This is a genomic window from Staphylococcus equorum (assembly GCF_029024965.1).
Lineage (GTDB): Bacteria > Bacillota > Bacilli > Staphylococcales > Staphylococcaceae > Staphylococcus > Staphylococcus equorum.
The window spans coordinates 288,358-749,730 of record NZ_CP118982.1; the positions used below are offsets into that span (position 1 = coordinate 288,358).

The 461,373-nt window shown below is 33.0% G+C and carries 415 protein-coding genes, 6 pseudogenes and 3 riboswitches (1 of these 424 only partly in view); of the genes and pseudogenes, 276 read left to right on the top strand and 145 right to left on the bottom strand.

Annotation, left to right across the window (positions count from 1 at the left end):
- Positions 1-149: 149 nt before the first annotated feature.
- The gene (locus PYW44_RS01290) at positions 150-563 is read left to right on the top strand and encodes a VOC family protein (protein WP_115075935.1); all 414 of its coding nucleotides are present in this window, start codon (positions 150-152) and stop codon (positions 561-563) included.
- A 59-nt stretch (positions 564-622) separates the two neighbouring features.
- Here the strand turns inward: PYW44_RS01290 and PYW44_RS01295 are convergent, their stop codons facing one another.
- The 4 genes from PYW44_RS01295 to PYW44_RS01310 form a co-directional block, all read right to left on the bottom strand.
- The gene (locus PYW44_RS01295) at positions 623-1,123 is read right to left on the bottom strand and encodes a hypothetical protein (RefSeq protein WP_071562687.1); all 501 of its coding nucleotides are present in this window, start codon (positions 1,121-1,123) and stop codon (positions 623-625) included.
- Positions 1,113-1,640 carry a hypothetical protein gene (locus PYW44_RS01300; protein ID WP_021338875.1) on the bottom strand — a complete coding sequence of 176 codons (528 nt, stop codon included), beginning with the start codon at positions 1,638-1,640 and terminating at the stop codon, positions 1,113-1,115. The genes PYW44_RS01295 and PYW44_RS01300 overlap by 11 nt, the downstream gene beginning before the upstream one ends.
- Positions 1,633-1,833: a helix-turn-helix transcriptional regulator gene (locus PYW44_RS01305; RefSeq protein WP_002506511.1), complete on the bottom strand. Its 201-nt coding sequence runs from the start codon at positions 1,831-1,833 to the stop codon at positions 1,633-1,635. The genes PYW44_RS01300 and PYW44_RS01305 overlap by 8 nt, the downstream gene beginning before the upstream one ends.
- Before the next feature lie 236 nt (positions 1,834-2,069).
- Positions 2,070-2,615, bottom strand: coding sequence for a helix-turn-helix domain-containing protein (locus tag PYW44_RS01310; RefSeq protein ID WP_021338874.1), 546 nt, complete (start codon positions 2,613-2,615; stop codon positions 2,070-2,072).
- Positions 2,616-2,699: 84 nt separating this feature from the next.
- On the opposite strand from PYW44_RS01310, the gene PYW44_RS01315 reads away from it, so the two are divergent.
- The 6 genes from PYW44_RS01315 to PYW44_RS01340 all read left to right on the top strand — a co-directional run bounded on the left by PYW44_RS01315 (position 2,700) and on the right by PYW44_RS01340 (position 11,609).
- Entirely contained in the window at positions 2,700-3,893 is a 1,194-nt protein-coding gene (locus tag PYW44_RS01315; RefSeq protein ID WP_046466023.1) for a CynX/NimT family MFS transporter, read from the top strand.
- Between the two features lie 232 nt (positions 3,894-4,125).
- On the top strand, positions 4,126-5,610 hold the full coding sequence (cls, locus tag PYW44_RS01320) for a cardiolipin synthase (protein ID WP_002506514.1): 1,485 nt from the start codon (positions 4,126-4,128) through the stop codon (positions 5,608-5,610).
- Positions 5,611-5,786: 176 nt separating this feature from the next.
- Complete coding sequence (gene gabR / locus PYW44_RS01325; RefSeq protein ID WP_115075936.1) at positions 5,787-7,172, top strand: MocR-like transcriptional regulator GabR; 1,386 nt, start codon at positions 5,787-5,789, stop codon at positions 7,170-7,172.
- Positions 7,173-7,279: 107 nt separating this feature from the next.
- Positions 7,280-8,596, top strand: coding sequence for a 4-aminobutyrate--2-oxoglutarate transaminase (gene gabT / locus PYW44_RS01330; RefSeq protein ID WP_002506516.1), 1,317 nt, complete (start codon positions 7,280-7,282; stop codon positions 8,594-8,596).
- Between the two features lie 85 nt (positions 8,597-8,681).
- Entirely contained in the window at positions 8,682-10,061 is a 1,380-nt protein-coding gene (locus PYW44_RS01335) for an NAD-dependent succinate-semialdehyde dehydrogenase (protein WP_046466021.1), read from the top strand.
- Between the two features lie 165 nt (positions 10,062-10,226).
- On the top strand, positions 10,227-11,609 hold the full coding sequence (locus tag PYW44_RS01340) for an APC family permease (protein WP_071562689.1): 1,383 nt from the start codon (positions 10,227-10,229) through the stop codon (positions 11,607-11,609).
- 112 nt (positions 11,610-11,721) lie between these two features.
- Here PYW44_RS01340 and PYW44_RS01345 read toward each other — a convergent pair whose 3' ends face one another.
- The gene (locus PYW44_RS01345) at positions 11,722-12,729 is read right to left on the bottom strand and encodes a PTS sugar transporter subunit IIC (RefSeq protein WP_002506519.1); all 1,008 of its coding nucleotides are present in this window, start codon (positions 12,727-12,729) and stop codon (positions 11,722-11,724) included.
- A 196-nt stretch (positions 12,730-12,925) separates the two neighbouring features.
- Here PYW44_RS01345 and PYW44_RS01350 point away from each other — a divergent pair, with 196 nt between their 5' ends.
- Complete coding sequence (locus PYW44_RS01350) at positions 12,926-13,489, top strand: DUF488 domain-containing protein (protein WP_002506520.1); 564 nt, start codon at positions 12,926-12,928, stop codon at positions 13,487-13,489.
- Between the two features lie 272 nt (positions 13,490-13,761).
- On the opposite strand, the gene PYW44_RS01355 is transcribed toward PYW44_RS01350, so the two are convergent.
- Positions 13,762-14,652, bottom strand: coding sequence for a fructose bisphosphate aldolase (locus tag PYW44_RS01355; protein WP_002511606.1), 891 nt, complete (start codon positions 14,650-14,652; stop codon positions 13,762-13,764).
- A gap of 127 nt (positions 14,653-14,779) precedes the next feature.
- A complete protein-coding gene (locus tag PYW44_RS01360; protein WP_021338869.1) occupies positions 14,780-15,505 on the bottom strand; it encodes a class I SAM-dependent methyltransferase in 726 nt (241 codons plus the stop codon).
- Positions 15,506-15,775: 270 nt separating this feature from the next.
- On the opposite strand from PYW44_RS01360, the gene PYW44_RS01365 reads away from it, so the two are divergent.
- On the top strand, positions 15,776-16,909 hold the full coding sequence (locus tag PYW44_RS01365; RefSeq protein WP_115075937.1) for an ABC transporter substrate-binding protein: 1,134 nt from the start codon (positions 15,776-15,778) through the stop codon (positions 16,907-16,909).
- A gap of 596 nt (positions 16,910-17,505) precedes the next feature.
- Positions 17,506-19,128: a BCCT family transporter gene (locus PYW44_RS01370; RefSeq protein ID WP_002506524.1), complete on the top strand. Its 1,623-nt coding sequence runs from the start codon at positions 17,506-17,508 to the stop codon at positions 19,126-19,128.
- Positions 19,129-19,384: 256 nt separating this feature from the next.
- On the opposite strand, the gene cudC is transcribed toward PYW44_RS01370, so the two are convergent.
- Positions 19,385-19,936, bottom strand: a complete 552-nt coding sequence (gene cudC / locus PYW44_RS01375; protein ID WP_002506525.1) for a choline uptake/conversion transcriptional regulator CudC — start codon at positions 19,934-19,936, stop codon at positions 19,385-19,387.
- Positions 19,937-20,138: 202 nt separating this feature from the next.
- Between cudC and betB the strand changes: the two genes are divergently transcribed.
- The 4 genes from betB to PYW44_RS01395 all read left to right on the top strand — a co-directional run bounded on the left by betB (position 20,139) and on the right by PYW44_RS01395 (position 24,748).
- Positions 20,139-21,632 carry a betaine-aldehyde dehydrogenase gene (gene betB / locus PYW44_RS01380; protein WP_002506526.1) on the top strand — a complete coding sequence of 498 codons (1,494 nt, stop codon included), beginning with the start codon at positions 20,139-20,141 and terminating at the stop codon, positions 21,630-21,632.
- A 59-nt stretch (positions 21,633-21,691) separates the two neighbouring features.
- Complete coding sequence (betA, locus tag PYW44_RS01385) at positions 21,692-23,374, top strand: choline dehydrogenase (RefSeq protein WP_002506527.1); 1,683 nt, start codon at positions 21,692-21,694, stop codon at positions 23,372-23,374.
- Between the two features lie 249 nt (positions 23,375-23,623).
- Entirely contained in the window at positions 23,624-23,947 is a 324-nt protein-coding gene (locus PYW44_RS01390) for a DMT family transporter (protein WP_002506528.1), read from the top strand.
- Positions 23,948-24,172: 225 nt separating this feature from the next.
- Positions 24,173-24,748: a GNAT family N-acetyltransferase gene (locus PYW44_RS01395; RefSeq protein ID WP_002506529.1), complete on the top strand. Its 576-nt coding sequence runs from the start codon at positions 24,173-24,175 to the stop codon at positions 24,746-24,748.
- 67 nt (positions 24,749-24,815) lie between these two features.
- Here the strand turns inward: PYW44_RS01395 and PYW44_RS01400 are convergent, their stop codons facing one another.
- Complete coding sequence (locus PYW44_RS01400; protein ID WP_021338866.1) at positions 24,816-26,978, bottom strand: bifunctional glycosyltransferase/CDP-glycerol:glycerophosphate glycerophosphotransferase; 2,163 nt, start codon at positions 26,976-26,978, stop codon at positions 24,816-24,818.
- Between the two features lie 506 nt (positions 26,979-27,484).
- Here PYW44_RS01400 and PYW44_RS01405 point away from each other — a divergent pair.
- The 4 genes and pseudogenes from PYW44_RS01405 (at position 27,485) to PYW44_RS01420 (ending at position 30,662) form a co-directional block, all read left to right on the top strand.
- Entirely contained in the window at positions 27,485-27,931 is a 447-nt protein-coding gene (locus PYW44_RS01405; RefSeq protein ID WP_230456593.1) for a GNAT family N-acetyltransferase, read from the top strand.
- Between the two features lie 235 nt (positions 27,932-28,166).
- Positions 28,167-28,793: a nitroreductase family protein gene (locus PYW44_RS01410; protein WP_002506533.1), complete on the top strand. Its 627-nt coding sequence runs from the start codon at positions 28,167-28,169 to the stop codon at positions 28,791-28,793.
- A gap of 424 nt (positions 28,794-29,217) precedes the next feature.
- Positions 29,218-29,400: pseudogene (locus PYW44_RS01415) on the top strand (IS5/IS1182 family transposase); the annotation flags it as partial.
- A 119-nt stretch (positions 29,401-29,519) separates the two neighbouring features.
- Positions 29,520-30,662 carry a CapA family protein gene (locus PYW44_RS01420; RefSeq protein WP_021338864.1) on the top strand — a complete coding sequence of 381 codons (1,143 nt, stop codon included), beginning with the start codon at positions 29,520-29,522 and terminating at the stop codon, positions 30,660-30,662.
- A 90-nt stretch (positions 30,663-30,752) separates the two neighbouring features.
- On the opposite strand, the gene PYW44_RS01425 is transcribed toward PYW44_RS01420, so the two are convergent.
- Entirely contained in the window at positions 30,753-31,694 is a 942-nt protein-coding gene (locus PYW44_RS01425; protein ID WP_115075938.1) for a nucleoside hydrolase, read from the bottom strand.
- Between the two features lie 364 nt (positions 31,695-32,058).
- Here PYW44_RS01425 and PYW44_RS01430 point away from each other — a divergent pair, with 364 nt between their 5' ends.
- The 13 genes from PYW44_RS01430 (at position 32,059) to ssuE (ending at position 49,453) form a co-directional block, all read left to right on the top strand.
- A complete protein-coding gene (locus PYW44_RS01430) occupies positions 32,059-33,456 on the top strand; it encodes an MFS transporter (RefSeq protein WP_002506537.1) in 1,398 nt (465 codons plus the stop codon).
- Between the two features lie 287 nt (positions 33,457-33,743).
- A complete protein-coding gene (locus PYW44_RS01435) occupies positions 33,744-35,291 on the top strand; it encodes a DUF6583 family protein (protein WP_069802635.1) in 1,548 nt (515 codons plus the stop codon).
- A gap of 46 nt (positions 35,292-35,337) precedes the next feature.
- Entirely contained in the window at positions 35,338-36,504 is a 1,167-nt protein-coding gene (locus PYW44_RS01440; protein ID WP_002506539.1) for an ABC transporter permease, read from the top strand.
- Complete coding sequence (locus PYW44_RS01445) at positions 36,501-37,424, top strand: ABC transporter permease (protein WP_021338861.1); 924 nt, start codon at positions 36,501-36,503, stop codon at positions 37,422-37,424. The genes PYW44_RS01440 and PYW44_RS01445 overlap by 4 nt, the downstream gene beginning before the upstream one ends.
- A gap of 10 nt (positions 37,425-37,434) precedes the next feature.
- Complete coding sequence (locus PYW44_RS01450; RefSeq protein ID WP_021338860.1) at positions 37,435-38,097, top strand: ABC transporter ATP-binding protein; 663 nt, start codon at positions 37,435-37,437, stop codon at positions 38,095-38,097.
- A gap of 212 nt (positions 38,098-38,309) precedes the next feature.
- Positions 38,310-39,647 carry a gluconate:H+ symporter gene (locus PYW44_RS01455; protein ID WP_021338859.1) on the top strand — a complete coding sequence of 446 codons (1,338 nt, stop codon included), beginning with the start codon at positions 38,310-38,312 and terminating at the stop codon, positions 39,645-39,647.
- A gap of 1,075 nt (positions 39,648-40,722) precedes the next feature.
- Positions 40,723-41,910, top strand: coding sequence for an ornithine--oxo-acid transaminase (gene rocD / locus PYW44_RS01460; protein WP_021338858.1), 1,188 nt, complete (start codon positions 40,723-40,725; stop codon positions 41,908-41,910).
- A 47-nt stretch (positions 41,911-41,957) separates the two neighbouring features.
- Positions 41,958-42,989 (top strand): N-acetyl-gamma-glutamyl-phosphate reductase, encoded by a 1,032-nt coding sequence (gene argC / locus PYW44_RS01465; protein ID WP_021338857.1) that lies wholly within the window; start codon positions 41,958-41,960, stop codon positions 42,987-42,989.
- 23 nt (positions 42,990-43,012) lie between these two features.
- Positions 43,013-44,251 (top strand): bifunctional glutamate N-acetyltransferase/amino-acid acetyltransferase ArgJ, encoded by a 1,239-nt coding sequence (gene argJ, locus PYW44_RS01470; protein WP_002506545.1) that lies wholly within the window; start codon positions 43,013-43,015, stop codon positions 44,249-44,251.
- 12 nt (positions 44,252-44,263) lie between these two features.
- Positions 44,264-45,025 (top strand): acetylglutamate kinase, encoded by a 762-nt coding sequence (gene argB / locus PYW44_RS01475; RefSeq protein WP_046466016.1) that lies wholly within the window; start codon positions 44,264-44,266, stop codon positions 45,023-45,025.
- A gap of 534 nt (positions 45,026-45,559) precedes the next feature.
- Positions 45,560-47,269: an acetate--CoA ligase gene (gene acsA, locus PYW44_RS01480; protein WP_046466015.1), complete on the top strand. Its 1,710-nt coding sequence runs from the start codon at positions 45,560-45,562 to the stop codon at positions 47,267-47,269.
- Between the two features lie 121 nt (positions 47,270-47,390).
- Positions 47,391-48,800 carry an LLM class flavin-dependent oxidoreductase gene (locus tag PYW44_RS01485; protein ID WP_069802349.1) on the top strand — a complete coding sequence of 470 codons (1,410 nt, stop codon included), beginning with the start codon at positions 47,391-47,393 and terminating at the stop codon, positions 48,798-48,800.
- Between the two features lie 113 nt (positions 48,801-48,913).
- Positions 48,914-49,453 carry an NADPH-dependent FMN reductase gene (gene ssuE, locus PYW44_RS01490; RefSeq protein WP_002506549.1) on the top strand — a complete coding sequence of 180 codons (540 nt, stop codon included), beginning with the start codon at positions 48,914-48,916 and terminating at the stop codon, positions 49,451-49,453.
- Positions 49,454-49,526: 73 nt separating this feature from the next.
- Here the strand turns inward: ssuE and PYW44_RS01495 are convergent, their stop codons facing one another.
- The gene (locus PYW44_RS01495) at positions 49,527-50,186 is read right to left on the bottom strand and encodes a hypothetical protein (RefSeq protein ID WP_021338854.1); all 660 of its coding nucleotides are present in this window, start codon (positions 50,184-50,186) and stop codon (positions 49,527-49,529) included.
- A gap of 237 nt (positions 50,187-50,423) precedes the next feature.
- Positions 50,424-52,013, bottom strand: a complete 1,590-nt coding sequence (locus tag PYW44_RS01500) for an L-lactate permease (protein ID WP_021338853.1) — start codon at positions 52,011-52,013, stop codon at positions 50,424-50,426.
- A gap of 424 nt (positions 52,014-52,437) precedes the next feature.
- On the opposite strand from PYW44_RS01500, the gene PYW44_RS01505 reads away from it, so the two are divergent.
- The 4 genes and pseudogenes from PYW44_RS01505 to nagB all read left to right on the top strand — a co-directional run bounded on the left by PYW44_RS01505 (position 52,438) and on the right by nagB (position 58,026).
- Positions 52,438-53,691 (top strand): MFS transporter, encoded by a 1,254-nt coding sequence (locus PYW44_RS01505; protein ID WP_107510450.1) that lies wholly within the window; start codon positions 52,438-52,440, stop codon positions 53,689-53,691.
- A 527-nt stretch (positions 53,692-54,218) separates the two neighbouring features.
- Positions 54,219-55,250, top strand: coding sequence for an ornithine carbamoyltransferase (gene argF, locus PYW44_RS01510; protein WP_002506553.1), 1,032 nt, complete (start codon positions 54,219-54,221; stop codon positions 55,248-55,250).
- Between the two features lie 380 nt (positions 55,251-55,630).
- Positions 55,631-57,169, top strand: a pseudogene (locus tag PYW44_RS01515) (PTS transporter subunit EIIC).
- 134 nt (positions 57,170-57,303) lie between these two features.
- Positions 57,304-58,026: a glucosamine-6-phosphate deaminase gene (gene nagB, locus PYW44_RS01520; RefSeq protein ID WP_002506555.1), complete on the top strand. Its 723-nt coding sequence runs from the start codon at positions 57,304-57,306 to the stop codon at positions 58,024-58,026.
- A gap of 247 nt (positions 58,027-58,273) precedes the next feature.
- On the opposite strand, the gene PYW44_RS01525 is transcribed toward nagB, so the two are convergent.
- The 4 genes from PYW44_RS01525 to PYW44_RS01540 form a co-directional block, all read right to left on the bottom strand.
- The gene (locus PYW44_RS01525; protein WP_115075939.1) at positions 58,274-59,524 is read right to left on the bottom strand and encodes an aminoacyltransferase; all 1,251 of its coding nucleotides are present in this window, start codon (positions 59,522-59,524) and stop codon (positions 58,274-58,276) included.
- 327 nt (positions 59,525-59,851) lie between these two features.
- On the bottom strand, positions 59,852-61,156 hold the full coding sequence (locus tag PYW44_RS01530; RefSeq protein WP_021338850.1) for a TcaA second domain-containing protein: 1,305 nt from the start codon (positions 61,154-61,156) through the stop codon (positions 59,852-59,854).
- A 15-nt stretch (positions 61,157-61,171) separates the two neighbouring features.
- Entirely contained in the window at positions 61,172-61,996 is an 825-nt protein-coding gene (locus PYW44_RS01535; protein WP_069813508.1) for a zinc ribbon domain-containing protein, read from the bottom strand.
- Positions 61,997-62,237: 241 nt separating this feature from the next.
- On the bottom strand, positions 62,238-63,449 hold the full coding sequence (locus tag PYW44_RS01540) for an ROK family protein (protein WP_236593588.1): 1,212 nt from the start codon (positions 63,447-63,449) through the stop codon (positions 62,238-62,240).
- A 145-nt stretch (positions 63,450-63,594) separates the two neighbouring features.
- On the opposite strand from PYW44_RS01540, the gene PYW44_RS01545 reads away from it, so the two are divergent.
- The 8 genes from PYW44_RS01545 to PYW44_RS01580 all read left to right on the top strand — a co-directional run bounded on the left by PYW44_RS01545 (position 63,595) and on the right by PYW44_RS01580 (position 70,834).
- Positions 63,595-64,923: a PTS sugar transporter subunit IIC gene (locus tag PYW44_RS01545; RefSeq protein WP_002511585.1), complete on the top strand. Its 1,329-nt coding sequence runs from the start codon at positions 63,595-63,597 to the stop codon at positions 64,921-64,923.
- Between the two features lie 13 nt (positions 64,924-64,936).
- Positions 64,937-65,833 (top strand): DUF7916 family protein, encoded by an 897-nt coding sequence (locus PYW44_RS01550; RefSeq protein ID WP_002506561.1) that lies wholly within the window; start codon positions 64,937-64,939, stop codon positions 65,831-65,833.
- A 30-nt stretch (positions 65,834-65,863) separates the two neighbouring features.
- Positions 65,864-66,184: a PTS sugar transporter subunit IIB gene (locus PYW44_RS01555; protein ID WP_002511583.1), complete on the top strand. Its 321-nt coding sequence runs from the start codon at positions 65,864-65,866 to the stop codon at positions 66,182-66,184.
- A gap of 10 nt (positions 66,185-66,194) precedes the next feature.
- On the top strand, positions 66,195-66,521 hold the full coding sequence (locus PYW44_RS01560) for a PTS lactose/cellobiose transporter subunit IIA (RefSeq protein WP_103170451.1): 327 nt from the start codon (positions 66,195-66,197) through the stop codon (positions 66,519-66,521).
- Positions 66,522-66,763: 242 nt separating this feature from the next.
- Positions 66,764-68,707 (top strand): BglG family transcription antiterminator, encoded by a 1,944-nt coding sequence (locus tag PYW44_RS01565; RefSeq protein WP_107510453.1) that lies wholly within the window; start codon positions 66,764-66,766, stop codon positions 68,705-68,707.
- Positions 68,708-68,721: 14 nt separating this feature from the next.
- Positions 68,722-69,162, top strand: a complete 441-nt coding sequence (locus tag PYW44_RS01570; protein WP_021338844.1) for a PTS sugar transporter subunit IIA — start codon at positions 68,722-68,724, stop codon at positions 69,160-69,162.
- A 5-nt stretch (positions 69,163-69,167) separates the two neighbouring features.
- Complete coding sequence (locus tag PYW44_RS01575) at positions 69,168-69,452, top strand: PTS sugar transporter subunit IIB (RefSeq protein WP_002506566.1); 285 nt, start codon at positions 69,168-69,170, stop codon at positions 69,450-69,452.
- A gap of 23 nt (positions 69,453-69,475) precedes the next feature.
- Positions 69,476-70,834, top strand: a complete 1,359-nt coding sequence (locus PYW44_RS01580; protein ID WP_021338842.1) for a PTS ascorbate transporter subunit IIC — start codon at positions 69,476-69,478, stop codon at positions 70,832-70,834.
- Positions 70,835-70,937: 103 nt separating this feature from the next.
- Here the strand turns inward: PYW44_RS01580 and PYW44_RS01585 are convergent, their stop codons facing one another.
- Complete coding sequence (locus tag PYW44_RS01585; protein ID WP_046466009.1) at positions 70,938-71,294, bottom strand: MmcQ/YjbR family DNA-binding protein; 357 nt, start codon at positions 71,292-71,294, stop codon at positions 70,938-70,940.
- 190 nt (positions 71,295-71,484) lie between these two features.
- Between PYW44_RS01585 and PYW44_RS01590 the strand changes: the two genes are divergently transcribed.
- Positions 71,485-72,993 carry a glycosyltransferase gene (locus tag PYW44_RS01590; RefSeq protein ID WP_107510454.1) on the top strand — a complete coding sequence of 503 codons (1,509 nt, stop codon included), beginning with the start codon at positions 71,485-71,487 and terminating at the stop codon, positions 72,991-72,993.
- Positions 72,994-73,048: 55 nt separating this feature from the next.
- Here the strand turns inward: PYW44_RS01590 and PYW44_RS01595 are convergent, their stop codons facing one another.
- Positions 73,049-73,996 carry an MFS transporter gene (locus PYW44_RS01595; protein ID WP_236593587.1) on the bottom strand — a complete coding sequence of 316 codons (948 nt, stop codon included), beginning with the start codon at positions 73,994-73,996 and terminating at the stop codon, positions 73,049-73,051.
- Here PYW44_RS01595 and PYW44_RS01600 point away from each other — a divergent pair.
- Positions 73,918-74,397 (top strand): FAD-dependent monooxygenase, encoded by a 480-nt coding sequence (locus tag PYW44_RS01600; protein ID WP_325971213.1) that lies wholly within the window; start codon positions 73,918-73,920, stop codon positions 74,395-74,397. The genes PYW44_RS01595 and PYW44_RS01600 overlap by 79 nt on opposite strands.
- Positions 74,398-74,479: 82 nt before the next feature.
- Here PYW44_RS01600 and PYW44_RS01605 read toward each other — a convergent pair whose 3' ends face one another.
- The gene (locus tag PYW44_RS01605) at positions 74,480-75,298 is read right to left on the bottom strand and encodes an acyl-CoA thioesterase (RefSeq protein ID WP_002511572.1); all 819 of its coding nucleotides are present in this window, start codon (positions 75,296-75,298) and stop codon (positions 74,480-74,482) included.
- Between the two features lie 290 nt (positions 75,299-75,588).
- Here PYW44_RS01605 and PYW44_RS01610 point away from each other — a divergent pair, with 290 nt between their 5' ends.
- Genes PYW44_RS01610 through PYW44_RS01620 form a run of 3 tightly spaced genes read left to right on the top strand, consistent with a single transcriptional unit; the run spans position 75,589 to position 78,539 of the window.
- A complete protein-coding gene (locus tag PYW44_RS01610; protein WP_107510455.1) occupies positions 75,589-76,569 on the top strand; it encodes a tripartite tricarboxylate transporter substrate binding protein in 981 nt (326 codons plus the stop codon).
- Positions 76,570-76,581: 12 nt separating this feature from the next.
- On the top strand, positions 76,582-77,025 hold the full coding sequence (locus tag PYW44_RS01615) for a tripartite tricarboxylate transporter TctB family protein (RefSeq protein ID WP_107510456.1): 444 nt from the start codon (positions 76,582-76,584) through the stop codon (positions 77,023-77,025).
- 14 nt (positions 77,026-77,039) lie between these two features.
- The gene (locus PYW44_RS01620) at positions 77,040-78,539 is read left to right on the top strand and encodes a tripartite tricarboxylate transporter permease (RefSeq protein WP_107519082.1); all 1,500 of its coding nucleotides are present in this window, start codon (positions 77,040-77,042) and stop codon (positions 78,537-78,539) included.
- A 386-nt stretch (positions 78,540-78,925) separates the two neighbouring features.
- On the opposite strand, the gene panE is transcribed toward PYW44_RS01620, so the two are convergent.
- Positions 78,926-79,843 carry a 2-dehydropantoate 2-reductase gene (gene panE, locus PYW44_RS01625; protein ID WP_107510325.1) on the bottom strand — a complete coding sequence of 306 codons (918 nt, stop codon included), beginning with the start codon at positions 79,841-79,843 and terminating at the stop codon, positions 78,926-78,928.
- Positions 79,844-80,148: 305 nt separating this feature from the next.
- A riboswitch (SAM riboswitch) is annotated at positions 80,149-80,253 on the top strand.
- A gap of 92 nt (positions 80,254-80,345) precedes the next feature.
- Here panE and PYW44_RS01630 point away from each other — a divergent pair.
- The 6 genes from PYW44_RS01630 (at position 80,346) to PYW44_RS01655 (ending at position 88,259) form a co-directional block, all read left to right on the top strand.
- On the top strand, positions 80,346-81,164 hold the full coding sequence (locus PYW44_RS01630; protein ID WP_021338830.1) for a MetQ/NlpA family ABC transporter substrate-binding protein: 819 nt from the start codon (positions 80,346-80,348) through the stop codon (positions 81,162-81,164).
- 91 nt (positions 81,165-81,255) lie between these two features.
- Positions 81,256-82,188: a lactate/malate family dehydrogenase gene (locus PYW44_RS01635; RefSeq protein WP_107510324.1), complete on the top strand. Its 933-nt coding sequence runs from the start codon at positions 81,256-81,258 to the stop codon at positions 82,186-82,188.
- A 203-nt stretch (positions 82,189-82,391) separates the two neighbouring features.
- On the top strand, positions 82,392-84,257 hold the full coding sequence (locus PYW44_RS01640; protein WP_107510323.1) for a BglG family transcription antiterminator: 1,866 nt from the start codon (positions 82,392-82,394) through the stop codon (positions 84,255-84,257).
- 79 nt (positions 84,258-84,336) lie between these two features.
- Positions 84,337-86,301 (top strand): fructose-specific PTS transporter subunit EIIC, encoded by a 1,965-nt coding sequence (locus PYW44_RS01645; protein ID WP_115075940.1) that lies wholly within the window; start codon positions 84,337-84,339, stop codon positions 86,299-86,301.
- 16 nt (positions 86,302-86,317) lie between these two features.
- The gene (gene manA / locus PYW44_RS01650; protein ID WP_107510321.1) at positions 86,318-87,253 is read left to right on the top strand and encodes a mannose-6-phosphate isomerase, class I; all 936 of its coding nucleotides are present in this window, start codon (positions 86,318-86,320) and stop codon (positions 87,251-87,253) included.
- 109 nt (positions 87,254-87,362) lie between these two features.
- A complete protein-coding gene (locus tag PYW44_RS01655; RefSeq protein ID WP_069813620.1) occupies positions 87,363-88,259 on the top strand; it encodes an ROK family protein in 897 nt (298 codons plus the stop codon).
- An 85-nt stretch (positions 88,260-88,344) separates the two neighbouring features.
- On the opposite strand, the gene PYW44_RS01660 is transcribed toward PYW44_RS01655, so the two are convergent.
- The 3 genes from PYW44_RS01660 to PYW44_RS01670 all read right to left on the bottom strand — a co-directional run bounded on the left by PYW44_RS01660 (position 88,345) and on the right by PYW44_RS01670 (position 91,113).
- The gene (locus PYW44_RS01660; protein WP_002506578.1) at positions 88,345-88,803 is read right to left on the bottom strand and encodes a threonine/serine exporter family protein; all 459 of its coding nucleotides are present in this window, start codon (positions 88,801-88,803) and stop codon (positions 88,345-88,347) included.
- Positions 88,804-88,815: 12 nt separating this feature from the next.
- Positions 88,816-89,568: a threonine/serine exporter family protein gene (locus PYW44_RS01665; RefSeq protein ID WP_002506579.1), complete on the bottom strand. Its 753-nt coding sequence runs from the start codon at positions 89,566-89,568 to the stop codon at positions 88,816-88,818.
- Positions 89,569-89,826: 258 nt separating this feature from the next.
- Positions 89,827-91,113, bottom strand: coding sequence for a homocysteine synthase (locus tag PYW44_RS01670; protein WP_107510320.1), 1,287 nt, complete (start codon positions 91,111-91,113; stop codon positions 89,827-89,829).
- Positions 91,114-91,336: 223 nt separating this feature from the next.
- Between PYW44_RS01670 and PYW44_RS01675 the strand changes: the two genes are divergently transcribed.
- Both PYW44_RS01675 and PYW44_RS01680 read left to right on the top strand, forming a co-directional pair.
- The gene (locus PYW44_RS01675; protein WP_107510319.1) at positions 91,337-92,236 is read left to right on the top strand and encodes a PLP-dependent cysteine synthase family protein; all 900 of its coding nucleotides are present in this window, start codon (positions 91,337-91,339) and stop codon (positions 92,234-92,236) included.
- Entirely contained in the window at positions 92,236-93,381 is a 1,146-nt protein-coding gene (locus PYW44_RS01680; protein WP_107510318.1) for a bifunctional cystathionine gamma-lyase/homocysteine desulfhydrase, read from the top strand. Before PYW44_RS01675 ends, PYW44_RS01680 begins: the two co-directional genes overlap by 1 nt.
- A gap of 167 nt (positions 93,382-93,548) precedes the next feature.
- Here PYW44_RS01680 and PYW44_RS01685 read toward each other — a convergent pair whose 3' ends face one another.
- Complete coding sequence (locus PYW44_RS01685) at positions 93,549-94,019, bottom strand: thioesterase family protein (protein ID WP_107510317.1); 471 nt, start codon at positions 94,017-94,019, stop codon at positions 93,549-93,551.
- Positions 94,020-94,362: 343 nt separating this feature from the next.
- Between PYW44_RS01685 and PYW44_RS01690 the strand changes: the two genes are divergently transcribed.
- Both PYW44_RS01690 and PYW44_RS01695 read left to right on the top strand, forming a co-directional pair.
- On the top strand, positions 94,363-95,445 hold the full coding sequence (locus PYW44_RS01690) for a YkvI family membrane protein (protein WP_031266092.1): 1,083 nt from the start codon (positions 94,363-94,365) through the stop codon (positions 95,443-95,445).
- A 124-nt stretch (positions 95,446-95,569) separates the two neighbouring features.
- Positions 95,570-95,776: a hypothetical protein gene (locus tag PYW44_RS01695; RefSeq protein WP_002511563.1), complete on the top strand. Its 207-nt coding sequence runs from the start codon at positions 95,570-95,572 to the stop codon at positions 95,774-95,776.
- 113 nt (positions 95,777-95,889) lie between these two features.
- Here the strand turns inward: PYW44_RS01695 and PYW44_RS01700 are convergent, their stop codons facing one another.
- The 7 genes from PYW44_RS01700 to PYW44_RS01730 are packed head-to-tail and all read right to left on the bottom strand — an operon-like array spanning position 95,890 to position 100,948.
- Positions 95,890-96,732, bottom strand: a complete 843-nt coding sequence (locus PYW44_RS01700) for an urease accessory protein UreD (protein ID WP_107510316.1) — start codon at positions 96,730-96,732, stop codon at positions 95,890-95,892.
- Positions 96,732-97,346: an urease accessory protein UreG gene (ureG, locus tag PYW44_RS01705; RefSeq protein ID WP_002506587.1), complete on the bottom strand. Its 615-nt coding sequence runs from the start codon at positions 97,344-97,346 to the stop codon at positions 96,732-96,734. Before ureG ends, PYW44_RS01700 begins: the two co-directional genes overlap by 1 nt.
- A 13-nt stretch (positions 97,347-97,359) precedes the next feature.
- Positions 97,360-98,049, bottom strand: a complete 690-nt coding sequence (locus PYW44_RS01710) for an urease accessory protein UreF (RefSeq protein ID WP_115075941.1) — start codon at positions 98,047-98,049, stop codon at positions 97,360-97,362.
- Positions 98,042-98,494: an urease accessory protein UreE gene (ureE, locus tag PYW44_RS01715; RefSeq protein ID WP_065338831.1), complete on the bottom strand. Its 453-nt coding sequence runs from the start codon at positions 98,492-98,494 to the stop codon at positions 98,042-98,044. The genes PYW44_RS01710 and ureE overlap by 8 nt, the downstream gene beginning before the upstream one ends.
- Positions 98,495-98,504: 10 nt before the next feature.
- Positions 98,505-100,220, bottom strand: a complete 1,716-nt coding sequence (ureC, locus tag PYW44_RS01720) for an urease subunit alpha (RefSeq protein ID WP_107510315.1) — start codon at positions 100,218-100,220, stop codon at positions 98,505-98,507.
- Positions 100,217-100,630, bottom strand: coding sequence for an urease subunit beta (locus tag PYW44_RS01725; RefSeq protein WP_021339770.1), 414 nt, complete (start codon positions 100,628-100,630; stop codon positions 100,217-100,219). The genes ureC and PYW44_RS01725 overlap by 4 nt, the downstream gene beginning before the upstream one ends.
- A 15-nt stretch (positions 100,631-100,645) precedes the next feature.
- Positions 100,646-100,948: an urease subunit gamma gene (locus PYW44_RS01730; protein ID WP_021339769.1), complete on the bottom strand. Its 303-nt coding sequence runs from the start codon at positions 100,946-100,948 to the stop codon at positions 100,646-100,648.
- Between the two features lie 215 nt (positions 100,949-101,163).
- Between PYW44_RS01730 and yut the strand changes: the two genes are divergently transcribed.
- From yut to PYW44_RS01785, 11 genes are all read left to right on the top strand, one after another.
- Positions 101,164-102,069, top strand: a complete 906-nt coding sequence (gene yut, locus PYW44_RS01735) for an urea transporter (RefSeq protein WP_107510314.1) — start codon at positions 101,164-101,166, stop codon at positions 102,067-102,069.
- Positions 102,070-102,188: 119 nt separating this feature from the next.
- Positions 102,189-103,667 (top strand): nickel ABC transporter substrate-binding protein, encoded by a 1,479-nt coding sequence (gene nikA / locus PYW44_RS01740; protein ID WP_107510313.1) that lies wholly within the window; start codon positions 102,189-102,191, stop codon positions 103,665-103,667.
- Positions 103,664-104,641: a nickel ABC transporter permease gene (nikB, locus tag PYW44_RS01745; RefSeq protein WP_071665040.1), complete on the top strand. Its 978-nt coding sequence runs from the start codon at positions 103,664-103,666 to the stop codon at positions 104,639-104,641. Before nikA ends, nikB begins: the two co-directional genes overlap by 4 nt.
- Entirely contained in the window at positions 104,641-105,462 is an 822-nt protein-coding gene (nikC, locus tag PYW44_RS01750) for a nickel transporter permease (RefSeq protein WP_071665041.1), read from the top strand. The genes nikB and nikC overlap by 1 nt, the downstream gene beginning before the upstream one ends.
- The gene (locus PYW44_RS01755) at positions 105,455-106,234 is read left to right on the top strand and encodes an ATP-binding cassette domain-containing protein (RefSeq protein WP_071665042.1); all 780 of its coding nucleotides are present in this window, start codon (positions 105,455-105,457) and stop codon (positions 106,232-106,234) included. Before nikC ends, PYW44_RS01755 begins: the two co-directional genes overlap by 8 nt.
- Positions 106,227-106,916, top strand: coding sequence for an ABC transporter ATP-binding protein (locus PYW44_RS01760; protein WP_046465996.1), 690 nt, complete (start codon positions 106,227-106,229; stop codon positions 106,914-106,916). The genes PYW44_RS01755 and PYW44_RS01760 overlap by 8 nt, the downstream gene beginning before the upstream one ends.
- 131 nt (positions 106,917-107,047) lie before the next feature.
- Positions 107,048-107,965: an ABC transporter substrate-binding protein gene (locus PYW44_RS01765; RefSeq protein ID WP_002511560.1), complete on the top strand. Its 918-nt coding sequence runs from the start codon at positions 107,048-107,050 to the stop codon at positions 107,963-107,965.
- A gap of 420 nt (positions 107,966-108,385) precedes the next feature.
- Positions 108,386-109,852 carry a ribosomal protection-like ABC-F family protein gene (abc-f, locus tag PYW44_RS01770; protein ID WP_046465994.1) on the top strand — a complete coding sequence of 489 codons (1,467 nt, stop codon included), beginning with the start codon at positions 108,386-108,388 and terminating at the stop codon, positions 109,850-109,852.
- 59 nt (positions 109,853-109,911) lie between these two features.
- Entirely contained in the window at positions 109,912-110,322 is a 411-nt protein-coding gene (locus PYW44_RS01775; protein WP_002506600.1) for a MarR family winged helix-turn-helix transcriptional regulator, read from the top strand.
- 143 nt (positions 110,323-110,465) lie between these two features.
- On the top strand, positions 110,466-110,846 hold the full coding sequence (locus PYW44_RS01780) for a VOC family protein (protein WP_046465993.1): 381 nt from the start codon (positions 110,466-110,468) through the stop codon (positions 110,844-110,846).
- A gap of 57 nt (positions 110,847-110,903) precedes the next feature.
- Positions 110,904-111,713 (top strand): Cof-type HAD-IIB family hydrolase, encoded by an 810-nt coding sequence (locus PYW44_RS01785; RefSeq protein ID WP_002506602.1) that lies wholly within the window; start codon positions 110,904-110,906, stop codon positions 111,711-111,713.
- A 95-nt stretch (positions 111,714-111,808) separates the two neighbouring features.
- Here the strand turns inward: PYW44_RS01785 and PYW44_RS01790 are convergent, their stop codons facing one another.
- Positions 111,809-112,231 carry a universal stress protein gene (locus PYW44_RS01790; RefSeq protein ID WP_002506603.1) on the bottom strand — a complete coding sequence of 141 codons (423 nt, stop codon included), beginning with the start codon at positions 112,229-112,231 and terminating at the stop codon, positions 111,809-111,811.
- A 77-nt stretch (positions 112,232-112,308) separates the two neighbouring features.
- Positions 112,309-113,373: a quinone-dependent dihydroorotate dehydrogenase gene (locus PYW44_RS01795; RefSeq protein ID WP_046465992.1), complete on the bottom strand. Its 1,065-nt coding sequence runs from the start codon at positions 113,371-113,373 to the stop codon at positions 112,309-112,311.
- Positions 113,374-113,622: 249 nt separating this feature from the next.
- On the opposite strand from PYW44_RS01795, the gene PYW44_RS01800 reads away from it, so the two are divergent.
- Positions 113,623-114,480 (top strand): fructosamine kinase family protein, encoded by an 858-nt coding sequence (locus tag PYW44_RS01800; protein WP_115075942.1) that lies wholly within the window; start codon positions 113,623-113,625, stop codon positions 114,478-114,480.
- 105 nt (positions 114,481-114,585) lie between these two features.
- Here PYW44_RS01800 and PYW44_RS01805 read toward each other — a convergent pair whose 3' ends face one another.
- Together PYW44_RS01805 and PYW44_RS01810 are read right to left on the bottom strand one after the other, a co-directional pair.
- Positions 114,586-114,819, bottom strand: coding sequence for a DUF896 domain-containing protein (locus PYW44_RS01805; protein ID WP_002506606.1), 234 nt, complete (start codon positions 114,817-114,819; stop codon positions 114,586-114,588).
- A complete protein-coding gene (locus PYW44_RS01810; RefSeq protein WP_115075943.1) occupies positions 114,803-115,774 on the bottom strand; it encodes an LLM class oxidoreductase in 972 nt (323 codons plus the stop codon). The genes PYW44_RS01805 and PYW44_RS01810 overlap by 17 nt, the downstream gene beginning before the upstream one ends.
- Before the next feature lie 314 nt (positions 115,775-116,088).
- On the opposite strand from PYW44_RS01810, the gene PYW44_RS01815 reads away from it, so the two are divergent.
- Positions 116,089-116,883 (top strand): trypsin-like serine peptidase, encoded by a 795-nt coding sequence (locus tag PYW44_RS01815; protein WP_065367510.1) that lies wholly within the window; start codon positions 116,089-116,091, stop codon positions 116,881-116,883.
- 64 nt (positions 116,884-116,947) lie between these two features.
- On the opposite strand, the gene PYW44_RS01820 is transcribed toward PYW44_RS01815, so the two are convergent.
- Positions 116,948-117,511, bottom strand: a complete 564-nt coding sequence (locus tag PYW44_RS01820; protein ID WP_021339760.1) for a TetR/AcrR family transcriptional regulator — start codon at positions 117,509-117,511, stop codon at positions 116,948-116,950.
- 393 nt (positions 117,512-117,904) lie between these two features.
- On the opposite strand from PYW44_RS01820, the gene PYW44_RS01825 reads away from it, so the two are divergent.
- Both PYW44_RS01825 and PYW44_RS01830 read left to right on the top strand, forming a co-directional pair.
- Positions 117,905-118,843 (top strand): nucleoside hydrolase, encoded by a 939-nt coding sequence (locus PYW44_RS01825; protein WP_002506610.1) that lies wholly within the window; start codon positions 117,905-117,907, stop codon positions 118,841-118,843.
- A gap of 202 nt (positions 118,844-119,045) precedes the next feature.
- Positions 119,046-119,627, top strand: a complete 582-nt coding sequence (locus PYW44_RS01830; protein WP_065367509.1) for a M23 family metallopeptidase — start codon at positions 119,046-119,048, stop codon at positions 119,625-119,627.
- Between the two features lie 400 nt (positions 119,628-120,027).
- Here the strand turns inward: PYW44_RS01830 and PYW44_RS01835 are convergent, their stop codons facing one another.
- Positions 120,028-120,690: a DNA-3-methyladenine glycosylase family protein gene (locus tag PYW44_RS01835; RefSeq protein WP_231111017.1), complete on the bottom strand. Its 663-nt coding sequence runs from the start codon at positions 120,688-120,690 to the stop codon at positions 120,028-120,030.
- A 4-nt stretch (positions 120,691-120,694) separates the two neighbouring features.
- Complete coding sequence (locus PYW44_RS01840; protein WP_065367507.1) at positions 120,695-121,048, bottom strand: DUF488 domain-containing protein; 354 nt, start codon at positions 121,046-121,048, stop codon at positions 120,695-120,697.
- Between the two features lie 134 nt (positions 121,049-121,182).
- Here PYW44_RS01840 and PYW44_RS01845 point away from each other — a divergent pair, with 134 nt between their 5' ends.
- The 5 genes from PYW44_RS01845 to PYW44_RS01865 all read left to right on the top strand — a co-directional run bounded on the left by PYW44_RS01845 (position 121,183) and on the right by PYW44_RS01865 (position 126,637).
- Positions 121,183-121,611, top strand: a complete 429-nt coding sequence (locus PYW44_RS01845; RefSeq protein WP_056935946.1) for a 6-pyruvoyl trahydropterin synthase family protein — start codon at positions 121,183-121,185, stop codon at positions 121,609-121,611.
- Positions 121,612-121,813: 202 nt separating this feature from the next.
- On the top strand, positions 121,814-122,857 hold the full coding sequence (locus PYW44_RS01850; protein WP_002506615.1) for a PTS sugar transporter subunit IIC: 1,044 nt from the start codon (positions 121,814-121,816) through the stop codon (positions 122,855-122,857).
- 528 nt (positions 122,858-123,385) lie between these two features.
- The gene (locus PYW44_RS01855) at positions 123,386-124,144 is read left to right on the top strand and encodes an aggregation-promoting factor C-terminal-like domain-containing protein (RefSeq protein ID WP_115075944.1); all 759 of its coding nucleotides are present in this window, start codon (positions 123,386-123,388) and stop codon (positions 124,142-124,144) included.
- A gap of 138 nt (positions 124,145-124,282) precedes the next feature.
- A riboswitch (SAM riboswitch) is annotated at positions 124,283-124,391 on the top strand.
- Positions 124,392-124,454: 63 nt separating this feature from the next.
- Positions 124,455-125,612 carry an aminotransferase class I/II-fold pyridoxal phosphate-dependent enzyme gene (locus PYW44_RS01860; protein WP_021339754.1) on the top strand — a complete coding sequence of 386 codons (1,158 nt, stop codon included), beginning with the start codon at positions 124,455-124,457 and terminating at the stop codon, positions 125,610-125,612.
- 20 nt (positions 125,613-125,632) lie between these two features.
- Entirely contained in the window at positions 125,633-126,637 is a 1,005-nt protein-coding gene (locus tag PYW44_RS01865) for a D-lactate dehydrogenase (RefSeq protein ID WP_065367506.1), read from the top strand.
- A 94-nt stretch (positions 126,638-126,731) separates the two neighbouring features.
- Here PYW44_RS01865 and copZ read toward each other — a convergent pair whose 3' ends face one another.
- The 3 genes from copZ to PYW44_RS01880 all read right to left on the bottom strand — a co-directional run bounded on the left by copZ (position 126,732) and on the right by PYW44_RS01880 (position 131,011).
- Positions 126,732-126,938 carry a copper chaperone CopZ gene (copZ, locus tag PYW44_RS01870; RefSeq protein WP_002506619.1) on the bottom strand — a complete coding sequence of 69 codons (207 nt, stop codon included), beginning with the start codon at positions 126,936-126,938 and terminating at the stop codon, positions 126,732-126,734.
- Between the two features lie 56 nt (positions 126,939-126,994).
- Positions 126,995-129,379, bottom strand: a complete 2,385-nt coding sequence (locus tag PYW44_RS01875; RefSeq protein ID WP_021339752.1) for a heavy metal translocating P-type ATPase — start codon at positions 129,377-129,379, stop codon at positions 126,995-126,997.
- A gap of 180 nt (positions 129,380-129,559) precedes the next feature.
- Positions 129,560-131,011: a SulP family inorganic anion transporter gene (locus PYW44_RS01880; RefSeq protein ID WP_002506621.1), complete on the bottom strand. Its 1,452-nt coding sequence runs from the start codon at positions 131,009-131,011 to the stop codon at positions 129,560-129,562.
- Between the two features lie 208 nt (positions 131,012-131,219).
- Between PYW44_RS01880 and PYW44_RS01885 the strand changes: the two genes are divergently transcribed.
- From PYW44_RS01885 to PYW44_RS01895, 3 genes are all read left to right on the top strand, one after another.
- Positions 131,220-131,981, top strand: coding sequence for an ABC transporter ATP-binding protein (locus PYW44_RS01885; RefSeq protein ID WP_021339751.1), 762 nt, complete (start codon positions 131,220-131,222; stop codon positions 131,979-131,981).
- Positions 131,971-133,860 carry an FtsX-like permease family protein gene (locus PYW44_RS01890; RefSeq protein WP_115075945.1) on the top strand — a complete coding sequence of 630 codons (1,890 nt, stop codon included), beginning with the start codon at positions 131,971-131,973 and terminating at the stop codon, positions 133,858-133,860. Before PYW44_RS01885 ends, PYW44_RS01890 begins: the two co-directional genes overlap by 11 nt.
- Before the next feature lie 170 nt (positions 133,861-134,030).
- A complete protein-coding gene (locus PYW44_RS01895) occupies positions 134,031-134,900 on the top strand; it encodes an SDR family oxidoreductase (protein ID WP_021339749.1) in 870 nt (289 codons plus the stop codon).
- Between the two features lie 102 nt (positions 134,901-135,002).
- Here the strand turns inward: PYW44_RS01895 and PYW44_RS01900 are convergent, their stop codons facing one another.
- From PYW44_RS01900 to PYW44_RS01925, 6 genes are all read right to left on the bottom strand, one after another.
- A complete protein-coding gene (locus PYW44_RS01900; RefSeq protein WP_107510926.1) occupies positions 135,003-135,632 on the bottom strand; it encodes an ATP-binding cassette domain-containing protein in 630 nt (209 codons plus the stop codon).
- 5 nt (positions 135,633-135,637) lie between these two features.
- Positions 135,638-135,949, bottom strand: a complete 312-nt coding sequence (locus PYW44_RS01905) for a YxeA family protein (protein WP_064783407.1) — start codon at positions 135,947-135,949, stop codon at positions 135,638-135,640.
- On the bottom strand, positions 135,949-137,901 hold the full coding sequence (locus tag PYW44_RS01910) for a DUF1430 domain-containing protein (protein ID WP_065367503.1): 1,953 nt from the start codon (positions 137,899-137,901) through the stop codon (positions 135,949-135,951). The genes PYW44_RS01905 and PYW44_RS01910 overlap by 1 nt, the downstream gene beginning before the upstream one ends.
- 83 nt (positions 137,902-137,984) lie before the next feature.
- Positions 137,985-138,239 carry a lactococcin 972 family bacteriocin gene (locus tag PYW44_RS01915; protein WP_021339745.1) on the bottom strand — a complete coding sequence of 85 codons (255 nt, stop codon included), beginning with the start codon at positions 138,237-138,239 and terminating at the stop codon, positions 137,985-137,987.
- A gap of 304 nt (positions 138,240-138,543) precedes the next feature.
- A complete protein-coding gene (locus PYW44_RS01920; protein WP_002506625.1) occupies positions 138,544-138,750 on the bottom strand; it encodes a hypothetical protein in 207 nt (68 codons plus the stop codon).
- 134 nt (positions 138,751-138,884) lie between these two features.
- Entirely contained in the window at positions 138,885-140,306 is a 1,422-nt protein-coding gene (locus tag PYW44_RS01925; RefSeq protein WP_065367501.1) for an SLC13 family permease, read from the bottom strand.
- 161 nt (positions 140,307-140,467) lie between these two features.
- On the opposite strand from PYW44_RS01925, the pseudogene PYW44_RS01930 reads away from it, so the two are divergent.
- The 3 genes and pseudogenes from PYW44_RS01930 to PYW44_RS01940 all read left to right on the top strand — a co-directional run bounded on the left by PYW44_RS01930 (position 140,468) and on the right by PYW44_RS01940 (position 143,714).
- Positions 140,468-141,665: pseudogene (locus PYW44_RS01930) on the top strand (DUF819 family protein).
- Positions 141,666-141,729: 64 nt separating this feature from the next.
- Positions 141,730-142,290 (top strand): sugar O-acetyltransferase, encoded by a 561-nt coding sequence (locus tag PYW44_RS01935; RefSeq protein ID WP_002506628.1) that lies wholly within the window; start codon positions 141,730-141,732, stop codon positions 142,288-142,290.
- Positions 142,291-142,697: 407 nt separating this feature from the next.
- Positions 142,698-143,714 (top strand): PTS sugar transporter subunit IIC, encoded by a 1,017-nt coding sequence (locus tag PYW44_RS01940; protein ID WP_002506629.1) that lies wholly within the window; start codon positions 142,698-142,700, stop codon positions 143,712-143,714.
- A 125-nt stretch (positions 143,715-143,839) separates the two neighbouring features.
- On the opposite strand, the gene PYW44_RS01945 is transcribed toward PYW44_RS01940, so the two are convergent.
- Positions 143,840-144,625, bottom strand: coding sequence for a putative hydro-lyase (locus tag PYW44_RS01945; protein ID WP_021339741.1), 786 nt, complete (start codon positions 144,623-144,625; stop codon positions 143,840-143,842).
- A gap of 130 nt (positions 144,626-144,755) precedes the next feature.
- The gene (locus tag PYW44_RS01950) at positions 144,756-146,462 is read right to left on the bottom strand and encodes a BCCT family transporter (RefSeq protein WP_021339740.1); all 1,707 of its coding nucleotides are present in this window, start codon (positions 146,460-146,462) and stop codon (positions 144,756-144,758) included.
- A 202-nt stretch (positions 146,463-146,664) separates the two neighbouring features.
- On the opposite strand from PYW44_RS01950, the gene PYW44_RS01955 reads away from it, so the two are divergent.
- Positions 146,665-147,285: a DUF4064 domain-containing protein gene (locus PYW44_RS01955; protein WP_021339739.1), complete on the top strand. Its 621-nt coding sequence runs from the start codon at positions 146,665-146,667 to the stop codon at positions 147,283-147,285.
- Between the two features lie 141 nt (positions 147,286-147,426).
- On the opposite strand, the gene PYW44_RS01960 is transcribed toward PYW44_RS01955, so the two are convergent.
- The gene (locus PYW44_RS01960; protein WP_021339738.1) at positions 147,427-148,497 is read right to left on the bottom strand and encodes an acyltransferase family protein; all 1,071 of its coding nucleotides are present in this window, start codon (positions 148,495-148,497) and stop codon (positions 147,427-147,429) included.
- Between the two features lie 335 nt (positions 148,498-148,832).
- Between PYW44_RS01960 and pruA the strand changes: the two genes are divergently transcribed.
- A complete protein-coding gene (gene pruA, locus PYW44_RS01965; protein ID WP_064783413.1) occupies positions 148,833-150,377 on the top strand; it encodes an L-glutamate gamma-semialdehyde dehydrogenase in 1,545 nt (514 codons plus the stop codon).
- Between the two features lie 73 nt (positions 150,378-150,450).
- Here pruA and PYW44_RS01970 read toward each other — a convergent pair whose 3' ends face one another.
- Positions 150,451-151,002: a TetR/AcrR family transcriptional regulator gene (locus PYW44_RS01970; RefSeq protein ID WP_002506635.1), complete on the bottom strand. Its 552-nt coding sequence runs from the start codon at positions 151,000-151,002 to the stop codon at positions 150,451-150,453.
- 147 nt (positions 151,003-151,149) lie between these two features.
- Between PYW44_RS01970 and PYW44_RS01975 the strand changes: the two genes are divergently transcribed.
- The 7 genes from PYW44_RS01975 to PYW44_RS02005 all read left to right on the top strand — a co-directional run bounded on the left by PYW44_RS01975 (position 151,150) and on the right by PYW44_RS02005 (position 161,250).
- Positions 151,150-153,678, top strand: coding sequence for an MMPL family transporter (locus PYW44_RS01975; protein ID WP_021339736.1), 2,529 nt, complete (start codon positions 151,150-151,152; stop codon positions 153,676-153,678).
- A gap of 162 nt (positions 153,679-153,840) precedes the next feature.
- Positions 153,841-156,135: a transcriptional regulator AryK gene (gene aryK / locus PYW44_RS01980; RefSeq protein ID WP_069801720.1), complete on the top strand. Its 2,295-nt coding sequence runs from the start codon at positions 153,841-153,843 to the stop codon at positions 156,133-156,135.
- Positions 156,136-156,490: 355 nt separating this feature from the next.
- A complete protein-coding gene (locus PYW44_RS01985) occupies positions 156,491-157,879 on the top strand; it encodes an MFS transporter (protein ID WP_065367498.1) in 1,389 nt (462 codons plus the stop codon).
- Positions 157,880-157,977: 98 nt separating this feature from the next.
- The gene (locus PYW44_RS01990; RefSeq protein WP_021339733.1) at positions 157,978-159,153 is read left to right on the top strand and encodes a M20 family metallopeptidase; all 1,176 of its coding nucleotides are present in this window, start codon (positions 157,978-157,980) and stop codon (positions 159,151-159,153) included.
- Positions 159,154-159,308: 155 nt separating this feature from the next.
- On the top strand, positions 159,309-159,773 hold the full coding sequence (locus tag PYW44_RS01995; RefSeq protein ID WP_021339732.1) for a hypothetical protein: 465 nt from the start codon (positions 159,309-159,311) through the stop codon (positions 159,771-159,773).
- Positions 159,774-159,818: 45 nt separating this feature from the next.
- On the top strand, positions 159,819-160,511 hold the full coding sequence (locus tag PYW44_RS02000; protein ID WP_021339731.1) for an alpha/beta hydrolase: 693 nt from the start codon (positions 159,819-159,821) through the stop codon (positions 160,509-160,511).
- A 235-nt stretch (positions 160,512-160,746) separates the two neighbouring features.
- Positions 160,747-161,250: an MFS transporter gene (locus tag PYW44_RS02005; protein WP_021339730.1), complete on the top strand. Its 504-nt coding sequence runs from the start codon at positions 160,747-160,749 to the stop codon at positions 161,248-161,250.
- A gap of 70 nt (positions 161,251-161,320) precedes the next feature.
- Here the strand turns inward: PYW44_RS02005 and PYW44_RS02010 are convergent, their stop codons facing one another.
- On the bottom strand, positions 161,321-161,620 hold the full coding sequence (locus PYW44_RS02010) for a YrhK family protein (RefSeq protein ID WP_021339729.1): 300 nt from the start codon (positions 161,618-161,620) through the stop codon (positions 161,321-161,323).
- A gap of 117 nt (positions 161,621-161,737) precedes the next feature.
- On the opposite strand from PYW44_RS02010, the gene PYW44_RS02015 reads away from it, so the two are divergent.
- Positions 161,738-162,271, top strand: a complete 534-nt coding sequence (locus PYW44_RS02015) for a methylated-DNA--[protein]-cysteine S-methyltransferase (protein WP_021339728.1) — start codon at positions 161,738-161,740, stop codon at positions 162,269-162,271.
- A gap of 140 nt (positions 162,272-162,411) precedes the next feature.
- The gene (locus PYW44_RS02020; protein ID WP_172457952.1) at positions 162,412-163,995 is read left to right on the top strand and encodes a BCCT family transporter; all 1,584 of its coding nucleotides are present in this window, start codon (positions 162,412-162,414) and stop codon (positions 163,993-163,995) included.
- A 381-nt stretch (positions 163,996-164,376) separates the two neighbouring features.
- Here the strand turns inward: PYW44_RS02020 and PYW44_RS02025 are convergent, their stop codons facing one another.
- Positions 164,377-165,546, bottom strand: a complete 1,170-nt coding sequence (locus PYW44_RS02025) for a hydroxymethylglutaryl-CoA synthase (protein ID WP_021339725.1) — start codon at positions 165,544-165,546, stop codon at positions 164,377-164,379.
- A gap of 104 nt (positions 165,547-165,650) precedes the next feature.
- On the opposite strand from PYW44_RS02025, the gene PYW44_RS02030 reads away from it, so the two are divergent.
- The 19 genes and pseudogenes from PYW44_RS02030 to PYW44_RS02120 all read left to right on the top strand — a co-directional run bounded on the left by PYW44_RS02030 (position 165,651) and on the right by PYW44_RS02120 (position 187,336).
- Entirely contained in the window at positions 165,651-166,805 is a 1,155-nt protein-coding gene (locus tag PYW44_RS02030; RefSeq protein WP_021339724.1) for a thiolase family protein, read from the top strand.
- Positions 166,805-168,085, top strand: a complete 1,281-nt coding sequence (locus tag PYW44_RS02035; RefSeq protein ID WP_021339723.1) for a hydroxymethylglutaryl-CoA reductase, degradative — start codon at positions 166,805-166,807, stop codon at positions 168,083-168,085. The genes PYW44_RS02030 and PYW44_RS02035 overlap by 1 nt, the downstream gene beginning before the upstream one ends.
- 246 nt (positions 168,086-168,331) lie before the next feature.
- The gene (locus PYW44_RS02040; RefSeq protein ID WP_021339722.1) at positions 168,332-169,306 is read left to right on the top strand and encodes an SMP-30/gluconolactonase/LRE family protein; all 975 of its coding nucleotides are present in this window, start codon (positions 168,332-168,334) and stop codon (positions 169,304-169,306) included.
- A gap of 292 nt (positions 169,307-169,598) precedes the next feature.
- Positions 169,599-171,071, top strand: coding sequence for a Na+/H+ antiporter NhaC (nhaC, locus tag PYW44_RS02045; RefSeq protein WP_021338623.1), 1,473 nt, complete (start codon positions 169,599-169,601; stop codon positions 171,069-171,071).
- A 345-nt stretch (positions 171,072-171,416) separates the two neighbouring features.
- Positions 171,417-172,292 carry a cidABC operon transcriptional activator CidR gene (gene cidR / locus PYW44_RS02050; protein WP_002506652.1) on the top strand — a complete coding sequence of 292 codons (876 nt, stop codon included), beginning with the start codon at positions 171,417-171,419 and terminating at the stop codon, positions 172,290-172,292.
- A 348-nt stretch (positions 172,293-172,640) separates the two neighbouring features.
- On the top strand, positions 172,641-173,027 hold the full coding sequence (locus PYW44_RS02055; RefSeq protein ID WP_021338622.1) for a CidA/LrgA family protein: 387 nt from the start codon (positions 172,641-172,643) through the stop codon (positions 173,025-173,027).
- A complete protein-coding gene (locus PYW44_RS02060) occupies positions 173,028-173,714 on the top strand; it encodes an LrgB family protein (protein WP_115075946.1) in 687 nt (228 codons plus the stop codon).
- 91 nt (positions 173,715-173,805) lie between these two features.
- Positions 173,806-175,548, top strand: a complete 1,743-nt coding sequence (locus PYW44_RS02065) for a pyruvate oxidase (protein ID WP_002506655.1) — start codon at positions 173,806-173,808, stop codon at positions 175,546-175,548.
- Positions 175,549-175,854: 306 nt separating this feature from the next.
- Entirely contained in the window at positions 175,855-176,223 is a 369-nt protein-coding gene (locus PYW44_RS02070; RefSeq protein WP_115075947.1) for an ArsR/SmtB family transcription factor, read from the top strand.
- Positions 176,216-178,390, top strand: a complete 2,175-nt coding sequence (locus PYW44_RS02075; RefSeq protein ID WP_115075948.1) for a heavy metal translocating P-type ATPase — start codon at positions 176,216-176,218, stop codon at positions 178,388-178,390. The genes PYW44_RS02070 and PYW44_RS02075 overlap by 8 nt, the downstream gene beginning before the upstream one ends.
- A gap of 337 nt (positions 178,391-178,727) precedes the next feature.
- Positions 178,728-180,122: a YfcC family protein gene (locus tag PYW44_RS02080; RefSeq protein ID WP_021338619.1), complete on the top strand. Its 1,395-nt coding sequence runs from the start codon at positions 178,728-178,730 to the stop codon at positions 180,120-180,122.
- Positions 180,123-180,349: 227 nt separating this feature from the next.
- Positions 180,350-182,383, top strand: a complete 2,034-nt coding sequence (ptsG, locus tag PYW44_RS02085) for a glucose-specific PTS transporter subunit IIBC (protein ID WP_021338618.1) — start codon at positions 180,350-180,352, stop codon at positions 182,381-182,383.
- A gap of 143 nt (positions 182,384-182,526) precedes the next feature.
- Positions 182,527-183,075 (top strand): GNAT family N-acetyltransferase, encoded by a 549-nt coding sequence (locus PYW44_RS02090; RefSeq protein ID WP_021338617.1) that lies wholly within the window; start codon positions 182,527-182,529, stop codon positions 183,073-183,075.
- A gap of 42 nt (positions 183,076-183,117) precedes the next feature.
- Complete coding sequence (locus PYW44_RS02095) at positions 183,118-183,639, top strand: VOC family protein (RefSeq protein ID WP_021338616.1); 522 nt, start codon at positions 183,118-183,120, stop codon at positions 183,637-183,639.
- Between the two features lie 30 nt (positions 183,640-183,669).
- A complete protein-coding gene (locus tag PYW44_RS02100; RefSeq protein WP_021338615.1) occupies positions 183,670-184,653 on the top strand; it encodes a D-cysteine desulfhydrase family protein in 984 nt (327 codons plus the stop codon).
- Between the two features lie 164 nt (positions 184,654-184,817).
- Positions 184,818-185,144: a thioredoxin family protein gene (locus tag PYW44_RS02105; protein ID WP_021338614.1), complete on the top strand. Its 327-nt coding sequence runs from the start codon at positions 184,818-184,820 to the stop codon at positions 185,142-185,144.
- Positions 185,145-185,235: 91 nt separating this feature from the next.
- Positions 185,236-185,531: pseudogene (locus PYW44_RS02110) on the top strand (transposase); the annotation flags it as partial.
- Positions 185,532-185,695: 164 nt separating this feature from the next.
- Positions 185,696-186,181, top strand: a complete 486-nt coding sequence (locus tag PYW44_RS02115; RefSeq protein WP_021338612.1) for a GNAT family N-acetyltransferase — start codon at positions 185,696-185,698, stop codon at positions 186,179-186,181.
- Positions 186,182-186,361: 180 nt separating this feature from the next.
- Positions 186,362-187,336: an alpha/beta hydrolase fold domain-containing protein gene (locus PYW44_RS02120; protein WP_021338611.1), complete on the top strand. Its 975-nt coding sequence runs from the start codon at positions 186,362-186,364 to the stop codon at positions 187,334-187,336.
- Between the two features lie 321 nt (positions 187,337-187,657).
- Here the strand turns inward: PYW44_RS02120 and PYW44_RS02125 are convergent, their stop codons facing one another.
- Both PYW44_RS02125 and PYW44_RS02130 read right to left on the bottom strand, forming a co-directional pair.
- Positions 187,658-188,812 (bottom strand): ArgE/DapE family deacylase, encoded by a 1,155-nt coding sequence (locus PYW44_RS02125; protein WP_115075949.1) that lies wholly within the window; start codon positions 188,810-188,812, stop codon positions 187,658-187,660.
- Between the two features lie 167 nt (positions 188,813-188,979).
- The gene (locus PYW44_RS02130) at positions 188,980-189,306 is read right to left on the bottom strand and encodes a hypothetical protein (protein ID WP_021338609.1); all 327 of its coding nucleotides are present in this window, start codon (positions 189,304-189,306) and stop codon (positions 188,980-188,982) included.
- A gap of 441 nt (positions 189,307-189,747) precedes the next feature.
- On the opposite strand from PYW44_RS02130, the gene pgsB reads away from it, so the two are divergent.
- From pgsB to PYW44_RS02175, 9 genes are all read left to right on the top strand, one after another.
- Positions 189,748-190,905, top strand: a complete 1,158-nt coding sequence (gene pgsB / locus PYW44_RS02135; RefSeq protein WP_002506666.1) for a poly-gamma-glutamate synthase PgsB — start codon at positions 189,748-189,750, stop codon at positions 190,903-190,905.
- Position 190,906: 1 nt separating this feature from the next.
- Positions 190,907-191,359 (top strand): poly-gamma-glutamate biosynthesis protein PgsC, encoded by a 453-nt coding sequence (pgsC, locus tag PYW44_RS02140; protein WP_002506667.1) that lies wholly within the window; start codon positions 190,907-190,909, stop codon positions 191,357-191,359.
- A gap of 14 nt (positions 191,360-191,373) precedes the next feature.
- The gene (locus PYW44_RS02145) at positions 191,374-192,444 is read left to right on the top strand and encodes a CapA family protein (protein ID WP_002506668.1); all 1,071 of its coding nucleotides are present in this window, start codon (positions 191,374-191,376) and stop codon (positions 192,442-192,444) included.
- Complete coding sequence (locus tag PYW44_RS02150) at positions 192,434-192,592, top strand: hypothetical protein (protein WP_021338608.1); 159 nt, start codon at positions 192,434-192,436, stop codon at positions 192,590-192,592. The genes PYW44_RS02145 and PYW44_RS02150 overlap by 11 nt, the downstream gene beginning before the upstream one ends.
- A 2-nt stretch (positions 192,593-192,594) precedes the next feature.
- Positions 192,595-194,244 (top strand): gamma-glutamyltransferase, encoded by a 1,650-nt coding sequence (locus PYW44_RS02155; protein ID WP_021338607.1) that lies wholly within the window; start codon positions 192,595-192,597, stop codon positions 194,242-194,244.
- Between the two features lie 404 nt (positions 194,245-194,648).
- Positions 194,649-195,365, top strand: coding sequence for a D-ribitol-5-phosphate cytidylyltransferase (locus PYW44_RS02160; protein WP_002506671.1), 717 nt, complete (start codon positions 194,649-194,651; stop codon positions 195,363-195,365).
- On the top strand, positions 195,358-196,386 hold the full coding sequence (locus tag PYW44_RS02165; RefSeq protein ID WP_021338606.1) for an alcohol dehydrogenase catalytic domain-containing protein: 1,029 nt from the start codon (positions 195,358-195,360) through the stop codon (positions 196,384-196,386). Before PYW44_RS02160 ends, PYW44_RS02165 begins: the two co-directional genes overlap by 8 nt.
- A 122-nt stretch (positions 196,387-196,508) precedes the next feature.
- The gene (gene tarL, locus PYW44_RS02170; RefSeq protein ID WP_021338605.1) at positions 196,509-198,197 is read left to right on the top strand and encodes a teichoic acid ribitol-phosphate polymerase TarL; all 1,689 of its coding nucleotides are present in this window, start codon (positions 196,509-196,511) and stop codon (positions 198,195-198,197) included.
- Positions 198,198-198,347: 150 nt separating this feature from the next.
- Positions 198,348-200,072, top strand: a complete 1,725-nt coding sequence (locus PYW44_RS02175) for a glycosyltransferase family 2 protein (RefSeq protein WP_021338604.1) — start codon at positions 198,348-198,350, stop codon at positions 200,070-200,072.
- Positions 200,073-200,178: 106 nt separating this feature from the next.
- Here PYW44_RS02175 and PYW44_RS02180 read toward each other — a convergent pair whose 3' ends face one another.
- The gene (locus tag PYW44_RS02180; protein WP_226957252.1) at positions 200,179-202,149 is read right to left on the bottom strand and encodes a helix-turn-helix domain-containing protein; all 1,971 of its coding nucleotides are present in this window, start codon (positions 202,147-202,149) and stop codon (positions 200,179-200,181) included.
- A 1,440-nt stretch (positions 202,150-203,589) separates the two neighbouring features.
- On the opposite strand from PYW44_RS02180, the gene PYW44_RS02185 reads away from it, so the two are divergent.
- Complete coding sequence (locus tag PYW44_RS02185) at positions 203,590-204,264, top strand: haloacid dehalogenase type II (protein WP_021338602.1); 675 nt, start codon at positions 203,590-203,592, stop codon at positions 204,262-204,264.
- Positions 204,265-204,487: 223 nt separating this feature from the next.
- Here PYW44_RS02185 and PYW44_RS02190 read toward each other — a convergent pair whose 3' ends face one another.
- Positions 204,488-204,991 carry a GNAT family N-acetyltransferase gene (locus tag PYW44_RS02190; RefSeq protein WP_021338601.1) on the bottom strand — a complete coding sequence of 168 codons (504 nt, stop codon included), beginning with the start codon at positions 204,989-204,991 and terminating at the stop codon, positions 204,488-204,490.
- A gap of 236 nt (positions 204,992-205,227) precedes the next feature.
- Here PYW44_RS02190 and srtA point away from each other — a divergent pair, with 236 nt between their 5' ends.
- Complete coding sequence (gene srtA / locus PYW44_RS02195; RefSeq protein WP_021338600.1) at positions 205,228-205,827, top strand: class A sortase SrtA; 600 nt, start codon at positions 205,228-205,230, stop codon at positions 205,825-205,827.
- 124 nt (positions 205,828-205,951) lie between these two features.
- On the opposite strand, the gene PYW44_RS02200 is transcribed toward srtA, so the two are convergent.
- A complete protein-coding gene (locus tag PYW44_RS02200; RefSeq protein WP_021338599.1) occupies positions 205,952-206,620 on the bottom strand; it encodes an N-acetylmannosamine-6-phosphate 2-epimerase in 669 nt (222 codons plus the stop codon).
- Between the two features lie 165 nt (positions 206,621-206,785).
- On the opposite strand from PYW44_RS02200, the gene PYW44_RS02205 reads away from it, so the two are divergent.
- Entirely contained in the window at positions 206,786-207,583 is a 798-nt protein-coding gene (locus tag PYW44_RS02205; RefSeq protein WP_002506682.1) for a MurR/RpiR family transcriptional regulator, read from the top strand.
- Positions 207,584-207,687: 104 nt separating this feature from the next.
- Here the strand turns inward: PYW44_RS02205 and PYW44_RS02210 are convergent, their stop codons facing one another.
- Positions 207,688-208,560 carry an ROK family protein gene (locus PYW44_RS02210; RefSeq protein WP_021338598.1) on the bottom strand — a complete coding sequence of 291 codons (873 nt, stop codon included), beginning with the start codon at positions 208,558-208,560 and terminating at the stop codon, positions 207,688-207,690.
- Between the two features lie 262 nt (positions 208,561-208,822).
- Here PYW44_RS02210 and PYW44_RS02215 point away from each other — a divergent pair, with 262 nt between their 5' ends.
- The 4 genes from PYW44_RS02215 to PYW44_RS02230 all read left to right on the top strand — a co-directional run bounded on the left by PYW44_RS02215 (position 208,823) and on the right by PYW44_RS02230 (position 213,340).
- Positions 208,823-209,704: an N-acetylneuraminate lyase gene (locus tag PYW44_RS02215; protein ID WP_002506684.1), complete on the top strand. Its 882-nt coding sequence runs from the start codon at positions 208,823-208,825 to the stop codon at positions 209,702-209,704.
- Between the two features lie 25 nt (positions 209,705-209,729).
- The gene (locus tag PYW44_RS02220) at positions 209,730-211,268 is read left to right on the top strand and encodes a sodium:solute symporter family protein (protein ID WP_064783431.1); all 1,539 of its coding nucleotides are present in this window, start codon (positions 209,730-209,732) and stop codon (positions 211,266-211,268) included.
- A gap of 327 nt (positions 211,269-211,595) precedes the next feature.
- Positions 211,596-212,402: a Cof-type HAD-IIB family hydrolase gene (locus tag PYW44_RS02225; RefSeq protein ID WP_021338596.1), complete on the top strand. Its 807-nt coding sequence runs from the start codon at positions 211,596-211,598 to the stop codon at positions 212,400-212,402.
- Positions 212,403-212,683: 281 nt separating this feature from the next.
- A complete protein-coding gene (locus PYW44_RS02230) occupies positions 212,684-213,340 on the top strand; it encodes an NAD(P)H-dependent oxidoreductase (RefSeq protein ID WP_002511530.1) in 657 nt (218 codons plus the stop codon).
- Between the two features lie 103 nt (positions 213,341-213,443).
- Here the strand turns inward: PYW44_RS02230 and PYW44_RS02235 are convergent, their stop codons facing one another.
- Positions 213,444-214,256 carry a VOC family protein gene (locus PYW44_RS02235; protein ID WP_021338595.1) on the bottom strand — a complete coding sequence of 271 codons (813 nt, stop codon included), beginning with the start codon at positions 214,254-214,256 and terminating at the stop codon, positions 213,444-213,446.
- 187 nt (positions 214,257-214,443) lie between these two features.
- Here PYW44_RS02235 and PYW44_RS02240 point away from each other — a divergent pair, with 187 nt between their 5' ends.
- From PYW44_RS02240 to PYW44_RS02250, 3 genes are all read left to right on the top strand, one after another.
- A complete protein-coding gene (locus PYW44_RS02240) occupies positions 214,444-214,989 on the top strand; it encodes a tubby C-terminal domain-like protein (protein ID WP_021338594.1) in 546 nt (181 codons plus the stop codon).
- 156 nt (positions 214,990-215,145) lie between these two features.
- Complete coding sequence (locus PYW44_RS02245) at positions 215,146-216,927, top strand: ABC transporter ATP-binding protein (RefSeq protein WP_021338593.1); 1,782 nt, start codon at positions 215,146-215,148, stop codon at positions 216,925-216,927.
- Positions 216,920-218,683, top strand: a complete 1,764-nt coding sequence (locus tag PYW44_RS02250) for an ABC transporter ATP-binding protein (protein WP_021338592.1) — start codon at positions 216,920-216,922, stop codon at positions 218,681-218,683. The genes PYW44_RS02245 and PYW44_RS02250 overlap by 8 nt, the downstream gene beginning before the upstream one ends.
- A gap of 201 nt (positions 218,684-218,884) precedes the next feature.
- On the opposite strand, the gene PYW44_RS02255 is transcribed toward PYW44_RS02250, so the two are convergent.
- Entirely contained in the window at positions 218,885-219,163 is a 279-nt protein-coding gene (locus PYW44_RS02255; RefSeq protein ID WP_002506693.1) for a GNAT family N-acetyltransferase, read from the bottom strand.
- 198 nt (positions 219,164-219,361) lie between these two features.
- On the opposite strand from PYW44_RS02255, the gene PYW44_RS02260 reads away from it, so the two are divergent.
- Positions 219,362-220,357: a metal ABC transporter solute-binding protein, Zn/Mn family gene (locus PYW44_RS02260; RefSeq protein WP_021338591.1), complete on the top strand. Its 996-nt coding sequence runs from the start codon at positions 219,362-219,364 to the stop codon at positions 220,355-220,357.
- A 93-nt stretch (positions 220,358-220,450) separates the two neighbouring features.
- Here PYW44_RS02260 and aldA read toward each other — a convergent pair whose 3' ends face one another.
- Positions 220,451-221,875, bottom strand: a complete 1,425-nt coding sequence (aldA, locus tag PYW44_RS02265; RefSeq protein ID WP_021338590.1) for an aldehyde dehydrogenase — start codon at positions 221,873-221,875, stop codon at positions 220,451-220,453.
- 273 nt (positions 221,876-222,148) lie between these two features.
- Between aldA and PYW44_RS02270 the strand changes: the two genes are divergently transcribed.
- The 4 genes from PYW44_RS02270 (at position 222,149) to mhqD (ending at position 225,231) form a co-directional block, all read left to right on the top strand.
- Positions 222,149-222,583 carry a MarR family winged helix-turn-helix transcriptional regulator gene (locus PYW44_RS02270; protein WP_002506696.1) on the top strand — a complete coding sequence of 145 codons (435 nt, stop codon included), beginning with the start codon at positions 222,149-222,151 and terminating at the stop codon, positions 222,581-222,583.
- 68 nt (positions 222,584-222,651) lie between these two features.
- The gene (gene mhqE / locus PYW44_RS02275; protein ID WP_021338588.1) at positions 222,652-223,608 is read left to right on the top strand and encodes a ring-cleaving dioxygenase MhqE; all 957 of its coding nucleotides are present in this window, start codon (positions 222,652-222,654) and stop codon (positions 223,606-223,608) included.
- 53 nt (positions 223,609-223,661) lie between these two features.
- Positions 223,662-224,561, top strand: coding sequence for a VOC family protein (locus PYW44_RS02280; protein WP_069802382.1), 900 nt, complete (start codon positions 223,662-223,664; stop codon positions 224,559-224,561).
- A gap of 76 nt (positions 224,562-224,637) precedes the next feature.
- Complete coding sequence (gene mhqD, locus PYW44_RS02285; protein ID WP_002506699.1) at positions 224,638-225,231, top strand: methylhydroquinone degradation carboxylesterase MhqD; 594 nt, start codon at positions 224,638-224,640, stop codon at positions 225,229-225,231.
- Between the two features lie 254 nt (positions 225,232-225,485).
- Here the strand turns inward: mhqD and PYW44_RS02290 are convergent, their stop codons facing one another.
- Entirely contained in the window at positions 225,486-226,544 is a 1,059-nt protein-coding gene (locus PYW44_RS02290; protein ID WP_021338586.1) for a YkvI family membrane protein, read from the bottom strand.
- Between the two features lie 348 nt (positions 226,545-226,892).
- Here PYW44_RS02290 and PYW44_RS02295 point away from each other — a divergent pair, with 348 nt between their 5' ends.
- Positions 226,893-228,668 carry a cation:proton antiporter gene (locus tag PYW44_RS02295; protein ID WP_031265858.1) on the top strand — a complete coding sequence of 592 codons (1,776 nt, stop codon included), beginning with the start codon at positions 226,893-226,895 and terminating at the stop codon, positions 228,666-228,668.
- 66 nt (positions 228,669-228,734) lie between these two features.
- Here PYW44_RS02295 and PYW44_RS02300 read toward each other — a convergent pair whose 3' ends face one another.
- Positions 228,735-230,687: a fructose-1,6-bisphosphatase gene (locus tag PYW44_RS02300; protein ID WP_115075950.1), complete on the bottom strand. Its 1,953-nt coding sequence runs from the start codon at positions 230,685-230,687 to the stop codon at positions 228,735-228,737.
- 515 nt (positions 230,688-231,202) lie between these two features.
- On the opposite strand from PYW44_RS02300, the gene putP reads away from it, so the two are divergent.
- The 4 genes from putP (at position 231,203) to PYW44_RS02320 (ending at position 236,662) form a co-directional block, all read left to right on the top strand.
- On the top strand, positions 231,203-232,753 hold the full coding sequence (gene putP, locus PYW44_RS02305; protein ID WP_021338583.1) for a sodium/proline symporter PutP: 1,551 nt from the start codon (positions 231,203-231,205) through the stop codon (positions 232,751-232,753).
- Between the two features lie 303 nt (positions 232,754-233,056).
- Complete coding sequence (locus tag PYW44_RS02310) at positions 233,057-233,341, top strand: putative quinol monooxygenase (RefSeq protein WP_002506704.1); 285 nt, start codon at positions 233,057-233,059, stop codon at positions 233,339-233,341.
- A 201-nt stretch (positions 233,342-233,542) separates the two neighbouring features.
- Positions 233,543-234,241, top strand: a complete 699-nt coding sequence (gene budA, locus PYW44_RS02315) for an acetolactate decarboxylase (protein WP_021338581.1) — start codon at positions 233,543-233,545, stop codon at positions 234,239-234,241.
- Between the two features lie 543 nt (positions 234,242-234,784).
- Positions 234,785-236,662, top strand: coding sequence for an FUSC family protein (locus tag PYW44_RS02320; RefSeq protein ID WP_051300677.1), 1,878 nt, complete (start codon positions 234,785-234,787; stop codon positions 236,660-236,662).
- Between the two features lie 129 nt (positions 236,663-236,791).
- Here PYW44_RS02320 and PYW44_RS02325 read toward each other — a convergent pair whose 3' ends face one another.
- Positions 236,792-238,021: an MFS transporter gene (locus tag PYW44_RS02325; RefSeq protein WP_069802377.1), complete on the bottom strand. Its 1,230-nt coding sequence runs from the start codon at positions 238,019-238,021 to the stop codon at positions 236,792-236,794.
- Positions 238,011-239,183 carry a hypothetical protein gene (locus PYW44_RS02330; protein WP_069802375.1) on the bottom strand — a complete coding sequence of 391 codons (1,173 nt, stop codon included), beginning with the start codon at positions 239,181-239,183 and terminating at the stop codon, positions 238,011-238,013. The genes PYW44_RS02325 and PYW44_RS02330 overlap by 11 nt, the downstream gene beginning before the upstream one ends.
- 190 nt (positions 239,184-239,373) lie before the next feature.
- On the opposite strand from PYW44_RS02330, the gene PYW44_RS02335 reads away from it, so the two are divergent.
- The 9 genes from PYW44_RS02335 to uidA all read left to right on the top strand — a co-directional run bounded on the left by PYW44_RS02335 (position 239,374) and on the right by uidA (position 251,618).
- Positions 239,374-239,787: a DUF2188 domain-containing protein gene (locus PYW44_RS02335; RefSeq protein WP_002506709.1), complete on the top strand. Its 414-nt coding sequence runs from the start codon at positions 239,374-239,376 to the stop codon at positions 239,785-239,787.
- 253 nt (positions 239,788-240,040) lie between these two features.
- Positions 240,041-240,736 carry a GTP pyrophosphokinase gene (locus PYW44_RS02340; protein ID WP_002506710.1) on the top strand — a complete coding sequence of 232 codons (696 nt, stop codon included), beginning with the start codon at positions 240,041-240,043 and terminating at the stop codon, positions 240,734-240,736.
- Between the two features lie 263 nt (positions 240,737-240,999).
- Entirely contained in the window at positions 241,000-241,680 is a 681-nt protein-coding gene (locus PYW44_RS02345) for a GntR family transcriptional regulator (protein WP_021338575.1), read from the top strand.
- Between the two features lie 36 nt (positions 241,681-241,716).
- A complete protein-coding gene (gntK, locus tag PYW44_RS02350) occupies positions 241,717-243,267 on the top strand; it encodes a gluconokinase (protein ID WP_021338574.1) in 1,551 nt (516 codons plus the stop codon).
- A gap of 184 nt (positions 243,268-243,451) precedes the next feature.
- Positions 243,452-244,810, top strand: a complete 1,359-nt coding sequence (locus tag PYW44_RS02355) for a gluconate:H+ symporter (protein ID WP_115075951.1) — start codon at positions 243,452-243,454, stop codon at positions 244,808-244,810.
- A 556-nt stretch (positions 244,811-245,366) separates the two neighbouring features.
- Positions 245,367-246,446 (top strand): YkvI family membrane protein, encoded by a 1,080-nt coding sequence (locus tag PYW44_RS02360; protein ID WP_002506714.1) that lies wholly within the window; start codon positions 245,367-245,369, stop codon positions 246,444-246,446.
- Positions 246,447-246,635: 189 nt separating this feature from the next.
- Positions 246,636-247,826 (top strand): helix-turn-helix domain-containing protein, encoded by a 1,191-nt coding sequence (locus tag PYW44_RS02365; protein ID WP_115075952.1) that lies wholly within the window; start codon positions 246,636-246,638, stop codon positions 247,824-247,826.
- 552 nt (positions 247,827-248,378) lie between these two features.
- On the top strand, positions 248,379-249,782 hold the full coding sequence (locus PYW44_RS02370) for an MFS transporter (RefSeq protein ID WP_021338572.1): 1,404 nt from the start codon (positions 248,379-248,381) through the stop codon (positions 249,780-249,782).
- A 42-nt stretch (positions 249,783-249,824) separates the two neighbouring features.
- Positions 249,825-251,618, top strand: coding sequence for a beta-glucuronidase (gene uidA, locus PYW44_RS02375; protein ID WP_115075953.1), 1,794 nt, complete (start codon positions 249,825-249,827; stop codon positions 251,616-251,618).
- Positions 251,619-252,093: 475 nt separating this feature from the next.
- On the opposite strand, the gene PYW44_RS02380 is transcribed toward uidA, so the two are convergent.
- Complete coding sequence (locus PYW44_RS02380; RefSeq protein ID WP_069802369.1) at positions 252,094-253,818, bottom strand: glycoside hydrolase family 3 protein; 1,725 nt, start codon at positions 253,816-253,818, stop codon at positions 252,094-252,096.
- Between the two features lie 4 nt (positions 253,819-253,822).
- On the bottom strand, positions 253,823-254,668 hold the full coding sequence (locus PYW44_RS02385; protein ID WP_069802367.1) for an HAD hydrolase-like protein: 846 nt from the start codon (positions 254,666-254,668) through the stop codon (positions 253,823-253,825).
- Positions 254,669-255,182: 514 nt separating this feature from the next.
- Here PYW44_RS02385 and PYW44_RS02390 point away from each other — a divergent pair.
- Positions 255,183-255,368 (top strand): hypothetical protein, encoded by a 186-nt coding sequence (locus PYW44_RS02390; RefSeq protein ID WP_002506720.1) that lies wholly within the window; start codon positions 255,183-255,185, stop codon positions 255,366-255,368.
- A gap of 373 nt (positions 255,369-255,741) precedes the next feature.
- On the opposite strand, the gene PYW44_RS02395 is transcribed toward PYW44_RS02390, so the two are convergent.
- A complete protein-coding gene (locus PYW44_RS02395) occupies positions 255,742-256,011 on the bottom strand; it encodes a DUF1413 domain-containing protein (RefSeq protein ID WP_069802365.1) in 270 nt (89 codons plus the stop codon).
- 187 nt (positions 256,012-256,198) lie between these two features.
- Between PYW44_RS02395 and PYW44_RS02400 the strand changes: the two genes are divergently transcribed.
- Both PYW44_RS02400 and PYW44_RS02405 read left to right on the top strand, forming a co-directional pair.
- On the top strand, positions 256,199-256,903 hold the full coding sequence (locus PYW44_RS02400; protein ID WP_107510635.1) for an SDR family oxidoreductase: 705 nt from the start codon (positions 256,199-256,201) through the stop codon (positions 256,901-256,903).
- An 86-nt stretch (positions 256,904-256,989) separates the two neighbouring features.
- Positions 256,990-257,490, top strand: coding sequence for a GNAT family N-acetyltransferase (locus PYW44_RS02405; protein WP_056935904.1), 501 nt, complete (start codon positions 256,990-256,992; stop codon positions 257,488-257,490).
- A gap of 316 nt (positions 257,491-257,806) precedes the next feature.
- Here PYW44_RS02405 and PYW44_RS02410 read toward each other — a convergent pair whose 3' ends face one another.
- The gene (locus tag PYW44_RS02410; protein WP_002506725.1) at positions 257,807-258,175 is read right to left on the bottom strand and encodes a VOC family protein; all 369 of its coding nucleotides are present in this window, start codon (positions 258,173-258,175) and stop codon (positions 257,807-257,809) included.
- A 198-nt stretch (positions 258,176-258,373) separates the two neighbouring features.
- On the opposite strand from PYW44_RS02410, the gene PYW44_RS02415 reads away from it, so the two are divergent.
- Positions 258,374-259,270, top strand: a complete 897-nt coding sequence (locus PYW44_RS02415) for an ABC transporter substrate-binding protein (protein ID WP_226957251.1) — start codon at positions 258,374-258,376, stop codon at positions 259,268-259,270.
- Positions 259,271-259,409: 139 nt separating this feature from the next.
- Here PYW44_RS02415 and hisIE read toward each other — a convergent pair whose 3' ends face one another.
- The 10 genes from hisIE to PYW44_RS02465 form a co-directional block, all read right to left on the bottom strand.
- On the bottom strand, positions 259,410-260,039 hold the full coding sequence (gene hisIE / locus PYW44_RS02420) for a bifunctional phosphoribosyl-AMP cyclohydrolase/phosphoribosyl-ATP diphosphatase HisIE (protein ID WP_046465950.1): 630 nt from the start codon (positions 260,037-260,039) through the stop codon (positions 259,410-259,412).
- On the bottom strand, positions 260,036-260,794 hold the full coding sequence (gene hisF / locus PYW44_RS02425; RefSeq protein ID WP_069802359.1) for an imidazole glycerol phosphate synthase subunit HisF: 759 nt from the start codon (positions 260,792-260,794) through the stop codon (positions 260,036-260,038). Before hisF ends, hisIE begins: the two co-directional genes overlap by 4 nt.
- The gene (hisA, locus tag PYW44_RS02430; protein ID WP_002511518.1) at positions 260,791-261,495 is read right to left on the bottom strand and encodes a 1-(5-phosphoribosyl)-5-((5-phosphoribosylamino)methylideneamino)imidazole-4-carboxamide isomerase; all 705 of its coding nucleotides are present in this window, start codon (positions 261,493-261,495) and stop codon (positions 260,791-260,793) included. The genes hisF and hisA overlap by 4 nt, the downstream gene beginning before the upstream one ends.
- Complete coding sequence (gene hisH, locus PYW44_RS02435) at positions 261,492-262,067, bottom strand: imidazole glycerol phosphate synthase subunit HisH (protein ID WP_069802355.1); 576 nt, start codon at positions 262,065-262,067, stop codon at positions 261,492-261,494. Before hisH ends, hisA begins: the two co-directional genes overlap by 4 nt.
- Positions 262,064-262,642 (bottom strand): imidazoleglycerol-phosphate dehydratase HisB, encoded by a 579-nt coding sequence (gene hisB / locus PYW44_RS02440; protein ID WP_021338562.1) that lies wholly within the window; start codon positions 262,640-262,642, stop codon positions 262,064-262,066. The genes hisH and hisB overlap by 4 nt, the downstream gene beginning before the upstream one ends.
- Positions 262,620-263,624, bottom strand: a complete 1,005-nt coding sequence (locus tag PYW44_RS02445) for a pyridoxal phosphate-dependent aminotransferase (protein WP_069802353.1) — start codon at positions 263,622-263,624, stop codon at positions 262,620-262,622. Before PYW44_RS02445 ends, hisB begins: the two co-directional genes overlap by 23 nt.
- Positions 263,617-264,879 (bottom strand): histidinol dehydrogenase, encoded by a 1,263-nt coding sequence (gene hisD / locus PYW44_RS02450; protein WP_370444994.1) that lies wholly within the window; start codon positions 264,877-264,879, stop codon positions 263,617-263,619. The genes PYW44_RS02445 and hisD overlap by 8 nt, the downstream gene beginning before the upstream one ends.
- Entirely contained in the window at positions 264,869-265,486 is a 618-nt protein-coding gene (gene hisG, locus PYW44_RS02455) for an ATP phosphoribosyltransferase (RefSeq protein ID WP_069801976.1), read from the bottom strand. The genes hisD and hisG overlap by 11 nt, the downstream gene beginning before the upstream one ends.
- A gap of 20 nt (positions 265,487-265,506) precedes the next feature.
- Positions 265,507-266,322 carry an ATP phosphoribosyltransferase regulatory subunit gene (locus PYW44_RS02460; protein ID WP_002506735.1) on the bottom strand — a complete coding sequence of 272 codons (816 nt, stop codon included), beginning with the start codon at positions 266,320-266,322 and terminating at the stop codon, positions 265,507-265,509.
- A gap of 272 nt (positions 266,323-266,594) precedes the next feature.
- A complete protein-coding gene (locus tag PYW44_RS02465) occupies positions 266,595-267,896 on the bottom strand; it encodes a D-serine ammonia-lyase (protein WP_069801975.1) in 1,302 nt (433 codons plus the stop codon).
- Between the two features lie 152 nt (positions 267,897-268,048).
- Here PYW44_RS02465 and PYW44_RS02470 point away from each other — a divergent pair, with 152 nt between their 5' ends.
- On the top strand, positions 268,049-268,912 hold the full coding sequence (locus PYW44_RS02470) for a hypothetical protein (protein ID WP_069801973.1): 864 nt from the start codon (positions 268,049-268,051) through the stop codon (positions 268,910-268,912).
- 99 nt (positions 268,913-269,011) lie between these two features.
- Here PYW44_RS02470 and PYW44_RS02475 read toward each other — a convergent pair whose 3' ends face one another.
- The 4 genes from PYW44_RS02475 to PYW44_RS02490 all read right to left on the bottom strand — a co-directional run bounded on the left by PYW44_RS02475 (position 269,012) and on the right by PYW44_RS02490 (position 275,894).
- Positions 269,012-271,177 carry an RNA degradosome polyphosphate kinase gene (locus PYW44_RS02475; RefSeq protein ID WP_021338557.1) on the bottom strand — a complete coding sequence of 722 codons (2,166 nt, stop codon included), beginning with the start codon at positions 271,175-271,177 and terminating at the stop codon, positions 269,012-269,014.
- Between the two features lie 67 nt (positions 271,178-271,244).
- Positions 271,245-272,774, bottom strand: a complete 1,530-nt coding sequence (ppx, locus tag PYW44_RS02480) for an exopolyphosphatase (RefSeq protein WP_031265855.1) — start codon at positions 272,772-272,774, stop codon at positions 271,245-271,247.
- A gap of 219 nt (positions 272,775-272,993) precedes the next feature.
- Positions 272,994-274,532, bottom strand: a complete 1,539-nt coding sequence (locus PYW44_RS02485; protein WP_002511516.1) for an AbgT family transporter — start codon at positions 274,530-274,532, stop codon at positions 272,994-272,996.
- 285 nt (positions 274,533-274,817) lie between these two features.
- Positions 274,818-275,894 carry a M42 family metallopeptidase gene (locus PYW44_RS02490; RefSeq protein ID WP_021338555.1) on the bottom strand — a complete coding sequence of 359 codons (1,077 nt, stop codon included), beginning with the start codon at positions 275,892-275,894 and terminating at the stop codon, positions 274,818-274,820.
- Positions 275,895-276,102: 208 nt separating this feature from the next.
- Here PYW44_RS02490 and PYW44_RS02495 point away from each other — a divergent pair, with 208 nt between their 5' ends.
- Positions 276,103-276,621, top strand: a complete 519-nt coding sequence (locus tag PYW44_RS02495; protein WP_002506743.1) for a thioredoxin domain-containing protein — start codon at positions 276,103-276,105, stop codon at positions 276,619-276,621.
- Between the two features lie 63 nt (positions 276,622-276,684).
- On the opposite strand, the gene PYW44_RS02500 is transcribed toward PYW44_RS02495, so the two are convergent.
- Positions 276,685-278,271, bottom strand: coding sequence for an FMN-binding glutamate synthase family protein (locus tag PYW44_RS02500; RefSeq protein ID WP_021338554.1), 1,587 nt, complete (start codon positions 278,269-278,271; stop codon positions 276,685-276,687).
- A gap of 190 nt (positions 278,272-278,461) precedes the next feature.
- On the opposite strand from PYW44_RS02500, the gene PYW44_RS02505 reads away from it, so the two are divergent.
- The 4 genes from PYW44_RS02505 (at position 278,462) to PYW44_RS02520 (ending at position 282,217) form a co-directional block, all read left to right on the top strand.
- Complete coding sequence (locus PYW44_RS02505) at positions 278,462-279,244, top strand: CPBP family intramembrane glutamic endopeptidase (protein ID WP_021338553.1); 783 nt, start codon at positions 278,462-278,464, stop codon at positions 279,242-279,244.
- A gap of 141 nt (positions 279,245-279,385) precedes the next feature.
- The gene (locus PYW44_RS02510; protein WP_031265854.1) at positions 279,386-280,036 is read left to right on the top strand and encodes an ABC transporter ATP-binding protein; all 651 of its coding nucleotides are present in this window, start codon (positions 279,386-279,388) and stop codon (positions 280,034-280,036) included.
- A complete protein-coding gene (locus tag PYW44_RS02515) occupies positions 280,036-280,809 on the top strand; it encodes an ABC transporter permease (RefSeq protein ID WP_002506747.1) in 774 nt (257 codons plus the stop codon). Before PYW44_RS02510 ends, PYW44_RS02515 begins: the two co-directional genes overlap by 1 nt.
- A 235-nt stretch (positions 280,810-281,044) precedes the next feature.
- Complete coding sequence (locus PYW44_RS02520; protein WP_021338552.1) at positions 281,045-282,217, top strand: MFS transporter; 1,173 nt, start codon at positions 281,045-281,047, stop codon at positions 282,215-282,217.
- A 192-nt stretch (positions 282,218-282,409) separates the two neighbouring features.
- Here the strand turns inward: PYW44_RS02520 and PYW44_RS02525 are convergent, their stop codons facing one another.
- Entirely contained in the window at positions 282,410-283,783 is a 1,374-nt protein-coding gene (locus PYW44_RS02525; protein ID WP_064783449.1) for an APC family permease, read from the bottom strand.
- Positions 283,784-283,970: 187 nt separating this feature from the next.
- Between PYW44_RS02525 and PYW44_RS02530 the strand changes: the two genes are divergently transcribed.
- The 10 genes from PYW44_RS02530 to PYW44_RS02575 all read left to right on the top strand — a co-directional run bounded on the left by PYW44_RS02530 (position 283,971) and on the right by PYW44_RS02575 (position 292,480).
- A complete protein-coding gene (locus tag PYW44_RS02530; RefSeq protein ID WP_021338550.1) occupies positions 283,971-284,570 on the top strand; it encodes a YdeI/OmpD-associated family protein in 600 nt (199 codons plus the stop codon).
- Between the two features lie 288 nt (positions 284,571-284,858).
- Positions 284,859-285,407, top strand: a complete 549-nt coding sequence (locus tag PYW44_RS02535; RefSeq protein WP_021338549.1) for a TetR/AcrR family transcriptional regulator — start codon at positions 284,859-284,861, stop codon at positions 285,405-285,407.
- 192 nt (positions 285,408-285,599) lie between these two features.
- Entirely contained in the window at positions 285,600-286,490 is an 891-nt protein-coding gene (locus tag PYW44_RS02540) for a beta-keto acid cleavage family enzyme (RefSeq protein WP_021338548.1), read from the top strand.
- Positions 286,487-287,452, top strand: a complete 966-nt coding sequence (locus PYW44_RS02545; protein WP_021338547.1) for a 3-hydroxyacyl-CoA dehydrogenase NAD-binding domain-containing protein — start codon at positions 286,487-286,489, stop codon at positions 287,450-287,452. Before PYW44_RS02540 ends, PYW44_RS02545 begins: the two co-directional genes overlap by 4 nt.
- A gap of 1 nt (position 287,453) precedes the next feature.
- Positions 287,454-287,927 (top strand): thioesterase family protein, encoded by a 474-nt coding sequence (locus PYW44_RS02550; protein WP_021338546.1) that lies wholly within the window; start codon positions 287,454-287,456, stop codon positions 287,925-287,927.
- A 303-nt stretch (positions 287,928-288,230) separates the two neighbouring features.
- Positions 288,231-289,415 (top strand): betaine/proline/choline family ABC transporter ATP-binding protein, encoded by a 1,185-nt coding sequence (locus tag PYW44_RS02555; protein WP_021338545.1) that lies wholly within the window; start codon positions 288,231-288,233, stop codon positions 289,413-289,415.
- Positions 289,415-290,050, top strand: a complete 636-nt coding sequence (locus PYW44_RS02560) for an ABC transporter permease (RefSeq protein WP_002506756.1) — start codon at positions 289,415-289,417, stop codon at positions 290,048-290,050. The genes PYW44_RS02555 and PYW44_RS02560 overlap by 1 nt, the downstream gene beginning before the upstream one ends.
- A gap of 15 nt (positions 290,051-290,065) precedes the next feature.
- Positions 290,066-291,010, top strand: a complete 945-nt coding sequence (locus PYW44_RS02565) for an osmoprotectant ABC transporter substrate-binding protein (protein WP_021338544.1) — start codon at positions 290,066-290,068, stop codon at positions 291,008-291,010.
- Entirely contained in the window at positions 291,010-291,699 is a 690-nt protein-coding gene (locus PYW44_RS02570; RefSeq protein ID WP_021338543.1) for an ABC transporter permease, read from the top strand. The genes PYW44_RS02565 and PYW44_RS02570 overlap by 1 nt, the downstream gene beginning before the upstream one ends.
- A gap of 19 nt (positions 291,700-291,718) precedes the next feature.
- On the top strand, positions 291,719-292,480 hold the full coding sequence (locus PYW44_RS02575) for an alpha/beta hydrolase (protein ID WP_021338542.1): 762 nt from the start codon (positions 291,719-291,721) through the stop codon (positions 292,478-292,480).
- 246 nt (positions 292,481-292,726) lie between these two features.
- Here the strand turns inward: PYW44_RS02575 and PYW44_RS02580 are convergent, their stop codons facing one another.
- The 5 genes from PYW44_RS02580 to PYW44_RS02600 all read right to left on the bottom strand — a co-directional run bounded on the left by PYW44_RS02580 (position 292,727) and on the right by PYW44_RS02600 (position 297,064).
- Positions 292,727-293,773, bottom strand: a complete 1,047-nt coding sequence (locus PYW44_RS02580) for an acyl-CoA dehydrogenase family protein (RefSeq protein ID WP_021338541.1) — start codon at positions 293,771-293,773, stop codon at positions 292,727-292,729.
- A 14-nt stretch (positions 293,774-293,787) separates the two neighbouring features.
- Positions 293,788-294,549, bottom strand: a complete 762-nt coding sequence (locus PYW44_RS02585; RefSeq protein WP_021338540.1) for an ABC transporter permease — start codon at positions 294,547-294,549, stop codon at positions 293,788-293,790.
- Positions 294,550-294,554: 5 nt separating this feature from the next.
- Entirely contained in the window at positions 294,555-295,514 is a 960-nt protein-coding gene (locus PYW44_RS02590; RefSeq protein ID WP_021338539.1) for an ABC transporter substrate-binding protein, read from the bottom strand.
- Between the two features lie 13 nt (positions 295,515-295,527).
- Positions 295,528-296,268, bottom strand: a complete 741-nt coding sequence (locus tag PYW44_RS02595) for an ABC transporter ATP-binding protein (protein ID WP_021338538.1) — start codon at positions 296,266-296,268, stop codon at positions 295,528-295,530.
- 283 nt (positions 296,269-296,551) lie between these two features.
- Positions 296,552-297,064 carry a DUF4242 domain-containing protein gene (locus tag PYW44_RS02600; protein ID WP_021338537.1) on the bottom strand — a complete coding sequence of 171 codons (513 nt, stop codon included), beginning with the start codon at positions 297,062-297,064 and terminating at the stop codon, positions 296,552-296,554.
- 265 nt (positions 297,065-297,329) lie between these two features.
- On the opposite strand from PYW44_RS02600, the gene PYW44_RS02605 reads away from it, so the two are divergent.
- The 5 genes from PYW44_RS02605 (at position 297,330) to pcp (ending at position 302,056) form a co-directional block, all read left to right on the top strand.
- Complete coding sequence (locus tag PYW44_RS02605) at positions 297,330-298,949, top strand: M20/M25/M40 family metallo-hydrolase (protein WP_021338536.1); 1,620 nt, start codon at positions 297,330-297,332, stop codon at positions 298,947-298,949.
- Positions 298,950-299,076: 127 nt separating this feature from the next.
- On the top strand, positions 299,077-299,517 hold the full coding sequence (locus PYW44_RS02610; RefSeq protein ID WP_021338535.1) for a DUF805 domain-containing protein: 441 nt from the start codon (positions 299,077-299,079) through the stop codon (positions 299,515-299,517).
- 222 nt (positions 299,518-299,739) lie between these two features.
- Complete coding sequence (locus PYW44_RS02615) at positions 299,740-300,444, top strand: DUF969 domain-containing protein (RefSeq protein ID WP_021338534.1); 705 nt, start codon at positions 299,740-299,742, stop codon at positions 300,442-300,444.
- The gene (locus tag PYW44_RS02620; protein WP_021338533.1) at positions 300,437-301,363 is read left to right on the top strand and encodes a DUF979 domain-containing protein; all 927 of its coding nucleotides are present in this window, start codon (positions 300,437-300,439) and stop codon (positions 301,361-301,363) included. The genes PYW44_RS02615 and PYW44_RS02620 overlap by 8 nt, the downstream gene beginning before the upstream one ends.
- A 51-nt stretch (positions 301,364-301,414) precedes the next feature.
- Positions 301,415-302,056, top strand: coding sequence for a pyroglutamyl-peptidase I (gene pcp / locus PYW44_RS02625; protein WP_031265852.1), 642 nt, complete (start codon positions 301,415-301,417; stop codon positions 302,054-302,056).
- Positions 302,057-302,126: 70 nt separating this feature from the next.
- Here pcp and PYW44_RS02630 read toward each other — a convergent pair whose 3' ends face one another.
- Positions 302,127-302,627, bottom strand: a complete 501-nt coding sequence (locus PYW44_RS02630) for a GNAT family N-acetyltransferase (protein ID WP_021338531.1) — start codon at positions 302,625-302,627, stop codon at positions 302,127-302,129.
- A gap of 235 nt (positions 302,628-302,862) precedes the next feature.
- Here PYW44_RS02630 and PYW44_RS02635 point away from each other — a divergent pair, with 235 nt between their 5' ends.
- Positions 302,863-303,675 (top strand): metallophosphoesterase, encoded by an 813-nt coding sequence (locus PYW44_RS02635; RefSeq protein ID WP_031265850.1) that lies wholly within the window; start codon positions 302,863-302,865, stop codon positions 303,673-303,675.
- Between the two features lie 74 nt (positions 303,676-303,749).
- Here the strand turns inward: PYW44_RS02635 and PYW44_RS02640 are convergent, their stop codons facing one another.
- Entirely contained in the window at positions 303,750-304,364 is a 615-nt protein-coding gene (locus PYW44_RS02640) for a C39 family peptidase (RefSeq protein ID WP_021338529.1), read from the bottom strand.
- Positions 304,365-304,532: 168 nt separating this feature from the next.
- On the opposite strand from PYW44_RS02640, the gene PYW44_RS02645 reads away from it, so the two are divergent.
- Positions 304,533-304,997 carry a GyrI-like domain-containing protein gene (locus PYW44_RS02645; protein WP_021338528.1) on the top strand — a complete coding sequence of 155 codons (465 nt, stop codon included), beginning with the start codon at positions 304,533-304,535 and terminating at the stop codon, positions 304,995-304,997.
- A 93-nt stretch (positions 304,998-305,090) separates the two neighbouring features.
- Here the strand turns inward: PYW44_RS02645 and PYW44_RS02650 are convergent, their stop codons facing one another.
- Entirely contained in the window at positions 305,091-306,299 is a 1,209-nt protein-coding gene (locus PYW44_RS02650; protein ID WP_002511504.1) for a putative multidrug effflux MFS transporter TcaB, read from the bottom strand.
- Positions 306,300-306,469: 170 nt separating this feature from the next.
- Between PYW44_RS02650 and PYW44_RS02655 the strand changes: the two genes are divergently transcribed.
- Both PYW44_RS02655 and PYW44_RS02660 read left to right on the top strand, forming a co-directional pair.
- Entirely contained in the window at positions 306,470-306,850 is a 381-nt protein-coding gene (locus tag PYW44_RS02655) for a GtrA family protein (RefSeq protein ID WP_002506775.1), read from the top strand.
- Between the two features lie 194 nt (positions 306,851-307,044).
- A complete protein-coding gene (locus PYW44_RS02660) occupies positions 307,045-307,914 on the top strand; it encodes a cation diffusion facilitator family transporter (RefSeq protein WP_021338527.1) in 870 nt (289 codons plus the stop codon).
- Between the two features lie 278 nt (positions 307,915-308,192).
- On the opposite strand, the gene PYW44_RS02665 is transcribed toward PYW44_RS02660, so the two are convergent.
- A complete protein-coding gene (locus PYW44_RS02665; protein WP_002506777.1) occupies positions 308,193-308,561 on the bottom strand; it encodes an aggregation-promoting factor C-terminal-like domain-containing protein in 369 nt (122 codons plus the stop codon).
- 376 nt (positions 308,562-308,937) lie between these two features.
- Between PYW44_RS02665 and PYW44_RS02670 the strand changes: the two genes are divergently transcribed.
- On the top strand, positions 308,938-309,624 hold the full coding sequence (locus PYW44_RS02670; RefSeq protein WP_064783455.1) for a 2,3-diphosphoglycerate-dependent phosphoglycerate mutase: 687 nt from the start codon (positions 308,938-308,940) through the stop codon (positions 309,622-309,624).
- Between the two features lie 145 nt (positions 309,625-309,769).
- Here PYW44_RS02670 and PYW44_RS02675 read toward each other — a convergent pair whose 3' ends face one another.
- The 3 genes from PYW44_RS02675 to PYW44_RS02685 form a co-directional block, all read right to left on the bottom strand.
- Positions 309,770-310,543, bottom strand: coding sequence for a DUF2705 family protein (locus tag PYW44_RS02675; RefSeq protein ID WP_031265849.1), 774 nt, complete (start codon positions 310,541-310,543; stop codon positions 309,770-309,772).
- Positions 310,543-311,238, bottom strand: a complete 696-nt coding sequence (locus tag PYW44_RS02680; protein ID WP_002506780.1) for an ABC transporter ATP-binding protein — start codon at positions 311,236-311,238, stop codon at positions 310,543-310,545. Before PYW44_RS02680 ends, PYW44_RS02675 begins: the two co-directional genes overlap by 1 nt.
- A 364-nt stretch (positions 311,239-311,602) precedes the next feature.
- On the bottom strand, positions 311,603-311,707 hold the full coding sequence (locus PYW44_RS02685) for a putative metal homeostasis protein (RefSeq protein WP_002511503.1): 105 nt from the start codon (positions 311,705-311,707) through the stop codon (positions 311,603-311,605).
- Positions 311,708-311,929: 222 nt separating this feature from the next.
- On the opposite strand from PYW44_RS02685, the gene PYW44_RS02690 reads away from it, so the two are divergent.
- From PYW44_RS02690 to PYW44_RS02715, 6 genes are all read left to right on the top strand, one after another.
- Positions 311,930-313,375, top strand: coding sequence for an MDR family MFS transporter (locus PYW44_RS02690; RefSeq protein WP_002511502.1), 1,446 nt, complete (start codon positions 311,930-311,932; stop codon positions 313,373-313,375).
- 131 nt (positions 313,376-313,506) lie between these two features.
- Positions 313,507-313,839, top strand: a complete 333-nt coding sequence (locus tag PYW44_RS02695; protein WP_021338525.1) for an ASCH domain-containing protein — start codon at positions 313,507-313,509, stop codon at positions 313,837-313,839.
- 189 nt (positions 313,840-314,028) lie between these two features.
- Positions 314,029-314,397 (top strand): cystatin-like fold lipoprotein, encoded by a 369-nt coding sequence (locus PYW44_RS02700; RefSeq protein ID WP_002511500.1) that lies wholly within the window; start codon positions 314,029-314,031, stop codon positions 314,395-314,397.
- Between the two features lie 43 nt (positions 314,398-314,440).
- Complete coding sequence (locus PYW44_RS02705) at positions 314,441-315,049, top strand: DsbA family protein (RefSeq protein WP_021338524.1); 609 nt, start codon at positions 314,441-314,443, stop codon at positions 315,047-315,049.
- A 159-nt stretch (positions 315,050-315,208) separates the two neighbouring features.
- Positions 315,209-316,750 (top strand): zinc ABC transporter substrate-binding lipoprotein AdcA, encoded by a 1,542-nt coding sequence (gene adcA / locus PYW44_RS02710; RefSeq protein WP_115075954.1) that lies wholly within the window; start codon positions 315,209-315,211, stop codon positions 316,748-316,750.
- 177 nt (positions 316,751-316,927) lie between these two features.
- Positions 316,928-317,443, top strand: coding sequence for a YceI family protein (locus PYW44_RS02715; protein ID WP_002506787.1), 516 nt, complete (start codon positions 316,928-316,930; stop codon positions 317,441-317,443).
- A gap of 88 nt (positions 317,444-317,531) precedes the next feature.
- On the opposite strand, the gene PYW44_RS02720 is transcribed toward PYW44_RS02715, so the two are convergent.
- On the bottom strand, positions 317,532-318,311 hold the full coding sequence (locus PYW44_RS02720) for a hypothetical protein (RefSeq protein ID WP_051300673.1): 780 nt from the start codon (positions 318,309-318,311) through the stop codon (positions 317,532-317,534).
- Positions 318,292-318,630 carry a PadR family transcriptional regulator gene (locus tag PYW44_RS02725; protein ID WP_002506789.1) on the bottom strand — a complete coding sequence of 113 codons (339 nt, stop codon included), beginning with the start codon at positions 318,628-318,630 and terminating at the stop codon, positions 318,292-318,294. The genes PYW44_RS02720 and PYW44_RS02725 overlap by 20 nt, the downstream gene beginning before the upstream one ends.
- A 158-nt stretch (positions 318,631-318,788) precedes the next feature.
- Between PYW44_RS02725 and PYW44_RS02730 the strand changes: the two genes are divergently transcribed.
- The 3 genes from PYW44_RS02730 to PYW44_RS02740 all read left to right on the top strand — a co-directional run bounded on the left by PYW44_RS02730 (position 318,789) and on the right by PYW44_RS02740 (position 320,116).
- Complete coding sequence (locus PYW44_RS02730) at positions 318,789-319,382, top strand: DNA-binding protein (protein ID WP_021338521.1); 594 nt, start codon at positions 318,789-318,791, stop codon at positions 319,380-319,382.
- Positions 319,383-319,856 carry an SRPBCC family protein gene (locus tag PYW44_RS02735; protein ID WP_021338520.1) on the top strand — a complete coding sequence of 158 codons (474 nt, stop codon included), beginning with the start codon at positions 319,383-319,385 and terminating at the stop codon, positions 319,854-319,856.
- An 83-nt stretch (positions 319,857-319,939) separates the two neighbouring features.
- Positions 319,940-320,116 (top strand): hypothetical protein, encoded by a 177-nt coding sequence (locus PYW44_RS02740; RefSeq protein WP_002506792.1) that lies wholly within the window; start codon positions 319,940-319,942, stop codon positions 320,114-320,116.
- 172 nt (positions 320,117-320,288) lie between these two features.
- Here the strand turns inward: PYW44_RS02740 and PYW44_RS02745 are convergent, their stop codons facing one another.
- Positions 320,289-320,690: an Rrf2 family transcriptional regulator gene (locus PYW44_RS02745; protein WP_021338519.1), complete on the bottom strand. Its 402-nt coding sequence runs from the start codon at positions 320,688-320,690 to the stop codon at positions 320,289-320,291.
- A 203-nt stretch (positions 320,691-320,893) separates the two neighbouring features.
- Between PYW44_RS02745 and PYW44_RS02750 the strand changes: the two genes are divergently transcribed.
- The 15 genes and pseudogenes from PYW44_RS02750 to PYW44_RS02820 all read left to right on the top strand — a co-directional run bounded on the left by PYW44_RS02750 (position 320,894) and on the right by PYW44_RS02820 (position 337,908).
- On the top strand, positions 320,894-321,712 hold the full coding sequence (locus PYW44_RS02750) for a formate/nitrite transporter family protein (protein ID WP_064783457.1): 819 nt from the start codon (positions 320,894-320,896) through the stop codon (positions 321,710-321,712).
- Between the two features lie 189 nt (positions 321,713-321,901).
- Entirely contained in the window at positions 321,902-322,438 is a 537-nt protein-coding gene (locus PYW44_RS02755; RefSeq protein ID WP_002506798.1) for a GNAT family N-acetyltransferase, read from the top strand.
- A 138-nt stretch (positions 322,439-322,576) separates the two neighbouring features.
- A complete protein-coding gene (locus PYW44_RS02760; RefSeq protein WP_021338517.1) occupies positions 322,577-323,329 on the top strand; it encodes a sirohydrochlorin chelatase in 753 nt (250 codons plus the stop codon).
- Entirely contained in the window at positions 323,319-323,762 is a 444-nt protein-coding gene (locus PYW44_RS02765) for a precorrin-2 dehydrogenase/sirohydrochlorin ferrochelatase family protein (protein WP_102134930.1), read from the top strand. Before PYW44_RS02760 ends, PYW44_RS02765 begins: the two co-directional genes overlap by 11 nt.
- Positions 323,755-326,160, top strand: a pseudogene (nirB, locus tag PYW44_RS02770) (nitrite reductase large subunit NirB). The gene PYW44_RS02765 and the pseudogene nirB overlap by 8 nt, the downstream one beginning before the upstream one ends.
- Before the next feature lie 2 nt (positions 326,161-326,162).
- Positions 326,163-326,477, top strand: coding sequence for a nitrite reductase small subunit NirD (nirD, locus tag PYW44_RS02775; RefSeq protein ID WP_002506802.1), 315 nt, complete (start codon positions 326,163-326,165; stop codon positions 326,475-326,477).
- On the top strand, positions 326,468-327,415 hold the full coding sequence (gene cobA / locus PYW44_RS02780) for a uroporphyrinogen-III C-methyltransferase (protein ID WP_046465911.1): 948 nt from the start codon (positions 326,468-326,470) through the stop codon (positions 327,413-327,415). Before nirD ends, cobA begins: the two co-directional genes overlap by 10 nt.
- A gap of 277 nt (positions 327,416-327,692) precedes the next feature.
- A complete protein-coding gene (locus PYW44_RS02785; protein ID WP_115075955.1) occupies positions 327,693-331,376 on the top strand; it encodes a nitrate reductase subunit alpha in 3,684 nt (1,227 codons plus the stop codon).
- Positions 331,366-332,934 carry a nitrate reductase subunit beta gene (narH, locus tag PYW44_RS02790; protein ID WP_021338513.1) on the top strand — a complete coding sequence of 523 codons (1,569 nt, stop codon included), beginning with the start codon at positions 331,366-331,368 and terminating at the stop codon, positions 332,932-332,934. Before PYW44_RS02785 ends, narH begins: the two co-directional genes overlap by 11 nt.
- Positions 332,927-333,502, top strand: coding sequence for a nitrate reductase molybdenum cofactor assembly chaperone (gene narJ / locus PYW44_RS02795; protein ID WP_021338512.1), 576 nt, complete (start codon positions 332,927-332,929; stop codon positions 333,500-333,502). Before narH ends, narJ begins: the two co-directional genes overlap by 8 nt.
- The gene (narI, locus tag PYW44_RS02800) at positions 333,495-334,172 is read left to right on the top strand and encodes a respiratory nitrate reductase subunit gamma (protein WP_002506807.1); all 678 of its coding nucleotides are present in this window, start codon (positions 333,495-333,497) and stop codon (positions 334,170-334,172) included. The genes narJ and narI overlap by 8 nt, the downstream gene beginning before the upstream one ends.
- A gap of 14 nt (positions 334,173-334,186) precedes the next feature.
- Positions 334,187-334,639, top strand: coding sequence for a nitrate respiration regulation accessory nitrate sensor NreA (nreA, locus tag PYW44_RS02805; protein ID WP_021338511.1), 453 nt, complete (start codon positions 334,187-334,189; stop codon positions 334,637-334,639).
- 8 nt (positions 334,640-334,647) lie between these two features.
- Positions 334,648-335,682: a sensor histidine kinase gene (locus tag PYW44_RS02810; protein ID WP_021338510.1), complete on the top strand. Its 1,035-nt coding sequence runs from the start codon at positions 334,648-334,650 to the stop codon at positions 335,680-335,682.
- 21 nt (positions 335,683-335,703) lie between these two features.
- Entirely contained in the window at positions 335,704-336,357 is a 654-nt protein-coding gene (gene nreC, locus PYW44_RS02815; protein WP_002506810.1) for a nitrate respiration regulation response regulator NreC, read from the top strand.
- 384 nt (positions 336,358-336,741) lie between these two features.
- Positions 336,742-337,908, top strand: a complete 1,167-nt coding sequence (locus PYW44_RS02820) for a nitrate/nitrite transporter (RefSeq protein WP_021338509.1) — start codon at positions 336,742-336,744, stop codon at positions 337,906-337,908.
- A gap of 80 nt (positions 337,909-337,988) precedes the next feature.
- On the opposite strand, the gene PYW44_RS02825 is transcribed toward PYW44_RS02820, so the two are convergent.
- A complete protein-coding gene (locus tag PYW44_RS02825) occupies positions 337,989-338,423 on the bottom strand; it encodes an Hsp20/alpha crystallin family protein (protein ID WP_002506812.1) in 435 nt (144 codons plus the stop codon).
- A 376-nt stretch (positions 338,424-338,799) separates the two neighbouring features.
- A complete protein-coding gene (locus PYW44_RS02830; RefSeq protein WP_002511489.1) occupies positions 338,800-339,240 on the bottom strand; it encodes a MarR family winged helix-turn-helix transcriptional regulator in 441 nt (146 codons plus the stop codon).
- Positions 339,241-339,696: 456 nt separating this feature from the next.
- Here PYW44_RS02830 and PYW44_RS02835 point away from each other — a divergent pair, with 456 nt between their 5' ends.
- A complete protein-coding gene (locus PYW44_RS02835) occupies positions 339,697-340,053 on the top strand; it encodes a DUF3139 domain-containing protein (protein WP_021338508.1) in 357 nt (118 codons plus the stop codon).
- A gap of 356 nt (positions 340,054-340,409) precedes the next feature.
- On the opposite strand, the gene PYW44_RS02840 is transcribed toward PYW44_RS02835, so the two are convergent.
- Together PYW44_RS02840 and rsp are read right to left on the bottom strand one after the other, a co-directional pair.
- Entirely contained in the window at positions 340,410-340,757 is a 348-nt protein-coding gene (locus PYW44_RS02840; protein ID WP_021338507.1) for a DUF4889 domain-containing protein, read from the bottom strand.
- Positions 340,758-341,065: 308 nt separating this feature from the next.
- Entirely contained in the window at positions 341,066-343,015 is a 1,950-nt protein-coding gene (gene rsp, locus PYW44_RS02845; protein WP_236593585.1) for an AraC family transcriptional regulator Rsp, read from the bottom strand.
- Positions 343,016-343,239: 224 nt separating this feature from the next.
- Here rsp and PYW44_RS02850 point away from each other — a divergent pair, with 224 nt between their 5' ends.
- Positions 343,240-343,815: a peptidoglycan recognition protein family protein gene (locus PYW44_RS02850; protein WP_021338505.1), complete on the top strand. Its 576-nt coding sequence runs from the start codon at positions 343,240-343,242 to the stop codon at positions 343,813-343,815.
- Between the two features lie 141 nt (positions 343,816-343,956).
- Positions 343,957-345,399: a sucrose-specific PTS transporter subunit IIBC gene (locus tag PYW44_RS02855; RefSeq protein ID WP_021338504.1), complete on the top strand. Its 1,443-nt coding sequence runs from the start codon at positions 343,957-343,959 to the stop codon at positions 345,397-345,399.
- Positions 345,400-345,511: 112 nt separating this feature from the next.
- Here PYW44_RS02855 and PYW44_RS02860 read toward each other — a convergent pair whose 3' ends face one another.
- Together PYW44_RS02860 and PYW44_RS02865 are read right to left on the bottom strand one after the other, a co-directional pair.
- A complete protein-coding gene (locus PYW44_RS02860) occupies positions 345,512-346,450 on the bottom strand; it encodes a magnesium transporter CorA family protein (RefSeq protein WP_021338503.1) in 939 nt (312 codons plus the stop codon).
- A 63-nt stretch (positions 346,451-346,513) separates the two neighbouring features.
- On the bottom strand, positions 346,514-347,134 hold the full coding sequence (locus tag PYW44_RS02865) for a TetR/AcrR family transcriptional regulator (protein WP_021338502.1): 621 nt from the start codon (positions 347,132-347,134) through the stop codon (positions 346,514-346,516).
- Between the two features lie 155 nt (positions 347,135-347,289).
- Here PYW44_RS02865 and PYW44_RS02870 point away from each other — a divergent pair, with 155 nt between their 5' ends.
- From PYW44_RS02870 to PYW44_RS02890, 5 genes are all read left to right on the top strand, one after another.
- Entirely contained in the window at positions 347,290-348,579 is a 1,290-nt protein-coding gene (locus tag PYW44_RS02870; protein ID WP_021338501.1) for a YhgE/Pip domain-containing protein, read from the top strand.
- Between the two features lie 390 nt (positions 348,580-348,969).
- Complete coding sequence (locus PYW44_RS02875; protein WP_021338500.1) at positions 348,970-350,634, top strand: Na/Pi cotransporter family protein; 1,665 nt, start codon at positions 348,970-348,972, stop codon at positions 350,632-350,634.
- Positions 350,635-350,873: 239 nt separating this feature from the next.
- On the top strand, positions 350,874-351,506 hold the full coding sequence (locus tag PYW44_RS02880) for an MsnO8 family LLM class oxidoreductase (RefSeq protein WP_236593584.1): 633 nt from the start codon (positions 350,874-350,876) through the stop codon (positions 351,504-351,506).
- Between the two features lie 380 nt (positions 351,507-351,886).
- The gene (locus tag PYW44_RS02885; RefSeq protein ID WP_021338498.1) at positions 351,887-353,215 is read left to right on the top strand and encodes an LLM class flavin-dependent oxidoreductase; all 1,329 of its coding nucleotides are present in this window, start codon (positions 351,887-351,889) and stop codon (positions 353,213-353,215) included.
- Positions 353,216-353,295: 80 nt separating this feature from the next.
- Complete coding sequence (locus PYW44_RS02890) at positions 353,296-354,780, top strand: Na+/H+ antiporter NhaC family protein (protein WP_021338497.1); 1,485 nt, start codon at positions 353,296-353,298, stop codon at positions 354,778-354,780.
- Positions 354,781-354,877: 97 nt separating this feature from the next.
- Here PYW44_RS02890 and PYW44_RS02895 read toward each other — a convergent pair whose 3' ends face one another.
- Positions 354,878-355,642: a DeoR/GlpR family DNA-binding transcription regulator gene (locus PYW44_RS02895; RefSeq protein ID WP_021338496.1), complete on the bottom strand. Its 765-nt coding sequence runs from the start codon at positions 355,640-355,642 to the stop codon at positions 354,878-354,880.
- Between the two features lie 175 nt (positions 355,643-355,817).
- On the opposite strand from PYW44_RS02895, the gene PYW44_RS02900 reads away from it, so the two are divergent.
- From PYW44_RS02900 to PYW44_RS02940, 9 genes are all read left to right on the top strand, one after another.
- Positions 355,818-356,900, top strand: a complete 1,083-nt coding sequence (locus PYW44_RS02900; protein ID WP_021338495.1) for an MDR/zinc-dependent alcohol dehydrogenase-like family protein — start codon at positions 355,818-355,820, stop codon at positions 356,898-356,900.
- Positions 356,901-356,945: 45 nt separating this feature from the next.
- A complete protein-coding gene (locus tag PYW44_RS02905) occupies positions 356,946-357,944 on the top strand; it encodes a dihydroxyacetone kinase subunit DhaK (protein WP_021338494.1) in 999 nt (332 codons plus the stop codon).
- 12 nt (positions 357,945-357,956) lie between these two features.
- Entirely contained in the window at positions 357,957-358,589 is a 633-nt protein-coding gene (gene dhaL / locus PYW44_RS02910; protein WP_021338493.1) for a dihydroxyacetone kinase subunit DhaL, read from the top strand.
- Positions 358,590-358,622: 33 nt separating this feature from the next.
- Entirely contained in the window at positions 358,623-359,069 is a 447-nt protein-coding gene (gene rpiB, locus PYW44_RS02915) for a ribose 5-phosphate isomerase B (RefSeq protein WP_021338492.1), read from the top strand.
- A gap of 309 nt (positions 359,070-359,378) precedes the next feature.
- Positions 359,379-360,629: a copper resistance CopC/CopD family protein gene (locus PYW44_RS02920; protein WP_021338491.1), complete on the top strand. Its 1,251-nt coding sequence runs from the start codon at positions 359,379-359,381 to the stop codon at positions 360,627-360,629.
- 15 nt (positions 360,630-360,644) lie between these two features.
- Positions 360,645-361,223: a YcnI family copper-binding membrane protein gene (locus tag PYW44_RS02925; protein WP_021338490.1), complete on the top strand. Its 579-nt coding sequence runs from the start codon at positions 360,645-360,647 to the stop codon at positions 361,221-361,223.
- 146 nt (positions 361,224-361,369) lie between these two features.
- Positions 361,370-361,789, top strand: a complete 420-nt coding sequence (locus PYW44_RS02930; protein ID WP_002506833.1) for a DUF2871 domain-containing protein — start codon at positions 361,370-361,372, stop codon at positions 361,787-361,789.
- Positions 361,790-362,141: 352 nt separating this feature from the next.
- Complete coding sequence (locus PYW44_RS02935) at positions 362,142-363,173, top strand: NAD(P)/FAD-dependent oxidoreductase (protein WP_002506834.1); 1,032 nt, start codon at positions 362,142-362,144, stop codon at positions 363,171-363,173.
- A gap of 71 nt (positions 363,174-363,244) precedes the next feature.
- Complete coding sequence (locus PYW44_RS02940; protein ID WP_021338489.1) at positions 363,245-363,646, top strand: GNAT family N-acetyltransferase; 402 nt, start codon at positions 363,245-363,247, stop codon at positions 363,644-363,646.
- 332 nt (positions 363,647-363,978) lie between these two features.
- Here the strand turns inward: PYW44_RS02940 and glcP are convergent, their stop codons facing one another.
- Together glcP and PYW44_RS02950 are read right to left on the bottom strand one after the other, a co-directional pair.
- Positions 363,979-365,337 (bottom strand): glucose transporter GlcP, encoded by a 1,359-nt coding sequence (glcP, locus tag PYW44_RS02945; protein WP_021338488.1) that lies wholly within the window; start codon positions 365,335-365,337, stop codon positions 363,979-363,981.
- A gap of 212 nt (positions 365,338-365,549) precedes the next feature.
- Positions 365,550-366,539, bottom strand: coding sequence for an acrylyl-CoA reductase family protein (locus PYW44_RS02950; RefSeq protein WP_002506837.1), 990 nt, complete (start codon positions 366,537-366,539; stop codon positions 365,550-365,552).
- A 270-nt stretch (positions 366,540-366,809) separates the two neighbouring features.
- On the opposite strand from PYW44_RS02950, the gene PYW44_RS02955 reads away from it, so the two are divergent.
- Both PYW44_RS02955 and PYW44_RS02960 read left to right on the top strand, forming a co-directional pair.
- Positions 366,810-367,328, top strand: a complete 519-nt coding sequence (locus tag PYW44_RS02955; RefSeq protein ID WP_021338487.1) for a GNAT family N-acetyltransferase — start codon at positions 366,810-366,812, stop codon at positions 367,326-367,328.
- Between the two features lie 280 nt (positions 367,329-367,608).
- On the top strand, positions 367,609-368,502 hold the full coding sequence (locus PYW44_RS02960) for a hypothetical protein (protein WP_115075956.1): 894 nt from the start codon (positions 367,609-367,611) through the stop codon (positions 368,500-368,502).
- A gap of 104 nt (positions 368,503-368,606) precedes the next feature.
- Here the strand turns inward: PYW44_RS02960 and PYW44_RS02965 are convergent, their stop codons facing one another.
- Complete coding sequence (locus PYW44_RS02965) at positions 368,607-370,298, bottom strand: CDP-glycerol glycerophosphotransferase family protein (protein WP_021338485.1); 1,692 nt, start codon at positions 370,296-370,298, stop codon at positions 368,607-368,609.
- 241 nt (positions 370,299-370,539) lie between these two features.
- Here PYW44_RS02965 and PYW44_RS02970 point away from each other — a divergent pair, with 241 nt between their 5' ends.
- Complete coding sequence (locus tag PYW44_RS02970; protein ID WP_002506841.1) at positions 370,540-372,141, top strand: L-lactate permease; 1,602 nt, start codon at positions 370,540-370,542, stop codon at positions 372,139-372,141.
- Positions 372,142-372,353: 212 nt separating this feature from the next.
- On the opposite strand, the gene PYW44_RS02975 is transcribed toward PYW44_RS02970, so the two are convergent.
- Positions 372,354-373,505, bottom strand: a complete 1,152-nt coding sequence (locus PYW44_RS02975) for a glycosyltransferase family 4 protein (RefSeq protein ID WP_021338484.1) — start codon at positions 373,503-373,505, stop codon at positions 372,354-372,356.
- 389 nt (positions 373,506-373,894) lie between these two features.
- Between PYW44_RS02975 and mqo the strand changes: the two genes are divergently transcribed.
- On the top strand, positions 373,895-375,373 hold the full coding sequence (mqo, locus tag PYW44_RS02980; RefSeq protein ID WP_021338483.1) for a malate dehydrogenase (quinone): 1,479 nt from the start codon (positions 373,895-373,897) through the stop codon (positions 375,371-375,373).
- An 89-nt stretch (positions 375,374-375,462) separates the two neighbouring features.
- Here the strand turns inward: mqo and PYW44_RS02985 are convergent, their stop codons facing one another.
- Together PYW44_RS02985 and PYW44_RS02990 are read right to left on the bottom strand one after the other, a co-directional pair.
- Positions 375,463-376,830: a sensor histidine kinase gene (locus tag PYW44_RS02985; protein WP_021338482.1), complete on the bottom strand. Its 1,368-nt coding sequence runs from the start codon at positions 376,828-376,830 to the stop codon at positions 375,463-375,465.
- Positions 376,823-377,497 (bottom strand): response regulator transcription factor, encoded by a 675-nt coding sequence (locus tag PYW44_RS02990; protein WP_021338481.1) that lies wholly within the window; start codon positions 377,495-377,497, stop codon positions 376,823-376,825. Before PYW44_RS02990 ends, PYW44_RS02985 begins: the two co-directional genes overlap by 8 nt.
- A 155-nt stretch (positions 377,498-377,652) precedes the next feature.
- Between PYW44_RS02990 and PYW44_RS02995 the strand changes: the two genes are divergently transcribed.
- The gene (locus tag PYW44_RS02995) at positions 377,653-378,705 is read left to right on the top strand and encodes an ABC transporter permease (RefSeq protein ID WP_021338480.1); all 1,053 of its coding nucleotides are present in this window, start codon (positions 377,653-377,655) and stop codon (positions 378,703-378,705) included.
- On the top strand, positions 378,705-379,373 hold the full coding sequence (locus tag PYW44_RS03000) for an ABC transporter ATP-binding protein (RefSeq protein ID WP_002506847.1): 669 nt from the start codon (positions 378,705-378,707) through the stop codon (positions 379,371-379,373). The genes PYW44_RS02995 and PYW44_RS03000 overlap by 1 nt, the downstream gene beginning before the upstream one ends.
- Positions 379,374-379,743: 370 nt before the next feature.
- On the opposite strand, the gene PYW44_RS03005 is transcribed toward PYW44_RS03000, so the two are convergent.
- Positions 379,744-380,661: a YdcF family protein gene (locus PYW44_RS03005; protein WP_275113466.1), complete on the bottom strand. Its 918-nt coding sequence runs from the start codon at positions 380,659-380,661 to the stop codon at positions 379,744-379,746.
- Positions 380,662-380,931: 270 nt separating this feature from the next.
- Here PYW44_RS03005 and PYW44_RS03010 point away from each other — a divergent pair, with 270 nt between their 5' ends.
- The 3 genes from PYW44_RS03010 (at position 380,932) to PYW44_RS03020 (ending at position 384,650) form a co-directional block, all read left to right on the top strand.
- Positions 380,932-381,396, top strand: coding sequence for a MarR family transcriptional regulator TcaR (locus PYW44_RS03010; protein ID WP_002506849.1), 465 nt, complete (start codon positions 380,932-380,934; stop codon positions 381,394-381,396).
- Positions 381,397-381,795: 399 nt separating this feature from the next.
- Positions 381,796-383,187: a membrane-associated protein TcaA gene (locus tag PYW44_RS03015; protein WP_021338478.1), complete on the top strand. Its 1,392-nt coding sequence runs from the start codon at positions 381,796-381,798 to the stop codon at positions 383,185-383,187.
- A gap of 251 nt (positions 383,188-383,438) precedes the next feature.
- Positions 383,439-384,650, top strand: coding sequence for a putative multidrug effflux MFS transporter TcaB (locus PYW44_RS03020; protein ID WP_021338477.1), 1,212 nt, complete (start codon positions 383,439-383,441; stop codon positions 384,648-384,650).
- A 115-nt stretch (positions 384,651-384,765) separates the two neighbouring features.
- Here PYW44_RS03020 and PYW44_RS03025 read toward each other — a convergent pair whose 3' ends face one another.
- Positions 384,766-385,314 (bottom strand): TetR/AcrR family transcriptional regulator, encoded by a 549-nt coding sequence (locus PYW44_RS03025; protein ID WP_002506852.1) that lies wholly within the window; start codon positions 385,312-385,314, stop codon positions 384,766-384,768.
- Positions 385,315-385,441: 127 nt separating this feature from the next.
- On the opposite strand from PYW44_RS03025, the gene PYW44_RS03030 reads away from it, so the two are divergent.
- Both PYW44_RS03030 and PYW44_RS03035 read left to right on the top strand, forming a co-directional pair.
- Positions 385,442-386,089 (top strand): HlyD family secretion protein, encoded by a 648-nt coding sequence (locus PYW44_RS03030; protein WP_002511478.1) that lies wholly within the window; start codon positions 385,442-385,444, stop codon positions 386,087-386,089.
- 12 nt (positions 386,090-386,101) lie between these two features.
- On the top strand, positions 386,102-388,003 hold the full coding sequence (locus tag PYW44_RS03035) for a DHA2 family efflux MFS transporter permease subunit (RefSeq protein WP_046465904.1): 1,902 nt from the start codon (positions 386,102-386,104) through the stop codon (positions 388,001-388,003).
- 142 nt (positions 388,004-388,145) lie between these two features.
- Here PYW44_RS03035 and PYW44_RS03040 read toward each other — a convergent pair whose 3' ends face one another.
- A complete protein-coding gene (locus tag PYW44_RS03040; RefSeq protein ID WP_002506855.1) occupies positions 388,146-388,787 on the bottom strand; it encodes a hypothetical protein in 642 nt (213 codons plus the stop codon).
- A gap of 276 nt (positions 388,788-389,063) precedes the next feature.
- On the opposite strand from PYW44_RS03040, the gene PYW44_RS03045 reads away from it, so the two are divergent.
- Positions 389,064-389,963, top strand: a complete 900-nt coding sequence (locus tag PYW44_RS03045; RefSeq protein ID WP_021338475.1) for an alpha/beta hydrolase fold domain-containing protein — start codon at positions 389,064-389,066, stop codon at positions 389,961-389,963.
- Positions 389,964-390,076: 113 nt separating this feature from the next.
- On the opposite strand, the gene PYW44_RS03050 is transcribed toward PYW44_RS03045, so the two are convergent.
- Together PYW44_RS03050 and PYW44_RS03055 are read right to left on the bottom strand one after the other, a co-directional pair.
- Positions 390,077-390,478 carry a hypothetical protein gene (locus PYW44_RS03050; RefSeq protein ID WP_021338474.1) on the bottom strand — a complete coding sequence of 134 codons (402 nt, stop codon included), beginning with the start codon at positions 390,476-390,478 and terminating at the stop codon, positions 390,077-390,079.
- Positions 390,479-390,492: 14 nt separating this feature from the next.
- Entirely contained in the window at positions 390,493-390,960 is a 468-nt protein-coding gene (locus PYW44_RS03055; RefSeq protein WP_021338473.1) for a thioesterase family protein, read from the bottom strand.
- A gap of 151 nt (positions 390,961-391,111) precedes the next feature.
- Between PYW44_RS03055 and corA the strand changes: the two genes are divergently transcribed.
- Both corA and fni read left to right on the top strand, forming a co-directional pair.
- Complete coding sequence (gene corA / locus PYW44_RS03060; RefSeq protein WP_021338472.1) at positions 391,112-392,059, top strand: magnesium/cobalt transporter CorA; 948 nt, start codon at positions 391,112-391,114, stop codon at positions 392,057-392,059.
- 74 nt (positions 392,060-392,133) lie between these two features.
- Complete coding sequence (fni, locus tag PYW44_RS03065) at positions 392,134-393,177, top strand: type 2 isopentenyl-diphosphate Delta-isomerase (RefSeq protein WP_002506860.1); 1,044 nt, start codon at positions 392,134-392,136, stop codon at positions 393,175-393,177.
- Positions 393,178-393,274: 97 nt separating this feature from the next.
- On the opposite strand, the gene gltS is transcribed toward fni, so the two are convergent.
- The gene (gene gltS / locus PYW44_RS03070) at positions 393,275-394,483 is read right to left on the bottom strand and encodes a sodium/glutamate symporter (RefSeq protein ID WP_115075957.1); all 1,209 of its coding nucleotides are present in this window, start codon (positions 394,481-394,483) and stop codon (positions 393,275-393,277) included.
- 383 nt (positions 394,484-394,866) lie between these two features.
- Between gltS and PYW44_RS03075 the strand changes: the two genes are divergently transcribed.
- The gene (locus tag PYW44_RS03075; protein ID WP_002506862.1) at positions 394,867-396,198 is read left to right on the top strand and encodes a Na+/H+ antiporter NhaC family protein; all 1,332 of its coding nucleotides are present in this window, start codon (positions 394,867-394,869) and stop codon (positions 396,196-396,198) included.
- Between the two features lie 317 nt (positions 396,199-396,515).
- On the opposite strand, the gene PYW44_RS03080 is transcribed toward PYW44_RS03075, so the two are convergent.
- The gene (locus PYW44_RS03080; RefSeq protein WP_021338469.1) at positions 396,516-397,124 is read right to left on the bottom strand and encodes a DNA-3-methyladenine glycosylase; all 609 of its coding nucleotides are present in this window, start codon (positions 397,122-397,124) and stop codon (positions 396,516-396,518) included.
- A 203-nt stretch (positions 397,125-397,327) separates the two neighbouring features.
- Here PYW44_RS03080 and PYW44_RS03085 point away from each other — a divergent pair, with 203 nt between their 5' ends.
- The 4 genes from PYW44_RS03085 (at position 397,328) to PYW44_RS03100 (ending at position 402,032) form a co-directional block, all read left to right on the top strand.
- Positions 397,328-397,966, top strand: a complete 639-nt coding sequence (locus tag PYW44_RS03085) for a DUF805 domain-containing protein (protein WP_021338468.1) — start codon at positions 397,328-397,330, stop codon at positions 397,964-397,966.
- A 239-nt stretch (positions 397,967-398,205) separates the two neighbouring features.
- Positions 398,206-399,105 carry an ABC transporter ATP-binding protein gene (locus PYW44_RS03090; protein WP_002506865.1) on the top strand — a complete coding sequence of 300 codons (900 nt, stop codon included), beginning with the start codon at positions 398,206-398,208 and terminating at the stop codon, positions 399,103-399,105.
- Complete coding sequence (locus tag PYW44_RS03095; protein WP_002506866.1) at positions 399,098-400,336, top strand: ABC transporter permease; 1,239 nt, start codon at positions 399,098-399,100, stop codon at positions 400,334-400,336. The genes PYW44_RS03090 and PYW44_RS03095 overlap by 8 nt, the downstream gene beginning before the upstream one ends.
- Positions 400,337-401,015: 679 nt before the next feature.
- On the top strand, positions 401,016-402,032 hold the full coding sequence (locus PYW44_RS03100; protein ID WP_021338466.1) for an aldose epimerase family protein: 1,017 nt from the start codon (positions 401,016-401,018) through the stop codon (positions 402,030-402,032).
- Between the two features lie 223 nt (positions 402,033-402,255).
- Here PYW44_RS03100 and PYW44_RS03105 read toward each other — a convergent pair whose 3' ends face one another.
- Positions 402,256-402,924, bottom strand: coding sequence for an MOSC domain-containing protein (locus tag PYW44_RS03105; RefSeq protein ID WP_021338465.1), 669 nt, complete (start codon positions 402,922-402,924; stop codon positions 402,256-402,258).
- A gap of 163 nt (positions 402,925-403,087) precedes the next feature.
- Here PYW44_RS03105 and PYW44_RS03110 point away from each other — a divergent pair, with 163 nt between their 5' ends.
- Positions 403,088-403,777, top strand: a complete 690-nt coding sequence (locus tag PYW44_RS03110; RefSeq protein ID WP_002506869.1) for a ribose 5-phosphate isomerase A — start codon at positions 403,088-403,090, stop codon at positions 403,775-403,777.
- A 232-nt stretch (positions 403,778-404,009) separates the two neighbouring features.
- On the opposite strand, the gene sdpC is transcribed toward PYW44_RS03110, so the two are convergent.
- Positions 404,010-405,524 (bottom strand): peptidoglycan release complex CPBP-like subunit SdpC, encoded by a 1,515-nt coding sequence (gene sdpC / locus PYW44_RS03115; RefSeq protein ID WP_021338464.1) that lies wholly within the window; start codon positions 405,522-405,524, stop codon positions 404,010-404,012.
- A gap of 261 nt (positions 405,525-405,785) precedes the next feature.
- Here sdpC and hutG point away from each other — a divergent pair, with 261 nt between their 5' ends.
- Positions 405,786-406,715, top strand: coding sequence for a formimidoylglutamase (gene hutG / locus PYW44_RS03120; protein ID WP_021338463.1), 930 nt, complete (start codon positions 405,786-405,788; stop codon positions 406,713-406,715).
- Here hutG and PYW44_RS03125 read toward each other — a convergent pair.
- Positions 406,705-407,580, bottom strand: a complete 876-nt coding sequence (locus tag PYW44_RS03125; RefSeq protein ID WP_021338462.1) for a LysR family transcriptional regulator — start codon at positions 407,578-407,580, stop codon at positions 406,705-406,707. The two genes, hutG and PYW44_RS03125, sit on opposite strands and share 11 nt — an antisense overlap.
- Positions 407,581-407,723: 143 nt before the next feature.
- On the opposite strand from PYW44_RS03125, the gene PYW44_RS03130 reads away from it, so the two are divergent.
- The 9 genes from PYW44_RS03130 to PYW44_RS03170 all read left to right on the top strand — a co-directional run bounded on the left by PYW44_RS03130 (position 407,724) and on the right by PYW44_RS03170 (position 418,531).
- Positions 407,724-408,998, top strand: a complete 1,275-nt coding sequence (locus tag PYW44_RS03130) for a YjiH family protein (RefSeq protein ID WP_071664850.1) — start codon at positions 407,724-407,726, stop codon at positions 408,996-408,998.
- A 47-nt stretch (positions 408,999-409,045) separates the two neighbouring features.
- Positions 409,046-410,710, top strand: a complete 1,665-nt coding sequence (gene hutU / locus PYW44_RS03135) for a urocanate hydratase (protein ID WP_021338460.1) — start codon at positions 409,046-409,048, stop codon at positions 410,708-410,710.
- On the top strand, positions 410,707-411,945 hold the full coding sequence (gene hutI / locus PYW44_RS03140; RefSeq protein ID WP_002506875.1) for an imidazolonepropionase: 1,239 nt from the start codon (positions 410,707-410,709) through the stop codon (positions 411,943-411,945). The genes hutU and hutI overlap by 4 nt, the downstream gene beginning before the upstream one ends.
- A 209-nt stretch (positions 411,946-412,154) precedes the next feature.
- Entirely contained in the window at positions 412,155-413,327 is a 1,173-nt protein-coding gene (locus PYW44_RS03145) for a SulP family inorganic anion transporter (protein ID WP_021338459.1), read from the top strand.
- Positions 413,327-414,451 (top strand): amidohydrolase, encoded by a 1,125-nt coding sequence (locus tag PYW44_RS03150; RefSeq protein WP_021338458.1) that lies wholly within the window; start codon positions 413,327-413,329, stop codon positions 414,449-414,451. Before PYW44_RS03145 ends, PYW44_RS03150 begins: the two co-directional genes overlap by 1 nt.
- Positions 414,452-414,536: 85 nt before the next feature.
- Positions 414,537-415,418, top strand: a complete 882-nt coding sequence (locus tag PYW44_RS03155) for an SDR family oxidoreductase (protein WP_021338457.1) — start codon at positions 414,537-414,539, stop codon at positions 415,416-415,418.
- A gap of 70 nt (positions 415,419-415,488) precedes the next feature.
- The gene (locus PYW44_RS03160; protein WP_071562925.1) at positions 415,489-416,100 is read left to right on the top strand and encodes a flavin reductase family protein; all 612 of its coding nucleotides are present in this window, start codon (positions 415,489-415,491) and stop codon (positions 416,098-416,100) included.
- Positions 416,101-416,227: 127 nt separating this feature from the next.
- A riboswitch (SAM riboswitch) is annotated at positions 416,228-416,329 on the top strand.
- 122 nt (positions 416,330-416,451) lie between these two features.
- Positions 416,452-417,744, top strand: a complete 1,293-nt coding sequence (locus PYW44_RS03165) for a Na+/H+ antiporter NhaC family protein (RefSeq protein ID WP_021338455.1) — start codon at positions 416,452-416,454, stop codon at positions 417,742-417,744.
- Between the two features lie 280 nt (positions 417,745-418,024).
- A complete protein-coding gene (locus tag PYW44_RS03170) occupies positions 418,025-418,531 on the top strand; it encodes an SRPBCC family protein (RefSeq protein WP_002506882.1) in 507 nt (168 codons plus the stop codon).
- Positions 418,532-418,853: 322 nt separating this feature from the next.
- On the opposite strand, the gene PYW44_RS03175 is transcribed toward PYW44_RS03170, so the two are convergent.
- Positions 418,854-419,618, bottom strand: a complete 765-nt coding sequence (locus PYW44_RS03175) for a MurR/RpiR family transcriptional regulator (RefSeq protein ID WP_002506883.1) — start codon at positions 419,616-419,618, stop codon at positions 418,854-418,856.
- Positions 419,619-419,838: 220 nt separating this feature from the next.
- Here PYW44_RS03175 and PYW44_RS03180 point away from each other — a divergent pair, with 220 nt between their 5' ends.
- Positions 419,839-421,437: an alpha-glucoside-specific PTS transporter subunit IIBC gene (locus tag PYW44_RS03180; RefSeq protein WP_021338453.1), complete on the top strand. Its 1,599-nt coding sequence runs from the start codon at positions 419,839-419,841 to the stop codon at positions 421,435-421,437.
- Positions 421,438-421,509: 72 nt separating this feature from the next.
- On the opposite strand, the gene PYW44_RS03185 is transcribed toward PYW44_RS03180, so the two are convergent.
- Positions 421,510-422,040 (bottom strand): hypothetical protein, encoded by a 531-nt coding sequence (locus PYW44_RS03185; RefSeq protein ID WP_115075958.1) that lies wholly within the window; start codon positions 422,038-422,040, stop codon positions 421,510-421,512.
- Between the two features lie 266 nt (positions 422,041-422,306).
- On the opposite strand from PYW44_RS03185, the gene PYW44_RS03190 reads away from it, so the two are divergent.
- The 3 genes from PYW44_RS03190 (at position 422,307) to PYW44_RS03200 (ending at position 424,222) form a co-directional block, all read left to right on the top strand.
- Positions 422,307-423,221 (top strand): bile acid:sodium symporter family protein, encoded by a 915-nt coding sequence (locus PYW44_RS03190; protein WP_115075959.1) that lies wholly within the window; start codon positions 422,307-422,309, stop codon positions 423,219-423,221.
- A gap of 160 nt (positions 423,222-423,381) precedes the next feature.
- Positions 423,382-424,026 carry an HAD family hydrolase gene (locus PYW44_RS03195; protein WP_071664846.1) on the top strand — a complete coding sequence of 215 codons (645 nt, stop codon included), beginning with the start codon at positions 423,382-423,384 and terminating at the stop codon, positions 424,024-424,026.
- 4 nt (positions 424,027-424,030) lie between these two features.
- Positions 424,031-424,222, top strand: coding sequence for a hypothetical protein (locus tag PYW44_RS03200; RefSeq protein WP_002506888.1), 192 nt, complete (start codon positions 424,031-424,033; stop codon positions 424,220-424,222).
- Between the two features lie 130 nt (positions 424,223-424,352).
- Here the strand turns inward: PYW44_RS03200 and PYW44_RS03205 are convergent, their stop codons facing one another.
- The 3 genes and pseudogenes from PYW44_RS03205 to PYW44_RS03215 form a co-directional block, all read right to left on the bottom strand.
- Entirely contained in the window at positions 424,353-424,535 is a 183-nt protein-coding gene (locus PYW44_RS03205) for a hypothetical protein (protein WP_002506889.1), read from the bottom strand.
- Positions 424,532-424,891, bottom strand: a complete 360-nt coding sequence (locus PYW44_RS03210; protein ID WP_107520976.1) for a hypothetical protein — start codon at positions 424,889-424,891, stop codon at positions 424,532-424,534. Before PYW44_RS03210 ends, PYW44_RS03205 begins: the two co-directional genes overlap by 4 nt.
- A 72-nt stretch (positions 424,892-424,963) precedes the next feature.
- Positions 424,964-425,793, bottom strand: a pseudogene (locus PYW44_RS03215) (formate/nitrite transporter family protein).
- Positions 425,794-426,086: 293 nt separating this feature from the next.
- On the opposite strand from PYW44_RS03215, the gene PYW44_RS03220 reads away from it, so the two are divergent.
- Together PYW44_RS03220 and PYW44_RS03225 are read left to right on the top strand one after the other, a co-directional pair.
- Positions 426,087-427,475, top strand: a complete 1,389-nt coding sequence (locus tag PYW44_RS03220; protein WP_069801795.1) for an amino acid permease — start codon at positions 426,087-426,089, stop codon at positions 427,473-427,475.
- Positions 427,476-427,701: 226 nt separating this feature from the next.
- On the top strand, positions 427,702-429,132 hold the full coding sequence (locus tag PYW44_RS03225) for an alkaline phosphatase (protein WP_021338446.1): 1,431 nt from the start codon (positions 427,702-427,704) through the stop codon (positions 429,130-429,132).
- 155 nt (positions 429,133-429,287) lie between these two features.
- Here PYW44_RS03225 and PYW44_RS03230 read toward each other — a convergent pair whose 3' ends face one another.
- The 6 genes from PYW44_RS03230 to PYW44_RS03255 all read right to left on the bottom strand — a co-directional run bounded on the left by PYW44_RS03230 (position 429,288) and on the right by PYW44_RS03255 (position 434,969).
- Positions 429,288-430,163, bottom strand: a complete 876-nt coding sequence (locus PYW44_RS03230; RefSeq protein ID WP_021338445.1) for a MurR/RpiR family transcriptional regulator — start codon at positions 430,161-430,163, stop codon at positions 429,288-429,290.
- A 2-nt stretch (positions 430,164-430,165) separates the two neighbouring features.
- Positions 430,166-431,605 (bottom strand): PTS transporter subunit EIIC, encoded by a 1,440-nt coding sequence (locus PYW44_RS03235; RefSeq protein ID WP_071664844.1) that lies wholly within the window; start codon positions 431,603-431,605, stop codon positions 430,166-430,168.
- Positions 431,606-431,681: 76 nt separating this feature from the next.
- Entirely contained in the window at positions 431,682-432,569 is an 888-nt protein-coding gene (murQ, locus tag PYW44_RS03240; RefSeq protein ID WP_021338443.1) for an N-acetylmuramic acid 6-phosphate etherase, read from the bottom strand.
- A 2-nt stretch (positions 432,570-432,571) separates the two neighbouring features.
- Complete coding sequence (locus PYW44_RS03245) at positions 432,572-433,624, bottom strand: MupG family TIM beta-alpha barrel fold protein (protein ID WP_071664843.1); 1,053 nt, start codon at positions 433,622-433,624, stop codon at positions 432,572-432,574.
- Between the two features lie 98 nt (positions 433,625-433,722).
- Entirely contained in the window at positions 433,723-434,052 is a 330-nt protein-coding gene (locus PYW44_RS03250; protein WP_002506898.1) for a hypothetical protein, read from the bottom strand.
- Between the two features lie 224 nt (positions 434,053-434,276).
- On the bottom strand, positions 434,277-434,969 hold the full coding sequence (locus PYW44_RS03255) for a helix-turn-helix transcriptional regulator (protein WP_021338440.1): 693 nt from the start codon (positions 434,967-434,969) through the stop codon (positions 434,277-434,279).
- Positions 434,970-435,421: 452 nt separating this feature from the next.
- On the opposite strand from PYW44_RS03255, the gene PYW44_RS03260 reads away from it, so the two are divergent.
- From PYW44_RS03260 to PYW44_RS03290, 7 genes are all read left to right on the top strand, one after another.
- A complete protein-coding gene (locus PYW44_RS03260; protein ID WP_069801804.1) occupies positions 435,422-436,216 on the top strand; it encodes an inositol monophosphatase family protein in 795 nt (264 codons plus the stop codon).
- 128 nt (positions 436,217-436,344) lie between these two features.
- A complete protein-coding gene (locus PYW44_RS03265) occupies positions 436,345-437,298 on the top strand; it encodes an LCP family glycopolymer transferase (RefSeq protein WP_071664842.1) in 954 nt (317 codons plus the stop codon).
- Between the two features lie 318 nt (positions 437,299-437,616).
- Positions 437,617-440,571 (top strand): formate dehydrogenase subunit alpha, encoded by a 2,955-nt coding sequence (fdhF, locus tag PYW44_RS03270; RefSeq protein WP_115075960.1) that lies wholly within the window; start codon positions 437,617-437,619, stop codon positions 440,569-440,571.
- Positions 440,571-441,035, top strand: coding sequence for a helical membrane plugin domain-containing protein (locus PYW44_RS03275; RefSeq protein ID WP_021338437.1), 465 nt, complete (start codon positions 440,571-440,573; stop codon positions 441,033-441,035). The genes fdhF and PYW44_RS03275 overlap by 1 nt, the downstream gene beginning before the upstream one ends.
- A 291-nt stretch (positions 441,036-441,326) precedes the next feature.
- On the top strand, positions 441,327-441,560 hold the full coding sequence (locus PYW44_RS03280) for a hypothetical protein (RefSeq protein WP_021338436.1): 234 nt from the start codon (positions 441,327-441,329) through the stop codon (positions 441,558-441,560).
- A gap of 25 nt (positions 441,561-441,585) precedes the next feature.
- Positions 441,586-442,362: an N-acetylglucosaminidase gene (locus PYW44_RS03285; RefSeq protein WP_021338435.1), complete on the top strand. Its 777-nt coding sequence runs from the start codon at positions 441,586-441,588 to the stop codon at positions 442,360-442,362.
- A 181-nt stretch (positions 442,363-442,543) separates the two neighbouring features.
- On the top strand, positions 442,544-443,668 hold the full coding sequence (locus tag PYW44_RS03290; RefSeq protein ID WP_021338434.1) for an FAD-dependent monooxygenase: 1,125 nt from the start codon (positions 442,544-442,546) through the stop codon (positions 443,666-443,668).
- A gap of 101 nt (positions 443,669-443,769) precedes the next feature.
- Here the strand turns inward: PYW44_RS03290 and PYW44_RS03295 are convergent, their stop codons facing one another.
- From PYW44_RS03295 to PYW44_RS03315, 5 genes are all read right to left on the bottom strand, one after another.
- Complete coding sequence (locus PYW44_RS03295) at positions 443,770-444,726, bottom strand: 2-hydroxyacid dehydrogenase family protein (protein WP_002506907.1); 957 nt, start codon at positions 444,724-444,726, stop codon at positions 443,770-443,772.
- A 267-nt stretch (positions 444,727-444,993) separates the two neighbouring features.
- Positions 444,994-445,308, bottom strand: a complete 315-nt coding sequence (locus tag PYW44_RS03300) for a DMT family transporter (RefSeq protein ID WP_002506908.1) — start codon at positions 445,306-445,308, stop codon at positions 444,994-444,996.
- Positions 445,308-445,628: a DMT family transporter gene (locus tag PYW44_RS03305; protein ID WP_002506909.1), complete on the bottom strand. Its 321-nt coding sequence runs from the start codon at positions 445,626-445,628 to the stop codon at positions 445,308-445,310. The genes PYW44_RS03300 and PYW44_RS03305 overlap by 1 nt, the downstream gene beginning before the upstream one ends.
- A 360-nt stretch (positions 445,629-445,988) precedes the next feature.
- A complete protein-coding gene (locus PYW44_RS03310; RefSeq protein WP_002506910.1) occupies positions 445,989-446,453 on the bottom strand; it encodes a CHAP domain-containing protein in 465 nt (154 codons plus the stop codon).
- A 338-nt stretch (positions 446,454-446,791) separates the two neighbouring features.
- Positions 446,792-447,163 carry a DUF4870 domain-containing protein gene (locus PYW44_RS03315; RefSeq protein ID WP_002506912.1) on the bottom strand — a complete coding sequence of 124 codons (372 nt, stop codon included), beginning with the start codon at positions 447,161-447,163 and terminating at the stop codon, positions 446,792-446,794.
- 258 nt (positions 447,164-447,421) lie between these two features.
- Between PYW44_RS03315 and PYW44_RS03320 the strand changes: the two genes are divergently transcribed.
- From PYW44_RS03320 to PYW44_RS03330, 3 genes are all read left to right on the top strand, one after another.
- Positions 447,422-448,492 carry an NAD/NADP-dependent octopine/nopaline dehydrogenase family protein gene (locus tag PYW44_RS03320; protein WP_021338433.1) on the top strand — a complete coding sequence of 357 codons (1,071 nt, stop codon included), beginning with the start codon at positions 447,422-447,424 and terminating at the stop codon, positions 448,490-448,492.
- A 27-nt stretch (positions 448,493-448,519) separates the two neighbouring features.
- A complete protein-coding gene (nhaC, locus tag PYW44_RS03325; RefSeq protein WP_115075961.1) occupies positions 448,520-449,914 on the top strand; it encodes a Na+/H+ antiporter NhaC in 1,395 nt (464 codons plus the stop codon).
- Between the two features lie 121 nt (positions 449,915-450,035).
- On the top strand, positions 450,036-450,533 hold the full coding sequence (locus PYW44_RS03330; RefSeq protein ID WP_021338432.1) for a hypothetical protein: 498 nt from the start codon (positions 450,036-450,038) through the stop codon (positions 450,531-450,533).
- A 186-nt stretch (positions 450,534-450,719) separates the two neighbouring features.
- Here the strand turns inward: PYW44_RS03330 and PYW44_RS03335 are convergent, their stop codons facing one another.
- The gene (locus tag PYW44_RS03335) at positions 450,720-451,469 is read right to left on the bottom strand and encodes a CHAP domain-containing protein (RefSeq protein ID WP_021338431.1); all 750 of its coding nucleotides are present in this window, start codon (positions 451,467-451,469) and stop codon (positions 450,720-450,722) included.
- Positions 451,470-451,966: 497 nt separating this feature from the next.
- Here PYW44_RS03335 and PYW44_RS03340 point away from each other — a divergent pair, with 497 nt between their 5' ends.
- The 4 genes from PYW44_RS03340 to PYW44_RS03355 all read left to right on the top strand — a co-directional run bounded on the left by PYW44_RS03340 (position 451,967) and on the right by PYW44_RS03355 (position 455,356).
- On the top strand, positions 451,967-453,019 hold the full coding sequence (locus PYW44_RS03340) for an LLM class flavin-dependent oxidoreductase (protein ID WP_002506918.1): 1,053 nt from the start codon (positions 451,967-451,969) through the stop codon (positions 453,017-453,019).
- A 14-nt stretch (positions 453,020-453,033) separates the two neighbouring features.
- Positions 453,034-453,393: a hypothetical protein gene (locus PYW44_RS03345; RefSeq protein ID WP_002506919.1), complete on the top strand. Its 360-nt coding sequence runs from the start codon at positions 453,034-453,036 to the stop codon at positions 453,391-453,393.
- Between the two features lie 350 nt (positions 453,394-453,743).
- Positions 453,744-454,091, top strand: a complete 348-nt coding sequence (locus PYW44_RS03350; protein ID WP_021338429.1) for a transcriptional regulator, SarA/Rot family — start codon at positions 453,744-453,746, stop codon at positions 454,089-454,091.
- Positions 454,092-454,276: 185 nt separating this feature from the next.
- The gene (locus tag PYW44_RS03355) at positions 454,277-455,356 is read left to right on the top strand and encodes a PTS sugar transporter subunit IIC (RefSeq protein WP_002511464.1); all 1,080 of its coding nucleotides are present in this window, start codon (positions 454,277-454,279) and stop codon (positions 455,354-455,356) included.
- A gap of 71 nt (positions 455,357-455,427) precedes the next feature.
- Here the strand turns inward: PYW44_RS03355 and PYW44_RS03360 are convergent, their stop codons facing one another.
- The 4 genes from PYW44_RS03360 to PYW44_RS03375 are packed head-to-tail and all read right to left on the bottom strand — an operon-like array spanning position 455,428 to position 458,424.
- Positions 455,428-456,126, bottom strand: a complete 699-nt coding sequence (locus PYW44_RS03360; RefSeq protein ID WP_002506923.1) for an amino acid ABC transporter permease — start codon at positions 456,124-456,126, stop codon at positions 455,428-455,430.
- A gap of 14 nt (positions 456,127-456,140) precedes the next feature.
- Positions 456,141-456,824 (bottom strand): amino acid ABC transporter permease, encoded by a 684-nt coding sequence (locus PYW44_RS03365; RefSeq protein ID WP_002506924.1) that lies wholly within the window; start codon positions 456,822-456,824, stop codon positions 456,141-456,143.
- A complete protein-coding gene (locus PYW44_RS03370) occupies positions 456,824-457,678 on the bottom strand; it encodes an amino acid ABC transporter substrate-binding protein (RefSeq protein WP_021338427.1) in 855 nt (284 codons plus the stop codon). The genes PYW44_RS03365 and PYW44_RS03370 overlap by 1 nt, the downstream gene beginning before the upstream one ends.
- On the bottom strand, positions 457,678-458,424 hold the full coding sequence (locus tag PYW44_RS03375) for an amino acid ABC transporter ATP-binding protein (protein WP_002511462.1): 747 nt from the start codon (positions 458,422-458,424) through the stop codon (positions 457,678-457,680). Before PYW44_RS03375 ends, PYW44_RS03370 begins: the two co-directional genes overlap by 1 nt.
- A 144-nt stretch (positions 458,425-458,568) precedes the next feature.
- Here PYW44_RS03375 and PYW44_RS03380 point away from each other — a divergent pair, with 144 nt between their 5' ends.
- The 3 genes from PYW44_RS03380 to PYW44_RS03390 form a co-directional block, all read left to right on the top strand.
- Entirely contained in the window at positions 458,569-459,726 is a 1,158-nt protein-coding gene (locus tag PYW44_RS03380; protein WP_031265837.1) for an acyl-CoA dehydrogenase family protein, read from the top strand.
- 162 nt (positions 459,727-459,888) lie between these two features.
- Positions 459,889-460,791 carry an ABC transporter substrate-binding protein gene (locus PYW44_RS03385; RefSeq protein WP_002506928.1) on the top strand — a complete coding sequence of 301 codons (903 nt, stop codon included), beginning with the start codon at positions 459,889-459,891 and terminating at the stop codon, positions 460,789-460,791.
- Between the two features lie 177 nt (positions 460,792-460,968).
- On the top strand, positions 460,969-461,373 hold the 5' portion of the coding sequence (locus PYW44_RS03390; protein WP_002506929.1) for a biotin transporter BioY. It continues 144 nt past the right edge of the window; only the first 405 of its 549 coding nucleotides appear in the window; it begins with the start codon at positions 460,969-460,971; the stop codon falls past the right edge of the window.

Sequence of the window (461,373 nt, forward strand, 5' to 3'; positions counted from 1 at the left end):
ATCTATTATTTTAGATTTTATAATCATGTTTCACAGCGAATGAAATATTTAAGACGTCGGTCAGTGTCTGTTTAAAAAGGTGGAGACTAGTTATGTGTGAGAGTGGGTACTGTTAAAGTGATATAAAATTTTTAATAAGGAGTGTCACTATGCTTAAAATAGTAATACCTTACTTGTTTTTTAACGGTACGTGTAAAGAAGCACTAGGTTTTTATAGTGAAATATTAAGTGGGACGACCAAAGGAATCATGACTTATGGCGAAGCGAATGAATCAGTTGCTGATGACCCGAATAGAATTATTCATAGTCAACTCGAGGTAGATGGTCAAATATTTATGCTGTCTGATATTCCGAAAGATGATGATACTATGTTACAAGATCGCAATGTCTATATTGTGTTAGAGTTTGAAAATAAAGCAGATATAGAGGAAGTTTATAACCGTCTCAAAGAGGGTGGAGAGGTACAGATGGAACTAGCAGATATGTTCTGGGGTGCTAAGTACGCTAAACTGGTAGATAAATATGATATTGGTTGGGATTTAAGTTATACTTTTCCGACATAGTATAAAACCACGTGCTCAATTATTTATGAGTACGTGGTTCTTTATATTTATTTATCCATTTAGGCACGCGTAACCTTTCTGCGACCAAGGGTATAAACAAACAAGCCGGCTATAATGGCGCATCCAATAGAAATGAATAAGTTAGTCAGTATATCAGATTTCTCAGGAAGCATACTATGTATAATAAAAGGGAGAATATATTGATTAAAGTTTGCAATCAAGAACATCATTCCAGCAAAAATATAACTCCCATTACGCACTTTCTTCATCTCTTTTTTCAATGATTCTTCTGAATAAGCCTCTACTACATCTATTTTTTTGCTTCTAATAGCGATGATCATAATTAGAGATAATATCATAATTAAAGCAAAACCTAAAATACCTAAGATAGGTATACGGTGTAAGTAAAATTCTATCCATATATCTGCTACAGAAATAATCATGATGCCCCAAAATAGCCACACAAAATATTTAGCGTATTCATGAAGTAATTGCTGTCTTTCATATTCATCAGTAAACCTGAAGTTAGGAATTAAACGAAGTAACTTGTTATTTTCCATTATACGTCTCCTTTTGATCAATAAGTTTTACACGTGAATCTTTAGCAATTGTAAATACTGCAATAACTATTACAGGGAAAAATGTGTTTAAGTCAGTTAGACGTTCCATATTCAATGCGTTTCCTGCAAGCATTGGAGCAATGACTGAGTTAACAAGTAGTATATAAATGATTGCTACAATAAGAAATATAATTCTCTTATTACGTGAATTTTTTAATGTTTGATGATACGTTTCTTTATCAGTAACTTCTATTGTAAGGGCATCTGCTGCAAAATGACTCATAGACATCCTGCATGCCAATATAATTATCAATATGATACCGCCTATACTAAAAGGTGAAATAAATGAACGCTCAATATCAAAAAATATAGATAAGTAAAGTAAAGATAAGAATATGTATAGTGAAATAATTGAAAGTTTAGCAAGTAATTTGTCAATTTCATGTCTTTGATATTCATCGGGATAGTTCGTTGTTCCTGCAAATCTTTGATAAAGCCATTTATCTTTATTATTCATGATTATCATCCTCCCAAAATAAGTCATTTAAGGTGACATCTAATGCTTTAGCAATCTTTATACATAAATTAAGCGAGGGATTATATTTATCGTTTTCAATCATATTAATGGTTTGACGAGATACTTCTACTGAACGCGCAAGTGTGAGCTGTGACATGTTTTTAGCAGTACGAAAGTTTTTAACTTTATTCATAATAGATTTATTACCCTTCTTTAGTGTCAAATATATATTACATGTACAATATATATGACATGAGAGTATGTGTCAAATATACACGACACTATAAGCTATTTTAGCTTATGAAAGATTCATGACGAAATGCCTAAGGAATCAACAAGACTCTAAAATATCTTGAATACAAAATGAGCCATTAGATTTCTGTTAGGAGACTAATGGCTCATAATATTATGAGGATTAAATTGAATGTTCTATTGATAATGAATCGTTGCGGTAAATACAACAGGTTCATCAGTTAGATTAAAGTAACGATGAGGCACGTCACTATTGAAGCGGAAAGCTTGATTACTATTGATCGTATACATTGTTGTATCGACTGCTATTTTTAACTGGCCTTTGTTAACAATAATATATTCTTCAGACCCAGTATGATGAGGTTCAGAAAGCATCTTGCCTCCTGCTTGTATCTCCATTTTAAACATTTCAAATTTTTTATTATCGTCGTAAGGAAAATAAGGATAAATCGCTATTTGTTCATCAATGATAGGGATGATATCTGATTCATCAATAAAGTCTACGCTATCATTATTCATCGCTGTTAATTGAGACAATGATAAATGTAATCCATTTGCGATTTTCCATAACGTTGTAATCGTTGGATTAGAAGTGCCTTTTTCAATTTGGCTCAGCATGTTTTTACTCACACCTGTTGCTATTGCAACTTTATCTAAACTGAGGTTGTGTTTTTTTCGGTAGTCAGATAAATTTCTGGCTACTATATTCTGAATATTATACAAGTGAATCCTCCTATTTACAATATAACGTACATATCGTACCATATATTGTGTTGTTTTAAAATAAAGCGAGCAAGGCGGTACAATATGGAAAAGTATAGAAAAATAAAACCATTTAATTGGTTATTGTTTATAGGAATCTTATTGATAGGCGCTAACTTAAGAGCACCGATCACCTCAATTGGTGTTGCGTTACCTGACATTAAGACAGATTTAGCGATGTCTAATAGTGCAGTCAGTGTTATAACAGTTGTGCCATTATTGGCATTCTCTGTGATTTCATTATTTGCTGCTCGAACAAGTAATAAAATGGGATTAGAAAAAACAATTTTCTTAGCACTTTGTTTAATCTTTATTGGTGTTCTTGTCAGATCAATTACGGACATTTCATGGTTATACATAGGAACAGTGCTAATAGGTATCGGTATCGGATTTGGTAATGTACTAGCACCAGCAATGATTAAGGCGAAATTTCCACTACATATCGGTATTATGACGGGATATTATACCGTTGTGATGAATGTGTTTGGTGGCTTATCCTCATATGGGACAGCGCCCTTAGTAAAGGCATTTAATTATAATATCGCTATAAGTGTTATAGGAATTATCACACTTATAACAATTATTATATGGTCATTTCAATTAAAAGGAACACAAGAAACCGCCACAGCTTTACCTCGGAAAAGTGTGAATGTGTGGAAATCTCCATTAGCATGGCAAATTACGATACTTATGGGAGGACAATCACTTATATTTTATTCGTTGATTAATTGGCTGCCTGCTTATTTATCTCATAGTGGTATGACTATTAATGAGGCAGGCGCATATTTATCTATTATGCAGATTGCTATTATTCCATTTACCTTCATTACACCTATATTTGCGACTAAAATGAAATCGCAATTCTTCTTAACCTTTATTACAGGTATATGTTTTATTGTGGGTGTGACAATTATGCTAATTGCGCCAAATCTAGCAATCATTTCTACTATCTTAATCGGCGTTGCGGGTGGTCTTGCGTTTGGCTTAGTGAATACGTTCTTTAGTTTAAGAACGGAACATATTCAAACATCAGCAAAGCTTTCAGGAATGGCTCAAGCAGTAGGTTATCTTGTTGCAGCAGTAGGTCCGTTATTATTTGGTATCTTGCATGATATGACAGGTAAATGGACCGCTTCACTAAGTATTTTATTAATTACTGCGATTGTTATAACGTTATTTGGCTCACAAGCGGGACGTAAACGTACTATAGAACAATCAAGCACAATCAAAACAAAATAAATAGTTTGAAAATAAGCTGTCATATATTTTTATAAATTAAATGAAATGTATTTAAAATGGTAAAAATACTCACAATAGAATATAATTGAAATGATTATATCGATTGAAATATTATTCATTGAACGTTATTATTTATGACATTCAATTTATATGTGAATAAAATGGAAGTTTTGATGCAATATTTAATTTTTAAATAACAGATTTCATAAAAGAGAAGTAGTGAGGTGATTTTATGCAATTGATGTTTGATACAGGTATAAGTCCGATATATAGAATCGTGTTAGCTTTCTTTTTTCTAATGAACATCGTGCTCGCTTTACTTATTGTATTTTTAGATAGGGATAGAAGAGATGCGACCTCAACTTGGGCATGGTTATTCTTATTATTCGTTATGCCGATTTTAGGTTTTATTGTGTATATATTCTTCGGACGTGCAGTTAGAAAAAAACGTGAACGCGGATTTGAGCATAATCAAATTGAAGATGGGTTGAAAAGGTTACGGTCACAACTTCAAGATGATACAAACAAAATTAGTGATTCAAAAAATCCTATTGTAAGAAAACATGCTGATATTGCTAATACGTTATTAACGAAAGAACAATCTTTTTTAAGTAATAACAATAATATCGATATTTACACAGATGGTCATGATTTGTATGATCAAATGAAGCAAGATTTACGCAATGCTAAGCGCTATATTCATATGGAATATTACGTTTTAAAATTAGACGGCTTAGGTAGTGAAATTATTGAAATATTAGAAGAAAAAGCTGCAGAAGGTCTAGAGGTTAAACTACTCTATGATGCCGTAGGTTCTAAATCGGTACATAATTCTAATTTTAAAAAGTTTCAGTCAGAGGGCGGACAAGTCGAGGCATTTTTCAAATCTAAAATACCTTTTATAAACTTTAGAGTAAATAACCGAAATCACCGTAAAATTGTAATTATTGATGGACTGACAGGTTATGTAGGTGGTTTTAATATAGGTGACGAATATTTAGGTTTAGACGAGAAGTTTGGCTATTGGAGAGATACACACTTAAGAGTGAGAGGCGACGGTGTCGATGCACTACAATTGAGTTTCATACATGATTGGAACTCGCAAGCTAAACGTGAACAGCTAGAATATAATAAAAGATATTTCCCGAACAATGCCTATCAAGGTGGCAACGTGTCTATGCAACTGGCTGCCAGTGCACCAAGTGATAATTGGCATCAAATTGAATTTGGATATATGAAGATGATTATGAATGCTAAAAAGTCCATCTATATGCACAGTCCTTATTTTATTCCGGATAAAGGGTTTATTAATGCCCTGCGTATTGCTGCGAAATCTGGTGTCGATGTTCGTTTGATTATACCGTGTAAACCTGATCATATATTTGTATATTGGGCGACAATTACAAGCGTAGCTCAGCTGATTAAAGACGGTGTGAAAGTCTACACATATGAGAATGGATTTATCCATTCTAAAATGATTATGATTGATGATGAAGTATCAAGCGTGGGTACTGCAAATATGGATGTTCGTAGTTTTGAATTAAACTTTGAAATTAATGCATTTATGTATGACACGCAAATCGCGGAACAATTAAAAGAAGCATTCTTTGAAGACCTTAAAGTTTCAAAAGAACTCACAGAAGAACGTTACGAACAGCGTTCACATTGGATTAAGTTTAAACAATCTATTGCTAAATTAGCATCTCCAATTTTATAATATTTGATTCTAATGTCTGATAATTCTTGACGTGAAATCAATACCAACAGCGATAGTTAACCTCATGGTGGCTACCGTTGTTTTTTAAATCAAAATAGAAAAAACAATTTTATTAGTATAGTAGACTTAACCATGTGTATCATAAACAAATTGTAATATAGCGAAGGGGTGTAGTTATGCAACAAGACACAGAACAATATATCTATAGACAGTTATATAACCGCTTAAAAGATGATATACTCGCATTCAAATATGAAAGTCATGAAAAAATCCCTTCAAAAAGAGATATGGCAAAGCATCTTAATGTGAGTGTGAACAGTGTGAAATCAGCTTACGAACAGCTATTAGCTGAAGGTTACATTTATACAAAGGAACGAAAAGGTTATTTTATAGAACCGTTAGATAAATTAATCGTCGATCCTGACGCACAAATTTCATTAGAGGGCCACGAACATACAACTCGAACTACATTTGATTACTCTTTTTCCCATATGAGTACAGATATATCAGAATTTCCAGTCGACACATGGGCAAAGTTAACAAAGCGTGTATTTCAAGATTATGATTATTATTTGTCGACTATTCCACACGTTAAGGGCCCAATAGAACTAAGACAATCTATTGCAAAACTTGTGTCATATCAAAGAGGGATACAATGTCATCCTGAACAAATCGTTATAGGATCAGGAACGAATACTTTATTGATGCAGTTAATTCAATTATTGGAAAGAAACGTAACGATTGCTGTAGAAAATCCTGGTTATTCACGTTTTAGAACATTACTAAATCAAACGAATACATCAACCACAGCAATAGAATTAGATCATAAAGGTATATCTATAGATCAGCTCAAACAAGTGCAACCTAATGCTGTTATTGTAACACCATCTCACCAGTTTCCTATGGGCACCATTATGCCTGTCTCAAGACGAATCGATTTATTAAACTGGGCAAGCCAAACACATAGCTATGTTATAGAAGATGACTACGATAGTGAGTTTAAGTATGAAACAGACAATATACCGTCATTGTTTAGTTTTGATAAAAATGACAGCGTGATTTACTTGGGTACTTTTTCCAAAACATTAATGCCAGGTTTACGTATGAGTTATATGATTTTACCATCAAAATTGATTAAGCAGTTTGAATTACAAAATGATAATATGATACCAGATTTTTCTATGTTAAATGCATTAACACTCAATTTAATGATTAAAGAAGGTCATTACGAAAAATATATTAAAAAAATGCATCAACTATATGGAAAAAGAAGGTCTCTATTAATCGAACATTTAGAAAATGTTTTTAAAGATGACATTCAAATAAAAGATACACGCGCAGGTTTACACTTCATCATAGAAGTAGTTTCTCCTTATACATATACAGAAATTGAAACACGCGCAAAAGCACAAAAATTAGAACTTTATACTATTAAACGCTTTTCTGTAAAAACATTTCAAAAGAATGAGGCGGTTAAAATTTTAATTATTGGCTTCTCAAAAATTGAACAATCACAGATACCTGAAGCTGTAAAGCGTTTGAAACAAGTGCTTTCTGAATAAACTGGTACCATTAGTTTGCTTAAACTGGGTCTTTACATAATACCAATAATGACTTAAATTTTTAGACAACCATAAATCTTTTTTAATAAGCATGAGGAGGTTTTTTAATGTCAGGTCAATTTGAGCATTTTAAAGAAAAAAGAGAAAAGTATGTAGCACGTGGTGTTGGTAATGGAAATTTGCATGTTGCAGATAAAGCGCAAGGAGCAACAATTACTGACGTAGATGGTCATACATTTATTGATTTTGCTGGTGCTATTGGTACGCTTAATGTCGGTCATACGCACCCAGAAATTACCAAACATTTAAAAGAAAAGCTAGATAAATTCATTCATCCCGGCTTTAATGTCATGATGTATGAAAGTTACCTTAACCTAGCACAGAAATTAACAGAGATTACGCCAGGTGAATTTGCTAAAAAAGCTATTTTACTAAACTCTGGTGCTGAAGCAGTAGAAAATGCAGTGAAAATTGCTCGGAAATATACAGGTAGACAAGCCGTTGTATCATTTGTACGTGGTTTTCATGGTCGTACAAATTTAACAATGTCTATGACAAGCAAAGTGAAACCTTATAAATATGGATTCGGTCCATTTGCGCCTGAAGTTTATCAAGCACCATATCCTAATATTTCTGAAAAATCTGAAGAATTAACGGAAGATGCATATGTAGATCAAGTGATTCATAAATTACATGACTTCTTCATTGAAACTGTAGATCCAAGTGACGTTGCATGTATTGTAATGGAACCCGTACAAGGTGAAGGTGGATTTATTATTCCTGATCAAAAGTTTGTTGATACAGTAAAACAAATTTGTGAAGATAATGGTATCGTTTTTGTAGTAGATGAAATACAAACGGGTTTTGCTAGAACAGGTAGAACCTTTGCAATTGAACATTTTGGTATTGAACCAGACTTAATCACAGTTTCTAAATCACTTGCTGCGGGATTTCCTTTAAGTGGTGTAGTAGGTAAAGCAGAAATCATTGATAGTGCAGCGCCAGGAGAATTAGGAGGTACGTATGCAGGTAATCCATTAGCTTGTGAAGCTGCGTTAAAAGTAATTGATATTATAGAGCAAGAGCAATTAAATGATAAAGCAGAACAGCTTGGCCATGATATTGAAGTATATTTGCAAGAACTCAGTCAGTCACACAAGCATATCGCACAGATTCGTCGTCTAGGGGCTATGGTAGCTTTTGAAGTTGTAGATGCTGAAACAGGTTTACCTGATAAAGCACTGACAGGTAAAATCACACAAACAGCAAATGACAAAGGCTTATTGTTATTATCTGCAGGAATTAAAGGCAATGTTATACGCTTCTTACCTCCATTAGTAATAACTGATGAAGAACTTAACCAAGGCTTAAACATTTTAACGCATGTATTTGATGAAGTGACTTCAAATTATAGCGTTTCTTAAAAAATGAAGTTCATTTTCAAAATATTAAAAGGTATAAGTTAATGGTAGACATAGAGTATAAAACGTTTTTTAAGGAGTGAAGGATATGGAACAGTTAGAAGTATATAATCCAGCAACGAATGAAGTAGTTGAACGTTTAGATTACACGACGCATGAGGAGATTGATGCACAGATAAACCGTGCTCATCAAGCTTTTCAAGAATGGAAAGTTGTAGATGCACATGAACGTGCTAGTAAATTAAACCAATGGGCTACACTTATAGATGAACACCAAGATGAACTTGCACGTCTGATTACCCTTGAAGGTGGTAAACCTTTAGCTGAAGCTCAAGGGGAAGTAGCTTATGCGAATTCTTATGTGAAATGGTATGCAGAAGAAGCGAAACGTGTCTATGGACGTACAATTCCGGCCCATACACCTTCTAAGAAAATGGTTATAGATAAATTTCCAGTTGGTGTGGTTGGAGCAATTACACCTTGGAATTTTCCAGCAGCAATGATTACGCGTAAAATGGCACCAGCTTTAGCAGCAGGATGTACAATCATTTGTAAGCCAGCAGTGAAGACACCTTTAACTACAATCAAATTAGTAGAACTTGCACATGAAGCGGGTATTCCGAAAGATGCGATATCTTATATTATTGCATCAGGTAAAGATGCGGGTGATATATTTACTGGACATGGCCAAATTAATAAAATAACGTTTACTGGATCGACAGCCGTTGGTAAAACATTAATTGAACAATCAGCACAAACAGTTAAAAATGTAACGATGGAACTTGGAGGTCTTGCACCGTTTATTGTACATAATGATGTAGATATTGAAGCAGCCGTTGATGGGACGATTGCTTCTAAGTTCAGAAATGCTGGACAAACATGCATATGTGCAAACCGTATCTTTGTACATAAAGATATAGCGGAACAATATACAGCAAGACTAACTGAAAAAGTACATGCACTCACAGTAGGTGATGGTTTAGAGGAAGAAGTTAAAATAGGTCCTCTAATAGATCACAATGCTGTCGAGAAAGTGTTAACACATATTACGGATGCACAAGACAAAGGTGGCAAGTTATCTCGTAGTTTAGAAGAGATCCAAGCATTAGGTGGCAATTTCTTAAAACCAGTAGTAATTTCTAATGTAGATTTGAACATGAAAGTGATGCATGAAGAAACATTTGGACCTGTGGCACCAATCATGACCTATGATGATTTAGATGAAGTGATAGACATTGCAAATGATACTGAATTTGGGTTAGCTTCATATTTCTTCACAAATAATTATCGTACTGGATTGAAATTATTTAATGAATTAGAGTACGGCGTCATTGGATGGAACGACGGTGGCCCTTCTGCAGCACACGCACCTTTTGGTGGTTTGAAAGAAAGTGGTTATGGTCGAGAAGGCGGTACAGAAGGAATTGAACCATATTTAGAAACTAAATATCTATCAATAGAAACTTAGCAGATAATTTTGATTTTCAACAATTACAATATGAAATGATTTAAACGTAAACAAAGTGCGGAAATAAAGTGATTGCAAGGTTGGAAATATCGTAATTAATTAGATGTTATTTCAGCCTTAATATATCACTTTTTGAAATTTGATGAATGATATGGGGTATGTTCAATGAAATCAGAATTTAATAAATCAATGAGTATTGTTGATGTCTTGTTTCTTGCTATCGGCGCCATGCTTGGATGGGGATGGGTCGTATTATCAGGAGAATGGGTTTCAACAGCAGGTTTTGTAGGAAGTATTATTGCATTTTTAATAGGTGGATTTTTAGTTATTGTGATAGGACTTACATATGCAGAGTTAGCTGCAGCTATTCCTGAAACAGGAGGCGGATTTGTTTTTGTGAAAAAAGCATTTTCTTCGGGGATTGCTTTTATATCCGGCTGGTCGGTACTTTTTGGCTATGTCTCTGTAATAACATTCGAAGCGGTTGCTTTGCCAACTGTGATAGATTATGTAATTCCGTTTCAGCATCAAGGGTTATTGTGGAATATCGCAGGATGGGATGTTTATCTGACATGGGTACTCATCGGTTCTGTAGGAAGTATCATCTTAACGTCACTTAATTACTTCGGCGTTAAGCCAGCAGCGATTATACAAACAGTGTTTACAATATTTATCGTTGGAGTAGGATTACTACTTGTGTTTGGTGCAGGGTTTAATGGTAACTTTAATAATTTACAACCATTTGAAAATGGTGTTGGTGGTACAATGTCTGTCTTAATGATGATTCCTTTCTTATTTGTGGGATTTGACGTCATACCGCAAATAGCTGAAGAAGTAAAAGCACCAGCTAAAAAAATTGGTGGTATTTTAATTTTTTCTATTATTGCGTCAGTCATATTTTATTTATTGATTGTTTTTGGTGTATCCACAGGACTATCTCCACAAGCATTGACGACAAGTAGCTTAGCTACAGCTGATGCGATGGTCAATTTATTCGGTCATAGTGGTTTCGGTATCTTGCTAGTACTTGGTGGTGTCGCCGGTATTATTACGAGTTGGAATGCTTTCATTATTGGTGGTAGCAGAATATTATATGCCATGGCCAAAAATAAGATGATTCCTCAATGGTTTGCTTATATACATCCCAAGTTTAAAACACCTACACACGGTATTTTATTCTTAGGTGTACTTGCATTTGTTGCACCATTATTAGGTAGACCTGCACTTCAGTGGATTGTTAATGCAGGGGGTATAGGTGTTGTATTAGGTTACTTACTCGTGGCTATTTCATTCCTTAAGTTACGTAAAACACAGCCAGAGTTAGAACGCCCTTATCGTATTAAGAATGGTAAAGCAGTCGGTATAATTGCAATTGTATTAAGTGTGTTATTCTTAATCATATACTTGCCTGGCATGCCATCATCATTGGCTTGGCCATCAGAATGGTTGATTGTCTTAGTTTGGTATTTCATTGCATTTGTACTCTATTTTACACAAAAGAGAAATGTTGTGAGTAGTGAGCAAGTACCAATACAAGAAGATAGGTAATATTATTTTAATATAGGATAAATACAAAAAGCAGCCCGAATTTTATATTCGGGCTGCTTTTTGTGCACGCTTTTCCACATATGAGTCAGATTCAATTATCACTATTTAAAAATTAGTTAGCGATATGGATAAGTTGATCTCCAGGTTTAATCCATTGCTTATTTAAACATAGTTTATATAATGAAAAACTAATAGCTGCAGGTAAGAGGATGTGGAATACAAGGATTAACATCCAAACTTGTAGTGAGCCACCCATCGTATTAATAGTCATAATTTGACCGATGAATCCACTTGTTCCCATACCGGCACCAGCAGCATTATTCGTCATAGGGAACAATGTTGTCATGATAGGTGCAACAATTGCACTCGCAAGTGTTGGAGGTAAGAGTATCATAGGGTGCTTAATAATATTTGGAACTTGTAACATGCTTGTACCAATTCCAACGGATAATATACCGCCCCAGCCATTGTCTTTAAAGCCATTGACTGCAAATCCAACCATTTGAGCTGCGCAACCAATTGTCGCCGCTCCGGCAGCTAATCCACTTAAATCAAGCATAAGTGCAAGTGCAGCACTAGAAATAGGCGCCGTTAAAGCTAAACCGAAGATGACAGCTACGAGAATCCCCATTATGAATGGTTGTTGCTCAGTAGCAGCGTTGATGATTTTGCCTAAGCCAGTCATAAATTGATTGAGCGCTGGACCAAAGCTTTTTGCAATGAAACCACCAATAATAATTGTTAGTAAGGGCGTTATAATAATATCGATTTTTGTTTTTCCTGCATATAATCTACTCAGTTCAACTACGATTAAAGTAGCAATATATGCCCCCACAGGACCACCTTCAAAAGTGGTATACCCCAATGTTCCTACAATGACACAAGAAAAAACAACGAGTGGTTTTGCACCTAATCCATATGCAATTGCAACACCTATCGCTGCACCTGTCACAGACATGGCAACCTTACCTATTTCAGTTAAAAATGTTAAGTCTAATTGAGGTAGTAATGTTTGACTACCTATTGTATCCAAAATTAACCCGATAATTAACGATCCGAATAATCCTAAAGCCATAAAACTGAGTGCTTCTATGACCCACCTATGTAAATAATTCTTCATTTTTGTCCCCTTAATCTTTAAATAAAGTTATTTTATAAATTAAATTTAGTATATAGATATTTTTCAATGATGGCTAGTATATTTTAAGAATTAGTTTATAGTCAATATATCGCAAAATTAAATAGTTGAGATTATAAAAATTTAATTAGGTTATATAGTATAAATACAAGATGTTTCAACGGTTAGGGGGATTAGAATGTCGGAAATATATACGATAGGTCACGCGAATCATTCGGAACAGCAATTTATAGATATGCTTCAACAATTTAATATAGAGGTCATTGTGGATGTACGTGCGTATAGAGGGAGTAAACGCAATCCTCAATTTAATGAAGAGAATATGAGAAAATGGCTCACTGAAGCAAACATTGAATATCAATATAATACGTTGTTAGGTGGTAGAAGAAAAGCCTCTGAAAGTGTAGGTAGAACAATAAATGAAGCATGGAATAATGAGTCTTTCCATAATTACGCTGATTATACTTTGACGAAAGACTTTCAAGAAGGAATCAATGCATTAGAAGTGTTAGGGGATTCAAAACGTGTAGCATACATGTGTTCAGAACCTCATCCAGCGCGATGTCATAGATTAATTGTGAGTAATTGGCTAACTGCTCACAAATGGTCTGTACATCATATTATGCTTGATAACGAACAACAAATTATTCAGCAACAGCATGAATTAGGACAATGGGGTGCTTTGCCGATTATAGAAGATGATGGATACATTGTTTATCCTGAAATTGATGAAGGTAATTAGGATGTTATTGCTGATTACATACCATAGGAACTTCATGAACTTATAATCTCAAATCACCTCACATTCTAGTAGGACGCATACAAAAAATATGTGTTTTAGGTGTTTGTTGTTACGAAAAAAGTACCTCTATGTACAAATAAAAAAACCTAATCATGAAAAAAGCAGTTTTCTACATTTTGAGTAGAAAACTGCTTTTATTAGTTTACTGAGGTATTCAAATCTCAAGAGCTCTGATTTTCCTGGGAAATAAATAATGTGTAGGAATTATTTATTTAGGCTTTATTGACTGAAGCGTCATAAATAGATTCGATTGTTTCACCTAAGATTTTATCAAATTCTTCATCTGATTGATTTACATTTAAATCATTAATAAGTGCACGTGAGAAGCTAGCAATTAAATCTTTGTTTTGTTTAAGGACTTCGTTTGCATGTTCTCTACTGTATCCACCTGATAGTGCAACAACACGTACAACATTAGCATGGTCAATAAGTGTTTGGTATTGGTTAGCTTTTGTAGGGATAGATAGTTTTAACATCACAAGTTGATCATCGTTTAATTTGTTTAGTTCTTCTAAGATTGAGTCAGCTAAATATGCTTCAATTTCTGCTTTATTTTCAGCATTAATATTAACTTCTGGTTCAATGATTGGAACTAATCCAGCAGAGATAATTTGTTTAGCAACATCAAATTGTTGTTTTACCACTAAATCAATACCATCTTTGTTTAGTTCTAAAATATTAGAACGCATTTTCGTACCAAAAATTTTGTGTTCATTGGCACGACTTAATAAAGCATCTAAATCTGGCATAGGTTTCATTAATTGAACGCCATCTTTTTGTTCGTCTAAACCTTTATCAACTTTTAAGAAGGGAACAACGCCTTTATCTGCTAAGTAATCTCCAGTATGTTTACCGTCTACTTCGCGATCCATCGTTTGTTCGAAAAGAATTGCACCAATAATTTTATCAGCACTGAATGAAGGTGATGATACAATACGTGTACGCATGTCATGAACGAGTTTGAACATTTCATCTTCGCTATCGTATTGATCTTCAGTAACGCCGTAATCTTTAAGCGCTTTTGGTGTACTACCACCACTTTGATCTAATGCAGCAATGAAACCTTTACCATTTTTCACTTTATCAAATTGTTCTTTATTCATTCTTACCACTCCTTTTACTGTATTCTCTTTTAGTATGATAAAAATTGAAGCATAACGCAAGTTCAAGGCACTTAAGATACTAAAATATAATAAATATTCTATCTAATATAAAAAAATGTACATTAAACTAGGTCATAGGTTTAGAGACTGATATTAAAAATATAGGTGTTGGATTATAAAAAGCATCTTGTTCTTTATATACTCGAGCATAAACACCAGTATCAAGATGAATGTTTTGATATCCTAACTGTTTTAAGATGTTTATGTCATATCGTGGTCTTGATTGATGATTAATAGGTATGCTTTGTTTGATGATTTCGCTTTCCTGCAACATCTCATCTCCCAGTGTGTTATGTGCGTGATCTGTTGAGATATCCCCGTAATTAATAAAGGAATCTTTGCCATAGTTACCATCTATATTAATAAGATGACCATTTGGTTTTAACACACGTAACCACTCTTTGTAAGTAGCTTGTGTGTTAGGCATTAACCATGTCACATTTCGAGCGATAACGACATCAAAAGTTTCATTTTCATAATTTAGATGTTCTGCATCCATGACTTTAAATTGTATATTTTGATTTAATTGTTGTGCATTCTGTTTTGCAGATTGAATCATATCAGGAGCAAGATCAATACCTGATACTTCAGCGCCTTGTTGTGCACATATGATTGCTAGAAAACCAGCACCTGTACCTATGTCTAAGACTTTTAAACCATCTCTTAATCGAGTAATTGCTTCTATCTCTTTCAACCAAGCTGTTGCATGACTACTTTCTAATTCGGCCTGTTTATCTTTACTAAAAGACTCGGCACGTTTATCCCAATAATTTACAATTTGTTTTTTATCCATTTTCAAACCCTCTTTATTCAAGACTTTATTATTCCTTCTATATTATAGAATACTTTCAATTAAAAGTAAGATAATTAAAATACATATTGAAATTGATTATCATTATCATTAGAATGGTTTATATATAGATAAATATGCATAAATATAGACTTTGAATGCTATTGGAAGTATTTAATCAATTTTTATGGATGCATATAGGTCTAGTACTTATAAATTACACTAGGCTATTTTGACTTAGTTTAGAAAATAGATATGAACAGGAGATCAGCAATGAATAGAAAATATAGTATCCTATCTGGGATTGTATTATCAGCTACATTACTTACTGCATGCAGTTCAAACAATACAGCGAGTAATTCAGAAGATAAAGAATTAACGAAAGAGGAAAAACTTGTTACCGATCAAACAAACCGTGAAGTGAAGATTAAAAAAGATCCGGATAGTATTGTAGTAGGGGGCATAATGCCTTATTTTTCTGCTTGGTTTGTAGGGACGAATTCTACTAAAGAAATAAAAGGATTACATCCAAATGCCTACAATGCTGCAGAAAATTCAATGCTAGCTAAAATATCTCCTGATATTAAAAAAACATCTACTGAATTTGTTAAAAACGGTGATATAAATATAGAAGAATTATCTAAAATCAATCCAGATGTCTACTTTGAACTTGCATCTGAAAAGAAAACCTTAGATAAAGTTGCAGAAAGTGGTATACCTACAATTGGTCTTGATACTGTAAATGATGAAGATGATGATCCATTGACTACATTTAACAGTTGGTTAGAAATAACTTCAGAAATCAAAGGTGGTAAAACAAGTGAGAGAACTGATAATTTTATGCAAGAGGGTGAAAAATCTCAAAAAATGATTGATGAAAGCTTAAAAGACACAAAAAAATCAAAGAAACCCAAAGTTTTATTTCTACATCAGCACTCAGATAATTCTATCGTTGTAGCTGGATCAAATTTCCATAGTGAAAAATGGATTAAAGCAACTGGCGGAGTTGATATAGTTGGAGAAGATGGCGTAGAAGGACAAAAAGAAGTCAATATGGAACAAATTTATAAATGGAATCCGGATAAAATCTATATTACTAATTTCACTGAAACACAACCAGAAGATTTGATTGAAAATAAAACGGATGGTCAAGATTGGAGCCAAGTGAAGGCAGTGAAAGACAAAGAAGTTTATAAGGTACCTTTAGGTATTTATCGTTGGTTCCCACCAAATGGCGATGCTCCATTAATGTTGAAATGGATGGCACAACATAACCATCCTGATAAATTTAAATATAATATGAAAGATGAGATTAAATCATATTATCAAAAATTTTACGATTATGAATTATCGGACAAAGATGTAGAGTTAATTTTACATCCATCATCTGATGCTGCAAAATATTAATATTCGATAACAATAATTGGTATATAGGAAGATGAAATTAAAATTAAAAAATAGATTATGAGTGTCGACAAAGTCTCGGATTTTGTCGACACTTTTTTGTACGCGATTCACTATACCTTTTTAGTTTTGAATGCCATTAATTTAAACTCGAAGTCATTTTAATATGACGTAATTTAAAGACATTTATATTTATAATTATTTTATGCTTTTCACTAATATTAACAAAAACCAAGCAATGTAAAAATTAAACGATTTTTTTGTGAAAAATCACCAAATACATAAATAAAATAAAAAAATAAAATAGAATATATATTCATATTATGTGTATAAAAATACAGTTAGTTAAGTTTGTAAGATTCATTAATTTCGTTAAGTTTAAACTTAACACTGTGATTGTAGCAATTTTCATATTCAAATTAATTGGTGTTTTTATATAATTATTCATCTTTTACAAATAACTCGTTTGAATGTAATTTGCATTATTATTTAAAATTCGTTAGGCTCATGTTTGTGAATAATTAAATAGTTCTTGCTAATTCATTAAATTTATTAGCGGTAATTTTACATACAAATTTACTATGAGGGGTGTTCAACAATTGAAAAAGAATAAAGTAATGGATTGGACGACCTTTATAGGGTCTTCCGTAATTTTATTAATTGCAGTAATTCCTATGATGGTTTTTCCAAAGGCCAGTCAAGATATTATTACGAAAATGAATGAAGCTGTGGTAAGTACAATTGGTTCAGTATATTTATTTATTGGATTGGCAATTTTAATATTTGTTTTGTACATTGCATTTGGAAAATATGGAAATGTGACATTAGGTAAATCTACAGATAAACCTGAATTCAATAATTTTAGTTGGGCAGCAATGCTGTTCTGTGCTGGTATTGCTTCAGATATTTTATATTGGGGCGTTATTGAATGGGCCTTTTACTATCAAGACCCGCCACACGGTGGTAAAGGAATGACGGATAGTGCTTTAAACTACGCTACAATGTATGGCATGTTCCACTGGGGTCCTATCGCTTGGGCAACATTCGTACTGCCAGCGTTATGTATTGGTTATCTTATATTCGTGAAGAAAAAACCAGTGTTTAAAATCAGCCAAACGTTACGACCTATCTTAAAAAGTCAGACAGATGGTTTTATTGGACAAGTTACTGATATTATATTTATCTTCGGTTTACTTGGAGGCGCTGCAACATCACTCGCACTTGGCGTACCGATGATTACAGCAGGTATAGAAAGATTAACCGGTTTAGACGGAGATAGTATGGTCATGCGTGGTGCGATTCTATTTATCATAACTGCACTTTTTGCATACAGTTCTTATTCTGGATTGAAAAAAGGTATAAAAGTATTAAGTGACGGGAACGTTATTTTGTCATTTGTTTTACTCGGATTTGTACTGATTGTTGGTCCAACTGTGTTTATTATGGAAACAACAATAACAGGTATGGGTAATATGGTAAAAAACTTCTTCCAAATGGCGACATGGATAGAACCATTCGGAGGTATCGGTGGACGTAAGGAAACGAACTTCCCACAAGATTGGACAATATTCTATTGGTCATGGTGGATTGTATATGCACCGTTTATAGGGTTGTTTATTGCTCGAATTTCTAAAGGGCGAACTATGAAAGAAGTCGTTCTAGGTACGATAATATACGGTACTTTAGGCTGTATGTTGTTCTTTGGTATTTTCGGTAACTATGCAGTTTACTTACAAATAACTGGAGCGTTTGATGTTGTTCAGAATTTAAACACACATGGTACAGAAGCAACTATAATTGAAGTGTTGCATCAATTACCATTCCCTAATTTAGTTATTATTTTATTCTTGATTTCTGCGGTACTGTTCTTAGCAACGACTTTTGATTCTGGATCTTATATTTTAGCAGCAGCATCTCAGAAAAAAGTGGTTGGAGAACCTTTAAAAGCAAACCGTTTATATTGGGCATTCGCATTATGTTTATTACCATTTGCATTAATGCTAGTTGGTGGTGAGCGATCATTGGAAGTGTTAAAAACAGCTTCCTTACTTGCTAGTGTGCCAGTACTCATTGTCTTCGTCATGATGATGATTTCCTTCTTACGGACATTAAATGAGGATCGACTCAAACTTGAGCGTCGTGCGGATAAATATAAAGAAGTAGAAAGACGCTCACTGAGAATTACACAAGTGAGAGAAAAGAAAAATGACGACAACTTATAGATAAAAACATATAAAAAAGCAGTGGAGTATCTATGACATTAGATTGCTTCACTGCTTTTTTGGTAGTGGAGATGGAAATGTATTGTGACGTATCAGGAATTTTAAATACGTATTTCACACTGATTTTTCAATGAATATATTGAACTTAATAATGAAGATGTATCTGAAAATAAAAAATGACAGCTAGATTTCTAAGAAAGAATCTAACTGCCATTTTTATAGTTGTAAAACTTCTCTTGAAGCATTGAAATAAGTGTTATTTCTTATTTTCGGGAATTGGGAAGTATTTAAATATTTCTCCACTTTCGATTGCTTGGCCTAAATTATCTAACCAATCATAGTAGGGTAATGTATCGATTAATTGTGCTTTGACTTCGCTAGCTTCTGTCTTAGTCGCTGCATCAGCATTTTTGTCGTTGATGACCTTATCAAGTATAGCTACTGAATCATAAACAGCCTCAGAGTTAATTACAATTTCTCTTTTCCATTTGCGGGTAAAGAAGTTACTAAAGAAATTGAAAAAGTCTTTTTCAGCAATGAAATGTTGTTTTCTACTGCCGCGTGTAAACTGTTGTTTGACAAGATCGAATTCTTGGAGCCTTTTTACTCCAGCACTCATGCTAGGTTTGCTCATTTGTAGTTGTTCACGCATTTCATCTAATGTCATGCTGTCTTCAAAGAGCATAGTACCAAATAAATTACCTACACTTCTGTTAATCCCGTATAAGTCCATCGTTTCACCAATTGCATTGATAACGATGTCTTTTGCTTCATCCAATTGCTTATCAGGGTTGTTTGAATGTACCACGATGTACACCTCCGATAATTTTTTATACGAATTTAAGATATTGATGATTAAGTAATGCAAAATAATTACATTTTTATAATTATACAAATCCCTAATCAGCTTATAACTAAACTCGTTTGACACCCTTTCAATTACTATGCTAACATAAAGCTTGTAAAATTCGTTAAATAAAAATTTAACAAACTTAACGGAGGTAATTTTCATGGAACTTTTAAATCAATTATCTCGTCGTCAATATATTGATGGTGAGTGGGTAAATAGCTCGAACGAAGAAACAAGAAAAATTATTAATCCATATAACCAAGAAGTCATTTTTGAAGTCGCAGAAGGTACTTCGGAAGATAGTGAACGTGCCATTTTAGCTGCGAGAAATGCATTTGAAGGTAGCGAATGGTCTCAAGAAACAAGTGAATCTAGAGGCAAAAAAGTTGGCGCAATTGCTGACTTAATCGTTGAACACCGTGAAGAATTAGCAAGACTTGAAACATTAGATACAGGTAAAACATTAGAAGAATCTTATGCGGACATGGACGACATTGCGAATGTATTTAATTATTTTGCTGGTTTAGCAGATAAAGATGGTGGCGAAATAATAGATTCACCAATCCCTAATACTGAAAGTAAAGTGATAAAAGAACCAGTAGGCGTTGTCACACAAATCACACCTTGGAACTATCCTTTACTACAAGCTTCATGGAAGATTGCTCCAGCATTAGTTACAGGCTGTACGCTTGTTATGAAGCCGAGTGAAATCACACCGCTAACAACAATTCGTGTATTTGAATTGATGGCGGAAGTGGGGTTCCCTAAAGGTGTAATTAACTTAGTCTTAGGTAAAGGTTCAGAAGTAGGAGAGCCGTTATCATCGCATAAAGAAGTAGACTTAGTATCTTTCACAGGTGGTATTCAAACAGGAAAACATATTATGAAACAAGCTGCTAATCACGTAACGAATGTTGCATTAGAGCTTGGTGGTAAAAATCCTAATATTATTTTCGATGATGCTGATTTTGATCTTGCAGTCGATCAAGCTTTGAATGGTGGGTTTTTCCATGCAGGACAAGTATGTTCTGCTGGGGCAAGAATCTTAGTACACAACGATATCAAAGATAAATTTGAAGCAGCATTAATTGAAAGAATTAAAAATATTAAATTAGGTGATGGATTTAATCCAGAAACCGAAATGGGTCCAGTTATTTCAGCTGAGCACAGAGAAAAAATCGAAAAATATATGGAAGTTGCAAAATCGGAAAACGCAACAATTGCGATTGGCGGTAAAAGACCAGAACGTGAAGACTTACAAGATGGTTTCTTTTTTGAACCAACTGTCATTACAGATTGTGATACTTCAATGCGTATTGTACAAGAAGAAGTGTTTGGTCCAGTTGTAACAATTGAAGGCTTTTCAACAGAAGCAGAAGCAATCGAACTAGCAAATGATTCAATTTATGGTTTAGCAGGTGGCGTATTCACTTCAGATATCGGTAAAGCTGAACGTGTTGTTAATAAATTGAAAATGGGTACGGTTTGGATTAATGACTTCCATCCATACTTTGCACAAGCACCATGGGGCGGTTATAAACAATCAGGCATTGGTAGAGAACTTGGTAAAGAAGGTTTAGCAGAATATCAAGTTGAGAAACATATTCTACGTAATACGAACCCAGAGCCAGTAAATTGGTTTGGTAAACAATAGGTAATTTACACACAAATACAAAATATTAATAATTAAAAATTTAGGAGGTTTTATCAAAAATGAAAAAATCGTATGATTATATCATTATTGGTGGTGGCAGTGCCGGTTCGGTACTTGGTGGCCGTTTAAGTGAAGATGCATCTAAAGATGTACTTGTATTAGAAGCTGGACGTAGTGACTATTCTTGGGATTTATTAATTCAAATGCCAGCAGCATTAATGTATCCAGCAGGGAATAAACTATATGACTGGATTTATGAAACAAATGCAGAACCACATATGGGTGGACGTAAAGTTGGACATGCGCGTGGTAAAGTATTAGGTGGTTCAAGTTCCATTAACGGTATGATTTACCAACGTGGTAACCCAATGGATTATGAAAAATGGGCACAACCAAAAGGCATGGAATCATGGGATTATGCGCATTGTTTACCATACTTTAAACGTTTGGAAACAACATTTGGTTCTACTAAAGATGATCAGTATCGTGGTCACCACGGTCCAATTAAATTAAGACGTGGACCTGCTAAAAACCCGTTATTCCAAGCGTTTTTCAATGCTGGTGTTGACGCTGGTTATAATAAAACACCAGACGTTAATGGTTTCCGTCAAGAAGGATTTGGTCCTTTTGATAGCCAAGTGCATAACGGTAGACGTGTTTCAGCATCAAGAGCTTACTTACATCCAGCTATGAAACGTAAAAACTTAGATGTTCAAACACGTGCGTTTGTAACTAAATTAAATTTTGAAGGTAATAAAGTAACTGGTGTAACATTCAAGAAGAATGGTAAAGAACATACAGTGAATGCGAAAGAAGTTATTTTATCTGGTGGCGCAATTAACTCTCCACAATTATTACAATTATCTGGTATTGGTGATACAGAACACCTACGTTCAGTTGGTGTTGAACCTCGTCTACATTTACCAGGTGTTGGGGAAAACTTTGAAGACCATTTAGAAGTATACGTGCAACATGCATGTAAACAACCCGTTTCAATGCAACCTAGCCTTAACAAATTGAAAATGCCATTCATTGGCTTACAATGGATTTTAGGTCGTAAAGGTGCAGCAGCATCTAACCACTTCGAAGGTGGCGGATTTGTACGTTCAAATGATGATGTAGATTATCCAAACTTAATGTTCCACTTCTTGCCAATCGCGGTAAGATACGATGGTACGAAAGCACCACATGCTCATGGTTACCAAGTACACGTAGGACCAATGTATTCTAACTCTCGTGGTTACTTGAAGATTAAGTCTAAAGATCCATTTGAAAAACCAGATTTCGTATTTAATTACTTATCTACAGAAGAAGATAAACGTGAATGGGTTGAAGCAATCAAAGTAGCTAGAAACATCTTGTCTCAAAAATCATTAGATCCATTTAATGGTGGAGAAATTTCTCCAGGACCTGAAGTACAAACAGATGAAGAAATCATTGAATGGGTAAAACGTGACGGCGAAACTGCATTACACCCATCATGTAGCTGTAGAATGGGACCAGCATCAGACGAAATGTCAGTTGTTGATCCTGAAACATTCAAAGTACATGGTATGGAAAACTTACGTGTTGTAGATGCATCTGTAATGCCACGTACTACAAACGGAAATATCCACTCACCTGTATTAATGATGGCAGAAAAAGCATCAGACATTATCCGTGGTAAAAAACCTATGGAACCAGAATATATCGATTTCTATCGTCATGGTGTACATGACAAAGATGCAGGAACAGTAAAATAAAAGAAATGAACAAATATATAATTTGAAATAACAACTGGTGAAGTCATAAATTCAATGATTTTCACCAGTTTCTTATTATTTGTAGGTGTTAAAGTGATACTATTTTAGAGTTGGAAATGGCAAAGTGAACAATTGCTACAATAGTAAAAAAGACTTTGATATTGATTAAATAGAAGTAGAGCGATTGTTAAAAAGGTTAATATAAAAACGATTAACTTTCCAAGTGCTTCGATTTAGGAAAGGAGTATTATGGCTTATTTATATTTAGTGATTGCTATTATTACTGAAGTAACAGGAACCGTTTCACTCAAGGCTTCTGAAGGCTTTAGTAAATTATACCCAAGTTTATCAGCAACTGTCTCATTTATTATTTGCTTTTATTTTTTTAGTTTAGCTATGAAATATCTACCATTAGGCTTAAGTTATGCCACTTGGGCTGGTTTGGGATTAATATTGAGTACAGTACTCGCAGTTGTTTTATTTAATGAAAATCTAAATCTCACAGGTATTATAGCAATCGTGTTTATACTCATAGGTATTGTATTGTTGAATACGATAGGTGTTTCAAAATAAGGAAGTATAGATTTGAATAACATCCTAGATAAGTATAGATATTTTCACTGTCACCAAAAATGTATGATTTTTGGGTTGGCAGTTTTTTTATGTTTTTCATAAATTTATAATGTGCATAATATATAAATTTTTATTTGAAGTTGTAATATGTGTTTTTATGATGGGAATAAGGCTATTATAAATATAAGTTGATATAACAAATTTAAAGATGTGGGGTGTGGCAGGATGGAAAATATTAAAGTACAAATGATGAGAACCCAGTTAGACGACATACCACAGTATGATGTGCCTAAAGGTTTTGTCATTAGGAAATTCCGTAAAGGCGATGAAAAATTATGGGCTTATATAGAAACGCTAGCAGGTGAGTTTACAACTGAGGAAATGGCATTAGAGAGGTTTAATAAAGAATTTGGGAATCATGTAACAGAGATGGAACAACGTTGTATCTTCATTGAAAATGAACAGCGAGAAGTTGTGGGTACGACAACTGCGTGGTATGGCTATTTAGGTGATGATACTCAAATGATGGGGAGGATTCATTGGGTGGGTATTATACCACCATATCAAGGAAAAAAGTTATCTAAACCATTACTTAGTGCAGCCATGAATATTTTAGCGTTATATCATGATAAAGCTTATTTAACTTCACAAACGATTAGTTATAAAGCCATCAATATGTATCTTGAGTTTGGTTTTAAACCTGTACAATTAGATGATAATTATCACAAAGCTTGGCAGTTATTAGCTCAAAAATTAAATGAAAATAGGGGCGGAAATAAGCAATCAAAATTTGAAATTTGATTGCTTATTTCCGCCCCACAAGGCTAATTTAAAATGGAATACAAGAGCTGAAACATTTATCTAAGAACTACTTGTCTTGTCGACCAGTAATTAAATCAGAAATTGCTTTAGACGATTTACCATCTTCTAATGAACAAAAATCATTATAGAAAGTGTCGATTTTATCTTTGTAATCTACTTTTACTTGGTCTAAATTTTTCAAATCATCAGCTAATTTATAAGCATCTTGATAAATTGGACCTGGTAAATCTTTATGATAATCAAGATAGAAACCACGTAAATCTTGACCATATTTATCTAAATCATAAGCGAAAAAGAATTGCGGTCTTTTTAGTACGCCGTAATCAAACATGACTGATGAATAATCCGTGATTAAACAATCTGAAATTAAGTATAATTCAGAGATGTCACTGTAATTTGAAACATCAATTGCAAACTCTTCATACCCCCTTAAATCAAGAGCATTAGAAATTAAGTAATGCATTCTTAATAAAATTACATATTCATCACCTAATTGCTCATGTAAGTTATCTAAGTCAATTTTCAAATCAAACAAGTATTTACCTTTTTTAACAAATTCGTCATCTCTCCATGTAGGAGCATACATAATTACTTTCTTATCTTCGGGTAAATTTAAATTTTCTTTGATTTCTTGAAGATATGCTTCGTCTTGTGAGCGATTAACTAAAACGTCATTTCTAGGATAACCAATTTCGAGAATTTGTTCTGGACTCATCCAGAACGCTGTTTCAAATATTTTTGATGAATAAGCATTTGGTGAAACGAGATAATCCCAACGATTTGTTTCTTCTCTGAAATTGCGTTTATAACGATCTGTTGTTGTTCCAGGCATACGAATGACCTTCATATCGTTTGCTAAGCGTTTTAATGGTGTACCATGCCAAGTTTGGATATAGACTTGGTTAGGTTTTTTATTTAGAAACAGTGGGAGCCTAGCATTTGATACCCAGTATTTTGCTCTAGAATAAGCATCGTAGTATGCTTTAGAATTCTTTCTAACTTTTTTTGCAGGCCCTGGTATTTGTACGCTGTTAGGCTTTTTTAATACCCATATAAATTCATAATTTGGATGATGTTTCATCATATATTCATAAACATATTTAGGACTATCGCTGTAATTTTTACCACCAAAAGCTTCAAATACGATTGTTTTTGGATTTACTTTATCTTCAGAATCAGTTAATTGATAAAGCGCACGATGTTTATTTTTTCTACGTAAAACAACATTTTTAGCTAATCTAGCTTTATTTCTAAACTGATTAATTTTAAATGCTGATTTTCTCTTATTAAACATAAGCATGAGCGCTTCTGCGATAAATAAAGGTTTTTCATTTTTGAAAATTGTAGGAAATAGTTTTCTCGTTACGCTTGGTAATAACTCACTATTTTGTTCGTATCTTTCAGGTGTTTTTCTTAATGAAGGTTCAAACGAATATTTAAATAAACTTTTCATTTTATTTTTTATGAAACGCTTGTTTTCCTTTAAAGGCGCACGTTGAATAGAATCTGAAAAACTATAAACATAATCATTGAAGACAATACCGAAATCTTGCTTAGATAATCTTGGTTTTAAGAATGGGTCGTAAACTTCGCCTTTGATATAAAATGGGAAGCGACTCACACGTACAAAACCATTTGAATATTTTATAAAATCTAATATGAATGACCAGTCAATAAAGACATCTAATCCTTCATTGAACTGTAGATTATGCCCACGTGCGATAGCGGTTTTAAAGACAATATTACACGCTGAATTTTTGCGTAAAAATTGATTTGATTTAGTTTTTGTATCTAAATATTCCACACGCACTAAGTCTTGGTCTATATATTGTGGTATATCCAGTGTAAATGAATGTATTGGTGAAATAAGTGCATCAAATTGATTTATTTTTTTCATATAAAATGCAAGTGCATAAGAAGCTAAATAATCATCTGAATCAATGAATATAAAATATGGTGCATCTACTTCTTGCATGGCAATATTTCTTGCATGTGCATGACCTGTATTTTGTTGTAAATCAATTTCTTTTATTGGTATATCCCAATTTGCAATACTTTGTGTTGCAATTGTTTTTGAATTATCAGTTGAACCATCATTAACTAAAATTAACTCGAAATCTTGAAATCTTTGTTTTTTAAGACTAGTTAAACAACTTTCTATATAGTCTTCTGAGTTGTAATAAGTCACTATGACAGATATGGACTTCATTATTTATTCCCTCTTTTTTTAAAATTTTCTCTTTATATTTTGATATAAGGTAGAATATATCGAACTTTTTATAATATTTTCGGCTATTGATTATAGCTTTGTAAGTTATTTAAATGCTCTATTAAGAAACAATGGTAATCAATCATCAGATGATCTGTTGATTGTAAAGCATCCATTGTATCATGTACAGTATTCACTATAAAAAATAGGTCTTTGTATATTGCAAAAACCTTCTTGATAATATAGTGAAGTCGCCTGTAATTAATGGTATATAGATAAAGTCACTATCCTATTTTACTATAAAAATTCAATATATACAGTAGTTAAGAAGAATTATATGGATATTAAATTTTTTGAATAATAAAATTTTTATTTTGCAAAGCCTTGAAATTAAATTATTTTGATTTAGGGTATTGTCAAAGTAATAAAAATTATTTGAATTGTAAAGTGATATAACAATGATTGTAAGTATTTACAAAGCAAGTGTGTTGCAGAAAGGGTGCGTAATGATGACAATTAGAAAAGCAAACCAAGAAGAGTTGAAAATAATCAATGAAACGGTACCGACCGTGTTTAAAGAAGCAATAACAGCAGAGTTTGACTTATCAGATCATGCGATGAGATCAGCGTCAAAACAATTAATAAATGAAGGTGCTGAGTATTATGTATTAATAGAAGAAGGACACATGAAAGGTTTCGTGCTTATAGATGACAAAACAGATTATTTTATTCAAGAAGAGTATGGTTTTATATATGAGTTGTATGTATTTGATGAATATAGAAGGCACGGGGTCGCTGAAGAATTAATACAATTTGTCGGCGAGTATTTTAAAGCGAAAAATATCAAAGAAGTAAGGCTGAATGTTTTTGCGAATAATTTTGCTAAAAAATTATACGAAAAAATGGGTTTCTGTGATAGAAATATAACAATGTCTATGCAAATAACAGATTAGAGTAATTTACGATTTTGCACTCGTGAAGTTTAAGTGGATGAATTGCATTTAATTAAAAAGAGTATAATAGATTTTTTGGAAAAGTGTATCCTTATATTAAGTTTTTGATGAAGTATTGTTAATGATTATTTAAGTTCTCGTTGGTATTCATTTCATTCTCAAACAGATGATTTGTAACTTGAAATAAATTGAGTATAATTTGTTTTTGTTAAAAATAGTTAAGGAGAAATGAATAATGATTAATAACGACTTTGAAGATATAGTAATGAATAGAAAATCTGTAAAACTTTTTGATGAGCAAGTCAAAATATCAACCTCAGAGATGGATGAAATGATTCAAAAAGCAACAAAGGCACCATCATCAGTCAATATGCAACCATGGCGCTTTTTAGTTGTAGAGAGTGAAGAAGGTAAAGATAAATTACGCCCGCTTATACGCTTTAATACACGTCAAAATGATTCTTCGTCCGCAATGGTAGTTATCTTTGGGGATATGCAAAGTCATGAATACGGTGAGGAAATCTATAATAACGCTGTCAAGCAAGGATTAATGCCCGAAGATGTGAAAGATGAATTACTTGGGAAAGTATTACCTTTCTATAGAAGTTTAGAAAAAACTGAAATGAACGATATTATAAAAATTGATAGTAGTCTAGCTGCTATGCAATTCATGTTAGTTGCCAGAGCTTATGGTTATGATACGAATCCAATAGGTGGATTTGAAAGTGATCAAATAGCCGCAGCCTTTGATATCGATTCAGAACGTTATGAACCTGTTATGATTATAGCAATAGGAAAAGCAAAAAATCCTGCTCATGGTTCATATCGTTTACCAGCAGAAACAATTACTAAGCACGTATAATATTATAAGCTGAATCCAATTGGGGCTGAGACATAAATATCCCATTCTCAAATTAAAAGCAGCAATCTATTAGTTTCTAATGGATTGCTGCTTTTCTATGTTAAAATATTCCGATTTTGAAAGCGCATGCTTGCCTGGGGTATGGGAGTGGGACAGAAATCTAATTTTTCTAATAAGATTTCGTCGTCCCACCCCGGCAAAGATGACTAGAAGTGAAACAAGCTTAATATTATACGCGCTTTCACTTCAGTCATCTACTGCCAATATAGCAATAGAGTTGAGATATTATTTGTTTTACAGACTCATACTATTCCCCTAGGCGTCAGAGCTTTATAAAATCGGTACAATTATATAAATTTATAAAAAAATTAGCCACTTTCGTATAATAAAGTTACTCTAACATAACTTTAAAACGAGGTGTCTTATGTATAAAACTTATAATATGACTCAGTTAACACTACCAATGGAAACTGAAATTTTGATTCCTAACAATGATATCGCACATGCAGTTAATCAAATTGTTGAAACAATTCTAGAAACAGAATTCTACGAATTCAATCACTATGAAGAACTCATACAAACAGAGATTTTACCTAAGCTCTTATTATATTGTTAAGGAAGTTTGAGTATATTGTAAATCCTCTATAATATTTTGAGATATTTAATTATAATAGAATTAATATATGTAAAGTGAAACTTATTTGAAATGGTCAAAGGGGGGAAGCTATGTGGAAATATAGAATAATGATGACAATGTTATTTACTGTTTTTATATTTTTTAGTGGATTATGCTTGCATGACCAAAAGCAATTAGTAGATAAAGTTTCATTTTATGCAGTTGGAGATAATTTAATTCATCCAGTAGTTTATCAGGATGCGTTACAAGTTGATGGTAATTTCGACTTTAAACCTATGTATGAATACTTAGAAAAAGATATTGAATCTGCAGATATTTCTTATATAAATCAAGAATCACCAATTGGTGGAGATGAAAAAGGATTTTCAGGCTTCAAACAATTTAATACGCCGACGGATATAGCGGATGATATCGTTGATGTGGGATTTGACATTGTTAACGGTTCGAATAACCATACGCTTGATCAAGGAACCGATGGATTGCGGAATGAGATAAATTTATGGAAACAATTTGACGATATCTTATATACTGGCGCGTTTAATTCACAAAAAGCGAGAGATCATATACCTGTTGTTGAGAGAAATGGAATCAAAGTTGCAATATTAAGTTATACATATGGCACAAATGATATTTCTCCTGAAAAACCGTATCATATCAATTATTTTGATGAAGCTCAGATTAAAGAAGATGTAGCGAAAGCTAAAACACAAAGTGATGCGGTTATTGTGTCGGCACATTGGGGAAGTGAAGGCAAACATGAACCAACGCGTAAACAGAATAAATATGCTGAAGTATTTGCAAATGCAGGCGTAGATGTTGTAATTGGGACACATCCTCACGTCATTCAACCTATAGAATGGGTAAAAGGAAAAGACAATCATAAGACGCTAATAGCTTATTCCCTGGGAAATTTTTTGAATGGGCAAAGTACAGGTGATGAAAGTAATGTATTAGGAGGTAATATTCGTTTTAATATTGAGAAATTGCCCAAGGGCGTAACGATTAAAAATGTTAAATGGCAGTCTTTAATTACGCATTATGAAATAGCCAATCCACTTGATGACAACACACGACATAGTTTTAAAATGTATCCACTTAAAAGATACGATGATAAGTTAGCAAAACGCCACGCACTAAGCTATGATGACGAAAATGATGTTACGAAAGAACGTTTAGAAACAATTACTAAAGATGTCATCGATAAACAATATTTAACTCCGGATAGTTATTAATATAGGTCTGTTAAAATATTTTAATGATTAGAGGGATCTTCCAAAAAATTGGAAATCCCTTTTTTTATGAGTAAAACTATTATTTACTTTTTAGTGTATGACTTTTTTAGCTAAATAAGTGATGTATTTGAAGAAAGCGTCATGTTCAACGTGATCTACTAGTGAAATAGGTCTACCATTCACATCGTCAATATACGTTTGTCCTTGGCTAGCTCCTTCAGTATGTACAGACACATTCACACTGTGTTGTTGAACAAGTTCAGGCATGCCAACGTAAGCTGTTGTTAATACGTCCCATAAGAAGTAAGTGGAATTCGTTTGGAAGTGTGTTAATGGTGGGACAGCAGCATAGCTTACACCTAAGAAGTCTACACCAGGATAATGACGTTCGTTTGCCCATGCTTGTCTAACATCCCATGTCATAGGTACTTGATTCGTGCTTTCTAAAGCTACCATTTCTATTTTGATATTCGTATCAAATACAATTTGCACAGCTTCGGGATCCCAAAAAGCATTCCATTCAGCTGTTCCATCATGTTCAGGTTCTTCAACGTTACCTTTATCTAAAAATGTACCCCCCATCCATACAAGGCAATCGATATTCTGAACAATAGTAGGCTCTACTGTGATAGCTTTGGCTAAATCTGTTAAGGGACCTGTAAAAAGTAAAGTGACTTTTTGGGACGGAGCTTGTAATTTAACTATAATATCTTGGTAGGCAGGTTGCTTTAATAATAAAGAGTGTTGGTTTGATGGTTCATTTAAAATAGGTAACGCATCCATAAAAAATGCGTGCATACGCCAATCTTTTGGAAAAGGATGTTTACCGCGCTCTTTTGAAGCGGCAACATGTATTGGTTGGTCAGAGAAGCGGTTAATTATTTTTTGAGATGCACTTACTGCTGGTTCGATATAACTATCTGCACCAATTGCGCTTACACCAATAAGCTCTATATCATCCATTTGTATTAATAGAAATAATGAAATGAGATCATCTACACCACCATCATGGTTAAAGTAAATTTGTTTCATAATTTGAATGCCTCCATATGTTCATTTTATGAGGCTATTATACCAAAGAAAACAATATGTAGCGTTCTGAAAAATTAATTTAAGAATGATTTTTGGGGTGTAAAAAGTATTTATATAACATAATGTGATTTAAAATAAACTGTTTTTGTTTAATTGAATTAATTTTAAAATCCATAAAGTCCAATGTTATGGGAATTATAATGAATATAGAGATTAAAGTAGGTCACTGTATCGCTTTGATATATAAGTAATTATGCATTTTAAATGTAAAATACAAGGAACATTAAATCTAAATTGTTTAAAAATTTGTACACAGGTTATGTTATGTTATATTGATAGACAAAAATTAAGGGGTGTTTTTTTTGTGAAGTTTAAAAAAGAAAAAGTTAATAGGGTAGATTCCGATCAAGCTAAAAAAAGTGTAGTTGCCACAGGTATTGGTAACGCAATTGAGTGGTTTGACTTCGGGTTATATGCGCAATTAGCGGTAGTTATAAGTGCCAATTTCTTTGGTAATTTACCGCAAGAGATGCAAATTGTATCTACATTTGCTGTATTTGCTTTTGCATTTATAGTACGACCGATTGGTGGTATCTTCTTCAGTCATATAGGGGACAAATATGGACGGAAAGTTGTATTATCATCAACAATATTACTTATGGCAGCTTCAACATTGATGCTTGGGTTACTACCAACGCAAGATCAAATCGGTATATGGGCGCCAATTCTATTACTTGTAGTACGTATGATTCAGTCATTTTCAACTGGTGGAGAGTACGCTGGTGCGATGACCTACATAGCAGAATCATCGCCAGATAAAGCACGTGGTAAGTTAGGTAGTGGATTAGAAATTGGTACACTCGCAGGTAGTATTATGGCGGCGGCCCTAGCTGGTTTGATGTATGCATTGTTAAGCGATCAACAAATGGCAGACTGGGGTTGGAGAATTCCATTTATCCTTGCTGCGCCATTAGGTATCGTAGGTATCTTCTTGCGTACAGGATTAGACGAAAGTCCTGCTTATGAATCGACATTAGAAGAACAAGAAGAATTAGAATATTCTTATTTAGATATATTTAAATATTATTGGAAAGATATCATCGTTTGTTTCGCAGGTGTCGCATTCTTAAATGTGGCTAATTACATGGTGTTATCCTTTATGCCATCGTACTTAAACTCAACCATTAACTTAGGGGGCACTATGAGTTCTATACTGAGTACGGTCACGATGTTAGTGATGATACCAGCTGTATTTTTCTTTGGTTGGTATAGTGATAAAGTTGGTAATAAGAATACAATTTTATTTGGTTTAATTGGCTTTAGTTTATTCTCTGTGCTTGCCTTCTGGCTCATGAGTATTCCAATGATACCAGTTGTTATCTTAGGATTATTTATCATCGCACTATTCATGTCAACATTTGAAGGCGTAATGCCATCGGTGTTACCAAGTATGTTCCATACAAAAGTGAGATTACGTACCTTGTCACTTGTTTATAATATTGGTGCTGCAATATTTGGTGGTTTAACACCGTTTATTTTATCAATGTTAGTACAAACGACAGGTCAAGAAATTTCACCTTCATATTATTTGATGTTTATTAACGTCATCGGACTTATCATTTTCTTAACAATGTTTAAATCAACATCAAACAAATCATTGAGAGGAAATTATCCAAACGTTGAAAATCAAGAAGAATATGAAGACGTAATTCAAAATCCTAAAGATGCACTTTGGTGGGAAGATGAAGTTAAAAAAGATTAATAAGGTGAATTATAAGAATTAAATAATTTCGAAAAGACGCAGTGCTTATTTATGAGCATTGCGTCTTTTTATATGATGAATCTTTAAAAGTGAGTTGTAATAATTTGTGCAATCGTCAATTAAGCACAATACATTGCACTTAATTAAATAATATCATCGGTATAAAAAGTATAAATATATAATTTAAAAAGATGCAAAAACTTATAAAAATTATCAAATTAATTAATTAATATTATAAGTTTTGTGATATTATAAAAGAAATAAAAGTTTATGGGAGGTTGGACGATATGTCAAAGACAGTGAAGATTGTCATAGCAGTCGTTATTGGGTTGTTACTCGTTGTTGGGATAGGCGGTGCAGCTGCTTATTATTTCATGAAAAATTCACCGAAGAACACATATTTATTAAGTGAGCAAGAAACCGCTAAGCAAATGCAAGAATACGCTAAAGACCGTTTTGAAAATGAATTTAAATTTCAAGACAAAATGAAAGATGAGTCATATTTAATTAGTTTAGATGCAAGTGCAGATGTACCAGAGAAATTACTTAAATCATCTGATATACCAAAATCTGCAGTAGATGCTTCTAAAATAGGATTTAAAATGGGACATGATCCTGAGAACGAAAAGTCAGTATTAGCATTAAACCCTACTGTAGCCGATAATGAAATTGGGGAATTTCAATGGGCAGCAGATGAGGATAATCAATACTACTCAGCACCAATTTTAGATGATGTTTACAAAGCTAAAAATGATGAACTCGTAGATGTTTATGAAAAATTAACGGGTGAAACAGTAAGTAGTTCATCAAGCAGTTCATCAAGCGATTTTTCAAGTAGCTCATCAAGTATGAACAGCAATAATTCAGCAATCACGAATGATACATTGAATTTAAATTCTCTATTATCTGGGACACAAATTTCACAAGAAAAAGTTGAAGAAATTAGTGAACGCTATAGTGAATTAATTATCGATAAACTTGATGATGATAATTTTGAAAAAGAAGACGATAAGATCGATGTTGATGGCGAAGAGAAAGATACGAATAAAGTAACAATGGATATTAGCAAAGCTGAAACGAAATCAATTTTGACAGCAGTTCTAGAAAAAGCTAAAGAAGATAAAGATATTAAAGGCATTGCAGAAGATCAATTTAATGCTGAAGAATATGATGATTCAATTGATGAGGCTTTAGAAGAAGTGAAAGATGCTGATAAAGATGAATTCCCAAGTATTAAATCTGTAATATGGGAAGATGACAATCAAATTCTTAAACGTGATTTAACATTGAAAGATAACAGCGGTGCTGAAATTAAATTAGAGGGTACAAGTCTAATCGATGATGACAAGTTAGTTATGGATTATAACGTATCTGCTGATGAGGCTAAGATTTCGCTTAAAGGTGAGTCAACAAAAGAAGATGATAAGTATGACGATAAATATACTTTAGGTTTTGATGATGGTATTAAAGAATCAGATATCAAAGTTACAAATAAAGAAACAGTGGACGGTAACAAACGTACTGATAAAGGTGATATCGAAATCAGTGCAAACTACGATGAAACTACAATTGAATATGAAAATAAATTAGAGACTGATGTGAAGAATAATTCACAAAAACAAGATCTTGACATTACTACTGAAGTTCAATATGAACCTGTTACAGTTAACATAAAAGGCGAAACTAAACTTAAAGAAGACATTAAGTTTGATAAAGCTGGTGCGAAAGATTTAAATACAATGTCTAACAGTGATTTCAGTAAATTACAAAAAGAAATTTCTGATAATGCTGAAGACATCTTGAAAGATGTTGTGAAAGATCTTGAAGATAAATAAGCATTATAAAAATTTAAACTAAAATATTAATGAAAGGAGTGGTTAAATGAGAACATTACAATTGTTTCGCATTTACCACTCCTTTTTATTGAAAAAATGGCATTTGTTTTTATATTTGGTGTTAATTATCATTGGTTTGTTTTCAGTCTTACTTGTCATACAACAATTTAACCAAGATGATTCCAAATTTAGAATTGGTGTTGTGGATCGCGATCAATCGACAGAAACTGCATTAATACTTAAATCGATGGGCAATGGCACAAACTTAGGCAAAGACATTAGTATCAAACGCTATAATAAACAAGAAGCACACCAATTGTTAAAAGCTCGGAAGTTAGAAGGATACTATGTGTTTGAAAAAGGGATGACTAAGTCATTTTATAAAAATGGTAACTTGCCTATTTCGGTTTATACATATGATAAACAATCGACTAAAAGTTTAGTCATTAATCAATTAACAGATTCAGTGTACAATCGTCTCATGTTGTCTATGGGTGGGGGACTTGCTTATACATCACTTGCAGAGGACGCTGGAAAAGAAGACACGATGCTTTTATTAACAGACTTATTGTTTACAGGGTTAAACCGTACAGGCGGTTTTGATTATCAACCTGTACAAATCTATGATACTGCGAGTTATTATGTGATAACTGGCTATTTAGCGTCTATTTTTATCTTCGCTTTATCGTTATTTTCAATTTTAAAAATGAATCAAGTAACAGCATTAAAATCTAGGTTAAGCATGTATCATTTTTCATTTGAGAAACTAACACTTATTCGAAGTTTATTTACATTATTTTATACGAGTATTTGGGCTGTAGTTGGCTTATTTTGGATGCTCAATGTATTGCCGAATGATTTTGAAAGCTACAATTGGTCTACTCTAGTAATTCAACTTATATATTATATCTTGATGCTGATAATCTGGCTGACGATTATTGATTTAATATCATTTAAATGGATGAATTATATTTTGAAAAGTATATTAAGTCTTGTGATTTTGCTGCTATCAGGCTTAATCATACCTACCATATATTTTAAGCATTTATTCAATGGTATTTTTACGACTCAACCATTTAGTTTTGTAACAAATCAAATGTTGGAAATCATATTAAATAATTACATTTTAGAAACGCCGCTTATGTTTTATATTAGCTTGCTATTATCATTTGTTGTACTAATATTTGTCATTGTCAGGAGGTATCGTAGATGATTCAACCTTACCTTTTTATCGTAGTCGTAAAACAGTGGAAACAATACGTGTTACTGACGATATTATTATTATTTACACTATTGGCAGTGTGGGGTGTGTACAAGACACTCAATCAATCATTTCAAATACCAGTTGCAGTCCAAGATCAAGAACGCTCGTCGTCATCTAAAAAATTGATTGAAGGTATAGATAATAATGAATTTGTGAAAATTGAGCATGTTCCGCTTGATGAAGCATATATTGAGGAACGCGTTACTAGAAAAGAAGCGGTAGTGAGTTTACAAATACCAGAAAATTATAGTGACAAGTTGCATAGTAATAATTTAAAAAATGCACTAACCCTATATGGCAGAGATGACTTTATAGGTGATATTACGTTAGAAATGATTAGTCGTTCGTTGTATGAACAGCAAATACCTAATATAGTGAAGTCGCATTTAGAAGATAACGGTCGAGATTATTCGTTAAATACAGTTAATAAAAAATTAAATCAAGAAACACCAGAATCAAAGATAGCGCATTATGTTATTAATCATAGTTCTAATACTTCAATATCATTAAGTATTGTCTTTGCGATTTTATTATGTGTTAGCAGTGTTCAAATTGTGTTACATCAAAGATTGAAACAAAATGGAGCACTGGCAAGGTTATTTATGTTCCGCTATAGTCGACTTAAATTGTTTGGAACATATGCTATTGCACATACCATTATATTAATGATTTTTTTAAGTCTGACAACAATCGTATTTCAACAAAATTTATCATTGATATTTTATGTGAAATCGCTATTGGTTATTTTAATTTATGAATTGGGCGTAGCTTGGCTATTATTTAAAGTAAATACATTAAGTCATAGACTATTTATGACCCTTATATATGCACTAGTGATGAGTTTAATTTATATCTTCATACAATTATAGGAGTGATGAGATGATAAAATTACAAAATATTAAAAAACAATACCGTCGTAAAAGCATCTTTGAATCGCTAGATATGACATTTGAAGATAAACAGTTAACTATTTTACTTGGTGAAAATGGGGCTGGAAAATCCACACTGCTAAGAATGATTTCAGGATTAGAGGATGCGGATCGAGGCAATATTACTTACTTTGGTGACCAAGTTGCAAAAAAGCAACTTCAAGATATGATTGGATATGTGCCTCAAGATATTGCATTATTTGAACACATGTCAGTAAATGAAAATATCAATTGCTTTAAGGCATTATGTAAAAATCCTATAACAGAGGACACAATAGACCAGTATGCATCCCAACTTCATTTAGCAGATAGAACAGTTGCTGTGTCGAAACTATCAGGTGGCACGAAAAGAAAAGTGAATGTATTAATAGGGCTTTTAAGTAATCCGCAAATATTAATATTAGATGAACCAACTGTAGGTATAGATTTGAAATCAAGATATGATATTCATAGCTTGCTCAATAAAATGAAAGCACAATGTCTGATTATATTAACGACACATCATTTAGACGAAGTAGAAGCGTTAGCAGATCGTATTAAAGTAATCGGCACAGACCCATTCTATAGAGATGTCCTGAAAGATAAGCAATGGCACTTTGATACGTATAATTAACAAAATTAAAAAGCCTATCCGTTATTGTTATAAAAAGCCTATACAGTGACGGGTATGCTTTTATTTTTATATTAATTAGTTGGATATCTTTTGAGAAATTAAAGTAAAAGCAATTTTTAAAATAACAACGTTGTTATTTTAAATTAAATCTATTATAATTAGAAGTTGTGAATTCGCTTTCATAAGTTATTAAGGGATGGGAGGACATGAAATTGTCATTTTTAAGCGAACATCTACCACTCATTTCACTCGTAATAGGGGTTGCCTTACTATTATTCTTAAATATTAAGCTCAAAATCAATAGTATTCTAGCGCTCATTTTTTCAGCAATAGTGGTTGGTTTTATAAACGGGATGAAACCTGTTGCAATATTAGAAACAATTAAAGAAGGATTAGGATCAACGTTAGGAAGTCTAGCGCTTATTATTGGATTTGGTGCAGTACTTGGTAAATTAATGGTGGATTCAGGTGCAGCACAACGTATTGCATCGACACTTATAAATAAATTTGGTGCTAAACATGTGCAGTGGGCATTAATTATTGTAGGTGCTGTATTTGGTATTTCTGTGTTTTATGAAGTGGCATTTATGATTTTAGCACCATTAGTAATTAGTATTGCAGTGGAAGCAAAAACACCATTTATGAAGTTAGCGATTACTATGGTTGCTGCCACGACACTATCGCATAGTATATTTCCACCTCAAGCAGGACCAACTGCCCTTGTAGATGCTTACAACGCAGATATGGGTATGGTTTATATATTAGGAATTATTGTCTTTATACCTAGTGTGTTCATGGCAGGTATTGTACTACCTAAGTTTATGAAAAATATGGATTATCCAGTACCTCCGTTATTAAAAAAGAACAAGGTTTTTTCAGAAAGTGAAATGCCAAGTTTTGGAATGAGTTTATTTATACCACTTATTCCTGCAATTTTAATTTCGATTTCAACAATTCTAAGTTTATTTATTACTGAGGATACATTATTACATGAAACTGTAACATTTTTAGGAAGTGCAGAAATCAGTCTTATTATTGCTATTTTAACTGCTATTGTCATCTTCGGTCTTAGAAAAGGTAAAAATATGGATGATATGATGAAGACATTTGAAAGCGGCTTGAAAGGTGTTGCAACGATTATATTCATCGTCGGTGCAGGTGGTGCATTTAAAGAAGTAATACTAGAAGCTAATGTTGGGAACTATATAGCAGATATTATGAAAGATACTAATATTTCACCACTTATCATGGCTTGGCTCATTACAGCGTTAATTCGTATTGCTACTGGACAAGGTGTAGTTTCAGCGATTACTGCAGCAGGCATTGTAGGGCCACTGATACCTACGTTTAATGTAAGTCCTGTGCTTATGGTCCTCGCTACTGCAGTAGGTAGTAATACCATTACACACGTAAATGATGCTTCATTCTGGCTATTTAAAGAATACTTTAATATTTCCATAAAGGATACCTTTAAAACATGGGGTGTCTTATTATTGACAACATCAATTACTGGATTAATTGTTGTCCTAATACTAGATTTATTTATGTAATGACCTTACTAAAAGCATAATTATATATTTGAGTAACATCATAAAAAGCAGTATCTAAATGGATTAAACACAATTCCTTGTAGATACTACTTCATTTGTGTATAAATACATTAAAAAAGTAAAATAAGGGTAAATTTGTGATTTGAAAGGCTGTAAAATGGCTACAAGTGTTGGTATCAAAAGGTTTGGAGGCAATTGCGTGTAAATTTGATATTTACTGTGAATATACTTTTAATGAATAAATGAGTAACATGGTAAAATGACACGCTATGGACTTTATCTATAGGACTGAAGGCGAATGAATTGTGCCACATCTTTATACATTAAGTATGGTTAATATGTATAAAGATACATTTATATACAGTTATTGTCGATTTAAAAGTTGGTTTGACTTGAGTTTTTATATGCGTATAATAATTCCGTATACAAGAGTTTGTATAAAAAATGCATTCAACTTGTTTTGAACGTAAAATAGATTAGCAAAAACGCAAATAAAATGGCAGCACTTTATGAATTATTTATACTTTGTAAGCGTTGCTTTCTTATTGTTAAAAAGTATCGTGAAAAATTGTATTAACGAGATTCATGCCCCGTATGATTTCATATCTAATTATTATAAATTTGATACAGCATGCTACGGCGTAGTATCTGTTTTAAATTTACTAAGCAAATCAATAAAGATAAAAGTTCAAATTTGAGCACAAACCAAAATTCTATAATAGCAAATGAAAATCTTAGATGGTGATAATTAATATTAAGCAAACTAAGTGGAAAGGAAACTTAGTTTGCCATTTTTATGAAAATAGTAGGGCGGTTACTGCCATAAAATAATTACATAACAGTTTTTTTAAAAGCCATCTGCACTAAATAATACAACCTATATACATTTAACAGAGTGTCATCACAGTATTTATAGAAATGTTAATTATATAAAAAACTCGTAAAAAGGCTTTAAGGCAATTGTTTATTTAATTATTATTTAAATTAATCTTTGACTAATTGTAAAATTACGTGTATGATTTATGGATATTAATTCAAAATTTAGAATATTTATAGAAAAGGGATGAGGGTTTCGATGAATGATTTATTTGCACTAACAGATCAATACAGTTCGAACAATTATAGCCCGCTTAAACTGGCTTTAACGAAAGGTCTCGGTGCTAAAGTTTGGGATGTTGAAGATAATAGCTACATTGATTGTATTTCAGGTTTTTCAGTCGTCAATCAAGGGCATTGTCATCCGAAAATTATAAAAGCATTTCAAGAGCAAAGTGAAAAAATAACTATGGTATCACGTGCATTATATAGCGATAATTTGGGCAAATGGGAAGAGAAAATATGTTCACTTGCCAATAAAGAAAAAGTATTACCTATGAATACAGGTACAGAAGCCATTGAAACGGCAATTAAGATCGCACGAAAATGGGGATCTGATGTTAAAGGTATAGCGGAAAACCAAGGCGAAATTATTGCAATGAATGGTAATTTCCATGGTCGTACACTAGGTGCCTTATCGTTATCGTCGCAAGAAAGTTATAAAAAAGGTTTTGGACCTTTGCTAGATAATATGCAATATATGGATTTCGGAGATATCACTCGCTTGAAATCACTCATTAACGAAAATACAACCGCAATTGTACTTGAACCAATACAAGGTGAAGGCGGCGTCAACGTACCGCCAGATTATTTCATCCAAGAAGTTCGAAACTTATGTGATGAACACAACGTTCTATTTATTGCAGATGAAATACAAGTTGGTCTTGGTAGAACAGGTAAGATGTTTGCAATGGAATGGGAAGGTGTAGAACCAGACATTTACTTATTAGGTAAGTCGCTTGGTGGCGGTCTTTATCCGATTTCAGCAGTGTTAGCTAACGATGACGTGATGAAAGTACTTACACCTGGTACACATGGTTCAACATTTGGAGGTAATCCACTTGCATGTGCAGTATCAATCGCAGCATTAGATGTGTTAATTGACGAAAACTTAATCGAACGTTCTGCTGAACAAGGACAAAAATTACTTAACCATTTACAGCTGATAGACAGCAACATCATAAAAGATGTGAGAGGCAGAGGATTATTTATCGGTATTGAATTAACTGAAGCAGCACAATCTTATTGTCAACAGATGATAGAACAAGGTGTGCTATGTAAAGAAACACAAGGGAATATTATTAGACTTGCACCACCACTTGTTATTGAAGATGAGGAAATTGATAAAGTTATAAAAGTAATAACAGAAGTTTTAGAAAAAAAGTAAAGCATAACACTTAAAAAAGTTTGAATATTCAGAAAGGAATGAACGTTATGATAGAAGTTGGGATAGTAGGAGGCAGTGGTTATGGTGCAGTGGAGTTAATTCGATTATTACAACACCATCCAAATGTAACAATTAAATATATCTTTTCACATTCTAAAGCGGATGAACCAATAAAAGATACATTTCCTCACTTAACTCATTTAACGCATCACTACGAAGCTTTAGACACTGAAACAGTTGACTGTGATGTGATGTTCTTTGCTACACCTTCAAATGTAAGTAAACATGTAGCGCCAGATTTGGTAAAGAAAAATATAAAAGTCATCGATTTATCAGGTGACTTCAGATTAACTAATAGAGATGTCTACCAACAATTTTATGGTGAAGCAGCTGCGACACAACAACAATTAAATGATGCAAACTATAGTATTGCAGAATGGTCTGAAATAGATCAAACGAATACACAACTAGTAGCTAATCCAGGTTGTTTCCCTACTGCGACATTATTAGCGTTACATCCGTTAATAGATCAAAAACTAATTCAACAAGATTCAATTATTATAGATGCCAAAACAGGCGTTTCAGGAGCTGGAAGGTCACTTGCACAACACGTGCATTACGCTGAAATGAATGAAAACTTAAGTGCTTATGCGATTGGTAAGCATAAACATAAGCCTGAAATAGAACAATATGTCTCGCATTTAGCAAATGAAGATATCAAAGTAGTATTTACCCCGCATTTAGTACCAATGACACGTGGCATACTCTCTACGATATATGTGAAATTAAACAAACAAACTACTAGCGAAGATTTACATGCAACTTTCAAGCAATATTATGATAGTAAACCATTTGTACGCATTAGAGATTTAGGTAATTATCCTAAAACTAAAGAAGTATACGGTAGTAATTATTGTGATATCGGCATGTATGTTGACGAAGAAAGTCAAACAGCAGTGATTGTTTCTGTTATTGATAACTTAGTCAAAGGTGCAAGTGGTCAAGCAATACAAAATTTAAACTTAATGTATGGATTGAACGAAGCAACAGGATTAACACAATTACCTGTATATCCGTAATATAAAAAGAAAGGTGAGATGGGATGAAAGATATTGAAACGTTAGATACACTCAATCAATTGAAGATAGATTTACAAGGGGATGTAAGTTCTCCATTAGGTTTTATAGCTGGAGGCATGCACGTTGGATTAAGAAGAAAGAAAAAAGACTTTGGATGGATATACTCTACGACAGCAGCTGCTGCAGCAGGAACTTATACACTGAATCGTTTTAAAGCAGCACCGTTAAAAGTAACTGAAGAAACGATTAAAAATAATCAATCATTACAAGCCATTGTAGTGAATTCAGCAAATGCTAATTCATGTACTGGTGAAAAAGGTATACAAGATGCCAAAGACACGCAAGCATGGGTAGCAGAGCATTTAAATTTATCCAAAGAAAGCGTGGGTGTCGCGTCTACAGGTGTTATAGGATCGTTTTTACCTATGGATAAGATACAACACGGCACACAAAACGTTTTAAAAGAACAATATAATCAAAGTGAGTTTTTCAATCAAGCTATTTTAACGACGGACACATTTACTAAACATTTATCTGTGCAAGTTGAAATTGATGGTATAACTGTAACAATTGGAGGAACAGCTAAAGGTTCGGGTATGATTCATCCGAATATGGCAACAATGCTGTCATTTATTACTACAGATGCCAAAATTGATGCGGATACGCTAGACAATTGTTTAAAACAAACGATTGATAACTCTTTTAATATGATTACAGTTGATGGAGATTCTAGTACAAATGATATGGTTCTTGGCTTGGCAAATGGACAGGCGAACCATAATAAACTCGATACGTTACATCCAGATTGGGAAAAATTTGAATATGCGTTAAATTTCGTGAGCCAGTATCTTGCTAAATCTATAGCTAAAGATGGTGAAGGAGCGACGAAATTAGTTACGGCTAAAGTTAAAGGCGCAAATGATGTTGCAGAAGCAAGAAAAATTGCTAAAAGTATTGTATCATCAAGTCTCGTTAAAACAGCAATTCATGGTGAAGATGCCAACTTTGGAAGAATCGTTACAGCGATGGGCTATGCTTCTGAAGACATAGAACCAAGTCAGACGAATGTTTCTTTATGTAATGTGCCTGTCGTTGAAGATGGCATGTCAGTTGAATTTGATGAGTTACATTTAAAAAAACAATTAGAAGCGGATAATATTTACATTGAAGCATCAGTTGGTAATGGTGAAGGCGCAGCGTCAGCATATGGTTGTGACCTTTCATATGAATATGTACGTATCAATGCTTCATATAGAACCTAAGGAGTGTGACAGATGAGTTATATTGTAATTAAAATAGGTGGCAGCACTCTGACAAATCTACACGATTCAACAATAGAAGACATTGCATTTTTAAGACAACAAGGATTTAAACCCATCATTGTACATGGCGGTGGACCTTTTATTAATGAAGCTTTGGAGCAACAAGACGTGTCTACACAATTTAAAGATGGCTTAAGAGTGACAACGCGAGAAGTACTTTCAGTAACAAGTCAGACATTAATTGGATCAGTCAATCCAAGTCTCGTTAGCAAAATTAATAAATCAGATATTCAAAGTGTTGGTATCAATGGCATAGATGCAAAATTATTTGATGTCATCCCATTAGACGATAAATATGGTTATGTCGGTGAACCTACAGATGTCGATACTTCTGTACTTGCTTCATTAACAGAACAATTTGTACCAGTCATTGCATCTATAGGTCAACATAGAAGCACAGGACAATTGTATAACATTAATGCAGATACATTAGCATATAAAATCGCACAATTTTTACAGGCTCCAATTTATCTATTAAGTGATATTCCTGGTGTCATCATTGATGAAAAAGTGCAAGCTACACTGAATGCTGAACGTATCAATCTCTATATCGATCAAGCGTCAATTTACGGCGGTATGATTCCTAAAGTTCAAGATGCGGTTCAAGCGATTGAATCAGGTTGTGAAAAAGTAGTCATTGCGGCAGGTAATGAATCACATATTATTAAAAAATTACAAAGCGGTCAAAACGTTGGTACAACCATCCAGCGTTAGTACGACCAACAATATATTTAAAAAAGGCTAACTATTTATTAACAATAAATAGTTAGCCTTTTTTAGCTTGGGAGTCACCACAACCACTGCTATTTTCAAAATACAAGTTCAACCATTCATTACAATGCTATATAACCGCCTACTATCCTTATTTTGCCTAAATAAACCAAATACATCTATGAGTCTCAAATATCATCTCAAAAGACCTCTATATCTCTTAAGATGATAATGACATATTTATTCTCATCAATTATAAAATATAATCTAACATAATAATTATTTTTATTATCAATTCTCACACCAAAGCAATCGTAATCAAATGAATAATAAATTTCCTTTAAGTTATAATAATTTAAAATGAAATTGTGGAACAATTAAAAAATATTAAAATTATTTGTAAAACTTCTAAGATATGTGGCTCTAGGTTTCAAAGGTTTAAATCATACTAAATATATCGGAATTATTAAATAATAGGTTGAATATTCAGAAAGTTCCATCTATAATGATTTTTAAATCTTTATAGGAGGCATACACATGACAACTGAAATTTTAAAAGGTGAAAAAGGAAACTTTAATCTTCAAGATTATGAATATACATATAATAACTTTGATTGGGAAGAAGCGGAAAAAGCATTTTCTTGGTATGAAACAGGAAAAGTAAATATGGCATATGAATGTATAGACCGTCACGTAGACAACGGTAAAGGGCAAAAAATAGCCTTGAATTATAAAGACAGCGCACAAGAAGCATCTTTTACTTTCGAAGATTTAAAGCTAGCTTCAAATAAAGTAGCGAATCTATTGAAGACAGAAGCTAACGTAGAAAAAGGCGATAGAGTGTTTGTGTATATGCCTAGAATGCCAGAACTTTATTTTTCATTTTTAGGTATTTTAAAAACTGGAGCAATATGTGGCCCATTATTCGAAGCATTTATGGATCAAGCAGTAGAAGAACGTTTAAGCAATGCAGACGCTAAAGTCTTAGTTACAACGGAAGATTTATTACCTCGTGTACCTTACTCAAAATTACCAGACTTAGAAACAATTATAGTTGTGGGTAACAATGTATCGCCAGAACATATTGATTTTCATACAGCGTTCAAGCATGCGAGTGATAGCTTCGACATTGAATGGCTAAATCGTGAAGATCCACTTGTATTGCATTACACATCTGGTTCAACTGGCCAACCTAAAGGCGTCTTACATGCACAGGATGCGATGATTGTGCATTACATTACAGGGAAATATGTATTAGATTTACAAGAAGATGATATTTATTGGTGTACTGGAGATCCAGCATGGGTGACAGGATCGTCCTACGGCATATTCAGCCCTTGGCTTCACGGCGTAACGAATTGTGTCATAGGTGGAAGATTCTCACCAGAATTATGGTATGAAATGATAGAAAAATATAAAGTCACATTATGGTATACCGCACCTACAGCCTTACGTATGTTGATGAGTAAAGGCGAAACATTCACTAAGCAATATGATTTATCAACGTTAAGAAGTATTTTGTCAGTCGGTGAACCATTAAATCCAGAAGTGATTCGTTGGGGCAATGAAGTATATGGCAGACGTATACTAGATACTTGGTGGATGACAGAAACCGGTGGATTAATGATTGTGAATTATCCAAGTCAGACAATTAAATTGGGTTCTATGGGTAAACCATTACCAGGTATTACTGCAAGTATTGTCGATGACGAAGGCAATGAACTACCTCCCAATACTTTAGGTAATTTAGCGTTAAAAGCAGGATGGCCTTCCATGATGAGAAAAATATGGAAAAATGAAGAAAAATTCAATTCATATTTTGTGAATGGTTGGTATATTTCTGGAGATTCAGCATATCGTGATGAAGACAATTACTTTTTCTTCAAAAGTAGAGTAGATGATGTGATTATGACATCAGGCGAAAGAGTAGGCCCGTTTGAAGTTGAGTCTAAACTTGTAGAACATCCAGCGATTGCTGAGGCAGGTGTTATTGGTATCCCTGATGACGTAAGGGGTGAAATAATCAAAGCGTATGTCACATTGCGTGAAGGCGTAGAGAAAACAGATGAACTCAAAGTTGAAATAAAACAATTTGTTAAGACCAGTTTAGCTGCACATGCTGCACCAAGAGAAATTGATTTTATGGATAAATTACCGAAAACAAGTTTTGGTAAAATTATGCGTCGTGTCTTAAAAGCTTGGGAATTAGATTTACCAGCTGGAGATTTGAGTACGATTGAAAAATAATTTTTAAATAATATCCGATTAATTATATCTAATTAATATAAAAATATTTTACAAGATAAATGAAAATGGAAACATGAAATATAAGTACAGGTATCACTTAAACTCATAGGAGGTAATAACAATGGGAAAAAAACAAATACATTTCAATGGCTTTATTCAGAACTCACCAGCACCACACGCAATTGGACTTTGGAAACATGACAAACATGAAGGTGCGCAACATGGCACAATAGATTATTGGGTGAAGCTTGCAAAGCTTTTTGAAAAAGGCAAGTTCGATTCATTATTTATCGCTGATGTATTAGGAACATATAGTGAATATGGCAATGATTATAAAACAGCTGTACAACATGCCGTTCAAGTCCCAGATCATGATCCTTTATTAGTGATTTCTGCTATGGCGCAAGCAACAGCACATGTAGGGTTTGCACCAACTGTATCTACAACTTATTTTCAGCCGTATGATATTGCGAGAAAATTTTCTACATTAGATCATTTAACACATGGTCGTATTGGTTGGAACGTTGTGACATCTTACCTAGGAAGTGAAGCGGAAAATTTAGGGTTAACAGAACGTATGCCTAAAGAAACAAGATACGATCGTGCAGATGAATTTTTAGATGTAACGTATAAATTGTGGGAAAGCAGTTGGGAAGATGATGCAGTTGTAAAAGATAAAGCTACCAACACGTATGCAGATCCTGATAAAGTACATTTAATTAATCACAAAGGTCGTTTCTTTAATGTACCTGGACCACATATTGTAGAGCCATCTCCACAACGTACACCAGTATTATTCCAAGCAGGTGCTTCAGATAAAGGTCGTAACTTTGCAGGTAAACATGCAGAAGCAATCTTTGTCGTGAATCATTCACTTCAAGGTTTGGCTAATGATGTAAATGACATTCGTTCTAGAGCAACACAACAAGGCAGAAATAAAGAAGACTTAAAGGTATTTACTATGATTGTTCCCGTTATTGGTGATACGGTAGAAGAAGCAGAACAATTACATCAAGAGTTAATCCAACATATCACTTATGAAGGAACTGCTGCTTTATTAAGTGGACACACAGGCATAGACTTTTCTCAATTTGATCCTGATCAATATTTAGAAGATATTGAAACAGACGCAATTCAAAGCTTGTTAGATATTTATGCGAAAGATCCGACACATAAATGGACACTGAAAGAGGCTATTAAACATCATGGCTTAGGTATTGGCTCAGTTCGCTTTGTCGGTACACCTACGCAAATTGCTGATGAAATAGAGCATTGGGTTGAAGTTGCTGATGTAGATGGATTTAATATTGCCTATGGAACGATACCAAATTCATATGAAGATTTCATAGAAAAAGTCGTTCCAATATTACAAGCACGTGGCGTTTATCGTAAAGATTATGATGAAGAAAATACAACACTTAGAGAAAATTTATTCGGTAAAGGTGAAAAGTATTTAAGATCAACGCATCCAGGATCACAATATAAACCGCAATTAAATGAGCAATATAGTTATAGTACAGCAGAAATTTAAATTTGATAGAGACAAAGCGCACAACAATAACATGTTTGGTTTTAACAATTGAGGACCTGTCATGTGTCTGAAAATGTATAAGCAGTTTGAATAAATAAAGGGGGACATTAAAGATGGCAAGTGTAGCAATCATTGCAGGTGGAAATAAATTACAATCTCGTTTAACAGGTATTGTTGAGTATGCTGAAAAATATCTAGAAGGTGAAGGTATTGATACAGATGTTGTACACGTTCATCAATTAGACGCAGAAGCGTTGATTACAGCGGATTTTTCTAATGCGTCTATTAATGAAACACATCAGAAAATAGAAAGCGCAGATGGTATTATTATCATATCTCCTGTATTTAAAGCAGCTTATTCAGGTATTGTTAAAACGTATTTAGATTTATTACCAAGAGGTGCTTTCACAGGTAAGACAGTATTGCCGTTAGCATTAGGCGGAACCTTTGCACATGTATTAGCAATTCAATATAGCTTAGATCCAGTGATTAAAGAATTAGGTGCAGATACAATTCACAAAGGTAGATTTATATTAGATAAACACATCACTTCTAATGAAGACGGCACTTATGATTATGATCAAGAAGCAAAAGATGGATTAGATAAAACGTTAAAAAAGTTTGTCAGTGACAAATCACAGGTAAGGGAATAATATTTTGAATATAAAAAGGATGGGAGTGTGACATCAATACATGTCTTGCTCCCATCCTTTTTTATGTATAAATTTATAAAGATACTAAAGACCATTGATGTTTGTCGTCGTAAGTTAATTTGAAGTCTTGTGTTTCAATAGCTATCGGAAATGCAGTAGATGCTTTATCAGAAAAAATCCATTTTTTATTTTCTGGTGTCAATAAAATATAACACTCATCGTCTGAATCACACATGAAATTTAAACCTTCTGGAGAAAATGAGCGTGCTTCATGTGTTGTAAGATGATGATTGATTAAAGCTTGATACACATCGTCTAGCTCATTACATACAAATCCGACTTCACTAATTCTTGAAAATTCAGGATCATCCGTCATATTAGATACCCTTGCAATGAGTTCGACAATATTACCTGAAGGATCATTAAAATAAAGTGAATGTGCAACAAAGGATTCAAAATAAGTTGTGTGTTGACCATCTTCCATTAATAAAAATAAAATATTTTGATAGTGTTGTTTCATATCATAAAAATGATTGTAAGGAATATCTATTGCAAAGTGGTAAAACGGTTGATTGATTTCTTCAGATTTTTGAAAATGTAATTGAGTTTCCCCAATTTGAACAATAAAAGAATCTTGATCAATAACTTGAACAGGACATTCTAATGTTTCTTCGTAAAACTGCAAAGTTTCTTCCAAGTCAGATGTTAATAATGTAACATTTTTAAATTTCATTTGTAGATCCCCATCCAATCCCATTGTTTAGTTTGGCAAATAAATTTAATTAATAAGTTAATTGTACTTTATCAAAATATTAAGGAGTATGATAATATAACGAAGTTATAAAGTAAAAATACACTTTAATCTATTGGATATCCTAGGTGTTTTGCAGCATTAAAAAAGAACATATAAAAAAAGACTAAATGCTAATCAAAGCACTTAGTCTTTTTTATTTATTAATTTCTAATTAAATTAGAAGAAAAATAGTGTGAAGATATACGCACTAATACCTGCAAGTGCACAATATAATAGTGCTGGTCCGAGCGTTTTTCTAATAACACTACCTTCTTTACCTGGCATATCGACAACAGCACAAACTGCAACAACGTTATGAACACAAATCATATTACCTGCAGCGGCACCAATAATTTGTGCGGCTAATACAGTGAATGGTTCAGCACCAATTGCGTTTGCGATGTTCATTTGAATTGGTGAGAATGTAAGTGTTGAAACAGTAGCGCTTCCTGTAATAAAGGAACCTAAGGCACCTAAGAATGGAGCGACAAATAACCAAATTGGACCTAAGTATTGGGACATAGCATTAGCTATGTACTCAGGCATACTAATTAAGTCATTGGCATTAATACCAGAGTTAATGAAGACGTGAACCATTGCTAGTGTCGCAATAAGCGTAATACCTGTAATTTTAATTGTACTCAATGATTCCTTACTAGCTTTAGTTAGGTCTTTAAACGGTTTTTTCTGAATGAGTATCGCAAATATTGCGGATAGTATTAAGATGGTTCCGGGTGAATATAACACTTCCCAATCTGATGAGATCTCTTCAAAATTCATTATATTAGTCCAAGTTAAATCTAAAACACTTGTTGTGAAATCTTTAATAAATGGTACCGTTCTTGTAAGTAGTAATAAGACAACTACCATTAAATACGGTGCCCAAGCTGTTAGCAAACTCATTGAGTGTTCAGACTCATTAGTTTCATATGAATCATCTAAGCCATCTTTCCACTCAGTCTTAGGCAATAACCAACCTTTACTTGCAGTTATAACTGCTACTATTAGACCAGTTAATGAACCTAAAATTGCAACGAACTCTGCGCCAAATAAGAATGCATAAGCAAATGCTGAACCTGCATAAAAAATACCAATTAAAGCGAGCCACGGTAACATTTCAAGTATAGATTTTAATTTGTTTTTCTTACCAAAGAAAACAACTAAAGTAATGATTACAATAATTGGAATGAAAACACCACTTAATAAATCTAATGTAGTAATACGTTCAGCGGTAGATTGGAAGAATGCACTGTCAGCATCTTTCAATGTACTCAACCCTACAAGGACAGGCGTACCAACCGCACCAAATGATACGGCCACACTATCTGCGATTAATGCAGATACTACAGCAATCATTGGTCTGAAACCTAAAGCTACCATTAATGGTGCTGTAACCATTGCAGGTGTACCAAAACCAGACGCACCTTCAATAAGTGATCCGAATAAGAAAGCGACGATAATCACTTGGACACGCATATCTCCAGATATTTTCTGGAAGCCTGAATTAATACGATTTACAGCCCCAGTTTGTCGTAAAGTATTAAGTAATACAAGCGCACCGAATAAGATATATAGAATCGTAAACGTTTTGTGCGTACCTTGTAATAATGAGGCAATTACGACATTACCTTTCATCCCCCAAACAAATATTCCCAATAACGTAACAACAATTGCACTGATTATCATACCTTTTAAAGCTGACATGCGAAGCAGCACTAAAAAGATAAACGGTACAATTACAGCACTTAAAGCAATTAATAACAGCATATATTTTAACCCCTAACTTACAAATTAATATCATCTAGTCATATGATGATTAAATCATGATTATTGTAAACGTTTTCAGTATAAAAATCAATCATCTGTAATTAATATATAACTTAAATAATTTATTAAACATATCAAAAAAATAGCTGTATTTATTTAATAGAGTACTATAGAAGGTGTAATAATACAAAAAGTATCTATTATTAATTATAAAACGAAAGAAAACGAAAGAAAACGAAAATAAATTTGCATTATTAGAAAAAATACAATAATATAAAGGCAATATATGAAAGCGTTTTCTAATCAATGGATCATGGAAGAATATAATTGAAATTTATTTTTTATTACTCAAGTTTTTAGTATGTTTTGTAATTGTATAAGTAGTCATAAGTTATCAATTTAATTACATAGGGGTGTGTTAAATATGAATAAAAAATTAACGAAAATGGGAATGCCACCAACATTATTATGGGGGTACATTGGCGTATTAATATTTATGATGGGGGATGGATTAGAACTTGCATGGATTAGTCCTTATCTTCATGATCATGGCTTATCCGTTCAACAAACTGCAATTTTAACGACTTGTTATGGTGTGACGATTGCAATTGGATCTTGGTTCTCTGGTGTTTTGGTCGAAATTATCGGACCGCGTAAAGTTATGTTATTAGGCACAGGTTTATATATTGTTGGTCATATTATATTTGTAGGATTTGCGATACCTACGATAAATTATGAATTAATGATTCCATCGTATGCTATTCGAGGATTTGGTTATCCATTGTTTGCTTATTCATTTTTAGTGTGGGTGGCTTACCGTTCACCTCAAAAACGATTAGGTGCCGCAGTAGGTTGGTTCTGGTTTGTATTTACAGGTGGTTTAAGTGTGCTTGGTTCATTCTATTCTTCATTTGCAATTCAATGGTTTGGTCATGTGTTCACTTTATGGACAGCCATTATATGGGTACTTATCGGAACATTTTTAGCTGTATTTGTAAACAGAGATCAATTTGAAATAGAAGATAAAGGGCATGGTGTTAAAGAACATGTAAAAGAAATGGGCGCTGGAATTACGATATTAAAAAGAGAGCCACGTGTTGCAGTGGCATGTATCGTAAGAATAATTAATCAAGCGGCACAATATGCATTTCCATTGTTCTTACCAATATATTTATCATCCAAAGGTATTGCAACGACGACTTGGCTCAATATTTGGGGAACAATTTTTATCGCAAATATTATATTTAATTTAATATTCGGTGCGTTGAGTGACAAAATTGGTTGGAAGAATACAATCTCATACATCGGTGGTGTTGGTTGTGCTGTATTTACATTAGGATTATATTTTGTACCAGAATTATTTACAGGTAATGTATTTGTCGTTGGTACTGTAGGATTTTTATGGGGTATGTGTTTAGCAGGATTTGTTCCAATTTCTGCGCTTGTACCTTCTCTTGTAGGTGATGGCGATAAAGGACCAGCGATGGCTATATTAAACTTAGGCGCAGGGCTATGTGTATTTGCTGGACCTGGGTTAGTAGCATTATTCTACGATAGTATTGGTGTAAAAGGAATGATGTACTTAATCTTTGGATTATATGTGGCAAGTGCAATTATGGCACGTTTCTTAAAAACACCTGAAGAACGTGCAAAACTTAGTAAGAAAGAAGCAACATAAGCGAAAAAAAGCATGTATTTAAAAAATAAATATTTATCGTTATTGGAGTCCCATTCTAGTTTGGAAATTAGAATGGGACTCTCTTATTTTAAAAAGCTAATTATGCAATCGTTTTGAAATGGTGTGGAAATGAAAGAATAATTTTCTTGGAACTCTCCAGAAATAATTTGAGCAACAATCTGTTTGATTACAGCCACAATTTCATTTAACAGAATCGATCACCTCCGTCAGTTAAGTAGTTCAGGGACATTGTAGTATAAAAAGTAGTGTAATATGCATTCGTGCATAACTCAAAAAATAAATTTCACAAGTGTGATTCATTAAAAAACACATTGCATAAATGCTTTGAAAAACTGCATAAATGTTAAAAACATTAGTTTAAATTAGTGCTGTTTATCAAATGATGTAAGATAATATTTTGAGCTTTAATTCAATAATATACATAATAAAGTATATTTATACTTGTTTTATCTGTTAATTACGTATATTATGTATATAAATCTTATAAAAATATTGGAGTGATGAAAATGGGGTTGAACACAACAGCTTTAAATAAGTTACAAGTTTTTAAAGGGGAACACTTTTTGAAAACATGCGATTTTTCAGCAGAAGAATTGAATACATTGATAGATTTTACTGGAGAGTTAAAGGAAAAGAAAAAACGTGGGATCCCTCATCCTTATTTAAAAGGAAAGAATTTAGCGTTACTCTTTGAAAAACCCTCTACAAGAACACGTTCGGCATTTAGTGTTGCCGCGTATGATTTGGGCGCATACCCAGAGTATTTCGGCCAAGGAGATATTCATTTAGGTGTGAAAGAATCTACAGCTGATACTGCAAAAGTATTAGGACGTATGTATGATGGTATTGAATTTAGAGGTTATCATCAAAAAGATATAGAATCTTTAGCTAAAAATGCCAATGTACCAGTTTGGAATGGCTTGACGAATGAGTGGCATCCAACGCAAATGATTGCGGATTTCTTTACATTAAAAGAAAATTGGGGAACTTTAGAAGGCAAAACATTAACTTATGTAGGTGATGCTAGAAATAATGTAGCACATGATTTACTTATTACTGGAGCAATATTAGGTGTTAACGTACATATTGCTGCACCTAAATCTTTACAACCTGATGAAGCAATTCAAAAGTTAGCTAAGGATTATGCTGCACAATCTCAGAGTGAAATTTTAATTACGGATGACGTGAATCAAGCGATTTATCAAACAGATGCTATTTATACAGATGTATGGTTATCAATGGGTGAAGATCAATCTGTTTTGGAAACACGTATTAATGAGTTATTACCTTATCAAGTCAATGAATCGATGCTACTGAATACAATGAATCCTGAGGCAATCGTCTTACATTGTTTGCCAGCATTTCATGATTTAAATACTGAAGTAGGACAACAGATTTATGAAAAATATGGCTTGTCTGAAATGGAAATTACGGATGACGTATTTCAAGGTGAGCACGCTGTGATATTTGATCAAGCTGAAAATAGATTACATTCTATAAAAGCGATTATGTCAGTGACACTAGGCGATATATTTTAAGCGAAGTAATAGCTGTAAGGGGTGGGAATACGAAATCAAATTTTAAATTTTGATTTCTATCCCTCCCCATTTTTTTGCACACCATACGAAGTCACAGGTTATAGTCTTCAGCCACTATTATTTACCGAAAATATTTGCTCAAAACACTGCCGAGAAACTTTTAATATGACAATGTAGATTGTAAAGTGCCTTTGATAGGTCAAAAAGATTACTTAATATATAAAGAAAACTGTTGTTTAAGTGAACTAAACGGGATTTATAATGAAGGGCTTACATAAAAAGCGTTATATCTTTTTGAAAATGTTTTTCATAATGATGAATTGTAGTGATTATCATTTTCTTTGCTTGTATATTTATGGTAATTAGGAGGTTAATCAATTATGAGTAAGCTATTTGAGAAAGCACAACAATTCGGGAAGTCCTTTATGTTACCTATAGCGATTTTACCAGCAGCTGGTTTATTGTTAGGTATTGGTGGGGCATTAAGTAATCCAAATACAATCAAAGCATATCCTTTATTGGATATTGAACTATTACAAAATATATTTATATTAATGTCATCTGCAGGTAATATTGTCTTCCAAAATTTACCTGTTATTTTTGCAGTGGGTGTTGCGATTGGCTTAGCCAAAAGTGATAAAGGGACAGCAGGTTTAGCTGCGATGTTAGGGTTCCTCATTATGAATGCTTCAATGAATGGTTTATTAATTATTACTGATACATTAGCAGACGGTAATTTAGCTAAAGAAGGACAAAGTACAGTCCTTGGAATACAAACAGTGGAAACAGGCGTATTTGGTGGTATTATAACTGGTGTCATGACAGCGCTTTTACATAATAAGTTCCATAAAATATCCTTGCCAGCCTATTTAGGCTTCTTTGGAGGTTCGCGTTTTGTTCCTATTATCACAGCATTAGGTTCTATTCTATTAGGTGTCGTGATGTTCTTTATTTGGCCAACTGTTCAAGGATGGATATTTGGTGTTGGAGGCCTCGTAGATAAAACAGGAGTTATTGGTACATTTTTCTTTGGTTTTATTTTAAGGCTTTTAGGACCATTTGGTTTACATCATATTTTTTACTTACCATTTTGGCAGACAGCACTGGGTGGTACTTTAGAAGTGAAAGGACAAATTGTACAAGGTACACAAAACATCTTTTTTGCTCAATTGGGTGATCCTGATGTTACTAAATATTATTCAGGTGTATCAAGATATATGTCTGGTAGATTTATTACCATGATGTTTGGTTTATGTGGTGCAGCATTGGCAATCTATCATACTGCAAAGCCAGAACGTAAAAAAGTCGTTGGCGGATTAATGTTATCTGCAGCGTTAACATCATTTTTAACAGGAATTACAGAACCATTAGAATTAAGTTTCTTATTTGTAGCACCGGTCCTTTATGTCATACATGCTTTTTTAGATGGTTTAGCGTTTATGTTCGCAGACATATTTAATATTACAATTGGTCAAACATTTAGTGGTGGTTTCATTGATTATCTATTATTTGGTATATTGCAGGGCAACGCTAAGACGAATTTCTTATGGGTAATTCCAATAGGTATCGTTTGGTTTATACTTTATTATATAATATTCAGATTTTGCATCACGAAATTTAATTTCAAAACACCTGGGCGTGAAGAAGGTTAAGCGGCTGAAACTGTAGAAGCAACTGATCGTGCTAAAACGATTATTCAAGGTCTTGGTGGTAAAGAGAATATTGATGTCGTTGATTGTTGCGCAACAAGATTAAGAGTGACCTTAAAGACTAATCAAGATGTTGATAGAAAAGTATTAGAGTCGACCGAGGCAAGAGGCGTGATTCAGAAGGGTAACGGCGTTCAAATTGTTTATGGCCCCCATGTAACTACGATTAAAAATGAAGTAGAAGAACTATTAGATAGTCGACAGTCATAAACAGGCGTATAATGGTATTGTATGCATGATTCATTTTATATTAATTTGATTAAAAACAGATAATTATGTAATATAGGATATTAAATGTTAATTATGAAAATATATAGTGATATTAGAAAGAATGGGGTAGAAATATGAACGTTATAAATTTGAAAGATCGCACAACGGCGAGTCAATATGTTGCTATAGAACTTTTAAAACAAATAAAGTCGCAACCTAATGCTGTGTTAGGTCTTGCTACGGGAAGTACAATGATTGATATTTATAAATACTTATCGGAATTAATTAATGTTAATCACACAAAATTAAATGATGTGGTGACATTTAATTTAGATGAGTATATTGGGTTAGCGGCAGATCACGAACAAAGTTACCATGCTTATATGAAAGAGAATTTATTCAATCATAATAGCACTTGGAATGAAGACAACATCTATTTACCTAAAGGTGATGCAGAAGATGTAGAAAAAGAATGTATAGCTTATGAGCAATGTATACAAGATGCAGGGCCAGCAGACATTCAAATTTTAGGTATCGGTGAAAACGGACATATTGGTTTTAATGAGCCATTTTCATCATTTGAAAGTGAAACACGCGTAGTAGATTTAACGGATTCAACAATCAAAGCCAACAGTCAACACTTCGATAATATTGAAGATGTACCTAAACAAGCTATTTCAATGGGCTTAGCATCTATCATGAATGCGAAGCGTATCATTCTGATAGCGTTTGGAAGTAATAAACAAGAAGCAATCCAACAATTACTGGATGGTAAAGTGTCAGAATCACTTCCTGCTTCAATCTTGCACCAACATCCGAATGTAGAAGTTATCGTCGATGACTCAGCTTTAAATTAAATAAATATACAGAAGACGATACAAGTTTGTATTGGTTTAGAATGTCGACAAAGTTACCGACTTTGTTGGCATTTTTTTGTGCGTTTTTCGCTGGCGCAACCTCATCCTGTAGTCGTCGGGTTATTCAGAAATTGGCCTAAAGCGCTGCCATTTTCAAGAAATATTAAATAATGAGATAAATGAACAAAAATAGATTCAAAACCAAACACCATTACAGCGTTTGGTTTTGAATCTAGCTGAATCTAATTCATTTAACGTGTCTATTTTTATTTAATAAATATAGTTTATATAAATATTTTCTGATTGGAATTATAAAATCGCCAATATATTCTTCTACGTGTGCATTAAAGCCTTTTTTAAATTGTTGTACGCCATAATCTTCAGAAGTTTCACTGAGGTCTCCAGTAATGCCATAAAAATTATATCTTGGAATAGCATTATTTATGGCAAATGTAATCATATCCCATTGCAAACGATAAGATCCCATAAATTGGTTGTATTTAGGATTAGAACCACTAGATAGGTAATAAACTTCATCTTTCGTGTATATATAAAATGCAGCAGCTAAATTTAAGATATTTCCTTCTGTTGAGATTAATTCAATCGTCTCATTAATTTTTCTTTCATAACTATTTTGTTGTTGTGTTAACTGGTACAATTTCGTTTTTGTTTTTTTAGAATTAGTGTTTTCTTGTAATTTATTCTCTAAATCTTTAATTTCTAAAAGAAGATTAGCATTTTTCTTTTGCAATTGTTGTTTATAATTTTCTAAATTGATATACGCGAGTTTTAACATGGAGTGATTGGCATAAATTTTTTGCATTTCCTCAAAATAAGCTTTATCCCTAAATTTAAAATTATGCTTTTCTTCTGCCATTTGAAATAGTTCAAAGAATACATTAGTTTCTGAAATATCCAGTGTTTTTACTTCTACACCTATTTCAAAAGTTTTCTTAATGTTACGACGTGTCTGATAATCCATTTCTTTTAATATGGTACTCTCATTTTTATTTTTTAAGTTTAAAACAGATAACCACCTAATTTGGCTAGTGGTAGAGTAACCGATACTATAACCTTGATGAGCATAACCTAATTTTGATAATGCATTTTTAAGCTTTTCATTATCATAGTGCTCAATTATTTTTCCATCAGCATCTCTAATATTTTCTAAAATATATGGATCTATTAAAGCGAATAATGCTTTTTGAGCTTTTAAATATACTTTTAAATTTTCAAAAAAGAATTTAGTTAATATTGGATTACTATAATCTAAAACCGGACCTCTATGAGAGTAAAAGTATTTAAAAAATCTTAATGCCCTAGCTTCTGTTAATAGACAAGCTGCTATCACTTTCTTATCTTCTTTAACACCTACTAAATGTACATCCTTCTTCTTATTATTTCTATAATGAAAATGAGAAGTAGACTGGGTATAATGCACAAAGTTTTGATTAATAAAATCAGTGAATTCTTTTTCTGTTAATTCTACGAAGTTCATCTTTTCACCTATTTCTTAAATGATAAGAAACCTGGATAAGTAGTCCAGGTCTCCAGGATCTAGTGGATTTATAAACATTATGAGTTTATTACAATAAAATTCTAACATGTAATATTACAATTATATACACTTGCATATAAAAGTTACGAAAATCGTTACAATTAAAAATAAATGAAAGTGGAGTAGAGTGATAAAAAAAGGAGGATTGAAGATGTTCGAATAACGTGGATAACAACACATAATTAAAATTATTTTCAAAAGAAGTAAGAAAGATATATTTAAATAAAAACAGCCCACGTATACAACGTAGGCTGTTATAAAACAATATTAATATCCAGAATTGACTTCTTCACCGTCTTCATCATATTCTGTGACATAACCATCATCATCTATAGTATATGATCCAGCTAAATTACCGTCTTTATCGGTAAATGAAAATCCCCAACCATCATCTGTTTCTTCAGGTTCTTTATAAGTATAAGTATCAGTGTCTAAACTTTCGCCTTCATATGATTCGACTTTGTCTATAACATTATCACGTGTGACTTCCTCATCATCTGAACTGGATGGGTCTTCGTCTTCTTCAGATTGAGTTTCTTTTTCAAATACTTTGTCTTCATGATCGCTAATAGCTTCATCATCAAAGGTTAAAGTCACATCAACTTCTTCCTCACCGTTTTCAGGGCTTGAAACATTCTCTACATTTGATGTGAATTGTTTACCTTCAACTTCAGTTGTAGCATATACTTCTACTTTTTCATCAGGAGAGTATGGACCAAATGTTTCGCTAGCGTATTCATTAAAGTCTTGTTGTTTCTCACCATTGATATAAAGCTTTAGTGAATCTGAATCGATATATGCTGAGTCAGTACTTACAGTGAAGCGCTTTTGTTTGAATTGAGGTTCAGCATCGTTACTTTCAGACATATCGATATGAACGACGCCATCAAACTTTTTACCATCTACTTTTTGAGTAGCTTTTAAATCGTATATTCCAATAGGGAAGTCATCAAGTGTTTTTGTCTTACCTTGTTTTAGTTTCACTTGTTTCGTATCGTCGTTATGTTTGTAAGATAACGTACTATCTTCTTCAGGAAGAATGGTGACAGACTCTTCATTTACATTAAAATTATAGTTTTTAAATATCCCCCATTTTTTACCATCTTGAGAGATGTTTATGAGTTCATTATCGCCAACTGTAACAGAAGAACCGCCCATTGTATTATCTTCCATATCTTCCGCAGCGCTTTGGATTTCATTACCAACACGTTCAGGGCTATCTGTTTCATTAATATATTTATAGACAGCTTTGGCTTCGTCTTTAGATAGAGACTCGCCGTTTGCTTTTAAATTATGAGCTAAGTCACTCGGCTTATTTTTCTTTAAATCATTTGAAATGGCTTCAGCTTGTTTTGTCGGTGAAAGTTGACTTTCAATTATTTTATAAGCTGTAAATAATGCAATAATGATAACTACAATGACAACAATTGTAATATAAAATGGTAATTTTGATTTTTTATTTTGATTATCGTTCTTATTTGTACTTCGTTGTTGATAAACAGGGGTGCCACACTGTGTACATACTTTTTGGTTTGGTTTGATTTCGGCTCCACAATTACTACAGTATTTCATTAATTAACTCTCTCCTTAATAATCTGTATTAAAATATGAATCTAAAAAACTTAAAGAATTTGAAACTGTACCTTCAATAAAGATGCGAAGGATGACACCTAAAATAAGAATATAAATTAAAATAGCATAAACCACGGGCATGCGAAGTGGATGCTTATGACTATGCTTTGTTGTGAGATAAATTGGTGATACTAATGTAAATAGCATAGAAATTAAAACAAGCATTGATCCAAAACTTGGTACATTAATGGCTAAAAATAATAAACCTGATAAGAATGCAATTACAGAAAATGTATTAACTAATACAAAATCTGAAAGTGCTTTATGTACACTGATTTTAATGTTTAGCAGTTTAATCAATAATAATGTAATACCAAAAATTATTGAAATAGCTATGAGTATGTAAAAGGTAATGTTAAAAACGATATTAGCCTTACTTGTTGCAAAAAATGCTACCTCTGCTGGTATAACTAAAGATAATAAAATAAGTGTAATTATAAATCCTGCAATAATGAGACTGAAAAGTGTTTTAAATGTAAATTGATGTTTACTTATAACTTCATCATCTGTCCTAGAAAATGAGTTGGAGAAAAATAATTTGGCCTCATTAAAAATATCAACAGAATGTTTAGTATTATTTTTGTTTGATTGCCTTGGTTGTTTTGGCTGATAAGATGTCTGAGATGATTCCTGATTCTGTGATACATCAGACTGAGATGTATGTTGATTAGTAGTTGGGTTGTCAGTAGATGATTGATCTTGAAGTGTTAATTTGGCGCCACACTCACCACAAAATAAATCTGTGTTTGTAACTGTCTCCCCGCAATTTGGGCAATGCATAAAAATCCCCCTTGTAATATGTTTATTAAAATAGAATATCACAGTTATATCTAATGCGCACCGCTTTTTAATAAAATATAAAAATTCATATTTTAAAAAGTTATTTTTGTTTAATTTTTGTGAGTTATAATTTTTTTAATAGTTAATACTTGTTGTAAGAAGTATTAGAAATCAAAAAAGAGGGAGGGAGATAAATAATCTCCTACTCCCTCTTTTATTGAACTATTATATTTGGCTTCATTTATACTTCTGACCAAATTAAATGTTGGTGGATGGCAAGGGCACAGGCACCTTTTGCACCATTAATAGGCTGATACGACTTCATTTGAAAATCAATTTCACCTAACCCCCCGTATAAGTTTTGGTAACTCAAGTATTCTTTTAAAATGACATTCGTAATATCATTGTTAAATAATGGGCCATGCAAATAAATTTTATTGGTATCAACTAACATGGTTAAATTGTTGAGCGTAATTGCAACTGCACGCATGGCATCTTTAATAATTTGTACAATGCCGCTATCGCCTAAACGATACGCTTCTATAACAGTATCTAAAGTTATATCATTTGAGTCTGCTACTAAACTTGTCAGATAGGTACTTTGAGCACTTCTATAAATGACTTTAGCTTTATTTATAATATTCATGCCACCTAAATAGTTTTGTAAGCATCCTCTACGACCACATTCACAACGTTCGCCCTCTGGATGGATAATAGTATGTCCAACTTCCCCTACAGAAAAGTTAGAAACGCCATATAAATTGCCACGATACATACTAGATGAAAAAATGCCTTTTACAGCATGGAAGAAGATGAAATTTTCGCCATGATTTTCTGATGTAAGTAAATGTTCATATAGGCTCATACAATGTACATTATTTTCTAAAAATACAGGCAAGCTAATACGAGAAAGTAAATCTTCCAAATCAAAACCAGACCAATCACTATTTGAAGCAATTTGTTGAGATGTTTCATCAAAGTGACCTGGTAAAGCAATGCCAACTGCCTGAATATCGTAAGCTGCATGTTGTTTTAAGAAATGATTAAGTTCTTCGAAGATAAAGTTTGGTGTGATTTTTTTTAGAAATTGAGTTGCAGTAATATCGATTATATTTTGATCAACGATATTCCCAAGATTATCAGTTAAGCATAACGTTACAAAATCTCTGGCTAATTCAATACCAACATAGTAATTATATTTATTACAAATTGTAAGTAATATTTTTTTGCGTCCAGATGTTTTTTTAGTGTTAATACCATAGTTATCAACTTCAATATCCGTAGATTTAATGAGATTATTTTGTATTAAATCTGCGGTTACTGCAGTTGTTGTTGCGGGTGTAATATCTGTGTTTTTTGCTATATCAACCCTTGATATAGGACCGCGTACATATATTTCATTTAAAATTTGACCCCGTATCATCCGCTGTTTATTTGTCATGTTTGCTTTCATTTTTATCACCATAATTTCTTAATACTCTTATTATTATATTAAAAATAAAAAGTTGCAACTATATTGACACATAATTTATTATAAATTATAATTAATCAAAACATTGAAAGCGTTTTCAAAATCGAATCTACGATGGGGTGTTGATGTGAGTAAATTTAATGATGCATTAGAAAAACATTTGTTGCCAGTCGCTTCTAAATTGGGATCTAATAAAATTTTGATTTCAATGAGGGATGGGATTATCGTTGCAATGCCTTTGATTATTATTGGTTCATTATTTTTAGTAATCAGTGGTATTGCGATACCAGGCTGGATAGAGTGGCTAGAAGCACAGGGAATTCAACCATATTTAATGAAAGCAGTGAATGGGACATTCGGGTTAATGGGGTTAGTTGCAAGTTTCGGTGTCGCACATAGTATTGCCCGGCAATACAATACAGATGGGGTTTCAGCCGGTATTATTGCGATGTCAGCGTTTTTAGTTGTCACACCAAATGTAATGACTGGAGATAAGGTGCCTGAAGAGGCAATACCTCAAATATATATGGGAAGTCAGGGCTTATTTGTAGCACTGATTATTGGTATTATTTCAGGGTTAATTTTTCAGTGGTTTATCAATAGAAACATTAGAATCAAAATGCCAGATCAAGTTCCACCAGCAGTAGCACAAAGTTTTAGTGCATTAATACCTGGGGCAGCTATTATCATATTATGGCTTGCTGTATATATCGCATTGGATAATTTACCTTTTGGCAACATCCATGAATTGATTGTTAATACATTAGGTGTGCCGTTAAGTCTGATGGGTGGTAGCTTGATCGGTACCATTATCTTAGTTGGTCTTAATAGTGCATTTTGGTTTGTCGGTATCCATGGTGCAAACGTAGTAAATGCAGTTATGCAACCTATTTGGTTGAAAAATATTGATGAAAACCGTCTAGCATATCAAGCCAATCCACACGGAGACTTACCGCACATCATAACGCAGCCATTCATTGATAACTTTGTATTTATGGGTGGCGGTGGCTCAACAATAGGACTAGTGATCGTAATTGCGATATTAGCTTTTAAAAAGCGTTCTAGTAAAATCACAAAAACGATGGCACCACTTACACTGATGCCAGGTATATTTAATATTAATGAACCGACATTGTTTGGTTTACCTGTTGTACTTAATGTGAGATTAATTATTCCATTTGTATTAGCACCAATGATTAATGCGACGATAACTTATTTCGCAATGTCGAGTGGTCTCGTACACCTTACAAATGGTACAGCGATGCCATGGACGATACCACCTATCATCAGTGGATTTTTAGCAACAGGACATTATAGTGGTTCATTGGTTCAAATTGTCTGTATAATTATCGATATTTTACTCTATTACCCATTTTATAGAGCGATGGAGAAATATAATTTATATTTAGAAGACAAGGAAGCGAACGGAATAAAAGAAACGGAAGAATCAAAATAAAGGAGTAGATGATATGGTTAAGAGATTATTAAGTGCGAATGCTTCAGAAATAGTGAAAATGACGGCTGAAGAATTAAAACAAAGTATTAAAGCAAGTGATGGTCGCGTAGTGTTAGCAGAGAATGTTGTTACGCGCACACCAGTCATACCAGACATAACAAATGCAGAACTATCACGTGCATTCGGAGCAGATTTGATTTTATTGAATGGATTAGATGCGTTCAATCCTAAAGTAGAAAATATAGATGAGAACAAACACGTCATCAAAGAATTGAGACGTCTTGTTGCAAGACCTATAGGCGTCAATTTAGAACCAGTAGATGACCAAGCGAGCATGGCAGAAGAAAAATTAAATATTGCTAAAGGACGTCAAGCAAGTCCGAAAACAGTAAAGGCTTTAGAAAAATTAGGCATAAACTTTATTTGCATGACAGGGAACCCAGGTACTGGCGTATCTAATGAAAAGATTGTTGGTGCAATTGCTGAGACAAGAGCAAATTTTTCAGGATTGATTATAGCAGGAAAAATGCACAGCGCAGGTGTAGATGAACCTGTAATTACAAAAGCATATGTTGAAAAATTTATTGATGCAGGTGCTGATATTATTTTAGTACCATCTATCGGAACAGTGCCAGGGTTTGATGAAGCACAACTAAAAGACATAGTGAAAGCAGTCCATCATCATAGTGGTTTAGTTATGTCAGCAATAGGGACAAGTCAAGAGAGTTCTGACGCCAGTACAATTAGGGATTTTGCTATTCGAAATAAAATATGCGGTGTGGATATTCAACATATTGGTGACGCAGGCTATGGTGGTTTAGCTCCTGTAGAAAATATTTTTGAATTAAGTAAAGCGATACGTGGACAACGTCACACATTATCAATGATAGCGAGATCAATTAACAGATAGGGTATGGTATTAATAAATGGAGGGATTTATATGGCAGAAAAAACAATAATGCTCGTATGTGCAGCAGGAATGAGTACAAGTATGTTAGTTCAGAAAATGCAAAAAGAAGCTGAAAAACAAGAGTTAGACCGTGAAATATTTGCAGTTTCAACGACAGAAGCAGATCAGAAAATTGAAGATGCTCAAGTAGATGTTTTGTTGTTAGGACCACAAGTGCGTTTTAAAAAAGATGAATATACTAAAAAAGGTGCGGAAAAAAACATACCCGTAGAAGTGATTGAAATGACGGATTACGGTACGATGAATGGTGCAAACGTATTAAGTGCTGCTGAACGTTTAATGAGCGAATAGGGGTGGGATGATGACTGAAGAAGAGAAAAATTTAGAATTTGCAATGTCGCTCATTACGTATAGCGGTGATGCTAAAAGTAGTGCGATGGAAGCCATATTTGCAGCTAAAAAAAGTGCATTTGATGAAGCGGAAGCAAAACTAAAACAAGCTGAAGATGCATTACTTGAAGCGCATCATGTTCAAACAAACATGTTAACGAAGGAAGCACAAGGTGAACATATCAATTTGACGCTGTTAACAGTGCATAGTCAAGATCATTTAATGACAGCTATCACTTTTAAAGATCTTGCACAGGAAATGATAGATTTGTATAAAGAAGTAAAAAATAATAAATAATTGTATGATTTGTTATGGTATTGAATCAATGTCAGCAAAAGATGTAAAAGTTTAGTTACTTTTACATCTTTTTTGTTTTGAAAAATAAACAAAGATGTATCAAATTAGGTCTATGCATTTTATAATTTAAAAATAGTATTTTTTATTTAGGTGTGCAACTTTTCGTATTGTGAGACGAAATAGATTACACATCCACACGTACAAGAAAGCGATTACAATATAACTGTAAGGAGGTTGCTGATGTGTTAAGCAAGAGACAACATCATATATTAACGTACTTACTTGAACGTGAAGCCTTTGTTCAAATTCATAATTTAGCAACACAGTTCAATGTATCTGAAAGAACAATTCAATATGATCTTGAATATATTGAAACTAAGGAAGATAAATTAGATTTAACGATACATCGGAATAAATATGATGGGATAAAGATTACAACAACAGCTCCTCAGTTGGCAACATTAGAGCCAAAATATACAGGAACATCGATGCATTATTCAAAGAAAGAACGCATATTATATATCACTTTGAAGTTGTTTGAATCGATTGAACCCACATCATCCCAAGTATTAGCAACTTTAGTTTCAGTAACACGTCGTACGATTGTTGAAGATTTGAAAAATGTTCAATCTTGGTTAGAAGAAAACGATTTGCTTCTTGAGTACAAGAAAAATAAAGGGTTTGTGATACAGGGTGAGGAAAATGCTTATCGTAAAGCCTATGCCACACGTGTACATGAATATTTTCAAACGCATACACATCATATGGGACATCAACTTTTTTCGAATAAAGAGTTAGAACAAATTCGTTTAACAGTCACTTCTATCTTATTAGATGCGAAATATCAGTTAGTTCAAAGTGCAATTGACGGATTGATTTATCACATTTTGATTGCGCTACATCGTACAAATGAACATTTCGCCTTCGACATACCTGATAAAGAGTATGAAAAGCTCTCTAAAACAGAGCAATTTCATATTGCGCTTAAAATTAAAGGAAAATTAGAAGATATTTTTCAGATTGAATTTCCAAAAAGTGAGGCAGCTTTTATTACTTTGCATTTATTAGGTGCTAAAACGTCAGAAGTGAATGAACTCAATCAACAAATAGACGATTTAGAGGTATTAACAGAACAATTGATTGAACGTATGAGTGGAGAGTTAGGATTAGATTTAATGTCTGATAGCAAATTAGCAAATGGTTTAATCGTACATTTGAGACCTGCAATTCATCGATTGAAGTTTGATATGACGCATGCGAACCCTTTAAATAAGGAGATTCATGCGCAGTATGACCATATTATAGAGGGAATCAAAAGACATGTATGGGGCATTGAAGAAAATTACCAAATCGACTTTACTGATGATGAATTATCATACATCACACTGCATTTTGCTTCTGCGATTGAACGGATTTCAGCAGTGACAACAAATGCCATTAAAGTCGTATTACTTTGTGGATCAGGTATAGGAACTTCTCAATTATTAAAAAGTAGGATGGATCATATTTATCCGGAATTAGAAATTGTAGATGCTTATTCTATATATGAAATAGATGAAGTAATGCTAAAACATGAAGGTATTGATTATATCATTTCTACTGTCCCTTTTGAACAAGCGAGCGTACCAGTAATTAGGGTTTCACCATTTTTAAATAAAGAAGATCGAAAGCAATTAAATGAAATTATCAACCATTCAAGAGAACGATATGTAAATGATGTCAAAGGGTTAGGACCAACGTTACAAGAAGTATTACCACAATCTCGAATATTGACACAACAGCCAACACTTTTAAGAAATGATGCAATTCGACAATGTGTATCATCGCTTGTAAATGACCAAATCGTAGATGAGGCCTATGCAGCTGACATTATTGAACAATTAGATGCATTTGGACCTTATATGGTAATTAGTCCTCATATTGCATTGATTCATGCTAACCATAAACATGTTAAACAACCTGTAGGCTTTAGTTTAGTTCATTTTAAAACGGGTGTGACCTTTAATCATCAGCAATACGATCCAGTGCATATCATTATTACATTAGCTACGGAGCAACCGCAGATACATTTAAATGCTTTGCGACAATTTAGCGAGCTAATCATGGACGAATCAACGAGAGCAACACTGTTTTCTGGAAATATAGCAGATATCATGTCATGTATTCGTGATGTAAGTCAACATTAATAAGGGGGATATAAATGAGTCTGGAAATTTTATCATCAGATAAAGTACTGATACGAGATCGAGTAGATGATTGGAAACATGCAATTCGTGTAGCATCTAAACCTCTGCTAGAACAAGGGTACTTTAAACAACAATACATTGAAAAGATGATTTATAGCGTAGAAGAATTAGGACCCTATATTGTAATAGCACCTGAAATCGCAATAGCGCATGCTAGACCGAGTGATGATGTCAAAAAAATAGGATTAAGTTTATTGAAATTGAATCACCATATTAACTTTTCTGAAAATGGACATCATGCTTCTCTCGTGTTTGTATTAAGCGCTGTTGATAACGAAGGCCATTTAGAAATATTAAGGAATTTAGCAACCATCTTAGGGGATTCGAACACAGTTAATAAATTATTAGTAGCAACAGACATTGATGAAATAATAAATATATTTAAAGGAGAATGATGAAAATGAAAATTTTAGTTGTATGTGGTCACGGTTTAGGAAGTAGCTTTATGGTGGAAATGAATGCACAGGAAGCTTTGAAAAATTTAAATGCACCATCAGACATTAAAGTAGAACACAGTGATGTTATGTCTGCGAGTCCTGATATGGCAGATTTATTTATTTGCGGTAGAGATTTAGAAGAAAATACAAAGCACTTAGGGGACGTTATTGTTTTAGATAACATTCTAGATAAGGAAGAGTTACAAAATAAATTGAATGAGAAATTAAGTGATTTGAACATTTTATAAATTATAAGTAAGGGGGCAACGTTATGAAACCTATACTAGATTTTATCGTTGATATTTTGAGTCAACCTGCTATATTAGTTGCTTTAATCGCTTTGATAGGTCTAATTATGCAGAAAAAATCTGCCACTGACATCACGTCCGGTACGATTAAAACAATACTTGGATTTTTAGTGTTAAGCGCAGGGGCGAATGTTGTAACACAATCATTAGAACCATTTGGAAAAATATTCCAACACGCTTTTGGCGTGCAAGGTGTTGTACCTAATAATGAAGCAATTATTTCAATTGCTTTAGAACAATATGGCACAACAGCAGCATTAATTATGGTATTTGGGATGATTGTTAATATCATTATCGCACGTATTACGAATTTGAAATATATCTTTTTAACAGGTCATCATACATTTTATATGGCAGCCTTTTTAGCTATATTACTGTCAGTAGGTAATATCACTGGGACATTGACAGTAATCACGGGATCTATTATTTTAGGATTAATTATGGCCATATTACCAGCGTTAGCGCAACCAACGATGAAGAAAATAACTGGGACTAACCAAGTCGCTCTAGGTCACTTTGGTACGATCAGTTATTGGGCAGCTGGAGAGGTTGGAAAGTTATTTAAAGGGAAATCTAAATCAACTGAAGAAATTAATTTTCCTAAAGGCTTAAGCTTTTTAAGAGAAAGTACAATCAGTATTTCACTCACAATGACATTACTTTATTTTGTGGCAGCATTATTTGCGGGGCCAACCTTCGTACATACAGAAATTAGTGACGGCCAAAACTTTATTGTATTTTCACTGATTCAAGGGGTTACTTTTGCAGCTGGTGTGTTTATCATATTAACAGGTGTACGCCTAATATTAGCTGAAATCGTGCCAGCGTTTAAAGGTATTTCTGAAAAATTAGTACCTAATACAAAACCAGCATTAGACTGTCCTATAGTCTTCCCTTATGCACAAAATGCTGTATTAATTGGCTTTTTTGTCAGCTTTATTGTTGGGGTCTTGGGCATGTTCGTCTTATTCTTATTTGGTGGCGTAGTTATACTTCCAGGCGTAGTAGCTCACTTCTTCTTAGGGGCAACTGCTGGCGTTTTTGGTAACGCACGTGGAGGTATTAGAGGTGCAATAGCAGGTTCAGCATTAAATGGCTTGTTAATTACATTCTTACCACTACTGTTCTTGCCATTCTTAGGAGAACTTGGTGGCGCAGCAACGACATTCTCAGATACAGATTTCTTAGTCGTAGGTATTGTCTTTGGTAATATTGCTAAATACCTTGGACTTATCGGTATCGCCGTCTTAGTCTTAATCCTAGCAGCGGTAGCAATATTATTACAAAAACGTACGAATCAAAAAGAAGCAGAAGAACAGTAAAATTAAATAATTAAAATAAAACAGGTGAGCATCTTATAACTAAAGGATGCTCACCTGTTTTTAATATCAATTTAGTGTGAAGTTTTGCTGAAAATGAACAGAGTTAATGTGTTAACTCAAAACTTTCTGCTATTAAATCTTTAATATGATTTATAGAGTTAATTTCATTTAAATTGATGCTTATCCAATTGGATTTATCCATGTGATAGGCTTTGTAAAACCCTTCTTTTTTTCTTAAAGGACCAATAAATTCTTGTCTGACTTTCAAATTCAATACATCTATTTCATCAGTGCCATTTAATCCTATTTTGTCTTGAGAAATATTCATCACTAAAGCAAACCATTTTTTGCTATCTTTATGTCTTAAAGCTGCAAAGTTCGAATAAGTTTGCCAAGGATAATCTGGTTTTACATCATACTTACGATTCACATAATTAAAAACTTCTTCTCTATCTAACATTATTTCACCTTCTTATTAATTATCTTCCCGTATTATTTTAATTTAATCTCTAGCGATATGTTAATGAATAAGCTACATAATTGTACGGAATTTTGCTTTTTTAAATAAATATTTTCTTTCATATAAAAAACTTCATTTTATATGGTACACTATTGTTATTAAAACTTATTATGTCAGGGGAGAGTCATAAGTGCTTTATACAATTACATCAACATTACCACCAGTTCATGGCGGAAGAACGAAAGCGTTGTTAAATAGAATTCAATTAATGCATAACGATTTAAATGAAACAAACACAATATTAACAACAAATTATAATCCTAACTATTATGAAGTTATTAAATCATTTGTGGAAAATAATAAATTAAATGCTCAAATCAGAGTAGAAAATATTTATGATTGGCTATCTGATTTTAAGTTATTATATAATCCACACTCTAATAGTGACACAATAGAATATCAGGAAGTTGAACGAGATATTGAAGGATTAAGAAGTGAAATAAGAAAAAACAATAGGGATATTGTCCGTTATTATGACGGTGATACATATTTTTTATATAGAAAGTTTAGACCAGGAAGTAATATTTTAGAATTCGAAGACTTTATGACTCCTTATTGTAAAAAAAGAGTTGAGAGACATCAGTACAATAATTTTGGTCATTTACATAAGAAAATTTATTTTTCTACTAAAAATTATGGGAAAATTGCCGAAAAGTTCTATGATAGAGAGGGTAATAAATATTGTGAAAAGTTTTTTGCTGATGATGAGAACACAACACTATTATTAATTCAATTATATAAAGAGGGAAAACATTTTAAAGCATTTGAAAATGAAAAACAGCTTTTTCAATATTATTTCCAAAATCGTTTTAAAGATGGAGATATTGTCTTTAATGATGCCAGACTTTTAGATATACCATTATTAAAACAAACAAATCACACTAAAAATGTATTGGTATTTCATAGCTCGCATATAGATGGAAATAATGTGAAAAAAGCATATAAATACGCGCTTACGCATTCTGACTGTGTTACTAAATATTTAGTGTTAACGAACCATCAAAAAATAGATATACAAAATTTATACTCTATTGAAGATGAACGTTTTGCTGTAATACCCCACTTTATTGAAGTTGCAGAGCCTTCTCGTGAACCATCAAACTTTAAAGATCAATTTATCTATATTGGCAGGTTTGGCGTAGGAAAACAATTGGACCATCTTATTAAAGCATATAAGTTATTTCGTGAAGCAGGTTACACGAGCAAACTCGTATTATATGGTAAGGATGAAGCGGGACAATTAAAAATGCTTAAAAACCAAATAGAGGAATATGATTTAAATGAGTATGTTGAAATTAATGACTATACATCTAATCCATTAGCTGAATTTAAAGCTTCGAGAGCATCGCTATTAACGAGTAGCTTTGAAGGATTTGGTTTAACAATTATGGAAAGCATTGCAGTTGGATGCCCTGCCATTTCATATGATGTTCAATATGGTCCGAGAGAAATTATTGAACATGGTAAAAATGGATATCTTATTGAACCTAATAATATTCTAGAATTTGCAAATGGTATGATGAAAATTGTAGATAAACCACTTAACAATGTAAAAAATAATGAAAGATTAAAACATCAAACAGCAATTAATAATTACGCTGAACTATTGAAACAACTTCAAGAAAAAATTACAATATGAATAAGGCATTAAAAAATCTCAACCAGCATTGGTTGAGATTTTTTTAATTATTAAGTTATTTAACTTCGTTCGGTACGTCTTTCGGCACGTCTTTAACTTGATACGTTTTTTTATATTCTTCACTTGCATGTTGCATGGGTATTAAATAAAGTGCTAAGGCAGCTATTAAACCTGGAATAGCAAAAGCGATAAAGTACATAGGCATAGGTAATGCAAATGTGAGTAAAAAGCCACCCATTAGCGGTCCAATCATTCCGCCGACTCTCCCAATACCAGAAGCTGTACCTAGCGCTGTGGATCTAATATAGGCTGGGAAATATTGCGATACGAAAGCTTGAACGAGATTTTGTGAACCTATGGTAGCAGCGCCAGCGATTGCAATTAAAATATAAATAACAAATATATTAACATCTTTACCTAAAGACAATAGAGATAAAGAAATAGCGCCAGCAATGTATAATGGCACAAGTAGTTTTTTGGAACCAAATTTGTCACATAGTTTTCCGATTATAAGTGTTCCTACGATTGCTCCAACTTGTAATACGATTAAAAACATTAAACTAGAATTTAATTCATATCCTGCTCGCATCATTAAATTTGGTAACCATGTATTTAAACCAAAAATCATTAATAAACAGCAAAAGAAAGTTAACCAAAATAAGACTGTACTGAGCGCCCTGTTTTCTTTAAATAAGTCCATTAAAGGCACTTTAGTAGTAGAAACTTCGATATCTTTTATCGTATCGTTCATTGATATGTTAAGTTTTGGATCAATTTTTCTTAATGTATTTACTGCTTCTTTTTTCCTATTAGTACGATTTAAATAACTAAACGTCTCAGGTAATTGCTTAAGTAAAAACGGTAGTGCAAATATAGGTAAAATTGCCACCCAAAAGATTGAGCGCCAACCTCCGATAGGCATTAATGTTAACCCTAACACTGGTGCAAGAATACCACCAATTGAGTAGCCACATAACACTATTGAAACGACAAGGTTTTTCATTTATTTCAAGACAAAAAAGATGGCCAATGTTTGATCGTAAGCCGATTGATAAATGGTCAGAAGGTAACTTTACATTAATTGGTGACGCCGCACACCCAATGTTACAATATCTTGCTCAAGGTGCATGCCAAGCTTTAGAAGATGCATCATTCATGGCTGATATGTTAGAAAAACATGAAACGAATTATGAAAAGGCATTTACAGAATTTGAAGAAGAGCGTAAACCACGCACGACATTTGTACAAGAAAATGCACGTGTATGGGGCGAAATCATACATGGTAAAAATAAAGTAAATAATCTATTAAGAAACGCAATTTTGAAAGCGCGTACAGAACATGATTATCAATATGTAGACCAATATCATGGTGGGCATTTTCAAAGTGAAGAAGTAAGTCATTAAAAGAATTCATAAATTGAGCTATAAAGCATCTATATTGTAGATGCTTTATAGCTCTTTTTAATTCTCATGAAATTTAAAATGTTTATTCTTTGTAATAAACAAATTGACTCGTTGTCGCGAGTAAATTTCCGTCATAACTCCATATTTCTCCAGTTTGGTCAAAGAAGCCATCATAGAATTTAAGTGCACGTGTATGGCCTAAGACTTCTCGATTACCATTCATTTTAAGTGTTTCTGAATCAGCATGAAAATAAATAGTAAGCGAAACTGTTCCAATAGGTACCATTTTTTCACGACGTACCCAAATACGTGGAAAGAAAGCATCACATATTGAAGTAAGTGAGAGAAAATCAAGGTTTCTCTTTGGATTGTCTTGTATCCATTGAAGTGTCGTAGAATCATGAGCATTGTTAGATTGTGTTTGTGATAATGCGAGTGGTGCCCCTTTGATAATTCGTATATCATAATTCTGTAACCAAGGTGGTGCACCCTCTATTGATGGAAGCGCAACATTTTCAGCAGCTGGTACATTAGGGAACGCTATCTCGGTAGTAGACCAAGTATCTCGTCGTTGAGCAGTAACAGCCGTTCCAGTAATAACAGTTTTAGCATTTTGAGAAAGCACAATATACCAATGCTGAGTGGATCGATTTGTTCGAGTAGGTGTTGCTTTAATATTAAAATCGCCATCAGCTACAGGTGCTGCGTAGTTAATAGTTAACGCAGCTGGTTCTCCTAATCGTTCTGGATGTTCTAAGACAGCACGAAGCAACGTAGATGCAATAACGCCACCAAACGGTCCAATCATATTGGCATACTTTTCGGACGTATGGCCTTTATAAACACCCGGCGTTTCTTCAGTTAGTTGTGTAGCTTTATCAAATGGATGATTCTGTCCCATAGTAAATCCCCCCAAATATTACAATTAATTATCGTTTATACATACATAGTATAACCTGTTTTAGTTGGTTTAAGCATTGATTTTAAGCAATACCTAAAATGATAAAGGCTGAGGTTATATTTCAAAATTGTTTTTAATACTGAATATTTTATTACTATCTTAATATGACTTTTAAAATATTAACATCCGATTCTGAAAAGTATAAAAAAAATAAATTATTGTTTAATTATTCTTAATTATCTGATAATATAAAATTAGTTTGTAAACGTTTTCAATTAAGGGGGATTAAGATGAAAAGATGGGGGATATTAATTATCATTTTTTCAGTTGTACTAGCAAGTTGTGGTAAAGAAAATAATTCGAGTGCATCGGATAAACAATTTCCCAATGAAACGATAGAAATCGTTGCGCCAGCTTCTCCAGGAGGCGGTTGGGATACTACAGCACGTGCGATACAAAAAATTATGATTGATGAAGACTTAACTAAACAAAATGTTAATGTGATTAATAAACCTGGAGGTGGCGGAGAAGTAGGCTGGCAATATTTAAAATCACGTTCGCCGAATACGATTTCTATCAACTCAAGTTTATTATTATCTAACAAGGAATTGGGATTAAGTGATTTAGGTACAGATGACTTTACACCTATTGCAATTTTAGCAACAGAGTGGATTAGTTTAACAGCATCTAATCAATCTAATTTAAGTTCTGGTAAAGAAGTGATGGAAAAGCTAAAAAAAGATCCAGAATCCTTAACCATAGGTGTTGCACCAGGTTTAGGTAACAATGACCACTTAGCTTTTGTACAGGCAGCTAAGGAATATGGCGTCGATGTAGATAAAATCGATTTCCTTGTATATAAAAGTGGAGGAGATTTGCAAACCGCTTTATTAGGTGGACATGTAGATGTTGCTTCTACTGCTGTCTCTGAAGTAAAAGAACAACACCAAACTGGAAAATTAAAAATGTTAGCAGTAACATCTGATAAACCGGTTGAAGGCATCGAAGATGTTCCTACTTGGGAAGAACAAGGTGTTGATGTCGTCTTTCCACATTGGCGTGGCGTCATGGGGCCGAAAGATATGACACCAGAACAAATTGCCTATTGGGATGAAACAATGCAAGATGTAGTGAAATCAGATAGATGGCAAAAAATAAGAAAGAACAACGACTGGGAGAATTATTATAAAGATAGCGAAGAAAGTGAGAAATTTTTAAAAGAACAACGTAAGAAATATAAAAAACTAGTCGAAGATTCAGGTCTGAAATAAGGGGGAGTATAAATGTCACGACTTGTCTTTCCAGTATTATTAATATTATTTGGTCTTATTTATTTAGTATTAACTATAAATATACCTAAATCGAACATTGGCGATCCTAATAGTCCGATGTATTTTCCAATGTTAGTCGGTTTATTGCTTTTGATAATGAGTATTATTTATTTCTTTCAAGAATTCAAAAAACGTCATGAAGGTTTTACAGCTTTTTCACAATTACTAGAGAGGAAAACATTTATACGTATCGTCTTAACAATTGTTTTAACAGTAATATACGCTTTAATATTCGAACGTCTTGGCTTTTTAATTTCAACAATTATATTCTTAGGTGCCATTATGTTCTTAATTAACGGATATAAAAGATGGTTACAGAATATTTTAGTTACGGTGATTTTTTCTGGCATTGCATGGTACACATTCGCACAATTATTGAATGTCAGTTTACCTTAAGGAGGGTGATTTAAATGGGGATTGATGCAGGTAGTTTTTTAGAAGGATTATCAACTGCGTTTCATCCGATGAACCTTTTATGGGTCCTTATCGGTGGTTTTCTAGGTACTGTAGTAGGTATGTTACCTGGATTAGGACCTGCGACTGCGGTTGCAGTGCTCATACCTGTGACATTTGGTATGGAACCCGTAAGCGCATTGATTTTAATGGTTTCAATTTATTATGGTGCCATGTATGGTGGCTCGAGAAGTTCGATTTTATTAAATACACCAGGTGATGGCTCAGCCATTGCAGCTACATTCGATGGTTATCCAATGACCAAAAATGGAGAGGCGGGTAAAGCACTAACAATCTCAGCAATTGCTTCGTTAATTGGAGGTATTACTGCGGTGTTTGGTTTTATCATTTTAGCTAAGCCATTGTCTGCCTTTGCTTTAAAATTTGGCCCACAAGAATATTTTTTACTATTCTTATTTACGCTTTCAGCTATTGTAACTTTATCGTCAGGGAAGATGGTCAAGGGTTTCATTGCGACAAGTATTGGTTTAATCATTAGTACAGTAGGGGTAGATTTACAAACAAGTATTTATCGTTTCACATTTGATTTACCTCATTTAAGTGAAGGTATCAACTTCTTAGTCGTTATCATTGGGGTATATGCCGTAGCAGAAGTATTATATAATTATTTACATTTAGATGCATTGAAACCACCTAAAGCTGATGTAGGATCAATGAAATTATCTAAGGAAGATATAAAGAACACAAGAGGCGCTATGCTTCGCCAAAGTCCTATTGGTTTCTTAATCGGTGTATTACCAGGAGCCGGCGGCTCTATTGCGGCAATGTTAAGCTATTCAACCGAAAAACAAATATCTAAAAATGGCAAGAATTTCGGTAAAGGTCAAATAGAAGGCGTAGCTGCGCCAGAAGCTTCTAATAATGCTGCTTCCGTAGGTGCTTTAATCCCGTTATTAACGATGGGCGTACCAGGATCAGGAACAACAGCTGTAATTTTAGGTGCAGTCGTTATGCTAGGTTTACAACCAGGGCCTTTGTTATTTGCAAATGAGCCTGAAACGATATGGACACTCGTTAATAGCATGTTTATTGGTAATATATTCTTAGTCATTTTGAACATTGCTTTAATAGGATTACTGTTAAAAATATTACGAACACCACCCAAAGTGTTATATCCTATTATTTTAGTGTTGGCGTTTATCGGTACATATACATTAGGGTATAGTATCACTGATTTCTATATTCTAATTATTTTTGGTATTATCGGCTTAGTTATGAAATTATTAGATTTCCCGGCTGCGCCTTTAATTTTGGCAGCAATCGTAGGTTCAGATATGGAGCAGAATTTTCGTAAAAGCTTAATAGTGAGTAATAACAATGTAGCAGATATCTTTTTGGCATCCCCAATTAGTCTCGTGTTAACATTGATGACTATTCTAGCGCTGTTCTATCCACTGATTATAAAAGGATTTAAAAGAATGAAAGTGAAAAAATAACATAATAAATCTACTCATTATGTTATGTCATGAGAGGTTTCAAAACGTAGATAAACCAAGTGCTATAAAAGCATTTGGTTTATTTTTTATAGATGTTTTTCCTTGAGATAATCTTTGTTTATCAATTTCTTTACTAAATTTACAAGGAAATGGAAGAATTCTTTTTCGCTAATTCATTTATATATTTGTTGTCCTATATTTTAGTTCCTTCAATGAATCAAGGCAGTGATTTGTGCCGACTCCGGCGGGAAAAGTACTAGCCGAATACTATAGGATGAGTCATGCCTGCTGTAAGTGTGTACTAAAAAGTGCCGACAAAGTTGAAGACTTTGTCGGCACTATGCAACTGCTCATTAAGTTCTATAAACAAAGATTTTAAATAGTTATTATTGAAGCATTTCCTTATATACTTTTTGGTTTTGATAAACAGTAGTTAGCAGAGGTGCATTTAATTGGTATGATGCTGCTAAATTTAATAAATAACCTTGTAAATGATCTGCTTCAATATTTAATCCTTTTTCCATATCTCGTTGCATAGAAGTCTTGAAGTGATAGGATAATTTCGGCAGTGATTTCATATATTGATCGACGATATTATCCGAAATCGGCGCATTATGTGTACGCATAATTGAAGCGATTTCATTGTATAGTGACTCAATAAAATCAACGCCTCCCACGCTATCACGAATTGGTCCAATTGGTGCATGCATGAGTGTAGTAAGACTTGATAGTACAGTGATCATTAAATATTTATGCCACATACCTTGCTGGATATTTGAACTTAAAATAAATTCAGCTTTGGTATTTGAAAAAGCTTGAGCAATTTGTTCAGCACGTTCACTTTGATCACCATTTAATTCACCAAAAAAGAGTTTGTCAAAAGGACTTGTATGAACGATTTCACCAACGGGGTTTAAAGTCGTTTCAATAACGCAATAACCACCCATAATTTTATTTTCACCGAAAGTTGATTGTAACTTTGGTAGATGTGCGATTCCATTAAGTAATGGAATAATCACTGTATTACCGTTAACAAATGGTGTTAAATCTTCAAGCGCATGTTCTAAATGATAAGACTTAGAAGACAAGAGCACTATATCGAATGGTTTCACACGGTCTTTTCTTGTAATAAGTTGAGGGTTAAAGTGATAGTCACCCTTTTCGCTATGAATAGATAGACCATTACGCTCTAGATATGATTTTCTTTTTGAACGTACTAGAAATGTAACGTTTTGACCACCTTCAGCTAAGCGACCACCAAAGTAGCCCCCGATACCACCTGCTCCTAAGACTAAAATTCTCATTATTATGCAACTCCTCGTGTTATGTATTATTTCTAACTTGTTAATATATATATACCACTTCATAAAATTATTACGCATATATATATATATATTTTATATTATTATTGTAGATGTATATATTAAATTAAGGTGTTATTTTTTCTTTAGCTTCTCAAATTATAAAGTTAACTATCAGAATGATTATTGTTTCACATGGAACGAAGTGGAAATATTTATGAAAACAAATGATTTAGAATTTTCTAAAAACTTATTGACTAATCATGAGTGCGATGCTAGGATTAAAACAATCAAATACATATGATTTACTCTTATCTAGAGTGGTGGAGGGATGTGCCCTATGAAGCCCAGCAACCGTCGTTTTTGAAATGGTGCTAATTCACAGAAAGTAATTTTACTTTCAAAGATGAGGGAAGGTGGATACTTTCTCTTGAAAACCAAGAGAAAGTATTTTTTTATACATAGCTTTAGTCGTAAATTAAAACAAATTATAAGGAGAGATTTGATGAAAAGGGTTACAAGTTTAGTTTCGTTATTAGTATTAGCAGTTATATTAGCAGCGTGCGGAAATTCAAAGGGTGAAGGTGAGGATAAAAAAATCACGATAGCAACGTCTCCTGCACCACATGGCGAAGTGCTAAAACACGCTAAAAAAGCAATGAAAGAAGAAGGTTATGAATTAGAAATTAAGACAGTGAATGACTATAAAGTGCCTAATAAATTATTAGATAAAGGCGATGTAGATGCAAACTTTTTCCAACACGTGCCTTATCTAAAAGCTGAAAAAGAAGATCATAACTATAATATTGAAGAAGTAGGAAAAGTCTTAACTACGCCAATGGGTGTGTACAGTAAAAAATATAAAGATATTAATGATATCCCTAAAGGCTCAACAATTTATGTATCGAACAATCCTGCTGAAGAAGGACGCTTCTTATCATTTTTTGTTGATAAAGGTTTAATTAAAATTAAAAAAGGTGTAAATATTGAAGATGCAAAATTTGAAGATATTGTAGAAAATAAAAAGGATTTAAAATTCAATAACAAACAAGGTGCTGAATTTTTACCAAAAACATATAACAGCAAAGAAGGCGCGGCAGTTATTATGAATTCCAACTATGCTATCGATAATGGACTAACACCACATAAAGATTCGATTGCAGTTGAGGATAAATCATCACCATTTGCAAATATAGTCGCCGTTCAAAAAGGCCATAAAGATGATAAAAAATATCAAACGTTAATTAAAGTACTACAATCAAAAGATACACAAGACTTTATTAAAAAAGAATACGGTCAAGACGTCATTCCTTATGAAAAATAGGTTGTCATAGATAACACAATAAATTGGTTACATTTTATATAGTAATTAAAAGTACCATATATTAATATTCTATAAATAAGGCGGGGATAAAATGTCCAAAATAGGAATCATTGGGCTTGGTAAAGTAGGAAGCCAAGTACTTACAGACGTCCAAAATTTAAATTTATTCTCAGATATTGTATTAATTGATACAGATACAGAAAGAGCAAGTGGTGAAGCACTGGATCATTTGCACACGCAAGGTTTACCTAATTCAACCCACATCAATATTCGCGAGGGCAATTACGAGGATTTAACCGATGCCTCATTCATTGTAATTACAGCAAGTGTGCCAACAGATCCTAATGAGGGTGACCGGGTATTGCTTGCGAAAGGTAATCGAATTATGATTGAAGGAGTCATGAAACAAATTAATCGAGTGACACAAGATGCGATTGTTATTTTAGTTTCCAATCCAGTAGATACAATTACTTATATGAGCAATGCATCTCAGTACCCTTCACATAAAATAATTGGTACTGGTACATCTTTGGAAACATCTCGATTTAAAACATTGATTGCGTCATATTACCAAGTTGACCCTAAGAATGTTGAAGCGTTTGTGATTGGAGAACACGGGCAACATGCAGTTCCTGTATGGAGTAAAGTTAGAATTTATGGCATGACATTAGATGAATTTCAACAATTGACGGATACTCCACCTATCGATAAAACGCGCATAACTTCAGAAATAGATCAGGTATCTATGGATGTGTTTTATAAAAAAGGATGGACAAATGTAGCGATATCGAAAGTAGTTAATTATTTAATACAAGCAATTGCATTAAACCAGCAGAGCATCATGCCGTTAACTTCAATAAGTAATGAATATGGTTTGAATGAGAGTGCCTTTAGCCTACCTACATTAGTGGGACGTGAAGGTATTAAACAGAGGTTTGAAATTCAACTTAGTCCAACAGAAATTGCGCAACTCAAAGAGGCGCATCGATATATAAAACAAACAATTAGTAAAGTAACAAATTAATAATTGAGAGATAGTAACGAATGAAAAATTCAGTTGCTATCTCTTTTTTTATTTAAAATAAGCATTTATAGCAGAAATTAAGGTGATGTTAAATAAACAGTGAACTCCTTGCTTATATAATGAGTTATAGCTACAATGTATTTGATATTATAGGTAACGCTTACTAATAAGGTGTGTAAGAATGTGGAAAGTGCGGTGCAGAAATGCAAGAAAGACATGCTAAACTTATTCGTTTAATATTAAATAATAGTAATGATTATTTAAGTGCAAACGAAATAGCGAACTACTTGAATGTTTCCAACAGAACTGTACGAAGTGATATTAAATATATTAATAGTGAGTTAGTGAAAGAACTCATTGTTAGTGTAAAGGGTCGAGGTTATAAAATGAACCGTACCTTATATAGCGTGGAACAATTAGCAGAAATCGTTACAGCATATACGAATAAAGAAAGTGAAATACTGTTGAAAATAGGGTACCAATTGCTAATGCATCAACAACCCATGACTGTTGATCAATTGGAAAATGACTTTGGCTTAACAAGATCAGAAGTAAATGACTATTTAAAGAGAATACAATCATGGTGTACCTCATTTGATATTAATGTAAATATTTCTAAGAAAAAAGGTATTACAGTTAATGGTAACGAAATGAATATAAGAAATGCGATTCTCCATTTAAATCAGCTCTCTACAAAACACCAGACTGTAGAGCAATTCATTCTAAATGAAATACCGGAAGCACATATCCAAATGATATTTCAAATTATTAAAAATAACTTAAGTGATTACCAAATACAAACTTCCGATATTCGAATTCGACAATTGCTCATACATCTTATTATTATCTTTAAAAGAAACAATGACAATGACGCTTCGTGGGTTGTAGATGAAGAATCACAAATTATAGCACAGCATTGCATAGACGAAATAAATCGTAAATTAGCATATGGTCTAAGTGATGAAACTGCTAAATTGTTTTCATTTTTTATTAGTTACTATTTTAATAAATACGATTTAGGCTTAGAAAAAGTGTTCGTTAAAAGTTATATCGATAGAATGATATATCAAATGGAAAAAAGTGTTGGAGTGAATTTTACTAAAGATAAAGCATTACGTGACAATGTTTATTCACATTTTAGTAGAACCTACTTACGTATTGCTAAAAATGTCTATATTAACAATCCATTAACTGAAGATATAAAAAAACATTATCCTTTTGTTTTTAACACATTATATGAAACAGTAAATCATTTGTCTAAAGACGCAAAAATAAATCTAGTAGAAGATGAAATTGCATTTTTGGCATTACATTTTCAATCATCAATAGATCGTAATGAAAAAAATCGTTTTAATATCGTAATTACTTGCTACTATGGTTTGGGTATTTCAAGTTTATTGGAAGCTAAAATAGCAAATTTAGATGATAGGATACACGTGATAGATACATTGAAATTAGAAAATGTGTCACAGTATGATTTTTCAGGTGTCGATGCTTTGATTACGACGCATTTTATAGATAAATTTCAGGTGCCAGATACATTACAAGTAATGGAGGTTTCTCCATTATTTTCCAATGAAGATGCTAATAAAATTCAATCATTTATACGCCATAAGCAAAATCCTGTGCTAAATCAGGATGAATTAGCAGCCATTCAATTTGATGTGCACTCAGACAAGCAAGAGCTAACAGAAGCATCCTATGTGTTTGAACAGGCGCAAATTATTTTTGGTGACAACCACTCAGTTAGCGAAAAATATATCCAAAGTTCTTTGGAAAGAGAAAAATTTTCTTCTACTTTTATAGGAAATGGGATTAGTATTCCTCACGGCGATCCTGAAAAGGTACTGAAATCACACGTGGTGATTTTTAAAAACATGCAGGGTTTTGGCTGGAAACAAAATCGAGCGAAATTAGTCTTTTTCTTAGCAATAGCAGAACAAGATATTCCAGCTATGAAAAAGATTATTCATACGATAGCCAATTTAACTGAAAATGATGTAGATCAGTTGTTAGTGCTTGAAGATCAAATTTTAAGGGATAAAGTAATTCAGTTAGTGAAAGAATAATTGCCACTACTAACGGCAATTATTCTTTTTTATTTATTCATGAATGCGTTTACAATTAAAAGTAAGGAGGATGAACGTTATGAAAATATTAGCGATAACATCGTGTCCAAATGGGATAGCACACACGTATATGGCTCAAGAGAAACTAGAGCAAGCAGGTAAAGAAATGGGTATAGACATTAAAGTAGAGACGCAGGGAGGCGTTGGTGCTGAAAATGTTTTGACATCGAAAGAAATTAGAGAAGCGGATGGGATTATTATTGCCGCAGATCGCCAAGTAGATTTATCTCGATTTGATGGGAAATTATTAATCAATGAAAGTGTTCGAGAAGGTATTCATAAACCACAAGAACTCATTCAACGTATTATCGATAAAGATGCACACATACATCATGAAGCTAATGCGACAGGTGCTTCTAATCAAGATGATGAGGAGCAAAAAAGTGGCATGCAAATGATATACCAACATTTGATGAATGGTGTTTCATTTATGGTTCCATTTATCGTTGTTGGTGGACTATTGATGGCAATTGCATTGACTTTAGGAGGCAAAGCCACACCTGAAGGGTTAGTAATACCGGAAGATTCATTTTGGAAATCAATTGAAAATATCGGTAATTTAGCATTTAGCTTTATGGTTCCTATCTTGGCAGGTTATATTGCTGTAAGCATTGCAGATAAACCGGGGCTTGTGCCAGGGATGATTGGTGGTGCGATAGCTGCTGATGGTAGTTTTTATGGTAGTGACGCAGGTGCAGGTTTTTTAGGCGGTATCGTAGCAGGTTTCATAGCAGGTTATATTGCAAAATGGATAAAAAATATTAAAATACCAAAAGCAATGGCTCCAATTATGCCGATTATCATTATACCGATAATATCTTCACTTATCGTAGGGCTCATTTTTATTTTCTTAATTGGCGCACCGATTGCTAGTATTTTTGAAGGCTTAACGACATGGTTGAAAGGGATGCAAGGAACAAATATCGTAATTTTAGCGTTGATTATTGGCGCAATGATTGCTTTTGATATGGGTGGACCAGTAAATAAAGTAGCATTTCTATTTGGTTCAGCATTGATTGCTGAAGGAAATTATGCAGTTATGGGTATGGTTGCTGTTGCAGTATGTACACCACCTATTGGTCTAGGTCTTGCAACATTTATCAACAAACGCAAGTTTAATAAAGGTGAAGTAGAAATGGGTAAAGCTTCATTTACAATGGGATTATTTGGTATAACGGAAGGTGCGATTCCTTTTGCTGCTCAAGATCCCTTACGTATTATACCTTCTAATATGATAGGTGCTATGATTGCAGCGGCAATTGCAGCAATTGGTGGCGTAGGTGACAGAGTAGCACACGGTGGACCTATCGTAGTTGTGCTTGGTGGTATTGACCAAGTGCTCTGGTTCTTTATAGCAGTGATTGTAGGTAGTGTTGTGACAATGTTCTCAGTGTTAACACTAAGAAGAAAAACACCAGCAATAGCTGGAGATGCAGCGCATTCAGAAGCAGGAATGACAGAACAAAGTCAGAATGATTCAGAAGTAACTGCGCAAAATAGCGCTGAAGAAAAAGAAGATAAACAATCAACAACAGATGATGAGATTGAAGTATTTCAGCAAGAGGTAATTGAAATATCAGAGAAGAAATTGACAAGAGACGAAGCAATTGAACATCTTGTAGATCAATTAGATAAATATGATTACATTACAGATACGGAAAAACTGAAAGCAGACGTCTTAAAACGAGAAATGGAGTCGACAACGGCTATAGGCATGAATGTGGCAATACCTCATGCCAAGTCAGATGCAGTGAAAAAACCAATCGTAGCAGTTATGAATAATAAGCAAGGCGTGAATTGGGATAGCTTAGATGGCACATTGCCAAAAATTGTTTTCTTAATTGCAGTACCAAGTGATAGTAATGATACGCACTTGAAATTGTTACAGCGTTTATCTAGAGCGCTAATGGATGATAATATCCGTCAGAGTTTAATCGATGCAACACATATAGAACAAATATACGATATACTAAAAGAAATATAATTGGAGGTATGAGCATATGCCATTATTCTTACAACCTGTTTTTCAAGAACGTATCTGGGGTGGTACGGCTTTAAAATCATTCAATTATGATATTCCTAATGAATATACGGGTGAATGTTGGGGGATATCAGCACATCCTAATGGACCGAATATAATTGAGAATGGTAAACATAAAGGTAAAACATTAGAAGCAGTATGGAATGAAGATAAAGCATTATTTGGTGAAACTGGTGATACTAAATTCCCTTTATTAACGAAAATATTAGATGCAAACGATAAATTATCAATTCAAGTCCATCCAAATGATGAATACGCACAAAAATATGAAGGTGAATATGGCAAAACAGAGTGTTGGTATATTCTAGATGCACAAGAAGATGCAGAGATTATTTATGATGTGAACGCTAAAAATCAGGATGAATTAAACGAAATGATTGATCGACAACAATTTGATACACTTTTTAAAACAGTAAAAGTACAAGCAGGAGATTTCTTCTATGTACCAGCTGGAACAGTACACGCAATAGGAAAAGGTATTATGATTTTAGAAACGCAACAATCTTCGGATACGACATATAGAATATACGATTATGATCGTGTAGATAAAGATGGAAATAAACGTGATTTGCACTTAGAACAGAGTAAAGCTGTAATTCATCTTTCAGAAGATTCACCTAACACGACGCCAATACATGAAAATATCCAAGGGCAGCAGTACACACAATTTGTGTCTAATGATTTTTTCACAGTTGAACGTTGGGTGATCGCTGGTAACTTAAATTATAGAAAACCGCATGACTACTGTCTTGTTTCAATTGTTGAAGGTAGCGGACAAATTACTGTAGATGGAAGCGACTATAGTTTAAACAAAGGTACGCACTTTATACTGACAACAGAAGATACAGAGATAAAATTTAATGGTGACATGACGATGATTGTCAGTCATGTATAAATAAGGAGAGGCAAGATGAATTTGATTTGTCACAAGGCAAATTAGTTTTGTCTGTGCCTCTTTTTATACATAATTAAGATAAACTAATAAATGATGGAGTTGGTGCCTGATGTTGAAAATTTGTGTTGATATTGGAGGAACTAAAACGATTGTGGGCCTTATCAATGAAGACTTAGAAATCGTAGCGAGTCAAAAATTTAAAACGGATAAAGATGTGCCCGAAAAGGAATTTGAAGAAATTATAAACCTGGCGAATGACTATGTAGAGAATTTCGAAAATGTCGATAAAACTTCGTTAAATATTGCGATGCCAGGTCCTTGTGATTATAATCAAGGCTTATTTTTAAATCCTCCCAATTTGCAAAAATATAATGGATTTAATGCGGGTACTTATATAACACAGAATAGTGAATTTAAGCCACGATTTGTTAATGATACGGATGCTGCAATTTTAGCAGAACATCAGTATATAAAAGCACAAACTGAGGATTTCATTTATTTAACGATTAGCACAGGCGTTGGCATGGCTTATATGAAACAGGGACAATTAATCTCTGGCATTGACGGGAACTTTGGTGAGATTGGCCATACAGTAATTAAAAGCGATAGTAGTTACCAATGTCCTGTCTGTAAGCAATATGGCTGTGTTGAAAATGAGATTTCTGGATTAGCGATTAGCAGAAAAGCGAGTGGGATTCTAAAAAGAGAAGTGAGTACAAAAGAAGCCATTGAAATGTATGTTCAAGGTAAAGACAAAACAATAACTCATATGATTGAGGAAGTTTTAAACTTAACTCAACAACTGTGTACAAATTTATTTAGTGTATTTAATATTTATCATATTGTATTAGGCGGCGGCGTGACGCAAAGTCCATTGCCTTATAAAGAAAGTATAGAAACCTATGTAAAAGAACATCATTTAGTACGAAATAGTCCCATTAGTATTAAAGTAAGTGATTTAGAAGCTAATGTATTAACGGGTTTATATTTTGTGAATGAATCATAATAAAAGACTACACATATATTGTATTACTATCAAATAACGTTTTTATAAACCTCTTTGAAATGTATAACAATAGTGTGTAGTCTTTTTAAAGTTTATTTCTTTTAATAGCTAAGTATTTTCGTATGTTCAAAGTTTTAGATAATTGATCTGAAATCAACAAACCTAAAGCAATCGCACCTGCTATCAAAATAGCACGAATAAATGTGTTAGTTGCGTCAGTAAAATTAAGCGTAACGAGCTGTTGTGTCGCACTGAAAGCAATGCTTCCTGGAACAAGTGGAATAATACCAGGAATCATAAACAATACAACAGGCGCTTTATATATTCGACTCATAGTATGGCTGATTAAACCTAGTGTTAAACTACCTAATAAACTTGTGTATATTGTATCCATTTGTCCATGCTCGCTTAAAATAAAATGGACGATATAACCCATGGCTCCAGCAAATCCGGCGGGAAGAAATACCTTTTTATGCGAATCGTAAATCACGTTGAAGAAATAAGAGGCGCTGAAACTGCATAAGAATGTAATTAAAATAGTCATGAAGAATCCCCCTTAAAATAGTGAATACGCAATTGCTATGCCTGAACCAATCGCAAAAGCAATAACTAATGCTTCCAAAAATTTTGCTGTAAACATAAGCATGTGACGTCCAAATAAATCTTGTATTGCGGTTGTTATTAACACGCCAGGAACAATTGGCATAACTGAAGCAAGCATGGCAGGTCCAAACATATTATCAACATTGAATAATTTAGACCCAAATATAACAATTGTTCCTATTACAAAAGAAGCTACAAATTCAGGTATAAACATAGTCAGTGACTTACTATGCATATACTCTACGATTAAAAATCCTGTAGCACCAGCTATGATTGCGGTAAGTGCATCTGGCCATGTACCATTTTGTAAATATAAAAAGCTCAATGAGATAATGCCGGCTGCTATACCTTTCTTCCACAATGGAATAGTTACTGATGTACGTTCTATATTTTTTAAAAGGTCATAAGCTTCTTCTATAGACAATTGATTACTCGTGAGTTTTCGTGAAATTGCGTTAACTTGAAATATTTTCAATAAGTTGGTGATATTTTTATTAATACGTAAAATGCGCGTATCGTGTTCCTCACTAAGTGAAAAATTGATAAACACATTTATGACATATCCTTGGCTATTGTAATAGCCCATACAAATTGCTATGCGACGCATAGTATCTTCAACACGCGATACTTCAGCGCCAGAAGATAAAAGTATTTTACCGGTAAGTAATATGACATTCATGGTTATTTGATCTTTTTGATTATCCAAACATGCACCTCCAACTTATTGAACAATTAGTGTTATTATCCCAATATTAATTAACAAACACAAAGGTAAATACCTTTATTAATAGAATATAGGAGTTGAAATATAAAATTTACACACGCAGGAGTCTTCGGTTTGTGTGACGGAATAATAGCGCGCAGTCTAAAAAACGCCCAAACAAATAAAGGTTGGGCGTTTTTGACGTGCTATATTTTCAGAGTGTGAACTTGGTTCTTAGCGTCACTAAGGAAACTTTTAACATTAGTTTCCAAGTGACGCTTTAAAACCTTTATCAAGATCTGAAATGATGTCTTCTACTTTTTCTGTTCCAACTGATAATCTTACAAGTTCTGGTAGTACACCTGAAGCTTTTTGTTCTTCTGATGACAATTGTAAGTGTGTTGTACTTGCAGGATGAATGATTAATGATTTAGAATCACCAACGTTTGCTACGTGTGAGAATAAATCTAATCCTTCAACGAAATTAGCAATATCGTCTACTGAACCATCAACGCCAAATGTAAGTATAGCGCCTTGTCCATCTGGTAGATATTTTTGAGCTAATTCATTGTAAGCATTGTTTTCTAAACCAGGATAGTTTACCCATGTTACATTTGGATGTTTTTCTAAATATTGTGCGATGCGTAAAGCATTTTCTGAATGACGTTCCATACGTAGATGTAATGTTTCTAAACCAATTAAGAACTCATGAACATTGAAAGGTGATACAGATGCACCTAAATCACGTAATAATTGAACACGTGCTTTAGTGATAAACGCAGCTTCTCCTACATCCTTCGCATAAGAGACACCATGATAACTAGGGTCTGGTTCTACTAAGCCAGGGAATTTACCGTTATCCCAATTAAATTTACCACTATCAACAATGACACCGCCGATTGAAGTACCATGGCCACCAATAAATTTAGTGGCTGAATGAACAATTATGTCAGCACCATGCTCAAACGGACGTAATAAATAAGGCGTTGGGAATGTATTGTCAACAATTAATGGAACGCCATTATCATGTGCAATATCTGCAACAGCTTCTATATCTAGAACATCAATACGAGGGTTGCCGATTGTTTCTGCATAAACAACTTTCGTTTTATCTGTAATAGCATTTTTAAAGTTTTCAGGATTGCTAGGATCTACAAAATGGACTTTAATACCTAATTTTTTGAATGTCACTTTTAATAAATTATATGTACCACCGTATAAGTTTGAAGAAGCAACAATTTCATCACCTGTTTCAACGATGTTTAATAATGCGAGATGTATTGCAGCTTGTCCTGAAGCAGTAGCTAAAGCGCCAACGCCCCCTTCTAGAGCCGTGATGCGTTCTTCAAAGACATTTTGTGTTGGGTTCATAATTCTCGTGTAAATATTACCGTCTTCTTGTAGCGAAAATAATTTTTGTGCATGGTCTGTACTATCAAATACATAACTCGTTGTTTGATGGATAGGTACTGCGCGTGATTTTGAATCATCCACTTGTTGACCGCCATGAATTGATAATGTGTCTAAATGCCATGAATTCTGACTCATAATGTAAATCCTCCTATAAATTTGAATTTTCTGATAACTAATACTATACAAGAGCTATATAGTGAATTCAAGTATTCTTATTAAAAAAGTAAGGATTTATTTTAAGTGTTTTACAATATTTTAATTATAAAATTTGCAAAAAGGGCTGAAACTATTTATAATTCATATCAGTATAGTAGGGAATAAACAAAATATTAAAAACACCTGTGTGTGGAGGACTATGATGATTGCATATGATTTAATCGGCAATACACCTATGGTATTATTAAAATCTTTTAGTAATGAGGATGTTCAAATTTATACTAAATTAGAACAATTCAATCCTGGCGGTAGTATTAAAGATAGACTTGGGAAGTATTTAATTGAAAAAGCTTTAGAGAACAACTTAATACAAAAAGGTGGAACTGTAGTAGAGGCATCAGCAGGCAATACGGGTATTGGCGTAGCTATTGCAGCCAACCATCATAATATAAATGCAGTTATTTTTGCACCTGAAGGTTTTGCAGAAGAAAAAATAGCTATTATTAAAGCCTTAGGTGCTGAAGTTAGAAGAACTGAGCAAGCACTAGGCATGCAAGGTGCTCAAGAAGCAGCAAAGCAATTTGAATCGCAAACAGGCGCACTTTATTTAAATCAATTTGAATCTGCTAACAACCCGAAAGCATATTTAGAAACGTTGGGCAAAGAAATTACAGAAGCATTGCCAGAAATAGATTATTTTGTGGCTGGTATAGGTTCAGGAGGTACATTTACAGGTGTTGCAGAACACTTAACTTCATTAAATGTAGAGAATGTCATAGTTGAGCCGGAAGGTTCTATATTAAGTGGAGGAGCTCAACATCCCCATGATATTGAAGGTATCGGTTCTGAAAAGTGGCCTCAGTTTTTACCTGAATCCTTAGTTTCTGATATTGTTAAGGTATCTGATAAAGATGCTTTTGAAAATGTAGCATTATTGGCAAAACGAGAAGGCTTACTTGTAGGAAGTTCCTCTGGCGCAGTCTTACAAGGTGCATTAGAAGTAAAAAAACACATCAATAGTGGCGTTATTGTAACGATTTTTCCTGATGGTAGTGATCGATACATGTCACAAAAAATCTTTAATTATGAGGAGAATCATTAATGAATAAAAAAACACAATTAATTCACGGCGGATCTACTACAGACCCATATACAGGTGCAGTAACTACACCAATTTATCAAACAAGTACATTTATGCAAGATGACATCGGTGATATGAGACAGGGATATGAATATTCTCGTTCAGCTAATCCAACACGTAGTTCATTAGAAGGCTTAATTGCTAATTTAGAACATGGTCAATATGGTTATGCATTTGGTTCAGGTATGGCAGCAATATCAGCAGTGATTATGTTATTAGATGAAGGCGATCATTTATTGATAAATTCTGACGTTTATGGTGGCACTTATAGAGCGCTAACAAAAGTGTTTTCACGTTTTGGAATAAAAGCAGATTTCATAGATACAACGCATATAGATGAAGTGGAACAATATATTAAACCAGAAACAAAAATGTTATATATTGAGACACCTTCAAATCCATTATTACGAGTAACAGATATTAAAAAATCAGCTGAAATTGCACAAAAACATAATTTGATATCAGTTGTTGATAATACATTTATGACGCCATATTTCCAAAACCCATTAACATTGGGTATTGATATCGTATTGCATTCAGCTACAAAATACATTGGTGGTCATAGTGATGTCGTTTCAGGCCTAGTTGCTACAAATGATGAGAACCTAGCTGAGCGTATTGGATTTATTCAAAATTCAACAGGCGGCGTGTTGGGACCACAAGATAGTTATTTATTAATTCGTGGTATTAAAACATTAGGGCTAAGAATGGAACAAGTACAACGTAATGCACTTTCAATTATTGAAATGTTGCAACAACATCAAAATGTTAAACAAGTATTCCATCCAAGCATCGCTGAACATTTAAATCATGATATCCACGAAGCACAATCAGAAGGACATACTGGTGTTGTTGCTTTTGAAGTTGAGGATATAGAAAGTGCCAAAGCAATTATCCGTGAATCGCAATATTTCACATTAGCTGAAAGTTTAGGCGCAGTAGAAAGTTTAATTTCTGTACCAGCATTAATGACACATGCTTCTATTCCTAAAGACATTCGTGCCAAAGAAGGTATTGCAGATGGGCTAATTCGTCTCTCAGTTGGCATTGAAGACACTGAAGATTTAGTGGAAGATTTAAAAAAAGCGTTAGATCACCTAAAATAATTAATTATAAAAAAGAACCTCCAATCATTTGGAGGTTCTTTTTTATAAGAAACTGTTCTGTTGTGATATCTATGTAGTACTTTTTGTAGCCTTTGTATGTCATATTGGATAATGGCTTATTAGGACTTAAGTTCAGTTTTAAGATAAGGCTTCTATGTATCACAGAGTTATTTTCTAGGAATACCAATCACATGACCTAATTGTTTTGGAATGTCGAAGGGTTGTTGGCTATCAAAATATGTTTTGATCTTATCATAAACAGGTTCAGGGAAATTCATGCTACGTCTTGTATGGTGACTTACGCCCATCATAATGACTTCATAAGTAGCCGTACGTTCGTCTTGCTCATTATACATCGTTAAAAACAAATGCACTCTCTTGGCATCATAGTCATGTATATGAAACTTGATATAAAATTGATCATCTAGTAATAATTCATTTAAAAAAGAAATATGTGCTTCAATGCTAAATATCGTGATCTCTTGATCGGGACGATATGAAATTGATAAATCTACAGATTCAAAGAAACCAACAACTGCATCACTGAAAATTGAATAATATTGTGCGTCATGCATATGATTATTACGGTCAATCCAAGATGGTTGTACGGTATTTCTATATATGTATTCATCTACCATGAGACCACTCCTATAATTATTTTTTAATATTGGACTACATAATTGTATCAGTTTTATAGTGAAAAGTTTAAAAATTTGTTTTCTCTATAATGATATTATTATTAGTTGAAAAGTGCGTATTATATAATGTAAATACCATCAAGGATAAGTATTTTCAGCGGTTTGAAAATTAAAGCTAAGTGAGTTACTATGAATATGTAATCGTTTACATTATTGTGAAAGGCAATACGGATTTTCTATGTATAGACGTGTATAAAGGGGTTTGGAATGTAATGCGTTCTATTTCACAATGATGATTTTACGTTTTAAACAAAAAATATTACTACGTACAAAGGGGATTACTATGAAGAAAGTATTTTTAATAGGTAGTGCCTTAATTGGTATAATTGTGGGTGCTGGATTTGCTTCAGGACAAGAAATCCTACAATATTTTACTAGTTTCGGTAAGTTGGGTATATTTGCAGCAATTGTTTCAACAATGTTATTTTCATATATTGGTATGGTACTTGTATGGCTAGGTAGTAAGTTTAAAGCTCAGAGTCATAATGATGTAATACATAAATTAACTGGCGGTACATTGTTTGGTAAAGTGCTTGCATGGGTGATAGATATTGTACTCATCATCGCTTTATTTGGATTTGGTGTCGTAATGCTTGCTGGTGGTGGTTCGAACTTTGAACAACAGTTTGGTATACCAGCAGTACTTGGAACATTATTAATGGTTCTCTTAGTATTTTTATTCGGTATGTTACGTGTAGATAATGTTGTTAAAGTTATCGGTAATATTACACCGTTATTGATTATAGCGATTCTCGTTGTTGCGGTTTATTGCTTGTTTACTATGTCAGGTACGTTTACTGAACTCACTGACATAGCTAAAGAACATACGTCAGCGGTGCCGAATTGGTTTATTTCAGGCGTTAATTACGTTTCATTAAATATCAGTTTAGGAGCAACTATGGCAATTGTTATGGGTGGTAGTGAGAAGAATCCTAAGGTAGCTGCATGGGGTGGCTTCTTCGGAGGATTTGTTTTAGGCATAATGATTATGATAAGTCATTTTGCGATACTTTCTAAAATTGAAACGGTAGGGGATTTACCAATGCCGATGTTAGGGCTTGTAAATGATATATCTCCAATTTTAGGTGTTCTTATGTCTATCATTATCTATTTAATGATATTTAATACGTGTTTAGGTATGTTCTATTCACTTGCTACACGTTTTACTACTCCTGAAACAATACAGTTTAAAATATTTTATATCGTAGCTATTTTAATTGGCTTTGCAGTAAGTTTTGCAGGATTTACAGACTTAATGTCATTCTTTTATCCATTCATTGGATATTTAGGATTAGTATTAATTGTGGTATTAATTTATGCACCATTTAAAGTTAAACGATTAGAGAAAAAAGGAGATTTACCATAGTATAATAGAAATAAAATCAATATGATTATTTATATAGGCTTTGTTTTACAAATTTGAATATTAAGATAGAATGAATAGGCATAGAACTAAGAAAAACAGATTGTATTGTGAGAGGAGTACTATTATGGTATTTGTTGCATTAATATTATTTATTTTATCTTTAGTCTTACTTATTTATTCTATCGCATTATTAATGGGCAAGGATGGTTCGTTATTTAGTTTGTTTACGGATGGAGAAAAAACTTTAACTAAAGGACAAAAGTTATTAATCTATATCGTTACGATTGTTTTATTAGTGATAAGTTTAGTTTGGTTACTTAATCTAATTTAAAAGTTGTGTCTTTAGTTTGAAAAATAATTTATATGTTTAAAAGGACTAATCCATTTAATACGGATTAGTCCTTTTATTTTGAGAATGGCATTTATGTCCAACCTCGAGAATAACTAATATTTTCTTAAAAAATCAACGTCAAGATCGAAGATTTCTTTAACAACATAAGTTTGTAATGTTGTTAAAATCTTTTCGATTACTTGTGTTTTGTTAGATAAAATACGAATGCTAAAACCATGTGTTGGTAACTGTGTAATACCAAAACGACAATCATATACTTGTTGCAAGTGTTTAATTTGATCGAATACGTTATCTATAAATTTTTGGTTAACATCTGGGTGGATAAAATAGCAAGAACCCAAGTGGCTATAATGCTCCATGTAACCAATATCATCGACTTTATTTTTAGTTGGATCAAGTAACATATTATCAAATACAACGAGATCATCGTCTACATAAATTTCATTTAATAAATGCATATATGTGTAGCTAAAGGCTTTACCTTCTTTAGAATATCCTGGTGTTAAAATATCTGTATAAAATAAAGATGCTGTTGAACTCAAGTTAAATGTATTATGTTGGTAGAATTTGGCATTTTCAAAAGCGATAATTGGATCGCCTACATATTCCGCATAAGCGTTATCTTTAATATTGAAATTTTGATATTGTTCCACATGATCATTCAACGTTTTATAAATCTTTGTTGCACCTTGGGAAGTTAATATCACTTTTGCATCAGTGTCTACATTAAAGTTCATGTTATAGCGATCGCCATCTAAATAACCGCCACCTACATTCACAATATAAAATGTAGGAATATCAGAGGCGTTTAAGTAGACTGGACGCATTACTTTTAATGCTCTTTCAAAAAAGATATCACGCGCAACAGATTTTTTTCCGTTATTAAAAACAGTTAGATCTAATTGGCCAGTCCATTGTGGATTTGACTCAGACATTAAGCTAATCCTTTAAGAAATACATCTTGTTCAATCCACTCAAGTACATTGTCTAAGCCTTCATCGGTTTTAAGATTTGTAAAAGTGAATGGGCGGTTACCACGGAATGCTTTTGTATCTTCTGCCATGCGTTCTAATGATGCATTAACATAAGGCGCTAAATCAGTCTTATTGATTACAAAGTAGTCAGATTTAATCATACCTTGTCCACCTTTACGTGGAATTTTTTCGCCTTGTGCAACATCAATAATATAAATTGAAAAATCAACGAGTTCCGGGCTGAAAGTTGCCGCTAAGTTATCGCCACCAGATTCAATGAAAATAAGTTCTATATCTTCATTGCGTTCTTTTAGTTCATCAATTGCTGCAAAGTTCATTGACGCATCTTCACGAATTGCTGTGTGTGGGCATCCACCCGTTTCAACACCGATAATTCTATCTTCAGGTAATACACCTGAGTTAACTAATATTTTTTCATCTTCTTTTGTATATATATCATTAGTGATAACACCAATGCTCAAGTCTTTTGCTAAACGTTTAACAATTTTCTCGATAAGCTGGGTTTTCCCTGCACCCACAGGGCCACCGATACCTATTTTAACTGTCTCTGTCATAAAAATTGTCCTCCTAAGATATAAAAATTCTTACATTGACGTTCTCGTGTTCCATTTGATTGATTTCTAATCCTGGTGCAGTAATACCTAGTTGGGATTCATCCAATGTCATGATATAGTCTCTTGTCTCTTTCATAAGTGGAATCATATGATGTACAATACGTTGACCAGCAGTTTGTCCCAAAGGAATTGCGCGTAGCGCATTTTGAGTTAAACTGGACACGTTTTGATATAAATAATAATCAATAATTGTTTCGATATCGACTCCTAAATGATGTCCGAGCATCGTAAAACAAATGGCAGGATGCAACTTGGCTTTTTTCTCTTTTAGTTGCGCATTGTACCAGTCAATCCAGTCACTATCATAAAGTTCAGAAGCGAGTTTGACCATGCGGTTACCCATTTGTTTTGAACCTTGGCGTGTTTCTTTAGGTAAGTTTTGTACGAAAAGAATTTTATCTAATCGCAATATAGATTCTGAATCATTTTGATTAAGCGCATCGTAGACTAGTCGCATTGCTAAGCCATCTGCGTATGTCAATTGTTCGTTTAAGAATAACGCGAGCCATTGTTGAAAGCTTGCTTCGTCATGTACTGTGTCACGTTGAATATAAGTTTCAAGACCAAAGGAATGACTAAATGCACCTGTCGGGAATTGAGAATCACAAAATTGAAACAGACGTAGGTGTGCATGATCAGTCATGTGAATGACCTATATGTCTAAATGCTTTATTTACTTTACGATCTTCATGCTCGTATGGAATCCCTAAATCTTTTAATAATGATTCTACCAAGTAGTCGTATTGTACAAGCATTTCAGTTTCTGTAAATTGTGCTGGCAAATGTCTGTTTCCAAGTTGATGCGCGATATCTCCCATTTCTTGAAGTGTACGTGGTTTAATAACGAGTAAATCTTCAGAATTCACATCTACGATAATCATATTGGTATCGTCTTTATATAAAATGTCGCCATATTGTAAATCAATAGGTTGTTTTAAACGAATCCCTATTTCATTACCATGGTCTGTCGTTACACGTTGAATACGTTTAACTAAATCAGAGTTTTCCAAGTATACTTTTTCTGTATGTTTACCTTTTTCACTATCAGCAATGTTAGCGATATTTCCTACAATTTCTTCGATGATCATTTTTTACCTCCTAGAATAAGAAATAGCGTTGAGTTAACGGTAATTCAGTAGCTGGTTCACTTGTGATTTTTTCACCGTCTACGAATACTTCATATGTTTGTGGATCAACATCTATTTTTGGTGTTGCATTGTTGTTTTTCATATCTACTTTACTTAACTTACGGATATTACGAACAGGTCTTACTTTACGTTTTAAGCCGAGTACTTTATCAATATCATTTTCGTATGCTGTTGAAGAAACAAAAGTCATTGAAGTACTTTGCATATTGCCGCCTAATTGTCCGTACATTTTACGGTATTTCAAGGGTTCAGAAGTAGGGATAGAACCGTTAGCATCACCATTAATGGCTGTATTAATGAGTCCACCTTTAAGGATAACGTCTGGTTTTACGCCAAAGAAAGCAGGTTCCCACATGATAATATCGGCGAGTTTGCCTTCTTCAATAGAGCCAACATAATCTGAAATACCATGTGTAATGGCAGGGTTAATCGTATATTTAGCGATATAACGTTTGATACGGTTATTGTCATTATGTTTACTGTCACCTTCTAATGCACCACGTTGTTCTTTCATACGGTGTGCAACTTGCCAAGTACGTGTAATAACTTCACCGACACGTCCCATAGCTTGAGAATCAGAACTTACCATACTAAATACGCCAATATCATGTAATACATCCTCTGCTGCAATTGTTTCTTTACGAATACGTGAATCAGCAAATGCGATGTCTTCAGGGATTGCAGCGTTTAAGTGGTGGGTAATCATAACCATATCTAAATGTTCGTCTACAGTATTTACTGTGTATGGAAGTGTTGGATTTGTAGAAGAAGGTAAAATGTTTGGATAGGCAGCAGATTTAATTAAATCTGGCGCGTGGCCACCACCAGCACCTTCTGTATGATACATGTGTAATACGCGGTTTTTAACTGCGGCCATTGTTTCTTCCATGAAGCCAGCTTCATTTAATGTATCGGCGTGTAGTGCGATTTGAACATCATAGTCATCTGCGACTTGCAAAGCGTGGTCTAATGCTGAAGGTGTCGCACCCCAGTCTTCATGTACTTTTAAGCCAATCGCACCAGCATGTACTTGTTCTACTAAGGCAGTGTGATTGACTGCTTGACCTTTACCAGTGAACCCAATATTTAATGGCAATGATTCTGCCGCTTCTAACATGCGGTGTAGATGCCATGGTCCTGGAGTAACTGTAGTTGCTTTTGCACCTTCAGATGCACCAGTGCCGCCACCAATATGCGTAGTTATACCACTTTCAAGCGCAACTTGTGACTGTTCAGGGTTAATAAAGTGAACGTGTGTATCAATACCACCTGCAGTTACGATTTTACCTTCTGCAGAAATAATATCAGTCGTAGCACCAATAATAATATCTACATTATCCATAATATCAGGATTACCTGCTTTTCCGACTGCCATAATATAGCCATTTTTAATACCAATATCAGCTTTAATAATTTTATCGTAGTCGATAATCATTGCATTTGTCATAACTAAATCTGCAACCTGTTTATCATCACGTGTTACATTAGGATTTTGAGCCATGCCGTCTCTGATAGATTTACCACCACCAAATGTCGCCTCATCGCCATACGTAGCGTAATCTTTTTCTACTCTTGCAAATAAATTTGTATCTCCAAGTCTTACAGAGTCACCAACAGTTGGCCCATAAAGACTTGTATATTGTGATTGCGTCATTTTAAAACTCATGCTTTATACCCACTTTCTTTATTAGCATTTTCGTTTTCTTGATTTTCTTGTTCAACGATTTCTGTAGCTGAAGTGTCTGCTTCATCTCTATAGACACGAGACTCATCAATTGCTCCATTTACAGCACCGTGAAAACCATAAATTTTTCGTTTGCCAGAAAATTCAACGAGTTGAACTTCTTTCTCATCACCCGGTTCAAAACGAACGGCTGCACCAGCAGGAATATCGAGTCGTTTACCATAGGCTTTTTCATGGTCAAAGTCTAGCGCTGGATTCGCCTCAAAAAAGTGATAATGTGAGCCGACTTGTATTGGTCGATCTCCAGTATTTTTCACATTAAGTATTGTGGATTTATGACCTTTATTTACTTCTATTTCTGTACGTTTAACTATAATTTCACCAGGTTTCATAATATAAATCCTCCTTTATACGATTGGGTGATGTACGGTAATCAATTTAGTTCCGTCAGGGAAAGTCGCTTCAATTTCCATTTCTGTTAGCATATCGGCAATACCTTCCATTACATCATCTTCACTTAATATTTGTTTCCCATAACTCATCAGTTCTGCTACAGATTTTCCATCTCTAGCACCTTCAAGTAGTTCAAAACTAATTATAGCTACTGCCTCTGGATAATTTAATTTTAAACCGCGTTGTTGACGTCTGCGTGCTAAATCTGCTGCTACAACTAGCATCAACTTATCTTGTTCACGTTGTGTAAAATGCACGAGCTTCACTACCTTTCAATTATTTATATCGTGTCCGTTAATTATGTCCGCTATATAATGATATTCCGAATAGTATTTAACTACAAGAATAACCCCTTGTGAGCGTGAAAAATAAAAAAAAAGAATTTTATTACAGGCGATATGTATCTCTTTAAATTTAGTGGATATTAATATATTATTATTTAAGTCAAAGTATATAGAAATCAGGTGACGTTGTGGACGCTATTCGGATAATATTGAAGAATATTGCGCAAGTATTATTATTGAACAATTCGTGGACAGGATTGTTTGTTTTAGTAGGTATTTTTGTAGGTAATTGGAAAGTGGGGCTAATGGCTTTGAGTGCAAGTGTCATTTCCCTATTGCTTGCAAAACGCACGAATTATTCAGAAGAGGAAATCAACACGGGATTGGCCGGGTTCAATCCTGTACTTACTGCCATTGCATTAACATTATTCTTAGTACCAGAATGGTATAGTGTGGTTATTGTATTAGTTGCAATTATTATAACAATGCCTATTGGTTCGGCATTTAGAGAGTTTTTTAAACCATTTGGTGTGCCAATGTTAACAATGCCATATGTATTTGTAAGTTGGATTGTATTACTCATGTCATTCCAATTTAAATTTGTGAACGCAGATGTTAATATTTTGCCGAATACAGTTCAGGAAATTAAATTTTCTGGTCATAGTATCGACTTTATAAGTGCATTTTTGACGGGTTTCAGTGAAATATTTTTACTTAAAAATATGATTGCAGGTATATTAATTCTTATTGGTATTTTTATTGCTTCCAGAAAAGCTGGTACATTTGCAATTATTGCAAATATTATAGGTTTTGCAGCAGTCACGGTACTTGGTGGTAATCACGACCAAATTAATGATGGTCTGTTTGGCTATAATGTCATACTTACAGTGTTAGCTTTAGGTGTCGCATTTAGTACTATAATTCCGCGTTATATAAGTATTGTGTTAGGCATTCTGCTAACTGTCATATTACATGCAGGCATGACTACATTATTAACACCATTTGGTTTGCCGGTATTTACATTGCCATTTATTATTGCTACGTGGATTATGCTATTTGCGGGTAATCAAATGAAAGAACAACAAATAGAGTGATATAACATGAAAACTTAAATTAATCTGGTTGAAAGTGTAGTTAACTCTATTGTTATAAGTTTTAAAATATAAATTTCTAATTGATTTTAAGAATGGTTTTTTAGAAAGAAGGAAAATAAATGAAAAGATTAGTGGTATTGTTTGCAACCGCAGCAATTACTTTAGCAGGATGTAGTGGATCTGGAAGTCAATCTAAAGGAAACACTTTGGACATTGAGTTACCTTTAAAAACAACTTCAATCGCCCCTTATGAAACAGATGTACCAGTGAAAATTGGCGCAGCAGAATCTTTGTTTAAAGCCTCCGCTGAAGGAAAAGTTCAAAAATTATTAGTTGAATCATATAATCAAAAGTCACCAACTCAACTCGATCTAAAAATAAAAGATGATATTAAATTCCAAAATGGTAAAAAAGTGACTGGTAAAGCAGTGAAATCTAGTTTGGAAGAAAGTATTGAGAAAAGTGACTTGGTAAAAGGATCTCTTCCTATTAAGGACATTCAAGTAGACGGACAAAATGTTACGATTATGACAAAAGAAGCATATCCTGAATTAGTTTCAGAGCTTGCCAGTCCATTTTCAGCAATCTATGATACGGAAGCAAAGGGCGATGTAAATAAAACCCCTGTTGGAACTGGACCATATCAAATTAAAGATTATAAGCAATCTCAAAAAATTAAATTAGATCAGAATAAAGACTACTGGCAAGGTAAACCGAAACTAGATCATATTAATGTTACTTATCAAGAAGATGGTAACGCACGTACGAGTGATTTAGACTCTGGGAAAGCAGATGTCATTACAGATGTACCTGTGGAAAAAGTAAAAACACTAAAAGAGAGTGATGAAACAAAAGTATCAAGTGTCTCAGGATTTAGAACAGGCTTACTCTTATATAACCATACAAGCGATAAGATGACGCAACCTGTACGCGAAGCACTCGATAAAGTAATAGATCGTGAAAGTATTGCGAAAAATGTGTCTAAAGGTCATGCTGAACCTGCGACTGGACCTTTCAATACAAAATTAGATTTTATAGAGAATCGACAAGTGCAGAAACAAGATATAGATAAAGCGAAGCAAATAATGGAAGAAGAAGGCTATACAAAAGAACATCCATTACAATTAACAGTTTCAACATATAATGGACGTCCAGAACTTCCGAAAATTGCACAAGTCATCCAATCAGATGCTAAAAAAGCCAATATTGATATTAAATTACGTAATGTGGATGATATCCAAGGTTACCTAAAAGATAAAAGTCAGTGGGATGCATCACTTTATAGCTTTGGTACGATTCCAAGAGGAGACACTGGTTATTTCTTCAACCAAGCGTATAAACCACAAGGTGCGATTAACGCAGGTGATTATGATAATGACAAAGTGACTGCTTTAATAAATCAATTTAATAAAACAGTAGATACAAAAGAACGTCATCGTTTAACGAATGAAATTATTGATATAACTAGCAATGACTTAGCAAATAGCTATATTTCATATAATGATAATATCGTCGGTATGAGTAAAGATGTAGAAAACTTAAAAGCAACTCCTGAAGGCGTCTATCTCATCGATTATAAAGTGGATAAAAAACAATGATATTAAAAAATATACTTTCTAGAATTGGACAAATGATCATTGTATTGTTTGTCCTTTCTACTATCACTTTTATATTAATGAAACTTACGCCGGGAGACCCAGTCGACAAAATTTTACATTTAGATGTAGCTAACGTTTCAAGTGAACAAATTGAAGCTACCAAACAAAAATTAGGTTTAGACCAACCCGTAGTCATCCAATACATTCAATGGTTAGGACAAATTGTGAAGTTGAATTTTGGTACGAGTTATCAAACAGGCGAGCCTGTAATCAATGAATTAATTTATTATACGCCACCTACAGCATTCATTGCTATTTTGACTATCATTATCGTTTTTATTGTAGCAGTGCCATTAGGTATTATTGCAGCGAAATACTATCATACTTGGATTGATACATTGATCCGCACAGTGACATCTTTTACTGTTAGTATACCTTCATTCTTTTTAGGAACTTTATTGATTTATGTATTCGCACAAAAACTCAACTTACTTCCATCATCTGGATTAGATTCGTTAGCAGGCTACGTATTACCTGTGATAGCACTGAGCATAGGTATGAGTGCCTATTATGTCAGATTAATGCGTTCTAATTTAGTAGAACTGTACCAATCTAAAGAAGTAGAAGCGGCTCGACTCAGAGGGATGTCTGAACGTTATATTTTATGGAAAGACTTGTTTAAGCCTGCTATTATACCGGTCGTTACAGTCTTGGGTATGTCTATAGGCAGTCTTATTGGCGGCACAGTCGTTATTGAAAACTTATTTAGTATACCAGGTATTGGTCATTTCCTAGTCGATAGTATTAGAGCAAGGGATTATCCTGTTGTGCAAGGTGCAGTTCTTATGATCGGTTTCCTTGTCGTTCTTGCTAACACAATCAGTGACTTATTGTTATTATGGCTAGATCCAAAACGTCGATACAATAAAAATCGTAAAAAGACTAAAGTAGCGCGTCAGGATGGTGAGATGTAATGAAACATATTAATAAACACAATCTCATTTTCTATGGTTTTTCTTTCTATCTCATCGTCATTATAATAGCACAATTTTTTGTTTCAACTAATAGTGCGTTAGAAGTGCATTTAGGTAATGCTTTGGAAACGCCAAGTCTGACTCATTGGTTAGGGACAGATGATTATGGTAGAGATTTATTATCACGAGTTATCGTTGGGGCAAGGTATACTTTAATCATTAGTTTGATTACATTATTCGTTACGGTAATTATTGGTGTTCCACTTGGTCTTTTAGCCGGTTACAAAAAGGGAATCGTCGATACAGTGATTATGCGTTTAATTGACATTGGACTAAGCATTCCAGAATTTGTATTGATGATTGCATTTGCCAGCTTTTTTAAACCGAGTATTTGGAATTTAGTCATCGCCATTACAATAATTAAATGGATGACATATACAAGACTTACACGTTCTGTAATAAGCAGTGAAATGATGAAACCCTATATACAAATGGCTAAGTTATTTAATGTGCCAACGCGTACAATTATTTGGAAACATTTTTTACCACAAGTTACGCCATCTATTATTGTGCTGATGACTGTTGATTTTGGTAAAATCATTCTTTATATTTCATCACTATCCTTTTTAGGGCTAGGCGCACAACCACCTTCACCTGAATGGGGAGCAATGCTTAATGCTGGACGTGACTATATTAGCTCATATCCATTACTGTTAATTGTTCCAGCAACTTTAATTACACTAACAATTTTATTATTTAATTTAGCTGGTGATGCCTTACGAGATAAATTATTAAAAGGGAAGCGTGATTTGGATGACTAATATACTCGAGATATCCAATCTATCAATCAAAGATAATTCAGGTACTAAGCTCATTCATAATATCAACTTAGGACTTAAGCAAAGTAAAGTGAATGTCCTAGTTGGTGAAAGTGGTTCGGGTAAAAGTTTAACTGCCAAAGCACTCGTTCAACGTGTACCACGTACATTAGATATAGAATTTGATGGATTACGTTACAAAAACCAAAGTGTCAGAGATATGCATACTTTATTAGGCAAAGATATCGGTTTTATTTCTCAAGACTATACACACAGCTTTAATGATCATACAAAACTGGGTAAACAACTTATGGCTGTTTACAGAATGCACTATAAAGTTAAGAAAGCAGTGGCAAAGCAGTTTGTCATCAAAGCATTACAATGGGTAGATTTAGTACCTGACCAAGTCATGGACCGCTACTGCTTTAGCTTGTCTGGAGGACAACTTGCTAGGGTACAAATTGCGAGTGTTCTGATGTTAAATCCAGAAGTCATTATCGCTGATGAACCAACCTCATCATTAGATGCGATAACGGGTTATAATGTAATGAACTTAATTAAACATTTAGCGGAAGTGCATCAAGTAACTTTATTAATTATCACACATAATTTATCACACGTTTTAGATTTTAGTGACTGGATTCATGTGATACGTCACGGAGAAATGATAGATTCTAATCATGTTCAAGCTTTTAAAAATCACAATGTAAAACCCTATAGCCTGGAGTTATTTAATTCCCGTAGTCAGCTAAGAAGGGAGAATGCTTATGATTGAATTAACAGGAATAAATTTTAAATATGATCAAGATCCTATTTTAACTAATATTAACCTGACTATAAAAGCGGATGAAATTATTGGTATCGTAGGTGAAAGTGGTTCCGGAAAAACAACTTTAGCGCATCTTATGCTAGGTTTACTTCAACCGACCGAAGGACAAATCATCACACATGGATTAACATTATTACCTATATTTCAGCATGCATATGATAGTTTTAATCCGAAATTTAATATGGGGAAATCCTTAGCAGAACCTATACAGTATTATAAAGGTACGGTTATGAGTGATGTACATCGAAGAATGAAAGTAATGATGACATATATGGACCTAGATACTAAGTTGTTGGATAGGTTACCTGATGAATTAAGTGGTGGCCAATTACAGCGATTTAATACAATCCGTACACTTATGTTGGAACCAGATATGCTTCTATGTGACGAAATCACAGCCAGCTTAGATGTTATTGCAGAACAAAAAATGATAGAAGTGCTGAAAGATTATCATCACAGAACACAAAAAGGCATGTTGATGATTTCTCATGATATTGCCTTTTTAAATCATTTGGTTGAAAGAGTTATTGTAATGAAAAATGGCATCATTGTAGACGATTTTAATGTAGAGAATTTATTTAGTAATCAACGACATGAATATACAAAACAGTTACTTTCTATATATTAAGAAAGTGGCTGTTTATTTATATAACATCTACAATCATTTAGAATTTCAAATAGTAATTCTTTATATATTATTGTGTTTAATACAACTTCCTGTATAATTTAAAATACGATAAAAAAAGGGGACATAAAACAATGAAGAAACTATTATTACCTTTGTTAGTGTTGGTGCTTGTACTTGCAGCGTGTAGCAATGGCTCAGAAGACAAGTCGTCTAAAAAAGATAGCGAAAAAACAACTTACAAACAAGACTCAGGAGATAAAGTGAAAATACCTAAAAATCCTAAGCGTATTGTCGTTTTAGGGGCAACATATGCAGGTGGTTTAAAACAACTTGATGCGAATATTGTAGGAGTTGCGAATATCGTTGATGACAGTAAAGTATTAAAAGAAAAATTTAAAGATGTGGAGAAGGTAGATGCTGAAAATGTAGAAAGCGTCGCGAAACTCAAACCAGATTTAATCATTACTTATAATACAGATAAAAACTTGAAAAAAATGAAAAAAATAGCACCAACTGTTGCCTTTGATTATGCAAAACATGATTATAAAGAACAGCACCTAGAGCTAGGGAAAATTGTTGGCAAAGAAGATAAAGCAAAAAAATGGGTTGAAGACTGGGAGCAAAAAACAAAAGATGATGGTAAAGAAATCAAAGATGCCATTGGAGCAGATACAACAGTGTCTATCATCAAAGATTTTGATAAAAAAATCTATGCGCTAGGTAAAACATATGGTCACGGTAGTGAGATTTTATACGACTCATTTGGGTTGAAAATGCCAGAGACAGTAGAAAAAGCAACAAAAGAAAATGATTTAGCTGATATCTCAGAAGAAGAGCTTCCTAAAATGGCTGGCGATTATGTTGTGACTCCTGTAGCAAAAGGGTCTGACTTATCATTTGAAAATAAAGAAATTTGGAAAAATACTGAAGCGGTACAAAACAATCATACATTTAAAGTAGACGAAGGCATTTATTGGTTGAATGATCCGTATTCATTAGAATATGAACGTAAAGATTTAAAAGAGAAATTATTAAATAGCAATTCATAGTGAGCTGAACATACTGCGAGGACTTTTTATTTATAAAGCCTTCCAGTATGTTTTTTTATTAAAAAGTAAGTGACTACCGCTATCATGATGAATCTATTCAAATGTGTATTGAAAATAAATAATCAAGATGTTACAGTAAATGCAATATATAAAGACAAGGAGGATTAAAATGACAGCTTCTATGAGACTTCGCTAGAACCTTTTTGAATCATAAACACAATAAATTCAAAAAGGTACAGTTCACGCCACATTCTCATAGGGTGAAGTATGTCATTTTTTCCTAATAAGAAGATAATGTATTAAGAGAGTACTATCACGTAAAGATAGTGGATATCATTAATATATTATGTGAGTGAGATAGGAGAAACCTGTCTTATTTTTTTGCGTGCACTTCCTTTTATTAATAAGGAGTGTATATCAATGATGGAATATACAATTAAATTTAATCAAATAGCACACAATTTAACAGATTTTCGTTCTATAGAAATCGAAGCGCTACATGCTTATCAATTTGAAAAAATTGCATTAATCGGAGCAAATGGTACAGGTAAAACAACAATATTAAATATGATAAACCAAACTATTAAACCTGATTTAGGTACAATTGAAGTCAATGGTGAAATGCAATATTTTAAACAACTTAGTATGGATATAGATAGTGATTTTAACCAATTAAAAGGTGATGTGTTAAGTCAACTTAATCTACCAATGCATACGACAGATAAAATGAGTGGTGGAGAAAAAGCAAAGTATAAGTTAGCTAATATTATATCAAATTATAGTCCCATTTTATTATTGGATGAGCCAACAAATCATTTGGATAAAAATGGAATTGACTATTTAGCTGATACTTTAAAATATTACTATGGGACATTAATAATGGTTACGCATAATAGAGCGCTTATAGATGACATTGTAGATACAATTTGGGAAATACAAAATGATGGCACAATAAGGGTATTTAAAGGGAATTATAGTCAATATCATGCTCAATTAGAGCAAGAATATATTGAACATAGTCGTCAGTATCAACAATATCAAAGTGAGAAAGCTAGACTAACCAAAGCCAGTGAAGAAAAGCATAAACAAGCACAAAAATATGGGAAAGCAACATCTAAACAAAAGAACAAAAGTATTAAACCAGACAGATATAGTGCTTCTAAACAAAAAGATACAGTCGAGAAAGCAGCACAGAAACAGGCGAAACATATAGAAAAGCGATTAGAACAAATCGAAGAAATTGAACGACCTAAACAGCAATATGATTTTCAATTTCCTCAAAGTAAAGTTTATGAAGTGCATAATAATTATCCAATTATTGCTCAAAACTTCACATTAACACGCGAAGGTATCCCGCTCCTTAACGATACACGATTTCAAATTCCATATGGTTGTAACATTGCAATTATTGGTGATAATGGAGTAGGTAAAACTTCTTTGTTTGAAGCGATATATCATCAAGAAAAAGGTATTGATTGTTCACCAAAAGTGCGTATGGCCTATTATCGTCAACTTAGTTATGAAGCAATGCGAGATGTTTCACTTTTACAATTTTTAATGGAAGAAACAGATACGCAAGAACACTTTGCTCGAGCTATATTAAATAACTTAGGATTAAATGAGGCGCTTGAGCGTTCCTGTAAAGTTCTAAGTGGTGGTGAAAGAACAAAATTATCTTTAGCTGTGTTATTTTCTACTAAAGCTAATATGTTAATCTTAGATGAACCCACTAATTTTTTAGATATAAAAACATTAGAAGCATTGGAATTATTTATGAATGCTTATCCGGGTATCATTTTATTCACTTCTCATGATGCAAAGTTCGTTGAAAATGTTGCAGATAAAAAATGGGAATTAACAAAACAATCAATCTATGATGTAACGTAAAGCTATAAAATAAACAGCAGAATAAATATAGATGGTAGAGAAGTATTGGGGGATGTTATATGGAACAACAGCAAAAAATAAATAATTGGATTGAAATGACAAAATATGTACACTACACAGAATCATTAATAGAAAAAACGTTAAAACAACAATATCATTTAAGTTTAAAAGAATTTTATGTACTATACGAAATTTTTACAGCAACAGGAAAAAAATATAAAATGAATGATTTAATTAAAATAGTAGATTTGAGTCAAAGTGCAATGTCGCGTTTAATCGTTAGGATAGAAAGAATGGATTGTCCGCTCGTTTTTAGACAAGAATGTGTTGAAGATCAACGCGCTATGTATATCTATCTAACTGAAGAAGGATTAACAATGACTAAAAAGGCGTTGAACACATATGAACAATTGATTGAAAAGATTGACCTATCGCATATTCGTAAGCTCACTCATATTAACGATGATTAATTCATTTAATTTTAGTTTTATAGTATAACCTAGGAAATAATCACAATGTAAGTGGATAACGGTTCTATAGTTTAAAGTAGGTGATTAACGCCCCCTATAGAGTGAGATATGATATGGTGAGTAAAAATAGAGGGCGTGTTAAAATGGATATACAATCGGCATGGCTAAATTTACCAGTAAAAGACCTTAAAGCAAGTGAAGCATTTTTTAGTGAAATTGGCTTTAAAATTCAACAAAATGATGCTGTTTTGGATAAAATGAGAGGAATTCAAACGATCGATAATAAAATTATTATGCTTATTGAACGTAGCCAATTTAAAAAAGCATCTCAGCTTTCTAATATAGGCTCAAATGAAGCATTAGTTTCTATTTCTGTATCTCAGTCTCAAGATGTTGATGCATTATTAAATAAAGTTAAAGAAGCGGGTGGTAAAGTATTGCAGAGCGGTACGATGTTAGAAGGGTTTTATGGTGGTTTGTTTAGTGACATAGATGGCCATTTATTTAATATTATTGTGATGTAAAGTAAGTAGTAACATATATTGTTAGGGTTGATAACGAATTTGGAAGGATGTATACCGATGATAAAAGCAATTGCAGTAGATAAAGATGGAACGTTATTTAAATCCAATCATACCTTTGATGAAATATATTTTGAAAAAATATTTGAAGGAATAACAAAACGTAATATCAAATTTATTGTAGCAAGTGGTAATCAATATGCCCAATTACGATCATATTTCCCAGGCAAGGAAGCACAAATTACGTATGTAGCAGAAAATGGCGCCGTTACTTATGTTGATGATACATTAGTGTCTTCTTCACATTTTGATCAACAACTTACCTTTGATATTCTGCAGACAATTATGGTGGATTATAATATCTCTGATGTTATAGTAAGTGGGATTAAATCAGCATATGTTAAAAGTGATTGTAGCGATGAATTTATGAATTTTATTACTAACTATTACTACGATATTGAAAAAGTTGAAAACTTTAGTGATATCAAAGATGACCAGTTTGTTAAAGTGGCAATGAGAATCAAAGATGACAATATCGTAAATCAAGTGAAAACTGGTTTGGAAAGTGAATATGCACATGAAATACGAGCCGTGACAAGTGGTGCTGAGAGTGTGGATCTTATTTTACCTGGAGTGAATAAAGGTGTAGCGATTCAAGCACTTTTAAACCAGTGGGGCATAGAGCAAGACGAATTATTAGCTTTTGGAGATGCTAATAATGACTTAGAAATGCTAGCATTGACCACACATAGTTATGCTATGGCGAAATGTAGCCCAGAACTTGAAAAAATAGCTCAACACCGCGCACCATCTAATGATGAATCTGGTGTATTACAAGTAATTGAGAGATACTTAAAGCAACAGGATTAAGTATCAATATAAGTCGAAAATAATTGCATAGCAATTTAAATAAAATAAAGGAAGCTTCCAAGATTTAGATGGAGGCTTCCTTATTTATATGCCTATTATTTTATAATTAATACAGGAAGATTCGCGCTGTTGGCAATTTTATGAGTGACATTCCCAAGAACATTTTTAATGTCTGGTTTTGCACGTTTATTACTCATGACGATAATGTCATATTTATTTTCTTCAACTTCTTGCAGAATAGATTGCTTGATGTATCCTGTACTAAATCTCACGCGAACATTTAAACCGAGATTTTCTAATTTTTGAACAAATGGATCTAGTTTTTTGCCTTTTTCGTTCGCTAATTCTTCAAAATGTTTACCATCATAGCGTACTGAGGTTTGTAAGTCACCTTCAGAAATAACATTGAAAATTGTAATTTCAGCGTCATCTACGCCAGCAGTTAAGTTTTGTAGTTCTTGCGGAACGTTATCGAATGTGTTGCCAAAGTCATAAGCTAATAGTATTTTCTTGTACATAATAGCGCCTCCTTTATTATTTACATACCCTAATAAAGATAATGTAATATGATTTTAAATTAAACAATTACTGAATTTTATACGTCTAACCCTATAATATCATTTATATGCTCATAACCTTCTGTTTTAAGGTATTTTGCCAAGTTTTTATTTAATTTTTTAGTTAGTCCTGGTCCTTCAAATACTAAAGCACTATAAAGTTGTACGAGCGAAGCGCCATGACGCATCATTGTAATGACGTCACTGGTATTAAATATACCCCCAGTACCAATAATTAAGAACTGACCATTTGTTTGTTTATAGGCATAAGAAATGAGTTCTAGATTACGTTCAAATAGCGGTCTACCACTTAAACCACCAGTTTCATGCTGATTGTCAGAATGTAACTGTTCACGTTTCTGAGTGGTATTAGCTAAAATAATGCCATCAAAAGTTTCAACGATAGGGTCCAACATACGACCTAAACTATCTAAATCAAGATCTGAAGTCAGCTTGATAAAAATAGGCACGTTGACATTGTGACTGTCTTTATATGATTGAATTGCGGAACAAAGTTGTGAGAATTCATCTTTATCATGGAAGCTTTGTAAATTTTTAGTGTTAGGTGAGCTAATATTCACAGTAAAAAAAGTTACATCATTTCTAAATGTATCGATTACTTTTATATAATCTTGATAACGTGATTCATAAGCAGTAAATTTATTCACACCCACATTCAAACCTATAGGTACTTGATAGCTATATTTACGTAGGTTACTAAGTGCCTTATTCATACCTAAATTGTTGAAGCCCATACGGTTAATTAAAGCGTTATCCTCAACTAATCGGTACATACGTGGTTTTGGGTTACCAGGCTGTGGTTTAGGTGTAACACCTCCGAGTTCTATAGCACCAAACCCTGCTTTCTCTAAAGCTTTAGGAACTTCACAAGATTTATCGAAGCCTGCTGCAAGACCAATAGGATTGTCAAAATGAATACCATGAATTTCTTGATGTAGGACTGTATGCTCATAATGAAATAACTGTTCGATGACTGGTAATAATTTAGAATGTTTTTGTACGAATTTCAGTGCGTCAATAGTCATGCCATGTGCTTTTTCGGGATCATATTGAAATAAAATAGGTTTGATTAGTTTATACATGAGATTATCACTCCGTTAATCGAATTTTATATGTATTTAAGCCAAAAGTTAATTTATATTGTTGGCTATATTGAAAATGATGTCTTTAATAGACTAGCATTTTACTGTATATATGCCTAGAGTAAATCAAGATAATTTTAAGAAGTGTCACATAAAAAGTATGACAATAAGCATTATTGATTAAGATATGTTGAAAATGGTAATAATTAAGTAGCAATATTATAGCTTAATAGTTTTGGAGGGGTACAAATGAAACAAGAATGGCAAGCACAACTTCCATTAAATCATATAGAATCTATATCTCCAGTTGGTGGTGGAGATGTGAATGAAGCATTTCAAGTAACAACACCAGATGAAACTTATTTTTTACTCGTGCAACGTAATCGTAATGAAGATTTCTTTGCAGCAGAAATTGCAGGTTTAAACCTTTTTGAACAAGCGCAAATTACTGCGCCAAAAGTGATTGGAAGCGGAAAAATTAATGAAGATGCTTATTTACTCTTAACATTTTTAGATGAAGGCACAACTGGTAGCCAAAGAGAATTAGGACAGCTTGTTGCGAAAATGCATAGCCAACAACAATCATCAGGAAAATTTGGGTTTGATTTACCATATGAAGGTGGAGATATTTCATTTGATAATAGCTGGACAGATTCATGGATAACATTATTTGTGGAACGTCGTCTGGATCATTTAAAAGATGAATTATTGCGGTTGAAATTATGGACAGATAACGATGCTCAAACATATAAAAGTGTACGTAAGGTCATTATAGATGCACTGAATAAGCATACGAGTAAACCTTCCTTATTGCATGGAGACTTATGGGGAGGCAATTATATGTTTTTAGAAAATGGTTCGCCTGCACTATTTGATCCGGCACCATTATATGGTGATAGAGAATTTGATTTAGGTATTACTACCGTGTTTGGTGGTTTTACACAATCATTTTATGATGAATATAATAAGCATTATCCATTGAGCGATGGTGCGGAGAAACGCTTAGAATTTTATAGACTTTATTTATTAATGGTACACTTAGTCAAATTTGGAAATATGTATGCGAGCAGTGTTGATCGTTCAATGCAACAAATTTTAAACGATTGATATAAGTAATTGCACTTTGTGAACCTCAGAAATGTTAAACGGCTGTGCGCTTTGATATGAAAGTGCACAGCCGTTTTTGTGAATATTTATTATAAAGTTATCAATTTAATTTAAATCTAAAGTATTCATGTTTTCACGTAATTCATAGACTTTATCTGGCGTAATGTCTTCACCTAAAGGATCAACGACTTTCAAAGTTGAAAATGTGTTAACAACTTGTCCACGAATCATTTGTAAATATTCTTGTCTTAACACATGTTGTTCTTGTTTTTCTTCAATGCTCAATGTTTCAACTTTTTCTTTATTTGCTAGTATATTAATTCTATCTAATAGTGTCATAATTTTTTTCCTCCTGTAATTCATGAGGTGGAAAGTGTGGAATAATATAATTTCCAACCTCTGTTAATATATTTTTATAAGTTCTTTCATTTTCAACTAAGTGGAGCATAATATGATTCGTACCTATACGCTCATATGATTTTAATATTTTTATTAAAGTATTTCTACCTAAGCGATAACCATCTTTAATCGGTTTAACCAACTCATTTGGATTCACAGACAAATCGATAACAAGTGGATGCATAAAAGGTTTGAATACATCATTTTGATGCCAATCTAGTAATAATTTCTTTTGCTGCTGAAAATCTTGTGGGTAAAACATCCAGCCATCCATGTGTTTCTTTAGCCAAGACATATTTTGTTTTGAATAACCAGTAGCAAACATTGGAATATGCTTGTGTTTTGGTAATATTTGTAAACCGGCATCCTCATATAATTCAAATATAGAATTTGATATTTGCGGTGAATGTGTTTTCCATAAATCATTTATAGAAGTTATCGCTGTTTGAAATTGTTCAGTTAAATGGTTTGTATTTACTTTAAAAGCTGGAAATTCGAATGATCGATCTCCTGTAGCAACGCCTAATAATAATCGCTCATTTGAAATCAAGTCAAGAGAAGTAGCAGCTTTCGCTATATGAATTGGATGACGTAATGTAGCAACAATACTAGATGTTCCGAGAGCGATTTTTGATGTCTTGGCGCTGAGATAAGTTAAAAATACAAACGGATCGTAGTTTGTCGTTACATTTCCTAAATGTGGGCTATAAAGCGGACTGTCCCGTACAAAAAGGCTCGTAAATCCAAGTGTTTCAGCGTATTGCGCTAAATCAACTTGATGTTCCAACGACAATGCGATGTGTTCAGATTTATCAAAAGGTAACGTTAAGCCTAACGTCAAATGATCCTGTTGAAAAGTCCGTTTGAAACCATTGTGTTTTTGAATTGTTGTCACGTCTATCCCTCCTAACTTTAATTAAGCAACAAGCATTATCTAACTAACACCTGTTGTTTAAATGTATTGTATTACTTTACGAAATATAAAGCAAACAACATGTTTATTTATTTATCGTTTAAACAACATAAAAAGAAATGTGTTGTTTTGAAAATGATACTATTTTAGAAGATAGGGTATAACCTAAGAATATACTATTAAAAAAACTTATAAATTAAGGTGATATATTTTCAAAAACTAATATTATGATTTGATTATTTTTGGAAAATTCTTTAAATTTTAATAGTATAATATATTTTAATGGAGGGTTATTTATGTTTATAAGAAAAATGATAGGTAGTATAGCTTTTTCTTTAGTTATGTTATCTGCAATTGCACCATTTAGTAGTTCTGCAGCTACGGATACTCAAAATAACGATACAACGAATCAGCAAACACAAACACAACAAAATGATAATACGACCAATAGTCAGTCATCAGAAGTTATGCCAAAGGTCATATTACCTGATGAAGACAGAACACAAATTGAAAATACCACTACAGGTCATTATCAATCAGTAGGCTACATTAATATGGGAGCCAATATAGCGACAGGCGTAGTCATCGATGAAAATACTGTATTAACAAATAAACATGTTGCTAATCTTTCAAACGGTGATATGACATTTGCACCTGCAGCTAAAAATGAAGGTTCATTTCCGTATGGTGAGTTTACTGAAAAAGATGTCCAAGCTTACCCTGGTCAAGAAGACTTAGTACTTGTACATTTTAATACTAACGATAAAGGGCAGTCCGTAGGTGATGTCGTACAACCCGCAACAATCGAAGATGCATCAAGTGTTAGTAAAGGTGATCCTGTGACAGTAACTGGCTATCCGGGTGATAAATCGTTAGCTACAATGTGGGAAAGTAAGGGAGAAGTATTAACAAATAGCGGCACGCAACTTACATACGGTGCGAGTACATTTGGCGGTAACTCTGGTTCTGCAATCTTTAATGCGAATAATGAAGTAGTAGGATTACATTACGGTGGCGTAGAAGGTGAAAGTAATAATGGCGTCGCATTAACTGGTGATGTATTAGACTTTATTAATGAAAACAAAAAATAGTTTCTTGAAAAATTTTAAGCCTCTAGAACAAATAAGCATTGCTTTAGAGGCTTTTTTGTATGATTTATTTTAATACGTGACTCATAAACAAAGGAAGTGCTTTTTCGATATAGTTAAGTGCAGAAGTGTTGCTCGTATGAAACCAATGTTTAGCTGTGCCATATAGCCCCCACGATAAAAAGCGAGCACTTGTAGCTAAGGCTTCTCTATCTTCAGTTGGATGTTTTTGTACGATTAACGTTAAGAAAATATCTTCCAGTTCTTCTTTTACTCTCTTTTCAACTACTTCACCATATGCAGCACTATTTAATTTACATTCATTATGTGTTTCTTCAATATAACTCGTAATTGTGATAAACGTTTTGCATAATGTTTCTTCATTAAGTTCGGAAGCAAGGGTTAAGTTATCGTTTAAATTTTTAAGAATGGTTTCTGACAATGTATAGTCCATAATGTCATATTTATCATAAAAGTGAGCATAGAATGTAGCACGGTTTACAGTTGCGCGTTCAGTTATATCCTTCACTGTAATGGTTTGTAACTTCTTTTCTTTAGCAATGTCGCGAAAGGCATCCATCAATAATTTTTTTGTTCTGGTAATTCGTGGATCAACATGTGTTGTGGTCATTGACTTCACACCTCCTTAAATAAGTTGCAAATAAGATAATTTATACAAATTATCTGGCTTTAGTTCATGAATGTCAATATGCTTGATTTGTAATGAGTAAAAATAAATATAAAACGGCGTGCTTTAACATGAATTACATTGTTTCATAATTGGTTTATTACTATGGTTTTCGGTTTGAATATTGATTAGTTAATATTGTTACTACCATATTAAAAAGTAGTATGATAGAAATGTGGCAAGATTTCGAATTGGAGGATTAGAATACAGTAAGGTTTACGTAGAAGATTCTTGTTATAGCGAATTTTTGAATGAACTTTCAGTATTAGCTATTGTTTTAGTTTTGAGATTTGAAATGAGCAACATATCTAAAATATTTTGATTGGAGTGAAGCATATGACTAAAAAGATTATTATGGATTGTGATCCAGGACATGATGACGCAATTGCTTTAATTTTAGCTGGTGCAAAAAATAGCTCACTTGATGTCTTAGCAGTAACTACAGTGGCAGGTAATCAATCTGTTGAAAAAAATACAAAGAACGCATTGAATGTGCTCGAAGTTATGGGAAGAGGAGATATCAATGTCTCAGTTGGTGCAACACGTCCGTTAATTAAGCCAGCTTCATTTGCCTCCCAAATTCATGGAAATACTGGTTTGGATGGTCCGAAGTTACCTGAAGTGCCATCTCTTAAACCCACACCAGATCATGCTGCTGACGTCATTATTAAAACATTAAAGCAGAGTGAAGAACCAGTTACCATTGTTGCTACAGGACCGTTAACTAACATAGCAACTGCATTAATTAAAGATCCAAGCATTACGCAATATATCGATTCTATAACAATTATGGGCGGGGGCACATTTGGTAATTGGACGCCTAACGCGGAATTCAATATTTGGGTAGATGCTGAAGCGGCGAAACGAATCTTTGATAGTGGAGTGACAATTAATGTATTTGGGCTAGATGTCACACACCAAGTATTGGCAACGGATGAAGTCATTAATCGATTTAAGCGTATCGACAATCAAATTGCTAAATTTGTCGTTGAACTTTTAGAGTTTTTCAAATCAACATATAAAACACATTTTAATATGGATGGTGGGCCAATACATGATGCTTGTACAATTTTGTATTTATTACAGCCAGACTTATTTACGATGCAACATACACACATAGATATTGAACACCAAAGTCCGCTTACATATGGGACGATGGCAGTCGATTTAAATGATATTACGCATAAAGAAAAAAATGCTTATTTCGCTACTGCAGTGGATGTAGAAAGCGTATGGAAACTAATGGAAAATATGCTTGGAAGTTATAGTGCTTAAAATAATATATAGCTTTAGGGTCGTTGAAGCATAATCTGAAATAAGTTGAATGAAAAAGTCATTGTATAAACAATATACGATGACTTTTTTGTGACATCAAACTAAAGTATGAGCCGTTTTCAAGCTGTATGATTAGCGTATCAAAACTATAAAAAGTATACTAATATATCACAACTTAAATATAATAAAGGTGATTTGAATAGTGAAAAATACGATAAAAACAATTGTTTTACTTATTATTATTATAGTTCCGTTAACACTACTCATTATTAACATCGACGACATTCAAGACAGTATGAATAAAACTTTTACAGAAGAAAGCAGTAACGAGACTGATGAAGATAATGGTAACTCATTTAGCATGTTATTTGATGGAAGTAGAGAAACAGAAACATTTGGTGAATATGAGAGAAGTAATTTTGATGGTAAACATTATGGTATAGATTATCATTTACCTGAAGATACGCCTATAAAAGCTGCTTCAGACGGTACGGTAACACGCATATTTAATAACGAATTAGGTGGGAAAGTCTTACAAATTTCGGAAGCAAATGGTCAGTATCATCAATGGTATATGCATTTAAATGATTATAAGGTTGAAGTAGGTGACAAAGTGCAAGCTGGCGATGTCGTTGCACTTTCAGGCAATACTGGCGAACAAACCACAGGCGCTCATCTTCATTTCCAAAGAATGAATGGTGGCGTAGGTAATACGTATGCCGAAGATCCTAAATCATTTATAGAAAAACTGCCTGATGGCGAAAAAAGTTTATATAAAAAATAATAAAAAGTTTTGGTAATATGTTGCTAAAGCTCAGAACGTAGACAAATCAAATGCTGTAAAGGCATTTGATTTTTTTTAGATGTTTTTCCTTGAGACAATCTTTGTTCATTAATTTCAATGGCCAATTATGATTGGAAATGTAGGGAATATCTTTTCTCTAATTTAGTTATATATTCAATTTTATTTTCGTTTGTCTTTACATAATTTCAACCAATGATCGATTATATTATTATTTTAAAAAATGGCAGTGATTTGGACCGAATCCTGCGGGTAAAGCACTAGCTGAAGACTACAGGCTGAGGCTGTGCCCGCGGAAAGTGTGCACAAAAAATGCCAACAAAGTCGTAGGCTTTGTCGACATTATGAAGCTTTGCAGTTGGCAAAGCTTTCAGTATACACATTAGTCATTGATGTCATGTATGGAATCGTAAGCTAAATAATCTTGATGTATGGCTTCCCATAAATAGAACGTACCAATAGATGCACAATGCTTCCAACGTTCAGAACATAAAGCAAGCTGTGCTTTTCGTTGCGCTTTAGTTGTACCGTACAACCATTGCGCTGACCTTTGCAGACCAACATCATGAACAGGGACAACATCTGGACGCTGTAATGTAAATAATAAAAAAACTTCGGCAGTCCATTGCCCAATACCTTTCACTTCAGTTAACGTACGAATAACTTCATCGTTGCTTAACTTGTGTAAATTTTCTAAATCTAGTTTTCCATGTTGTATATGTGTTACTAAATTATGAATATAACTAATTTTAGATTTAGATAAACCAAGGGATTTCATTTGCGTATCTTCAATTTTTGACAGTTTATCAACTGTCCATTCATCATTGATAGCATCTGTTAGCTGTTCAAAAATAGATGCGGCCACTTTTACCGTGATTTGTTGTCCTATTATAGAGCGAATTAAAGATTTTAATGGGTTAGGACGAATATTGATTTGAAGATTGCCGACTTTTTTAATCAGTAATGCTAATGTTGCATCTTTTTTAATTAATTGTTGAACACAGTCATCTTGTACATGAATATTCCATGAGGTCAATTCTAACACCACCTTATTTTAGCAGGTCTTGCAGTACGACAGCTTGGTTATGCTCTTCATCTTTAGCTGCAAATAATAAAGTAATATCTTTTTTAGTATTAGATTTGATTTCTTTAAGTTCGTTAAATGCTTCTTGTTGATTGTCATTTTCACGTAATTCTTTTTCATATTTTTCTTTGAAAGCAGCATACAATTTAGGATCATGATCGAACCATTTTCTTAACTCAGATGTAGGCGCAAGTTCTTTTAACCAATAATCTAAATTTGCATCCTCTTTAGATACACCTCTTGGCCAAACGCGGTCTACAAGTATACGCACACCATCTTTTTGTTCTTTATCATAAATTCTTTGAATGTGAATAGTCATAGCATTCATCCTTTCTAAAAAAACTATTACAATACTTAATTACCTATAATGAATATAGAAAAACATAATTACTTTAATTATAGAAGAAAGAGAAAGGGTATATAGATATAAAGAGAGAAATAGGAGTGAGTTCAATGACAAATTTCGATAATGTGCAACCACCTCAACAATTCAAATATCGAGATAACGATGTATGTATAAAAAACTATTATGAATTTACATGTAACAATCGTATTTATTTCACTGAAAAATTTCACAAAGATTTAGAGAATCATTTATACAAATTCAACATTGAAATTTTATCTGCAATTGATGATTATGGTCTAGCAATGGATTTTAATGAAGTTGATAAGTTATATAAAAAAGAAATTGAACCTTATTTAGACGGAAAATTAGTCAACGAAACATTGCCGGATATGAATACAACAGCTGAAAATATCGCTTTTTGGATTTGGGAACAATTTGATCGCTTATTACCAGAAAATAATAAACTGCAAAAACTAGAATTTTTTGAAACTGAAACACAAGGACTCGTAATAACTTCTGAATTAATGGAAAAATAAAAGTTATTATGGAAGAAACTAAAAACCATTAGAAACCAACTAAATATATAATTAATAGCCGATAGATTACTTAATCGTTATCTGTGGGCTTTTTAGTTGTTGTTTTACTAGATTATTTTAAAAAATTAAATATGAAATAAATATTCTGAAAATTAAGATAATGTGATATATTAGTAATTATTACAACTTAGGAGGAACTGCTATGATGAAAGTCAGTCCGAAACAATTTATAAATAATGTATTATCAGGTGTAGCAATAGCGATTGTTGCAGGTCTGATTCCAAATGCAATTTTAGGTGAATTATTTAAATTGCTTTCACCAAAGTATCCAATATTCGAAACAATGTTACAAGTTGTCGAAAGTATACAATTTACAGTACCACTTCTTGTAGGAGCATTGATTGCAATGCGCTTCAATCTAACGCCATTAGCTACAGCAGTAGTTGCAAGTTCGGCATTTGTTGGTAGTGGGGTTGCACAATTCAAAGATGGTGTATGGATGCTTGTAGGCGTTGGGGATTTAATCAATACAATGATTACTGCAGCAATTGCAGTGTTTTTTATATTAATAGTAGGAGAACGTTTCGGTAGTTTAACGCTAATTATTTTACCAACAATTGTTGGAGGCTTGGCTGCATTAATAGGCGTACTCATACTGCCATACATACAAATGATTACTACAGGTATAGGTAATTTAGTAAATTCATTTACAGAATTACAACCTATATTAATGTCTATGCTTATTGCACTTGCATTTAGTTTCATAATTATTTCACCGATATCGACCGTGGCTACAGCCCTAGCCATAGGTATAAGTGGTCTAGCAGCTGGTTCTGCTTCGCTTGGCATCGTAGCATGTGAAGGTGTACTTGTTGCAGGCACAATGAAAATGAATAGACCAGGCGTACCGATAACGATTTTCTTAGGTGGCGTTAAAATGATGATACCGAATATGGTAAGACATCCTATTATTTTATTACCGATTTTTACAAACGCACTTATCACAGGGTTTGTAGGTGGGCTTATTGGCATAGAAGGTACTAAAGAATCAGCCGGATTTGGTATTATCGGGCTTGTAGGGCCAATTAGTGCCTTTAAATTTATGGAAGACTCGATATTAATGAATTTATTATTAGTATTTATCACGTTCTTTGTAGTTCCATTTATTATGGGGTACTTAATTAATCTTTTCTATATGAAGGTATTAAAACTGTATGATAGTAACATTTATAAATTCTTAGCATAAAATGTTATATGTTTTGGATATGAAATGAGTAACGATTTGTAATAAACTAACAGTTAAATTGATTTTTTGAAAATACAGTTAGATAATCTAAAAGGCCACATAACAGTGGTCTTTTTTTATTTTGACAAAAATCAGTGCAAGTTTCGCGCAAAATTATAATTTTTATGTTGAATTTGAATTTTACAGTTGGGTAACAGTAGATGGTTTTGTAATATTTCAGACTATATAAAAAATTAGTATGAAAATTGACGTGAAGCGCAATATAATAACATTTAGAGATATATGAAAAGTATATTTTATTTGTTTAGAGCGTTACAAAACAAAACGGTTATATTTCAATATTACAAAGAGAAGCTGTATCTGTAACGTTTTGTTATCTAAGTGTAATATAATTGAACGAAATTTATGGTATATTATTTGTGGCGAAAAAATAACACATAAAAATTAATTGCTTGAAGTACATAAGATAATTTAATTAACGAAAATATAATTTTACTTAAAAAGATTTAAATGGAGGATTTTTTAATTATGAAGAAGACAATTTTAGCATCATCATTAGCAGTAGCATTAGGTGTAACAGGATACGCAGCAACAGCAGACAACAATCAAGCTCACGCTTCAGAAGAAAGCATCGACAAAGCGCATTTAGCTGAATTAGCACAAAGTAATGCTGCAGAATTAAATGAAAAACCATTACACGCTGGTGCATACAACTATGATTTCGTATTAGGCGGTTATGAATATACATTCACTTCAGACGGTCAATCATGGTCATGGGAATATGATGTAGCAGGTGCTCAAACTGCATCTTCTAACGTTTCTACAAACACAACTCAAGACGTTAGCACACAAGCAACTACTAATACTAACGAAAAATCAGCAAGCGAAGTAAGTACGCAACAACAATCAAATAATGTTGACGTAAAACCAGTTGCAGCTCCTAAAGCTTCAACTACTACAAAAGTTGAAACTACACAAACAAGTGCAACTACTAAAACTTACGAAACTGCAAAATCTTCAGCTGCTTCAACTGGTGGATCAGTTAAAGCTCAATTCTTAGCTGCTGGTGGTACAGAAGCTATGTGGAATACTATCGTATTACCTGAATCAAGTGGTAATCCAAATGCTGTTAACCAATTAGGTTACAGAGGTTTAGGACAAACTAAAGAAGCTTGGGGTACTGGTTCAGTAGCTACACAAACAAAAGGTATGATTAACTATGCTGAACAACGTTATGGTTCAATTGATGAAGCACTTTCATTCCGTTCTCAAAATAACTGGTGGTAGGTTTCAAAGCATTAAATCATAAAATTTATTGATATAGATTAGAGAGTGACTCACAAGAGTCACTCTCTTTTTTATACTTTGCAGTTTATTGACAAGCGTGAATATTCTGATAAAATTAAAGCTAATTAAATAAATGAAAACTTATCCAGAGAAGTTGAGGGATTTGGCCCTATGAGACTTCAGCAGCAGACTTATGTCGTAAGTACTGTGCTACTTCCAACAAGTGACATGACTTGATAGATAGGTGACATGTGAAAACTATATGCCACTTCATTGGGTATATAGTTTTTTTATATAGGAGGACTTTTTAATGTCAATTTCAGATAGATTAGCACAAATTCCTGATAGTTACTTTGGTAAAACAATGGGGCAAAAGGTTGAACATGGGCCTTTACCATTAATCAATATGGCAGTCGGTATCCCTGATGGCGAAACGCCAAAAGGTATTATTAATTGTTTCGCTGATGCGATACGTCTTCCTGAGAATCAGAAGTATGTAGCATTTCATGGTAAAGATAGCTTGAAACAAGCAATTGTAGATTTTTATGAAAGGCAGTACCAAGTAGAATTAGATATAGAAGATGAAGTTTGTATTTTATATGGAACGAAGAATGGTTTAGTAGCGCTTCCAACATGTATCGTTAATCCTGGAGAAAATGTATTGCTACCGGATCCTGGTTATACAGACTATTTGGCAGGGGTGATGTTGGCTGATGCACAACCTGAGCGATTGGTACTTAAACCACCATATTATTTACCTGAATGGGATAAAGTAGATAAAAAAGTGCTAGCTAATACACGTCTAGTTTATTTAACTTATCCTAATAATCCAACTGGCTCAGTGGCTACAAAGGCTGTATTTGATGAAGCTGTTGCAAAATTTAAAAATACGAAAACTAAAATTGTTCATGATTTTGCATATAGTGCATTTGGTTTTGATGGTAAGAATCCCAGTATGTTGCAATCTGAAGGTGCGAAAGATTTGGGAGTAGAAATTTTTTCCTTATCTAAAGGTTACAACATGTCAGGATTTAGAGTGGGATTTGCAGTAGGGAATAAAGATATAATACAAGCCTTAAAGAAATACCAATCACATACACACGCTGGTATGTTTGGTGCGTTACAAGATGCAGCTACTTATGCATTGAATCATTATGATGATTTTTTAGAAGAACAAAATGAAACTTTTAAAAAACGTAGAAATCAATTTGAAGCAAAACTTAATGAAGTGGATATACCATTTGAACCGATGAAAGGTGGCATTTTCTTGTGGTTGAAAACACCGCCCGAATACGATGGTGAAACGTTTGTTGACTATTTATTACAAGAGCAATCTATTCTTGTTGCACCTGGCATACCTTTTGGTGAACATGGGCGTAACTATGTACGTATTTCATTGGCACTTGATGATCAAGCATTGTTGGAAGCAGCAGAACGTATTCAATCGCTTAAATATCTTTATCAATAATAAAATAGGAGTGAATTTAGATGACAAAAATCAAACTTTTTGGCGTGCGTGAAGAAGATATTCCCTACATAGAAGCATGGGCAACAAAATACAAAGTAGAGGTTGATTTAGATAAAGATTTACTTACTTTAGACACAGTAGATCGAGTAGAAGGATTTGATGGTTTATCTTTATCACAGCAAATTCCATTAGATGAAACAGTATATAAAAAATTACATGATTTTGGCATTAAACAAATTGCACAACGTAGTGCAGGTTTTGATAGTTATGATTTGGATTTAGCTCAAAAATATAACTTGATTATTTCAAATGTACCTTCGTATTCGCCACATTCAATTGCAGAGTATACAGTTTCTCAAGCACTTAATTTAATTCGTAATTATAATGATATTCAACAAAAAACAGCAACTTATGATTTCAGATGGCAACCAGCGATATTATCACGTTCTATCAGAGATTTAAAAGTCGCTGTAATCGGTACGGGACGCATTGGTTCTATTGTAGGAAAAATTTTTGCTCGAGGGTTTGACGCGGAAGTTGTGGCATATGATATTGAACCGAATGAACAATGCCAAACATATTTAACTTATAAAGATAGTGTGACTGAAGTTGTAAAAGATGCAGACATTGTCACTGTACATATTCCAGGTAGTAAAGAAAATGACTATTTATTTGACGAAGATTTATTCAAAGCATTTAAGAAGGGCGCTGTGTTTATCAACTGTGCGCGTGGTTCTATTGTAAAGACAAGTGCACTTATAGAAGCTTTGGATAATGGAACGTTAAAAGGTGCAGCGCTTGATACTTATGAGGGTGAGAAAGGATTGATTCCTAGTGATCAAAGAGGCACTGAACTTAAAGATGATATTTTAACTCAATTAATTGAACGACAAGATGTTATACTGTCTCCTCATATTGCATTTTATACAGATGCAGCAGTTGAAAATTTAATTGTGGATGCACTAAATGCAACATTAGAAGTATTGAACACTGGTGATACAGCCCTCCGTGTTAATACATTATAAAGGGTTTTTAACTCAGTATTAAAATTAATATAAACAATAAAAAAAAGTGGGCGCATCAGAGATGAGGCGTCCACTATATTTGTGTGCTATTCATTTATTTTACATCATAACCTTGGTCTTCAATTGCTTCTTTCATATGAGACATTTCGACTTTGCTGTCATCATAATCTACTTTAACGTTATTTTCTTCAAGGTTAACATCTGCTGTTGTAACACCATCAAGGTTAGTAAGTGCTGACTCTACTGCTTGTTTACAGTGATCACAACTCATGCCTTCTACTTTAATTGTTTCTGCAGTCATACAAATCACCTCCTTAAAATAATGAATGTCTCTATCATGATTATTTCAAAAATGAATTATAATTTCATGCGTTTAAGTCTCAATGCATTAGTGACGACACTCACAGAGCTTAACGCCATTGCAGCGCCGGCAACCCATGGTGCGAGTAACCCTAATGCGGCAATCGGTATACCAGCTACATTGTAACCAAATGCCCAAAATAAGTTTTGACGAATATTGCGTATTGTTGATTTACTAGCTTTCATGGCTTTCGGAATTAATAATAAATCGCCGCCAAGAATTGTAACGTCAGCAGCTTCGATAGCAACTTCTGTACCGCTACCAATTGCTATACCAATGTCTGCTTGTACAAGTGCTGGCGCATCATTGACACCATCACCAACCATGGCTACTGTCTTGCCTTGATCTTGTAGCTCTACAATTTTTGAGGCTTTTTCTTCAGGTAATACCTCGGCGATTACTGTGTCGATGCCTACCTGCTTTGCAATAGCTTGTGCAGTACGTTCGTTATCTCCAGTGAGCATCACGACTTCAATATCTAAATCATGAAGTTGCTGAATTGCTTCACTTGTTGAAGCTTTAACAGTGTCTGCAACAGCGATTGTTCCTTTTAATTCGCTATCTATGGCAATCATCATCGCTGTTTTTCCATCTTGTTCAAAACGTGATAATTGTGTTTCAGCACTGTTTATTGCAATGTTTTCTTCTATCATAAATTTGCGATTACCAACACATAATGATTTACCATCAATTGTCGCTTTTATACCGTGACCTGGTATCGCTTCGAAATGTGCTACTTCTAAAAATGGAATGTGATTCTTTTTAGCGTAGTTCACAATAGATTCAGCTAAAGGATGTTCAGAACCTTTTTCTGCACTTGCGAGTAGTTGTAACACTTTATCATCACCATCAAAATCAGTGACTACGGGTTTACCATTTGTAATTGTACCTGTCTTATCTAATACAACAGTATTGACTTGGTGTGTACGTTCAATATGTTCGCCACCTTTAAAAAGAATACCGTTTTCGGCAGCTTTTCCAGTACCTACCATAATAGAAGTAGGCGTAGCTAACCCAAGTGCACAAGGGCAGGCGATGACGAGTACTGCGATTGCAGCAACTAATGCTGGTTCGAATTGTCCTGTTTGTACGAGTGTAATCCATACAATAAATGTGAGTAAAGCAATGCCAACTACAATCGGTACAAAATAGCCAGAAATAATATCAGCAAGACGTTGAATAGGTGCTTTAGATCCTTGTGCTTCTTCTACAACTTTAATAATTGAAGCGAGCGCTGTGTCTTTGCCAACTTTAGTTGCTTCTACTGTAATAGACCCATTTTTATTCATTGTGGAACCGATGACGTTATCATTTTGAACTTTCTCAATTGGTATAGATTCACCAGTTAACATAGATTCGTCTATAGAAGTGGTTCCTTTAATGACTTTACCGTCTACAGGTATTTTCTCACCAGGTTTAATGATAAGGTGATCGCCTTGGACAACCTCGTTTAATGGAATCATAAGTTCTTCTTGATTACGTAACACGCGTGCTTCTTTTGCTTGAAGGTTGAGCAATTCACTTAAAGCATTTGTAGTTTGTGTTTTTGCGCGCGTTTCTAAATACTTTCCAAAAAGAATCAATGTGATTAGTACTGCACTCGTTTCAAAATATAGATGCGGTGTATAATTTGTAAGGTTTAGCCATTTTATCATTTCGTATAAACTATAGAAGTATGCGGCACTTGTACCTAAGGCGACAAGCACATCCATGTTGGCAGAACCATTGCGTAAATTTTTATAGGCACCTACATAAAATTGCCAACCGATTATAAACTGAACAGGTGTTGCTAATGCAAATTGAAACCATGGATTCATAAAGATATGAGGAATTTGCATACCGAAAAGGTGTACAAACATTGTAAGCAATAAGGGTGCTGCTAAAATTGCTGAAATAATAAGTTTATTGCGTTTGTGTTTTAACTCTTGTTCTTTTTGCGAACTTTTCTCACTGGCTGCTTGTTTTGGTTTTGCATCATAACCTATTTTTTGAATTTTTTTAATCAAATCATCAATAGAAGTCATTTCTGGATTATAAGCAATCGTTGCATTTTCAGTAGTTAAATTGACATTAGCATGTTCAACACCAGCGTCACGGTTTAATACTTTTTCAATCCTATTCGAACATGCGGCACAAGTCATGCCTATAACATCGAGTTCTGCTTTTTCAGTTAAGACGCCATAACCTGTTTTTTCAATGGAGTGCGTAAGGTCATCAATCGTTGTCGATTCAGGATTGTAAGCAACCGTTGCTTTTTCAGTTGTAACGTTTACAGTGGCATCTACATCATTAATTTTATTTAAGTTTTTCTCTATACGATTTGCACACGCGGCACAAGTCATACCGGTGATACCTAAAGTCGTTTTTTTCTTTTCAGCCATGAAGTGAACCTCCTTTCATACATGTAACTAAATATTGGTGACAGAGTCGTTTTTTAATTTCTATATTTTTAATATACCCCCACTAGGTATAAAAGTCAATTTTTACGTTTGAAAAAAGAGATTGAAATAAGGGTGTAGTTTTAAAAACTTACCGATATTTCAATCTCATAGATTCATATTTTATAAAAGATGTTGTTTGTTTACTTTACTTAATTCTGAAACAATTTTACGACTGTCTTTATTGAGGTGTTGTACATAAATTGTGTTTTTTTTCTTATGATAGTTTTCTATTAAAGTATCAATCGCATTCACTGCGGAATCGTCCCATAAGTGAGCTTGACTAAAATCTAAGTAAATTATTTTATTGCGTAATTCCAAATCAAGTTGATTCATCATAGAATCTATAGAGACAAAGAAAATTTGGCCTTTGATTTTGTAGTGAATTGTCTCATCGACTTCTTCGTAATCTACAGTAACATTTGAAATTTTTGTAGCAAAACAAAGGGCACTTACAATGACACCAACGATAACACCTAAGGCAAGATTACTCGTGAATAGTACAATAGCTACAGTGAGTACCATGACTAACGCATCAGTTCGTGGTGCTTTTTTCATAAATTGGAATGAATGCCAATCAAACGTTCCTACAGATACCATAATCATGATACCAGCTAATATAGGCATAGGAATTTGAACGACCCAATCCCCAAACACGATAATTAAAACAATCAAAAATACACCAGCTGTAAAAGTAGAAAGACGTGTTGTTGCACCAGAGCGTACATTAATTACGGATTGACCAATCATAGCACAGCCACCCATAGCACCAAAGAACCCTGTAATAAAGTTGGCAATACCTTGTCCACGTGATTCTCTATTTTTACTACTATACGTATCAGTTGCTTGGTCTACGATACGTGCAGTCAATAAACTTTCTACAAGTCCAACAATCGCCATAGATAAAGAATAAGGCAAAATAATTTGTAATGTTTCTAAGTTAAATGGCACATCAGGAATGAAAAATTGTGGCAATGAACGTGTGATTTGACCTAAATCACCAACAGTTTCGACTTTTGCGCCAGTCGCTAAGTAGACAATAGTAAGTACAACAATTGCGATAAGTGGCGCGGGAATTTTGTTGAATACGCGTGGCAATAAGTAAATAATTAGTAGTGTAGTAATAACAAATAAATATGTAGGTATTGATATACCAAATATATGCTTGATTTGTGTCATGAAAATAAGAATGGCTAAAGCGTTGACGAAACCAATCATGACAGAGTTTGGGATGAACTTCATTAAACGTCCTACCTTTAACACACCAAATATAATTTGTATAATACCCATTAAAATTGTTGCTGCCAGTAAATATTGAACGCCATGGTCCTTTACTAATGGCACAATGACTAAGGCAACAGAACCTGTAGCTGCTGAAATCATTGCTGGTCTACCACCAACGAAAGAAATAACAACTGCTATAATAAATGAAGAGTATAGACCGACCATAGGATCTACACCGGCAATGATAGAGAATGAGAGGGCTTCAGGAATGAGTGCAAGCGCCACAAGGATACCAGCTACGATATTGGTGCCCGGAGCAGTGAGCCATTCTCGTTTAAGTTTATTTAACATCTTCTTGTACTCCTTATTTAAAATTCAATTAGACTATTATATCATATGACAGAAGTGTAGATTTAGAAAAATAGAAGCAACTAAATTTCATATAAGTGACAAAGTTGTCATTTAAAAATAGCTTTTTGTTAGTTATATCAAACGAAAAGAAAAAATTAATTAGCTATGATAGTTATATAGAGAAAAAGATGACGAGGAGTGAACAAACATGTCGATATTAAAAGTAGAAGGACTAACAAAAAAGTACGGTAACAGACATCAGCAACAAGAAGTATTAAAGGGGATAGATTTTTCAATTGAAAAGGGTGAATTTGTTACCATAATGGGGCCTTCAGGTTCTGGTAAAACAACACTTTTAAACGTCTTAAGTTCTATTGATTATATAACGAGTGGCACAGTTGAAATTAACGGTAACAAAATAAATAACATGAGTAACAAGGCGTTAGCAGATTTTCGTAAAAAAGAGATAGGTTTTATTTTTCAAAACTATAGTGTATTACACACATTAACGGTAAAAGAAAATATCATGCTTCCTTTATCAATTCAAAAAATGTCTAAAACAGAAAAAGAAAATAATTATAATGAAGTAACAAAAGCGCTAGGTATTCATGAACTGGGTCATAAATATCCTAATGAAATTTCTGGAGGGCAACAACAACGTACTGCAGCAGCACGCGCTTCGGTACATAAACCTGCTATTATTTTTGCTGATGAACCTACTGGCGCATTAGATTCAAAAAGTGCACAAGATCTTCTAAACAGGCTTGAAGATTTGAATGAAAGCATAGATGCAACGATTGTAATGGTGACACATGATCCAGTGGCAGCAAGTTATTCTAATCGTGTCATTATGTTGAAAGATGGCAGCGTCCATTCTGAAATTTACCAAGGTGATGACTCGAATCAAGCGTTTTACAAAAATATCATTCATATGCAAACTGCTTTGGGTGGTGTAGCAAATGAGTTTTAATCAGATCGTAATTAAGAACTTCAGACAAAACATACGGCATTATGCGATGTATATATTTTCATTGATTGTCAGTATTGTATTATATTTTAGTTTCGTAACATTAAAGTATACAGAGAGTATAAACAATGTAAATTCAATGTCTATTATTAGAAAGGGTTCTGAAGTAGGATCATATTTCTTATTTGCGATTATACTCGTATTTCTAATGTACGCAAATCAATTATTTATAAAACGACGGACACGTGAATTTGCTTTATATCAATTAATAGGTTTAACTCGAAAAAATATTATGCGCATATTATTAATTGAACAAGCTGCAATGTTTTTAATAACAGGGTTTATGGGCATAATTATTGGTGTCTTTGGTTCGAAAATTCTCTTAATGATTGTACTCAAGGTATTAACTATAGACACGAGTGTATCATTAACGTTCCAATTTCCTGCTGTTATACAAACAATTTTATTAATTATCGTGTCTTTCCTATTGATTATGGCACAAAGCTTCATCTTTTTACGTAAGCGCAGTATATTATCATTGATGAATGATAGTACAAAATCTGAAGCAACCCAATCTAAGATGACCGTTATTGAAGTTATCTCAGGCATTTTAGGCATAGCCATGATTGCTTTTGGCTATTATATGTCTACTGAACTGTTTGGCAAATTCGCCGAGCAATTAATGTACGCGCCATTCGCCATTTTATTTTTAACTATTATAGGTGCATATCTATTCTTTAGAAGTTCAGTGTCGCTGATTTTTAAAACATTGAAGCGTTCAAAAAATGGTAATGTTTCTATAACAGATGTTGTATTTACGTCTTCAATCATGCACAGAATGAAGAAAAATGCATTGTCACTCACAATAATAGCGACGATATCTGCTGTTACTGTAACCGTACTGTGCTTTGGTGCAATCAGTAAGTCAACGATTGACGATACAGTGAAGCAATCCTCACCACAAGATTTTAATTTCTTGGAAAATAAGCAAGCCCAACAATTTGAAGATAAATTGAAACAAAAGGATATAGGTTATAACAAAGTATATAAAGAAGTTACTGAATTAAAAGTAACTAAAGAGAATTTTTATGATTACAGTAGTAATTTTGGTGAAACTGATAAAATGTTTATAACAAGTAATAAATATTTTAATGATAAGGATATTACGGATCATAAAGCGAAAATGATAAATATGGCTTCATCCGCAAGTATAATGAAATTCAATTTAAATACAAAAATTCAATTTGATACTAAACCAGTGGACACATTTAAAGTGATTGATGCTAAAAAAGAAGTGAATTTTAAAAACGATGTCAGCTTTGCTTCACCTGTATTACTCATAAGTGAACAGCAATATAATCACTTGAAACCACAAGGTGAGGAAACACGTACTCAATATGGTTATGATTTAAAAAATCAAAATAATTGGGAAGAAGCTAATAAAATGGCCCATTCGGTTCATTCTGATATCTACCCTCAAAAATTAGTACGTCAAGAATTGAATGACTCTGCGGGTATATTATTATTTGTTACATCATTCTTAGGGCTAGCATTTTTAGTTGCGTCAGGTTGTATTATTTATATTAAACAGATGGATGAAACAGAAGATGAGATACCAAGTTTCCGTATATTACGCAAAATTGGATACACACATAGTGATATGCTCAAAGGGTTAGGGCTTAAAGTAATGTTTAATTTTGGACTGCCACTAGTAGTGTCATTATTACATGCATATTTTGCAGCTAAAGCATTTATGTTAATCCTCAGTACTACAAATATGTTACCTGTCTATATTGTTATGGGTGCATATTCAATTGTTTATTGCATATTTGCAGTTATGTCATTTATCCATTCAAGTAGAATCATTAAACATTCTATCTAAATCCAATTAATAATCTTAAAGCTCAGTCAACACACTATAGCGGCACTGTTATAGTGTGTTGTCAATGTATTCATTTTATATTGCTCAAAACTAATTAAAAATTCAAAATGTTTGTATGTGTTCTGAAGTGGTATCTAGCAAGTAATAGGCGTAAAAATGGAGGTATACAAATGAACTTAACTGAATTTCATAAACAAATTAAAGGTTATACACAAGATAGACAACCAGGAATTGAAAAAGATATGAATCCACAGCCACTTTCAGAAATGAAAGATTATAAAAGTGGTGGAAAATTGAAAGGGAAAGTTGCTTTGATTACCGGCGGAGATTCAGGTATTGGGCGTTCAGTGGCAACACTATATGCTAAAGAAGGCGCAGATGTCGCGATTGGATATTATGATGAACATGAAGATGCTGAAGCGGTAGTAAATCGTTTGGAATCTTTAGGTGTAAAAGCAAAAGCCTATGCACATGATTTGAAAGATGTTGCATCATCACAAGATTTAATTGAAAAAGTCGTAAATGATTTTGGTGGACTCAATATATTAGTTAATAATGGTGGCGTTCAATTTCCAAAAGATAATTTTGAAGATATCACACCAGAACAAGTAAAAGAAACATTCGAAACGAATATTTTTGGAATGATGTTTTTATCTCAAGCTGCAGTACCACACTTAAGTGATGGCGATGCGATTGTTAATACCACGAGTGTGACAGCTTATAGAGGTTCGGGACATCTTATAGATTATTCAGCAACAAAAGGAGCGATTGTTGCATTCACACGCTCATTAGCAACTACGTTGATTGGGAAAGGTATTCGTGTCAATGCAGTGGCACCTGGACCAATTTATACACCGTTAATTCCAGCAACATTCACAGAAGACAAAGTTGAAAATCAAGGTTCTGATACACCAATGGAACGTAGAGGGCAACCAGCTGAGCTGGCACCATCTTATGTATTTTTAGCAACGTACGCAGATAGTTCGTATATTACAGGCCAAGTTATCCACGTCAATGGTGGAGATTATATGACATCATAAATTTATAGATGAGTATTAAGAAAAATAAAGCAGCGAGACTCCTATTGAAAAGGGTCTTGCTGCTTTTGTCTATCTTTAAAATGAATCGAGATTGTTGAAGAACTAACAATTTAAATCTTCCATGTTTACTACAACATTGCACTTTTTAGCAACGTCAGTGTCATGTGTTGCTATTATGATAATTTTATTGTCATTTAAACATGCTAATAACTTATCTAGGATTTTTTCTCCATTTGTTCTATCTAATGATCCTGTTGGTTCATCGGCTAGTATAATATTAGGGTTTTTTAACAATAATCTGTTTAAAGCGATGCGTTGTTGTTCTCCACCGCTTAATGTTGATATTTTACGCTTTAAATCAACATTTACATTTAATTCTGTTAATAATATATTTTTACGTTTTCGTTTTTCTGCCTTCGACTGTTTTTGGAACGCTAGTCCAATGTCTAAATTTTCATCAACTGACAAATTGTCTATTAATCCATAGTTTTGAAATAGATAACCTAATTGTGTTTTATAGAAATGGTTATCAGCAATTAATTTTTTTCCATTAAGATATATATTACCTGAATCTATTTTTTCAAATCCAGCAATACTATTTAATAATGTAGATTTACCGGAACCGCTATACCCCATTAATGCATACGAGTTACCATTTTTAAATGAGTAATTTAAATTTTTAAATATAGTATTTCCTTCTTTTGTAATCGTTAATCCTTGTATTTTTATCATTATCATCACCTGATATTTTTGGGGAGTTCTTGTTTCTCAATATAGTGTATTTCTTTCACATATGTACCTTTATGAATGATTTCTACAAACTTTTTACTTGGATCATAACCACCGAATGTTAATTTATAGTTCAGTTTTTCCCCATTCTTGGAATACGCTGTGACATCGTTATATTGCTGTGTGTGTTGTTTAACTATGGCATACGATTTTTCTTCTTGTAGAAAGGGATTAAATCTATCAAAGTTATCATTTGTTAAAAATGTAGTAACAGCAAGTAGTATGATAACAGTAATAACGATAATTAATTTTTTACTCATTATTCTAGCTCCTTTAAGTTAATTAAGTTATTTTTTTCTAACTTATTTATATATATACTTTGTATTAAAATTTGAATAATTATAATAAAGATAAATAAAAGGAGGATTGCACTATTCTTCATAACTGTTATAGATATAACGCCAACTAAAATGACTAATCCATTACTCAATAGTAAGTATTTACTATTATTTTTAATTAAATTGAAACCATGTATTTTTCTTATCATTAAAAATTTCATATTTTTTTCAAAGTATTGTTGGATATCAAAAATTATTGTTAAAACCAATGTGATAAAAGACAAAAGTATTGAAATAGATACAATAAGGATTTTAAGATTAAGATCTTCAAAATCCTTCAATACTATGTCTTTATAATTTGTAACACCACTTACAACATCTTCTAATCCATATTCCTTCAAATATTTATTGGTATTTTCATAATCTTTAAACAAGTAACTACCTTGTGTGACCGATGAATAATAAAAGTTATTTCCTAGGTCTGTTGTATCTATTAATACAACTAGAGGATTTTTACTAAAGTTATTTTTTAAACTAGATCTGGTATCAAAAGTATATATTTCAAAGTTGTCATTTGTTTGTTTCATGTTAATTTCTTTAATTTGATTATCATTATCCCGTTGAAAGTTAATCCAATCTTTGAAATCTTTTTTAATTGCTTGTTGAAAGATATGCGCTTTAGGTGGTAATAATAAGTCTATTGTATTTTTAGAATCGGACAGTTCAAATTGTGTTTTAAATGCACTATTATAAAAATCTATGAAATTGCTATTTAAAAAAATAACGTTACCATTTTCAGGCGTGTAATTCGTAGGTTGGGGATGATATAAATTATTGTGTCTAATAAGTAATGATTCACGTTGTGCTTCAGTATTTGAGATTAATTTATGAAATTTTTTGGATATATCATTTTCTTCTGAATGAGTGTACTTAAGTGGTGCAACTTCAATGACGTAATAATCATCTAACTTTGTCCAGTATTTTTCAGTTTCTTTAATCTTTTTCAATTCATGATATGAACTTAAATTTTGTACTAACAAAATTACTAAGACAAATAGAATAATTATCTTGAACGATACAGTTATCATTCGTAATAAAGTGTAGGGTTTTTTGCCTTTGATAATTAATGGTATATCTGTTTTTATAAATAGTGTATAAGAGCAAAGTGAAATTAGAAAAAGTATACTGAATAAAATGATTACACCTAAGAAAACACGCACTATAAAAATAAAATTATTGTCTGAAATGTCCAATACTAGTGACAAAATTATTATAGAAATTAAAAAGACACTTAATAAGGAAGTGTAGTATAAACATTTCTTAAGCATATCTTCAGATATTATTTTTGAAATTGAATAACCATGTAATTTTTTAATACCATATTCTTTAAATTTTATATTGGCTATTTGTAAAAAATAAAAAACATGAAGTATTAATATTGAAGTCATAGGGAATAGGAGCCCCTTATCATTTATGACAGATAAAAATAAAACGAATTTATTTAAACTAACTATTTCTGATTCTACACCTTTTTTCTGTAGTAGTTGTTTAATATTATGAGAATCAAATGAATCTCCCATTACAAAATAATTCCCTCGGACATCTTTACTCAGAAGGGTGTCGTAGTTGATATATTTATACCTAATATGATTTTGAAATTTTGGTTTTTCTTCGTTAAACGAGTATATATATTTGTCTGTATTTTGATTTGTATTTGAGATAGATTTATAGATTGTGATATTTTCTTTTTGGGAAATCGATTCAATTGTTTCATAAATTTCTTGCTTATTGTGACTATAATCCCAAGCAGAAATGTTTAATATGGTATGACTACCAGGTAATAATTCTTGCTCTTCTCTTAATGTGAACACTAGGACTAATATAGTAATGATGCCAAGCGTTATGATATCTAAGGTTAATTTTATTATTTTCATACAGTACCTCATCAATTAAGGAAATGAATACAAATTGTATTCATTTCCCAGCTATTATTAGTAAACGTTGTAATATGTTCTATTTACGAAGAATGATTTTGGGGCAGATGCTCTAGCTTGGATACCTGCTCTCGTTTTCCACTATAGGATTTATATTTACCCACTGCTGTAGAGCCATGTGCTTTATAATTATTACTGTAATATGACCAAACATATTTGCTTCCTACTCCATAATTCCAAATTCCACCTTGAGCATAGATAGTTGCTGCATTTGCTATTGTTCCAGAGCCTAATACTATTGCTAAATACAATAAAACACTTATAATAGTCTTTTTCATTTGCATAGCCTCCTTTGGTATTAATTTATATTATTATATAATTTTCATTAAAATATCTCATTATGATTTTTTTCACTTACCCTTTAAAAATTTATATTTTTTCATAAAAAAGAGCATCTCCTTTAAATATTAGGAGATGCTCGTAATTTATTTGTCTGAAGGTTGTCTTGGCAAACCTATTTGTTGAAATCTATGTTAATAAGGTACGACAATTACAGTATCGATACGAAATTGAGACAAGGTTGACACCTAGCATATCAGATGACGTTTATTCTGTAATTATCTAGAAGAAAGTTGATAAACTTTAAAAGAAATCAGAAGGGATAAGATCATCGAATTGTAAGTGCTTTAATGAATCGAAATTCACACTTTCTATACTTTGAAGTAGTTCACCATTTTTAGCTTGGTTATAATAATTAACTGCTTCTGCTTGCACGTCATGGTCCTGGAATGTTTTAACTACGCCTAATATCAGTAATACTGCAATAGCCCCTTTAATGATTGTCTTCATAATAAATGACTCCTTCTATAAGTTTATACTCTTATTCTATACCGTTTTGTACTTTGTGACATGCGTCCCTAGTATCGAAATTATATCATACCTTAGTTGTATCCTAACGATACAAACTATTAAGAACTTTCTTTTTATAAACCAAATACAATAGGTAACCATAAATATACGAATAGTGATATTACCACAATTGCACACATGTTTAAAATAAATCCAGCTTTAACCATATCTTGCATTTCTAATTCATCAGAACTAAATACCGCAGCATTTGGTGGTGTTGAAATTGGCAACATAAATGCACACGTTGAGGATACTGCGACAATTCCCATAATAATAAATGGATCTTGGCTAATTGCTGCGGCTAAACCAATACTGATTGGCATTAACATATTGGAAACTGCCGTATTAGACATCACTTCTGTTAAGAATAAAATAGACGTCGATAATACGATAACGACAAGGATTAATGGTAGTGGTTCGACGAAACCTAGCATGCCACCAAACCATTTTGTCAGTCCTGAATCTTCAAATGCAGCAGCTAAGGATAAGCCACCGCCGAATAATAGCAATATACCCCATGGTAGTCTACTCATATCATTCCATACGAGTAATGCACCGTTAGAAGATTTTGCAGGAATAAGGAAGAGCAATACAGCACCTAACATTGCGATAACTGTATCTGATAAATTTAAAGAAGCAGGCAAGAGACCGCCACCAATCCACAAGATACTAACGAAAAGGAAGACAATACCTGTTAACTTTTCTTCTAAACTCATCGGACCTAAATCATGTAAAGCTTTCTTTGCAAAATCTGAAGATATTTTATCGGAGTCTTCAATTTTAAATAACCATTTTGTCATTAACAAGTATAAAATGATTAACAAAATAATTGTCAACGGTAAGGCAAATAACATCCATTGTGCAAAGGACACTTCTCTATTTAAACTAGAAGAAGCGATGGCTGCGAAAACCGCATTTGGTACTGAACCAATAAGCGTTGCTAAGCCACCGATAGATGCTGAATAAGCGACAGTTAATAATAATGCTTTCCCGAATTTGTGGGCTGATTCTGGTTTGAGGAATTGTGCATCTTTAATTTCTTTTATTAATGCTAATGCAATTGGCAACATCATAAGTGCGGTTGCTGCATTTGAAATCCACATTGAAATAAATGCAGTTGCAATCATCGTACCTAAAATAATACGATTACTATTTGAACCCATCAAAGAAATGATGGTCATAGCAATGCGTTTATGTAAATTCCATTTTTCAATGGCCAGTGCGATAATAAAGCCGCCCATATACATAAAGACGATTGGATCAGCATAAGCACTCGCAGCTACTTGTTCATTTGTCCCGCCACTCAAAGGTAGTAATATCAATGGAATGAGTGACGTAGCAGGTATAGGAATTGCTTCTGTAATCCACCATGTAGCCACAAAAAGTGTGACTGCAAGAACAGCACGTGGTTCATCCGCTAAACCTGTAATACTGGGTATAAAATAAAAAATGATGAAGAGTGATGGCCCTAAGATTAAACCGATTTTTTCTTTCATTTGCAAAAATCCCCCCTTGTTATTGTCTATAGTTGCAAGAATATCAATTTAAAAAGAGCAAAACAATGTATTTTTCAGAAAATTATAAAAATTAATGAAAAATACTGGTAAACTGTATTTAATATCTTAGAATAAAAATTTATTACAAAGGGGGAATGTTCATGGTATTAGGTGCACTTATAGCTAAAGATGACACGTGGATGTTATGGGCAATTATTATAGTTTGGGCAACAATAAGTTTATTCCTAGAACAGCGATACAAGTGGGCAAGTACAATTTCGGGAGCTATTATAGCGCTAGTGGGGGCAATGCTCTTATCAAACTTTAAAGTGATACCAACGAGTTCACCGGTGTATGATACGGTATGGGATTTTATCGTGCCACTTTCTATTCCATTATTATTATTTAGTTCAAACATTTTAAAGATATGGAAAGAAAGTAGACGATTATTATTCATTTTTATGATTGCTTCGGTAGGGACAATGATAGGTACAGTGGTCGCATTTCTTACTTTAAATCAATGGATACCTTACCTGTCTAAAATAGGCGCCATGATGACTGGAAGCTATATTGGTGGTGGCGTGAATTTTGCAGCTTTAAGTTCTAAATTCCAAACACCTGGAGACATGGTTTCTTCGACAGTAGTTGCTGATAACAGTGTTATGGCACTGTATTTTATATTACTTATAGCCATTCCATCAATGCCTTGGATAAAAAAAAAATTTTACTACTAATTATAAAGCCGAAACGACACCTGAGACACAACAGTCATTTTGGCAACCAAAAAAAATTCAATTATTAGATATTGCATTTTCAATGGCAAGTGCCATTGCACTTGTAGCGATTAGTTTCAAAATAGCAGAATTGATACAACTATGGGTACCTAAAAGTAATCTCATATTAACAATCATTGTATCTTTCTTTGGTGATTCTTATTTATTGTTAACAACACTGACATTAATAGTTGTTGCTATCTGGGGAGATTTCTTTGAGAAGTTAGCAGGTGCATCAGAAATTGGCACTTTCCTTATTTATATATTCTTTGTAGTCATTGGCACGCCGGCTTCATTTGCTACAATTATTACAACTGCACCGTTGTTATTTGTTTTTGTCATTATTATTTTGATTTTCAATTTAGGTTTAAGTCTTATTTTAGGTAAGCTCTTTAAATTTAAAATTGAAGAAATATTGTTAGCAAGTAATGCAACTGCGGGAGGGCCTACTACTGCAGCAGCATTAGCTATTGGAAAAGGCTGGTCAGGTTTAGTGGGCCCGATACTTATTATTGGTACATTAGGTTATGTAATAGGAAATTATGCTGGAACAATGATGTATCAATTATTTATTCATCTAGGATAAATTGTAAAAGGTGTTAGAATATGTATGTATATTTGACGGAACTTAATGATGGAGGGATATATGTATGAACGAAAAAGAAAAGATGTTAGCAGGTGAATGGTATGATGCTAACTTTGATGAAGCTTTGGATGTTGAAAGGAATAAAGCGAAAGATCTTTGCTTTGAATTAAACCACACAAAGCCGAGCAATTCAGAAAAACGCAATGCAATTTTAACTGACTTACTCAATGATAAGCCAGATAATTTAGAAATATTAAGCCCATTCCAAGTAGATTATGGCTACAATGTTTTTTTAGGAAATAATGTATTTGTAAATCATGATTGTTATTTTATGGATGGCGGAAAGATTTTTATTGGAGATAATGTTTTTATAGGTCCGAAATGTGGACTTTATACAGCTGTTCATCCTCTTCAATATCAACAGAGAAATATAGGGTTAGAACAAGCATTACCTATTAACATAGGAAATAACGTGTGGTTAGGTGCTAACGTTATTGTGTTGCCGGGTGTTCAAATCGGTGATGGAGCAGTCATTGGGGCAGGTAGTGTTGTGGCGAAGGATATTCCGGAAAATGTACTAGCAGTCGGAACACCAGCTAAACCTATAAATAAAATAGATAATTAATAAATATTTAACAGAAAAAGCGGTGGTAACATTCATTACGTAATGGATATTACCACCATTTTTTTATTGTACATAGTGTAAATAATCATGAAATATAAAAATAATCTACAATAGTCATTATCATTAAATCGTGTAATATTAAAAAACAAATTAAAACAATGTAGAAAAATATTCCGCGGAGCTTAAATTTAAAATAATAAAATTGTTCGGAATATAATAGTGAAATGTGTTAAGATATAAAAATGTGAGTGAAAAGGTAAGTAATATAATTGTAGATGAATATATATAAGATAGATGAATCTGATTTTTAGAAAGGAATCGATAAATTTGCTTATAGTTAGAATTGAAACAATTATGTCCACACAAAAACATAACTACTTCAAGAAAAGGAAAGAGGCATTTCAAAGATGGATATATTAATTGGAACTTTGTTTTTAGTTGTAGTGTTAGCATTATTTACACTGTTTACATATCGAGCACCTATGGGTATGCGTGCGATGGGTGCTTTAGCAAATGCTGCAATTGCAACATTCTTAGTTGAAGCATTTCATAAATACGTAGGTGGCGACCTATTAGGTATTAAATTTTTAGGTGAACTGGGCGATGCTGCTGGAGGTCTTGGTGGTGTAGCTGCAGCTGGACTTGTAGCATTAGCTATTGGTGTTTCACCTGTATATGCTTTAGTTATAGCTGCCTCATGTGGAGGACTAGATTTAATACCTGGTTTCGTCGCTGGCTATGTTGTTGGTTATTTAATGAAATACGCGGAAAGAAAAGTACCAGATGGTATAGATTTGATCGTAGGTATTTTAATTATTGCACCTTTAGCAAGATTAGTTGCGACGGGTATTACCCCGTTAGTTAACAATTCACTATTAAAAATAGGTGACATCATTCAAAGTTCTACAGAAATAAACCCAATTATTATGGGGATTATTCTTGGTGGTGTTATTACAGTAGTAGGAACAGCGCCATTAAGCTCTATGGCTTTAACGGCATTACTTGGTCTAACTGGTATGCCAATGGCAATTGCTGCTATGGTTTCTTTCTCTTCTTCATTTATTAATGGCACAATGTTTAATAAATTGAAATTAGGCGATCGTAAATCTAGAATTGCTGTTTGTATTGAACCATTATCTCAAGCAGATATTGTGTCGGCAAATCCTGTTCCAATATATACTGCGAATTTTATAGGTGGTGCATTAGCGGGAGCGGTTATCGCTTCATCTGGAATGATAAATGATGCAACTGGTACGGCAACCCCACTAGCTGGTTTCTTAGTCATGTTTGGATTTAATGATCCATTGAAAATTTTCATTTATGGCGCAATTATCGCTGTTATTGGTCTAATTGTAGGCTATGTATGTTCTAAACTTTTCAAAAATTATCCAATTGTAACGCAAGAGGATATAGAATCCCGTTAAAACATACGTTGTAATGCGTTGTAGTATAAAATCTTGAATAAAAAAGGAGGTTTAGATTTTTCAAATGAAATCTAAACCTCCTTTTATTTTTTGAGATATTTGAAACAGTAATAGATAACTAGTTATTAATCACCAATTTGACTATTAAGTATATCTGTAATAAACATATGTCCTGGTGCGTGGGTAATCATTAATTCTGGCTTGGCATCTAGAGCGATAGATTGTGGGGTCACACCACATCCCCAAAAGACAGGAACTTCATTTTCCTTTATTGTGGCAGGTTCTCCAAAATCAGGTCTTGTAATATTATCAATACCTATTTTAGATGGATCACCAATATGTAGCGGTGTCCCATGCATATTTTTAAAGTGTGTAGTAATTTCAGTTGCTTTAATGGCTTGCTGCATTGTCATCGGGCGCATACTTACTGTGATATTACCTGCAAATTCGCCACTTGGTTCTGCGGGTATATCAGTGATGAACATAGGTACATTGTGATCTTCTTCAATATGTCGAATCGGAATGTCGGCTTCTAATAAGGCATGTTCAAAGGTAAAACTACAACCGATTAAAAAGCTGACCATATCACCATTAAATAGATGCGAGACATTTGTTGGTGATTCAACGAGCTCGCCATAACGATAGACACGATATTCTGCCACCTCTGTGCTAATATCTGCTTGTTTACCGTAGAAAGGAAAGGTAGTAGAACCTTTTTCGGATACATCTAAAAGTGGACATGTTTTAGGATTTCTAAAACAAAACCTTAAAAAATCATATGCGTAGCTTGAAGGTAGAATAACGACATTGGCTTGTACGTATCCTTTAGCCATACCACTGGTAGGATCAGTAAGTTCTCCATTACTAATCATTTCTCTTAGTTTATGTGGCTGTATATTATCTAAATTCATAAAACCATCCCCTTAATTTAAAACTTATCGTTAGTTTAGCAAAAATAAGTCATAACAGTTAAATATATGTATATTACAAGTTTATAAAAATGCCCCTCCATTAGCTAGAGAATAGGAGGGGTGAATCATTTTATTTGTCGTTATTATTTTCGTCTTTTTTATTATTTCTATATTGTTTGTTTAATTCAGCTTCTTTTTCATCATGAGTTGTGCTTTGCTTATCATTTGCTGAATCGTCTTTTGAATCATTAGTATCATCATCTTCACGTTGCTCAAGTGGAATTGAATAATCTTTATCATCATCTATATGTGTCATTTTAAAATGTTTCGTTGGTTCTCTACGCAATGCACGCATTAATGACACAATCATTAATAGCAAGATAATAGAGAACGGAAGCCCTGTGACAACAGAAGCGGTTTGTAAACTTGTTAAGCCACCAGCAATTGTCATAGATACTGAAATTGCACCAATTAAAATACCCCAAATGATTTTGTGCTTCGTCTTAGGATTTGCTATGCCACCTGTTGCCATGCCTGAGACAATATGTGTTGTTGAATCAGCACTTGTGACAATAAATATAAATATCAGTGCAATTGCTAAAGCACTCGTAATGTCAGCAAGAGGGAATTTAGATAACAATTCAAATAACGCTACGGTGTAGTCTTGATCAACAACGTTAGCAATATTATCATTCTCTTTGAGTGCAATTTTAACTGCTGTACCCCCAAAACCAGCAATCCAAGTAAATGAAATTAGCGGTGGAATAATGAGTACGCCAACGATGAATTCTCTTATCGTACGTCCACGTGAAACCCGCGCAACGAAACCACCTATAAATGGAGACCATGAAATCACCCATGCCCAATAAAAGACTGTCCATTGTTGAATCCAGCCATTGTCTCCGGTATATGGACTAATACGTAAACTATATTCAATAAAATGACGTAAATAATCACCAATTGCTAAAGTGTAAGATTCGAAAATGAATTTTAAATCACCAAAAATGAACATAAAGATAAGAAGCAAGGCACCTAATCCTATATTAATATTACTTAGCCATTTGACACCTCTATTTAAACCAGTTGCTGCAGAAGTTAAGAAAATAGCTACCATTAATACAGTAATTGTGATTTTAGTAATATTATTATTAGGTATATTAAAGACATGTTCTAACCCACCGCTAATTTGCATAATACCTAATCCAATTGAAGTTGCGATACCCATCACTGTCGCAATAATAGCTAAAATATCGATGATGTTTCTGTAAGGGCGCTTATATGCTTCGCCAAATACAGGCTCCATCGCTGTTGAAATTAGCCCGTCACGATTTTTTCTGAATTGGAAATAAGCGACAGTAAGACCGGCAATTGCAAATATAGACCATTGTGAAATACCCCAGTGGAAAAATGTATAGCCCATTGCGACTCTTGCAGATTCTGCCGACTCATCTGCGACTGTGCCTGGGAAGGGAGAATGTAAATAATGACTTAATGGTTCAGCCACACCCCAAAAGACAATCCCTACACCTAAGCCTGCTGAAAATAGCATTCCAATCCAAGAATGCATAGAAAACTCAGGCTCTTCATCATCTCTACCTAATTTAAAGCGTCCATAACGAGATACAGCTAACGCGATTAAAAAGATATCTAAAATAAAAATAATAACTAAGAATAACCATCCGAAAGAATTTGATATGTAGTCATAAACTTGTTGTGCGTATGTTCCAAACCCCTTTGGGAAAATACCAGCAACTAAAGTGATGAGTAAAATGATAGCTACTGAAATAATGTAGACCAAATTACGATTTTTTGTTTTTCTCTTATGCTTATTATTCATAACGCTATTTAATCATTCCTTTGTTTATTTAGATTATAATTACATACCCTTATTATTATTTTGTTACTCATTGGACTAAATTCGTTTGTTTTAAGTATTTAAATACAATAGAATAGATTGAGCAATCATATTATTGCATAACGTTATTTGTGAGGGGTATAGCATTAACAAAGCTAGAAGTAAATTCCTGAGGAGGAAAATTATGAAAAGAACTGTGGAAAAAATATTAACCTGGGTAGGCATTATCCTACAGTTTATCTTAATATTTTTAATGGCTATCGTTACGCCATTTTTAAATGATGCGAGCGTAAAAGATTCACTCATACAATCAATGAACAATAGTCAAGAATTTAATCAGGTATCAAATCAAATGACACCATCTCAATTATTAGATATGGCGAGTAGCTTGTTTATTGTAGCTTTAGGAGCAGTTATCGTATGTACAATTATCGCAATTATATTTGCGTTATTAATTAATAAAATTCCTAAAGTGTCGGGTGTTGTACTGATATTAATTGCAATTGTTACAGTATTTACATTTAATTGGATTACTGCATTATTGTGGTTAGTAGCTGGTATTTTACTATTAGTAAGAAAAGCGCATAAACCGAGCTATGAAGGTGTTACGAATTCAAATAATAGAAGCAATACAGACAATCATTATCAAGAGCGAAATACTGAATTAAAAGATGAAGCACCAGAACATCAAACTGATGATAGAGACTTTACAAAGCAAGAGAAACTAAGTGATGACAAAGACGAAGCGGTATCGACTTCTGATGAACACACGTATCAACGTCGCCAAGATCGTAAAGATAAATAAAATCGAAGTATTTCATGATGAACGTAAAATGATAAATGGTGATACTATGAAATAATAAGATAAAGAAAGAGGACTAGCTGATTGTAAAAAACAGCTAGTCCTCTTTTAATTATTGTATTTGATATATAATTTGTTAATTTACTAATCCATCTTGCCGTGTTTATAACTTTCATACACTTTGTCGTAATTGATGTGTCCAATACCACCTACCATAAATTTTCCGAGTTTGAATAAGTTGAATACATATGCTAGACAAACTGATATTGTGACTGTGAGAATGAAAGTGAAAGCAATGTTTCTTAATGAACTATCCGCTCTCAATAAGCCTAAATCATGCACAAAGAAGTAATGAACTAAATATATACAGAATGAGTAGTTACTTATGAATAATACGAATTTTGGAACATATTTGACATAGGATGAGAATAAGAAAAACAGCAAGATCACCATTGTGACATAAAATGGTATATCAAAGCGTTTAGATTCTACCCAAGTACTAACACCAAATAAATAGTTACTAATTAATATACCTGCTGACAAGATTGCGCCAAAAATAATAAGCCAAGTATATTTTTTAATATTCTTCATGAGGGACTCATAGTATATGCCTGTATAAAAACCAAGTAAGAAATAACTAATCCAACCTAAAAAGAGCATCCAACCTTCTCTTCCCCAAAACAATCCTAAAATTGGATTTTCTGATGGGGGTACAAATTCTCTAAATGCCCAATACAATGTGGCGAATATTGTTGCACCAATAATTACAGGAATAGGTTTCCATTTAATTATGTATTTAGCAAAGAGAATGTGTAATATATAGAATTGGAAAATAATTACAATAAAGTATGTCACAGCGCCACCATGGAACATCGTGTTTGAAACATGCCCAAAGTAATCATCTAATGTCTCAGGTTCAAAATAGAAATATGAGATAGCTAGATTAACAACAATATATGGGATACCTAAATAAATCAATTTGTTTTTAAAGAAACCAGGTTTTGTTTTAACGTGATAATTTTTCGCTAATAAAAATTCTGAAATGAATACAAATAATGGCGTACTAAACATTAGCAATAATTGAAAAATTCTAATAGCAGTGCCATGGCCCACAAAATCCATTTTGGAAAATGTAGTTGTAATCGCATGAATGAGAACAATACTTAAACAAGCTATAGTACGCATCCAAAAAATAACAGACGTATATGTTTTCATAAATAGCTTAACCTCTCGATTGTTCTTTTTTTGAAAATAAATATTGTTATGATTATATTCAAGTTTAAATAATAACATACGTAATGAGAATTCAGTGTAAATATTAAGATAAATTTTATTAAATTAGCATTTACTATTTATATGATATTAACAATAAATATCAATGAATATAATAGCAAATTTTAGGGAATAATGCGAAATAGGTGAGATACGATTTAATTAAAAAAAGTGATTGTAAGCGATTGCATTTGTGGTGTGATACATATACAATAAAATCAAGAGTGGAATAATTCCATTCGTGTTTTCTATTTACAAACTGACATGGGGGTAGAAAAATGGTAGTTAATTATCAGAATGAACCAGGTATCGATTTTACAGACAGTAAAAATGTAGAATCATTTAAAGAGGCTTTAAAGAAAGTTAAAGGTGAATTAAATCAAAAAATTCCTTTAGTAATTAATGGGGAAGAAATATTCACAAAAGATACGTATCAATCTATCAACCCTGCCAATACTACTGAAGTTATTGCAGAAGTTTCAAAAGCAACTCAAGCAGATGTAGATAAAGCATTTGAGTCTGCAAACGAAGCTTATAAATCATGGAAGAAATGGTCACACAAAGATCGTGCTGAATTTTTACTTAGAGTATCGGCAATTATTAGACGTCGTAAAGAAGAAATCTCAGCGGTGATGGTTTACGAAGCAGGTAAACCATGGGATGAAGCTGTAGGTGACGCAGCAGAAGGTATTGATTTCATTGAATACTATGCGAGATCAATGATGGAATTAGCAGACGGTAAACCAACATTGGATAGAGAAGGAGAACATAATAAATACTTCTATAAACCAATTGGTACTGGTGTTACAATTCCACCATGGAACTTCCCGTTTGCAATCATGGCTGGTACGACATTAGCGCCAGTAGTTGCAGGGAACACAGTACTTTTAAAACCAGCAGAAGATACACCATTAACTGCATATAAATTAATTGAAATTTTAGAAGAAGCTGGATTACCAAAAGGTGTTGTTAACTTTGTACCAGGGGATCCAAAAGAAATCGGTGACTATCTTGTAGATAGCGTACACACGCATTTTGTAACTTTCACAGGTTCACTTGCTACAGGTACTCGAATTTTTGAAAGAGCTGCAAAAGTACAAAAAGGACAAAAGTTCTTAAAACGTGTTATTGCTGAAATGGGTGGTAAAGATGCAATCGTAGTTGATAAAGATATCGACACTGATTTAGCAGCAGAATCTATTGTAAGTTCTGCATTTGGTTTCTCAGGACAGAAATGTTCAGCGTGTTCTCGTGCAATCGTACACAAAGATGTATATGATGAAGTATTGAAAAAAACAGTTGAATTAACTAAGAATTTAACATTGGGCAATACTGAGAATAACACGAACATGGGACCAGTTATTAATAAAAAACAATTTGATAAAATTAAAAATTATATTGAAATTGGTAGCAAAGAAGGTAAATTAGAGTTCGGTGGTGGTACGGATGGTACTACTGGATACTTTATTGAACCTACAATCATCTCAGACTTAAAATCAAGAGACCAAATCATGCAAGAAGAAATCTTTGGTCCGGTGGTTGGCTTTGTTAAAGGCAACGACTTTGAAGAACTATTAGACATTGCTAACGATACAGATTATGGTTTAACAGGTGCTGTAATTACTAATAATCGTGAAAACTGGATTCATGCAGTTGAAGAATACGATGTAGGTAACTTATACCTTAACCGTGGATGTACTGCAGCAGTTGTTGGCTATCACCCGTTCGGTGGTTTCAAAATGTCAGGTACTGACGCTAAGACAGGTAGCCCAGACTATCTATTAAACTTCTTAGAACAAAAAGTCGCTTCAGAAATGTTCTAATTAAAATTATAAAATAATTTAAAAGCCTCTCATTGCTTTGCAGTGAGAGGTTTTTTGGCGTGAATTTATTGTTTTACGTCTTTACTTTGATATTAATCATTTTATGAAAGATTTCATCTATTTCGTGTGCCGGGCGTTTAATATTGTGGTCGCGCATCCACTCCATAAAGCCAAATAAACTTGCGCCATATACATAAAAAATCAGTTCGATTGGAACACTCGGATCTACAGAAATACGTGACATATTATCTTTAATGTCATTTTGTAATACACGGATGAAATAATTTGTAATCGTTCGTTCAAAATCTTTGTCTTCTATTTGCTTTTCTTTAACTTTGTTAAGTTCATCGATATCTGTTATTGTTTTTTCCATAATAGTAAATGGATTGTTAATGCGTTCTTTAAAATCAATTGAAAAATAATCTTTCATTAAATAGGTAATTAAATAAATAAGTAAATCATATTTATCATAAAAATGTTTATAAAATGTTGTTCGATGTACCAAAGCTTCGTTGCAAATTTGGTTTACGGTAATTGTTGAAAAAGGATGTTTTTCCAAGAGATCATAAAAACTTTTAGACAGCGCGCGTTTTGTTTTAATAACACGGAGATCTTTTTCATTCATTCTACACTTCTCCCTTTTTGTAGTTTAAATAGACATATTGGCATAATTAGTTCTTTTTATAATACGACTTAGCTTGTAAAATGTTAATATAAATAATCTACACTATATGTATAAACTATAACGTTGATTAAATTAGGAGGCAATAGTTTGGCAAAGTTTTTGTATAAATTAGGTTCGTTTATTGCAAAACATAAATGGTGGAGTGTTGTTGCATGGGTCGTTTTACTCGCAGCAATTATTATACCACTTACAATAAGTTCACCTAAATTTGATAATGACATCACTATGAATGGTTTAGAATCACTCGATACAAATGAAAAAATAGAAGATGAATTTAACCAGGATAGTGAAAAAGCACAAATAAGAATTGTATTTAAGAGCGATTCTGAAGATGGCATAGTTAAGGAAGATATGACTAAAGATATCAAAGGCACATTGAATGACATTAAAGACAATGATGATGATATTAAGAATGTTTCAGATCCTTATGATAATAAACAAATAAGTAAAGATAAGACAACTGCTTTTGCGGATGTCAATTATGATGTGTCTGCTACAGCTTTAAAAGCAGATTCTAAAGATAATGTAAAAGATGAAGTTGAAAAATTAGAAGATAAACATAATGTACAAGCTGAATTAATGGGTTCAGGAATGGAGTCTACTGAAATTGGCGGTGCTTCAGAAATAATAGGTATTATCGTAGCATTCGTTGTATTATTAATTACGTTTGGCTCATTTATTGCGGCAGGTATGCCAATTATCAGTGCATTACTTGGCTTGGGTACAGGCGTAGGGATTATTTCATTACTTACTTACGCGTTCGATATTCCAAACGTTACATTGACGTTAGCCGTTATGATTGGACTTGCAGTAGGTATAGATTACGCACTGTTTATACTATTTAGATATCGTCAAATAGTGAAGACAGAACCAGATCATATTAAAGCTATCGGTTTAGCTGTAGGTACAGCTGGTAGTGCTGTTATCTTTGCTGGTGTAACTGTAATTATTGCAGTTTGTGGGCTAGCCCTCGTTGGCATAGACTTCTTAGCAGTCATGGGTTATGCGTCAGCTATTAGTGTATTAGTAGCGGTAATTAGTGCTTTAACATTATTACCTGCAATCATCAGCATTTTCCATAAGAGCATTAAGCCTAAACAAAGTAAATCAGAATTTGAAGGCGATGTTGATACAGCTTGGTCAAAATTTGTTGTAGGCAAACCTTTAGCAGCAGTCTTAATTGGACTTATTATTTTAGTAGTAGCAGCAATCCCAATTAGTGATATGCGTTTAGGTATTCCAGATGATGGTATGAAATCGGAAGATACGACACAGAAAAAAGCATATGATATTATTTCAGACAAATTTGGCGAAGGTTATAATGGCCAAATTGCTATGCTTGTGAATGTTAAAGATAAGAAAGATGATCCTCAAGCATTACAAAAAGATTTACAAGATCTGACAAAAGATATTAATGGTATGGATAACGTGGATATGGCGACGCCTCCTCAACTAAGTGATAGTAAAGACTATGCCTTAGTTGCTGTAATTCCTGAAAAAGGACCTAACGCACAATCTACAAATGATTTAGTCCATGATTTAAGAGATTATAATGACGATGCACAAGATAAATATGATTTCAAAACAGAAGTGTCTGGTCAAAGTGTAATCAACATTGATATGTCTCAAAAATTAAATGAAGCAATTCCATTATTTGCGAGTGTTATCGTAGCTTTAGCATTTATTCTATTAATGGTAGTATTCCGTTCAATTATTATTCCATTGAAGGCAGTACTAGGATTCGTATTATCATTAGTAGCAACACTTGGCTTTACGACATTAATCATGCAAGAAGGATTCATGTCTGGTCTGTTTGGTGTTGATACGACAGGCCCATTACTCGCATTCTTACCAGTAATAACAATCGGTTTATTATTTGGTCTCGCAATGGATTATGAAGTGTTCTTAATGTCACGTATCCATGAAGAATACAGTAAGACACGTAACAACGAACATTCTATTAAAGTGGGTATTAAAGAAAGTGGCCCGGTTGTGGTTGCTGCAGCATTAATTATGTTCAGTGTGTTCATCGCTTTTGTCTTCCAAGATGATGTGATGATAAAATCAATGGGTATAGCACTTGGTTTCGGTGTATTATTCGATGCATTTGTCGTTCGTTTACTATTGATACCTGCACTGACACAGTTGTTTGGTAAAGCATCATGGTATATGCCAGCATGGTTAAATAGAATTTTACCAAGTGTGGATATTGAAGGACATGAATTACAAAGTATGATGCCTACTCAGAAAGTGAGTACTTCAAAAGAAAGTTATGATCGTACATTCAATATTCACCAACAATCAACGACAACAGCTAAAAATAGTAATGCAATTTCAGTTGATAGAAAAACTAAAATGCTATATGACGAGATTGCGCAACAAACAGCGCAAACAGATTTCTTATATCAAGCATTAGCAGACTATCAAGCAGGTAAAAAACAACCGCATTATTACAGCGATAATAATAACGCTAATAATGTAGATAACAGTACAGAACGTAATACAACATCAAGTACAGAAAACAAAGATGAAGATGTTATGTCACTGTTAGCGCAACAAAGTAAAAATATTAACAAACTGAATGAATTAATCGAGAAAACGATTAATAAAAAATAAGTCTAAATATATTAGGATTCTTAATTATATTGAGAATCAATTACTGCCAACAAAATTTCAGATTTTGTTGGCAGTTTTTTTGTCCAAAAATCAACAAAATAGTATAGATTATAGCCAAATTTATAATTTTTATTAAAATATTGAATTATAAAGAGGTGAATCATGAAAACTTTTTATCAAGTAGAATTTAATGAACCAAACAAGCTAACAGTCAGCATAAATGATGGATTACGTCTTGTGTTAGTGCTGAGAAGTAGATTGATAGTATGGAAATATAATGAAAAATATGAATACCAGAAAGGTGATATTTTTATTGTTAATCATCGTGAGCAATTTCGTTTCATAGAAAATAAAGATACACTCTATATTTCTATTCATTTAACTGAAAGTTACTTAAAGCAATATATAGATGATTATAATAATAAAATTTTAATTTTAGAAAAAGGGTGTTTGCAAGAAGTTATTTATAAACAAATCGTAAATGCTATTGCAATGATAGGCGTTGTGAATATTAGAAAGGGGGAGTATTATCGTTTGTATATAGAACAGCAGTTAATAAATTTAATGTTTATAATTGTACGATTCTTACCGACAAAAATGAACGAATCATATAAAACAATGTTAAATGACTATCGAGTAGAATTTGTATGTAACTATATTCAAAGTAATTACACTAATGATATCTCGTTAACTAAAGTAGCCAAAAAGGTAGCACTTAGCACTACGTATTTATCAAAAATTTTCACACAGCAAATGGGAATGGGATTCAATCAATATCTGATTCACATAAGACTTGAGCATTGTAAGGAAGATTTGATTTATACAGATAACACAATTACGCAAATTGCTTTGAAAAATGGTTTTAGCAATTCTAACATGTTACTGAAACATTTTAAGAAAGATACACAAATGACGCCTACACAATATAGGGGGGAATATAAAGATATACATTTGAGTGAAAATCAATATGAAGAAAATGAAAATATTGCATATCAAATTTATTTGCACTATTTATCAGATTATATCAATCAACCTGTCGATAGTGCTATCCAATCAACTGAAGCAGAAAAAGTCATTGATGTTACTTTAAAAGACTCAAAACAAACACTTTTGCATTATCAACATGTAATACAAATAGGAAATTTAGACGTATTACTCATTCAAAGATATCGAAAACAATTACTAGAAGTGAAAAAGTGTATAGGATTAAATCATGTACTGATTAAAGATCCGATTAGAGAAGGTTTTATTAAGGATAAAATTATCGAAAGTGATGAAGTTATACCGAATGTACACCGTTATATGAAGATAGATGAATGCTTGAATTTTTTACTCATGTATCACATTGGTTTAGGCATAGAGATAAATCCACCGAAAGCAATCTCGAAGTTCAAAGGTTATTATAAAGAATTGGTATATGTATTGGAACATATTTATAACACAGTTCCAGATAGTCATTTATTTAATCTAGTACTTTACATAAATTGTATAGATGAACAGAACTCTCAAACAATAATCACATTATTTAAACAGTATTTTAAAAATATCAAAATTGTACTGAACTTTAATATTGAAAATCAAGCAGAAGTACACATAGCTAAACGCATTTTAGAGGATCATAAGCAACATATTGATAGTATTGCATTCTGTGCAAATCAAAATGACATAATTAATTTTCAATCTATCGAGAGTGACCAATTTAATTTAGCTAAGAAACACATCACGCTCAAATTAAAGAAAATTATGGAATGGTTAGATGTAAAAAATCGAAAAATTTCCTTTACATTATTGAATTGGAATACATTGACAGGCGATACAAATCTGACAAATGGAGAATATTTTAGAGCAGGCATTATTTTTGAACAACTTATAGAAATGAATGGCCATATTAATATGATTGGATACTGGTTGAATTTTGAGATACATCAGAAATATAGTCAGAAAGATATAAAAAAAGAATTAAATGGTATTGATTTATACCATCAATTTGATGGTAAAAGACCTGCTTTTTTTACAAGTATGTTTTTTAAAAAATTATTAAAAAACATCTTGTATAGAAATGGAAATTGTATTGCTTTAGGTAATACCGAACATTTTCAAATTGTGCTCTGGGATGCAGAACATTATAACCCTTATTTTACTTTGAATGATTCCTCTAATGACTTAAATCATAAAGAATATCAAATAAATATTTTTGATTTATTACCTGGGACATACAAAATTAAGCATCTAACATTAGATAAAAATCATGGTGCGTTATATAAAATATGGCAACAATATAATACGCAACATGGCATGGATGAAGAAACGATTAATTATGTTAATCGAGTATCTTTTCCCAAACTGGATGTAAGTGAAGTAGATATAATCGATACAATAACATATCACTTAAAATTACTTACAAATGCAATTCAAATTATTGAATTTAGAAGATATTTTGATAAAAAATATAGCTAAAAAGCAACTAGAGGTTGGACAACGGAAGCTCATTTAAAAAGTAGAGTGTCTGTCCTATTCTCTAGTTTTTATTTCGAGTAAGTATCATTAATCCTATATTTAAACGTGAGAATAATTATTGATGACAAAAATCAATATGTACATTTTTGTCATAGAAGTAATATAAATCGAATGCGTTATAAATAAGATATAAAAACAACAAATACGCTATATTGAGATCTAAAATTACGCGCTACAATATTTTTTATAAAGGATAGCGAGCGTTATTGATTGAGGATGTTAAGAGAAAAACATTTTACAATTAGGCTTATCTTTCCTGTTTGTCATTTGAAAATTTAATTTAGGAGGATAAAGAATGACTCAAAAAGGAAATGTACAGACATATAAAGGAGATAATAAATTAATATTAGGAATTGTATTAGGGGTCGTCACCTTTTGGTTGTTTGCACAATCACTATTAAATGTAGTACCGACTTTGCAGCAATCTTTTAACAGTAATATAGGAACAGTGAGTATTGCGGTGAGTATTACTGCGCTTTTCTCAGGAATGTTTGTGGTAGGTGCAGGTAGTCTCGCTGATAAAGTTGGACGCGTAAAAATAACTTATATTGGTTTGTGGCTTAGTATTATTGGTTCATTATTGATTATCGTGAGTAACTTATCTATCTTACTTATTGTAGGTAGAGTGATTCAAGGGTTGTCTGCTGCAGCAATTATGCCGTCAACATTAGCCATAATGAAAGCTTATTTTGATGGGAAAGATAGACAACGTGCTTTAAGTAATTGGTCTATCGGTTCATGGGGAGGTTCAGGTTTAGCATCTTTATTTGGCGGAATGGTATCGACATTTGTAGGATGGAGATGGATATTTATCTTGTCTATCATCATCGCCTTAGTTTCGATGTTATTAATAAAAGGCACACCTGAAACAAAATCAGTTAGCAAAACTAAGGTAGGATTTGATTACACAGGATTACTATTATTTGTTGTTATGATGTTAAGTATTAATGTGGTGATCACACAAAGTGCATCATTGGGTATTTTTTCACCAATCATTATAGGTTTAATAATAATATTTATAGTTTCGACAATAAGTTTTATTAAAATGGAAAATAAAAAACAAAATCCATTAATCGATTTCAAACTTTTTAATAATAAAGCATATACAGGTGCCACACTTTCTAATTTTTTATTAAATGGTGTAGCAGGTGCACTGTTAGTAGCTAACACATTTGTGCAGCAAGGTTTAGGCTTTAATGCATTCCAAACTGGTTTATTATCTATTACTTATTTGGTAACAGTATTATTAATGATTAGAGTAGGAGAAAAGATTCTACAAAAAGTAGGCGCTAAAAAGCCGATGATGCTCGGCACATTTTTTAATATGATTGGTATAATTTTAATCTCGCTTATATTTTTACCAAGCACAATTTATGTAGTCGTTTGTATCATTGGATATTTACTTTATGGTTTGGGACTCGGTTTCTATGCTACACCTTCAACTGATATGGCTATTTCAAATTCACCTGAAGATAAAGTAGGTGTGGCTTCTGGTATTTATAAAATGGCTTCATCACTCGGTGGTGCATTTGGTATCGCGTTATCAGGCGCACTTTATGGTATCGTGGCAAGTACTACTAATGTCCAAACTGGCGCATTAATAGGATTATTACTCAATGTGTTGATGGCATTATTATCGTTAATTATCATATTGATTACTGTCCCATCATTTAAAAAGGCATAACATTTACGTTATTCAACAAAATGCTCTAACACATAAATTACACTCAAAAAGTATATAATGTAAATAAGTTGAATATATTTAATATAGGAGGAACTGTTATGGTGAAACAATTAATAGATATATTGAAAGAGAAAGAAAATCGAATGATTGAGATACGTCGCTATCTTCATCAATATCCTGAGCTATCTTTCCACGAAGAAGAAACGCCTAAGTATATTGAAGATTTTTATAAAGATAAAGATTGTGAAGTAGAAACGAATGTAGGTCCTAATGGTTTGAAGGTGACAATCGATAGTGGGAAACCTGGTAAGACAATTGCAATACGTGCTGATTTTGATGCACTACCAATTCAAGAGGATACTGGGTTAGAATTTGCTTCAAAAAATGAAGGCGTGATGCATGCTTGTGGTCATGACGCACATACAGCATATATGCTAATTCTTGCTGAAACACTTATCGAATTGAAAGATCAATTTAAAGGTAAAGTTGTTGTTATTCATCAGCCTGCTGAAGAAGTACCTCCAGGCGGTGCACAAGCGATGATTAAAGATGGTGTCTTAGATGGTGTCGACCATGTATTAGGTGTCCATGTGATGAGTCATATGCCATCTGGTAATGTATATTATCGTGAAGGTAATGTACAAACGGGTAGAGATTTCTTTAAACTTAAAGTGAATGGCCAAGGAGGACACGGTTCATCACCACATACGGCAAATGATAGTATTGTAGCTGGTGCATATTTTGTTAATGCTTTACAAACAATAGTTTCAAGACGTTTGAATCCTTTTGAAACTGGCGTTGTAACAATTGGTTCATTTGACGGTAAAGGACAATTTAATGTAATCAAAGATAGTATTGAAGTAGAGGGCGATGTACGTGCCTTGACTGATGAAACCAAACAAACGATTAAAAAAGAGGTTAAACGTTTAACAGATGGCTTAGAAGCAATGTTTGGTGTGACATGTGAATTAGAATATAATGTCGATTATCCTGCATTGTACAATGATCCAGAGTTTACGAATTTTGTTGTAGAATCTATTGAAAGTGCTGATACAGATGCAATTAAAGGTATAGAAAGATGTGAAGCACAACCACCTTCTGAAGATTTTGCATATTATGCTAAAGCTATACCGAGCACATTTATTTATGCAGGTGCTGCACCTGACAATGGTGACATTCATCCACATCATCATCCTAAATTTGATATCAGTGAAAAATCATTACGCGTAGCAGCTGAAGCAGTAGGCGTTACCGTATTCAATTATTTAAAATAAAGTATTAAAACATAAAATAAAGGTTGTAGCTTATTATACTGGGCTACAACCTTTATTTTTGTGTGCATAATTTTCTTCCCATTTTTCATGTAGTTTATGCAGGCGCATTAAAGTGTATATATAGAATAATAAAATAATGAAAAAGGATGATTGAAATGAATGCAGATAAAAAACTAAGTGAATTGCTTGAAGATTATAATAAGCCGTTAAAAAAATTATTCAAATATGATAAGTCAAAGGCACTTACATTTGATAAAGAAACTAGAAGTGAAGTTCAAGAACAAAAAGGTGTTTTTGTTATCTTTAAAAATAAAAAACCATTATATGTAGGACAAGCAGGTGGGTTTATGACTGGATACAAACTTACTCAAAAAGATTTAAATGATAAGCTCGCACAATTCAATGTGAAATCAGATGCTGGCACAGCAAAATTTAGAAAAGCCTATGTAGCGCAACAAAATTTAGATGAATCAGAATTAAAAAATATTAAAGCAGAAGAACATAATTTGAAATTCCAATATATTAAAGTTAAAGGTAACCCTGCACTAATTAATATCTTAGAAATACTTGCTTTAGAATATGCGAAAGAAAATGATATTGAGTTATATAATTTTCTATAAAATCACCTGAGTTAATGGAGGTGAATAGGAAGAGGGTTGATTGCTATGAATATAAGAAATTTTAATATTCGTTTTCAACACTGTGATATTAAAGTGAAATTACCTAAAGGATACTTTAAGCGTAAAGCTGGTCCATATCCTTTAGTTATCGTTCAAGATGGTGATGACTTATTTAAGGATATTGAACGAGAAGTCATATTTGTAGGATTAGTGCAGAATGATAATGACAAAATTTATGCGGCTTGGCAAGATAAAGTCGAAGATGAATCATTTTATAGTGCAGTGGATGATTATCTCTTATGGATTTCTGATCAATTGTTACCTTATTTAAAAAAATGTTTCAATGTATCTGAACAGCGCTTGGATATAAGTATTGCTGGGGCGTCACTAGGTGGATTAGTTGCGCTCTATGCGTTATTCAAGAAACCAGATACATTTGGCACATATATACTGATTTCACCTTCAATATGGTATCCAGGCTTTCTAACATTTATGAAACAGCAACCTATTATTAAAGAAGAAGAACATGTTTATTGGTATATTGGCACGCTTGAAGATGAACAACATCCAGAGATCAATACCAATATCTTAGCTCAAACTGAACAAGGCGTAGACATTCTAAATGAGCTCTTAATTTCTGAACAAATAACATTTCATTTCGTTACAAATAATAAAGAATTACACCAGCAAATTTATTTCAAAAAATACTTTAATAAAGCGGTAAAAAAATTATTTTAGTTAATTTGCTCACGTAAAAAATGACAAATTATAGCCATTATTTATCAGAAAATTCGAAATAATAGCATGTAAATTCTGACCTTTATGCTTAATTAATGATAAAATTTAAAGTGTAAGAATTTTTAAAAGAAATAATCGTACACTTATTTGTGTAATATTCTCATTTATAATTTGCGAAGAGAAGTGTCTTTTAAATTCTAACTTTATATTATTAACAAACATAGGGGATGCTTTTATGGTAGAAAAAATGAAACAAATTTCAGGGGGTAAATTGTTGACGGGTATTGTATTATCAATATTAACTTATTGGTTATTTGCCCAGTCATTTTTGAATATTGGGCCTCAAATCCAGTCAACTTTTGGTGCTAGTCCAGGTATAGTCAATATTTCTATAAGTTTAACGTTCTTTGGTACCTCAGGGTATATCGTTGTAGCGTTAATTGCATCAGTCTTTTTTGGTGGCGGTACAGGTCTCTTTGCAACACCGGCATTGAGTACTGCAGTTTCAACTACACCTCCAGAAAAAGTGGGCGTCGCTTCCGGTATATTTAAAATGGGCTCAACACTTGGTGGCGCATTTGGTATTGCAATTATGACTTCTATTTACACAGCGATCATGCAAAGTGGACAAAGCTTACATACAGCGGCAACAGCAGGCTTTATCGTTGGTGCTTGTATTGTTGGTTGTGGTGTTCTAGCGAGTGCATTAATCATACCGACACGTAAAATAAATAGTTAAATATTAAAATTAAAGACCATTGTAACGTTATCGTTGCAGTGGTATTTATTACGTTGAATTATAAAGTATACTATTGGTCATACATTTCTAATTTTTTATATTTATGTGCCAAATGTAAATCATGTGACAATGCTATAAGCGGTCTAACTGTCATCTGTATACTGCCGATTACAAATAATACTGTACCTATAGTGACAGTATTATCACTGAAAAATAAAAAACTACCTATTAAGAATATGATGACAAGAACAACATCGTTTAATTGGTATAGTGCTTTATAAATCAGTGTAAGACGTTCAGATCTTTGAGGTGTATTAAAATTTAAATCAGTACTTTTGTTAATAGAATTTTGTTGCTTTGATTTAGACATAGAAAAGGCCTCCCATACATATCTTGAGTTGTCTTACTCATTCCCTTAATGGTTTACATAAAACCGAGAAAGATTTATGATAAAACAAATTCAGAAGGACAGAAAGAGGGGAGCATCATGCATTATAAAAGATACTATCAAGCACCTATCGGACGCGTTGCAATAACATCTGACGGAGAGCATATCACTGGATTGTGGCTACCCAACCAAACCGATTTCGAATTAAAATATGACCATAAGTTAGTAGAAACAGAACAACCTATCTTTGATAAAGTAGAACGTTGGTTAGACGCATATTTCTCGGGAAATATTCCGGAAATTGATTTTCCTTTAAAAGCGTCTGGCACGGAATTTCGTGAACAAGTCTGGGCAGCACTTTTAGAAATACCCTACGGCGAAACAGCAACGTATGGTGAAATAGCACAAATAATAGGGAAAAAAAGAGGTAAAGCTCAAATGTCGTCACAAGCGGTGGGTGGCGCAGTAGGCAGCAATCCAATTTCAATTATCATTCCATGCCATAGAGTTGTTGGTAAAGATGGTAGTTTAACCGGTTATGGTGGTGGCATTGATACCAAAATTGAGTTACTTAAATTAGAAAAAATGGATATGGATGCATTTTATAGACCTAAGCATAGTACAAAGCCTTGAAGCAGTAAGGTTGATCAATGAATTAAAATGTTCAAAAAAGTTACTTAAATACGCTTGCAAGTTGTAAAAAAACTCTAACTAAGTTGATAATTTAACTCAGTATGGTATTCTATTACACGTCTTTGCTAAAAATTTAAGGGATGGTGAGAATTTTGCCAAAAGAGAAAAAACAATTTTCAAGTGTATTTATATATTCAGCTGCCATCATAGGATTACTTGTTTTGGTTGGCGCAATTTTCCCTCAACAATTTGGGAGTATTACAGGTAGTGTGTCTACTTGGGTTTCAGATACATTCGGTTGGTATTATATGTTGTTATATACTGTAATACTAGGCTTTTGCATATTTCTAGCATTTAGCCCAATCGGTAAATTAAAGCTAGGTAAACCTTCGGATAAACCAGAATTTCGTACGGTGTCATGGTTAGCGATGTTATTTAGTGCAGGTATGGGTATAGGTTTAGTATTCTACGGAGCATCAGAGCCTATTTCGCATTATTTAGCACCGCCAACAGCAGATGCTGAAACAAAAGCAGCCATGTCAGAAGCGTTTCAATCTTCATTTCTAGACTATGGTGTTCATCCATGGGCGATGTACGGTGTTGTTGCTTTGGCACTAGCATATTCACAGTTCCGTAAAGGTGAAAATGGTTTGATTTCAAGAACGCTACGCCCAGTTTTAGGCGATAGAGTAGAAGGTCCTATTGGCACGGTTGTAGATGTGCTAGCAGTCTTTGCAACAGTAATTGGTGTTGCAGTTTCTTTAGGCGTAGGGGCCATTCAAATTAACGCTGGGCTTAATTATTTATTTGGTATACCAGCTAATTCATTGGTTCAAGGTATAATTATAGCAGTAGTTACTGTATTGTTTTTATATAGTGCATGGAGTGGTTTAAGCAAAGGTATTCAATATTTAAGTAATTTGAATATGGTGTTAGCTGCTTTACTACTCGTAATTGTTTTTATTGTGGGACCAACGCTACTTATCTTAAATATGATGACAAGCGGCACAGGAGACTATTTGAATTCAATTTTATTTAATACTTTAGACGTTGCTCCGTTAAATGAACAAAAGTCGGACTGGTTACAAACATGGACAATCTATTATTGGGGCTGGTGGATGAGCTGGAGTCCATTTGTTGGTATATTCATCGCTAGGATTTCAAAAGGACGTAGTATAAGAGAATTTGTTGTTGCAGTGTTAGGTGTTCCAACAGTGGTTAGTATCATTTGGTTTAGTGCCTTTGGTACAACAGGTATCACAGTTGGACAAGAACACGGTGAATTATTTAAATTACCACCTGAGACACAATTATTTGGAATCTTTAATGAATTACCATTTGGATTTATTCTTTCAATGATTGCATTAGCACTTATTGCATCATTCTTTATTACTTCGGCAGACTCAGCGACCTATGTCTTAGGTATGCAGACTGCACACGGTACGTTAAACCCTACTGCTTTTGTTAAAGTTGTTTGGGGATTAGCATTAGCAGGTATTGCATATGTCTTATTATTAGCTGGCGGAGATACTGGTTTAGACGCCTTACAATCTGCTGCTATCATATCAGCACTACCGTTTAGTTTTGTAGTGATATTAATGATGATTGCTTTATATAAAGATGCAAACAAAGAACGGAAATATCTAGGTTTGACTTTACAACCTAATAAAGAACGATACGAAGCATATACACGTAAGATTGAACAAGAACAAGCAGAAAAATAATTACGTTATAACATGAGACGTACATAAAACAGAGGAGATACAGTCGTAAATTGACAAATATCTCCTCTGTTTTAGTTTGTTGAGTAAAAAGAAAAGAGGCTGAGACATAATGACATGTCTTAGCCTCATTTTTTATATTGGCAGTGGCTGACTGAATTGAAAATGCGCTTATATCAAGCTTTTTTCAATTCTAGTCAGCTGTGCCGGGGTGGGACGACGAAATTTTATTAGAAAAATTAGATTTCTGTCCCACTCCCTTTTTATATACATAAATTTATTAAATTCAGTAAAGACTTCCTAGCACATGATTTAAATGCATAAGCTAAATATGGTAATTTAAATTATGCATCTTAATCATGATACGATTAAGTGATTTCAGATTTAATTTAAGGTATTATAATTACGGATATGATCATTAATACTTTCAAGATAGAAAATATTTTTTGGTTCATCAGCTAATTCAGTTTCGTGATCGAATTCTAAATTATCAAAACGTTTAAAGAATGATTCATACGTTTCAACTGAAATTTCAGTACGATTGTTTAAAAGGTCTTTATGTCCTTGAATATCAAGTGCATCTCGGTAGCCTTTTACAATTTTACCGCTAAAGAACTCGCCTACAGAACCTGAACCGTAACTGAAGAGTCCGATTGTATCATCGCCAGAAAGGTCATGCGTTTCTAATAATGAAATCAAACTTAAGTATAAAGATCCAGTGTAGATGTTACCTACATAACGATTATAATATGTAGCATCTTCATAACCAGAAGTTAAGCGTGCTTTTGTTTGTTCATCAACAGAATCTGTTAAAATTGAGTCAAGTGCTTTTTTACCCATTTTAGTAAATGGTACGTGGAAACATAATGATTTAAAATTATCTAATGTTTTATTGTAGCGACGAGCATATTCATTCCAGCTTTCTTGGAACGAGTGAATGTAAGCGTCTTTTGACAATGCGCCATCAACGAGAGGATAAGGTTGTCCACTTGGACGCCAAAAATCATAGACATCTTCAGTGAATGCAACTGCGTCATCATTTAATTCAAGAATTCGTGGGTTTTGTGATATTATCATAGCAACTGCACCTGCACCTTGTGTAGGTTCGCCACCAGAGTTTAAACCGTAACGTGCAGTATCGCTAGCGATAACTAATACTTTTTCATCTGGACGTTGTGCTAAATAATCTTTAGCTAATTGAATTGCTGGTGTTGCAGCATAGCAAGCTTCTTTCATTTCAATACAACGTGCAAATGGTTGAATGCCAAGCAAGTTATGTATTTGTACTGCTGAAGCTTTCGCAGAATCAATTGCAGATTCTGTTGCAACGATAACCATACTGATTTGTTTTTTATCTTCATCAGTAACGATGTCTTTTGCGGCATTTGCGCCCATTGTAACAATATCTTGGCTTACTGGACTAACTGCCATTTCATTTTGGCCAATGCCAAGTAGAAATTTATTTGGGTCAACTTGGCGTGATTCTGCCAGTTTAGCCATGTCTACATAAAATCTTGGAACGTAAAAATTAATTTGATCAATACCAATTGTCATAAAGCGTATCGACACCTTTCTATATATAAATAAGCACCTGTATCATACCAAATCACGCTTATAAAATACAATGATTTAAAAACTGTAAATAAAGGAGATTGAAAATGAATAAAATAGCAATCGTAAGTGCAAAACGTACACCAATTGGAAGATTTAAAGGGAAATTAAGTAATTATTCAGCAGTTGAACTTGGAAAGAAAACATTAAAAGCAGCAATAGAAGCAATTAAATTAGACCCAAATACAATAGATCAAGTCATTTATGGCAATGTGTTACAAAGTGGAAGCGGACAAAACCCAGCGCGTCAAATTAGTATCAATGCAGGTGTACCGAATACGACGCCAGCTATGACGATTAATGAAGTTTGTGGTTCAGGATTAAAATCAATTATTCTCGGTAAACAAGCAATCCAATTGGGAGAAGCGAAAGTAGTTGCAGTTGGTGGCGTAGAAAGTATGACGAACGCACCACAACTTATTTTGAAAGAAGGAGAATCACCTGTTCAAAGCTTTATGCATGACGGTTTAACAGATGCTTTTTCAAATGTGCCAATGGGCATCACAGCAGAAAAAATTGCTGAAAAATACGATGTGACACGCGAGCAACAAGATAAATTTGCAAATGATTCTCATCAAAAAGCACATCAAGCGACTGAAGCGGGCAAATTTGATAATGAAATTGTACCTTTAAAAGACGTAAATGGCGAATGGATGACAAGTGATGAAGGTATACGTGGCAATACGAGTATAGAAAAGCTTGCAACTTTAAAAACAATTTTTAAGGAAAATGGCACAGTTACTGGTGGTAATGCATCTAGTATTAATGATGGTGGTTCAACTATTATCTTAATGGACGCAGCTTATGCAAAAGAACAAGGCTATGAAATTTTAGCGCTTCTAGGAGAACACGCTGAAATAGGTTGTGACCCTGATTATATGGGATATGCACCATATCATGCAGTTACGAAATTATTAGATAAGACAGGTAAACATATTGATGACATAGATGTAGTTGAAATGACTGAAGCATTTGCATCACAAAGTATCCCTGTTCGAGATAATTTAGGCATAGCTGAAGAGAAACTCAATTTATATGGTGGTGCGATTGCGCTAGGTCACCCAATCGGTGCAACTGGTACACGCTTAGTAACGACACTTGTGAATGTATTGTCACAAGAGGATAAACAAAGTGGTATCGCTACGGCTTGTATTGGCGGCGGCTTAGGTATAGCACTAGAAATTGAAAAGGGGCATAAATAATGGAAGCATTAGATAAGTCATTTCGTCATTTATCTCGTGAAGAGAAATTAGAGCAACTTGTTCAAAAAGGCTGGTTGAGCAATGAAAATAAAGCGGTATTGCTAAATAACCCGCTTATTCCTGAAGAGATTGCGAATAGTTTGATTGAAAATGTAATTGGTCAAGGTTCTTTACCTGTAGGATTACTACCTGAAATTATTGTTGATCAAAAACCATTTGTCGTGCCAATGATGGTAGAAGAACCTTCAGTTGTTGCAGCTGCAAGCTATGGTGCTAAACTTGTCAATCAAACTGGTGGTTTCAAAGTGGTATCTAGTGAACGTTTAATGATTGGCCAAATTGTATTTGATGGCGTAAATGATACACAGGCACTTGCACAAAAAATTAATCAGTTGGAATCACAAATTAAACAAATTGCTGATGAAGTATATCCTTCAATTTTAGAAAGAGACGGGGGCTACCGCCGCATAGAAATTGATACGTTTTCAGCGGAAGGCTTATTGTCATTAAAAGTATTTGTAGATACAAAAGATGCTATGGGTGCGAACATGCTGAATACAATTTTAGAAGGTATTACAGCTTATTTGAAAAATGAATTAGACAATATTGATATTTTAATGAGTATTTTATCTAACCATGCGACAGCGTCTGTAGTTAAAGTACAAGGTGAAATAGAAGTTTCTGCTTTATCCAAAGATGGCCGCAATGGACAAGAAGTAGCGAAACGTATGGAACGTGCTTCTGTATTAGCACAAGTAGATATTCACCGTGCAGCGACACATAATAAAGGTGTAATGAATGGTATCCACGCTGTTGTCTTAGCAACAGGTAATGACACACGTGGTGTTGAAGCAACCGCACATGCATATGCAAGTAAAGATGGACAGTATCGTGGCTTAGCAACATGGCATTATGATGAGCAACGTCAGACATTAGTTGGGACGATTGAAGTTCCTATGACATTAGCGACAGTCGGTGGCGGTACAAAAGTGTTACCAATTGCTAAAACAGCGCTAGATTTAATGAAAGTAGATTCCGCTGAACAACTTGGACATGTAGTTGCTGCTGTTGGCTTGGCACAAAACTTTGCTGCTTGTCGAGCATTAGTATCAGAAGGTATCCAAAAAGGACATATGAGCTTACAGTATAAATCGTTAGCCATTGTTGTGGGTGCAGAAGGTAAAGAAATCGCACAAATCGCAGATATGTTGAAAGATGAGCCAAGAGCCAATACAGCTACAGCACAACAATTGCTAGATCAATTAAGAGAGAACAAATAGAATTAGTATATATAAAGTACCTTCAATGTGAAAGGTATAATTGAATCATAGGTGGATGTATTAGGGGAGTGAGACACGATAATGTCCACTCCCCTTTAGCGTGCTTAGTTTGAAGAGAAATAAATATCTCTGGTTAAATTGTTAAAACGCTATTTCTATTATCCAATGCTATGGTTATGATTTTATTTTAAGAAAATACTATCATATACTTGTTATATAAGAAAAAGTAGAAAAGGGGTATGAATAATGGAAAACAACAACATTCCGGCATTATCATATAAAGGGAATGCAAGTACAGCTGTGCCAATACTTTCACATGAAGCGGATATCCAAACGGTTACGGCAGAACAATGGCTAAAAATCTCTGATGAAGGTTTACAACTTGAAGGGCTATGCTTTGATAAAGATGGGAATCTACTTTTATGTGAAGTATTTGGAGGTACAATCTTTCACGTAGACCTGCCAGAGAAAAAAGTGACAACACTATTTCAATCACAAAAACAAAATCCAGCAGCAGTTAAAATACATAAAGATGGAAGACTTTTTGTTTGTTATTTGGGGGATTTTGAAAGCTCAGGAGGTATCTTTGCAGTAAATTCAGAAGGTGAACAAGAAGTTCCAATTGTTTCAGATATTGATACTGAATATTGTGTTGACGATTTAGTATTTGATAGTAAAGGTGGATTTTATTTTACAGATTTCCGTGGTTATTCTACAAATCCTAAAGGTGGCGTTTACTATGTGTCACCAGATTATAAAACGATCACACCTGTCATTCAGAATCTTGCTGTGGCCAATGGTGTGGCCTTAAGTACTGATGAAAAAACATTGTGGGTTACAGAGACAAATGCAAATCGATTACATCGCATAGATTTATTGGATGATGGTGTTACGATTGCGCCATTTGGAGCCTCTATTCCTTATCACTTCACAGGACATGAAGGTCCAGACTCTTGTTGCATTGATAGCGATGACAACCTTTATGTTGCAATGTATGGTCAAGGAAGAGTACTTGTTTTTAATAAAAAAGGTTATCCAATAGGTCAAATCTTGATACCAGGGCGTGACCAAGGGCATATGTTGAGATCAACGCATCCTGCCTTTATTCCTGGTACAGATCAATTAATTATTAGTGCGAACGATATAGAAATGGGTGGGGACTCTTGGTTATTTACTGCTAAAGGTTTTGCCAAGGGACATCAGAGTTACCAATTTTATTAAATTTAATTGAATAAACAGATATAGAAAAAATGTAACTTCGACTCGGAGTTACATTTTTTCTATATTAATGTTTTTAATACATAGTCATTCCCTTTAATAAAGATTGGAGGAATATGATGTGACTTGTTGTTTTAAAAAAGCGAGTTGTAAAAAATAGTGGCCTATCTGTATAAAAAAAGTGGTTTGAATGATGTAAAATAACTACAAATGTGATAATAACTACCTTTAAATAATAAATACGCTGTTGAAAGCGCATAAAAAGTTAAGTATGATATAAAATAACAAAGGGGAGGTGCCTACTATTTTTAATAAGAAATCTAAAAATAATGGCGAAAAGATTAGAACAAAGAAAGAATTAGGACTTACATCTGCTTTAATTACTTTAATCATTATGATAACTTCAATGTTATTAACGGTAGCGGTGCTTGAGAAAGAGCCTCATATACCATTAATGATTGGTACGGCAGTTGCGATTATTATAACCATGTTACATGGATACGCATTTAGCGAAGTAGAGGAAATGATGTATAAGGGGATTCGACATGCATTACCGGCTATAGTAATCATTATTCTCGTAGGTTTAGTAATTGGTTCATGGATAGGTAGTGGTGTAGTAGCTACTATGATTTATTACGGACTGCAATTAATCGACCCAAGATACTTTTTAGTCGTAGTAATTGTGCTATGTGGTATTGTGGCATTAGCTATAGGTAGTAGTTGGTCTACAATGGCGACAGTAGGTGTAGCATCTATGGGTATTGGCCTGAGCATGGGTATTTCGCCAGGTATGGTTGCAGGCGCAGTCATCTGTGGATCTTACTTTGGTGATAAAATGAGTCCATTATCTGATACGACAAATTTAGCTTCTGGTTTGTCTGGTGTTAATTTATTTGAACATATTCAACACATGTTTTTTACAACGATACCAGCTTTGGTGATATCACTAGTTGCATTTTTCTTTATAGGTATACGTTTTGGTGATAAAAACTTTGACACCAAAAATATAGATGAAATACTGACTACGATGCAAGATAGTTTTGTGATTACACCGTGGTTGCTCATAGTACCATTGGCAGTCATCGCACTTGTAGTAGTCAAAGTACCAGCAATACCAGCGATTTGCGTAGGTATTATATTAGGGTTCTTCGCGCAACTGTTTATACAAGGTGACTCGATTGTAGATGGATTAACAGCATTACAAACAGGTTACACGATTGAATCTGGTAATGAACTCGTTGATGAATTATTTAACCGTGGTGGATTAGAATCAATGTTCTATACGATTTCACTTACACTTGTCGCAATGACATTTGGCGGTGTGCTTGAATATTCAGGCATGTTAACTGCATTAATTTCGGTTATTTTAAAATTTGCTAAATCTACTGGATCATTAATTGCATCTGTTATAGTGTCATGTATTGGTACAAACTTTACATGTTCGGAACAATACATATCAATTATTGTCCCATCCAGAATGTACGCAGGGGCATTTAAAAAGAAAAATTTACATGCTAAAAACTTATCCAGAGCTTTAGAAGATGGCGGTACGTTAACGTCTGTGTTTGTACCATGGAATACTTGTGGTGTATTTATTGCTTCGACATTAGGTGTGTCTGTTATAGAATATGCGCCTTATGCAATTTTAAATTATACAGTACCAGTCATATCTATTATATTTGGGTATATTGGTTTTAAAATTATAGGATTAAGTAAAGAAGAAATTGAACAAAATAGAAAAGAAGAAGAAGAGGCGAACCTAACATAATGCAGCAATTTGATTTAAAAGCAGTCAACACGTTGATTTGTAACAGTTGTATTTAATTCAAGGTTAGTAAGCTAAACAATATAATATGAATTAAGTGTATAAACATATATTTCTGATTAATTAAAATTGTCCGAATATATTGAAAAATAAATGCGCTCCAAAGTTGAATTTAGTTTCAATTTTTTAGGAGTGCATTTTTCACGTTGATTTGTTCGTTTGTGATAGTTATTTAAAAATAACAATGGTCTGTGTATTAATGTTTTTGTAATGAGTTGATATTGAAAAATTAAAATTTAAACGTATACTTGAAAGTATTAATTATGTTTCAAGTAGAGGAGTACGTGCATGGATATTAAACAGATGAAGTACTTTGTTGAAGTTGTAAATCAAAATAGTATGACAAATGCTTCCAAATCTTTATATATTGCTCAGCCAACGATTAGTAAAGCGATAAAAGATTTAGAAAAAGAATTGAACATGACACTTTTCGACCGCAGTAAACGACAACTTGCATTGACTGATGCTGGTAGGGTGTTTTATCAGAAAAGCAAAGAAATTTTAACGCTCTATAATGATTTGCCTAGAGAGGTTAATAGTCTACTTGGTTTAGAAACAGGTCATATCAGTATAGGTTTGTCTGCAGTGATGAACATGAATAAGTTTATTCATATACTTGGTGAGTTTCATCAAAAATACCCAAATGTTACATACAATTTAGTGGAAAATGGTGGGAAGATGATTGAGACTCAGTTAATTAAAGATGAGATTGATATTGGTATTACCACAATTCCAGTGGATCAGTCCATTTTTCACTCTGTGTTATTATATGAGGAAGAATTGAGACTCGTATTGAATAAAGAGCATAGATTAGCGAATTATGAACAAATAAACATGAGTATGTTAAAAGAAGAGGACTTTATACTATTTAATGAAGATTTCTATTTAAATGACAAAATTATTGAAGCGGCTAAAAATTCAGGATTTGTGCCAAATACAATTTCTAAAATTTCTCAGTGGAACTTTATTGAAAATTTATTAAGCGCACATCTTGGTGTGAGTATCTTACCAGAGAATATTGTGAATTTACTTGATGGTAATTTTAAAAGTATAAAAATTGATGACCCAGCAATGCGTTGGGAGTTAGGCGTTATATGGAAAAAGGAAAAATATTTAAGTCATGCGACTAAAAAGTGGATTGAATTTATGAAACAAAGGTTATAAAAATACCTATATAGGTTGGTTATGACTTTAGTCAGTCTTATGAGAGCAGGAAGAAATCAAGTTTTGATTTCTTTCTGCTCTCTTTTTTGTTTGCAACAGCATAAATAATCAAATGTAAAGTCATGTAAGTGCCGAAATAGCAGGGGCTGTTGAATGAAAAGCATGAGTATTTAAAGTTTCATTATTATTGTTTAATATAATGAAATATAATGTATTCAATCGCTTACATGAAAAAAAGTAATAGGTGTCATTGATAATCAATATTTTTATTATATTACGTACGGGCTTATACTAGTATATGTAATCAATAAAACACCAAATAAAAATGACGATAAAGGGATGATAAAAATGCAGATGTCACTAAAGGTAGTTAGAGTTTTATTTCAAATATTAATGATTATGGCTATTACGTATGCTGGAAATGTCTTGCAAAGTGTTCTGCACATTCCAATTGCAGGAAGCATCGTAGGCTTAATCTTATTTTTTCTCTTACTACAATTTAAAATTATCCCATCACAATGGGTTAGTAAAGGTTCGAATTTTTTCTTAACAACTATGGTATTTTTCTTTGTACCTTCCGTTGTAGGGGTCATGGATGTCGTATCTGAGATTAATTTAAATTTCATTTTATTCTTCGCAATGATTATTTTAGGAACTTGCTGTGTTGCTTTAATTTCAGGGTTTATAGCGGAGAAAATGGTTAGAACTACGGAATATGGGAATGGAGAAGATTAGATGACACTTTTAAATGCTTTGATAATGATTGTCTTAACAATTGTTATGTATGCTGGAGCTAAAAAATTACAGCAAAAATTTAAAAACCCGTTTTTAAATCCAGCACTCATATCTTCTATTGGTATTATTACGATCTTGCTTCTATTTAATGTAGATTATCAAGGTTATATGGTTGGCGGTCAATGGATTAATTATCTATTAAACTGTACGGTGGTTTGTTTAGCTTTTCCGTTATATCAGAACCGTCATAAAATATTAAAACATGCCAATATCATATTCAGTAGTGTCTTCTCAGCAGTGATATTAAACTTTGTGTTTATATTTTGCTTATTGAAAATATTAGGTTATTCAAGAGAAATTATTATGACGATGTTACCACGCTCTATGACTGCCGCAGTTGGTATAGAAGTTTCAAATCAACTGGGCGGGGTAGATACGATTACTGTTATGTTTATCGTCGCGACAGGGTTAATTGGTAGTATATTAGGGTCTTATTTATTAAAAGTGGGAAGATTTAAGACCGCTATTGCAAAAGGTTTAACGTACGGTAATGCATCTCATGCATTCGGTACGGCACAAGCATTTGAAATAGATGGTGAGTCGGGGGCTTTTAGTTCTATCGGTATGATTTTAACAGCCGTTTTAAGTTCTATTGTATTACCGATACTCGTCCTCTTATTATATTAAGTTTTAAAACGAACTAGATATTTTACTGCAAACAACATCAGAAGAATCAACGATTTAAAATGATTGAAATTTGAAAGGAGCTATTTTAAAAATGGCAAAAATTAAAGCAAATGAAGCATTAGTAAAAGCGTTGCAAGCATGGGATATTGATCATTTATATGGTATTCCAGGAGATTCTATAGATGCAGTCGTAGATAGTTTAAGAACAGTTAGAAATAATATTAAATTTGTTAATGTTAGACACGAAGAAGTTGCAAGTCTAACTGCTTCAAGTTATACGAAAGTGACTGGCAAAATTGGAGTAGCTTTAAGTATTGGTGGACCTGGTGTAATTCACTTACTTAACGGTATGTATGATGCGAAAATGGACAATGTACCTCAACTTATTTTAGCTGGTCAAACAGATAGTACAGCTTTAGGTACGAAAGCATTCCAAGAAACAGATATTAGCAAATTAGTTGATGACGTGTCAGTCTATAACCGTCAAATATCTGAAAATGACAAAGATATATTTGGTATTGTCAATGAAGCGATTCGTACTGCATATGAGAAAAAAGGTGTAGCCGTATTAATCTTACCGAATAACTTATTAACAAATAAAGTTAAAGATACAACAAATACAAAAGTGGACACTGCACCACCAGCACGTGTAACACCAAAACCACGTAGTATTAAAAAAGCAACTAAGCTTATCAATAAAAGTAAACGTCCGGTAGTACTTGTCGGTATGGGTGCTAAGCATGCCAAAGATGAACTACTTCAATTTATTGAAGCGGTGAAAATACCTTCAATTATCACGCTACCTGCGAAAGGTTTATTAGCGGATGCGCATCCTTATAATATTGGTAATCTAGGTAAAATCGGAACGAAAACATCTTACCAAACAATACAAGATGCCGACCTATTAATCATGATAGGTACGAATTATCCTTATGTGGATTATTTACCTAAGAAAAATATTAAAGCAATTCAAATTGATAACAATGCTGAAAATATTGGCCACCGTTTTGATGTGAATGTGGGTATTGTTGGTGACAGTAAATTATCATTGCTACAATTAACAGATTCAGTAAAACATGTATCAGAACGTGATTTCTTAACGAAAACATTAGAAAGAAAAGCAACTTGGGATGCATGGATGGCAAAAGATTTAGAAGATAACAGTAAACCCATTAGACCAGAACGTCTAATGGATGCAATTAACCAAGTAAGAACAGACGATGCAATCTTTTCTATTGATGTAGGTACATCAACAGTATGGTCAACACGTTATTTAAATTTAACAGTTAACAATAAATTTATTGTATCTAGTTGGTTAGGTACAATGGGTTGTGCATTGCCAGGTGCCATTGCTGCTAAAACAGCATACCCTAATCGTCAAGTTGTCGGTATTGCTGGTGATGGTGCATTCCAAATGGTAATGCAAGACTTTGCAACAGCAGTACAATATGACTTACCAATGACGTTCTTTGTGTTAAATAATCAACAACTTTCATTTATTAAATACGAACAACAAGCAGCTGGTGAATTAGAATATGCAATTAATTTCACTGATATTGATTACGCAAAATTTGCTGAAAGTTGTGGTGGCGTTGGTTACACATTAACTGACCCAAATAGAATTGACGAAGTAGTTGAAGATGCAATGTCGCAAGACCGTCCAACAATTGTCAACGTGTACGTTGATGAAACTGCAGCACCATTACCAGGCAAGATTGTGATGGATGAAGCAATGAATTATGGTAAATGGGCATTTAGATCAATTACTGAAGATGGAAAATTAGACCTAGAGGAGTTACCTCCAATGTCAACGGCGGTAAAACGTTTCTTCTAAACTTATATTTTAATTTAAAGCTACCAAACTATTTTATGCTTGGTAGCTTTCAGAGTGTCGACAAAGTCTCCGACTTTGTTGGCACTTTTTTTGTGCACGCTTTCCGCGGGCACAGCCTCAGCCTGTAGTCTTCGGCTAGTGCTTTTCCCGCAGGAGTCGGCACAAATTACTGCCATTTTTTACTTAGTATGTTACATAAAATTTTAGCGTTACATATCCTTATACATTAAAGTGGACACTTGAATGACTATTGAGTTAAATGTATAATGATATTCAAATATATACTTTAATGAGAGGTTGGAGGATATGAATAAAAATGAAACGTGTGAAGTTTTCTGTTATGACGAAAAAAAGGTTAATAAAGTACAGCATGATTTACAAAATATAGATATTTCCGGTGTTTCTCAACTTTTGAAAGCAATCGCAGACGAAAATAGAGCTAAAATTACTTATGCTTTATGTCAGGAAGAAGAATTATGTGTATGCGATATCTCAAATATCATTGGTGTGACGATCGCAAATGCCTCTCATCATCTTCGTACGCTTAATAAACAAGGGATACTCAAGTTTAGAAAAGAAGGGAAAATGGCTTTCTATTCGCTGGATGATGAACATATCAAGCAGATTATGATGATGGAATTAACGCATAGGAAAGAAGTGAGCGCTAATGTCTGAGCAGCAAGACAAAGTAACAAATAAAGAAAGTAGTACATATCGAGTACAGGGTTTTTCATGTGCCAATTGCGCAGGGAAGTTTGAAAATAATGTTAAAAAACTGCCTAATGTACACGATGCAAGTGTTAATTTTGGTGCCTCTCAAATCTCTGTGCAGGGTGAAGCAAGTATTGAAGAATTGGAAAAAGCCGGTGCATTTGAAAATTTAAAAGTAATACCAAAAACAACAACACGTACAACTTCGGATTCAAAAGATGAACAAAAAGAAAACATTCCGTTTTATAAGAAACATAGTATATTAATCTATTCGGCATTATTTATGTCGCTGGGTTTTATTTCTATGTTTATTAATGGAAATGAAAATATTATAACGGCGCTTTTATTTATTACATCAATGATTGTCGGCGGCGCTTCCATGATAACAACTGGTCTCAAGAATTTGATTCAATTAGAGTTCGATATGAGAACATTGATGACAATTGCTGTTATAGGTGGTGTCATTATCGGTGAATGGGCAGAGGTATCAGTTGTGGTGATTCTATTTTCGATTAGCGAATCATTAGAGCGATTCTCCATGGATCGAGCCAGAGCATCGATTACTTCATTGATGGATGTTGCCCCGAATAAGGCTTTAATCAAACGTGATAACCAAGAAATGACTGTACATGTTGATGATATTGTCGTTGGGGATGTTATGATTGTAAAACCAGGTCAAAAAATTGCGATGGACGGTATTATAATTGATGGCTACTCATCAATTAATCAAGCAGCAATCACTGGTGAATCTGTCCCAGTTGAAAAGTATAAAGATGATGATGTGTATGCAGGCACACTAAATGAAGAAGGATTTCTAGAAGTAAAAATTACAAAACGAGTTGAAGATACCACAATATCCAAAATTATACATCTCGTGGAGGAAGCACAAGCAGAACGTGCACCGTCACAAGCATTTGTAGATAAATTTGCAAAATACTATACACCTGTGATCATAATGATTGCGGCAATGGTTGCTTTATTGCCACCACTATTCTTTGAAGCAAGTTGGGATAAATGGGTATATCAAGGGCTTGCAGTTCTTGTGGTTGGATGCCCGTGTGCCCTTGTTATTTCTACACCAATAGCCATAGTATCGGCAATAGGTAATGCTGCGAAGAAAGGTGTACTTGTCAAAGGTGGTATTTACTTAGAAGAAATCGGAGCACTGAAAGCAATTGCATTTGATAAAACAGGCACTTTGACTAGAGGCGTTCCAGTCGTGACTGATTTCAAAGTTATCAATAATCGAGTGGATGAACGTGAAATAATGTCCATTATTACTGCATTAGAATATCGATCCCAACATCCATTGGCTTCTGCAATTATGAGTAAAGCGAATGCTGAACACATATCTTATTCAGATCTTATTGTAGAAGATTTTTCTTCTATTACAGGTAAAGGTATAAAAGGTAGAATAGATGGTCGTATGACTTACGTTGGGAATTCAAAAATGTTTTCAGAGTTATTAACTGCAAATAACTCTGAAAATAAACTTAGAAATTTAATTTCTTCTCTTCAAGAGCAAGGTAAAACAGTGATGCTAGCAGGAACGGATAAAGGTGTTGAAGCCATAATTGCTGTTGCTGATGAAGTGCGAGAAACGAGCCAACAAGCACTGCACAAACTACATCAGGTAAGTATTGAAAACACTGTCATGTTAACAGGTGATAACCAGAATACTGCGGGGGCGATTGGTAATCAAGTTGGTGTTACAGATATAAAAGCAGAACTTCTACCTGAAGATAAACTTAAAGTGATTAAACAATTAAAATCCAAATATAAACGCGTGGCTATGGTTGGAGATGGTGTCAATGATGCGCCAGCTTTAGCAGCTTCGACAGTCGGTGTCGCTATGGGCGGAGCAAGCACGGATGTAGCACTTGAGACGGCAGATGTAGTATTGATGGGAGATGATTTGAATAAGCTGCCATTTACGATTAAACTGAGCCGTAAAACGCTGAATATCATAAAAGCGAATATTACTTTTGCAATAATAATAAAAATTATTGCATTGCTTTTAGTTATTCCAGGATGGTTAACACTTTGGATCGCGATACTTTCAGATATGGGTGCAACGCTACTTGTGGCATTGAATGGTATGAGACTAATGCGAGTTAAAGAAGATGAGTAACATTTAAATAGATAATTTTTTCGTCAAACAATAAAAGCGAGTATTATCGAACAGTTTCGAGAAAGCACAATTCTTGGCTGAAACGTCCTTCTTCCAGAATATAAGTTAAAAGTTTAATTTCTCAAAATTGATATTGAGAGATTAAGCTTTTTTGTATACAATTACAGCGTAAAATATGAATAGAAGTGAGTACACTGTTCTCTGTTACTAGTCTATATATTAGGAGCTTTGTATAAAAAATTAACATGAGTGCTTATTTCGCATAAAATAGGCTATATAAGTATATAAATAGCAAATAGCGACGAATGCAAGTTTGAGAGAAGAAAGGAAGAACGTGATGTTTAAATCATTTTTTAAATCAAATCGTTTTAAAACACCACATACATATGCATTATTATTAATAATAATTGCTTTTTCAAGCTTACTTACATACATAATTCCGGCGGGGGAGTTTGCACGTGAGAAAAAAGATGGACAAACTCTAGTTGTTTCAGGATCTTATCAAGAAGTAGAACAGCATGGTGTATCATTTTTCGATATATTTCGTGCGATACCTGAAGGATTAATTAGTGGTGGAGAAATTGTATTTTACATCTTTTTAGTAGGTGGCGCCTTCGGTATCGTACATAAGACGGGTGCATTTGAAAATGGTGTCAATAAAGCGATGCAAGCATTAGGAACGTATAAAGGGCTTATGATTCCTTTAACAATGACTATCTTTTCTATTCTAGGATTTTCTATTGGACTAGCAGAAGAAACGATTATTTTCGTGCCAATTGGTATCATTATTGCCCGAACATTAGGCTATGATGCGCTTACAGGTGCTGCTATGGTAATACTTGGGGCAGCTAGTGGATTTATAGGTGGTATGCTCAATCCATTTACAGTCGGTGTAGCGCAATCTGTAGCTGAATTACCCATGTTTTCAGGTTGGGGGCTACGGACAATCATCTATCTGTTTATTTTAAGCGCCGCGATAATGACAGTAATGCTTTATGCTCGAAAAGTTAAGAAGGATAAAACTAAAAGTCTTGTTTATGAATTGGAAGAAGCAGAAAGTAATCTAGAAACCCAAATGTCCACACCACGCTTTACAAAAAGACAGGCAATAGGTTTAGGTTTAATCGTTGCAGCGATTGTATTAAACGTATATGGTATTTTTACTTATGGTTGGTCATTTAATGAAATGAGTGCGAACTTTTTACTAGCAGGTTTATTAGCAGGTTTCATTGGTGGTCTAGGGATGAATGGCACTTTCGATGCAATGATTGAAGGTATGAAAGATATACTATTTGGAGCAATGATTGTCGGCTTTGCTAAAGGTATTATTGTGATTTTAGAGAATGGTCAAGTCATCGATACAATTGTATATGGCATGACAACTTTATTAGCAGATATACCTTCTTCAATGGTAATCATAGCAATGTTTATATTACAATTTTGCTTGAATTTCTTTATACCATCAGGTTCAGGCCAAGCATTAACAACAATGCCCTTAATGGTACCTATATCTGACTTATTAAATATTAATAGACAAGTTACTGTGCTTGCCTTCCAATATGGAGATGCGATTAGTAATGTTTTATTCCCAACGTCGGCAATACTCATGGGCGCGTTAGCTGTTGGGAAAATTACTTACACACAATGGCTGAAATTTGCGTGGAAATTAATCGTGATATGGGTAGTGATTTGTAGTATCGGGATGTCTATTGCATTAATAATCGGCTACTGATTGCACATCATAGTGAAAAGAAGTTATAACATTTTGAAAAATAGAATGCGAATGGATATTGTATAAATTTTTGAAATAGTATATACTAAATTAAAACAAATCGTCATATTGCGTGTTACTGGTTAGGCAGGCATGAGCAAACAAAGCGACTATCAGGAATAGTCTGTTTGCTCATGCCTTTTTGTGTGCGTTTTGGCGAAAAAGATAGAGAAGGGATGTTTTTGTGTATGTTTAAAAAGTTTTTTGGACAATTGCAACGTATTGGTAAAGCGTTAATGTTACCAGTCGCAATTTTACCAGCTGCTGGTTTATTACTAGCAATTGGGACAGCAATTCAAGGGGAGTCCTTACAACAATACCTTCCATTTATACAAAATGGAGGAATTCAAAGTATCGGTGAGATGATGGCTGGCGCAGGTGGTATTATATTCGATAACTTGCCAATCATATTTGCGATGGGTGTTGCAATCGGGTTAGCTGGTGGTGACGGCGTTGCAGCTATTGCTGCGTTTGTCGGCTATATCATTATGAATAAAACGATGGGCGCATTTTTACATGTGTCACCAGATAATGTAAATGATGCAGCGAGTGGTTATGCGAGTGTATTAGGTATACCAACATTACAAACAGGGGTGTTTGGCGGTATTATCATTGGGGCGCTTGCTGCTTGGTGTTATAACAAATTCTTTAATATTTCATTACCATCATATTTAGGGTTCTTTGCTGGTAAACGTTTTGTGCCAATTATGATGGCACTGACTTCTTTTGTATTAGCATTCCCGATGGCTTTAATATGGCCAACAATTCAAACAGGATTAAATGGATTTAGTGAAGGGTTACTTGATGCCAATACAGGTTTATCTGTATTCTTATTCGGTTTTATCAAACGTTTATTAATACCGTTTGGTTTACATCACATTTTCCACGCACCGTTTTGGTTTGAATTTGGTTCATGGACAAACGCAGCAGGAGATATTATTCGTGGTGACCAACGTATCTTTATAGAACAAATTCGTGAAGGAAGTCATTTAACAGCTGGTAAATTTATGCAGGGTGAATTCCCGGTAATGATGTTTGGCTTACCTGCAGCAGCTTTGGCTATTTATCATACAGCGAAACCTGGAAGTAAGAAAGTTGTGGCTGGTTTGATGGGTTCTGCAGCTTTAACTTCGTTCTTAACAGGGATTACGGAACCATTAGAATTCTCATTCTTATTCGTAGCGCCATTATTATTCTTTATTCATGCAATACTGGATGGTTTAGCGTTCTTAACTATGTATCTATTAGACGTGCATTTAGGATATACATTCTCAGGTGGTTTTATAGACTTTGTATTATTAGGCGTGTTACCGAACCAAACAAATTGGTGGCTTGTGATTCCAGTAGGACTGGTATACGCAGTAATTTACTACTTTGTATTCCGATTCTTAATCACAAAATTCAATTATAAAACGCCTGGTCGTGAAGACAAGCAAGTTGAAGCTTCTACAGCAACAGCGAGTGAATTACCATTTGAAGTATTAGATGCAATGGGTGGCCAAGAGAATATTAAACATCTTGATGCTTGTATCACACGCCTACGTGTTGAAGTGAAAGAGAAGAGTAAGGTCGATGTTGCTGGATTGAAAGAATTGGGTGCTTCTGGCGTGCTTGAAGTAGGTAATAATATGCAAGCAATATTCGGTCCTAAATCCGATCAAATCAAGCATGATATGGCTATGATTATGAAAGGTGAAATTACAAAACCAACTGAAACAACAGTACCAGTTGAAGACGATAATAAAGTTACACATATGGATGATTTGGATGAAGTGGAAATTTACTCACCAGGTAAAGGTCAAATCATACCTTTATCAGAAGTACCTGACCAAGTGTTCGCTCAAAAAATGATGGGTGATGGTGTAGGATTTGTTCCTGAAGATGGAGAGATTGTGGCACCATTTGACGGTACAGTAAAAACAATATTCCCTACAAAACATGCGATTGGTATAGAGTCAGATGAAGGTATAGAATTACTTATTCATATTGGTATTGATACTGTTAAATTAGATGGTTCTGGCTTTGAAAGTATGGTGAGTACAGGAGACACAATTAAAAAAGGTCAAAAGCTAATGCAAGTTGATTTAGACTATATTAAAGCAAATGCACCTAGTATTGTGACACCATTGATATTAACAAACTTAGAAAATCGTACACTTGAAATAACTGATGTATCAGAAGTGAAATCACAACAATTGATTATGACAGTTAAACAAGACTAAATAATCATATTATATAGCATCTCAAACAGTTCGAATTGATAAGAATTCGAACTGTTTTTTATTTTACAAAATAAAATGTTGAAATATTCTGAAATTATAAATATCATAGGAGTTATGATTATATTAAAAATGAGGGTGAAATTATGAACTATAGACCATCAATGCAAGTGATGCCCAAAGTAACACTTGTGCCACCAGAGTCAAATATGGCTGAAGCATTATATCAAACAATTAAAGAAAATTTTTCACACTTAGAACCATTTCTAGAATTTATTACAGAAGATGTCACAGTACAAGACGAAAGTGCATATTTGACAATGATGATTCAACAACATGCAGACAATACAGGTCGTTTATTTCTTATTTATTATGAAGATGATCTTATAGGTACCATAGATTTACATAAAATAGATACGAAGAATCGCAAAGCAGAAATTGGTTATTGGATTGCTGAAGATTATACAGGTAAGCAAATTACAACGACGTGCGTGAAGTATATGTGCCATTATGCATTTGAAACGTTAAGCTTAAATAAATTGACTATTTTAGCCGATGTTCGAAATATACCAAGCAATAAAGTTGCTGAAAAAGTTGGCTTTTCTTTTGTTGCTACAGATTATCAAGATGTATTCGATGGAGAAATATTTAGAGATATGAACCGTTATATATTATTAAAAGAACAGTTCCACTAGAATAAATTGAACACTTTAACTGCAATTGAAAGGGGGATGGATATGGATATCACAAGAGGGATAAACCATATTGGATTGACGGTACCAGATATTGAAGTTGCAACTACATTTTTCAAAGAAGCTTTGGATGGCAAGATAGCCTATGATAGTCAAACCAAAGCTGATGATTCGCGATCAGGTTCATTTGTAGAACATGTCTTAGATATAGAACAAGGAGCAAAAATTATAAAAAAACGCATGATGGTGTTTCATAATGGACCTAATATAGAAATGTTTGAATTCAAAGATGCTACTCAGCAAAGTCCGGCATCATTACAAGATATTGGTTTTACACATATTTCATTTTACGTAGATGATTTTGAAACAACTTTTAATCGAGTGAAACAAGCAGGAGGCGAACCGATTTCGGCACCACACAGTAATACAAAATATGAAGATACAGCAAATAATAAAACCGTATATATACGCACGCCATGGGGGAGTTTAATTGAATTACAGACCATCCCTAATGGTTATTATTATCCAAATGACAGTGAAGCTGAAGTGTTTATACCTAAAAAATAAATATTATACTTTAATTAAGGGGAATCGATGATGCTACAAAGAAAATTAAATATCGCGAATTTAAAGACACCTATTCATAAATTAGAAACACTAAGTCAGTCATTAGGTAAAGACATCTATATTAAAAGAGATGACTATACAGGAACCGAAATTTCAGGCAATAAGGTAAGGAAATTAGAATATACAATACAGTATGTATTAGATAACGGTTATGATACAGTCATTACAACTGGAGCAATCACATCTAATCATGCGCGTGCAACTGCTGCTGTCTGCGCGCAATACAATATAGAATGCCATTTAATATTGAGAGGAACTAAGAAGTACTATGAAGGGAATTTGTTTTTGTCAACGATGTTAGGCGCTCATATACATTTTATAGAACCTAGCGCTTCAAGAGAAGAAACGATGGAAATATGGTATAGAGAATTAGAAGAAGCTGGCAAAACGCCATTTAAAATACCTGCTGGCGCATCTGACTGGATAGGCGCTCATGGTTATATTAATACTTATGAAGAAATATTAAACCAAGAAATCACGATGGGTGTTCAGTTTGATTCTATTAATTTAGCGGTAGGTTCTGGTGGGACATATGCTGGACTTTGGTTTGGCAAAACGAGTAATAATTTAGCGACTCAAATCATTGGATATGCTGTAAACAAAAATGCTGAAACCTTTAAAAATAAAGTGATTGAGATTATTAAAGATTTAGACAAGGACACGCCCTCGTTTGAATCGATTTTAATCAACGACGAATATATTGGTTTAGGATATGGTCAAGCAACGGATGAAGAACTTCAGTTTTATATCGACATTGCGCAACAAGAGGGAATAATATTAGATCCCACATATACTGGAAAAGCTTTTCGAGGTCTTGTTGAGGAAATAAAACAAGGTCATTATAATGATCAGCAATCCATTTTATTTATTCATACAGGTGGCTTACAAGGTTATACGCAAGAGATAAGAACGCGTATCGAACAATTACTGTTAAAAAACACCAAGTCACTATAATAGTCGTATGCTATATTTTAAAATATAATATGTTCAATTGCTAAAAGGATAGTAGCTATTTTAGAATATTGGGTTATTGTATTTTCGAAGCAAATACGTTGATTATTCATCTGAAAATGTTTCATAATGAGATACAATTTGTGTGACGAGGATGGTGTTTAAAAATGACGCGAACATTGACTACGATAGAATCATTTCACGCGTTTGTTAACAATCATAAATTGGCGGTTATACATGTAATGAGAGACAATTGTAGCGTTTGTCATGCAGTGTTACCACAAATAGAAGGACTTGTAGGTGAATATCCTAATGTGTCACTAGGGGTTATAAACCAAAGTAATTTAGAAGCTATCGCTGGTGAACTATCGATATTTACTGTGCCAGTAGATTTAATATATTTAGATGGAAAAGAAATGCACAGACAAGGTCGCTTTATTGATATGCAACGATTTGAACATCAGTTGAATTTGATGTATCAAAGTATAGATTAATGCATTGTAGCGTACAATTATATAAATTAATACAAAAATAAGACACCTCGTTTTAAAGTTACTCTAACATAACTTTAAAACGAGGTGTCTTATGTATAAAAATTATAATATGACTCAGTTAACACTACCAATGGAGACTGAAATTTTGATTCCTAACAATGATATCGCACATGCAGTTAATCAAATTGTTGAAACAATCCCAGAAACAGAATTCTACGAATTCAATCACTTAAATAGTGCATCACCTTATCACCCTAAAATGATATTGAAAGTAATTCTTTATGCTATACACAATCTATATTTTCTGGACGAAGAATTGAAGCTACACTTTCAGATAGTATTCGTATGATGTGGTTATCTCAAAATCAAAAGCCATCATATAGAACAAAAACGCATTGATAATGAGTCCATCTTTGTGTTGTTGATACTTGTAATAACACAAAATAATTAAATTGTTTAAAATAAAAATGTGAGTAATTAGATAAAAAGTTTCATATTTTTTATGAATAATGTATGATAAAGAATATTAATAGTACAATAGGGGGATGTATATGCGAATAGAAAGAATCTGTCCTGATGAAGCAGAGGAACTATATACTTGTATGAAGAAAATCGACCAAGAAACGCAATATATGTTGTATTTGCCAGATGAACGTAGCTTTGATAAAGAAGTATTTATTGATGATATTAAGCGTAATTTTTATATTGGTGTTAAAACAGAGGACAATGAAATCTTAGGATATCTTTCTGTACATATTAGTACATTATTTAAGGTGAAACATATTGGTTATATTATGACAGGACTCGTTAATAATAAGCAACAGCAAGGTTTATCAACAAAAATGTTTGATGAAACAATTAGGTGGGCAAAGCGCAAGGGGTTAAGACGCTTAGAATTAAATGTGATCACATCGAATACACCTGCTATAAATTTTTACGAAAAATTAGGATTTAAAATCGAAGGTATTAAGCGTGAATCAATTTATATGGATGAACATTACTATGATGAACTCTATATGGCAATGATATTGGATTAGGATTTTATTCCTAATGCTACGCGCATGTTGTAGATGTCAGGCGAAAAGACAAGGTAAGGTTGAGAAATCAACGATATATACATAAAATTAAAATATTGAATATAAATAATTGCTTTTACTAAAAATATGAACTTCTTTATTATAAAATATATATCAGACGAATTGAGGAGGTTATATATTTTGTTTAAAAAAATTATAGGATTAACGAGTGTTGGCGTAATAACTTCCTACTTTTATGCTAAGGTAAAAGAAAAACGTAGCTATAAAAGCTTTTTATATGAAGCAACAATAAGAGCTACACAAATGAAAAAGCCATTTGAAAGTGTAGAAAATGCGAGGAAAATGTTGAAAGTTGTGATGAGAGATACAGAAGGGCCACACAAAGGCACGGATTATAGCTTTCGAAACGATGTTCGAACTACAACCATACAAAATGCAACGACGTATATAGTGAATGATAAAGCAGATAGCCAGCAGCGAGTTGTACTGTATTTACATGGAGGTGCGTGGGTCCAAGACCCTATCAAAAAGCACTTTGAGTATATAGATATACTTGCAGATGAATTGGACGCGAAGGTCATTATGCCTGTATATCCCAAAGTACCACATGCAACTTACAAAGAAACGTTTGGATTGCTTACTGAAATCTATATAAATATAATTGCTCAAGTAGAACATCCACAACAAGTGATTATCATGGGTGATTCTGCAGGCGGTCAAATTGCATTATCATTTGCGCAATATATCAAAACATTAGAATTAGAACAGCCAAGTCACATTGTATTGATTTCTCCCGTTTTAGATGTGACCTTATCTAATCCTGAAGCACCTGCGTATGAAAAAATAGATCCTATGTTGGCTATTAAAGGTACACAGTGTTTCATAGAATTGTGGACAGGTGATACACCATTAACAGATTGGCGGGTTTCTCCAATCAATGGTTCATTAGATGGCTTAGGACATATTACGATTTCAATAGGTACAAAAGAAACGTTATATCCAGATGCAGTGAAATTATCGAACTTATTAAATGAAAAAAATATCGAACATGATTTCTTACCAGGTTATAATTTATTCCATATTCATCCAATCTTTCCAATTCCGGAAAGACGACAATTTTTAGAACAACTAAAGCAAATTATCAATAATCATTAAGAATAATTTATCTTTTAATCTAAAAATCTTTATAAATTAATCTATATAAATAAAAGGGCTTTCCATTTTTTGGAAAGCCCTTTTAGAGTGCCATAAAGTTTGGGGTTTTGTTGGCAGTTTTTTGTGTGCACATTCCGCTGTCACAGCATTAGTTCGTAGTCTTCGGCTAGTGCTTTATTAACTAGTCAGGAGTCGGCGCAAAGCACTATAATTAGTAAAAAGAAAAAAATAATCAAACTATTCATTGTTATTGTCTGAATTCATATATAAAATATTGTTTCTTAAGTCATTTTAGGAAATGATACGGATTAGCAGTATCATTTATTTATTTTTTAAATAAGTTGGGAAAAATTCTGTGAATAAATCAATAAATGCTAAATATACATCTTTTTCTACATATTCATCTACTTGATGCGCTTGGCTGACTAAACCAGGGCCATACATAATAAATGAAAAGTCTTTATCTTTATCTACAAGTAGGTCGGAAGCATCGGTTACACCTGGTGAAGCTTCTAAAGGTAAATCAGTATTTAAATATTTTGTACCCATTTCGTGAGCTAATTCTGCTAGTTTATTTTGACCAGTTGTATAAACAGGGGGTCTAGACATGTAAGTGTCGATTTCAATATCTGTTTGATCAGTTTCAACTTGTTTTAAAATCTCATTAAAATAAGAAATGAATTGTTCGTTATCATGTTCTGGAATAGTACGGATATTAAATTCTGACTCAGCGTGTTCTGGAATAGAGTTCACTTGGTTACCGCCATTAAAGATAGTAGCATTCATAATGACATTACCTAAAAGGGTATTGCTTTTGTTGAACTTTTCAAAACCTTCATCTGCTTTATAAACAAATTTCACAAGTGGCGAAATAGCATTAAACCCGAGGTGTGGCATGGAACTATGCGAAGCCTTACCTTTTGAAGTAACACGAATGTCCATTGAACCTTTATGCGCATAAACAATTCTATCTTGAGATGGTTCGGCAATAACGAGCGCTTCTACATCTTTCATATAGCCATGCTCTTGGAAAGCTTTTGCGCCTTCACCGACGATTTCTTCGCCTGCAGTTGCGAGCAAACGAATTTTACCATGGTCTAATAATTCTTGTTCTTTGATATCAATCAAGCTGATGACCAATGCAGCAAGTCCTGATTTCATATCTGCAGAACCACGTCCATAAAATTTATTATCTACTTCAGTTAATTTGAATGGATCATATGTCCATTTATTTTTATCGCCTTCTGAAACGACATCCATATGCCCAGAAATACCTAGAACTGGTCCATCTTTACCAATCTCTGCTATTAAATTTGCGCGCGTATCGTTGATTTTAATTATTTTGGAGTCGATACCATGTTTAGATAATAAATCTTTAAGATATTCACAAACTTCAACTTCATGATCATTTACAGATTTAATACTTACTAAATCTTCTAGTATTTGAACTTTTTCTGCTTCTGAAAATTTACTCATCTTAATAAAACCCCTTTTCATAAAATAATAACTATCAATTTAATTATATCTGAAGATTCAGACTAATAAAATTTTAAAGTATCGAAATAGGAGATGAATAATAAAGGCGAATTTTATTTGAGTTTTTAGTTATATTTTGAGCACATATCGTATATTTAACAAAAAAATCATACAGGACTCTTAGAAAAAGTGCGATCTAGGGACCCTGTATGAGTATTAACATTGTGTGATAAAGCTTCTGTTTTTAATGGTTTAGTAAGACTAGATTGTAATTCATCAGGTACGCTATTACTTTCAGTTGTTGTCTTTTCAGGTGAAGATTCATTATTGTATTCTACATTTTCAATGTTTGTAGGATTGGCAGTATCTAATACTGCACCCTTCATATCATTACCTTGAATACTTCCAACTAAAATCAAAATGAGATAGCTACAAGTGATAAGAAATACAACAACAAGATATATAGAAACTACTAATTTAACAGATTTACTCATAAACTGCCTCCTAGATAGATTTATTGCTCCCTACACATATAAGATAACATTTGAATTTTAATAGCATGTTAAGAAGTAGTAAATATTATATATTTGTTTATGGCAAAAAATCCCCCATTACTAAATTAAATTAAATTTTTTAGAAAAAAGTATTTATTTTTTCTAAAAATAAAAATGCCATTATATAAGGGTTTATAAAGATAAAAGATGAATATTACATGTTTTGTAAATTTGAATTTACGAATAATTAATCTATACTTCAAACAATTTATATTAAATCAATAACTACATGGTAGGATAACCGTATTGATAGGTAGGAATTGTTTAAATGTTGTGAATGCTATTTTTAGTTGATACATCTTCACTATGTATTAATAACATGATTAACCTGCTTTGATATTTACATAAAATTAAATACGCTGCTGAAAAGAGGGATAAAATTTGCTACTCATCATCATATGCGTAGGTCTAATTCTTTGGCTAGGTATTGTTGAGAAAAAACAACATTCCTACAGATTAGAAAAAGTACCGATACGCATAAATATAAATGGTATAAGAGGTAAATCTACTATAACTAGATTGATTTACAGTACACTACGTGAGGATGACTACCGAGTTATAGGTAAAACTACAGGAACAGATGCACGTATGTTGTATTGGTTTACACCAAGAGAGTATCCAGTTTATAGGAAGCCTCAAGGAGCAAATATCGGCGAACAACGTGATATTATTCGCAAAGTTGTAAAACAAAAAGCCAACGCCTTAGTAAATGAATGTATGGCAGTTAATCCAGATTATCAAATTACATTCCAAAAAGACTTAGTGAAAGCAAATATTGGTGTGATTGTAAATGTGATGGAAGATCATATGGATGTGTTAGGACCGACGTTAGATGAAGTTGCCGAAGCATTTACAGCGACCATTCCATACAAAGGACATCTTGTAGTAATGAAAGATGACTACACTAAATTTTTTGCTAAAGTTGCTAAAAAACGTAAAACAAAATTAATCGTTGTTGATAAAGAAGAGGTGCCCGAATCCTATCTAAGAAAGTTCGGTTACATTGTATTCCCAGATAATGTTGCAATTGCTATGGGTGTTGCCGAAGCAATGGGTATAGATCGAGATACAGCCTTGCGTGGCATGTTAAATGCACCCCCTGATGTTGGAGCGGTTGAAGTTAAATACTTTAACGCTAATAATTCAACTAACGTTTATGTTAATGCATTTGCTGCAAATGAACCGAAATCTTCAAAAGCAATATTAGACAAAGTTGAAACTTATAATTATCCTTATAAAAAAATTGTACTTATATTAAATTGTCGTTCCGACAGAATCGACAGAACGAGACAATTTTGTGAAGATTTTTTAAAGGATGTCGAATTCGATACATTAATTTGTACAGGTAAAAGTACTCAAATGGTCAACGATGTAATGGAAGGCCAGCCGAATAAGAAGTATTTAAACTTCGAAGGTAAAGATATAAAAGAAGTTGAGCGCGCATTATATAAAGAGTCTCAAAATGCCTTGATTTTCTGTGTTGGTAACATTCACGGGCCAGGTAAAGAAATAGCGCAATATATAGAAGGGATCAAATAATATGATAGGTTCAGAGTTATATTTTTCATTATTTGTGGGCATTGTACTAAGTCTAATCTTTGCCGAAAAATTTGGTATTAGTCCAGCTGGATTAGTAGTACCAGGATATTTAGCGCTGATTTTTGATCAGCCGATTATGTTACTATCTGTACTCATTATTAGTTGCATTACATATTTCATTGTTAATCATGGTGTAAGCAAAATCGTAATTTTATATGGTCGTAGAAAATTTGCGGCAATGATACTTACTGGTATGGTATTAAAGTTTGTATTTGACATCATTTATCCCTTAACTCCATTTGAAATGGTGGAAATGTCAGGGATTGGCGTTGTTATTCCAGGTATCATAGCAAATACAATTCAAAAACAAGGTGTCATTATTACTTTATCTACATGTATGTTATTAACATGTATTACTTATGTCATCTTATTCTTTTATAGCTTTATCAATTAGTAAGGAGCATAAATATGAAGCAATCTAAACGATTTACTATAGAGGAACGGGTATTAAAATGGACGAAACGTCACAAAAAACGCAACTCTATATACACCGGCATTATTTTAATAGGGGCAATTGCACTTTTAATATTCACTATGTCATCACAAGAAGTTGAACCAGTTCAAGCTATGAAGAAAGCCAAAGATGATATAAGGATGACTTATTTAGGTAATATAGAAATGAATAAGCACATAAGGAAAAACAATATTAACGATACCTTTAGTCCGATAGAAAGTGTTTTAAATGCAAGTGATTACTCAACAGCAAGCTTAAAACTCACCAATTTTTCAGAAGATAGAAAAGCAAATATTAATAAGAATTTAGAGAATGTCATGTTTTTAAGGGGGTTAAATATTAAAAGTTTAAATATTATTAACCAGGTCACCGATAATATAACAGCGAGAGAGTTTAGTAGAGCGGTAGAAGGGCAGGCTGGTTATAATTACTTAACTGGAAATGGTTCGAATCCTATTAATAGTAAAACAGTACAACAAACAGTTAAAGGTAAAAAAATTGCCAATGTTTCGTTTACAGATGTTGAGTCTGATTACACTGACTCCTTGAAGAATACAACTTCGGTAAGTTTAGAACCGGATATTTATATTCCATTAATCAAAAAGTTAAAAGAGGAAAATGATTACGTTGTAGTCAATGTCGACTGGGGAATAACGGATGAACGTGCTGTTACAACGCGACAAAAGAAATATGCACATTCACTTGTTGATGCTGGTGCAGATGTAATTATTGGTCACAACTCAGTGATTCAACAGATTGAAAAATATAAAGGTACTAGTATTTTTTATAGTCTTGGTAACGTAACGTCTGAGGATTTTTTATCTAAGAATAAACAAGGCTTGGCTGTTCAACAAAATTGGAATGGTAAGGATTCAGAATTTATGGTAACACCAATTAAATCACAGGGCGGAAAAATAACAGAATCCAATCCTAACAAAGTGGAAGAAATTAAATTATTGAACAATATTGAAAGTAAAAGTGTGGATCTAAAAAAAGAGAATGGAGGTTACGTATATGAACATTAAAACACAATGGGTGGGTATTACAGTAGTTTCAATAGTGTTAGTCATCTTTTTATTAATTGTATTTGCTCAAGCGAATGAAGGTTTAGATCAATATGAACAAAATGAACTTAAAACATCGCATCACCAATATTTGTCTAAAGGAGCTTAAGTATGAGTATTTATAATAAAAAAACGCTCATCGCAATCTTACTCCTTACTATAATTATTTCTTTTATCTTTTTTATAGCAACCAAAGAAGATAATTATAATAAAGATGAATTATATGAAAATAAGATTGCAGATCATGATCAGAACCCATCAGATGAAAATTACGGTGTTGCTTCGAATAATCCAATAGCAAGCCGTGTTGGGGAGAAAATTATTAAAGACGGAGGCAATGCTGTTGATGCTTCCATGGGTGTTTCATATGCATTAGCAATAACCGAGCCTCACTCATCTGGTTTAGGCGGTGGAGGCGCGATGTTAGCCTATGATGGCAAACCGAATGTTGCGCCAAAGCAATGGCAATACAAAGATATTTCATCGTTTAAATATGATGAGAAAGACGAAATAGGTACACCAGGCTTTGTACGTGGGATACATGATGCACATAAAGAAGTGGGTAAAATGGATGAAGAGAAAATTTTAAACTATGTGATTCCATTAGCAGAAGAAGGTTTTGAAGTTGATTCAGAATTAGAACGCAGTTTAAAATTATACGGTTCTGATGTTGATAGGGACTCACCATTCTTTGAAGGTGATAAAACCAAAAGAGAAGGTGAAGTAGTTAAACAGCCAGAATTAGCTAAAACAATCAAAGGAATTAGAGATCATGGACCAGACTATTTCTATGATAAAGTGGGCGAAAGTGTTTCTGATCAAGTAGATGAAGAAATAACTGAAAAAGATTTTAATAGTTATAAAACCACGAAAAAAGAACCGGTTAGCACAGATTATTTAAATACTAAAGTTTATTCTGCATCTAATCCATTGGGTGGCACACTGATGCTTCAAGGTTTAGAAATAGATGAAGCAACAAACAATCAAGTGCCGCAAAATACCCAGTCTGCGCCAGAAAATGAGCAAATAGACCCAAATAATCAAACTACCCCTAATAACCGTTTAGATTATATTACTGGTATTTTAAAATCGAGAGCACTTATGTATCGAAATAGAGATATAGTCAATGGACAAGATGAAGATTACGATGAATACTTATCTCAAGATTATTTATTAGGCAAACTAAATGAAGTGAACTTTGAAAGTAATTTCAATACAAATAATGTAGATAATACAAGTACAACACACTTTGTTGTAGTTGATAAAGAGGGCAAAGTAACAAGTACTACTAATACATTATCAAGTTTCTTTGGTTCAGGTGATTTTATGAAGGAAGGTTTCTATATGAACAACTCCTTATCAAACTTTTCTTCTGATCCTTTAAGCCCTAACCATGGAGGGAAACATAAAACACCTAGATCATATACAGCTCCAAGTATAGTCGTGGGTCCTGATTATTATATGGGTATTGGGACGCCAGGAGGTAATAAGATTCCTACCACAACCAACGAAGTGCTGATAGATTACTTAAAAGGTAATGGCACGCTTCAAGAGTCAATAGATAAGCCACGCTTTTACAATGATGGTGGTACAGTGTTTTATGAAAATGCTATGAGTAAGGCAGATGTTTCTATTTTCAAAAGTTTAGGTTTTAAAGTAGAAGAAAAACGAAATGATCCTAACTTTGGTAGTGTTCAAGCAGCACTTTACAATAAAAATGATAAGACTGTAGAAATAGGACACGATGTTGGTAATAGATAAATAAGGCACAAGCTAAATGAGTTAGTTTAGTGAAAAAAACAAATTTGATGGCAAAAAATGAAAAGGTAGATTTCCTTAAATAGGAAATCTGCTTTTTTGCCATATCATTTTAAATAAGTTTAGGATATTAGTCGGAAATAAATTTTATAAAGTTCTGTAATATTTATTATAAAAGTAAAGATATGGTTTGAAATTAGAAAAAAACTATATTAACTGGTACGGGGATGGATATAAGTAGAAAAAGACTATAATAGTTGGTAATATAATGTTTATATAATACATTTTATGAGTACAGTGTAAAAATGGACTTATAAAACAGATTTATATAGCTAAGTTATTTAATAATAAAATTTGAAAAATAAAATAAAAACTGAAAAAGCAACAACTACATAGGAGGGAAATATATGATATATGCTGGTATTTTGGCTGGAGGTATTGGATCAAGAATGGGAAATGTTCCATTACCAAAACAATTTTTAGATTTAGATGGGAAACCTATTCTTATTCATACAGTAGAGAAATTCTTATTAACAAGTGAATTCGATAAAATCTATATTGCTACACCTCAAAAATGGATTTCTCATACAAAAGATACTTTACGTAAACATAATATTAATGATGACAGAATTAAAGTTGTTCAAGGCGGCGAGGACCGTAATGAAACGATTATGAGTATTATAGAAGCAGCAGAAGCTGAAAATGGTATTACTGATGAAGATGTTATTGTTACACATGATGCAGTTAGACCGTTTTTAACACACCGTATTATTAAAGAAAACATAGCAAGTGTTTTGAAATATGGTGCTGTAGATACTGTAATAACAGCTACTGACACAATCATCACATCAGAAGATGGTGAATCCATAAAGTCTATACCAGTTAGAAGTGAAATGTATCAAGGTCAAACGCCTCAATCTTTTAATATTAATTTGTTAAGAAATAGTTATAATGAGCTTTCGAGTGACGATAAGAAAATTATGACAGATGCCTGTAAGATACTAGTTGTAGCAAACAAATCTGTAAGACTAGTTATGGGAGAATTATACAATATAAAAATAACGACACCTTATGATCTTAAAGTTGCTAACTCAATCATAAAAGGTGGGATGTCGAGTGATTAATCAAGTATATCAACTCGTTGCTCCGAGACAATTTGAAGTAACATATAATAATGAAGACATTAAAAGCGATAAAGTTATTATAAGACCACTGTATTTGTCAATTTGTGCAGCAGATCAAAGATATTATACAGGTAGTAGAAATGAAAAAGTGCTGAAAAACAAGCTGCCAATGTCATTGATTCATGAAGGTGTTGGTGAAGTTGTTTACGATAATAAAGGTGTGTTTGAGATTGGTACGAGAGTTATCATGGTGCCTAATACACCAGTAGAAAAAGATAATGTCATAGCTGAAAATTATTTGCCAAGCAGTAAATTTAGATCTAGTGGTTTTGATGGATTTATGCAAGATTATGTATTTATGGATTACGATAGAGTCGTTGAAATAGATGATAGCATCGAAGATTTAAGTACAATTGCTTACTCTGAACTAGTTAGCGTAGCTTGGCATGCAATTCAACGTTTTGAACGTAAATCAATTTCATATAAAAATAGTTTTGGTGTATGGGGAGATGGGAATTTAGGTTATATAACAGCTATTTTACTTCATAAACTATATCCAAACGCTAAAATTTATGTTTTTGGTAAAACGGATTACAAGTTAAGTCATTTTTCATTTGTAGAACATATATATCACATTCATGAAGTTCCGGAAAATGTTTCATTTGACCATGGTTTCGAATGTGTAGGCGGTAAAGGAAGCCAGTCAGCGGTGAATCAGATTATTGATTTGATTTCTCCAGAAGGGACAATTAGTTTGTTAGGCGTAAGTGAATATCCAATAGAAGTAAATACACGTCTTGTATTAGAAAAAGGTATAACGATGTTTGGTAGTAGTAGAAGTGGTGCACAAGATTTCAGAGATGTTGCTCAATTTTATAAAGACAATCCTGATGTCGTTGAAAAATTAGCACTTCTAAAAGGTAATGAATTTGATATTAAAACAATTAATGATGCGGTAAAAGCATTTGAAACAGATTTATCAACATCATGGGGCAAGACTGTGCTTAAATGGACAATGTAAAGAACGTGAATATATAAATATAAATAACTGAAAATTTGAATTTATCTTTATTTTAAATTAGTTATTAATATCGATTCTATGGTTATAAAACTAATTAATTGAACAAGAGAGGGTTTTTAAAATTGAGCAAATCTAAAATAATAATTGATGACATCTATTGGGAGCGAATTCAATTATTTATTGAAGGTCACGTTAACGATATTGAGCTTAACAAGAAAAATTTTGTTTTGCGAAATTTGACTGAAACTAAAGAATTAGCAGCAAATGATGTGAAAATTGAAGGAAACAAGTTTAAAGCACGCTTTAATGTGGCGATTTTAGATGATGGAAACTATCTTCCATCTGGTGAATATCTCATTGTCTATAAAGACGATTATGATTATATTGCACATATCAATGAAACATTACTGAATCCTGATAGTTATGAATTAGATGATACACAACTAGAAGAATATGCAGCAGAAGAAACACAAAATGGAAAAAATAATTATCTTTTGACGCATTATGAGTTCGTATTTAAAAAAGGTGGCAATTCTAAGAAAACAGAATATATTGTTCAGCCAATGATTTCAAGCGAAGTAAATGAATTTGTATTAAATATTGATTTTAAAGCGCCTTTACCAAAAGTAAATCCAGTTAAGAAAAAAATAATAGATTTGCGTTTGAAATACAATAGATACTCTTTTAATGTGCGTAATTTTGTATTTCAATCTATATTTAAAGTAACTAAATTTTTCCACTTAAAAAAAGGCAATACAGTATTATTCACTTCTGATTCAAGAGAATATATGTCAGGTAACTTTGAGTATGTATATAATGAAATGTTACGTCAAAATTTAGATGAAAAGTATAAAATTCATGCCTTGTTTAAATCGAATATTTCTGCAAGAAGAAATTTCATAGATAAGTTTAAGTTTCCGTTTTTATTAGGTAAAGCAGATTATATTTTCGTAGATGATTTTCATCCACTATTATATACAGTGAAGTTTAGAAAAAGCCAAGAAATTATACAGGTTTGGCATGCAGTAGGTGCCTTTAAAACAGTTGGATATAGCCGTACTGGTAAAAAAGGTGGGCCGTTCTTTAATTCCGTCAACCATAGAAATTATACAAAAGCCTTTGTCTCATCTGAAACAGATATTCCTTTTTATGGGGAAGCGTTTGGCATTAAAGAACAGAATATTATACCAACAGGCGTGCCTAGAACAGACATTCTTTTCGATGAAAATTATGAAAGAGAAATTGTAGCTGAAATGGAGCAAGATTTACCTATCATTAAAGGTAAAAAAGTTATTCTATTTGCACCAACATTTAGAGGCAGTGGCCACCACACAGCACATTACCCATTCTTTAAAATAGACTTTGAGAGATTTGCACGTTATTGTCGTGAAAATAATGCAGTTGTGCTGTTCAAAATGCATCCATTTGTGAAAAACAGATTAAATATACCTAGAGAATATGAACAATATTTCGTAGATGTATCAGATTTTAGAGAAGTTAATGACATTCTATTTGTTACAGATATATTGATCAGTGATTATTCTTCTCTTGTATATGAATTTGCAGTATTTAAACGTCCAATGCTCTTTTATGCATTTGACCTTGAAGACTACATTACTTCGCGTGATTTTTATGAACCTTATGAAACTTTTGTTCCAGGTAAAATTATCGAATCATTTGAAGATTTAATTACGGCATTAGATAATAGCGATTACGAAGTAGAAAAAGTATCACCTTTCTTAGACAAACATTTTAAATATCAAGACGGGCGCTCAAGTGAACGTTTAGTAAGAAATGTATTTGGAAGTTAACTTATAGTACAACTAAAATAATAAGATCAATATAGTGAGTTAAGTACAATGATAAATAGACTGATGGTAAGATATAGCGCATATTTTATTTGCTATTAAACTAAGTATATTGCATTGTATCTTAGCTCACTTTTTATGAGGTGAAATAAAGTGAAATTTTCAATTATAGTACCAAGCTATAACTCGGAAAAATATATTGAAGAGTTATTAAACAGTCTAAAAAATCAAAAGTACGATAAAAAGGATTTTGAAGTGATAGTTGTTGACGATTGTTCAACAGATGACACACTAAAAATTGTAGAGCCATATAAAGATAAGATGAATTTAATTGTGAAAAAGCTTGATACTAATTCAGGTGGCCCAGGTAAGCCAAGAAATACAGCACTACAAATTGCTCAAGGAGAATATGTATTTTTTGTAGACTCTGATGATTATATTAATAACGATACGTTAAAAGATGTGTCTAAATTTGTAGATAACAATAATGCAGATGTGGTATTAGTAAGAATGGAAGGTGTAAATGGTCGTGGTGTTCCAAGGTCTATGTTTAAAGAAACAAGTGACTCTGTGACACTGGAAAATTCGAGGATTATATATACACTAGGTCCTACTAAGTTCTATAGAACATCGTTATTACGCAATAATAATATTGATTTTCCAGAAGATTTGCGTAGCGCTGAAGATCAACTATTTACAATGAAAGCTTATCTCAATGCGGATAAAATAGCTGTACTAGCTGATAAATCTTATTACTATGCTGCAAAACGTGAAGGCGAACATATGAGTTCAGCCTACGTTTCACCAGAAGATTTTTACAAGGTCATGTCATTGATAACTGAAGCAATATTAGACAGTCCTTTAGATAATAAACATAAGGTGCTAGGTTATTTTATAGATCGTCATTTCTCCTTCTCAAGAACTAATAATTTTTCTCTGAAAATAGCCGATGATAAAAAAGAAGTATGGATGGATGCATTAGGTGACTTTATTCAAAAAGTACCTTCAGAAGTAGATGAATTAGTAAACGATTCCTTGAAACCATTGTTGTATTACGCACGTCTAAAAGATATGAAACATTACCAAATGGTTGAAGAAAGTTATAAAAATGGTCGCTTTTATAACTATAATGCACACCAAGGAGAATTGGAAATACAATTTGGTGAAAATGAGCCGTTTTTCAAATTCAAACAATTGATTAAACCTGATTTAAGAATGTCGCATTTTAAATTTAATGATAAAGGATTTGAAATAGAGCTAGAATTCTTAAAATCAATCATTAATCCTAATCATGTTGCGACAATGATTCAATTAAAGCTTGTTTCTCGAAACAAAAAAGAACTGATTTATGTACCGTTAGCAATTAACGATCAATCTCGCTTTAAATTTAGTGCGTCGATGAATGATATAATCCCATACTTGGTGAAAGAAAAAGTTTGGGATGCCTTTTTAGAGATGAGAGTAGATAATATGATTGTTGAAAAACGTATTGGTAGTAAACGTGCAAAATACCCTTATGAAGTAGAGACAAGTACAATTGCAGAAAGTAATAATAAATATTATCGCTTTACGCCATACTTCACGAAAGATTTTGATAATCTGTCATTCTATGTAACTAATAATAAACTTTATGACATGTTAGAAGTTACTTCTAAAGATAGTAAAACAATACAATTACGTAGCTTAAAATTCAATTACTTATTATCAGAAGGGATGACAGCACTTATGTTGCCTAAACGCTTCACTTATGGTTATTTAAACAGTTTAAACACAAACGATAAGATGACATATGATTTAACTGTGCATGAGAAAGTGAAAGCAAGCGAACTTAAAAAGAACTTTAGAATTGAAACGCCGCATTTAATCTTAAAGTATTAATGATATATTAGTCTATCTTTAAAGACGTTTAAGCTTAAACTCAAAATTTAATAGATGACTGTTAGAATTCTACGGAAATCTAACAGTCATTTTTTTTACAATATAATTATTTTATGGGAATCATGAAATACAAAAGTGAAGAATTAGAAACTGTTAATACCATAGGTTCTTTATGAGCATGCATATTTAATTTTGCTAATGGATAGTTGGTATTATTTATTTGTTTCAGTATTGCAGGATTAATATATTTCTGGTTGAGCTTGTGAGGTACCAATTGTGAAACCATACCATGGTCACGGTTAAGTAGACGCGTAAATACAGGGAAATCGTTGGAGAAATTATGGTTAATATTGACCTCTACGTATTTATGAGTCTGATTGCTTTGATTATTAAACAATAAAAAATGATAATGGTTTTTTGTTTTAGCTATTATTCCATAAGAAAGCAATGCAACTTGATTATTGAGAAAAGGCTTTAATAAACTATAAACATGAACGATAGGCATTACGCTTTGATGGTGATTGATAAGCATAAAGTGCTCTTTATCATCTGTATAATAGGCATAGCCAAAGCCAGCGATGTATTGATTTAGTTCAATCAATAATTCAGACAATAATATATGGGTAGCATCAGTCTCATTATTGAAATAAGCTTTTAATGCATTGTGGGTTATTTTAGCGAAAATTAATTTTTTTGAATGTTTTATCCCCATTTTATGAAGGAACAGCGCTATATTTTGTTTTAAAGTATTTTCTGATTTAGAATAAGTTGATTTTTTTGAAATTAAGTTTCCAAATGTAATCAAGTCATGGTTAATGTAAAAATAATCTACTTGTAATGCATTAATTTTCTTAATGATGTGAGTGAGGTTATGACCATATTCAATAAAAGAATCTATAACGATTCCTGTTTTTAACAAAGGAAATTGGTGATTTAATCTTTTGATGAGGCATTGCATATCTTTAATAGAACTGATTTCAAGTTCAAATAATAGAGTTATTTGCTCTAAGCAATTTTTAGTATTAAGCGTTTCTTTCAATACTTTAAGTACATGATAATCAAATGTTTGCATTAAATTTAAAGTTGTAATTTTAAATGTTAAATCATATCCTTGAGTAATTAAATATTTAATTGTTTCAAATAACTGTTGAGTATCTAAATCATTTAAGTACACAAAGTCTGTATTTTTAATTAAAAAGTTTACTTTAGAGAAGTTGGAATAAATATTATTTTGTATAGCATTGTAATTAAATTTTAATAAGTCTTGTAAATTATCTATCCGAATAACCATAAAAGTATCATGGAAGCGTTGATTAAAAGATAGGTCAGCTAGATTTAAAGTATATGGTATTTCTGTTTGATTGCGAGAATAATAATGAATATCCGAAAAATATTTGGATAAATTAGGTTCGTTGATTGCTATTTGATAAGGATCGTTGAAATACCCTTTTCTAAATTGATAAATATACCTTTTAGGAGGTACACCAATATAATGTTTGAAATGTTTTGAATAAGTACTCACATTCATGAACTTATATTTTGTTGCTACATCGTGAATCGCTTTACTATCCTGTATTAAATCAAAGACTGATAAAGCAATTTTCAATGAACTTATATATTGTTTGAAATTCATAGTTAATATTTTTGAGAATAAAATAGAGATATAGGATTGTGAAATGAAAAATGTTTTGGATACTTGCTTAGTAGTTAAAGTGTCATAGATATTTTTATGGATATATTGTGTTAGGCGATAAACTAGTGGGTGCTTTGTGTATAGAGGTGGTAAATAATTATATTGTAATGTCACTTTTGCTTCTTTTAGTAAAAACTCGATTATATTAGAAATATAGTAATTCATTACATTTTTGTCTTGAGCATTATTTTGGAGCTTTTGTAAAATTAAATTTTTGAATTGCTCTACATAACGTATTTGATTAAAGTCAAAAAATGAATGCGATAAACATGCATCTTTTTCAATAAATAAAGGTAATGGGATATCTAGTTCAAGAAGATCTTGAACATCAATCATTTGATATAAATCAGCATTGTTAATTATAACGCCATTTTCTATCGTCATAATTGAGCCATTCAAATTAATTTTACATGGCTTACCTAACGGAAGAAGTATAATAACCTTATTTATACAGCGTGTTAATTCAGTTGTGTAATGACTTCTAATAGATAAAGAACTTATCACAAATATCACCTTTGCCTAAATATAAACCGATTGCTTTATAGTAATAACGTTATTGTACAACTGTGACATGAAAAAATGTTCGAATATCAAACAAGATTAATAAATGGATATCTTAAAGAAATAATTAGTCGTTCAGACAAATGATTTCTTAATGGAGAATTGGAATTCATTAAATTTATTGGGCTTTAAATTAATAAATAAGATACTTCATTTAGAACGTGAAAATTTGAGGTTAGTTACAAATAAATGGATTTGTATATAATTTTTAAACATAAGCTAAATATATGCAATAAACATAAAAATGATGATACAAATACTTCTGTTTTAAATTAAAGTGAGAGAAAGTAGTAAATAATGAAAAAGAAGGAGTTTGTTGCACTTAAAAATAAGGATGACGTGCTAACCTTATGATTTATTTAGAAGGATAATAAAGGGAACAGTGAACAATACAAGAAGATCTAAAACCACAGCCTGAAAGTGATTTTAGATCTCTTGCAATGGGCCATATTGAAGTATATGCTCATTTGCTGAGAATCATGTTGATACGCTTTATTAAAACGGGTGCATAAAGTTTAATTCTGGGAATGGAATATAACTATGATAATAAACGGCACGATGATGGGCCTTTATATAAAACGCAAACACATTCTCTATAAATATTATATAACTAACAATGTAGTCTTACAATATAAAATGCATAAATAATAAAAACTTGCACAATGCAAAGTAGGTTTGTTAAAATGGCTTAACTTTCTTGAAATTAACATAAGTTAGCACTTAATAATGAGAGAGAAATAATTTTTAGTAGAATCATTTTTGGTTAGCATATAAGTCTATAGATTTGAAAATTAAAATTGAACAGGTAATAAATAAAAACAAAGTAAATAAGCCATTAAATAAAGTATTTCTGAAGATTTGAAAGATGGTTATAGAGCTAAGTTTTTCCAAAAATATGGAGCCAGTTGTTTGGATTTCAAACAAATCAAGGGAGAACAGTATTAACGTGATAAAGACCATGTAGATTAAAGCTATAACAAAAAGATTTAATATATCAGACAAAAGTATTTTTTTCATAGTCACCAAGCTCCTCTCTTATTTCTCTATAACCGATTAAACAAAAAGTAATAGTAATATGTATAAATTTACCAAAACTTTATAAAAGTGATAAGCAGTCAAGTTATAGCGAACAATATAAATGTTGCATAAGAAAAAGCAAGAATTTAATAAATTAAGTTTAAATCTTAGGTCAAAACTGTTTAACATGCCAATATTGTGCTAAAGAGTAAGTAGTTTAGTTTTATCAAGAAGGGGAGGTTCAATATGTATAAAGCTATTATCTTTGATGTGTATGGAACAATCTTTGATATGTCATCCTTAGAAAATGATATGACTCAATTTGATGATGAATTAGCAGCATCAATTTCAAAACTATGGCGAAAAACGCAATTAAACCATATGTTTTTAAGACAAATTATGCAGCGCTATATTCCATTTGATGATTTAACTAAAGATGCTTTACGCTATGTACTGGATGAACATAAAATTCAGTATAATAGGGACGACATAAATCAATTATTTGATGCCTTTTTAGATTTAAATTATTTTAATGAAATTCCACGTGTACTTTCTAGTTTGAATGGAAAAGGTTTCGATATTGGTATACTTTCTAATGGCAATGATAGTATGTTAATGCCGTTAGTCGACAATTCAAAAATCAGTGACTATATAAATACTGTGATTAGTGTAGATGAGATTAAGCAATATAAGCCAAGTCCTGCGAGCTATGCGTTAATATTAGAATATTATAAAATGACTAGAGAAGATATTTTGTTTGTGTCTTCAAACTCTTGGGATGTAACGGGAGCAGCTAATTTTGGTTTTGATACCGTATGGGTAAACCGTAAAGGAGAACAATATGATGATAATGGACAGTCGCCGACCATTACAGTGAATAATTTAAATGAAATGGCAAAGTGGTTAGAAATGAATAAATAAATATAATAAAACAGCCCTAAATTTTAGGGCTGTTCAGAGTGTCGACAAAGTTCACGACTTTGTCGACATATTTTTATGCAGGCAAAAAATGTCTGTAGTCTTTAGCTTATGCCTTTTTAACTAGTCAGGAGTCGGCCTAAATTACTGTAACTTTTCAATCAAAATCGATATGTTAAATTTCGTATATGACGTTGTCGAAGACAAATATTTGAAGTGTATAGTCTTATTTCAATGGTATAGTACTTAAATCTAATTGATAAAAGGCTAAATCAAGCCACTTATCAAATTTATAACCTACCTTATGTATGGTACCTGAATGCGTAAAGTTAAATTTTTTATGTAAATAAATACTATAATCATTTGTAGCATCAATACCAGCAACTAATGTTTTATAGCCATTGCTGTGTGCCTGTTCAATGATTTCTGAGAGTAATTGAGAAGCAATACCTTTACCTCTATGGTGTTTATTAACGTAAATAGAATGTTCAATTGAGTATTGATAGGCAGGCCAATCTCGAAATGAACCATAAGTAGCAAAACCGATTGCTTCTCCTTGCTCTTCATATACGATGATAGGTTCATTATTGTCGGCCTTTTTTTCGAACCAAGCTTCTCGTGATTCTAGGGTTTGGGGATTATATGTATAAACTGCTGTAGTATTGAGTATAGCATCGTTATAGATGTCTAATATATTAGGTAAGTCGGATTGAACTGCGTTACGTATCATAATATATCATCCTTTCAGTGAGTTTTTGTGAAAATAATTCATAAGTGTAGTTAGAAAATCATTTATTTATATTTAACACCTAATATGATGAATACGCAATTTATTGTTATGAAAGTTAACATCTTAGATTATATAATAGACAATACCTTAAGAAAAGAATGTATAGCCTATTATGCGTTGTGCTATACTTATGTAGAATTCTATAATAATTAAAGCTAATAAAGGAGTTATAAAGCATGAAAAAATGGGGGAGCCGACTCATTTCACTTATTGGAGTATTGCTTATATTGGCAGCTATTTATATCTTTGCCAAGCCACATATTGATAATTATTTTACTGAGAAAGAGAACGAGGAAAAAGTTGAAACTTTCGATAAACAACATAACAAGAACCAACAAAAGCATGTTGAAATACCAAATGATAAATCAGAAATGGCAGGCTATATATCCGTGCCAGATGCAGATATAAAAACACCAGTTTATCCTGGACCAGCGACACCAGCTCAACTTGAAAGAGGTGTGAGTTTTGCTGAAGCAGATGAGTCATTAGAAGATCAAAACATTGCAATTGCTGGTCATACGTTCACAGGTTCATCGACCTATCAATTTTCTAACTTGCCAAAAGCAAAAAAAGGAAGCAGTGTCTATTTTAAAACTGGTAATGAGGAAAAAACATATAAAATCACTAAAATATTTGACGTGAAGCCTGAAGATGTTGAAGTTCTAGAAGAACAACAATTAGATAAACAGCAATTAACTTTAATTACTTGTGATAACTATAATGAACAAACAGGTGAGTGGGAAGACCGTAAAATATTTGTAGCTGAAGCGACTTAAATGATATTAGTAATTGAAAAAAGACCGTATCGAGACGATTGTATTAAACTACTGTGATTGAACAAGAGTGTAGTTTAACGGCAAGCATGAGCTTGTAATAATCGCTTGATAACGGTCTTTTATATTATTGATCGATAACGTCGATAAAACGTTTTGTTATTTCTTTTGGACGCGTAATTGCTCCGCCAACGACAGTACAATGCACACCGAGTTCAGTAACTGCTTTGAACATTTCAGGGGTGATGACATTACCTTCAGCAATAACTTTAGCATTAACATTTGCTAAAACATCTTTAAGAAATTGGAAATTATTTTCATATAAAATATGTCCTTTAGTATAAGAGGTATAGCCACGTAATGTAGTGCCTACATAATCGAAACCTAATTCGTCCGCGTATTGCGCTTCTTCAAGCGTTGAAATATCAGCCATAATCTCAACATTTGGTGCTGCTTGTCGTATATATGAAACAAGTTCTTGTAATGATTCTTTAGGACGTTGTTGTTTTGTAGCATCTAAGGCAATTACTTCACATTTACTTTCAATTAATTCATCAATTTCTTGACTTGTTGCTGTAATGAAAACGTCTGAATTATCGTAATCACGTTTAACGATACCAATGATTGGTAGGTTAACTTCTTTTTTGATAGCAATGATATCTTCTTTAGAATTTGCTCTAATGCCAACTGCGCCACCTTCGTATGCAGCTAGAGCCATTTTTGACATGATAAATGATGAGTGTAAAGGCTCATCAGGTAAAGCTTGGCATGAAACAATTAATCCTTGTGGTAACATAATATTACACTCCATAACTTTAGTAGATTTAATATAAAAATTAATTTGTATCGACTTAGTAATTTTAATATAACATCAAGAAAATAACAATCAATAGTTTTCATTGTTATGAAAAACATTTTCATATATACTTTAATTATTATTTATTTTGAAAGGGTGAATTTTATGAAATTTGAAAATCGTATTCAACGTTATCATCATTTATTTACAAAAACTGATAAACAAATTGTTGATTACATTCAAAATAATGATTTTGATGATACATTTTCCACAATTAATTCGCTAGCGTATGCTATTAAAACATCACCAGCGACCATTACACGCTTTAGTAATAAATTGAATTATGACAACTTTCAAGATTTGAAATTTAATTTACAACAAGAAATGACGGACAGAGTTATTGAGAACAGCCCCCTGATTCAACGTATCCATAAGTATCATCAAGATATTATTCAACAAACAGGAGAGTTTATATCTGATGAAAAAATTCAGAGTTTTGTAAATCAAATTAATCGTAGCCGTCAAATTATTTATGCTGGGCTCGGTAGTTCAGGTTTATCTGCAACTGAATTTTACTATCGCATGATGCGTATGGGACTGAAGGGGAGCGTTTCTACAGATGCGCATCAAATGAAAATATTTGCGTCATTATTAACAGCTTCGGATACTTTTGTAGCTATTTCAAATAGCGGTGAGACTACAGAGTTAATTGCTGCTGCAGAAATTGCACATGAACGAGGTGCTTATGTGGTAGTCATTACAAATTATGAAGGAAGTCTTTTAACGCAATGCGCAGATTTAGTATTAATTACAACGGATCAATCTAGAATTAATGATACACAATTTATTAATACACAAATAGCGACGCTTTTCTTAATAGATATTGTCAGTTATTTATTGTTAGATGATAAATATATGAATAATGTTTATCAACAAACTAAAAAAGTGATTTTAAATGAATGATAACAACAGATAACCTGCGAAATGGAGTGCGTGACTTTTCTCATATTTACTGAATGACATATAGTTGTTCAAATTAAAGAAACGCAGGATTTCACAGGTTATTTTTAAAATTTAGAAATTGCACCAAACAGTGAAGCATGATTTTGTGTACGTGTAGTTTGTATGGCTGCATGACCATATTGTGGAGGTAAGAACCTTTCTATTTTTGGTGTGATATATTTGAGTAATTGCTGATCTTGGGAAGATATACCACCACCGATAAGAATTAAACCAGGATCATAGATGATTTGAATTTGTGCAATACCTTCGGCAACAGCTTGACTCCATTGATTAAGAATAGATAGTGCCAACGTGTCCCCTTGCTCAGCTAATTCAAATAGTTTAGGTACATCCTCTTCATAGGGAAACGCACGAGATAACATTAAAGATTTTAGTGCTGAAGTTGAGGCGCGTTGTTCAAATGTCTTATTCTCTTCCGCGTTATATAATAAATAACCTATTTCATTTGCTCTATTACGTTCTCCATTGTATAACTGTAACGTATCGTTATAAAAAGCGCCGCCAATCCCAGTACCTAGTGTAAGACAAAATATATTATCCACTTCATATTGGTGAAGACTAAGTTCACCGAGTAAGGCGGCATTCACATCATTAAAGACTTGAACTTGTGCATTCAGTGGTGCTAGTAAATGGTGAAAATTTGTGCCATTATAATTAGGTATTGTTGGTCCAGTGTAGACAACGATGCCATTTTCTTCATCAACAACACCAGCACTAGATATGCCTACTTGTAAGGGATTAAGATTGTATTCTTTTTGAAAACGTTCAACTAATGCGTATACAGTATCAACGATAAGATGATTAATATTGTCCGGTGTAGAAACTTTGTGATAATCTATAAAACTTAAATCTTCGTCTAAAACAGCCGCCTTAATTGCTGTTCCTCCGATATCAATTGCGACTTTATAATTTTCCATATGCCATGCCTCCTGTAACATCTTCTTATTATATGTATCATCTTTGTATTTAAATGTGTAGTTATAACTACATCTGAAAATTATTTTCATAAAATATCATAATAAATGATGAAACTTTTCAAAAAGCTATTGCCACTATTTATGGTAGCGTTTACAATTTGAGATGTAAATAGAAATCTATGGAAGATGATATATAGATCATAAAAGGTTATATACATTTTTTATAATAATAACTTAAGAAAAATAGATGGAGGGTTATCACATGGAAGAGAACTTAAAAGGTTTATATGCAGCGTTGTTAGTACCGTTTGATGAACAAGGTCAAGTGAAAGAAGAAGGATTAAAACAGATTGCTAAAAATGCAATTGAAACAGAAGGTTTAGACGGATTATATGTAAATGGTAGTTCTGGAGAAAACTTTTTAATAAATAAAGAACAGAAAAAACAAATCTTCAAACTTGCTAAAGAAGCAGTAAATGATGACGTGAAGATGATTGCACAAGTCGGTTCTTTAGATTTAAATGAAGCGATTGAATTGGGGAAATATGCTACAGAATTGGGCTATGATGCAATTTCAGCAGTTACGCCATTTTACTATCCTTTCTCATTTGAAGAAATTAAGGATTATTATTTTGAATTAATTGAAGCAACTCAAAACAATCTCATTATATATGCTATTCCTGATTTAACAGGTGTGAATATATCAATAGAGCAATTTGGCGAACTTTTTGAACATGAAAAAGTAATCGGTGTGAAATACACTGCACCAAACTTCTTCTTGCTCGAGCGTATACGTAAAGCATATCCAAACAAATTAATTCTTTCTGGCTTTGATGAAATGTTAGTCCAAGCTGCAATATCTGGGGTAGATGGCGCAATTGGCTCAACTTATAATGTGAATGGTAAGCGCGCTAGACAAATTTTTGAAAAAGCTCAAAATGGTGAAATTGATGAAGCTTATCAAATTCAACACGATACAAATGACATTATTGAAAATGTATTATCCATGGGTATCTATTCAACATTAAAAGAAATTCTAGCAACGCGTGGTATTGATGGTGGCCAACCTAAGCGCCCATTCAAACCATTTGATGAAAGTAATAGAAGTAAATTGGAAACATTAATCAAAAACTATAATTTATAAAACATCACACAAGGGGATGAAGTAAATGCAACAGGTAGGTTTTGGTACATGGAACTGGGTAGCAGTTATCGCTTATTTATTGATTATGTTATTAATTGGTGCATACTTTACCAAACGCGCAAGTCAAAATACAGATAGCTTCTTCACAGCAAGTGGACGTTTGCCGTCTTGGGCAGTAGGTTTTTCTATTTATGCAACCACTTTAAGTGCGATCACGTTTATGTCTACGCCAGAAAAAGCATTTCTAACTGACTGGTCTTATATTGCTGGTAATATTGCAATTGTAGCTATTATTCCACTGTTAATTTATTTTTATGTACCGTTTTTCAAAAAGTTAAATGTTACTTCTGCATACGAGTATTTAGAAGCACGATTTGGGCCGAGTGTCCGTGTCATAGGTTCATTACTGTTTGTGTTATTTCATATAGGTAGAGTTGCAATTGTAATTTATTTACCTACATTGGCAATCACAGCAGTATCTGATATGAATCCTTATGTGGTTGCGAGTCTCGTTGGGATACTTTGTATCTTATATACCTTCTTAGGGGGCTTTGAAGGTGTAGTATGGAGTGACTTTATTCAAGGGGTCATCTTATTAGGCGGTGCCGCAGCAATTATCATACTAGGTGTATCACACTTACAAGATGGTATGGGCACACTTATATCAGATGCAATGGAAAATAAGAAAATTATTAGTGTAGATAACTGGAAATTAAATTCGGCAGCTGCAGCAATTCCTATTATTTTCTTAGGTAATATATTTAATAATTTACATCAATATACTGCGAGTCAAGACGTGGTACAACGTTACCAAGCGTCAGATTCAATGAAAGAAACGAAAAAAGCATTGTGGATGAATGGTGCTTTAGCGTTAATTTCTGCACCATTATTTTATGGTATGGGTACAATGCTTTATTCATTCTATAGCCATGAAAGTACTTTACCAGAAGGCTTTAATACGTCATCAATCGTACCGTATTTTATACTTACTGAAATGCCGCCGTTTGTTGCTGGAATATTAATTGCTGCTATTTTTGCAGCCGCACAGTCAACGATTTCATCAAGCTTAAATTCAATTTCTGCTTGTTTATCTGTTGATATTAAACATAGATTTTTCGGCAAAGGTGAAGAAAAAAGCGAAGTCGCTTTTGCAAGATGGATGATTATTTTAGCTGGTTTATTTGGTTTTGGAATGTCGCTCTATCTTATTGCAGCAGATTCCAATGATTTATGGGATTTATTCTTATTAGTTACAGGCCTTGTAGGCGTACCATTAGCAGGTGTATTTGCAGTTGGTATATTTACAAAACGTACAAATACATTTGGCGTAATTGTAGGACTAATTTTGGGAATCATTATTGCTTATATCTTTAATGGCGTAGGTGGAGGAAACTCACCATTCTTTGTTTCAATTATTTCATTTGTAGTTGCTTTTATCTTCTCTTATATTGTGAGTATTATTGTCCCAGATGAGAAGAAAGATATTAAAGGCTTAACGATTTATGACATTAAAGAAAAATCTAATTATATTTCTAAAGTGCATGTTAAAAAACATAAAAGTTAAGCAGCATCATACAACTACTTAACTTAATTAAAATAACTGTTAAAGACATAATATAGCTTGAAATAAAAGCAAAAATCAGTACGTTGGAAGTATATAGACTGTCGAAAAAGTATTAAATTTTTCGGCAATTTTTGTATTTATTTTCCATTATTTAAGCTATAGGAAAAAATATAAAATTAAATTACTTAAAAATGATTTTTTTAATAAGATAGTGAGCGTTTAATATTAATAATTAAATTACAATATATGATGAATTTACTTTGAATCACACTGTATAGTCGATATAATGTAAAGATATACATAAATAGGAAGATTTGAGGGGATATTATGATAAAAGCAATTGCGGTTGATATGGATGGAACATTTTTAGATTCCAAAAAAGGTTATGATGAAAAAAGATTTGAACAAATTTTTCAACAGCTCAAAGCACATGACATTAAGTTTATTGCAGCAAGTGGTAACCAATATGCTAAATTAAAATCTATTTTCGGACAACGTGATATGTTGTTTGTAGCTGAAAATGGTGCAGTTATATATGAAGGGGATACTTTATATGACTATGAAGCATTTGATAGAAGCTTTTATCAAAAAGTAATTGACTATTTAAACATTGAGCGTGGCATTGATAATCTGATTGTTTGTGGATTACGTAGTGCCTATATACTAAAAGATAATACAGAAGCGTTTAAAAAAGAAGCGCATTTTTATTATCGTCAATTAAAAGAAATTGAGTCATTTCAAGATTTACCAGATGATGAATATGTGAAAATAGCATTGAATATTGATAGAAAATCACACCCAACACTAGATGAAGACTTAAGTGAAAACTTTACTGAAGATTTAAAGCTTGTATCAAGTGGTCGAGACAGTATCGATCTTATTATACCTGGAATGACTAAAGGCCAGGCATTGCATCGTTTATTAAAGAAATGGGAATTAAGTCCTGATAGCTTGATGGCATTTGGTGACGCCAATAATGACTTAGATATGTTAGAGCTTGCAACACATAGTTATGTTATGAAAAATAGTGAAGATAAAACATTATTTGAAGTAGCAAATCACATTGCACCTACGAATGATGAACAAGGCGTGTTAACTGTAATTGAAGAAAAAGTATTAAGCGCACTGAATTAAATATATAGGAAAGCGGGACAGAAATCTTTAACTTTGCTGTATTTATGTGCCTTACGCTTAAACTGTCGACAAAATCGTAACTTTGTTGGCAGTTTTTTGTTTCTTTTTTACAGATATAATTTAGATAGTGCTATATAAACTTCATACTCGCTTGCCTAGGATACAGTCTTAATCGCTTATATTAGCCGTCGCAATTATATAAACATATTATTTCAATAAGAATTAGAAAGTAGCTATACTGATATATATATAATTGATTTGAAAGGTAGGTTACTCAGGTTATGACACAAATGCAACAAACGATCTTAGATGCGTTTAATTTTAGACATGCAACGAAACGTTTTGACGCAAGTAAAAAAATAGAAGACAGTGATTTTAATACTATTTTAGAGGCGGGCAGACTTTCACCAAGCTCACTCGGATTAGAGCCATGGAAATTTGTTGTGATTCAAAATAGTGAGATTAGAAGCAAATTGAAAGAAATCAGTTGGGGTGCAAAAGGCCAGCTAGATACAGCAAGTCATTTTGTCTTAATCTTAGCACGCAAAAATGTTACAGCGAAATCACCATTCGTTCAACATATGATACGTGATATTAAAAAGTATAGTGAAGAAAGTATTCCAGCAACAGAAGAAAAATTCGAAAATTTCCAAACGAGTTTTCATATTAATGACACTGAACAAACATTGTTAGAATGGGCTAAGAAACAAACATATATTGCACTTGGAAATATGATGACGAGTGCAGCATTGTTAAACATTGATTCTTGTCCTATAGAAGGTTTTGATTTGGATGCAGTCACTCAATTCTTAGCTGAAGAAGGTATTGCAGATACAGAACACTTTGCACCTTCCGTAATGGCAGCTTTTGGTTATAGAGAAACAGAATCTAAAGACAAAGTACGCCAGCCTCAAGCAGATGTTGTAGAATGGTTATAATAAATATTTGAATTTGTATAATAAACAAAACCTCCAAACTACCTACTTTTTGTAGAAGCTTTGGAGGTTTCTTTATATACTTTATTCGAAAAGTTACCAGTAGTTATTTATTTTTATCAGCCACAAGTGAAGCGTCGCTGTGTATTGCAATCTCAAAACCTTCTGGTCCGATAAATTGTTCAGAAGTTGCACTAGGTTTGTATATATCAACATGTGATAAACCAAAACTTGTGTCGTTATCTTGACGTACCGTGTTGGATTGCCATACGTTTGCTGCGATATGGTGGTGGTATTGATTGGTAGACATAAATAGCGCTTGTGGGTAATCGGAAATATGTTCTAATCCCAATTGATCAATATAATAATGACGCGCTTGTTCTAAGTCTGCAGTTTTTAAATGTAAATGTCCTATTTTGGCATCGTCAGGCATACCTTGCCAACCTGTTTCTGTACGTTGTGCAACAAGGTCATTAACATCGACTTGCAGTGTATCCATTTTTACTTTATTGCCGTTCCATGACCATTCGTTTTTTGAGCGGTCATCGTAGATTTCAATCCCGTTGCCTTCAGGATCTGAAAGGTATAACGCTTCACTGACAAGGTGGTCACCTCCACCAACTTGAACGCCTAAACTTGATGCGTGATATAAGAAGTTAGCTAAATCTATTCTAGATGGTAATAGTAGGGCGATATGGAATAGACCCGCTTCTTTCATAGAAGGGCGACGTCCATCAGTGATTTCGTGTAAAGTTAAAGTGTGACCATGGTTGCCTATATTAAATATGACGTCCTTTTGAGTTTCAGTATTGACGGTTAAACCTAAAATTTGTTTATAAAATTTAATCATTGTTGATAGGTTTTCAACATTTAAAGTGATATTCGTTACTTGGATTGATGTATTATCGTGAAAAGTCATAATAAAGCTCCTTATCATTACTTGTATTTATTATTGTTACAAGTTTGAGTTTAGAGTATCTTACTTTATAAGTCAACACAATTTGCTCGAATGTACAAATAGAATTTCAAAGCGATTTATAGTTTGAATTTCAGCATGTGGTATATTAAGGTTAAATGAAAAAAGTTAACGGATAGGAGTTTTGAAAATGGCACATTATTATTTTAAAGAAAATTTTTTCAGTTCTTCCAAATCAGCAATTGATGTGTTTAATGATAAGGATGAAGCGGTATTTAAGTTACAATTATTTTATACTTCATCAACACAAGAGGCTTTTGCAATGTTTGGCAATAGCAAACAAAACTTTGAGATCACAGATGGCAAAGATACGTATCGTATTCTTCAGGAAAAAACTATAAGTGGGGCGTTTAAAACACCATTTAAAACAGTATGGCAAGTAGAAAAAAACGACAATCCAATAGGTGTTTTTCGTTCGAAAATAGGCTTTAAACCTACGTTGCTTTTTGAGGGTAATAAAGGTGATACATTAAAATTTCAATCAGGACTTTTTTCTAGAAGTGTAAAAGTGACAGATGGACATAATGAATTAATGCAAACAAAGTCTGAGCGCTTTAAATTAGCGTCACGTCATGACGTATATATTGAAGGTGAAACGTATCACCCAGCAATGTTAATTATGTTGTTCCAAGTGTTTTACGAATTTCAAGAACAACAGCGAAAAAACTCAAACTAAAATGTATTATATTTTATGCCGGCAGTGATTTTCATTGCCGGTATTTTTATATGTCTTTTAGTGACTTGTAGTGTAAAAATATTGATATATTTACCTATGTAAACTTGTGGTAAACTATAGAGAAAGTGTAATTAACATGATTTTGGAGGTGAGGATTTGAAAGTATTTTGGAAATTAGGATGGTTTTTTAAACAACAAAAAAAGAGTTATATTGTTGGTTTATTTACGTTGCTATTAATCGCATTAATTGAAATCGTACCACCTCAAATCATAGGTAAGACAATAGACCAAATGACGACAAATAAGCTAACACCCAAATTATTAACAATCTACCTTATTATCCTAACTATTGTAGCGATATTAACGTATGTTTTAAGATATGTATGGAGATTATCCATTTTTGGAACGAGTCAAAAGCTAGGGCAGACTTTGAGAACCTATTTGTATGAAAAATACACGGCTATGAGCGCGATATTTTTCCAAAACAGACGTACAGGCGATTTAATGGCGCATGCAACTAACGATATAAGAGCAGTACAAAATGCTGCAGGTGCGGGTATTCTAATGATTGCTGATTCGTTAATTAGTGGAGGTACCGTTGTAATTACTATGGCTACGACGGTAAGTTGGCAACTAACATTAATTGCGCTTATTCCCTTACCTTTTATGGTGTTATTAACGAGTTACTATGGATCACTTTTAAGCAAAGGATTTAAAAAAGCACAAGCTGCGTTTAGTAAATTGAATGATAAAACGCAGGAAAGTGTTGCAGGTATTAAAGTGACTAAAACATTTGGTTATGAATCAAGTGACCAAGCAGATTTTAAAGCACTCAGTGATGATGTTGTAGCTAAAAATTTAAAAGTATCGAAAATAGATGCTTTATTTGATCCTACGATAACTTTGGTAATTGGTACTAGCTATTTTTTAGCGATTGCATTTGGTGCACAAATGGTATTTCAAAATGAGATTACGCTAGGACAACTTATTACTTTTACTACATATTTAGGCATGCTCGTATGGCCATTATTAGCGCTAGGTTTATTTTTTAATATTGTGCAGAGAGCCAAAGCGTCTTATGAGCGTATTGATGAAATTGAAAACTTACCGAACGATATAGAAACCACTTATAAAATCGATGGTCCTCCAACGGGTAACATTATATTTAATATAGAACAGTTTAATTTCACGGGTAATGATGAACAAGGACTATATGATATGCATTTTTCAGTTAAGCAGGGATCGACACTTGGAATTGTAGGACGTACAGGTTCTGGGAAAAGTGCATTAATACGTTTGCTATTGAGAGAATTTGATACTAAAAGACCGCAAGATATCACTTACGGTGGCCATCCAATACGTGATTATAATGTGAAGCATTTAAGAGCTCAGTTTGGCTATGTGCCACAAGAACATTTTTTATTCTCCACAACGATACGTAATAATATTGCATTTAGTAATGAGGAGATTGATGATGACAGTATTTATGAAGCGAGTCGCTTAAGTCATATTCATGACGATATTATGGCTTTCCCCAATAGTTATCATACTGTAGTTGGTGAACGGGGTGTTTCTTTATCTGGTGGTCAAAAGCAACGTGTGTCAATCGCACGAGCATTGTTAGTAGACCCAGAAGTTCTTATCTTGGATGATTCATTGTCAGCTGTGGATGCGCAAACGGAAGAAGCTATTTTAGCTAATTTAGAAAGTGTGAGAAATGGTAAAACCAATATCATTACTGCACATCGCATGAGCGCTGTAAAACATGCAGACTTCATCATTGTATTGGATGAAGGGACAATCGTTGAAAGTGGTACTCATAACTCACTCATAGAGAAAAAAGGTTGGTATTATGAAACGTATCAAGCCCAAGCTTTACAAGATAAGTTATCACGTAACTTAGATCATCTTACGAAAGGGGGCGATGAAAATGACTGAACGTACTAACTTAACTGCAAAGGACCAAGGAAGTGCATTAATTCGGTTGTTTAAATATACGTTACCCTATAAAGGTACGATTACATTAGCCTTTATCATGCTTATTTTATCCACTGTGGCAAGTATGATGACACCGTATATGGTCAAGATATTTATTGATGATTATTTAACGCCACGCCATTTTCCAAAAGATACGATGATTTGGTTGATTGTTATATTTTTAGGTATACAAATTATAGGTGCTATCACCCTTTATTTTAGTCAGTATATGTTCCAATATTTAGCTTTTAAGGTAATTCAACAATTACGTATTGACGCTTTTAATAAATTAGGTAAATTAGGAATGAAGTATTTCGATAAAGTTCCTGGAGGCAGTATTGTATCAAGATTGACGAATGATACAGAAACAATCGTGGATATGATCATTGGTGTTTTTTCAACTTTTATCATGGCATTTTTTATGATGATTGCAAGTTACATTATGATGTTTATTTTGGACGTAAAATTAGCATTAATTGCACTTGTGTTTTTACCTATTATTTTTATAATATTAGCGACGTATAGAAAATATTCTGCCTTTCTTTTTACTAAAACGAGACAAAGATTATCTGATTTGAATTCTAAATTAGCAGAATCAATTGAAGGTATGAGAATTATTCAAGCGTTTAATCAAGAGCAACGATTAAATAAAGAATTTAACAAGATTAATGATGAACATTATGACTATATGCTGAAAACAGTAAAACTTGATAGTTTATTATTACGTCCTGCTATCAGTTCTATATCTGTTTTTGCAGTGGTCATGATTCTTGGTTATTTTGGTGTTATTAGTTTTACTACTGGCATCACGGCGGGTGTTGTATTTGCGTTTGTACAATATATGGAACGTTTCTTTGAACCTATTAATCAAGTGAGTCAGAATTTAAATATCTTACAACAAGCACTTGTATCAGCTAGCAGAGTATTTGCACTTATTGATGATGACACTTATGAACCACAACAGCATGAAACCAATACACACAAAATTGAGGATGGGAAAATTGCATTTAAACATGTCAGTTTTAGTTATGATGGTGAAACAGATGTACTGAAAGATATCACTTTTACTGCCAATCCTGGTGAGATGGTAGCATTGGTTGGCCATACGGGTTCTGGAAAGAGTTCCATCGTTAACTTGTTTATGCGTTTTTATGAATTTAACCGAGGTGACATTGAAGTCGATGGCAATTCACTTAAGACTATACCTAAAGCTGAATTAAAAGAGAAAATAGGTTTAGTTTTACAAGATGCATTTATATTTTACGGTACAATCGCCTCTAATATTAAGTTATATCATCCTACGATGACGTTTGAACAAGTGAAGGCTGCAGCAGCATTTGTACATGCTAATCATTTTATTGAGAAATTGCCTGAGCAATATAATCATAAAGTAATAGAAAAAGGGAGTGCTTTTTCAAGCGGTGAAAGACAATTAATTGCATTCGCGAGAACAATTGCTACGAATCCCAAAGTATTAATTTTAGATGAAGCAACTGCAAATATAGATTCAGCAACAGAAGAGCAAATACAAAAATCATTAAATGAAATGCGAAAAGGTCGCACAACTTTAGCAATTGCACATAGATTATCCACAATACAAGATGCGGATCAAATCCTTGTATTAAATCGTGGGGAAATCGTAGAAAGAGGGACCCATGATCAATTGATTGCGCAACATGGTATATATCATAATATGTATTTACTACAAAATGGATAAAAGAGGGCGGGCGTATGAAATCAAATTTGATTCCATACGCCCGGCCTACAAGGATGACTGAAAAAAGAATACAAGAACTAAAGCTCTTGCGTAAGAACTAGTCATCTCCATAAATGAGGAAGTAGTTCTTTAAGAACTTGAAACAAATTAAGTTAAATTTCAGCTAGCTATTGTGAAATATCTAATTTAAAATTTTAAAGCTTAACCTACGTAAACATCTTGATAATCTGAATTCTTTTCAATTACTGCTTCAGCAAAAGGACAAGATGCAGTTACTTTTAAATTATTCTCACGTGCATAATCTACAACAGATTTAACTAATTTTGAACCAATACCTTGTCCACCAAACTCTTCTGGAACACCAGTGTGATCGATATCAATTTGATTATCACCTTGTTGTTTAAAAGTAATTTGCGCTTGTGGGTTATTTTCATCATCACCAATGTAAAATTTATTCGTACCTTGTTTAATATCAGCCATTTTATCACTCCTATTATAAATGTATTACTTACTAAATATCACGTTTTGCCAAATGTTAAACAATTTACAGTATGAATTAACATAGAAGTGATGAAGTTAAGTAAGGAAATATATAATGATTAAGCGAAAACCATTGAAAAATATGTGAAATAAGTTTATAGTTTTAACGGAACAATTTCGATTTGGAGGGGCAATTTTTTGAAAAAAAGTATACTGTTGATACTGACATGTGTATGCGCTGTGTTACTCAGTGCATGCGGGGATATTAATAAAGAAGAAAAACAAGACGTCAGTTCTAAAAATAAACTTAAAATATATACGACTGCATTTGCATTCAAAAGTTTTACCGAACAAATCGGTGGTAAATATGTTGAAGCAGAATCTATTTACCCGCCCGGTGCTGATATGCACTCATTTGAGCCTACGCAAAAAGAAATGATTAATATTGCCAAAGGTGATTTATTTGTTTATTCCAGTGAAGCTATGGATCCAGTCGCAAAAACAATTACACGTTCTATCAATAATGATAATTTAAAATTGCCCTTAGCAAGAAATTTGAGTGAAGACGATTTTAATGCTAATCATAAACATGAGGAAACAGCGCACGAACACGAGGAAGCAGAGCATAGCCATGAACATGAAGACGAACACGAAGGTCATGAACATGGCAAGAATGACCCTCATGTGTGGCTTGATCCAGAAATGAACAAAATATTTGCGAAAGAAATCAGAGATGATTTAACGAAAAAAGATCCTAAACACCAAGATTATTATGACAAAAATTATCAAAAAATAGTTAAAGATATTGAAGATATTGATGAGCAAATGAAAGCAATTACTAAAGATACGAAACGTGATAAAGTAGTTATTTCGCATGATTCTATCGGTTATTTAGCTAACAGATATGGTTTTGAACAAGTGGGTGTTAGCGGTATGAATAATGAAGAACCAAGTCAAAGAGATTTGATGGATATTGTTAAAAACATTAAAGCAACAGGACAACCTTACGTTTTATATGAACAAAATATTTCTTCTAAAGTAACGGATGTCATTCAGAAAGAATCTGATACGACACCATTAGGTTTCCATAATATGGCAACCTTGTCCAAATCCGAAGCGGATAAAGAAAACATATCATATCAATCATTGATGAAAGAAAACATAAAATCATTGGATAAAGCTTTGAACGATTAAAAAGCCAAAGTCAAAAAGCCACGAAAGAATGCTGTTTTAGCACATTTCTTCGTGGCTTTTTACTGTTATTATTCAAGTCTGTGACTGATATGTCTAGTCGTATCTTATATAAGATACAGTGGTATTATAATATTCATCAAGTCCATGAATGCCATCAGCGCCACCTATACCAGATTCTCTCCAACCGGCATGGAAACCATTTACAACTTCTTCAGCTTCACAGTTAGCATAAACTTCGCCAAATTTAAGTCGCTCTGTAGCAGTCATTATTTCTTTTAAATCTTCAGAAAAGATAAATGACGATAATCCGGCATTAGTATCGTTTGCTTGTTCAATAGCATCTTCAAATTCATTATATGTCACAATCGGTATGACAGGACCAAAAATTTCTTCTTTAAATGCACTATCTTGAGGATTAACTTTATCTAAAATAGTTGGTTCATAAAAATAGCCGGCGCCATCAACTTTATGTCCGCCTGTAATTAAGTCAGCACCATTTTTCACAGCATCTTGTACTTTGTCATCAATGCTATCAAGCTGTTGTTGATTAATAATAGCACCATAGTCCGTGTCTTTATTGAATGGATCACCAACTTTAAGTTGTTCCATCTTACCTTTTAATTTATTGATAAATGTATCGTGAATCGCTTCGTGTACAAAAATACGTTCTGGACATGTACACACTTGACCAGCATTGTTTACTCTTGCTGTAACGATATAGTCAACAGCTTTATCTAAATTAGCGTTTGAAGTGACGAGCGCAGGTGCATTACCACCAAGCTCTAAATTAACCTTTTTAACTGTACTAGCACTTTCAGCGTATACAGATTTACCTGCACGCATACTACCAGTAAGAGAGATTAATTGAATGTCCGGATGTTGTGCCAATTGAGTGCCAACTGTTTCGCCTTTACCTGGTAGAATTTGTACAAGACCAGCAGGTATTGTAGATTCACGAATAAGTTCTGCAAGTTTAAGTGTAATTAAAGAAGTTGCTTCACTTGGCTTAATCACTACCGAACAGCCAGTAACGATAGCTGGTATGACTTTTCTCATTAATACCATAATTGGCGCGTTCCAAGGAACGATGCCAGCAGTAACACCAACAGGTTTTTTCGTAAGTAAAATAGTTTCGTTTTCATGACTATTTTGTAAAACTTCACCTTTGTTACTCATGCTTAAACTAGTCATATAATCGATGAACTGAATCGCTTTATCAATTTCACCCTTAGCTGAAGCAAGTGTTTTACCTTGTTCTTTAACGTATAGTTCTGCCAATGTATCTTTATTCTGTTCTAATAATGGAATTAATAATTTTACATGATCAGCACGCGTAGGTTCAGGTACTTTTTCCCATTCTAACTGGGCGTGTTTTGATTTTTCTACTGCATCATTAACTTCGGATTCTGTTGCGAATGAAATTGTATCTATTATTTCTTCCGTAGCAGGGTTGATTACGTCTGCTGTGTCAGTTGATTTACTTTCGATAAATTCATTATTAATAAATAATTTGTTCAATTATGACACCTCCATATACTTCCTTCTACCACTGAATGTTTTTTGAAAACGAGAATGAGAGAAATAATATTATTTTGTATAATAATTAATGAGATATTTTAATTTGATTTTGAAGTGAAAATAAGCGATGAAAATGACTTTTAGTCTCAACAAAGACCATAAAATAGATGTTTTATTTATTTTGGTATATTTTTTATACTTATATGTTGACTATGTTATTGAGAGGTGTTATATTTATCTCGAATTCGAAACAAATTGAAAGTTGGTGACGTAATGGACCGTACAAAAGAATCATTAAATACATTCATTGGATTAAACCGAACGGTAGACTATTTGGAACAAATTGTTAGGACAGACGTTCAACGTTATGGCTTAAATCTTACAGAATTTGAAGTAATGGAATTATTGTATAACAAAGGTGATCAACCGATACAACGTATTGGACAGAGAGTATTAATTGCTAGCAGTAGCATCACATATGTTGTAGATAAATTAGAAGAAAAAGGTTTTGTAATCAGAATACGTAATGAACAAGATAAACGTGTTACCAATGCTTCGCTTACCGATCAAGGACATGCATTGATGGATGATATATTTCCAGAACATGCAGCAACGTTAACATCAACATTCTCGGTACTTACCGATGAAGAAATGACCACATTAAAACAAGCTTTGAAAAAAATAAGTGCTCAATCCACAGAAGTGTAGTAGCACTTTTAAAATTTAGTAAAAATTACTTCGAAATCGAGATAAATTATAAAATAAGGAGTTTTATTATGACAAACAATCAATTATTAGGTATCCACCACGTAACTGCGATCACTGACGATGCAGAAAGAAACTATAAATTTTTCACAGAAGTATTAGGTATGAGACTTGTTAAAAAAACAGTAAACCAAGATGACATATATACGTATCACACATTTTTTGCAGATGATGTAGGTTCACCAGGAACAGATATGACATTTTTCGATTTTCCTAATGTGCCAAAAGGTACTGGAGGAACAAATTCAATTTCACGTTCATCGTTTAGAGTTCCAAATGATGCAGCGCTTGAATATTATGAACAACGTTTTAATGACTTTGAAATAAAACATGATGGCATACAAACGTTATTTGGCACAAAAGTTTTACCATTTGAAGAAGTGGATGGTCAAAGATACCAACTTGTATCAGATGAACATAATACAGGTGTTGCACCGGGTACACCATGGAAAAATGGTCCTGTACCAACAGACAAAGCTATTTATGGATTGGGGCCAATTGAAATTACAGTTAGCTATTTTGAAGATTTTATCAAAATATTAGAACAAGTCTTTGGTATGAAAGTGAAACATGAAGAAGAAAATGTTGCTTTATTAGAGGTCGGCGAAGGTGGCAATGGCGGTCAAGTAATTTTAAGAAAAGATGCTGAAGGACCAGCATCGCGTCAAGGCTACGGTGAAGTACATCATGTGTCATTTAGATTAAAAGATCATGAAGCAATTGAGCAATGGATGGAAAAATATAAAGAATTAGGTATAGGTAATTCTGGCTTAGTAGATAGATTTTATTTTGAAGCTTTATATGCACGTATTGGTCATATATTAATTGAAGTATCTACAGATGGCCCAGGTTTTATGGGTGACGAACCATATGAAACACTTGGAGAAAGTCTAGCACTGCCACCATTTTTAGAAGAGCAACGTGAATATATTGAATCAGAAGTCAAACCATTTAACACAAAACGATAAAGTACTCGGGTTTAAAAAAAGTGCAAAGGTAAATAATTAGGGAGGGAACAATTATGGAAGCAATTCAACACATTCATCATATTTCAGCAATTGTAGGTAATCCAGAAGAAAACATTCAGTTTTATAGAGATATATTAAATTTAAAATTAATTAAAAAAACAGTGAATTTCGATGACCCGTCTACGTATCATTTATATTTCTCGAATGGCAACGTCGATAATGGAACGATATTAACGTTTTTCAATTGGCCAAATGCGCATAAAGGTCGTATTGGTGCAGGCCAAGTTGAAAGAATTGCGTTTAGAATTCCAAAAGATGCTATTGCAGCTTGGGAACAACATTTACTAGAAAATGATATAAATGTAGAAAGAACACAGTTATTCGATAAAGAAACTTTAGAGTTTGATGATATACATGGTTTGGCATTGGCACTTGTTGAAGGAGAAAAAAATGCAGATAATGACAAAGACATTATTGGTTTTCATGGTGTAACGATGTTGTCGATGGATCCAATAGCGACTGCACGTACCTTAACAAATGATATGGGATTGTCGCAAGTAAGTGAAAACGATGATTATATCCATATTGAAACAGCTGGTGATTGGCAACATCACGTCATGGTTCAGAAAGTCGCACCGGAAGAACATGTACGTTGGGGTGTTAGCGTTGTACATCACATTGCTTGGTCTGTACCTACAGATAAAGACCATCGTGGTTGGCAAGTAAAAATGACAGGAAAAGGTTACCACGTAACAGATGTTAAAGACCGTAATTATTTTAATGCAGTTTACATGAAAGAACATGGTGGTATTATTTTTGAATTTGCGACAGAGGGGCCAGGGTTTACCGTTGATGAACGGTTTGAGGAACTTGGTACACATTTGATGTTACCACCTCAATATGAAGAAAAAAGAGAAGAACTTTTACGCCATTTACCACCAATTAAAATATAATGATGTATGATAATAGAAATTTTACACAGTAGCAAGTTTAATGAATATAATACACAATTAAAGGAGATGTCGATATATGGAACACATTTTTAAAGAAGGCGAAGCAAACGCACCTACATTTATTTTATTACATGGTACAGGCGGGGATGAAAACGACTTGTTACCATTAGGTGAAGTATTGAATTCTAAATATAATGTATTAAGCGTTAGAGGAGAGGTTTCTGAAAATGGTATGAACCGTTACTTCAAACGTTTAGGAGAAGGAAAATACGATATCGAAGATTTAGAATATAGAACAGAGCGCTTAATTACATTTTTAAAAGAAGCGGCTGATAAATATAACTTTGATTTAGCACAAGCCATACCGGTAGGATTTTCAAATGGCTCAAATATAGCGATTAGCATGATGTTACATGATGATATTACATTTAAAAAAGCATTGTTATATGCACCACTTTATCCTGTAGATTTAGTGAACAATAAAGATTTAAGTGATGTAGATGTATTACTTTCTATGGGAGAAAACGATCCAATCGTTACTGTAGAAGCTAGTAAGAACGTAATTGATATTTTTGAGAGTCGTGGAGCAAATGTGACGCAAGTTTGGGTGAATAGTCACGAACTGACGCAAGCAGGTATTCAAGCAGGTCAAACAGTATTAAATCAATAATATATAATAATGAAAAATGTGAAACATTAAAACAATAGCAAGAAATAGAAGACATAAACTTCATGTGTGTAATAGAGCGCATGCAGTTTATGTCTTGTTTTTTAATTTATAGATCATAATAACTAGATTTAAAATAGATAAAAAATAAGAGTCACTCTCAAAATAGAGTGACTCAGTGCGGTGGCAAAATATTCAATTTTGTCTGTATCCTATAAAACTGATTTTCTTTCGGAATATAGATAATCAATTATGTGTTATTCGGGTTTGTTTTTAAGTATACCTTTAATAAATATTGGAATTAATAGAATGAAACCGAAAATACCCATGATAGGGAATACTTTGCCTATCAATTCGATAAAACCAATAAAAGTTGTAGCAAAAGTAATAATTGCCATTATGGTAATTAAAATGTAATACGATTTACTATAAGGCTCAGTAAAGCGTGAAGCGAACGCATACATTAATCCTACGACTGTGTTATAAATAACTAAAATCATAACGATAGCCATAAATACACCAATAAAAGGGGAAATATTATTGGCTAGTAATAATGATGGGAGTGCAACGCCTGTAATTTGGGCAAATTCTGTAACCATACCGAGATTGAGCATTAATAATAGGAAGGTAATGATAATACCACCAAAAATACCGCCCCAAATAGTTGATTTCTCAAATTTTAAACGACCTCCCATTACTGAAAGGAAGCTAAAAGCAGCAGCAATTTGTAAACTTCCGTAATTGATGGCATCGAACCACCACCAGTTATCTGTGCGGCCTTCACTATTTGCATAGCTGTTAGCAGCCTCAAAATTAAATTGGCCAGTTGAAAAATAATATATGGCAATAATCGTTACAATTAAGACTAAGAATGGGGTAACCATGCCTAATACAGTAATTAAGCGATCAAATTTTAAAAATAGTGTTAATAAAATAACTAAGATTAATAAAAATGAACTAAGACCATAGGGAATATCAAAACTTTCATTAATTGTAGATACGCCACCTGCAGTCATAATCATTGCTAATGCAAATAAAAATAATGTTAATATGACATCAAATATCGTTGCAATAGTACGAGGTAAGTAAAATTTGATCGGTTCTGTATGGCTATGTGAACGCAGACGATAACCTGTGTTCAGTACAAAAACCCCGCCAACAGTAATAATCAAGCCAGTAATAAAAACGCCATACACACTAAAATTACCGTTACTTGTAAAAAATTGGAAAATTTCTTGCCCTGTAGCAAAGCCAGCACCTACTACAACACCGACAAATGCAAAAGCAACAATAATAATTTCTTTTAATTTATTCATATTGTTTGGAATCCTTTCATGACAATTCATTATCCGAATTAAGTTATGTTATATAAAAAGCATCACAATAGTTAATTCTACCTTAAAAAGGAAGAGAAATAAACACGAAAGTTTATTTGGTGTAGACATATGTATATCAGGAGAGTACTTAATGAGGTGTTTCGGAATAACACTACGATTAAAGTGAAATATGTGTGGGTATATAGTGAAGGTCATTTTAGTGCGTTAAACTTAAAATTTTGATAGTATGTTTTTCTGTTAATGAATTTTTGAAAGAAAGTATACAAAAATTGTTTGATATTAAAAATAGAGAGAGGGAGTTATGTGACTTTACTAAACTTACCATTAATGTTGCTCATCGTTATATTTTTAGCGCTCGGCATTTTCAGCCAGTGGTTTGCTACCAGAATTAAATGGCCATCGATTGTAGTCATGGCTATCGTAGGGTTACTCGTAGGGCCTATATTTGGTCTGATTAACCCTCAAGAAAGTTTAGGACAAGAAGTGTTCAGTCCGTTAGTATCATTAGCTGTAGCTATTATCTTATTCGAAGGAAGTAGTAATTTAGACTTTCGTGAATTAAAAGGTATTTCTAAGGCAGTGATGCGTATCATTACTATAGGAGCTACGATTGCTTGGATCTTAGGTTCAATTGCCTTACATTATGTATTAGGATTCTCATGGGCAATTTCACTCGTCTTAGGCGGTTTATTTTTAATAACGGGGCCTACCGTAATTCAACCATTATTAAAACAAGCTAAAGTTCGAAAAAGTGTAGATTCAATATTAAGATGGGAAAGTATCATACTTGATCCTATTGGACCTATGTTAGCGCTCGGTGCTTTTTATGTGTTTCAAATATTTGAGCAGGGCTTTGAATTGCAAATTATATTGAGTTTCGTCTTACGCTTCTTAGTAGCTGTGGTCATCGGTTTTGGTGCATCATACTTATTTATGTGGCTGATTAAACGTGATTTAATCCCTCAAAATCTCATGCCACCGATTCAATTAGTCTTTATTTTATTAATATTTGCTATTTGTGATGAAATTTTACCAGAATCTGGATTACTTGCAGTTACAATTTTCGGTTTAATGATGGCACGTATGAAACGTCACGATTTAATATTCAAAGAATCTGATCATTTTATTGAGAACACGTCATCAATCATGATCTCGACGGTATTTATTTTAATTACATCTTCTTTAACATTAGAAGTGTTAAAAAGTGTCATGTCATGGAAATTATTTATTTTCTGTGCAATCATGATTATTTTAATTAGACCGATTTCAATCATACTGGCTACGATAAATACAGAAATTTCAAAACGTGAACGCGCGATGGTATCTATGATGGCGCCGCGTGGTATTGTCGTACTTACTGTTGCTCAGTTTTTTGGTGGCTTATTTGTAGAGAAAGGTACACCAATGGCTGAATTCATCACGCCAGTTACTTTTGGATTAGTGTTTATTACCGTAGTAATTTATGGTTTTAGTTTCTTACCATTGAGTAAAGTTATGAGGCTTTCAAGTACAGAACCACCAGGTGTAATCATTGTAGGAGAAAGTGAATTTGCTTTTCATCTCGGCGCAAAATTGAGAGAACATAATATTCCAGTTATGGCATTTAATTTATTTAAAAATACGTCTCAACGCTCACATGATTTAGATTTTGAAATTTTTGAAGGCAATTTACTGTCTAGTAATGATCGTATTTATGCAGATATGACGCGTTACAACAAATGTTTACTCATGACGCAATCATTTGTATTTAACAGTCTAGCATTTAATGAATTAGTCCCAGAATTTGGTTTGAAAAATGTAGATATGATGCCCGTGTCGTTTAGTGATGAACATGCACGAAGTAATGTGGACGGGCCAATCAAAAATCATATCCTTTTTGATTGGAATTTTACATCACGTTGGTTTAACCGTTTTATTAAAGATCACAATATTATAGAAATACCAGTATCTTGTAAAGGTGAGTTAACTAAAAATGATATGATACTTTATCATATTAGTGATGGTAAAGTCGTAACATTCAAGCGTGGTAATAATAATCCTGTAGAATCAGAAAAAGGGATGATTGGTTATTTGAAAGACGCTTATTTACATCAGAATATATAGAAAAAATCCATTTGCGCAATAATTTATTGTTAGCAAATGGATTTTTTATGCGTTTATTGAGTTGTTTTAATTTACGAAGCGGTCATGCATTAATTCTTTTAAGATATCGATTTTTTCTTGGATAGTTTGACCTGAATTCGTATCACGTATTTTTTTACGTTGTAATTCTTTATCTACGACGCGACGAATCGAAAGTTCATCAGCACCGTTAAGCAGAACATGCTCTTTCGAATTAAAATGTTTATGAGCTACAAGCTGCATACCGAATGAGTTATAAAGTAAGGTATAGCCTGCGATACCAGTCGTTGATTGGTAGGCTTTTGAGAAGCCGCCGTCGATTACGATCATTTTACCTTCTGCTTTAATTGGATTCTCGCCATCAATTTCTTTCACAGGGGTATGTCCGTTGATAATATGGCCTTGTTCAGGATCTAGTCCAAAGTCTTTTAGCATTTTTTTACACATATCTACATCTTCACGTAAATAATAATATGGGTTTTTAGCTTCTTTATGTGCTGATTTATCACTAATAAAGTAACGTTCGAAAGTTGTCATTGCTCGTTTACCAAATAGTGAAGAATATTTACCAGTCCATAAATACCACACGAGATCAGTTGCTAAGTCATCTTCAATTTCTTTATTATCGAATGCTTTTCTGACGTGAGTTTCAAAGTAGTCTAATAGATTTCGACCATAGCGTTTTTCACCGTCTATCGTCATAGATTCCATTTCACCGTTTTCATCTACAGGAATGCAACCATGGATAAGTAAATTACCGTTATAAGGCAAATAGAGCTTACCTTTTTGCATTAAGAAAGTCATATGACGTTTTAATTTTTCTGATTGTTGAACAGATAATAATAAATTGTTCATCACTTCTTCTTCTTCTTCAAGTAATTTATTAGGATCTTCAGGATCAATTGTTTGGAAACAAGTGTTTTCTAACGTGTAAGTCTTGCCGTACAATGTTGCTTCATTTTTTGCATAGTCGATATTTTCTAGCACTAAACGTTCTTCCATTTCGAATGCTGGACGACGTTTAATAATAGGCGCTTCTAATTTAAACTGTAAGATTGCGACAGCTTGATGTATTTTCGTAATTTGTTCTAATTCTGCTTGGGTTAAATCCTGAGTATTTTTAGGTTGAAATGCCTTATTATTACCATCATAGTATTTCTCAGCAAGTGTTAATAATGGACGTAAATTAATACCATAGGCATCTTCAACAATATCTAAATTATTGTAACGTGCACAAATGCGCAGTAAATTGGCTAAACAAACCTTAGAACCAGCATATGCTCCAATCCATAAAACGTCATGATTGCCCCATTGAATATCTACTGAGGGATAATCAATAAGTGTTTCTAAAATTTTATCTGGTTCTGGTCCACGATCATAAATATCACCCACAACATGTAAATGATTAACTACTAAATGTTGGATGGTAAATGATAGACCGATGATTAAATCATCAGATTGTTCAAGCTTTATGATTTGATTGATTAATGTTTCGTAATAGGAATGTTTGTTATTGTATTTATTACTTTTATACAGTAATTCTTCAATAATAAAGACATAGTTTTTAGGCAGCGATTTACGTAATTTTGTTCGTGTATATTTTGATGAGGCATATGTAATCAATTTAATTAAACGATTAATTGTAGTTACATACCACTCATCTAATTCAGCTTTAGAAGTAAAATTATTTTTTATTAATTTTATTTTTTCTTCTGGGTAGTATACGAGTGAGGAAAATTCATTAATTTCTTTACGTGTTAAAGTATCTTGGAAAATGTCATTGATTTTTGACAGTACATTTCCAGAGCCATTACGTAACACGTGTTGGAAAGCATGGAACTCACCATGTAAATCACTGACGAAGTGTTCTGTACCTTTTGGAAGTTCTAAAATAGATTCCAAATTAATGATTTCTGTAGCCAATTCTTCTTTTGAGTGGAATTGTTCTGAAAGTAAATCTAAATATCTGTCCTTTACGCTTTTATCCGTTGTTTTACACATGATTTATGTCACTCCAGTTGTATAGTTTTTGTAATGTTTTGTATTACAGCTATGTAAAACGCTTTCATTATATAGTTTTTATTGTAGCATTAATTTTGATTATTATGTCTATTTCTTATTATATTATTAACTGTAAATAAATTCTAAAAAATGGCTTAATAATGTATAAAAGATAGAAAATGTATACATAAGCTTATAAATAAAAAAGTTCGATTATTACAAAAAATAATGTAAAATAACATGTTACTCAAATACATTAAAAACGATATTTATATAAAAGTTGTGGGAAACATACATTTTTGTGAATTGTAAAAAGAGATTAAAAGCACCAAAAGAGAATTATTACACTTTTAATTTTAAGCGTTAAAACCGCTTATATATCAGTGTTCAAAGTGCCGTAAAGCCTTTTTATTAAAAAATATAAGAAAAAACTTTCTGATAAGTGGTTTAAAATCTCTCTGATTTTTGTATAATGAATGCATGTGACAAAATCATAAAAAAAGGGAGTTTGTTCAATGTTTACATTGGGAGCATCATTACAGAGTCAAGTAGACCCGAACTGGCAAACTTATATTATGCTAATTGTTTATTTCATTGTTTTACTAGGCATAGGTTACTATGGCTTTAAACAATCGACAGGCAATGTCAGTGAATATATGTTGGGCGGCAGAAATATTGGTCCATATGTAACAGCACTATCCGCAGGTGCATCCGACATGAGTGGTTGGATGATTATGGGACTACCTGGGGAAGTTTATACAACTGGGCTATCAGCAGCGTGGTTAGCGATTGGTCTAACTATAGGGGCATACATAAACTATATTGTTGTAGCACCGCGTCTCCGTGTATATACAGAGAAAGCTGGGGATGCCATTACGCTACCAGATTTCTTTAAAAATAGACTAGATGATAAATCTAACTCTATTAAAATAATTGCCGGGGCAATTATTGTTGTATTCTTTACGTTATATACTCATTCTGGAATGGTTTCAGGTGGGGTATTATTTGAAAGTGCATTTGGTGTAAATTATCACTTAGGTATGGTAATCGTAGCAATTATTGTTATTGCATATACATTCTTTGGTGGTTATTTAGCAGTATCATTAACAGACTTTTTCCAAGGGGTCGTTATGATTATCGCTATGGTTATGGTACCGATTGTTGCTATGATGCAGTTAAGTGGACTTGATACAATATCACAAGCAGCAGAAATAAAACCTACGAATTTGGATTTATTTAAAGGTACAACAGCAATAGGTATTATTTCATTCTTTGCTTGGGGCCTAGGTTATTTTGGTCAGCCGCATATCATTGTACGTTTTATGTCTATCAAATCAATTAAACAAATACCAACAGCAAGACGTTTTGGTATCGGTTGGATGGCAGTCAGCTTACTAGGTGCAGTAGGGGTTGGTCTTACAGGTATCACATTTATTAATAGTGGTGGCGCAGACATACAAGATCCAGAAACACTATTTATTTTAATGGGACAAATTTTATTCCATCCGCTTGTTGGTGGGTTCTTACTTGCTGCTATTTTAGCCGCGATTATGAGTACAATTTCTTCACAATTGTTAGTGACATCAAGTTCATTAACAGAAGATTTTTATAAATTATTCCGTGGTGAGAAAGCAGCCAAAGAACATCAAAAAGAATTTGTTTTGGTGGGACGTTTATCAGTAATCGTTGTAGCACTTATATCGCTTTGGATTGCTTGGACACCAAACGACACGATTTTAGGTCTTGTAGGTAATGCATGGGCAGGTTTTGGTGCAGCATTTGGACCACTTGTTCTATTGTCATTATATTGGAAAGGCTTAAGTCGTACTGGTGCAGTAAGTGGTATGTTAGCAGGGGCAATTGTAGTAATTATATGGATTGCATTTGTTAAACCACTTGGTGAAATTAATGATTTCTTTAATTTATATGAAATCATACCAGGCTTCTTAACAAGTTTAATTGTAACGGTTGTAGTAAGTAAATTTACTAAAAAACCTGACATCGATGTTGAAGGGGATTTAGCAGATGTACGTCAAACTGTTAAAAGCGTTGGCAAGAAAAAGTAAAACATAATTTAAATAAGGGGTTTAAATTATGTAGTCAAAATTAAACAAATAAGCTAGATGAAGTTTTATATTAAACTATAAAGTCACTCATTTAGTTTAAAACGGGAGAAATTATATATAATAAAAGACTAACTTCAAAGGGGGAGTTAGTCTTTTTTTGATATATTTGGTTTCAAAATTTGGAGTATTTCGATTTATTACTGAATGATACTTTTTTTAACAATTGATATTAAGCATGCAATGTTTGCGATATTTAGTTTGCGGTAATTTATAAAGATAATGATTTCCTAGGAGGAGAAAAAGATGATTACTGTAAATGCGATAATGAAAATTGATCCGTCAAAGCGTGATCAGTATTTAGCGTTAGTAGAACCGCTTGTACTAGCAGCTAACAAAGAAGACGGCGCATTGTATTATGCACATTTTGAACGAACGGATGAGCCTAATACATTTGCTTTTATCGAACAATATGAAAATGAAGAAGCTTTAGAAGTACACAATGGCACAGAACACTTTCAACACTTTTTCAAAGAAGTTACGCAATATTTGATTACAAAACCTGATATTAAGGTTTCTCAAACTAAATAAAATACCATTTCAAAAATAAGAGTCTAAACTTACACAATCTCGTGAGTTTAGACTTTTTATGCCTTTTAATATGGTCGATTAAGACACTAAGCTGTTGCAGTGTAATATAATAGTGTATAATTTCATGTTGGAAGCAATTATAATAAAAATACCCCTATTTTAAAAAGTAAGTAATACGTTTTAGTAAGGAGAGAAGAAATAATGTTATATCAACACGGAACTTTAGGGACGTTGATGGCAGGTTTATTAGAAGGCACTGCTACGATTAACGAAATTTTAGAACATGGTGATTTAGGTATAGGAACATTAACTGGTTCTGATGGTGAAGTTATTATATTAGATGGTAACGCATATCATGCCAATGAATATGGTGAGTTCAAACAATTAGAAGGTAATGAAATGACACCATTCTCTACAGTTACCCCTTTCAAAGTAGATAAGCAATTTGATGTTCGCTATATCACAGACTCTGAAGCTTTGTTAAATGAAATACAACGTCAAGCAGCGAGTAATAATATATTTATAGCTGTCAAAATCACCGGTAAATTTGAAATGATTCATGTCAGAATGATGCCGAAACAAGAGAGACCTTATACTAAATTAATAGAATCGGCTAAAAAACAACCTGAATATACGCAAGAACAAGTGCATGGTACGATTGTAGGATTTTATTCTCCACAATTATTTCATGGCGTAGCTGCAGGAGGATTTCATTTACATTTTGTTGATAAAAATAAAACGTTTGGTGGCCATGTCTTAGACTTTGAATTTAATAGTGGCTCAGTAGAAATTAGTAATATAGAAACACTTGAACAACACTTTCCTGTGAATAATGATGAATTTTTAGAAACAGATATCGATTATTCAAGCGTTCATGAAGATATTAAAGAAGCAGAATAAATCATTTGGGCGATATAAAAAGATTTTTTACATCATACTAACAATGAAATGATTTATAATAAATTGTCTATGATATTATCCAATCAAATACGACAAAATATTTTTCAAAAAGTGTTAAAATAGTAAAGTGATGTTTTTAGTTGGACATATGTAATTTTTACGATAATAAACAATATTGTATTAAATATTGAATTGTTAGTAAGCTGAGATAAATAGACTACATGTGTTTACGACCTAATAAGACTGGGATATAAATACAACATACTATGTCGTAAATGTAAATTTGAGATTACACAGTAGCTGTCTGATATCTAATTGTACTTATATCAAACTTTTAAGATATTTAGTCAGCCTTGTGGGGGTTGGAATACGAAATCAAATTTCACATTTTTGATTTCTCTCCTTCTCCCATTTTTATTTGTGCTTTTTAAAGACTTTAATTTGTAGAGCACACACGTATTAAACTAATGAAAAATAAAATATTAAAGGAGATGAACACCAACATTGGTTAAATATTTAAAGTCACTTGTTCGATTTAATTCCATGAAAATCGATGTTGCTAAAGGTTTAAGACAAGCTATATTAATGTTTATCCCACTCATTATTGGTTATTTAATGGGTCATCTTTCTACAGGATTATTAATATCTACTGGTACTTTAGCACATATATATGTATTTGGTGGGTCATCTAAATCAAAACTGCGTATCGTATTTTTCTCATCGATAGGGTTATCTATTGCAATGATATTAGGTACGCTCACAGTAAGCCAACCACTTATCTTTGGTGTATTGCTACTTATTGTTACGGTCATTCCGTATTATATATTTAGTTCATTGAATATACCTGGACCTTCATCGACGTTCTTTATTGTTGCTTTCAGTTTACCTTTCAACTTACCTGTAGCTCCAGAAGAAGCTTTATATAGAGGGCTCGCTATGTTTGTTGGGGGATTATTAGCAACATTAATTGTTACTATACTTATAGTTATTTCTAAAGAATCTGCAGAGTCAAAAGCCATCAAAAATGACTATAATATCATTAAACAACTTATTTATAATTTTGATGATCCGAAGGCATTTGCTAAAGCATCACAATTCGCAGTGACTGCTTTTCGAAATTCAGATACTCAACTGATTACTTCTAGTACTGCGAAATCTAAAGAATCGCCCGAATTTCAGCGTTTGCTATTACTTCATAATACAGCGCAAGGTATTCATTCAGAATTATTAGAGCTGAATGAAAAGAACATGCGTCCTTTACCTAAAGAAATCAAAGAAATGGCAGATTTTGTAATAAAACTTGTATACTCTGAAGGTAATTTTAAAAAACAATGGACAAAAGCAGTGGAAATTGATGACCAATATCAAAATCTAGTTGATAATATATTCAAAGTAGATGCAATCATGAATGCAGGTAATGAACGTGTAGAACATGAAATTGATATTCGTGTTCCTATTTATGGACACCGTATGTTAACAAATTTAACTTTGGATTCCTTTGTGTTTAGAAATACATTACGCTATACAGTTATTATGGCTATTTCAATTTTTATTGCACTTATGTTTGGCTTTGAAAAAGCATATTGGATCCCTTTAAGTACACATACAGTACTATTAGGTTCAACAACGTTACATAGTTTTGAGCGTGCTGGATCTAGGGGTGTTGGTACAATTATAGGTGTGCTTGTATTATCTCTAATTTTATTATCGACGCCACCGTTACCAATTGCGATTATCTTGTTAGCTGCAGCAGCAGGTGTGACAGAGGTATTTGTGGGTGCTAACTATTCATTCGCTGTTATTTTTATAACGATTCAAGTGATCTTGTTGAATGGTATAGCAGCGAATCACTTAACAATTTTAATTGCATTACCACGTGTGATTGATGTAATTGTGGGTATCGCAATTGCTGTTATTTGTTTATTGGTAATAGGCAGAAAGACAGCGTCATCCATGTTACCAGCAACACTAGCGGACGTAGCAAGAGACGAGGCAGTATTATTCCATTACTTGTTTGCAAGTAGTAAATATTCATCACGAGAACAAGACAAACAAGAAATGCTTCAGTTAAGCGTGAAACTTAATAACATGAAGCAAGTATATAACAGCGCAAATGGTGAACTGTTTAGTAATAAGATGGTCATACAGTATTATTATCCGAGTATTTATGCTCTAGAAGAAATTAGCTTTATGCTTACAAGAGCTTTGAGTAATGAAGAAAGGTATCATATAGATGATGAAACAATGGGTGAATACTTACTTATTTTTGAAAATATAGCAAAACATTTTGAAAGAGGTTCGCATATTAAAGTTCAAGAAATACCCGAACTACCTCAGTATATGCACATTAAAACATCATTGATGAGCATTCAAAATAATTGTATGAACGCAAGACAAAAAGTAAATTTAGCACAAGTTTAAAAAGCAAGCCAACCTTTATGATGAATGAAATAACTGGTTGGCTTGCTTTGTTTTTTATTTGTTTTAAGGTGTCAAACAAGTTTTCAAGTATGAAAGGAAGTCTGAGGTTTGTCTGAGGTAAGACTGTCCCTAGTGATCTTGTTTATTTTTAGCTTCTTGTTCTGCTTTCTTTTCTTCTTCCTGTTTCTTCTCTTCAATATCTTTCTTAGCTTCAGTTCTTTTCTGTTCTTGTTGTTTTTCTTGGTCTTCCATTTTTTTATAACGTTCTTTTTGTCTAAAACCATAAGTACTTTCTAATATGAGTTCTTCATTGTTTAAACCAGCACCAATTGCACCGGCAACTGTTGATATAGAAGTAGCAAACCAAGCAAGATTTATATAAGTGATTAAATTTGCGGAGCCACCCATTTGTAAAGTTTGACCTAAATAGCCTGAAGGCAAGACTACAAGAGTAGCAATTAAGAATAAAAAGAACAATATTATATAATAAATGATAAGTGAAACAGTTAACGTTAGCACTGTCGTCAAATTATATAACATCGTAACTCTTTTATTTCTACTTTCTTTTTTCGATTCCCATAAATGGTGCGCTACAATAATCCAAAACATCATGCCCAAAATGGCGACTACCATCATGAGTAACATGCGCCAAGATGAATAAACATAACTTAAATCCCACATCGTAGTAAAAACGATACCAAAAGCACCAGTAGTGAATGCGATGGCTACGACATTACTCAAGCTACTGAGCATGTTTAATGGGTTGTTTGCAAATGTCATACCACTGATTAAACGAAAAGAACCTTTTGTATTAGATGAAACAAAATAGTGTGTATGTTTGGAATTTGTGTCTTCTAAATATGCTGTGCGTGATTTTAAAGTTGAAAGTGGAAATTGTGATTTTAATTTCTCTTGACTTCCTTTATCGTTGTAATCATTTTTTTGTAAATCCTGTGAATGATCCATATTCACAGTTTCAATAATTCCAACTATAGATTTTTGTATACGTTTTTGAACTGGTCGCCATCCATAGGAAGGTACGGAAATTAAACTGGCACCATTACTTTTATTAATATCAAAAGCGATAACATTATTATCTTTAATAATAGGGAGGTCAGTCAGTCCTATAGTGTATTGCCAATTATTATTATTTTGGTAGTTAGCAATTTTTTCGAATATTTCTTTGGAAGTTTCTGCAGAACCAGTAAGGGGATCAACAACTGTATTGATTTTCCATTCAATATCTTTAGCGAAATAATTCGCTAATATGTCTGGCAAGTTATTTTCAAGATTGTGAGCGATTTTTTCCGTTATACCTGGTGCCGCTACTAATCCGATTTCAATCGTCCTATTTGTCATTGGAATCCTCCTCACTGTGTGATAGTTTTTTGCCATTATTGTAATCTGACGCTTGATTAGTACTATTAGTGTTATCGTCGTCTTGTTCTAGTTCTTTATATCTATAATATTGTCTGAATGAATATGTTACACGTTTGATTTTTTCAGCATTTTCAACTGTTGAACCCATGGCACCAGCTAAAATACCCAACGAAGTGATAAACCAAATAAGGTTAATATAGTTGACAAAAGTTGGTTGTTTTTCATTCAAAGAAGTCCAGCTAGAAAAGATCTCTGGTGGTACAAATAATAATGTACTTATTGTGAGTAATATAAATAATGCAGCAAAATTAAAAATGGTGATAGCGAATAATGTAGTCAATGTCGTGAAATTGTAAATGAAACGATAGGATTGTTGTGTTTTTGGATTTGGGCGTTCCCATAAATTATATGAATATATTAACCATCCGACCATGCCGCTTATAGATAATAACATGAGTAGAATAAAGCGCCAGTATTCATAATCTAAGCTCAAATCCCATGGTGTTGAGAAGATTGCGATATATGTTCCAGTTGCAAAGGATACTGAAATAATTTTTTTGAAATCTAAAATAGCAGACCAAGGTTCATTAGAAAAAGTCATGCCTAAGATTAAATGAAACCAACCTAAAAATGATGTTTTAGAAACAATACGCTTTCTATTATCTTGTTTGTTATCTTCATTTGGTATAACTTCATTGAATTTTGTTAATTTAAAATACTTTGATTTCAAAAGGCTTTTATCTGAACCTGAAGTAAAAAAATATTTAACAATAAATGTAATAAAATGACGTAGCTTGTGTTTTAAATTCACAGCACCTAATGCTGGCACAGATATTAATGCTGTTTTGTCATCTAGATTTATATCACAAATCACAGTTTTATTATTAGATAGGCTTGGTAAATCAGTGATACAAATTGTGTAGTCCCAATTCTTTTGTTTTTTTATATTTGATGCGATATCTAGTGCTTTATCCGTATGTTCAGCTGTCCCAACCATGGAAGCGACATGTGTTTCAAAATCCCAATTTGTTTTATCATCTACATGGTTATGGATATCATCGGCTAGATAATCGGAAATTTTATTAATAAGTTTGTGTGGCATGTCAGGTGAAGGAATTAAACCTATCGCTATATTTGTCATTATATCCCTCCTTTTTAAATAGTGTGTGAAATGATTAGATTCATACTTTAATTCCCGTTCATTAAGAAAATTAATCATTGCTATCTATTTTGAGTTTTTAATTGAAAGTGTATATTGCTTTGTTTGTAACTTTTCAGCAGTGGTAAACAACAATTAAGACGAAGAATTATAACGTAGGAGGTTAAAGTTAATGCCTTGGACAATGGATGATTACCCACAAAGTTGGAAAAACATGGAAAAATTAGAACTTAAAAAAGCAATAGATATTGGAAATGCGATGCTTAAAGATGGTTATAAGGAAGATAGAGCAATACCTATTGCAACTAAACAAGCTGAATCTTGGTATAAAGACGCTTCTAAAAAAGAATTAGACGAATTGAAAAACAAGAAAATAACTAAACATGAAAAAGATGATTCAGCGAACCCTGAATTAAATAATAAAGATGTTCACGTTTATTATGAAGATAATAAATGGAAGATTAAAACGGACGGTGCTAAGCAAGCTTCTGATAGTTTTGATAAGAAAGAGGATGCGATGAAACGTGCACGTAATATTGCTGATAACAGATCGACAGAAGTGAGAGAACATAAGAAAGATGAATAGCAATCAAATATTCAATTGTCCCATGAAATAATAGAACATAGAGTATGAGATTTCGGGACATAGATACTAATCGCCGAAGTACTATTCCGTTAACTTGATGGACTAGTACTTTTTTTATAAACATATTTTAGTTTGAAAAAACAACGATTTTTTAAAAGTGTACTTTATCATATTTGAAGTATCTTTTTATTTAGATAATAAATAAAAATCAGCTATAATGTAGTCTAAGTAGATTTCTTGGGAGGAAAGAAATATGTACATTGAACGTAAACCATCACTAAATATAGACGATTTGAAGGAAGAATTTGAAGAGAGTATAAAGCATATCAATAATCAAGAAGATGCATTTGATATGGTAATAGGTTTCGTTGCTTTGGAACAATTATATTCTTCAGCACTTAAAGAAATTAGTACAAAATTAGATATTTTAGATGATAATTTTCAACAAATGTATAAACATAATCCAATCCATCATATGGAGCGTCGTGTTAAAGAAATGCGAAGTTTAATTAAAAAGTTAAATCGTAAAGGATTAGAGATAAGCACAGAGTCAGCTAGAGAAAATATATTAGACATTGCAGGTATTAGAGTGATTTGTAACTATATAGATGATATTTATGTGATAGAAGAGTTATTACTTAAACAAGAAGATGTGAAGCTCTTGAAACGTAAAGACTATATTGGAAATCCTAAAGATAATGGATATCGTAGCTTACATATCGTTGTGGCAATTCCAGTATTTTTAGCTAATACAGTAGAAACTGTGCCTGTAGAAATTCAAATCAGAACAATTGGTATGGATATGTGGGCAAGCTTAGAGCATAAAATACGTTATAAAAACACGGAAAATACTGAGAACTATAGAAATGCATTAAAGCAATGTGCAAACGAAATCACAATGGTTGAAAGTAAAATGCAAAATATACATTCTGAAGTATTCGATAATTAAGTAAAACTACATTAAAGTTGAAGCTCTAATTTGTTGTTGCTGAGGAATGGATGTCGTGAGCTTCAACCGTCATAATGCTTCAAATTTTTATGAAAGTAAAATAAATATAATAACCGATATGATAGGTTCAAGACCTGTCATGTCGGTTTTTTTAGTTGAAAATAGATAAAAACACCCTTTGCAAGCGTTTGCAAATAGTGAAGTTGTGTATTACTATACTTGTATACAAGTATATCGTATTGATAAAAAGAGGTGATATCATCATGAATTATAAGTATCCAGAACAATGGCTAGAGGGTGTCTCGAAAGGTGAAATGATTGCTGCAGAGATTCGTTTAAGAATTGTTGAGGGCACAATAACGCCAGATACGTTATTGACGGAGAATCAAATTGCTAAAGAATTTAATGTTAGTCGATCACCAGTCAGGGATGCATTTAAATTATTAAAGCAAGATCAATTGATACATTTAGAAAGAATGGGCGCAGAAGTATTGCCTTTTGATGATACAGAGAAAAAAGAACTTTATGATTTAAGAATAATGTTGGAATCATTTGCGTTTAGTAGAATCAAAACTTTGAATAATGAACAGATTGTTAAAGAATTACGTAAACAATTAGAAATGATGAAAGTGGCAGTTAAATTTGAAGATGCAGAAGCATTTACTGAACATGATATGAAATTTCATGAAGTTACGATACTCGCTTCAAAGCACCAATACTTAAAAACTTTTTGGAATAACTTAAGACCGGTAATGGAAGCACTGATATTATTGTCAATGCGTAAACGCATGAGCGAGAATCCAGAAGATTTTGAGCGTATTCATCGTAATCATGAAGTGTTTATAGAAGCGATTGCGAAGCAAGATGCTGCAAAACTTAGAGAAGCATTCCATCTCAACTTTGATGATGTTGGCGAGGATGTTGACAGTTTCTGGTTAAATTAGTGTTTTAACCCGGTAAAAGAAGTAGGAGGAAAAATCATGAAATACATGATAGGTGTCGATATAGGCACAACGAGTACGAAGTCAGTACTCTACGACGAAAAAGGTCAATTTATAATGAAACACAATATCGGTTATCCATTGCATACACCGAATGTGGAAACTTCTGAAGAAAACCCAGATGAGTTATTTGATGCAGTGTTAATGACAGTTAAATATGTAATGAGAGAAGCTAATATTGCTAAAGAAGATCTTAAATTAATCTCATTTAGTGCTCAGATGCACAGTTTAATAGCAATGGATGCGAGTAACCAACGACTAACTGAAAATTTAACCTGGGCAGATAATCGCGCAAGCCAATACGCTGAACAGATTAAAAATGAACATAATGGTAATGAAATATATCAAAGAACCGGCACACCAATCCATCCTATGTCCCCGTTGGCTAAAATATTTTGGATGAAGCATGAACAACAAGAAATATACAACCAAACTGCTACATTTGCTGATATTAAGACATATATTTTCTATCAATTATTTGAGCAATTTGTTATAGATCAATCTATGGCATCATCTACTGGGATGCTTAACTTAGAAACATTAGCTTGGGACAAAGAAGCGCTAGAACTGCTAGGTATTGAAGAGACACAATTACCAGAGGTTGTACCAACAACACATATTTTAAAAGGTATGAAACGTCGCTATGCAACATTGATGGGCATAGATGAAAATACACCAATTGTGGTTGGTGCAAGTGATGGTGTACTTTCCAATTTAGGTGTGAATGCATTTAAAAAAGGTGAAGTTGCGGTGACGATAGGAACATCGGGAGCAATTAGAACGGTGATAGATAAACCACGTACAGATTATAAAGGGCGTATTTTCTGCTATGTGTTAACTGAAGATCATTATGTTATAGGTGGTCCTGTAAACAATGGTGGTGTCGTATTACGTTGGCTTCGTGATGAATTATTAGCCAGCGAAGTAGAGACTGCAAAACGTTTAGGCGTCGATCCATATGACGTGTTAACTAAAATTGCTAATCGAGTTAAACCAGGTGCAGAAGGATTGATTTTCCATCCATATCTCGCTGGTGAACGTGCCCCATTATGGAACGCAGATGCCAGAGGTTCATTCTTTGGATTAACACTAACGCATAAAAAAGAACATATGATTCGTGCTGCTTTAGAGGGTGTTCTTTACAATCTTTACACCGTATATCTTGCGCTAATCGAAGTAATGGATGAAACACCTTCGACAATTAAAGCAACAGGTGGTTTTGCGAAAAGTGAAGTGTGGCGCCAAATGATGGCAGATATTTTTGATACGAATTTAATTGTACCTGAAAGTTATGAAAGCTCTTGCTTAGGTGCATGTGTATTAGGAATGAAAGCACTTGGCGAAATTGATGATTTTTCTATTATCGAAGAGATGGTCGGTACTACAAACGAACATAAGCCGAACCAAGATAATGTGAAGGTGTATCAACAACTCATTTCTATATTTATCAACTTAAGTCGTTCATTAGAGGATCGCTACACAGAAATTGCAACATTCCAACGTGAACATATGACGGATGACAAACCATAGTAAGGCGATATAGAAAGAGCCTTTAAAGAGAAAAGTGACAAGTAAACAAGCGACACTCACGTTACGAAGAACTTGTCACATACTCTTTAAAATTTTAATTATGAAAGAAAGCGTTACCACGATTGATTAGATACATGTCTGTAAAGTTCTAATTCAATCTTTAATTTGAAAGGGGAGAACGATGATGTTTGAAACAATTTGGCCATTGATTACGGTGGTAATAGGAATTATCGTATTATTATCACTTATTATTTTCTTAAAGTTAAACACATTTATTTCATTAATTATCACATCAATTGTGACTGCAATTTTACTAGGTATGCCTTTAGATAAAATCATTGAAACAGTAGAAAATGGTATGGGAAGTACACTAGGACATATTGCATTGATCTTCGGATTAGGTGCTATATTAGGGAAACTACTCTCTGATGGTGGGGGTGCGACACGTATTGCCGACACGCTTATCGATAAGTTCGGATCTAAACATGTACAATGGGCAATGCTTGTAGCTGCGTTTATTGTAGGTATTGCCTTATTCTTTGAAGTAGGTTTAGTATTATTGATTCCTTTAGTATTTACGATTGCTAAACGTGCAAATGTTTCACAGTTAAAATTAGGTTTTCCAATGGTTGTGGCTTTATCTGTAACGCACGGATTTTTACCGCCACATCCAGGACCAGTAGTTATAGCTAAAGAATTAGACGCAAACTTAGGCCACGTATTACTTTACGGTATGATTATTGCAATTCCAGTTACAATTATAGCTGGACCATTGTTTAATAAAATTGCACAAAAAATTGCACCAACGGCTTATACACGTGAGGGCGATATATCAGCCTTAGGTGCACAAAAAGAATTTTCAGAAGAAGAAATGCCGGGATTCGGAGTCAGTTTATTAACTGCGATTTCTCCTGTTATTTTGATGTTGCTATCAACAATTGTACAATTGATTACAGGCCATGAAGAAGCTACAAATGGCTTTGAATCATTTATTTACTTTATTGGTACTGCAGCTACGGCAATGCTTATAGCTGTACTGTTTGCAATCTTTACTATGGGTATTAAACAAGGACGTAAAAACTCAGAAATTATGGATTCAGTATCTAATGCGATTTATCCAATTGGGATGATGATCTTAATTATTGGTGGTGGCGGTACTTTCAAAGAAGTATTAATTGAAGGTGGCGTTGGAGGTACTATTGCTACATTGTTTGAAGGTACAGAAATGTCTCCGATATTCTTAGCATGGCTTGTTGCTGCAGTACTTCGTATTGCTTTAGGGTCATCAACAGTTGCAGCAATCTCATCTACAGGTATCGTCTTACCATTGTTACAAGTATCAGATGTTAACGTTGCACTCGTTGTGCTTGCAATAGGTGCGGGTAGTGTTATTTTATCTCACGTTAATGATGCAGGATTCTGGATGTTCAAAGAATATTTCGGTTTGACTGTTAAAGAGACTTTCTTAACGTGGTCATTACTTGAAACTGTGATTTCAGTATCTGGTTTAATCTTCATACTTATACTTAATATGTTTGTCTAAAATAGAAAGCCAATCTGCCAACAAAGTTTAACGACTTTGTTGGCATTTTTTTGTGCACGTTTTCCGCGGGCACAGTCTCTAATCTTCGGTTAGTACTTTCTTAACGAGTCAGGAGTCGGCCCAAATAATTGCTACTTTAAACTAAAATAATCTTATGATTGAACTCATATAATAGCAAAAACATATAAAAATATAACTGAAAAAGCGAAAAAAGATTAACTTAATTTCTATTAGAATTAAATAATGAAATTGATGAACAAAGATAATCTCAATAAAGGACTCTTTAATAGCTAAGAGGATTTTTATTTAATTTATTATGAATTTTTAAATTTTTGTTGTGATTTTACGTTACTTAAATATAGATGTCGTTGAGAAGAACAACATCCAATTGCTTTAAAATGATAAAATAGAATCAATATCAAATTTCTAGCGGTATCAAAACGTCTATTTCAACCTTTTTGAGTGATTGAAAAGTGAGTTATTGATGTTACACAAATATACGAGTATTGAAATTATACACAACTCATTTATAGTAAGTAAAATAGGGGGCTTAATTATGAAAAGAATATTACTGATCGCAAGCGCATTTATTGGAGTCATTGTAGGAGCTGGATTTGCATCAGGGCAAGAAGTACTTCAATACTTTACGAGCTTTGGCATTATGGGGACATTTGGCGCTATCATTACTACAGCATTATTTGCTTATGTGGGTATGATGCTTGTTTGGTTAGGAAGTAAATCTAAGACAGATTCTCATAAAGAAGTTATACATAATATCACAGGAAAATCTATATTCGGTAAAATTTTAGGATGGATTATTGATTTAGTCATTATCTTTACACTCTTTGGTGTAGGTGTCGTTATGATTGCAGGAGCTGGATCAAACCTTAATCAACAATTCGGATTGCCTTCAATTGTAGGTACGATTCTTATGACAATACTTATTTTACTTGCAGGTATGATGAAAGTAGAGGGTGTTGTTAAAGTAATTGGGAATATAACTCCATTTTTAATTATATTCATTATAATAATTTCAGTTTATAGTTTTATGACAACAGATGTACCATTCTCACAACTTAATACAATTTCGGATGCGAAACCTTCAACATTACCGAACTGGTTTATAGCAGGTGTAAACTATGCATCATTTAATACAGCAGTTGGTGCTTCTATGGCAATTGTTATGGGTGGTTCTGAGAAAAATACAAAAGTTGCAGCATTAGGTGGTTTATTCGGTGGACTTGCATTAGGCGTTATGATTGTACTAAGTCATTTAGCTATCTTTACACAAATCGATATTGTTGGCGAAATGGAGATGCCAATGTTAGGTATCGTGAATCATATTTCACCTATACTTGGTGTCGTTATGGCTTTTGTCATTTTCGGTATGATTTTCAATACTGGTTTAGGTATGTTCTATGCATTTGCAACACGCTTTACGGTGGTAGATACGAAACGTTTTAAACTTTTCTTTACAGTTACAGTCATCATTGGTTTGTGTTTGAGTTTCGTAGGTTTTACAGATTTAGTAGCAATTTTCTATCCATTAATAGGTTATTTAGGACTTGTACTTATATTTGTATTATTCTATGCACCATTTAAACTCAAATTTGGTAAGAAAAATTCAAATGAGTAAACGTGTGAAGATACCGTAAATAGCTGTTTATCCAATTTGAATTAATATTTTGAATTAATTTTTTTGATAATAAAAAACGAACTGATTATAGAATTGTTTGATAAGTTCAAAGAAATTTAATATAAATTTCACACCCCATTCCTTATATTTTTAGATATAATAAAAATATAAGGAATGGGGTGTTTTTTTATGAATGAGGAAACGCTAGAGATTTTACAGATGCATGCGCTACAATTATTGGGAATTCGGCTAGAAGGATATGATATGAGTGATATGAATGGGGTGATTAATCATATCAAGACGCCGTTTACAAATACTGCACGCAAGCAGTTCAATAATGAGTTGAAACATTTTATCGTACAAATGCATAGCAATAAAATTTATCATTATACGAATCGTTTTGGTGTAAACTTTTTAATTTTCAAATTTAAAAAGTATAAGCAAATTTATATTGTTGGTCCATATATGGAGAAGCGACCAAATGAACGTCGTTGTAATGAGTTACTCCAAAGCTTAGATATTAAAATATCGAAACTTTCTATATTGAAGCAATATTTACTGACGATACCTTTGTGTCACCAAGTTAAAGCACAAAAAATGTGTCGCTTGGCAATTCGTTTTTTGAAAAAAAGAAATAGCATTTATGAAACTGTGAAAATTGATTTTAGTTTTCATTCGAATACAGAAGAGTTAGCAGAATCCAAAGCGCAAATGGATTATACATTAAAAGAAATAGAGTATCGTTATAATATGGAGAATCAGCTACTTACTGCAGTTGAAAATGGCAATGCTAATGAAGCTTTATCAATTCTAAATGCAATGAATTTATCAGTTGCAGGCTTACGACGTGTAAGGGATGATATTTCAAATGAACAATACAAAGCATATTTGATAAATACGTTATGCCGTAAAGCCGGAGAAAAAGCGGGTGTAAGTTTGATTCATATTGACGAAATATCTGCAAAGTATGCGGCATTAATAGATCAAACAATGGACATAGAAACTTTAGATGAAATCACCCATTCAATTGTTAAAGCATATACAGATAGTGCGATGAAAGTAAAAGCGAATGCCTATAGTCCAAAAGTAAGTAAGGTAATTCAATACATTGAAAGAAACTTAGATAGTGCATTGTCATTAAATGAGCTCGCCTCATATGTTGGTTTGGCACCAAGTTACTTGTCCAAAATATTTAATAAGGAAATTCATAAATCTATCTCACAATACATCATTGAATCAAGAGTGAAAAAGGGACGTGACCTTATTGCGAGAACTAAAATGACCGTCGCTGAAGTGGCAAATTATGTTGGATTTAAAGAGCAAAGTTACTTTACACAGTGTTTTAAAAAACAATACGGAACAACACCATTAAGTTATTGAACAAAACATAAAGAGTTTTATTAGGATAATGAAGTATAGAAAATTAGAAAAAGCATTAATTGTTTCATTTTCAGTGAATATATTATTAAAAATATTAATAAAATGATAATTATGATGTAAAACCATTGTTTAACATACAAGTTTACACACTTATATTTAAAAAATGAATTGTAGGCAAACCAAAAGAAATAGCTGAGTTCGTATGTCAATAAAAGCTGTAGTTATAGAGTTTGTGAATCACCTACGCTTACGATGTATTAATTAAGTGAAATCCATTTTATAACAACGTTGTTATTTTAATGTTGACTGTTCTGTAATTAAAAATATAATAAAGTTAAGATTCCTATAAATAAGGGTGAGCGATATGTCATTAACGATTTCAAAAGTAATTTAATTTATGGGAATAAAAAATTTTAACGATATAAGAAAACGCTTACATAATTATGTGTCTTATTATCGATTGATTGTAACAATCACTAATACATACTAAGAAACGATTAAAACAGCAAAGCGCAGTCAGGAACGTTTCTATAGTGGAAAGAGGTTATCAGCATGGTTACAGCAAAATTAAAACCGGCAAATAGTAAGTTAAAGAGTTTTAAAGAAATTCAATCACCAAGATTAAAATTCAAAGAAAAACTTGCATATGGATTTGGAGATTTAGGTAATGGCTTAATGTTTGATATGGGACAAATTTACTTACTGTTATTCTATACAGATATTTTGGGCATACCGTCAGTAGTTGGGGGAGCTGTGTTTCTTGTTGCGAAATTCTTTGATGCCTTTGTAGATACTGGAGTGGGGACTTTAGTAGATAATCAAAGGAACTTTGCTAAACGTGGCAAGTTTAAGCCTTTTATTTTGTACGGTACGATACCGCTCGCCTTACTTACAGTTTTAACCTTTATGTCACCAGATATTAGTCAAACGGGGAAAATAATATGGGCATTTGGAACTTACTTATTATTTAACGCAGCATATTCATTTGTGAATATCCCATATGGCTCATTATCAGCATCTATGACAATTAATGCAGATGATCGTACGCAACTATCAGTGTTTCGTAACTTAGGTTCACAGGGGGCTATGTTTATTTCTGGGATTGTAGTTATCCCATTAGTTAGTCTATTCCCTAGTCATGCATTGGGTTATCCAGTTGTAGTAGGTATACTTGCTGTCGCTGGTGTGACATTCCATCTATTGTGTTACAAAGGTGTTAAAGAACGCCATACAGTAGAAAGACCGAAAGAAAAAGGTATTGGTCGTAAAGCGTTTTTAAATTTATTTAAAAATAGACCATTTATCATTTTAGCATTATATACTTTATTAACGATTACAGCATTATTCTTACAACAGTCCTCGCAACTATATTACTTCCAATATGTGCTGGGTGAAGCTAATTTAGTGGGCGTTGTGAGTACATTAAACGTTATTATATTAGTACCCGCATTGTTCTTAACTACATTTTTAAGTAAAAGAGTAGGTAAGAAAATGACAGCAGTTATCGGTGTATCTGGTTTCGTTGTATTCCAATTTATTAACTTCATGTTCTTCTCCGATAACGTGTTATTATTCTTAATCGTTAATACGATTGCACAATTATTCTTAGTTATTCCTAATACTGTGACTTGGGCATTTATTGCAGACGTTGTAGAATATGGCCAATGGCAATCAGGTATTAGATCAGAAGGTATTATTTATTCAAGTTACAGTTTCACTAGAAAAATATCACAAGGTTTAGCTGGTTTCCTACCAGGTTTAGCTTTAACGCTCATTGGTTATGTACCACAAGCAGCTCAATCAGCTGAAACAATAGCAGGATTAAAAGTATTGTTCTTTATTGTACCTGCTTCACTTTGTTTAATCGCAGTGATATTGTTCTTCTTTGCATATCCATTAACTGACCATAGACATAAACAAATTGTTAAAGAATTAGCACTTAGAGAAGAATTATAATTCATTTTTAGATAATTGAACTGTTTTAGAGGGGGTTAAATCATGTTATATCCAGTGATAAATAAATATAGAAGTATCATTGATTTAAATGGCATCTGGGACTTTAAGATAGAGGGCGTAGATGATCAAATTGATGTGACACGACCATTAGATACGGATTTAGTTATTGCAGTGCCAGGATCATATAACGACCAAGGTGTTACTTCTGATATTCGTAATCACGTTGGTAATGTATGGTATGAAAGAACGTTTACAATACCTAACGTGTTAAGAAACAAGCGTGTTGTATTAAGATTTGGTTCTGCAACACATAAAGCAACAGTATATATCGATGGTAAAGAAGTAACATCACATCAAGGTGGCTTCTTACCATTTGAAGTTGACTTCGATTCGGAATTTGGTTCTGGTCAGCATCGTTTAACAGTTTGTGTGAATAATATTTTAGATGAAACCACTTTGCCAGTTGGTGAGTACAGTGAAACGATTAATAATGATGGTAAAATAATTAAGAAAAATTCACCAAACTTCGACTTCTTTAATTATGCAGGTTTACATAGACCTGTGAAAATATATACGACACCTAAAGTATTTATAGAAGATATTGAAATTGTGCCAGAAGTATTAGAAAACAGTGCTAAGGTACAATATAAAGTCACTACGAATGAAGCAGTGCCTACAATAGTTGTTAAGCTACGAGATGAAAAGGATAATATCGTAGCTGAAACATCAGGCGTAGAAGGTATCATAGAAGTAGATAATCCTCATCTATGGCAACCATTAAATGCCTATTTATATCATTTAGAAGTCACACTGTTAGATAATGACCAAGTTATTGATACGTATGCAGAGCGTTTCGGTATTCGTTCTGTAGAAGTCAGAGAAGGACAATTTTTAATTAATGGAGAACCATTTTACTTTAAAGGCTTTGGTAAACATGAGGATGCTTATTATAGTGGACGTGGTATGAATGAAGTTACAAACGTATTAGACTTTAATCTGATGAAATGGATTGGTGCTAATTCATTTAGAACATCACATTATCCATATTCAGAAGAAATGATGCGCTTAGCAGATGAACAAGGTATCGTCATCATAGACGAAACGACTGCGGTAGGTGTGCACCTAAACTTTAGCGCTATTTTATCTGGTACTACGACACGAGATACGTTTAAGGAAATAGGTACTAAAGAAGCGCATGAAGCGGTAATTAAAGATCTGATTGAGCGTGATAAGAACTATGCATGTGTAGTGATGTGGTCTGTCGCCAACGAACCGGCTTCTACTGAAAAAGGCGCTAAAGCGTACTTTGAACCTTTAGTAAACTTAGCTAGAGCATGTGATCCACAACAACGTCCGGTAACGATTGTGACAATTCTCACTTCACAACCAGATACATGTGAGGTACAAGATTTAGTAGATGTGCTGTGCTTAAATCGATATTACGGTTGGTATACACAGCCCGGCGATTTAGAAGCAGCAAAAGAAGCATTGAGAACAGAGTTAGATGGTTGGAGCGAGAAACAACCAGGCAAGCCAATTATGTTTACGGAATACGGTGCAGATACAATAGCGGGGATGCACGCAATTAATGACGAATTATTTACGGAAGAATATCAAATTCGTTATTATGAAGCCAATCATGAAGTTATAGATAACTATCCTCAATTTATAGGTGAACAAACATGGAACTTTGCTGACTTCGAAACATCTAGTGGAATTATTAGAGTCCAAGGAAATAAAAAGGGTATCTTCACTCGTGAGAGAAGACCGAAAGCAGTCGCACATTATTTTAAAAAACGTTGGGATAATATTCCTGATTTTGGATATAAACAATAACACACATGATTTATAATAAAGTTTAAACATTGAACCCTCTACGATGGATGATGGCATTTGTAGGGGGTTTATTTTGTATACATTTATAAATATCATGAAACTTTTTGCTAACTAATTTATGTAATAAGTGATTATTGTGAAAGCATTCCAATATGAAAACTACTTCATTTGATATCTTTTAACTATTAATATAATTAATATTATAAACACTATCACTTTTTAAGTTATATCCTATGTTGTTTGAAAAGTGGTAGTAGTTTAGGGCGACTCCTGACGAGTTAATAAAACACTAGCCGAGGACTACTAGTTGAGGCTGGTTCGTTGTAAAGCATGATTGAAAATGCAAATAAAGGTAACGACTGTAACGACAAATATAAAAAGGGTTTTCCATAAGTGGAAAATCCCTTTTAGTCGTTGATAAGTATTTATGTTCTTAAAATGTTTCAACAATCTAATATAGAAAACTTACTTAATATTATAATTTTGCTTGCCATTTATCTGTCCAAACTAAGTCGTTATGAGTACCTTTGAATTCACTCTCACCCATGATTTTATCTACTGTTTGTTTGATTGTTTCTGGGTTTGAATGGTAGGCATTGATATAAGCTTTGACCATTGTCGCATCGTGCAAATGAGTTGTGAAGTTTAAAGAAACGAATACTGTTGGGACTTCATGCACATACCAAGGAATTTCATTACTCATGGCAGTGCCCCATTTAATACGGTAATTATTTTCAGCTGCGTAACCAATAATATTAGCAAAGACAAGTGCTGCATCTACTTTTTCACGATACTCTAACGTTTTACCTTTAACTCGTGTAGAACCATCATTCAATGTCACATGGAAACCACGTGATTCTAATTCTTGAATAATATCTTCTTCTACATTGTTTGCAGATTTATAGATCCCATCTTTTTCACCTTCTATAATATATAACTGAATATTCTTATGCGTTTCAGGTCGAATCGGTAATTGATCTAAAGTGTTTTTAACTAAAGTGATACCTAAGTCAGCAGCTTCAGTACGCATTGCTAAATGCTCATCACAACCAATAATAGCTAAATCTTCTTGTGGGCGGATTAGTGTACCCTCTGCTTGTTGTTTATGCAAATTCATTTGAGCTTTAAGTCCTAAAATACGACGTACAGCATCATTTAAACGCTCCTCAGTGATAACACCATTTCTATAACCATTTAACATAAATTGATAATCTTCTTCTAAATCATTGAAGAATAAGAACATATCACAGCCGGCAGCTATAGATTGTGGCACATAGTCTTCACGACGCATTGCAGCGGTCATACCTAACATATGGCTGGCATCAGTAACAACTAATCCATTAAAGTTTAAGTCTTCTTTTAATAAGCCTGTAATTAATTCGGGTGCAAGTGTAGCAGGTAAGATATCTTTATCTTCAAGCGCTGGATTTAATTTTTTAGAATAAGCGGGTTGTGCAATATGACCTGCCATAATCATTTGAACACCACGATCGATATGATGCTGATAAACTTTTCCGAAACTATCATCCCATTCTTGTGTTGAGAGTTCATTTACACCAAGTACGAGATGTTGGTCACGTTCTTCAGTACCATCTCCTGGGAAGTGTTTGATACAAGTAATCATGTCACGTTCAGAGTTAAATCCATCTATAAAAGCGCTAGAATATTTTATAACTGTTTCTGCATTTGTACCATAAGCACGTGTGTTCACTATTGTATTTCGCCAATTTTGCAAAATGTCTACACATGGATCGAAATTAATATGTACGCCTAAAGCAGAAGATTCACGTGCTGATACGAGGCCAGCATTATAAGCTACTTTTGTGTCCTGTGCTGCTTCACATTGAGCAGCACTTGCGATGTAGGTACCATCTTTACAAGCGCCGTTACCACCTGAATCACAGTTTGCGGCTACTAAGACTGGAACTTTTGCGTGTTTTTGTAAATCATTGAGTAAATTTTGTACATCTTCTTTATTCCCGCCCTCATAACGTGCGCCACCAATGTGGAAACGTTCTAAGACTTCTTTATTTGTTAAGTCAGCATCATGAAACTTCTTACCGCCTTCTAAAGAAAATAAATTAAAAAAGAGTTGTCCAATTTTTTCTTCGTCTGTCAAACTGCCAAGTGTACGCTCTACCCATGAAATTTGTTCGTCATCTAAATTATAAGGTGTTGCTTTTAAATTTACTTTTGCCATAAATTTAGTTCTCTCCTTGGAAATTATTATAAAATATAGTAGTTAAGGATGATTGAATGTCTTGATTGAATCGACCTTCTTTAAATAATTTTAAATATTTATTATCAAAATCTAACCATGATTGATTTTCATGTCCTGCTAAAATAGGATAAAAATAAATATCATGCGATTTTGCAGCATCCATGTCACCCATAGCATCACCTAACATGATGATGTCTTCGGTATTGTAATATTGTTTCAATTGTTCTAAACAGTATTCTTTAGTACCAGCTTCTTGAGCAAACATGCCACTCAAATAGGGTGTAAGGTGATATGTTTCCCATTCATAAGCAACTGCGGATAAATTTGCGGAAGATACGATTGCAATATCTGCAAACGTTGAGGCATTTTTCAACGTACGTTGGACATGGTCGAAAGGACCAATACTAGGTAAATTCTTGATGTGGTCATTTACACTGTGCGACCATGCCAGTGCTTTTTGTAAGCCTAACTTTTCAGGAGAGGCTTGTATTGCTTGTTCTAGAGCCGGATTGGAAAAAGATGCAGTGGTTTGAACCCAATGCTTTATATCTTCATAACCTTCAATGTTTAATCCCTTTGCTACAAGTTCGCTTAACATTTTTTCGAGGCCTTTAAAACGATTGATCCCTCTTGTTATTTCATACAAATTAAAAGCATTCCAACGCTGTAACACAGCTTCTTTGATATCATCAAGTTGCCATTCATTTACAAGCGCAGGGCCAAAAGCGCGTTCGTGTTTAATTGTCATTGAATCAATGGCACAACCATCTGAATCAACACAAATCAATTTTTTAAATTTAGGTTGATATTGTGATAAAGTTTCGATCATATTAAATGCTCCTTTCAAAAATAATTTTTATTTATAGCTATCTAAACATTATGAATAAATAGTTAAAGTATTGTTAGTCTAAGCGTAGAGAATTTTATAAAGCGCTTACATTACACTATTAAAATTATCACGCTCAAAGCAAAAATACCATATTATTTCACGGAATAATGTGATAACTTTCACAAAATGTTTAGTTTAAGGAGGAATTTTAACAAAAAGGTTATTCTTTTAATAAAAAATATGTTTGTGAAAGAACGTAATGAGGAACTCATAGCTTATGTATTTCTATAAAAATAATAATATAAGAATACTTTCAACAACATAAAAATAAAGAAATCACTTCAATTAATTTGAGAAGTCAATTAATAAACGATTTTAATAAATAGAAAAAGCTTAAAAGTGATGATTTTGTGAAAATAATCACAAAATGCTTTCAAATCAAGTTACTATCTATTATGATGAAAGTGTAGAAGATAGAAAAGCTTAGCGAAAGTAAAAATACGGAGTGATTATAATGAGAAAAGTAATTGAGGAAGTTATTTTTTCAAATGAAAGTAGTTATGATATTTACACTCATACCGGTGTAAACCAAGGTATTATCAATGATATTAAAGATGGATACAGAAGTATTGATTATATAGCTTACGTTGATGCAGAGAAATTATACAATTATGGACTTGCAAAAAAAGTAGCTAGCTAATGATTTATACACTGTGTGCATCGAGTGATTATGGCGTTGAGTAATACCTCTCGTTATAACTGTGCAATAATGAAAGGTATTAGCCAGCTTCTAACATGGTTTTCTCCACAGTATCAACTTTCATGATTTACCGTTCGTCCGTTAGAAGCTTAAAAAGAGGCTGGGACATATCACATGTCTTAGCCTCAGTTTTTTATATTGGCAGTGGCTGACTGAATTGAAAATGCGCTGCTTATATCAAGCTTTTTTCAATTCTAGTCAGCTGTGCCGGGGTGGGACGACGAAATTTTATTAGAAAAATTAGATTTCTGTCCCACTCCCTTTTGTATTGTATATAAAATGCATACTCAAACGTTATCTTAGTATGAAGGAATCAAATATAGGACTTAAAATTATGTTTAATTTCATTGTAATCATAAACTAAATTATACAAGCACATACGAATATGGTCTTCGGTAGTGTAAGGTATACGTAAATGGTCGTTTTGTTCTATAAATTTATGAAATTCACGTTCTAATTGTTTACGCTGTGGTATGTTCATATTAATCCATTCTTCTTTATCAAATAATGATTCAAATCGAAAATCAAAGCTTGTTTTACCAATCGTTTCACGTAACTTAGCTAAGCGTTCTTCAAAATTCATGAGCCATCCTCCTTTAAGCATCGAACATATTGCTACTTATATTTATTATATACACCTACTTTATAATGAAATATGTATTCTGACAAGATAACCCAAATTCAATTATTTATTTATCCTTATAACTGCATGATACAATGTGAAAATATAAGGAAAGATTTACCTACATTATAAAGAGAGGAAGTTATAAATGGTTGAATTAAAAAATAAAGTTGCAATTGTTACAGGAGCAAGTAGTGGGATTGGTGCAAGTATTGCGCAAGTACTTTCAAGTCATGAAGTGAAAGTGGTATTGTCAGGGCGTAATGAATCACGTTTAAATGATACTGCCCAACGTATTCAAAAAGCAGGCAATGCAGACGTTGAGACATTAGCAGTGGATATTACAGACAAACAAGATGTTGAGCGCTTAGTCCAAACGGCGAAAGACATATATGGTCGTGTAGATATATTAATCAATAGTGCTGGTCAAATGCTGTCTTCAGCAATTACAGATGGTGATGTAGAGGCGTGGGATGCAATGATTGATGTGAATGTTAAAGGAACACTTTATGGCATAAATGCAGTGCTACCAACATTTTTAAATCAATCAAGTGGTCATATTATAAATATAGCTTCTATCTCTGGATTTGAAGTAACGAAAAAAAGTACATTATATAGTGCGTCAAAAGCAGCTGTACATGCGATAACACAAGGCTTAGAAAAAGAATTGGCTAAGACAGGCGTTAGGGCAACGAGTATTTCACCAGGAATGGTTGATACACCTTTAAGTGGAGCAACGGATTGGGGAGAACGTAAAAAATTAGACCCTGAAGATATTGCAGAAGCAGCTATATATGCATTACAACAACCAAGTCATGTCAATGTGAACGAAGTAACTGTACGACCAGTTTAGAAGAATATAAGTGTAGACCCGTAACTTCAAGCAGAGCTAAGGGTCTATAATGATAGTTGTAGCGATAGACTGAAAGGCGTGATTAAATGGACTTTAGATATTTAAGTGAAGCTGATGTATCACAGTATCGATTACTAAGACTCAGTTCACTCCAGACAGACCCTAATGGCTTTGCTTCTACATATGATAGAGAGATTGAATTTTCGATTGAGAAATTCAAAGTGAGGTTAGAAAATAGTGCTACTCATTTTACTGTAGGGGCTTTTGATGAAGAAACACTGGTTTGTATTGCGACGTTTTATAGTGAGACTTTAGAAAAAATAAAGCATAAAGGTAATTTAGTTTCGGTATATTGTCACCCACGATATAGACGACAAGGTATAGCTGAGCAACTAATCCAACAAATCGTTGATTATGTGGTTGAACAAAATACAATAAAAACAATCAATTTATGCGTGCTTAGTGAAAATAAACGTGCAATTAGTTTATATGAAAAGTTAGGATTTAAACGTTATGGAACTGAGCCGAAAGCACTATACGATGGAACTGTTTACTATGATGAGGACCTAATGTGTTTAGAACTTTAAGCTGATTATAAACATTGTGATTAGTAAGTCAGCATTGGGAGAAAATAATGGAACAGTATAACAAAACAGGATTACAACAAAGTAGGACACAAATACGCTCGCTTTTAACAAAATGTTAAAAATCGCTGACGCAATTAGAACAAAAGGAAATCCAAATAGTCGAACGACATTATTAAAAAATAGAATTCAAGCATTAGAAATTGCGTTAACATTGATAGATGAACAATTATAATTGCAAAAATTAGCTAATAAACGCCTCGTACATAAATGATTATGTGCAAGGCGTATTTTTAAGGACTTTAATAAACACACTAAGTTATAACCATTCAATAATTTCAATTCGGTTGCCGAATGGATCATAAATATAAAAACGATCTGCACCTTCGAGTTCATCCCCATATATAATTTCAATTGCTTTAGATTCAAGTGATTTTCTTACGTCAGTAGCGTTATGAACGAGAAAAGCAGGGTGTGCTTTTTTAGCCGGTGAAAAGTCATCTTCAACACCAACATGTAGTTGTTGGTGACCGACTTGAAACCATACGCCACCATTTAAGGCTAAGTTAGCAGGTTTGGTAATTTCTTTGAATCCAAGTGTTTCTGAATAAAATTCGCGAGCTTCTGATTCACGATTGGCCGGGGCAGCAACTTGTACATGATCAATTCCTAAAAAGTAATTTTCCATTTCAGTCATCTCCCTAATATAATTTTATAATATCAAAAGATAATTAAAAGAGCAGTAATTTTATTTATCTTATTAAATAAAGTATATATTTATTTCTTGTAAAAGTATAATTAAATTGCAATTGATAATCAATTTCAATTATAATGAAGGTATTATACAATGGGAGAGGTTATTAATTTGAAAAAAATACTATGTTTAATGTTATGTTTTATAATATTTTTAGCGGCATGTAGTAGTGGCAATGAATCTAATAAATCAGATGCAAAAGATGATAAGGATACGAAATCTTATACTACTGAGGATGGTAGTAAAGTTAAAATACCTAAAAATCCGAAGAGAGTCTTAGTTTTAACAGCAAATTACGGGAACTTAAAAAAACTAGGTGTTAAACCTGTTGGTATTACGAATGTATATCCAGACTCTAAGTATTTAGACATGGGGGAAGTTAAGAAAATTAATCCAGAAAATGTAGAAGCTGTTGCTAAGTTGAAACCAGATTTGATTATTACATATAAAGAAAATAAAAATAATAAAAAATTATCTAAAATAGCGCCAACAGTACCTATAAAAGTACAAAATATGGACTATAAAGATACTCATATTGAAATTGGTAAGTTAGTAAACAAAGAAAGCAAAGCTAAGAAACAAGCTGATGAACTATCTAAAAAGTTAGCAAAAGATGGTGAAGAAATTAAAAAAGCCATTGGGGAAGATAAAACTTTTTCAATTATGGATATTCAAGCAAAAGATATTTATCAATTTGGACCTAGATTTGGACGAGGCAGTGAAGCAATTTACGAAGGGTTTAAACTAAAAGAAGATCCCGAAGCTAAGGAAGCAATGCCAAAAGAAAAATTCATGAAAGTACCTAAAGAAAAATTCAATGACTATTCAGGTGATTACTTACTCTTACCAACAAAAGATGGTGGGAAAGTGAACAATGAATTTGTTACATCGAACATATGGCATAATAATGAAGCTGTACAAAATGGCAATGTGATCTATTATTCAATGGATGAAGCCATTTATGCTGATTTGATCTCAGTAGAAAAACAAGCAGAATTTTTCAAAAAAGAACTTTTGAAAAACAGATAAAATATAAAGTAAAAGAGAGCGGAAATCAAATTTTGATTTTCGCTCTCTTTTTTATGATTTAAAATCGACTGATAGCAATCATCTTGCTATGTTAGCAAAATTAAAAAGGATTCACATCGTAGTAAAGCAATTGTTAATTTTACCAATTGTCTATATCATTACGTTCGCCTTTGAAGTTATTTGAGGTCTGATGACGTTGTGCTAACACAGCTTCGATGTCTTCAAATTTAATATCTAAAGCATGTAATAATACGAATAGATGATACATTAAATCTGCAGTTTCATTTGTCACTTCATTACGGTCAGACTTCATCGCGCCAATAACAACTTCAAATGATTCTTCTCCAAATTTTTTGGTGATTTTTTCAAGACCTTCATTTAACAAATATTGTGTATATGAGTTCTCTTTATTAGATTGTGCACTTGAAGTTACAGTTTGTTCTAATTGTTGGATATTAAAAGGAACGTCGGTATTAAAGCAACTTTGGCTCCCAGTATGACAAGTTGGACCATTTGGCACAACATCGATGAGTAGTGTATCTTGATCGCAGTCTAAATGAATGTTTTTAACTACTTGCGTGTGGCCAGAAGACTCGCCTTTGGTCCACAAACGTTCTTTAGAGCGAGAATAGAAGCAAACAATGCCATCTGCTAATGTTTTGTTATATGCTGCTTCGTTCATATAGCCAAGCATGAGCACTTGTTTTGTATCAACATCTTGCAAAATTGCTGGTAAGAGTCCTTTACTAAAATCAGGTTGTTGTGTCATCTAATGGGAATACCTCCTTGTGCCATTGTTTGTTTTATTTCATCTACAGTGGTTTCTTTATCGTGTAATATACTTGCTGCGAGGCCTGCAGAGACATCTGTTTGTTTAAATAAATCAACAAAGTGATCTGGTTTTCCGCCACCACCTGAAGCGATGACAGGAATATTTACAAGTTGTTCAATATCATGTAAATGTTTCACATCAAAGCCTTGTTTCATACCATCGTGAGTCATGCTTGTGATGAGTAGTTCACCTGCGCCTAATGCTTCTACTTCTTGGACCCAATCATATACACGTTTATCAGTACGTTGTTTACCACCGTGAGTATAGCAATAGTAGTCTTTCAGTTCGTCATCATAATTGCTATCAATAGCGATACAAATGCACTGACTTCCAAATTTTTCACTTGCTTGTTTAATGAACTCTGGATTTTTAAGTGCGCTTGAATTCAGTGAAACTTTGTCTGCACCATGATTAAGTAGTTGTGATATATCATCTAAAGTAGCAATACCGCCGCCAACCGTAAGTGGAATAAATAATTTTCCGGCAGTTTCCTCAATGACATCAAGTACGAGATCGTGACCAGCTTCAGTTCGAGAAATATCTAAAAAGACGAGTTCATCTGCACCTTGGTCATTGTAATAAAGCGCATAGTCTACTGGATTACCAATATCGCGTAACCCTTTAAATTGAATCCCTTTAACTACGCGACCATCTTTTACATCTAAACAGGGGATAATTCTCTTTTTAATCATGATAATCCCTCCCAAAAATCAGCATTGTGCGCTGCTTTACCGACGATTGCAGCATAGACGCCTAGTGATTCTAACTGTGTTAAGTCTTGTTGGTTTCGTATACCACCTGAAGCGATAATTTGTTTATCAGACGCTGCTACTAATTGTCCTGTTATTTCAAAGTTAGGTCCTTCCAATCGACCATCTTTAGAAATATCTGTATAAATAATACCACCAAGTGGGAAGCGTTCAATTTCGTTAACTAAATCAAATAAATCTAGTTGAGCGTCTTGTTCCCAACCATTGATTTTTACATCACGACGATAAGCATCAACAGAAATGTATATACGATTTGGATACTGATTTGCCATTTGCTCTAACCATGCTAAATCCTGAATCCCTTTGGTACCTACAATACAATAATCAATACCGTCATTGAAATAGGCTTCTATTGTGTCGATACTTCTAATACCGCCACCAACTTCCATTGATTTGTCAGTAAGTTGTCGTAACTCTTTTATATAATTTCTTTCAATAGATGATTGTTGTTTTGCGCCGATTAAATCGACAATGTGAATACGATCAACACACTTAAACTGGTTATAAAATTTGATGCTTTCTTCAGCGCTACGTGGCATTTTTTCTTCTGAATCATATTTACCTTCAGTTAGTCGTACACTTGTAGCATTGATTAAATCAATTGCTGGCCAGAGTTTAATCATAATAAGAAACCGCCTTTCAATGCTTGGTTGAGTATTGTTAATCCATCGGCTCCACTTTTTTCTGGGTGAAATTGAATGCCGATATAGTGTTTATATTGAACAATTGCTGGAATTGGATCACCGTATTCAGCGAAAGCAACGACATGTTCAGACATTTCAGCTTGATATGAATGTACGAAATATACATCTTGTGCCAATTGAGGGTGGTTGCTAATTAAATTATTCCAGCCTAAATGAGGTACAGGATAGTGTGTTTCGATTGGAACAATATTTCCCGGGAAAAGTTTTAAACCTTCGACATTTCCTTCTGCACTCCAATCGTATAAGAGTTGCATACCAAGACAGATACCTATAATCGGTTTATCTGTAATTGACTGTAGCACTGATGCTAAGCCACGTGTTTGTATCGCTTGCATTGCGTCTTTAAAATGACCCACACCAGGTAATATGATGATATCTGCACCTTCTATTTCACTTTGCTTATCTGTTAGTATCGTTTTATAGCCTAAATGTTCGACTGCACGTTGTACATTTTTAATATTTCCTAGACCGTAGTCTATGATAGCAATCATTCAATCACACCCTTAGAAGAGGGAATGCCTTCTGAATCGTTACTTGCTAAAGCTTCTTTTAGTGCACGTGCAAATGATTTGAATATGCCTTCAATCTCATGGTGCGTATTACCGCCACGTAATAAATCGATATGTGTTGTTAATCGTGCATTAATCACTAATGCACGAAAGAATTCATCTACAAGTTCCGTATCAAAAGTACCTACTTTTTCTTTACTAAAGTCTGCATTAAATGATAAATACGGACGGCCGCTGATATCTACAACTGAGCGTGCAAGTGTTTCATCCATAGGAATATAACTTACGCCATAGCGTTGAAAGCTTTTGCGTTCTTTAACTAATTCTAATAATAATTGACCAAGTACGATACCAATATCTTCAGTCACATGGTGATCATCGACTTCCGTATCACCATTCGCTTCTACTGTAATTGACAATTTGCTGTGAAAAGTAAAGAGGGTAAGCATATGATCTAGAAAACCCACACCCGTATCAATTTTGCTTGTACGTTGATCATCTGCAAGTGAAATACTTAATTGTGTTTCGGCAGTGTTACGTGTTTTTTGATAAATCATATTGAGACCTCCAATTTTTAATGATTGCTGCTAATTCATCTAACTGTTCATCTGTAGCTATAGAATAACGAACATAATCAGCCATTTCGTTTTCGTCATAGACTCTAGGTAGGAAACCGTGCGCTTTAATAAATGCGCCCAAACTTTGTGCTGCAGTTCCTTTTGTTAAAACAAAGTTCGTCGAGGAAGGAAATACGACCATGATATCTGATACTAAGTCATCAAACATATTGCGTAATTTTATAGCAAGTTGTCTTTGATGATTTATAAAATTGTTCAGCATTTCTGTATGTTCAAACATATATAAAGCAATATGCAATGTAATTGTGTTTAATGGGTAAGGGTGTTCAATCCTTTTAATTTCTTGTATTGTTTCGGGCGTACTAATAAGCATGCCTAATCTTAAGCCAGCGATGCCAAATGCTTTTGAAAGTGTACGCATTTGTAAAATGTGGGGCTGCATTTCTATTTGGTAAGTATTACCAAAATCTAAATAAGCCTCATCTATGATGAAATAACCACCTAATGTTTTCATTTTATCTCCAATTGCTTTTAAGAACGTCAGGCTATATTGCTTGCCTGACGGATTGTGCGGATTACTCATGATAAAGAACGCTGGCTGAACTTCATCTATACGTTGCAAAATACGTTCCAAATCGAATGATAAATCTGGTTCAGCATTTACAAATTCAATTGGGCGATCAACTTGATAAGCATAGGCTTGATACATGAAAAAATCTGGGTTCAATGTAAGTGCTGGGCCTTCTGGCATAATCAGCATTAATTTTTGAATTAATTCATCAGAACCATTACCTGCAATAATTTGCTCAGCTGAAAGATTATAATAATTTGCGTAAGCTGCTTTAAAACATTCATACTCGTCATCTGGATAGAAATTAAATGTTGCTTCTTGAATAATTGTTGCCAATTGTGAATCAGATAATGGACGAAGTGGACTTTCATTTTTGTTGATTCTAATCATTACGTGGCTCCTTTGGTGATCTGATTTCTATAGATTGTTCATGGTTAAAAAGTTGTTCTGTATGAGCGAGCTTACGTGCAGAACCTTCAATTTTTTCAAATGTAGATTCAGATAAATCAATCACAGAATGACGTGTTAAAAAGTCATTAACGGATAGACCATTGGTAAATCTCGCAGTTTGATTGGTCGGTAAGACATGACTCGGTCCCGCTACATAATCACCGATAACTTCTGGAGAATAATGTCCTAAGAATAGTGCGCCCACATAACGCACATGATTTAGATAATCGCGTGGTGAAGCTGTTTGAATTGATGCGTGTTCTGGGGCGATTTGATTCATTAAATCACATGCTTCATTAAAATTATCTACTGAAATTAAAAAATGATTGTTTGTTAAGCTTGCTTCAACGATAGGCTGACGTTCTATTTGGCTTAAAGTTTGTTGGATGCGTTGTTCGAGTTGTTGTAATAACGCTTTATTTTCACTAATCACAAACGTTCTCGCAAGTTCATCATGTTCTGCTTGAGCAAATACATCGTAAGTTACAGCATCTAAATCAGCCGTCTCATCTATGATTAAGGCGATTTCACTTGGACCAGCAATTTGATCAATACCTACTTGACCGAAGAGGTATTTTTTTGCGTAGGCAACATACTGATTGCCGGGACCTACAATTTTATCTACTTTTGGAATTGTTTCTGTACCATAAGCAAGCGCTGCGATACTTTGTGCGCCACCAACCTGGAATACTCTATCAACACCTGCAATATAGCAAGCTGCTAAAACAATATCAGGTAGTCCTTGGGCTTGCGGTGGTGTGACAACAAAAATATTTTTAACGCCAGCTACCTTAGCTAATGTGACAGTCATTAACACAGTAGAAGGGTAGCTTGCTTTACCGCCCGGTACATATACACCGACACGTTCTAATGGATGATACATTTCATAACATTCATTTGAACCTTGTTGTGCTGTAGATTTAATAGAAGTTTGATAAGTTTTGATACGTGAGTGACTTTGCTGAAGCGCATCACGTAATGTATCGTCAATGCGATTATAAGCCGTTTCTAAAGCTTCATAAGGAATTTCAAGTTCTGATGTCTCTACGTGATCAAGTTGTTGGTTATAAGCTTTTAAAGCTTGGTCACCTTGAAGCTTTACATTGTCACAAATATCCTTAACTAGAGGATATAACCCTTCATTTAATGCGGATTGATTTAAATAGTCCTTTAAAAATGTAGCTTTATTTATAATCAATGAGAGACACCTCCAATATTTGTATAAAATCGTCTATTTCGGCTGATTTTTTAAAATAAGATTGTTTATTTGTAATTAATTTGGCATTAATGTTTTTAATTGTATCTTTTTCAACTAGGCCATTCGATTTTAAAGTGGTACCTGTTTGGACGATATCTACAATACCATCGACCATATCGACTAAACATGCCAATTCGATAGAACCAGATAGTTTTACTAATTCTACGTCTAATCCTTGAGCTTCAAAATATTTTCTAGCTGTTTTAGTATAAGAGGTAGCTACCTTCGTAAAAGTTGTTGTATCTGGTTTAGCTGCTAATGCAAAGTGACAAGCACCAAAAGGCAAATCAAGTAAATTATTGATTGTGTAATTACCTTCTTCTAAAATGTCACTACCTACGATGCCTACATCTGCAACGCCCTGTTCGACATAAATAGGTACATCGCTCCCTTTAACTAAAACAAATTGGATTTCTCCTACAGAGATGAGTAACTGACGCTCTCTCTGTTCCAATGCGCGTACAAGTTCTTGTTCATTTACTTCATTCAAATAAGCAATGAAGCTTTTTAGTAATCTTCCTTTCGCTAAAGCTACAGTAAGCATGATGTTCTCTCCCTTTTTAATTAAAGTATAAAACCAAGTCCAAAGCCTTCTAATTCACCTTTGTAAAAACCACCTGTAAGTTGTTGTGATTTATTATTTTTAAGATGACATCTCATAAAGGCACCTTTGTAATAAGAACGTGGTGGTTGTGGCGTGATATCTAAGTGAATATTAGTAATATCTTGAGATTTAAACCATTGTTCCCATCGGCGTAATGCCTGTATTGTTCGATGATCATGTGGAAATAGCTGACTTAATAAATCAAGTTGTTCTGTGGTCTTGGTAGTGAGTAGTTGAACAACGGGATGCGCTATACCTAATTGAGATGTAAGTTCTGAAATATTACGTTCCTGTATGAGTTTCAATACATCTTCGGTTTGTTCTTTAGGCGATAAAAGTAAATCTATCAGTTGATAATGTCCTAAAATCACAAAATCAATATCATCATTTAATGTTGTTTTGATGTAGTCATAAAAGGTGATGAAGTCGTTTTGCATGTCTGTAATTGTTGGATTGTAATGTTCGATACCTAGTTGAGTATAAACTTCATTATCACGAACAATAGGGCCAGTGTAGGCAACACTTTGATATTGTGGTGGATAATTACTGTAATAACGTAATAATTGATCGGTAAAATCATTGCGTAATGCAAAGATATGATGGTCATGTTGCCAGAAACTGCGCTCAGTCATTTGTTGCAAATCGTCTGTTGTAAGGGTTTGCCATGACAGTGATTCGATAAAACTGAAATCTACGAGTTTGAATTCAGCTTGCTGAAAATGTTTTAAAAAGGCTAATTCAAATTCTTTGTTGTTAATAAGTGTCGTTGTATTCATAATATGACCATCCTTTGTCTTTTTTACTTTGTTACTCTACCGAACTAAAGTGGATTGATAAAGAATACTTTAACATAGTTATTTTTTAAATTCAATAAATATTCTGAAAATAGATATTTGATTTAACTTAGATAACTAAAAGTTTCTTATTAAAGAAGTGGGAGAAAATGATTAAAAAAGAGCGAGACAGAAATCAAAAATTGAAATTAGATTTCTGTCTCACTCCCAGATAGGCTGACTAAAGATGAGCCAACTACTGACAATTCAACATACTAAGTTAAACTGTGACCGTAAGTCACATATTTCATCATTTCGTCTTTTGGCACCATATTTCCACCAGTAGCCCACACGATATGGTTGGCATTTTCTATATGAATTCCTTTATTTTTAGCGTGTTTTGTAGCTTCAGTAAGGCCAGCAAAACCTGAAGCGGCAGATGGTTCGATAAAGATATCTTCTTTCTCACTTAACATATATAAGTAGCGATACATTTGTTTATCATCAACTGTAAATGCGCCATATAAAAGTGTGTTCATTATTTGACCGACTAAACGGGAAGGGCGTGATACAGCAAGCCCATCTGCATCAGTACGTCCGTCTAATCCAATATCAGTCACTGAAATCTCATCGTGCAATTGCGTCATCATTCCTAGTAACATACAAGGTGCATGTGTCGGTTCGGCAAAAATACAATAAACGTGTTCACCAAAGACTTTTTTCAATCCAAAAGCAACACCACCAGGGCCACCACCAACGCCACATGGTAAATAGACGAAAAGTGGGTGGTCAGCATCTACTTGAATATTTTGACTATCTAATTGTGTTCTTAGGCGTAATGCAGCTACAGTATAACCTAAGAATAAATCAGCAGAACCTTCATCATCAACAAAGTGACAAGATGCATCATGTTCTGCACTTTTTCTACCCTCAGCAACAGCAAATTGGTAGTCAGATTGATGTTCTACAACCTCTACACCACGAGCACGTAATAAATCTTTTTTCCATTGACGAGCATCACTAGACATATGTACAGTAACGCTGAAACCAAGTTTGGCACTCATGATACCTATGCTTAAACCTAAGTTGCCAGTTGAGCCAACTGAAACATTATATTTACTGAATAATTCTTTATAATGTGGTTCATCTAGAATACGATAATCATCTGTCCATTCGAGACTACCATGTTTCATTGCTATCGTTTCAGCCAGCTTAAGAACTTCATAAATACCACCTCGAGCTTTGATAGAACCTGAGATAGCAAGATGGCTATCGCATTTCAACCATAACTTCCCGTTAGCTCCATGTTGTTCTGTTTGAGAAAGGTGGTTGTGCATAAAGGGGATGGGCTTCAATGGTGATTCAATTAATCCGTGATCTTTCTCCGTTTCAGGAAATACTTTGCGTATATAACTACTAAATCGTTCGAGACGTAATGCTGCGTCTTCGATATCTTCTATTGAAAAAGGGAGCGCTTCAACTTGATGAAACTTGGGGTTTTCCCAAAAGATAGGTTTATATTGTTGCATATCATTAATTAAAGGGAAATTTTGTTTTAATTTTTCTAATTCAAGCATAAAAATCCTCCTATAATACGAAATCTTTCATTTATTAATTATAGCAAAAATAGTGTGTTAAAATGCGAATGATACGAATGATATCATTTGATGGGTCGTTTTAAAAAATATCAAATCAATTATCAACTAGAGTGTCAATAGGAGCGATAATAATGAAAGTGTTTATATTTGGTGCGAATTGTTATTTTGGTAAACAATTAATTAAGAAATTACAAAACCATCATGAAGTTTATACAAATAATAATATTGTACATTTGAATAGCGTTTTTGTGGCAACAAATGTATTCCAAACTTATGAATTGCAACGTACTTTAAAACAAATGCATCATATTATATATATAACGAATAAAGCAGCACTTCCCAATGGATATTTACAAGGACATTCGCATAGTATGCATATGTGGGCTATTGAAAATATATTACACGCCTTACCTTCATGTAGTGACAAGAAGCTCCACATATTGAACGTGGAAAAAAAGTATAACAATCATTTTAAAAATATATTTAATTCGCAAAACGTCAAAGTAATTGATATGTCAGTTTCTAAAGTTATAAATAGAATAGGTAAATGTTCGAGACAAATGCAAGATAAATATAAAAAAGTCTATTCATTTCAACATATGTTACTTACAAAAGAAATCAATGCCATACAACTTGTTGACATGTATGAACAATATTTAAAAGAATGTAGTTTAGGATGGATTAGAATTAAGCAAACAGAGAAACGCTTTGAAATTAGCTTGAAGTTTTTACCATATCCATTAATAAAAATGGAAAAAGCATACAGCTCACCAACCAATTTTATTTTAAAAGTAACAGACGGTTTACTAGTAAGTAGCAATGGAGGAAAAGATGGAATGCTCGAATTTAGAACATCAGCATCGAGTTATAGATGCGTGATTGGTTTAAATCATTATGAACCCGCATTACCTTGGCTAGTATATTTAGTTTCACAAGCTCCGATACACAAGTGGGTGATGTCTAAACTTTATAATTATGTATGGAAGCATTATTAATATATAATGGCAAGCGCTATTGTATAACAAAAACATAATAAATAGCGCTGGATGCTCACTTTTAAACGGAGCATTCAGCGCTATATTTAATGTAATGGATTATTTTTTGAAAGTGCGACGTATTTTAGAGAACCAACCTTGAGGTGAATTGGCTGATACAACATGAGGTTGTGGTTGCGATACTTCATCTTGAAGTTGTTGACCATAATTCACTGCTTCCTTCATTAAATAAGCTTGAGAGTTTAATGGTGACAAGTTATTTTCAATGTAATGATAACGTCCATGTGAATCTTGAAAACGTCCTTTTTGATTATCAGATAACTGAAGGTTCATATAATCTAATAAACGTTTGGCAATGGCTTTGTCTTCAACAGGAAATAAGATTTCTACACGCTTAATCATGTTACGTGTCATGGCATCTGCAGAAGATAAGTAGATTTTTTCATCTCCATTATTGTGGAAATAGTAAATACGTGAATGTTCTAAAAAGCGCCCCACGATACTTACGACTTCTATATTTTCACTAATACCCGGGATACCTGGTTTCAGACAGCAAATACCACGAATAATAAGTTGAACTTTAACACCAGCACAAGAGGCTTCAAATAATTTAAGAATAATATCTTTATCTGTTAAAGAGTTCATCTTCATTATAATCTTGCCGTTACCATGTTCATGATGTGTTTGAATTTCATTGTCTATACGAGCTAAGAAGACATCTCTAATATCAAATGGTGCAACAATAAGTTTATTATAAACAGGTTTGACTGAATAACCACTAAGATAATTGAAAAAGTTTAGTGCGTCTTCAGCAATTGCATCGTTTGTAGTAATTAGCCCCATGTCCGTATATAATTTAGCGGTTTTATCATTATAGTTTCCAGTGCCTAGATGAATAAAGGAAGTGAGTTTATTATTGATACGTTTGACTACAAGCGCAATTTTACTATGCGTTTTTAAATGAGTCATACCATATATAACGTGACAGCCAGCGTCTTCTAACATTCTTGCCCAATGCACATTATTTTCTTCATCAAAACGTGCTTTTAACTCAACAAGGACAGTAACTTGTTTCCCATTCTCAGCAGCGGTTTTCAAGCTATTAATAATAGGGGAATCTTTACTGACACGATAAAGCGTTTGTTTAATAGCAATTGTATCTGGATCTTCAGCGGCTTCACGTATGAAGTCGACAATGGGTTCAAACGATTCGAAAGGGTGATGGAAGAATATATCTTTTTTCAAGGATAAATCAAACACATTATGGTTACCTAAAGACTGTGGTGTCTGTGGCACATACTTTTTGTATTTTAAGTGCTTCAATTTATTAGATAAGTGATCAACTAAGTTAGACAGCATCGTTAAATCTAACGGACCGTCTACAAAATAAACCTCATCATCATGTACTTCTACTTGGTTCATAATCCACACAATGTCTTCATGCGTGGCGAATCGTCCATCCACTTCTAAGCGTACAGCAGTACCACGTTTACGTTCCTTTAAAAACCTTTCAATTTCAATGAGAAGGTCTTCCGCACCGTCTTCATGTATAGTTAAATCAGCATTTCTAGTAATTCTAAACGTAAAAGTGTTTAGTACTTCATATCCGCTAAATAATTCATTAATAAAATGCGTAATGATGTCCTCTACCATAATAATGAATTGCGTATCGCCTTTATTTAATGAATAAAACCTAGGTATTAAAGAAGGTATTTGGACAATTGCAGAATTAATCGCATCTTCAGTATCTATATCAACAAAGATATTCAGGCTTTTATTATTTAATTTTGGGAAAGGGTGATAAGCATCTATCCCTAATGGAGTTAATGTTGGTAAGATACCAGTTTTGAATTCTGTTTCTAATTGAGATAATAACGATTCAGGTAATTCATCCGGTTGAACAATTTCAACTTTATGTTGACGTAAATCTTCTACCAATTCATTATAACGCTTATATTGTAAGTCGACATTTTGTTTATTTTTGATATTGATTTGATTAAGTTGTTGTTTTGGTGTTAATTGGGCTTTATTTTCGGGTTTGTCATAACCCATTTTGACTTGGTCTTGTAAACCAGCTACGCGGACCATAAAGAACTCATCTAAATTCGAACTAAATATCGAAACAAAATTAAGTTGCTCAAGCAATGGATTGTTTTTATCATTGGCTTCTTGTAATACGCGATAGTTAAAATCTAACCAACTGAGTTCTCTATTATTGTAGTATTGTGGTAAGTTCAAATCTTTTGCTCCCAAATTTCTATGCATAACTCTAATTACACCTCGTTGTAGTCTGAATATTGTATTTTGCTACGTATAACTTATCATATAAATTTTAAGATTTTGTAAAGATGATAGATAGGTCATCTTTTAAGATTTTTTCAATATGCTTTTTCTGCCTCAAGGATTGATATTCTTCAGCGATAGGCTCACCGTTGTAGTATACAAATAAAGTGTAACCATCATCATTTTGTTGTAATTCTACTTGCTCTACAGAACTCGTATGAGACACATTAAGTGCATTGACAAATTTGATAATGCCCCCTAGAGATTGGATGTTATCCAATTCTTTGCCACGCAACCATTTGGTTTCATGACTAAAGAATTTTAATAATGACTTATTTTTAAAACTAGCAAGTAAAGCGAGCTTCACTCTATCTTCATGGGGAAAACCATCAATCATTGAATTCGCGATAATATAATAGGTGTGCGGTGAGCTTGAATCAGCATCAATAAATCTTCCTAAGTAGTACAAATAAGACCCTTCAGCAAATAGTTCGTATTCTTTTTGAGTTACTTCTAATTTTTTAAAGCCTATTAATTGTTCTAATAATGTTTGTGCTAGCTTCACACGTTGTTTAGCACTTGTTTCCTCAATGCGATATTCGTTAGCTAAATGGTATAGAGCATCTTTACGAATATTCTCTTTTTTAAATTCTTCAGGGTGACGTTCAGAAATTAATTTCATCGCATAACCTTCACGTAGCCCTTTGCGAGAAAATGTGAATTGATTCGCATTAATTCTATTAAATAATGACTTGAAGACAGCTACAGCGGGCAGGATAATGTCTACACGATCTCTACTTAGACCATCTATATCTTTTAAATCGTCATATGAACTTTTTTTAATGATTGAGTACACTTCATCAATATTTTCTTCAGTCATTGCATAGTTGTGAACGCCACCAATAGGGTATGAGTGCTCAGATTGATGAATGCGTGCGACATTACGTGCGGAACCCCCGATACCAACTAAGGTGATTTCTTGATTTTTTAACCAAGAAAGTTGTTCAAATTGTTTAGTTAAAAACTTTTCCATGTTTTTGACTGCTGATTTATCATTATGGTTTTTGCCCTCAAAGAAGCGATGGGATAATGTAACAACACCAAATGGAAAACTATGTGATTCTATTAGTTTTTTATCTTTAAAGAGTGTGACTTCTGTAGAACCACCACCAATATCGACAGACACGCCGTCATTAACATCAGTAGTATGTGTGATAGCATAAAAACCATAAAATGCTTCTTCTTGCTCTGAAATAATTTTAATATTGATTTTAAGTGCTTCTTTGATATGTTTAATAATCTGCTCTTGGTTGGTAGATTGTCTAATGGCTGCGGTTGCTACCGGATGCAATTCATCTATATTAAACTTGTCAGCAACCTTTTTAAAACTGCGCAATGCTTTAGTTAATACTTCAATACCGTCATCCGTCATAGCCAAATCTTCAGTTAAATATTGGCTTAATCTTGCAGGTGTTTTGATATTTAATATTTCATTTAATCCTGTTTTATGATCAAATTCAAAAATAACGAGTCGAATGGTATTTGAACCAATATCTATTAATCCTATACGTTCCATAATTTCCTCCTAAGTAAATGAGGTTATTTTACTTTACTTGTACTTTATTTACCCTTTTCTTACTTTTATATTACAACAATTAGAAAAAAATGTGTTCTAAAATATTTAATATTACTTAATAAAAGTATAACTACACGATGATTATTTCAGAGGTTAATATAATTGAAAGTAAAGAGACAGACACGGAAATATTTCCTTCTTGTCTGTCTCTTTTTTAATAATTTATTTTACATGTAAGGGGCTACCTGGACCAAGCGGCCAACCTAATAGATACCAAGCAATCATGAATAATGGCCACACGATACTTAATATAATTGTATAGGGCATTAGACTAGATAATAATGAACCTAATTTCATATCATTATCATATTTTTGTGCATAAGATAATAGCAATGGTAAGTAGGGCATCATAGGCGTTATTGGATTACTAATAGAATCACCAATTCTATACAACATTTGAGTCAATGCTGGATGGAAACCTACAATGATAAGCATTGGGATAAAAATAGGTGCTAAAATACCCCATTTGGCAGATGCACTACCAATTAATAAATTAATCAGTGCACTTAATAAGATAATACCTAGGATAAGTACAACGCCATTCTGACCTTGAAGTATTGAAGCGCCTTTAACAGCAACGATAATGCCCAGGTTACTCCATTCTAAAAAGGCAAGTAACTGCGCTGCAAAAAACACAATGACGATAAATGAACCCATAGATGACATTGAATCAGCTAACATTTTTCCTAGGTCTTTAGAATTTTTAAATTCTTTTACCATAATGCCATACACTAAACCAGGAACTAAAAATAATACTAAAATAATTAGACCGACACCGTTAATGATAGGTGCATCATTCAATAAACTACCTGTGTTGGCATTCCTCAGAAAACTGTGTTGCGGTATAGCTAAAATGATAAGCAATACAATTAATACAAAAAAACTGATATTTGCCCAAAACACGGCACGGTTTTCTTGAGGTGTGAGCTTTGAATTAGAATCATCTGCTTGAATAGCTGAATTAGAATCATCATATTTACCTAATCTAGGAATGACAAAACGCATAGTAACCCAATATACGGAAGGCAATAAGACGAGCACACTTGCTGCAATAAAGTACCAGTTCATTGCTACGTTGACATGCACACTATCAGAAACAATGCTTGTAGCTGGTTTTGTAAATGCATAAAGTAATGCGTCTGACATACCAATCATGACATTTGCAGAGAATCCTCCAAGTGCAGACGCGTAAGCCATTGCTAAACCCGCAATAGGGTGGTAGCCCAATTTAATAAAGACCATCGCTGCTAATGGTGGTAACACAATCGGCGCTGCATCACCCGCAGCATTGCCTATAATACCTATAATAATAATGACTGGCACAATGAAATTCTTTGGTGCTTTATGTACAACTTGAATCATTAATTTATCGAAGTAACCTGTTTTTTCTGCTACCCCAATACCAAGCATGACTGCAAGAACAAGACCTAATGCTGGAAATTCTGAAAAGTTTTTTATGGCGTCATTCAGAATCATCGACAGTCCATCTTTACTTAAAATACTTTTGATTGCAATCGTATCGCCTGTGCCCGGATGTTTTACGGAAATCTGAAATAATGATACAACCCAAGTAAGTATTGCGAGTCCTACACACATTAAGAAAAATAAAATGCTAGGATCGGGTAATCTGTTTCCAACTTTTTCTACAATATTCAAAAATCTATTTATTAGCGTTGGCTTACCTTTAGTATTCGAAATCATCATAACGACCTCCCTAATAAGTTATCGGTAGTATAACAAATTAAGAATAAAAATAGAATAAATATTCTGAAAACTTTATAATTTTCAAAGTTTAAATATATATAACATATATGAACGTTCGTGTGTTTGTTTAAAAATTCGTTTAAAAAGTATAAAAAAGGAGGGGATAGAAAATCAAATTTGATTTCTGTCCCGCTCCCTTATCCGTATAGCTAGTATATTTGAATCCGTACTATGTTTGTTTTAACTTTACATTTGAATACTGTATCTCAGTTAACTCCTAGATTACCAAATGATTTGGTCAACCACATCGTCATTAAGAGATTTAATAATTTCTGTAACTAAGGCTACTGAATTTTTGTAATCATCTGTGTGTAACACAGAAACATTGGAATGCATGTAACGTAATGCGACCCCAATAGCAACAGTTGGTGTCCCTTCATTCGCTACATGAATACTTCCGGCATCAGTGCCACCGCCAGCAGTAGTGTCTAATTGAATCGTAATATTATGTTTTTTAGCCACTGCTTTAATATGCTTCATAAATCCAACATGACCGATATTAGATCCATCCATTAAAATAACGACAGGACCATTACCAATTGCTGTATCACTTACTTGACCAGACATTCCTGGTGTATCATATGCGACAGCAACGTCTACAGCTATAGCTAAGTCAGGTTTGATTTTGTTAGCTGCTACTTTAGCTCCGCGAAGACCAACTTCTTCTTGAACATTGGCACCTGAGACAAGATTGATGTCAATAGTCTCATTCTTAAGGTTTTGTAATACATCCACTGCAAGGGCACAACCATAACGGTTATCAAAAGCTTTTGCAGTTAAATATTTGTTATTCGCTAATGCTTCGAATTCACTATATGGTGTTATCATATTGCCTAATTCGATACCGAATTGTTGTGCTTCTTTTTTGCTTTTAACGCCAATATCAATAAACATTTCTTTCATATCAACATTTTTTTTACGTTCTTCCGGTGACAATACATGTGGCGGTTTAGAACCGATAATACCTCTGATTTTTTTACCATCATCTGTAGTTACTGTTACTTTTTGAGAGAGCATGACTTGATTCCACCAGCCACCAATAGGGGTGAATTTTAGGAAGCCGTCTTTATCTATTTTAGTCACCATAAAGCCGATTTCATCTAAGTGACCAGCAACCATTAATGTTTTATTACTTGTAGTAGCAGTCTTTTTACCAAAAACCCCGCCTAGATTATCTTCTATGATTTCATCGCTTACTTGTGTTAAATATTCGTGCATTAAAGATTTAACTGCCATTTCGTGGCCTGCAATACCATCAACATCTGTTAGTGATTTTAATAACTTCACTGAATTGTTCATATAATGCCTCCCATTAAAATTGATAACTTTATTTTAACATGAATTATGCAATTACATAGCATTTTGACTATGAGGGAGAATAAGTAGTGAGGAACGTCGCTAATTGGTTTGAAAAATAAAATTCCTATTAAATTACTCAGACTAAAAGTGTGCATAAAAAGAATAAGCATGTTTCAATATAAATATAGACAAAGTGGAGGGATTTTATATGACAGAAGTTAAACATCTTACATTAGGGTCACCAAATGCGCCTGTTAAAGTGGAATCATTTATAAATTTGGCTTGTCCATATTGTAAAAATTATTTTAAAGCCGCAGATCAATCATTAAAACCACTGATAGATCAAGGTAAAGTACAACATGTAATTAAGCACTTTGATAAAACGAAGAATGGATTATTAAAAGGTACGGTTGCAAATATTCATTTAGATTATCAAAATACTGACGAAACACTAGAAATTATACGTAAATTGTATGATACTCAAAAAGAATGGACAGTTGATTTTGCTACTATAGAAGAGAAAATGCAGAAACAGTTTAACTTATCACCTCAGAAAGAAGCTGATGAACGCTCTATAGCGATTACTGAAGAAGCGGTTAGTCGAGGAATTAAAGGCATACCAACAGTATTTATAAATGATAAGAAATTTGAGTTCAATCCATTAGAAGATGAGCAAAGCACTATAGAAACAAAACTAACGCAACAAATAAATGAAGCAAATAAATAATAAAAAGCTCTATTACTTTGAAAAGCAGTTTAATTACTTTTAAGTAATAGAGCTCTATTTATGTCATCGATGTTGATCAATTAATTTCAGTTTATAATCGCGTATTGATTGAACACCGCCATCTTTATTTTTAATAATGAGGTGGTCTTTAGATATTTTTGTAGGTGACTCCACACCGACTGCAGCAGCTATATTAAATAATCCTTCGTGTAAACTTGTTACAAAATTAGTGACACGATATTTTTTCTCATCGACAATTAGTCCTCTTTCGAGTTTAGGATCCGTAGTAGCTACGCCTACTGGACAAGTATTCATGTGACATTGTTGACTCATGATACAGCCGACACTAATCATCATGCCACGTGCCACGTTCACTAAGTCTGCGCCAAGTGCTAAAGCAATTGCGATTTTATCTGGCGTGATAAGCTTTCCAGATGCGAAGATTTTAACACGGTCACGTATGCCATGCTTTTCAAGCATTGAAGTTACAATAGGCAAAGCCGTAAATAAAGGTAAACCAACACCATCTTGCAATTCTTGGAAGGTTGCACCAGTACCGCCCTCACCCCCATCAACGGTGATGAAGCTAGGATATTGATTTGTCTCAACCATAGTTTGTACAAGTTTTTCTACTTCTGAAACTTTGCTTACAACAATTTTAAAGCCAACCGGTTTTTGAGCTTGTTGCTTGAGCTGAGTTACCCAATTAAGTAAAGATTCTGGACTGTTAATGCTATCAAAGCGGTTAGGCGAATTAATTGTTTTCCATGGTTCAACCTTACGTATATTTGCAATTTCTTCAGTTACTTTATTACCTTGCATATGCCCACCACGTGTTTTGGCACCTTGTGCGAGTTTTATTTCAAAGGCTCTAATCTTATCTCTATGTGCTAACTCGAGAAAAGCATCTATATCAAATACGCCTGCTTTATCACGTACTCCGAATAATCCCGGTCCAATTTGAAAGATGAGATCCACATCTCCAGAAAGATGGTGTTCTGATAATCCACCTTCGCCCGTATTCATCCAAGTACCTGCTTGACCAAGTCCTTGAGACAATGCATTGATTGCATTACTACCTAATGCACCATAGCTCATACCAGATTGACCAACTAAGCGCTTAGGTTTGAATGGGTGCTTAAGTTCTGCACCTAAAGTGACACGATTTTCTTCTGATATATAGTAAGGATTAAGTTCAGTTTGAATTTTATGTTCATCACGATTGAACAGACGTTCATTATCAATTTCATAGATAAAAGAAGAAATCATAGGTGACTGATCAATGTGTAATTCTGATGTTTGTAAAGGAAACATTGTATTTTGTATATAAAAGCCATCTTTATAATCTTCTTGTGTACCAAAACTCGTCATTCTAGAATTATATTTTCCAGCTAATACGATGTTAGTAAAATCATTTCTGGAAAATGGTTTACCTTTCGTATCCGCTAAAAATAAATATTGACGGAGTTCAGGACCAATTTTTTCTCCAAAATAGCGAACACGTGCAAGTAATGGGTAATTACGTAATACACTATGTTGCTTTTGATGCTTATCTTTAAATAGTAAAAATCCCCCAATAATTAATACACTTAATAAAATTAGCACTATGATGATATTTACGATGAATTGTAATATTGTCAAAATTGCCATGTAACATCCCTCCCCATTTACATATATACTACAACAAAATGCGCATTTTACAATATGATACCTACTATAAAGTAGGGCTGACCAATATACTAGAGCTGGGAATAGCTGACGAATAAATATATTATAAAATGTATATAAGTAATTTAAATCATGGTATATTCATTGTATACAACGATAAGGAAGGTGTCATATGGCTAAACAGTCAACTCATGAGATAAAAAAAGAACACAATGAAAAAAACATATGGAACAATGACAAGATTGTAAAAAGAGATTTTTGGCTATTCCCTCTATATATTGTTGCTAATAATATAGTTCCTATTATTTTCTTTGTTTTAATATATGGAATATATTCTATTATTGATATAAAAAATGAATCGTTTGTTACTGATGAAAATATATTAATCATGAGCGCAGTCATTGCAGAAATAATCATTCTATATAGCTTTTATGCAATGCATAAAAAAGATAAAATGCTATCGATTGCAATGGATAGGTTTAAAAAAGTACCTCGATATCTATTGATGATTATGGCTGCATATCTATTAATTTTAATTTTAAATTCAACATACGCTTGGTTAATGGAATTTTTGCCTAAGTCATTACAATATAATGAAACACAAAATCAAATATTCTTAGAGGAAATGTTCGCTGATAACAGGATGTTACCATTTTTATTTATTGATATTGTGATTTTAACGCCTATTATTGAAGAACTATTATTTAGGCATTTAATCATCCATGAACTAGGTAAAAAAATTACATATGGTTTTGCTACAGTCCTTTCAATTGTATTGTTTGCAGGTGTTCATGTGATTGGTGCCACATCTCCATTTGAGATAGGCTCCTATATTATTATTGCCCTGGCGATTGCTTTTGTTTATTTAAAGAGTGGTATGAATTTAGCGCTGGCTATAACGTTGCATGCTGTAAATAATTTAATTTCATTCATAGCTATTGTTTTTATGAAATAAAAATAAGTAAATGAAATTTGTTGAATGACATATTAATTATTAGGTGAACGTCTGATCCCAACGCATTGCATGAAAAGGCTATTAAAATAATTGATTTAGGGAATAAATAAGATGAAATGATTTATAATTTAAGGAGGGCAGATGATGTTAGAAGTTAAAAATGTTTCTTACAAAATAGGCAATAGATACATCATCGATAATATCAATTTGAAAATAGAAAAGGGAGATACAATTGCTATTATAGGACCTTCTGGAAGCGGTAAAAGTACATTGTTGCGGTTGCTTAATAATTTAATTAGTCCAACGCAGGGTGACATATATTTTAATGGCAAAGCTTATGAACAAATTAAACCTGAATCATTACGTATGGACATTAGTTATTTATTACAAGAAAGTGATTTGTTTGATCTTACAATAGGCGATAATATGGCATTTCCTGCTGTAGTTCGAGAGGACAAATTTGATCGTAAAAGAGCTAAGAAGTTATTAAAAGCTGTTGGTTTAGGTCACTATAATTTTAATACAAGTGTAGAGCATCTATCAGGTGGAGAAAGACAACGTATTACAATTGCTAGACAATTAATGTATAAACCTCAAATACTATTATTAGATGAAGCAACAAGTGCATTGGATACGCAAAATAGTGAGAAAGTAGAAGACCTCATTTTCAAGCTTGCTGATGAAGGTGTTGCAATTTTATGGATTACACATAGTACGAATCAGAGTATTAGACATTTTCAAAAAAGAATTCGAATTGTTGATGGCAAAATAGACAAACAGGAGGATTTATAATGAGTACAACAGCTTTAGTGTTAACAGGGTTACTCCTAATCTTTCCCATGATTGTCTCTTATAAAGAAAAATTACATATTATTAAAGATTTACTCGTGGCAACAACACGAGCTGTCGTTCAACTTGTTATTTTAGGGTATCTTTTGCACTTTATATTTGATGTTAACCAAAAATGGTTACTCTTACTATTTGTATTTATTATCATTATTAATGCTTCCTGGAATACAATCAGTAGAGCATCACCAGTGATGCATCATGTGTTTTGGATATCTTTTGCAGCAATATTTATTGGTGTTGCATTACCATTAGCAGGCGTCATCATAACAGGTGCTATTCAATTCAAGCCTAATGAAGTCATTCCGATTGCAGGTATGCTTGGAAGTAATGGACTAATTGCTATTAATTTGGCTTATCAGAATTTAGATAGAGAATTTGTTAAAGAGATGAGTAGAATTGAAGCTAAATTAGCGCTAGGTGCTACACCGAAACTTTCTTCAAAAACGACAATACGAGAAAGTGTAAAGACAGCAATCGTCCCAACAATAGATTCTGTTAAAACATATGGTATTGTATCTATACCTGGTATGATGACAGGGTTAATTATTGGTGGTGTTGACCCATTAGAAGCTGTGAAATTTCAATTGATGGTTGTATTTATTCATACAACAGCAACAATCATGTCAGCACTAATTGCTACATACTTAAGCTACAAACAATTTTTTAATCATCGCAATCAATTGATAGGACGTCACTTGCATGTTGAACAACGCTAATTTTTATAGAAGAAACTCAGTCAGGGAGCATCTAAAATAAGATGTTCCCTTTATTCATTGTTGTTTTTAACTTTATGAGCTAATTAATGAATATTGCGGTACTTTGTGAATTGTTAAATGTTATTAATACGTTAGAGGTGGCACCAAGTAAATATATTCAAACCTGTTGACGAATGGTTTATAATATAGTGGTTATGTAAAAATTGCAACGAAATAAAAGAAAGGAGTGAAACGTATGTCAGCTATGCGAATTGCAACATTTATTTTGAGCATATTTATTGTAGGTATGGTTGAAATGATGGTTGCTGGGATTATGAATTTAATGAGTAATGATTTAGGTGTTTCTGAAGCAATTATTGGTCAGTTAGTAACTTTATATGCAATTACCTTTGCTATTGCAGGACCGATTTTGGTTAAAGTTACAAATCGTTTTTCACCAAGACCAGTTTTATTATGGGCATTAGTAATGTTTATGTTAGGGAACGTAATTATTGCAGTTGCCCCTGATTTTACTATTTTAGTATTTGGACGCATTTTATCTTCAGCAGCTGCAGCTTTAATTGTAGTGAAGATACTAGCATTAACAGCTTTATTAACGGCGCCTCAACATCGTGGGAAAATGATAGGTATCGTTTATTCAGGTTTTAGTGGTGCTAACGTATTCGGTGTGCCTATTGGAACAATTATTGGTGACTTAGTTGGTTGGAGATTTACGTTTCTATTTATAGTAGTTGTAAGTATACTTGTTGGTATTCTTATGTACTTTTATGTACCTGATCCAGAGTTTAAAGCATCTACAACAAGCACAAGTAGTCAAAAACGTGGCAGTAGTTATTCTAAAATCTTAAGACCTGCAGAAATCACAAAATATTTAGGGATTACATTCCTATTATTAGTAGCGAATTCCGTTACATTTATCTACATTAATCCGTTAATGTTGTCCAGTGGTCATGATTTATCATTTGTCTCTATAGCTTTATTAATCAATGGTATTGCAGGTGTAATAGGAACTTCGATGGGTGGAGTACTATCAGATAAATTAACAAGTAAGCGCTGGTTAACGATTGCAACTTCAATATTTATTCTTATGATGTTAGTATTGAATGTTTTCTTACCAGGTACTGGCTTGCTATTAATGGTTATCTTTATTTGGAACATTATGCAATGGAGTACAAATCCGGCAGTTCAGAGTGGTATCATTGAACACGTTGACGGGGATACAAGTCAAGTGATGAGTTGGAATATGTCGAGCTTAAATGCCGGTATTGGCATCGGTGGTATCATAGGTGGTTTAGTTGTTTCGAAAATAGATGTTTTAGCTGTAACTTACTTTAGTGCTACCATTGCTCTAGTGGCACTTATATTGGTTATAAGTTTAAAAAAAGTAGCAAAATATAATAAAGCGTAAGTAACTTTAATTCAGAGTATCAAAAATAGCTGATTGGCTCACAAAAATTAGTGATAAATAAGCTTTTGTTATATGTAAATTAATATTTTATTTTAAGCAGAAAACAGAGTTTTGGGAAGTCAAACAGTAATGAGGACGGACACATGTCGATTGAAAAATTGATGTCATGTGCCCGTCCTCATTTTTATTAAATTATAGATTATTAGAAAAGTTGATTTGTTTTTCGGGGATTTGCTTAGAATTTAGTTGTATTTCACTAATGTTTAAATGCGCTTTTTTATTTGAGAAATGAGCAATAAATGCTGAGATAATAATATATATAAAGGTGCCTATGATATAACCTAATTTTAAATCTGAAATTAGCAAATAAGATTGGCATAGCAAGACTATAATTGCACTTATAGCAATTGTCACTAGGATAGGATAAGGCACTTTAAATGGGGAGTGTTTATATGCTTCAGGATATTTTTTTGGCAATTGTGTCACAGCTAAGGCTGGAAATGCAAATACAATTAGAGAAATGCCTGTACCAAGTTGTGCAACAACATCTAAAGACATACCTGTAATAATAGGCAATGCACCAATAATGTAAAAGATAAGTAATAGCCAATGAGGTGTACCAAACCGTTTGTTTACGCTACCTAAATATTTAGGTAAATAACCATCGTGAATTGCCACTAATAAACTTTTTGTTACCCAAGTAAAAGTCGAATTAAGTGTTGTTGCTAAAGCAAACATCGCGCCACCAACCATAAAGAAGATAAATACCGGGGTTGGTAATACTTCTTTTGCGACACTCGTTAAAGGTCTACCTGCTACTTCTGGAATAGGTAATACACCTACTGCAATTGAGGCAATAAATGCGTATAATAATCCGACAAATATAGTAGCAACAATAATAACAATGGGAATGTCCCTTTTAGGGTTTTTCATTTCTCCACCAAGTTCAGCAACTACTTGAGCACCACCAGTCGCAAAAGAAACAAGGCCTACAGCAGTAAAGAAGCCGGTGAAACCATCTGGGAGCATAGATTTCGTATTAAATACACCAAAGTTAACATGTGGAACACCAAATATGATAAAGCAAGACAAAGCCACTATTAAAGTGACTACCATAATATTTCCAATAATAGAGGCAGATTTAATACCAACGATATTTACGATAAATAAAATAGTTAATAATGAGAAGGCGACAGTCCTAACCGGTACTCCAGGGAAAAGACCTTCTAAATATTGTGCGAATGATAATGCATATAATGACAACGTGATCTGTAAAAAGATAAATAATAATAACCAAAAAATGCCTGTCTTTGGAGACAATAAACGACTAGTGTATTGATACATTCCGCCAGTAGTAGGTAATGTCGAACCTAATATTGCGATAGGGAGCATCGTAAGTAAGGTGATGATGGCAGATAAAATAAATGCAGGTGTTATGCCACTACCAGTCATCTGTATACCAATTCCAGTAAGTGACATGACCCCAGCACCTATGATTTGCCCGATAGCTATACCCAAGACGTCAGTTAAACCTAGTACTTTTTTTAAATTTGTTGCTTGTTGCATTAAAATCACCTCATATTCTATGTAATAGTCTAAATAATAAAAAAATCATACCATAACAACCATTCAATTCATATTATATCAATCGGAAAACTTAACATAAATATTAAAAAGATTAAATCTAGATAAAATTAATCATTTCATAGTAGAATAAATATAAATAAATTAATTATAAAGAGGTGTAATTTTTATGACTAATGAACACGATGATCATATTAAAGTAAATGCATTTATTGATAGATTAAAACAATGGCAAGATGAATTTAAAATAATGCGTGAAATTATTCGAGAAACTGAATTAGTGGAAGATTATAAATGGATGCACCCTTGTTACACGTTAGAGAATAAAAATGTTGTGATTATTCAAGATTTTAAACATTATTGTGCTTTGCTTTTTGAAAAAGGATCTATCATGGAAGACCCATATCAATCACTTATTCAACAAACGAAAAATGTTCAAGCTGCAAGACAGTTGCGCTTTGAAAGCCTAGAAGAAGTTGAAAACCGAAGAGATGAAATTAAATGGTATGTTGAAGAAGCAATAAGAATTGAAAAATCAGGCAAGCAAGTGCCAATGAAAAAAACAGCAGACTATGAAATGCCAGAAGAACTACAAATAAAATTAAATGACAGCCCTCAACTTGAAGAAGCATTTTATAATTTAACACCCGGTAGACAGAGACAGTACATGTTCCATATCGGACAAGCTAAAAGAGCGACAACACGTGAAAAACGTGTTGAAAAATATGTGGATCATATTTTAGAAGGTAAGGGTATAGATGATAAATAATATAGACTTGAAGTTGATATTAAAATAACAGAATAAGTCTAGAAAAATAGCAACATAATTTAAGTAAGTTGAAAAAAGTGTAGAATGATTTTTAAGAGTTATTCATATTTAATATAAATAAAATAAAACGTGTATTTAGTTCATATCGCTTGTTTAACGGTCATTATTTTAATTAATAATAAAAAGATACAGTTGCAACTTTAACAATTATCGTTTATAGTTTGCTCGAATATAAAAAGTGTTATGAGATATCAACTCGTAACGTACTTTTAGAGAGAAGGTGTATTAATGCCAAGAGTTTCTAAACGGATACAATTACTAGAGGCAGCTGCATCTATCGTTAATGAACAAGGCAGTGAATATTTAACTTTGGATGCTGTTGCTAAGAAAGCAGGCGTAAGTAAAGGTGGCTTGTTGTATCATTTCAAAAACAAATTTGCATTAATTCAAGGACTTGTCGATCATGCAGACGAAATTTATCGAATTAACGTTGATAAACATGTGCAAAGTGATGACCAACAACAAGGTAAATGGATACGCGCATTTATAGATGCTACACGCGAATACAGTTCGGAAAATGCATCTATCACTTCAGGAATGTTAGCTGCACAAGGTATAAATAGTAATTTATTATTACCTTTACAAGACACATATAAAGAATGGCAATTTAATATTGAAAATGATGGATTAGACAAAGTTGATGCGACAATTATTCGAATGGCAGTCGATGGGCTATGGCTGTCTGAAATATTTGGTTTAGATGCCATAGATGATTCGATGCGAGCTGAAGTTTTAGAAAGACTAACAACTTATACTAAAAATGAAAAAATCGATTAAAAAGGGTCGATAAAAATAGAAATTATAAAAAAATAATTAAATGAAAATTTCATGTAAAGCACTGATAATATAGGGATAATCAATGATTAAAAATTGATTAGTCCCTTTTTTTATATTTTATAAGGTTGAAACTAAACCGTCTGGTTGGTACACTAATCGATGTATTAAAAACTCTGTTGGAGGTTTATATTAATGAAGAAAGTTATGCTAACAGCAGCTATAACAGGTGCTGGAGATACTACAGAAAAAAATAAAAATGTTCCTGTAACACCACAAGAGATTGCTGATTCAGCGATAAAATGTGCAAAAGCAGGAGCGACTGTGGCACATATACATGCTAGAGACCCAGAAACAGGTGGCATTAGTCATAACGTTGAATTTTTTAAAGAAGCTGTGAGATTAATTAGAGAAGCAGACGAAGATATTGTTATAAATATTACTTCTGGTGGAGGAGGAGACTTCATCCCGAATCTAGAAGATCCATATACTGGTGCAAAAGGAACAGACATGCAAACACCAAAAGAAAGACACGAACCTGTAGGCGCATTATTACCAGAAATGTGTACCCTAGACTGTGGTAGTGTCAATATGGGTGACACGCTTTATTTAAGTCCAGCAGGTTGGTTAAGAGAACAAGCACAACTTGTTAAAGAAGCTGGGGTGAAACCTGAGTTAGAGTGTTTTGACAGTGGTCATATATCATTTGCTAAGCAACTTATAAATGAAGGTTTAATCGAAGGAGAACCAATGTTCCAATTCTGTCTTGGCATTCCTTGGGGAGCAGAAAATGACGCCGAAACAATAGAATACTTTAAGACACGTATACCTGAAAATGCACACTGGTCAGCATTTGGCATTGGCAGAATGCAATTTCCAACAGTAGAAGAAGCGGCTAAACGTGGAGGCAATGTACGTGTGGGATTAGAAGATAATTTATATTTGGAAAAAGGTGTCAAAGCCACTAATGAACAACTCGTTGAAAAGGCTGTAGAAATATTAAAAGGTTTAGATATAGAACCAATGACGCCAGCTGAAGCGCGTGAAAAATATCAACTTAGAGATCCACAAGGAGGGGCAAAATGAAATTCGCAGTTGTAGGTACAGGCGTTATTGGTAGTGGATGGATTACAAGAATGTTAGCACATGGTCATGAAGTAATCGCTACTGATCCAAGTGAAGGCGCATATGAAAGAATGTTGAAACAAGTAAAACAAAATTGGCCATTTGCCCAAGAACTTGGCTTAGCAGAAGGTGCTTCATTAGAAAATCTTACATTTACACCTTATTTAGAAGAAGCTGTTAAAGAAGCAGATCATATACAAGAAAATGTGCCTGAAATTGAATCATTAAAAGAGCAAGTACTGACTGAAATAGACTTTTATGCACGACCTGATGCAACAATAGGTTCAAGCACTTCAGGTATTAAACCTTCAGAGTTACAGCGAAACTTACAACATCCAGAGCGTTTAGTTGTAGCTCATCCATTCCATCCGGTATATATTTTACCACTTGTAGAAATTGTTCCAGGACAATTAACTGCGGAAGCAACGACAGTAAAAGCTGAACAAGCTTATGAAGGTATCGGCATGGACGTACTGCATGTAAGACATGAAATAGAAGGTCATATTGCTGATAGATTAATGGAAGCACTTTGGAGAGAAGCATTGCATATTGTAAATGATGGCATAGCTACTACAGAAGAAGTAGATAAAGCATTCACGCATGCAGCAGGATTGCGTTACGCACAATACGGACCGTTCATGACTTTCCATTTGGCAGGTGGAGAAGGTGGGATGCGCCACATGTTAAAACAATTTGGCCCAGCTTTGAAAAAACCATGGACTAAATTAGTAGCACCAGAATTAACGAAAGATTTATATGAAGAAGTCGTTAATGGATGTGAAGCATCATCACAAGGCCAAACAATGTCAGAGCTTGATCAGAAACGCAACGAATTCTTAATCAAAGTAAAAAAATTAGCAGAAGAATATTGGCCAGAAGATACACCATCAATGAAAAAAGCCACAAGCCCTTCGGTGTATTAATATGATACATTCACAGTTTGAATATACGACTAAAGTGAAAGATATTTGGGTAGACCACAATGGTCATATGAATGATGCTGAATATAATCGTGTTTTTAGTGATGCGACAGATGCTTGGCTTGCCTATCTAGGACTAGATAAAGAGACGATAGCACAAAGCCAATACACAGTGTTTACTTTAGAAAATCATGTAATGTATTTAAAAGAAATTAAAGTAGATGAGTTAATCTCGGTTAATGTTGAGCTATATGATTATGATGCGAAACGTTTACATGTGTTTATGACGTTAAGAGATGCAAATCAATCTCGTTGTGCAACTTATGAAGTAATGCTCATGGGAATGAATACAGCTATAGATAAGCCCGAAGTATTTCCAGAAATGATAAAAAAAGCGATTGAAGATTTAGCTACTATAAATACGATTGAAAATAAGCCTCAAGAGCTTGGTCATCTTATTGGCATTAAGCATAAATAGTATAATTGAAATCAATTTGAAACGATTGATTAACAATGTTTATTGAATGTTTAAAGTAACAAAACTCATAAGTATAAATTGTTTATTTTTATTAATTAAGGTATCTTATTGTATAGGGTAACAAAATCAAATTTTAATTTATTATATAATTGATTTGTTTTTTAACAACCAAAACGAATAAATTAGGGCTATTTGTAGCTATGTTGTTACTTATTTTAGAATTTGTATAACATCCACAGATAGTCCTAAATTTATTATGAAATATTTTTAATTTAAAATATGTACATAGAAAGGAATTGAACCATGTTAAGTATTAAAAACTTATCAAAAGTCTACGGCGGTGGGAAGAAAGCTGTAGATAATATATCATTAGATATTGAATCTGGTGAATTTATTGCGTTTATAGGAACAAGTGGTAGTGGTAAAACTACTGCTTTAAGAATGATCAACAGAATGATAGAAGCTACTGAGGGACAAATAACAATTAATGGCAAAGATGTCCGCAAAATGAATCCAGTAGAATTACGTAGAAAAATTGGTTATGTAATTCAACAAATAGGACTCATGCCTCATATGACAATCAGAGAAAATATCGTTTTAGTACCGAAATTATTAAAATGGTCTCAAGAAAAGAAAGAACGTAAAGCGAAAGAATTAATTAAACTCGTAGATTTACCAGAAGAGTTTTTAGATAGATATCCATCTCAATTATCTGGGGGACAGCAACAACGTATTGGGGTAGTGCGTGCATTAGCTGCTGAACAAGATGTCATCTTAATGGATGAACCATTTGGTGCATTAGACCCGATTACAAGAGATACATTACAAGATTTAGTGAAAGAATTACAACAAAAATTAGGTAAAACATTTGTTTTTGTTACGCATGATATGGATGAAGCGATTAAGCTAGCAGACAAAATTTGTATTATGTCTGAAGGACAAGTTATACAATTTGATACACCAGATAATATTTTACGTCATCCTGCAAACGATTTCGTACGTGATTTTATTGGCCAAAATAGATTAATTCAAGATCGTCCAAATATGCGTACAGTTAAAGATGCAATGATTAAACCAGTAACTGTACACGCAGATCGTTCACTGAACGAAGTAGTTAAAGTCATGAGAGAACGTCGTGTAGATACTATTTTTGTGGTAGGTAATAACAATAGATTACTAGGTTACTTAGATATTGAAGACATTAACCAAGGATTACGTTCAAACAAAGAGCTTATCGATACGATGCAACGTGATATTTATAGAGTAAGAATAGACAGTAAATTGCAAGATTCAGTACGTACAATTTTAAAACGAAATGTAAGAAACGTTCCGGTAGTGGATAAAGATGGTGAAACATTAATTGGATTAGTTACGAGAGCAAACCTAGTGGATATTGTTTATGACAGTATTTGGGGCGAAATAGACGAAGATGAAAATGCGGATCAAAATGCAATAGTAGAGCCCGAAAATGTAGGAGCTGATAAATAATGAAAGTTTTCATAGAGCAATATGGTGGGCAACTGATATCAAAAACAGCTGAACACTTTTATATCTCAATGATCGCATTGTTAATCGCTATCGTAGTGGCTGTTCCATTAGGTATTATCTTATCCAAAATGAAAAGAACTTCAAATATCGTACTCACAATTGCTGGTGTACTTCAAACAATACCAACACTTGCGGTATTAGCTATCATGATACCAATATTTGGCGTGGGGAAATTACCTGCAATTGTAGCATTATTTATCTATGTACTTTTACCAATATTGAATAATACTGTGTTAGGCGTCAAAAACATCGACACTAATATTAAAGAAGCTGGCACAAGTATGGGAATGACCAAGTTACAACTTATGAAAGATATTGAATTACCGTTAGCTTTACCACTTATATTAGGTGGTATTCGATTATCATCTGTATATGTAATCAGTTGGGCGACGCTAGCAAGTTATGTTGGTGCAGGCGGCTTAGGTGACTTTGTATTTAACGGTTTAAATTTATATGATCCATTGATGATTGTAAGTGCAGCTATACTTGTAACAATTTTAGCTTTAGTTGTAGATGTATTACTTTCATTAGTCGAAAAATGGGCTGTTCCAAAAGGCTTAAAAGTATCCAGATAATAAAAGGAGGACATTATGAAGAAGTTTAAACAGTATAGTATCGTGCTTGTACTGTGTCTGACGGTGTTATCTGGATGTAGTTTACCTGGTTTAAGTGGTAGCAGCTCAGATAATGAAGTTAAAATTACAGCACTTGCAACGAGTGAATCACAAATTATGTCTCATATGTTGAGACTTTTAATAGAACATGCTACAGATGGTCAGATTAAACCATCATTAATTAACAATTTAGGTTCAAGTACCATTCAACATAATGCTTTAGTGAATGGTGATGCAAATATGTCAGGGGCAAGATATAATGGCACAGATTTAACAGGTGCTTTAAAAGAAGATCCAATAAAAGATCCTGAAAAAGCGATGGAAGCGACTCAAGATGGGTTCCAAAAGAAATTTGATCAAACATTCTTTGATTCATATGGTTTTGCGAACACATACGCATTTATGGTTACTAAAGAAACAGCTGAGAAATATAATTTAGAAACTGTTTCAGATTTAGAAAAACATAGTGATGAGTTAAGACTTGGCGTGGACAGTTCGTGGTTACATCGTGAAGGTGACGGTTATCCAGGATTTACGAAAGAATATGGGTTTGACTTTGATACAGTACGTCCAATGCAAATCGGACTTGTATATGATGCCTTAAATTCAAAAAACTTAGAAGTAGCAGTTGGTTATTCAACGGATGGACGTATTGAGGGGTACGATTTAAAAGTACTTGAAGACGATAGACGCTTTTTCCCACCATACGATTCGAGTGCAGTAGCAACGAATAGTTTATTAGAAAAACATCCAAAATTAAAACCAATTATTAATAAGTTGAAGGGCAAAATATCAACAGAAGAAATGCAAAAGCTTAATTATCAAGCAGATGGTGAAGGTCAAGAACCAGCTGTTGTAGCTGAAAAATTCTTGAAAGCACACAACTATTTTGAAGACGATAAGAAAGGTGGTCAAAACTAATGGAAGGTAATTTATTACAGCAATTAGTCGAATATTATTCAGTCAACTTTGGCTACCTATGGGATTTATTCATTAAGCATTTATTAATGTCAGTATATGGCGTTTTATTTGCAGCAATTGTAGGTATTCCATTGGGGATTATCATTGCTAGATATAAAAAATTATCATGGACGATTATTACAATTGCCAATATTATACAGACTGTACCAGTTATTGCGATGTTAGCAATTTTAATGTTAGTGATGGGCTTAGGTCCAAATACAGTTGTTTTAACAGTGTTCTTATACGCATTATTACCTATAATTAAAAATACTTTTACAGGTATTATTGGCGTTGATGCAAACATTAAAGATGCTGGTAAAGGTATGGGTATGACACGAAACCAAGTGTTACGTTTAATTGAGTTACCGTTGTCTTTATCTGTAATTTTAGGTGGTTTAAGAATCGCACTTGTTGTAGCAATTGGTGTTGTAGCAGTTGGGTCATTTATTGGAGCACCAACTTTAGGTGACATTATTATTCGTGGTACAAACGCAACAGATGGCACAACGTTTATTCTTGCAGGTGCAATTCCAATTGCATTAATCGCAATTCTAATTGACGTTGGATTGAGATTTTTAGAAAAACGTTTAGATCCTTCTAACAAAACACAGAAAAAAGAAAAGCATAAGCCACAAAGTGTTAATTAATAAAGGGTAGTGATTAAAGTTGGCAATTTTATCAATTAATTATAATTCTAAAACAATAGGTATGCATCATCATTTTATGGTGATTTTACCGGAAGATAAAAGTTATTTTAATAAAGCAGCACAACCGAAACCATTGAAAACTTTATTATTACTACATGGTCTTTCAAGTGATGAAACTTCTTATATGCGTTACACAAGTATTGAACGTTATGCTAATACGCATCAATTAGCTGTCATTATGCCAAATGCGGACCATAGTGGATATAGTAACATGGTTTATGGCCATAACTATTTTGATTATGTATTAGAAGTGTTAGATTATGCGCATCAAATTTTACCATTATCTGATAAAAGAGAAGATAATTTTATTGCTGGGCATTCTATGGGTGGCTATGGCACCATTAAATATGCTTTATCACAAGGACATCGTTTTGCTAAAGCTTGTCCGTTATCAGCAGTGTTTAATGGTCAACATCTTATGGATTTTGATTGGTATGATTTCTCAGGTGAAGCTATAGCAGGAACAAGTAAAAGAGTTAAAGGTACTGACTTAGATCCATATCATTTAGTCGATCAAGCAGTAGACCAAAATAAAGCTATTCCGGAGTTACTCATCATGTGTGGCACAGAAGATGAATTGCATGAAGATAATCAACAATTTATCAAGTACTTAGATGAAAAAGCAGTTCCATATCAATTTGAGGATGGACCTGGCGAACATGATTATGCTTATTGGGATCAAAGTATTAAACGTGCAATCGAATGGTTTGTTAAAGCATAGTAACAGAAAAATAGCGAACAACTGTATTTACACAGTTGTTCGCTATTTTAGTATGTAGACAAAGTCTCAGACTTTGTCTAATTTTTTGTGCACGTTTTTCGCGGGTACACCTCATCCTGTAGTTTCCAGCTAATGCTTTATTAACTAGTCAGAAGTCGCCCCAATAACTGCTATTACTTAAAAATAAAAATATCAACAAGTAATTTCCTATTATATAACAGTTATTACTGTTTTTGAATTGAGCTATTAAACTGAAGCATTGCTGCTTTTGAATTCTTCTTGTAGTTTACCTAAATGTCTTAATGTTGGCGTTAGCGCTGCAAAGAAAAAGCCTTCTTTTAATTTACGTGCTTGAGGTGCACGAGGTGAATATGCTCTAGAACCCCCGTTAACCATAGATGCTTGATTGACTTCAAGTAGTAAATAACCGGCTTCTTTTTTCAAATCAATCAAGTCACCAAATTGATTGTGTAAATCATGTGTATCTAATAAATTGTAAAATTGATTTTTTATATTGTTATAACGTGCTTCAAAATCTTGAACATCATATTCTAAATATTTGTTAATGCCATTTTGTGCATTAGAGAATTTATGAATTAAATCAAGTGATGAACGTACTGAACCTAATGCAATCGGTATTTGTAACGCTACAAATTGTGGACGTATCTTAGATGCGAATGTTTTTGCATCGTGTGTAATAATATGTGCTTCAGGTATGTGCACATCATTCATTTCAATTGAAAATGTTGCTGAACCATTTACACCTAAGAAGGTAGACATTTCATTTATATTAACGCCTTCTTGATTGGCTTGAACGATAAACATTACAAGTTCATCTGATGTTTCAGATTTAGAAATAGCACCAAAATAATGCTCTGAAGCAATGTTACTAATCGCAGGTAATCTACCATTCACAATAAATTGCTCATCCTTATAGTGATGTGACAAGTTGAATGATTCTAAATCATTAAATGATTTCATCGGATTTGATAATCCAGTAGCACCTAAAATTTCACCTGATAGTAATTGGTGTTGTAAGTCTTTATTTAAATGCGGTTGTTCTGCATTTTGTAAATAGGTAGAAAATGCCAGTTGGCACCATAAACAGAAGCCCGTTGTCAGACAAGATTTTGATACTTCTTCGATGACTTCTGAATTTGCTTTGACATCATCTTCTTTAAAATAACCTTCTTTAAATAAAGTTTGAATGAAGGTTTTAGGATAATGTGAACCGTCATCAATTTCTACTAAATAGGGATCTAATTCGTTTTCAATGTGTGTTTTTAAACTCATAAATATACTCTCCTTTATTCACCAAAACGTGTTAATATCATTTTCTCTAAATAACTAATGAGGCGATCAATTAAAAATCCGAATACCCCAATAAAGAATATGGCAGATAAAACATCTTCTAAATTCAACATATTCCGTGAATCAACAATTAAGAATCCAAGTCCAGATTGTGCACCAATCATTTCTCCAGAAACTAAGAATATCCAACTTGTTCCAACTGCCATATGTATACCGCCCATAATATGTTTAAATGCACCAGGGAAGAGGATGTTTCGGTATAATGACCAACCCTTTAAATTTAAATTAGATGCAATCTTCAAGTATTGTGGTTCCACATTTCGAATCCCTTTGATTGTATTAAAAACAATTGGGAAAAATGCTGCAATAAATATAATTGCCATCGCCGGTAAACTTCCTATACCAAACCATAAAACGACGAACGGCGACCATGCAATAGGGGAGACTGGTCTAATTAATTGAAATAGCGGTTCTATTGCATCAAATAATGCATTACTGCGTCCTAATAAAAAGCCAACAGGAACCCCTACGATAACTGCAAATCCAAAGCCTACAATAAAGCGAAATAAACTAATACCTAAGTGTGAGAATATTTCCCCGGTAATAATGAACTGCCAAATACTTTCTGCTACTAGTAAGGGTCCCGGTAAAAGAATGGGCTGGTAATCTCCAATCCATATTACGCATTGCCATATAAATAGGAAAATGATGAAAGTAATGATTGGTAATGTCCATTTTTTGACTAAATTAGCTGTCATTTCATTTATCCCTCCTTATATAGCGTAGGATCAACAAAATCTTTATAAGCAGGTGCTTTAAAAAGATTATGATCATTTACTAAATCTGTAATTTTACTGTAACCATCTTTTTTAATTGTTAAATCGCCATATGATGTCCATTCTGCTGATTGTTCTAGAACTTTTCTATCTTGCTTAAAGTTTTTTGCCATGACATCAACACTTTTTTCTTTGTTGTTCATTTTATAACCAGCTTGTTTATAATCTGACATGAATGCTTTGGCAACTGTATGATGTTGATCAATAAGATCACTTCTGAGTACGAGTGCACAACAATAAGCATCTGGAACGATATCACTACCATGCTTTATAGTATCGCCTTTACCTAATTTTTCTCCCAGTGCCCCGAATGGTTCCGCGACAGAATAACCCGAGATTCGCTTTTCGCTTAACGCTGCAGGCATTTCTGCTGGAGCCATTTCATGATAACTAAAAGTGTTAGATTTTAAGTTCATTTGCTTTCGCATTTCTTCTAGTAATAAATAATGTGTTGAATAACGATGTGGGATAGCAAAACTGTATTCTCCGTGATTGTGAAAATCAGAAGCTTCTTTACCTTTTTGTCCCATAATCACATTGCCCTCGTGATGACCTAAGGCGACTGCTTTAATATCTGAGCCTTTTTGTTTTGATTTCATTGCAAGTTCAATCAGTGTAGATGCACCATCGATTTTACCGCTGTTCAATGCATCCATAAGGTCTGGCCAATTATTAAAACGTATGAGTTCAAGTTTGTAACCAGATTTTTTAGACTTTTGTTGAATTTCTTCTGTCATCATCAAATTTGCTGAATGTGTTACTGAAAGATAGCCTATTTTTATAGTTTGTTTTTTATTGTCACTATTTTGACTATCTTGATTTTTATTTGGGCTACAACCAGAAAGAATAAGTAGGAGTATTAAAGTAAAAGCAATATATTTTTTCAATTTTTAACACTCCTTATAAATAATATTCTGGCTCTGCCATATGATGATTTAACGCAAATTTTTCCATAATATCATTTCTAACTTTTAGTAAATGACTATCATTGCGGTTACGAGGATGAGATTGTTTTATACTATATTGATTGATAATTTCACACCCCTCACCGAGTAGCACGATATTATCTGAAAGATAAATCGCTTCATCAATATCATGCGTAACTAAAATGATCGTTGCTTTTGTGCGCTCTTTTAAACGTACAAGCTGATCTTGTAATTTATAACGTGTAAAAGCATCTAAAGCGCCTAAAGGTTCATCCATGAGAATGACATTTGGTTGGTGTACTTGTGCTCTACAAAGCGCAACACGTTGTTTCATACCACCGGATAATTCTTCTGGGAATAATTTTCCTTTATGATTTAAATCTACGGTTTTTAACTGTTTATTAATGTCTTCATTGCTTATGTATTGAGACAAACCAATACGTATGTTGTCGTTAATATTTTTCCAAGGAAGTAAGTTGTGGTGTTGAAATATCATTAAACAATCAGGTGATGGTGTTTGTTTAATTTTTCCATCAATATTTACTGTCCCTGAAGTTGGTGTTAAAAAACCACCAATAATATTTAATAACGTCGATTTACCACAACCACTTTTACCTATAAAAGTTACGATGTTACTTTTTTCTATATTTAATTCAAAATCATTAATGACTTGGTTATCGCCAAATTGATGTTGAACGTGGTCAATGTGAATCATTACAACACCTCGATTAATCTTATCGTTTTAGTATGGTTTATCCTTACACTAAAGGGCTATGCATACACATAGCCCGTGAAGTGATTGGTTTTAATTTTTTATTTTGAAAAAAGTGCATAAGAACTACTAATCTCAATTTCATTGAGAAGCAAAATTAAGGATTACAATAGCTTTAGCATAAGAAAATCTAGTGATTAAAAATCACTTTTAGAATAAAGGATTACAATAGCTAAAGCAATTGCATAAGAACTACTAATCTCAATTTCATTGAGAAAGTAGTTCTTTATATTTTCTCGATATCATCGATAGGTGTATCTACAGCTTTACGTGCACGGCGAACAGCATCTTCGTCTGGTGCATCGTATAAACAGATACATTTTGACATATCTTCACAAACGTAAGTACGTTGGAATTGTACTTCAGGCACTTCTTCATAATGTACTGAGTTTTTCTTTTTACGTGCTAAATATTGATCCATAGAAACGCCTTCTGGAATATTCCAAGTTACTAGGTAATCTACATGTGCATCACCTTTTTTAACGTCTTCTAATTCTTTACCAACTAAACGTACTTCTTTAACAAGATTTATATTAATTGAAGCATCTTCTAAAAATTGTTTCGCTTCAGTATCATCATTAGCTTCAACGATAAAGTATCCGTGTATAAGGTCTTCTGTCGCCTGTACTTCGATAAGCGTTGGTACTTCAGCAGTTGTTAAATCAGCTGCTTTCTTTTCTAATTCGCTTTTTGTTGAGGCAAAAGCTAAGTCATTTGCTTCTAGTAAATATAATGTCATAAATATTAACCTCCAAGATTGATAATACATGAATAATACAACAATCCTTATCAGATTACAAGGATATAATGACATGTAATTTTAATTTTCTGAAAACTGTTAATTAATTTATAGAATATTATAGTTAGGAACATTCAATTGTAACTAAGTGTCGATTGAGAAACTATTAAATACGTTAAAATATCGTTTTTATAATTAAATCTATTGCTATTGAATTTCAATACATATTATACTTGAGAAAACGCTTACAAACGGAGGGGATAAAGTGACGAAATTGCTATGGCAATCATACGAAAATCGATTGAATTTATTAAAGAGATTAGTGAATCATCCAACAGTGACGAATTCTGAAGGGGAACTAACATTTCCAAACTTCGTAAAGCAGCTATTGTTACAACTTACATACTTTCAAGAACATAAAAAGCATATTCAATTGACACAAACTGAAGATGATAAGGAAGCTGTTGTTGCCTTTTATCAAGCAAATACTTCGGCAAAAACAATTGTGTTAATTAGTCATTATGACACTGTTGGTGTAGAAGATTATGGTAATTTTCATTGCAATGCGTTTAATCCAGATGAATTAAAATCATTATTTTCCCAAAATCATCATTATTTAAATGCAGAAGCAATTGAAGACTTAAACAATGACACCTATTTATTTGGCCGAGGCACAATGGATATGAAAGCAGGGCTCATGTTGCATCTTTCATTAATTGAATTGGCTAGTGTTGAAGCATGGGACATTAATTTAATTTTAGTTACAGTGCCAGATGAAGAAGTCAACTCTTCGGGGATGCGCAAAGCAGTAGAAGCAATTGCCCAGCTAAAGCAACAATATCATTTAGATATACAACTTCATTTAAATAGTGAACCTACTTTTCAACAAGCTGGTGCTGATGAAAAGCATTATATATATTCAGGGTCAATTGGAAAAATTATGCCTGGTGTATTATGTTATGGCAAAGAAACGCATGTAGGTAATCCATTAGATGGTTTGAGTTCTAACTTTATGATGAGTTATATTACTCAAGAGATTGAATACAACAATGCATTTAGAGAAGTTTTTGAAAATGATGCAACGCCCGTTCCAGTATCTCTGCATATGAGAGATTATAAATTGGCGTACGATGTCCAAACACCATTCAGAACAATAGGATTGTTTAATGTTTTTCTTTTTAAAAATAAACCAGCTGATGTGTTTAGACAGTTTATCGATTCAGTAATACACGCTACAGAACGTTGTGAAAGTGATTGGCTCTCTATATTAGAAGAGCAAGAGAAAGAATTTGATACGAAAATTAATGTGCTCACATATGAGCAATTAAAGCGATATGCCATTAAACAACATGGAGAAGCATATATAACTATGCAAATCGATAAGGCGATCCAAGAGACAGACGAGTTACATTTACAAAGTGTCAACGTTGCTGATACGTTAATGCAAACTTGTAAAGATATTGCACCAGCAGTAGTGACATTTTTTGCAACACCATATTATCCTGCTGTTAATTCGTCTTACGATAAGCGCATTGAGTCAACGGTTGAATTAGTGCGTCGAACGTTACGCGATCAATTTCAACGTCAAAGTGAACGTGTTCACTATTTTAATGGTATTAGTGATAGTAGTTATTTGAACTTTGATGGAGATATGGAACAAATTGCTGCCTATGAAAAAAATACGCCTAATTTTAATAAAACATATCAACTACCATTTGAAGTTATTCAAGCTATTAGCGCACCGATATTATTATGTGGACCGATAGGTAAAGACGCACATAAAGTCAGTGAACGTTTGCATAAAAAAAGTGCATTTGAAGAATTACCTGTTGTTTTAGAACAAATTATTAATTCTTATATTGAGTCAGCAAAAGAACAAGAATAACTTGTAATCTTTTCTTAAATAAATTTTTATAATCTAATGCTTGTTAGTGTATAGGTTAGTGCGATATATTAGTGAATATATTCATTGCACAGGTAATTCCATAAGAAGAAAATGGAGTGGTAACAATATGATAGAGGCGTATAAAAGTTTTTGGAAGAGATATGCTGACTTTAAAGGGAAATCAGATAGACTAGAGTTCTGGACACCAGTATTGGTTCATATCATTGGCATCTTTATCGTAGCGTTAATCGGCGCAATTAGCTTTATAACAGGGGCTTTTATTGTCGCAGCGATTTTATCTGCACTTATTGGTATATTTGCTTTAGCAATCATGGTACCTATGGTTTCAGTGACGTTAAGAAGATTTTATGATGCAGGTAGAAAAAGGGTTACTGCACTCATTTTAATTATTTTATCGATTTTTGTTAATATCTTGTTTGATATTATACAAATCAATAGCGTTGCAATATTTTTAAATGTTGTGTCAATAATTTGTACGATTATATTGATTGTTGAGACGCTATTACCTTCACGTGAAGTTCCTGAGTCAGAATTGAAATGGTTATAAAAATAAATCTTATGGGTAAGTTAAACTAAATAACAGTTATTCTTGAAGTGCAACTTTTTCTAGTTAGCTTTGTGAGAGCGGGAGTATGAAATCAAAATTGGATTTCATACTCCCGCTCTTTTTCGTAGATTTTCATAAAAGCGAGTTATCAACATAATTTTTCTGAAAATTCATTGTATTTAGGAATAATAAATTTATACTATAGTAAAAAGGAGGGATTTTATGGAATGGTTAAAATTAATAGGAATTTTGATTATCATATTAGGATTTGTCTTTAAAGTTGATACTATTGCAGTAATTTTAATTGCCGCAGTAGTTACTGGAATTGTATCAGGATTAGATATTTATGAAATTCTAGATACATTGGGCAAGGCGTTTGTAGATAATAGGTTGGTGACGTTGTTCATTTTAACTTTACCGATGGTTGGATTAATAGAGCGGTTTGGATTGAAAAAACAAGCTTCTAATTTAATAGGAAAGGTGCAGCGTGTAACGAGTGGACGATTGATGACAATTTATTTAGTTATTAGAGAGCTAGCAGGTGTGGCGTCGATTCGTATAGGAGGACATCCACAATTTGTTAGGCCACTGATTAATCCGATGCTACAAGGTGCATTAAAAACACGTTATAACTTAAAAGATGAAGAAGTCGATGCAACAGATATTGAGAAGATAAAAGCACAAGCTTCTGCAATGGAAAATTATGGTAATTTCTTTGGACAAAATTTATTTGTTGGCGCAGCAGGTGTATTACTAATGGTTGGAACGTTTCAGTCATTAGGCATTAAAGTAGATGCAGTCGATCTTGTTCTCGCATCATTACCAATTGCAATTATCGTTTTCATTATTGTGTGGATTAATAACATAAGGTTTGATAAGTATTTAGAGAAAAAGTATGGCACGAAGCAGGTGAACAAAAATGAGTGAAAATACATTAAATAATATTTTAGAGCTCTTTTACATATTAATAGGTTTACAATTACTTTATACAGCATATCGTGTATTAAAAGCTTCGTCACATCAGAAGAAGTATGGTACAGCACTATTTTGGATTTTGCTAGCAACAACTTTTATCATAGGTCCTTATATACCAAATGTAATAAACGGTATATTTATTTTAGTAATGGGTGGATTAACATTATTTAAGCAAGTAATAATCAAAAATATCATTGATGTTGATGAAACAACAGGAGATAAAGGTGCAAAAAAATATGGTAATAAATTATTTATTCCAGCTATTATACTAGCTGTGGCTGCAATTGCAGTATCAAATTGGACGCCCTTAGGTGGCGCAATTGGTTTAGGTGTATCCTCTGTTTTAGGGTTATTAGCAGCTTATGTTGTAATTAAACCTAATGGCAAATATGTACTCTATGATAGTGATAGATTAACACAACAGATTGGCACTGTAGGTATATTACCTCAGTTTTTAGCAGCTTTAGGTGTGCTATTTACTGTCAGTGGTGTTGGAGATGTTATTTCTAAAGGGCTATCTTCATTTTTATCGGAAGGCAATCATTTATTAGGAGCGACAGCATATGTATTGGGCATGGTATTATTTACGATGCTAATGGGCAACGCTTTTGCAGCATTTACGGTTATCACGGCAAGTATTGGTATTCCATTTGTTATAGCTCAAGGTGGAGACCCTGTTATATCTGGTGCTTTAGCAATGACAGGTGGATTTTGTGGAACGTTGTTAACACCTATGGCAGCAAACTTTAATACATTGCCAGTAGCATTATTAGAAATGAAAGATGAATTTGGCGTTATTAAAGCACAAGCACCTATCGCGTTTATATTAATTTTTGTACACATTGGTTTAATGTATTTTTGGGCTTTTTAAATCATAATTATTGAGCGTTAGTGAATTAAAAATAAAGGAGGCTATTAAATGATGAATATATTAATAACGGGTTTCGATCCGTTTGGTGGAGAAGCAATTAATCCTGCTTTAGAAGCTGTAAAACTTTTGCCAGATGAAATTGATGGTCATAAGATAGATAAATTAGAAATACCAACTGTATTTCATAAAAGTAAAGAGGTCGTAGAAGAACAATTAAATCAAAAAGAATATGATATTGTTTTAGCAATTGGACAAGCAGGTGGTAGGTTTGAATTAACACCGGAACGTGTCGGAATCAATATAGATGATGCTCGTATTCCAGATAATGAAGGCAATCAACCAATTGATGAAGTCATACAAACAACAGGAGCAGCTGCTTACTTTTCTAATCTACCGGTTAAACGTATGACTGAGGGAATAAAATCACAAGGTGTACCTGCACGTTTATCCAATACAGCTGGCACATTTGTATGTAATCATATTTTATATCAACTTGGTTACTTAGAGGCGACACAGTTTCCAAATATTAAATTTGGTTTTATCCATGTTCCATTCATACCTGAACAAGTTACAGATAAGGTAGAAAAGCCATCGATGTCTCTAGAGACAATCGCTAAAGGTTTGAAAGTAGCGCTTGAAGTGGTCATTGAATCAGATAAAGATATCAAAGTAGCGTTAGGAGAAACACACTAAAACTTACATCATAATAAACAAAGCGTACATCTACATTATGTAGGAGGTACGCTTTGTTTATTATGTTTAATTATTGCTCGTGTTCAGTTCTTGTGAAGTTCATTCTTATTTCATTATATGTTTTACCGAGATAAGTAGGTTTTTTTTCAGGCGTTCGTTTAAAGCCTACCTGTTCATAGAAATTGATGGCATTGTCATTTTCTTCTACAACCCATAACATTACATTATCTGGATAAGATAACTCTAATGCACGCTGTGTTAGCGCAAAGCCAATCATATGACGTTGATATTCTTCTAATAGATATAAAGCGAAGATTTCGCTCCAATCATCTGAAGACGTTGATGTTTGTGTCTTGCCATAGGAAATAAAACCTACAACTTCGTTATTAACAATAGCAACTAATGTTGGTACATCATGTAAGGAGGACTGCTTGATAAACTTTTCTTTATCAAGTTTTTCTAAGTAATCATTCTTAGCTATGTCATCGTAAGTTTCCAGCCAACTTTCATAATGAACTATCGCTTTACCGTGCTTATCTTCTTCGGACAAGGCTCTAATTGTAAACTCCATAGAATGTCCTCCTTTATATACTAAATTGATATTATTATAGCATCATTTATTTTTAAAAAGAAATATTTACACTTTCAATAGTAATGTAGAATAAATATATTACGTGATGACGTTGTGTTAATGATTTATATTTATTTTATTAATTAGAACAATTCAAAATTATGCGGATTACTTAATGAACTATAAGAGAGTATGTAATAATGATACTGTTATGAAGTAGAGGAATGTGATGAAAATGAAAATAGGTATGATTTCAGATTTGCATGTAGATAGACATAAGACACTGAAACCTGAAGATTATCAACAAGTATTAATTAAAGTTATAAATCAGCGAGGTATAGAAATGTTGCTAATTGCAGGAGATATCTCCAATAATTATAACTTAACACAGCAATTTATTGAGCGGCTTGAAAGCACAACACAAATAAAAGTATTATTTATTCCGGGAAATCACGATTTTTGGTCTACAGATACAGGTGCCACATCAGCTGAGATTTTAGATTTTTATATGGCGATGGAATCGTGCTTAATTGGAAAACCTTATGACATAAATGATGAATGGGCCATTGTTGGGAACACAGGCTGGTATGATTATACGTATGCGGATCCTAAATTTTCAATTGAAAGAATTGCTCGTAGAAAGTATTACGGTGCAACATGGCAAGATAAAGTGAAAATTGATTGGCCTATGGAAGATAGAAAACTATCTCGCATTGCAGCCAAACAAACGGCAAAGGATATTGAAAAAGTTAAACACAAAAAAGTGATACTTATGACACATATCGTAACGCATCCAAAATTTGCAGTGCCGATGCCACATCGTATATTTGATTATTTTAATGCGTTTATAGGAACATCAGATTTTGATACTCTATATCAACAATACGATATTCGCTATAGCATTATGGGGCATGTTCATTTTAGAAATGCATTTGAAGAACGCGGTATCACATACATTTGTCCATGTTTAGGTTATCAAAGAGAATGGCGTTCAGCTGATATAGAACAGGAAATCAATCATGCATTATATAGTATTTCAATTTTTTAGTAACCTTGTAGGGGCGAGAATATGAAAGCAAATTAAATTTATATGTCGTCCTATCTATTTTTATTTTGTCAACATTATGATGGTTGAATATAAAAACTCATGCGACCAGGTGCGTTATAACTATGTTCTAATTTAGCTTTTTTGATTTTAATAATTTGAAATTGATTGGGTATGATTGCAGGAACAAGTATTATTTTACCTAAATGTGACCATAGTGGATCAATATAGTAATAATGATGTTCATCATAACCGATGAGTACAGTGACATGAATATTGGACACTAACTGAGTGGGATGGTTATCTAATTTAAATGTACGTTTCTCAGGACGCTGACCTAGCACAGTGTGATAAATTACGACTGGTTGGTCTTGATCAATAATGCTACATAGGTCATTTAAAGATTGTCCAGTACTGTCATTGATATGTGCATCGTATTGTTTTAAATGAGGAACTAAAGCAGTCGGGAATATTGTTTGGTGATGCCCCCGTTTAATCCATAGATGATTGCCCACATAGCCTTTATAAGGGTTATTTGCATGTCTAGGCCAATGTTTCATAATTTGTGTAGCTGGAATAGCGTGTTCATTAAATTGTAGTATCATGGCAGCGGATACGCCTTCACATCCCATAACCATTGGAATAGGAAAAAGCTGACTAATTGGTTTTACAGATAAAATTTTTCGACTCATACTATGGCTCCTTGCTTGATTTGTAAAAATGGAATTGTTTTGAAATTTATTTTATTATATAACCATTATTTGAAGATGCATATTAAGATGACTGAATATCCATATAATAGTTCACGATAGAAATCGTATATGTATTTTGGTTATAATAACAAAAAGGGGTGGATGTGTATGGAATACAGATTAGAGACGCTATCACGGACTTCAGTCTTAGGTGTGAAAAAGGAGTATGGGACTGGTCAAAAAGCGCAAGAAGATATATTTAATTTCTGGATGGATTTTGATGATAAAGGGAAGAAACAGGAATTAATGCCACTAGGTAATAATCAATTGCAAGGGCTATTGGCTGTTTATAAGCCTCATGCTAATGGTGAAGTCCATTGCCTCATTGGTGTTACCAATGATACAGATGAAGCGCAATGGCAGCGAACAGAATTATCTGAGGGTAGATACATTGTCTTTGATGCTAAGGGGCCAGTACCTGAGTCTATTAAAAAAGGTATGGAAAAGATAAATAGACATATTTTACCTACATTAGATTATGAATTTCGCGATGCGCCATTTTTTGAGTTGTATAAAGAGGGACCAATTAGATCAGAAGAATATATTACAGAAATATGGCTTCCTATCGTTTAGATAAATCATAGTAACAAAAAATAAAAGGGAGCCTCCAAAAATTTGGGAGCTCCCTTTAATAATAGGATTGGTATCCCACTTGTTTTATATAGATTATTTGTTCAATACACTTCTTCTGGTAGTGAATTTTAAGCCAAGTTCTAATGAAATAATTAGCACCGTAGTAATAACTAAAATCGTTAAATATGGCATGACACTATATCCGCCTTGTAAACCAACTAACGGTGATATCACACCACCTAGAATAAATTGGAAAAGACCGAGTAAACTAGAGGCGTTGCCACTACCACCTGTACGAGATTCCATTGCTAATGTGAAGCTTAGCGGACCAATCCCTGTTACTGGGCAAACATTTAAGAAGAATGCGATGACTAAAACCCAGGTTGGTAAGTGTAATATGAGTGTGATACAAATTAATACGACGCCTGCAATTTGTATCATTGTTAGTGCAATCAGTAATACATAACGATTGATATAGCTAACTAAAATAGCAGTGAGCTGACTCATGATAATTAATCCAATACCATTAATTGCAAATAGCACACTAAATTGTTGGGGGGTCATATCATAAATTTTTTGTGTAATAAAAGGGGCTGCAGATGAAAAACTGAATAACATCACATACGTCAATCCTTGCAGCAACATAGGAAAAACAAAAGCTGGTTTTTTCAACAAATAACCAAAGTCTTTAAAAATAGTGCCGAAGTTAAGTTTTGAAAGATCAGCTGTTCTTGTTTCTTCCATTTTGAAAAGGGCAAAAAAGAATATGATCATACTAACAATTGTTAAAATAAAGAAAATAGCTTGCCAGTTTGAGACACTTAAGGCATAACCACCGATCAGTGGAGCGATAATAGTAATAATCCCATTCACGACAAGAAGTGAAGCTAGACCTTTGGCTAAGGCTTTACCTTTATGTAAATCTCCTATAGAGGCCTTAGCGATGACGATGGCTCCGCCACCAGTCAAACCTTGTATCAAACGAATTGTTAATAAAGTAGACATAGAAGTTGCGAATACTGCAATAAATGAAGCTATTGCATATAATATGATAATGATCAAAGCAATCTTTTTACGTCCATATGCATCTGACAAAGGCCCAAAGATAAATTGTCCTATTGCGAGTCCTATCATAGCGAAAGACAGTGTGAGTTGCGCTTGAGAAGCGGTTGTATTAAAATCACTTTGTACACTTGGTAATGATGGAACGTACATATCTATTGTTAAAGGACCAAAAGTAGTCATAATACCCAACACAATAATAACAATTAGTGGTATTTGGCGATTTGAAGTTTTGTCCATGTTAAGTACTCCTTTAAATTTCTCTCTTATGCATTATTACATACAAGTTTAATTATTCTGTAACTAAATAATTATCCCATATGAATTTAGAAATGCAATGATAATTTACATACTAAAAAACAAATAGAACGTGCGAAATAATTATAAATATGAATCAAAGGAGTAAGCAGATGAATTTAAATAAAACCCACTATGAAATTATAAAGTTCATCATTGTTGGTGGCATTAATACATTAAATTACTACATCGTTTACCTTATCTTATTAAAATTAATAGATTTAAATTACTTAGTCAGTCATGTAAGCGGGTTTATGGTTAGTTTTATAATTTCATATTATTTAAACTGCCATTTTGTATATAAAGTAAAACCTACATGGCGTAAATTTATTCAATTTCCGTTAACACAGGTTGTAAATATGGGTATGCAGACATTGCTATTGTATATATTCGTACAGTGGTTTCATATTTCTTCAGTAATAGCCCCGTTTGCAGGATTAATTATAACGATACCTATTACTTTTGTTTTATCAAAATATATACTGAAAGACTGATTTTTTTAAGACTTAAAAGTAAAGTTAGAATAGTGATGACTTTTGTTTTTGTACAATTTAACAACTTTATTTAGGAAAGGCTAAAAAAATAATTAGATTTTTTATATTAAATAATTTTTGAATAAAAATTGTTGTAAATATGCTTGGGATAGGTCATAATAAATGTTCTATATTAATTAAGGTGGACAACAGATATGACACAAAGTGAAAATTTGAAAACAGCGCAAAAAGGCGCTTATTTAAGTTTAATTGTATATATCGTTCTTTCAATTGCCAAATTTATTATTGGCTCTATGTACGATTCAGCAGCAGTTAGAGCAGATAGTTTAAACAATATGACTGATATTGTAGTTTCGTTAGCGGTTATTATAGGACTGAAAATTTCTATTAAGCCTGCGGATAAAAACCATCCTTATGGACACTTAAAATCAGAGAATATTTCAACGTTACTCGTTTCGTTTATTATCATGTTTGTAGGTATACAAGTTGTTATAGAAAGTGTTCCTGAAATTTTTTCTAAAGATCACCATGCACCTAATGTAATTACGATATATGTCAGTGTTATAAGTGGCATTATTATGTTGATAGTATTTTATATTAATCAAAAGTTAGCTAGACGAACGAATAGTAGTTCGCTAAATTCAGCGGCAAAGGATAATTTATCAGATGCGTTAGTTAGTATTGGAACAGCTGTAGGTTTAATTTTTACACAATTTGGTTTGCCAATTCTTGATACAGTATTAGCAACGATTTTAGGTTTACTTATTATCTACACTGGTTTTAGAATATTTAAAGAATCAATTTTTACTTTAAGTGATGGGTTTAATGAACAAGAATTAGAAGCTTACAAAAATTATGTTTTAGAAATAGAAGATGTGATTGATGTGCAAAATATTAAAGGACGATATCATGGCAGTAGTATTTTTGTAGATGTAACTATTGTCGTAGAATCGGATTTATCTTTAGAAGATGCGCACAATATCTGTGACAAAGTAGAACAACATATGCATGAAAAAGGTATTTCTTCAGTTTATGTACATCCCGAACCAGCATCTATACAATAATTAAAAATAAATAATATTCAAACTAAATATATTTGTAATTGATTTCTGACTGTCGACAATTGTTGGCAGTTTTTTTGTTCCGACTTTTTAACATATGTAAATTCTATAATTACTTGCTTAAGACACGGTCCGAGCCTTTACGCTGGAAAATATAGTTATTTGATAAATAATTGAGTTAATAACATAAAAAGAGACCTGAAAGTAATTTCAGGTCTACAAATTATTTATGTGTTAAAACAAACTATTCTCACACGTAGTGCTTGAATGGTTGGCATTAATTACCACCAGCCATTAGCTAGACGGAAATCGATAGCTGCTTCTATTGAACCGTAACGCTCCTCAGCGTAGTTAATCATACCTTTAGTTTGTTCTTCAACTGTGCCAGTGCCCCAAGCTTCTTTAGTTTGTCCTAAACCTTTGTAGCCCAATTCGTTTACTGCTTCAGGGTCACCGCTTGATTCAGGCATTACAATATTATCCCATAGCGCTTTAGTGCCGCCTGCTTCTATAAATTCACTGTATACGTCATTGTTAGTTTGTTGTGTTGATGTCTCAGCTGCGTCTGCTGTTGATACACTTGAACTCACTCCTAAACCAGTTGCTGCAATAGTAATCGATGCGAAAGATGCTAATAATAATTTTTTCATTTTTAAAATCCTCCTAATTGATTTACCTGTATACAATATGAAATATCACAGGTTATGTTTTTACATTTAAGTATTAAAAATTTAATAAATAATAGTTATTTACTGTTTTCTTATTTCAACGTTTATAACTGTAACATCAAAAAATGGTGAGTAGGTTACAGAAAAATAAAAAGAAAGTATCTTTTATGAATAAATGAATACAATCATTTCAAAATAAAGTGTAAATTGTTATAATTTTAATATAGAAATGCGATAATAAGTGCAGGAATAGGTGAGTGGTCAGCTTTGCAACTATAAACAATAAGTATTATTGCTGTAACATTCCTGTAAATATCGTATAAAACCATATTTTACTTAATGGAAAGAAGGAAATATTATGCCAAAACTAATTTTATGTAGACATGGGCAAAGCATATGGAATGCTAAATACTTATTTACAGGATGGGCAGATGTAGACTTATCTGAACAGGGTAGAAATGAAGCAATCACCTCTGGTAAAAAAATAAAAGATCAAGGTATAGAAATTGATATTGTTTACACGTCTCTGTTAAAAAGAGCTATTAAAACGACATATCATTTGTTAAATGAATCTGATCAGTTATTTATACCAATTATAAAATCTTGGAGATTAAATGAACGTCATTATGGCGGATTGCAAGGTTTAAATAAAAATGATGCTCGTGAAGAATTTGGTGAAGACCAAGTTCATATTTGGAGACGATCATATGATACGCCACCACCAAAGCAAAATGAAGAACAACGAAATAGTTATTTAAATGATAGAAAATATGAACTTTTAGATAGAAGAGTTATGCCAGAATCTGAAAGCTTAAAAGATACCTTGGTTAGAGTGATACCATATTGGAATGATCAAATTTCTCAACAGTTATTAGATGATAAAACAGTATTAGTTTCTGCTCATGGTAATTCTTTACGAGCACTAATCAAATATTTAGAGGATATATCTGACGAAGCTATTGTTAATTATGAAATAAAAACAGGCGCACCTCTTATTTATGAATTAACAGATGATTTAAAAGTGACGAATAAATATTATTTATGATGAAAGCTAAGTAATAAACTAGATAAAATATATAACAGCCCTGAATTTATAAAATTCAGGGCTGTTATATATTATAATTTCGTGCTTGCTTACCTAGAACACATCATGCGAGTCTGGTTTTAATAACTTATCTTAGGAGTAAAAATTAAACGTTCTTTTTTCTAAAGACTAAAACTACTAATGCTAAGAAAACTACAATATATGCAATATTACCAATAAGTAATTCGTGTAATTCTAATTTTGTCATTTTTTTGTATATATCATTATCGAGAATTTGGACACTTAGATTTAACATATTAATAGGACTCCATTTAAGCCATTCCCATTGCTCAATTGCCATAAATAAAATGCCAGCGAGTATCGAAGTAGCAAAATAGAAAACTATACCGACAGCGATTGAGACGCCTGGACTTTTAAGTATACAAGAAAGTAACAACGTTAAACTTAAAATGAGCCACATACCTACATAAGTTGCTAATGATGTTAATAATAAACTTTGTAATGGAGATAATTGTTCTCCTGAGTGTTTTAAAATATCGATGTCAGAGAAAAATGTAAGGTTAAGTAGCAAACTAATTAGAATACAAAGTACAAATACAATTAGAGAGTAGATAAACAAGGCAATAAATTTACTTAAAATAATACTTGTTCTTGTGTAATTTCTATAAAGTAAATTTTTAATTGTACCGTAATGGAATTCCATAGTAATAATTGTACTTGCTTGAATTATCATCAAAAAGATAATCCAAGAAAATCCACTATAACCTTGTTCAAGTAGCAACTTTGACTCAATTACATTCGAATAGTTTTTGCTTAAAATAGCTAAACCAATCATGATGATAAAAATAATGATTGGTATAATAATTGATGATTTCTTTTTAAAAATTTTATATAATTCTTGTTTTATCAATGTTCCCATTATTTTTTCTCCTCCTTATGATCGATAATATTAAGCAATACATTTTCCAAATCACTTTCATTCGAATTATTGAGTTCTTCCATTGTCGTTTCTTTAACGATAGCCCCATTATCAATAATTAAAATCGAGTCAGTCACTTTAACGAGTTCACCTAACATATGACTTGATATAAGAAACGAAACACCTTGTGCTTTGAGACTTAAAATAGTTTCCCTTACATTTCTCACTGCTTTTGGATCTAATCCGTTCATAGGCTCATCTAGGATAACGAGTTGAGGTTGATTTAGAAGGGAAAGTGCAATACCTAATTTCTGTTTCATTCCTAAAGAATATGCTTTAGCTTTTTTATGTATGAATTGAGACATTTCTAAATTTTTTATAATTTGTTCCATGTTTTCTTTTTCTTTATCTTCATTAATTAAATTCATGTTTTCGTAACCGGTAAGGAAAGGATACACTCCAGGGTTTTCAATTAAAGCGCCAATGTGGTTATTATTCATAGGCCCATGTAATTTAAGTGAACCGGATTGATAATTAGAAAGTCCTAAAATCACTTTCATTAACGTTGTTTTCCCAGCTCCATTAGCACCGACTAAACCTACGACCTCGCCCTGCTTAAGAGTGAATGAAATGTCTTTTAAAATTTTTTGCTTCTTAATCCGTTTGTTAATATTTTCTATAGTTAAAAGCTGCATAAAATTCTCCTTCCAAATAAAATTATTGGTGTACAACACTATTTTACCAAAAAAGTAAAGGCAATAATATACTTTAATTATAATATTTTTAAGTATATTATTGTCTTGATGAAAAGTAAGAGACTGAGACATATCTCATGTCTCAGTCTCGATTTTTCTAGTTGGCAGTGCTGGGGTGAGACGACGAAATTTTGTTAGAAAAATTAGATTTCTGTCCGTCTTCTTATGCATCATTATCACACAGTTATATGAGAATTAATTTATGTAGAAAATCCGCATAATTTAATAGAAATTGACAAACACCATTCTGGAGGGAATTTAAGCTGTCACTATAATTTAAAATTAACGTATTTAAGTAGAAATATTATTTATTACGTTTGTGTTGCTGAATAATCTTGCGCGCACGTTTTCGTGTCTTTATATTAGGACTATTTAAGTTACGACGTGCTGTTTGTACATCTAATTTCATAAAATATGACCTCCTTTATCTATGTGTATTATGAAGTATCATAAATATTTTGTAAATAGTAATTATTACGATTTAAAGATAGGGGTTGTGCATAAAAAAATAATTACGACGATTTGCAATGTTTTTAAGTTTATTTAATGTGATGTCGTTGAAATATATGTATAATGCATAAATGCAGCTATTTTATGGTTGATAGACTAATAGGAAAACAGGAGACAGAATATGAATCAAAAAGCCAAAATATTAATGATATTAATGATGTTGCTTGGCGGTTTCTTTGGACTTTTAAATGAAACGTTATTAACAACAGCATTACCAAGTATAATGAAAGATTTTCAAATAGATTACACACAAGTGCAATGGCTCACAACAGCCTTTCTATTGACTAATGGCGTAGTTGTCCCATTATCAGCGATGGTGATTCAACGATTTTCAACTAGGAAAGTATTTTTAACAGCAATATTTATATTTTTTATAGGTACTATAATTGCAGGATTTAGCTCTAATTTTTCAATTTTATTAGGGGGAAGAATTGTTCAAGCATTAGGATCTGGAATTATGTTACCGCTGATGATGACTACAATATTAGACATCTTTGAACCTCATGAGCGTGGTAAGTATATGGGGACATTTGGTTTAGTAATTGGTTTAGCACCAGCCATAGGGCCAACGTTATCAGGTGTACTTGTTGAATACTTTGATTGGCGTTCACTTTTCTTTGTTGTTGCACCAATCGCAGCATTAACATTCATCGGAGCACTTAAGTTTGTGAAAAACGTGGGTACGAATAGAAAAGTACCAGTTGACGTATTATCCATCATATTATCCATACTAGGATTTGGTGGTTTACTCTATGGTACAAGTTCGATTTCACGTGATGGTTGGAATGATCCAGTAGTTTTAACAACTGTAATAGGCGGACTTATCTTAGTAACAGCTTTCATTATCCGCCAAACAAAATTAAAAACGCCATTACTAGATTTTTCAGTATTCAAAAACAGTCAATTTGCTGTAGGTATTATAATTATGGCATTTACAATGATATCAATGATTGGATCTGAAACAATATTACCAATGTTCGTGCAAAATATAATGAAAGACTCAGCGCTTCAATCTGGGCTTATATTATTACCTGGTGCAATTGTAATGGGTATAATGTCAGTAGCTTCAGGATTTTTATATGAGAAGTATGGTGCTAAAATATTAGCATTAATTGGCATGTCCATTGTTGTAATAACGACTTCTTATTTTGTAATAATGGACGAACAGACTTCACCAGCAATTCTTGCAACGGTATATGCAATTCGCATGATAGGTATTGCATTAGGATTGATGCCATTAATGACACATACAATGAACCAGTTATCACGTGAGATGAATGCACATGGTTCATCAATGACGAATACAGTGCAACAAATTTCAGCTTCTATTGGTACAGCTGGCTTGATTACTGTGATGACCCAAGTTTCTAAAAATTTCACGCCTGATATGAGTAATTATAAAGGTATTGGAAAACAAGAGATGGCAGCTCAAATACAACATGAAGCTTTATTAAGTGGGTATCATGGCGCATTTTGGTTTGCAGTTATTATTTCTATTATCAGTTTACTCAGTGTGTTTATGCTGAAAAGTCAACGCAAGATACGAGCAGAACAAAAAGAATTATAATAGATTAATGTTACGAAGCACTATAGACAACACTGTAATTACATTTGTAATTGTGATATTTTTAAACATAAATAACCACATAAATAACCACATAAATACAAGAATGGAGTGTATGTATCATAGAACATTCGATGAAATTAAATAATGAGCCATTTCATCTAGTTAAAAATGGGACAAAAACAATCGAAGTAAGATTAAATGATGAAAAAAGACAAGAAGTACAAAATGGAGATACTATTATTTTTACAAATCTCGAGACGGATGAACAAGTCAATGTAGTCGTCACAGAAACGGTGGGTTTCCCTTCATTTCAAGCTTTGATTAATCATTATACAAATAAAGAAATTGGTGCTAAAGAGGAAGAACAGCTTTCTCAAAAATTAGCAGCCATATATCAAATATATTCGCAAACTGACGAATTAGATTATGGTGCATTAGCAATTAAAATGCATTTAGTAGATTAACAATAAATTCGGCCTGACATAAATTGTCGAGCCGAATTTTTATTCGTAAAAATAAAATATTTAAAAAGAATGAATTTAAAATCACCCTAGAACATTTAAGTTGTTCATTGTATGATAATATTTATGGAAGAAGTATATTTTAAAGGTGATTCATGAGTAGTTAAACTGGATTTAGGAGTGTGCCAAATAATGAAAAAGTTATTGATCATGATCGCTATATCGACGATTATTGTAGCAGGCTGTAGTAGTGGGAAGTATGCCGATAAAATAGATAAAGCAGTAAATAAACAACAAACATATCAAGAGAACTTATCTGAAAAACAAAAAGGTGACCTTGAAGAAAAATTCGACAAAAAGAATGCAAATATATACGTTTATGAAAAGGGTAAATATGTCATGCTTGCTTATAAGCCTTTTAAAGAAGACGAAGAAGTACATTATTATACTTATAAATTTGAAGACGATAAAGCAAAACATTTAAAAGATTTTAATTCGAAAGCATATACACACAAACATGAACCTGATTATAAAGAAGAAAATATGGATATTAAAGAATAATTTTATTTAGCGATATCTAAAATTGAGGTGTTTTTGAAAGCATATGAAAAAATTATGGCTATGTTTAGGTTTGATAGCTACTATGTTATTAATAACTGCTTGCTCAAGTGATGAGGATGCACATAAAGATGACAAGCAAAATGCCAATGGGAAAATTAAAATTATAGAATATGGTGATTTTAAATGCTCCTATTGTAAAAAAGTAGAAAGTAATATTATGCCTAAACTTAAAAAAGATTATATAGATAAAGATAAAGTGGATTATGAATTTGTCAATATGGCTTTTCTTGGTGATGATTCGATTATTGGATCGAGAGCTGGTCATGCAGTACAGCAAATTGCACCGAAGCAATATTTAGATTTTCAAAAATTAATGTTTGAACAACAAGGCGATGCTGAAAAAGAATGGATAACTGAGTCACTGGTTGATAAACAAATTGATAAATTAAGTATCGACAATAAACAAAAAGAAAAAATTAAAAAAGATTATAAAACTGAAGATAGTAAATCATGGAAAGCAGCTCAGAAAGATAAAAAACAAGCTGAAGATAAAAATATTGATACTGCACCTACAGTTTATATAGGTGGAGAAAAAGTGGAAGATCCGTATGATTACGACAATTATAAAAAATTAATAGAGAAAAACGAGTAACTAATAGCTCTAAAGTACAAAAATTGTAATAACAATGTACTTTAGGCTTTTCTTTTACACGAAAATAAATCGTAATCATTATTATTTAGTATTGCGTTTTGGCCGAAGGGAGTTTATAATTTTAAATCGTAAGCATTACTATTTATAGGAGGATGTAGAATGAAAAAAACACTATACATAATATCTTTGGTCATTACATTTGCAATTGTCATAGCAGGATGTGGCAAAGCTGATACGAATGAAAAAGGAAGTGAAGGTGACAAAAATAAAATAAAAATTAATACAACAGTTTTTCCGCTACAATCATTTGCTAAAGAAATTGGAGGAGAACATGTTTCAGTAGAATCAATTTATCCAGCAGGCACAGACTTACATAGCTATGAACCAACTCAAAAAGACATAATTAATGCGAGTAAATCAGATTTGTTCTTATATACAGGGGACAACCTAGATCCTGTTGCTAAAAAAGTGGCATCAACGATAAAAGATGAAGATAAAAAATTATCGCTAGAAGATAAATTAGACAAATCTCAACTACTTACAGATCAACATAGTCACGAAGAAGAAGGGCATGAGCACGAGGGACATCATCATGGAGGATATGATCCGCATGTTTGGTTAGATCTTAAATTCAATCAAACTTTTGCTAAAGAAATCAAAGATGAATTAATTAAAAAAGATCCAAAACACAAAAAAGATTATGAAGAAAATTATAAAAAACTAGATAAAGAACTGAAAAAAATAGATGACAAAATGAAAGATGTTACAAAAGATAAACAAGGTAATGCTGTGTTTATTTCTCACGAATCAATGGGTTATTTATCTGAAAGATATGGTTTTGTACAAAAAGGTGTTCAAAACATGAATGCAGAAGACCCATCTCAAAAAGCTTTAACAGAAATAGTTAATGAAATTAATGATTCAGGAGCAAAATATATTTTATATGAAGATAATGTTTCAAATAAAGTTACAGATACAATTCGTAAAGAAACAAAGGCTAAGCCATTAAAATTTTATAATATGGAATCACTTAATAAAGAACAACAACAGGATGAGGATTTAAACTATCAATCCCTTATGAATAAAAATATAAAAAACATTGATAAAGCTTTAAGTAACGATATCAAAGTAAATGATGATAAACAGCAAGGCAAACATGAAAAAGCAATTTCAGAAGGTTACTTTAAAGATAATCAAGTTAAAGATAGACCATTAGCGGATTATAAAGGTGATTGGCAATCAGTATATCCATATTTGAAAGATGGATCATTAGATGATGTGATGAAGCATAAAGCTGAAGAAGATGATTCAATGACAGCAAAAGAATATAAAGCGTATTACGAAAAAGGTTATAAAACAGACATAGATAATATCAATATCACAAGTGACTCAATTACGTTTGAGAAGAACGGCAAAAAAGCGTCAGGTAAATATAAGTATGATGGCAAAGATATTTTGAAATATGAAAAAGGTAATAGAGGTGTAAGATATACATTTAAATTAGAGGGTAATGGAGATAAAGATTTACCTAAGTATGTCCAATTTAGTGACCATAATATTGCACCTAAGAAAGCACATCACTATCATATATTTATAGGTAATGATAAAGAAAAAGTGATGAAAGAATTAGATAATTGGCCGACATATTATCCTAAAGCGTTAAGTAGTAAAGAAATTAAAGCAGAGATGCTAGCGCATTAATATTGAAATTTACTGTAAGTCAAATTACTTTTTAAATTTAAATTGAATAAAAAAGTGAATTGAGGGAATGAAATTAAAAGTAGATGAAAAGTGCAAACTTTTTACTTGATATAATAAATATATCTGGTATACTAAATGTATCAAATAAACTAATAATACTTTGGAGGTATGTTTTTTATGACAACATTTAATTTTGATCCAGCACATTCAGTAGTAGAATTTTCAGTGAAGCACTTAATGATTTCTAACGTTAAAGGTAAATTTAAAGATTTCGATGTAAATTTAGAAGGCGACATTAATGATTTAAAATCTCTTAAAGGTACAGCTGTAATTAAAGCTGACTCAATTGATACAAACGTAGCAGACCGTGATGGTCATTTACGTAGTGGAGATTTCTTTGATTCTGAAAATTATCCAGATGTAAAATTTGAAATTACTTCAGTAGATGAAAAATCAGTAACGGGTAATTTAACAATTAAAGATGTAACTGAAGAAGAAACTTTTGATGCTTCTTATGAAGGTTCAAGTAAAAATCCATTAAATGGTGCAACAACTGCAGGCTTCATTGTAAATGGTACAATCAATCGCGAAAAATACGGCATGTCATTTAACCAAAAACTGGAAACAGGCGGCGTAATGGTTGGTAAAGATGTGAAATTCCAAGCTAGTATAGAATTTGCTTTAGAAGACTAAGAAACATAAACGTCTAAAATTTAAGCCTTATTAAAAAAATAGCTACTAGATAACCTAATATAGGTTCTAGTAGCTATTTTTATATAGATTAATGACTCTTTTCTTTTTTCTCACGCCAATATTTAAAGAATATATAAATACTAACACTCCAGAGAAGAATTATAGTACCGATACTAGTAATCAGTACGAAATTATAGTCTGTATGATCTCCACCAGTAAATATTTTTCCAATAAGGTCTGGGAGACATAAGATTAATATTAAAAAAGCAAAATATTTTTGTTTTATTACAAAACAAGTAATCGTTGTTATTAATAAAAGCATTAGTCCCATTGTAAAGTTAGTAGTTTGATTGGGTGACCAAAAAACAAATAATGGATTGTTACGTAACACGAATTCACACAGTAAGTAAATTCCGAAAATAACAGGTGCAATAACGAAAGCAGCAACATATGTTTTCTTACTATCGCCCCATCTCATAATTACTTTTTTTACTACAAACAATACCAATACAAAAGAACCAATAAAGATGAACAAAATATAGAGTATTAAAGATAAACTTAACTGGAATGAATTATCCAGCATTCTTGGAACAGTTGTCATTACAATCATAAATGAAATAATGTAAAGTATGTATTTATGAATACCTTTAGTTAAACTCAATTCTTTAGAAAAGTTATCAGCATAATCTTTAATAGGCGTGTTTAGTAAATTATTGATATTATCATTGTTTTCTTCAGCGATTATAATATGATCACGTAATTCTTCTTCAATCGCATTAACTTCATCTTCGTTCTTGCCACGAAATAATAATTCGATTCTTAATTTAAGTAAAAAATCTTCAGCTTTTTTAGTCAACAACGTCAACACTCCTCATTAAATTATTCATCCCATTATTTAAGTAGTTCCACTTACTTTTAAAATTTGCTAATTCTTTTTTACCGTCTTCAGTTAATAAATAATACTTACGTTTTGGTCCGCCAGTATCCGATTTTTTTGTTATTGTAGTGACATAACCATTTTTATTTAGTCGTAATAATACTGGATATATACTGCCATCGCTAATTTCAGGGAATTGTTGAGATTTTAATTTATCTAGAATTTCATAACCATATGTTTCACCTTGAGAAATCAGTCCCAATATGGCCCCATCTAATAATCCTTTCATCATTTGATTTGAAATTGACATATCATCCCTCTTTTCACTATCTTATAATATAAGGTAGTTTAAATTGTAAGATTTGTCAACTATCTTACGATAAAAGTTAGTGAGTTATAATTAATGCTTATTGATAAATAATGAAACGATGAAATGGGTATAGTGATACTAAGATAGGGGGAGATAACATGTCAACAGAATTGCCGAAAATTGGAAGACCTGCAACACAAGCACTTAATAATATAGGGATAACAACTTTGGAAAAAGTATCACAGTATGAGCGTACAGCGCTATTAGGCATTCATGGTATTGGACCTAAAGCGATTGAAATTCTTCATGAAGCGTTAATAGATATCAACTTGAATTTTAATAATGAAACCGAGTCAGACTTACCATTTAAATTAACGGGAGATTTAAATTGTGATAATGCACCTAAAAGAAAAGTAATGTTAGATTTTTTAATAGGCTCAATATTAGTAGATAAAGCACAATTATTTGAAGCTGTCACAGAAGATTTTATATGGGAGGTTCCTGGCGCTTTTGAATTACATGGTTTTGAAGCGTTTTATGATGAAATTAACGAACATAAATTCGACATTGCTTCATTGGAAGTAACGCATAATATTTCACATGGCAAATTAGGCGCAGTTCATGGCACTCAAATTGCTCAAAATGGAGATTCAGTTTATTTTGCAGACTTCTTTGAATTTGAAAGCCATAGCAAAAATGCTAAAGTAAAAAAGATAACATCATATGTAATTATGAATGAAGGAGAATCGTAAATGACAGTTCAAGTTAAGGAAAATAAAATAATTTTTACGAGAGATTTTAACACAACTGCACAAAATATATTTAAAGCTTATACTGACCGTGCTTTATTTGAACAATGGTTTCATCCACAAGGTGCAAAGACTGAGGTATTTCAATTTAATGTTCAGACTGGTGGACATGCATTTTTTGCTATACGTGCGCCTCAAGGTACAAGCTATACTGTGACTAATTATAATGAAGTGAAGGAACCTATACTCATTGATTACTATGATTACTTTGCAGACAAAGATGGTAATATTGATGAAAAAATGGCAGGTATGCATAACATCATTCATATAGAAGAAAAGAGTGACGGTTTAACTACGATTAAATCTATAGCAGAATTGCCAGATCCTAAAGCAGCACAACAATTGTTGGACATGGGTGTAGAAGAAGGTATGAATAGTACTTTTGATAATTTAGAGACACTTTTAACAAAATTATAAGAATAGTCAATAAGATGTTGAAAATCACCTGTTTATTCTAAGCCTCTTTTCGATATAATAGTATATGAAAAGAGGTGAGTGTATTGAATAAACGTTATGTTAAAGTACTTGGACTATATTCAGTGAGTACGCTAGTACCGGCGTTATTTTTAAATGAAAAAAGTTTAAGTCATACTACATTTAAATGGTTTATACGTACATTAACAGGATATGGCATCTTTGCTTATGGCTTACATGTGTTAAGTAAGTATAAAAATTAATATTTTATATAAAAAGAGAGTGGGAGAACGAAATCTAATTGTTTCAATAAGATTTCGTTCTTCCACTCTTTTTTGTCGACAGTTCTATTTGTGCACATAGATAAATCAATATCTTTCATACTGTTGAACTTAGGCTTGTGTCTCAGATGAGAAACAATCAAGCGTTATTTATTTAAAAGCGATCAATGACACTTTTAATTGTATAGGCGTTAAGTTTATTTATAATCGTTTCGTCAACATCACTATATATTTCATCAAGTGCAGGCGTTATATTTTTCCCAACAGGACAATCTGTGTTAGTGTGACCATGAATTTTGGCGAAATGGGTTGTGTCAGCAAAAATAAGCTTATATAAATCACCGAGTTTAATATCATGGGATGAACAAGATAAACTGTAACCGGCGATACCTTGGCTACTTTGTATAAAATTACCGTCTCTTAAATAACGACATAATTTTCTCACTAAGGTGGCGTTACTATTAATACTGTCAGCGATATATTGACTTGAAACAGGTTCATTTTTTATAGCTAACAGAGAGAGAATATGGATTGAAACAGAGAATTGTGTATTCAAGTATAGGCCTCCTTTAGGTTTTGCTTGTGTTTGTTTTTAGTACAAGTAAAGTTTACGTTATTTTAAGCTAATGCGCAATATATTAAATTTCAAAATTAAAAAACTTATTTTTTGACTATTAAATATCAAATGAAACTAATATAATAACATCATTGGTATAGATAAATCATCATTTTTTTAAAATAAAAAAGGGGGCATATTTCTTGGTAGATAATAATAAATCCATTAAGGACACTTACATGTCGAGAGAAACGATTGATAATATTAATAATCAAGTACAAATGAAGGAAGTTTTGTTTGATAAGACACCTTGTCGTTATGCGCTTAAATCAATTATGTCAGGATTCTTACTAGCAATCGTTACTGTATTTATGCTAGCTATAAAAACACAATTTGCAGGTGCAAATGAAGGTTTAATAAATTTAATGGGAGCTATTTCATTTAGTTTAGCCTTAGTTTTAATTGTACTGTCACATTCAGAATTATTAACGAGTAACTTTATGTTTTTAACAGTTGGTTGGTATTATAAAGTTATCGGTATGAATAAAGCGTTGGGTATTATGATGGTATGTTTTCTATTTAATATAATAGGTGGATTTTTCTTATTTGCTTTAATGAAATTCACGCCAATCATAACTTCAGACATGGTTGCAAGCTTAACGAAACTTGTGAATGGTAAGACGGTAGATGCCACATGGTATGGCATTTTAGGTAAAGCCATATTTTGTAATTTCTTTATTAATATTGGTATTTATTTATCAATTCAATTTAAAGACGGTCTAACTAAAGCATTTTTCATTGCTAGTGGAGTCATCGTCTTTGTATTTATGGGTTATGAGCACGTTGTATTTAATGCCGGGCTATACGCAGGTATGGTGTTTTATGATTTTGATGGAATCGCATGGTTACACGTATTAAAAAATATTGTGTTCGCCTTTATAGGTAATTATATTGGTGGAGGTATTTTCGTTGGTCTAGTTTATGCGTATTTAAATGGTAAACGAAATAGCTTACATAATTAATGGTATTCAAAATAGTAACAAGCATAATCATAATTTTTTTGTGATTGTGCTTTTTTTAGTTTTTAAAACATAATAATTGACTCAATAATTAAGAAGCCATATTGTATTGATATGATTGTAAATGGTTTATGATTTTTTTAGGGATGTTATCCATGAATGAATAAGCTATAAATGAGAAGGAGTGACAAAATGTCTGAATATAATATAAGAGTTGCTGTGGAATCTGACGCGGAGGCATTACAAAAATTGATGTATGAATCTTTTACTCCGTTAAGGGAATTAGGTATAGATTGGCCATCAGTTAATGCGAATGTTGAATTAGTTAAAAAGAATATTAAAACAAGTACGATGTTTGTACTAGAAGATGATCATGAAATAATTTCAACGCTTACGGTGCGTTATCCTTGGGAAGGAAAACGTCGTATCTCAATATATCCATTTGTTTGGTGGTTCGCTACGAAGCCGTCATATGATGGTAAAGGTATTGGAAGTAAATTGTTAAAATATGTTGAGGAGACTTATTTAAGAGACACGCTTAAAGCACCAGCAGTGACGCTTGGTACATCTGCACGTTTACACCCTTGGCTACTAGATATTTATAAAAAACGTGGTTATGAAATATACGGTGAGCACGAGAGTAACGATGGAGATTTGGGAGTTATCATGAGAAAAGTACTAATACCGGAAAGTTTTGACGAAGAAGTACTAGGTACGCCACCATTCTAATAAATTGAATAAATGCATAGGGAATCCCATTAGTGATTGAATAAGGGGATTCCCTATTTTTAAACTTTCATGTGATTTAATTCACAAAAGCAACTGAATTTATATTACAATGCAAGTGTAAAGAAAAGGGGGGATCATATGACTGATTTTATACTTGTTGTTCATGGCATGAATAAAGGGAAACAAAATGAATTACTTCATCATTTTTTGGAGCAATTGGTAAGTCGTAACGTACGTGATTATCATATTGCTTTCTTAGAAAGTAAAAATCAAAGTCTTGAACAAGTACTAGACACACGTATTCAACAGGGTACTAAAAGTTTTAATATCATTCCACTTTTACTTTTTCCAGCAAAGCATTATTTAGAAGATATTCCTATGATTTTAAAACTTTATGAGAATAAATATCCACATATTAAATATAAAATTGCTGAGCCACTTGGCACACATAAATTAATGACAACGCTAGTTAAACAGAAAATTTTATATAAAGTTAAAAGTCATCCTAAAATACAGCACATTATTTTAATGGCTCATGGCAGCGAACGTTATCGTCATCCTGATATTGCTTTATGGCAGTTAACTCAAGACTGTGACGTGTTTGAAATACCTATTTCTATGATGACATTATATGGTGACTACAATTATCGCTTTAACTTACTGCACTATTTAAAAAATAATACAGACATATTGATTGTACCCATATTTTTCTATGACGGCTTTTTGGTAAACAAAGCAAAACATCATATAGCACAAATGAATGATGGTTGTAATATACATTATACAGCAGCTATTAATTTTGACCCTTTGCTCTCAACGATGATTACAGAAAGAATTAAACAATTAGAGGTGTTTGAATGTGTATCCAATTCAACTCAACTTGTCAGATAAGCGTGTTGTAGTGATTGGCGCAGGTAAAGTTGCGTACAGAAAAGTACAACAGCTTATTAAGGAAGACATACAGTCGCTAGTTATTATAAGCAAAAAATTTTTACCGGAATTTTTTGAAATTGAATATCCTAAAATGAAGTTGTTTACGAAGTGCTATGACAGCGAAGATATTAAATATGCGGATATTATTTTTGCTGCAACAGATGACGAAGATGTTAATCATCTAATTAAGCAAGATGCTAAGCGTTATCAACTTGTTAACCATATAGGTGATAAAGCGCAATCTGATTTTTACAACATGTGCGAAATAAAATACAAAGACATAAGTATTCATTTTAGATCAAATGGTACAAATCGTAGCGGAGTGAAACAACTATCAAAAGCGGTACAAGCATTTTTAAATGAAGAGTATGAGGAGGAAGACAATGTCTAAAAAGCAGTTAGTAATGATTGGTAATGGCATGGCGGGCATACGCACGATTGAAGAAATATTAGAACGTGATGCACAGCAATATAACATAACGATTATAGGTAAGGAACCATATCCAAATTACAATCGAATTATGTTATCAAATATATTGCAGAAAAAGATGACAGTGGATGAGACCATTATGAATCCATTTGAGTGGTATAAAGACAATGATATTCAGCTTATTACAAATGATCCAGTAGTAGAGGTTAATCGAGAACTTAAACAAGTGATTACAGCTGATGGCCTTAGATGTAATTATGATATTTGTATATTTGCTACTGGTTCGAGTGCCTTTGTATTACCTATACCAGGTGCATCTTTATCGAGTGTAATAGGTTGGAGAACGATTGAAGACACTGAGCGTATGATTGAAATTGCTAAAACAAAGCAGCGTGCTATCGTAATCGGCGGTGGTTTGCTGGGATTAGAATGTGCACGTGGATTAATGGATCAAGGTATGGAAGTTACTGTGGTACATCTTGCTGAATGGCTTATGGAAATGCAATTAGATAAAAAGGCTGCAGATATGTTGAAAGCAGATTTAGAAGCACAAGGAATGCACTTTAAATTGCAGGCAAGTACACAAGAAATACTTGGACAAGAAGATGTTACCGGTGTTTTGTTAGCGGATGGTACAACATTAGCAGCAGATTTAGTGGTCATGGCAGTTGGTATTCGACCGTATACACAAGTTGCGCAGTCAAGTGGCTTAAAAGTGAATAGAGGCATTGTCGTTAATGATTATATGCAAACGAGTGATGAAGCTATTTTTGCAGTTGGTGAATGTGCAGAACACAATGGTAAAGTATATGGATTAGTTGCGCCATTATATGAGCAGGGTAAAGTATTGGCAGACCATTTAACCGGTCGAGAAACAGAAGGCTATAGAGGTTCCACAACATTTACTTCTTTAAAAGTTTCGGGTTGTGATTTATATAGTGCTGGTCAAATTAAAGAAGATATAGATATCCAAGGTGTAGAGGTTTTTGACAGTGTTAATAAACATTATAAGAAAGTGTTTCTAAAAGATGAAAGTATTGTCGGAGCAGTCTTATATGGAGATATTGATGATGGTCCAAGATTTTTTAATATGATGAAAAAACAAGAACCATTAGAGGATTACACGATGGTTTCACTTATGCATAAAGGCGGAGAAACGAGTGAAATAAGTATTGCCGACATGTCAGATGATGAGACAGTTTGTGGATGCAATGGTGTCAGCAAAGGAAAGATTGTGAGTGCAATTAATGAGCATGGTCTTACTAGTGTAGAAGCAGTCACAAAAGAAACAAAAGCTGGCAATTCATGTGGTAAGTGTAAAGGGCAAATTGGTCAGATTTTAGAGTATACATTAGGTGATGATTTTGTTGCTTCTAAACCATCTGGTATATGTGCATGTACTGAGCTCACGCGTGATCAAATTGTTACTCAGATAAGAGCAAAAGGATTGAAAACGTCTAAGGAAGTACGCTATGCACTCAATTTTAATGATAAGTCGGGTTGTCCAAAGTGTAGACCAGCTATTAATTATTATTTGAATATGGTTTATCCATTTGAGCATAATGATGAAATTGAGTCACGTTTTGCAAATGAACGCTATCATGCCAACATTCAAAATGACGGTACATTTTCTGTGATTCCCCAAATGCGCGGTGGTGTTACGAATGCAGATCAGTTAATTCGGTTAGGAGAAGTTGCTAAAAAATAGGATGTGCCATTAGTGAAAGTGACAGGTTCTCAACGTATAGGGTTGTATGGTGTTAAAAAAGAATTACTACCACAAATATGGTCAGATTTAGGTATGCGTTCAGCTTCAGCATATGCGAAAAAGACACGCTCAGTTAAAAGTTGTGTAGGTAAGGAATTTTGCCGATTTGGTACGCAATATACTACGCAATTAGGTATTCGTTTAGAAAAGACATTCGAACACATCGACACGCCACATAAGTTTAAAATGGGTGTCTCTGGTTGTCCAAGAAGCTGTGTAGAATCTGGTGTTAAAGACTTTGGTGTTATCAGCGTTGAAAATGGCTTTCAAATTTATATTGGGGGCAATGGCGGTACGGACGTAACAAAGGGTTTACATTTAACTACCGTTGAAACAGAAGATGAGGTCATTAAATTATGTGGTGCGATGATGCAATATTACAGAGAGACTGGTATTTATGCAGAACGTACTGCACCGTGGATACAGCGATTAGGTTTTGAAAAAGTTAAAGCAGTTTTATTAAATCAAGAAAGACAAGACGATTTGTTCAATCGTATTTTGGAAGCGAAAAAAGCTATAGAAGCTGAACCATGGTCACACATTATAAATAATGAAGTAGCACAAAAAATATTTGAAGTGGAGAAAGTTTAATTATGAAAGCATTAGAAAAAATAAAAGTAGCAACGGTCGATGAGCTTGTTCCTTTAGTTGGCAAAAAGGTAATCATAAACGATATCGAAATTGGTTTATTTTTAACAGAATCAGGTGAAATACACGCAGTTCATAATGTATGTCCTCATAAACAGGGACCACTTTCAGAAGGTACGGTAAGCGGTGAATTTGTATATTGTCCTTTGCATGATCAAAAAATAGATTTGAAAACGGGACTCGTTCAGTCACCAGATACTGGATGTGTGGATGTTTACGATGTAGAAATTCATAATGGAGCTGTATATATATGCCATTAAACACTTATGGCAAGGTATATCTCGTAGGTGCTGGACCTGGGCAGCCTGAATTATTAACAAGAAAGGCCGAGCGTCTTATTCGAAGTGCAGATATCATTTTGTATGACAGATTAGTCAATCCGTTCATTTTACAATTAGTAAGACCAGAAATTGAAATAATAAATGTGGGTAAGGAAGCATACCGTAAGCATATTCAACAAAAAGTTATAAATGAAAAATTAATTTCAGCTGCAAAGCACCATAAATGTGTTGTTAGATTAAAGGGTGGGGATCCTGCAATTTTTGGTAGAGTCCATGAAGAGGTTGTTACATTGTCACAAGCCGGTATTGATTTTGAAGTTGTACCAGGTATTACAACAGCGAGTGCTGCTGTGGCCTCAGTAGGTTTAGGATTAACAATTCGTAATGTCGCCCAAAGTGTCACTTTTACGACAGGGCATCTGAATAAAAATAGTCAGCAGCAAGTTGATGTTACAGCACTTATAAACGGGGGGACGTTAGCTATTTATATGGGTGTGAAGCGGTTGAGTGAAATTATGAATGATATATATCAGACTATACAAGTAGATTATCCAGTATTGCTCATATTTAATGTTTCTTCTTTTAATGAAAAACACATCATAGGTACGGTAACTACAATTGCGGAGCAGGTTTCTGATGATTTAGAACAAATATCACCTGGCATAGTGATTGTAGGTGATATGGCAGCTTATGAAAATATTAAAAGCACCTTGAAAAAATGTACTAGTAAGAAACATTTAATTTCTGGACCCCGTTTACAGGCAATTGAGCAAGCATTTGATATCTATGAAAACGGTGGATGGTGCTTAATTAACCCTGATGAAAAGCATGAACTTCATCACAGCCAACAGTTGTTTATAGAACAACAATTAATGCAGCATTTTGATGAGAAAATTCACTCTAAGGATATAAAATAAGATGATTTCAGAAGATAATTGATAACCCCAAAGTATAAAAAAGATGATTTCTATTGTAGTGAATAGAGATCATCTTTTTTATATTTATAGGACATTAAATTACTTTTGCTCATGAGTGTGTACTTAAAAACTAAGGGTATTTCCACCGCTTATTAGGTGATTCCCTAATATTTGAAATTTGTGAAAAAATGTACAATTTAGTTAAGCAGTGAATGAAGTGAACCATAGAATCCTACTTTAAAAATTTTACTGGCAATGATCTGAGAGGGTGTTTTCAATGAAAAAATTTGGATTAAGCTTTTTTAAGCCGACAGAAAAATTTAATGGTGACTGGTCGGTCTTAGAAAGTAAGAGTCGGGAATGGGAGAAAATGTATAGAGAAAGATGGAGTCATGACAAAGTAGTTAGAACGACTCATGGTGTGAATTGCACAGGTTCTTGCTCATGGAAAGTATTTGTTAAAAATGGTGTGATTACATGGGAAAATCAACAAACAGACTATCCAAGTTGTGGGCCTGATATGCCTGAATTTGAACCTAGAGGTTGCCCACGTGGTGCTTCATTTTCTTGGTATGAATATAGTCCTTTAAGAATTCGGTATCCATATATCCGTAAAAAGTTGTGGGAACTTTGGGTAGAAGCCCTAGAAACTCATGATAATAATACGATAGAAGCTTGGGCATCTATCGTAGAAGATGAGGAAAAAGCAAAATTATATAAACAAGCACGAGGCAAAGGTGGATTAGTGAGAACGAATTGGAAAGACGTAGGGAAACTCATATCTGCTCAAATTATTTATACTATCAAAAAATTTGGTCCAGATAGAATAGCTGGTTTTACCCCGATACCTGCTATGTCTATGTTGAGTTATGCTTCTGGTGCACGATTTGTGAGTTTACTTGGTGGAGAAATGCTGAGTTTTTATGATTGGTATGCAGATTTACCACCTGCTTCACCTCAAATTTGGGGTGAACAAACCGACGTGCCTGAATCAAGTGATTGGTATAACGCATCTTACATTATGATGTGGGGTTCTAATGTACCGATGACTCGTACCCCAGACGCACACTTTATGACTGAAGTTCGATATAAAGGAACGAAAGTGGTGTCAATTGCACCTGATTATGCAGAGAATGTGAAATTTGCAGACAATTGGTTAGCACCACATCCTGGTTCTGATGCAGCACTTGCCCAAGCGATGACGCATGTCATACTGCAAGAACATTACGTTAATCAACCCAATGCGCATTTTATAAATTATTCAAAACAATATACGGATATGCCATTTATTATCATGTTAGATAAAGATGAAAATGGTTTTAAAGCAGGTCGTTTCTTAAGAGCAAATGACTTAGGCGAAACAGTAGAGCATAGTGAATGGAAGCCTGTCATTTTTGATAAAATCACCCAGAACTTAACGGTTCCAAATGGCACAATGGGACAACGTTGGGAAAAAGATAAACAATGGAATTTAAAATTAGAAAATGAAGACGGTAGTAAAATTGACCCGGCACTGAGTCTTGCAGAAGATCATTTTGAATTAGAAAAAATACAATTTCCATATTTCAATAATGAGGGCAATGGTATTTTTGAACGACCAATTGCGGTTAAAAAAATTACTCTAGCAAATGGAAAAGAACAATATATAACGACAGTTTATGATTTAATGACAAGTCAATATGGCATAAAAAGATTTAATCATGAATTAGAAGCGAAGGACTATAAAGATGCAAATTCATATTATACACCTGCATGGCAAGAAAAAGTGACAGGTGTGAAACAAGATGTGGTTACGCAAGTGGCACGTGAATTTGCGCAAAATGCAATTGATACAAAGGGTAAATCGATGATCATTATGGGTGCAGGTATTAACCATTGGTTTAACTCAGATACGATATACCGTTCTATCTTGAATTTAGTATTACTATGTGGCTGTCAGGGTGTGAATGGTGGCGGATGGGCGCATTATGTTGGCCAAGAAAAATGTAGACCCATTGAAGGGTGGAATACACTTGCATTCGCCAAAGATTGGCAAGGACCACCAAGATTACAAAATGGCACGAGTTGGTTCTATTTTGCGACAGATCAGTGGAAATATGAAGAATCTAATGTGGATAGTATAAAATCCCCATTAGCTGAGAATATTAAGCACCAACATCCAGCAGATTATAATGTGCTAGCAGCCAGATTAGGTTGGTTGCCTTCGTATCCACAATTTAATAAAAATAGTTTGTCATTTGGTGAAGCAGCAAGAGAGGCAAATGAATTTAATAATGAAGCGATTTTAAAACGTGCAGTAGATTCTGTGAAATCGAGAGATACAGAGTTTGCGATTGAAGATCCTGATTTGAAAAAGAATCATCCTAAAACGTTATTCCTCTGGCGTTCTAATTTAATATCTAGTTCTGCGAAAGGGCAAGAGTATTTTATGAAACATTTACTCGGTGCAAAGTCTGGACTATTGGCAGAACCGAATGAAGAAGTGAAACCAGAAGAGATTCAATGGAGAGATGACACTGAAGGCAAGTTAGATTTACTTGTGTCACTAGATTTTAGAATGACTTCGACACCACTTTACTCAGACATTGTCTTGCCAGCTGCGACATGGTATGAGAAGCATGACTTATCATCTACGGATATGCATCCTTTTGTACATCCATTTAATCCGGCGATTGATCCTTTATGGGAATCACGTTCAGATTGGGATATTTTCAAATCGTTAAGTAAAGAAGTGTCAGAAAATGCGAAAAAACACCTTACAGGCGTATACAAAGATGTCGTAACTACACCTTTAGCTCATGATACGCAACAAGAAATATCGAATGTGAACGGTATTGTAAAAGACTGGACTAAAGGTGAAGTAGAAGCTATTCCTGGTAAGACAATGCCAAGCTTCACAGTTGTTGATAGAGATTATACAAAAATATTTGATAAATATGTCACACTCGGGCCTTTATTAGAAAAAGCTAAAGTGGGTGCTCATGGTGTGAGTTTTACAGTGTCAGAACAATATGAAGAGCTGAAACATATGGTCGGTACTTGGAATGATGACAAAGAAGATTCAGTGAGAAACGGTAGACCTAGAATAGATACTGCAAGACGTGCAGCAGATGCTGTATTGAATTTATCTTCAGCTACAAATGGCAAATTATCACAAAAATCTTATGAAGATTTAGAACAACAAACAGGCATGCCATTAAAAGATATTTCTAGTGAACGTGCATCAGAAAAAATAACGTTTTTAAATATGACGGCCCAACCAAGAGAAGTTATTCCAACTGCAGTGTTTCCTGGTTCAAATAAAAATGGACAGCGTTATTCACCTTTTACAACAAATATTGAACGTTTAGTACCATTTAGAACATTAACAGGACGTCAAAGTTATTATATTGATCATGAAATATTCCAACAATTTGGAGAAAACTTACCTGTCTATAAACCAACTTTACCGCCAATGGTATTTGGGACAAGGGATAAGCATGTCTCGATGGATGATCAAACACTCGTATTACGCTACTTAACCCCACATGGTAAATGGAATATCCATTCTACTTATCAAGACAACCAACATATGTTGACACTGTTTAGAGGTGGTCCAACGGTTTGGATTTCAAAAGAGGATGCAAAAGCACATGATATTGCAGACAATCAATGGTTAGAAGTTTACAACAGAAACGGAGTAGTAACTGCTCGAGCAGTTGTGTCACACCGTATGCCAAGAGGAACGATGTTTATGTATCACGCTCAAGATAAGCATATTGAAACTCCAGGTTCTGAAATTACAGAAACAAGAGGTGGTTCTCATAATGCACCAACACGAATACATTTAAAGCCAACACAACTTGTAGGTGGTTATGCACAAATCAGTTATCACTTTAATTATTATGGTCCTATTGGAAATCAAAGAGATGTTTATGTAGCTGTTAGAAAACTGAAGGAGGTTGACTGGCTTGAAGATTAAAGCACAGATCGCAATGGTATTAAACTTAGATAAATGTATAGGTTGTCATACTTGTAGTGTCACTTGTAAGAGTACATGGACAAACCGACCCGGAGCTGAATATATGTGGTTTAACAATGTAGAAACTAAGCCAGGTATTGGCTACCCCAAAAGATGGGAAGACCAAGAACAGTATAAAGGTGGATGGTACTTAAATAAAAAAGGAAAACTAGAACTTAAATCTGGTAGTAAATGGTCAAAAATAGCATTAGGGAAAATATTTTATAATCCTGATATGCCAGTGATTAAAGATTACTATGAGCCGTGGACTTATAATTATGAACACCTTACGACAGCTAAAGCAGGTAATCATTCGCCAGTCGCTAAAGCACATTCTCTAATATCAGGTGAGAAATTAGATTTGAATTGGGGACCTAACTGGGAAGATGATTTAGCAGGGGGGCACGTTACTGGACCAGAAGACCCTAATATTCAACGTATTGAAGAAGATATTAAATTTAAATTCGATGAAACCTTTATGATGTATCTACCAAGATTATGCGAGCATTGTTTGAACCCGAGTTGTGTTGCTTCATGTCCTTCTGGTGCAATGTATAAACGAGACGAAGATGGTATTGTGCTAGTCGATCAAGAGGCTTGTCGTGGTTGGAGATATTGTATGACAGGTTGCCCATATAAAAAAGTTTATTTTAACTGGAAAACCAATAAAGCAGAGAAGTGTACATTTTGTTTCCCACGTATTGAAGCAGGCACGCCTACAGTATGTTCTGAAACGTGTACTGGTCGTATGAGATATTTAGGTGTTTTACTATACGATGCCGACAGAGTTGAAGAAGCGGCTAGTGCAGAAAAAGAACAAGATTTATATGAAAAACAACTCGATTTATTCTTAAATCCATATGATGAATCAGTGATTGAACAAGCACAAAAAGATGGTGTTTCAATGGAATGGATTGAGGCAGCTCAAAATTCACCAGTTTACAAACTCGCTATTGAATATAAACTTGCGTTTCCATTGCATCCTGAATATCGCACTATGCCAATGGTTTGGTATTGTCCACCATTGAGTCCAATTATGAGTTATTTTGAAGGACAAACGGCAACAGATGCAAATAGAAATCCTGATATGATATTCCCAGCAATTGAAGAAATGAGATTACCAATTCAATATTTAGCAAATTTATTTACTGCTGGAGATACAGAATCAATTAAAATAGCGTTACAACGTATGGCAATTATGAGAAGTTATATGCGTGCAGAAGTGACAAACAAACCATTTGATACTGATAAATTATCAAGACTTGGATTAACTGAACGCCAAACAAAAGATATGTATCGTTTGTTAGCTATAGCGAAATATGAGGATCGCTTTGTAATTCCAACATCTCATAAAGAAGACTATATAGATACGTATCGTGCTCAAGGTAGCCAAGGTTATGGTGGAGAATACTTCGGTTCTAATTGTGAAGGATGTGGTGTTCCTGTGGGTACAGCATCTGAAAAATCAGGACAAGAGATATACAACGAAAATTTCTATGGAGGGATTTTCCGTGATTAATCTAACGCAGTATTATTATTATCAAGAAACTTTTGGTTACTTAGCTCAACAGTTGGAATTTCCTGAAAAATTGACATTTCATCCGAAAACATTTGAAGAAGTTATTGATTTGGGACATCCAGCGTTTGATGATTTATTAATTTATCGTGAAAAGTTGCATGAACTCAGCCTGTTAGAAATTAAACAATTGTATTCAGACACATTTGATTTTAATAAAAAGGCACCACTTTATATGACTTATAATAAATTTGATACACAAAAGGAACGTGGACAGTTACTCGCTAAATTAAAAGTATTATATGAGATGTTTGGATTGGAAATGGCAGCCAATGAATTGCCAGATTATTTACCTTTAATGCTAGAGTTTTTATATGTCGCACAATGGCAAAATGATTCACGCGCACAAGGAAATATTGAATTTATCATCATGATTATTGAAGATGGTACTTATGCGATGGCACAACAATTAAAAGAAAAAGATAGCCCATATTATTACTTAATCAAAGGATTAAGAGCTACTTTGAAAGCGTGCATCGAACCTGTATCAGAGGTGAAGACAAATGTTTAATCAATTTCTATGGGTGATTGTACCTTATCTTTGCGTAGCTATTTTTTTAATTGGGCACATCGCACGATATAAATTTGATAAATTTTCATGGACTGCTAAATCTAGTGAATTTATTGAAAAGAAACAATTGAAATGGGGCAGTCTCATGTTCCATTTAGGCATAATTCCCGTAGCTATGGGGCATTTTGTAGGCTTAGTTATACCTGCATCTTGGTTATCAGCAGTCGGTGTTAATGATCACTTGTATCATATAGGAGCAGTGTATATTGGGAGTATATTTGGTATAATAACTATGATAGGTATGTTGTTGCTAACCGCACGCCGTGTAACTAAAAAGAACATTAGAAAATTGAGTTCTGCCTCAGATATTATTGTGAATTTTTTACTTCTAATTATTGTTTTTATGGGCTGCTATGCTACTTTAGTAACAAATGCAACGATACCAACATTTGATTATAGAGAGACAATTTCAATATGGTTTAGACAACTATTTATGTTTTCACCTGATGCTACATTAATGACGCATGTACCACTCGCGTTTAAGATGCATATACTTCTAGGATTTGTGATTATGGCTTTTTGGCCGTTTACTAGATTAGTTCATGTGTGGAGTGTACCACTAACTTATGTGAGCCGTAGTTACATTATTTATCGAAAGCATAAAGTGTGAATGGAGGCGAAAGATTGAGCCTATTATCTTTTAATGAACAAGTGAATTATCAAGCCGTTTTAGACACGCTACGTATTGAAGAAGGTTTTGATTTTGCAGGATTGGCATTTTACAAAGATGAAAACCAATTGTCACCGATAAAATGGAATTATGTATCTGGAAGTACCAATTCTCGCTATAAACTTATTGTGCTTAGAATAGGTAAAGGGATTGCAGGAAATGTGATGAAAACAGGTAAGCGAATGGTGATAGAAGATATCAATCAATTTCTCTTACCGAGCGAAAAACACAAATATCCAATAATATTATGTGAACGGCTAACAGCAGTGATGGCAATACCATTATGGTATGAAAATTACGTTTATGGTGTGCTATTATTAGGTCAAAGAAATAATAGACCACTACCTCAAACATGTCACTCTATTTCAATCGTAAATAAATTGGGTGTTTTTAATGAAGAAGACTAGGTGATTTTATGAAAACGAATCAAGTGGAAAATATAGACCAATTGTTAGTTCAATATTTTAATAATACAACTGAAAAAATAGTATTTGTTGATAAATATGGTCAAGTGATAGCGATGAATAAAGCAGCGCATGATATTATTTCACCGGATAATGACTACCAAGAAATGACTAATACGATATGTAGTCGCTGTGATGGGTATACAAATGAATATGATTTACAATCATGTACAAATTGCTTTTTAGAAGCTGATTCAGTTGGAAATACAAGTTTTCAAGTATTTATGAAAACGACGCGTGGTAAAGTTGAACCTTTTACAGCGACATATCAAACTATTGATGAAACAAAAGATATTAAAGCATTTACATTACAAAATGTTTCACCTCAAATAGAGCGTCATGACAAGATGTATCAGCGAAAAATGATGCAAAAAACGATATCTGCACAAGAAAATGAAAGAAAAAGAATATCACGTGAATTGCATGACAGTCTCGTACAAGAAATGTTAAACATCGATGTGGAATTACGGCTGCTGAAATACCATAGAGAAATGCAAACTTTGGTAGATAATTCTAAGCGAATAGAAGGATTAATGTCCAAATTGATAGATGATATTCGTAATTTATCTGTTGAATTGCGGCCGTCATCCTTGGATGATCTAGGTTTAGATGCAGCATTTAAAACCTATTTCAAACAAGTTGAAGCCAATTATGGCATACGCATAGAATATCACTCTAATCTAGCTTCACATCGCTTTGATAGTGAGATTGAAACAGTCGTATATCGTGTTGTTCAAGAGGCATTGTTTAACGCAATAAAATATGCTGGTGTAGATACTGTTGATATTGATTTGCATGTAAACGACTATAAATTAATTGCAGAAATTATAGATAGAGGCAAAGGCTTTATTAAAACAGATCAACCACAAGGTACCGGGTTAGGACTTTATGGTATGAATGAACGCGCAGAACTCGTTAATGCAGAAGTAAGTATAGATACACAGATTGATAGAGGTACTATCGTTACATTAGAAGTTCCAATATAAGGGAATAAGGAGAAATTAATTTTGAGAATAGTGATAGCAGATGATCATGCTGTTGTGCGCACAGGATTTTCTATGATTTTAAACTATCAAGAAGATATGGAAGTCGTTGGGACGGCAGCTGATGGTGTAGAAGCGTACCAGAAAGTAATGGAATACAAGCCAGATGTTTTAATTATGGACTTAAGCATGCCACCGGGTGAATCAGGGCTTATTGCAACAAGTAAGATATCTGAGAGTTTTCCAGAAACAAAGATATTGATATTAACGATGTTTGACGATGAGGAATATTTATTTCATGTATTAAGGAATGGCGCAAAAGGCTACATTTTAAAAAATGCTCCAGATGAACAGCTTTTATTGGCTATAAGAACCGTTTACCAAGGTGAAACTTACGTAGATATGAAACTCACAACATCGCTAGTAAACGAATTCGTTAACAATTCGTTTCAAGATACTCAAGCGAGTAATGATCCATTTAAAATTTTATCTAAAAGAGAAATCGAGATTTTGCCTTTAATTGCAAAGGGATATGGCAATAAAGACATCGCTCAAAAGTTATTCGTCTCTGTCAAAACGGTGGAAGCACATAAAACACATATCATGCAAAAACTAGACTTAAAAACAAAACCTGAATTAGTTGAATATGCAATGAAGAAAAAACTAGTCGACTTTTAAATCAGATAGATTCATCAATATAGTGTTAGCGCGAAAAATGATTGTTCTATTCAGTCATTTTTTCGTGCTAACTTTTTTTATAAAAGATTTTTTTACTGTGCTGTGAAACCAAAATATAAAGTAATAATAATGGTTGATGAATATAGGGGAAACCACACATTAACTTAAGGGATAATCCTTATGTTAATTTTTTCACAATAAACATAAAATGAAAGTGTAGCTAGTATTTTGTAAACAAAAAGCAATTTTCAATTCGCTTATATTACACCAGTTTTAACTTTCATAAATATTAAATAATATCCATATTTTTTAATTATAGAGTAACTGCGAAATACTGGCTATTTAATCATTGAAATTAAATAGATGAAAATGAAGGTGAAATGAATGAACAAAGCAAGTGGTGGTTTCCAACTTAGCTTACAAACGCTAAGTCTTGTAGTTGGATTTATGGCATGGAGTATTATATCTCCATTAATGCCTTTTATCTCCCAAGATATTAATATCACGGGGAATCAACTTTCAATTATTTTAGCAATACCCGTTATATTGGGTTCTATTTTAAGAGTGCCATTTGGATATTTAACTAATATTATTGGTGCTAAATGGGTGTTTTTCTGTAGCTTTATTATTCTATTATTTCCTATTTACTTTTTAAGCCAAGCCCAAACGCCGGGCATGTTAATGGCTTCTGGTTTCTTCTTAGGTGTTGGGGGCGCAATTTTCTCAGTCGGTGTCACATCAATTCCTAAATATTTTCCTAAAGAAAGAGTAGGACTTGCTAATGGAATATATGGTATGGGGAACATTGGTACTGCAATTTCTTCATTTTTAGCTCCAGTTATTGCAGGTATGATTGGATGGCAAACGACAGTTAGAGGCTATTTGATTGTTATTGTCTTATTTGCAATTTTAATGTTTCTTCTGGGTGATGCGAATGAGAAAAAAATAAAGGTGCCACTAGTTAAGCAGTCTAAAAAATTAATGAAAGATCTTAAGCTTTATTATTTATCATTATGGTATTTTATTACATTTGGTGCTTTTGTAGCGTTTGGATTATTTTTACCGAATTTTTTAGTTCAAAACTTTGGTATAAGTGAAGTAGATGCTGGTATTAGATCTGGTATCTTTATCGCGTTAGCCACTTTTTTAAGGCCATTAGGTGGGATTTTAGGAGATAAATTTAATGCAGTTATTTTATTAATGATAGATTTTGTATTTATGATTATAGGTGCAATTATTTTAGGGTTTTCAAGTCATATATTATTGTTTACAATCGGTTGTTTACTTATTAGTATATGTGCAGGTACTGGTAATGGTCTCGTGTTCAAACTCGTTCCATTCTATTTTGCTAAAGAATCAGGAGCAGCGAATGGTATTGTTTCAATGATGGGCGGACTTGGTGGTTTCTTCCCTCCAATTGTCATATCTTATGTCACAATGATGACTGGTACAAGCCATTTAGCATTTATATTTTTAGCATTCTTTGGTGTTTTTGGCATCATTACCATGCTACATATCGTAAAAAAAGACAATTTGAGACTGATTTCTTAAATATAGAAAAAAATAAGAAAACAAATAGCGCTACATTACCATAAATTGGAAATGTAGCGCTATTTATTATCTATGAATATTTAGTCTATTTTGATGTTTGATTTTGGTTGTTCTTTTTGCTCTTTTTTAGGCAACGTTACAGTGAGTAGGCCATTTTCATAAGAAGCTTTGATACTACTATCATCAACATTTTCAAATGGGAATTGGCGGCTCAAATCACTATGGTTACGTTCTTGGTGTACTGCACGTTTAGTGTCGTTTTCATCTTGAACTTCGACAATTTGTTTACCTTCAATCGTTAGCAAATTATTTTCAAATTCTAAACTAATATTTTCTTTTTTAATACCTGGAAGTTCAGCTTCAACGATATAGGCGTTGTCTAATTCTTTAATATCTGATTTAATACTCTCATTGCCAGGAAATTGTTCGAAAATTTGTTTTCCAAAATCTCTGAATAAATCACCTGGATTTACATCGATAAACGGATTGTTAAAATTTTTATTTTCAAAAGTCATGCTACATCTCTCCTCAGCGTAGTTTAATTATTATATTTAATCGAATGGAATTGAAGTTTAAGTTATAAAAAGTATAAAATTAAGGTAAACACTTAGTTTACCTTACAAATACATTATAATAAAATAGTCAAAGAAAATCAAAGTCAAACTATTAATCATTGTATTCACATTATTTTAGCATGAAAGTTGAAACATTTTAAAATGAAACGTTAAGATGTAGAGAATGCTTTATAACAAGCGTTGGATAGATAAGTTTCAGGAGTAAAGTAAGTAAGTGGGTATTGTAGTAAGTAGGATTAAAAAGAGGTGAGTCGAAGATAAAAATGTTATGTATGTATTACATTGTCCCATTTAACCTCAACAAACCCCATATGATTTAAATATCTTTCGAGAAATGTTTATTTACAAATTTTTGCAATGTATCTTTTAAGTCTATAGCTTCATCTATGTCCATATCGAATTCACTAAAAACTTTTTTTGAAACTTTTGAAAGCGGTTCTTGCACGTTTGTCCCTTTATCAGTAAGTGCAATTTGTAAGTTACGTTCGTCATCAATCTCACGAGTTCTTGTTACATAACCTTTTTTCTCAAGTTTTTTTAACAAAGGTGTAAGTGTTCCAGAATCTAAAAAGACACGCTCACCAAGTGTCTTAATATTAATTTTTTCGTCCACCTTAATTGCGAGTAAGACAATATAACCTGTATATGTTAAATCATACTCTTTTAAATGAGAAGTATACTTCTTAATTATTTCTTTAGAAGAAACATAAAATAGAAAGCATAGTTGCTGTTCTAGGTAGCTGTCCTTTTCCTCCATTTAATCACCCCTTTTGAAATTTAACCATATTATGAACACCATTCATTGTCAAGGAACGGTTGCGCACCTTTAGATATAGCTTTTTATACTATTTTTTAACTATTATCTTATTAAATAAGTAAAAATTTAATACTATAACATTCCGTACGTCTTAATTACTTGAATTCATATAAAGATTATAGGCTTTAAATCAATTCGACTAAACTTGAAATAGAATTTATGTATTAAATGATATTAAGAAATGTTAACTTGATGTTTGGGTTGCTCTGAAATATAAGGAGATTTTGTTACAAAACAGTTATAACGCTTTATAATTGTATTATAATCAGTCATACTATTACTATTATCAATTTGAATGAGCGACTATTAATGATTTGAGTAAGATATAACTTACATATTAAGTTAATGACTTACTTTACTATAGAAAGATATCGCGTTAACCAGAGGAGATTATAAATGAAGACATTTTTTAAAATTATGGGTGTATTACTTGTAGCGCTTATAATTTCAATTGTATTATTCTTTGCCATGAGAACATACCAAGGGCATAAACACTTAGAATTGGTTGATCATTATATGGAAGATCAAAATTTGACAGAGAAAATTAAATCTGAAGAAACACTGTACAGTGCTAAAAAAGGTTTGTTTTATAAAGAAGTTAAATTTAAAGATGATCCAAAACATACTTATGTAGTTCAACCAATCAGCATGACTACAGGAATTGTAGTCCAAGGTTTTGATCCGGAGACAAATAAAGATATCAAAGGTGCCAAACATAATGCATTTAAAAAAGATTATAAAATTAAAGACTAACTAAGAAAATAAAAACGTAGACAAGGGAGTGGGACAGAAATCTAATTTTTCTAATAAAATTTCGTCGTCCCACCCCGGCACAGCTGACTAGAATTGAAAAAAGCTTGGTATAAGCGCATTTTCAATTCAGTCAGCCACTGCCAATATAAAAAAAAGAGGCTAAGACATGTCATTATGTCTCAGCCTCTTTTTTAGTTAGTTTCTTTGAAATAATATTTGTTCGTTAATTTCATTAATACTTCTTTTTTACAGAGACTATATAGATTAAAAAAAGAGCAGTAAATCTCTATTCAAGAAAATTTAACTGCTCTTATATATGTGAGTAAAGAAGTTAAGCACTTACATAATCCTGTGGATTACATGCCTTTCATTTCACCCATGTCATGAATTTTCATCATTAAGCCATGTGGCATATCGTCATGATCGATAACTTCCATTTCACTATAAGTATCGTCACCTTCAGCTTTTACTAATTTAACAAAATCTCCGCTCTTAGGTGAAAATCCAGATTCAGAAGGTAATTTCACATCTTTTTCTATCTTTTTATCTTTCTCGCTGATTACTTTTTCAGCTGTTGTACTGTTTTCCATATAACCATAGTAAGTCTCTTTTGGACCACTAGACATCATCATAATGACTAAAACAATAGCAACAATTAACATTACTGAACTAATAACAATTGCAAACATTTTTTTGTTTTTCAAAGTTGAAATCTCCTTTATATCCGTTTCTTCTTTTATATCTGAAATGCTAAAATAATGCAATTATAAAGTGGGTAATTTTATTAGAGTTATAATAAATAGTACTATTTTAGACTTATTTATAAGATAAGCTACATTAAGTGTAACATTGATTGCTATTTAGAATGGTGAGATACGTATATACTTTAGCTCGTCATAATGAAGTTCAAACTCTAGGGGATTAGCTGTTCGTATAAATTGTTTTATCTCGGCTTTTGGCGTATTTGCTTGTTCTATATGACGTAAAAGTGTGCGTTCGATATACGTTTCATTTAATAAAGGTGGTAGGGCGTAATCAATAAAACCATGTCTCTGTTAAGTGTTTGTATAAATAGCATTGCCTTAGTAGGTAATACATGAGGTCTTAGGACAAATTTATGTACTTCTTGTGGCGAAAAGCGATGTTTCAATGAATTAAATAATAAGATGTGTATATATTGAAAATCCTTAAAAACGATATAATTTTCATGAATTGATAAAGGTTTACCAATAAAAGGTTTCACAATTTGATATAGATATATTAAAGGCTCACATATTCCGTGACGATTCATTAATGCAATATCCATATTATCTTTAGGCATTAATTCGTAACCTACACCACTTCCGCGATTGAGCATAATTAATATATGGCACATTAAGTCGGCAGTTTCTAAGGGAGTATTTTCTTTATATAATTTAAAACACTTTTTGGTGAGTTTGGTATATACAAATTTAGAGGTGTGAATTTGAGATGCGTCAATGAGTTGATTATAATAGTCAAAATAGCTCATTGAGTGATTAAACATATTACTTTTCTTATTAAGCAATGATTTGACCTCTTTTTGTTCAATATCAATAAAATAAAAATCAAAATTGAATCTATGTAATATATCAAATGCACTTTTTAAGGAATGTGTTTGTTTGATTACACCTTCTACTGTTATAGCTAGTTTTATACGTATATTTAAATTTTTTACTTTAATATATAAACGGTTAATTTCTTTTAATGACAAATGTTCAGCATCGAAAAGCATTATAAAATTAGAGTTAGATTGTTGATAATGGTGCTCATTTTTATATTTTAAATACTGTAAGATGATATCTTGAATAAATTTAAATTGATGGCTAGATTTAACCCTAATTGCGATACCTACATTATTTGAAAATAATGAATCAATGAAGTCAATCAAGCCAGTGAAATTCAACTTTTCTAAAGCGAGCTTACTAACATTGTTAATCATTAAATAGGATTCGGATAAATCAGTGAAATTGAGGTTAGTGTTTAAAGTTGATTGAACGATATCCATCAGATCATCAATGTGAATAAAAAGCGTCGGTGTTTTTGCAATATCTTTATAGGTTAATTGATCCAATTCGATGTTGACCTGATTAGATGGCAATGGCTTTTCTACTGAAATAGATTCGAAATAGGGGATATAATTACTAACGTCTTCGTTAATTAGCTTAACAGGGATACGCTGTAATACCATGAACTTTTTCCTGTATTCATTAGGTGTCATATTCAAGTGGTTTTTAAATTGATGTGTATAATTTGGATAATGGTTAAATCCCATATTTTCTGAAATGGCATGGATTGTCTCCTTACTATGAACTAATTCTGCTAAGGAGGCGGCTATCTTTAAACTAGTAATATAATGTTTAAAACTTATGCCTAAGTATTTCTTGAACAAAATAGAGATATACGGTGCCGATATATAAAAAGAATTAGAAATATCTTTTGAAAAAATAGGCTGAGTGACGTGAGCTTTAATAAATACAGTGATTTCATTTAACAAGTTACTTTCAGATTGAATAGAAGGTACATAAATAAAATCTTGTTTAATTTTAGCTTCTTTATTTAAAATGGTAATAATTTCAATGATATTTGAAGATTTCGTATCATTTAAGCGACTTAATTGCTCAATCATAGTTAATGTTAAATACTTGATATATTCACTAGAATTTATCAATTTGAAATTATAATAACAATGAAAGAATGATTGATCTATTTCCGCAAATTGCTGTACAGGTATTATTAATTCAACAAGTTGTTCAGCATTCGTTATTTGATATAAATCGCTATGATTGATAACGATAAGATTGCTGCCAACAGATTCATGTTTCCCATTGATCACGACGTCAAGTTGGTTATTTAAAGAAAATAACAAGATTACTCGGTCGATACAACGTCGTGTGTATGTACTTAAATATTCATGAATACATAGTGTTGTACTTTCCATCATAAAAGCAACTCCTAATAGAAAAATGATTTGTTGAACAAATTACATTATATAATAAAATGTTGTGAACAGTAATACTTTAAATATAAATATTTTTGAATATAATGTTGTTATAAAGATGTAAAAATTAAATTTAGAACAATGTAAAGTGAGGTACGTATAAATTTTTGCTATACAATAACGAATTTTTAATTCATATACGTATTATTTAGAGGAGGTTATTCATTATGAATCATATTTATTCCAATTTTTATACCACAAATAATAAAATAACTGATTTAAAACCTTATATATTAGGCATTGTTCTTCATGATGATGCTGAGAATTATGCTGCCAAAGATTATATAGATTGGTTAAATAATAGAATCGAAAAAAATGAACTTGAAAAAGGATGGGCAAGTGTTTATGTAGATCAGGATACTTGCTATTGGTTTCACCCAACAGAATATGTTGAATGGCATTGTGGTAACATCTATGCTAATACACATTTTATAGGTGTAGAACGATGCCAATCTAAAAGAGATGGTGTGCTTACAGATCAAGAATTTATGAAAAATGAAGAAGTTAGTTTTTGGGTTGCTGCACTATTATTGAAAAAATACAATTTACCAGTGAACAGAAATACCGTTAGAATACACAAAGAATTTTTTGAAACTGAATGCCCAGACAGAGCATGGAAGATTCATCTTGAAGATGCACAGACAAATTCAGAATCTATACTAAAACTAAAAGATTATTTTATAAGTAGAATTCAAGGCTATTATAATAAAGTTGTTGATTCTGAACTCGAAAATATGGGCTGAACATCATTTAGTAAGTGGTATATATATCGTAGAATAAGCGGTGTAAAAGTTCATTTAGCTATTGCGTAATTTATTGGAACCGGTTACAATAAAAATATTCATATTTATGGAACCGGTTCTATTTAAATGGGAGGTATAGAGATGAACTATAAAAAATCTGCTACAGAAATACTACAAGCAATCGGTGGAGAAGAAAATATAGATGCGATGGCACATTGTGCCACACGATTACGTCTTGTTCTTAAGGATGAAAGCTTAGTAGATGAAAAAGAATTATCCGAAATGGATGTTGTGAAGGGAACATTTTCTACTGGTGGCCAATATCAAATTATTATAGGTTCCGGTACTGTGAATAAGGTGTTTGCAGAGTTAGAAAGCATAACAGGTAAAGAAGCTGCTACGACATCAGAAGTAAAAGCAGAAGGTAATAAAAACATGAATCCATTCCAGAGATTTGTGAAAATGTTATCTGATATATTTGTACCAATTATCCCTGCAATCGTAGCAGGTGGTTTATTAATGGGAATTAATAATATTCTAACAGCACCAGGTATTTTCTATGATAAACAGTCGTTAATAGAAGTACATAATCAATTCAAAGGTCTGGCAGAAATGATTAACATTTTTGCGAATGCACCGTTTACGCTACTGCCAATTTTAATTGGATTTAGCGCTGCTAAACGCTTTGGAGGAAACGCCTTTCTTGGAGCAGCCTTAGGGATGATTCTTGTGCATCCAGAGTTAATGAGCGCCTATGATTATCCCAAAGCTTTAGAAGAAGGGAAAGAAATACCTTCTTGGAATGTGCTTGGTTTAGAAATAAATCAGGTAGGTTATCAAGGGCAAGTATTGCCAATGTTAGTAGCTGCTTATATTTTAGCTAATTTAGAAAAAGGTTTACGTAAAGTAGTACCAGCTGTATTAGATAATTTATTAACACCGCTACTTTCAATTTTAGTTACTGCATTTTTAACATTTTTATTTGTTGGACCCATCACACGCACGTTAGGCTATTGGTTATCTGATGGACTAACGTGGTTATATGAATTTGGTGGTGCAATTGGCGGACTTATTTTTGGTTTGCTATATGCGCCAATTGTAATTACAGGTATGCACCACAGTTTTATTGCAATTGAAACACAATTGATTGCAGATAGTGTGTCTACAGGTGGTTCATTTATTTTCCCAATAGCGACGATGTCTAATATAGCACAAGGTGCAGCAGCTTTAGCCGCTTTCTTTATTATAAAAGAGAACAAGAAATTAAAAGGTGTAGCATCTGCTGCGGGCATCTCAGCACTTTTAGGTATTACGGAACCTGCAATGTTTGGAGTGAATCTAAAATTAAGGTATCCATTCATTGGAGCGATTGTAGGTTCAGGTATTGGTTCAGCTTATATCTCATTCTTTAAAGTTAAAGCAATTGCTTTAGGTACTGCAGGACTTCCAGGTTTTATATCTATTAGCGGTCAGAATAATGGTTGGTTACATTATGGTATTGCGATGCTCATTACCTTTATCGTAGCCTTTGCGGTTACGTACACTTTATCTTTTAGAAATAAATATAAAAATGAAGCAGGATAATTATATAAATTCTAGTGAGATTTAGACTTTTGCTATAACGCATAAAAACAAACCCAACGTTAATTACGACGTGGGTTTGTTTTTATGTTAAATATCAATTTTTAGGATGCCTTCAAAGCTTTTGTTTACGCCATAAAAATGCGCCAACAATCGTCACGATGACTAATGAAATAGCAATAACAATGAGCCATGATACATAGCTGTGATCATCTATAGGTAAGGGTACATTCATACCAAAAAAACTAAATACTAATGTAGGTAAGGTTAAGAAAACAGTAAACAACGTTAATGTCTTCATCGTATTGTTCATTTCATTAGAAAGCAATGAAGCATAAGAGGTTGTAATACTCTCTAAAATGTCTGTATATAATTTTGTGGTTTCTAAGGCTTGGTTATTCTCGATAACCAAATCTTCCAACAAATCTTCATCTTCATCGAAACGCTTAATTGCAGGTAGTCGAAATAATTTTTTGATAATGGCTTCATTGCCTTTAAGTGCCGCAAGAAAATATACTAAACTTTTTTCTACTTCCATTAAATTATAAAGTTGTTTATTCGTGACATTATTTTTTAAATCACGTTCGATGCGTAATCTTGTTTTATTAAGTAATCTAAGATTTCTATTATAGTGATTGGAAATCGTCAGTAATATATTAAGTGCAAAGCGACTATGAAAATGTAAATTAATATTTTGACGACTAAAGTTCTCAAGAAATTCATTTTCAGTATTACAAACAGTTATTATTTTTTTATTGCCAATGATGATACCTAAAGGAATAGTAATAAAAGAAAGTACTTTTAAATTTGTATCATTTACAACTGGTATATCGAGAATAATCAGTGAATAACTTGTGTCTTCATCATATTCTACACGAGCACTTTCTTCAGCATCTAATGGATCTCTAACAAAATCCTCTGGGATACCGTATAAATTTATTAAGGAATCAATTTCTTCCCAATTTGGATCAACTACATTTATCCAAGAAGCGGATTGATCTAATGGAGATTCAACAATCTCATGTGTTTGTGAGTGTTTATATGCACTAATCATAATAATAGTTCCTTTCTCTAAAATTCTTTTAAATATTGACGGAGAAATACAAAGATGACAAGTTTACTTTGTATGATCAGTATGCTGGTGCTCATTTGCCATAAGACGTAAAGGACCATTAAAGATAATTTTAAACAAATAATCAACTACTGTATCTGGATCCATTCTATCTTCATCTTGTACCCAATGTTTTATAAACGAAACTGTGGCCCCATTTACATAACTATGAAAATAATCAATAGGAATATCAGAAACAGTATTACTAAAAGGTATGCTTTTTTTCATATTATTTAGCATTAAATCAGAAATTTTTTCTTCTATTTTACTTTTTCTATCAAGTTTAAAAATCACTTTATAAAATTCAATATTGTCATATAAATAAGTAATGATATTCTTTAAAACTTCCTCTGAAAATGCTTTGGCAAATGCTTCAATACTTACATCATGCATGATGACTTTTTCGAATACAATTCTATCGGCTAACCTTGATATAAATTCATCTTCCATATCAGAAAGTAAAATGTATTTATCTTCATAGTGTAAATAAAAAGTACCACGGTTCACATCGGCTAATTGGGTAATATTTTGTATCGTAATTTTTTCTAACTCTTTTTCTTCAAGCAATTGTATAAAAGCATTTTTAATCGCTGATTTAGTTTTACGTACACGTCGATCTTCTGGCATAGTAGTCACCTCATTTTAGTTAATTAACAATATGTAATAATATGTTGATAAAAAGACAATATGATTGTTATTGCATATTGAATATTCTATTAACCTCATTATAATAAACAAAGTAGTGAATAAGCAACATGATGTTCAATAAGGAGGTAAATGGTATGAATATATTTAAAAGTAAATTACTTTGGATTGCGCCAATAGCGATATTAATCATACTTGCAATTTTTTCAATTGGTTTTTATCCAGCGTATAATCCTCAACCTAAAGAGATGCCAATCGCAATTGTGAATCATGATGAAGGGACATCTATTCAAAGTAAAGATATAAATATAGGTAAAAATTTAGAAGATAAATTGAAAGATAGTAACTCTGACGAAATAAAATGGATCAATGTAGATAGTGAAAAAGAAGCACGTAAAGGATTAGATGAACAAAAATATTTTGGTGCTGCAATTTTCGAAGAAGATTTTTCAAAAAATGCGATGAGTAAAACTCAAAAGATAGTAATGGATACTAAGAAACAAGAAATGGAAGATAAAGTGAAATCAGGTGAAATACCTGCTGCTCAAGCCAAACAAATGCAACAGAAAATGGCTCAAGAAAGTAGTAACCAAAATATAACAGTAAAGCAAGCTCAATTTAAAACACTTACGAATAGTGGGGCGAATATGCAGGCTTCACAAATGTCATCTAATATGCTGAAAGGTATTGGGGATAATCTTAACAAACAAATTTCCAAACAGAGTTTAGATACATTAGACCAACAGAATGTGCAAATAGATGCGAGCGATATCAAAGATATTACAACGCCTGTAAATGTAATAAATAAAAAGGTGAATGAAGTGAAGGACCACCAAGCTAGTGGTAACGCGCCGTTCTTAATGTTTATGCCAGTCTGGATAAGCTCAATTGTAGCTTCATTACTACTATTCTTTGCATTTAGAACGAGTAATAATATTGAAATTTCGCAACGTATTATCGCTTCAATAGGACAAATGATTGTAGGGGTGATTACAGCATTTGTTGGTGGATTTGGGTATGTTTATTTCATGTCAGGTGTGTTAGGTTTTGACTTCCCTGATATAAATAAAATAGCAATTTATATATCCATTTCTATTCTAGGATTTATGGGTTTAATCTTAGGTGTAATGACGTGGCTAGGTATGAAATCAATTCCTATTTTCTTTATAGCAATGTTCTTTAGTATGCAACTCGTAACATCGCCAAAACAAATGTTACCGAAATTTTATCAAGACTATATAGTGGATTGGAACCCATTTACGCACTATGCTGAATATTTAAGAGAATTACTCTATATGCATCAGTCATTAGAAATGAACTCAACGATGTGGATGTTTGTAGGATTTATAATTTTCGGCATAATTTCATCGATATTAGCAGCAATGATTAGAAAGCATAGTGGGAAACGATCAGAATTACCATCTTAAATCAAGTAATTAACAGTATATAACAATCATTTAGTGAAAAATTTCTATATAAGCATTAAGTTCAAATTAAAACCGTCTTCTCAAAATTTGGGGAGACGGTTTTAATACATATACCTCAATAAAAACGTAAATAAAGAGAATTAATTCTTTTGAGTATATTTATATGATTAAATTCATTAAAAAGACATAATTATTTTACACATAAAATCAATAAAATAAATAGGAAAACACTGATAGCAAAGCATTTGTTAGGTGGTCTGATATATCGTTGAAATATGATTGCAAAAGCATTTAGAAATTGGTCTATAATTTTAATAAAAAATTAACACTAAATTTACAAATATGCGTTATAATTCACATAGTTTACAAATAATTTAAAGAGGTGTGACAATGGATTCATCTGTTATGGAGACAATTTTCACTTTTATCGGTGGATTAGGTATATTTTTATACGGAATTAAGCAAATGGGCGACGGCTTACAGGCCTCAGCAGGAGACCGTCTTAGAAGTATATTAAATAAATTTACGAGCAACCCACTTATGGGCGTACTTGCAGGTGCGATAGTTACGATTTTGATTCAAAGTAGTTCTGGTACAACGGTAATTACCATTGGACTTGTAAGTGCAGGATTTATGACAATGCGTCAAGCCATTGGTGTTGTAATGGGAGCGAATATAGGTACTACAGTTACAGCATTTATTATAGGTATTGATCTTGGTGCATACTCGCTACCAATATTAGCTATTGGTGCATTTTTAATATTCTTTGTTCAAAAGCGTAAAGTTAAAAATATTGGTATGATTTTATTTGGTTTTGGTTCGTTATTCTACGGATTAGAATTAATGAGCAGTGCCGTAAAACCACTAGCTAATTTAGATGGTTTCCATCAATTCATGCTAGACATGTCAACTAACCCAATTTTTGGTGTTGCAGCAGGTACGATTTTAACAGTTATTGTTCAAAGTTCAAGCGCCACAATTGGTATACTACAAGGATTCTATGCGAATGACTTAGTTAGTTTAAATGGTGCGTTACCTATATTGTTAGGTGACAATATTGGTACAACAATCACGGCAATACTCGCAAGTTTAGCTGGCTCACTTGCTTCAAAACGTGTAGCAGCAGTACATGTTATGTTTAACGTAATAGGTGCGGCAATATTCTTAGCGATTTTACCTATTTATCAATGGGTTGTTGAATGGATGCAAGGAGTAATGCACTTAAATCCAGAAATGACGATTGCCTTTGCACACGGTACATTTAATGTTACAAATACATTGATTCAATTACCATTTATATTTGTTCTAGCTTGGATCGTAACAAAACTTATTCCTGGTGAAGATATAACAGAAAAATATAAACCTAGACATCTAGATAAAAATTTAATTAATAGAGCTCCAAGTATTGCTTTACAAGAAGCACAAGATGAAATCCAAAACATTGGACGAATGACATACTCATTATTAGAGAATGTTAGTGAATACAATGAAAAAAATGAGAAAAAAGTACTTCAAAAACATGCGGCTGTTCAAAATATGCATGACAATGTAAAAGAATATTTAACGAAAATATCTGAGAAGAAAATATCCAAAAAAGATGCAGAAAGAATGTCTGTGTTATTTGACGTAAACCGTACGATGTTAAAAGTAGCTGGATTATCTGAAGCGTATATATTAGATTTGAAACAGTTACACAATGAACCAGTACAAATCTCTGATAAAGCTGCACAAAGTATCGATAAACTTTATTCACACGTGAATATGTCATTCGATAAATCAGTTGAAATGTTTAGCGTATATGACAAAGTTAAAAAAGATGAAATTGTTAATTTAAGTAACGATTCATATACACTTGAACATGATTTAAGAAAAAAACATATTAAGCGTTTAAGTTCAGGTGAATGTTCACCAGAAGGTGGTCTGTTATATCTAGATATGATTGCTATACTAGAACGTATTGGCTATCATTCGAGAAATGTATCAGAAGCAATGATTGATATTGACGAACTTTCAAGTGAAGAAGAAACAGAACATACTGTGGGCTGGACTTACTAAAGTATAATTAAATATAAAATTAAAAGTTGAGAAAGTTTGTTGTAAAACAGACTTTCTCAACTTTTTTGTATTGTTGAAAATTAACCAATATCGCTGTATTTGGAATAATAAATCACATGTATCAAATCATTTTATTTTTAATCCTTAGTAAAGAGATAGGGATACTTGACAAAAAGTCATAGAAGGCATAATATTACATATAATAAATTTTTCAGAAAACTGATATGGGGGGACAGCGTGTGACAGCTATTAGCATTCTTGATCAAAGTCCAATAGATAAAAATGAAACAGTAAACGACGGTATAGCTCGTACAGTTGAATTGGCACAACTAGCAGATAAATTAAATTATACAAGGTACTTTGTTGCTGAACATCACAATATAGAAGAAGTTGCAGGTACGAGTCCGGAGATACTTGTAACACATATATTGAATCACACAAAAAATATACGTGTAGGCTCTGGTGGCGTAATGTTGCAACATTATAGTCCATTCAAAGTTATAGAGCAATTTCATTTCATTAGTCATTTAGCACCTGGAAGAGTCGATTTAGGTATAGGTAAAGCACCGGGAGGCTTTCCTTTAGCGACACAAGCGTTGCAAACAGAATTAAAGTCACCACAAACAAGTTTCAATGATAAATTTCATTTATTAAATCAATTTAATAATGGGGATTTTTCTGCAAACGAAGATTATGGACAATTAAAAACAACGATACGTAATAATGAAATCTCCACACCACAAATTTATCTACTAGGTGGTAGTGAAAGTTCTGCTCAATTTGCTGCTACAGAAAAAGTTGGATTTATATATGCATTTTTCATAAATTCAAATATTGAAACATTACAACAAGCCCTTAAAGATTATAAGTAACAATTTCCTGAAGGCAGAGTCATTGTAGGGGTAGCTGCCGTTGTATCGGAGAATAAAGAAGAACAGGCATTAGTTAAAGAAGGTAGTACAAATTATGCTTTACATTTCGATGATGGTAGAAAAATCACTGTTAATACAAAGGAACAAGTAGAAACATTTAAAAAACAAAGTGACGAAGACTTTGAAGTTGAAGAAAAGCAAATAGATGTTTTTAATGGTTCCGCGGATGAAATTAAGCAACAGCTAAATCAATTAAATCGTGACGGCAATATAGATGAATTTATGCTACATATGCCAGTTCAAAATCATAAATTAAGAATTAAAACAGTAGACCAATTAGCTATTACGAATAACAAAGAAAAGCAGAAAGAAGGGGTATTATGAGTCAAAATAAAATCGATTTTGGAATCATGTTAAACGGTCCTGGTGGTCATATGCATGCTTGGAAATCTAAAGATGTACCGAGCGATGCCAGTACAAATTTTGAATTCCAACTTGATGTTGCTAAAAAAGCTGAACAGGCAGGATTCAGTTTTGTATTTGTGGCAGATGGATTATTTATTCATGAGAAATCTATTCCACATTTTTTAGATAGACATGAGCCGTTAACATTTTTAGCTGCGCTTGCGCCGGTAACTCAGCGTATTGGTTTAGTTGGTACTATTTCAACATCATATAGTGAACCTTTTACTGTTGCACGACAACTCGCAACAATCGATAAAATCAGTCATGGGCGTGCAGGTTGGAATATAGTAACTTCGCCACTTGCTGGTAGTGCCGATAACTATAGTAAAGGAGATCATCCTGAACATGATGTTAGGTATGATATTGCTGAGGAACATCTGCAAGTCGTTCAAGGGTTATGGGACTCTTACGAAGATGATGCCTTTACATTTGATGTTGAGACTGGCTCATATTTAGATAAGGAAAAAATGCATACGTTAGATTATAAAGGACAATATTTTCAAGTTAAGGGTCCATTAAATGCTAGTCGTTCTAAACAAGGCCAACCTGTTATATTTCAAGCAGGTGCATCTCCTAAAGGACAAGCATATGCAGCTCAATATGCTGATGCAGTATTTACTTTAGGTGAATCACTAGATACCGCTAAAAGTAATTACGACAGTATTAAATCACAAGCCAAAAAATTTGGACGCGATCCACAAAACATTAAAGTATATCCTATATTATCCCCAGTTATTGGTAAGTCGAACGATGAGGTAGAAGCACGCTTTGATGAAATAAAATCATTGGCGACAATTGACGAAGCTTTAGATTACTTAGGTAGATATTATGATCATCATGATTTCAGCCAATATGATCTCGATGCACCGTTTCCAGATTTAGGTGAAGTGGGTCAAAATAGTTTCCGTGCTACTGCAGATTCTATTGCGGCACGCGCAAAACAAAATAATTTAACATTGAGAGATGTCGCTTTGGAAGAAACAGCCCGTCGCTCTCCTTTCACTGGTACTTATGAAGAAGTAGCAAATTTAATCATTGAATGGTTTGAACATGGCGCAGCAGATGGATTTATCTTCGGCCCCCATATTAATGGACCTGTATATGATGAGTTTTTAAATTATGTATTACCTATCTTAGAAGAAAAAGGTTATTACGATAAAGCATATCAGGGGGATACATTACGAGATCATATAGGTATTCCTTTTAAAGAAAATAGATATAGTAGGAAAGAAGTAACACACTAATACTCAGTAAACAATACAGTGGATAGACGCCTCTATTTTAAAACGTTGCGTCTGTTTTTTAAATATAAGGAGTGAAGTTCATGTCAGAATCAAGTACAACATCATATCAACATGTAAAACATAGTAACGTCAACACTGCGCCAGAGCAAACTGAAACAAAAGTGAAAAGAAAATTCCAATTACCTCATGTGCTATTAATGATGCTTATTATGATGATGTTTGCTTGTTTATTGACGTATGTCATTCCTGCTGGGCAATTTGATACAAGTAAAGATGGATCAATGATACAAGGGACGTATCATGCAATTTCACAAAACCCAGTGAATCCATTTTATGCTATTACACTCATACTTAATGGGGGGATTCAATCAGCCCAAACGATTACACTATTACTATTTATAGGTGGTGCAATGGGTGGTATATTACAATTAGACTCTGTGACAAAATTAACGAATTATATGATTTTTCGTTTCGAACATGCTGGTGCATTGCCATTAATTATCGGGTTATTTTCCTTGATGGCGTTTATCGGTTTCTTCGTTGGTGGAGATCAAATGATCGTGTTCGTAACGCTTGGAGTCATACTCGTAAATCGTTTGAAATTAGACCCTATTATGGCACTAGCCATTACATTTTTACCTTTGTATATGGCTTTTTCAATTTCACCTTCAGGTATGGCTAAAATTGGACAAATTGTTTATCCTGAAGTAGCACTTTATTCTGGTTATGGTGGAAGAGCTATAATGTATGCAGTATTTTTAATTATCACTCTGTTATATGTGATTTGGTACGCAAGAAGAGTCATTAAAGATCCTAATAAGAGTATGATGCCGACACAAAAGTGGCTGTTTAATCATAAAGAAAAAAGTAATGATGATATGGCAATTGAAGATAGACAAGTAAATTGGAGAGATATCATCGTAGCTATATTAGTCATTGTGACACCGATTATATTAGCCTTAGGTAATGGCATGTTAAACTGGACAGAAAAATACGGCAATGGTGTATTTATTACTGTTTTTGGTATTAGTTTTGTTTTAGCCTATTTAATAAAACAAAAAGGGACAACTGCAATGGTTGATGGATTTTTGGAAGGTGCTAAACCGATGTTAGTCGTAGCATTTGCAATTATCATGGCAAATACAATTAGTGTGATTTTAGAAAAAGGTAAGATATTGAGCACAATTGTAAACAGTCTTACTACACAACTTGATGGTTCATCGTCTGGCATGGTAGCTGTTATCGTATTTATTGTCGCAGGTATATTTAATTTACTAGTACCATCTGGTTCAGGGTTAATGAGCGTGATGATTCCTATTTTACAACCTGTGACTAATGCGTTAGGTGTTAATGATCAAATGTTATTAACGTCCTTATCGTTTGGTGGAGGGTTAGGTAACTTAATTACACCAACTTTAGGTGCAACAGTAGGTGCTATCGCGATTGCCAAAGCAAACTTTGGCTCGTGGTTTAAATTTATGGTACCACTATTTCTAATTTGGATTGTCGTTGGCTCGGTTATACTTTACATCTTTACTGCTGTAGGTTGGAGTGGCGGCGTTTAAAAATAACAAAAATATAAGGAACAATGATGTACTGTGATATTTTAAAAGTCATATTTAACTTTTAAAATAACAGTTTTCATCATTGTTCCTTTTTTATTTAGTGTGCAATTGTGAGCGTGAAAGGGACGTCATGTGTCCATTTTTGAGTTGGTGGTTCATCTGTTATAACTTCGGTGATATCACTGATTTTTGCAAAGGAAAGTGTAGAAGAAATATCGAATTTACTTTTATCAATAAGTGCAATTACATTTTCACTTTCTCGCACCATTTGTTTTTTTAATTGAACTTCAGGTAGTGAGAAGTCTGTTAATCCATTATCAAGTGTAAAGCCATTTGCGGATAAAAAGAAATAATCAATATGATACATTTCTAATATTTGTGAATCTATATTACCAGTAATAGCATTTGAGTCTTGCGAAACAAATCCTCCAACTACTAGAACAGTTAAATGTGGGTTCTCTTTTAAAAGTACCGCATTTTCTAAACCGTTTGTAATAATTGTAAGTTCCATCGTAGTTTCTGCTAATAATTTTGCTAATTCATATGTTGTAGAGCTTGCATCAATCATAATGCACTGTTGTGGTTCAATCTTTTTTAATGCATATTTACTAATTTTATACTTTTCACTATGTTTTTGTGTCAGACGATAAGAAAAGTTTAATTTAGATGTCATATTTTCAGTTACTTTTGCACCACCGTGTGTTCGAGTGACTTTGTTTTCACCTTCTAAACGTCTAAGATCACTCCTAACAGTTGCTTCTGTCACACTTAAATAATCTGAAAGCTGTTTAACAGTCGCACGTTTATGTGATTTTATATAAGTATATATATGCTCTCTTCGTTCATCCGCGTACATTTTCATATGAATCATATCCTCCTTCGTATCATTAACTATTTTAACATAAATCGTACACAAGCAAATAAAAACAGATCAAAACGAAAAGAAACGAAAAAATATTTGAAAGAAACGAAAATATATATTAGAATTGTAATTGTAAATGAAAACGCTTTCTAAAAAAGTGGAGGAGCTGTTAATAATGACAAAGAAAAATTATCCGGAAAAAATGAATGCTGTTGTAGCTTATGCACCTGGAGAATATAAATATGAAACTGTAGATACGCCAACAATTGATAATCCTAAGGAAATTGTCGTTAAAGTAGAAGCTTGCGGCATTTGCGCAGGCGATATCAAAGCATATGATGGGGCACCTAGCTTTTGGGGTGATGAAACACAGCCGTCATATATCAAGGCACCGATGATACCTGGACATGAATTTATCGCACGCATTGTAGAAAAAGGAGATGAAGTTACAGATTTTGAAATTGGTGATCGTGTAATTTCTGAACAAATTGTACCTTGTTGGGATTGTAGATTTTGTAATCATGGTCAGTATTGGATGTGTGAAAAACATGATTTATATGGCTTCCAAAACAATGTAAACGGCGGTATGGCAGAATATATGAAATTTACGAAAGAAGCAATTAATTATAAAGTGCCAGAAGATATGCCGATTGAAAAAGCGATTTTAATTGAACCTTACGCATGTAGTCTACACGCTGTACAACGTGCGAATGTTAAACTCGGTGATTTCGTTGTGTTATCTGGTGCAGGAACTTTAGGACTAGGCATGGTGGGCGCTGCTAAAAAATCAGGTGCTGAAACGTTAGTAGTGCTAGATATGAAAGATGATCGTTTAGAATTAGCGAAAAAATTTGGCGCTGATATTGTTATGAATCCATCAAAAGTAGATGTCGTCAAAGAAATCAAAGCACTGACTGAAGGGTATGGTTGTGATACTTACATCGAAGCCACCGGTCATCCTAAATCAGTAGAGCAAGGTTTGAGTGCAATCAGAAAATTAGGCCGTTTTGTAGAATTTTCAGTATTTGCTGATCCCGTTACAGTGGATTGGAGTATTATATCAGACCGTAAAGAATTAGACTTGATGGGTAGCCATTTAGGACCTTATTGTTATCCGCTTGTTATCGATGGTATAGCAAAAGGAGATTTCCCAACAGACGGCGTTGTGACGCATCAATTATCACTTAAAGATTTTGAGGAAGGTTTTGAACTAATGAAAAAAGGTGATCAATCATTAAAAATTGTTCTGGTACCTTAACAGCCAAGTTCAAATATAGAGCATCGTAAAAAGGAGAGAATTGAAATGAAAAAGATGATTAATAACCCCGATAATGTCATTGAAGAGTTAATGACTGGTTATGTGATTGCCTACCCTGACTATATTAGACGTTCAAAACTTCACCAAAGGGCGTTAATTGGAAAAAAACGCAATACTAATCGAAAAGTAAGTGTATTAATAGGTGGTGGCTCAGGACATGAACCAGCGTTCCTAGGTTATGTAGGGAAAGGCATGGCAGACGGTGTCGCTGTCGGTAATATATTTGCTTCTCCATCTCCTATTCCAATACAAGCTGTAACTAAAGAAATAAGTGAAGGTCACGGTGTGTTATACATTTATGGTAATTACGCGGGAGATTTGATGAACTTTGAAATGGCTAGTGAAATGACTGAAATAGAAGATGATATCAAAACTGCAGTGGTCATAGGTAATGATGATGTTGCGTCTTCAAAAGATATTGATGATCGTAGAGGGATAGCTGGAGAGTTGTTAGTGTATAAGGCAGCAGGCGCAGCAGCTGATTTTGGTTATGACTTAGAAGAGGTAAGACGTATTGCCCAATTAGCTAATGATTGTACCCGTTCAATGGGTATTGGTTTAAGCCCGTGCTACTTACCTCAAACTGGAAAACCAAGTTTTGATTTAGAAGCGAATGAAATGGAAATTGGTTTAGGCCATCATGGTGAGCCTGGTATTGAAAAAACAACAATTCGCACAGCAAAAGAAACAGTTCATGTGATTATGCAAAATATTTTAAAAGAAGGACTATACAGCGCCAATGATGAAGTGATTGTATTGGTTAATGGCTTAGGTGCAACCTCTCAAATGGAACTGTACATCATAAATAAAGAGGTAGATGAAATTTTAAAAGAACAAAACATTAAAACATATAAATCTTATGTAGGTAATTTTATAACTTCAATGGAAATGGGCGGCTTTTCGGTGAGTTTAATGAAATTAGATGAAACGTTGAAAACTTGTATGGATCATCCAGTAGATTGCCCAAACTTTAAAGAAGTGTAGGAGGAAGTAGTTATGGCGTTGACGAGTCAATCATTTAAACAATATATCTTAGCGTTAACAACTTTATTTGAAGAACAACAAGATATCCTTTGTGAATTGGATAGAAAAATTGGTGATGGTGACCATGGTGTAACGATGAATATTGGTTATCAAGCTGTACAAAAAACGATAATTAATGAATTGCAAACACAAAATGATATCGCAAAAATTAGCGTTGCAGTCGGTAAAAGCTTTTTAGATGCAGTTGGTTCTTCAGTGGGTCCACTCTATGCTTCTGGTTATCTTAAGGCGGCTGTTGCAGTAAAAAACAAAACTGAATTAGATGATGTAGCATTATATCAATTTTGGATTGCTTTTAGTAAAGGTATTAAAGATAGAGGTAAAGCTGAAATCGGAGATAAGACAATGATAGATACGCTTGACCCGTTTTATAAATCTTTAGAAACCTCACTAAATAAGGATGAACCATTTGGGGACGCTTTTAATAAAGCACTGGTGAAAGCGAAGTCTGGAATGGATAGCACGAAAGAGATTATTTCTAATAAAGGACGTTCTAAAAGACTAGGTTATCGTGCCCAAGGACATGTTGATCCAGGCGCGACATCTTCGTATCTTATGTTAGAAACTTTTAAATCATTTATTTAATTACTGTAGCTAAATCTATAAGGAGGAATTAGAATGAAAATAGCAATTGGTGCAGACCATAATGGTTATGAATTAAAAGAAGCGGTTAAAGTTCATGTCGAACAATTAGGACATGAGGTAGAAGATTTTGGTTGTCATCAATGTGCAGAAACTGACTATCCAGATGTAGCTGCTGAAGTAGGTAAAAGCATTCAACAAGGACAAAACGAAAGAGGCATCTTAATTTGTGGTACGGGGATTGGCGTAGCAATCACCGCTAATAAACTCAAAGGCATTCGTGCAGCGCTTGCACATGATTATTACTCTGCAGAACGTGCACAATTAAGTAATAACGCACAAATTTTGGCAATGGGCGCTCAAATTGTTGGTATAGAAGTCGCTAAAAAGAATGTTGAAGCTTATCTCAATGTAACTTGGGAAGGCGGTTCACAGCGTAAAGTGGATAAAATAGACCAAGTTGAAAATAATGAAAACAACTAAAATATAATTTGAAATCAATTCATATATTAAAAAAGCTCATTCCCAATCACAACAATTTGGGAATGAGCTTTTTATTGTTTAGAGAGGAAATGAGTGATATTTATTTTGTAAAAATAAAAGCATCATACTTTAAAAGATAGCATTGTACAAATCAATAACATGTAATAAATTGATTGCAAGTATATAACATGAATTAAAATAATTAATGTAAATGATATGTCTGAAAAATGACAATTAATAATTAATATTGTGAATAAACTTTGAATTTAATATGATGAGAAGTACAAGACATAAGTAGGGGGATTTGTCGTGCAACTGTCTATAAGATTTCCTAAAGCGACGATGTCTATATTTTTCATCACTATAATCATAGTGTTTATGGCATTAACGCAACAAGTGTCAGCACATGCTACACTTGAAAAAGTAACGCCAAACGCGAACAGCGTTGTAAATGAACAACCAGGAGAAATTGAACTACAATTTAATGAACCAGTACACGCACAATATTCGAGTGTGCAAATTTTTGATGATACTGGAAGCGAAATTGCTGAAGTGAAACCGAGTACAACGGGTTCTTCACAGACATTATCATTTACTGTGGATGAGTTAGAAAAAGGAACACATAATGTAAAATGGCAAACAATGTCAGCAGATGGTCACGAGATAAGCGATACGTTTGAATTTTCAATTGGTAAAGAAACTGCTAATGGAATTGATACGACACCACCATTTTACGAAAAAGCAGATTTTTGGTTTGGAGCATTACGCTTTATAACTGAAGGACTCATTATTACATTATCAGGCCTATTTCTAGTAAATCAATTGGCAAGTAGAAAAGGGTTATTAACATTTCAGTCTAATCAATATATTAAACCTATTGTATGGATGCTTATGATGCTATCAGTAATGACTGCTTTAGTTTATATGATGACACTTTCTTCAGATGTTGTTTCTGATGTATTATCATTACAAACAGCAGCACTAATACAAGTGCCATTTGTCTTAACGATGGTGGCCATTATAGTATTGTTAGGGCTATTTACATTGAAACACATGTCAGAGAGTTGGTATGTATTCATAACAATATTAATGCTAATCACATTGAGTATGTCTGGACACGCATGGTCTCAAAGCGTGTCTATTTGGTCGATTTTAATTAGAACAGTACATATAGGCGGGATGTCACTTTGGTTAGGTGCATTGATTTATTTACTCCTTGTCATACGTGCGAAATCAAATCAGAGTAGCCATGCTATCAGAGCATTTTTATTGAAATTAAATACGATTGCAGTAGCACTTATTATAATTTCTGGCGTATTGATGTCTATAGACCAAACAAATATATTAGCTATTTGGACTAATATACAAACATGGAGTGCATTGCTCATCGTTAAAGTGGTATTAACGCTCATCATGATGACACTAGGATTTTATCAAACGACACGAGCGTTAGGAAAACAACATCGCGCAAATAAAGTAACATTGTATATTGAATTAATTATGGGAATTATATTGATACTAGTTGGTGTAATTATGAGTCAAATCAATATTCCAGGATAAAGGGAGATAAAAATTATGTTTAAACAAATTATGGCAGCAATCGTCGCATGTATCATTGCAGTGGGCTTTTCTAAAAGTGCAGATGCTCACGTAACGCTAAATCCAGATACGAGTGAACCGGGTTCATATGAAAAGTATGATGTCAGAGTTCCAGTCGAAAAAGATGCAAATACGACTAAAATTGAATTAAAAGTACCGAAAGAACTTACAGTAGTTGGTGTTGAACCTAATGATCAATTTGATCATAAATTAACTAAAGATGATGATGGTAATATTACGAAAATTACTTGGACGGCAAAAGATAAAGGCATTGGCCCAAATGAATTCATCGATTTACCAATCCAAGTGGCGAACCCTGAAAAAGAAGGCGAATTTAAATGGGATGCTTATCAAACATACGATGATGGTGAAACTGTTAAATGGACAGGAGATGAAGATGCAGAAAAACCAGCACCTATTACTAAAGTAGCTAAGGGGAACGAAGATACTGCTGGAAGCAGTCAATCTAGTAATGGCCCAATAGCACTATGGATTGTATCTATTGTTGCAATCATTTTGTCGTTAGTAGCAATCTTTAAAAAGACAACTAAATAAAATAGGTGTATAAAGTTATTTAATAAAATAAATAAAAAGACAAGTCATCTTAAAAATATGACTTGTCTTTTTAATGAGTAAGTTTGTTGAATTGTCACTGTAATTTTTTTAAAAATATCCTATAATAGCTATAAGGAGGAGTCTCGATGCGCAGAATATTGTATGCTTTTTTAGTCTATACAATCTTAGGTTTACTAAGTGGGTTTTATTATCGTGAATTAACATTAGCGTATGATTTTACTGGTGAAACGCAACTTGTAGTTGTACACACACATACGTTGATATTAGGCATGTTTATGCATCTTATTTTATTACCTGTAACAAAAGTCTTTAATTTAAGTAGTTATTATCTATTTAATTGGTTCTACATTATATTTAACCTAGGTGTATTAACAACAATAGGGATGATGTTTACTAAAGGGACATATCAAGTCATAGGTAAAACAGTACCAGAATCATTTGCAGGATTTGCTGGTATCGGACATACAATTTTAACAGCAGGATTTATTTTATTATTCTTCTTGTTAAAAGGTGCAATTATCAAAGATCCTAAAAATGAAAAATAAATTGTAATGCTACATTAAGTATGATCATAAATTTAAAAAGAATCTGGGAGATAAGTACATGTCCCAGATTCTTTTATTATATTAGCAGTGGCTGACTGAATTGAAAAAGCACTTCAGCTTTTATACGTCATTTCTAATCAGCTTTGCCGGGGTGGTTCCACTCCTTTATTTTCTAGATGAGAAACTTCGTTAATAAAGTATAATCTAAGAAAAATGACTGTATCGTTATATCCATTTTAAGTATACAAATTAATGTAAAATGTACTGGAAATAACAGCGTTTCCATTGATAATCGTTATCATTTCAAGCATAATAGTATCAAGAGAAAAGATAGATTTTGGGAGGATTCATTATGAATGACGTTATAATTATTGGTGGTGGACCAGCAGGGTTGTATGCAAGTTTCTATGCGGGTTTACGAGGTATGAGTGTTAGAATTATTGATATACAAGATAAACTTGGTGGGAAAATGCATGTTTACCCTGAAAAAATTATATGGGACATTGGCGGTTTAGCGCCTAAACCATGTGGCGAAGTAATTAAAGATACGGTTACACAAGGTTTACATTTTAATCCTGAAGTCAATTTGGAAGAACGTGTCTTAGACATTAGAAAAATAGCGGAACAACATTTTGAAATTGAAACGGATAAGCATAATATTTATGACGCCAAATCTGTCATCATTGCAATAGGCGGTGGTATTATTAATCCTAAGCAATTAGATATCAAAGATGCAGAGCGCTATAAACTAACGAATTTACATTATGTAGTACAATCATTGAAAAAGTTTAAAAATAAAAACGTATTGATTTCAGGCGCTGGGAATTCTGCATTAGATTGGGCAAATGATTTAAGTGGTTATGCCAAAAGTGTCACACTTATTTATCGTAAAGCAGATATTAAAGGCTATGAGGCAATGAAAGATGTGTTGGATAAATTAGAAGTTGAAAAATTACCTAACACACATATTCATCAACTTATTGGTGATTCTACACAAACTAAAATTGAACAGGTTATTTTAGAAAATACAGAAACGAAAGAACAAATTGCTAAAACATTTGATGAAGTAATTATTAGTCATGGCTTTGATCATGAAAACACATTACTAGAAGAATCTTCAACACAAGTTGATATGTTTAACGAATATAGTATTAAAGGTTTTGGCAATACATCTACGAGTATTGAAGGGCTGTATGCATGTGGTGATATTATCTATCACGAGGCAAAAGCACATCTTATTGCTAGTGCATTTAGTGATGCAGCTAATGCCGCAAACTTAGCTAAATTATATGTCGAGCCTAAAGCCACACCTGAGGGTTATGTATCTAGTCACAATGATGTGTTTAAAGAATCAAATAAAGTGGTTATGAAAAAATATCTATAAAACAAAAGTAAGCTAAGAAGCTATGTGATATGGTAAATGTTACATAGTCTTTTTTTAGGAGTTGTTCGTAAATGATAGAAATAAAGCATAAAGCCCCAGCAGTTTCAGAGTATCGAAATTTACGCAAAATAGCAGGATTGAGTGAGAAATCACAAAAAGCAGCAGCAAAAGGTTTAACTAATGCTTGTTTTGATGTATCAATTTATGATAATCAATTGCTTATTGGCATGGGGAGGGTAATTGGCGATGGTGGGACAGCGTTTCAAATTATTGATATAGCTGTTAATCCTAATTATCAAGGGCAAGGCTATGGCAAGTTGATTATGACAAATATTATGGCGTACATTTCTGCTGAAGCTGAACAAGGCACATATGTCAGTTTAATTGCTGACTATCCAGCAGATCAGCTATATGCACAATACGGTTTTATAAAGACAGAACCGCATTCGGCAGGGATGTATCGAAAATATTAAAATATAATAAAGTTGGCTCAGCTAATAACATAAAAACACTTTCATTGAATACATTTTAATATGTATTCAATGAAAGTGTTTTTCTATGAAAAGAGTCACTTATTCAATAATTTTTAATATATTTATTTCTTTTGCCTTAATATGATGAATAATTTTTTATTTGAAAAATGGTAGTGATTTGCTCCTACTCCTGACTAGCTAATAAAGCAATAACCGATACAGGATGAAGTTGTGCACACAAAAAACGCGAACAAAAAAGCTGACGACAAAATCGTGAGATTTTGTCGTCAGCTATGAGGTGAAACTGAGGTCAGTGTTTTTATATAATGAAATTATTTTGTTTCATTTATATTTGCTTCGTTTGCATTTGTTCTAGTACGTAATTCCGCTTCAATTTCTTCTAAGCTACGTCCACGAGTTTCTGGTAAGTATTTAATAACAAAGATTAAAGCTACAATACCAACAGCTGCGAATATTAAGAATACTTGTTCTACTGGTAATACTTCAGTCAAGAGTGGGAAGAATTGTGCAACTAATAAACTACCAATTGACAATACTAATGCTGCCAGACCCGTTGCTGCACCACGTGCACGCATTGGGAATAATTCTGGTAACATAACCCATAGTACTGGTCCCCAAGTGAAACCAAAGAATATAATAAATAGAGTTAAACAAGCAACAATAATCCAAGCTGATGATTGAATTCCCATTGACCATATTAAGATAGCCATGATTAATAATGAAGCAACCATACCGATATTACCGATAATTAATAGACGTTTACGGTCAATTTTATCAATAATATTAATAGCGACAATTGTAACTAACACGTTCACTGCACCGATGCCGACTGTACCTAAAATAGAAGTAGCATCTCCTAATCCAGCTTTACTAAAAATAGTAGGTGCATAGTAAATGATTGCGTTAATACCTATGATTTGTTGCAGTAAGGCAAACACACAACCAATTAACAGAGTAGGTCTTAACCAAGCTGATTTTAAGACATTCCAAGTGCTGTCTGAAACCTTGTTGATTTCTTTCATATCAGCAATTTCTTTATCTATTTCATTATGTTTAAATGTTAATTTCATAACGTCTCGAGCAGCTTTTTCGCTTCGATGTTCAAGTAACCATCTTGGACTTTCAGGCATAAATGCTACACCGATAAGCAAGATGATAGAAGGTACAATAGCAAGACCTAACATCCATCTCCAGCCTTCAATTGGTGTGAAAGCGTAGTTGATTAAATATGATGATAAAATACCAATTGTAATCATTAATTGGTTTAATGAACTTAATGATCCACGTTGTTCTGTTGGTGCCATTTCAGATAAGTATACTGGAACGATTGCGGTAGAACCACCAACGGCTAACCCAATAACTAGACGACCAAGTACTAAGATTTGCATTGATGGTGCTAATGCTAGTATTAATGCTCCGACAATGTAAATGATTGCTATGATAAACACAACACGTCTACGTCCAAGTCTGTCGGACATTGGTCCACTCGCTCCCGAACCAACAATTGCCCCAACGAGCATAGATGAAACGACTAAACCTTCTGTAAAACTATTTAAAGGAATATCATCTTTTATAAATAATAAAGCACCAGATATGACTCCCATGTCATAACCGTAGAGTAATCCACCTAAGGCACCAAGGAAAAAGATGAGTTTCTTATTTATTTTCATTCCCAAACCCTCCTGATTTAATTCGATAGATATAAGTATACGCTTTCACATATTGGTTGTAAATATTAAAGTATAAGATTTTTATTAATTCATATGTGTTTATATCAAATGGAATATTTTCTATATGTGAATAAAAATGAATTTATATTTAAAATGCAAAAACCCCTACTTCAAAATATGAATTGAAGTAGGGGTAAGGAATTATTGTTTTACTATGCTTCGAAATCGATTACGATACGGCCAGAATTGTTATGTTCAAGGACTTTTTTAATACTATCTTCGATATTGCTAAATTTGATTACTTGTTTAATTTCGTGTAAATGATCTGGTTTTAAGTCTCTAGCTAATCGACGCCAGATATGTTTACGTTGTTTCATTTCAGTATAAACTGAATCAATACCTATAATACTAGTACCTCTTAATATGAAAGGAAATACTGAACTATCAAATTTATGACCACCAGTCATACCGATTACTGCGATACTTCCATTATAATCTATTTGTTTGATAATCTGAGATAAGCTTTCGCCACCTACAGGATCAATTGCTCCTTGCCAAGTACGTTTGCCAAGGAGTTTATTATCAGTTTCGCTAATACGAGGTATAACTTCTTTTGCACCGAGTGATTTAAGTTTTTCTTCAACATCTGATTTACCTGTGCTCGCTACAACATCAAAGCCAATAGAATCTAACATCATAACAGCAAGTGTTCCAACACCACCTGTAGCACCACGTACAAGTACGTCATCTTTTTCAACTGAAAGTCCGTTACGCTCTAATTTCTCTATTGCTAATCCTGCTGTATAACCAGCTGTTCCGTAAATCATAGCCTCTTCCAGTGTTAAATCTTTAGGTAATGGCACGATCCATTCTTCTTTGACACGAGCATATTCACTAAATCCACCATAATGACTGCTCCCTAAATCGTAACCTGTTACGATTACTTCTTCGCCAGGTTCGAATGCATGCGTATCAGAATGTTCTATTACACCTGCTAAATCAATACCTGGAACCATTGGATAAGTATTAACAACTTTTGAATTTTCAACCGTTGCTAATGCATCTTTATAATTGATACCTGAGTACTTAACCTTAATCAGCACTTCACCTTCTGGAAGGTCATCTATAGTTATATCTTTAAATTGATTTGTTACTTTGCCGTCCTGTTCGTCGACCACAAAAGCTTTAAATGATTCAGTCATTGCCTTAGGGCACTCCCTTATGTATATATTTATGCACAATTAAAAAACTAGAATCAACTTTATCACGTAATTGCAAATTACACAATAAGGCTAGACATAAGGTTTTAGAAGTAAGCGCTTCAAAGTCAAAAACATTTGGTTTTGTTACAAGATGAGAATTATTGTAAATATACTCTTGCGAAAATGGCGGAATTATGAAAAATTTATAGTAAAATTATCCTTATTTTAGTATAATAAATAACAAATATTAATAGAAATAGAGGTGGAATCATGACCCACTGTATTGAACATGTTAAACAATCTGAAGTTAACATGTTGAGAGATTTGTGTATGACAACGTTTAGAACAACATTTGAGGAGGGAGAATATTCTGATGAAGATTTCAAACATTACTTTAATGAAGCATATGCTGTCGAACAACTAAAAAAAGAGTTACTAAATAAAAATTCATTCACTTACTTTTATAAAGAGAATAATAAAGTTATTGGCTATTTTAAATTGAATATTAATGAGGCTCAAACGGAAGCTATGGGTAATGAATATCTTGAACTACAACGTATTTATTTTTTACCTCAAGCGCAAGGTAGTGGTAAAGGTAAAAGTGTCTTTGATTTTGCAGTGGCTAAAGCAAAAGATCTGAACAAATCAAAACTTTGGTTAGGTGTATGGGAGCATAATACGCAAGCTTATCGATTTTATCAAAAACAAGGGCTTGCAGTGACTGGAGAACATCAATTTTATACAGGTTCTATTATCGATACGGATTTAATTATGGAGAAATATTTATAAATAGCATGAATTGGATCAAATAAATTAATGAATAATTAAGTAACAATTTAAATATCGTAAATTAAGTTAACTTATTAAGCTGATAATAATGTAAATTAAAGTTTTGAAATTTTTAGTTCTCATTAAATTTATATTTTCTTTCAAAAGAATTTTGACAAAAGATGTTTATTTTTAAATTTATAGTGAATAACATACTAATTCTCATCTAACTTATTGGCAAATTAATACATATGGCTAAACTATTAAGTTATGAGTATTAAAACATAAGGAGGTTTTCTATATGAAAAAATTATTAGCAGGGGCGCTGACACTATCTTTAGCTTTAGCTGCTTGTTCAAATGGTGGCGATGACGAAAGTAATAACAAAGACGATAGTTCAGATGACAAAAAATCTAGCGAAGACCAATCAAAAGATTCTAAGAATGATGACAAGAAGAGCAATGATAGCTCTGACAAAGATTCAGACAGTAAATCTGGTGACAGTAATTCAAGCGATGATGATAGTTCTGATAGCAACAGTAATAGTGACTCAGATAGTAATAGTTCATCAAGCGACAGTGAAAATGCTTCAGATAGCAATGATTCAAATTCAAATGATAGTAATGGCGCTAACAGTTCTAATAGTGGCGATAGTGCTAATAGTTCAAGTGATGCAAATTCTAATAGCAATGCAACTAACAGTGGTAGTAACGCTAATGGTTCTGCAGATAGTGCAAATGCAAACGGAGCAAATGGTAATGCGAATGCAAACAATGATGCATCAAACAATGATGCATCAAACAATGCGAATACAAATAATGCGAATACAAACAATGCGAATACAAACAATGGAAACAATGGTACAGCAAATTCAGGGACATCAGAATATGTACCACCGTACCAAGGACAAAATGCGGTTCCAGTTTCACAAAATATTTCGTCAGGAACTGTTGATAATCAAGCCGCATTACAGAATTTACCTAACTTCCAAAACTCATTAAATAATGCAATGGCAGAAGTTAACTCAATTAATGGTCAATCTAATCCTTATAATGATTATGCCATTGAAGGAAGCGAAGGTAATTATAGTTATATCTTTAGTTTCCAAAATCAAGCTGAACCAGGAACATACGCAATTGCTACAGTAGATCAACAAGGAACTGTACGAGTTGTAGATCCAGCTTATCATCAATAATAAATTGAAGTAGTAATCATACACACAAAAAATAGGCTAGGAGCTCTCATTACTGTAATGAGGTTTCCTAGCCTTTTTATTATATGATTAACGATATTTCTATATTAGTTATATGTTTTATTACACTTTTTAATAATATGAGACAGTGTTTCAAAAGCATGATTATCTTTATTGATAAAGGGATTGGAATGAATCTCTGTCATTTGATGACTAATTAAATCATTTAACAAAGCCTTAGCATCACTATATCTAACAGTAGCTAATGAATGCATAACTTCATCATAAACTCCACGTTCAGCAATATATTTAGCGTGATTTGGTGTGTACTGACACACAGTTTTATTAATTGTTAATGCATCAAAAATAATAGAAGAATAGTCTGTGAGTACAATGTCTGAAACTAATAATAAGTCTTGAACTTCTATATGTGGCGGTGCAAGAATTGCATTTTCAGGAATATAAGAAGCTTGATCTTCAATATGTCCTTTAAATATAACATTATATTTATTGAGTAATCCGTCACTAATAGGTAATAGATCTGAATCATCTTGGTGAGATTTCCATGTTGGCGCATAAAGTAAAGTTTCTTTTTCAGGGTCTAACTTCAATTCTCGTTTAATAAAAGAAATATAATGGTGATCCGTTTGTTTATCTAGCAAATATCTGATTCTAGGATAACCACAGTTTAAAATATGTGTTTGTTGTTGTGGAAAAGCAGATTTGAAATATTCAATAATGGATTCACTATCGCATACAAAATAATCTTGTTGTAACCACTTATTGTATTTACGTGCTCGGTAATTGTAAATATTTAGATTTTGTGATGGTTCATTACTATCTAAAAACAGTTTTTTAATAGGTGTACCGTGCCAAAGCTGAATAATAGTTCCATTAGGTTTTAGTGTATCAGGAATATTACTTTCTAATATCACTACACATGCGCTTTCTATAAGATCTTTTGCTTTTGGATCATCTGGCTTGATGAAGTTTGGACCATTGACATCATCGGTTATAAAATATATCGGTAATTTTGAAAAATGTTTAGCAAAATGATTGAACAAGTAACGAGAGTTACCTCTAAAACCATAATCAAAGCCTAAGAATACAATATGATTTTTAACTTTTGATGGATTTTTTTCATATATATAGCTTTTCTCTCGATGCTTTTTAACTGACTGGCGTTGCACAATATTGAAAAGCCAATGGGGCATTTTGAAACCTGTAGCATTCAACCATTTATCAGTAAAACGCATTTGTTCAGGCGCCAATGTTTCTTTCGTTTTAAATGGAAGCCCATGTTTATGTTCATATGCCAATTTATTTAAATTAAATTTTGTCGTATTCAATGGTGTCAGTTGGTGTATATCCTTCCATATCTTGCTACTTGTAGTAAATGACTGACTGAAATCAAAAATGACATGACTGTCAGTAACAACATCATCTTGCAATAGTGATATTAAAGCTAAATCAAATAAATTTTGTATATTAAATTCATCTAAAATACGCTGCGTTGTTTCTATATGGAAAATGATGTTTGGATAGTGATTAATATTTTCTACCCAGTCATTAAATGAAATCTCTAATTTACCAAAATAACGACAATCATTTATGTATTGTTGGTTAACCGTATAGTCAGATACAATCGTGCAAGGCTTCAAATTAACTGCCTCAATCATATTTTGGTGTATTTTTATACTGTTGTTAATTACAACAAAATGTGTATAATCTTCTAGTGTTGCTTTTTTTAGTTGAGTTTCTAAATGTTGCCACTCAACTAATTCAATTTGTTTTATCATTAATATCCCTCTACTTAATCATTATTGTTACTATTTTACCACGGAGTGCACTTGAGATAAATGAATCCCTTGCAGAGCAGGTTTTAAAATTTTAAACTTCGTGTTACGCTAGAAAAAAATAATGAAAGTTTTAAAAAGTATATTGTATTTAATACAGAAAATGTTATAATTTCATTGTGAAAAAAATCACAATAACGAACTATGTCAATATAAATTTAAATAGAAAGAAGTAGTGAAGCAAATGTTTGTAGAAACTTTTAACCCCTTTAACAATGTATTAGTCTCATCTATCATTGCAGCGATTCCTATTATTTTATTCTTGTTATGCTTAACTGTATTTAGAATGAAAGGGATATATGCGTCAATTACTACTGTAGTCGTTACATTAATCATTGCAATATTGTGTTTTAAACTACCAGTAAGTATTGCTTCTGGTGCAGTTGTCGAAGGATTTTTCCAAGGTATCATACCTATTGGTTATATTGTTATCATGGCAGTATTATTATATAAAGTTACAACTGAAACAGGGCAGTTCCAAACTATCCAAGATAGTATATCTAGTATTTCACAAGACCAACGTATCCAATTATTACTTATTGGTTTTGCGTTTAATGGATTCTTAGAAGGTGCTGCAGGTTTTGGTGTACCAATTGCAATATGTGCTCTTTTACTTACTCAACTTGGTTTCGCTCCATTACAAGCAGCGATGCTATGTTTAATTGCAAATGCTACAGCAGGGGCGTTTGGTGCGATTGGTTTACCTATCACTGTAATTAACACTTTAGGATTACCAGAAGATATTACAGGTATGGCAGTATCACAAATGTCTACGCTCACTTTATTCATTATGAATATGGCAGTACCATTCCTATTAATATGGATTATTGATGGTTTCAAAGGTATTAAAGAAACATTGCCAGCCATCTTAATTGTAAGTATTACTTATACAGTATTACAGGCTGTAATTACATTATTTGTTGGACCTGAATTAGCAGATATTATTCCACCATTAGGTGCAATGTTGGCATTAGCTTTATTTTCTAAAAAATTCCAACCAAAACATATCTTTAGAATTAATAAAGAAGAAAAACCACAAGAAATTGACCAACATAAAGCGAAAGAAATTGTTTATGCATGGAGCCCGTTTTTCATTTTAACAGTATTTGTAATGATATGGAGTGCACCAAACTTCAAAGCACTGTTTGAGCCAGGTGGCGCATTAGAAGCGTTCGTCTTTAACATCACATTGCCGGGTACTTATAGTGAGATTGCAAATAAAGCAATTAGTCTTCCATTAAACATAATTGGTCAAACAGGTACAGCCATTCTTTTAGTAATAATTATTACTATTTTAATGTCTAAACGTGTTGGTTTTGCTGATGGTGGTCGACTATTTAAACTTTCATTTAAAGAACTTTGGTTACCAATTATCACAATATGTTTTATCTTAGTAATTTCAAAACTTATGACGTATGCAGGATTAAGTAACGTAATTGGTGAAGGTATTGCAAAAACAGGCGCTATATTCCCATTACTATCTCCAATTTTAGGTTGGATTGGTGTCTTTTTAACTGGATCAGTGACAAATAATAATACGTTGTTTGCGCCGATTCAAGCAGCTGTTGCAAATAATATAGGAGCAAGTGGCGCATTACTCGTTTCTGCCAATACTGTTGGTGGTGTAGCAGCGAAACTTATATCTCCACAATCTATTGCAATCGCAACTGCATCTGTACAACAAGTTGGTAAAGAATCTCAATTGTTGAAAATGACATTACGCTATAGTATTGCGATGCTCGTCTTCATATGTATTTGGACATTTATCTTGAATTTCTTTATCTAGAAATAAATAATATTTAGCTGTCGACAGAGTTCAGACTTTGTTGGCAGTTTTTTTGTTTTACGTAGATAGCGCTAATTTATATAAATCTATAATTATTTGCCAAATCAAAGTTTTATCTTGTAGTCTTCGATGAAAGATTGACCCGAATCACGATAGATATTTAAATATAAAAAAGATGTTGGAGTATAAATTGATATGCTCCAACATCTTTTTTATTTTGAATTCAGCATATTTGAAAACTGTTGATAAACAGCCTCAGGTGAATAAGTAGCTACGGTCTTGAAACCATTTTCTATAAGGACTTGTTCTTTGAATTCTTGATTGATTAGTCTACGCAGTTTATTCGACAATTCAGTCACGTTCTTATGATCTATTAAATAACCATTCACGTTATTTTTAATAATAGAATCGGGCCCAGCGTTCCCACTAAAGCTTACTACAATATTACTTTGGTTCATGGCTTCTAAGATAACCATGCCGAAACCTTCGTTACGTGAAGGAACAACTGTAATTTCACTAATTGCCAATTGTTCATTTAATTGTTGCGTTGAACCTTGTAGTAAAACAATATCTGATAAGTCATATCGATCAATAAGTTGTTGTAATGCATCTCTTTCTTGTCCTTCTCCAAAGATGTGTACTTTATAGCCAAATTTTCTGACGATATGCTGAATGGGATTAATACTATCAATGAGTATGTCGAATCCTTTTTCATATTCTAAACGGCCAGCTGCAGTAATTATTTTTTCTTTTGTTTTATTAAGTCTAGGTTCATCTAAAATATTTGGAACAACATAAACAGGTGTTTGAATATAAGATTGATATTTAATTTTATCTACAGTAGTAAGTGTAGTCACTTTATCTAAAGTGGTATATGCATCAATGATTTCTTGTTGAAATGCTTCAGGATGGGCTTCAAAATTCATATGCTCCATGCCAATAGTTTCAATGTTGTTTTGTGCATATTTTGCAATCAATATATTAAAACTGGCTCTAGTCCCGATTAAAACGTCTGTATCAATTTTACGGATGGATTTAATCATCTTTTTCTCTATATAACGTGAAAACTGGTTTAAACCTGGTTCATTTTTTGAAAGTACTTTAGGTTTAGAAAATGAAGTGTATTTATTAATACGGTTAAAAAGTAAATTTTTGAAATTTTTAGGGTGCAACTGATAATTGATTAAAGGTTTTATAACGATAGAATCATGGAGTTCGAAATAAGGTTTTAAATCACCTTTAAATATAGAAATGATTTCGACTTTATGACCTTTTTTAGCCAGTGTATTAGCTAATTGTGAAATAGATTTTACAGTACCTCCCATGGCATAGATATTATGCATGAAAAAAGTGATTGATTTCATCGGAAAACCTCCAAATGTTTCTTAACTTAAATTAGAATTCATTATATCATGAAATGTATAATGTGTTTTTATTAGTAGTATCAAACTTATTTCAGTATTTAAAAAGCATTTTAACGTCTTTTTAGAAGATATAATAGATCTTTTAACTAACAGTTTGGTTAACACATATTAACAAAATTTGTGTAGAATTACTGAAAGCCCTTTTTTCATAGGGCGATTACGTATATAATTAGAGAAGTATAAAGATATATTTCGTTATTTTTACATTTTAATCAATAATAACGGCAAGGTTTTTTATTTTTTAGTTATAGAAAACGCTTCATCCACTTTTCTAAAAGGATAAAGATAACGTTTCTATAAACATATATAAAAGGGGGACTGTGTTTGTTATGAGCACAAAACATAGCAAAACAGATGTCATCTTAATCGGTGGCGGTATCATGAGTGCAACATTAGGAACTATATTAAAAGAACTCGCACCAGAGAAAGAGATTAAGATGTATGAAAGGTTATCTACGCCAGCAGAAGAAAGTTCTAATGGTTGGAACAATGCGGGTACGGGTCACTCTGCATTATGTGAGTTGAATTATACAAAAGAAAATAAAGATGGTTCAATAGATATAAATAAGGCTGTAAAAATTAATGAACAATACCAAGTTACTAAACAATTTTGGAATTACTTAGTTAAACAAGGTCAACTTACGCAACCTGAAGCATTTATTAAGCCAGTACCTCACATGAGTTTTGTACAAGGTGTCCGTAATGTAGATTTCTTAAAAAGACGTGTAGACAGATTAAACAAAAATATTCTATTCAGTAATATGGAAATTACTGATAATAAAGATAAAATAGCTGATTGGGTACCATTGATGATGGAAGGTCGTACATCTCATGTACCAGTGGCAATGAGTTATGATAAAACTGGTACAGATGTTAACTTCGGTGCATTAACTAAAAAGTTATTTGAAAACTTAGAAGAAAAGCAAGTTGAATTAAATTATGAACATGAAGTACAAGATCTTAAACAACGTGAAGACGGTGTTTGGGAGATGAAAGTTAAAGATTTACAAACAGATATCGTGACATTTGTTGAAAGTGATTTCGTGTTCATCGGTGCTGGTGGTGCAAGTTTACAATTGCTACAAAAAACAGGTATTAAAGAATCGAAACATGTTGGTGGGTTCCCTGTAAGTGGCTTGTTCTTAGTATGTAAAGATGAATCAATTACAACGCAACATCTTGCTAAAGTATATGGAAAAGCTTCAGTAGGAGCACCACCAATGTCAGTACCACATTTAGACACACGTTACATAGATGGCAAACGTACAATATTATTTGGTCCATTTGCTGGATTTTCACCTAAATTCATGAAAACTGGTTCAAATATGGACTTAATTAAGTCTGTGAAACCAAACAACTTAATTACAATGCTGTCTGCAGGAATTAAAGAAATGAGTTTAACAAAATATTTAATTTCACAACTTACCCTTTCAAATGAAGAGCGTATGGAAGACTTACGTCAATTTGTTCCTAATGCTAAGAGTGAAGATTGGGAAATTGTTGTAGCTGGTCAACGTGTGCAAGTTATCAAAGATACAGAAAATGGTAAAGGAACATTGCAATTTGGTACCGAAGTTATAACTTCTGAAGACGGTTCATTGTCTGCATTGTTAGGTGCGTCGCCTGGTGCTTCTACAGCAGTAGATATCATGCTTGATATGCTTAAACGCTGCTATGGTGAAGAATTTAAACAATGGGAAGACAAAGTGAAAACAATGGTGCCTTCATATGGCATGAAACTATCAGATAATGAAGCACTTTATACGAAATTGAATGAAGAAATTACGAAAAATTTAAAAATAAATTAATATTGCTTTGGCATTGATATGATAATAAGCAATGAAAATAAGCGCACGGTTAATCTAGTATCATACTAGGCTAACCGTGCGCTTTTAATCTAACTTTTACGGATTTCGATAGAGAATGTAGTGCCCTTATTTTTTTCGCTTACTATGGATATCGTACCACCATGTAGTTCAAAAATGGCCTTAGCAATAGCAAGGCCTAAGCCATTACTATTGTCATGATTACTTGCTTTATAAAAACGTTCGAACAAACGAGATTGAGTTTCTTCAGTCATACCCTGACCATCGTCTGTAATTGTACACTTAATAGAATCTAAATCCTGCTTAAGTATAATATCTATTGTGCCGCCTTGAACTGAATATTTAATGGCATTTGTAATGAGGTTTTGGAATGCTTGATGTAATAAGCGTTCGTTACCAACCATTTTAATATTTTCTAAATCTGACATGATGATTAAATCTTTTTCATTGGCAGAAAATTGTTCATGGCGAATAATTTGTTTTAAAAGTTGATTAAGTGCAATGTGATCTTTAAATTCAAGATGTGCACCATTATCAATTTCGGATAACAATAAAAGTTCTTTTGTTAATTCGCTAAGTTGTGTAGTGATTTGGTAAATATCATCAATATAGCGCAGACGTTCCTGATCGCTCTTAGCAAATTTGAGCTGATCAAGTAGATGATGAACATGTGTCAATGGTGTTTTGATTTCATGAGAAACGTTCTGAACGAAATGTTGTCTCATATCATCTAATTGTTTTAATGAAAGTCTCATCTTATCAAATCGATATTGTAACGTGCCTAATTCATCTTTACGTGTGATTTTAATTGCTGTATCAAAATTGCCTTGCATAAGACGTTCTGTCGCGTTTTTCAATTGTTGAATGGGTTTGATTAATGTATAAGTTGAAGAAATAACTAGGATGATAGAGATAATGAGTAATAACGATATTAGTATCGCTAAGAATATTCTAAATTCACTAAATGTTTTACCGATATCAGGTCTCATGAAGACGGCATAGTTTTGACCTTCGGATTCAAAAGCAATACCTACTGTATTTTGAGTAGTATTTTCAAAAAAACCAGTAATAATAGGCGTGTAAGGTAAATTTTTAATACCATGATAATCTTTACCGTTTAATACACTTTGAACATCTTGTTGTGCTATATTATCTTTTCTGAATGCTTCACCATAGTATGTTCTTTTTCCATTTTCTGAAATAGTCATAATTTGGTAATTCATTTCACCTAAATGTTTGAAAAATGGTGGATGACTATCAATTTTTGATTCTTTTTGATATTCCATCGAATCTTTTAAAGTACGCATAATTTTTGCGTCATTATTTTCTTTCAAAAAATTATGATAAATAATATTTGTACATAAAAAACTGACTACTGCACTGAAGAGCATAACAACAATAGTATACACTGCAATGCGTGTATAGAGTGATTTAAACATGATCATCCACCTTATAACCCAATCCACGCACTGTATGAATTGTTACTGATGCTTCCAATTTTTCAAGCCTTTTTCTAAGGCGTTTAATATGAACATCGACAGTACGCTCATCACCTTCATAATCAAATCCCCATATTTTTTCTATTAAATCATCACGATTAAAAACTTGTCTTGGATGAGAAGCAAGGATAAATAGCAATTGGAATTCTTTATTAGGCAAATTCATTGTTTTAGAATCTGTCTGTAATTCTAAATACGCTTGATTAAGCGTCAGGTTGCCAATAGTAATTTCACTATTAGCATTAATGTTATAGCGCTTCAGCACAGCTTTAATTCTGAAAATGAGCTCTTTTACTTCGAAAGGTTTCGTGACATAGTCATCTGTGCCTGTTAAATAGGCTTGTTCTTTATCACTTAGCGCATCGCGCGCAGTTAACATGATAACTGGCATATCGTAATCTTCTTTTAAAATTTTACAGAGCTCAAAACCGCTCATGCCACCCATCATAATATCTACAATGGCAATGTCTACTAGATTTGATTCTAGATAGGACAGTGCGTCTTCAGCGCTTGATTGCGTAATTGTTTCTAATCCTTCACGACGAATATAATTAGAAACATACTCTAATATTTTTTTGTCATCATCGACAATAAGACAAGTTGTCATGGGCAATGTCTCCTTCTTCATTTTATTGTCATTATAAACGTTACTCATAGACTTCACAAATAACAAAAGTTTTTAAAAAATGAACATAAGTTCATATTGAGTTCACATAAGGAGGATAAACTCTAGATATAAGTTTTGGAGAAGGAGTGGAAATGATGAAATTAGCATGGCAGGAGATAAAATATTATAAATTCCGTTATATTTTAATTATGTTAATCATTTTATTACTAGGTATTATGGTTCTATTTATTAGCGGATTAGCACAGGGGTTAGCAAGAGAAAATATATCGATGTTAGACAATATGAAAACTGAAAAATATGTTTTACAGGACAATAAGCAACCACAAATTGAGAAATCAATTATCAAACCAGAACAACAAAAGAAAATAGAAGATATCACAAACCAAGAACCATTAAAATTAGCGTCACAAACATTAAAAATTGATAAAACCGAAGAAGATGTTGTGATGATTAATACAGTGAATAATGACAAGCCTGAATTGGCAGAAGGTAGTTATCCAACAAAAGATAATGAATTTGCAATTAATAGTAAGCTCACTGCAGAAGGTATAAACGTTGGTGACATGGTTGAAGTTAAAGATGGTAAAGAATTAAGAGTATCAGGTGTTATCAACGATACGATGCATTCACATAGCTCAGTCGTGATGATGAGTGATAGTGGCTTCGACAATTTGAACAAACAAGTGAGTACAGTTTATCCTGTTAAAGACTTAACAAGTAAACAACAAGATGAAATAAATAAAATCTCAGATGTCAAAGTATTTACACAAGATGATATTACAAGTGAAATACCAAGTTATCAAGCAGAGCAAGCGCCATTAAATATGATGATTGTAAGTTTATTCGTGATTTCAGCGATCGTACTTAGCGCATTCTTCTATGTTATGACGATTCAAAAAATACCAGAAATCGGTATCTTAAAAGCAATTGGCATCAAAACAAAACATTTATTAAGTGCATTATTAATTCAAATATTAATTACTACTATGATCGGTGTGTTAATTTCTGTAGGATTTGTGAGTGGTTTATCATTAATTATGCCCGTATCCATGCCATTCCATGTAACACTATCTAATCTATTATTAGTTGTAGGCGTATTTATTGTAGTGGCAATTATAGGTGCAGTATTATCGTTCATTAAACTGTTTAAAGTAGACCCTATTGAAGCAATTGGAGGTGGAGAATAATGAGTTTACAAGTAAAAGATATTAAAAAAACATTTGGTAAAGGTCCATCAGAAACGCCTGTATTAAAAGGAATAAACTTTGAAGTAAATGATGGAGAATTCGTAATATTAAATGGTGCATCAGGCTCAGGTAAGACAACATTACTTACTATTTTAGGTGGATTACTCTCACAAAATAGTGGTGACATTTTGTATAATGGTTCTCCATTATATGCAGGAGATAAAAAAGCATCAGAATTAAGATTGAATGAAATTGGATTTATATTCCAATCTTCACATTTAGTGCCTTATTTAAAAGTGAAAGCACAATTAACGACAATAGGTAAAGAAGCTGGGATGTCTAAAAATGATGCGAATCAAAGAGCGGAAATGTTATTAAAACAAATAGGATTAGAACACCGTTTAAATGTATTTCCACATATGTTATCTGGTGGGGAGAAACAACGTGTAGCGATTATGAGAGCATTGATGAACAATCCTAAAATTATACTTGCGGATGAACCTACAGCAAGTTTAGATGCAGAACGTGCAACTGAAGTTATTCACATGATTAAAAATCAAATACAAAGTAAAAAAATGATAGGTATAATGATTACCCATGACAAACGATTATTTCAGTATGCAGACAGAGTAATTGAATTAGATAATGGTGTAATAGTGAATTCATAACCCATAAAAGTCTAATTCCTTTTGAAGCGCTTGGGAGATAAAAATAATAAATAACCTTTTTAGAACGGGGAGAAGGGAATGGGACAGAAATTTATTTTTTTTCAATGAAATTTCGTTGTATGAGCCATCCCGACACAGCTGACTGTTAAATGGGATATAAGAGCCGAAGCGCTTTTTAAATTCAGTCAGCCACTGCCAATAAAAATAAGAGGCTGAGACATGTGATATGTCCCAACCTCTTATTTTTTGCGTTCTTATTCTTCTTATGTTTAGTACTATTAATAAATACTTAATACTATGTCACGTTGATCTATTTGCTAAATTGATATTTTAAATCGATTTAAAACTGGTTGTTTTTAACATTATATGTCTAAGAAGTAGGGATGTGCCACAATGCAAAAATACAAGCAAAAAATAATGTAGCAAAGTAAACTGTAAGCAATAACTTGTATTGATACATTAATGCTAAAAAGTCCCTAATTAAGGCAACTTCAAAAAAGTGATAAGGTGTATGACTTCCTACGCCTTTTAATTTAAGGTCTAACTTTTGGCCGAAGCGGACTGCACGCATAATATGAAATTGACTTGTGACACAGACAATCTTAGGTTTTGTATTGAATGACTGCTGTATTAGTGCTTTTGTAAATTTAATGTTTTCATATGTACTCGTAGATGCATCTTCCATTAAAATTTGAGCTGGGTTCACGCCACGATCAACTAAGTAACGAAACATGGCCAAAGCTTCAGATATAGGTTCATCCGGACCTTGTCCACCACTTACGATAAATTGGGCATTTGGTTGTTGATTATACAATCCTAATGCTCGATCTAATCTATTAGCTAACATAGGCGTGACATGTTCATTAAAAATACCCGCACCTAAGATGAGTATCGTATCAAACTTTGCTATATATTTCTGATTTAAATAACAAGAAGCGCAAGATACATAACAAATAAAAGTGAAAATCGCGCTAAAGGCAATCGCTGATAACCATAGGAATACAACATTAAATCCAAAAGGTAGCAAGCTAATGTATGCACAAGCAAGTGTGAAAACAATAACTTTAAAGGATAAGCGATAAAGTCGTTTTAAAAATAGCGCGCTCATACGATACTGCAGTATATGTTTGTGTTTTATATGTACTAATAAGAAACCAATAATCATTACAACAATGATGTCTATAGGGATTTGATGAGAACCAATACGTAAGATAATTACAATATAACCTAATATTACCTGGGAAATAAAAATATTAATATTTGCAAAATATTTAAAATTAAAATACATACTTAAGAAAATAAGTACTATCAGTAAACTACAAAGTAGTGCCAGAATATTCATGTTTCACCCCAGTGTTTTATAGTATATTAAATGTAGTTGAATCCATTAAAATATGCAAATGGATAAAGCCTTAGTATTAATATTAAGCAACATACAATATCCGTAAATGGAAGCATTGTATATTTTAACTTTTATAGACGTTAAAATATTGATACTATTAATATAACAAATTACAAAATGATATTACATACAGTGGAGATTAAAGAGGTGCAACCAATGGTGAAAAATTTAAGTAGTCATATAGAATTCATGGGAGAATTTATAGATGATGTAAATACATTATTAGCTAAATTATTAAAGGCATTAAGAGAAGAATACAATGTATCAAAAGAACAGGCAAACGTTATATTAATGCTTGAAAATGGAAAAGCGATGACTTTAACAGAAATTACAGAACGACAAGGTGTAAATAAAGCTGCCGTCAGCCGAAGAATAAAAAAATTAATTCAAGCTGAGGTTGTACAATGGGATAAATCTGAAGACACAGGAGATCAACGATTAAAATATATTAAATTAACTGAGAAGGGCAAACAGTTTAATAGAAAAAGTAAGTCTATTATAAATGACATAGTCAGTGATATACTGCATGATCTATCAGATGATGAAATTGAACAAGCGCGTTATGTATTAGAGATCATTGATCAAAGGTTGAAGAACTTTAATATTAAACATCATTCGTAACATTAATCAATATAAGTATGATAGGACATATTTAAAAATACATCGAGATATAATTAGATAAAGATGAGTCTTATTAAGTGGCTGTTAGCACCCAAGCTAGGGTGACTAGTAGTCTCTTTTAACTTATAAAACATTTAGATATTAATTTTGAAGGTACATTGTTATGAACAATAGACGATTCAGTAAAAGAACAAAGCATTGGACTAAATGCGTATATCAATTTTTAAGCAAGGCACATATAATAAATATTATAGCTTTAAAATATACTATTAGTATACTTCGATTATGCATGGGTATAGTGATTAATGGAGTATTAATCTGCCATATAGTTTCATCCTATAATGTGTTAAAATAGCGGGATAGTGTAAAAAACAAGGGTAATCGTAAAGAGGTGATAAAATGCAAAAATGTCCGAAGTGTGGAGAAAACATAAGAAATGGGCAGAGAAGGTGTAGTCATTGCGGGTATCGTGCAAAGCAAGGCGATTCAGAAAAAATGACACGCTCTACAAAAACAAATAAAAACACAACCAATATTAACGTACGTAAAGTTATTCCTTGGGGTATTGCATTCTTTATCCTTATCTTACTTATCATTGTTTTTTTCTTGGTAAGAAACTTTAATTCACCTGAAGCGCAATCAGAGATTATAATAAATGCAGTAGATAATAACGATACGCAAAAACTTTCAACTCTTTTGAGTACTCAAAATAACAGTGTTGATGAAAATGAAGCTGATGCTTATATTAAATACATAAAAAATGAAGTTGGAATGGATAACTTTGTGAAAGATGTAAATAGTAAAATTGCGAAATTGAACCAAAATGATACTAAGAATTCAGATTTTGTCACAGCCAAAAATGGAGAAAAAGTTCTGAGAATCAGTAAAAATGGGACTCGCTATTTAATATTTGATAATATGAGCTTTACTGCACCAACTAAAGAAGCGATTGTAAAACCTAAACAAGAAACAACGTATAAATTTAAGGCAGATGATAAGCAAAAAACTGTAGTAGCTGAGAAAAATAAGCCAACTTCTTTAGGTAAATTTATTCCAGGCGATTATACACTTGAAGCTAAGAAAGAAATGTCGAACGGTCAATTCAATGGTCACCTCAAATTCAATTTTAATGACAGTAACAATGAATCAGTTGATGTTACTGAAGACTTTAACGAAGCATATGTACAAGTTGAATTAAATGGTGCATCTGAAATAGATACAGATTCAGTTAAAGTTAAAATCAATGACAAAACTTATGATTACGCAAAAGCTAAAGAATTTGGCCCATATCCTAAAACAAAAGATATAACGGTATCTGCTGAAGGACAAGCTAAGAAGAAAACATTTAAATCAGCAGAAACAACAGTGAAAACAGATAACCTCAAAGATAAAACACAAGTCACTTTAAACTTTGATGATGATGAAATCGAGAAGTATGTTGAGAAAAAAGAAAAAGAAGAAAATAGTTTTAGAAATAAGGTGTCTCGTTTTTTCGGTGATTACACTGCGGCAATGATTAGTGCACGCAGTCAAAGTGATTTTAATTTAGTATCATCCTATTTAAAGAAAGATAGTGAAAAATATAAGGATACTAAAAAAGACGTTAAATCTAATGAACTATTCTATCTTCAGCAGCCACAGATTACTGATATTGTAAAAGAAGGTAATACATTCTATGTTACAGGCCAAACATTAAAAGAAGATGGCCAATATGGTGAAGTAGAATATCAACTTGAAGGTAATGACAAAGCGAATGATTTAAAAGTAGTGAAGTATTCAGAGCAAAGTTAAATATTTAAAAAATTAATGCAAAGCGTATTTTTAGTCAACTTTGTGGGAGCGGTGATAAGAAATCAAATTTCAAATTTTGATTTCTTATCATCGCTCCCTTTGTCTTTTACATATCAATTTAACTACATCTATTTAAAATTGCGTTAGCAAAGGCTATAATAATAGCAATGAACTTTTTCTTATAATGATATGAGATGAAGTGTTAATAAGTAGCTAAAAATGCTAGGGCTTCAGCATTGAGGAGAATAGAAATGTCCAATTATCAAGAGCAACATAAGAATTCCTTACTGTTTGTTATTATCTTAGGCGCGTTAACTGCGATAGGCGCATTATCTATTGATATGTTCTTGCCAGGCTTGCCACAGATACAATCAGATTTCAATACAACAACATCTAATTCACAACTAACTTTATCTTTGTTTATGATTGGTTTAGCATTAGGTAATTTATTTGTAGGTCCGATATCAGATTCTATAGGACGAAAGACACCATTAATCGTAGCTATGGCATTATTTACATTGGCAAGTATAGGTATTATTTTTGTGGATAATATTTGGTTGATGATCGCCTTAAGATTTGTACAGGGATTTTGTGGTGGAGCAGGGGCAGTGATTTCTAGAGCGATATCAAGTGATCTGTATACCGGAAAACAATTAACTAAATTTTTAGCGTTACTCATGTTAGTAAACGGTGTTGCACCAGTATTAGCACCGGCATTAGGCGGTGTCATTCTATCATTTTCTACGTGGCGTATGGTCTTTGTTATATTAACTATATTTGGTCTGCTAATGTTATTTGGAACGATATTTAATATTAAAGAGTCATTGTCAACTGAGCAGCGAGATAGCCCCCATCTCGTTAGTATCTTCAAAGGTTTCAAACAGTTATTAGCTACACCTCGATTTGTATTACCTATGCTTATACAAGGTGTGACATTCGTTATATTGTTTAGTTATATTTCTGCATCTCCTTTTATTGCACAACGTATTTATGACATGTCTGCTCAGCAATTTAGCCTTATGTTTGCATCTGTAGGTATAAGTCTCATTGTTTCTAGTCAATTGACAGGTAAGTTAGTGGATTATATTGATAGACAAGTTCTTTTGCGTGTATTAACAATCATTCAATTAGTGGGTGTTGTATGGATAAGCGTTATTTTATACATGCATCTATCTATCTGGCTATTGTTTATAGGTTTTATTGTTCTAGTGGCTCCTGTTACAGGAGTAGCGACATTAGGTTTCTCGATTGCAATGGATGAGAACACAGTCGGCAATGGTAGTGCATCTAGCTTATTAGGGTTAGTGCAATTCTTAATAGGTGGGCTTGTGTCACCACTAGTTGGCGTGATGGGGGAAGATAGTTATATCCCCTATGTCACGATTATATTAATAGTAGGATTATTGTTGATTACACTTCAAATAATAAATTATTATGTATTTAAACGTGTAGCTCCAAAATAGTGAAATTGGATAAAAGGAAAATGAGAAACGGCTGTTAGATTCCTTAGTGGATATCTAGCAGCCGTTTTTATTTTCTATATTATAAAAACATTGTAATGCGAAAATGATTACAGTATTAACGCCCTAATTTAATGGCATTTGCAAGTAAAATTTGTGCCATTTCATTTGGTGATTCAATACAGTCTTCACGTACCCAGTAATAGATAATACCAAGTTGCCCACCGATAGCATACGTAACAAACTGTTTTTTATTTGTTACGGTCGTATAATCATCTAACAATTTTGTATAATTGAGTTTGGTTTCTTTAACATAATCGCTAAATAAGTCACGATTTGGGTGTGTAACAAATATTGCGTGAAAGAAGCCATAATGACGATGGATATAGCACAAAATAATTTTAAAAAATTTATATAATTTCTCATAGTTGATTTCTGTGTGTTCAAAGCTATTGTATAAAACATCTAATAATTTTATATACTTTTTTAAGTGATAAGTTTGAATTGTAGATAAAAGGTCATATTTATCCACAAAATAGTCATAGAATGTCGTTCTATTGACCCCACTATAAGCGCAAATCATTTTAATAGTAATATGTTCAAATGGATGTTCTTCTAATAGGATAATCATATTTCGAATGATTTTATTTTTAGCTTTCTGTCTCATTTTATCTCCTTCAAAAAACATATAATTACTTACCCGACACATTTAGTAGAAGTGTCGGTGTTTTTTTATTTAGCATGACTCTATAATATATAAGGTGAATTTTAAAAGCAAATAGGAGGAAAGTGTAATGAAGAAAATGGTGTTAATTAATGTCATTACCATTGTAGTTCTTGTAATAATAGGAGTAGTTGGCTTCCACTTTTATAATCAAGCTACAGGGTTCGTCAGTACAGATAATGCCAAAGTTGATGGTGAGCAAATTAAAGTTTCAGCTCCAGCAGCAGGCGAAATTAAATCTTTTGACGTTAAAAATAATGAGAAATTAAGTAAAGGCGATAAAGTTGCAGAGATTGCAACAAAAGGTGAAGACGGCCAATCACAAAAAATGGATATTAAAATGCCTCAAGACGGCACAATTGTAAAAACTGATGGTATGGAAGGTTCAATGGCGCAAGCTGGATCGCCAATTGCCTATGCTTATAATTTAGATGATTCATACATTACTGCAAATGTTGATGAAAAAGACATTGCAGATGTTGAAGAAGGTAAAGATGTAAATATAACACTAGACGGTGAAGACGCTGAACTTAAAGGTAAAGTAGAAGAGGTTGGTAAAGCAACAGCGTCAAGTTTTTCTATGATGCCTTCAACAAACAGTGATGGTAACTATACTAAAGTTTCTCAAGTAGTACCTGTAAAAATCTCACTAGATTCAAAACCATCTAATAATGTTGTTCCAGGAATGAACGCTGAAGTTAAAATCCATAAAAACTAAGGAGGGCTTGAAATGACAATGGCCTTCATTATTATTTACGTAGTCATAGCGCTCATTCTTGTCGGATTATTGAATCTATTTATAACGAAAAGAAATAAAAAGAAATCAATGCGACAAATGGAACATGTTAAGCATGAAAACAACACATCAAATGAAAATTATCAATCTAAATTTAATATAAGAAACAATGAAAAATCTAGCGAAACAACGAAACAATCTGCAACAACACGTCATACAAGTGAAAACGTTACATCAGAATCTGATGTGCTTGATGATGAAAATGAAACTTTTAATACAGAAACCGAAGAAGTACAACAACAAACTGATTCAAATCATGAAACTATAAATCCAAATTCAGAAGAAGCCCAAGTCAATGAACAACTAAAAGCCAAACATAATTCATTTATGTTTGGTAAAGGTGCTACACAAGCCAAAGTTTTAGTGGCAATGATTTTTGGTATGTTTATTGCAATCTTAAATCAAACGTTATTGAATGTGGCTTTACCAGAAATCAATATTGATTTTAATATTTCTGCAAATACCGGACAGTGGTTAATGACAGGATTTATGTTGGTCAACGGTATTTTAATTCCTATCAGTGCGTTTTTATTTAATAAATATTCTTATCGTAAACTCTTTTTAGTTGCGATGGCATTATTTACATTAGGCTCTTTAGTCTGTGGTATATCAGGTTCGTTTGGAATGATGATGGTAGGACGCGTATTGCAAGCCATTGGAGCTGGTGTATTAATGCCGTTAGGTACAAATGTATTTATGACGATTTTCCCACCAGAAAAACGTGGAGCGGCAATGGGAACATTAGGTATAGCAATGATCTTAGCACCAGCGATTGGTCCAACATTATCTGGATATATCGTTGAAAATTACCAATGGAATGTTATGTTCTATGGTATGTTTATCATCGGACTGGTAGCATTAATTATTGGTTATATATGGTTTAGAGTATATCAAGTTACAACAAACCCTAAAGCAGATGTCCCAGGTATTATCTTTAGTACCATTGGTTTTGGTGCGCTATTGTATGGCTTCAGTGAAGCAGGGAATAATACATGGACTTCACCTATCGTGTTAATTTCATTAATGCTAGGTGTTATCTTTATTATTGCCTTTGTTATTAGAGAACTTACAATGCGTGTACCAATGTTGAATATGGAAGTATTAAAGTATTCTGGTTTCACATTAACAACTATAATCAATATGATTGTTACGATGAGTTTATACGGTGGTATGATTCTATTGCCTTTGTATTTACAAAACTTAAAAGGGTTTAGTCCTATGGATTCAGGGATACTATTATTACCTGGTGCATTAATTATGGGACTAATGGGTCCTATTGCAGGTAAATTATTAGATACAATTGGTATTAAACCGTTAGCCCTTATAGGCACAGGAATCATGACTTATGCAACTTGGGAATTGTCGAAACTGAATACGAATACAACGTATACTCACTTAATGATAGTTTATATGATTCGTTCATTTGGTATGAGTTTTATCATGATGCCGATTATGACTGCAGGCATGAATTCCTTGCCACAACGGTTGATTTCCCATGGTAATGCCTTATCAAATACATTAAGACAACTTGCAGGTTCTATAGGTACAGCTTTATTAGTGACTGTAATGTCAACACAAACAACTGAACATATCGCTGCTTATTCACAAGATTTGGATAAAACGAATCCATTTATTAAAGATCGTTTACAAGAAATGGCACAAACAATGGGCGGCGAACAATTAGCGACATCACAATTGTTAGAATTTGTTCAGAAAATTGCTTCCATTAACGGTGTAAATAGCGCGTTTTTAGTTGCGACAGGTTTAAGTGCACTTGCATTTATATTAAGTCTTTTCTTAAAAGGGAAAGAACATTATTTATCAAAAGAAAATTAAAGTAACTATAAAATTTAAAAATGAGATATAAGTAGCTATTCTCAAAAAATAAAAGAACCAATCCATTGTCTAATGGATTGGTTCTTTCTATTTTAAAATTTAGTTGTGTTAGCTTAATGAATGAACAGTTATGCTTTCATTATTAAGCACGTATACGAGGTTTACGATTTCTGAAAAGCATACTAATAATAATCAATGCAATACTACATCCTAAAAGGATGAGCGCATTATGAATTGCATCAGCCTCAGTCAAAATATCAATAGGCTTAACGGAAACATAATATTGATTTATTGAATCAGCGATACGTCTAGCAATATTTTTAATTAAGTAAGAAAAACCAAATGTAATAACTAACATAATGGCAATAACAAACATATTGACAATTTTTAATGAAGTTCTATTAAAAATGATTGTAAAAATAGTTAAAACTAAACTAAAAATACAAGCAATAAAAAATACATAAAATACTAATATCAAACGATCGACACTTGTTTGTAAGTTGTCAATGTTTTCAACGTTGATATTTAAGTTAGAGAAGCTATTGATCGTTTCTTGAAAGTTTGTAAGTTGGTGGAAGTTAATTGTTTCTTTAACAAACACTAGATTGAAAATAGGTTCCTTAAACATACTATAGCCTGTAATAGCTACTAATATTAATACGAGAAGTTGGATAAGTATGTTTACCCAAGAAAGTTTCTTTTTACCATATCGAGATCCTCTTTGCATAGGCTCGCTCGTTAGTGTGTGCTCAAAATCGGCAAACTGTTTGTTTTTTTCGGCCATAAGGTGCTCCTTTCGCTAAACTAATATTAGCATCTGCTTATTTTATGACTTTTGTTTTGTTATAATGCTAAATAACTGATACATTTTAATTATCGATAGAATGTATTTAATATTCAATAGCATTTAAAATAGGGGTTTTATGTTACTTACATTATATTATATCTTCGTTTTTATGTCATTGTATTAATTTTACCATAACATTAATTTTAAATACTAAATTATATTAAAAAATTCTGATAAAATGCACATTAAATATAGAGATTGGGTTGATTATGAATGAAATCAAGACTGACAACAAAATTTATCAACAAGTATTTATTACCACATAGATCAATTTTATTTGAAGGTGAGCAAGATTTTGAACGTTTTTTAGACACAAGGTTAAAAATGAATGAAAAAAAGCATAAACAACCAGAAACATTAAATGTGAAATCCGATTTGGATAAGCAAACTATAGGGGACATGCAACTTTTTAGATTTTGTTTTAGGCATAGTCGCAAGAAAAAAATACTATATATACATGGTGGCTACAATGTATTGCAACCCTCAGCATTTCATTGGAGATTAATGGATAAGCTCGCATTGAGTACATTACATGAAATTGTTATGCCAATTTATCCTAAAGCACCTGAGTATTATATTGATGACACATACAGTGCTATTTTTGAAGTGTATAATCAATTATTATCCGAAGTGAGTAGTGATGAAATCATCATTATGGGCGATGGGACAGGTGGTGCACTAGCATTAAGCTTTATGCAGCAATTGCAAGATAAGCAACAACCGTTGCCAAATAAGGTTTATTTACTATCTCCGCTTCTAGATGCACATCTACAAAACGAAGCAATTACAGAAGAGTTAGAAAAGAAAGATGTCATTCTAAATAAATATGGTATTCAAAAAATTATGCGTTATTGGTCAAAAGATTTATCACTAGATGAATCTAAAGTTTCACCTATCAATGGTAATTTAACTAATTTACCACCGATATTTATGTTTGGTGGTACTCGTGAGATTTATCAACCAGATATGAAAAAATTAGTTTATATTTTAGAAGAGCGTCAACAACCAATTCATTATTATGAATACAAAAACATGGTTCATGCGTTCGAACTATTGCCTATTAGAGAGTCTCATAAAGTTGTTAAACAAATTGTTAATACAATTGACGTATAATGAACAATAAAGATATTTACTTTAAGTAAAAGCCAACTTATAAACTCAAAGTATAAATAGAAAAAAATAAGACAGTTCCAATTTGCACATAAATTGGAACTGTTTTATTGCGTTTAACTATTTATAAGTGTATTAATCGTATCGATAATTAGTTTTTGACCCATTAGATTATAATGAGTTGCTAAAAATAATTCGAATTCATCTTGAGGTTCAATCATTGAAGCAAAGTTAGAAGCAGATGTTTCAAATTCTTCTGAAGTAATAAGCACGTAATTATTATAATGTTCAATGAATATACGATCATCTGTATATGTTTTTAAAAGTGTATCAATCGCGTCGATTGCTTTCTTTTGACCTTGGAGATAGCTTATATCTAAACCACGCTTGATGAGTTTACTATCAGGGCCATTAATAACGAGACTTTTATTTTGATTGAGTTCACTAAGTTCAAATTTAGTATTATCGAATAAATCATATAGCTGTAATTGTACGACTTCTCTTATATTTTGTGACATGAATATACATCTCCTTACTGTGAAATGTTGATACGATGACCTAATTGTTTAGGCCAATCGATGCGTTCTTGATTATCATAATAACTTACAATTTGATCTAAAAAATGTTGAGGGAATGGGGCGGATTTTTTAGTTGCTCTGCTAATCCCTAACATCATAGCTTCATTTGTAGCTACAGTCGTCCCATCTTGTTTCTTCATTATTGAGAAGAAATGTACTCTTTTAACGTCGTAATTATATATATATACACTGATGTAGAATTGGTCATTTTCAATTAATTCCGATAAATAAGCAGTCTGTTCTTCAACAGTGAAGATTGTAAAATTTAATGCTTTTCGTTCTTGAAGTGATAAACCATGCTGATAATTAAATTGGTTTATTGCATCACTAAAAACCATATTGTAGTTGGCATCATGTACGTGACCGTTATGATCTATCATTTCTTTGGCAACAGTTTGTACTACTGTAAAAGGCTTTTTCATGTAAACAGCTCCTTGGTTGTTAAAAACAAAAGTAATAGTTAAATTTTAACATGTAAATGTATTTACTAAAGAAAAATAACTAAAACTTACTAAACCATACATACAGTGTATTTCATGGTAAAATAAAAGAAATGATTTGAGGAGGGAAATTATGAGTGTGACAATAAAATATCAGACTTCTAAAGAATCTTTATCCCAAGTTAATCACTTTAAAGAAATTCCTGAATCAGCTACTTTTATTTGGTGTGATTTTAATAATCCATCTGACGAAGAAAACGAGATGCTACAATCATACTTTAATTTTAATCAACTTGAAATCGATGATACAATAAATGGGACTCCAAGGGCTAAATATAAAATTTATAACACGTATCAGTATATAGCGTTTCATAGCGTTGATTCGCAATATACTGGAGACAAGGTTCTGAATCTGTACATTAAAGACAATATGTTAATTACATATCACCATAAACATTTTGAGGTATTACAAGAAGTAGAGCAGTATATCTCAAGCCATTATGAATCGGATTTAGATGCCTCAGATGTGATACTTTATATTTTAGACAAAGTTGTAGATACTTATTTTGAATTAATTTATGATATCGAAAATAAAGTCTATGAGTTAGAAGATAGAGAAACACATGGTAGCTCAACTAAAGAAATAATGGATGATGTATTTAAAATACGTTCGAAAATCATAAAATTAAAGCGTATTATATATCCGATGAGAGAATTAGTAGATAATATGAAAGAAAGCAGTCAATTACTTGTAGATGACAAGAATCATATGTATATTCAACATATAGACGATCACATGATTAAACAAGAAAATATAATAAACTTATCACAAGAAATGACTGAAGAAATAAGGGATAATTATTCGTCATATTCATACTATAAGATGAATAGCATTATGCAAATACTTACTTTAGTATCTGTTGTATTCCTTCCTTTAACATTAATTACAGGTATATATGGAATGAATTTTTCAAATATGCCAGAACTTCAATGGCATTACGGTTATTACATTGTACTTGCAATCATGTTAGCAATTAGTATAGGTAGTATTTTTTATTTTAAAAAAGAGAAATGGTTTTAATATTATATTTGAAAATATAGGTAATGTTTTAAATAATAGAGTGAGCATAATAAGGATTGAAAGTAGGGCATAAGATGAGTGATAATAAAAGAGAACAAAGAAAGAATGAGCACGTAGAAATTGCAATGGCACAACAAGATGCTACAATTTCAGATTTTGATGAAATAAGGTTTGTCCATCATTCAATTCCGAATATCGATGTGGATGATGTTAATATACAAAGTGAATTAAAGGACTTTACACTTAAGCAACCATTATATATTAATGCAATGACAGGTGGCAGTGAATGGACGAAAGAGATCAATGAGAAACTGGCGATCATTGCACGTGAAACTGGAATGGCAATGGCTGTAGGATCTACACATGCTGCTTTACGTAATAGTAAAATGATTTCATCATTTAGTATAGTAAGAGAAACAAATCCTGATGGTATTATATTCAGTAATGTTGGTGCAGATGTACCTGTAGATAAAGCAGTTGAATCAGTGAAATTACTTGATGCACAAGCGCTACAAGTTCATGTAAATGCACCTCAAGAACTTGTCATGCCAGAAGGGAATAGAACTTTCTCTACATGGATGGAAAATCTTGCGCAAATTGTAGCACATGTGGATGTACCAGTGATTGTTAAAGAAGTTGGTTTTGGTATGAGCAAAGAAACAATTAAACAATTGCATGAGATTGGGATCCGATACGTTGATGTAAGTGGACGTGGCGGTACAAACTTTGTAGATATTGAAAATGAAAGACGTACATATAAAGATATGGATTATCTTGGTTTATGGGGGCAAACGACTGTTGAATCACTATTAGAAAGTACTGCACACCAACAAGATATGGATATATTAGCAAGTGGTGGTGTGAGAACGCCATTAGATGCAGTGAAATGTCTTGCATTAGGCGCTAGTGCTGTTGGTATGTCACGACCATTTTTAAACCAAGTCGAGCACCATGGTATTACAGAGGCAATTAATTATGCTGAACAATTCACAGATCACATGAAGAAAATTATGACAATGCTTGATACACCAACAATTAAAGATTTAAAACAATCACAAATGATCTTTAGCCCTAAGCTAGAATCATGGATAGAACAAAGAGGGTTAGATATTAGATAACAAAAAAGATGGCTGAGACATAAATACTTGTCTCAACCATCTTTTTATTTAACTGAAAATGTTTATATTTCAGTTTGATTCAAATGTCATTTTTACTTTAACCAAAGATGTTAATGAATGTTGTAACGATTGGTACACCAAGTAAATCTATTAAGAATGCTCCGACTATCGGAACGACAAGATAAGCTTTAGGTGAAGCACCGTATTTTTTAGTAATAACATCTAAGTTAGCCATTGCGTTAGGTGTAGCACCTAAACCATGTCCGATGAAACCACCAATCATAACTGCGGCATCATAGTTTTTACCTAGTCCTCTGAAGACGACGAAGACTGAGAATAATACGATAAATGCGACTTGTACTAATACAATAACGATTAATGGAATCGCTAATTGATAAATTTCAGTAAGTTGAATACTCATTAAGGCAATAGATAAGAATAGGCTAAGAGAAACATCACTGATACTATCGACAATCTTCATATCAATAAGATTTAAATTATTATATTCTGATATATTACGTATAATAACTGCGACAAACATAGCACCCACATAAACAGGAACATTAATGTTTGTTATGTCCGAGAATGTATTACCTAAATAAGAACCAATGGCCATACAAATGGCTACAATTGAAAATTGTAATAGGAAAATTGTTGTCGATGTCATGCGATTTCTTAAATATGCGTTAGATTTTACATTACTGTAATCTTTTGTTGTTTCTTCTGCGTGTTCTGGTTTTAAATTATATTTATTTATTAAAAATTTAACTACAGGACCACCAATTAATCCACCAGCAACAAGACCTAATGTTGCGGCTGCTAGAGCGGCTGTTAATGCTGAATCAATACCCATGTTTTGCACGGTTTGACCATATGCTGCAGCATTCCCGTGTCCACCTTCCATTGACATTGAACCAGCTGTTAGTCCAAGTAATGGTGGAATATTTAAAACTTTTGCTAAGGATACTCCAATAATGTTTTGGAATACGGCAAGAACCCCACAAAAGATAAAATATAATATTAACACTTTTCCGCCTAAGCGTAGTAGTTTTAATGATGCTCCTAGTCCAATTGTTGTAAAGAAAGCAAGCATAAAGAAGTTCTGAAAGAATTCAGAATCTAATTTTATTGTTATAATGTTCGTTGATTGTAAGATAGCAACAAGTACTGAGAATAACAAACCACCAATTACTGGTGCAGGAATACATAATCGCTTTAAGATGCCAATATGATTCACTATATATACCCCTAAAAGATATAAAACACATGCGAGTGCTAAAGTAGTAATAGCGTCTAGCTCTAGCATTTTCATTCCCCCTCATTTTACAAATAAATCTCTCCTAAGTTGTGATATGTAAATAATTTTTGTACTAAAGCAAGAAAGTGCTTACAAAAGTCCATGATATTTATTATACATTCTCGAATATGATAATGCTACAAAAAAATTAAATGCTAAGAAATATATAGTTTTTTTGTGTAATTTAACACCAAATTTTATAATAGAACTTAATTTATATAGTATTAAAGTTAATTAAAGGCAGTAAAATTAAAATAATCAAGTATAATCAAATAGCTAAAAAAGACTAAATGACCATTATATAAAAGAAATGAAGTTTTATCCGATGACATTCTATCAGTTTTGATATACTATATATCATATGTAAATACTAGGTTATAAGGAGTAAGTATATGGGTGAATCATTAAGAAGTGAAAAACAATATGGTGCGTTAGCATTATTGCCGTTATTAATATTTTTAGTTTTATATATCGGTGTGGGGATTACATTTACGATTATGGGCAAAGAGGATGCTTTTGATCAATTGCCGCGACATGTCGCTATTTTTATAGGTATTGTCATAGCATGGACTTGTTATGATAGAAAAACGAAATTCACGAAAAAAGTTCAAATTTTTACTGAACATGCAGGGAACTCAGGCATTGTAAATCTTGGATTAATCTTGTTACTTGCAGGTGCTTTTTCAACGGTTACGTCTGAAATGGGTGGTAAAGAAGCTATGGTGAACATGGGACTTTCCGTCATTCCACCAAGTTTACTTATCCCAGGAATATTTATAATGAGTGGGTTTGCTGCGTTAACTTTAGGGACTTCAACAGGAGCGCAAGCAGCATTTATACCTGTTGGTGTAGCTGTAGCACAAGCAGCGGATTTAAGTGTTGCAGCAGCGGGTGCAGCGGTTATTGCAGGTGCTTACTTTGGTGATAATTTATCCATCATTTCTGATACAACGATTGCCGCAACGAATGGTGTAGGCGCTAAGATGAAAGATAAATTTAAAATGAATGTACTCATTGCTTTGCCTGCCGCGCTTATCACTGCAATTATATACGCCATTGTTGGTGGCACTGGTAATGTAGAAGGTGATTTAAGTTTCAACTTCATTAATATTTTGCCTTATATATTTGTATTAATAGCGGCTATTGCAGGTTTAGATGTGATTCTTGTGCTTATTCTTGGTATTGGGATGGCTGGACTACTAGGTTTGGTTCAAGGTCAAATGGGTATCTTCCAATTTACTAAAGCAATGGGCGACGGTATGGAAAGTATGTTCAACATTTTCCTTGTAGCATTCTTAGTATCTGGCCTTGTAGCATTGATTCGATACTATGGTGGTGTGGATTGGATCATTCAAGCTATGAAGAGAAAGGCTACAGGACGTAAAAGTGCTGAATATGTCATCAGTATGATGTCAGGTGTACTATCTGCTGCACTTTCACATAATACGTTAGCGATTATTATTTCTGCACCAATTGCAAAAGAGATTGGTGATGAATATAAAGTGCCACCTAAACGGATGGCCAGCTTACTAGATATATTTGCTTGTAGTGCCTTAATGGTTCTACCCCATGATAGTGGGATGTTAATGGTAGAACAATATGGTGATGTCTCCTATTTAGAAGTATTAAAATATTCATTCTATCCAGTTATATTGGTGATTTGTACAATTATAACAATTCAATTTGGTTTATTAGATGGAAATAAAAAGTTAAAAAATAAATAGTTGATGAAAAACTTATGCTTGATATAGAAAAAAGAGCTTCCATTTTTGGAAGCTCTCAAAGTGTCGACAAAGTCTCTGACTTTGTCGACACTTTTTTGTGTATGCTTTCCGCGGGTACAGCCTCAGCCTGTAGTCTTCGGCTAGTGCTTTTCCCGCAGGAGTCGGCCCAAATTACTGCCAATTTTCAAACAAAAATAATATGTTTAAATTAAACAGTGGTGAGGTCTGTAATGTTGAATAAAGCAATCGATAAAAGAAATAGAAACGAACGTAGCGTCCATCTTAGGAAGCTCCTTTTTCTATATTATTATATTGTATTAGAGCCACGTATATTCTGAATCTGTCATATCTGATTTACGCATCTTAGAGACATACGGATTGCCTTTTACAGTAAAACGTAGTGGTTTAAATGTCCAATCACCTTTATTTGGAATCCCAATACGTCCGCTTTCTTCAATAGCGCATGGGTACTTACGGTTTTTAGTGTCGATTGATAGGCGTCCTTCATTTAAGCGAGAACCATCTAAATGTCTAGGGATATTAAATGCTTTTGTCCACTTTCCAGGGCCATTAGTTAATTCAAACCCGCTTTTTCCTCTATTTAATTTCATGGTTTCAATACCTTCTTCAGGTTCTACAGCTCTAATTAATACACCTTCAGGGATGCCTTCATCTTTTGTGACAAAATTTATTAAAAGGTGATTGTGCATAACGTGCGCATATATCGTTCCACCACGTTTATACAAAGATTCTACTTTGGGTGTTCTTTTTCCATTAAAACCATGAGCAGCGCGATCTTCTTTGCCAACATAGGCCTCAGTTTCTACAATGTATCCAGTGAATGTTTCGAGTTCATCCAGGAAAACCACTTTGACACCTAATAAATCTTTAGCAATAGCTATTGTATCTCGATGTAAAAAATCCATGAGTTGTTCCTCCGGTTTCTAGTTTTAAAAAAAATAAATATTTTTAAATGTTTTTTTTAGAATCAGTAAAATTGTATTACTACTTACAAAATAGTTTGTTACACTAAACTAAATGAGATATTTAAAGAATTTACATATAATGTACCAAAGTTTAATGTAATTTAAAAATTATCTTTAACAAATGTATATGAAGGGGGAGTAATATGGAGCGGAAAATTGGTTTTCTTCAAGCGCTCAAATTATTTTGGACAAACTATGTTAATTTTAAAGGGCGCTCACGTCGTAGCGAATATTGGTACATGACGTTATGGCATTTGATTTTTATGATACCAGCGCTAATAATACTTATTATAGGTTTAATCATGCTTGTTTCAGGTGTTTCATCTTATTCCGGTGAAGTTACTATGATTGGGGGCATTTTAATAGTCATATCCTGTATATATATTGTTATATATGGATTAGCTACACTGATTCCTGGCTGGGCATTATTGGTGAGAAGATTTCATGATACTGGTAGAAAAATGGTGATTCCAGTGATTTATTTTGCTGTATTAATTGTTACTAATATTATTATTACATCAATAAATGCAATGGATCCTGAATATGCTACTATTTCTAGTATCATTACGCTATTGTTGATATATATCATTTATATGGTTTTAGGAATATATTGTTTAGTTATTTGTTGTTTGGATAGTGAAAGAAGAACAAATAAATATGGGACGAGCCATAAATACGGTAATCACATTCGTTCGAGTGCTCATGGGTATGAAGATACTTTTAATACAAAAGAAAATGGGCAACTTGGACAAACTCAAAAACAAGATGAATTAAAATATTGAAATTAAAACGCTGTTACCAACTTAGTTTAAGTGGAAACAGCGTTATTTTTTATTGCGTTATATCATTTGCATAAGAAGTAACAAAGCTATATTTTTAATCGATTATAGTTACGGCATGAGCTAAGACCATTAATAAAATAGAATCATGTCTAGCAAAGTTAAATTTAAAATGTAACTTTGCTTAATCTAATGGTATTATCAAAGTATATAATTTTTAAAAAGAAAGGAGTCGGGACACAATGTCACTAAACATTGAACATGTAACCAAGAAGTATAAAGATTTTACAGCTGTTAATGATATTTCATTATCTTTAGAACAAGGTAAAATGTTAGGTTTTCTAGGCAGAAATGGTGCAGGAAAAACGACAACCTTCAGAATGATTTTAGGTCTAACGCCAATCACTGAAGGTAAAATTGCATATAATGACAAACCCATAGACAAGACTTCATACAACCACATTGGCTATTTACCAGAAGAGAGAGGATTACATCCTAAAATGAAAGTAGAAGATGAATTGCGTTATTTAGCTACTTTAAAAGGAATGAAGTCCAAAGAAATTACAGAAGCTATAGACTATTGGTTAGATAGGTTTGGTATTAATGAAAATAGAGAAAAGAAAATTGAAGCACTATCCAAAGGGAATCAACAAAAAATTCAACTTTTAGCAAGTATGTTACATAAACCAGAATTACTCATTTTGGATGAACCATTCAGCGGCTTAGATCCAGTAAATGTAGAGTTATTAAAATCAGCGGTTAAAGATTTAAATAATGCTGGTACTACTATTATATATAGCTCTCATAGAATGGAACATGTAGAAGAGTTATGTGATAATGTCTGTATTCTAAATCGTGGAGAGCTTGTTGTTTCAGGGCCAATTGATGAAGTGAAAGCGAATCATGGTAAGAAAAGCGTCGTCATAGAAACAGAACATGAAATGTCAGAGATAGATAGCATTGATGGTGTATTAAATGTAGATAGAAGTAAAAGAGAAATTAAAGCAATGATTGAGACAGAAGCGGTTGCTGAGAAAATTTATGAAGTTGTAATACAGTATGGTTTCGTCAAAAGATTCCAAGTTGTAGAACCATCACTAAATGAGATCTTTATAGCAAAAGTAGGTGACGTCAATGGATAAATTCTTTGCAACTTTTTCCTTAACTTATAAAAATAAAGTTAAAACAAAGTCATTTGTTATATTCACAGCTATTGTGATTCTGTTAATGGTTGGAGCGGCGAATATTAATAAAATTATTGATTTATTTGACGATGGCCCTGATAAAGTAGGGGTTGTCTCATCGAATGATGAAATTTATAAAGTCATTAAATCACAAGGTGATCAGCTTGATGAAGGGGCAGACTTTAAGCAATTATCAGAAAAACAAGCAAAGTCACAGGTTAAAAACGAAAAATTAGATAAAGCATACGTTATTAAACTGAGTGAAGATCAAAAACTTTCAGGTAAAATATTGAGTAAAGATACTGTTTCAGAACAAGATAAGCAAAAATTAAAAGCAACATTATCAACTGTACAAACACAATTTGTTGCAGCGAATTTAAACTTATCACAAGATGAATTAAAGCAATTGCAATCTCAAAGTGAAGTGACTTCAGAAGTGCTTGCAGATAATGCCAACAATTCAAATTTAAATGAAGCTCAAAAAGGCTTTAATACAATGATTGTATATGCAGGCGTGATGCTCATATTCTTTATCGTTTTCAATTATGCGAGCCAAGTTGCAATGGAAATCGCAACTGAGAAAACATCACGAGTTATTGAAATGATTATTACGAGTGTGTCACCAGTGACGCATATACTTGCGAAGATGGCAGGTGTGGTTTCAGTAGCATTAACCCAAATCAGTATATTTATTGTGGCTGGCATTATATGTTTCTTAGTGTTTGATATTGGAGATATGTTAAAAGGGTTTGATATTGAACCAAACGAATTAACCGTGCAATTAATCGTCGTAGGTATCATATCAATGATTATTGGTATACTTTCATATATTATTTTAGCATCGATTTTGGGATCTATTACTGCGCGTATAGAAGATATTAATCAATCATTAATGCCAATGACATTAATTAGTATGATTGCTTTCTATATTTCCTTTTTCAGTATCATGAACACAGATACGTTATTAGTGAAAATCACGAGCTTTATACCATTACTTTCACCATTTGTAATGTTTGTTCGCGCATCCACACCTGATGTTGCTATTTGGGAAATCGTATTAAGTATGGTTATATCTATTATCACTATTTTTATACTATTATGGGTTGCAGTGCGTAGTTATAAAGATACGATTTTGAGTTTTGATAAAGGCTTTATGAGCTCGGTAAAACGTATATTTAACAAAAAATAATAATTTAAAATGCGCTATTAAAATAAACTACCATCACCATGTAATATGTGGAGGTAGTTTATTTTTTAATATTGATACGTTTATTGTGTATAAAAAACGTATCTTTTTAGAGTAAATAGAAAGTTGTTTATATAAAATTACTATGTACTTATATAAATTAAGTAGTAGAATAAAGAGGAATTCAACAAAGTTATAATATTATACAATGAAAATTTTTCTATTATTTGTATAATAATAGAAAAAGTATAACAATTTTTATGATTGTTTGTTAAAATTGACGATTAGTATAGATAAACATTTGACTAAATTGTTACAATATAAGAGAGTAATAGAAGAAATAGGGAGTATTAAATATTACACAAGATTTGTGTTATTGCATCATAGTGACTTTGCAAGTTAATTTATGCTAGAGGGAAGCATAGTTAATCACATTGATGTTGTTACATTTAATCGTATTATGTGTGATAGGGTTTGTTTACTACAATTGAATTATTATTTTCAAAATAATAATTCAAATTAATTGGACTTGTAGTGAGAAAGTTTACATTGCCTAAACACAATGAAGATCCCCCTCTGAGTTGTGATTTACAGGCCACGTTTGTAAGTGATGTTTTTATTCATGATAAAACTTAATATTAACTTTTGAAAAAGTATTGGGTTTGAAAGGGAGTAATTGATGATGTTTGCAAAAGTAGAAAGCCAAAGTAATGGTATTGATTTAATTAAAATTGATAATGAAGAAACGAAAATTGTTTTTACAAATTATGGCGCACGTATTGTCTCATGGAAATACGATGATAATAACATTGTACTTGGAAATGTTGTAGAAGCAGATGAATTCTATGAGGAAAACCCATTTCATTTCGGGGCAACAATTGGCCGTTATGGTGGTAGAATCGCAAATGCTACTTTCGAATTAGATGGAAAAACGTATCAGCTTGACGCAAATAACGGTGAACATAACATACATGGTGGCCCAGAAGGTATTGGTACACGCTTTTTTGATTATGAAATTGAAGAGCAAGTGGGCCAAGTAAAAGTTATTTTTACAACAACTATAAAAAGTTCAGACGACCATTTTCCCGGTGATATTGACCTAGAAGTAATTCATACTTATGATGTTGACCATAAATGGACAATTGAATACAAAGCAACCGCTACAGAGAAAACGTTATTTAATCCGATGAATCATGTTTATTTTAATTTGAATAGAGATAATAATGTAATTGATAACCATAGTATTTCAAGTTCAAAATTAGATATGTATTTATTAGGCGACGATAATATTGTTGAAAGCATGAAACCAATTGATTTAGTGGATACATTTAACGAAAAAAACATACAATTTAAAGACATTTTTACGAGTGAACATCCAGTTGTGAAAGCACAAATGGAACGTTTTGGCGGCATCGATCATCCATTTGATATAGGTGGCAATGAAATGACCGTTGAAAATAAACGCTTTTTATTAACAGTGAATACTGACATGCCAAATGTTGTAATTTTCACATTTAATGATACTACAAGTTGGCAAAGTGACTTTAATATTTACAAGGCACATTCTGGTTTTACACTTGAGACGCAATGTATACCAAATGACATTAACTTAATGGGAGAAAAAGCACCATCTATATTGGAAGCTAATCAACCATACTATTCAAAAACGTCATATAAAATTTTTGAAAAAGAGTTATAGAAACTAAATTGATATTATGCAAATAAGGCTAGGACATTACTTTATGTCTCAGCCTTATTTTTATATTGGCAGTAGTTAACTGAATTGGAAATGGGCTTATATTAAATTTTTAAAGACTTGCAATTCTTGTAGTCTATTTTCTAGACATCTTTGCCGAGAGCGAATCATACACCGAAACCTTATGAGAAAAAATTATTTTTCTCTCCAGTTCCCATTTATATAGTTATTTCTCTGCGATGTTTTGTGCTCGTTTTAAAAATTTTTGCAACTTTAAATGTCTCTCGTCAGTTAGATAGGGGTTCTTTAAAGCATCTGTTAAACGTCTTATATTTTTATTATCGTTATAATAGATGTCATTAAGTTCGAACACTGTAAGAGGCATATGCGTGTTTGAAGAATGTATTAATTCTAAATTTGCAGCGTCATTTACAAACCCTTCTTTGATAACTCTAAGATAAAACCCAGTCTTGCAAGAACGTGACATGCGCTTAACTAGATCTGGAATATTATACTTTTCTTGAATTTTCCAGCATGGTTCTCTTATTTCAGATACTTCTACAATTGCTTCATCTAATTGGAATTGATCACCCAAATAAATGTCATTTTCATCTAAATCGACAGCAGTTAGATTCTCACCAAACATAGCATAGTCAGGTAATGTAGAAACATCATTTTTCCATAATTCATAGTTCTTCTTACTATAAAGGCATAGCGCTTTATCTGGTCCACCATGCCCTTTATATTCTTGCTCATCTTCAATGAACCCAGTCTTCGATAACCACATTTGATTTGTGATTCTCTTTTTGTTTAAGGCTGAGCGCATTGGTCTTTTCGTACTGTATGATAAATCTTGAATTTTACCTGTAGAAATTGCATCTAGCGTATAAATCATAATTCAGTACCTCCTGCAGTTTAGTGATTATCATTTTAAAACAAATTTAGGAATATGCAAGTGAACATATATTAGCGTTTTATATTTACGTTTTTTAGCTATGTATTTTTATAAATCTCATGTACAATAAAGGTAAAAGTACTGTGTGTAAAGGGGAAGCATTATGAATAAAAAACAGTTGAAGTTAAGTACATTTGATGATGCATTAGACCAAATTAAAGATGGTATGATTGTGGGTATTGGTTCAGGTTCAACAATTGAACTACTCGTGCCAAAAATCGCAGAGAAATTAGAACAAGCACATATTGATATAACTGGAGTCTGTACTTCAAACAAAACGGCTTATATCGCTAAAGAATTAGGTATGCGTGTAGTCGATGTAAACGATGTAGATAAAATTGATATCGCAATTGATGGCGCTGATGAAGTAGACAACCAATTAAACCTTATAAAAGGTGGCGGTGGAGCACTATTTAGAGAGAAAGTAATTGATGCTATGGCAGACAGATTTATTGTTTTAATAGATGATAGTAAATGCGTAGATTATTTAGGCCAAACGTTTAAGCTTCCTGTAGAAGTAGATAAATTTAATTGGCTACTCGTATCTAAAAAGATTGAGTCATATGGTAAGGGTAATATTAAAGCAATACGCCGCGTTGTTGATGATGTGCCTTTTATTACAGATAATGGTAACTATATATTGGACTTAGAATTATACGAAAATATAGACGCTTACGAAATGCATGAGTATTTAATCCATCTTGTGGGCGTATTAGAAACTGGTTATTTCTTAGATGTTGCTGACCAAATTATTGTTGGTTCACCAGACGGTGTGAAAGTTCTTGATAAATAATAAAAAAGTGATAAAGGTCCCAAAGGATTATTTATCACTTTTTTTATATAAAGATGGTAGTGATTTAGGCGACGCCTGACTCGTTAATAAAGTACTAGTTGAAGACTACGGGTTTCGCAGAAAATGTATACAAAAAATGCCGACAAAGCGAGAGACTTTGTCGACACTCTATGAGGAAATATTATATATACAATACTTCCTCGAGATTTAATAATGTAACGCATTGATGTAATTAACGACGGTGACCACGTTTACTTTTAAGATTAAAAGGAGAACGCTTGTGTTTATCATTTGAATCATTATCTACTGTTGCATCATTATGTGTTGCGTGTGTAGTGTTTGCTTCAGTTGATGATGTGTCTTCAACATGATTATCCTCAGTAATGGATGCTTTCGCATTACTTACTGCTGAAGATTTACGAGTAGTTGAATAACGCGCACTTGTTTTTAATGACTCATTATCGTTGTCATTTGAATCATGCTTTACTTTTTCAGTAGATGCTTCAACTGAACTATTAGTTAAATTGTTTGAGTCGTTATTGTCATTATCATTAGATTTTGTGTTGTCATCTTGTTCATTTATTTCATCACTATTATGATACATCGTGTTGTTTTCAGTGTTTGTCTTTTTTTGATTAACATCAGTAGTTAAATCTGTGTTGTTTTGTTCAGTTGCTTCATTAACAGGAGATGTTGTATCTTTATCATCGACTGTTGAAGCTGTCGTCTTTGTTGTGTCATCAGTGTGCGGCTGTTGATCTGAGTCATGTGTCGTTCGGTTGGCCACAGCAACACCACTTGCAGCAGTCGTTGATTTTGAGCTGTCTGAAGTCGAAGTGTTTGTCTTGTTTTCATCTTGAACACTATCTTCGTCAACATCAACATCATCGATTTGAGCATCGTTTTCAGATGTTTCGTTAACATGGTCAAGATAGTTGTTATCATCCACTTCATCCAAATTACGTTTTGTGAAGAAATAAAGAATCGCTCGAACGATAATACTTAATAGAATGTAAACAGCGGCAACAGCAACTGTACTTAAAGCAATTACTTTCATTGGGAACACATCGCCTAATTCTTCGTTAAATAAGAAAACGAGTCCAAATGACATTGTCGCATGGAATATTGTCGCAATGTATATTGTACGTCCTTTTGTAGCACGGATAAGTTCACCAATAATCATTGAAAAAGCGAAAGAATAAAGGAAACTATATATCGCATAATCAAAGCTAAATGAAATATTAACATTCCATATTGAATACATAATCCCTACAATAATAGATGCGATAAATGTATTCATCTTAGTTTCAACAATATGTTGTAAATAAGAACGGAAACCAAACTCTACTAAGAAAGCCATGATAATTTGACCAATGATAATTGATATAATTGAAACAGATAAATCTTCTGTTTGTAGAAGTACAAAACTATCTGCATAAACATTGAAGCAAATCATAGCAATAATAAAAATAATTAATGGTATAACGAGTGCTAAAATGATACGTTCTATAACTTTTAAACTAATTGAAAACTTTAAACTACCGAGTTGCGTACCTCTGTGCTTAAAGACGAGTAAACATATAATAGCAGCAATAAATGGTGCTAAGCTACTTATGTCAAAGACAAAAGTTTTAAGTGAAATTGTACCTTGAAAATCTTTAAGTATAATAGGTGCTGCATAAGCAATAATGAAGAAAATAAATATCATCATTGCCCATTGAAAACCTGGTATACGTTTTGTATTCATTATGTAACCTCCAATAGGGTTCAGAAAAATCATTTATGCCTAATTATACATACTTCTTAGCGATAAATAAATTAAATTCAAATATTTATCATTGAAATGTAATACTTTTACAAAATCAAACGTGTAAATGCAACAATTTTAATGTGAATTTCAAAATTAACTTTTAAACAAGTGGGTAAAGGTAATTATAAATATAATTGAATTGGCAAAAATGTAAGCGTATACTTTAAGTGTCGATATAGTTTCAAAAGGAGGAGAACTATGTATAAATTAGCACAACGTGATTTATGGACAGGAAGAATCGATAGTGAGACAGAGGAAACAGAATTCAGACATTTTCAAACGATACAATTTCGTAATATTGAAGATGAGTACGATGAACCACGTCACGGTGTAGGTATGCTAGGTTATGCGGTTGATAAGGGTGTTGAACTTAATAAAGGAAGAATCGGAGCTAAGTTAGGACCAGATGCAATCAAGAAGACTTTTGCTAATTTGCCAGTCTTAAGAACATGTTCAATTTATGATTATGGAAATGTTGAACATAATCACGAAACTTTAGAAGAAACCCAACAAGAATTTGCGCATTATGTTGCTTCATCGATACAAAGACATAACCAAACCTTTTTATTAGGTGGCGGACATGATATCGCTTATGCACAGTATTTGGGCACGCGTGAGGCGTTTCCTGATGCTTCTATTGGTATCATCAATATTGATGCACACTTTGACACTAGAAAAGAATCTGGTTCTACTTCTGGTACGAGCTTTAGACAAATTTTAGAACAGGATGAAAACACTGATTATTTAGTATTAGGTATTCAACAAGGTGGTAATACGCAAGCACTATTTGATTACGCGAAAGAAAGAGACATCGGTTTTGTTTATTCTGATGAATTGTTACATCAAATTTCTCCTCCAATTAAGGATAAGATAGAACGTTTCGTACATGATCATGATGTGATTATGTTTACGATATGTATGGATGTTATTGATAGTGCATTTGCACCGGGTGTAAGTGCAAATGCTGTATTAGGTCTATCACCGCATGTTGTACTTGAATTGGCGAAACGTATTATTCCAAATGAGAAAGTTTCGACTGTTAGTATTGCTGAAACAAATCCAAAATATGATGTGGATAATCGAACTGCTAAATTATCTGCTAATTTTTTACATCATTTTATTCTTTAATATTCCAATAATCAATGCACTGATCTATAAAAGAAAGTACTCGCTCTGAGTGCTTTCTTTTTTTTAGATAGTTAATATAAATAGAACGGCCTAGTTTGGGACGCATTTCTAGTGCATCTAAATCTCGTGCATTAAATGATTGATAATATACGCGTGGAATAACAGCATATCCTAATCCTCTATGGACAAAATTCGTAGCCGCTTCAAAACGATCAACTTCCATAATGATATTTGGATGTATATTCATACGTGTAAAGTAATCATCAAGATGTTTACGCACTTGAGAGCCTTTTGTAGGTAAAATTAATGGCAATGATTTAATAGACGTTATTTTAGTATCTGGAAAAGCATTTTTAGGTGTAATAACGACATAGGATTCTTCGTATAAAGGAATAGATTTAATATCTTCATGACTAATTTGTTCGTTTGTCAAAGCGAGATGATTTTCAAAATTGATGAGTTGTTCCAGTATTTTATTTTGGTCATGCACTTCAGATACAAGATAAGTCTGATTAGGATTATATTTTAAATGGATAGAAAGCACTTGAGAAATCCATTGATTCGCTGATTCTAAAATAGATAATTTGATTTTAGGCGCATGTCCCATATTGAGGTCATACATTTTTTCGATTGTTTGATGATAGTTCTGTATCAATTGTTGCGCGTAATTATAAAAATGAATTCCTTTTTCAGTGATTTTAATATCCTTAGTAGTTCTCATAAAAAGGTCATAACCTAAATTGGCTTCCATTTTTTTTATTGTGGTCGTTAAAGACGGTTGACTAATATGTAAAAAGTTAGCAGCTTTAGTGAAACTATTATATTTCACAACGGCGACAAAATACTCTAATTGAATGATTTTCAATATAATTCCTCCGTGAATATGTATTTATCTTATAGTTTTAAACTATCAATAATTAGTTTATTTATATTGGTAGTATATATCATATCATATTATACTGAGAGATATAGTGGGAGGCGTACTTTCATGTTAGGGGCGTGAAGTACATGTGGAAATTTTTCATTTATAGCTTAATTGGCATTATATGTTTCTTTGTACCTATAACGATTAATGGTAAATCAACAATTCTGATTGATCATATTGTTCAGTGGATTACATTTTTGGTGAATCCAATTTTACCTTATTATGTATTACTTTTAATCATTATAGGTGCATTGCATCCATTTATTAATAAAAAATGGAACAAATCAAAAACTGATATTATCTTTAGCTTATTTAAAGTATTAGGCGTCTTCATTGCTTTCATGATTGTCTTTGATTTTGGACCAGGATTTGTATTGAAAGAAAGTATTGGACCGTTTTTATACGATAAATTAGCGATACCGCTAAGTGTGTTAATCCCAGTAGGGGCTATTTTATTAACATTTTTAGTAGGTTACGGATTATTAGAATTTATTGGCGTAATTATGAGACCAGTCATGAAGCCTATTTTTAAAACGCCTGGTAAATCAGCAGTTGATGCGGTTGCCTCGTTTGTAGGTAGTTATTCAATTGGCTTATTAATTACAAATAAAGTCTATAAAAATGGTGGATATACACATAAAGAAGCAGTTATTGTTGCGACAGGTTTCTCAACTGTATCTGCTACTTTCATGATTATAGTAGCCAATACATTAGGTATTATTGAACATTGGAACCTTTATTTTTGGTTCACACTTGCAGTGACTTTTATAGTTACTGCTATCACCGTACAACTCCCACCTATAAGATTTGAGAAAAACACGACATATCAGAACCAACCATATAAAGAAGAAAAACGCAGAAATATGCCTTTATTAAAAGAATCTTGGTTAGAAGCTAAGTTAGCAGTTAAAAATGCTGACTCATTAATAGGAAACGTACGTGAAAATTTACGTGACGGCGTCGTAATGACAATTGCGATATTACTATCTATTATGTCTATCGGCTTCTTAGGTTTAATTATTGCTGAATATACACCGATAATAGAATATGTATCTTATATTTTTTATCCATTTATAAGTATATTCCCAGTTCAGGATGTAGCAATATTAGCACAAGCTTCAACCATTTCAATTGTTGAGATGCTATTACCTGCTGCCATTGCACAAACTGCTGATTTAGCTACGAGATTTATAGTAGCAGTAATGAGTGTTTCGGCGATTATCTTTTTCTCGAGTGTGGTACCTGTGATTCTTTCAACTGAGATAAAAATTTCAGTTGGTAAATTGGTCTTGATATGGTTTGAAAGAGTAGTGCTTACATTACTAATCACGATACCATTCGCATTATGGCTATTTTAAGATTTATTAAACAAAGGTTAATTAATTAAAATGAGGAGTGATTTTTCATGAGAAAAATAGTAGCAAAAAAAGGTTTAGATATTGAATGTAAAGGCTGGGAACAAGAAGCAGTGCTTAGAATGTTGTATAACAACTTAGACCCAGAAGTAGCTGAACGTCCTGAAGATTTAGTTGTATATGGCGGTATTGGTAAAGCTGCTAGAAATTGGGAAGCATTTGAAGCGATAGAAGAGACGTTACGTTCATTAGAAGCGGATGAAACAATGTTAGTACAATCCGGAAAACCAGTTGCTGTATTTAAAACACATGAAGAAGCACCGCGTGTATTAATTTCAAATTCCGTACTTGTACCTGAGTGGGCAAATTGGGATCACTTTAACGAATTAGATAAAAAAGGGTTAATGATGTATGGACAAATGACAGCGGGTAGCTGGATATATATTGGTTCCCAAGGTATTGTTCAAGGTACTTATGAAACATTTGGTGAGCTTGCTAATCAACATTACGATGGCAAGTTAAATGGAACAGTAACTTTAACAGCTGGTCTAGGTGGCATGGGTGGTGCGCAACCACTGGCTGTTACGATGAATGGCGGTGTTGTAATTGGTGTAGATGTTGATGAGACACGTATTGATAAACGTATAGAAACGCGTTATTGCGATGTGAAGACACATGACTTAAATGAGGCATTACGTTTAGCCGAAGAAGCACGACAAGAGGGCAAACCATTATCTATAGGACTTGTTGGTAATGCTGTAGACACACACAGAGCCATTTTAGATAAAGGATTTAAAATTGATGTTGTTACTGACCAGACAAGTGCACATGATCCATTGAACGGATATATTCCACAAGGTTATTCCTTAGAGGAAGCAAAAGCGCTACGTGATAAAGACCCTAAAGAATACGTTGCATTATCGCAAGATTCAATGAGAAAACACGTTGAGTTAATGATTGAATTCCAAAAAAATGGTGCAGTTGCTTTTGATTACGGGAATAACATTAGACAAGTTGCCTATAATAATGGCTTAGAAAATGCTTTTGATTTCCCAGGATTTGTACCAGCGTATATTAGACCTTTATTCTGTGAAGGTAAAGGACCATTCCGCTTTGCAGCTTTAAGTGGAGATCCTAAAGATATCGAACGTGCAGATGAAGAAATGAGAAAACTATTCCCAGATAATGAAAAGCTTATTCGCTGGTTAGATTTAGCTCAAGAAAAAATTGCATTCCAAGGATTACCTTCTCGTATAGCTTGGTTGGGCTTTGAAGAACGTGCCAAAATGGGCTTAGCCTTAAATCGTTTGGTTCGTGACGGAGAAATTTCTGCACCGGTCGTTATCGGGCGTGATCATCTTGATTCAGGATCTGTTGCGAGTCCAAACCGTGAGACAGAAGGTATGAAAGATGGTTCAGATGCTGTGGGAGACTGGGCAGTATTAAATGCTTTAATTAACACAGCGGCTGGTGGTTCGTGGATTTCGTTCCATCATGGCGGTGGTGTAGGTATGGGTTACTCATTACATGCTGGTATGGTCATTGTCGCTGATGGTTCAGAACGCGCAGATCGTCGCTTAGGACGTGTATTAACGACAGATCCGGGTATGGGTGTTGTAAGACATGCAGATGCAGGTTATGAATCAGCAATTAATGTTGCTAAAGAAAAAGGCATCAAAATTCCAATGATTACGGGTAAAGGAGATATAAAATGAACGATTTAATTATTCAAAACATTAAAGAATTAATTTTACCAAAATCTACAGAGCGTCCTTTAAAAGGAAAAGATTTAGACGAATTAGAAATCATTGAAAATGGAACGGTTGTTGTTAAAGATTGCAAAGTGGTTTACTCGGGTGCCCATACAGATGAATATGAGGCGAAGGAAACAATCGACGCTACAGGGAAAGTTGTATCACCATCACTTGTTGAAGCACATACTCATTTAGTGCATGGCGGTTCAAGAGAACATGAAATGTCGCTTAAAAGACAAGGCGTTTCATATTTAGAAATACTTGAGCAAGGTGGAGGTATTTTATCCACAGTAGAAGCTACACGAAATGCAACTGAAGAAGAGCTATTTAATAAAGCTGAAAAGAATTTGTTAACGATGATACAACATGGAGTCTTAGCTGTTGAAAGTAAGAGTGGTTATGGTTTAGATAAAGAAAGTGAACTCAAACAACTACGTGTATCCAAACGTTTAGCAGAAAAATATAACTTAGATATGAAACATACTTTCTTAGGTCCGCATGCAGTACCAAAAGACGCGAAATCTAATCAAGCTTTTTTACAAGAAATGATTGATTTGCTACCTGAAGTTAAACAGTATGCTGATTTTGCAGATATCTTTTGCGAAACAGGCGTATTTACAGTAGAAGAATCTAGAAAATATATGCAAGCAGCAAAAGATTTAGGTTTTGATGTTAAAATCCATGCAGATGAAATTGATCCATTAGGTGGTCTAGAATTAGCAATTGATGAAGGTGCAATTTCTGCAGACCATTTAGTTGCGTCAAGTACAGAAGGTAAAGCGAAACTTAAAGATAGCGATACAGTAGCTGTATTACTACCAGGTACCACATTTTATTTAGGTAAGGAGCAATATGCAGATGCTAGAGGTATGTTAGATAATGGTGGAGCTATCGCAATTGCAACAGACTTTAATCCAGGGAGTTGTGTGACAAACAACTTACAACTTGTGATGTCGATTGCTGCGTTGAAATTAAAATTATCACCGAATGAGATTTGGAATGCTGTTACAGTGAATGCAGCGAAAGCAATTGATGTTGATGCTGGAACAATTAATAAAGGTGACAAAGCCAATATCGTTATTTGGGATGCACCAAACCATGAGTATATTCCGTATCATTATGGTATAAACCATGCTGAAAAAGTAATCAAAGATGGTCAAATACTTGTTGATAACCAAATTAAATTAAATAACTAATAATATTGAGTCTGGGGCATATACGTATGTCTCAGATTTAATTGTTATATTGTTGTGAATTGAGTGAACTTGAAAAGAGCTAATGCAAAGCTCTTTTTCAAGTTCACTCTTCTTTTTTAAGTGTAAATTAATTAAGTTTGAGTTGATTAAATATTTTGACAATTATGGTACCATGTTATTTAAAGCATACATGGGAGGTGACATCGAATGTGGGGCAAACTACTTATGTTAAACAATGGAGCGGGGATTTAAGTCAAAATATGCTCACAGGTATATTACTTGCCCTTGCATTACTTCCAGGCGCAATTGCATTCTCTTTCATCGCTGGCGTAAGTCCAACGATAGGCATGTTAAGTACTGGTTTGATGATGCTCGTGTTGAGCTTTACTGGCAATAGAACGTTGATGGTCTCAGCGCCAAGTAGTGGTGTGTCGCTAGTAGTTGCACCATTAATGGCAAGTCATGGTCTAAAAGCGCTTATTTTAGCTACATTGTTTATGGGCGTCATACAAATCATATTAGGATACTGTCACATAAATAAATTGTTAAACTTTGTACCTACGGGTGTTGTTATTGGTTTTATGAATGCATTAGGTTTATTATTGTTTACATCCCAATTAAAGCATATATTTAATATTTCAGCTTCGACATATGCGTTTGCAATAGCTTCATTCTTTATTATTTGGCTTGCAGGGCAATATATCAAACTTATACCAGCACCTTTAATAGCAATTATTATATTGACGCTACTTGCGGGAGTGATTAAGCCAAACATTCAATATGTTTCTGATATGGCTTCAATACATATAAAAATGCCAATACCTTCCATACCAAATGAAATGAGTGATTTGAATATAGTGATGGTTGCATTACTTTATGGTGTAGCAATGGCTATCGTAGCCGTAATCCAAACGACGTTAACAGCACAAATGGTTGATGTTGTAACTTCGACAACTAGTGATAAGAATAAGGAATCTATTGGTCAAGGCATTGCAAACTTTATCGTTGGCTTGTTTGGAGGTTTTGGCGGTAGCGCACTTGTTGGACAATCGCGCTTTAACATAGCTATGGGTGCAAATTCGAGAGTGTCTACTTTCATCACAGGCAGTTTTTTATTGATTTGTTTATTTATATTTGGAGAAATTATCGGACGAATACCTATGGCAGTGTTAGCTACTGTGTTGATCACAATTTCACTTGGTACATTTGATAGACGAACGGTGCCATTCATTCGCAAAGCACCTTTGTTAAATAGTACTTTAATTATATCTACTGTATTGCTTATTTTAATTACGAATAACCTTGCATTAGGCGTCGTTGTTGTAACGATAAGTTATTACATGATTTTCCGTTTTATTAATAAGAAAGGACGTGACATATAATGCCACAATATGAAGATTACGTGAATTGGAGAAGAACTTTACATCAATACCCTGAACTTTCAGATGCTGAATATGAGACGACAAAAAGATTGAAACGAATATTAGAAGCGTATGATATTAAAATAATTGATTTACCATTAGAGACTGGTTTAGTTGCTGAAGTAGGACAAGGTGAAACATTCGTAGCTGTAAGAACAGACATTGATGCTTTGCCTATTCATGAGCAAGTGGTACATGAATTCACTTCAACAAATAAAGGCGTTATGCATGCATGTGGACATGATATACACATGGCCAGTATTTTAGCCGTAGCAACAAGACTTAAAGACATTGAAAGCCAATTAAAAGGGCGTGTCCGCATTATTTTTCAACCTGCAGAAGAACTGGGTTATGGTGCACTACATATCACTGAATCAGGAGCGATTGATGGTGCAAAAGCTGTGTTAGGCTATCACAATTATCCGTCGTTAGACGTGGGTGAATTTGCAGTGAAACCTGGTGTAATTACGTCATCTGTAGATCGTTTTGAATTTAAAATAAAAGGCACAGGCGCGCATGCTGCTAAACCAGAACAGGGTAATGATCCTGTCATCGTTCTAGGACAATTAATTAACAGTGTTCAATCGATTGTGAGTAGAAATCTATCTGCTTTTGATAGCGCAGTTGTAACTATAGGTGAAGTATCTAGTGGAAATACATGGAATGTCATCGCTGATCAGGCATATGTCCAAGGTACTGTGAGAAGCTTTGATGAAGATAAACGTGTTTATATTGAAGAACGACTTAGAGCAATTGGAAGTGGGCTTGCAGAAGCGTTTGATGTCGAAATAGAAACACTATATCATCGTTTACCAGGCGCCGTTAAAAACGATGAGAAATTAACGGATGACGCTATCGAAGTAGCGAAACAAGTTGGATATAATGTAGAAGTTATGGATAAACCTTTAACAATTGGGGAAGACTTTTCTGGTTTTTCAAATAAATATCCAAGCGTCTTTGCATTTATTGGGTCGAATAGTGAATATGATTTACATCACCCTAAGTATGACCCAGATGAACGTATTCTAGAAAAAGTACCTGAGTATTTTGTTACATTTGTGCAAAAATTATTGAACGAAGTATAAGTTGCCAAACACTTTATATATGTATTAACTCCTATAAAATTTGGGTAATGTAAAGATATAATAATTATTGAAGGAGTGTTGTATTATGGCAGCCCAAGATCCAAGAACAAAATTTTCAAATGCAGATTTTCCAAAACAAGAACAAGCGGTTCCTGGTTTACAAAAAGAATTAGAACCTAAACCAGATTGTGGGGAAACTTCATATATTGGTTATGGCAGATTAACAAATTATAAAATGTTGGTGACGGGTGGAGATTCTGCCATTGGAAGAGCAGCAGCTATAGCGTATGCAAAAGAAGGCGCAGATGTAGCGATAAATTATCTTCCTGAAGAACAAGCAGACGCCGAAGAAGTACAAAAAGTGATTGAAGCAGCAGGTAGAAAAGCTGTTTTAATACCAGGAGATCTCCGAAATGAACAATTTAACTATGATTTAGTAGAGCAAGCTTATAATGCACTAGGCGGTTTAGACAATGTAACCCTTGTAGCAGGACATCAACAATACAGAGATGATTTAAAAAGTTTTGATACAGCTTCATTTACTCAAACATTTGAAACGAACGTTTATCCTATATTTTGGACAGTTCAAAAAGCACTAGATTATTTACAACCGGGTGCTACAATTACGACGACTTCATCAGTGCAAGGATATAATCCAAATCCAATTTTACATGATTATGCAGCCTCAAAAGCAGCAATCATTTCATTAACTAAAAGTTTATCTGAAGAATTAGGTGCTAAAGGTATTCGTGTGAATTGTGTAGCACCTGGGCCGTTTTGGTCTCCTTTACAAATATCTGGTGGCCAGCCACAATCTAAAATACCTACATTTGGTCAAAAAGAAGTATTAGGTAGAGCAGGACAACCTGTTGAACTTTCAGGAGTGTATGTACATTTAGCTGCCGAAGAATCGAGTTATACGACTGGGCAAGTTTATGGTGTAACAGGCGGAACTCAGTTAGACTAATGATATCAAAAGTTAGAAATCTCTATGAGATTATCTAGCTTTTATTTTTTGAAAGGTATGATAATACAATATGAAACAATTTAAAGCAGATACACTCTCTAAAAAACAAAATTATAAATTACTGAGTGGGAGTATTATTCCAAGACCGATTGCATTTGTTACTTCTCAAGACAAGTCAGGTCATTTAAATGCAGCGCCATTCAGTTTCTTTAATATAGTGAATAGCGCACCGCCAATGATTATGATTTCTACTGTACGCTCAGAAGGTAAACGAAAAGACACGTCAGTCAATATTGAAGAAACCGAAGAATTTGTCGTTCATATTACTGATGAAACCATAGTTGAAGAAGTTAATAAAACGGCAGCACCAATAGAACGTACAAGTAATGAGCTAGAAAGAACAAATTTAACATGTATTGAATCAGAACTTATTTCTGTGCCAGGGATACAACAAGCAAAAATCCGTATGGAATGTAAATTAAACAGAATTATTCCATTAGGGGATCCACAAGAAGGTTCTGATTTAATTATTGGTGAAGTCGTTATGTTCCATATCGATGATGATGTATACTTTGAAGACAGTAAAATTGATGCCCAAGCGTTAACAGCTATTTCTCGCTTAGCTAGCAATGACTATGCATCTTTAGGAGAAACATTTACGATTGTGCGACCTACTGAATAAGGGTGTTACACTTGTTGAAAATATCGTATGGTTGCAAAGTAATGTTGACAAACGTGCTTTAACGTATTAAGCTAAATCAGTATTTCACGAATTACAGTTAAAATATACTGTAATAAAACAATTTAATAACTTATCTAGAGAAGTGGAGGGACTGGCCCGTCGATGCTTCGGCAACATGATGATGCGTGTGCCAATTCCAGTAGCATAGATGTATGCTAGAAGATAAGAACGAAGACACAACGTTTACTCTTTTCTTCAATAGAAAAGAGTTTTTTTATTTTCAAAAAGAAACACAAAGAAATAGCGGGGAATAAATTTCACGCTTTTACCCTTATAGAAAGTTGGTTTTGTATGGAGAAGACAAAGAAAGGTAATGCTTGGGCATTGATTCCATTGCTCGTATTTGTAGGTTTATTTTTAGGTGTAGGTATTGGTACAGGAGATTTTTCAACAATGCCTTTAAATGTAGCTATTTTAGTAGCATCTATTGTAGCTTTGATTTTAAATAGAAAAGAAACGTTTCATAAAAAAGTGGAAGTCTTCACAAAAGGCGCGGGTCATTCAAATATTATTTTAATGATGCTCATCTTTATACTGGCTGGTGCCTTCTCTCAAACTACTGAAGACATGGGCGGCGTACAATCTACAGTTAATTTAGGACTGTCACTTATTCCAGAGAATTTAATTATCGTAGGCTTATTTATTATTTGTATGTTTGTTTCGCTTTCAATGGGTACATCTGTAGGTACAGTAGCAGCTATAGCGCCTGTTGGATTTGGATTGAGTCAAGCAACAGACGTCTCAGCAGCTATTACAATGGCTACAGTTGTAGGTGGTGCAATGTTTGGCGATAATCTATCAATGATTTCAGATACAACAATCGCTGCCGTACGTACTCAAAAGACAAAAATGAGTGATAAATTTAAAGTGAATATTAAAATTGTGTTGCCAGGTGCTATATTTACGATTATAGCTTTGTGGTTTTTAACAAATGGAGCACAAATTGATGCAAGTAAAAGTTATGATTATAATATTATCAAAGTCTTACCTTATTTAATGGTACTAATATTAGCATTAATTGGTATTAATGTAATTATTGTACTTATCGGTGGTATCGCATTATCAGCAATAATCGGCCTTATAGATGGATCATTTGGTTGGACAGGCTTATTAGAGTCCATTTCAAAAGGTATTATTGGTATGGAAGATATTGCGATGATTGCCTTACTTATCGGAGGCCTCGTAGCGCTTATTCAACATAACGGCGGTATCACATGGTTACTTCACTTTGTTCGTAATAGAGTGAAATCGAAACGTGGCGCAGAATTAGGTATAGCTGGGTTAGTCAGTGCAGCGGATATTTCAACAGCGAATAATACGATATCGATACTGATGTCTGGCCCATTAGCAAAAGAAATTTCAGAAGAATATGATATAGATCCAAGAAAATCGGCAAGTATTTTGGATATGTTTGCGAGTTGTTTCCAAGGTCTCTTACCTTATAGCCCGCAGTTAATTGCAGCAGCAGGCGTGGCGTCTATATCGCCATTTGAGTTATTACCCTACTCTATTTATCCAATGATTTTGGGCGTTTGTGGTTTGATTGCAATCTTCTTTAACTTACCAAGATTAAATAAGAAATAAGGCGTTAAAAGGGAAGGCGAATCAGTGCAGTGTTTGTATCTGATGAACCTCCCTTTTTATTATGCTTTGATATACAGTAAGTTTATAAAAAGTACTTAAATACATGTTTTTGCGAAAGTGACGTTTAAAATTTTGACGTTTACTGACTATTGACGATAAAATATAGAAGTTGAACGTTTTAAAGTAAAGACTAGAACATTTTATGATTCATAGGATTATTGTTTAGAAGTCTTGTAGAATAGGTTAGAATAGAATTAAGAGTGAAAGTAGGTGAACAATCGTGGGTAAATATAATGTTGAAAATGAATACGTTGAGATACGACTTGAACGACTATTTAAAGTTGAACCAGAATTATTATATCAAGCATGGACAGATCAACGTTTTCTTAAACAATGGTTTATGACAACAGATAGAACAAATAAATCAATTCATATTAACGCTGAACAAAATGGAAGTTATGAAATTGTTGACGTTCGTAAAGGGAAAGAAAATGTAGTAAAAGGTTCTTTTATTACGTTAACGCCATATGAATATATCGTCATGACAATTGGTATGCCAGAGTTAAGTGATTCTGAAGATACCATTGAAATTGAAATATTCGAAAGAGAAGCGGGCATCGCTCAAATGATTTTTAATTATAAAGCTTTTGTGCCAAAAGAACGTAGATATACAATACTGGAATATAAGCAGAAGAAAAAAGAATATCATGATTCTACTGCGCATGGTTTCGAAATATTATTTGATAAATTACAAGTGGTATTAGAAGAATTTGAATCAGACCTTTAATATTTAATAAGATATTTTGAATATAAACTGTTAGCAAAGTTTTAGCTTTGTTGACAGTTTTTTTACGTTTTCCACCAAGTATAATATCTACTTTACAATAAATGTTTCATACTTACTTGTAGGGCACAAATCCTAGCTTGTAAATTTTACCTCGTATTGTTCCTACAAATGTCCCATATGAAATCAGGTTGGAAATACCATAAGGTAAATTGAAATTACCCCAATCCATAAGTATATGCTAATGGATTAGGGTAAGGGTTTTTGAACATAGAGATGTGTAGTTATATTTCAAAAGTAAGCTCAGGATAAAGGAGGTGAATTATTACGATATAATTTCACCTTTTTCTATGCGCTCATTAAATTTACGCAATAATGTTTCGAAAAATATGTGATAACTTATAAAGCTTGAATAATCTATACCGTCAGCAAGATAAAATGTGTTACTAGAAACATAAATATTATAATTAGCTTTTTGAGCAAGTGTATTATCATTTAAAGTAGTAATGGAGAAAAAATATTTTTGACGTAACTGTAATAAGTTGGTGATATCTGATAATTGATGAGATTCACCAGAAAGAGAAATAATGAAGAAAATATCTGTAGGTGTAGTTCTATTAAGTACCATTTTAAATTCGTGTACATCATGTAATACAATAATATTTTTATGAATTGTTAACAAAATACGTTGCGCTTCTTGGGCTACATTCATTTGCGCGACACCTGTTCCATACAAATAGACGGTCTCTGCTTCGTTGATTTTATCAGTGACAAGATTATAATCGATACGTTCTAAATATGTAAAAGTATTTTCGACGTCTTGTTTGAATCCTTCGATAGAGTCGGAAGGGAGATTATGAGATTTTTCAGTTTCAAACTTTAAGTAAGATTTAAAGTCACTATAACCATCAAAACCTAATTTACGCGTAAAACGATGAATAGTTGCATTTGAAGCATGTGTAAATTCTGCTAAGTCTTGAATTTTCATGGTTTTACATTCTGTCGTATGTGTATTGATAAAATGAGCAATATGTAAGTCATTCTCATTTAATTTATTAAAGTTATTATTAACGCGTTCATCTAAAAACAATATGATAACCTCGCACTTCATGAAAATATTTTTAAGTTTTGGAAATATAATCTGATTATACAAAACTATTCGTAATGTAGTCAAACCATTGCTTATGTGTAAGCGTTTCCTTTAGTATTGAGATAGGATTTGAAACAAACGTATCTAAAAATGATAAATTTACATATAAGTATTTGAATGTAAGTTATCTAAATTTAATAGTATTTGGGGGTATATTTCTATGAACGCAATTAAACGATTTGGGAGTGCGATGATAGTTCCAGTATTGATGTTTGCTTTCTTCGGTATTGTTTTAGGGTTTGCTACATTATTTAAAAATCCTGCAATAATGGGAAGTATTGCAGAAGATGGGACGACTTGGTTTAGAATATGGTCCGTAATAGAATCTGGTGGTTGGGTAATATTCGATCACATGGAAATTGTATTTGCTGTCGGGTTGCCACTTTCTTTAGCTAAAAAAGCACCTGGTCATGCTGCACTAGCAGCGTTAATGGGTTATCTAATGTTTAATACATTTATTAACGCTATTCTCACGCAATGGCCACATACATTTGGAGCTAATTTGGAAAAAGGTGTCGAGAATGTTACTGGACTCAAAGCAATTGCTGGGATCGAAACGTTAGATACCAATATTTTAGGTGGTATCATAATTTCTAGCATTGTGACATGGATACATAATAGGTTCTATAGTAAGAAACTGCCTGAAATGTTAGGTGTGTTCCAAGGGTTAACATTTGTAGTAACGATTTCGTTTTTTGTTATGTTACCTATTGCATTAATAACATGTATTGTTTGGCCTACGATTCAAGGTGGCATTTCTTCATTGCAAGGATTTATCATAGGATCAGGTTACATTGGAGTATGGCTATATCACTTCTTAGAAAGAGTGCTTATTCCAACTGGTTTACATCACTTTATTTATGCACCAATTGAAGTAGGCCCGGTAGTGGTAAACCACGGATTAAAAGCAGAATGGTTTGCGCATGTAAATGAATTTGCGACGAGTACAAAGCCATTGAAAGAACAATTTCCTTATGGATTTATGTTACAAGGTAATGGTAAAGTATTTGGTTCGATAGGTATTGCATTAGCAATGTATTCAACAACACCTAAAGAGAATAAGAAAAAAATTGCAGCGTTACTTATCCCAGCTACATTAACTGCTGTAGTTGTAGGTATTACAGAGCCATTAGAATTTACATTCTTATTTATTGCACCTTATTTATTTGTATTGCACGCATTATTAGCTGCAACAATGGATACACTTATGTATGGATTTGGCCTCGTAGGTAACTTTGGTGGCGGTCTATTAGACTTCTTTGCTACGAATTGGATACCTTTAGCACAAAATCATTGGTTAACATATGTAATTCAAATCATTATTGGTCTTGTATTTACAGCTATTTATTATTTCTTATTCAGATTCTTAATTTTAAAATTCAATATTCCACTTCCTGGTCGCAAGAAAGACGAAGAAGACGTGAAGTTGTATAGTAAAAATGATTATAAGAGTAAAAAAGGTAGTGATGACAAAGCAAACACAACATCTACTGGTAATGAATTCGAAGATAAAGCAAATTATTATTTAGAAGGCCTTGGCGGTAAAGAAAACATCAAGGACGTAACAAATTGTACGACACGCTTAAGATTAACAGTGAATGATATAGATAAAGTAGAAGATAGTGGTTATTTCACGCATAATCAAATGGCACACGGATTAGTTAAAAGTGGTAAAAATGTCCAAGTCGTTGTTGGTATGTCAGTACCACAAGTAAGAGAAGCTTTTGAAAACATCGTTAACGAAGAAGAGCAAGATTAAATAAATAATAAAAAATAAGCACAGCCCGTATGGAACGGTTCCATACGGGCTGTGTTTCATTATATAAACGAATTACGAAATCCTAGCTTTACTCATTAATCGTGGTTGGTATATTGCACCAAGTACATCAATGTTATGAGTAGCAACCATTTGGATGAGTTTCGCGAAAACTTTAGGAGAACAAGAAACATTTATTTTATCTCTATTGAAGGTATATGTAATATGCTCCGTTTGATTGATTAAGTTCAAAATATCAATAACTTTATCTTTGACAAAAGCGTCGTAAAGCCCATCGATAGTCAGTTCAAAACGTTTAGAAGATAACAATAAATGATCAAGATCTAATAACTTTTCAGAATGATTACTTTCTATAATTTGATAAATTAAATAATTATGAAAGCTAAGAAAACTAATAATATATGGTAACTGGTATTTTGGTAAGTTGACCTTTAATGCATACAAGTTATTTTCTTTGAAAATTGAAAACTTGAATGAGTTGCAAAAATTAATTTGCTTACATAATTTAGTTAAATTTTTTCGTGTGGCGCGTTTGTTAAGTCCACCTATATTTAACACAAAAGTTTTCGTTCTATCTAAAAACATATTATACCTCCATATCTATATAAAGTGTCATATGGATATTAATCATAATATTCTTTACACTTAAAATTATACAAGTTTTTATTTCTATTAAATTGTACCACTCTTTTAAAATGTTGGCACTAGGTCTTTAGAACGAAGTTAGAAATTATTTTTGAATTTGATATTATTGTATTTATAAAAGTTGGAATATTTTGAAAATTCAGTTGTATAGGCGTTTAAAGTATGATACATTTTTCTTTATTAATACATAGAGGAAGTGTTTAGAGATGTTATCAAAAGTGAGTCGGTTTGCAACAAACACATTCTTGATATGGATGTTAATCGCTGCAATAATTGGATTTATTTTTCCAACTCAGTTAGCTACGTTAAGTGGTTGGGTACCATATTTACTTGGTATCGTAATGTTGGGTATGGGGTTAACCATTGATCCTAAAGATTTTAAAATTGTATTTCAATCGCCTAAGTGCGTAATAATTGGTGTGGTTTTACAATATACAATTATGCCTTTAGCAGCCTATTTAATTGCTAAATTATTTCAATTACCACCAGAAATTGCAATTGGTGTGATATTAGTTGGGTGTTGTCCAGGGGGAACATCAAGTAACGTTATGAGTTATTTAGCAAATGCAAATGTTGCGTTGTCTGTAGCTATTACAAGTGTCTCTACGTTACTTGCACCGTTCTTAACGCCAGCATTAATTTATTTATTCGCACATGAATGGTTACAAGTCTCATTTATGAGTATGTTTTGGTCAGTTGTGCAAGTGATACTTATCCCTATTGCGATTGGTTTTATATTACAAAAAGTATTTAAAAAATTCGCTGATAAGTCTGCAACTGCATTGCCAATCGTTTCTGTAATTGCTATTTCCCTCATACTCGCTTCAGTAGTAGGTGGGAGTAAATCACAAATACTAGAAACAGGAGTGCTTATTTTTGCAGTAGTCATATTACATAACATTGTTGGTTATGTAGTTGGATATACATTAGCAAATATATTTAAACTGGAACGCGCTGATAAAAAAGCTGTTTCGATTGAAGTTGGAATGCAAAATTCAGGGTTAGCAGTAACATTGGCTACCGTACATTTTAGTCCTTTATCGGCAGTACCAGGAGCAGTATTTAGTTTGGTACACAATATTACCGGACCGATTTTAGCAAAATATTGGAATAAACGATAATACACTAGAAGCATATATAATAAGCTCACTTCAAATTTGGAGTGAGCTTTTAATTGGGATATTACCATTTTAAAACCGAAAATACATATTTCAAAATTAAAATATGATAAGCTAGCATTAATATAATTTAACAAAACAAGTGGACAGAGGAGGATATATGATGTATAGAGCAGTCGTATTCGATTTTGATGGCACGATTATTGATACAGAAAGACATCTATTTGAAATCATTAATAAACACTTAAAAAAACATAATTTAACTGAAATAACATTGGGTTTTTATCGTCAATCTATTGGGGGAGCCGCAACGGATTTACATCATTATTTAGAAGGTCAATTAGGCAAAGAAAATAAGCATGAAATTTATGTTGAACACAATAACACGAGCGTTGATTTGCCAATCATTGATGCAATGAAACAGTTAATGGATTATTGCAAAAAATGTCATATACCAATGGCGATTGCGACGAGTAGCTATAGAGCTGATATCAAACCAGCATTTGAAAGTCTAGGATTAAGCAATTATATCGATATCGTTGTAGGTCGAGAAGATGTTGAAGCGGTTAAACCAAGCCCTGAACCATACCTCACTGCTGTTCAAAAACTTAATTACAATCCAGGAAATTGTTTAGCGATTGAAGACTCAGTTAATGGTGCAACTGCTGCAGTTGTAGCTGGTTTAGATGTTATCGTCAATACAAATACAATGACAGAAAAACAAGATTTTAGTGAAGTGGCATTTACTGGAAAAGATTTAACCTGTGAAGAAATCATTACGACATACTTTGAGAAAAATAGAGATTAATTAAATGAGTGGATATTTAATTTTATTTTTCTTGGGTGGACCGATTGTATTGGCGATAAGTAATTTACTACTAGGCCCAATTTTCAATAAAAAAATACCATTTAAAATACACTTTAGATCATTTATGGTAGGCACAGTGGTTTATTTGTTAGGGGCTAGTTTAATATATTATTTTGTACTTCAAGATAAATTGTAAATTTGTACCTGATATTAAATTTAAAAAAGGGGCTTCCATACGGAGGCCCCTTTTAGCACGCAAACAAAGCACTGTTGCGAAGTCAACTGTATTATATATGTGAGCTTATATTTAATATAAGCATTGTTAATTATAAAAGTTGGAAAATCAATGTTGCTACAACGAGGACGAGTAGTATTGAATCTATACCTACCATGATTGCAAAACGCGTATTTTTTTCACCAGTTTCTTTAGAAGCTTTTACTGCTTTTAAATTAGGAATCAAACTTACAATCAGTAAAATGATTACAATAACGCCTATAATCATACTCATGATCTGTCACCACCATTTTTATTTTTTTCTATATATTCCCAAACATAACCAGCGATGATACCAAGAATTAAACCGACAATAATACCAAATTTTATAGTAGATATTAAAGCACATATGATAATAGCTATTAACAATGCGATTGGAATCGTGATACCAAATTTATATTTTCGCTCTGGTGAATCAACAATAGAAAATAAGACATAATATAATATAGCAAATACTACAATTACAAGTAGACTTTTTAAAATTAATTGTCCAATTGAACTATCTGAACCAGAAACATAATTTAATAAGAAAAATAACACCCCAAAGATAAGAGAAACTGTAATTGTTTTTTTTAGTAAAATTTTATTCATGTTGAACTCCTTTGTAATAAAATCTAATGAAAATTATACCATAGAAAGTTTGAAATATAGAATGTCGCAAAATTAATGTAACCTTTCACCATCATATTGATGATGATCATTTAAATAGGCGTAAAACAATCCGATAATCAACCCCCCGCCAATATAGTTTCCAAAAGCAGCACCAAGTAAATTAATTAACGTAGGGATCACTGACATTAAATCACTTTGATAAACGAGTCCACCAGCAAATAATACAGAATTATAAACGACATGTTCATAACCCATAAAGGCGAATATGGATACGCCAAACATCATGACAAACATTTTAGCTAGAATGTCATCAATTTGCATGGCGATAACTAATGAAATATTGATAAAAAAATTAGCGAATATACCTTTGATTAAAATTGCTAAAAATCCTGCAGCAAATAGCTTATGTTCAATTGCAACTTCAAGTTGAATGAACATCTCCGGAGACATAATATCTGAAAGTCGTGTGAGGGTGAAAAATATTAAGCCTCCTGCCACATTCCCTATGAAGCATAAGGTGAAAATTTTAAGACACGCATAGGACTAATAACACGATAATACAACCCAACAGTGAAATACATAAAATTACTTGTTAATAATTCTGAATTGGTGAATAGTATTAGCACTAGTGCGAAACTAAAGGCGATGGATGAAACTAAATTTGTCACACCAGGGGCCATATCGCCTCCGAGGCTAGCTTTAATTAACAACACGAATACAGTAATGATACCTAAGATAAACCCAGCCATCGTGGCACGTAATAGATATCGTTTTAAGTAAAAACTTTGAAGTACGTCCCTGGTTCTAATCGTTTCAACTACATGCTTAATCCACGCCTTACCATAGAAGACTTTATCCCATTTAATGTTTTTCTCATTCAATTACTTATCCTCACTTTCGATAGGTTAGGACAAGTATACTATGCTAATTAATATTTATGAATAAATTCACAATATCTACATAATAAATTTCATGATGATAGTTGAAAAATAAAAAATTGGAATTTGTAAAATTACTTTGCAATTTTTGACGAAATAAAATACAATTAATAACGGAAATGTAAGCCCTTACATAAATCGAAAATAATTATTCCAATTTTTAGAATTTATAGTATAATGGCGACATAATAAGTGTTTCATCTGTACTTACAATCGAAAGAGATGGGGTTTGAATTATGAACGAGAACAAAGAATTACATAGGGGGCTAGGTGCACGTCAAATGCGTATGATTGCACTTGGCGGGACAATTGGAGTAGGACTATTTATGGGCGCAACAAGCACTATAAAGTGGACAGGTCCTTCTGTTATATTTGCATATTTAATAGCAGGTATCTTTTTATTTCTAGTAATGAGAGCTATGGGGGAGATGGTTTATTTATATCCTACCACAGGTTCTTATGCTAACTTTGCAAGTGATTACATACATCCAGTGGCAGGCTATTTAACTGCTTGGAGTAATATATTCCAGTGGATTGTCGTCGGTATGAGTGAAGTGATAGCCGTCGGAGAATATATGAATTATTGGTTTCCGGATTTACCACAGTGGATTCCAGGTGTACTGGTAGTAATATTATTAGCCAGTGCTAATCTAGTGTCAGTTAAAGCTTTTGGTGAATTTGAATTCTGGTTTGCAATGATTAAAGTAGTAACAATTATCTTAATGATTATTGCAGGATTTGGATTAATCTTCTTCGGATTAGGTAATGGAGGAGAAGCACTTGGTTTATCTAATTTATGGGCACATGGTGGATTCATGCCTAACGGTTGGATTGGATTCTTCTTTGCACTGTCTATTGTTATAGGCTCTTACCAAGGTGTAGAATTAATCGGTATTACAGCCGGAGAGACAAAAGACCCTCAGAAAAATATTAAAAGTGCCGTTAATGGCGTCATTTGGCGTATATTGATTTTCTATATTGGTGCGATCTTTGTAATTGTAACAGTTTACCCTTGGGATCAATTAGGTAACATTGGTAGTCCATTTGTTGGAACATTTGCAAAAGTTGGTATTACGTTTGCAGCTGGCTTTATTAACTTTGTAGTATTAACTGCTGCTATGTCTGGATGTAACTCTGGAATATTCAGTGCGAGTCGTATGACATTTACATTATCTCAAAGAGGACAAATGCCTAAATTCTTTTCAAAAGTTATGAAAAATGGTGTTCCTGTGTGGACAGTAACAGCAATTTCTATTGGTATTTTAATTGGAGCATTACTAAATGTTATCTTACCTTTATTTATTGAAGGTGCTGAGAGCGTCTTTGTTTATGTATATAGTGCATCTATTTTACCAGGTATGGTACCGTGGTTTATGATTTTAATTAGTCATTTGAAATTTAGGAAACGTTCTCCTGAATTAGTAAAAGATCATCCCTTTAAAATGCCAGGCGGAGCATTTACAAACTACATTACAATGGCATTCTTTATTACAGTATTAATTGGAATGTTATTCAATAAAGAGACAGTTGTTTCTGTAGTAATTGGTATTGTATTTTTATCGTTTATGGCGATTTTCTATTTCTTAAAAGGCTATCATAAGTTAGATAAAGATAAACAAATTTAATATAGGTTGAATTAAATGTAGGTTGGCTATTTTATGACTAAAATTACAAAGTTATAAAATAGCTAACCTTTTTATTATAAAAACGTCTATCAAAATCATAGGTATATAAGCATTTACACAACTAGTGTTTTACAGAAAATTTACATTATTAAAATATTGAGACAAAATTAGAGTATTACACTTAACATGTAAGCACAATAATACATATCAAAGGAGTTATTAATTTATGAAACTATTAAATAAGTTAGCAACTGTAACTGTAGCTAGTGCAATTGTTGTTGGATCTGCATTAGGAAATGTACAATCAACATATGCTTCTGGTGATGGAAAAGCATCAAATGATACACCTGATGTGTCGTATATGGGAAATACTGAAAATCCTAAAAATGTAATATTTTTAGTAGGAGATGGCATGGGACCATCTTATAATTCAGCGTATCGTTATTTTGCAGATAATCCTGAAACAAAAGAAATGGAAAAAACTGCGTTCGATCAACATCTTGTCGGCAATCAACGTACAAATCCAGCTGACCCGAAAGAGAATGTAACTGACTCAGCAGCATCAGCTACTGCGTTTAGTTCTGGTCATAAAACATATAATGGGGCAATTGGTGTAGATGAAAATAAAGAAAATGTTAAAACAGTATTAGAACAAGCAAAAGAAAATGGTAAATCAACAGGCTTAGTTTCCACTGCTGAGATTACAGATGCAACACCTGCAGCCTATGCATCACACGTAGACTCACGCGATAAAAAAGATGAAATTGCACAACAATTTTATAATGATAAAATTAACGGCGAACATAAAGTAGATGTCTTACTTGGCGGTGGTGCAAAATATTTCGGTGAAGAAAATGGCAACTTAGCAGATAAATTTAAAAAAGATGGCTATGACGTTGTAGATAATAAAACAGATTTACAAAAATCAACAAGTAAACAAGTATTAGGTTTGTTCGCTGATGGAAATATGCCATTACAAATAGACGCCCCTGATAAAAATCCTAAATTATTAGATATGACAGAAACTGCAGTTAATAAATTACAGCAAAATGATAAAGGGTTCTTCTTAATGGTGGAAGGTGCTTCGATTGATAAAGCAGGTCACCCAAATGATGTTACTGGTGTAATGTCAGAAATGGAAGGTTTTGAAAAATCATTTGATTATGCTATGAACTATGCTAAAGAACATAAAGATACACTTGTAGTGGCAACTGCAGATCACTCAACAGGTGGTTTATCAATTGCCAAAGGTGAAGATTACCTTTGGAACCCTCAAGTAATCCACGATATGAAACATTCAGGAACATACATGACTGAACAAATTGCCAAAGGCGAAGATGCTGAAAAAGTAATTAATGAAGGTTATGGATTTGATGTAGAGGCATCTCAAATTGATAAAATTAAAGATGAAGTTGAGAAGTTGAAAAAATTAAATGAAGATGATGATGCATATGAAGGGCAATTACAAGAATTACAAAACGCAATTCAAAAACCAATCAATGATAAATCGAATACAGGTTGGACTACAACAGGACACACAGGTGAAGACGTGAACACATATGCTTATGGCCCTGGTAGTGATAAATTCCAAGGAAATATAGATAATACAGATAATGCTAAAAACATTTTTGAATTCTTAAAAAGTGAAGCTAAATAAATAAAATATCAATACTTAGGATAACTTAAAATAAGGCACTAAAAATTACTATACGATTTACTAGTCTCTTATTTTAATTCACAAAAAAGCACCTATCAAGACAGCGTATTTTGCTGACGATAGGTGCTTTTTTATAGTTCAACTTAACATATAGATTAATGTTTGAATTGAATTTTAGATAAATGCTTACGATAATTATCTAAAGCCATTTTAGACTGTGTAATAGAGTCTAATGCACTTTGATAATTCAATGCGATATAGCGATAGTAAAGTATATCTACTGTAAAAAGTTGAGCAAATAATGATGTTGTTGCAGCCATACGTAGTTCGTTTTCATCCGTTTGACCATATATTAAAGTATGGTCTGAAACTTTTGCAACAGGATTATCATTAGAACTAGAAATTGTAATAATTGGAATGTTATAGTCTGTTGCGACTTTAGCCATGGATTGCATTTCACTATGATTACCTTGATTTGTTACAAAGATAATACAGTCATTTTCATCGTGTGTTGCTAATGTTGACATAAATAAATGTGTTTCTTGTAACAAACGGACATTGAGTCCAATGCGTGATAATTTTTGAAATAAATCAGTAACGATTACGAGTGAAGCACCATAACCAAATAGGAATATTGTATTTGAACGCTTCATTGTTTCACAAATACTGTCAATACTATATTCATCTATGTACGTTGATACATAGTTCATCGTGTCTGTTGCACGAGATAGCATTTTTGTTTTTAGCGTATCGACTGACTCATTATCCGCCAATTCAAGGTGATTATTATGGATTGCATCATCAGGTAAATAACGAGAAATGGCAATTTTTAATTCTTGGAAACCTTTATCTGTAATTTTTTTACTAAATCTAACGATGGATGCTGTGCTAGTATGGATCTCGTTAGATAAATCTTGTACTGACATATTGATGATTTTATGTGGTGAATTCAAAATAAAATCTGCAATCTTTTTCTCACTTTTAGTTAACTGAGCATAATTGCTGTCAATTTTGTAAAGTACGTTGGTCATAATTAATCACCTAAGCTATCAGATTCTCTCATAGTCTTCGTCGTACCTAAGAAATAGGTGAAGACGAAACCACCTGTGTACGCAGCGAGTAGTCCTGCAATATATCCTAAATACATATGATCTGAAATCAAAGGTAACAATGAGATTCCACTAGGTCCAATTGCAGTTGCCCCAATGTGACCAATACCTCCAACAACAGCGCCACCAATACCTCCACCAATACATGCAGTGAAGAATGGTTTGCCTAACGGTAAAGTGACACCATAAATTAAAGGTTCTCCGATGCCTAAAAATCCTACAGGTAGTGCACCTTTGAGTGTATTTCTTAATGTTGTATTTTTCCTACATCTTACCCATAAAGCTAAAGCAGCACCAACTTGACCAGCGCCTGCCATTGCAGCAATAGGAAGTAAATAAGTTGCACCCGTTTGATTAATCATTTCAATATGAATAGGCGTAAATATATGATGTAATCCTAACATAACTAGCGGTAGGAAAAAAGCACCGATGATAAAGCCACTAAAAACGCCACCGATACTGATTGTAGCATTGATGACAGATACTAAACCGTCAGAAACAAAGCCAGCTAATGGCATAAAGATAAATATAGTTAATAAACCGATGATAAATAACGTAATAGTTGGTGTGACAATAATATCTACTGCATTAGGGACAATTTTATGTAATCGTTTTTCAACGATACTAAGAAGCCATACTGCAAAAATAACGCCAATAATACCACCTTGACCAGGTTGCAGTGGTTCGCCTGTAAATATATTAGTAATCGCATTTTCATCAGTTAATCCTGTGAGTAATGTGGTACCACCAATAACACCACCTAACCCCGGCGTTGCGCCGAATTCTTTGGCTGCATTAATACCTGTGAAGATAGCTAGATAAGCTAACATACCATCTTTAATTACATTGAACACTGTGACAAGTTGTGTAACCCAGTCACCTGAAATTTGGCCAGCAGCTAAAAGGTTACTTAATACTGCAGCAATACCACCAATTAATCCGGCACCAATAAAGGCTGGGATTAACGGAATAAAGATATTGGCAATTGTTTTTAATAATTTATTAAAGGCGCCACGCTTTTGTTTGCTTTGAATTGCTGTTTTATTTTCTTGTGCTTTTGCTTCAGCATCAGCTTTATAATTCGTTGAGTTATGAGGGATTGTTTCCCCTAGACGTACACCGCTTAATTGAGATATATGATCCGCTACTTTATTAACAGTACCTGGACCAACTACCACTTGCACGCGTTCGTCTTTTACGACGCCCATAACACCTTGAGTTGCTTTTAATTTATCATAATCTACTTTGTTTTCATCGATTACTTTAATTCTGACACGGGTCATACAATTAATAACATTATCCATATTATCAAGGCCACCAACAGCGTCTATAATATGTTCAGCGAGTTTTTGTTCTTTAGTCATCCTATATACCTCCTTATTGCATCATAGTTATATGGTTCATGTGGCAACGTGACATTGCTATTTAAATCAGAATAAATTAATTTTTTATTGCTTGTTTAATAATATTGTCATTTTGACGTAATTTTGTTTCTGCTTCAGCTTTTGAAATATCACATAGGTACATAACGACTGCTTGTTTAAGGTTTTGGTCTGCGTCATTATAAAGCTTTTGAGCTTGTTCATATGGAATATCACAAATATCTTGAATAATACGCACTGAACGGTCAACTAATTTATGGTTTGTGGCTTTTACATCTACCATAAGATTGCCATAAACTTTTCCCACACCAACCATTGTGATTGTGGAAATCATATTAAGGATTAGTTTCTGTGCTGTTCCTGATTTTAATCTCGTAGATCCAGTTAATACTTCGGGACCGACATTAACTTCTACAGGAAATTCTGCTAGTTTGCTAATTTCTGTATCGACATTGCAAGAAATGGCAACTGTATGGGCACCTAACTCTGTAGCGTATTTTAAACCGCCTTTGACGTAGGGCGTAGTTCCACTGGCCGCAATGCCAATAACTACATCGTTGTCTGTTAAATCAATGTGTTTTAAATCATCATGTGCTAGTGATTCACTATCTTCAGCACCTTCGACTGCGACTGTCATGGCAGGTTGTCCACCGGCTATTAATCCGATGAATTCATCAGGTGTTGTATTAAATGTAGGCACACATTCTGCTGCATCGAGTACGCCGAGTCTTCCACTCGTGCCTGCGCCCATATAGATAATGCGGCCACCTTTTTTAAATTGCTTCGTTGTAACTTCAATGACTTTAGCTAAGTCAGGCAATATTTGTTTTATCTGTTGAGGTACTTTTTGATCTTCTTCATTCATAGTCTCTAAAGCTTGTTGAATAGACATTTCGTCTAAGTGCATGGTAGCTTCATTTCTTGATTCAGTTATTAAATTACTCATTTTTACAGCTCCTTATTCTTGTACGTAAATTCAAATGTGTCATTAGGGCGCATGCATTGAATTAATGGTAAATCGGTCTTTTTAACTTCACCTACAACATTGATGTGATTATGCGGTGGTAAATCATTTTTAATAATTTGTAATTCACCTTGATAACGTCCGTTTAGTTTATTATCCACGGTTATGGCACCGAAATTTCGACCATTTGTTGAAAATGGTTGAATCTCTGTATCACAATAAAGACGAGCTTCTTGTGATCTAATAACGTGAGCTGGATTATCAGCACGTACCGTATGAGGTTTAAATAATATTGATGATACTTGGTCATCTAAAAGCATAATATTTAGGTTGAAATGTCTGTGGTGTAAAAAAGTAATGAGTTGTTGTGCAGCATGTGAATCAATGAGTGGATCTCCAATCATTACATGTTCTACTAAGTGATCTTTAAGTAACTGTGCACTTTGAATAGGGTGCTGATATCTTGTGGATTCAATTGTTGGCAAACCTTTATATAGAGGGCCACGCAATGTTGAACCAGTGATGAAACCAAATATATTTGCTTGTGCGTTATATTTTAAAATCAAATTGTTTTGTGACGCTACGAATTGCGGCTCCAAACCGGTATCAGGTCTTGGATAATAATTATGGCAATAACAAAGATAAGTAAAATCTTTAAGCTCATGGTAAAGCTGTTGCAATAATTGCTCTGAGATGATGCTAGCATTGATACAACATTTGAATCCGTTACTGATAATATCGTTGACGACATTTAAAGAAGTACTATGATCGATACGAATCATAAATTCTGCTGTCTCATATTGATGTAAGAATTGATAGAAATTGTGATCCAGCAACAAAGGATTGATATCAATCATATATGTAAGCTGATCATTAGATAAATAATCTAAAAGTTCTCCCAAATAGCGATATTTAGTACTTTCGTTTTCTTCAGGAATTTGTACAGACGTAAAAATGGTGCTGTAGCCTGAAGCAATCATCCGTTTGATATATGGTTTGTCGATGGGCTGTCCAAGATATATAGAAAATCCATGCATTGCTATCACTCCTTATATTGCTGTAATCGTTTTCATTGTACAACACATGAAAAACTATTACAATTTTAATTTATAAAAATCTTCATAGTGTAATATTGTTACAAAAGAGGGGTTAATAATTGGTGGATACGAAATAAACGTTGCTGAATATCACTTATATATTTCGTTGTATTACCTATAGTTAGTTCATCTATAGGCTGTTCAATTTGTTCAGAAAGAAATTGAAAGTAATTGTAGTGAATAAGAGAAGTATGATGCTTTGAGACGCTTTTTAGAGCGGCGTATTCTTTATCGATATAATCATGAATATTTTGTTTGTAGTCGTTTTTCTTTTTATGATTGGTGACGATTGCAAATTTATATATTTCTAGTAAGTTCAATAATTTACTGATGTGTTGTTCTAAATGATGGAATTCTAAGTTATACATAAAGACTTCCTTTCATAAATGTGATGAGTCTGTTTAATTTAAATTGAAAATATTTCATTGTGCTTAGGGTGAATTTAAATAATCAACATACAATATTGAATAGAATAGGAAGGTAATTATAAACTTGTGAAAAGAAGAGAGGAATTTTGAGAAACGACTTTAGGAATTAATAAACTATTTGCTTATCGAAAAAATATAAGTAATTAAAAATCCAACTGAGACAATTAGGACTCAGTTGGATTTAAAAATTGTTGATAATTATTTATAGTAATGTCTTGAGTCTTGATTGTCTTTTCAAATGAATATGAGATATCGTGTATATCAATAATAGGAATCTCATTTGTTTTACCCAAACCAATTTCAAAGACGACTGCTTTCCACAAACCTTTTTCACATAATAATCCAATAAAAATAACATTTTCAGTGCCTATACTTGTACCGTTATTGTATTCCATTGCCATAACATTTCTTTCAGTACAATAAATGAGGACTTCAGAAAATATAGGTGGTAAATTTGTATGTTGTCGGTGATCAAATTTAATATAACGGTCTAGCTTTTTCAAAGCGCGTCGCATTTTTGTATAAGGTAAATTCAAACATTTTTTAATAATTGCATTAACTTCTTCTTTATAAGGTAACGTAGTGTAAGACTGACTTTCATTAAGCACTAAGAACAAAGCGGATAGTTGATTCTCAGTCAGCTCAATCTCATAACTATTTGGTGTTTCTTGAAGTTGGTAGCCACCTAGTTTACCGTGCTTTGCTAAAATTTTCACACCTTGATCTTCTAAATCTTGAATATCTCTTAAAATCGTTCGTTTTGACACGTCTAAGTTTTTTGCTAACTCTGAAGCGGTAATTTGTCTATTCTCTTGAATAGCTAGAACAAGTTTATTTTGTCTCTCGCGTTTATTCATTAGAAAGTCACCTCCCAAATGATTACATATTACATTTATTATATCATAAAAGTGACAATGACGACATTTAGAAAAACTTTTTTTAAAAAAATAAAGAAAACGCTTACATTAGTTAAAAACTTATGTTAATATGTAATTAGTAACAAGGGGGTAGCGAGTAGATGACAAAGGGGTAGGCTATTACATATAGTTTTGTTAACATCTAATTCGTTCACGTTACTAATCAAACATCTTCAATATTTATTACTTACTTTCCTTTCTATTTAACCGACTAGCTACGCTGGTCGGTTTTATTTTTATGTCATAGCAACAATATGTGTGCCAAAATGTTTTAGTGGTTATGATATATCATATATTTCATTAATATTTCTATGATAAAATATAATAAATTAAAGATAGTTCATACTTAATAAGGAACATAATAATTTATAAATTTAAAGAGGTGCCTATACATGGAAAAAGAACAATTAATTTATATCGATGATGCCGTGAGGTCTTGGCTTGAAACATTGGATAAAATCATCCCGAAGTTAATCGAGGATATGGTTACAAGTACGAAACAAAATAGGTTTGATTTAGTGACAAATGTTGATAAATCAATACAACATAACTTCGAACAATTTTTAAAGCAAAATTTTCCAGAACATCAGTTGTTCGCTGAAGAAAAGTCGAATGAAGAAGTGCATCCTAAAGAAGGACATGTATGGGTTATGGATCCCATTGATGGAACGACAAATTTAGTTAAACAACAAGAAGATTACTGTATTATTCTAGGCTATTTTATTGATGGTGAACCAATGCTGTCATATATTTATGATTACCCACATGGCCAACTGTACAAAGCAGCTAAAGGGTATGGTGCATATGTGAATGGTAAGCGACTAGAAAAACCCGAAAGTATTGATTTACAAGATGCGATTATTTCATTTAATACATTAGTTATGAATGATGAGACCATTCATGGACTAAATGATGCTTCATTTAGTCATCGTTTTATCGGTTCTTGTGGTTTAGATTCAATCCGTGTAATCAAAGGACAATTTGGAGCGCATGTTAACACAAATCCAAAACCTTGGGATATCGCAGCGCAATTCTTGTTTGCCAGTGAACTTGGACTTAAAATGACGACATTAGATAATATGGCACTAGACTTTTCTAAAGCAGGTCCATTTATTATTAGTAACAATGCTTGTCATGAAGAAGTATTAGATATACTAAATTCTGGAGATGGATACAAAATACAATAAGAAATAACTGTATTAAATATTTATTATATAAATGATAGGTCTAAAGCACTATGTCAAATCCAAGTTATTAATATATAATGTATTACTAAATGAGAGAAAATTGAATACAGAAACGGAGAATGATAAGAGTGAATCGTTCTAAAAAAAATAAAAAAATGGGCTTACCAACAAAATTAATATTGTGGTTCTTTGGTATATTAGTTTTATTAGCGTTACTAGCAGTTATTTATTTAGGGTTTAAAATATTTTCTGTTGGAGGATCAATTAATAATCCTTTAGACAGAGATAAATCTTCATTAAGAGATAAAGACGTCAATTTAGATGATGGTGATCCATTTACGGTTGCTTTGTTTGGTGTGGATTCTGATGCCAAAAGAGATGCTGAAGGTGGTGGTCAACGTAGTGATACAGTAATGGTATTATCGATTAATCCACAGAAAAAAACGACAGAAATTGTCAGCATTCCACGAGATACACAAGCGGAAATCGTAGGTAAAGGTACTACTGAAAAAATCAACCATGCATATGCTTATGGTGGACCTGATATGGCAGTGAAATCAGTAGAGAATTTATTAAATGTACCTATTGATCACTACGCAACAATAGATATGGACGGTATGCAAGATATGATAGATACTGTCGGTGGTATCAATGTAACGAGTAACGCGTCATTCTCATATGATGGTTATCAGTTTAGTGAAGGCGTTCAATCCCATATGGATGGAGAAGAAGCGATGGCATTTATTAGAAGTCGTAAAGAAGAAGGCGCTGGCGGAGACTTTGGTCGTCAAGAACGTCAACAACTTGTTATCCAAGGCTTAGCTAATAAACTTACAAGTATCAGTTCAGTTACACATTTTAATTCATTAATGAATCATGTTGAAGATAATGTGAAAACGGACCTTACAGTTGGAGAATTAAACAAAATAAGAAGTAATTATAATGATGCGAATGAACAGGTCAATAGACACCAGTTAGATGGACAGGGTGGCATACAAGATGATGGCTTGTACTATTTTATACCAAGTGAGAGTTCACTTAGTGAAATTGAAGCAAGCATTAAAGATAATTTAGGAATGTAATTTAAATGAACTATAGATTTTGGCGAATGCTAAAATCTATAGTTTTTTTATTATGCCAGTATTTATGAAATAACATAAAGATTATTAATCAAGAAGAATTATAAAATAACTTTTTATAAATATTAAGTTTTGAGCCATAAAGTACAACTAATATAATAAAATGTGAAATAAGGTGGAAATCCTTAACATTTAAATGAAATAGATATACAATATAGATAACATTATCTTAAAAAAGTGTGGGCTTTTTAGATGGAATGTTATTCAGCACCTAATAGATATATAACGCGGGCATCATAAATAATAATAGGGGTGAAGAGAATGCAAGAACATTTGATTGTCTCATTAGATGGCAAAGATTATCTTGTAGAACCAGGGACGAATTTACTTGAGTTCATCAAATCTCAAGATACATTTATTCCATCAATATGCTATAACGAATCGTTAGGTCCAATACAAACTTGTGACACGTGTACTGTTGAAATAGACGGTAAAATGGCACGTGCGTGTGGTACCACAATTGATAGACCGATGATTGTTAATACGCAAAATGATAACGTACAAACAAGCCAAAAAGAAGCTTTAGACAGAATCTTAGAAAATCATATGTTGTATTGCACAGTTTGTGATTATAACAATGGCGACTGTGAAATACATAATACAATGGACCAATGGGGTTTAGAGCATCAAACTTATGAATATAAAGAAAAGCCATACGAAAAAGATTACGGTCCTTTCTATCGTTACGATCCAAATCAATGTATTTTATGTGGTCGTTGTGTAGAAGTATGTCAAGACGTTCAAGTAAATGAAACACTTACAATTGATTGGGAACGCCAACAACCACGAGTGATTTGGGATAATGATACTTCAATCAACGATTCATCATGTGTAGGTTGTGGTCAATGTGCAACAGTCTGTCCATGTAATGCAATGATGGAAGTCAATATGGAAGGCAGTGCCGGCTATATGACGGATTTAGAGCCTGGATCATTAGCAGCTATGATTGATTTAACGAAAAAAGCGGAACCAGGTTATGGTCCGTTGTTTGCAGTTTCTGACTCAGAGGCAGCAATGCGTGAAGAGCGTATCGAAAAAACTAAGACAGTATGTACATACTGTGGTGTTGGTTGTTCTTTCGATGTATGGACAAAAGATAGAGAAGTTGTAAAAGTTCAACCTCAACAAGAATCACCAGCTAATAAAATTGCAACGTGTGTTAAAGGTAAATTCGGTTGGGATTATATTGATTCAGAAGAACGTCTCACAAAACCATTAGTACGTAAAGATGGCCAATTTGAAGAAGTTGAATGGGATGAAGCACTAAAAGTTGTGTCTGATAACTTTAATAAAGTTAAAGCCTCTCATGGTTCAGATGGCTTAGCATTTATATCATCTTCAAAAGCAACAAATGAAGAGTCTTATCTTATGCAAAAGCTTGCAAGACAAGTCATTGGCACAAATAATGTAGATAATTGTTCACGTTATTGCCAAGCACCAGCAACAAAAGGGCTATTTAGAACGGTAGGTCATGGTGGTGACTCTGGTTCAATAGATGATCTTGAAATTGCAGATATGGTTGTCTTAATTGGTACAAACACAGCAGAAGCTCATCCAGTTATTGCTTCACGTATTAAACGTGGTCATAAGCTATATAACAATACTTTAAATGTGTTTGATATACGTAAACATGAAATGGCTGAACGCGCAGATAATTTCTATCAGCCTAAACCTGGTACTGATTTAGTTTGGTTGTCAGCAGTGACTAAATACATTATCGATAACGATCTTCATGATAAAGTATTTATCGACGAATGGGTGAACAGCTTTGAAGCGTATCATAAATCATTAGCGCCATTTACAATGGATTTTGCGGAAGAAACAACGGGCATCTCTAAAGAAGCTTTAATAGACTTTGCACATCAACTTGTAGATGCTGAATCAGTATCAATCGCATGGGCAATGGGTGTGACACAACAAGACATTGGTAGTGACACTTCAACAGCGATATCTAATTTATTATTAGCAACAGGTAACTATAGAAGACCAGGCACAGGCGCTTATCCTTTACGTGGTCATAATAACGTACAAGGTTGTAGTGATATGGGGAGTATGCCTGACAAATTCCCAGGATATCAAAGTGTTACTGACGATGAAATAAGAGCAAAATTCGAACGCGAATATGGTCAAACATTACCTAGAAAAGTAGGTAAAGATAACCATCAAATGATGGAAGGCATACATGAGGGAGAAATTGATGCACTTTATTTATATGGTGAAGATACAGGTATCGTTGACTCTAACATCAACTATGTACAAGCTGCATTGGAAAAAGTTGGCTTCTTAGTAGTACAAGATGAGTTCTTTACATTTACTGCTTCATACGCAGATGTAGTGTTACCAGCAAGTCCATCATTAGAAAAAACAGGCACATTTACAAATACTGAGCGTCGTATCCAACGTTTATACCAAGCTTTAGAACCTAAAGGTGACTCTAAACCAGACTGGGAGATTATCCAAGCTGTAGCCAAAACGTTAGGTTATGATTGGAACTATACACATCCAAGTCAAATCATGGATGAAATCGCAAGATTAACGCCATCATATTCAGGTGTGAACTATGATCGTTTAGAAGGATATAACAGTTTACAATGGCCAGTTGCAGAAGATGGTACAGATCAACCGACACTGTTCTTAGAAGGCTTTAATTTTGATGATGGAAAAGCGAAGTTCTATCCATTAACATTTGATAATTTCTTTAAAGTAAATGAAGAATATGATTTACATGTAAATAACGGTCGTATATTAGAGCATTTCCATGAAGGCAATATGACTTATAAAGTACCAGGACTTCAATACAAAATGCCAAATGCATTTGTTGAAGTATCTCCTGAACTAGCTGAGGATAGAGGTATTCATGAGGGGGCAGAAATTAAATTAATTTCTGAAACTGGTGAATTAGAACTTGTGGCACATGTGACGGATAGAGTTAAAGGTAAAGAAATCTATATCCCATTAAATAATAATGCTATGGAAAATGGTGACCATGGAGCGATTAACTTACTAACAAATAGTGATGTAGACAAAGATACAGATACTCCATCTTATAAACGTACAAGCTGTCGCATGGAAGTGAAGACAAGAAGAGGTAAATCACCACTTAATCCTACGAACTTCCGTGTAAATAAACAACGTCAACCACAATACAGCGTTCGAGTTGAAGACAAATGGAAACGTAAAGATTATACTTTCCCAGGAAGTCAGGTGGATAAATAATGGCTGAAAGAATAACGAATATTAAACGCATGCAAAAAACTGAAGCAGAGATTAAAGAGGAAAATTTAGCTGAAGTGACAGATGCAATTGTTGCAAATAAAGATAGCATTTTAAAAGCAATCAACATCATTAGCACTTTAGATGATGCAAAATTGCTAGATGCTATGTCTGGTGCAATTAAAAGTAGAGGCGTTATAGCCAATAAGTTCTCTGTTGAATTAAATAAAGAACAATATTCAGGTTTGATTTCAAATATGGCTTCACTTGTATTTTTATTAGGTGACTTAGATGTAAATGACTTATCTGAGATGTTAAATAAAGTAAACAAAGGCTTACGTGTTGCAAATCAGGCCAATCCGAATCAAAAAACATCGATTACTGGCTTGATGGGTATGTTGAAAGATGATGAAATGAATCGTAGTCTGACATATATGATGAATATGCTTAGAGGTATGTCAAGATAAGTATTCCCTAATAAATAGTTAAAATAAAAGTTAGAGGCTGGGACATAGCACATGTCTCAGTCTCATTTTTTATGTTGACAGTAGTTGACTGAATTGAAAATGCACTTATATCAAGCTTTTAAAGAACTTCTACTTCATTTATGAAGATAAGCAGTTTTTATACAAGCGCTTCAGCCTATTGTTTTAAAAATGACATATTGAAACAATGGTAAATATGATACAATTTCTATTATTAGAATTAAATTTTATAAATTTTTAAGGGCGAGGAGTGGAAGGCTTATCAACGCGAAAATGATTAAAATCATGGCGGTTATCTCAAATGTATTTCTAGTTTTGGGAATTGTTTTTTTAATAATGATGAATATGGTAATGGCTATTACAATGTTCGCAGTTTCATTAGTCATCAGTTTAATGATATTCAATATGTTGTTTAGAGATAAGAAAGCTATGAGGATAGCGCTTAACATTTCTTTTGTAGTTGTCTTAATTGCTATTATTATTGCTTATGTTACATTAACTAAATAAGTGTAAGCTAGGGAGTTATTATATAATGAATGAAATTATAAAGAAAAGATTAACATTATTTATTATGCTCATTATCATCATTGTATTTACGATTTTATTAATTATAAATGAAACACACCTATTTGATGATAAAAAGACACATTCTTTTGATGAGGCAGTAGATAAGCAACTTGGTGAAGGCACTTTAAATATGACAGAAAAAAATGGTCGATTTGTTGAGGCTTCAAAAGCTGATGTTAAAAAAGCTATGGATGTAAATGATGACAAAGATAACTTGAATCATATGGATATTTCTGAAAAAGTGTCAATGTCAGAAAAAGAAGTAAATGATATTTTAAAAGATAAAGGGATATTGAAAAATAAAGGTGATGCATTTTTAAAAGCACAAGACAAATATGAAGTTAATGTGTTATACCTTGTGAGCCATGCGCTTGTTGAAACAGGTAATGGTAAATCTGAATTGGCTAAAGGTATAGAAGATGATGGTAAGCATTACTATAATTTTTACGGTATAGGTGCATTTGATGAAAATGCAGTACACACAGGTAGCAGTTTTGCTAAAAAGCAATCTTGGACTTCACCAGAACGCGCAATTATGGGTGGAGCTAAATTTATAAGAGGTAATTACTTTGAAAATGAACAATTATCATTGTATCAAATGCGTTGGAATCCTAAATCACCTGGAGAACACCAATATGCAAGTGATGTAGAATGGGACGAAAACATCGCCACATTTATGAAGGTTTATTATGATAAACTGGGTATAAAGAAAGATCATATTAATAAGGATTATTATTTGTAAAAATTGAGTTATAATATATTTATGACGAAAGATAACAGGGTGTTTTCATGATACGTTTGTTATCTTTTTTGTGTGATGACTTATTGACAATACTTAGGCTAATATCAAAGAGCTTATTAATATAAAGTTTTATAAAAGTGTTAATATCGAATAGACTAGGAAAATTTGGAGTGAATTGAAAATGAAAATAGCTATAGTTGGCGCGGGTATTGGTGGATTAACAACTGCAGCATTATTGATTGAACAAGGACATGATGTCAAAGTATTTGAAAAAAACAATGAAGTAGCTGAAATAGGTGCAGGTATCGGCATTGGTGGTAACGTTATTGAAAAATTAGGAAAGCATGATTTAGCAAAAGGGATTAAAAATGTTGGGCAAATCATTGATACAATGGAAGTGCGAGATGATAAAAATAACGTGCTATCCAAAGTGAAGTTAAAAAAGAATACGGTGAACTTAACAATGTCTCGTCAAGATTTAATAGATGTGATTCAATCTTATGTACCAGAAGAAGCAATCTATACAGATCATTTTGTAACTCATATTGATAATGGCGATTTAAAAGTGACTTTACATTTTAATACACAACAGCAAGAAGCATTTGATTTATGTATTGGTGCAGATGGTGTACATTCTAAGATAAGAAATACGGTTGAACCTAATAGTAAGCCTGAATATCAAGGCTATACAGTGTTTAGAGGATTGGTAGAAGATGTGGATATTAAAGATGCTCAAATTGCTAAAGAGTATTGGTCTCCGAAAGGGAGAGTAGGGGTTGTACCTTTATTAAACAATCAAGCCTATTGGTTTATTTCTATTAATGCGAAAGAAAAAGATAGTAAAATGAAAACCTATGGTAAACCTCATTTACAAGCCAGGTTTAATCGTTTTCCAAATGAAATAAGAACCGTATTAGATAAACAAAGCGAAACAGATATTTTATTAAATGATATTTATGATTTAAAACCGCTGAAAACATTTGTTTATCAACGTGCTATTTTACTTGGTGATGCAGCGCATGCAACGACGCCAAACATGGGACAAGGCGCTGGACAAGCAATGGAAGACGCGATTGTCTTAGCAAATTGTCTTCAGTCATATTCGTTTGATGAGGCGTTACAACGCTATGATAAATTACGTGTAAAACACACTAAAAAAGTAATTACACGTTCTAGAAAAATAGGTAAACTCGCACAACGTAGTAATAAACTGATTGTAGCTGTAAGAAATGGCATTGCAAAGGCTTTGCCAAATAAGTTAGTTACGAACCAAACTAAGTTTTTATATAAATCCAAAAGTAAATAAACTTGGAATATTTCAAATTAAAGCACCCATCCATATTTTTAATGGATGGGTGCTTTAATTTGTACTAAGTATTTAGAACTAAGCTTTTAGCAACTAATTCATTAATTTACTAAAAACTTAGGTTTTTTATCATTTAGCTTACTAATTGTGTCATTCGCAACAATTTTAGACATCATATCACGAGATTCATATGTCGCATTACCAATATGTGGTGTGAGTACTACATTGTCTAGTGATTTTAATTCGTCGTTTATTTCTGGTTCAAATTCGAAAACATCTAAAGCAGCGCCTTCAATTTCTTTATCTTTTAATGCTTGTACTAAAGCTTGTTCATGAACGATAGGGCCTCTCGAAGCATTAATTAAATAACTCGTTGACTTCATCATTTTAAATTGTTCAGTGTCAATTTGATGATGTAAATCTGGATTATATGCAGCGTTAATTGTTACAAAATCTGCATTTTTTAATAAAGTTTCTAAGTCTACATACTTGGCGCCGATTTCACGTTCTTTATCGACTTTTTGGTTAGGGCCAGTATAAAGCACATTCATATCAAACGCTTTGGCACGTCTTGCTACAGCAGCACCAATTTCACCTAAGCCAATAATACCAATCGTTTTACCAGAAACTTCTCTGCCACGGAAGAACAATGGTGCCCATCCGTCAAAGCCAGTTGTACGGCATAATTTATCACCTTCAGCGATACGTCTTGCAACTGCAAGTACGAGTGCAAAAGTTAATTCAGCTGTAGAATTTGTTGAAGCCTTTGGTGTGTTTGTAACGTCAATGTCTTTTTGACGAGCATAGGCTACATCTACGTTATTAAAACCTGCACCATAGTTTGCGACGATTTTTAAATTGCTACCTGCATCAATTACTTCTTTATCTACGTTGGTAGACAACAGACTAATTAAAGCGTCAGCATCTTTAACCCCTTGCTTTAAAGTATCTTTATCAATGATACCTTCGCCTTCATACATTTCAACCTCATAACCTTGATCTTTTAACAAGTCAAAACCTACTTCAGGTACTGGACCTGCGATATAAACTTTTACCATGTATAATCCCTCCATTATATATTTAGTATAGTAAACTTCAAAGCACTAAACAAATTATTATATTTATTAAAGAAATATTTGTGTGTTCTTTTATATAATGACGAAAAAGCTATAGAAAACGATTTCTTTGTTGCTTCTTTATATATCATAAAGTATATAAGTCATACATAGCATTCTCAAAAAAAGCAATAATCCACTATTAAACAATGAATTATTGCTATTATTTTTATATCATGATTTAGAAAGTGTATTTTATTATTTGTTTTTCTAACTTATGAGCTTTAAGCCCACTATGGAAAAAATAATCAAACCAATAAAGAATATACGTTTTGCATTTTTAGATTCATTGTATATCAACATACCTACAAGTGTGCCACCGCCAGTACCGATGCCACTCCAAATTGCATAAGCAGTTCCCATAGGAATGTCATTCATTGCTACTTTGAGCGTGCTAAAACTACAGATAAAAGCAATTGCTAATAAGACGACTAATGATTTCCTTTTAGTGCGTGTAATTTCATTTAATATGACTACACCGATTACTTCTAATAGACCTGCAATGAGTAAAATAAACCAAGCCATTAGTTTTCAGCCTCCTCTGTAGTTAATTTTAGACCGATAATACCTACTACCAATAGTGTAATTAAGATAATTTTCATAGAGTTAAAAGGATCACCGAAAAATAACATATCCACTAAAACAGTACCGACTGCGCCAATACCTACGAATACGGCGTAAACAGTGCCGACGGGTAATGATTTACACGCAGCAATAACAAGAAAGAAGCTTATAATAATAATGATGATCGTACCAATCCAACTAAGTAACGAATCAGCAGTGTTTAAGCCAGTGACCCATAATATTTCTATAAGTCCAGCAAGTATAACTTTGAACCATTGCATCGTTGTGCCTCCTTTTTTCATCAAACGCTCTTATTTTCTCAAATATTCTGTTATACTGCAATATTAAAAATCATATAAAAAAATTTAGTGCTAAATGCTGTTTTTTTAATTATAGCGCGTGATGTCCTCATATTTATTTTGATGTGGTTATCTCTATAAACGGATATTGATGAATGATTGAGTATATTATTTTAAAAAGGGGCAGTGTTTTGCTCCGATGATTCACTAGTTAATCAATCATAATTCGAAGACTATAGGATGAGGAAGTGCCCACGAAAAACACGCACAAAAAAATGCCAACAAAGTTCTAGACTTTGTTGGCACTCTGACATATTCTAATTTATATTGTGCTAGCGAATATTAGTTAACGTGGATATAGTTATATGAACCTGCTTCACCAGCAGAGATAGTACGTTCACTTACAGAGTAAGGTCCGCCGCTATAATTCATTTCTGAAACCGTTACTGAACCGTCATTGTTTACATTTTCAACATATGCAACGTGGCCCATTGGTCCTTCAGATGATTGTAAGATTGATCCAGCTTCTGGAGAGTTGTTAACTGTGTAGCCTGCAGATGAAGCTGCTGAAGCCCAGTTATTTGCATTACCCCATGTAGAACCGATACCTCCGCCTACTTTATCAAATACGTACCAAGTACATTGACCTGAAGTGTATAAGTTAGCACTTGAGCTTGAAGTTTCTTGTGTAGTAGTTTGTGTTTGTTGAGTTTGCTCTGCTGCACTTGCTTCATTTCCTTGGTCTAATCCTACGATTGCTGCGCCGATACCTGCTGTGATAGTTGTTGCTGTTACTAATTTATTCATAATTAAAAATCCTCCCAAATTTGTACGTTCTTAATATTTATTATTTATGTTATTCGTTCGATAGTCTTTAAAGTTAATGTTTTATTTTTCGCTTTGCTTTCAACGACAAGTAATACTCTAACAGATGAATTTAGGTTTGTGTGGTTTGTTACGCTTTTGTAAAACAATTAAAAAAACCTCACATATCGTTGTAATAAACGACATGTGAGGTTACAGAAAGGTATCGGCTTGTAATGGTTTGTAAAGAGCTATGGTATAAGGTTTTACAATAACTTAACATTCAAAATAACTAATTTGTATTACAACAGTTGTAATAAGTCACAAAATTTAGATTCATTTTATTTGAAAAATCTAATTGAAAGTGGTGGTAAATAGTCTTCTCCATTATATGCTTTTACAGCAGCTACGATAGTAAATATAAAATTCAAAATAGCTATGATAGGGAATAAGATAAAACCTATTATGATAAACATCGCTATTGAAGCAACGATGAGCCAAATCATATAAGAAAGTAAAAAGTTGAAATAATTTTTACCAGTCTTGTCAATGAATGGTGAATCTTCACGTTTAATGAGCCAAATAATTAGTGGTGCTATTAATGAAGTGAAAAAACTTAACACATAGATTAAAGTACCCATTAATCTATCATCGCTACTTGGTTCTTGATTTATAACTGTAGAAGATTGGTTTGTATTATATTGTTCATCCATATGAATCACGCCTCCCTTATTAGCATAACTATAACAAATTTTATTCTTAAATGATATTTAATTTGAAAGGCTACAATTTAAAAATTAGCAAAGTGAATTTTTTAAAATATAGTGCATTTAATGGGATGAAACAAATGAATATAATGCAACTAGGGATAGGTTGAATACCAGTGTTTATCAGAAATCTAAATTGGATATACATTATAGTAATGTTTAAAACACTCATATATACAAATCATTAGAGAAAGAAGGGTATTTATGAAGATAGCAATCGTAGGATCAGGAAATGGTGCTGTTACAGCAGCATTAGATATGAAACATAAAGGACATGAGGTGAAGTTATATTGTCGAAATCAATCTATTGATAAGTTTGACAAGGCGATAGCGCAAGGCGGGTTTACGTTTAATAATGAAGGAGAAGAAACGTTCATTGAATTTACTGATATCAGTGATGACATGGAATATGTTGTTAGTGATGCAGAAATAATTCAAGTTATTATACCATCTACATTTATTGAGCATTATGCACATACGATGGCACCATTTATTAATGATAAGCAATTAATTTTCTTTAATATCGCAGCGGCAATGGCTTCAATTCGATTTATGAACGTCTTAGAAGATATGCGTATAGAAGTTATGCCGATATTTGCTGAAGTGAACACATTAACTTATGGGACGAGAGTGAATTTTGATGAAGCTCACGTGGACTTATCATTAAATGTAAGAAAGGTTCATTTCTCAACATATAATAAAGAACATTTAAGTGATAGCTTTGACAAAATTGAAACGCTATATCCATATGTTGTAAAAGAGGAAAGTCTTTGGAAAACAAATCTTGAGAATGGGAATCCAGAAGTGCATCCAGGTCCAACATTACTCAATGTAGGACGCATCGATTATGCAGATGACTTTGCATTATATGAAGAAGGTATAACGAAACATACTGTTCGTTTATTACACGCAGTAGAATTAGAACGATTAACTTTAGGACGTAAGTTAGGCTTTGAATTGTCTCCAGCTAAAGAAGCACGTATTGAACGTGGTTATTTAGAAAGAAAAGATGAAGATGAACCTTTAAATAGATTGTTTAACACGAGTCCAGTGTTTTCACAAATCAAAGGACCAAACCATGTGAAAAATCGTTATTTAACAGAAGATATTGCATACGGACTCGTATTATGGTCTAGTCTTGGTCGTGAAATTGAGGTTGAAACGCCAAACATTGATGCCATTATCGTGTTAGCATCTACTATTTTAGAGCGTGACTTTTTTGAAGAAGGACTCACTATTAATGAATTAGGCAAAGAAAAATTGGGGCTTAATTAATTTAAACTAACAATAGGGGGACTGTGTATGACAAGACAACCAACATTTTTAGAATCAATTTCTACTATTATAGTAATGATTATAATAGTAATTACAGGATTTGTTGTTTTTGAAATTCCAATACAAGCTTTATTAATTTTAGCATCAGCATATGCTGCATTTATAGCAAGACGTGTTGGGTTGAAATGGCAAGATTTGGAAGAAGGTATCACACATCGCTTAGCTACAGCAATGCCAGCTATCTTTATCATTTTAGCGGTTGGAATTATCGTAGGTACATGGATGTACTCAGGGACTGTCCCAGCTTTGATCTATTATGGGTTAGAATTTTTAGATCCTAATTTATTTTTAGTATCTGCATTTATTATATGTGCAATTACTTCAGTTGCCACAGGGACAGCATGGGGCTCTGCGTCTACAGCCGGCATAGCGCTAATGGCTATAGCGACACAATTACATATTACGCCAGGTATGGCAGCAGGTGCCATAATTGCAGGGGCGGTGTTTGGTGATAAAATGTCACCACTTTCAGATACGACAAATTTAGCAGCTTTAGTAACAAAAGTGAATATCTTTGCGCATATAAGAGCCATGATATGGACGACTGTACCAGCATCAATCATCGGCTTAATCGTTTGGTATTTTGCAGGTATGCAATTTGGTGGAAATACTAATACGTCACAAGTGAATGAAATGCTTAGCGAATTATCTAAAATTTATAATATAAATATTTTTGTATGGATTCCTTTATTGATTATTATTACGTGTTTGTTATTAAAAATATCGACTGTACCTGCAATGCTTATTTCAAGTTTGAGTGCAATCATTGTTGGCGCATTTAATCATGGATTTAATATTGTAGATGGATTTAAGTCCACTTTCGATGGTTTTAATAAAGGCATGGTGGCGGCAAGTAGTGGAGATTTATCAGATAGAGCCATTAATTTGGTTGAGCAGGGCGGCATGATGAGTATGACAGAAATCATTGTTACTATTTTTTGTGGCTATGCCTTCGCAGGTATTGTTGAAAAAGCAGGTTGTTTAGATGTTATTTTGAAAACAATTTCCAAAAACATTAATTCAGTTGGACAATTAATACTAGCGACCGTAATAGGTAGCTTAATAATGGTACTCGCTGCTGGTGTGGCATCTGTAGTCATTATCATGGTCGGTGTGTTAATGATGGAAATGTATAATGATATGAATTTAGATCGTTCTAATTTATCAAGAACACTAGAAGATTCAGGTACAATGATTATTCCACTTATTCCATGGGGAACATCAGGCATTTATTATACACAACAGTTAGGTGTATCAGTGGATCAATTCTTTATTTGGGCAGTACCATGTTATCTATGTATCATATTTGCAATTTTTTATGGATTTTCAGGTATTGGCATTAAAAAAGCAAAGAGTCAATAAACTAAATGATTTAAATCTATATCGTTGAAAGAGAAAAACTTATAATTCTTAATATAAATAATGAATTATAAGTTTAAAAATATATAATTCGGTTATATATAACTATGGATGAGGTGATTCTATGTTATATCTAGTGATAATTGTAGCGATATTACTATTGGCATCAGGAATTCATCAATATTTCAATGTAGATAAAAAAGTAAAGACTCCTTCTATAATCTATTTTTCAATCGGTTTTGTATTGTATATTGTAGCGATATTACTTTATAGGACCGAATTGTTAAATAGTTCAACGATAATACATGAAATTTTACTAACTACGATATTTGGACTCATTATATTTTGGATTAATTCTCATCGAAATAAGAGTAGCGATACAATTTACTACACGATTATTATTGTTATATTAACAATCGTAGTAGCGATTTTACCGTTGGCAGCGACGTCAATAATTTCATTGCAAACAATGTTTATTGTAAGACTTATTTTTTCAGTTATTTTACTCATAATAGGTGTATGTGTGTTATATACACGGATTAAAGGTAAAGCTTCAGAAAGTTTTCCATTACTTTATTTGATGGCCTTTATATATTGGATAGCGATAGCGTATTGGTTTTAATAAGTATAAGACTTTAGAAGACTGAAACATAAAAGGGGCCAAGATAGAAATCAAATTTTGAATTCTATCTTGGCCCCTTTTTCCATTTAATACTATAGCTGAATAATCACTAAAGTGAAGAACTTTAAGAAAAAATAGCAAAAAAAGACAATCCTCATGGATTGTCTTTTTTATTTAAAACATTTATTAGTGAATATAGTTGTAAGATGAAGCTTGGCTAGCTGAGATTGTACGTGAAGTAACAACGCCAGCACCTTGGCCGTAGTTCATTTCAGAAACGTTAACTGAACCGTCGCTGTTTACATTTTCAACATAAGCAACGTGACCCATTGCGCCAGTTGATGATTGTAAGATTGAACCTTGAGAAGGTGAGTTGTTTACAGTGTAACCTGATGCAGCTGCAGCGCTTGCCCAGTTGTTTGCGTTACCCCAAGTAGAACCAATTTTACCGCCAACTTTATCAAATACATAATATGTACATTGACCTGAAGTATAAAGGTTGCTTGATGAACCTGAAGTGTTAGCCATTGAGTTTGATGAACTTGATGGTGCGCTAGTAGTTGTTACTTGAACATTACTATTTGAAGTAGAAGTTGAAACAGCTCCGCTTCCACCAGTACCTTGGTTATTTGTTGTATATGATTGGTTTGAGTTACTGTTAGTAGCTGTAGAACCATTTTGATTGTAGCTATAACCACTGTTATTGCTTTGAGCATTGTTGTTGTGACCTTGGTCAGCATTGCTTGGGTTCCAGTTACCTTGCCAAGTGTAATTATAGTTACCTTGTTGATCTATTGTATATGAATAGCTGTATGATGTTGGATCATTTGGGTTATACCCACCATTGTTATTTTCTGAAGCGTCTGCATCATTTTGTGCAAAAGCAAAAGTAGCGATTCCTGCAGTAGCGATAGTAGCTGTAGCGATTTTTTTCATTGTTAAATTTCCTCCTAATAATTGTAAATCATTTATCCCAGTCTCATAAAGACATTTTTTATAATTTTTTTCGCTGTTTTAACGACAAGAATTACTTTATCAGAAAAAACTCTGTTTGTGGGGTTTGTTATCGTTTTGTAATTTAGTTCTAATAATGAAGTGCGTAATGTAACAAAAGGAAGAGAGGCATTTTAGGCTTAAAATGCCGTTAATATAACCTTTACAAAATTTACAGTGTATAATTGCACTTCAGTTTATTACAAAGCTGTAAAATAACAGAAAATTACAAACAATAAAATATGAGAGAATTTAGTTATTTAAATATTTGAAAAAACACTTTAAATAAAGACTATATGAAAAGTATTGAATTAAGGTTAATGTAAATTAAATGCTGTTCTAATAGGAAAGAAAAGAATTAGAGCATTGAAATTGACATGTTCTAATGAAGTATTTAATATAGAAGTATAAAAATTATACTTAGTTTGTGAGGTGATTATTTGAAAATAGAACTTGGTTTGACATCATTTGCAGATAATATTGATATTCATATGGAAAATGGACGACAAGCAGCTATAAGTAATGGACAAAGAATTAGAAATATAATAGAAGAAATAGAAACAGCTGACCAATATGGTTTAGATGTATATGGTTTGGGAGAACATCATCGAGCAGATTATGCAGTATCTGATCCCGTTACAGTGTTAGCAGCAGCAGCTCGTAATACAACGCATATAAAGTTAAGTAGTGCAGTAACAGTATTATCTTCTGATGATCCTGTTCGAGTTTATGAACGTTTCTCTACATTAAATGCAGTTTCTAATGGACGTGCAGAAATAATGGTAGGAAGAGGTTCATTTATTGAATCATTTCCATTATTTGGCTATGATTTAAAAGACTATGAACAACTCTTTAATGAAAAAATAGATTTATTAATGACCATTAATAAAGAGAAAATTGTAAATTGGGAAGGGGAGTTAAGACCTTCTATTGAAAATTTAAGTGTTTATCCTAAGGCGGAGCATGGGCCTTTACCAATTACGATTGCAACTGGAGGAACGCCAGAATCTTCATTGAAAGCAGGAGCATTAGGATTACCTATAACTTATGCTATAATTGGCGGTGATCCAAAAAGATTTAGAAGAAACATTGATATGTACAAATCTATTGCTAGATCTTACGGACATAATATAAATGAATTGCCTATAGCAACGCATTCGTGGGGTTACATTGCTGAAACAGATGAGTTGGCAAAACGTGAGTTTTTCCCATCGGTAAAAGCGAGTCATGATATATTAGCCAAAGAACGGGGTTGGCCACCATATGATGAAAACAGCTTCGATCGTGAAGCAGGTCCACATGGCGCTTTGTATGTTGGAAGTCCGGAAACCGTTGCACAAAAGATAATTGAAACAATTGAAGCACTAGGCCTTACTCGTTTTATGCTGCATACACCTGTAGGTTCTATGCCACATGATAAAACAATCAATACAATTAAATTGTTAGCAGAGCGAGTAAAACCTATTGTAGATAAATATTTTGAAAACAAATAAAAGGAGCGTTTATAATGATATTACGTTATTTAACAAATTTAAAATTAGCTAAGGAATTATATGATGCATCAAAACCTAAACTTAAAGGTGATCAATCAATGAAAGAATCTTTTGTTGAAGTGTTTAATTTGCCATCGAATGCAATGCCATTGGCAGGAGCACTTGAAGCATTAAGTGCTGTATTTTTCGTTTTAAGCTTTGCAAGTAAAAGATTATCACGTATTGCATCACTTATAACAATTTCAGTTTTAGGTGTAGCAGCATTTAAACACTTTGAAGCAGGACATGGTAAAGCAGGTGCTAAACATGCATTAGATTTAACAAGTTTAGCAGCATTAAGCTTCATAGATACAGTTGATCTTAAGAAAAAATAATAATGATAGAACTCAATCATTTAAAATAGCAATCGTTTAAATGCACAGCAAATGTTGGATAATAGTCTAACACTTGCTGTGCATTTTTGTATGAATTGATATAGCTCATTTAAAATATCAAAATGCATTATTTTAAATAGAGATATTTGATAATTGAAATTTTTACACCTATGTCTTTTTTTAGTAATAAAAAGGGTGAATGAACCACTAAAATTTAAAAATAAAAATAAAAGATTAAAAAAAGGGTAGGAATTGTTCATATTTTTCATAGTTAAGCATATTGAATTAAAGGCGTTAAATAGGATAAAATTAAATTACTAACATCAAGATATAACAAAAGGAGTGGTTTTGTGAATGAACAAAATTTCAAGTCACTAAATGAACTTATTGCAACTTATCAACAAGGTAGGAAATTTTTTAAAACAACGAAAAAGAACTATAAACTAAATTACGAAGAGGTACTGATATTAAATTATCTGTATAATAGTAAAGAGAATGACGTCACTGCAAAAGAAATTGCTCAATACTCAGAATTGAAACCATACTATTTAACAAAGGCTTTACAAAAGCTTATAAAAATGGATTTTTTAAATAAAAAAAGAAGCAATATAGATGAAAGAACTGTAGTAGTATATATAAATCAAGCACAACGTGATAAAATTAATGAACTTATTGAGAACTTACAAGAACAGTTTTAATGTGTGAAAGCTTGATGATAATAAGGTTGTGCGTAAGTCTAAAACGTTTGAATATTCTGAATAATGTAATTTTATAATTATAGTTATATATTGTACGAAAATATGATTTGAGAACCAAATTAAATGTGCTATACTAATATTTGTCTAATGAAAGCGCATACAAAACGGTTTGGAAAGGTGTTTTTATGAATTTATTAATCGGGATCATATTTTTAGGGATTGTTTTAGCTTTGTTTACATTGTTCACGAGTAAAGCACCAAATGGAGGCAAGGCCATGGGGGCCCTTGCTAACGCAGCTATTGCTTCATTTCTAGTAGAAGCTTTTCATAAATATGTAGGTGGAGACTTGTTTGGTATTCCATTCTTAGGAGATTTAGGTGATGCAGCTGGAGGACTTGGCGGTGTTGCAGCTGCAGGACTCGTAGCATTAGCTATGGGTGTATCTCCAGTTTATGCATTTGTAATTGCTGTTTCATGTGGAAGCATGGATCTTTTACCTGGCTTTGTTGCAGCTTATATTGCGAGTTTCGGTATGAAATGGATGGAACAAAAGTTACCAGATGGGCTTGATTTAATTGCAGCGATTATTGTCATCGCGCCTATTACACGTTTAATTGCTATTGGTACAACACCATTAGTAGATGCGACGTTATTACAAATTGGAAATATCATTAAAGAATCTACGACTTCAAGTCCTATTTTAATGGGCATTGTACTTGGTGGTATTATTACTGTTGTTGCTACTGCACCGTTAAGCTCAATGGCATTAACAGCATTATTAGGATTAACTGGTACACCAATGGCTATCGGTGCTTTAGCAGTATTTGGTTCATCATTTATGAATTTTGTATTATTTAAGCGTATGAAGTTTGGAGATCGTAAAACAACGATTTCAGTTGCAATAGAGCCTTTATCTCAAGCTGACATTGTGACAGCAAATCCAGTACCAGTATATTTAACAAACTTTGTAGGTGGTGCGCTCTCAGGTGTAATTATCTCTATGTTTGGTTTAGTAAATGATGCGACAGGTACAGCTACACCAATTGCTGGGCTTATGGTTATGTTTGGATTTAATAATGCATTAACTGTAATAATTGTGGCACTAATGTGTGCATCAGGAAGTGCACTTTGTGGTTATATAGGCTCAGTTGTTTTTAAAAACTATCCTATAGTTACTAAAGATGAATTACAACATGGCACAATGCCGAAAAAAGTAAAACAATATTATAAACTTAAAGCGGAATGCATGGAAAGTTTAGCTTAAATATAATAAATTACAAAAAAACTGTTTCTGAAATAACATTTCAGAAACAGTTTTTTGTTTGATATCGTTATCTAAGAAGCATTTGCTCTTAAGTAACGCGTCGTATTACGTTCCATTTTCGCAAAGACGAACTCTAATATTATTGCTAACAACCAGTAAAATATAGCTGCTACTGTATAAACAGGAATAAAACGATAACCTTCATTTGCAATAACACGACTGACTGCCATAATTTCAGTTACTTGAACAGCGAATGCTAGGGAAGTACCTTTGATTAGCATAATGAATTGATTTTCTATGTTAGGCAATGCATAAGCAAAAGCTTGTGGTAATACAATTTCTTTATAAATGCTGAATTTTGATAGTCCGACAGTTTGCGCAGCTTCAATTTGATTTTGATCTACGGATTGAAGACCGCCTTTAATTGATTCAGAAAGATACGCTACGGCATGAAAAGAAAAGACGATAAAGGCAATCGCTAAAGGTGAGAATATGTCAGGATTGATTGTCAAAGTGAACTGATCATTTAAAAAAAGTATAAATGAAGGTATTCCATAATATAGTATGAACAATTGAACGATTAATGGTGTACTTCTAAAAAACGAATTATACACGATTATAAGTTGAGATAAGACAGGTACATGTTTGATACGAATAATCGCAAATAACGTCCCGATAATAAGACCTACGAACATAGCTACAATGGAAATAATAATTGTATTTGGCACGCCTTTAAGCACTTCACTTATAGTATATAGAATGAATGACAAAATGATTTTCCTCCTTAAACACTATATGGTTTTTGTGTTCGTTTATCAATTAAAGTAAAGGTACCTTGAATAATTAGAGCAATAATCCAGTATATGATTGAAATTACGATATAAACCTCTAGCATACCGAGTCCGTAATTGTTTCCAATGATTAGTTTGACTTGTCCCATCATATCGATGATACCAATGGTGAAAGCTAATGAAGTATCTTTGACAAGTTCTATGATTTGAGTTGTTAAATTTGGTATGCTATTTCGTAAAGCTTGAGGTATAATAATATCTTTTAAAATTCTAGGATAAGATAAACCAATTGTTAATCCAGCTTCAATTTGACTATATTCCACGGATTGATAACCTGCTCTGATAATTTCAGAAAGGTATGCACCTGTATGTAAAGTGAATGCTAAGATAACAAAAAACAATCTACTGAAATGGTTAATATCTATATGAATAAGTAACAATAATTGAGGTAATGCAAAATATACTAAAAAGAGTTGTAATAATAATGGTGTACTCCGTATAAATGAAAGATAAACTCTTACAATAGGAGCGAGTATTTTTGTCTTTTTGATACGAATCATTGCTAAAATAAAACCAAGTATGATTGCGAAAAAGAGAGAAACAATTATCATCAATAAAGTTAAAGGTAATTGTTGTAACACTTGTCCAAACAAATCTAACCAATTGACTGATCCCATTAGTTTGTCACCTCCAATTTATCTTTCTGCTCATTAATTTCACTTAAATCATCAAAGACATTTATATCAAAATATTTTTTTGAAAGTGATTGTAATTTGCCTTCATCTTTAAGTTCTTGGGTTGCGCGATCCACGTCATCGTGAAGTTTTTGGTGTTTTTTATTATAAACGATATGCAATGGTTCTTTCTTCACAATACCACCTATTTTAACGTCGGCATTTATCTGTTCTTGGATTGCTTTATATGTGTTCCAGTTTAAAAACATGGCATCACGACGTCCTTGGCTGACCATTTTTAAATTGTCTCCATTTGAAGGTTCTTGTATTGTATTGATGTCAATTTTGGGACTATGGTCTTTATTAAACTGCGTGAGTATAGAATATAAACCACCACTTGGCGCCATAGGAGTGATTTTTTTACCCGGTAAATCTTGTAAACTATGTATGTCATTGTTGCCATTGTTTACTACTAATAAAGGTAGCGCATAACTGTAAGGCACATCTTGATAGAGAAACTGTTTTTCACGTTCTGGTGTTTTGAAAAACCAATTTATCCCCATATCAAACTTGCCTGAACCAATCCCAACTAAATTCGATTCCTCTTCACCGACCTCATATTTAAAATCATATTGAGGTAATTTCTTTTCTATTAATTTCATATAATCCATATCTAAGCCGACAAACTCATTATCTTTATTTGTATATAAATAAGGTGGATTAACTTCAGCAGAAAGTGCTACTTTAACTTCTTTTTTCTGAGAATTACTATTTGAAGCATCATTATTACCACATGCTGTTAGTACGGAAACTATCATTAACATTAATAAAAATGTGAAACTTCTTTTTAATGTCATTAAATGTCACGCTCCGTTTCAACTCTGTTTAAAAAGCGATGGATTCTCTCAGATTTTGAATCTTCCAATACTTCTTGTGGCGTTCCACGATGGATAATTTGCCCATCATCAATAAATATAACTTGATCAGCAATTGCTTTTGCAAATTGTATTTCATGTGTAACGAGTACCATCGTCATACCTTCTTGAGCAATCGATCTAATCAGAGATAAGACGCTTTGAATTGATTCAGGGTCTAAAGCAGAAGTAGGTTCATCTAATAAAAGAACTTTTGGATTGAGCGCAAGTGCACGAACAATACCTACACGTTGGCTTTGACCTCCAGATAGCTGAATAGGGTATTTATCTTTTTGATTTAATAAATTCACGCGCTCTAAATAAGATGTAGCAATATCATTAGCTTGTTTGGAAGTGTAATTTTGACCATGTATTAAACCTAAAGTGATATTTTCAAGTATTGTTTTGTTTTTAAATAAATTGTAATTTTGAAACACCATAGCTGATTTTTGACGTAATTTAGCAATATCTTTATTTGTGTGGTGTGCAGCATCAAATGTTTCATCCCCGATTTCAATGGTGCCAGATTTAGGAAGCGCGAGTGCGTTTAACGTTCTAAGTAAAGTTGTTTTCCCGGAGCCACTTGGCCCTATAATTGCAGTAACCGTGCCCTGTTCTTGTGCAAAGCCAACGTCGTTAAGTATCGTGTTCTCGTTGTATTTATGTATGATATTTTTAACTGTAATCATTCAATTTCCCCCAGTATGTCAATAAATACAAAATATCATATTAATTCTTATCGGTAAAGTAGGGATTTGGTGCTGAAAAGCTTTCTTTCAATAATGGCGAGTGTTAAACTAAGTTTAAATAGTAATAAAGTTAATGATGAGGTGATGAAAGTGAATTATTCCGCATTAATACATACGGATATTCAAGAAAAATGGATTGCAAAACTAGATACAGTTAAAACGCAATTTAAAGAGAAAGCGGAATATAATGATATCCATTCGCGCTTTCCTTATGAAAATATTGAATGGCTAGTGAAAGAAGGATATACACTGCTTACTTTACCTAAAGCATACGGTGGTGAAGGGGCAACTGTTGAAGATATGGTTATATTACAAAGCTATTTAGGATCTATTGATGGTGCGACTGCACTTTCTATAGGATGGCATTTAAGTGTAGTAGGCCAATTATATGAACAACAAATGTGGGAACCAACTATGTTAGATCGCTTTGCTGAAGCAGTGAAAAATGGAGCGTTAGTAAATAGAGCAGTTAGTGAAGCTGAGACTGGTAGCCCAACACGTGGCGGAAGACCTGCGACAAACGCTGTTAAAGTAAATGATGGATTTGTTGTTAATGGAGTAAAAACGTTTACTTCAATGAGTAAAGGGCTGACACATTTTGTTGTGAGTGCTTATTATGAAGACATCGATCAAGTAGGTTTTTTCTTAATACAAAAAGATACACCTGGTGTAGAAATTGCAGATAATTGGAATATGATAGGTATGCGTGCAACTGAAAGTCATGATTTATTATTAAATGATGTGCACATCCCGCAAGAAAACTTTGTTGAAATAAGAGGCGCCGGTGGTAAGAAACCGAATGGCTGGATTTTACATATACCAAGTGTGTATCTTGGTATTGCACAAGCAGCAAGAGACTATGCTGTAGATTTTGCTAAAAATTACAGTCCAAATAGTATTGAAGGTACAATTGGTGATATACCAACTGTGCAACAAAATATTGGGAAGATGGAAGCTCAATTATTATCTGCACGCCATTTCTTGTGGAGTACTGCTGCGATATATAATCGTGAGGTTTCAGGTAGTAAGGTTTGGAATGAAACATCAGCAAGTAAAGTGTTGGTAATGAACCAAGGGTTAGAAGTTATAGATACAGCTATGCGAATTGTTGGTGCTAAAAGTCTTCAAATGGAAAGACCATTACAACGCTATTATAGAGATATGCGCGCAGGTTTACACAATCCACCGATGGAAGATATGGCGTATACGAATATTGCACATAGTGTATTAGATCATTTTTAAAAATATATAAACAAACAGTTAAAATACATATAGACAAATTGTCTACATGTATTTTTTGTTATCCAAAAAAATTTAAAGATACTTATGATTACTATTGTAAATTTACTTTAGTCATTATATAATCGATTGGTAGTGATAATCATTTTCAATGGAGGAAAATTTATGAAAAAATTATTGTTTCCGTTAATTGCTTTAGTGCTTATTTTAGCAGCATGTGGTAATAATTCGGACAGTGACTCAAAAGCTGAAACAAAGTCTTATAAATTAGATAGTGGGAAAAAGATAGATATACCAAAAGATCCAAAACGTATAGCAGTAGTTGCTCCTACATATGCTGGTGGAATTAAATATCTTGGTGGAAATATTGTTGCGGTAAATGAACAAGTCGATAGTAGTAGCCTCCTTAAAGATAAATTTAAAGATGTTGAAAAAGTTGGCGAGAATGATGTTGAGAAAGTAGCAAAAACGAAACCAGATCTAATCGTTGTATATTCTACTGACAAAAATATAAAAAAATATAAAAAGATTGCGCCAACAGTCGTATTTGATTACGGCAAACATAAATATTTAGATCAACAAAGGGAATTAGGTAAGTTACTTGGTAAAGAAGATGAAGTAAAAGAATGGGAAGACAAATGGAAAGCACAAACTAAAAAAGATGGTAAAGAAATTAAAGATAAAATTGGTGAAGACGCAACAGTTTCAATTTTTGATGAATTCGAGAAGAAATTATATAGTTATGGACCAAACTGGGGTCGTGGCGGAGAAGTATTGTACCAAGCATTTGGCCTTAAAATGCCTGATAAATTAAATGATTTAGTTGAAAAAGAAGGTTGGGCTGAAGTGAAACAAGAAAAAATAGCAGACTATGCTGGCGATTATATTGTTTCGACAAGTAAAGGGAAATCAACACCAGCTTATGCCAAAACTAATCTATGGAATAACTTACCAGCAGTTCAAAATGACAATGTGCTTGAAGTGCAAGCTGAAACTTATTGGTATAATGACCCATATACTTTAGAATTTATGAGAAAAGATTTAAAAGAGAAATTTTTAAATAACTAATATACCGAGTTAAATTTATAAGTATTACGATTAATACTATGATCAGCTTTAAAAAGCGCAATTCAACGACTTAACACCGTTGAGTTGTGTTTTTTTATTATATGTAAAGTATTGTAAACTTTTTATTTTTAATAGTTAACATTTATGGTATAATTTTTTTCATTAGGAGGATTGACTATGACGACAAAATATTTAGTATACACTGCTTTAATGACAGCAATTATTGGTGTATTAGGATTTGTACCAGCTATTCCATTGCCGATTATGCCAGTACCTATCGTATTACAAAATATTGGTATTTTCTTAGCGGGAATTTTACTTGGACGTAAGTACGGGGCGCTTAGTGTAATTGTATTATTATTACTTGTAGCAACTGGCTTGCCATTATTATCTGGTGGACGTGGTGGTATAGGTGTATTCGCAGGACCCTCTACTGGCTTTTTAATCATGTATCCAGTCATTGCATATCTAATTGGTTTAGTAAGAGATTTGTATTTCAAAAAAATAAACTTTACTGTATTATTAGTTACAACAATTATCTTTGGTGTTATTTTATTAGATATTGTAGGTACAATTGTTATG

Coding starts and splice junctions, on each gene's coding strand:
- PYW44_RS03200 (WP_002506888.1), top strand. CDS start 424,031: ATGAGTGGATATTTAATTTTATTTTTCTTGGGTGGACCGATTGTATTG.
- PYW44_RS03205 (WP_002506889.1), bottom strand. CDS start 424,535: ATGAGTATGATTATAGGCGTTATTGTAATCATTTTACTGATTGTAAGT.
- PYW44_RS02070 (WP_115075947.1), top strand. CDS start 175,855: ATGAATAAAAATGAAACGTGTGAAGTTTTCTGTTATGACGAAAAAAAG.
- PYW44_RS02860 (WP_021338503.1), bottom strand. CDS start 346,450: ATGATTAGTGCATATAAACACTCACAAACACATGAGATTGTTGAATCT.
- PYW44_RS01300 (WP_021338875.1), bottom strand. CDS start 1,640: ATGAATAATAAAGATAAATGGCTTTATCAAAGATTTGCAGGAACAACG.
- PYW44_RS03355 (WP_002511464.1), top strand. CDS start 454,277: ATGAATTTATTAATCGGGATCATATTTTTAGGGATTGTTTTAGCTTTG.
- PYW44_RS02730 (WP_021338521.1), top strand. CDS start 318,789: ATGTCAACAGAATTGCCGAAAATTGGAAGACCTGCAACACAAGCACTT.
- PYW44_RS02320 (WP_051300677.1), top strand. CDS start 234,785: ATGAAAATCGATGTTGCTAAAGGTTTAAGACAAGCTATATTAATGTTT.
- PYW44_RS02925 (WP_021338490.1), top strand. CDS start 360,645: ATGTTTAAACAAATTATGGCAGCAATCGTCGCATGTATCATTGCAGTG.
- PYW44_RS02010 (WP_021339729.1), bottom strand. CDS start 161,620: ATGTCTAAATCAAAGCAACAAAATTCTATTAACAAAAGTACTGATTTA.
- PYW44_RS02975 (WP_021338484.1), bottom strand. CDS start 373,505: ATGAAATCAATCACTTTTTTCATGCATAATATCTATGCCATGGGAGGT.
- PYW44_RS03190 (WP_115075959.1), top strand. CDS start 422,307: ATGTTATCAAAAGTGAGTCGGTTTGCAACAAACACATTCTTGATATGG.
- PYW44_RS02390 (WP_002506720.1), top strand. CDS start 255,183: ATGAGAAAAGTAATTGAGGAAGTTATTTTTTCAAATGAAAGTAGTTAT.
- murQ (WP_021338443.1), bottom strand. CDS start 432,569: ATGAGTAATTTAATAACTGAATCAAGAAATGAAGCTACCATGCACTTA.
- rpiB (WP_021338492.1), top strand. CDS start 358,623: ATGAAAATAGCAATTGGTGCAGACCATAATGGTTATGAATTAAAAGAA.
- PYW44_RS01970 (WP_002506635.1), bottom strand. CDS start 151,002: ATGAATGAAAAAGATCTCCGTGTTATTAAAACAAAACGCGCGCTGTCT.
- PYW44_RS01410 (WP_002506533.1), top strand. CDS start 28,167: ATGATTAATAACGACTTTGAAGATATAGTAATGAATAGAAAATCTGTA.
- PYW44_RS02865 (WP_021338502.1), bottom strand. CDS start 347,134: ATGCCAGAAGATCGACGTGTACGTAAAACTAAATCAGCGATTAAAAAT.
- PYW44_RS01400 (WP_021338866.1), bottom strand. CDS start 26,978: ATGAAGTCCATATCTGTCATAGTGACTTATTACAACTCAGAAGACTAT.
- PYW44_RS01445 (WP_021338861.1), top strand. CDS start 36,501: ATGATTCAACCTTACCTTTTTATCGTAGTCGTAAAACAGTGGAAACAA.
- PYW44_RS03365 (WP_002506924.1), bottom strand. CDS start 456,824: ATGGGATCAGTCAATTGGTTAGATTTGTTTGGACAAGTGTTACAACAA.
- argJ (WP_002506545.1), top strand. CDS start 43,013: ATGAAAGATATTGAAACGTTAGATACACTCAATCAATTGAAGATAGAT.
- PYW44_RS01660 (WP_002506578.1), bottom strand. CDS start 88,803: ATGACTATTTTAATTACATTCTTATGCAGTTTCAGCGCCTCTTATTTC.
- pruA (WP_064783413.1), top strand. CDS start 148,833: ATGGTAGTTAATTATCAGAATGAACCAGGTATCGATTTTACAGACAGT.
- PYW44_RS01640 (WP_107510323.1), top strand. CDS start 82,392: ATGCAAGAAAGACATGCTAAACTTATTCGTTTAATATTAAATAATAGT.
- PYW44_RS03385 (WP_002506928.1), top strand. CDS start 459,889: ATGAAAAAATTATTGTTTCCGTTAATTGCTTTAGTGCTTATTTTAGCA.
- PYW44_RS01680 (WP_107510318.1), top strand. CDS start 92,236: ATGAATAAAAAAACACAATTAATTCACGGCGGATCTACTACAGACCCA.
- nikA (WP_107510313.1), top strand. CDS start 102,189: ATGAAAAGATTAGTGGTATTGTTTGCAACCGCAGCAATTACTTTAGCA.
- PYW44_RS03255 (WP_021338440.1), bottom strand. CDS start 434,969: ATGAATAAACGCGAGAGACAAAATAAACTTGTTCTAGCTATTCAAGAG.
- PYW44_RS03375 (WP_002511462.1), bottom strand. CDS start 458,424: ATGATTACAGTTAAAAATATCATACATAAATACAACGAGAACACGATA.
- PYW44_RS02380 (WP_069802369.1), bottom strand. CDS start 253,818: ATGGCAAAAGTAAATTTAAAAGCAACACCTTATAATTTAGATGACGAA.
- PYW44_RS02630 (WP_021338531.1), bottom strand. CDS start 302,627: ATGGAGTTTACAATTAGAGCCTTGTCCGAAGAAGATAAGCACGGTAAA.
- PYW44_RS03010 (WP_002506849.1), top strand. CDS start 380,932: ATGGTGAAAAATTTAAGTAGTCATATAGAATTCATGGGAGAATTTATA.
- PYW44_RS03295 (WP_002506907.1), bottom strand. CDS start 444,726: ATGGTAAAAGTTTATATCGCAGGTCCAGTACCTGAAGTAGGTTTTGAC.
- PYW44_RS01840 (WP_065367507.1), bottom strand. CDS start 121,048: ATGACTATTCACATTCAAAGAATTTATGATAAAGAACAAAAAGATGGT.
- PYW44_RS02680 (WP_002506780.1), bottom strand. CDS start 311,238: ATGCAGCTTTTAACTATAGAAAATATTAACAAACGGATTAAGAAGCAA.
- gltS (WP_115075957.1), bottom strand. CDS start 394,483: ATGCTAGAGCTAGACGCTATTACTACTTTAGCACTCGCATGTGTTTTA.
- PYW44_RS02705 (WP_021338524.1), top strand. CDS start 314,441: ATGAAAAAATTATGGCTATGTTTAGGTTTGATAGCTACTATGTTATTA.
- PYW44_RS01915 (WP_021339745.1), bottom strand. CDS start 138,239: ATGAAAAAGACTATTATAAGTGTTTTATTGTATTTAGCAATAGTATTA.
- PYW44_RS02460 (WP_002506735.1), bottom strand. CDS start 266,322: ATGAATACAACGACACTTATTAACAACAAAGAATTTGAATTAGCCTTT.
- PYW44_RS02035 (WP_021339723.1), top strand. CDS start 166,805: ATGGAAGCATTAGATAAGTCATTTCGTCATTTATCTCGTGAAGAGAAA.
- PYW44_RS03230 (WP_021338445.1), bottom strand. CDS start 430,163: ATGACCAACGTACTTTACAAAATTGACAGCAATTATGCTCAGTTAACT.
- aryK (WP_069801720.1), top strand. CDS start 153,841: ATGAAAACTTTTTATCAAGTAGAATTTAATGAACCAAACAAGCTAACA.
- PYW44_RS02655 (WP_002506775.1), top strand. CDS start 306,470: ATGAATTTAAATAAAACCCACTATGAAATTATAAAGTTCATCATTGTT.
- PYW44_RS01610 (WP_107510455.1), top strand. CDS start 75,589: ATGAAAAGATGGGGGATATTAATTATCATTTTTTCAGTTGTACTAGCA.
- PYW44_RS02985 (WP_021338482.1), bottom strand. CDS start 376,830: ATGTTTAAATCACTCTATACACGCATTGCAGTGTATACTATTGTTGTT.
- cobA (WP_046465911.1), top strand. CDS start 326,468: ATGCCATTAAACACTTATGGCAAGGTATATCTCGTAGGTGCTGGACCT.
- PYW44_RS02500 (WP_021338554.1), bottom strand. CDS start 278,271: ATGGCAATTTTGACAATATTACAATTCATCGTAAATATCATCATAGTG.
- abc-f (WP_046465994.1), top strand. CDS start 108,386: ATGATGGAATATACAATTAAATTTAATCAAATAGCACACAATTTAACA.
- PYW44_RS01900 (WP_107510926.1), bottom strand. CDS start 135,632: ATGATAAAAATACAAGGATTAACGATTACAAAAGAAGGAAATACTATA.
- PYW44_RS02890 (WP_021338497.1), top strand. CDS start 353,296: ATGTCAGAATCAAGTACAACATCATATCAACATGTAAAACATAGTAAC.
- PYW44_RS01420 (WP_021338864.1), top strand. CDS start 29,520: ATGTGGAAATATAGAATAATGATGACAATGTTATTTACTGTTTTTATA.
- nikC (WP_071665041.1), top strand. CDS start 104,641: ATGAAACATATTAATAAACACAATCTCATTTTCTATGGTTTTTCTTTC.
- PYW44_RS01760 (WP_046465996.1), top strand. CDS start 106,227: ATGATTGAATTAACAGGAATAAATTTTAAATATGATCAAGATCCTATT.
- PYW44_RS03005 (WP_275113466.1), bottom strand. CDS start 380,661: ATGTATTTTAATTTTAAATATTTTGCAAATATTAATATTTTTATTTCC.
- nikB (WP_071665040.1), top strand. CDS start 103,664: ATGATATTAAAAAATATACTTTCTAGAATTGGACAAATGATCATTGTA.
- PYW44_RS01395 (WP_002506529.1), top strand. CDS start 24,173: ATGGAAAATATTAAAGTACAAATGATGAGAACCCAGTTAGACGACATA.
- gntK (WP_021338574.1), top strand. CDS start 241,717: ATGAAATACATGATAGGTGTCGATATAGGCACAACGAGTACGAAGTCA.
- PYW44_RS02505 (WP_021338553.1), top strand. CDS start 278,462: ATGGCTAAACAGTCAACTCATGAGATAAAAAAAGAACACAATGAAAAA.
- PYW44_RS02055 (WP_021338622.1), top strand. CDS start 172,641: ATGCAGATGTCACTAAAGGTAGTTAGAGTTTTATTTCAAATATTAATG.
- betA (WP_002506527.1), top strand. CDS start 21,692: ATGAAAAAATCGTATGATTATATCATTATTGGTGGTGGCAGTGCCGGT.
- PYW44_RS02395 (WP_069802365.1), bottom strand. CDS start 256,011: ATGAATTTTGAAGAACGCTTAGCTAAGTTACGTGAAACGATTGGTAAA.
- argC (WP_021338857.1), top strand. CDS start 41,958: ATGATAGAAGTTGGGATAGTAGGAGGCAGTGGTTATGGTGCAGTGGAG.
- PYW44_RS02545 (WP_021338547.1), top strand. CDS start 286,487: ATGAAATTCGCAGTTGTAGGTACAGGCGTTATTGGTAGTGGATGGATT.
- PYW44_RS02620 (WP_021338533.1), top strand. CDS start 300,437: ATGAGTGAAAATACATTAAATAATATTTTAGAGCTCTTTTACATATTA.
- PYW44_RS01855 (WP_115075944.1), top strand. CDS start 123,386: ATGAAGAAGACAATTTTAGCATCATCATTAGCAGTAGCATTAGGTGTA.
- PYW44_RS02960 (WP_115075956.1), top strand. CDS start 367,609: ATGAAAAAATTATTAGCAGGGGCGCTGACACTATCTTTAGCTTTAGCT.
- PYW44_RS02965 (WP_021338485.1), bottom strand. CDS start 370,298: ATGATAAAACAAATTGAATTAGTTGAGTGGCAACATTTAGAAACTCAA.
- PYW44_RS03130 (WP_071664850.1), top strand. CDS start 407,724: ATGTGGAAATTTTTCATTTATAGCTTAATTGGCATTATATGTTTCTTT.
- nirD (WP_002506802.1), top strand. CDS start 326,163: ATGAAAGCATTAGAAAAAATAAAAGTAGCAACGGTCGATGAGCTTGTT.
- PYW44_RS02330 (WP_069802375.1), bottom strand. CDS start 239,183: ATGACAAATATAGCGATAGGTTTAATTCCTTCACCTGACATGCCACAC.
- PYW44_RS02340 (WP_002506710.1), top strand. CDS start 240,041: ATGTACATTGAACGTAAACCATCACTAAATATAGACGATTTGAAGGAA.
- PYW44_RS03260 (WP_069801804.1), top strand. CDS start 435,422: ATGGAAAAAGAACAATTAATTTATATCGATGATGCCGTGAGGTCTTGG.
- PYW44_RS03305 (WP_002506909.1), bottom strand. CDS start 445,628: ATGCAATGGTTCAAAGTTATACTTGCTGGACTTATAGAAATATTATGG.
- PYW44_RS02005 (WP_021339730.1), top strand. CDS start 160,747: ATGGTAGAAAAAATGAAACAAATTTCAGGGGGTAAATTGTTGACGGGT.
- PYW44_RS01620 (WP_107519082.1), top strand. CDS start 77,040: ATGGGGATTGATGCAGGTAGTTTTTTAGAAGGATTATCAACTGCGTTT.
- PYW44_RS01790 (WP_002506603.1), bottom strand. CDS start 112,231: ATGTACAAGAAAATACTATTAGCTTATGACTTTGGCAACACATTCGAT.
- PYW44_RS03180 (WP_021338453.1), top strand. CDS start 419,839: ATGAACGCAATTAAACGATTTGGGAGTGCGATGATAGTTCCAGTATTG.
- PYW44_RS03030 (WP_002511478.1), top strand. CDS start 385,442: ATGAAGAAAATGGTGTTAATTAATGTCATTACCATTGTAGTTCTTGTA.
- PYW44_RS02530 (WP_021338550.1), top strand. CDS start 283,971: ATGACTAATGAACACGATGATCATATTAAAGTAAATGCATTTATTGAT.
- PYW44_RS01540 (WP_236593588.1), bottom strand. CDS start 63,449: ATGAAAGCAAACATGACAAATAAACAGCGGATGATACGGGGTCAAATT.
- PYW44_RS02495 (WP_002506743.1), top strand. CDS start 276,103: ATGACAGAAGTTAAACATCTTACATTAGGGTCACCAAATGCGCCTGTT.
- PYW44_RS03155 (WP_021338457.1), top strand. CDS start 414,537: ATGGCAGCCCAAGATCCAAGAACAAAATTTTCAAATGCAGATTTTCCA.
- PYW44_RS02255 (WP_002506693.1), bottom strand. CDS start 219,163: ATGGCTGATATTAAACAAGGTACGAATAAATTTTACATTGGTGATGAT.
- PYW44_RS01995 (WP_021339732.1), top strand. CDS start 159,309: ATGAATGCAGATAAAAAACTAAGTGAATTGCTTGAAGATTATAATAAG.
- PYW44_RS02735 (WP_021338520.1), top strand. CDS start 319,383: ATGACAGTTCAAGTTAAGGAAAATAAAATAATTTTTACGAGAGATTTT.
- PYW44_RS02820 (WP_021338509.1), top strand. CDS start 336,742: ATGAACAAAGCAAGTGGTGGTTTCCAACTTAGCTTACAAACGCTAAGT.
- hisB (WP_021338562.1), bottom strand. CDS start 262,642: ATGATTTATCAAAAAACACGTAACACTGCCGAAACACAATTAAGTATT.
- PYW44_RS03150 (WP_021338458.1), top strand. CDS start 413,327: ATGCCACAATATGAAGATTACGTGAATTGGAGAAGAACTTTACATCAA.
- PYW44_RS02690 (WP_002511502.1), top strand. CDS start 311,930: ATGAATCAAAAAGCCAAAATATTAATGATATTAATGATGTTGCTTGGC.
- PYW44_RS02000 (WP_021339731.1), top strand. CDS start 159,819: ATGAATATAAGAAATTTTAATATTCGTTTTCAACACTGTGATATTAAA.
- PYW44_RS01615 (WP_107510456.1), top strand. CDS start 76,582: ATGTCACGACTTGTCTTTCCAGTATTATTAATATTATTTGGTCTTATT.
- PYW44_RS02200 (WP_021338599.1), bottom strand. CDS start 206,620: ATGTTACCACAAGGATTAATTGTTTCATGCCAAGCTTTACCTGATGAG.
- ureE (WP_065338831.1), bottom strand. CDS start 98,494: ATGATCATCGAAGAAATTGTAGGAAATATCGCTAACATTGCTGATAGT.
- PYW44_RS01880 (WP_002506621.1), bottom strand. CDS start 131,011: ATGTTAAATAAACTTAAACGAGAATGGCTCACTGCTCCGGGCACCAAT.
- PYW44_RS01795 (WP_046465992.1), bottom strand. CDS start 113,373: ATGTATAAACTAATCAAACCTATTTTATTTCAATATGATCCCGAAAAA.
- acsA (WP_046466015.1), top strand. CDS start 45,560: ATGACAACTGAAATTTTAAAAGGTGAAAAAGGAAACTTTAATCTTCAA.
- PYW44_RS01875 (WP_021339752.1), bottom strand. CDS start 129,379: ATGGCTGAAAAGAAAAAAACGACTTTAGGTATCACCGGTATGACTTGT.
- PYW44_RS02490 (WP_021338555.1), bottom strand. CDS start 275,894: ATGAACAATTCAGTGAAGTTATTAAAATCACTAACAGATGTTGATGGT.
- PYW44_RS02695 (WP_021338525.1), top strand. CDS start 313,507: ATGAAATTAAATAATGAGCCATTTCATCTAGTTAAAAATGGGACAAAA.
- rocD (WP_021338858.1), top strand. CDS start 40,723: ATGAATGATTTATTTGCACTAACAGATCAATACAGTTCGAACAATTAT.
- PYW44_RS03195 (WP_071664846.1), top strand. CDS start 423,382: ATGTATAGAGCAGTCGTATTCGATTTTGATGGCACGATTATTGATACA.
- PYW44_RS02025 (WP_021339725.1), bottom strand. CDS start 165,546: ATGACAATTGGTATTGATCAAATTAATTTTTACGTTCCAAGATTTTAT.
- PYW44_RS02185 (WP_021338602.1), top strand. CDS start 203,590: ATGTATAAAGCTATTATCTTTGATGTGTATGGAACAATCTTTGATATG.
- PYW44_RS03380 (WP_031265837.1), top strand. CDS start 458,569: ATGAAAGTGAATTATTCCGCATTAATACATACGGATATTCAAGAAAAA.
- PYW44_RS01340 (WP_071562689.1), top strand. CDS start 10,227: ATGAAATCAGAATTTAATAAATCAATGAGTATTGTTGATGTCTTGTTT.
- PYW44_RS02300 (WP_115075950.1), bottom strand. CDS start 230,687: ATGTGTAAAACAACGGATAAAAGCGTAAAGGACAGATATTTAGATTTA.
- PYW44_RS01775 (WP_002506600.1), top strand. CDS start 109,912: ATGGAACAACAGCAAAAAATAAATAATTGGATTGAAATGACAAAATAT.
- PYW44_RS01755 (WP_071665042.1), top strand. CDS start 105,455: ATGACTAATATACTCGAGATATCCAATCTATCAATCAAAGATAATTCA.
- PYW44_RS01580 (WP_021338842.1), top strand. CDS start 69,476: ATGAAACCTATACTAGATTTTATCGTTGATATTTTGAGTCAACCTGCT.
- PYW44_RS02160 (WP_002506671.1), top strand. CDS start 194,649: ATGATATATGCTGGTATTTTGGCTGGAGGTATTGGATCAAGAATGGGA.
- PYW44_RS02565 (WP_021338544.1), top strand. CDS start 290,066: ATGAAGAAGTTTAAACAGTATAGTATCGTGCTTGTACTGTGTCTGACG.
- PYW44_RS01950 (WP_021339740.1), bottom strand. CDS start 146,462: ATGAATAATAAGCATAAGAGAAAAACAAAAAATCGTAATTTGGTCTAC.
- corA (WP_021338472.1), top strand. CDS start 391,112: ATGAGTGTGACAATAAAATATCAGACTTCTAAAGAATCTTTATCCCAA.
- PYW44_RS02585 (WP_021338540.1), bottom strand. CDS start 294,549: ATGACAGCTAATTTAGTCAAAAAATGGACATTACCAATCATTACTTTC.
- PYW44_RS03160 (WP_071562925.1), top strand. CDS start 415,489: ATGAAACAATTTAAAGCAGATACACTCTCTAAAAAACAAAATTATAAA.
- PYW44_RS01695 (WP_002511563.1), top strand. CDS start 95,570: ATGGTATTTGTTGCATTAATATTATTTATTTTATCTTTAGTCTTACTT.
- PYW44_RS02995 (WP_021338480.1), top strand. CDS start 377,653: ATGAAATTAGCATGGCAGGAGATAAAATATTATAAATTCCGTTATATT.
- PYW44_RS02215 (WP_002506684.1), top strand. CDS start 208,823: ATGGAAGAGAACTTAAAAGGTTTATATGCAGCGTTGTTAGTACCGTTT.
- PYW44_RS03020 (WP_021338477.1), top strand. CDS start 383,439: ATGTCCAATTATCAAGAGCAACATAAGAATTCCTTACTGTTTGTTATT.
- PYW44_RS02725 (WP_002506789.1), bottom strand. CDS start 318,630: ATGTCAATTTCAAATCAAATGATGAAAGGATTATTAGATGGGGCCATA.
- PYW44_RS01700 (WP_107510316.1), bottom strand. CDS start 96,732: ATGTCTGAGTCAAATCCACAATGGACTGGCCAATTAGATCTAACTGTT.
- PYW44_RS03250 (WP_002506898.1), bottom strand. CDS start 434,052: ATGTATAACTTAGAATTCCATCATTTAGAACAACACATCAGTAAATTA.
- PYW44_RS02180 (WP_226957252.1), bottom strand. CDS start 202,149: ATGACGATAGAAAATGGCGTTATAATTAACAATGCTGATTTATATCAA.
- PYW44_RS01365 (WP_115075937.1), top strand. CDS start 15,776: ATGAATAGAAAATATAGTATCCTATCTGGGATTGTATTATCAGCTACA.
- PYW44_RS01815 (WP_065367510.1), top strand. CDS start 116,089: ATGTTTATAAGAAAAATGATAGGTAGTATAGCTTTTTCTTTAGTTATG.
- PYW44_RS02650 (WP_002511504.1), bottom strand. CDS start 306,299: ATGGACAAAACTTCAAATCGCCAAATACCACTAATTGTTATTATTGTG.
- PYW44_RS02060 (WP_115075946.1), top strand. CDS start 173,028: ATGACACTTTTAAATGCTTTGATAATGATTGTCTTAACAATTGTTATG.
- argF (WP_002506553.1), top strand. CDS start 54,219: ATGGGGTTGAACACAACAGCTTTAAATAAGTTACAAGTTTTTAAAGGG.
- PYW44_RS02640 (WP_021338529.1), bottom strand. CDS start 304,364: ATGAGTCGAAAAATTTTATCTGTAAAACCAATTAGTCAGCTTTTTCCT.
- PYW44_RS01305 (WP_002506511.1), bottom strand. CDS start 1,833: ATGAATAAAGTTAAAAACTTTCGTACTGCTAAAAACATGTCACAGCTC.
- hisF (WP_069802359.1), bottom strand. CDS start 260,794: ATGATTAAAAAGAGAATTATCCCCTGTTTAGATGTAAAAGATGGTCGC.
- manA (WP_107510321.1), top strand. CDS start 86,318: ATGCCATTATTCTTACAACCTGTTTTTCAAGAACGTATCTGGGGTGGT.
- PYW44_RS01435 (WP_069802635.1), top strand. CDS start 33,744: ATGTCAAAGACAGTGAAGATTGTCATAGCAGTCGTTATTGGGTTGTTA.
- PYW44_RS02145 (WP_002506668.1), top strand. CDS start 191,374: ATGAAGCAATCTAAACGATTTACTATAGAGGAACGGGTATTAAAATGG.
- PYW44_RS01955 (WP_021339739.1), top strand. CDS start 146,665: ATGAAAAGAACTGTGGAAAAAATATTAACCTGGGTAGGCATTATCCTA.
- PYW44_RS01725 (WP_021339770.1), bottom strand. CDS start 100,630: ATGAAACCTGGTGAAATTATAGTTAAACGTACAGAAATAGAAGTAAAT.
- PYW44_RS03285 (WP_021338435.1), top strand. CDS start 441,586: ATGAATGAAATTATAAAGAAAAGATTAACATTATTTATTATGCTCATT.
- cidR (WP_002506652.1), top strand. CDS start 171,417: ATGGATATTAAACAGATGAAGTACTTTGTTGAAGTTGTAAATCAAAAT.
- budA (WP_021338581.1), top strand. CDS start 233,543: ATGTTATATCAACACGGAACTTTAGGGACGTTGATGGCAGGTTTATTA.
- ssuE (WP_002506549.1), top strand. CDS start 48,914: ATGGCAAGTGTAGCAATCATTGCAGGTGGAAATAAATTACAATCTCGT.
- narI (WP_002506807.1), top strand. CDS start 333,495: ATGTTTAATCAATTTCTATGGGTGATTGTACCTTATCTTTGCGTAGCT.
- PYW44_RS02760 (WP_021338517.1), top strand. CDS start 322,577: ATGACTGATTTTATACTTGTTGTTCATGGCATGAATAAAGGGAAACAA.
- PYW44_RS01630 (WP_021338830.1), top strand. CDS start 80,346: ATGAAAAGGGTTACAAGTTTAGTTTCGTTATTAGTATTAGCAGTTATA.
- PYW44_RS02785 (WP_115075955.1), top strand. CDS start 327,693: ATGAAAAAATTTGGATTAAGCTTTTTTAAGCCGACAGAAAAATTTAAT.
- PYW44_RS02905 (WP_021338494.1), top strand. CDS start 356,946: ATGAAAAAGATGATTAATAACCCCGATAATGTCATTGAAGAGTTAATG.
- PYW44_RS02715 (WP_002506787.1), top strand. CDS start 316,928: ATGACAACATTTAATTTTGATCCAGCACATTCAGTAGTAGAATTTTCA.
- PYW44_RS01885 (WP_021339751.1), top strand. CDS start 131,220: ATGTCGATATTAAAAGTAGAAGGACTAACAAAAAAGTACGGTAACAGA.
- PYW44_RS01405 (WP_230456593.1), top strand. CDS start 27,485: ATGATGACAATTAGAAAAGCAAACCAAGAAGAGTTGAAAATAATCAAT.
- PYW44_RS01505 (WP_107510450.1), top strand. CDS start 52,438: ATGAATAAAAAATTAACGAAAATGGGAATGCCACCAACATTATTATGG.
- PYW44_RS02445 (WP_069802353.1), bottom strand. CDS start 263,624: ATGATTAGAATCAACAAAAATGAAAGTCCACTTCGTCCATTATCTGAT.
- PYW44_RS01535 (WP_069813508.1), bottom strand. CDS start 61,996: ATGCATTGCCCAAATTGCGGGGAGACAGTTACAAACACAGATTTATTT.
- betB (WP_002506526.1), top strand. CDS start 20,139: ATGGAACTTTTAAATCAATTATCTCGTCGTCAATATATTGATGGTGAG.
- PYW44_RS01780 (WP_046465993.1), top strand. CDS start 110,466: ATGGATATACAATCGGCATGGCTAAATTTACCAGTAAAAGACCTTAAA.
- pgsC (WP_002506667.1), top strand. CDS start 190,907: ATGATAGGTTCAGAGTTATATTTTTCATTATTTGTGGGCATTGTACTA.
- cls (WP_002506514.1), top strand. CDS start 4,126: ATGCAATTGATGTTTGATACAGGTATAAGTCCGATATATAGAATCGTG.
- hisIE (WP_046465950.1), bottom strand. CDS start 260,039: ATGACACAACAACCTGATTTTAGTAAAGGACTCTTACCAGCAATTTTG.
- PYW44_RS02205 (WP_002506682.1), top strand. CDS start 206,786: ATGAAATTTGAAAATCGTATTCAACGTTATCATCATTTATTTACAAAA.
- PYW44_RS03280 (WP_021338436.1), top strand. CDS start 441,327: ATGATTAAAATCATGGCGGTTATCTCAAATGTATTTCTAGTTTTGGGA.
- PYW44_RS01595 (WP_236593587.1), bottom strand. CDS start 73,996: ATGAAAAACCTTGTCGTTTCAATAGTGTTATGTGGCTACTCAATTGGT.
- PYW44_RS02540 (WP_021338548.1), top strand. CDS start 285,600: ATGAAGAAAGTTATGCTAACAGCAGCTATAACAGGTGCTGGAGATACT.
- PYW44_RS02270 (WP_002506696.1), top strand. CDS start 222,149: ATGGACCGTACAAAAGAATCATTAAATACATTCATTGGATTAAACCGA.
- PYW44_RS01825 (WP_002506610.1), top strand. CDS start 117,905: ATGACTAAAAAGATTATTATGGATTGTGATCCAGGACATGATGACGCA.
- PYW44_RS02335 (WP_002506709.1), top strand. CDS start 239,374: ATGCCTTGGACAATGGATGATTACCCACAAAGTTGGAAAAACATGGAA.
- PYW44_RS02230 (WP_002511530.1), top strand. CDS start 212,684: ATGACACAAATGCAACAAACGATCTTAGATGCGTTTAATTTTAGACAT.
- hutG (WP_021338463.1), top strand. CDS start 405,786: ATGTATAAATTAGCACAACGTGATTTATGGACAGGAAGAATCGATAGT.
- PYW44_RS02100 (WP_021338615.1), top strand. CDS start 183,670: ATGCTACAAAGAAAATTAAATATCGCGAATTTAAAGACACCTATTCAT.
- PYW44_RS01710 (WP_115075941.1), bottom strand. CDS start 98,049: ATGACTGATCATGCACACCTACGTCTGTTTCAATTTTGTGATTCTCAA.
- PYW44_RS02385 (WP_069802367.1), bottom strand. CDS start 254,668: ATGATCGAAACTTTATCACAATATCAACCTAAATTTAAAAAATTGATT.
- PYW44_RS02470 (WP_069801973.1), top strand. CDS start 268,049: ATGAAAGTGTTTATATTTGGTGCGAATTGTTATTTTGGTAAACAATTA.
- PYW44_RS01895 (WP_021339749.1), top strand. CDS start 134,031: ATGAACTTAACTGAATTTCATAAACAAATTAAAGGTTATACACAAGAT.
- PYW44_RS03080 (WP_021338469.1), bottom strand. CDS start 397,124: ATGGATTTTTTACATCGAGATACAATAGCTATTGCTAAAGATTTATTA.
- hisH (WP_069802355.1), bottom strand. CDS start 262,067: ATGATTGCTATCATAGACTACGGTCTAGGAAATATTAAAAATGTACAA.
- putP (WP_021338583.1), top strand. CDS start 231,203: ATGTTTACATTGGGAGCATCATTACAGAGTCAAGTAGACCCGAACTGG.
- PYW44_RS02325 (WP_069802377.1), bottom strand. CDS start 238,021: ATGACAAATAGGACGATTGAAATCGGATTAGTAGCGGCACCAGGTATA.
- srtA (WP_021338600.1), top strand. CDS start 205,228: ATGAAAAAATGGGGGAGCCGACTCATTTCACTTATTGGAGTATTGCTT.
- PYW44_RS02150 (WP_021338608.1), top strand. CDS start 192,434: ATGAACATTAAAACACAATGGGTGGGTATTACAGTAGTTTCAATAGTG.
- PYW44_RS02210 (WP_021338598.1), bottom strand. CDS start 208,560: ATGGAAAATTATAAAGTCGCAATTGATATCGGAGGAACAGCAATTAAG.
- PYW44_RS02535 (WP_021338549.1), top strand. CDS start 284,859: ATGCCAAGAGTTTCTAAACGGATACAATTACTAGAGGCAGCTGCATCT.
- PYW44_RS02515 (WP_002506747.1), top strand. CDS start 280,036: ATGAGTACAACAGCTTTAGTGTTAACAGGGTTACTCCTAATCTTTCCC.
- PYW44_RS01890 (WP_115075945.1), top strand. CDS start 131,971: ATGAGTTTTAATCAGATCGTAATTAAGAACTTCAGACAAAACATACGG.
- PYW44_RS03275 (WP_021338437.1), top strand. CDS start 440,571: ATGGCTGAAAGAATAACGAATATTAAACGCATGCAAAAAACTGAAGCA.
- PYW44_RS01315 (WP_046466023.1), top strand. CDS start 2,700: ATGGAAAAGTATAGAAAAATAAAACCATTTAATTGGTTATTGTTTATA.
- PYW44_RS01945 (WP_021339741.1), bottom strand. CDS start 144,625: ATGAATTTAGATAATATACAGCCACATAAACTAAGAGAAATGATTAGT.
- PYW44_RS01440 (WP_002506539.1), top strand. CDS start 35,338: ATGAGAACATTACAATTGTTTCGCATTTACCACTCCTTTTTATTGAAA.
- PYW44_RS03040 (WP_002506855.1), bottom strand. CDS start 388,787: ATGGCCGAAAAAAACAAACAGTTTGCCGATTTTGAGCACACACTAACG.
- gabR (WP_115075936.1), top strand. CDS start 5,787: ATGCAACAAGACACAGAACAATATATCTATAGACAGTTATATAACCGC.
- PYW44_RS02895 (WP_021338496.1), bottom strand. CDS start 355,642: ATGAAAATGTACGCGGATGAACGAAGAGAGCATATATATACTTATATA.
- PYW44_RS02610 (WP_021338535.1), top strand. CDS start 299,077: ATGATAGAGGCGTATAAAAGTTTTTGGAAGAGATATGCTGACTTTAAA.
- PYW44_RS03235 (WP_071664844.1), bottom strand. CDS start 431,605: ATGACTAAAGAACAAAAACTCGCTGAACATATTATAGACGCTGTTGGT.
- PYW44_RS02950 (WP_002506837.1), bottom strand. CDS start 366,539: ATGACTGAATCATTTAAAGCTTTTGTGGTCGACGAACAGGACGGCAAA.
- PYW44_RS02310 (WP_002506704.1), top strand. CDS start 233,057: ATGATTACTGTAAATGCGATAATGAAAATTGATCCGTCAAAGCGTGAT.
- PYW44_RS03045 (WP_021338475.1), top strand. CDS start 389,064: ATGAAATCAAGACTGACAACAAAATTTATCAACAAGTATTTATTACCA.
- PYW44_RS02295 (WP_031265858.1), top strand. CDS start 226,893: ATGTTGCTCATCGTTATATTTTTAGCGCTCGGCATTTTCAGCCAGTGG.
- nagB (WP_002506555.1), top strand. CDS start 57,304: ATGAACGTTATAAATTTGAAAGATCGCACAACGGCGAGTCAATATGTT.
- hutU (WP_021338460.1), top strand. CDS start 409,046: ATGAGAAAAATAGTAGCAAAAAAAGGTTTAGATATTGAATGTAAAGGC.
- PYW44_RS02130 (WP_021338609.1), bottom strand. CDS start 189,306: ATGAGTAAATCTGTTAAATTAGTAGTTTCTATATATCTTGTTGTTGTA.
- PYW44_RS03345 (WP_002506919.1), top strand. CDS start 453,034: ATGATATTACGTTATTTAACAAATTTAAAATTAGCTAAGGAATTATAT.
- PYW44_RS02990 (WP_021338481.1), bottom strand. CDS start 377,497: ATGACAACTTGTCTTATTGTCGATGATGACAAAAAAATATTAGAGTAT.
- PYW44_RS02615 (WP_021338534.1), top strand. CDS start 299,740: ATGGAATGGTTAAAATTAATAGGAATTTTGATTATCATATTAGGATTT.
- PYW44_RS02645 (WP_021338528.1), top strand. CDS start 304,533: ATGGAATACAGATTAGAGACGCTATCACGGACTTCAGTCTTAGGTGTG.
- PYW44_RS02900 (WP_021338495.1), top strand. CDS start 355,818: ATGACAAAGAAAAATTATCCGGAAAAAATGAATGCTGTTGTAGCTTAT.
- ureG (WP_002506587.1), bottom strand. CDS start 97,346: ATGACAGAGACAGTTAAAATAGGTATCGGTGGCCCTGTGGGTGCAGGG.
- PYW44_RS01550 (WP_002506561.1), top strand. CDS start 64,937: ATGGTTAAGAGATTATTAAGTGCGAATGCTTCAGAAATAGTGAAAATG.
- PYW44_RS03015 (WP_021338478.1), top strand. CDS start 381,796: ATGCAAAAATGTCCGAAGTGTGGAGAAAACATAAGAAATGGGCAGAGA.
- PYW44_RS01485 (WP_069802349.1), top strand. CDS start 47,391: ATGGGAAAAAAACAAATACATTTCAATGGCTTTATTCAGAACTCACCA.
- PYW44_RS01600 (WP_325971213.1), top strand. CDS start 73,918: ATGTTAACCCTAACACTGGTGCAAGAATACCACCAATTGAGTAGCCAC.
- PYW44_RS02240 (WP_021338594.1), top strand. CDS start 214,444: ATGGCACATTATTATTTTAAAGAAAATTTTTTCAGTTCTTCCAAATCA.
- uidA (WP_115075953.1), top strand. CDS start 249,825: ATGTTATATCCAGTGATAAATAAATATAGAAGTATCATTGATTTAAAT.
- PYW44_RS01350 (WP_002506520.1), top strand. CDS start 12,926: ATGTCGGAAATATATACGATAGGTCACGCGAATCATTCGGAACAGCAA.
- argB (WP_046466016.1), top strand. CDS start 44,264: ATGAGTTATATTGTAATTAAAATAGGTGGCAGCACTCTGACAAATCTA.
- PYW44_RS01360 (WP_021338869.1), bottom strand. CDS start 15,505: ATGGATAAAAAACAAATTGTAAATTATTGGGATAAACGTGCCGAGTCT.
- PYW44_RS02525 (WP_064783449.1), bottom strand. CDS start 283,783: ATGCAACAAGCAACAAATTTAAAAAAAGTACTAGGTTTAACTGACGTC.
- PYW44_RS03055 (WP_021338473.1), bottom strand. CDS start 390,960: ATGAAAAAGCCTTTTACAGTAGTACAAACTGTTGCCAAAGAAATGATA.
- PYW44_RS02405 (WP_056935904.1), top strand. CDS start 256,990: ATGGACTTTAGATATTTAAGTGAAGCTGATGTATCACAGTATCGATTA.
- PYW44_RS01865 (WP_065367506.1), top strand. CDS start 125,633: ATGACAAAAATCAAACTTTTTGGCGTGCGTGAAGAAGATATTCCCTAC.
- PYW44_RS02935 (WP_002506834.1), top strand. CDS start 362,142: ATGAATGACGTTATAATTATTGGTGGTGGACCAGCAGGGTTGTATGCA.
- PYW44_RS02115 (WP_021338612.1), top strand. CDS start 185,696: ATGCGAATAGAAAGAATCTGTCCTGATGAAGCAGAGGAACTATATACT.
- PYW44_RS01560 (WP_103170451.1), top strand. CDS start 66,195: ATGACTGAAGAAGAGAAAAATTTAGAATTTGCAATGTCGCTCATTACG.
- PYW44_RS01820 (WP_021339760.1), bottom strand. CDS start 117,511: ATGACCACAACACATGTTGATCCACGAATTACCAGAACAAAAAAATTA.
- PYW44_RS01585 (WP_046466009.1), bottom strand. CDS start 71,294: ATGTTAGATAGAGAAGAAGTTTTTAATTATGTGAATCGTAAGTATGAT.
- PYW44_RS01800 (WP_115075942.1), top strand. CDS start 113,623: ATGAAACAAGAATGGCAAGCACAACTTCCATTAAATCATATAGAATCT.
- PYW44_RS03300 (WP_002506908.1), bottom strand. CDS start 445,308: ATGGCTTGGTTTATTTTACTCATTGCAGGTCTATTAGAAGTAATCGGT.
- PYW44_RS02700 (WP_002511500.1), top strand. CDS start 314,029: ATGAAAAAGTTATTGATCATGATCGCTATATCGACGATTATTGTAGCA.
- PYW44_RS02570 (WP_021338543.1), top strand. CDS start 291,010: ATGGAAGGTAATTTATTACAGCAATTAGTCGAATATTATTCAGTCAAC.
- PYW44_RS02970 (WP_002506841.1), top strand. CDS start 370,540: ATGTTTGTAGAAACTTTTAACCCCTTTAACAATGTATTAGTCTCATCT.
- PYW44_RS01335 (WP_046466021.1), top strand. CDS start 8,682: ATGGAACAGTTAGAAGTATATAATCCAGCAACGAATGAAGTAGTTGAA.
- PYW44_RS01655 (WP_069813620.1), top strand. CDS start 87,363: ATGTTGAAAATTTGTGTTGATATTGGAGGAACTAAAACGATTGTGGGC.
- PYW44_RS02360 (WP_002506714.1), top strand. CDS start 245,367: ATGAAAAGAATATTACTGATCGCAAGCGCATTTATTGGAGTCATTGTA.
- PYW44_RS02040 (WP_021339722.1), top strand. CDS start 168,332: ATGGAAAACAACAACATTCCGGCATTATCATATAAAGGGAATGCAAGT.
- PYW44_RS02220 (WP_064783431.1), top strand. CDS start 209,730: ATGCAACAGGTAGGTTTTGGTACATGGAACTGGGTAGCAGTTATCGCT.
- PYW44_RS02290 (WP_021338586.1), bottom strand. CDS start 226,544: ATGAATAAATTAAAAGAAATTATTATTGTTGCTTTTGCATTTGTCGGT.
- PYW44_RS02930 (WP_002506833.1), top strand. CDS start 361,370: ATGCGCAGAATATTGTATGCTTTTTTAGTCTATACAATCTTAGGTTTA.
- PYW44_RS02885 (WP_021338498.1), top strand. CDS start 351,887: ATGAGTCAAAATAAAATCGATTTTGGAATCATGTTAAACGGTCCTGGT.
- PYW44_RS03085 (WP_021338468.1), top strand. CDS start 397,328: ATGGAGCGGAAAATTGGTTTTCTTCAAGCGCTCAAATTATTTTGGACA.
- adcA (WP_115075954.1), top strand. CDS start 315,209: ATGAAAAAAACACTATACATAATATCTTTGGTCATTACATTTGCAATT.
- PYW44_RS02370 (WP_021338572.1), top strand. CDS start 248,379: ATGGTTACAGCAAAATTAAAACCGGCAAATAGTAAGTTAAAGAGTTTT.
- PYW44_RS02940 (WP_021338489.1), top strand. CDS start 363,245: ATGATAGAAATAAAGCATAAAGCCCCAGCAGTTTCAGAGTATCGAAAT.
- hisG (WP_069801976.1), bottom strand. CDS start 265,486: ATGCTTACTGTAGCTTTAGCGAAAGGAAGATTACTAAAAAGCTTCATT.
- PYW44_RS03025 (WP_002506852.1), bottom strand. CDS start 385,314: ATGAGACAGAAAGCTAAAAATAAAATCATTCGAAATATGATTATCCTA.
- PYW44_RS03320 (WP_021338433.1), top strand. CDS start 447,422: ATGAAGATAGCAATCGTAGGATCAGGAAATGGTGCTGTTACAGCAGCA.
- PYW44_RS02855 (WP_021338504.1), top strand. CDS start 343,957: ATGAACTATAAAAAATCTGCTACAGAAATACTACAAGCAATCGGTGGA.
- PYW44_RS02555 (WP_021338545.1), top strand. CDS start 288,231: ATGTTAAGTATTAAAAACTTATCAAAAGTCTACGGCGGTGGGAAGAAA.
- ptsG (WP_021338618.1), top strand. CDS start 180,350: ATGTTTAAAAAGTTTTTTGGACAATTGCAACGTATTGGTAAAGCGTTA.
- PYW44_RS02465 (WP_069801975.1), bottom strand. CDS start 267,896: ATGCTTGAATTAGAAAAATTAAAACAAAATTTCCCTTTAATTAATGAT.
- PYW44_RS03290 (WP_021338434.1), top strand. CDS start 442,544: ATGAAAATAGCTATAGTTGGCGCGGGTATTGGTGGATTAACAACTGCA.
- PYW44_RS01575 (WP_002506566.1), top strand. CDS start 69,168: ATGAAAATTTTAGTTGTATGTGGTCACGGTTTAGGAAGTAGCTTTATG.
- PYW44_RS02810 (WP_021338510.1), top strand. CDS start 334,648: ATGAAAACGAATCAAGTGGAAAATATAGACCAATTGTTAGTTCAATAT.
- PYW44_RS01555 (WP_002511583.1), top strand. CDS start 65,864: ATGGCAGAAAAAACAATAATGCTCGTATGTGCAGCAGGAATGAGTACA.
- PYW44_RS02665 (WP_002506777.1), bottom strand. CDS start 308,561: ATGAAAAAATTATTATTAGCATCTTTCGCATCGATTACTATTGCAGCA.
- PYW44_RS01850 (WP_002506615.1), top strand. CDS start 121,814: ATGATGAAAGTCAGTCCGAAACAATTTATAAATAATGTATTATCAGGT.
- PYW44_RS03245 (WP_071664843.1), bottom strand. CDS start 433,624: ATGCATGGATTTTCTATATATCTTGGACAGCCCATCGACAAACCATAT.
- PYW44_RS02020 (WP_172457952.1), top strand. CDS start 162,412: ATGGTGAGAATTTTGCCAAAAGAGAAAAAACAATTTTCAAGTGTATTT.
- PYW44_RS01805 (WP_002506606.1), bottom strand. CDS start 114,819: ATGACACTATTAGATAGAATTAATATACTAGCAAATAAAGAAAAAGTT.
- PYW44_RS01530 (WP_021338850.1), bottom strand. CDS start 61,156: ATGAAATACTGTAGTAATTGTGGAGCCGAAATCAAACCAAACCAAAAA.
- PYW44_RS02755 (WP_002506798.1), top strand. CDS start 321,902: ATGTCTGAATATAATATAAGAGTTGCTGTGGAATCTGACGCGGAGGCA.
- sdpC (WP_021338464.1), bottom strand. CDS start 405,524: ATGAATACAAAACGTATACCAGGTTTTCAATGGGCAATGATGATATTT.
- PYW44_RS02510 (WP_031265854.1), top strand. CDS start 279,386: ATGATGTTAGAAGTTAAAAATGTTTCTTACAAAATAGGCAATAGATAC.
- hisA (WP_002511518.1), bottom strand. CDS start 261,495: ATGATTAAACTCTGGCCAGCAATTGATTTAATCAATGCTACAAGTGTA.
- PYW44_RS01635 (WP_107510324.1), top strand. CDS start 81,256: ATGTCCAAAATAGGAATCATTGGGCTTGGTAAAGTAGGAAGCCAAGTA.
- PYW44_RS03050 (WP_021338474.1), bottom strand. CDS start 390,478: ATGTCACAAAATATAAGAGAAGTCGTACAATTACAGCTATATGATTTA.
- PYW44_RS03185 (WP_115075958.1), bottom strand. CDS start 422,040: ATGTTTTTAGATAGAACGAAAACTTTTGTGTTAAATATAGGTGGACTT.
- PYW44_RS01645 (WP_115075940.1), top strand. CDS start 84,337: ATGAAAATATTAGCGATAACATCGTGTCCAAATGGGATAGCACACACG.
- PYW44_RS02415 (WP_226957251.1), top strand. CDS start 258,374: ATGTTATGTTTTATAATATTTTTAGCGGCATGTAGTAGTGGCAATGAA.
- PYW44_RS03110 (WP_002506869.1), top strand. CDS start 403,088: ATGAATAAAAAACAGTTGAAGTTAAGTACATTTGATGATGCATTAGAC.
- hutI (WP_002506875.1), top strand. CDS start 410,707: ATGAACGATTTAATTATTCAAAACATTAAAGAATTAATTTTACCAAAA.
- PYW44_RS01990 (WP_021339733.1), top strand. CDS start 157,978: ATGGTGAAACAATTAATAGATATATTGAAAGAGAAAGAAAATCGAATG.
- PYW44_RS03225 (WP_021338446.1), top strand. CDS start 427,702: ATGAAACTATTAAATAAGTTAGCAACTGTAACTGTAGCTAGTGCAATT.
- PYW44_RS02675 (WP_031265849.1), bottom strand. CDS start 310,543: ATGGGAACATTGATAAAACAAGAATTATATAAAATTTTTAAAAAGAAA.
- panE (WP_107510325.1), bottom strand. CDS start 79,843: ATGAGAATTTTAGTCTTAGGAGCAGGTGGTATCGGGGGCTACTTTGGT.
- PYW44_RS02955 (WP_021338487.1), top strand. CDS start 366,810: ATGACCCACTGTATTGAACATGTTAAACAATCTGAAGTTAACATGTTG.
- PYW44_RS02830 (WP_002511489.1), bottom strand. CDS start 339,240: ATGGAGGAAAAGGACAGCTACCTAGAACAGCAACTATGCTTTCTATTT.
- PYW44_RS03210 (WP_107520976.1), bottom strand. CDS start 424,891: ATGAATAAAATTTTACTAAAAAAAACAATTACAGTTTCTCTTATCTTT.
- mhqD (WP_002506699.1), top strand. CDS start 224,638: ATGGAACACATTTTTAAAGAAGGCGAAGCAAACGCACCTACATTTATT.
- PYW44_RS02825 (WP_002506812.1), bottom strand. CDS start 338,423: ATGACTTTTGAAAATAAAAATTTTAACAATCCGTTTATCGATGTAAAT.
- PYW44_RS03095 (WP_002506866.1), top strand. CDS start 399,098: ATGGATAAATTCTTTGCAACTTTTTCCTTAACTTATAAAAATAAAGTT.
- PYW44_RS01605 (WP_002511572.1), bottom strand. CDS start 75,298: ATGGGACAGAATCATCCATTTGATAAAGCTACACAACTAACTGAAGAA.
- PYW44_RS01345 (WP_002506519.1), bottom strand. CDS start 12,729: ATGAAGAATTATTTACATAGGTGGGTCATAGAAGCACTCAGTTTTATG.
- PYW44_RS03035 (WP_046465904.1), top strand. CDS start 386,102: ATGACAATGGCCTTCATTATTATTTACGTAGTCATAGCGCTCATTCTT.
- PYW44_RS01940 (WP_002506629.1), top strand. CDS start 142,698: ATGGATATATTAATTGGAACTTTGTTTTTAGTTGTAGTGTTAGCATTA.
- PYW44_RS02105 (WP_021338614.1), top strand. CDS start 184,818: ATGACGCGAACATTGACTACGATAGAATCATTTCACGCGTTTGTTAAC.
- PYW44_RS02365 (WP_115075952.1), top strand. CDS start 246,636: ATGAATGAGGAAACGCTAGAGATTTTACAGATGCATGCGCTACAATTA.
- rsp (WP_236593585.1), bottom strand. CDS start 343,015: ATGATGGAAAGTACAACACTATGTATTCATGAATATTTAAGTACATAC.
- PYW44_RS01685 (WP_107510317.1), bottom strand. CDS start 94,019: ATGGTAGATGAATACATATATAGAAATACCGTACAACCATCTTGGATT.
- PYW44_RS02190 (WP_021338601.1), bottom strand. CDS start 204,991: ATGATACGTAACGCAGTTCAATCCGACTTACCTAATATATTAGACATC.
- PYW44_RS01390 (WP_002506528.1), top strand. CDS start 23,624: ATGGCTTATTTATATTTAGTGATTGCTATTATTACTGAAGTAACAGGA.
- PYW44_RS02685 (WP_002511503.1), bottom strand. CDS start 311,707: ATGAAATTAGATGTACAAACAGCACGTCGTAACTTAAATAGTCCTAAT.
- PYW44_RS03105 (WP_021338465.1), bottom strand. CDS start 402,924: ATGATTTATACGCTAGATGCAATTTCTACAGGTAAAATTCAAGATTTA.
- PYW44_RS02030 (WP_021339724.1), top strand. CDS start 165,651: ATGAATAAAATAGCAATCGTAAGTGCAAAACGTACACCAATTGGAAGA.
- PYW44_RS02125 (WP_115075949.1), bottom strand. CDS start 188,812: ATGAGTAAATTTTCAGAAGCAGAAAAAGTTCAAATACTAGAAGATTTA.
- PYW44_RS01925 (WP_065367501.1), bottom strand. CDS start 140,306: ATGAAAGAAAAAATCGGTTTAATCTTAGGGCCATCACTCTTCATCATT.
- PYW44_RS02600 (WP_021338537.1), bottom strand. CDS start 297,064: ATGACATTATATTTACTAGAAGCAAATGACTTAGCTTTTGCCTCAACA.
- PYW44_RS02345 (WP_021338575.1), top strand. CDS start 241,000: ATGAATTATAAGTATCCAGAACAATGGCTAGAGGGTGTCTCGAAAGGT.
- PYW44_RS02660 (WP_021338527.1), top strand. CDS start 307,045: ATGACACAAAGTGAAAATTTGAAAACAGCGCAAAAAGGCGCTTATTTA.
- PYW44_RS02550 (WP_021338546.1), top strand. CDS start 287,454: ATGATACATTCACAGTTTGAATATACGACTAAAGTGAAAGATATTTGG.
- mhqE (WP_021338588.1), top strand. CDS start 222,652: ATGACAAACAATCAATTATTAGGTATCCACCACGTAACTGCGATCACT.
- PYW44_RS01690 (WP_031266092.1), top strand. CDS start 94,363: ATGAAGAAAGTATTTTTAATAGGTAGTGCCTTAATTGGTATAATTGTG.
- PYW44_RS01355 (WP_002511606.1), bottom strand. CDS start 14,652: ATGAATAAAGAACAATTTGATAAAGTGAAAAATGGTAAAGGTTTCATT.
- PYW44_RS03315 (WP_002506912.1), bottom strand. CDS start 447,163: ATGGATGAACAATATAATACAAACCAATCTTCTACAGTTATAAATCAA.
- PYW44_RS02870 (WP_021338501.1), top strand. CDS start 347,290: ATGAATATATTTAAAAGTAAATTACTTTGGATTGCGCCAATAGCGATA.
- nhaC (WP_115075961.1), top strand. CDS start 448,520: ATGACAAGACAACCAACATTTTTAGAATCAATTTCTACTATTATAGTA.
- dhaL (WP_021338493.1), top strand. CDS start 357,957: ATGGCGTTGACGAGTCAATCATTTAAACAATATATCTTAGCGTTAACA.
- PYW44_RS01290 (WP_115075935.1), top strand. CDS start 150: ATGCTTAAAATAGTAATACCTTACTTGTTTTTTAACGGTACGTGTAAA.
- PYW44_RS02095 (WP_021338616.1), top strand. CDS start 183,118: ATGGATATCACAAGAGGGATAAACCATATTGGATTGACGGTACCAGAT.
- PYW44_RS02400 (WP_107510635.1), top strand. CDS start 256,199: ATGGTTGAATTAAAAAATAAAGTTGCAATTGTTACAGGAGCAAGTAGT.
- PYW44_RS01425 (WP_115075938.1), bottom strand. CDS start 31,694: ATGAAACAAATTTACTTTAACCATGATGGTGGTGTAGATGATCTCATT.
- PYW44_RS03220 (WP_069801795.1), top strand. CDS start 426,087: ATGAACGAGAACAAAGAATTACATAGGGGGCTAGGTGCACGTCAAATG.
- PYW44_RS02560 (WP_002506756.1), top strand. CDS start 289,415: ATGAAAGTTTTCATAGAGCAATATGGTGGGCAACTGATATCAAAAACA.
- PYW44_RS01905 (WP_064783407.1), bottom strand. CDS start 135,949: ATGAGTAAAAAATTAATTATCGTTATTACTGTTATCATACTACTTGCT.
- PYW44_RS02475 (WP_021338557.1), bottom strand. CDS start 271,177: ATGCATAGAAATTTGGGAGCAAAAGATTTGAACTTACCACAATACTAC.
- PYW44_RS02850 (WP_021338505.1), top strand. CDS start 343,240: ATGAATCATATTTATTCCAATTTTTATACCACAAATAATAAAATAACT.
- PYW44_RS03335 (WP_021338431.1), bottom strand. CDS start 451,469: ATGAAAAAAATCGCTACAGCTACTATCGCTACTGCAGGAATCGCTACT.
- PYW44_RS02635 (WP_031265850.1), top strand. CDS start 302,863: ATGAAAATAGGTATGATTTCAGATTTGCATGTAGATAGACATAAGACA.
- PYW44_RS02875 (WP_021338500.1), top strand. CDS start 348,970: ATGGATTCATCTGTTATGGAGACAATTTTCACTTTTATCGGTGGATTA.
- ureC (WP_107510315.1), bottom strand. CDS start 100,220: ATGAGTTTTAAAATGACGCAATCACAATATACAAGTCTTTATGGGCCA.
- PYW44_RS02520 (WP_021338552.1), top strand. CDS start 281,045: ATGTCAGCTATGCGAATTGCAACATTTATTTTGAGCATATTTATTGTA.
- mqo (WP_021338483.1), top strand. CDS start 373,895: ATGAGCACAAAACATAGCAAAACAGATGTCATCTTAATCGGTGGCGGT.
- PYW44_RS02410 (WP_002506725.1), bottom strand. CDS start 258,175: ATGGAAAATTACTTTTTAGGAATTGATCATGTACAAGTTGCTGCCCCG.
- PYW44_RS03000 (WP_002506847.1), top strand. CDS start 378,705: ATGAGTTTACAAGTAAAAGATATTAAAAAAACATTTGGTAAAGGTCCA.
- PYW44_RS02235 (WP_021338595.1), bottom strand. CDS start 214,256: ATGACTTTTCACGATAATACATCAATCCAAGTAACGAATATCACTTTA.
- pcp (WP_031265852.1), top strand. CDS start 301,415: ATGAATATATTAATAACGGGTTTCGATCCGTTTGGTGGAGAAGCAATT.
- PYW44_RS03090 (WP_002506865.1), top strand. CDS start 398,206: ATGTCACTAAACATTGAACATGTAACCAAGAAGTATAAAGATTTTACA.
- PYW44_RS02155 (WP_021338607.1), top strand. CDS start 192,595: ATGAGTATTTATAATAAAAAAACGCTCATCGCAATCTTACTCCTTACT.
- PYW44_RS02090 (WP_021338617.1), top strand. CDS start 182,527: ATGAACTATAGACCATCAATGCAAGTGATGCCCAAAGTAACACTTGTG.
- PYW44_RS01500 (WP_021338853.1), bottom strand. CDS start 52,013: ATGCTGTTATTAATTGCTTTAAGTGCTGTAATTGTACCGTTTATCTTT.
- PYW44_RS01860 (WP_021339754.1), top strand. CDS start 124,455: ATGTCAATTTCAGATAGATTAGCACAAATTCCTGATAGTTACTTTGGT.
- PYW44_RS02225 (WP_021338596.1), top strand. CDS start 211,596: ATGATAAAAGCAATTGCGGTTGATATGGATGGAACATTTTTAGATTCC.
- PYW44_RS03165 (WP_021338455.1), top strand. CDS start 416,452: ATGGAGAAGACAAAGAAAGGTAATGCTTGGGCATTGATTCCATTGCTC.
- PYW44_RS02250 (WP_021338592.1), top strand. CDS start 216,920: ATGACTGAACGTACTAACTTAACTGCAAAGGACCAAGGAAGTGCATTA.
- PYW44_RS02065 (WP_002506655.1), top strand. CDS start 173,806: ATGGCAAAAATTAAAGCAAATGAAGCATTAGTAAAAGCGTTGCAAGCA.
- PYW44_RS02670 (WP_064783455.1), top strand. CDS start 308,938: ATGCCAAAACTAATTTTATGTAGACATGGGCAAAGCATATGGAATGCT.
- PYW44_RS02580 (WP_021338541.1), bottom strand. CDS start 293,773: ATGAGTTTAAAAACACACATTGAAAACGAATTAGATCCCTATTTAGTA.
- PYW44_RS02075 (WP_115075948.1), top strand. CDS start 176,216: ATGTCTGAGCAGCAAGACAAAGTAACAAATAAAGAAAGTAGTACATAT.
- PYW44_RS02080 (WP_021338619.1), top strand. CDS start 178,728: ATGTTTAAATCATTTTTTAAATCAAATCGTTTTAAAACACCACATACA.
- PYW44_RS01450 (WP_021338860.1), top strand. CDS start 37,435: ATGATAAAATTACAAAATATTAAAAAACAATACCGTCGTAAAAGCATC.
- PYW44_RS01985 (WP_065367498.1), top strand. CDS start 156,491: ATGACTCAAAAAGGAAATGTACAGACATATAAAGGAGATAATAAATTA.
- PYW44_RS01960 (WP_021339738.1), bottom strand. CDS start 148,497: ATGAAAACATATACGTCTGTTATTTTTTGGATGCGTACTATAGCTTGT.
- PYW44_RS03075 (WP_002506862.1), top strand. CDS start 394,867: ATGGGTGAATCATTAAGAAGTGAAAAACAATATGGTGCGTTAGCATTA.
- PYW44_RS01935 (WP_002506628.1), top strand. CDS start 141,730: ATGAACGAAAAAGAAAAGATGTTAGCAGGTGAATGGTATGATGCTAAC.
- PYW44_RS01845 (WP_056935946.1), top strand. CDS start 121,183: ATGACAAATTTCGATAATGTGCAACCACCTCAACAATTCAAATATCGA.
- PYW44_RS02355 (WP_115075951.1), top strand. CDS start 243,452: ATGTTTGAAACAATTTGGCCATTGATTACGGTGGTAATAGGAATTATC.
- PYW44_RS02835 (WP_021338508.1), top strand. CDS start 339,697: ATGAAGACATTTTTTAAAATTATGGGTGTATTACTTGTAGCGCTTATA.
- fni (WP_002506860.1), top strand. CDS start 392,134: ATGAGTGATAATAAAAGAGAACAAAGAAAGAATGAGCACGTAGAAATT.
- gabT (WP_002506516.1), top strand. CDS start 7,280: ATGTCAGGTCAATTTGAGCATTTTAAAGAAAAAAGAGAAAAGTATGTA.
- PYW44_RS01785 (WP_002506602.1), top strand. CDS start 110,904: ATGATAAAAGCAATTGCAGTAGATAAAGATGGAACGTTATTTAAATCC.
- PYW44_RS01910 (WP_065367503.1), bottom strand. CDS start 137,901: ATGAAAATAATAAAATTAACCTTAGATATCATAACGCTTGGCATCATT.
- glcP (WP_021338488.1), bottom strand. CDS start 365,337: ATGAAAATAAATAAGAAACTCATCTTTTTCCTTGGTGCCTTAGGTGGA.
- PYW44_RS01295 (WP_071562687.1), bottom strand. CDS start 1,123: ATGGAAAATAACAAGTTACTTCGTTTAATTCCTAACTTCAGGTTTACT.
- PYW44_RS01495 (WP_021338854.1), bottom strand. CDS start 50,186: ATGAAATTTAAAAATGTTACATTATTAACATCTGACTTGGAAGAAACT.
- PYW44_RS03330 (WP_021338432.1), top strand. CDS start 450,036: ATGTTATATCTAGTGATAATTGTAGCGATATTACTATTGGCATCAGGA.
- PYW44_RS02595 (WP_021338538.1), bottom strand. CDS start 296,268: ATGATTCACATTGACCACGTTCAACATCAATTTGGCGATAACCAAGTC.
- PYW44_RS01570 (WP_021338844.1), top strand. CDS start 68,722: ATGAGTCTGGAAATTTTATCATCAGATAAAGTACTGATACGAGATCGA.
- PYW44_RS02280 (WP_069802382.1), top strand. CDS start 223,662: ATGGAAGCAATTCAACACATTCATCATATTTCAGCAATTGTAGGTAAT.
- PYW44_RS01920 (WP_002506625.1), bottom strand. CDS start 138,750: ATGAAGACAATCATTAAAGGGGCTATTGCAGTATTACTGATATTAGGC.
- PYW44_RS03370 (WP_021338427.1), bottom strand. CDS start 457,678: ATGACATTAAAAAGAAGTTTCACATTTTTATTAATGTTAATGATAGTT.
- copZ (WP_002506619.1), bottom strand. CDS start 126,938: ATGACTGCAGAAACAATTAAAGTAGAAGGCATGAGTTGTGATCACTGT.
- PYW44_RS02485 (WP_002511516.1), bottom strand. CDS start 274,532: ATGATTTCGAATACTAAAGGTAAGCCAACGCTAATAAATAGATTTTTG.
- PYW44_RS01525 (WP_115075939.1), bottom strand. CDS start 59,524: ATGAACTTCGTAGAATTAACAGAAAAAGAATTCACTGATTTTATTAAT.
- PYW44_RS03100 (WP_021338466.1), top strand. CDS start 401,016: ATGTTTGCAAAAGTAGAAAGCCAAAGTAATGGTATTGATTTAATTAAA.
- PYW44_RS01670 (WP_107510320.1), bottom strand. CDS start 91,113: ATGAGTCAGAATTCATGGCATTTAGACACATTATCAATTCATGGCGGT.
- PYW44_RS03310 (WP_002506910.1), bottom strand. CDS start 446,453: ATGAATAAATTAGTAACAGCAACAACTATCACAGCAGGTATCGGCGCA.
- PYW44_RS01765 (WP_002511560.1), top strand. CDS start 107,048: ATGAAGAAACTATTATTACCTTTGTTAGTGTTGGTGCTTGTACTTGCA.
- fdhF (WP_115075960.1), top strand. CDS start 437,617: ATGCAAGAACATTTGATTGTCTCATTAGATGGCAAAGATTATCTTGTA.
- PYW44_RS01675 (WP_107510319.1), top strand. CDS start 91,337: ATGATTGCATATGATTTAATCGGCAATACACCTATGGTATTATTAAAA.
- PYW44_RS02015 (WP_021339728.1), top strand. CDS start 161,738: ATGCATTATAAAAGATACTATCAAGCACCTATCGGACGCGTTGCAATA.